At 64.9% G+C, this 452,954-nt stretch carries 423 protein-coding genes, 6 tRNA genes and 3 pseudogenes (1 of these 432 only partly in view); 214 read left to right on the top strand and 218 right to left on the bottom strand.

Annotated elements, in window-relative coordinates:
* Positions 1–223: 223 nt before the first annotated feature.
* Complete coding sequence (gene pnp / locus IC762_RS00245) at positions 224–2,380, top strand: polyribonucleotide nucleotidyltransferase (protein ID WP_195786677.1); 2,157 nt, start codon at positions 224–226, stop codon at positions 2,378–2,380.
* A gap of 297 nt (positions 2,381–2,677) precedes the next feature.
* Here pnp and fabV read toward each other — a convergent pair whose 3' ends face one another.
* From fabV to fabA, 3 genes are all read right to left on the bottom strand, one after another.
* On the bottom strand, positions 2,678–3,850 hold the full coding sequence (gene fabV / locus IC762_RS00250) for an enoyl-ACP reductase FabV (protein WP_195786678.1): 1,173 nt from the start codon (positions 3,848–3,850) through the stop codon (positions 2,678–2,680).
* 117 nt (positions 3,851–3,967) lie between these two features.
* Entirely contained in the window at positions 3,968–5,191 is a 1,224-nt protein-coding gene (gene fabB / locus IC762_RS00255; protein WP_195786679.1) for a beta-ketoacyl-ACP synthase I, read from the bottom strand.
* A 43-nt stretch (positions 5,192–5,234) separates the two neighbouring features.
* Positions 5,235–5,756, bottom strand: coding sequence for a bifunctional 3-hydroxydecanoyl-ACP dehydratase/trans-2-decenoyl-ACP isomerase (gene fabA / locus IC762_RS00260; RefSeq protein WP_195786680.1), 522 nt, complete (start codon positions 5,754–5,756; stop codon positions 5,235–5,237).
* Positions 5,757–6,083: 327 nt separating this feature from the next.
* Here fabA and irrA point away from each other — a divergent pair, with 327 nt between their 5' ends.
* Entirely contained in the window at positions 6,084–6,572 is a 489-nt protein-coding gene (gene irrA, locus IC762_RS00265) for an iron response transcriptional regulator IrrA (RefSeq protein WP_283816325.1), read from the top strand.
* A 69-nt stretch (positions 6,573–6,641) separates the two neighbouring features.
* Here the strand turns inward: irrA and IC762_RS00270 are convergent, their stop codons facing one another.
* On the bottom strand, positions 6,642–7,169 hold the full coding sequence (locus tag IC762_RS00270; protein WP_195789943.1) for an SH3 domain-containing protein: 528 nt from the start codon (positions 7,167–7,169) through the stop codon (positions 6,642–6,644).
* Positions 7,170–7,517: 348 nt separating this feature from the next.
* Between IC762_RS00270 and IC762_RS00275 the strand changes: the two genes are divergently transcribed.
* Complete coding sequence (locus tag IC762_RS00275; RefSeq protein ID WP_195786681.1) at positions 7,518–8,522, top strand: 2-hydroxyacid dehydrogenase; 1,005 nt, start codon at positions 7,518–7,520, stop codon at positions 8,520–8,522.
* Positions 8,523–8,717: 195 nt separating this feature from the next.
* Here IC762_RS00275 and IC762_RS00280 read toward each other — a convergent pair whose 3' ends face one another.
* On the bottom strand, positions 8,718–9,677 hold the full coding sequence (locus tag IC762_RS00280) for a LysR family transcriptional regulator (RefSeq protein ID WP_195789944.1): 960 nt from the start codon (positions 9,675–9,677) through the stop codon (positions 8,718–8,720).
* A gap of 119 nt (positions 9,678–9,796) precedes the next feature.
* Here IC762_RS00280 and IC762_RS00285 point away from each other — a divergent pair, with 119 nt between their 5' ends.
* Entirely contained in the window at positions 9,797–10,804 is a 1,008-nt protein-coding gene (locus IC762_RS00285; RefSeq protein WP_195786682.1) for an aldo/keto reductase, read from the top strand.
* Positions 10,805–10,806: 2 nt separating this feature from the next.
* Here IC762_RS00285 and IC762_RS00290 read toward each other — a convergent pair whose 3' ends face one another.
* On the bottom strand, positions 10,807–11,607 hold the full coding sequence (locus tag IC762_RS00290) for a HesA/MoeB/ThiF family protein (protein WP_195786683.1): 801 nt from the start codon (positions 11,605–11,607) through the stop codon (positions 10,807–10,809).
* Positions 11,608–11,726: 119 nt separating this feature from the next.
* Between IC762_RS00290 and IC762_RS00295 the strand changes: the two genes are divergently transcribed.
* The gene (locus IC762_RS00295; RefSeq protein WP_195786684.1) at positions 11,727–13,085 is read left to right on the top strand and encodes a serine protease; all 1,359 of its coding nucleotides are present in this window, start codon (positions 11,727–11,729) and stop codon (positions 13,083–13,085) included.
* Between the two features lie 227 nt (positions 13,086–13,312).
* Here the strand turns inward: IC762_RS00295 and ggt (IC762_RS00300) are convergent, their stop codons facing one another.
* Both ggt (IC762_RS00300) and mutM read right to left on the bottom strand, forming a co-directional pair.
* Positions 13,313–14,992 carry a gamma-glutamyltransferase gene (gene ggt / locus IC762_RS00300; protein WP_195786685.1) on the bottom strand — a complete coding sequence of 560 codons (1,680 nt, stop codon included), beginning with the start codon at positions 14,990–14,992 and terminating at the stop codon, positions 13,313–13,315.
* 35 nt (positions 14,993–15,027) lie between these two features.
* On the bottom strand, positions 15,028–15,906 hold the full coding sequence (gene mutM, locus IC762_RS00305; RefSeq protein ID WP_195786686.1) for a bifunctional DNA-formamidopyrimidine glycosylase/DNA-(apurinic or apyrimidinic site) lyase: 879 nt from the start codon (positions 15,904–15,906) through the stop codon (positions 15,028–15,030).
* Positions 15,907–15,987: 81 nt separating this feature from the next.
* Between mutM and ubiE the strand changes: the two genes are divergently transcribed.
* The 11 genes from ubiE (at position 15,988) to trxA (IC762_RS00360) (ending at position 33,087) form a co-directional block, all read left to right on the top strand.
* Complete coding sequence (ubiE, locus tag IC762_RS00310; protein WP_195786687.1) at positions 15,988–16,749, top strand: bifunctional demethylmenaquinone methyltransferase/2-methoxy-6-polyprenyl-1,4-benzoquinol methylase UbiE; 762 nt, start codon at positions 15,988–15,990, stop codon at positions 16,747–16,749.
* Positions 16,746–18,320 carry a 2-polyprenylphenol 6-hydroxylase gene (gene ubiB, locus IC762_RS00315; protein WP_195786688.1) on the top strand — a complete coding sequence of 525 codons (1,575 nt, stop codon included), beginning with the start codon at positions 16,746–16,748 and terminating at the stop codon, positions 18,318–18,320. Before ubiE ends, ubiB begins: the two co-directional genes overlap by 4 nt.
* A 58-nt stretch (positions 18,321–18,378) precedes the next feature.
* Entirely contained in the window at positions 18,379–19,803 is a 1,425-nt protein-coding gene (coaBC, locus tag IC762_RS00320; protein WP_195786689.1) for a bifunctional phosphopantothenoylcysteine decarboxylase/phosphopantothenate--cysteine ligase CoaBC, read from the top strand.
* The gene (gene dut, locus IC762_RS00325; RefSeq protein ID WP_195786690.1) at positions 19,800–20,258 is read left to right on the top strand and encodes a dUTP diphosphatase; all 459 of its coding nucleotides are present in this window, start codon (positions 19,800–19,802) and stop codon (positions 20,256–20,258) included. The genes coaBC and dut overlap by 4 nt, the downstream gene beginning before the upstream one ends.
* Before the next feature lie 272 nt (positions 20,259–20,530).
* Positions 20,531–23,041, top strand: coding sequence for a PAS domain-containing sensor histidine kinase (locus IC762_RS00330; RefSeq protein ID WP_195786691.1), 2,511 nt, complete (start codon positions 20,531–20,533; stop codon positions 23,039–23,041).
* A complete protein-coding gene (gene tsaE, locus IC762_RS00335) occupies positions 23,038–24,561 on the top strand; it encodes a tRNA (adenosine(37)-N6)-threonylcarbamoyltransferase complex ATPase subunit type 1 TsaE (protein WP_195786692.1) in 1,524 nt (507 codons plus the stop codon). The genes IC762_RS00330 and tsaE overlap by 4 nt, the downstream gene beginning before the upstream one ends.
* Positions 24,562–24,640: 79 nt before the next feature.
* A complete protein-coding gene (locus IC762_RS00340) occupies positions 24,641–24,961 on the top strand; it encodes a PilZ domain-containing protein (RefSeq protein ID WP_195786693.1) in 321 nt (106 codons plus the stop codon).
* 115 nt (positions 24,962–25,076) lie between these two features.
* Positions 25,077–25,799 carry a nucleotidyltransferase family protein gene (locus IC762_RS00345; RefSeq protein ID WP_195786694.1) on the top strand — a complete coding sequence of 241 codons (723 nt, stop codon included), beginning with the start codon at positions 25,077–25,079 and terminating at the stop codon, positions 25,797–25,799.
* Positions 25,800–26,029: 230 nt separating this feature from the next.
* On the top strand, positions 26,030–29,176 hold the full coding sequence (addB, locus tag IC762_RS00350) for a double-strand break repair protein AddB (protein ID WP_195786695.1): 3,147 nt from the start codon (positions 26,030–26,032) through the stop codon (positions 29,174–29,176).
* Complete coding sequence (gene addA / locus IC762_RS00355; protein ID WP_195786696.1) at positions 29,170–32,649, top strand: double-strand break repair helicase AddA; 3,480 nt, start codon at positions 29,170–29,172, stop codon at positions 32,647–32,649. The genes addB and addA overlap by 7 nt, the downstream gene beginning before the upstream one ends.
* Positions 32,650–32,766: 117 nt before the next feature.
* Positions 32,767–33,087: a thioredoxin gene (gene trxA, locus IC762_RS00360; protein WP_016847387.1), complete on the top strand. Its 321-nt coding sequence runs from the start codon at positions 32,767–32,769 to the stop codon at positions 33,085–33,087.
* Positions 33,088–33,264: 177 nt separating this feature from the next.
* On the opposite strand, the gene IC762_RS00365 is transcribed toward trxA (IC762_RS00360), so the two are convergent.
* From IC762_RS00365 to rpsA, 10 genes are all read right to left on the bottom strand, one after another.
* Positions 33,265–34,005 carry a metallophosphoesterase family protein gene (locus tag IC762_RS00365; protein ID WP_195786697.1) on the bottom strand — a complete coding sequence of 247 codons (741 nt, stop codon included), beginning with the start codon at positions 34,003–34,005 and terminating at the stop codon, positions 33,265–33,267.
* A 147-nt stretch (positions 34,006–34,152) separates the two neighbouring features.
* Positions 34,153–35,454: a bifunctional folylpolyglutamate synthase/dihydrofolate synthase gene (locus tag IC762_RS00370; RefSeq protein WP_433995933.1), complete on the bottom strand. Its 1,302-nt coding sequence runs from the start codon at positions 35,452–35,454 to the stop codon at positions 34,153–34,155.
* 38 nt (positions 35,455–35,492) lie between these two features.
* On the bottom strand, positions 35,493–36,434 hold the full coding sequence (gene accD, locus IC762_RS00375; RefSeq protein ID WP_195786699.1) for an acetyl-CoA carboxylase, carboxyltransferase subunit beta: 942 nt from the start codon (positions 36,432–36,434) through the stop codon (positions 35,493–35,495).
* A 105-nt stretch (positions 36,435–36,539) separates the two neighbouring features.
* Complete coding sequence (gene trpA, locus IC762_RS00380; protein ID WP_195786700.1) at positions 36,540–37,376, bottom strand: tryptophan synthase subunit alpha; 837 nt, start codon at positions 37,374–37,376, stop codon at positions 36,540–36,542.
* On the bottom strand, positions 37,373–38,590 hold the full coding sequence (gene trpB, locus IC762_RS00385) for a tryptophan synthase subunit beta (RefSeq protein ID WP_195786701.1): 1,218 nt from the start codon (positions 38,588–38,590) through the stop codon (positions 37,373–37,375). Before trpB ends, trpA begins: the two co-directional genes overlap by 4 nt.
* Entirely contained in the window at positions 38,587–39,258 is a 672-nt protein-coding gene (locus IC762_RS00390) for a phosphoribosylanthranilate isomerase (protein WP_195786702.1), read from the bottom strand. The genes trpB and IC762_RS00390 overlap by 4 nt, the downstream gene beginning before the upstream one ends.
* 80 nt (positions 39,259–39,338) lie before the next feature.
* Complete coding sequence (locus IC762_RS00395) at positions 39,339–39,725, bottom strand: LapA family protein (protein WP_195786703.1); 387 nt, start codon at positions 39,723–39,725, stop codon at positions 39,339–39,341.
* A gap of 78 nt (positions 39,726–39,803) precedes the next feature.
* A complete protein-coding gene (locus tag IC762_RS00400) occupies positions 39,804–40,133 on the bottom strand; it encodes an integration host factor subunit beta (protein WP_195786704.1) in 330 nt (109 codons plus the stop codon).
* Between the two features lie 173 nt (positions 40,134–40,306).
* Positions 40,307–41,284, bottom strand: coding sequence for a signal peptide peptidase SppA (gene sppA, locus IC762_RS00405; protein ID WP_195786705.1), 978 nt, complete (start codon positions 41,282–41,284; stop codon positions 40,307–40,309).
* 316 nt (positions 41,285–41,600) lie between these two features.
* Complete coding sequence (rpsA, locus tag IC762_RS00410) at positions 41,601–43,310, bottom strand: 30S ribosomal protein S1 (RefSeq protein WP_195786706.1); 1,710 nt, start codon at positions 43,308–43,310, stop codon at positions 41,601–41,603.
* A gap of 497 nt (positions 43,311–43,807) precedes the next feature.
* On the opposite strand from rpsA, the gene IC762_RS00415 reads away from it, so the two are divergent.
* On the top strand, positions 43,808–43,987 hold the full coding sequence (locus IC762_RS00415) for a hypothetical protein (RefSeq protein ID WP_195786707.1): 180 nt from the start codon (positions 43,808–43,810) through the stop codon (positions 43,985–43,987).
* A gap of 80 nt (positions 43,988–44,067) precedes the next feature.
* Here IC762_RS00415 and cmk read toward each other — a convergent pair whose 3' ends face one another.
* The 4 genes from cmk to aroA are packed head-to-tail and all read right to left on the bottom strand — an operon-like array spanning position 44,068 to position 47,042.
* Positions 44,068–44,697, bottom strand: coding sequence for a (d)CMP kinase (gene cmk / locus IC762_RS00420; RefSeq protein ID WP_195786708.1), 630 nt, complete (start codon positions 44,695–44,697; stop codon positions 44,068–44,070).
* Between the two features lie 6 nt (positions 44,698–44,703).
* Positions 44,704–45,111 (bottom strand): hypothetical protein, encoded by a 408-nt coding sequence (locus tag IC762_RS00425; protein WP_195786709.1) that lies wholly within the window; start codon positions 45,109–45,111, stop codon positions 44,704–44,706.
* A complete protein-coding gene (locus tag IC762_RS00430; protein WP_195786710.1) occupies positions 45,080–45,694 on the bottom strand; it encodes a hypothetical protein in 615 nt (204 codons plus the stop codon). The genes IC762_RS00425 and IC762_RS00430 overlap by 32 nt, the downstream gene beginning before the upstream one ends.
* A 10-nt stretch (positions 45,695–45,704) precedes the next feature.
* On the bottom strand, positions 45,705–47,042 hold the full coding sequence (gene aroA / locus IC762_RS00435) for a 3-phosphoshikimate 1-carboxyvinyltransferase (RefSeq protein WP_195786711.1): 1,338 nt from the start codon (positions 47,040–47,042) through the stop codon (positions 45,705–45,707).
* A gap of 144 nt (positions 47,043–47,186) precedes the next feature.
* Here aroA and IC762_RS00440 point away from each other — a divergent pair, with 144 nt between their 5' ends.
* From IC762_RS00440 to IC762_RS00450, 3 genes are all read left to right on the top strand, one after another.
* Positions 47,187–47,597 carry a TIGR02300 family protein gene (locus IC762_RS00440; protein ID WP_195786712.1) on the top strand — a complete coding sequence of 137 codons (411 nt, stop codon included), beginning with the start codon at positions 47,187–47,189 and terminating at the stop codon, positions 47,595–47,597.
* A gap of 94 nt (positions 47,598–47,691) precedes the next feature.
* A tRNA-Ala gene (locus IC762_RS00445) sits at positions 47,692–47,767 on the top strand.
* A gap of 136 nt (positions 47,768–47,903) precedes the next feature.
* Positions 47,904–48,143, top strand: a complete 240-nt coding sequence (locus IC762_RS00450; RefSeq protein ID WP_195786713.1) for a GIY-YIG nuclease family protein — start codon at positions 47,904–47,906, stop codon at positions 48,141–48,143.
* A 7-nt stretch (positions 48,144–48,150) separates the two neighbouring features.
* Here IC762_RS00450 and IC762_RS00455 read toward each other — a convergent pair whose 3' ends face one another.
* Positions 48,151–48,612, bottom strand: a complete 462-nt coding sequence (locus tag IC762_RS00455; RefSeq protein WP_195786714.1) for a MarR family winged helix-turn-helix transcriptional regulator — start codon at positions 48,610–48,612, stop codon at positions 48,151–48,153.
* Between the two features lie 173 nt (positions 48,613–48,785).
* On the opposite strand from IC762_RS00455, the gene IC762_RS00460 reads away from it, so the two are divergent.
* The 8 genes from IC762_RS00460 to IC762_RS00495 all read left to right on the top strand — a co-directional run bounded on the left by IC762_RS00460 (position 48,786) and on the right by IC762_RS00495 (position 55,927).
* On the top strand, positions 48,786–49,211 hold the full coding sequence (locus tag IC762_RS00460) for an organic hydroperoxide resistance protein (RefSeq protein ID WP_195786715.1): 426 nt from the start codon (positions 48,786–48,788) through the stop codon (positions 49,209–49,211).
* A 161-nt stretch (positions 49,212–49,372) separates the two neighbouring features.
* A complete protein-coding gene (locus tag IC762_RS00465; RefSeq protein WP_246801378.1) occupies positions 49,373–50,578 on the top strand; it encodes a CaiB/BaiF CoA transferase family protein in 1,206 nt (401 codons plus the stop codon).
* Positions 50,579–50,791: 213 nt separating this feature from the next.
* Complete coding sequence (gene ugpB / locus IC762_RS00470) at positions 50,792–52,111, top strand: sn-glycerol-3-phosphate ABC transporter substrate-binding protein UgpB (protein ID WP_195786716.1); 1,320 nt, start codon at positions 50,792–50,794, stop codon at positions 52,109–52,111.
* 79 nt (positions 52,112–52,190) lie between these two features.
* The gene (ugpA, locus tag IC762_RS00475; RefSeq protein WP_195786717.1) at positions 52,191–53,072 is read left to right on the top strand and encodes a sn-glycerol-3-phosphate ABC transporter permease UgpA; all 882 of its coding nucleotides are present in this window, start codon (positions 52,191–52,193) and stop codon (positions 53,070–53,072) included.
* Positions 53,072–53,920, top strand: a complete 849-nt coding sequence (gene ugpE, locus IC762_RS00480) for a sn-glycerol-3-phosphate ABC transporter permease UgpE (RefSeq protein WP_195786718.1) — start codon at positions 53,072–53,074, stop codon at positions 53,918–53,920. Before ugpA ends, ugpE begins: the two co-directional genes overlap by 1 nt.
* A 3-nt stretch (positions 53,921–53,923) precedes the next feature.
* Positions 53,924–55,006: a sn-glycerol-3-phosphate import ATP-binding protein UgpC gene (locus IC762_RS00485; protein ID WP_195786719.1), complete on the top strand. Its 1,083-nt coding sequence runs from the start codon at positions 53,924–53,926 to the stop codon at positions 55,004–55,006.
* Between the two features lie 178 nt (positions 55,007–55,184).
* On the top strand, positions 55,185–55,610 hold the full coding sequence (locus IC762_RS00490; protein WP_092120814.1) for an Hsp20 family protein: 426 nt from the start codon (positions 55,185–55,187) through the stop codon (positions 55,608–55,610).
* A gap of 50 nt (positions 55,611–55,660) precedes the next feature.
* Positions 55,661–55,927 (top strand): DUF1150 family protein, encoded by a 267-nt coding sequence (locus IC762_RS00495; RefSeq protein WP_195786720.1) that lies wholly within the window; start codon positions 55,661–55,663, stop codon positions 55,925–55,927.
* A gap of 98 nt (positions 55,928–56,025) precedes the next feature.
* Here IC762_RS00495 and IC762_RS00500 read toward each other — a convergent pair whose 3' ends face one another.
* The 5 genes from IC762_RS00500 to IC762_RS00520 all read right to left on the bottom strand — a co-directional run bounded on the left by IC762_RS00500 (position 56,026) and on the right by IC762_RS00520 (position 61,918).
* Complete coding sequence (locus IC762_RS00500) at positions 56,026–57,720, bottom strand: outer membrane protein (RefSeq protein WP_195786721.1); 1,695 nt, start codon at positions 57,718–57,720, stop codon at positions 56,026–56,028.
* A 127-nt stretch (positions 57,721–57,847) separates the two neighbouring features.
* Entirely contained in the window at positions 57,848–58,198 is a 351-nt protein-coding gene (locus IC762_RS00505) for a DUF6665 family protein (RefSeq protein ID WP_195786722.1), read from the bottom strand.
* Positions 58,199–58,265: 67 nt separating this feature from the next.
* Entirely contained in the window at positions 58,266–59,798 is a 1,533-nt protein-coding gene (locus IC762_RS00510; RefSeq protein ID WP_195786723.1) for an AMP-binding protein, read from the bottom strand.
* Between the two features lie 146 nt (positions 59,799–59,944).
* Positions 59,945–61,075 (bottom strand): DUF5938 domain-containing protein, encoded by a 1,131-nt coding sequence (locus tag IC762_RS00515; protein WP_195786724.1) that lies wholly within the window; start codon positions 61,073–61,075, stop codon positions 59,945–59,947.
* Between the two features lie 39 nt (positions 61,076–61,114).
* On the bottom strand, positions 61,115–61,918 hold the full coding sequence (locus IC762_RS00520) for an SDR family NAD(P)-dependent oxidoreductase (protein ID WP_195786725.1): 804 nt from the start codon (positions 61,916–61,918) through the stop codon (positions 61,115–61,117).
* Positions 61,919–62,265: 347 nt separating this feature from the next.
* On the opposite strand from IC762_RS00520, the gene IC762_RS00525 reads away from it, so the two are divergent.
* Positions 62,266–62,871 (top strand): TetR/AcrR family transcriptional regulator, encoded by a 606-nt coding sequence (locus IC762_RS00525; RefSeq protein ID WP_246801380.1) that lies wholly within the window; start codon positions 62,266–62,268, stop codon positions 62,869–62,871.
* A 77-nt stretch (positions 62,872–62,948) separates the two neighbouring features.
* Here IC762_RS00525 and IC762_RS00530 read toward each other — a convergent pair whose 3' ends face one another.
* From IC762_RS00530 to IC762_RS00570, 9 genes are all read right to left on the bottom strand, one after another.
* The gene (locus IC762_RS00530; RefSeq protein WP_195786727.1) at positions 62,949–63,575 is read right to left on the bottom strand and encodes a hypothetical protein; all 627 of its coding nucleotides are present in this window, start codon (positions 63,573–63,575) and stop codon (positions 62,949–62,951) included.
* Between the two features lie 114 nt (positions 63,576–63,689).
* Complete coding sequence (gene ptsN, locus IC762_RS00535) at positions 63,690–64,151, bottom strand: PTS IIA-like nitrogen regulatory protein PtsN (RefSeq protein WP_195786728.1); 462 nt, start codon at positions 64,149–64,151, stop codon at positions 63,690–63,692.
* Between the two features lie 250 nt (positions 64,152–64,401).
* Positions 64,402–65,016, bottom strand: a complete 615-nt coding sequence (hpf, locus tag IC762_RS00540; protein ID WP_195786729.1) for a ribosome hibernation-promoting factor, HPF/YfiA family — start codon at positions 65,014–65,016, stop codon at positions 64,402–64,404.
* 188 nt (positions 65,017–65,204) lie between these two features.
* Positions 65,205–66,857, bottom strand: a complete 1,653-nt coding sequence (rpoN, locus tag IC762_RS00545; protein ID WP_195786730.1) for an RNA polymerase factor sigma-54 — start codon at positions 66,855–66,857, stop codon at positions 65,205–65,207.
* A 90-nt stretch (positions 66,858–66,947) separates the two neighbouring features.
* A complete protein-coding gene (lptB, locus tag IC762_RS00550; protein ID WP_195786731.1) occupies positions 66,948–67,934 on the bottom strand; it encodes an LPS export ABC transporter ATP-binding protein in 987 nt (328 codons plus the stop codon).
* Positions 67,935–68,259: 325 nt separating this feature from the next.
* Complete coding sequence (locus tag IC762_RS00555; protein ID WP_246801382.1) at positions 68,260–68,967, bottom strand: LptA/OstA family protein; 708 nt, start codon at positions 68,965–68,967, stop codon at positions 68,260–68,262.
* 49 nt (positions 68,968–69,016) lie between these two features.
* Positions 69,017–69,745 (bottom strand): LptA/OstA family protein, encoded by a 729-nt coding sequence (locus IC762_RS00560; protein ID WP_195786733.1) that lies wholly within the window; start codon positions 69,743–69,745, stop codon positions 69,017–69,019.
* Positions 69,742–70,467, bottom strand: coding sequence for an LPS export ABC transporter periplasmic protein LptC (gene lptC, locus IC762_RS00565; protein WP_195786734.1), 726 nt, complete (start codon positions 70,465–70,467; stop codon positions 69,742–69,744). Before lptC ends, IC762_RS00560 begins: the two co-directional genes overlap by 4 nt.
* A gap of 174 nt (positions 70,468–70,641) precedes the next feature.
* On the bottom strand, positions 70,642–71,256 hold the full coding sequence (locus IC762_RS00570) for a ribonuclease D (RefSeq protein WP_195786735.1): 615 nt from the start codon (positions 71,254–71,256) through the stop codon (positions 70,642–70,644).
* A 340-nt stretch (positions 71,257–71,596) separates the two neighbouring features.
* On the opposite strand from IC762_RS00570, the gene IC762_RS00575 reads away from it, so the two are divergent.
* The 3 genes and pseudogenes from IC762_RS00575 to IC762_RS00585 all read left to right on the top strand — a co-directional run bounded on the left by IC762_RS00575 (position 71,597) and on the right by IC762_RS00585 (position 74,773).
* Positions 71,597–72,862: an MFS transporter gene (locus tag IC762_RS00575; RefSeq protein ID WP_195786736.1), complete on the top strand. Its 1,266-nt coding sequence runs from the start codon at positions 71,597–71,599 to the stop codon at positions 72,860–72,862.
* Between the two features lie 76 nt (positions 72,863–72,938).
* Positions 72,939–73,808 (top strand): annotated as a pseudogene (gene fusA, locus IC762_RS00580) (elongation factor G); the annotation flags it as partial.
* Between the two features lie 209 nt (positions 73,809–74,017).
* A complete protein-coding gene (locus IC762_RS00585) occupies positions 74,018–74,773 on the top strand; it encodes a hypothetical protein (RefSeq protein ID WP_195786738.1) in 756 nt (251 codons plus the stop codon).
* A 147-nt stretch (positions 74,774–74,920) separates the two neighbouring features.
* Here IC762_RS00585 and IC762_RS00590 read toward each other — a convergent pair.
* Positions 74,921–75,007, bottom strand: a tRNA-Leu gene (locus IC762_RS00590).
* 145 nt (positions 75,008–75,152) lie between these two features.
* Here IC762_RS00590 and IC762_RS00595 point away from each other — a divergent pair.
* Positions 75,153–76,121 (top strand): complex I NDUFA9 subunit family protein, encoded by a 969-nt coding sequence (locus tag IC762_RS00595; RefSeq protein ID WP_195786739.1) that lies wholly within the window; start codon positions 75,153–75,155, stop codon positions 76,119–76,121.
* A 108-nt stretch (positions 76,122–76,229) separates the two neighbouring features.
* On the opposite strand, the gene IC762_RS00600 is transcribed toward IC762_RS00595, so the two are convergent.
* Positions 76,230–77,036, bottom strand: coding sequence for an undecaprenyl-diphosphate phosphatase (locus tag IC762_RS00600; RefSeq protein WP_195786740.1), 807 nt, complete (start codon positions 77,034–77,036; stop codon positions 76,230–76,232).
* Positions 77,037–77,324: 288 nt separating this feature from the next.
* Here IC762_RS00600 and IC762_RS00605 point away from each other — a divergent pair, with 288 nt between their 5' ends.
* From IC762_RS00605 to IC762_RS00615, 3 genes are read left to right on the top strand one after another with little or no spacing between them, the layout of a single operon-like run.
* Entirely contained in the window at positions 77,325–78,017 is a 693-nt protein-coding gene (locus IC762_RS00605; RefSeq protein ID WP_195786741.1) for a glutathione S-transferase family protein, read from the top strand.
* Positions 77,966–79,156, top strand: a complete 1,191-nt coding sequence (queG, locus tag IC762_RS00610; RefSeq protein WP_195786742.1) for a tRNA epoxyqueuosine(34) reductase QueG — start codon at positions 77,966–77,968, stop codon at positions 79,154–79,156. Before IC762_RS00605 ends, queG begins: the two co-directional genes overlap by 52 nt.
* 34 nt (positions 79,157–79,190) lie before the next feature.
* The gene (locus IC762_RS00615) at positions 79,191–79,988 is read left to right on the top strand and encodes an acyl-CoA thioesterase domain-containing protein (RefSeq protein WP_195786743.1); all 798 of its coding nucleotides are present in this window, start codon (positions 79,191–79,193) and stop codon (positions 79,986–79,988) included.
* Between the two features lie 46 nt (positions 79,989–80,034).
* Here the strand turns inward: IC762_RS00615 and IC762_RS00620 are convergent, their stop codons facing one another.
* Together IC762_RS00620 and IC762_RS00625 are read right to left on the bottom strand one after the other, a co-directional pair.
* Positions 80,035–80,502 carry a nuclear transport factor 2 family protein gene (locus tag IC762_RS00620; protein WP_195786744.1) on the bottom strand — a complete coding sequence of 156 codons (468 nt, stop codon included), beginning with the start codon at positions 80,500–80,502 and terminating at the stop codon, positions 80,035–80,037.
* Between the two features lie 131 nt (positions 80,503–80,633).
* Positions 80,634–81,443, bottom strand: coding sequence for an alpha/beta hydrolase (locus IC762_RS00625; RefSeq protein WP_195786745.1), 810 nt, complete (start codon positions 81,441–81,443; stop codon positions 80,634–80,636).
* A 227-nt stretch (positions 81,444–81,670) separates the two neighbouring features.
* Between IC762_RS00625 and infC the strand changes: the two genes are divergently transcribed.
* The 3 genes from infC (at position 81,671) to rplT (ending at position 83,158) form a co-directional block, all read left to right on the top strand.
* Positions 81,671–82,210: a translation initiation factor IF-3 gene (infC, locus tag IC762_RS00630; RefSeq protein WP_195789946.1), complete on the top strand. Its 540-nt coding sequence runs from the start codon at positions 81,671–81,673 to the stop codon at positions 82,208–82,210.
* A 314-nt stretch (positions 82,211–82,524) separates the two neighbouring features.
* Positions 82,525–82,725: a 50S ribosomal protein L35 gene (gene rpmI, locus IC762_RS00635; protein ID WP_008539890.1), complete on the top strand. Its 201-nt coding sequence runs from the start codon at positions 82,525–82,527 to the stop codon at positions 82,723–82,725.
* A 73-nt stretch (positions 82,726–82,798) separates the two neighbouring features.
* Positions 82,799–83,158 (top strand): 50S ribosomal protein L20, encoded by a 360-nt coding sequence (rplT, locus tag IC762_RS00640; protein WP_195786746.1) that lies wholly within the window; start codon positions 82,799–82,801, stop codon positions 83,156–83,158.
* 11 nt (positions 83,159–83,169) lie between these two features.
* Here rplT and IC762_RS00645 read toward each other — a convergent pair whose 3' ends face one another.
* A complete protein-coding gene (locus IC762_RS00645) occupies positions 83,170–83,613 on the bottom strand; it encodes a hypothetical protein (RefSeq protein WP_246801384.1) in 444 nt (147 codons plus the stop codon).
* A 121-nt stretch (positions 83,614–83,734) separates the two neighbouring features.
* Here IC762_RS00645 and pheS point away from each other — a divergent pair, with 121 nt between their 5' ends.
* The 4 genes from pheS to IC762_RS00665 all read left to right on the top strand — a co-directional run bounded on the left by pheS (position 83,735) and on the right by IC762_RS00665 (position 89,505).
* On the top strand, positions 83,735–84,817 hold the full coding sequence (gene pheS / locus IC762_RS00650; RefSeq protein ID WP_195786747.1) for a phenylalanine--tRNA ligase subunit alpha: 1,083 nt from the start codon (positions 83,735–83,737) through the stop codon (positions 84,815–84,817).
* Between the two features lie 283 nt (positions 84,818–85,100).
* Positions 85,101–87,509: a phenylalanine--tRNA ligase subunit beta gene (gene pheT / locus IC762_RS00655; RefSeq protein ID WP_195786748.1), complete on the top strand. Its 2,409-nt coding sequence runs from the start codon at positions 85,101–85,103 to the stop codon at positions 87,507–87,509.
* Positions 87,510–87,744: 235 nt separating this feature from the next.
* Positions 87,745–88,521: a sulfite exporter TauE/SafE family protein gene (locus IC762_RS00660; RefSeq protein ID WP_195786749.1), complete on the top strand. Its 777-nt coding sequence runs from the start codon at positions 87,745–87,747 to the stop codon at positions 88,519–88,521.
* A 39-nt stretch (positions 88,522–88,560) separates the two neighbouring features.
* Positions 88,561–89,505 carry an MBL fold metallo-hydrolase gene (locus IC762_RS00665; RefSeq protein WP_195786750.1) on the top strand — a complete coding sequence of 315 codons (945 nt, stop codon included), beginning with the start codon at positions 88,561–88,563 and terminating at the stop codon, positions 89,503–89,505.
* A gap of 288 nt (positions 89,506–89,793) precedes the next feature.
* Here IC762_RS00665 and IC762_RS00670 read toward each other — a convergent pair whose 3' ends face one another.
* On the bottom strand, positions 89,794–91,200 hold the full coding sequence (locus IC762_RS00670) for a flavin monoamine oxidase family protein (protein WP_195786751.1): 1,407 nt from the start codon (positions 91,198–91,200) through the stop codon (positions 89,794–89,796).
* A gap of 199 nt (positions 91,201–91,399) precedes the next feature.
* Between IC762_RS00670 and IC762_RS00675 the strand changes: the two genes are divergently transcribed.
* The gene (locus IC762_RS00675) at positions 91,400–92,281 is read left to right on the top strand and encodes a YiiX/YebB-like N1pC/P60 family cysteine hydrolase (RefSeq protein ID WP_246801386.1); all 882 of its coding nucleotides are present in this window, start codon (positions 91,400–91,402) and stop codon (positions 92,279–92,281) included.
* 183 nt (positions 92,282–92,464) lie between these two features.
* On the opposite strand, the gene IC762_RS00680 is transcribed toward IC762_RS00675, so the two are convergent.
* Positions 92,465–93,412 (bottom strand): hydroxymethylglutaryl-CoA lyase, encoded by a 948-nt coding sequence (locus IC762_RS00680; RefSeq protein WP_195786752.1) that lies wholly within the window; start codon positions 93,410–93,412, stop codon positions 92,465–92,467.
* 7 nt (positions 93,413–93,419) lie between these two features.
* A complete protein-coding gene (locus tag IC762_RS00685; RefSeq protein ID WP_195786753.1) occupies positions 93,420–94,589 on the bottom strand; it encodes a CaiB/BaiF CoA transferase family protein in 1,170 nt (389 codons plus the stop codon).
* A gap of 120 nt (positions 94,590–94,709) precedes the next feature.
* Here IC762_RS00685 and IC762_RS00690 point away from each other — a divergent pair, with 120 nt between their 5' ends.
* The 3 genes from IC762_RS00690 to IC762_RS00700 all read left to right on the top strand — a co-directional run bounded on the left by IC762_RS00690 (position 94,710) and on the right by IC762_RS00700 (position 98,004).
* Positions 94,710–95,633 carry a LysR family transcriptional regulator gene (locus tag IC762_RS00690; RefSeq protein WP_195786754.1) on the top strand — a complete coding sequence of 308 codons (924 nt, stop codon included), beginning with the start codon at positions 94,710–94,712 and terminating at the stop codon, positions 95,631–95,633.
* 126 nt (positions 95,634–95,759) lie between these two features.
* Entirely contained in the window at positions 95,760–97,175 is a 1,416-nt protein-coding gene (locus IC762_RS00695) for an MFS transporter (protein WP_195786755.1), read from the top strand.
* A gap of 76 nt (positions 97,176–97,251) precedes the next feature.
* Positions 97,252–98,004 carry a sulfate transporter family protein gene (locus IC762_RS00700; RefSeq protein WP_195786756.1) on the top strand — a complete coding sequence of 251 codons (753 nt, stop codon included), beginning with the start codon at positions 97,252–97,254 and terminating at the stop codon, positions 98,002–98,004.
* A 2-nt stretch (positions 98,005–98,006) separates the two neighbouring features.
* Here IC762_RS00700 and IC762_RS00705 read toward each other — a convergent pair whose 3' ends face one another.
* From IC762_RS00705 to nth, 3 genes are all read right to left on the bottom strand, one after another.
* The gene (locus IC762_RS00705; protein WP_195786757.1) at positions 98,007–99,632 is read right to left on the bottom strand and encodes an MFS transporter; all 1,626 of its coding nucleotides are present in this window, start codon (positions 99,630–99,632) and stop codon (positions 98,007–98,009) included.
* Positions 99,619–100,692 carry an HlyD family secretion protein gene (locus IC762_RS00710; RefSeq protein WP_246801746.1) on the bottom strand — a complete coding sequence of 358 codons (1,074 nt, stop codon included), beginning with the start codon at positions 100,690–100,692 and terminating at the stop codon, positions 99,619–99,621. The genes IC762_RS00705 and IC762_RS00710 overlap by 14 nt, the downstream gene beginning before the upstream one ends.
* Positions 100,693–100,821: 129 nt before the next feature.
* Entirely contained in the window at positions 100,822–101,622 is an 801-nt protein-coding gene (gene nth / locus IC762_RS00715) for an endonuclease III (protein ID WP_195786759.1), read from the bottom strand.
* Positions 101,623–101,644: 22 nt separating this feature from the next.
* Between nth and IC762_RS00720 the strand changes: the two genes are divergently transcribed.
* Positions 101,645–102,175: a DUF2244 domain-containing protein gene (locus IC762_RS00720; protein ID WP_195786760.1), complete on the top strand. Its 531-nt coding sequence runs from the start codon at positions 101,645–101,647 to the stop codon at positions 102,173–102,175.
* Between the two features lie 56 nt (positions 102,176–102,231).
* The gene (locus IC762_RS00725; RefSeq protein ID WP_195789949.1) at positions 102,232–103,128 is read left to right on the top strand and encodes a methylated-DNA--[protein]-cysteine S-methyltransferase; all 897 of its coding nucleotides are present in this window, start codon (positions 102,232–102,234) and stop codon (positions 103,126–103,128) included.
* A 108-nt stretch (positions 103,129–103,236) separates the two neighbouring features.
* On the opposite strand, the gene IC762_RS00730 is transcribed toward IC762_RS00725, so the two are convergent.
* From IC762_RS00730 to dnaK, 8 genes are all read right to left on the bottom strand, one after another.
* On the bottom strand, positions 103,237–103,860 hold the full coding sequence (locus IC762_RS00730) for a 2,3-bisphosphoglycerate-dependent phosphoglycerate mutase (RefSeq protein WP_195786761.1): 624 nt from the start codon (positions 103,858–103,860) through the stop codon (positions 103,237–103,239).
* A gap of 31 nt (positions 103,861–103,891) precedes the next feature.
* Entirely contained in the window at positions 103,892–104,704 is an 813-nt protein-coding gene (gene dapB / locus IC762_RS00735) for a 4-hydroxy-tetrahydrodipicolinate reductase (protein ID WP_195786762.1), read from the bottom strand.
* A gap of 72 nt (positions 104,705–104,776) precedes the next feature.
* Positions 104,777–105,073: a DUF1330 domain-containing protein gene (locus IC762_RS00740; RefSeq protein ID WP_195786763.1), complete on the bottom strand. Its 297-nt coding sequence runs from the start codon at positions 105,071–105,073 to the stop codon at positions 104,777–104,779.
* Between the two features lie 22 nt (positions 105,074–105,095).
* The gene (gene pyrF / locus IC762_RS00745; RefSeq protein WP_195786764.1) at positions 105,096–105,818 is read right to left on the bottom strand and encodes an orotidine-5'-phosphate decarboxylase; all 723 of its coding nucleotides are present in this window, start codon (positions 105,816–105,818) and stop codon (positions 105,096–105,098) included.
* A 6-nt stretch (positions 105,819–105,824) separates the two neighbouring features.
* Positions 105,825–106,403 carry an NADPH-dependent FMN reductase gene (locus IC762_RS00750; RefSeq protein WP_195786765.1) on the bottom strand — a complete coding sequence of 193 codons (579 nt, stop codon included), beginning with the start codon at positions 106,401–106,403 and terminating at the stop codon, positions 105,825–105,827.
* Between the two features lie 53 nt (positions 106,404–106,456).
* Positions 106,457–107,059: a class I SAM-dependent methyltransferase gene (locus IC762_RS00755; RefSeq protein ID WP_195786766.1), complete on the bottom strand. Its 603-nt coding sequence runs from the start codon at positions 107,057–107,059 to the stop codon at positions 106,457–106,459.
* A gap of 95 nt (positions 107,060–107,154) precedes the next feature.
* Positions 107,155–108,285: a molecular chaperone DnaJ gene (gene dnaJ / locus IC762_RS00760; RefSeq protein ID WP_195786767.1), complete on the bottom strand. Its 1,131-nt coding sequence runs from the start codon at positions 108,283–108,285 to the stop codon at positions 107,155–107,157.
* 148 nt (positions 108,286–108,433) lie between these two features.
* Positions 108,434–110,335 carry a molecular chaperone DnaK gene (gene dnaK / locus IC762_RS00765; protein ID WP_195786768.1) on the bottom strand — a complete coding sequence of 634 codons (1,902 nt, stop codon included), beginning with the start codon at positions 110,333–110,335 and terminating at the stop codon, positions 108,434–108,436.
* A 583-nt stretch (positions 110,336–110,918) separates the two neighbouring features.
* Between dnaK and IC762_RS00770 the strand changes: the two genes are divergently transcribed.
* Both IC762_RS00770 and pncA read left to right on the top strand, forming a co-directional pair.
* On the top strand, positions 110,919–111,857 hold the full coding sequence (locus IC762_RS00770; RefSeq protein ID WP_195786769.1) for a hypothetical protein: 939 nt from the start codon (positions 110,919–110,921) through the stop codon (positions 111,855–111,857).
* Between the two features lie 102 nt (positions 111,858–111,959).
* Positions 111,960–112,667, top strand: coding sequence for a bifunctional nicotinamidase/pyrazinamidase (gene pncA / locus IC762_RS00775; protein ID WP_195786770.1), 708 nt, complete (start codon positions 111,960–111,962; stop codon positions 112,665–112,667).
* 17 nt (positions 112,668–112,684) lie between these two features.
* Here pncA and grpE read toward each other — a convergent pair whose 3' ends face one another.
* On the bottom strand, positions 112,685–113,290 hold the full coding sequence (gene grpE, locus IC762_RS00780) for a nucleotide exchange factor GrpE (protein WP_195786771.1): 606 nt from the start codon (positions 113,288–113,290) through the stop codon (positions 112,685–112,687).
* Between the two features lie 163 nt (positions 113,291–113,453).
* A complete protein-coding gene (gene hrcA / locus IC762_RS00785) occupies positions 113,454–114,542 on the bottom strand; it encodes a heat-inducible transcriptional repressor HrcA (RefSeq protein WP_195786772.1) in 1,089 nt (362 codons plus the stop codon).
* Positions 114,543–114,754: 212 nt separating this feature from the next.
* Between hrcA and rph the strand changes: the two genes are divergently transcribed.
* From rph to hemW, 3 genes are read left to right on the top strand one after another with little or no spacing between them, the layout of a single operon-like run.
* Positions 114,755–115,468, top strand: coding sequence for a ribonuclease PH (gene rph, locus IC762_RS00790; protein WP_195786773.1), 714 nt, complete (start codon positions 114,755–114,757; stop codon positions 115,466–115,468).
* 11 nt (positions 115,469–115,479) lie between these two features.
* On the top strand, positions 115,480–116,115 hold the full coding sequence (gene rdgB, locus IC762_RS00795) for an RdgB/HAM1 family non-canonical purine NTP pyrophosphatase (protein WP_195786774.1): 636 nt from the start codon (positions 115,480–115,482) through the stop codon (positions 116,113–116,115).
* Positions 116,102–117,259: a radical SAM family heme chaperone HemW gene (gene hemW, locus IC762_RS00800; protein ID WP_195786775.1), complete on the top strand. Its 1,158-nt coding sequence runs from the start codon at positions 116,102–116,104 to the stop codon at positions 117,257–117,259. Before rdgB ends, hemW begins: the two co-directional genes overlap by 14 nt.
* Here hemW and IC762_RS00805 read toward each other — a convergent pair.
* Entirely contained in the window at positions 117,256–118,455 is a 1,200-nt protein-coding gene (locus tag IC762_RS00805) for a penicillin-binding protein activator (RefSeq protein ID WP_195786776.1), read from the bottom strand. The two genes, hemW and IC762_RS00805, sit on opposite strands and share 4 nt — an antisense overlap.
* A 231-nt stretch (positions 118,456–118,686) precedes the next feature.
* On the opposite strand from IC762_RS00805, the gene rsmI reads away from it, so the two are divergent.
* The 7 genes and pseudogenes from rsmI (at position 118,687) to IC762_RS00840 (ending at position 125,482) form a co-directional block, all read left to right on the top strand.
* Entirely contained in the window at positions 118,687–119,631 is a 945-nt protein-coding gene (rsmI, locus tag IC762_RS00810; RefSeq protein ID WP_195786777.1) for a 16S rRNA (cytidine(1402)-2'-O)-methyltransferase, read from the top strand.
* On the top strand, positions 119,618–120,001 hold the full coding sequence (locus IC762_RS00815) for a YraN family protein (protein WP_195786778.1): 384 nt from the start codon (positions 119,618–119,620) through the stop codon (positions 119,999–120,001). Before rsmI ends, IC762_RS00815 begins: the two co-directional genes overlap by 14 nt.
* A 47-nt stretch (positions 120,002–120,048) precedes the next feature.
* Positions 120,049–120,996, top strand: coding sequence for a glutathione synthase (gene gshB / locus IC762_RS00820; protein WP_195786779.1), 948 nt, complete (start codon positions 120,049–120,051; stop codon positions 120,994–120,996).
* A 191-nt stretch (positions 120,997–121,187) separates the two neighbouring features.
* The gene (locus tag IC762_RS00825) at positions 121,188–122,159 is read left to right on the top strand and encodes an MBL fold metallo-hydrolase (RefSeq protein WP_195786780.1); all 972 of its coding nucleotides are present in this window, start codon (positions 121,188–121,190) and stop codon (positions 122,157–122,159) included.
* Between the two features lie 189 nt (positions 122,160–122,348).
* A protein-coding gene (locus IC762_RS00830; protein WP_195785264.1) for an IS630 family transposase occupies positions 122,349–123,291 on the top strand; the annotation gives its coding sequence in 2 pieces (ribosomal slippage) (positions 122,349–122,684 and positions 122,686–123,291; 942 coding nt in all).
* A gap of 123 nt (positions 123,292–123,414) precedes the next feature.
* A pseudogene (locus IC762_RS00835) lies at positions 123,415–124,161 on the top strand (magnesium chelatase domain-containing protein); the annotation flags it as partial.
* A 163-nt stretch (positions 124,162–124,324) separates the two neighbouring features.
* Positions 124,325–125,482 carry a hypothetical protein gene (locus tag IC762_RS00840; protein ID WP_195786781.1) on the top strand — a complete coding sequence of 386 codons (1,158 nt, stop codon included), beginning with the start codon at positions 124,325–124,327 and terminating at the stop codon, positions 125,480–125,482.
* A 252-nt stretch (positions 125,483–125,734) separates the two neighbouring features.
* Here the strand turns inward: IC762_RS00840 and IC762_RS00845 are convergent, their stop codons facing one another.
* Positions 125,735–126,022 (bottom strand): helix-turn-helix domain-containing protein, encoded by a 288-nt coding sequence (locus IC762_RS00845; protein WP_349629761.1) that lies wholly within the window; start codon positions 126,020–126,022, stop codon positions 125,735–125,737.
* Positions 126,023–126,040: 18 nt separating this feature from the next.
* Between IC762_RS00845 and IC762_RS00850 the strand changes: the two genes are divergently transcribed.
* Complete coding sequence (locus IC762_RS00850; protein WP_195786782.1) at positions 126,041–127,033, top strand: IS1595 family transposase; 993 nt, start codon at positions 126,041–126,043, stop codon at positions 127,031–127,033.
* A gap of 49 nt (positions 127,034–127,082) precedes the next feature.
* The gene (locus IC762_RS00855) at positions 127,083–127,769 is read left to right on the top strand and encodes a DUF3800 domain-containing protein (RefSeq protein WP_195786783.1); all 687 of its coding nucleotides are present in this window, start codon (positions 127,083–127,085) and stop codon (positions 127,767–127,769) included.
* A gap of 280 nt (positions 127,770–128,049) precedes the next feature.
* On the opposite strand, the gene IC762_RS00860 is transcribed toward IC762_RS00855, so the two are convergent.
* Positions 128,050–128,484 carry a hypothetical protein gene (locus tag IC762_RS00860; RefSeq protein WP_195786784.1) on the bottom strand — a complete coding sequence of 145 codons (435 nt, stop codon included), beginning with the start codon at positions 128,482–128,484 and terminating at the stop codon, positions 128,050–128,052.
* 86 nt (positions 128,485–128,570) lie between these two features.
* Between IC762_RS00860 and IC762_RS00865 the strand changes: the two are divergent.
* The 3 genes and pseudogenes from IC762_RS00865 to IC762_RS00875 all read left to right on the top strand — a co-directional run.
* Positions 128,571–129,389, top strand: a pseudogene (locus IC762_RS00865) (ATP-binding protein); the annotation flags it as partial.
* 146 nt (positions 129,390–129,535) lie between these two features.
* Entirely contained in the window at positions 129,536–130,057 is a 522-nt protein-coding gene (locus IC762_RS00870) for a hypothetical protein (RefSeq protein WP_195786786.1), read from the top strand.
* A gap of 103 nt (positions 130,058–130,160) precedes the next feature.
* On the top strand, positions 130,161–132,410 hold the full coding sequence (locus IC762_RS00875; RefSeq protein ID WP_195786787.1) for a PAS domain-containing hybrid sensor histidine kinase/response regulator: 2,250 nt from the start codon (positions 130,161–130,163) through the stop codon (positions 132,408–132,410).
* 120 nt (positions 132,411–132,530) lie between these two features.
* On the opposite strand, the gene coaA is transcribed toward IC762_RS00875, so the two are convergent.
* The 7 genes from coaA to hisB form a co-directional block, all read right to left on the bottom strand.
* Positions 132,531–133,487 carry a type I pantothenate kinase gene (gene coaA / locus IC762_RS00880; RefSeq protein ID WP_195786788.1) on the bottom strand — a complete coding sequence of 319 codons (957 nt, stop codon included), beginning with the start codon at positions 133,485–133,487 and terminating at the stop codon, positions 132,531–132,533.
* A gap of 15 nt (positions 133,488–133,502) precedes the next feature.
* Positions 133,503–133,826: a phosphoribosyl-ATP diphosphatase gene (locus IC762_RS00885; RefSeq protein ID WP_195786789.1), complete on the bottom strand. Its 324-nt coding sequence runs from the start codon at positions 133,824–133,826 to the stop codon at positions 133,503–133,505.
* Positions 133,827–133,919: 93 nt separating this feature from the next.
* Positions 133,920–134,696, bottom strand: a complete 777-nt coding sequence (gene hisF / locus IC762_RS00890; protein ID WP_195786790.1) for an imidazole glycerol phosphate synthase subunit HisF — start codon at positions 134,694–134,696, stop codon at positions 133,920–133,922.
* Between the two features lie 9 nt (positions 134,697–134,705).
* Positions 134,706–135,437 carry a 1-(5-phosphoribosyl)-5-[(5-phosphoribosylamino)methylideneamino]imidazole-4-carboxamide isomerase gene (hisA, locus tag IC762_RS00895; protein WP_195786791.1) on the bottom strand — a complete coding sequence of 244 codons (732 nt, stop codon included), beginning with the start codon at positions 135,435–135,437 and terminating at the stop codon, positions 134,706–134,708.
* Positions 135,434–136,084, bottom strand: coding sequence for an imidazole glycerol phosphate synthase subunit HisH (gene hisH, locus IC762_RS00900; RefSeq protein WP_195786792.1), 651 nt, complete (start codon positions 136,082–136,084; stop codon positions 135,434–135,436). Before hisH ends, hisA begins: the two co-directional genes overlap by 4 nt.
* Positions 136,081–136,611 carry a DUF2628 domain-containing protein gene (locus tag IC762_RS00905; RefSeq protein ID WP_195786793.1) on the bottom strand — a complete coding sequence of 177 codons (531 nt, stop codon included), beginning with the start codon at positions 136,609–136,611 and terminating at the stop codon, positions 136,081–136,083. Before IC762_RS00905 ends, hisH begins: the two co-directional genes overlap by 4 nt.
* Positions 136,612–136,638: 27 nt before the next feature.
* Positions 136,639–137,232, bottom strand: coding sequence for an imidazoleglycerol-phosphate dehydratase HisB (gene hisB / locus IC762_RS00910; protein ID WP_195786794.1), 594 nt, complete (start codon positions 137,230–137,232; stop codon positions 136,639–136,641).
* A gap of 199 nt (positions 137,233–137,431) precedes the next feature.
* Between hisB and hslV the strand changes: the two genes are divergently transcribed.
* The 3 genes from hslV (at position 137,432) to hslU (ending at position 139,845) form a co-directional block, all read left to right on the top strand.
* Positions 137,432–137,989, top strand: a complete 558-nt coding sequence (gene hslV, locus IC762_RS00915; protein ID WP_195786795.1) for an ATP-dependent protease subunit HslV — start codon at positions 137,432–137,434, stop codon at positions 137,987–137,989.
* 2 nt (positions 137,990–137,991) lie between these two features.
* The gene (locus IC762_RS00920) at positions 137,992–138,477 is read left to right on the top strand and encodes a GNAT family N-acetyltransferase (protein ID WP_195786796.1); all 486 of its coding nucleotides are present in this window, start codon (positions 137,992–137,994) and stop codon (positions 138,475–138,477) included.
* A gap of 63 nt (positions 138,478–138,540) precedes the next feature.
* Positions 138,541–139,845, top strand: coding sequence for an ATP-dependent protease ATPase subunit HslU (gene hslU / locus IC762_RS00925; RefSeq protein WP_195786797.1), 1,305 nt, complete (start codon positions 138,541–138,543; stop codon positions 139,843–139,845).
* Positions 139,846–139,854: 9 nt separating this feature from the next.
* Here hslU and IC762_RS00930 read toward each other — a convergent pair whose 3' ends face one another.
* Genes IC762_RS00930 through IC762_RS00940 form a run of 3 tightly spaced genes read right to left on the bottom strand, consistent with a single transcriptional unit; the run spans position 139,855 to position 142,773 of the window.
* Positions 139,855–140,448 carry a Smr/MutS family protein gene (locus tag IC762_RS00930; RefSeq protein ID WP_195786798.1) on the bottom strand — a complete coding sequence of 198 codons (594 nt, stop codon included), beginning with the start codon at positions 140,446–140,448 and terminating at the stop codon, positions 139,855–139,857.
* Positions 140,445–142,091, bottom strand: a complete 1,647-nt coding sequence (gene mltA, locus IC762_RS00935) for a murein transglycosylase A (protein ID WP_246801388.1) — start codon at positions 142,089–142,091, stop codon at positions 140,445–140,447. Before mltA ends, IC762_RS00930 begins: the two co-directional genes overlap by 4 nt.
* Entirely contained in the window at positions 142,069–142,773 is a 705-nt protein-coding gene (locus IC762_RS00940; RefSeq protein ID WP_195786799.1) for a Tim44/TimA family putative adaptor protein, read from the bottom strand. Before IC762_RS00940 ends, mltA begins: the two co-directional genes overlap by 23 nt.
* A gap of 442 nt (positions 142,774–143,215) precedes the next feature.
* On the opposite strand from IC762_RS00940, the gene secB reads away from it, so the two are divergent.
* Positions 143,216–143,704, top strand: coding sequence for a protein-export chaperone SecB (gene secB / locus IC762_RS00945; RefSeq protein WP_195786800.1), 489 nt, complete (start codon positions 143,216–143,218; stop codon positions 143,702–143,704).
* Positions 143,705–143,884: 180 nt separating this feature from the next.
* Here secB and dnaQ read toward each other — a convergent pair whose 3' ends face one another.
* From dnaQ to IC762_RS00965, 4 genes are read right to left on the bottom strand one after another with little or no spacing between them, the layout of a single operon-like run.
* Positions 143,885–144,607 (bottom strand): DNA polymerase III subunit epsilon, encoded by a 723-nt coding sequence (dnaQ, locus tag IC762_RS00950; RefSeq protein WP_195786801.1) that lies wholly within the window; start codon positions 144,605–144,607, stop codon positions 143,885–143,887.
* A 28-nt stretch (positions 144,608–144,635) separates the two neighbouring features.
* Complete coding sequence (gene coaE / locus IC762_RS00955; RefSeq protein WP_195786802.1) at positions 144,636–145,235, bottom strand: dephospho-CoA kinase; 600 nt, start codon at positions 145,233–145,235, stop codon at positions 144,636–144,638.
* A gap of 13 nt (positions 145,236–145,248) precedes the next feature.
* A complete protein-coding gene (locus tag IC762_RS00960) occupies positions 145,249–145,857 on the bottom strand; it encodes a Maf family protein (RefSeq protein WP_195786803.1) in 609 nt (202 codons plus the stop codon).
* 3 nt (positions 145,858–145,860) lie between these two features.
* On the bottom strand, positions 145,861–146,703 hold the full coding sequence (locus IC762_RS00965; protein ID WP_195786804.1) for a pyruvate, water dikinase regulatory protein: 843 nt from the start codon (positions 146,701–146,703) through the stop codon (positions 145,861–145,863).
* Positions 146,704–147,149: 446 nt separating this feature from the next.
* Here IC762_RS00965 and hemJ point away from each other — a divergent pair, with 446 nt between their 5' ends.
* The 7 genes from hemJ (at position 147,150) to IC762_RS01000 (ending at position 155,512) form a co-directional block, all read left to right on the top strand.
* Entirely contained in the window at positions 147,150–147,572 is a 423-nt protein-coding gene (gene hemJ, locus IC762_RS00970; protein ID WP_195786805.1) for a protoporphyrinogen oxidase HemJ, read from the top strand.
* Positions 147,573–147,829: 257 nt separating this feature from the next.
* Positions 147,830–149,095, top strand: coding sequence for a transcription termination factor Rho (rho, locus tag IC762_RS00975; RefSeq protein WP_021078151.1), 1,266 nt, complete (start codon positions 147,830–147,832; stop codon positions 149,093–149,095).
* Between the two features lie 311 nt (positions 149,096–149,406).
* A complete protein-coding gene (gene mnmE / locus IC762_RS00980) occupies positions 149,407–150,735 on the top strand; it encodes a tRNA uridine-5-carboxymethylaminomethyl(34) synthesis GTPase MnmE (protein ID WP_195786806.1) in 1,329 nt (442 codons plus the stop codon).
* Positions 150,736–150,942: 207 nt separating this feature from the next.
* Positions 150,943–152,826: a tRNA uridine-5-carboxymethylaminomethyl(34) synthesis enzyme MnmG gene (mnmG, locus tag IC762_RS00985; RefSeq protein WP_195786807.1), complete on the top strand. Its 1,884-nt coding sequence runs from the start codon at positions 150,943–150,945 to the stop codon at positions 152,824–152,826.
* Between the two features lie 102 nt (positions 152,827–152,928).
* Positions 152,929–153,594 carry a 16S rRNA (guanine(527)-N(7))-methyltransferase RsmG gene (gene rsmG, locus IC762_RS00990; RefSeq protein ID WP_195786808.1) on the top strand — a complete coding sequence of 222 codons (666 nt, stop codon included), beginning with the start codon at positions 152,929–152,931 and terminating at the stop codon, positions 153,592–153,594.
* A 31-nt stretch (positions 153,595–153,625) separates the two neighbouring features.
* Positions 153,626–154,477, top strand: a complete 852-nt coding sequence (locus IC762_RS00995; protein WP_195786809.1) for a ParA family protein — start codon at positions 153,626–153,628, stop codon at positions 154,475–154,477.
* A gap of 147 nt (positions 154,478–154,624) precedes the next feature.
* Positions 154,625–155,512 (top strand): ParB/RepB/Spo0J family partition protein, encoded by an 888-nt coding sequence (locus tag IC762_RS01000; RefSeq protein ID WP_195786810.1) that lies wholly within the window; start codon positions 154,625–154,627, stop codon positions 155,510–155,512.
* A gap of 112 nt (positions 155,513–155,624) precedes the next feature.
* Here IC762_RS01000 and holA read toward each other — a convergent pair whose 3' ends face one another.
* The 4 genes from holA to IC762_RS01020 form a co-directional block, all read right to left on the bottom strand.
* Entirely contained in the window at positions 155,625–156,653 is a 1,029-nt protein-coding gene (gene holA, locus IC762_RS01005; RefSeq protein ID WP_195786811.1) for a DNA polymerase III subunit delta, read from the bottom strand.
* Between the two features lie 8 nt (positions 156,654–156,661).
* Complete coding sequence (lptE, locus tag IC762_RS01010; protein WP_195786812.1) at positions 156,662–157,213, bottom strand: LPS assembly lipoprotein LptE; 552 nt, start codon at positions 157,211–157,213, stop codon at positions 156,662–156,664.
* Entirely contained in the window at positions 157,200–159,824 is a 2,625-nt protein-coding gene (leuS, locus tag IC762_RS01015) for a leucine--tRNA ligase (protein WP_195786813.1), read from the bottom strand. Before leuS ends, lptE begins: the two co-directional genes overlap by 14 nt.
* A 368-nt stretch (positions 159,825–160,192) precedes the next feature.
* Complete coding sequence (locus IC762_RS01020; protein ID WP_195786814.1) at positions 160,193–161,884, bottom strand: sensor domain-containing diguanylate cyclase; 1,692 nt, start codon at positions 161,882–161,884, stop codon at positions 160,193–160,195.
* A 104-nt stretch (positions 161,885–161,988) separates the two neighbouring features.
* On the opposite strand from IC762_RS01020, the gene IC762_RS01025 reads away from it, so the two are divergent.
* Entirely contained in the window at positions 161,989–162,693 is a 705-nt protein-coding gene (locus tag IC762_RS01025) for a YggS family pyridoxal phosphate-dependent enzyme (RefSeq protein ID WP_195786815.1), read from the top strand.
* A 168-nt stretch (positions 162,694–162,861) separates the two neighbouring features.
* Here the strand turns inward: IC762_RS01025 and IC762_RS01030 are convergent, their stop codons facing one another.
* On the bottom strand, positions 162,862–163,647 hold the full coding sequence (locus tag IC762_RS01030) for a 2-keto-4-pentenoate hydratase (protein ID WP_195786816.1): 786 nt from the start codon (positions 163,645–163,647) through the stop codon (positions 162,862–162,864).
* 86 nt (positions 163,648–163,733) lie between these two features.
* The gene (locus IC762_RS01035) at positions 163,734–164,312 is read right to left on the bottom strand and encodes a L,D-transpeptidase family protein (RefSeq protein WP_195786817.1); all 579 of its coding nucleotides are present in this window, start codon (positions 164,310–164,312) and stop codon (positions 163,734–163,736) included.
* Positions 164,313–164,529: 217 nt separating this feature from the next.
* Between IC762_RS01035 and IC762_RS01040 the strand changes: the two genes are divergently transcribed.
* Both IC762_RS01040 and IC762_RS01045 read left to right on the top strand, forming a co-directional pair.
* On the top strand, positions 164,530–165,216 hold the full coding sequence (locus tag IC762_RS01040; RefSeq protein WP_008142830.1) for a response regulator transcription factor: 687 nt from the start codon (positions 164,530–164,532) through the stop codon (positions 165,214–165,216).
* Between the two features lie 57 nt (positions 165,217–165,273).
* Entirely contained in the window at positions 165,274–165,714 is a 441-nt protein-coding gene (locus IC762_RS01045) for a cyclic nucleotide-binding domain-containing protein (protein ID WP_195786818.1), read from the top strand.
* A 148-nt stretch (positions 165,715–165,862) separates the two neighbouring features.
* Here the strand turns inward: IC762_RS01045 and IC762_RS01050 are convergent, their stop codons facing one another.
* The 4 genes from IC762_RS01050 to IC762_RS01065 form a co-directional block, all read right to left on the bottom strand.
* Entirely contained in the window at positions 165,863–166,678 is an 816-nt protein-coding gene (locus tag IC762_RS01050; RefSeq protein WP_195786819.1) for an exodeoxyribonuclease III, read from the bottom strand.
* 150 nt (positions 166,679–166,828) lie between these two features.
* Entirely contained in the window at positions 166,829–167,623 is a 795-nt protein-coding gene (locus tag IC762_RS01055) for an outer membrane lipoprotein carrier protein LolA (RefSeq protein WP_195786820.1), read from the bottom strand.
* Positions 167,624–167,720: 97 nt separating this feature from the next.
* Complete coding sequence (locus IC762_RS01060; RefSeq protein WP_195786821.1) at positions 167,721–170,213, bottom strand: DNA translocase FtsK; 2,493 nt, start codon at positions 170,211–170,213, stop codon at positions 167,721–167,723.
* 16 nt (positions 170,214–170,229) lie between these two features.
* Positions 170,230–171,456 carry an aminotransferase class I/II-fold pyridoxal phosphate-dependent enzyme gene (locus IC762_RS01065; protein WP_195786822.1) on the bottom strand — a complete coding sequence of 409 codons (1,227 nt, stop codon included), beginning with the start codon at positions 171,454–171,456 and terminating at the stop codon, positions 170,230–170,232.
* A gap of 231 nt (positions 171,457–171,687) precedes the next feature.
* Here IC762_RS01065 and IC762_RS01070 point away from each other — a divergent pair, with 231 nt between their 5' ends.
* Entirely contained in the window at positions 171,688–172,524 is an 837-nt protein-coding gene (locus tag IC762_RS01070) for a DUF4349 domain-containing protein (RefSeq protein WP_195786823.1), read from the top strand.
* A gap of 16 nt (positions 172,525–172,540) precedes the next feature.
* Here the strand turns inward: IC762_RS01070 and IC762_RS01075 are convergent, their stop codons facing one another.
* The 5 genes from IC762_RS01075 to IC762_RS01095 form a co-directional block, all read right to left on the bottom strand.
* A complete protein-coding gene (locus tag IC762_RS01075) occupies positions 172,541–172,945 on the bottom strand; it encodes a GFA family protein (protein ID WP_195786824.1) in 405 nt (134 codons plus the stop codon).
* Between the two features lie 195 nt (positions 172,946–173,140).
* Positions 173,141–174,589, bottom strand: coding sequence for an ammonium transporter (locus IC762_RS01080; protein ID WP_195786825.1), 1,449 nt, complete (start codon positions 174,587–174,589; stop codon positions 173,141–173,143).
* Between the two features lie 41 nt (positions 174,590–174,630).
* Positions 174,631–174,969, bottom strand: a complete 339-nt coding sequence (locus IC762_RS01085) for a P-II family nitrogen regulator (protein WP_029080945.1) — start codon at positions 174,967–174,969, stop codon at positions 174,631–174,633.
* 352 nt (positions 174,970–175,321) lie between these two features.
* A complete protein-coding gene (locus IC762_RS01090) occupies positions 175,322–176,632 on the bottom strand; it encodes an ammonium transporter (RefSeq protein WP_195786826.1) in 1,311 nt (436 codons plus the stop codon).
* 74 nt (positions 176,633–176,706) lie between these two features.
* The gene (locus IC762_RS01095; protein WP_195786827.1) at positions 176,707–177,045 is read right to left on the bottom strand and encodes a P-II family nitrogen regulator; all 339 of its coding nucleotides are present in this window, start codon (positions 177,043–177,045) and stop codon (positions 176,707–176,709) included.
* Between the two features lie 287 nt (positions 177,046–177,332).
* Between IC762_RS01095 and IC762_RS01100 the strand changes: the two genes are divergently transcribed.
* Positions 177,333–178,232: a GYF domain-containing protein gene (locus IC762_RS01100; RefSeq protein WP_195786828.1), complete on the top strand. Its 900-nt coding sequence runs from the start codon at positions 177,333–177,335 to the stop codon at positions 178,230–178,232.
* A 3-nt stretch (positions 178,233–178,235) separates the two neighbouring features.
* On the opposite strand, the gene tesB is transcribed toward IC762_RS01100, so the two are convergent.
* Entirely contained in the window at positions 178,236–179,099 is an 864-nt protein-coding gene (gene tesB / locus IC762_RS01105; RefSeq protein ID WP_195786829.1) for an acyl-CoA thioesterase II, read from the bottom strand.
* 203 nt (positions 179,100–179,302) lie between these two features.
* On the opposite strand from tesB, the gene IC762_RS01110 reads away from it, so the two are divergent.
* Complete coding sequence (locus IC762_RS01110) at positions 179,303–180,523, top strand: ubiquinone biosynthesis hydroxylase (RefSeq protein ID WP_195786830.1); 1,221 nt, start codon at positions 179,303–179,305, stop codon at positions 180,521–180,523.
* A gap of 23 nt (positions 180,524–180,546) precedes the next feature.
* Here IC762_RS01110 and IC762_RS01115 read toward each other — a convergent pair whose 3' ends face one another.
* Genes IC762_RS01115 through IC762_RS01125 form a run of 3 tightly spaced genes read right to left on the bottom strand, consistent with a single transcriptional unit; the run spans position 180,547 to position 182,253 of the window.
* A complete protein-coding gene (locus tag IC762_RS01115) occupies positions 180,547–181,464 on the bottom strand; it encodes an alpha/beta hydrolase family protein (protein ID WP_195786831.1) in 918 nt (305 codons plus the stop codon).
* A gap of 3 nt (positions 181,465–181,467) precedes the next feature.
* A complete protein-coding gene (locus IC762_RS01120; protein ID WP_195786832.1) occupies positions 181,468–181,665 on the bottom strand; it encodes a Trm112 family protein in 198 nt (65 codons plus the stop codon).
* 51 nt (positions 181,666–181,716) lie between these two features.
* Positions 181,717–182,253 carry a TetR/AcrR family transcriptional regulator gene (locus IC762_RS01125; protein WP_195786833.1) on the bottom strand — a complete coding sequence of 179 codons (537 nt, stop codon included), beginning with the start codon at positions 182,251–182,253 and terminating at the stop codon, positions 181,717–181,719.
* A 93-nt stretch (positions 182,254–182,346) separates the two neighbouring features.
* Between IC762_RS01125 and IC762_RS01130 the strand changes: the two genes are divergently transcribed.
* The 6 genes from IC762_RS01130 (at position 182,347) to IC762_RS01155 (ending at position 187,785) form a co-directional block, all read left to right on the top strand.
* Positions 182,347–182,697 (top strand): hypothetical protein, encoded by a 351-nt coding sequence (locus tag IC762_RS01130; RefSeq protein WP_195786834.1) that lies wholly within the window; start codon positions 182,347–182,349, stop codon positions 182,695–182,697.
* Positions 182,698–182,814: 117 nt separating this feature from the next.
* The gene (locus tag IC762_RS01135; protein WP_195786835.1) at positions 182,815–183,618 is read left to right on the top strand and encodes a crotonase/enoyl-CoA hydratase family protein; all 804 of its coding nucleotides are present in this window, start codon (positions 182,815–182,817) and stop codon (positions 183,616–183,618) included.
* A complete protein-coding gene (locus IC762_RS01140) occupies positions 183,615–184,037 on the top strand; it encodes a PaaI family thioesterase (RefSeq protein WP_195786836.1) in 423 nt (140 codons plus the stop codon). Before IC762_RS01135 ends, IC762_RS01140 begins: the two co-directional genes overlap by 4 nt.
* A gap of 173 nt (positions 184,038–184,210) precedes the next feature.
* Positions 184,211–186,781, top strand: a complete 2,571-nt coding sequence (locus IC762_RS01145) for a bifunctional diguanylate cyclase/phosphodiesterase (RefSeq protein ID WP_195786837.1) — start codon at positions 184,211–184,213, stop codon at positions 186,779–186,781.
* A gap of 198 nt (positions 186,782–186,979) precedes the next feature.
* A complete protein-coding gene (locus IC762_RS01150; protein WP_433995934.1) occupies positions 186,980–187,237 on the top strand; it encodes a PepSY domain-containing protein in 258 nt (85 codons plus the stop codon).
* Entirely contained in the window at positions 187,234–187,785 is a 552-nt protein-coding gene (locus IC762_RS01155; RefSeq protein WP_195786839.1) for a cytochrome b/b6 domain-containing protein, read from the top strand. The genes IC762_RS01150 and IC762_RS01155 overlap by 4 nt, the downstream gene beginning before the upstream one ends.
* A 3-nt stretch (positions 187,786–187,788) precedes the next feature.
* Here IC762_RS01155 and IC762_RS01160 read toward each other — a convergent pair whose 3' ends face one another.
* Together IC762_RS01160 and trxA (IC762_RS01165) are read right to left on the bottom strand one after the other, a co-directional pair.
* Positions 187,789–188,463 carry an LON peptidase substrate-binding domain-containing protein gene (locus IC762_RS01160; protein WP_195786840.1) on the bottom strand — a complete coding sequence of 225 codons (675 nt, stop codon included), beginning with the start codon at positions 188,461–188,463 and terminating at the stop codon, positions 187,789–187,791.
* Positions 188,464–188,493: 30 nt separating this feature from the next.
* Entirely contained in the window at positions 188,494–189,417 is a 924-nt protein-coding gene (gene trxA, locus IC762_RS01165) for a thioredoxin (protein ID WP_195786841.1), read from the bottom strand.
* A gap of 211 nt (positions 189,418–189,628) precedes the next feature.
* On the opposite strand from trxA (IC762_RS01165), the gene IC762_RS01170 reads away from it, so the two are divergent.
* Both IC762_RS01170 and IC762_RS01175 read left to right on the top strand, forming a co-directional pair.
* A complete protein-coding gene (locus IC762_RS01170; protein WP_195786842.1) occupies positions 189,629–190,063 on the top strand; it encodes an SRPBCC family protein in 435 nt (144 codons plus the stop codon).
* A gap of 185 nt (positions 190,064–190,248) precedes the next feature.
* Positions 190,249–190,323, top strand: a tRNA-Gly gene (locus tag IC762_RS01175).
* 68 nt (positions 190,324–190,391) lie between these two features.
* Here the strand turns inward: IC762_RS01175 and IC762_RS01180 are convergent.
* Positions 190,392–191,240 carry an NAD-dependent epimerase/dehydratase family protein gene (locus IC762_RS01180; RefSeq protein ID WP_195786843.1) on the bottom strand — a complete coding sequence of 283 codons (849 nt, stop codon included), beginning with the start codon at positions 191,238–191,240 and terminating at the stop codon, positions 190,392–190,394.
* Between the two features lie 332 nt (positions 191,241–191,572).
* On the opposite strand from IC762_RS01180, the gene IC762_RS01185 reads away from it, so the two are divergent.
* The 3 genes from IC762_RS01185 (at position 191,573) to IC762_RS01195 (ending at position 194,646) form a co-directional block, all read left to right on the top strand.
* The gene (locus tag IC762_RS01185; protein ID WP_246801389.1) at positions 191,573–192,241 is read left to right on the top strand and encodes a DUF2865 domain-containing protein; all 669 of its coding nucleotides are present in this window, start codon (positions 191,573–191,575) and stop codon (positions 192,239–192,241) included.
* Between the two features lie 316 nt (positions 192,242–192,557).
* Positions 192,558–193,835: a PQQ-dependent sugar dehydrogenase gene (locus IC762_RS01190; protein WP_195786844.1), complete on the top strand. Its 1,278-nt coding sequence runs from the start codon at positions 192,558–192,560 to the stop codon at positions 193,833–193,835.
* Positions 193,836–194,064: 229 nt separating this feature from the next.
* Positions 194,065–194,646, top strand: coding sequence for a c-type cytochrome (locus tag IC762_RS01195; protein WP_195786845.1), 582 nt, complete (start codon positions 194,065–194,067; stop codon positions 194,644–194,646).
* A gap of 160 nt (positions 194,647–194,806) precedes the next feature.
* Here IC762_RS01195 and panE read toward each other — a convergent pair whose 3' ends face one another.
* The 3 genes from panE to IC762_RS01210 all read right to left on the bottom strand — a co-directional run bounded on the left by panE (position 194,807) and on the right by IC762_RS01210 (position 197,200).
* Complete coding sequence (gene panE / locus IC762_RS01200) at positions 194,807–195,727, bottom strand: 2-dehydropantoate 2-reductase (RefSeq protein WP_195786846.1); 921 nt, start codon at positions 195,725–195,727, stop codon at positions 194,807–194,809.
* Between the two features lie 117 nt (positions 195,728–195,844).
* Positions 195,845–196,450 carry a 2-hydroxychromene-2-carboxylate isomerase gene (locus IC762_RS01205; protein ID WP_195786847.1) on the bottom strand — a complete coding sequence of 202 codons (606 nt, stop codon included), beginning with the start codon at positions 196,448–196,450 and terminating at the stop codon, positions 195,845–195,847.
* A gap of 168 nt (positions 196,451–196,618) precedes the next feature.
* Positions 196,619–197,200, bottom strand: coding sequence for a DUF2239 family protein (locus IC762_RS01210; RefSeq protein ID WP_195786848.1), 582 nt, complete (start codon positions 197,198–197,200; stop codon positions 196,619–196,621).
* Positions 197,201–197,331: 131 nt separating this feature from the next.
* On the opposite strand from IC762_RS01210, the gene IC762_RS01215 reads away from it, so the two are divergent.
* Positions 197,332–197,997 (top strand): glutathione S-transferase family protein, encoded by a 666-nt coding sequence (locus IC762_RS01215; protein ID WP_195786849.1) that lies wholly within the window; start codon positions 197,332–197,334, stop codon positions 197,995–197,997.
* A gap of 8 nt (positions 197,998–198,005) precedes the next feature.
* Here IC762_RS01215 and IC762_RS01220 read toward each other — a convergent pair whose 3' ends face one another.
* Positions 198,006–198,431 carry a DUF1330 domain-containing protein gene (locus tag IC762_RS01220; protein ID WP_195786850.1) on the bottom strand — a complete coding sequence of 142 codons (426 nt, stop codon included), beginning with the start codon at positions 198,429–198,431 and terminating at the stop codon, positions 198,006–198,008.
* A gap of 105 nt (positions 198,432–198,536) precedes the next feature.
* Here IC762_RS01220 and IC762_RS01225 point away from each other — a divergent pair, with 105 nt between their 5' ends.
* A complete protein-coding gene (locus IC762_RS01225; RefSeq protein WP_195786851.1) occupies positions 198,537–198,872 on the top strand; it encodes a GIY-YIG nuclease family protein in 336 nt (111 codons plus the stop codon).
* Between the two features lie 180 nt (positions 198,873–199,052).
* Positions 199,053–200,345 carry an IS4 family transposase gene (locus IC762_RS01230; RefSeq protein WP_210338395.1) on the top strand — a complete coding sequence of 431 codons (1,293 nt, stop codon included), beginning with the start codon at positions 199,053–199,055 and terminating at the stop codon, positions 200,343–200,345.
* A gap of 164 nt (positions 200,346–200,509) precedes the next feature.
* On the opposite strand, the gene IC762_RS01235 is transcribed toward IC762_RS01230, so the two are convergent.
* The 5 genes from IC762_RS01235 to IC762_RS01255 all read right to left on the bottom strand — a co-directional run bounded on the left by IC762_RS01235 (position 200,510) and on the right by IC762_RS01255 (position 209,077).
* Positions 200,510–201,808 carry an MFS transporter gene (locus IC762_RS01235; RefSeq protein ID WP_195786852.1) on the bottom strand — a complete coding sequence of 433 codons (1,299 nt, stop codon included), beginning with the start codon at positions 201,806–201,808 and terminating at the stop codon, positions 200,510–200,512.
* Positions 201,809–201,945: 137 nt separating this feature from the next.
* The gene (gene ggt / locus IC762_RS01240) at positions 201,946–203,691 is read right to left on the bottom strand and encodes a gamma-glutamyltransferase (protein WP_195786853.1); all 1,746 of its coding nucleotides are present in this window, start codon (positions 203,689–203,691) and stop codon (positions 201,946–201,948) included.
* A gap of 260 nt (positions 203,692–203,951) precedes the next feature.
* Positions 203,952–205,544, bottom strand: a complete 1,593-nt coding sequence (gene purH, locus IC762_RS01245) for a bifunctional phosphoribosylaminoimidazolecarboxamide formyltransferase/IMP cyclohydrolase (RefSeq protein WP_195786854.1) — start codon at positions 205,542–205,544, stop codon at positions 203,952–203,954.
* Positions 205,545–205,840: 296 nt separating this feature from the next.
* On the bottom strand, positions 205,841–207,592 hold the full coding sequence (locus tag IC762_RS01250) for a heparinase II/III family protein (RefSeq protein ID WP_195786855.1): 1,752 nt from the start codon (positions 207,590–207,592) through the stop codon (positions 205,841–205,843).
* 132 nt (positions 207,593–207,724) lie between these two features.
* A complete protein-coding gene (locus tag IC762_RS01255; RefSeq protein ID WP_195786856.1) occupies positions 207,725–209,077 on the bottom strand; it encodes an RsmB/NOP family class I SAM-dependent RNA methyltransferase in 1,353 nt (450 codons plus the stop codon).
* A gap of 187 nt (positions 209,078–209,264) precedes the next feature.
* On the opposite strand from IC762_RS01255, the gene IC762_RS01260 reads away from it, so the two are divergent.
* Both IC762_RS01260 and IC762_RS01265 read left to right on the top strand, forming a co-directional pair.
* The gene (locus tag IC762_RS01260) at positions 209,265–209,507 is read left to right on the top strand and encodes a DUF1674 domain-containing protein (protein WP_195786857.1); all 243 of its coding nucleotides are present in this window, start codon (positions 209,265–209,267) and stop codon (positions 209,505–209,507) included.
* A gap of 50 nt (positions 209,508–209,557) precedes the next feature.
* Entirely contained in the window at positions 209,558–210,157 is a 600-nt protein-coding gene (locus IC762_RS01265) for a thermonuclease family protein (RefSeq protein ID WP_195786858.1), read from the top strand.
* A 53-nt stretch (positions 210,158–210,210) separates the two neighbouring features.
* On the opposite strand, the gene IC762_RS01270 is transcribed toward IC762_RS01265, so the two are convergent.
* Together IC762_RS01270 and acs are read right to left on the bottom strand one after the other, a co-directional pair.
* Positions 210,211–210,726, bottom strand: coding sequence for a L,D-transpeptidase (locus tag IC762_RS01270; RefSeq protein WP_195786859.1), 516 nt, complete (start codon positions 210,724–210,726; stop codon positions 210,211–210,213).
* A gap of 406 nt (positions 210,727–211,132) precedes the next feature.
* Complete coding sequence (acs, locus tag IC762_RS01275) at positions 211,133–213,085, bottom strand: acetate--CoA ligase (RefSeq protein ID WP_195786860.1); 1,953 nt, start codon at positions 213,083–213,085, stop codon at positions 211,133–211,135.
* Positions 213,086–213,283: 198 nt separating this feature from the next.
* Between acs and IC762_RS01280 the strand changes: the two genes are divergently transcribed.
* Both IC762_RS01280 and IC762_RS01285 read left to right on the top strand, forming a co-directional pair.
* Positions 213,284–213,796 carry a DUF2059 domain-containing protein gene (locus IC762_RS01280; RefSeq protein ID WP_195786861.1) on the top strand — a complete coding sequence of 171 codons (513 nt, stop codon included), beginning with the start codon at positions 213,284–213,286 and terminating at the stop codon, positions 213,794–213,796.
* Positions 213,797–214,095: 299 nt separating this feature from the next.
* The gene (locus IC762_RS01285; RefSeq protein ID WP_195786862.1) at positions 214,096–215,271 is read left to right on the top strand and encodes a DNA topoisomerase IB; all 1,176 of its coding nucleotides are present in this window, start codon (positions 214,096–214,098) and stop codon (positions 215,269–215,271) included.
* A 159-nt stretch (positions 215,272–215,430) separates the two neighbouring features.
* On the opposite strand, the gene IC762_RS01290 is transcribed toward IC762_RS01285, so the two are convergent.
* The 4 genes from IC762_RS01290 to tsaD form a co-directional block, all read right to left on the bottom strand.
* Positions 215,431–215,844, bottom strand: a complete 414-nt coding sequence (locus IC762_RS01290) for an EVE domain-containing protein (protein WP_195786863.1) — start codon at positions 215,842–215,844, stop codon at positions 215,431–215,433.
* A 90-nt stretch (positions 215,845–215,934) separates the two neighbouring features.
* Positions 215,935–217,044, bottom strand: coding sequence for an alpha/beta hydrolase (locus IC762_RS01295; protein WP_195786864.1), 1,110 nt, complete (start codon positions 217,042–217,044; stop codon positions 215,935–215,937).
* A 217-nt stretch (positions 217,045–217,261) separates the two neighbouring features.
* Positions 217,262–218,242 (bottom strand): NAD(P)H-dependent glycerol-3-phosphate dehydrogenase, encoded by a 981-nt coding sequence (locus IC762_RS01300; protein WP_195786865.1) that lies wholly within the window; start codon positions 218,240–218,242, stop codon positions 217,262–217,264.
* A gap of 192 nt (positions 218,243–218,434) precedes the next feature.
* Positions 218,435–219,508: a tRNA (adenosine(37)-N6)-threonylcarbamoyltransferase complex transferase subunit TsaD gene (gene tsaD, locus IC762_RS01305; protein ID WP_195786866.1), complete on the bottom strand. Its 1,074-nt coding sequence runs from the start codon at positions 219,506–219,508 to the stop codon at positions 218,435–218,437.
* A gap of 189 nt (positions 219,509–219,697) precedes the next feature.
* On the opposite strand from tsaD, the gene IC762_RS01310 reads away from it, so the two are divergent.
* From IC762_RS01310 to IC762_RS01325, 4 genes are all read left to right on the top strand, one after another.
* Complete coding sequence (locus IC762_RS01310; RefSeq protein WP_195786867.1) at positions 219,698–220,438, top strand: uroporphyrinogen-III synthase; 741 nt, start codon at positions 219,698–219,700, stop codon at positions 220,436–220,438.
* A gap of 113 nt (positions 220,439–220,551) precedes the next feature.
* A complete protein-coding gene (locus IC762_RS01315) occupies positions 220,552–221,781 on the top strand; it encodes a COG4223 family protein (protein WP_195786868.1) in 1,230 nt (409 codons plus the stop codon).
* A gap of 19 nt (positions 221,782–221,800) precedes the next feature.
* Positions 221,801–223,567, top strand: coding sequence for a heme biosynthesis protein HemY (locus IC762_RS01320; RefSeq protein WP_195786869.1), 1,767 nt, complete (start codon positions 221,801–221,803; stop codon positions 223,565–223,567).
* A gap of 92 nt (positions 223,568–223,659) precedes the next feature.
* Positions 223,660–223,732, top strand: a tRNA-Thr gene (locus IC762_RS01325).
* Between the two features lie 107 nt (positions 223,733–223,839).
* On the opposite strand, the gene IC762_RS01330 is transcribed toward IC762_RS01325, so the two are convergent.
* The gene (locus tag IC762_RS01330; RefSeq protein ID WP_195786870.1) at positions 223,840–224,154 is read right to left on the bottom strand and encodes a hypothetical protein; all 315 of its coding nucleotides are present in this window, start codon (positions 224,152–224,154) and stop codon (positions 223,840–223,842) included.
* Complete coding sequence (locus IC762_RS01335; protein WP_195786871.1) at positions 224,151–224,801, bottom strand: hypothetical protein; 651 nt, start codon at positions 224,799–224,801, stop codon at positions 224,151–224,153. Before IC762_RS01335 ends, IC762_RS01330 begins: the two co-directional genes overlap by 4 nt.
* Positions 224,802–225,136: 335 nt before the next feature.
* On the opposite strand from IC762_RS01335, the gene IC762_RS01340 reads away from it, so the two are divergent.
* Complete coding sequence (locus tag IC762_RS01340; protein WP_195786872.1) at positions 225,137–226,108, top strand: DUF4238 domain-containing protein; 972 nt, start codon at positions 225,137–225,139, stop codon at positions 226,106–226,108.
* 204 nt (positions 226,109–226,312) lie between these two features.
* On the top strand, positions 226,313–226,732 hold the full coding sequence (locus IC762_RS01345) for a hypothetical protein (protein WP_195786873.1): 420 nt from the start codon (positions 226,313–226,315) through the stop codon (positions 226,730–226,732).
* Positions 226,733–227,347: 615 nt separating this feature from the next.
* Here IC762_RS01345 and IC762_RS01350 read toward each other — a convergent pair.
* Positions 227,348–228,424: a polysaccharide deacetylase family protein gene (locus IC762_RS01350; protein ID WP_195786874.1), complete on the bottom strand. Its 1,077-nt coding sequence runs from the start codon at positions 228,422–228,424 to the stop codon at positions 227,348–227,350.
* Between the two features lie 221 nt (positions 228,425–228,645).
* Between IC762_RS01350 and IC762_RS01355 the strand changes: the two genes are divergently transcribed.
* The gene (locus tag IC762_RS01355) at positions 228,646–228,918 is read left to right on the top strand and encodes a hypothetical protein (protein WP_195786875.1); all 273 of its coding nucleotides are present in this window, start codon (positions 228,646–228,648) and stop codon (positions 228,916–228,918) included.
* Positions 228,919–229,075: 157 nt separating this feature from the next.
* On the top strand, positions 229,076–229,294 hold the full coding sequence (locus IC762_RS01360; protein ID WP_195786876.1) for a cysteine rich repeat-containing protein: 219 nt from the start codon (positions 229,076–229,078) through the stop codon (positions 229,292–229,294).
* Between the two features lie 60 nt (positions 229,295–229,354).
* On the opposite strand, the gene IC762_RS01365 is transcribed toward IC762_RS01360, so the two are convergent.
* The gene (locus IC762_RS01365) at positions 229,355–231,031 is read right to left on the bottom strand and encodes an MFS transporter (RefSeq protein WP_195786877.1); all 1,677 of its coding nucleotides are present in this window, start codon (positions 231,029–231,031) and stop codon (positions 229,355–229,357) included.
* A gap of 149 nt (positions 231,032–231,180) precedes the next feature.
* On the opposite strand from IC762_RS01365, the gene IC762_RS01370 reads away from it, so the two are divergent.
* The 7 genes from IC762_RS01370 to IC762_RS01400 all read left to right on the top strand — a co-directional run bounded on the left by IC762_RS01370 (position 231,181) and on the right by IC762_RS01400 (position 239,077).
* Complete coding sequence (locus tag IC762_RS01370) at positions 231,181–232,554, top strand: hydrolase (protein WP_195786878.1); 1,374 nt, start codon at positions 231,181–231,183, stop codon at positions 232,552–232,554.
* Positions 232,555–232,637: 83 nt separating this feature from the next.
* The gene (locus IC762_RS01375; RefSeq protein WP_195786879.1) at positions 232,638–234,023 is read left to right on the top strand and encodes a cytochrome P450; all 1,386 of its coding nucleotides are present in this window, start codon (positions 232,638–232,640) and stop codon (positions 234,021–234,023) included.
* 59 nt (positions 234,024–234,082) lie between these two features.
* The gene (locus IC762_RS01380; RefSeq protein WP_195786880.1) at positions 234,083–235,492 is read left to right on the top strand and encodes an adenylate/guanylate cyclase domain-containing protein; all 1,410 of its coding nucleotides are present in this window, start codon (positions 234,083–234,085) and stop codon (positions 235,490–235,492) included.
* A 206-nt stretch (positions 235,493–235,698) separates the two neighbouring features.
* Positions 235,699–236,202 (top strand): TerB family tellurite resistance protein, encoded by a 504-nt coding sequence (locus IC762_RS01385; RefSeq protein WP_195786881.1) that lies wholly within the window; start codon positions 235,699–235,701, stop codon positions 236,200–236,202.
* A 237-nt stretch (positions 236,203–236,439) separates the two neighbouring features.
* Complete coding sequence (locus IC762_RS01390) at positions 236,440–237,219, top strand: SDR family NAD(P)-dependent oxidoreductase (protein WP_195786882.1); 780 nt, start codon at positions 236,440–236,442, stop codon at positions 237,217–237,219.
* Positions 237,220–237,361: 142 nt separating this feature from the next.
* Positions 237,362–238,156 carry a glutamine amidotransferase gene (locus tag IC762_RS01395; protein WP_195786883.1) on the top strand — a complete coding sequence of 265 codons (795 nt, stop codon included), beginning with the start codon at positions 237,362–237,364 and terminating at the stop codon, positions 238,154–238,156.
* 111 nt (positions 238,157–238,267) lie between these two features.
* Positions 238,268–239,077, top strand: coding sequence for an enoyl-CoA hydratase (locus IC762_RS01400; RefSeq protein WP_195786884.1), 810 nt, complete (start codon positions 238,268–238,270; stop codon positions 239,075–239,077).
* 231 nt (positions 239,078–239,308) lie between these two features.
* On the opposite strand, the gene IC762_RS01405 is transcribed toward IC762_RS01400, so the two are convergent.
* A tRNA-Ala gene (locus IC762_RS01405) sits at positions 239,309–239,384 on the bottom strand.
* A gap of 178 nt (positions 239,385–239,562) precedes the next feature.
* On the opposite strand from IC762_RS01405, the gene IC762_RS01410 reads away from it, so the two are divergent.
* The 3 genes from IC762_RS01410 to folD are packed head-to-tail and all read left to right on the top strand — an operon-like array spanning position 239,563 to position 241,089.
* Positions 239,563–239,853 (top strand): YggT family protein, encoded by a 291-nt coding sequence (locus tag IC762_RS01410; RefSeq protein WP_195786885.1) that lies wholly within the window; start codon positions 239,563–239,565, stop codon positions 239,851–239,853.
* A gap of 23 nt (positions 239,854–239,876) precedes the next feature.
* Positions 239,877–240,203, top strand: coding sequence for a DUF167 domain-containing protein (locus tag IC762_RS01415; protein WP_195786886.1), 327 nt, complete (start codon positions 239,877–239,879; stop codon positions 240,201–240,203).
* Position 240,204: 1 nt separating this feature from the next.
* Positions 240,205–241,089: a bifunctional methylenetetrahydrofolate dehydrogenase/methenyltetrahydrofolate cyclohydrolase FolD gene (gene folD / locus IC762_RS01420; protein WP_195786887.1), complete on the top strand. Its 885-nt coding sequence runs from the start codon at positions 240,205–240,207 to the stop codon at positions 241,087–241,089.
* A gap of 110 nt (positions 241,090–241,199) precedes the next feature.
* Here the strand turns inward: folD and ppa are convergent, their stop codons facing one another.
* Together ppa and IC762_RS01430 are read right to left on the bottom strand one after the other, a co-directional pair.
* Positions 241,200–241,733 carry an inorganic diphosphatase gene (ppa, locus tag IC762_RS01425; protein ID WP_195786888.1) on the bottom strand — a complete coding sequence of 178 codons (534 nt, stop codon included), beginning with the start codon at positions 241,731–241,733 and terminating at the stop codon, positions 241,200–241,202.
* A 167-nt stretch (positions 241,734–241,900) separates the two neighbouring features.
* Complete coding sequence (locus IC762_RS01430; protein ID WP_195786889.1) at positions 241,901–242,410, bottom strand: GNAT family N-acetyltransferase; 510 nt, start codon at positions 242,408–242,410, stop codon at positions 241,901–241,903.
* Positions 242,411–242,652: 242 nt separating this feature from the next.
* Between IC762_RS01430 and IC762_RS01435 the strand changes: the two genes are divergently transcribed.
* From IC762_RS01435 to IC762_RS01450, 4 genes are all read left to right on the top strand, one after another.
* Positions 242,653–243,120: a DUF2269 family protein gene (locus IC762_RS01435; RefSeq protein ID WP_195786890.1), complete on the top strand. Its 468-nt coding sequence runs from the start codon at positions 242,653–242,655 to the stop codon at positions 243,118–243,120.
* Between the two features lie 8 nt (positions 243,121–243,128).
* Entirely contained in the window at positions 243,129–244,454 is a 1,326-nt protein-coding gene (locus IC762_RS01440) for an SDR family oxidoreductase (protein ID WP_195786891.1), read from the top strand.
* A complete protein-coding gene (locus tag IC762_RS01445) occupies positions 244,451–244,858 on the top strand; it encodes a thiol-disulfide oxidoreductase DCC family protein (protein ID WP_195786892.1) in 408 nt (135 codons plus the stop codon). The genes IC762_RS01440 and IC762_RS01445 overlap by 4 nt, the downstream gene beginning before the upstream one ends.
* Positions 244,859–244,929: 71 nt before the next feature.
* The gene (locus IC762_RS01450; RefSeq protein WP_195786893.1) at positions 244,930–245,829 is read left to right on the top strand and encodes an HNH endonuclease; all 900 of its coding nucleotides are present in this window, start codon (positions 244,930–244,932) and stop codon (positions 245,827–245,829) included.
* A gap of 9 nt (positions 245,830–245,838) precedes the next feature.
* On the opposite strand, the gene IC762_RS01455 is transcribed toward IC762_RS01450, so the two are convergent.
* The 7 genes from IC762_RS01455 to IC762_RS01485 all read right to left on the bottom strand — a co-directional run bounded on the left by IC762_RS01455 (position 245,839) and on the right by IC762_RS01485 (position 253,015).
* Entirely contained in the window at positions 245,839–247,086 is a 1,248-nt protein-coding gene (locus IC762_RS01455) for a flavin monoamine oxidase family protein (protein WP_195786894.1), read from the bottom strand.
* Positions 247,087–247,261: 175 nt separating this feature from the next.
* Positions 247,262–249,088, bottom strand: coding sequence for a translational GTPase TypA (typA, locus tag IC762_RS01460; RefSeq protein ID WP_195786895.1), 1,827 nt, complete (start codon positions 249,086–249,088; stop codon positions 247,262–247,264).
* A 290-nt stretch (positions 249,089–249,378) separates the two neighbouring features.
* Positions 249,379–249,636, bottom strand: coding sequence for a hypothetical protein (locus IC762_RS01465; protein ID WP_195786896.1), 258 nt, complete (start codon positions 249,634–249,636; stop codon positions 249,379–249,381).
* 12 nt (positions 249,637–249,648) lie between these two features.
* Complete coding sequence (locus tag IC762_RS01470; protein WP_246801393.1) at positions 249,649–249,909, bottom strand: hypothetical protein; 261 nt, start codon at positions 249,907–249,909, stop codon at positions 249,649–249,651.
* Complete coding sequence (locus IC762_RS01475; RefSeq protein ID WP_195786897.1) at positions 249,906–251,351, bottom strand: radical SAM protein; 1,446 nt, start codon at positions 251,349–251,351, stop codon at positions 249,906–249,908. The genes IC762_RS01470 and IC762_RS01475 overlap by 4 nt, the downstream gene beginning before the upstream one ends.
* A complete protein-coding gene (locus IC762_RS01480) occupies positions 251,332–252,051 on the bottom strand; it encodes a prolipoprotein diacylglyceryl transferase (protein ID WP_195786898.1) in 720 nt (239 codons plus the stop codon). Before IC762_RS01480 ends, IC762_RS01475 begins: the two co-directional genes overlap by 20 nt.
* A gap of 199 nt (positions 252,052–252,250) precedes the next feature.
* Positions 252,251–253,015 carry a Crp/Fnr family transcriptional regulator gene (locus IC762_RS01485; RefSeq protein WP_195786899.1) on the bottom strand — a complete coding sequence of 255 codons (765 nt, stop codon included), beginning with the start codon at positions 253,013–253,015 and terminating at the stop codon, positions 252,251–252,253.
* Between the two features lie 208 nt (positions 253,016–253,223).
* Here IC762_RS01485 and IC762_RS01490 point away from each other — a divergent pair, with 208 nt between their 5' ends.
* The gene (locus tag IC762_RS01490) at positions 253,224–253,601 is read left to right on the top strand and encodes a response regulator (protein ID WP_195786900.1); all 378 of its coding nucleotides are present in this window, start codon (positions 253,224–253,226) and stop codon (positions 253,599–253,601) included.
* Positions 253,602–253,775: 174 nt separating this feature from the next.
* Positions 253,776–255,068 (top strand): IS4 family transposase, encoded by a 1,293-nt coding sequence (locus IC762_RS01495; RefSeq protein ID WP_210338395.1) that lies wholly within the window; start codon positions 253,776–253,778, stop codon positions 255,066–255,068.
* Positions 255,069–255,116: 48 nt separating this feature from the next.
* Here IC762_RS01495 and IC762_RS01500 read toward each other — a convergent pair whose 3' ends face one another.
* Both IC762_RS01500 and IC762_RS01505 read right to left on the bottom strand, forming a co-directional pair.
* Entirely contained in the window at positions 255,117–256,667 is a 1,551-nt protein-coding gene (locus IC762_RS01500) for an alkaline phosphatase D family protein (protein ID WP_195786901.1), read from the bottom strand.
* 354 nt (positions 256,668–257,021) lie between these two features.
* On the bottom strand, positions 257,022–258,428 hold the full coding sequence (locus IC762_RS01505; RefSeq protein ID WP_195786902.1) for a TAXI family TRAP transporter solute-binding subunit: 1,407 nt from the start codon (positions 258,426–258,428) through the stop codon (positions 257,022–257,024).
* 211 nt (positions 258,429–258,639) lie between these two features.
* On the opposite strand from IC762_RS01505, the gene IC762_RS01510 reads away from it, so the two are divergent.
* Together IC762_RS01510 and IC762_RS01515 are read left to right on the top strand one after the other, a co-directional pair.
* Positions 258,640–258,945 carry a 4a-hydroxytetrahydrobiopterin dehydratase gene (locus IC762_RS01510; protein WP_195786903.1) on the top strand — a complete coding sequence of 102 codons (306 nt, stop codon included), beginning with the start codon at positions 258,640–258,642 and terminating at the stop codon, positions 258,943–258,945.
* A gap of 74 nt (positions 258,946–259,019) precedes the next feature.
* On the top strand, positions 259,020–259,409 hold the full coding sequence (locus IC762_RS01515) for a YkvA family protein (RefSeq protein ID WP_195786904.1): 390 nt from the start codon (positions 259,020–259,022) through the stop codon (positions 259,407–259,409).
* Between the two features lie 127 nt (positions 259,410–259,536).
* Here the strand turns inward: IC762_RS01515 and IC762_RS01520 are convergent, their stop codons facing one another.
* Positions 259,537–260,517, bottom strand: coding sequence for an NADPH:quinone oxidoreductase family protein (locus tag IC762_RS01520; protein ID WP_195786905.1), 981 nt, complete (start codon positions 260,515–260,517; stop codon positions 259,537–259,539).
* A gap of 104 nt (positions 260,518–260,621) precedes the next feature.
* Between IC762_RS01520 and IC762_RS01525 the strand changes: the two genes are divergently transcribed.
* From IC762_RS01525 to argG, 6 genes are all read left to right on the top strand, one after another.
* Complete coding sequence (locus IC762_RS01525; RefSeq protein WP_195786906.1) at positions 260,622–261,461, top strand: SDR family oxidoreductase; 840 nt, start codon at positions 260,622–260,624, stop codon at positions 261,459–261,461.
* Between the two features lie 189 nt (positions 261,462–261,650).
* Positions 261,651–262,187 (top strand): invasion associated locus B family protein, encoded by a 537-nt coding sequence (locus tag IC762_RS01530; RefSeq protein ID WP_246801394.1) that lies wholly within the window; start codon positions 261,651–261,653, stop codon positions 262,185–262,187.
* Between the two features lie 175 nt (positions 262,188–262,362).
* The gene (gene rlmN, locus IC762_RS01535) at positions 262,363–263,556 is read left to right on the top strand and encodes a 23S rRNA (adenine(2503)-C(2))-methyltransferase RlmN (protein WP_195789955.1); all 1,194 of its coding nucleotides are present in this window, start codon (positions 262,363–262,365) and stop codon (positions 263,554–263,556) included.
* A 157-nt stretch (positions 263,557–263,713) separates the two neighbouring features.
* Entirely contained in the window at positions 263,714–264,214 is a 501-nt protein-coding gene (locus IC762_RS01540; RefSeq protein ID WP_195786908.1) for a hypothetical protein, read from the top strand.
* Between the two features lie 125 nt (positions 264,215–264,339).
* Positions 264,340–265,122 (top strand): phosphatase PAP2 family protein, encoded by a 783-nt coding sequence (locus IC762_RS01545; protein WP_195786909.1) that lies wholly within the window; start codon positions 264,340–264,342, stop codon positions 265,120–265,122.
* A gap of 78 nt (positions 265,123–265,200) precedes the next feature.
* The gene (argG, locus tag IC762_RS01550; RefSeq protein WP_195786910.1) at positions 265,201–266,538 is read left to right on the top strand and encodes an argininosuccinate synthase; all 1,338 of its coding nucleotides are present in this window, start codon (positions 265,201–265,203) and stop codon (positions 266,536–266,538) included.
* 118 nt (positions 266,539–266,656) lie between these two features.
* Here argG and IC762_RS01555 read toward each other — a convergent pair whose 3' ends face one another.
* Positions 266,657–267,292: a TetR/AcrR family transcriptional regulator gene (locus IC762_RS01555; protein WP_195786911.1), complete on the bottom strand. Its 636-nt coding sequence runs from the start codon at positions 267,290–267,292 to the stop codon at positions 266,657–266,659.
* A 96-nt stretch (positions 267,293–267,388) separates the two neighbouring features.
* Between IC762_RS01555 and IC762_RS01560 the strand changes: the two genes are divergently transcribed.
* Positions 267,389–267,754, top strand: a complete 366-nt coding sequence (locus tag IC762_RS01560) for a nuclear transport factor 2 family protein (RefSeq protein WP_195786912.1) — start codon at positions 267,389–267,391, stop codon at positions 267,752–267,754.
* Between the two features lie 201 nt (positions 267,755–267,955).
* On the opposite strand, the gene IC762_RS01565 is transcribed toward IC762_RS01560, so the two are convergent.
* A complete protein-coding gene (locus tag IC762_RS01565) occupies positions 267,956–269,965 on the bottom strand; it encodes an OmpA family protein (protein ID WP_195786913.1) in 2,010 nt (669 codons plus the stop codon).
* Between the two features lie 290 nt (positions 269,966–270,255).
* Positions 270,256–270,480 (bottom strand): hypothetical protein, encoded by a 225-nt coding sequence (locus IC762_RS35150; protein ID WP_210338410.1) that lies wholly within the window; start codon positions 270,478–270,480, stop codon positions 270,256–270,258.
* 228 nt (positions 270,481–270,708) lie between these two features.
* Between IC762_RS35150 and IC762_RS01570 the strand changes: the two genes are divergently transcribed.
* Positions 270,709–272,001 carry an IS4 family transposase gene (locus IC762_RS01570; RefSeq protein WP_210338395.1) on the top strand — a complete coding sequence of 431 codons (1,293 nt, stop codon included), beginning with the start codon at positions 270,709–270,711 and terminating at the stop codon, positions 271,999–272,001.
* 138 nt (positions 272,002–272,139) lie between these two features.
* On the opposite strand, the gene IC762_RS01575 is transcribed toward IC762_RS01570, so the two are convergent.
* Entirely contained in the window at positions 272,140–272,967 is an 828-nt protein-coding gene (locus IC762_RS01575; protein WP_195786914.1) for an FkbM family methyltransferase, read from the bottom strand.
* Between the two features lie 274 nt (positions 272,968–273,241).
* Positions 273,242–275,386 carry a hybrid sensor histidine kinase/response regulator gene (locus IC762_RS01580; protein WP_195786915.1) on the bottom strand — a complete coding sequence of 715 codons (2,145 nt, stop codon included), beginning with the start codon at positions 275,384–275,386 and terminating at the stop codon, positions 273,242–273,244.
* Positions 275,387–275,666: 280 nt separating this feature from the next.
* On the opposite strand from IC762_RS01580, the gene IC762_RS01585 reads away from it, so the two are divergent.
* Together IC762_RS01585 and feoB are read left to right on the top strand one after the other, a co-directional pair.
* A complete protein-coding gene (locus tag IC762_RS01585) occupies positions 275,667–275,942 on the top strand; it encodes a FeoA family protein (protein ID WP_195786916.1) in 276 nt (91 codons plus the stop codon).
* A gap of 13 nt (positions 275,943–275,955) precedes the next feature.
* Positions 275,956–277,833, top strand: coding sequence for a ferrous iron transporter B (gene feoB, locus IC762_RS01590; RefSeq protein ID WP_195786917.1), 1,878 nt, complete (start codon positions 275,956–275,958; stop codon positions 277,831–277,833).
* Positions 277,834–277,852: 19 nt separating this feature from the next.
* Here the strand turns inward: feoB and IC762_RS01595 are convergent, their stop codons facing one another.
* The 5 genes from IC762_RS01595 to IC762_RS01615 all read right to left on the bottom strand — a co-directional run bounded on the left by IC762_RS01595 (position 277,853) and on the right by IC762_RS01615 (position 283,435).
* Positions 277,853–278,638: a succinate dehydrogenase iron-sulfur subunit gene (locus IC762_RS01595; protein ID WP_195786918.1), complete on the bottom strand. Its 786-nt coding sequence runs from the start codon at positions 278,636–278,638 to the stop codon at positions 277,853–277,855.
* An 18-nt stretch (positions 278,639–278,656) separates the two neighbouring features.
* Positions 278,657–280,495, bottom strand: coding sequence for a succinate dehydrogenase flavoprotein subunit (gene sdhA, locus IC762_RS01600; RefSeq protein WP_195786919.1), 1,839 nt, complete (start codon positions 280,493–280,495; stop codon positions 278,657–278,659).
* Positions 280,496–280,498: 3 nt separating this feature from the next.
* Positions 280,499–280,873 carry a succinate dehydrogenase, hydrophobic membrane anchor protein gene (gene sdhD, locus IC762_RS01605; RefSeq protein WP_195789956.1) on the bottom strand — a complete coding sequence of 125 codons (375 nt, stop codon included), beginning with the start codon at positions 280,871–280,873 and terminating at the stop codon, positions 280,499–280,501.
* A 14-nt stretch (positions 280,874–280,887) separates the two neighbouring features.
* Positions 280,888–281,286: a succinate dehydrogenase, cytochrome b556 subunit gene (sdhC, locus tag IC762_RS01610; protein WP_195786920.1), complete on the bottom strand. Its 399-nt coding sequence runs from the start codon at positions 281,284–281,286 to the stop codon at positions 280,888–280,890.
* Positions 281,287–281,905: 619 nt separating this feature from the next.
* Positions 281,906–283,435: a malonate--CoA ligase gene (locus IC762_RS01615; protein ID WP_195786921.1), complete on the bottom strand. Its 1,530-nt coding sequence runs from the start codon at positions 283,433–283,435 to the stop codon at positions 281,906–281,908.
* 87 nt (positions 283,436–283,522) lie between these two features.
* On the opposite strand from IC762_RS01615, the gene IC762_RS01620 reads away from it, so the two are divergent.
* The gene (locus tag IC762_RS01620) at positions 283,523–284,284 is read left to right on the top strand and encodes an SDR family oxidoreductase (protein WP_195786922.1); all 762 of its coding nucleotides are present in this window, start codon (positions 283,523–283,525) and stop codon (positions 284,282–284,284) included.
* A 139-nt stretch (positions 284,285–284,423) separates the two neighbouring features.
* Here IC762_RS01620 and IC762_RS01625 read toward each other — a convergent pair whose 3' ends face one another.
* Positions 284,424–285,824, bottom strand: a complete 1,401-nt coding sequence (locus tag IC762_RS01625) for an MFS transporter (protein ID WP_195786923.1) — start codon at positions 285,822–285,824, stop codon at positions 284,424–284,426.
* Between the two features lie 319 nt (positions 285,825–286,143).
* Here IC762_RS01625 and IC762_RS01630 point away from each other — a divergent pair, with 319 nt between their 5' ends.
* The 3 genes from IC762_RS01630 to IC762_RS01640 all read left to right on the top strand — a co-directional run bounded on the left by IC762_RS01630 (position 286,144) and on the right by IC762_RS01640 (position 288,317).
* A complete protein-coding gene (locus tag IC762_RS01630; protein ID WP_195786924.1) occupies positions 286,144–286,698 on the top strand; it encodes a fasciclin domain-containing protein in 555 nt (184 codons plus the stop codon).
* Between the two features lie 177 nt (positions 286,699–286,875).
* A complete protein-coding gene (locus IC762_RS01635; RefSeq protein WP_195786925.1) occupies positions 286,876–287,520 on the top strand; it encodes a cytochrome b/b6 domain-containing protein in 645 nt (214 codons plus the stop codon).
* Positions 287,521–287,531: 11 nt separating this feature from the next.
* On the top strand, positions 287,532–288,317 hold the full coding sequence (locus tag IC762_RS01640; protein WP_195786926.1) for a molybdopterin-binding protein: 786 nt from the start codon (positions 287,532–287,534) through the stop codon (positions 288,315–288,317).
* Between the two features lie 229 nt (positions 288,318–288,546).
* On the opposite strand, the gene IC762_RS01645 is transcribed toward IC762_RS01640, so the two are convergent.
* Complete coding sequence (locus tag IC762_RS01645) at positions 288,547–289,725, bottom strand: YbfB/YjiJ family MFS transporter (protein ID WP_246801395.1); 1,179 nt, start codon at positions 289,723–289,725, stop codon at positions 288,547–288,549.
* Positions 289,726–289,814: 89 nt separating this feature from the next.
* On the bottom strand, positions 289,815–290,678 hold the full coding sequence (locus IC762_RS01650) for a DMT family transporter (protein ID WP_195786927.1): 864 nt from the start codon (positions 290,676–290,678) through the stop codon (positions 289,815–289,817).
* Between the two features lie 232 nt (positions 290,679–290,910).
* Here IC762_RS01650 and leuB point away from each other — a divergent pair, with 232 nt between their 5' ends.
* On the top strand, positions 290,911–292,023 hold the full coding sequence (gene leuB, locus IC762_RS01655; protein ID WP_195786928.1) for a 3-isopropylmalate dehydrogenase: 1,113 nt from the start codon (positions 290,911–290,913) through the stop codon (positions 292,021–292,023).
* A 174-nt stretch (positions 292,024–292,197) separates the two neighbouring features.
* Here the strand turns inward: leuB and IC762_RS01660 are convergent, their stop codons facing one another.
* Together IC762_RS01660 and IC762_RS01665 are read right to left on the bottom strand one after the other, a co-directional pair.
* A complete protein-coding gene (locus IC762_RS01660; RefSeq protein ID WP_195786929.1) occupies positions 292,198–292,602 on the bottom strand; it encodes a hypothetical protein in 405 nt (134 codons plus the stop codon).
* A gap of 200 nt (positions 292,603–292,802) precedes the next feature.
* Positions 292,803–293,597 (bottom strand): hypothetical protein, encoded by a 795-nt coding sequence (locus tag IC762_RS01665; RefSeq protein WP_195786930.1) that lies wholly within the window; start codon positions 293,595–293,597, stop codon positions 292,803–292,805.
* A gap of 116 nt (positions 293,598–293,713) precedes the next feature.
* Here IC762_RS01665 and IC762_RS01670 point away from each other — a divergent pair, with 116 nt between their 5' ends.
* Both IC762_RS01670 and IC762_RS01675 read left to right on the top strand, forming a co-directional pair.
* Positions 293,714–294,748 carry an aspartate-semialdehyde dehydrogenase gene (locus IC762_RS01670; RefSeq protein ID WP_195786931.1) on the top strand — a complete coding sequence of 345 codons (1,035 nt, stop codon included), beginning with the start codon at positions 293,714–293,716 and terminating at the stop codon, positions 294,746–294,748.
* 126 nt (positions 294,749–294,874) lie between these two features.
* Positions 294,875–295,429, top strand: a complete 555-nt coding sequence (locus tag IC762_RS01675; protein WP_195786932.1) for a TIGR00645 family protein — start codon at positions 294,875–294,877, stop codon at positions 295,427–295,429.
* Positions 295,430–295,477: 48 nt separating this feature from the next.
* Here IC762_RS01675 and IC762_RS01680 read toward each other — a convergent pair whose 3' ends face one another.
* A complete protein-coding gene (locus IC762_RS01680) occupies positions 295,478–298,309 on the bottom strand; it encodes a beta strand repeat-containing protein (RefSeq protein WP_195786933.1) in 2,832 nt (943 codons plus the stop codon).
* Between the two features lie 325 nt (positions 298,310–298,634).
* Positions 298,635–299,285, bottom strand: a complete 651-nt coding sequence (locus IC762_RS01685; RefSeq protein WP_195786934.1) for a carbonic anhydrase — start codon at positions 299,283–299,285, stop codon at positions 298,635–298,637.
* 143 nt (positions 299,286–299,428) lie between these two features.
* On the opposite strand from IC762_RS01685, the gene IC762_RS01690 reads away from it, so the two are divergent.
* Entirely contained in the window at positions 299,429–300,307 is an 879-nt protein-coding gene (locus IC762_RS01690; RefSeq protein ID WP_195786935.1) for an HpcH/HpaI aldolase/citrate lyase family protein, read from the top strand.
* A 50-nt stretch (positions 300,308–300,357) separates the two neighbouring features.
* On the opposite strand, the gene IC762_RS01695 is transcribed toward IC762_RS01690, so the two are convergent.
* From IC762_RS01695 to IC762_RS01705, 3 genes are all read right to left on the bottom strand, one after another.
* Positions 300,358–301,146 (bottom strand): hypothetical protein, encoded by a 789-nt coding sequence (locus tag IC762_RS01695; RefSeq protein ID WP_195786936.1) that lies wholly within the window; start codon positions 301,144–301,146, stop codon positions 300,358–300,360.
* Positions 301,147–301,403: 257 nt separating this feature from the next.
* The gene (leuD, locus tag IC762_RS01700) at positions 301,404–302,006 is read right to left on the bottom strand and encodes a 3-isopropylmalate dehydratase small subunit (RefSeq protein ID WP_195786937.1); all 603 of its coding nucleotides are present in this window, start codon (positions 302,004–302,006) and stop codon (positions 301,404–301,406) included.
* Positions 302,007–302,091: 85 nt separating this feature from the next.
* Entirely contained in the window at positions 302,092–302,493 is a 402-nt protein-coding gene (locus IC762_RS01705) for a metallopeptidase family protein (protein ID WP_195786938.1), read from the bottom strand.
* Between the two features lie 100 nt (positions 302,494–302,593).
* Here IC762_RS01705 and IC762_RS01710 point away from each other — a divergent pair, with 100 nt between their 5' ends.
* The gene (locus IC762_RS01710; protein ID WP_195786939.1) at positions 302,594–302,917 is read left to right on the top strand and encodes a hypothetical protein; all 324 of its coding nucleotides are present in this window, start codon (positions 302,594–302,596) and stop codon (positions 302,915–302,917) included.
* Between the two features lie 110 nt (positions 302,918–303,027).
* Here IC762_RS01710 and IC762_RS01715 read toward each other — a convergent pair whose 3' ends face one another.
* The gene (locus IC762_RS01715) at positions 303,028–303,258 is read right to left on the bottom strand and encodes a hypothetical protein (protein WP_246801396.1); all 231 of its coding nucleotides are present in this window, start codon (positions 303,256–303,258) and stop codon (positions 303,028–303,030) included.
* Positions 303,259–303,522: 264 nt separating this feature from the next.
* Between IC762_RS01715 and IC762_RS01720 the strand changes: the two genes are divergently transcribed.
* From IC762_RS01720 to IC762_RS01730, 3 genes are all read left to right on the top strand, one after another.
* Positions 303,523–303,717: a hypothetical protein gene (locus IC762_RS01720; RefSeq protein WP_195786940.1), complete on the top strand. Its 195-nt coding sequence runs from the start codon at positions 303,523–303,525 to the stop codon at positions 303,715–303,717.
* A gap of 150 nt (positions 303,718–303,867) precedes the next feature.
* Positions 303,868–304,230: a hypothetical protein gene (locus IC762_RS01725; protein ID WP_195790445.1), complete on the top strand. Its 363-nt coding sequence runs from the start codon at positions 303,868–303,870 to the stop codon at positions 304,228–304,230.
* A gap of 217 nt (positions 304,231–304,447) precedes the next feature.
* Entirely contained in the window at positions 304,448–305,071 is a 624-nt protein-coding gene (locus IC762_RS01730; protein WP_195786941.1) for a hypothetical protein, read from the top strand.
* Between the two features lie 59 nt (positions 305,072–305,130).
* Here the strand turns inward: IC762_RS01730 and IC762_RS01735 are convergent, their stop codons facing one another.
* Both IC762_RS01735 and leuC read right to left on the bottom strand, forming a co-directional pair.
* The gene (locus IC762_RS01735; protein ID WP_195786942.1) at positions 305,131–305,340 is read right to left on the bottom strand and encodes a hypothetical protein; all 210 of its coding nucleotides are present in this window, start codon (positions 305,338–305,340) and stop codon (positions 305,131–305,133) included.
* Between the two features lie 201 nt (positions 305,341–305,541).
* Positions 305,542–306,948: a 3-isopropylmalate dehydratase large subunit gene (gene leuC, locus IC762_RS01740; RefSeq protein WP_195786943.1), complete on the bottom strand. Its 1,407-nt coding sequence runs from the start codon at positions 306,946–306,948 to the stop codon at positions 305,542–305,544.
* A 381-nt stretch (positions 306,949–307,329) separates the two neighbouring features.
* On the opposite strand from leuC, the gene IC762_RS01745 reads away from it, so the two are divergent.
* A complete protein-coding gene (locus tag IC762_RS01745) occupies positions 307,330–308,520 on the top strand; it encodes a hypothetical protein (RefSeq protein ID WP_195786944.1) in 1,191 nt (396 codons plus the stop codon).
* Positions 308,521–308,556: 36 nt separating this feature from the next.
* Here the strand turns inward: IC762_RS01745 and rplS are convergent, their stop codons facing one another.
* The 3 genes from rplS to IC762_RS01760 all read right to left on the bottom strand — a co-directional run bounded on the left by rplS (position 308,557) and on the right by IC762_RS01760 (position 310,872).
* The gene (gene rplS, locus IC762_RS01750; RefSeq protein ID WP_195786945.1) at positions 308,557–308,937 is read right to left on the bottom strand and encodes a 50S ribosomal protein L19; all 381 of its coding nucleotides are present in this window, start codon (positions 308,935–308,937) and stop codon (positions 308,557–308,559) included.
* A 108-nt stretch (positions 308,938–309,045) separates the two neighbouring features.
* Complete coding sequence (gene trmD, locus IC762_RS01755; protein WP_195786946.1) at positions 309,046–309,780, bottom strand: tRNA (guanosine(37)-N1)-methyltransferase TrmD; 735 nt, start codon at positions 309,778–309,780, stop codon at positions 309,046–309,048.
* Positions 309,781–309,789: 9 nt separating this feature from the next.
* Positions 309,790–310,872, bottom strand: a complete 1,083-nt coding sequence (locus IC762_RS01760; protein WP_195786947.1) for a quinone oxidoreductase family protein — start codon at positions 310,870–310,872, stop codon at positions 309,790–309,792.
* 88 nt (positions 310,873–310,960) lie between these two features.
* Here IC762_RS01760 and IC762_RS01765 point away from each other — a divergent pair, with 88 nt between their 5' ends.
* Complete coding sequence (locus tag IC762_RS01765; RefSeq protein WP_195786948.1) at positions 310,961–311,326, top strand: hypothetical protein; 366 nt, start codon at positions 310,961–310,963, stop codon at positions 311,324–311,326.
* 32 nt (positions 311,327–311,358) lie between these two features.
* Here the strand turns inward: IC762_RS01765 and rimM are convergent, their stop codons facing one another.
* From rimM to ffh, 3 genes are all read right to left on the bottom strand, one after another.
* Positions 311,359–311,880 carry a ribosome maturation factor RimM gene (gene rimM, locus IC762_RS01770; protein WP_195786949.1) on the bottom strand — a complete coding sequence of 174 codons (522 nt, stop codon included), beginning with the start codon at positions 311,878–311,880 and terminating at the stop codon, positions 311,359–311,361.
* Between the two features lie 17 nt (positions 311,881–311,897).
* Positions 311,898–312,230, bottom strand: coding sequence for a 30S ribosomal protein S16 (gene rpsP, locus IC762_RS01775; protein ID WP_029081296.1), 333 nt, complete (start codon positions 312,228–312,230; stop codon positions 311,898–311,900).
* An 85-nt stretch (positions 312,231–312,315) separates the two neighbouring features.
* Positions 312,316–313,863 carry a signal recognition particle protein gene (gene ffh, locus IC762_RS01780; RefSeq protein ID WP_195786950.1) on the bottom strand — a complete coding sequence of 516 codons (1,548 nt, stop codon included), beginning with the start codon at positions 313,861–313,863 and terminating at the stop codon, positions 312,316–312,318.
* Positions 313,864–314,246: 383 nt separating this feature from the next.
* Here ffh and IC762_RS01785 point away from each other — a divergent pair, with 383 nt between their 5' ends.
* Positions 314,247–315,311, top strand: coding sequence for an MBL fold metallo-hydrolase (locus tag IC762_RS01785; RefSeq protein ID WP_195786951.1), 1,065 nt, complete (start codon positions 314,247–314,249; stop codon positions 315,309–315,311).
* Positions 315,312–315,441: 130 nt separating this feature from the next.
* On the opposite strand, the gene IC762_RS01790 is transcribed toward IC762_RS01785, so the two are convergent.
* Both IC762_RS01790 and IC762_RS01795 read right to left on the bottom strand, forming a co-directional pair.
* The gene (locus IC762_RS01790; protein ID WP_195786952.1) at positions 315,442–316,149 is read right to left on the bottom strand and encodes an SIMPL domain-containing protein; all 708 of its coding nucleotides are present in this window, start codon (positions 316,147–316,149) and stop codon (positions 315,442–315,444) included.
* 5 nt (positions 316,150–316,154) lie between these two features.
* On the bottom strand, positions 316,155–316,865 hold the full coding sequence (locus tag IC762_RS01795) for a GyrI-like domain-containing protein (protein WP_195786953.1): 711 nt from the start codon (positions 316,863–316,865) through the stop codon (positions 316,155–316,157).
* A 184-nt stretch (positions 316,866–317,049) separates the two neighbouring features.
* Between IC762_RS01795 and dapF the strand changes: the two genes are divergently transcribed.
* The 5 genes from dapF (at position 317,050) to IC762_RS35155 (ending at position 321,373) form a co-directional block, all read left to right on the top strand.
* Positions 317,050–317,934, top strand: a complete 885-nt coding sequence (dapF, locus tag IC762_RS01800) for a diaminopimelate epimerase (protein ID WP_195786954.1) — start codon at positions 317,050–317,052, stop codon at positions 317,932–317,934.
* Between the two features lie 5 nt (positions 317,935–317,939).
* Complete coding sequence (gene mtaB, locus IC762_RS01805) at positions 317,940–319,211, top strand: tRNA (N(6)-L-threonylcarbamoyladenosine(37)-C(2))-methylthiotransferase MtaB (protein WP_195786955.1); 1,272 nt, start codon at positions 317,940–317,942, stop codon at positions 319,209–319,211.
* A gap of 266 nt (positions 319,212–319,477) precedes the next feature.
* Positions 319,478–319,927, top strand: coding sequence for an ester cyclase (locus tag IC762_RS01810; protein ID WP_195786956.1), 450 nt, complete (start codon positions 319,478–319,480; stop codon positions 319,925–319,927).
* 275 nt (positions 319,928–320,202) lie between these two features.
* Complete coding sequence (locus IC762_RS01815; RefSeq protein WP_195786957.1) at positions 320,203–320,769, top strand: methylated-DNA--[protein]-cysteine S-methyltransferase; 567 nt, start codon at positions 320,203–320,205, stop codon at positions 320,767–320,769.
* Positions 320,770–320,908: 139 nt separating this feature from the next.
* A complete protein-coding gene (locus IC762_RS35155; RefSeq protein WP_210338411.1) occupies positions 320,909–321,373 on the top strand; it encodes a hypothetical protein in 465 nt (154 codons plus the stop codon).
* Between the two features lie 616 nt (positions 321,374–321,989).
* Here IC762_RS35155 and IC762_RS01825 read toward each other — a convergent pair.
* Complete coding sequence (locus IC762_RS01825; RefSeq protein WP_195786959.1) at positions 321,990–322,187, bottom strand: hypothetical protein; 198 nt, start codon at positions 322,185–322,187, stop codon at positions 321,990–321,992.
* A gap of 109 nt (positions 322,188–322,296) precedes the next feature.
* Between IC762_RS01825 and ada the strand changes: the two genes are divergently transcribed.
* Positions 322,297–323,391, top strand: coding sequence for a bifunctional DNA-binding transcriptional regulator/O6-methylguanine-DNA methyltransferase Ada (gene ada, locus IC762_RS01830; RefSeq protein ID WP_195786960.1), 1,095 nt, complete (start codon positions 322,297–322,299; stop codon positions 323,389–323,391).
* A gap of 114 nt (positions 323,392–323,505) precedes the next feature.
* Here the strand turns inward: ada and IC762_RS01835 are convergent, their stop codons facing one another.
* The 3 genes from IC762_RS01835 to IC762_RS01845 all read right to left on the bottom strand — a co-directional run bounded on the left by IC762_RS01835 (position 323,506) and on the right by IC762_RS01845 (position 329,113).
* Positions 323,506–323,871, bottom strand: a complete 366-nt coding sequence (locus tag IC762_RS01835) for a hypothetical protein (RefSeq protein WP_195786961.1) — start codon at positions 323,869–323,871, stop codon at positions 323,506–323,508.
* A 606-nt stretch (positions 323,872–324,477) separates the two neighbouring features.
* On the bottom strand, positions 324,478–327,276 hold the full coding sequence (locus tag IC762_RS01840; RefSeq protein ID WP_246801397.1) for an autotransporter outer membrane beta-barrel domain-containing protein: 2,799 nt from the start codon (positions 327,274–327,276) through the stop codon (positions 324,478–324,480).
* Between the two features lie 1,123 nt (positions 327,277–328,399).
* Positions 328,400–329,113 (bottom strand): RluA family pseudouridine synthase, encoded by a 714-nt coding sequence (locus IC762_RS01845; RefSeq protein WP_195786962.1) that lies wholly within the window; start codon positions 329,111–329,113, stop codon positions 328,400–328,402.
* Positions 329,114–329,162: 49 nt separating this feature from the next.
* Between IC762_RS01845 and ftsY the strand changes: the two genes are divergently transcribed.
* Positions 329,163–330,110, top strand: a complete 948-nt coding sequence (ftsY, locus tag IC762_RS01850; protein WP_195786963.1) for a signal recognition particle-docking protein FtsY — start codon at positions 329,163–329,165, stop codon at positions 330,108–330,110.
* A 61-nt stretch (positions 330,111–330,171) separates the two neighbouring features.
* Positions 330,172–330,771, top strand: a complete 600-nt coding sequence (locus IC762_RS01855) for a septation protein A (protein WP_195786964.1) — start codon at positions 330,172–330,174, stop codon at positions 330,769–330,771.
* Positions 330,772–330,904: 133 nt separating this feature from the next.
* Here IC762_RS01855 and IC762_RS01860 read toward each other — a convergent pair whose 3' ends face one another.
* The 5 genes from IC762_RS01860 to ccmA form a co-directional block, all read right to left on the bottom strand.
* Positions 330,905–331,498, bottom strand: a complete 594-nt coding sequence (locus tag IC762_RS01860; RefSeq protein ID WP_195786965.1) for a DsbE family thiol:disulfide interchange protein — start codon at positions 331,496–331,498, stop codon at positions 330,905–330,907.
* Complete coding sequence (ccmD, locus tag IC762_RS01865; RefSeq protein ID WP_195786966.1) at positions 331,495–331,674, bottom strand: heme exporter protein CcmD; 180 nt, start codon at positions 331,672–331,674, stop codon at positions 331,495–331,497. The genes IC762_RS01860 and ccmD overlap by 4 nt, the downstream gene beginning before the upstream one ends.
* Positions 331,675–331,678: 4 nt before the next feature.
* On the bottom strand, positions 331,679–332,467 hold the full coding sequence (locus tag IC762_RS01870) for a heme ABC transporter permease (protein ID WP_195786967.1): 789 nt from the start codon (positions 332,465–332,467) through the stop codon (positions 331,679–331,681).
* Between the two features lie 75 nt (positions 332,468–332,542).
* Entirely contained in the window at positions 332,543–333,211 is a 669-nt protein-coding gene (ccmB, locus tag IC762_RS01875; RefSeq protein ID WP_195786968.1) for a heme exporter protein CcmB, read from the bottom strand.
* Positions 333,208–333,810 carry a heme ABC exporter ATP-binding protein CcmA gene (gene ccmA, locus IC762_RS01880; protein ID WP_195786969.1) on the bottom strand — a complete coding sequence of 201 codons (603 nt, stop codon included), beginning with the start codon at positions 333,808–333,810 and terminating at the stop codon, positions 333,208–333,210. Before ccmA ends, ccmB begins: the two co-directional genes overlap by 4 nt.
* A gap of 239 nt (positions 333,811–334,049) precedes the next feature.
* Between ccmA and acnA the strand changes: the two genes are divergently transcribed.
* The 3 genes from acnA to IC762_RS01895 all read left to right on the top strand — a co-directional run bounded on the left by acnA (position 334,050) and on the right by IC762_RS01895 (position 338,562).
* Complete coding sequence (acnA, locus tag IC762_RS01885; protein ID WP_195786970.1) at positions 334,050–336,770, top strand: aconitate hydratase AcnA; 2,721 nt, start codon at positions 334,050–334,052, stop codon at positions 336,768–336,770.
* Positions 336,771–336,930: 160 nt separating this feature from the next.
* The gene (locus IC762_RS01890; protein ID WP_195786971.1) at positions 336,931–337,692 is read left to right on the top strand and encodes a DUF1223 domain-containing protein; all 762 of its coding nucleotides are present in this window, start codon (positions 336,931–336,933) and stop codon (positions 337,690–337,692) included.
* A 498-nt stretch (positions 337,693–338,190) separates the two neighbouring features.
* The gene (locus IC762_RS01895; protein WP_195786972.1) at positions 338,191–338,562 is read left to right on the top strand and encodes a DUF2794 domain-containing protein; all 372 of its coding nucleotides are present in this window, start codon (positions 338,191–338,193) and stop codon (positions 338,560–338,562) included.
* 471 nt (positions 338,563–339,033) lie between these two features.
* Here IC762_RS01895 and IC762_RS01900 read toward each other — a convergent pair whose 3' ends face one another.
* The 3 genes from IC762_RS01900 to IC762_RS01910 form a co-directional block, all read right to left on the bottom strand.
* Entirely contained in the window at positions 339,034–339,822 is a 789-nt protein-coding gene (locus IC762_RS01900) for a Bax inhibitor-1/YccA family protein (protein WP_195786973.1), read from the bottom strand.
* A gap of 233 nt (positions 339,823–340,055) precedes the next feature.
* Positions 340,056–342,626 (bottom strand): ABC transporter permease, encoded by a 2,571-nt coding sequence (locus tag IC762_RS01905; RefSeq protein ID WP_195786974.1) that lies wholly within the window; start codon positions 342,624–342,626, stop codon positions 340,056–340,058.
* The gene (locus IC762_RS01910; protein ID WP_195786975.1) at positions 342,623–343,342 is read right to left on the bottom strand and encodes an ABC transporter ATP-binding protein; all 720 of its coding nucleotides are present in this window, start codon (positions 343,340–343,342) and stop codon (positions 342,623–342,625) included. The genes IC762_RS01905 and IC762_RS01910 overlap by 4 nt, the downstream gene beginning before the upstream one ends.
* A gap of 55 nt (positions 343,343–343,397) precedes the next feature.
* Here IC762_RS01910 and IC762_RS01915 point away from each other — a divergent pair, with 55 nt between their 5' ends.
* The 12 genes from IC762_RS01915 (at position 343,398) to IC762_RS01970 (ending at position 357,444) form a co-directional block, all read left to right on the top strand.
* On the top strand, positions 343,398–344,033 hold the full coding sequence (locus IC762_RS01915; RefSeq protein ID WP_195789960.1) for an arylesterase: 636 nt from the start codon (positions 343,398–343,400) through the stop codon (positions 344,031–344,033).
* Positions 344,034–344,203: 170 nt separating this feature from the next.
* The gene (gene thpR / locus IC762_RS01920) at positions 344,204–344,740 is read left to right on the top strand and encodes an RNA 2',3'-cyclic phosphodiesterase (RefSeq protein WP_195786976.1); all 537 of its coding nucleotides are present in this window, start codon (positions 344,204–344,206) and stop codon (positions 344,738–344,740) included.
* A 130-nt stretch (positions 344,741–344,870) separates the two neighbouring features.
* Complete coding sequence (gene zapE, locus IC762_RS01925; RefSeq protein WP_195786977.1) at positions 344,871–346,055, top strand: cell division protein ZapE; 1,185 nt, start codon at positions 344,871–344,873, stop codon at positions 346,053–346,055.
* A gap of 242 nt (positions 346,056–346,297) precedes the next feature.
* Positions 346,298–347,266 (top strand): malate dehydrogenase, encoded by a 969-nt coding sequence (gene mdh / locus IC762_RS01930; RefSeq protein WP_195786978.1) that lies wholly within the window; start codon positions 346,298–346,300, stop codon positions 347,264–347,266.
* Between the two features lie 162 nt (positions 347,267–347,428).
* The gene (gene sucC, locus IC762_RS01935) at positions 347,429–348,625 is read left to right on the top strand and encodes an ADP-forming succinate--CoA ligase subunit beta (protein ID WP_195786979.1); all 1,197 of its coding nucleotides are present in this window, start codon (positions 347,429–347,431) and stop codon (positions 348,623–348,625) included.
* Between the two features lie 2 nt (positions 348,626–348,627).
* Entirely contained in the window at positions 348,628–349,104 is a 477-nt protein-coding gene (locus IC762_RS01940; protein ID WP_195786980.1) for a DUF1579 family protein, read from the top strand.
* A 34-nt stretch (positions 349,105–349,138) separates the two neighbouring features.
* Positions 349,139–350,020, top strand: a complete 882-nt coding sequence (gene sucD / locus IC762_RS01945) for a succinate--CoA ligase subunit alpha (RefSeq protein ID WP_195786981.1) — start codon at positions 349,139–349,141, stop codon at positions 350,018–350,020.
* 241 nt (positions 350,021–350,261) lie between these two features.
* Positions 350,262–353,222: a 2-oxoglutarate dehydrogenase E1 component gene (locus tag IC762_RS01950; protein WP_195786982.1), complete on the top strand. Its 2,961-nt coding sequence runs from the start codon at positions 350,262–350,264 to the stop codon at positions 353,220–353,222.
* 177 nt (positions 353,223–353,399) lie between these two features.
* Complete coding sequence (gene odhB, locus IC762_RS01955) at positions 353,400–354,638, top strand: 2-oxoglutarate dehydrogenase complex dihydrolipoyllysine-residue succinyltransferase (protein ID WP_195786983.1); 1,239 nt, start codon at positions 353,400–353,402, stop codon at positions 354,636–354,638.
* Positions 354,639–354,711: 73 nt separating this feature from the next.
* Positions 354,712–355,461, top strand: coding sequence for an SDR family oxidoreductase (locus tag IC762_RS01960; protein WP_195786984.1), 750 nt, complete (start codon positions 354,712–354,714; stop codon positions 355,459–355,461).
* Positions 355,462–355,476: 15 nt separating this feature from the next.
* Entirely contained in the window at positions 355,477–356,877 is a 1,401-nt protein-coding gene (gene lpdA, locus IC762_RS01965; RefSeq protein ID WP_195786985.1) for a dihydrolipoyl dehydrogenase, read from the top strand.
* Positions 356,878–356,913: 36 nt separating this feature from the next.
* Complete coding sequence (locus IC762_RS01970) at positions 356,914–357,444, top strand: hypothetical protein (protein WP_195786986.1); 531 nt, start codon at positions 356,914–356,916, stop codon at positions 357,442–357,444.
* A gap of 273 nt (positions 357,445–357,717) precedes the next feature.
* On the opposite strand, the gene IC762_RS01975 is transcribed toward IC762_RS01970, so the two are convergent.
* On the bottom strand, positions 357,718–358,308 hold the full coding sequence (locus IC762_RS01975; protein WP_195786987.1) for a DUF4337 domain-containing protein: 591 nt from the start codon (positions 358,306–358,308) through the stop codon (positions 357,718–357,720).
* A gap of 136 nt (positions 358,309–358,444) precedes the next feature.
* Positions 358,445–359,413 (bottom strand): tyrosine recombinase XerC, encoded by a 969-nt coding sequence (locus IC762_RS01980; protein ID WP_195786988.1) that lies wholly within the window; start codon positions 359,411–359,413, stop codon positions 358,445–358,447.
* 94 nt (positions 359,414–359,507) lie between these two features.
* On the opposite strand from IC762_RS01980, the gene IC762_RS01985 reads away from it, so the two are divergent.
* Positions 359,508–361,718, top strand: a complete 2,211-nt coding sequence (locus tag IC762_RS01985) for a primosomal protein N' (protein WP_195786989.1) — start codon at positions 359,508–359,510, stop codon at positions 361,716–361,718.
* Positions 361,719–361,996: 278 nt separating this feature from the next.
* Here the strand turns inward: IC762_RS01985 and IC762_RS01990 are convergent, their stop codons facing one another.
* Positions 361,997–362,500, bottom strand: a complete 504-nt coding sequence (locus tag IC762_RS01990) for a septal ring lytic transglycosylase RlpA family protein (protein ID WP_195786990.1) — start codon at positions 362,498–362,500, stop codon at positions 361,997–361,999.
* A gap of 634 nt (positions 362,501–363,134) precedes the next feature.
* On the opposite strand from IC762_RS01990, the gene IC762_RS01995 reads away from it, so the two are divergent.
* The 6 genes from IC762_RS01995 (at position 363,135) to IC762_RS02020 (ending at position 369,401) form a co-directional block, all read left to right on the top strand.
* Positions 363,135–363,695: a F0F1 ATP synthase subunit delta gene (locus IC762_RS01995; protein WP_195786991.1), complete on the top strand. Its 561-nt coding sequence runs from the start codon at positions 363,135–363,137 to the stop codon at positions 363,693–363,695.
* Positions 363,695–365,224 (top strand): F0F1 ATP synthase subunit alpha, encoded by a 1,530-nt coding sequence (gene atpA / locus IC762_RS02000; protein ID WP_195786992.1) that lies wholly within the window; start codon positions 363,695–363,697, stop codon positions 365,222–365,224. Before IC762_RS01995 ends, atpA begins: the two co-directional genes overlap by 1 nt.
* Positions 365,225–365,314: 90 nt before the next feature.
* Entirely contained in the window at positions 365,315–366,199 is an 885-nt protein-coding gene (locus tag IC762_RS02005; protein ID WP_195786993.1) for a F0F1 ATP synthase subunit gamma, read from the top strand.
* Positions 366,200–366,226: 27 nt separating this feature from the next.
* Positions 366,227–367,669, top strand: coding sequence for a F0F1 ATP synthase subunit beta (atpD, locus tag IC762_RS02010; RefSeq protein ID WP_195786994.1), 1,443 nt, complete (start codon positions 366,227–366,229; stop codon positions 367,667–367,669).
* 117 nt (positions 367,670–367,786) lie between these two features.
* Positions 367,787–368,194, top strand: a complete 408-nt coding sequence (locus IC762_RS02015; RefSeq protein WP_195786995.1) for a F0F1 ATP synthase subunit epsilon — start codon at positions 367,787–367,789, stop codon at positions 368,192–368,194.
* A 250-nt stretch (positions 368,195–368,444) separates the two neighbouring features.
* Positions 368,445–369,401 carry an AraC family transcriptional regulator gene (locus IC762_RS02020; RefSeq protein WP_195786996.1) on the top strand — a complete coding sequence of 319 codons (957 nt, stop codon included), beginning with the start codon at positions 368,445–368,447 and terminating at the stop codon, positions 369,399–369,401.
* Position 369,402: 1 nt separating this feature from the next.
* Here the strand turns inward: IC762_RS02020 and IC762_RS02025 are convergent, their stop codons facing one another.
* The 12 genes from IC762_RS02025 to IC762_RS02080 all read right to left on the bottom strand — a co-directional run bounded on the left by IC762_RS02025 (position 369,403) and on the right by IC762_RS02080 (position 380,928).
* The gene (locus tag IC762_RS02025; protein WP_195786997.1) at positions 369,403–369,906 is read right to left on the bottom strand and encodes an RNA pyrophosphohydrolase; all 504 of its coding nucleotides are present in this window, start codon (positions 369,904–369,906) and stop codon (positions 369,403–369,405) included.
* Positions 369,907–369,927: 21 nt separating this feature from the next.
* Entirely contained in the window at positions 369,928–370,431 is a 504-nt protein-coding gene (locus tag IC762_RS02030) for an RNA pyrophosphohydrolase (protein ID WP_195786998.1), read from the bottom strand.
* Between the two features lie 82 nt (positions 370,432–370,513).
* Positions 370,514–371,728: a divergent polysaccharide deacetylase family protein gene (locus IC762_RS02035; RefSeq protein ID WP_195786999.1), complete on the bottom strand. Its 1,215-nt coding sequence runs from the start codon at positions 371,726–371,728 to the stop codon at positions 370,514–370,516.
* A 162-nt stretch (positions 371,729–371,890) separates the two neighbouring features.
* Positions 371,891–373,264 carry a S41 family peptidase gene (locus tag IC762_RS02040; RefSeq protein ID WP_195787000.1) on the bottom strand — a complete coding sequence of 458 codons (1,374 nt, stop codon included), beginning with the start codon at positions 373,262–373,264 and terminating at the stop codon, positions 371,891–371,893.
* A complete protein-coding gene (locus IC762_RS02045; RefSeq protein WP_195787001.1) occupies positions 373,261–374,673 on the bottom strand; it encodes a murein hydrolase activator EnvC family protein in 1,413 nt (470 codons plus the stop codon). The genes IC762_RS02040 and IC762_RS02045 overlap by 4 nt, the downstream gene beginning before the upstream one ends.
* Positions 374,674–374,711: 38 nt before the next feature.
* The gene (gene rlmH / locus IC762_RS02050) at positions 374,712–375,194 is read right to left on the bottom strand and encodes a 23S rRNA (pseudouridine(1915)-N(3))-methyltransferase RlmH (protein ID WP_195787002.1); all 483 of its coding nucleotides are present in this window, start codon (positions 375,192–375,194) and stop codon (positions 374,712–374,714) included.
* Positions 375,195–375,244: 50 nt separating this feature from the next.
* Positions 375,245–375,538: a ribosome silencing factor gene (gene rsfS / locus IC762_RS02055; RefSeq protein ID WP_246801749.1), complete on the bottom strand. Its 294-nt coding sequence runs from the start codon at positions 375,536–375,538 to the stop codon at positions 375,245–375,247.
* Between the two features lie 307 nt (positions 375,539–375,845).
* On the bottom strand, positions 375,846–376,424 hold the full coding sequence (locus tag IC762_RS02060) for a nicotinate-nucleotide adenylyltransferase (protein ID WP_246801750.1): 579 nt from the start codon (positions 376,422–376,424) through the stop codon (positions 375,846–375,848).
* 90 nt (positions 376,425–376,514) lie between these two features.
* Positions 376,515–377,807, bottom strand: coding sequence for a glutamate-5-semialdehyde dehydrogenase (locus tag IC762_RS02065; RefSeq protein WP_195787004.1), 1,293 nt, complete (start codon positions 377,805–377,807; stop codon positions 376,515–376,517).
* 163 nt (positions 377,808–377,970) lie between these two features.
* Complete coding sequence (gene proB, locus IC762_RS02070) at positions 377,971–379,113, bottom strand: glutamate 5-kinase (RefSeq protein ID WP_195787005.1); 1,143 nt, start codon at positions 379,111–379,113, stop codon at positions 377,971–377,973.
* Positions 379,114–379,193: 80 nt separating this feature from the next.
* A complete protein-coding gene (gene obgE, locus IC762_RS02075) occupies positions 379,194–380,243 on the bottom strand; it encodes a GTPase ObgE (RefSeq protein ID WP_195787006.1) in 1,050 nt (349 codons plus the stop codon).
* Positions 380,244–380,448: 205 nt separating this feature from the next.
* A complete protein-coding gene (locus IC762_RS02080; protein WP_195787007.1) occupies positions 380,449–380,928 on the bottom strand; it encodes a MaoC family dehydratase in 480 nt (159 codons plus the stop codon).
* Positions 380,929–381,094: 166 nt separating this feature from the next.
* On the opposite strand from IC762_RS02080, the gene IC762_RS02085 reads away from it, so the two are divergent.
* Positions 381,095–382,009 (top strand): DMT family transporter, encoded by a 915-nt coding sequence (locus IC762_RS02085; RefSeq protein WP_195787008.1) that lies wholly within the window; start codon positions 381,095–381,097, stop codon positions 382,007–382,009.
* A 171-nt stretch (positions 382,010–382,180) separates the two neighbouring features.
* Here the strand turns inward: IC762_RS02085 and IC762_RS02090 are convergent, their stop codons facing one another.
* The 4 genes from IC762_RS02090 to IC762_RS02105 form a co-directional block, all read right to left on the bottom strand.
* Positions 382,181–382,777 (bottom strand): GNAT family N-acetyltransferase, encoded by a 597-nt coding sequence (locus IC762_RS02090; RefSeq protein WP_195787009.1) that lies wholly within the window; start codon positions 382,775–382,777, stop codon positions 382,181–382,183.
* A 171-nt stretch (positions 382,778–382,948) separates the two neighbouring features.
* Positions 382,949–383,218, bottom strand: a complete 270-nt coding sequence (rpmA, locus tag IC762_RS02095; RefSeq protein ID WP_195787010.1) for a 50S ribosomal protein L27 — start codon at positions 383,216–383,218, stop codon at positions 382,949–382,951.
* Between the two features lie 121 nt (positions 383,219–383,339).
* Positions 383,340–383,720 (bottom strand): 50S ribosomal protein L21, encoded by a 381-nt coding sequence (gene rplU, locus IC762_RS02100; protein ID WP_021080923.1) that lies wholly within the window; start codon positions 383,718–383,720, stop codon positions 383,340–383,342.
* Between the two features lie 250 nt (positions 383,721–383,970).
* Positions 383,971–384,921, bottom strand: coding sequence for a GlxA family transcriptional regulator (locus IC762_RS02105; protein ID WP_195787011.1), 951 nt, complete (start codon positions 384,919–384,921; stop codon positions 383,971–383,973).
* Positions 384,922–385,044: 123 nt separating this feature from the next.
* Between IC762_RS02105 and IC762_RS02110 the strand changes: the two genes are divergently transcribed.
* The gene (locus tag IC762_RS02110; protein ID WP_195787012.1) at positions 385,045–385,848 is read left to right on the top strand and encodes an SDR family NAD(P)-dependent oxidoreductase; all 804 of its coding nucleotides are present in this window, start codon (positions 385,045–385,047) and stop codon (positions 385,846–385,848) included.
* Between the two features lie 106 nt (positions 385,849–385,954).
* Positions 385,955–387,103 (top strand): ROK family protein, encoded by a 1,149-nt coding sequence (locus IC762_RS02115; RefSeq protein WP_195787013.1) that lies wholly within the window; start codon positions 385,955–385,957, stop codon positions 387,101–387,103.
* Between the two features lie 211 nt (positions 387,104–387,314).
* On the opposite strand, the gene IC762_RS02120 is transcribed toward IC762_RS02115, so the two are convergent.
* Complete coding sequence (locus IC762_RS02120; RefSeq protein WP_195787014.1) at positions 387,315–388,178, bottom strand: alpha/beta fold hydrolase; 864 nt, start codon at positions 388,176–388,178, stop codon at positions 387,315–387,317.
* Between the two features lie 215 nt (positions 388,179–388,393).
* Between IC762_RS02120 and IC762_RS02125 the strand changes: the two genes are divergently transcribed.
* Positions 388,394–388,483, top strand: a tRNA-Ser gene (locus IC762_RS02125).
* 128 nt (positions 388,484–388,611) lie between these two features.
* On the top strand, positions 388,612–391,143 hold the full coding sequence (locus IC762_RS02130; protein ID WP_195787015.1) for a fused MFS/spermidine synthase: 2,532 nt from the start codon (positions 388,612–388,614) through the stop codon (positions 391,141–391,143).
* Positions 391,144–391,170: 27 nt separating this feature from the next.
* Here the strand turns inward: IC762_RS02130 and IC762_RS02135 are convergent, their stop codons facing one another.
* Both IC762_RS02135 and IC762_RS02140 read right to left on the bottom strand, forming a co-directional pair.
* On the bottom strand, positions 391,171–391,929 hold the full coding sequence (locus IC762_RS02135) for an SDR family NAD(P)-dependent oxidoreductase (RefSeq protein ID WP_195787016.1): 759 nt from the start codon (positions 391,927–391,929) through the stop codon (positions 391,171–391,173).
* 71 nt (positions 391,930–392,000) lie between these two features.
* Positions 392,001–393,278: an ROK family protein gene (locus tag IC762_RS02140; protein ID WP_195787017.1), complete on the bottom strand. Its 1,278-nt coding sequence runs from the start codon at positions 393,276–393,278 to the stop codon at positions 392,001–392,003.
* Between the two features lie 285 nt (positions 393,279–393,563).
* On the opposite strand from IC762_RS02140, the gene IC762_RS02145 reads away from it, so the two are divergent.
* From IC762_RS02145 to IC762_RS02175, 7 genes are all read left to right on the top strand, one after another.
* Positions 393,564–394,517, top strand: a complete 954-nt coding sequence (locus IC762_RS02145; protein ID WP_433995869.1) for a sugar-binding protein — start codon at positions 393,564–393,566, stop codon at positions 394,515–394,517.
* A 64-nt stretch (positions 394,518–394,581) separates the two neighbouring features.
* Positions 394,582–396,108, top strand: coding sequence for a sugar ABC transporter ATP-binding protein (locus IC762_RS02150; RefSeq protein ID WP_195787019.1), 1,527 nt, complete (start codon positions 394,582–394,584; stop codon positions 396,106–396,108).
* A complete protein-coding gene (locus IC762_RS02155; RefSeq protein WP_195787020.1) occupies positions 396,105–397,166 on the top strand; it encodes an ABC transporter permease in 1,062 nt (353 codons plus the stop codon). The genes IC762_RS02150 and IC762_RS02155 overlap by 4 nt, the downstream gene beginning before the upstream one ends.
* Before the next feature lie 77 nt (positions 397,167–397,243).
* Positions 397,244–398,596, top strand: a complete 1,353-nt coding sequence (locus IC762_RS02160; RefSeq protein WP_195789962.1) for a carbohydrate porin — start codon at positions 397,244–397,246, stop codon at positions 398,594–398,596.
* Between the two features lie 40 nt (positions 398,597–398,636).
* The gene (locus IC762_RS02165) at positions 398,637–399,401 is read left to right on the top strand and encodes an ATP-binding cassette domain-containing protein (protein WP_195787021.1); all 765 of its coding nucleotides are present in this window, start codon (positions 398,637–398,639) and stop codon (positions 399,399–399,401) included.
* Complete coding sequence (locus tag IC762_RS02170; protein ID WP_195787022.1) at positions 399,401–400,483, top strand: ABC transporter permease; 1,083 nt, start codon at positions 399,401–399,403, stop codon at positions 400,481–400,483. The genes IC762_RS02165 and IC762_RS02170 overlap by 1 nt, the downstream gene beginning before the upstream one ends.
* A gap of 146 nt (positions 400,484–400,629) precedes the next feature.
* Positions 400,630–401,562 (top strand): sugar-binding protein, encoded by a 933-nt coding sequence (locus IC762_RS02175; RefSeq protein WP_195787023.1) that lies wholly within the window; start codon positions 400,630–400,632, stop codon positions 401,560–401,562.
* A 120-nt stretch (positions 401,563–401,682) separates the two neighbouring features.
* On the opposite strand, the gene IC762_RS02180 is transcribed toward IC762_RS02175, so the two are convergent.
* Complete coding sequence (locus tag IC762_RS02180; protein ID WP_195787024.1) at positions 401,683–402,705, bottom strand: LLM class flavin-dependent oxidoreductase; 1,023 nt, start codon at positions 402,703–402,705, stop codon at positions 401,683–401,685.
* 537 nt (positions 402,706–403,242) lie between these two features.
* Here IC762_RS02180 and IC762_RS02185 point away from each other — a divergent pair.
* On the top strand, positions 403,243–404,094 hold the full coding sequence (locus IC762_RS02185) for a hypothetical protein (RefSeq protein ID WP_195787025.1): 852 nt from the start codon (positions 403,243–403,245) through the stop codon (positions 404,092–404,094).
* Positions 404,095–404,174: 80 nt separating this feature from the next.
* Positions 404,175–405,179, top strand: a complete 1,005-nt coding sequence (locus tag IC762_RS02190) for a hypothetical protein (RefSeq protein ID WP_195787026.1) — start codon at positions 404,175–404,177, stop codon at positions 405,177–405,179.
* A gap of 100 nt (positions 405,180–405,279) precedes the next feature.
* Here the strand turns inward: IC762_RS02190 and IC762_RS02195 are convergent, their stop codons facing one another.
* The 3 genes from IC762_RS02195 to IC762_RS02205 form a co-directional block, all read right to left on the bottom strand.
* Positions 405,280–406,599 carry an Hsp70 family protein gene (locus tag IC762_RS02195; RefSeq protein WP_195787027.1) on the bottom strand — a complete coding sequence of 440 codons (1,320 nt, stop codon included), beginning with the start codon at positions 406,597–406,599 and terminating at the stop codon, positions 405,280–405,282.
* 143 nt (positions 406,600–406,742) lie between these two features.
* Positions 406,743–408,107 (bottom strand): carbohydrate porin, encoded by a 1,365-nt coding sequence (locus tag IC762_RS02200; protein ID WP_195787028.1) that lies wholly within the window; start codon positions 408,105–408,107, stop codon positions 406,743–406,745.
* 17 nt (positions 408,108–408,124) lie between these two features.
* Positions 408,125–410,503, bottom strand: coding sequence for a glucose/quinate/shikimate family membrane-bound PQQ-dependent dehydrogenase (locus IC762_RS02205; protein WP_195787029.1), 2,379 nt, complete (start codon positions 410,501–410,503; stop codon positions 408,125–408,127).
* Between the two features lie 280 nt (positions 410,504–410,783).
* Between IC762_RS02205 and IC762_RS02210 the strand changes: the two genes are divergently transcribed.
* Entirely contained in the window at positions 410,784–411,533 is a 750-nt protein-coding gene (locus IC762_RS02210) for a class I SAM-dependent methyltransferase (RefSeq protein ID WP_195787030.1), read from the top strand.
* Here the strand turns inward: IC762_RS02210 and IC762_RS02215 are convergent.
* Genes IC762_RS02215 through IC762_RS02225 form a run of 3 tightly spaced genes read right to left on the bottom strand, consistent with a single transcriptional unit; the run spans position 411,530 to position 415,263 of the window.
* Positions 411,530–412,810, bottom strand: a complete 1,281-nt coding sequence (locus IC762_RS02215) for an MFS transporter (protein WP_195787031.1) — start codon at positions 412,808–412,810, stop codon at positions 411,530–411,532. The two genes, IC762_RS02210 and IC762_RS02215, sit on opposite strands and share 4 nt — an antisense overlap.
* A gap of 30 nt (positions 412,811–412,840) precedes the next feature.
* Positions 412,841–414,298 carry an NAD(P)-binding domain-containing protein gene (locus tag IC762_RS02220; protein WP_195787032.1) on the bottom strand — a complete coding sequence of 486 codons (1,458 nt, stop codon included), beginning with the start codon at positions 414,296–414,298 and terminating at the stop codon, positions 412,841–412,843.
* Positions 414,295–415,263 (bottom strand): LysR family transcriptional regulator, encoded by a 969-nt coding sequence (locus IC762_RS02225; protein WP_195787033.1) that lies wholly within the window; start codon positions 415,261–415,263, stop codon positions 414,295–414,297. Before IC762_RS02225 ends, IC762_RS02220 begins: the two co-directional genes overlap by 4 nt.
* A 78-nt stretch (positions 415,264–415,341) precedes the next feature.
* On the opposite strand from IC762_RS02225, the gene IC762_RS02230 reads away from it, so the two are divergent.
* Genes IC762_RS02230 through IC762_RS02240 form a run of 3 tightly spaced genes read left to right on the top strand, consistent with a single transcriptional unit; the run spans position 415,342 to position 417,556 of the window.
* Positions 415,342–416,505: a PLP-dependent cysteine synthase family protein gene (locus IC762_RS02230; RefSeq protein ID WP_195787034.1), complete on the top strand. Its 1,164-nt coding sequence runs from the start codon at positions 415,342–415,344 to the stop codon at positions 416,503–416,505.
* Positions 416,502–416,987: a CMD domain-containing protein gene (locus tag IC762_RS02235; RefSeq protein WP_195787035.1), complete on the top strand. Its 486-nt coding sequence runs from the start codon at positions 416,502–416,504 to the stop codon at positions 416,985–416,987. Before IC762_RS02230 ends, IC762_RS02235 begins: the two co-directional genes overlap by 4 nt.
* Positions 416,984–417,556 carry a peroxidase-related enzyme gene (locus tag IC762_RS02240; RefSeq protein ID WP_195787036.1) on the top strand — a complete coding sequence of 191 codons (573 nt, stop codon included), beginning with the start codon at positions 416,984–416,986 and terminating at the stop codon, positions 417,554–417,556. The genes IC762_RS02235 and IC762_RS02240 overlap by 4 nt, the downstream gene beginning before the upstream one ends.
* Before the next feature lie 193 nt (positions 417,557–417,749).
* Here the strand turns inward: IC762_RS02240 and IC762_RS02245 are convergent, their stop codons facing one another.
* Positions 417,750–418,877: a threonine synthase gene (locus IC762_RS02245; protein ID WP_195787037.1), complete on the bottom strand. Its 1,128-nt coding sequence runs from the start codon at positions 418,875–418,877 to the stop codon at positions 417,750–417,752.
* A gap of 363 nt (positions 418,878–419,240) precedes the next feature.
* Positions 419,241–421,286: an acetoacetate--CoA ligase gene (locus IC762_RS02250; RefSeq protein WP_195787038.1), complete on the bottom strand. Its 2,046-nt coding sequence runs from the start codon at positions 421,284–421,286 to the stop codon at positions 419,241–419,243.
* Between the two features lie 154 nt (positions 421,287–421,440).
* On the opposite strand from IC762_RS02250, the gene IC762_RS02255 reads away from it, so the two are divergent.
* Entirely contained in the window at positions 421,441–422,448 is a 1,008-nt protein-coding gene (locus IC762_RS02255) for a glycoside hydrolase family 3 protein (RefSeq protein ID WP_195787039.1), read from the top strand.
* Positions 422,449–422,544: 96 nt separating this feature from the next.
* Entirely contained in the window at positions 422,545–422,727 is a 183-nt protein-coding gene (locus IC762_RS02260) for a hypothetical protein (RefSeq protein WP_195787040.1), read from the top strand.
* Positions 422,728–422,796: 69 nt separating this feature from the next.
* Here IC762_RS02260 and IC762_RS02265 read toward each other — a convergent pair whose 3' ends face one another.
* On the bottom strand, positions 422,797–423,162 hold the full coding sequence (locus IC762_RS02265) for a hypothetical protein (protein ID WP_246801752.1): 366 nt from the start codon (positions 423,160–423,162) through the stop codon (positions 422,797–422,799).
* Between the two features lie 248 nt (positions 423,163–423,410).
* Between IC762_RS02265 and IC762_RS02270 the strand changes: the two genes are divergently transcribed.
* Both IC762_RS02270 and IC762_RS02275 read left to right on the top strand, forming a co-directional pair.
* Entirely contained in the window at positions 423,411–423,584 is a 174-nt protein-coding gene (locus IC762_RS02270) for a hypothetical protein (protein WP_195787041.1), read from the top strand.
* A 208-nt stretch (positions 423,585–423,792) separates the two neighbouring features.
* The gene (locus IC762_RS02275; RefSeq protein WP_195787042.1) at positions 423,793–424,380 is read left to right on the top strand and encodes a response regulator transcription factor; all 588 of its coding nucleotides are present in this window, start codon (positions 423,793–423,795) and stop codon (positions 424,378–424,380) included.
* Between the two features lie 15 nt (positions 424,381–424,395).
* On the opposite strand, the gene IC762_RS02280 is transcribed toward IC762_RS02275, so the two are convergent.
* The 3 genes from IC762_RS02280 to IC762_RS02290 all read right to left on the bottom strand — a co-directional run bounded on the left by IC762_RS02280 (position 424,396) and on the right by IC762_RS02290 (position 426,339).
* Entirely contained in the window at positions 424,396–424,644 is a 249-nt protein-coding gene (locus tag IC762_RS02280) for a hypothetical protein (RefSeq protein ID WP_195787043.1), read from the bottom strand.
* Between the two features lie 92 nt (positions 424,645–424,736).
* A complete protein-coding gene (locus IC762_RS02285; RefSeq protein ID WP_195787044.1) occupies positions 424,737–425,456 on the bottom strand; it encodes a Crp/Fnr family transcriptional regulator in 720 nt (239 codons plus the stop codon).
* A gap of 172 nt (positions 425,457–425,628) precedes the next feature.
* Entirely contained in the window at positions 425,629–426,339 is a 711-nt protein-coding gene (locus tag IC762_RS02290) for a Crp/Fnr family transcriptional regulator (RefSeq protein WP_246801398.1), read from the bottom strand.
* A gap of 488 nt (positions 426,340–426,827) precedes the next feature.
* On the opposite strand from IC762_RS02290, the gene IC762_RS02295 reads away from it, so the two are divergent.
* The 6 genes from IC762_RS02295 to IC762_RS02320 all read left to right on the top strand — a co-directional run bounded on the left by IC762_RS02295 (position 426,828) and on the right by IC762_RS02320 (position 433,608).
* Complete coding sequence (locus IC762_RS02295; protein ID WP_195787045.1) at positions 426,828–428,354, top strand: flagellin; 1,527 nt, start codon at positions 426,828–426,830, stop codon at positions 428,352–428,354.
* 402 nt (positions 428,355–428,756) lie between these two features.
* Positions 428,757–431,471, top strand: a complete 2,715-nt coding sequence (locus IC762_RS02300; RefSeq protein ID WP_195787046.1) for a hybrid sensor histidine kinase/response regulator — start codon at positions 428,757–428,759, stop codon at positions 431,469–431,471.
* 12 nt (positions 431,472–431,483) lie between these two features.
* Positions 431,484–431,957, top strand: coding sequence for a chemotaxis protein CheW (locus IC762_RS02305; RefSeq protein WP_195787047.1), 474 nt, complete (start codon positions 431,484–431,486; stop codon positions 431,955–431,957).
* 43 nt (positions 431,958–432,000) lie between these two features.
* Positions 432,001–432,387 carry a response regulator gene (locus IC762_RS02310; RefSeq protein WP_195787048.1) on the top strand — a complete coding sequence of 129 codons (387 nt, stop codon included), beginning with the start codon at positions 432,001–432,003 and terminating at the stop codon, positions 432,385–432,387.
* 33 nt (positions 432,388–432,420) lie between these two features.
* Positions 432,421–433,281, top strand: a complete 861-nt coding sequence (locus IC762_RS02315; protein ID WP_195787049.1) for a CheR family methyltransferase — start codon at positions 432,421–432,423, stop codon at positions 433,279–433,281.
* A gap of 3 nt (positions 433,282–433,284) precedes the next feature.
* Positions 433,285–433,608 (top strand): PilZ domain-containing protein, encoded by a 324-nt coding sequence (locus IC762_RS02320; RefSeq protein WP_195787050.1) that lies wholly within the window; start codon positions 433,285–433,287, stop codon positions 433,606–433,608.
* A 171-nt stretch (positions 433,609–433,779) separates the two neighbouring features.
* Here the strand turns inward: IC762_RS02320 and IC762_RS02325 are convergent, their stop codons facing one another.
* Positions 433,780–434,088 (bottom strand): hypothetical protein, encoded by a 309-nt coding sequence (locus IC762_RS02325; protein WP_195787051.1) that lies wholly within the window; start codon positions 434,086–434,088, stop codon positions 433,780–433,782.
* Between the two features lie 157 nt (positions 434,089–434,245).
* On the opposite strand from IC762_RS02325, the gene IC762_RS02330 reads away from it, so the two are divergent.
* From IC762_RS02330 to IC762_RS02340, 3 genes are all read left to right on the top strand, one after another.
* Entirely contained in the window at positions 434,246–434,881 is a 636-nt protein-coding gene (locus IC762_RS02330; RefSeq protein ID WP_195787052.1) for a response regulator transcription factor, read from the top strand.
* A 194-nt stretch (positions 434,882–435,075) separates the two neighbouring features.
* The gene (gene araD, locus IC762_RS02335) at positions 435,076–436,815 is read left to right on the top strand and encodes an L-arabinonate dehydratase (protein WP_195787053.1); all 1,740 of its coding nucleotides are present in this window, start codon (positions 435,076–435,078) and stop codon (positions 436,813–436,815) included.
* Positions 436,816–436,948: 133 nt separating this feature from the next.
* The gene (locus IC762_RS02340) at positions 436,949–437,668 is read left to right on the top strand and encodes a ribonuclease activity regulator RraA (RefSeq protein ID WP_195787054.1); all 720 of its coding nucleotides are present in this window, start codon (positions 436,949–436,951) and stop codon (positions 437,666–437,668) included.
* A 274-nt stretch (positions 437,669–437,942) separates the two neighbouring features.
* Here the strand turns inward: IC762_RS02340 and IC762_RS02345 are convergent, their stop codons facing one another.
* From IC762_RS02345 to IC762_RS02385, 9 genes are all read right to left on the bottom strand, one after another.
* A complete protein-coding gene (locus tag IC762_RS02345; RefSeq protein WP_195787055.1) occupies positions 437,943–440,045 on the bottom strand; it encodes a S9 family peptidase in 2,103 nt (700 codons plus the stop codon).
* A gap of 181 nt (positions 440,046–440,226) precedes the next feature.
* On the bottom strand, positions 440,227–441,942 hold the full coding sequence (locus IC762_RS02350) for an ABC transporter permease (protein ID WP_195787056.1): 1,716 nt from the start codon (positions 441,940–441,942) through the stop codon (positions 440,227–440,229).
* Between the two features lie 150 nt (positions 441,943–442,092).
* Complete coding sequence (locus tag IC762_RS02355) at positions 442,093–443,145, bottom strand: ABC transporter substrate-binding protein (RefSeq protein ID WP_246801399.1); 1,053 nt, start codon at positions 443,143–443,145, stop codon at positions 442,093–442,095.
* A gap of 25 nt (positions 443,146–443,170) precedes the next feature.
* Positions 443,171–444,223 (bottom strand): ABC transporter ATP-binding protein, encoded by a 1,053-nt coding sequence (locus IC762_RS02360; protein WP_246801755.1) that lies wholly within the window; start codon positions 444,221–444,223, stop codon positions 443,171–443,173.
* Positions 444,224–444,525: 302 nt separating this feature from the next.
* The gene (locus tag IC762_RS02365; protein WP_195787059.1) at positions 444,526–444,843 is read right to left on the bottom strand and encodes a GIY-YIG nuclease family protein; all 318 of its coding nucleotides are present in this window, start codon (positions 444,841–444,843) and stop codon (positions 444,526–444,528) included.
* A 142-nt stretch (positions 444,844–444,985) separates the two neighbouring features.
* Positions 444,986–446,170 carry a pyridoxal-phosphate-dependent aminotransferase family protein gene (locus tag IC762_RS02370; protein WP_195787060.1) on the bottom strand — a complete coding sequence of 395 codons (1,185 nt, stop codon included), beginning with the start codon at positions 446,168–446,170 and terminating at the stop codon, positions 444,986–444,988.
* A 131-nt stretch (positions 446,171–446,301) separates the two neighbouring features.
* Entirely contained in the window at positions 446,302–447,144 is an 843-nt protein-coding gene (locus IC762_RS02375; protein WP_195787061.1) for an LssY C-terminal domain-containing protein, read from the bottom strand.
* Positions 447,145–447,178: 34 nt separating this feature from the next.
* On the bottom strand, positions 447,179–447,904 hold the full coding sequence (locus tag IC762_RS02380) for a thermonuclease family protein (RefSeq protein ID WP_195787062.1): 726 nt from the start codon (positions 447,902–447,904) through the stop codon (positions 447,179–447,181).
* A 219-nt stretch (positions 447,905–448,123) separates the two neighbouring features.
* A complete protein-coding gene (locus IC762_RS02385; RefSeq protein ID WP_195787063.1) occupies positions 448,124–449,860 on the bottom strand; it encodes a hypothetical protein in 1,737 nt (578 codons plus the stop codon).
* 373 nt (positions 449,861–450,233) lie between these two features.
* On the opposite strand from IC762_RS02385, the gene IC762_RS02390 reads away from it, so the two are divergent.
* Positions 450,234–451,073 (top strand): caspase family protein, encoded by an 840-nt coding sequence (locus IC762_RS02390; protein WP_195787064.1) that lies wholly within the window; start codon positions 450,234–450,236, stop codon positions 451,071–451,073.
* Between the two features lie 84 nt (positions 451,074–451,157).
* On the opposite strand, the gene IC762_RS02395 is transcribed toward IC762_RS02390, so the two are convergent.
* Positions 451,158–452,954 carry the 3' portion of an autotransporter outer membrane beta-barrel domain-containing protein gene (locus IC762_RS02395; protein WP_195787065.1) on the bottom strand. It continues 1,431 nt past the right edge of the window, so 1,797 of the gene's 3,228 nt are visible here — the last part of the coding sequence; the start codon falls outside the window, past its right edge — the gene reads right to left on this strand; its stop codon occupies positions 451,158–451,160.

Consider the following 452,954-nt stretch of genomic DNA (forward strand, 5'->3'; position numbering starts at 1 on the left):
TGTCGAAAGATGACCATGCGCTACTAGCGTTCAGCAGCAATCCGGCCGCTGGACGGGGCAAGATGCCCAGATGACCGAAAGGATGGACGCCATCCGAAATTCAAAGACCATGGCAGGATCGCCGGATACTGACTGCCTGTTTGCGTCAGTGCCCAGCCGTCTTGCGCATGGTCTTTGCGTTTTACGGCGCCATGCTTTCGAGAAACCATGAAAGAAGACCGAAATGTTCAATACGCATTCCGTCGAGATCGACTGGGGTGGACGTCCCCTCAAACTTGAGACCGGCAAGATCGCCCGCCAGGCCGACGGCGCCGTGATGGCGACCTATGGCGAGACCGTGGTGCTCGCCACCGTCGTCGCGGCGAAGGCGCCGCGCGAGGGCGTCGACTTCCTGCCGCTCACGGTCGACTACCAGGAGAAGACCTACGCCGCGGGCCGCATCCCCGGCGGCTATTTCAAGCGCGAGGGCCGTCCGACCGAGAAGGAGACGCTGGTCTCCCGCCTGATCGACCGTCCGATCCGTCCGCTGTTCGTCGACGGCTGGCGCAACGAGACCCAGGTGATCGTCACCGTGCTCTCGCACGACATGGAGAACGATCCGGATATCGTGGCGCTGGTGGCCTCCTCCGCCGCGCTGACGTTGTCGGGCGCGCCCTTCAAGGGCCCGATCGGTGCCGCCCGCGTCGGTTTCGCCAATGACGAGTTCATCCTCAATCCGACGCTGGACGAGATGACCGAGACCCAGCTCGACCTGGTCGTCGCCGGCACCGCCGACGCCGTGCTGATGGTCGAATCGGAAGCCAAGGAGCTCAACGAGGACGTGATGCTCGGCGCGGTCATGTTCGGCCATCGCCACTTCCAGCCGGTGATCAAGGCGATCATCGAGCTCGCCGAGAAGGCCGCCAAGGAGCCGCGCGAGGTCACCACGATCGACAATTCGGAGATCGAAAAGGAGATGCTCGGCATCGCCGAGCAGGATCTCCGCAAGGCCTATGCGATCCCGGTCAAGCAGGAGCGCTATGCCGCGGTCGGCGCCGTCAAGGAAAAGGTGCTGGCGCACTTCTTCCCGGAAGGCCAGGAGCCGAAATACGACAAGCTGCGCGTCGCCGGCGTGTTCAAGGAGCTGGAAGCCAAGATCGTTCGCTGGAACATCCTCGACACCGGCAAGCGCATCGACGGCCGCGACGTCAAGACCGTGCGCAACATCCTCGCCGAGGTCGGCGTGCTGCCGCGCGCCCACGGCTCGGCGCTGTTCACCCGCGGTGAGACCCAGGCGATGGTCGTGACCACGCTCGGCACCGGCGAGGACGAGCAGTACATCGACGCGCTGTCGGGGACGTACAAGGAAACGTTCCTGCTGCACTACAACTTCCCGCCCTACTCGGTCGGTGAGACGGGCCGCCTCGGCGGCACCAAGCGCCGCGAGATCGGCCACGGCAAGCTCGCCTGGCGTGCGATCCATCCGGTGCTGCCGCCGCATCACGAATTCCCCTACACCGTGCGCGTCGTTTCCGAGGTCACCGAGTCGAACGGCTCGTCCTCGATGGCGTCGGTGTGCGGCGCCTCGCTGTCGCTGATGGACGCCGGCGTGCCGCTGAAGCGGCCGACCGCGGGTATCGCGATGGGCCTGATCCTCGAGGACAAGCGCTTCGCGGTGCTCTCGGACATCCTCGGCGACGAGGATCATCTCGGCGACATGGACTTCAAGGTCGCCGGCACCGAGCAGGGCATCACCTCGCTGCAGATGGACATCAAGATCGAGGGCATCACCGAGGAGATCATGAAGGTTGCGCTTGGCCAGGCCAAGGAAGGGCGCATCCACATCCTCGGCGAGATGTCCAAGGCCCTGACCGCGGCCCGCGCCGAGCTCGGCGAATATGCGCCGCGCATCGAGACCTTCAAGATTGCCACCGACAAGATCCGCGAAGTGATCGGCACCGGCGGCAAGGTGATCCGCGAGATCGTCGAGAAGACCGGCGCCAAGGTCAACATCGAGGACGACGGCACCGTGAAGGTCGCCTCCAACGACGGCGAGGCGATGAAGGCCGCGATCAAGTGGATCAAGTCGATCGCCTCCGATCCGGAGATCGGCCAGATCTATGAGGGCACCGTCGTCAAGGTGATGGAGTTCGGCGCTTTCGTGAACTTCTTCGGCGCCAAGGACGGCCTCGTCCACATCAGCCAGCTCGCGGCCAGCCGCGTGCAGAAGACCTCCGACGTCGTCAAGGAAGGCGACAAGGTCAAAGTCAAGCTGCTCGGCTTCGACGACCGCGGCAAGACCCGGCTGTCGATGAAGGCGGTCGATCAGGCCACCGGCGAGGATCTCGAGGCCAAGCAGAAGACCGAGGCCCCGGCGCCGCGCGAAGCCGCCGGCGAGTAGGGCCTGACGGCAATCCGATCGTTGCGAAAGGGCGGCCGTATGGCCGCCCTTTTTTGCTAAAGCGCGATGAGATCGGGTTGAATCGTCATCGCGCTTTAGCTCTTTGTTTGAGCATGATCTTTTCGGAAAACCGCTTCACACTTTTCCGGATCATGCTCTAGTCTAGCGGCGAATGCCGCAGAGAGCTCGGATGCGTAGCCCGGATGTAGCGAAGCGCAATCCGGGGAACGACGAAGACGCGGAGAAAACTTCCCGGATTTCGCTTCGCTGCATCCGGGCTACAGGCTGAGGAGCAGCTTAACCCGGAACAACGCGCGGATCGATGTCCTGCGTGTAGTCGACGCCGTCGATGCCGAAGCCGAACAGGCGGAGGAACTGGCTCTTGTGCTCGTCCAGGTCCGCGAACTCGGCGAGCGTTTCGGTGGTCAGCAGTGGCCACCGCCGCAACATCTCGGTCTGGACTTCAGGCGAAAGCTCCCAGTCGTCCATCCTGATGCGCTGTTCGTCGTCGAGCGCGACATCCTTGCCGAGACGAGTCCGGAACAGGCGATCGATCTGCTCGATGCAGCCCTCATGCAGGCCGAGCTCCTTCATCACCTTGAAAAGCATGGTGCCGTAGAGCGGCACCGCGGGGATCGCCGAGCTTGCCTGGGTGACCACGGCCTTCAGCGCCACGACACGGGCAGCTTCGGGGCCGAGCCGACTGCGGATCGCTTCCGCCTTGCGGTCGAGATCGACCTTGGCGCGCCCGAGCGTGCCGTTCCAGTAGATCGGCCAGGTCAGCTCGCTGCCGATATAGGTGTAGTTGAGCGTCCGGAAGCCAGGCGCCAGCACGCCGGCGTCCGCAAGCTGGTCGATCCAGCGCTGCCAGTCCTCACCGCCCATCACCGCGACCGTAGCCGCAGTTTGATCCTCGCTCGCCGGCTCCAGCGTCGTCTGGAAGACCTCGCCGGTTTCGGTATCGAGCGTCTTGATCTCGACGGGGGCGCCCAGCGGCTTGATGACCGAGCGATGGGTCTTGCCGGTGACCGGATCGGTGCGGACCGGAGCCGCCATGCTGTAGACCAGCAGGTCGAGCTGCCCGAATTTCTCGCGCACGCGCTCGATGAAGGTCGTCTTCAGCTCGTCGGAGAAGGCGTCGCCTTCCAGCGTAACTGGCGCGCGTCCGATCTTTTGCGCCTCGATCTCGAAGGCGCGATTGTTGTACCAGCCGGCGCTCGCCGTCCTGGTCGCCGTGGGCTCGCGCTCCAGCGAGACGCCGATCGTATCCGCCCCACCGGCGAAGGTCGCGACGATGCGGCTCGCGAGCCCGTAACCGGTCGAGCAGCCCAACACGGCGACGCGCTTCGGGCAGTCGGCGACGGGGCCCTGCTTGAGAACGTAGGCGATCTGTTCGCGGACATTGGTGGCGCAACCGACCGGGTGTGCCGTCGTGCAGATGAAGCCTCGCACGCGCGGTTCGATAATCATGCCAACCCCATTCCAGATCGTTTGCCAGATCGTTTGCCAGATCGTTTGCCAGATCGTTGCAATGTCGCCATGCGCGGCCTGCCGGCCTCCATCAGCTGCGGAGAGGCGAAAACGAAATCACGCATCGAGCCGCTTGAACACCAGCGTGGCGTTGGTGCCGCCGAAACCGAACGAATTCGACAGCACGGTGCCGAGCTTGGCGTTGTCGATGCGCTTGCGCACGATCGGCATGTCGGCGAAGGCAGGATCGAGCTCGGTGATATGCGCGCTCTCGCAGACGAAGCCGTTGTTGAGCATCAGGAGCGAATAGATCGCCTCCTGCACGCCGGTGGCGCCGAGCGAATGACCGGTCAGCGCCTTGGTCGCCGAGATCGGCGGGCACTTCTCGCCGGTGCCGAACACCCTGCGGATCGCCTCGATCTCCGGCGGGTCGCCGGCCGGCGTCGAGGTGGCGTGCGGATTGATGTAGTCGATCGGCGTTTTCACCGTCTCGATCGCCATGCGCATGCAGCGCTCGGCGCCCTCGCCTGACGGCGCGACCATGTCGTAACCGTCGGAGGTTGCGCCGTAACCGACGATCTCGCCGTAAATCCGTGCGCCGCGCGCCTTGGCGTGCTCGAGCTCTTCCAGCACCACGACGCCGGCGCCGCCGGCGATCACGAAGCCGTCGCGGCTGATGTCGTAGGGACGCGAGGCGGTCGACGGCGTATCGTTGTATTTCGAGGACATCGCGCCCATGGCGTCGAACAACACCGACAGCGTCCAGTCGAGTTCCTCGCAACCGCCGGCGAAGATGATGTCCTGCTTGCCGATCTGGATCGTCTCATAGGCATTGCCGATGCAATGGTTCGACGTCGCGCAGGCCGACGAGATCGAGTAGTTGACGCCCTTGATCTTGAACCAGGTGGCGAGCGTCGCCGACGCGGTCGAGGACATGCCCTTCGGCACCGCGAACGGACCGACGCGCTTCGGGCCCTTGGCGCGCGCGATGTCGGCGGCTTCCACCAGCGTCCGCGTCGACGGCCCGCCGGATCCCATGATGATGCCGGTGCGGATGTTGGAGACTTCGTTCTCCTCGAGCCCGGAGTCGCGGATCGCCTGTTCCATCGCGACGTGATTCCAGGCCGCGCCTTCGGCGAGAAAGCGCATCGCGCGGCGATCGATCAATTCGGAAGGATTGAGCGTCGGCGCGCCGTGCACCTGCGAGCGAAAGCCAAGCTCGGCGGCCTTCTCCGCACGCGAAATGCCGGACTTCGCCTCGTAGAGGCTCGCAAGCACTTCCTGGGTGTTGTTACCGATGGACGAGACGATGCCCATCCCCGTGATGACAACCCGCCTCATGTTCGCCTCGCCCTGCCTTTATGTTGTCGCATGATGATCCCGCTCAGGACGGCGCCGTGCCCTGCTTGAACAACCCGACCTTCAAGTCCTTGGCGCGATAAATAATCTCGTCGTCCATGGAAAGCCACCCGTCGGCGATTCCAAGCACGAGCTTTGACTTCATCACGCGCTTGATGTCGATGTTGTACACAACCTTGCGCACGTGCGGCAGCACCTGGCCCGAGAACTTCAGCTCACCGAGCCCGAGCGCGCGGCCGCGACCTTCGCCACCGATCCAGCCGAGATAAAAGCCGACCATTTGCCACATGGCGTCGAGGCCGAGGCAGCCCGGCATCACCGGGTCGTTCTTGAAATGGCAGCCGAAGAACCAGAGATCCGGCTTCACTTCCAGCTCGGCGCGCACCAAGCCCTTGCCGAACTCGCCGCCGGTCTCGGAAATCTGGCTGATGCGATCGAACATGAGCATCGGCGGCAGCGGCAATTGCGCATTGCCGGGGCCGAACAGCTCTCCCCGGCCGCAAGCCAGCAGGTCCTCGTATTCATAACCGCCGCGGCGATCCAGCATCCTGTTCTAACCTCTCCAATGTCCCGATGAAGCGCTTGGGCTTGAACCGGACCGTTATCCTCCCACGGGAACTAACGTTTCCCGCCGCTCGGCGCTAGCTGGGCACACTACCGGCATTGATCCCTGCCGAAAGCGCATATGTGGTCCGCGGGACCACTAACATAGGCCCAACCGGGCGGCAAAGCGGCATTCAGGTGATAAATTACCGCCGCTGCATAGGTTTCTGCGCTACCTTGGATTCGTTCTAGTTGCGAAAAACTTGCATCTGGTGGCCATCCTTTTTATATCTATCGGGAATATTGCCTGAGTTAGGTGCATAGAGTGGACATGAGCGACGAAGTACCGGTTTCGAACGATGACGCCGTCCACCCGGCTGCCCGGGGTGCCGGACACCCGGCCCTGACCGGCTGCCCGTGGCATGACGTCAACGAGATGTTGCAGGCTGCCGGCCTGCGGCCGACCCGTCAGCGCATGGCGCTGGGCTGGCTGCTGTTCGGCAAGGGCGCCCGCCATCTGACCGCGGAAATGCTGTACGAGGAAGCCACGCTGGCCAAGGTTCCGGTGTCGCTCGCGACCGTCTACAACACCCTCAACCAGCTCACCGATGCAGGCCTGCTGCGCCAGGTCAGCGTCGACGGCACCAAGACCTATTTCGACACCAACGTGTCGGCCCATCACCACTTCTATCTCGAGCACAATCACGAGCTGGTCGACATCCACGACACTAACATGATGCTGTCGAAGATGCCCGACGTACCGGAGGGCTTCGAGATCTCCCGCGTCGACATGGTGGTGCGGCTGCGCAAGAAGCGCTGAGGCGATTGAAGCTGATGCAGGATTGTCAATGGCCGGGCTCGTCCCGGCCATTGTCGTTTGGATTGGTCGTCAATCCACCTTCTCGTCGGCGTAGACGCCCCACAGCCGCTGCTGCTCGATCCAGCCGTCGAACCCGATGCCTGAGACCCGGCACCAGTTGTTGGCGCATTTCCTGACCTGCGCGACCACGCCGGCCTGCAGCCGCGCCGCGATGGCGCTGGTGGCGTCGGGGCGGTCGTAGAGCGAGGCGAGATCGTCCTTGTTCTTCATGGTGACGACCGCGGTGCGGCGACCGGACAACAGGGAGTGGTAGACCCAGCCCTCGGCGCCCTCGGAATCGCGGACCCGCCGCCAGTTCTCGAATTCGGCGGTAATCTCCACCGGCAGGCCGGAGCGGGTGTAGACCCAGGCGACGTCGTTGTCCTTGGTCGGACCGGCCCGGACGTTCACATGGTCGGATTTCAGGCTGACATAGCGCGGGATCGGCAGTCCGCTGGTGGTCGGGCTGGGATCCTTGGCGGAATGCCCGGGCATGATCGATGCGCTCAGCATGCTCCCGACCAGCGCCACCAACGAGCCGAAACGCCAGAACGCCACCACCATCAACTCGTCTCCTGTCGAGATGCCCGGCCCGCATTCGGCGCGCCGCAAAGCCAAACCCGCGCCTGAATGTCAGGCCCCCGTGCCGCCGCCCGCCGGCGCGCTTCGCGATGCCCGAGGGGTTCTTGTCTTGGCCCGGCCTTCTGCTAGAGAGGACGGAACGCCTTGAGAACCAGAACGCCCCGAATTTCCCTCAGGCCGAACGCCGGGTAGATATCGGGGAACCCTAGGAAACGCGAAGGAAACGCCGGGACAGCGCGGCTTTCTGCAGTGTCGAACAACCGGGTTAATGAGGCCTGAAGGCTTTGCGCTTTGGCAAAGCCGAACGCCTCATGAGAGCAGGACATGTCGGTAAAGAAAAAGCCTCTCGTCGTCGTCACCCGCAAGCTGCCGGACTCGATCGAGACCCGGATGCGCGAGCTGTTCGACGCCAGACTGAACCTCGACGACACGCCGATGACCACGGAGCAGATCGCCGAGGCGGTGAAGACCGCCGACGTGCTGGTGCCGACGGTCACCGACATGATCCGCGAGGACGTGATCAACCAGCCCGACTGCCGGCTGAAGATGATCGCCAATTTCGGCAATGGCGTCGACAATATCGACGTCGCGGCGGCGCACGCCCGCGGCATCACGGTGACCAACACCCCGAAGGTGCTGACCGAGGACACCGCCGACATGACCATGGCGCTGATCCTCGCGGTGCCCAGACGGATGATCGAGGGCGCCTCGATCCTGACCGAAGGCAAGCAGCATTGGGCCGGCTGGTCGCCGACCTGGATGCTCGGCCACCGCATCGGCGGCAAACGGCTCGGCATCATCGGCATGGGCCGGATCGGCCAGGCGGTGGCGCGCCGCGCCCGCGCCTTCGGCTTGCAAATCCACTATCACAACCGCCGCCCGGTGGCGCCCAAGATCGCCGACGAGCTCGGGGCGACCTATTGGGAAAGCCTCGACCAGATGCTGGCGCGGATGGACATCATCTCGGTGAACTGCCCGCACACGCCGGCGACCTATCATCTGCTTTCGGCGCGGCGGCTCAAGCTGATCCGCAAGGAGGCCTATATCGTCAACACCGCGCGCGGCGAGGTGATCGACGAGGACACGCTGATCAAGCTGATCGAAGCCGGCGATGTCGGCGGCGCCGGCCTCGACGTCTATGAGCACGAGCCGGCGGTGAACCCGAAGCTGGTGCGGCTCGCAAAAGCCGGCAAGGTGACGCTGCTGCCGCATATGGGCTCGGCTACCATCGAAGGCCGCGTCGAGATGGGCGAGAAGGTGATCATCAACATCAGAACCTTCCTCGACGCCCACAAGCCGCCGGACCGCGTGCTGCCGAGCATGTTGTGACCCTGTAGCTCGCAGTTGAGGGGCGCACTGCAAAAATATCGAAAAACAACCCCATGCAAAGGAGCCCAGGGGCTGCCGAGGCATACTATAACACCGCCATCGGTGTCGCCCCTGCGAAGACCGGACCCATAGCTACAGGGCTTCGTTGTTGCGAGGGCTGTGGCCTCAGCTCAGCAAGACAATTTGCATTCGTGGTTATGGGTCCCGGCTTTCGCCGGGACGACGACGTGGAGAGACCTTGTCTTCCCTTTTCCGTCCCGCCTGCTTGCGCCAGTCGGCGACGAACGCCACGAAGGCGGCGAGCGCGGGCGGCGGCTGGCGGCGGCTCGGGTAATAGAGGAACGGCCCGTCGAACGGCGGGCACCAGTCGTCCAACACGCTGACCAGCGCGCCGGATTTCACGCCGTAGCGGACATAGCCTTCGAACGTTGCCCAATAGCCGACACCGTCGTGAGCCGCGCGCAAGGCGAGGCCGAGATAGGTCGCGATCAGCTTGGCCGGCGGCGAGACCTTGACCACGCGGCCGTTCTTCTCGAACTCCCAATCGAAGATCGCGCCACTGCCGAAACGGGTGCGGATGCAGGCGTGCTTCAGCAGATCCTTCGGGTGCATCGGCCGGCCATGTTTGGCGACATAGTCGCGCGAGGCCACGATCGCGTAGCGCTGCGGCGCCCCGAGCGACACCGCGATCATGTCCTGCGCCAGGTGCTCGCCGTAGCGGACACCGGCGTCGAACCCTTGAGCGACGATGTCGACGAACGCGCTTTCGGCGACGATCTCGAGATCGACCTGCGGGTATTTGGCGAGAAACGGCCCGATCATCGGCGCCAGCACGAGATCGATCGCCGGCGGCGGCGCGTTGATGCGGAGCCGGCCGGACGGCTCGGCGCGCAAGCCGCGCACCTGGTTGAGCGCATCGCCGACATCGTCGATTGCAGGCGCGACGCGGGCGAGCAAGAGTTCGCCGGCTTCGGTCAACGCGACGCTACGGGTGGTGCGGTTCATCAGGCGGACGCCGAGCCGCTCCTCCATGTCGCGCAGGCGCTGGCTGAGGCTCGAGACCGAGACGCGGCTCTCCAGCGCCGCACGCCGGAAATTGCGCGTGCGCGCCACCGCCACGAAGGCATCGAGGTCGCGGAGATCGAAATCCTGCATTGTTCGATATAGTGAACAAGCCATTCTTGATTGTCCAGCTTATCGAAATTGCCGAGGCGGCCCATATCAGCGGCGCCATTTCGCGGTGAAAGTCGCCGCGTTGCACGAGGAGCACCATCATGGACACACGCAAGCTCGGTTCCACCGGCCCGACCGTTTCGGCCATCGGCCTCGGCGCCATGGGCATGTCCGACTTCTACGGTCCCACCGACCGCAGCGAGAGCATCAGTACCATCCATGCAGCGCTCGATGCCGGCATCACCTTGATCGATACCGGCGACTTCTACGGCATGGGCCACAACGAGATGCTGATCGGGGAAGCGCTGAAGGGAGGAAAACGCGACCAGGTGCAGATCAGCGTCAAGTTCGGCGCGCTGCGCGACCCCAACCGCGGCTTCCTCGGCTATGACAGCCGGCCGGCCGCGATGAAGAACTTCGTCGCCTATTCGCTGCAGCGGCTCGGCACCGACCATATCGACATCTACCGCCCGGCGCGGCTCGATCCCAACGTACAGATCGAGGACACGGTCGGCGCCATGGCCGACATGATCAAGTTAGGCTGGATCCGGCATATCGGGCTCTCAGAGGTCGGCTCGGACACGATCCGCCGTGCGCACAAGGTGCATCCGATCGCCGACCTCCAGATCGAATACTCACTGATCTCGCGCGGCATCGAGAGCGACATCCTGAAAACCTGCCGCGAGCTCGGCATCGGCATCACGGCATATGGCGTGCTGGCGCGCGGCCTGATCAGCGGCCATTGGTCGAAGGATCGTGGGGAAGCAAAGGATTTCCGCCTGCTGAGCCCGCGCTTCCAGGCTGAAAACATCGACGCCAATCTCGCGCTGGCAGATCGTCTCCGCATCATCGCCGCGGAGGTCGGTGCCTCGCCGGCGCAGGTCGCGATCGCCTGGGTCGCGGCGCAGGGCGACGACATCGTGCCGCTGGTCGGCGCACGGCGGCGCGAGCGGCTGACGGAGGCACTCGGCGCACGCGACGTAAAACTGAGCGACGCGCATCTCGCCGCATTGGCCAAGGCATTCCCGCCCGGCGCCGCCTCGGGCGGACGCTATCCGGACGAGCACTTGAAGCACATGGACAGCGAGAAGCCGGCAAGGGCTTCGTGAGCTTACGGGTATCCGCTCAGATCGGTGATGCCGGGAGTATCACCATTGAGCGGGTTCTGCGGATCGCGCGCGTAGCGCAGGGTCTCGAAGCGCATCGCGCGCGCATCGACCATCAGGAGGCGCCCGACCAGGCCGTCGCCGAAGCCGACGATCTCGCGGATCGCCTCCAGCGCCATCATCGATCCCAAGACGCCGGCGAGCGCGCCCATCACACCGGCCTCGGCGCAGGCCGGCACGGTGCCCGGCGGCGGCGCCTCCGGAAACAGGCAGCGATAGGTCGGATTGAACGCGCCGTCCGCGTTCCTCTCATGCGCGCGGATCGTGGTCAGCGAGCCGTCGAACTGGCCGAGCGCGGCGGTAATCAGCGGCCGCTTCGCCAGGAAGCAGGCGTCCGAGACCAGATAGCGGGTCTCGAAATTGTCGGAGCCGTCGAGCACCAGATCGTAATTCGCGATCAGCGCCAGCGCATTCGCGGCATTGAGCCGCAACGGATGCGCCTCGAACACCACATGCGGGTTCAATTCACGGATCTGCGCCGCCGCGCTGTCGACCTTGCGCTTGCCGATATCGGACGTGCCGTGGACGATCTGGCGCTGCAAATTTGACAGCGACACGATATCGTCATCAATCACGCCGAGCCGGCCGATACCGGCGGCCGCCAGATACATCAAGACCGGCGCGCCGAGCCCGCCGGCGCCGATCACCAGCACGGAGGCCTTCTTCAGCGCGTTCTGGCCTGGGCCGCCGACCTCGCGCAGCACGATGTGGCGGGCATAGCGTTCGAGCTCTTCGGCACTCAGCATCATGATGTCCTAAGGCGCTGTTCCCTGAACCCACGCGCCGTTGTTGCCGACCAAGCAGATGTGCTTAATTGCGTCCACGTCAATGCTTTCGGTCATTCCCATTTGCTTGCGGATTTGTCATGAGATCGGTGCTTTCGGCAACATTGATGATCGCGGCCGTCGGCGCCGCGCAGGCCCAGATGACGCCGCCGTCGACGGTCGGCGCCAAGCCGAAGGTTGTGACGACCGTTCCGGTGCGTCCTGCGCTGCAGAAGCCGGAGGACACGGCGAACGCGATGGCGCAGGCCGAACGGTTGGCGCTGCAATCGGATCTCGCCTGGGTCGGCGAATATAACGGCGCCATCACGGGCGACGTCAGCGAGCGCATGGTCAATGCGATCAAGGAATTCCAGAAGAACAAAGGCGGCAAGCCGACCGGAGTCTTGAACCCACAGGAGCGCGGTGCGCTCGCCGACACCGCGCGGAAGCGGCAGGACAATGTCGGCTGGAAGATCGTCACCGAGCCCGCCACCGGCGCGCGGCTGGGCATTCCGACCAAGCTGGTGCCGCAGCTCACCAGCGACGCCTCCGGCGCCAAATGGAGCTCGCCGACCGGCACCATCCAGGTGCAGCTTGCGCGGCGCAAGGAGGCCAATCCGACCTCGGCAAAACTCGCCGAGCAGGAGAAGAAGGAGCCGGCCGGCCGCACCATCGACTACACCGTGGTAAAGCCGGATTTCTTCGTGCTGTCCGGCTTGCAGGGGCTGAAGAAGTTTTATTTGCGCGGCACCTTCAAGGGCGACGAGGTGCGCGTGCTTACCATCCTCTACGACCAGGCGACGCAAAACACCGTCGAGCCGGTCGTGATCGCGATGTCGAGCGCATTCAACGCCTTTCCATCCGGCGTCGTGGCCGGCCCGCCGCCGCGCAAGACCGTGGAATATGCCTCCGGCGTCGTGGTCAGCGATGACGGTGCCATCGCCACCGATCGCGTCGCCACCGACGACTGCATCGCGCTGACGATCCCGGGCTACGGCAATGCCGACCGGGTCGCCGAGGACAAGGAGCACGATCTCGCGCTGCTGCGCATCTACGGCGCGCGCGGCCTGAAGCCGCTCGCTATCGGCGCCACCGCGACGCAGACCACGCTCGACATCACCGGCATCGCCGATCCGCAGAACCAGGGCGGCGGCGCGGCCGCGACCAGCGTGAAGGCCTCGGTCGCGCAGCTCGGCGGCGGAGACGCGGCATTGTCGCCGGCGCCGGCAGTCGGCTTTTCCGGCGCAGCCGCGCTCGACGGCAGCGGCAAGTTCGCCGGCATCGCGGTGCTGAAGCCCGTGATCGTCGCCGGCCCCGCAGGCGCTGCGCCTCCCGCACAAGCATCTTTGGTGTCGGCGGAGACGGTGCGCGATTTCCTCAAGGCGCATGGCGTCAACGCGTCAGGCGGATCGGCAGACGCCAAGGCCGCTGTCGTCCGCGTGATCTGCGTCAGGAAGTAACGGGTTCGCGTGTCCCGGACGCGGTGCAGCGTGCAACGAGTCTTTTTCCCCTCGTCGTCCCTGCGAAAGCAGGGACCCATAACCACAGGGCTCGCTTGTTAAAGAAGGCTGTGGCCCCAGCGTCGCACAACAACGACCTTCGGTGGCTATGGGTCCCTGCTTTCGCAGGGACGACATCGAGTATGTTGCGTTATCGAGAGTCGTACATTCCCATCCTCTCAGCAGCATCACCTCAACGCAAACCTGACCCCCGCGCGCGCCAGGCCACCCGCGATCCCCACCGGCGTGCCGTCGGCGCGCCAGCACGCGGCGCCCGACATCGTGCCGTCGGCGTGGAACTGGATCCCGTTCATGCCGCCGGCAACCGTCGCCACCACTTGCACCTTGTGGCCCTTCGCGGTGAGCGCGCCGCGGACGGTTTCCGGCACCGCCTGCTCGACCTCGAGCGCATTGCCCTCGGTCCAGACCCTGGGCGCCTCGACCGCCTCCTGCAGGCTCATGCCGTGATCGATCAGGTTGATCAGCGCCTGCATCGCGCTCGGAAAGATGCGTTTTCCTCCGGGCAGCCCGAGTGCGTAGGCCAATCTGCCGTCGCGCAGCGCCATCATCGGCGACATCGAGGTGGTGACGCGCTTGCCGGCGGCGAGCGACAGCGCGTGCCCGGGCCGCGGATCGAACAGGTTCATGTAATTGTTGGGCACCGTGCCGAGGCCCGGGATCAGGATCTTGGCGCCGAACAGATTGTTGATGGTCTGCGTGGTCGCGACCACGTTGCCCATCGCATCCGCCGCGGTCATGTGCGTGGTATGCGCACTCTCGAGCTGCGTGACGCCGGCGCCCCAGGCCTGGGCGCGCGCGGGATCGATGGCGCGGCGCCGCTCCTCGGCATAGGCTTTCGAGGTCAGCCGCTCGACCGGGACATTGATGTAGGCGGGATCGCCGCTCGCGGCCGCGCGGTCGGCGAAGGCGATCTTCAGCACCTCGGCAAGCAGATGAACCGTCTCGGCGGTGCCGAAGCCGAGCCGCGCGACGTCGTAGCCTTCGAGGATGTTGAGCATCTCTGCGATGTGCACGCCGGACGCGGCCGGCGGCGGCGGACCCAGGATGTCCCAGCCGCGATAGGTGCAGCGGATCGGCTGCCGCTCGACGGTTTTGTAAGTGGCGAGATCCTCGCGCGCGATGAAGCCGCCGTTCTTCGCCATGTAGTCGACGAGGATGTCGCCGAGCGGCCCCTGATACAGCGCGTTGTCGCCATGCTCGGCGATGTATCTCAGTGTCTCGGCGTATTCCGCCTGCACCACGCGCTCGCCGGGCTTCAGCGGCGTGCCGTTGGGCAAATAGATCGCTGCGATCGGCTTGTCCTTGAGCATCTCCTCGGCGCCGTCGGTGATGCATTCGTGCAGATAAGGCGTCGCCGCGTAGCCGCGCGCGGCATGCTTGATCGCCGGCTGCATCACATCAGTGAGGCTCATGGTGCCGAACCGGCGCAGCGTCTCGCACCAGGCTTTCAGCGAGCCCGGCACCGCGACCGCCTTCGGCCCGTTCAGATTCTCGTTGCCGACGGTGTCGAACACGTCATGCGCCGAACCCGGCTTCGAGGTGTAGGTATCCGGCCGCACCGCCTTCGGCACCGTGCTCTGGCCGTCGATGAAGCGGTGACTGCCGTTGGCGAGCCGGATATGCGCCATGCCGCCGCCGATGATGCCGACCATCATCGGCTCGACCACGGTCAGCGTGAACAACGTTGCGATCGCCGCATCGATCGCATTGCCGCCGGCCGCAAGCATCTCGGCGCCCGCGCTTGATGCCAGCGGATGGTTGCTCACCACCATGCCCCGGCTCGAGGTCGCCGGCTGCTTCTCGCACTGAAAGCTGGTTGCTGCGCGCTCGCGCCAATTGCCGCTCATGATCGCTCACTCCCTTGTTGTTATTTTTGGCACTTTCACTTTTGGCACTTCGGGCACCAAAACGTCGAACGGCCGTTCTGGGTGAAGCGCTTGACGATACCGCCGCAGCCCTTGGTTTTGCAGATCTCGCCTTCGCGGTCGTAGACCTGGAACGAATGCTGGAAATAGCCGAGATCGCCATTGGTCAGCCTGTGATCGCTGATCGATGAGCCGCCGGCCTTGATCGCCTGATTGAGCACCGCATGGATCGCATCGACCAAATGCCGCGCGTGGTCGGTGGGCTCGCCCTTTTTGGTCGCGAGCGTGGCGGCCAATCGCCGCGGCGACAGGTGAGCGCGAAACAGCGCTTCGCAGACATAGATGTTGCCAAGCCCCGCCACCACGCGCTGGTCGAGCAGCGCCGCCTTCAGGCTGGTCTTCTTGTTGTGGCAAGCGCGCGCCAGCATCGCGGCGTCGAACTCATTGCCGAGCGGCTCGGGCCCGAGATCCTTCAGCAAAGGCTCGTCCTCAAGCGCGTTGCGGGCGATGATCTTCATGTAGCCGAAGCGGCGCGGATCGTTGAAGACGACGGCGGCGCCCGACGACATGTGGAACACGACATGATCATGCGCGCGATCGTCGCTGCGCGGATGATGGAATTGGCCGGGCGTCGCGCCACCCTCCTTGTGCACGCGGAACGAGCCCGACATGCCCAGATGCATCAGCAGCACGTCACCGGAGGTCAGATCCGCCATCAGATATTTGGCGCGGCGGCCGAGCCCGGTGACGGTCTGGCCTTCGAGACGGGCGATAAAGTCTTTTTGAAAGGGAAACCGCAGATCCTTGCGCCGGGCCTCTGCTTTGACGATTTTCGAGCCCTCCATGGCCGGCTGCAGGCCGCGGCGGACGGTCTCGACTTCGGGTAATTCCGGCATGGAGGCATTCACCTTTTGGAAGTGACGTGATAGCGCCATTGCGGCCGCCGCGCTATGGTCCGGCCGCGCGGAGTACAGTGAATGGATCGGCCGGATCAGACCACCCATTTCGGCTTCAGGGACGTGCCCCTGGGCGAGAAGCAGACGCTGGTGAACGACGTGTTTCACAGCGTGGCGTCGCGCTATGATTTGATGAACGATTTGATGTCGGGGGGGCTGCACCGGCTCTGGAAGGACATCATGATCACGGCGCTGGATCCGCCGAAGGGCGACCGGCCGTTCGCGCTGCTCGATGTCGCCGGCGGCACCGGCGACATCGCCTTCCGCGCCGCGAAGGCCTCGGGCAGCGGCTTCCACGCCACCGTCTGCGACATCAACGGCGACATGCTCGCGGTCGGCCGCGAGCGCGCCGCCAAGCGACACCTCGACGGCCGCGTGTCGTTCGTCGAGGGCAACGCCGAAGCGCTCGCCTTCGCCGACCGCTCGTTCGACGCCTACACGATCGCGTTCGGCATCCGCAACGTGCCGCAGATCGATCTCGCGCTACGCGAGGCCTATCGCGTGCTCAGGCCCGGCAGCCGTTTCCTGTGCCTGGAGTTCTCCACCGTCGACGTGCCCGGCCTCGACCGGATCTACGATCTGTTTTCCTTCAAGGTGATCCCGCCGCTCGGACGTGCCGTCACCGGCGATGCCGAGTCCTATCAGTATCTCGTCGAGTCGATCCGCAAATTCCCGCGGCCGAGCGCGTTCGCCGAGATGATCGGCGCCGCCGGCTTTGCCCGCGTGAAGTGGCAGAGCCTCTCCGGCGGCATCGTGGCGCTGCATACGGGCTGGCGTTTGTGATCTCTGCACTGACCCACATCGCGCGCCTCGCCCGCGCCGGTCTCGTGTTTGCGCGCGAGGGCGTGTTCGGCGTCGTCGATCCCTCGCTGGTGCCGCCGCCCGGGCAGCTCGCGCTGAAAATGGCGCGGCTGATCGAGCGTCCCGGCGCCAAGTCCGGCCCGCGGCTGTCGCGCGCGCTGACCCGGCTCGGCCCCGCCTATCTCAAGCTCGGCCAGTTCCTCGCCACCCGTCCCGACGTGGTCGGCGTCGCGATGGCGCGCGACCTCGAAGCCTTGCAGGACCGCCTGCCGCCGTTCTCGCAACAAGAGGCGGAGGCCGTGATCGCGCAATCGCTGGAGCGGCCGCTGTCGCAGGCATTCGCCAGTCTCGGTCCACCGGTGGCGGCGGCCTCGATCGCACAGGTGCATCGCGGCGAGGTCGAGCGCGACGGCGTGCGCCGCCAGGTTGCGGTCAAGGTGCTCAGGCCCAATGTCGCATCGCGCTTCCGCCGCGACCTCAGCGATTTCTTCTTCGTCGCGCACAAGGCCGAGGCGTACTCCGCCGAAGCACGCCGCCTGCGGCTGATCGAGGTCATCAACACCATGTCGCGCTCGGTCGCGATGGAGATGGACCTGCGGCTGGAAGCGGCCGCGCTGTCCGAGATGGCCGAGAACACTCGCGACGATCCGGACTTCCGCGTGCCGACGGTGGACTGGGACCGCACCACCCACAACGTGCTGACGATGGAGTGGATCGACGGCATCGCGCTGAACGACCACGCCCGGCTCGAGCAGGCCAAGGTCGACCTGCCCGATCTCGGCCGCAAGGTGATCCAGAGCTTCCTGCGCCACGCGCTGCGCGACGGCTTCTTCCACGCCGACATGCATCCGGGCAATCTGTTCCTCGACGAGGCCGGCCGGCTCGTTGCCGTGGATTTCGGCATCATGGGGCGGCTCGGCCTGAAGGAGCGGCGCTTCCTCGCGGAAATCCTGCTCGGCTTCATCACTCGCGACTATCGCCGCGTCGCCGAAGTGCATTTCGAGGCCGGCTACGTGCCCGGCCACCATTCGGTGGAGAATTTCGCGCAAGCCATCCGCGCCATCGGCGAGCCGATCCACAACCGCACCGCCGAGGAGATCTCGATGGCGCGGCTGTTGACGCTGCTGCTCGAGGTCACCGGCCTGTTCGACATGCAGACCCGGCCCGAGCTGATCCTGTTGCAGAAGACCATGGTGGTGGTCGAAGGGGTGGCGCGCGGCTTCGATCCCAAGCTCGACATCTGGAAGATCGCCGATCCCGTGGTGCGGGAATGGATCACGCAGAATCTCGGCCCGGCCGGCCGCATCCAGAGCGCGCTGTCGGGCGCCGGCGAGCTCGGCCGCGTGATCGCCAGCCTGCCGGCGATCGCCAATCGCGCCGTGACCGTGCTCGAGCAGTTGGAGACCATGACCCGCGAGGGCCATATGCTGTCGTCGGATACCATCGAGGAAATGGCCCGCGCCGAAGCCAAGAAGGAGCGGCTGCAGACCGTCGGCCTGTGGGTGATTGCCGTCGCCCTGATCGGGATCTTCTTCGCGATCCGCGGCATCTGAATGTGATTGCAATGCATGCACCATATGATAGCGTTGCTATCATATCTGGGGCTATGCCATGGCCAGCCTGACCATCCGCAAACTCGACGACACCCTGAAGGCCTATTTGCGGCTGCGCTCCGCCAGGAACGGACGCTCGGTCGAGGAGGAGATCCGGGTGATCCTCCGCGAGCTCGCGGAGGGCCGTGGCGAGGCCGCGGAGGCGCTTGCCACTGGCCCTAGCGAAGCTCCCACGGCTGCTCCACGGCCCGTCAGCGCCGCCGGCGAGCCCCGCGTCACCCTGATCATCGGCGGCGGGATCGCGGCCTACAAGGCGCTGGACCTGATCCGGCGGCTCAAGGAACGGCACATCCAGGTCCGCTGCGTGCTGACCAAGGCGGCCCAGCAATTCGTCACGCCATTGGCGGCCAGTGCGCTGTCGCATGAGCGGGTCTACACCGACCTGTTCGACGCCGAGAGCGAGTTCGATGCCGGCCATATCCGGCTGGCGCGGGAGTGCGACCTGATCGTGGTGGCGCCGACGACCGCCGACCTGATGGCCAAGATGGCGCAAGGCCATGCCGACGACCTCGCCAGCGCCATCCTGCTGGCGGCCAACCGGCCGATCCTGCTGGCGCCGGCGATGAACCCGTTGATGTGGAACAATCCCGCCACCCGCCGCAACGTGCTGCAGCTCCGCCGCGACGGCGTCCATACCGTCGGGCCCAATGCCGGCGAGATGGCGGAGGCGGGCGAGGCCGGCGTCGGACGGATGGCCGAGCCTGTCGAGATCGCCGCCGCCGCGGACCGCATGCTGCGGCCGCCGAAGCCGCGTCCCCTCGCCGGCAAGCGCGTGCTGGTCACCGCCGGACCGACCCATGAGGCGATCGACCCGGTGCGCTACATCGCCAACCGCTCCTCGGGCAAACAAGGTTTCGCGATCGCCGCCGCGGCGCAGGCGGCGGGCGCCGACGTCGTGCTGGTCACCGGCCCCGTCGAGCTCGACGATCCCTTGGGCATCTCCGTGATGCGGGTGGAATCGGCACGCGACATGCTGCACCGGGTCGAGGCCGCGCTGCCGATCGACGTCGCGATCTTCGCCGCCGCGGTCGCCGACTGGCGCGTCGCCAGCGAAGGCACGCAGAAGCTGAAGAAGAGCTCGGCCGGCATGCCGCCGCTGCAACTGGTCGAGAATCCCGACATTCTGGCGACGATCTCCAAGCTGAAGGAGAAGCGGCCGCCGCTGGTGATCGGCTTCGCCGCCGAGACCGAGCATCTGATCGAGAACGCCAAGGCGAAATTCGCGCGCAAGGGCTGCGACTGGATCGTCGCCAACGACGTCTCGCATGCAACCGGTGTGATGGGCGGCGACCGCAACACGGTCCATCTGCTGGCGCGCGAGGGCAAGGACGTCACCGTCGATTCATGGCCGGTCATGACCAAGGAAGAGGTCGCGGCCGCTTTGGTGTCGCGGATCGCACGAACCGTGGGGACTGCATCGTGAGCGCCACCATCAAGGTCGAAGTCCACCAGCTGCCGCACGGCTACGATCTGTTGCTGCCGGCCTATCAGACCGCAGACGCCGCCGGGCTCGATCTCTTGGCCGCGGTGCCGCGCTCGGCGCCGGTCCTGCTGCTGCCGGGCCGCTACGAGATGGTTCCGACCGGGCTGACGATTGCGCTGCCGCCGGGCTACGAGGCGCAGGTGCGGCCGCGCTCCGGGCTCGCCGCCAAATACGGCATCACCGTGCTGAACTCGCCCGGCACCATCGACGCCGACTATCGCGGCGAGATCAACGTGCTCTTGATCAATCACGGCCAGTCGGCATTTTCGATCCGGCGCGGCGAGCGCATCGCGCAGATGGTGATCGCGCCGGTGACAAGGGCCGAGCTGGTTCCGGTCGACGTGCTGTCGTCGACCGACCGCGGCAGTGGCGGCTTCGGTTCGACCGGCCGCTAGCTTCCGCGAAATTACGGAGTCATTTCGCGTAAAATTCGCAGCATCGGGTGCATTTTTTCACAGCGGATTCTGCGTTCACGATCTGGACTCTTACTCGCTGACTCCCGTTGGGACTATTCTGACCTGATTCGAGCACGACGGGGGGTTTTCGTCGGGCTATCTGGTCCTGCTTGGGCATGATCCCGCGCCAACGTCACGCGTTGTTCCGCGGGAAACCGGTTTTCATCGTTCCGGATCATCATGCCCAGGTGTTGTGCGTTCTGGGGCAACATATGTCGGGCGTAGTCGCGGCAATGCGTCGAACCCTGCTGTCATGCACCTCACTGGCGCGCGACGGCATGATCGCGTTCGCCACCACCGCAGCGCTGTCGGCCAGCTCCGCCTTCGCGGCCGACGGGCTGTTGGCGCAGGCGATGTCCGACCATTTCGGTCTCAACCACCAGGAAGTCGCGGTGCTCGCGACCTCGCTGGCGCTGGTCGGCTTCTCCGCCGTCGCCGCGATCCTGTTGATGCGGACCCGGGTGCGCGCGACCCGGAGCGACGAGCGGCTGCGCGCCGAAATATCCGACCTGCAGGCACAGACCGACCGGCTCCGCGCACTGCTGTTCGTCGAGCCGCAGGTGCTGATCTCCTGGGCCGCCGGCGACAACCGTCCGCAGATCTCGGGCGACATCTCGCTGGTGATGTCGCAGGAGAGCTCGCCGCAACGCATCCTCGCCTTCGGAACCTGGCTGCCGCCCGAGCCGGCGCTGCAGATGGATCATGCCGTCGACGCGCTGCGCGAGAAGGGCGAAGCCTTCCTGCTCAATCTCTCGACCTCGGCGGGGCGCGCCATCGAGGCGATGGGCCGCGCCATCGGCGGACAGGCCATCGTGCGGATCCGCGAGCTCGGCGGGCTGCGCCGCGAACTCGCCGAATCCAATCTGCGCCACAAGACGCTGCAGGAAGAAACCGAGCTGCTGCGCGACTTCGCCGCCGCGGCGCCGTGGCCGATCTGGGCCAAGAGCCTCGAAGGCCATCTGCGCTATGCCAATACGGCCTATCTGCGCGCCACCGAAGGCCGCAGCGTGGCTGATGCGATCCACCGCAACCTCGAACTGCTCGAGAGCGAGCAGCGCACCGAGCTTGCCCGCGCGCTCAACGACAATGCGAGCTATGCCGCCCGCCTGCCGATCGTCGTCAAGGGCGAGCGTCGCTTTTACGACGTGCAGGCGCTGAAGCTTGGTGCCGGCAGCGCCGGCATCGCGATCGACGCCAGCGAGGCGGCGCAGCTGCGCGCGGCGATCACGCGGATGGTCGAGGCGCATCGCCGTACGCTCGATCAATTGTCCTCGGGCGTCGCCGTGTTCGACGCCGACCGCCGGCTCGCCTTCTACAACGAATCCTACCGGCGGCTATGGGGCCTCGACCAGGCTTTCCTCGACAGCAACCCCGACGATTCCAGCGTGCTCGACCGGCTGCGCGCCAACCGCAAGCTGCCGGAGCAGCCCGACTTCCGCGCCTGGAAGGCCAAGCTGCACGAGGCCTATCGCGCGGTCGAGTCCGAAACCAACACCTGGTTCCTGCCGGACGGCCGCGCGCTCAGCGTCGTCACCACGCCGAATCTCGAAGGCGGCGTCACCTATCTGTTCGACAATGTCACCGAGAGCCTCGACCTCGCCCGCCGCTACGACCGGCTGACCCGGGTGCAGCGCGAGACCCTCGATAATCTCGGCGAAGCGGTCGCGGTGTTCGGCAGCAATGGCCGCGCCGAATTGTTCAATCCGCCGTTCGCCAAGATGTGGAAGCTGGCGCCGGACGCACTGCAGGGCGAACCGCATATCGAAGCGGTGGAGGCGCTGTGCAGGCCGCTGTTCGATGACGCGCTGACCTGGCGGACGCTCCGCGAATCGATCACCACGATCGAGAACCGCGCCCAGGTCGCGCTCAAGCTGGAGCGCAAGGACGGCAGCGTGCTGAACTGCATGACCGTGCCGCTGCCCGACGGCAAGACCTTGCTGGCGTTCCAGGACATCACCGACACCGAGAACGTCGAGCGCGCGCTGCGCGAGCGCAACGAGGCGCTGGAGACCGCCGACCAGATGAAGGTGGATTTCGTCCACCACGTCTCCTACGAGCTGCGCGCGCCGCTCACCACCATCATCGGCTTCGCGCATTTCCTCAGCGATCCCGCGACCGGACCGCTGACGCCGAAGCAGGCCGAATATCTCGACTACGTCACCAAATCGACCAATGCGCTGCTGGCGCTGACCAACAACATCCTCGATCTCGCCACCATCGATGCCGGCGCGATGAAGCTCGAGCTCGGCCCGGTCAATATCGGCCAGGCGATCGAGGCTGCCGCCGAAGGCATCCAGGACCGGCTGGCGACCGACCGCATCGCGCTCAAGGTCGACATCGAGCCCAATATCGGCGGCTTCGTCGGCGACGAGCGCCGGGTGGTGCAGGTGTTGTATAACCTGCTCGCCAACGCCGTCGGCTTCTCGCCGCATGATGCCACGGTCGCGATCAGCGCGCGGCGCAACGAGCACAGCGTGGTGTTCACGGTCACCGATTCCGGCCCCGGCATTCCGCCCGAGATGAAGGACAAGGTGTTCGACTGGTTCGAGAGCCATTCCCACGGCTCGCGTCACCGCGGCGCGGGCCTCGGCCTCTCGCTGGTGCGCTCCTTCGTCGAACTGCATGGAGGACGGGTGCGGGTCGATTCCGTGGTCGGCAAGGGCACCACCGTGACCTGCGACTTTCCCGTCGACCAGACCGCGCATCGCAACGCCGCGGAATGAACGCACCCTCGACATTCTCGGTGCCGCTCGCGAACGAAGTCGCGACGGCGCAGCTGATGGCCGATCTCGCGCTGCTGATCGGCGCCGGCGACGCCATCACGCTGTCCGGCGATCTCGGCGCCGGCAAGACCGCCGCCGCCCGCGCGCTGATCCGCTATCTCGCCGACGACGCCGCGCTGGAAGTGCCGAGCCCGACATTCACGCTGGCGCAAACCTACGAGTTGCCGTCGTTTCCGCTTGTCCATGCCGACCTCTACCGGATCAACGACGCCAGCGAACTCGAGGAGATCGGGCTGTCGCCGCTGCCCGACGACATCGTGGCGCTGATCGAATGGCCGGAGCGTGCGCCTGACGCGATGCCCCAGGACCGCATCGACATCGCCTTCAGCCATCGCCCGGCGCTGGGCTCGACCGCGCGCGCCGCCGAGATCACCGGCCATGGCAAGGCGGCGGCGAAGGTCGCGCGGCTGCTGGCGCTGCGCCAATTCCTGGAGCGCGCGGGCTTTCTCGGCGCGCAGCGCCAGCGCATGCCCGGCGATGCCTCGACCCGCTCCTATGCGCGGCTGCGCACCGATGACGGCAGCGTCATCCTGATGAACTCGCCGCGGCGCCCGGACGGCCCGGCGATCTACCACGGCAGGTCCTACAGCGCGGCGGTGCACCTTGCCGAGGATGTCCGGCCGTTCGTTGCGATCGGCAACGGCCTGCGCCAGCACGGCTTCTCGGCGCCTGCGATCCGCCACACCGATCTCGACGCCGGATTCCTGATCACCGAGGATTTCGGCCACGAAGGCGTGGTCGAGGGCGATCCGCCGCAGCCGATCGTCGATCGCTACGAAGCCGCGACCGACATGCTGGCGGCGCTGCATCGCGAGGCGCTGCCGGACACGCTGCCGGTGCCGTCGGATGCGAACTACGACATCCCGGTGTTCGATATCGACGCCTGGCTGATCGAGATCGGCCTGATGCTCGAATGGTATCTGCCGGACCGCGGCGCGCCGCCGAGCGAGGATCTCCGCACCGAATTCCTGGGGATGTGGCGGGGGCTGCTGGAAAAGCCGGCCGCGGCCGCGCAGACCTGGGTGATCCGCGACTTCCATTCGCCGAACATCATCTGGCTCACCGAGCGCACCGGTATCCTTCGCGTCGGCATCATCGACTTCCAGGACGCGCTGCTCGGACCTGCGGCCTATGACGTGGTGTCGTTGCTGCAGGATGCGCGGATCGACGTGCCCGAGCAGCTCGAACTGGCGCTGCTGACCCGTTACATCAAGGCGCGTCGCGACACCGACCAACACTTCGATCCGGCAGAATTCGCGGAGCTCTACGCGATCATGTCGGCACAGCGGAACACCCGCCTGCTCGGCACCTTCGCCCGGCTCAACCGGCGCGACGGCAAGCCGCAATATCTCAAGCACCAGCCGCGGATCTGGACCTATCTCAACCGCTCGCTGGCGCATCCGGCACTTGCGGCCGTCCGCGACTGGTATGCTGCCAACGTCCCTCCCCCGTTACCGTAGGTTTACCGGTTGTTAGCCGTGGACCGTTTAGGCTGGAACCTGGCCCTACGAGAGACGGCCGGATCTGGAGCGAGGCCATATGGCGGCGGCGGAACGACGCAGGGGCGATCGTGTCACGTTTGAGCGTGGCATCCCGGCGCACATGATGGGCATCGACGGCACCTGGCGCCGCGATTGCATCATGGAGGACGTCTCCGAGATGGGCGCCAAGCTCTCGGTCGAGGGCTCGGTCGTGGGCCTGAACCTGAAGGAATTTTTCCTGCTGCTGTCGTCCACAGGATTGGCCTATCGCCGCTGCGAGCTGGCATGGGTCAATGGCGACCAGATCGGTGTCAATTTTCTCAAACAGGGCGACAAGAAGAAAAAGTCTGCCAGACGCGGCGCGCAGGTCGACGTCTAGATTTTCGCCGTCTTACGGCCGTCATGTCCAATGACTATCGCGTCGGGTTAATGTGCGTGCCGAATCGCCGTGATAGGATCGGCGCCGAGAGATGATGATCGAGAATATCCGGAAGATGTCCGTCACCCCTCACAAAGCCATGGTGCTCGCTGCGGGCCTCGGTGTGCGCATGCGCCCGCTGACCAACACGATGCCCAAGCCGCTGGTGAGCGTGGCCGGCCAGCCGCTGCTCGACCACGTGCTCGACAAGCTCGCCGGCGCCGGCGTCACGGAAGCCGTCGTCAACGTGCATTATCTGCCCGACCAGATCATCGAGCACGTCAAGACCCGCAGCCGCCCACGCGTGATCATCTCCGACGAGCGCGACCAGGTGCTCGGCACCGGTGGCGCGGTCGTGAAGGCGCTGCCGCTGCTCGGCAACGCGCCGTTCTTCCATCTCAACGCCGACACGATGTGGATCGACGGGGTGCGCTCCAATTTGGCGCGGCTCGCGGAAACCTTCGATCCGGCGCGGATGGACATTCTGCTGTTGATGGCGCCGACGGCCTCCAGCATCGGCTATAACGGCCGCGGCGACTACACGATGCTGCCCGACGGCGCGCTGCGCAAGCGCCGGGAGCACCAGGTGGTGCCGTTCGTCTATGCCGGCGCCGCGATCATGTCGCCGTCGCTGTTCGCCGATGCCCCGGCCGGCGAGTTCTCGCTGACCAAGATGTTCGACCGCGCCAACGATCAGGAACGGCTGTTCGGCCTGCGCCTCGACGGCGTCTGGATGCATGTCGGAACCCCCGACGCGATCCAGGCCGCGGAAGAGGCGTATCTGGAGAGCGTGGCGTAAGCACTGCCGCCACCAAGCCGGTCGTCGTACCCCGCGAAAGCGGGGTACCCAGTACGCCGCGGCCTATCCATTCAAGCACTCCTGCCTCTGGAATACTGGGTCACCCGCTTTCGCGGGTGACGACAGTGGGAATGGCGGCGACAGTGGGGAACGGGGACGGCGTCCCGCCTACCCATGACCTTGCAGCCCTCACTCCCTATATTGGCGCCTGATTCCGAATCAGGCTGGCCATGCGTGTTTTCAGCGTTCCCGTCTCAGCACCGTTCCTGCGCACCGTCATCGCGGCGCTGGTCGACGGCCGGCTGGTTGCGGGATTCGAGGCGCGTAACGATCCGGCAAGGCTCGCCAACGCCACGCTCTATTTGCCGACCCGCCGCGCCGGGCGGCTGGCGCGCGAGATTTTTCTCGACGTGCTCGATGCCGATGCCGCGGTGCTGCCGCGCATCGTCGCGCTCGGCGATATCGATGAGGACGAACTGGCTTTCGCCGACCAATCGGACGCGGTCGGCGGCGCGACGCCATTGGAGATTCCGCCACGGCTCGGCGAGCTCGAGCGCCGCCTGACGCTGGCGCATCTGGTCGCGGCCTGGGCCAGGACACCGGTGTCCTCTCCGCTGGTGGTCGGCGGCCCCGCCTCGACCTTGCAGCTCGCCGGTGATCTGGCCCGATTGATGGACGACATGGTGACGCGCGGCGTCGACTGGCGCGCGCTCGATCGCCTGGTGCCGGACCAGCTCGACCAATACTGGCAGCACTCGCTCGAATTCCTGCGCATCGCGCGCGACGCCTGGCCGAACTACCTGAAGGAAATCGGCCGCATCGAGCCGGCAGCACGCCGTGATCTGCTGATCGAGGCGGAGGCGGCGCGGCTCACCGCGCATCGCGCGGGACCGGTGATCGCGGCGGGCTCGACCGGCTCGATGCCGGCCACCGCAAAGTTCCTGCACGCGGTGGCGAAGCTTGCGAACGGAGCGGTGGTGCTGCCCGGGCTCGACACCGATCTCGACGAGGAATCGTGGGACACGATCGGCGGCGAGCGCAATGACGACGGTCGTTTCTCCGTGCCGCCCTCGTCGAACCATCCGCAATACGCGATGCATGCGCTGCTCGATCGCTTCGGCATCAGGCGCCGCGACGTCGAGAGCCTGGCTGTGTCAGCACCGCTCGGCCGCGAGGTGCTGGTATCCGAGACGATGCGCCCGTCGACCGCGACGGCGCAGTGGCACGACCGGCTGGAGCGGCCGGAAATCGCCGCGCGGATTTCCGCCGGGATGACCAACCTCAGCGTGGTCGCGGCGCCCAATCCGGAGATGGAGGCGCTGGCGATCGCGGTCGCGATGCGCGAGGCGCGGCATCTCGGCAAGTCGGCCGCGCTGGTGACGCCGGATCGCGCGCTGGCGCGCCGGGTGATGGCCTCGCTGACGCGCTGGAAGCTGGAATTCGACGATTCCGGCGGCGATGCGCTGATGGAGACCGCACCCGGCGTGTTCGCCCGCCTCGCCGCGGAAGCGGTGGCCAGGGGGCTGGAGCCGCCGACCTTGCTTGCGCTGCTCAAGCATCCGCTGTTCCGGCTCGGCGGCCCGCATGGCGCGCTGAAGCGCGCGATCGAGGTGCTGGAGATCGCACTGCTGCGCGGCACCCGGCCGCAACCGGGAACCGGCGGCCTCGCGGGCGATTTCGCGCGCTTCCGCGCCGAGCTTGTGAAGCTCAACAGCGGCGAGACCTCGTCACTGCACAAGGCCGAGCAACGCGCGCGACTGCGTGACAATGATCTCAACGAAGCCGGAGCGCTGATCCCAAAACTACAGGCCGCGCTGGCGCCGCTCGAAGGCATGGCGTCGTCAAAGCCGCATGATTTCGCCGAGCTGGCATCGCGGCATCGCGAGGCGCTGATCGCGCTGTCCTGCGACCAGCGTGGCGTTGCCGTCGTGTTCGAGGAGCGCGCCGGCGCGGCGCTGGCGTCGGGTTTCGACGAATTGCTGGCCAAGCAGCAGCCGAGCGGGCTGATGACGCCGCTCGCCGACTACGCGGACGTGTTCCAGACCGCATTCGCCGAGCGCATGGTGCGGCGCCCGGAATCGGCGCGCGCGCAGCTCAACATTTTCGGCCAGCTCGAGGCGCGTCTCACCGAATCCGATCGCGTCATCCTCGGCGGGTTGGTCGAGGGCGTCTGGCCGCCGGCGCCGCGGATCGATCCGTGGCTGAGCCGGCCGATGCGGCACGAACTCGGGCTCGATCTACCGGAACGGCGCATCGGCCTGTCCGCACATGACTTCGCGCAGCTGCTCGGCCATGACGAGGTGATCCTCAGCCACGCCGCAAAGGTCGGCGGCGCGCCGGCCGTCGCTTCGCGCTTCCTGCACCGGCTGGAAGCCGTCGCCGGGGAAGCACGCTGGAAGGCCGCGAAAGCCGCCGGCGAAATCTACGTGCAATATGCCGCCGAGCTCGACCGGCCCGACAAGGTCGAGCCGATCGCGCAGCCGGAGCCGCGGCCGCCGCGCGAGGCGCGGCCGCTGAAGATGTCGGTCACCGCGATCGAGGATTGGCTGCGCGATCCCTACACGATCTATGCGCGCTATATCCTGAGACTCGATCCGCTCGATCCCGTCGACATGCCGCTGTCGGCGGCCGACCGCGGCTCGGCGATCCATGAGGCGCTCGGCGAATTCACGCAGGCCTATGCCGACGCGCTGCCTGACGACATCAGAGGCACGCTGCGCGAGATCGGCGGCAAACATTTTGCGCCGCTGATGGAGCGGCCCGAGGCACGCGCGCTGTGGTGGCCGCGCTTCCAGCGCATCGCGGCGTGGTTCGCCGAATGGGAGCAGGCACGGCGCGGCAACATCGACGCCATCAAGGCCGAGATCCGCGGCGAGATCGGCATCCCGCTCGACGATGCGAGATCGTTCATCCTCTCGGCGCGCGCCGACCGCATCGAGCGGCGGCAGGACGGTAGCTTTGCGCTGCTCGACTACAAGACCGGCCAGCCGCCGACCGGCAAGCAGGTGCGAATGGGCCTGTCGCCGCAGCTCACGCTGGAAGCCGCGATCCTGCGCGAGGGCGGCTTTGCCGAGATTCCAGCCGATTCCTCGGTCGGCGAGCTGATCTATGTCAGGCTGAGCGGCAACAATCCGCCGGGCGAGCAGCGTTCCCTTGAATTGAAGATCCGCCCCAACGACACGCCGCAGCGGCCGGATGAAGCCGCCGACGCCGCGCGGCTCAAGCTGGAGGCGCTGATCCGCGCCTTCGACAATGAGGAGCAGGCCTACACCTCGCTGAACCTGTCGATGTGGTCCAACCGCTACGGCGCCTATGACGATCTCGCGCGGATCAAGGAATGGTCCGCGGCCGGCGGCCTGGGGATCGAGGAATGGTGAAGGCGCCCCGTCCCATTCCCTCTGCGGTGCGCGACGCGCAGGCCCGCGCCTCCGATCCGAAGGCGTCGACCTTCGTGTCGGCCAACGCCGGCTCCGGCAAGACCCACGTGCTGGTGCAGCGCGTGATCCGCCTGCTGCTGTCAGGGGTGCCGCCGGAAAAGATCCTCTGCATCACCTTCACCAAGGCCGCAGCCGCCAACATGGCCGAGCGCGTGTTCACGACGCTCGGCCAATGGGTGACGCTCGACGACGATGCGCTCAATACCGCGATCCGCGAGGCCGGCATCGCGCATCCGTCCGCCAGCCTCCGCCGCGAGGCGCGAAAGCTGTTCGCCTGCGCGCTGGAGACGCCGGGTGGGTTGAAGGTGCAAACGATCCACGCGCTGTGCACGCGGCTGCTGCAACAATTCCCGTTCGAGGCCAATGTGCCGGCACGCTTTGCCGTGCTCGACGACCGCGACCAGAACGAGATGATGGAGCGCGCCAACCTGGCCGTGTTCCTGGAGGCCTCGCGCAGTCCCGACAGCCCGATCGGTCGTGCGTTGATGACGGCGATGGCGAGCGCCGCCGACGTCACCTTCAAGGAGGTGGTGCGCGAAGCCTGCCTCAGCCGCGATCATTTCATGGCCTGGACCGATACCGCCGGCAGCGCGACCGCGGCTGCCGCGCAGGTGTCGGCCGCGCTCGGCGTTTCGCCCGACGACCGCATCGAGGATGTCGAGCGCGACATCGTCGATGGACCCTATCTCAGGCACTCCGGCTGGGAAGAGATCGCGACCGTCCTCGACACCGGCAGCAAATCCGACCAGGACCAGGCCGCACGGCTGCGCGAGGCGCTGGTGTTTACCGGGGCTGCCCAGGTCGATGCCTATCTCGCCGTGTTCCTGACCGATACCGATCGCACGCCGCGCAAATCGGTGGTGACGAAGAAATTCTGCGACAACAATCCGGCGATCGGCCGGCTGTTCGAAGCCGAGAGCCGCCGCATCCTGCCGCTGATCGAGCGACGCCGCGCGGTGGTTGCGCGCGACCGCACCGAGGCGCTGATCCATATCGCGACCGCAGCGGCGGCACATTACCGCCGCGAGAAGCTGGAGCGCGGGCTGCTCGATTATGACGATCTGATCGACAAGACGCTGGCGATGCTCGACCGCGTTTCCTCCGGCTGGGTGCACTACAAGCTCGACCGCGGCGTCGATCACGTCTTGATCGACGAGGCCCAGGACACCAGCCCGCGGCAATGGGACATCGTCGCGCATATCATCTCTGAATTCACCGCCGGCGCCGGCGCGCGCGACGGCCTGGTGCGCACGGTGTTCGCGGTCGGCGACGAGAAGCAGTCGATCTTCTCGTTCCAGGGTGCCGCCCCCCGTGAATTCGACCTGCGCCGGCGCGAGCTGAAGCGGCGGTTCGAGGAGGCCGGGCTGAAATTCGATCCGGTGTCGTTCACCTATTCGTTCCGCTCCGGCCCGGTGATCCTGCATTCGGTCGACCACGTCTTCCGCGAGCAGGAAATCTTCCGCAGCATCCATGCGGTGGAGAACGGCTATCCGATCCACAATGCGATGACCGATGCCGGCCCGAGCCTGATCGAGCTCTGGGATCTCGCCGAGGCTGACGACCGTCAGGACATTGAGGGCTGGCGCGCGCCGTTCGACGGCGTGGCGATGACGAGCCCGGAGGTGAAGCTGGCGCGGCGCATCCAGGCCGAGATCAAGCGCCTCGTCACCAGCGGAACCATGACCGGCAGCGAGGCCGCGCGGCGGCCGCTGCGCTATGGCGACATGCTGATCCTGGTGCGGCGGCGCGGCAATGCGTTCGACGCCGTGATCCAGGCGCTGAAGCATGCCGGCATCCCGGTCGCCGGCGCCGACCGTCTCAAGCTGACCGAGCACATCGCGATCATCGACCTGATGAACCTCGCCGACGCGCTGCTGCTGCCGCAGGACGACCTCGCGTTGGCGGTGGCGCTGAAGAGCCCGCTGTTCGGCCTCGACGATGACGATCTGTTCAAGCTGGCATGGGAACGACGGGGATCACTGCGCCAGGCATTGGTCGCACAAGCGCCAACCAATGAGCGCTTTGCGGCTGCCCTGCACCGTCTCGAGCAATGCGAGCGCCGCTTTACGCAGGAGACGCCGTTCGCCTTCTACGCCTGGCTGCTCGGCGGCGACGGCGGACGGGCGCGAATCCTGCGGCGGCTCGGCCACGAGGCCAACGATGCGCTCGACGAATTCCTGGAGCTGGCGCTGAGCTATGAGCGCAAGGCGCCGGCCTCGCTGCAGGGCTTTGTGGCCTGGCTGCGCGCCGCCGACACCGAGGTGAAGCGCGACATGGAGATCTCGCGCGACGAGGTCCGCGTCATGACCGTGCACGGCGCCAAGGGCCTCGAGGCATCGGTCGTCTTCCTGGTCGACACCACGACCTCGCCGTCGGACACCCAGCGGCTGCGGCTGATCCATCTGCCGCAGGGCAATGCCGCGCCGCATGCGCCCGGCGTCGTGGTGTGGGCCGGCAAGAAAGCCGAGGACCCGCCCAGCGTCGCCGATGCGCGCAAGGCGATGCTTGGCGATACCGAGGACGAGTATCGCCGGCTGCTCTATGTCGCGATGACGCGCGCCGCCGATCGGCTCGTGGTCGGCGGCTGCATGCCGGGCAACATGAACACCGTGCGGAAATCCTCCTGGTACGACCTGATCACCAAGGGTCTCGCGACCTCCGGGCTCAAGCTCGAGGAGCTGGAAACGCCGGGTGGCAAGGTGATGCGCTATTCGCGCGCGGACGACGTTGCCGACCGCACCGGCGCGGCCGCCGCGGCGACAGCCGAGCCGCTCGCGCTGCCGCCATGGCTGCACGCGCCAGCAGCGCCCGAATCATCCGCCGCAAGCGTGCTGCGCCCGTCCGATCCCGCCGATGACGACGGCCATCACGTGCGGACAGGCGAATCGGTGCTGCTGCGCGCCCGCGCCCTGCAGCGCGGCACGCTGGTGCATCGCCTGCTGCAGTCGCTGCCCGACGTCGCCCTGGAGCGACGGCTCGGCGCCGCGCTCGGTTACCTCGCGCGCAATGCCGACGGCTGGAGCGAAGACGAGCGGGCGGCGCTGGCCCGGCAGGTGGTTGCGCTCACCGTCGATCTGCGTTTTGCGCCGGTGTTTGCCCCGGGCAGCCGCGCCGAGGTCTCGATCGTGGGACGGCTGGAGCGGCCGGGCCAGCCGAAGGTCGTGGTCTCCGGCCAGATCGACCGGCTGGTGGTCACGCCGACGGAGGTCCTGATCGTCGATTTCAAGACCAACCACGCCCCGCCCAAGACCGCGGCCGAGGCGCCGAAAGCCTATGTCCGCCAGCTCGCGCTGTACCGCGCGCTGCTGGCCAAGCTTTATCCCCAAAGGATCATCCACGCCGCCCTGCTGTGGACCGAAACCCCTGAAATGATGGAGATTTCGGCCCCCGCGCTGGACGCCGAGCTGGCATAAGGTCAGGTCGGCGTGAGCGAGCTTGACCCGGCAAGGGGGCATTCATACGTTTGCCCCATGCTCCCCGGGCGCGATTCTCCGCTGCGCCCTTTTGTCTCAACCGTACGAGGTATTCCCATGGCCGTTGGCAAGGTTTCTGACGCCGATTTCGAAGCCGAAGTGCTCAAGGCGACCGGGCCGGTGGTCGTTGACTTCTGGGCCGAGTGGTGCGGCCCCTGCCGCATGATCGCACCCGCGCTCGATGAGATCTCCGGCGCGATGGGCGATAAGGTCAAGATCGTGAAGCTCAACGTCGACGAGAGCCCGAAGACGGCGTCGAAATACGGCGTGATGTCGATCCCGACCCTGATGATCTTCAAGGGCGGCGAGATGGCCTCCCGCCAGGTCGGCGCCGCGCCGAAGGCGAAGCTGCAGCAGTGGATCACCGCTGCGGTCTGATCCCGCTTCGAATGAGCTGATTTGCGAAACGGCCGGCGACAAGTCGGCCGTTTTGTTTTGCGTGTGCTCGTCATGGCCGGGCTTGACCCGGCCATCCATCCGCTTCGGAAAAACTTCCTGCGAAGATTGATGGACACGCGGGTCAAGCCCGCGTGTGACGAATCCTGGACCGTCGGACTACCTGATCCATCCCGTCGCCAGCGCCGATGCGAGTTCGGCCTGGCCGTGCTGCCGCGCCAGTGCGGCCATCGCTTCATGGTCGTAGGGGATATGCCGGAAGGTGACGTCCCAGTCACCATCGACCTGTTCGAGAATGGCATAGCGCGCGTCGGGCGAGCCGGCCTCGACGACATGCGGATGCGGTTTGCCGGCGCGATAGCCGGGCGAGCCGACGCTGCCGGGATTGACGATCAGCCTGTTGTCGCGGAGCCGCACCGCGCGGGCGATGTGGGTGTGAGCGCAGAGGATCAGCGATTGCGTTACGCCCGCCGCCTTCGCCTCGATCGATTCCAGCGGGGGCATCAAGACCTCGCCACCAGGCAGCACCGTGTCGAGCCAGTAGGTCTCGTCATCTTGCGGCGTCGCGTGGCAGAGGAAAACCTGGTCGCGATACACTAAGGTTGCCGGCAGCGTACGCAGCCAGTCGAGCTGCCCAGGTTCGAGTTGCGTGTAGGTCAACCGCTCCCAGGAGCCCATCTTCTCATGCGGCCGGTCGATCAGGTAACGATCGTGATTGCCGAGCAGATGAACCGCATCGAGCTCCATCAGCATATCGATCGTCGGCCGCGCGTCGAGCGGGCCGCTCAGCATGTCGCCGAGATCGACGATGTCGGAAATGCCCTGCGCGCGAATGTCCGACAGCACGGCTTCAAGCGCGAGGTGATTGCCGTGGATATCGGCGATGGCCGCGAAACGCATCGTCGTTCGTTCCTCCAGGCTCGTGCCCCGGACGCAGCGCAGCACACAGTGATGCGCTGCTGGCCCGGGGCCTATGCGGCTTCAAGTGAGGTCCCGGCACTGCGGAGCAGCACTTCGTGCCGCACCGCGTCCGGGACACGAGAGATGTTATGCAGGCGGCGTGCCGTTTGCCGCAAGCACCGGGCCGGCCAGATACAGCGAGCCGGTGATCAGGATGCGCGGCGGCAATTCGTAGGCGAGCATCGCCAGCCGCTGCAGCGCGGCCTCGACGCCGGGTGCGATCTCGACGCGCATGCCGAGCGCGCGGGCGGCATCGGCGAGCCGATCCGGCGGCATGCCGTTGTCGCGGCCGGGCACGGGGACCGCGATGATATGCCGCGTCAGCCCGGCGAAATTGGCGAGGAAGGCCCTCGCATCCTTGTTGCCCATCATGCCTGTGATCACGACCAGCGGCCGCGACACCCGCTCCTCGAGATCGCCGAGCGCCGCCGCCGCGACGCGACCGCCTTCGGCGTTGTGCCCGCCATCGAGCCAGACCTCAGAGCCCTGCGGCCCCTGGCTGACCAGCGTGCCGGAGGCCAGCCGCTGCATCCGCGCCGGCCACTCCGCATTGACGATACCGGCTTCATAGGCGGACATGCTGAGCCTGAAGGCGTCGATCGCGCGCAAGGTCGCGATCGCAAGCCCCGCATTGTCGAACTGATGCCGGCCGAACAGTTTTGGCGCGGCGAGATCCAACAGGCCGCGCTCGTCCTGATAGACCAGCCGGCCGCGCTCGACACCGACATGCCATTGCTGGCCGGCGGCGTGCAGCGGCGCGCGCATCGCCTTGGCTTGCGCCTCGACCACCGCCATCGCATCGGGCGCCTGCTCGGCGGAGATCACGGGGACGTTGCGCTTGATGATCGCAGCCTTCTCGCCGGCGATCGCGGTCAGGGTGTCACCGAGGAACTCCATGTGATCCATGCTGACCGGCGTGATCACGGCGGCGAGCGGCGTCTCGACCACATTGGTGGAATCCAGCCGGCCGCCGAGGCCGACCTCGAGCAGCGCGACATCGGCCTCGTGTTTTGCGAACAGGCAGAACGCGACCGCAGTCTCCATCTCGAAGATGGTGACGGGATGGCCGGCGTTGACGCGCTCGCAATCCGCGAAAGTGGCGCGCAGCTCATCGTCGCCGACGAGCTTGCCGCCGCCGACGGCCGCTAACCGGTAGCACTCGTTGATCCGCACCAGATAGGGCGAGGTGAAGACGTGCACGCGCAGGCCCGCCGCTTCCAGGATCGCGCGCAGATAGGCGATCGTCGAGCCCTTGCCGTTGGTGCCGGCGACATGGATCACCGGCGGCAGCTTGCGCTCGGGATGGTCGAGCCGCGCCATCAGGCCGAGCATGCGATCGAGGCTGAGATCGATGCGCTTCGGGTGCAACGCCGAGATCCGCGCGATCAACGCCTCGAGCGAGGGCTGCGATGGGACGGCGCTTGCGGTCACGCGTGCGGCGCGGCCGGCACCGTTTCCGGCGCAATGACGATCTGGGCCGGCTCGGTAACGGCGGCCGTGGGTTTCGTCGCGCCCTCGAGCGCCGGCGATTTGGTGAACAGGCGGCACAGCCGCGCCAAGGTCGCCTTCATGTCGTGGCGATGCACGACCATGTCGACCATGCCGTGCTCGCGCAGATATTCGGCACGCTGGAAACCCTCGGGCAGCTTCTCGCGGATGGTCTGCTCGATCACGCGCGCGCCGGCAAAGCCGATCAGCGCGCCGGGTTCGGCGATCTGAACGTCGCCGAGCATGGCGTAGGATGCGGTGACGCCGCCGGTGGTCGGATTGGTCAGCACGACGATATAGGGCTGCTTGGCCTCGCGCAGCATCTGCACGCCGACCGTGGTGCGCGGCATCTGCATCAGCGACAGGATGCCTTCCTGCATCCGGGCGCCACCGGATGCCGCAAACACGATGAAGGGCGACTTCTTCTCGACCGCGAGCTCGAGCCCGCGCACCATCGCCTCGCCCGCTGCCATGCCGAGCGAGCCGCCCATGAAGTCGAAATCCTGCACCGCGACCACCACGCCGGCGCCCTCGAGCTTGCCGTAGCCGACCTTGATCGCATCGTTCAGCCCGGTCTTGGCGCGGGCATCCTTGATGCGGTCGACATATTTGCGCTCGTCGCGGAATTTCAGCGGATCAGGCGTGACCTCGGGCAGCGCGATGTCGAACCAGGTCTCGTTGTCGAAGATCGACTTCAGCCGCGCCACCGCGCCCATGCGCATGTGGTAATTCGAGCCGGGGATCACGAACTGGTTGGCCTCGACGTCCTTGTAGAACACCAGCTGTCCGGAATCCGGGCACTTGATCCAGAGATTCTCCGGCGTCTCGCGGCGCAGGATGTTGCGGATCTTGGGCCGGACAACGTTGGTGAGCCAATTCATGGTTCGCTCCGACATGCGGGTCGGTCCCGCATCGATGGCATATATGGCGGGCCGGCGAGAGGCCGGCAAGCCGCCGTTCGCGGCCTTGTTGCCGCAAATTATGGCTTATTCAGCGGCCTGTCTGGCGCCCCGGACGCCCTGGGCCAGTGCGGCCGCCAGGTCCGCCACCGCGGTCACGGTCCTGGCCGTGGCGCGTCCCTCGGCGTCGAGCGCGCCCTTGAGGGCATCGACCAGCGCGGTGCCGACCACCGAGCCGTTGGCCCGTTCCGCGATCGCCCGCGCCGCCTCCGGCGTGCGGATGCCGAAGCCGACACAGATCGGCAGCTCGGTGTGGCGCTTGATGCGGGCCACGGCCTCGCCGACCACCTTCGAATCGGCCGCCGCGCTGCCGGTGATGCCGGTGACCGCGACGTAATAGACAAATCCCGAGGTGTTGGCGAGCACCGCCGGCAGGCGCTTGTCGTCGGTGGTCGGCGTCGCCAGGCGGATGAAGTTCAACCCGGCCTTCATCGCGGGGATGCAGAGCTCGGTGTCTTCTTCCGGCGGCAGGTCGACGATGATCAGGCCATCGACGCCGGCGGCTTTCGCATCGGCCAAAAACGTGTCGACGCCGTAGATATAGATCGGATTGTAGTAGCCCATCAGCACGATCGGCGTCGCGTTGTCGTCCTTGCGGAAGTCGCGGACCAGTTGCAGCGTCTTCCGCAGCGTCATGCCGCCTTTCAGCGCGCGCAGGCCCGCGGCCTGGATCGACGGACCGTCGGCCATCGGATCGGTGAACGGCATGCCGAGCTCGATGATATCGGCACCGGCCTTCGGCAGCGCCCTGATGATGTCGAGCGACGTCTTCAGGTCGGGATCGCCGGCCATCACGAAGGTGACGAAGGCGGAGCGGCCTTGCTGCTTGAGTTCGGCAAAGCGTGCGTCGATACGGGTGGTCACTTCTTCCTGCCCTTCAAGATGTCGCCGACCTGCGGCACGTCCTTGTCGCCGCGGCCGGAGAGGTTGACCACCATCAGGTGATCCCTCGGCCGCTTCGGCGCGAGCTCCGACAGTTTGGCGATGGCGTGCGCGGATTCCAGTGCGGGGATGATGCCCTCGAGACGCGACAGCAGCTGGAAGGCGGCCAGCGCCTCCTCGTCGGTCGCCGACAGATACGTCACGCGGCCGGTCTCGTGCAGCCAGGCATGCTCGGGACCGATGCCGGGATAATCGAGGCCGGCCGAGATCGAGTGTGCTTCCTCGATCTGGCCGTCGGCATCCATCAACAAATAGGTGCGATTGCCATGCAGCACGCCGGGGCGGCCGCCCGCGAGCGACGCCGCGTGCAACTGCGTCAGCCCGTGGCCTGCTGCCTCGACGCCAAAGATCTCGACCGAGGGATCGTCGAGGAACGGATGAAACAGACCCATCGCATTGGAGCCGCCGCCGATGCAGGCGACCAGCGAATCCGGCAGGCGGCCTTCGGCCTCCTGCATCTGCCGGCGCGTCTCGTCGCCTATCACCGACTGGAAGTCGCGCACCATCATCGGATAGGGATGCGGGCCCGCGACCGTGCCGATGCAGTAGAACGTGTTGTGCACGTTGGTGACCCAGTCGCGCAGCGCGTCGTTCATCGCGTCCTTCAGCGTGCGCGCGCCCGATTGCACCGGCACCACCTTGGCGCCGAGCATCTCCATCCGGATCACGTTCGGCTGCTGCCGCTCGACGTCGACGGCGCCCATATAGACCACGCATTCGAGGCCGAAGCGCGCGCACAGCGTCGCCGTCGCCACGCCATGCTGGCCGGCGCCGGTCTCGGCGATGATGCGCTTCTTGCCCATGCGGCGCGCGACCATGATTTGGCCGAGCACGTTGTTGACCTTGTGCGAGCCGGTGTGATTGAGCTCCTCGCGCTTCAGATAGATCTTTGCGCCGCCGAGGTGCTCGGTGAGCCGCTCGGCGAAATACAGCGGCGAGGGCCGGCCGACATAGTCCTTCAGGTAGCCGTTCATCTCGGCCTGGAACGACGGATCGGCCTTGGTCTCGGCATAGGCCTTTTCCAGATCGAGGATCAGCGGCATCAGCGTCTCGGCGACGAAGCGTCCGCCGAAGATGCCGAAATGCCCGCGCTCGTCGGGACCGCTGCGGAAGGAATTGGGCAGGTTTTGATTCATCGAACCGCCAGTTCTGGTGTGAATTCTTGGGCTGCGCGCGCGGCGCGAACGAAGGCGCGGATCAATTCGGGATCCTTGACGCCGGGGGCGCGCTCGACGCCCGACGAGACGTCGACGCCGCCGGCGCGGGTGACGCGGATGGCCTCGGCGACATTATCGGCATGCAGCCCGCCCGAGACCATGTAGGGCAACGCCAGATCGAGATTTTCCAGGACGTGCCAATCGAATGTCGCGCCGAGCCCGCCCGGCCGCGTCGCATCCTTTGGCGCGCGGGCGTCGAACAGGATGCGGTCGGCGACGCTGGCATAGCCGGCCAGCGCCGCGAGATCGGCGGCGGTCTCGACCGGCAGCGCCTTCATCAGCGGGAGAGCGAATTTCTGCTTGATGTCACGCAGCCGCGCGGTGGTTTCCTTGCCGTGCAACTGCAAGATATCGGGCCGCAGCGTCTCCATGATGTTTTCGATCGTCGCATCGTCGGCGTCGACAGTCAGCGCCACCTTCACCGCCCGCCCCTTCGCGTGGCGGCCGAGGTCGCGCGCGACCTCGAGGGTGATATGCCGGGGGGACGGCGGGAAGAACACGAACCCGACCATGTCGGCGCCGGCCTCGAGCGCGACGTCGAGCGTCTCGCGCGTGGACAGGCCGCAGATTTTGACAAGCAGGGACATGGTCTCTCAGACGGCGTCTGTTCGAATGGCTTTTCAGGCGGCTGGAGCCAAGGCTGCGCCCCGCTCCGACGGGGCGGGTTCTACAACGTCGCGCCCTGCTTGTCTCGCCCGTTGGGCCCGTAAAAGCCGAGCTGGGCCGGCGCCGGCCGGCGCTGTGCGTCGTCCCGGGAGCTCGCAGCCCGGAGGTCGGCGAGCTCGGCGCGGACGTGGCGGGCGTCAGCCTCGTGCTGCCGGGCGGCGCGGCGCCAGCGCCCTTGCCGGAGCCAGGTCGCCATGCCGCCCGCGATGACGCCCAGGATCGCGGAGGTGATGATGACGACGAACAGGGGCAGCGTCGCGGCAATCAGCGGTGTCGTCGAATTGAAGGGATCGAACGAGACCGTCACGAAGTGACGGTTGGCAACCGCGAAGATGATGAAGATCAGCGCGAGCGGGATGACGACCACTGCCGTGAGAAACTTTCGCATGACCATCTCTCAAGTCAGATCGAGAAAGCGCGGGCACACGGTCCGCAGCAACTGACGTCGTCTCTTACGCGTCAGCCTCTACGCATCGGCTTTGGGCGCATCGGCATGGGCCGCTTCCGCCTCACCGCCTTCGCGGTTGAGACGCTCGCGCATTTCCTTGCCGGTCTTGAAGAACGGCACGCTCTTCTGATCGACCGGCACATGCTCGCCGGTGCGCGGATTGCGGCCGGCCCGCGCCGGGCGATGCTTCACCGAAAATGCGCCGAAACCTCTGAGCTCGACACGGTCGCCGCGCGCCAGCGCCGCGACAATCTCATCGAGAATCGCGTTCACAATATTCTCGACATCCCGCTGATAAAGATGCGGGTTGTGCTCGGCGATACGCTGAACAAGTTCGGATTTGATCATCGAAAATGGGATCCCGGCTCTTGCGGAAGTCCATTTCCGTGAAAATACACTGCACTGTCAAGACGCTAAATCGATTTAGGGCGCCGCGAAATGACGTGACAAATAGCCCGATTGGGGCATCCGCTGATTCCCGCCCAGCGGGAATTCCGCGATGGCCACGCCTTTCGCGTCGATCAATTGGTTCCGGCGGGGGTCCACAGCGCCAGCATGCCGTCGAGCCCGAACCGGTCGACCGCCGAGGCCATGCCGCCCTGCTCGATCCGGCGCGCAATGGCCTCGAGGCCGAAGGCATCGAGCGTGATCGAGGCCGCCGTGCGCAAGAAAGTGAGGTCGCCGAAGCGCGGATTGAGCTTGTAATTGTGGACCGGCAGTTCGCTCGGGATCTTCTTCTCCGCGACCAGCCAGGCGATCGCGGTCTTCTCGTCACCCAGTTGATCGATCAGCTTGAGATCGACCGCCTGCCGGCCGGTGAAGACGCGCCCATCGGCGACCTTCTCCAGCAACGCGTCGTCCATGCCGCGCCGCGTTTTCACCAATCCACGGAACCATGCATAGGAATCCTTGACCAGCGAATCGATCGCGTCATGCGCTTCCGGGCTGGTCGGTTCAAAGCCGTTCGGCGCCGCTTTCAACGGCGAGGATTTGATCTCCTCCATCTTCACGCCGACGGTCTTGAGCAGCTCGGAAACGTTCGGAAACTGGAAGAGCACGCCGATCGAGCCGACCAGCGAGGTCTGCTGCGCGACGATGTGATCGGCGGCGATCGCCGTGATGTAGCCGCCCGAGGCGGCGAGGCCGTCGACGACCACGACCAGCGGCTTCTTCGCCTTCAGCTGCGCCAGCGAGTCATAGAGCTGCTCGGAGCCTGCGGTGGTGCCACCCGGCGAATTGATGTGCACGATGACGGCCGCGTAGTTCGACTTCTCGAGCCGCTCGAGCGCCTCGACGCGCTCCTGGTCGCTGCGGATCAGCCCCTCGATATTGATGCGCGCGATCGCGTTCGAGGTCGCGAATGCCCCGCGTCCGCCCGACGCGATCAGGCCGACGCCGAGGATCGCCGCGATCGCGACCAGCGCGGCGGTGACGCGCCAGAACGTCAGCTTGCGCCTGATACGGCGGCGATCGACGATCACGTCTGAATCCAGCGACATCGAATTTCTCCAGGAATAATGGGCGCGTTTTGCAGTCGCAGCGTCACTATCAACTTAGCCAGATACATCAATTGCGATGCAATATGAAGAAAACAAGGCCCGCACCTCCCCTTGAAAAGGGTCGCTTTGCTCGTCAGAGCAAAGCGGGTGGGGATCCGCTCTCTCCTCACAGAGCCGCGTCCGTGGCTGACCCCCGACCTTCCCCCTTTCAGGGGAAAGGCGAAGACAGTTTGGCTCCATCCCGGCTACCGGCCACACACCAACGAAAAAGGCCCCGACTTTCGTCGGGGCCTTGATCGCGCGATTGAGCGAACGCTTACTTGTCGGTGCCGCGGTTCTTCAGCGCGGTGCCGAGGATGTCGCCGAGCGTCGCACCCGAATCGGAGGAGCCGTACTGCGCGATGGCTTCCTTCTCTTCCGCGACTTCCAGCGCCTTGATCGAGACCTGCACCTTGCGGGCCTTCTTGTCGAACTGGATGACGCGGGCATCGACCTTCTCGCCGACGGCAAACCGTTCGGCGCGCTGGTCGTTGCGATCACGGGCCAGCTCGGACCGCTTGATGAAGGTGGTGAACTCGGTGCCGGAGATCCGGACCTCGATGCCGCTTTCCTTCACCTCGAGCACTTCGCAGGTTACGACCGCGCCCTTCTTGACGTCGCCCGGCTCCGCGAAGGGGTCGCCTTCGAGCTGCTTGACGCCGAGCGAGATGCGCTCCTTCTCGACATCGACATCGAGCACCACGGCCTTGACCATGTCGCCCTTCTTGAAGTTGTCGATGACCTGCTCGCCCGGAAGCTTCCAGTCGAGGTCGGAAAGATGGACCATGCCGTCGACGTCGCCGTCGAGACCCAGGAACAGACCGAACTCGGTCTTGTTCTTGACTTCGCCCTCGACCGTGGAGCCGACCGGGAACTTCTCGACGAAGACCTCCCAGGGATTGCGCATGGTCTGCTTGAGGCCGAGCGAGATGCGGCGCTTGACCGAATCCACTTCGAGCACCTGCACCTCGACTTCCTGCGAGGTCGACACGATCTTGCCGGGGTGCATGTTCTTCTTGGTCCACGACATCTCGGAGACGTGGATCAGGCCTTCGATGCCCGGCTCGAGCTCGACGAACGCGCCGTAGTCGGTGATGTTGGTGACGCGGCCGGTGAAGCGGGCACCCAGCGGGTACTTGGCTTCGATGCCCTGCCACGGATCATCCAGCAGCTGCTTCATGCCGAGCGAGATGCGGTGCGTCTCGTGGTTGATCTTGATGATCTTGACCTTCACGGTCTGGCCGATCGTCAGCACCTCGGTCGGGTGGTTGACGCGCCGCCAGGCGATGTCGGTGACGTGCAGCAGGCCGTCGATGCCGCCGAGATCAACGAACGCACCGTAATCGGTGATGTTCTTGACCACGCCGTCGATCACCTGGCCCTCTTCGAGGTTCTGCACCAGCTCCTGGCGCTGCTCGGCGCGGGTCTCTTCGAGAACCGTGCGGCGCGACACCACGATGTTGCCGCGGCGGCGGTCCATCTTGAGGATCTGGAACGGCTGCGAGTTGTTCATCAGCGGCGCGACGTCGCGGATCGGACGGATGTCGACCTGCGAGCGCGGCAGGAAGGCGACCGCGCCGTCGAGGTCGACGGTGAAGCCGCCCTTGACCTGGTTGAAGATGACGCCGTTGACCTTTTCGTTGTTCTGGAACGCCTTCTCGAGCTTGCCCCAGCTCTCCTCGCGGCGCGCCTTGTCGCGCGACAGCACGGCTTCGCCGAGCGCATTCTCGATCCGGTCGAGGAACACCTCGACGGTGTCGCCGACCTTCAGGTCGCTATCACGGCCGGGGCCGGCGAATTCGCGCAGCGCGACGCGGCCCTCGGTCTTCAGGCCGACGTCGATGACGGCCATGTCCTTCTCGATCGCAACAACCTTGCCTTTGATGACCGAGCTTTCCTGCAGATTGCCGCCGGCAAAGGACTCATCAAGCATCGCCGCGAAATCGTCGCGGGTCGGATTATAGGAAGCAGCAGAATTCGAAACCATTTGTTCTCCAGATGCGGGATCTCGCCGGCCGTTCGGGTTGATGGGCGCACCACGCGTGAAGTGTCAGGGTCCGCAAACCCTGACGACCGCTCGTTGCGGGAGGCGCAACAGCGGGCCGGCAGCAGGACTGCACGTTCGGTACGTTTTGATGATCCGGACCTGAAACGAAGTATCGACTTCAAGACCTGGGAGCGGGCGTTCCTCCAGATGCGGCAAGGGTTAAGACCCAACACCGGCCCGCTTCAGACACAGCCTCGACAGGGTCGATGGTTGGTCCGGACGGCGCTGATATAGCCCCGGGCCCCCATTTCGGCAAGCAGAAACGGCCGATTTACGGGCGATTAAGGCTCCCGGAGCCCTGGTCACCATCCGGAAACCCATAATGGCAACGCCGCATTGACCGCGCTGCCTGAAATGCCCCGCGGATGAAGGGGTCGGAACCAGCCCTTAAGCTGCTCGGGACACGATGGCCCGGTCAAAAACGGGGAGACGAACCAATGAAAAACGTTGTGATGCTGGCTGTGACCGCGATCGTGGCCGCGACGCTCGGAAATGCCCTTGCCGCGATGCCCGGCGCTGTTACGACCGAGCAAGTTGCATCGGCGGACACGGTGCAGCCGGTTCTGAGCATGGCCGACCAGGAACTGCCGTTCGACCGCTACTGGTCGAAGAACTGATCCAAAGATCAATCCGGATCCGGAGCGCGATGGCCTTGCCATCGCGCTCTTTTTTACGCCGTCCAGAGCTCAGCGCTTTTTCAGCGCTTGGCGCGAGCCGCCTCGACGATGGCGATGGCGGCGCGGACGCCGGCCTCGATGTCGAGATTGGAATTGTCCAGCGTGAGGGCGTCCGCCGCCGGCCGCAATGGCGCGATCGCCCGGTTCTTGTCGCGCTCGTCGCGCTTGATGATGTCGGCCAGCACCGCCGCTTCGTCAGCATCCTCGCCGCGGGCGCGGGCCTCCAGCGTACGCCGGCGCGCCCGTACTTCGGGATCGGCAATCACAAAGATCTTCACGTCGGCATCCGGGCAGATCACGGTGCCGATGTCGCGGCCGTCGAGCACCGCGCCCGGCGGATCGGCCGCGAACTGGCGCTGAAAATTGATCAGAACCTCGCGCACCTTCGGGATTGCCGAGACCACGGAGGCGGCATCGCCGACCTTCTGGGTCTTCAGCACCGGATTGCCGAACTTTTCCGGATCGAGCTCCAGCGCCGCAGCCACCGCCAGCACCTCATTGTTGAGATCGGCACCGGCCTCGATCATCGCATAAGCCACCGCGCGATAGATCACGCCGGTGTCGAGATGGCGATACCCATAGTGATGTGCGAGCCGCTTGCCGAGCGTGCCCTTGCCCGAGGCCGCGGGTCCGTCGATGGCGATAATCATGTCGTCCTATATGTCGGTTTGTGCGAGGCCGCGGGCCCGCCGCAGCGGCCGCTCCTCGGTGAAGATGTTGCGGGAGGCGAATTCCGCGGGACTACTGAAAGTCAGGAATTCGCGCATCGCGTCGGTTGGAGATGTCACAGTAAACCATGGCCTGTCCAGCCGACGCGCGGGCCCGCCCACCCACGGCGGTACACGCCCGAGTCGGCGCTGCTTTGCGAGATATTCGGCGATGCCACCGACCAGGGCATCGAGCCTGGTATCGCCCGTGAGCCTCGGCTCTTCCTGAATGATGGCATAGCGATCCTGATCGCTCAGCGCCAGGTCGAAGCTATCCACAAATCCGGCCAACGCAACATCCTGCGGCGAGCCGCCCAGGATGCTGTCAACCGCCGCTGCGAGGGTATTCGGGCGCATCTGCGGCTCCTCCGCGATTCATATTTTTCAGCAGGAATCGCTGCTTCTCCGATGACGCGGCGCTAACCGGAAAATATCGACCCAGCAAAGCGATCGCATCCTCGACAGTCGTGACACCCGCCACCTGCATCAGGTTGAGGATGTCCAAACGCTCGGTCTCGCCACGGACCGGGTCCATGATCCGGAATGCTTTTAGCTTCAGCGCCAATAGATACTCCGCCGAAGGGACGGACACCACGAGCCCCGCCGAAGTCCCATCGCGCGGAAACGTCCCAAACTCGAGGTGATCGGCAGCGTGATCAGCTAGCCCACTTAGGTGAAGCGCGACTCCGTCGTTGAACCAATCGTCCCGCCAGCCATTGTCTCCTCCGATGTCCGTCACAACCCTCGCCAACCATTCCGGCAGCGGATGTTCCAGTTTGGATACATCGACATCTTCGGTGGCAACGCGAAAGTTGCTTGCCAACATCAACGCCGAGCCGCCATAGACCGCGATCTGCAGCCTGGTTCCGGCCTGCGCCGCGGCGCGCCCGATTCGATCGAAGGCGTCAAGCAGCGCGTCGCGGCCGAAGGCTGCTGTCATCGCGCGAGCCTCATGCGAAATCAGCTCCAAGCGAGCGCATCATCGGGATGAAATCCGGAAAACTGGTGGCGATGAACGCGGTGTCGTCGACCTTGACCGGTCGATCGGCGGCGCAGCCCATCACCAGCGCGGACATCGCGATGCGATGGTCCATGTGGGTGGCGACGAGGCCGCCACCGGGAACATGGCCGCGGCCCTCGACGATCAGATCGTCGCCGGATACCTCGACCTTGACGCCGTTGACGCGCAGCATGTCGGCGGTGGCTTCGAGACGATCGGATTCCTTCACGCGCAGCTCCTTGAGCCCGCGCATGATCGTGGTGCCTTCGGCGTAGGCGGCGGCGACCGCCAGCACCAGATATTCGTCGATCATCGACGGCGCGCGCTCCGGCGGCACCTCGACGCCCCTGAGCTTCGAGGCACGCACCCGCAATTGCGCCATCGGCTCACCGGCATCGCCGCGCACCGCACTCTCCTCGATCGCGGCGCCCATCTCGCGCAGCGTGGCGAACAGGCCGGTGCGCAGCGGATTGGTCATCACGTCGGAGAACAGGACATCGGAGCCTTCGACGATCAGCGCCGCGACGATCGGGAATGCGGCCGACGACGGATCGGCCGGCACCACGACATTGGCGCCGTGCAGCTCGGGCTCGCCCTCGAGCGTGATCCTGCGGCCGTGGCTGCCTTCTTTCGCCGACGTGATGTCGGCGCCAAAATGCTTCAGCATCAGCTCGGTATGATCGCGGCTCGCCTCCTGCTCGATCACCGTCGTGGTGCCGGGGGCCGACAGGCCCGCCAGCAGCACGGCGGACTTGATCTGGGCCGAGGCGACTGGGGTCTTGTAGGTGAGCGGCACAGGATAACGGGCGCCATGCAGGGTCAGCGGCAGCCGGCCGCCCTCGCCGATGTCGCTGGTCCGGGCGCCCATCAGCTCCAGGGGATCGAGGATGCGGCGCATCGGCCGCGTGCGCAGCGAGGCGTCGCCGTCGAACGTGGCCACGATCGGGCAGCCGGCGACCGCCCCCATCACCAGCCGGCAACCGGTGCCGGAATTGCCAAAATCGAGCGCTGCGGCGGGTTGGGCAAAGCCGCCGACCCCGACGCCGGACACCGACCAGGCGAACGGAGCGGTTCGCTCCACCTTGGCGCCCAGCGCGCGCATGGATTTGGCGGTGTTGAGCACGTCCTCGCCTTCCAGCAGGCCGGAAATGCGGGTTTCGCCGACCGCAAGCGCCCCCAGGATCAGGGCGCGGTGGGAAATCGACTTGTCGCCGGGGACGCGGACCTTGCCGGCCAGGGGGCCGCAGGCGCGGGATTCCAGCGGGGTTGGGGTGTCAGAATGGGCCAATATGGTGTCCTCTCGCGCCGCGGCAGGTATCACATAGGCAACACCGCGTCACGCGCCCGTCAAATGCCCGCAAACCGCTATTGACAGGTGCTTCTCAACTAGCCAAGTGAAGCACCGCTTTTCAGGAAATTCTGGGATTACCACGTGGCCAAGTCCGAGCTCGGAACCAAACGCATTTGCCCGACCACGGGCAAGAAGTTCTACGACCTCAATAAGAATCCGGTGATTTCGCCCTACACCGGCGAGGTGGTGCCGATCGCGCCGGTCGCCCCGCCGCGGGGCCGCGCCGCCTCCACCGTCAGTTCGCCGGCGACCGCAGCCGAAATGCCGGAGGCGGCCGAGAGCGAAGAGACGGTCTCGCTCGAGGAAGCCGATGCCGAGGAGAACACCGGCAAGGTCAAGGCCGTGGTTCCCGAATCCGAGGACGATATCGAGGTCGACGAGACCATCGAGGACGATGATGACGACGATTCGACCTTCATCGCCGACGAAGAAGAGGGCGATGAGGACGTCACCGACATCATTGGTGACGTCGGCGGCGACGAAGAGACTTGAGATCGGCGCCGATCTGTGGTGAAGGGTGCATCCTCGCGAGTCGCCTAGGGCTCGCGGGCCGGGAGTGATCCCCAGGATCATCCCGAAGACTTACGGGGCCATAGCTCAGCTGGGAGAGCGCTTGCATGGCATGCAAGAGGTCGGCGGTTCGATCCCGCCTGGCTCCACCACGCTTCGCCCCTTCGGGCTACGCGTGGCGCAGCCGCGTGTAGCCCGAAGGGGCGAAGCGTGGTGTCCGGCGTAGCCCGAAGGGCGAAGACGGACGGGTCAAGAGCTGCATCCTGATGACCAACCGCGCGGATGCGAATGTGGTACGTCTACATCATCCGCAGCATCAATTTCCCCGATCAGGAATACATCGGCGCCACTGAAGACCTGAAGCGGCGGCTTCCCGAGCACAACGCCGGCAAATCCGCGCACACATCAAAGTTCAGGCCGTGGCGACTCGTCTGGTACTGCGCATTCCCAGACAAGTACAAAGCTCTGGCATTCGAGAAATACCTGAAGAGCCACTCAGGCCGCGCTTTCACCAAGAAGCGCCTCTAACCGCCGCCTACTCCCCCAGCACCGCATTCAGCCGGTCGCGCAGCGCCACGATCTCGTCCTTCATCGCCAGCAACTCGCCGACCGAGCAGGCAGATGCCGCGAGAATCGACTGCGGCACGGCCTTGGCCTTTTCCCGCAGCGCGTGCCCCTGGGCAGTCAGCGCGATCAGCATCACCCGCTCGTCTGCGGTGCTGCGGGTGCGCTTGACCAGATCGGCGGCTTCCAGCCGCTTGAGCAGCGGCGTCAGCGTGCCGGAATCCAGGAACAGGCGTTCGCCGAGATCCTTCACCGGCACGTCGTCGCGCTCCCACAGCGCCAGCATGACCAGATATTGCGGATAGGTCAGGCCGAGCCGGTCCAGAAGCGGCTTGTAGACCCGGTTGAAGGCGTGCGCGGTCGAATAGACCGCAAAGCAGATCTGGTTATCGAGCCGCAGCGCCTGGTCGGCCGCCGTCTGTTTCCTGACCATGATTCCCATCGAATCGATCTCGTTTCCGGGTCATTCTGGGCTCTCGGGACCGCGGATTCAATTGCGAACAATTAAATGTGAGGCCGCATAATTCATATTGTGTACAATATAGTTTTGCGCAATACATGCTCCGTCGAATTCAAACCCGAAGTTCGAACCCCTGGGAGATCACCATGCCTGTGAACGTGCTCTACAAGACCAGTGCCAAGGCAACCGGCGGCCGCGACGGCCATGCGGCAACCCTCGACGGCGCACTCGACGTCAAGCTCGCGACCCCGAAGGAGCTCGGTGGCGGCGGCGGCGCCGGCAACAATCCGGAGCAGCTGTTCGCAGCCGGCTATGCCGCCTGCTTCATCGGCGCGATGAAGTTCGTGGCCTCCCAGGGTGGTCCCAAGGTTCCCGCCGACACCTCGGTGACATCAACCGTCGGCATCGGCCCGCGTTCGGAAGGCGGCTTCGGCCTCGCCGTCGAGCTCGCGGTTTCCCTGCCCGGCCTGCCCCGCGCCGAGGCCGAAGCGCTGGTCGAGAAGGCCCACCATGTGTGCCCGTATTCCAACGCCACCCGCGGCAATGTCGACGTCAAGCTGACCGTCGTCTAAATTGAGCCTCAACCAATGGTCCGCCGCGCAACGTGGCGGACCATTTTGCTTTCAGACGCCGGTTCGCATGGGCCTGCGCACACGGGGGCATTGCTGCCCCGGCTGAAGACCGTTAGCTCTGGGACCTCATTTTTCGAACCCAAGAGCGAAGGTTGTTTTCCATGAATACCCCAGCGGCGACGGGCGCGATGACCGGACTGCGCGTGATTGATCTGACGCGCGTGCTCGGCGGCCCGTATTGCACGCAGATCCTTGCCGACCATGGCGCCGACGTGATCAAGGTCGAGCCGCCGGCCGGCGACGAAGTGCGCGACTGGGGCCCTCCCTTCCATGAGGAGGACGCGGCCTATTTCGTCGGCATCAACCGCAACAAGCGCTCGATCGGCCTCGACCTCGCCTCCGAGGGCGGCCGCGCCGTGCTAATGAAGATGCTCGAGACCGCCGACGTCTTGATCGAGAATTTCAAGCCGGGCACGCTCGACAAATGGGGCATCGGCAACGAGGTGCTGCGCGCAAGATTTCCGCGCCTCGTGCATTGCCGGATCTCCGGCTTCGGTGCCGACGGCCCGCGCGGCGGCAATCCCGGCTATGACGCGATCATCCAGGCGATGACCGGCATGATCGCGGCGACCGGCTCGCCGGAGAGCGGTCCGATGCGGATCGGCGTCCCGTTGGTCGACATCACCACCGGGCTTTATGCGGCGATCGGCATCCTGATGGCGCTGTCGGAGCGGCAACGCTCGGGCCTCGGCCAGTTCCTCGAGACCACTCTGTACGAGACAGGTTTGGCGATCATGCATCCGCACACCGCGAACTATTTCATGCATGGCAAGCCGCCGTCGCTCACCGGCAACGAGCATCCGAACCTCGTCCCTTACGCGATCTTCCCGACCAAGACCGACAACATCTTCATCGGCGTCGGCAATGACGGCACCTTCCGCAAGCTCGCGAAGGAGATCGGAAAGCCGGAGCTCGGCACCGATCCGCGCTTTGCCCGCAACAAGGACCGCATCGCCAACCGCGATGCGCTGCGTGTCGAGCTCGCCGCGGTATTCAGTCAGCACGAGGCCGAGCCGCTGTGCAACCGGCTGCTCGCTGCCGGACTGCCGGCCGGACCGGTGCAGAAGATCGACCAGGCGCTGACCAACCCGCATACCATCCATCGCGGCGACATCATCGAGAAGGATTGGTACAAGGGCGTCGCTTCGCCGGTTCGCATGGAACGCACCAAGCCGAACCTGCGCCGCACACCGCCGAAGTTCAGCCAGCACACGGCCGAAGTGCTCGGCGAGTTCGGTTACACCATCGACGAGATCAACGGCCTGGTTGAGAAAGGCGCGGTCTGCGGTCCCGCGCGCAAGCGCTAGCCACCCCCGCAATCTTACGGGGCCGATGCGGTGCAACGTCGCGCCTGACGTTGCATCGCGCGCTGCCGACTGAACGGCTTCACCTTTTTTACCGCTTTCCCCGGAGCATCCTTCCCCCCTACGATTGGGTGGCTTATAGGGTCATTTGGCCGTCATCCGGCGCTGCTAGGCGCAACAACACTTCGATGACAGGTCCCAAGGGGAGGGTTTTTGATGGCTTTTCGGCACTTTGGCGCTGCGGCGGCGGTCGCGGTTACGCTGGCTTTCGGCGCTACGCCCGCGCTCGCGGCGACGGAGATCCAGTGGTGGCACGCGATGACCGGCGCCAATAACGACGTCATCGTCAAGCTCGCCAACGACTTCAATGCCTCGCAGAGCGACTACAAAGTCATCCCGACCTACAAGGGCGGTTACGCCGACACCATGAACGCCGGCATCGCCGCGTTCCGCGCCGGCAACGCACCGGCCATCATGCAGGTGTTCGAGGTCGGCACCGCGACCATGATGGCCGCCACCGGCGCCGTCAAACCGGTCTACAAGCTGATGGCCGATGCCGGCGAGAAGTTCGATCCCAACAACTACCTGCCTGCGATCACCGGCTACTACTCGACCTCGAAGGGCGAGATGCTGTCGTTCCCTTTCAACTCGTCGTCGACGGTGATGTGGGTCAATCTCGATGCGCTGAAGAAGGCCAACATCGCCGAGATTCCGAAGACCTGGCCGGACGTGTTCGAGGACGGCAAGAAGCTGAAGGCCGCCGGCTACACCACCTGCGGCTTCTCCGGCTCCTGGGTGACCTGGGTCAATCTCGAGCAGCTCTCGGCCTGGCACAACGTGCCGCTCGCCAGCAAGGCCAACGGCCTCGACGGCTTCGACACCGTGCTCGAGTTCAACGGCCCGCTGCAGGTCAAGCATCTCGAGAACCTGGTCGAGCTGCAGAAGGAGAAGATCTACGACTACGCCGGCCGCACCAACACCGGCGAAGGCCGCTTCACCTCGGGCGAATGCCCGATCTACATCACCTCCTCGGCGTTCTTCGGCAACGTCAAGGCGCAGGCCAAGTTCAACTTCACCGCGGCGCCGATGCCGTATTATCCCGACGTCAAGGGCGCGCCGCAGAACTCGATCATCGGTGGCGCCTCGCTGTGGGTGATGGGCGGCAAGTCGGCCGAGGAATACAAGGGCGTCGCCAAATTCCTGACCTTCCTGTCGGACACCGACCGCCAAGTCTGGATCCACAAGGCCTCGGGCTACCTGCCGATCACCAAGGCGGCCTACGCCAAAGCCAAGGAAGAGGGCTTCTACAAGGACCAGCCCTATCTCGAGACCCCGCTGCTCGAACTGACCAACAAGCCGCCGACCGAGAATTCCCGCGGCCTGCGTCTCGGCAACATGGTGCAGCTGCGCGACATGTGGTCGGAGGAGATCGAGCAGGCGCTGGCCGGCAAGAAGACCGCCAAGCAGGCGCTCGACGCCGCCGTCGAAAAGGGCAACGTGATGCTGCGGCAGTTTGAAAAGACCGCCGTCCACTGACATGATGCCTTGAGACGACCTTCGTTGAGACGATAGACCGGCAGGCCGCATCCCGCGGCCTGCCAATTTCCCCGAGATCATGCAAAAGCAAGCGATCTTCCAGTCAAAGCTGCTGCCTTACGCGCTGGTTGCTCCGCAGCTTGCGATCGTCCTGATCTTTTTCTACTGGCCGGCCGCGCAGGCGGTGATCCAGTCCTTCCTGCTGCAGGACGCCTTCGGCCTCTCCACCACCTTCGTCTGGTTCGAGAACTATCTCGAACTGTTCAAGGACCCCGCCTATTTCGCCACGATCGTCAGGACTTTCTTCTTCTCGTTCGCGATCGCGGTCTCTTCACTTTCCTTCGCACTCCTGCTCGCCGTGATGGCCGACAAGCCGCTGCGCGGCTCGACGCTCTATCGCACGCTCCTGATCTGGCCCTACGCGGTCGCGCCACCGGTGGTCGGCGTGCTCTGGGTATTCATGCTGCACCCCTCGCTCGGCGTGCTCGCGCGCTATCTGCGCGCCATGGGCGTCGATTGGAATCCGCTGCTCAACGGCGACCAGGCGGCGATGCTGATCATCCTTGCTGCGGCCTGGAAGCAGATCTCCTACAATTTCCTGTTCTTCCTCGCAGGCCTGCAGAGCATCCCGAAGAGCGTGATCGAGGCCGCCGCGATCGACGGCGCTCGTCCGATGCGGCGGTTCTGGACCGTGATCTTCCCGCTGCTGTCGCCGACCATCTTCTTCCTGTTGGTCGTCAACATCGTCTACGCCTTCTTCGACACCTTCGGCATCATCGATACCATGACCCGCGGCGGCCCCGGCAAGGCGACCGAGACGCTGGTCTACAAGGTCTATAGCGACGGCCTGCTCGGCGGCAATCTCGGCTCCTCGGCGGCGCAATCCGTCATCCTGATGGTCATCGTCATCGTGCTGACCGGCATCCAGTTCCGCTTCGTCGAGCGCAAGGTGACCTACTGATGGTCGAGGAAGAGGGCTTTCAGCGTTATCTGGCTCACGCCATATTGTGGATCGGGATCGCGATCGTCGCCTTCCCGGTCTATCTCGCGATCGTCGCCTCGACCCAGGACAATGCCGTCATCGCCAACGGCCAGATGTCGCTGTTGCCCGGCGGCCATTTCCTCGAGACCTACTACCAGACGCTGTTCGTCGGCACGAGCGGTTCGACCCGCGAGCCGGTGCTCAACATGATGCTGAACTCGCTGATCATGGCGCTGGCGATTGCGATCGGCAAGATCGCGATCTCGATCATCTCGGCCTATGCGATCGTGTATTTCCGCTTTCCGTTCCGGATGCCGATCTTCTGGATCATCTTCCTCACCTTGATGCTGCCGGTCGAGGTGCGCATCTATCCGACCTACAAGATCGTCGCCGATCTGCATCTGCTCGACAGCTATGCCGGCCTGTCGCTGCCGCTGATTGCGTCCGCCACCGCGACGCTGCTGTTCCGGCAGTTCTTCATGACCGTGCCGGATGAGTTGCTGGAGGCGTCGAGGATCGATGGCGCCGGACCGTTCCGCTTCTTCTGGGATACGCTGTTGCCGCTGTCGCGCACCAACATGGCGGCGCTGTTCGTGATCCTGTTCATCCTCGGCTGGAATCAGTACCTCTGGCCGCTGTTGATCACCACGCGTGACGACATGCAGACCATCCAGGTCGGCATCCGCAAGATGATCACCACCACCGACGCGCTGACCGAATGGCCGGTGGTGATGGCGACCGCGCTGCTCGCGATGCTGCCGCCGGTGTTCGTCGTCGTCGCGATGCAGAAACTGTTCGTGCGTGGATTGGTGGAGACGGAAAAGTAGCCCATGGCAAACGTCACGCTGCGCAGCGTCCGCAAGACCTATCCCGGCGGCTTCGAGGCCATCAAGGGCGTCGATGTCGATGTCGGCGACGGCCAGTTCTGCGTGCTGGTCGGCCCCTCCGGCTGCGGCAAGTCCACACTGCTGCGCATGGTCGCGGGGCTCGAGACCATCACCGGCGGCGAGATCGACATCGGCGGCCGCATCGTCAATGCGGTCGAGCCGGCCGATCGCGACATCGCGATGGTGTTCCAGAACTACGCGCTCTATCCGCATATGAGCGTCTTCAACAACATGGCCTACGGCCTGCGCAATCGCGGCATGGCCGAACCCGAGATCAAGACCCGGGTCGAGGAGGCCGCGCGCGTGCTCGAGCTCGCGCCGATGCTGGAGCGCAAGCCGCGCCAGCTCTCCGGCGGCCAGCGCCAGCGCGTCGCGATGGGCCGCGCCATCGTGCGCCAGCCAAAAGTGTTCCTGTTCGACGAGCCGCTGTCCAACCTCGACGCCAAGCTGCGCATCGCGATGCGGGTCGAGATCCGCAAATTGCAGCGCCGGCTCAACACCACATCGATCTACGTCACCCACGACCAGCTGGAGGCGATGACGCTCGCGGATATCCTGGTGGTGATGAATGGCGGCCAGGTCGAGCAGATCGGCAACCCGCTTGAGATCTATCAGCGGCCGGCGACCACCTTCGTCGCCTCCTTCATCGGCGCGCCGCCGATGAATCTGATGCCGCTGCGCTCGGACGAGCTGACGTCGCAGATCGCAGCCGCCGATGGTGCCGGCATCGTCGGCATCCGCCCGGAGGATTTTGTCATCACCGGCGAGAGTGTTCCCGGCGGCGTCGCGCTGGGCCTGACCGTCGAGGCGATCGAGCATGTCGGCGCCGAGACCTTCGTCTATGGCAGCCGCCAGCGCGACGAAAAGGGCGTGGCTGCCAACCCCGGCGAGCTGCCGCCGGGCGAGGTGATCGTCCGGGTTCCCGGCATCAGCGGCCCCGCCATCGGCGAGCGGATCCGGGCGGTCGCCCCACGCGACAAGCTGCATCTTTTTACCGCCGATGGCCGCCAGCGGGTGGGGTCATAACCGATCTGGAAGGATTCGGCGCCATGCTCCGGCCAGAGGGGCATTTGCGCTGGTTTCAGAGCGGCTTGAACGCTATCCAGACCACCCCATATCCTTCACTGACCGGAGGGCCAGACGGCCCGCCGGTTGCATGGGGCGCCGCAAGGGCCCCTCAAAGTCGCTTCGAGAGGACTTTGTAATGTCTCGTGTTCCATCGTTGTCCAGTCCGTTCCTTCTGGGATTCGACGAGATCGAGCGTGCGCTCGACCGCGTCGTGAAGGGCGCTGACGGCTATCCTCCCTACAATATCGAGCGGTGCGATCGCACCAATGGGCAGCCCGAGCGGCTCCGCATCACACTCGCGGTGGCTGGCTTCACCCGTGACCAACTCGATGTAACCATTGAGGAAAATCAGCTCGTCATTCGCGGCCGCCAGCAGGATGACAAGGCCCGGCAATACATCCATCGCGGCATCGCCGCACGCCACTTCCAGCGCACCTTCGTGCTGGCGGAGGGGATGCAGGTGCTGGGCGCGGACCTGAAGAACGGGCTGTTGTCGATCGACCTCGCCAGGCCAGAACCTGAACGGGTCGTTAAGACAATCGCTATCAATGAGCACGAATAATAGAAACCTGGAGCGGACTCGACCGCTTGTCTGACTGAGGAGTCGAGACCATGAGCGAAGCCAATATCATCTTCGAATCCGAGACCGTCACGCCGGAAGTGCTGGCCCATCTGGGCGAGGGCCATATTGCCTATGTCAAGCAGGTCCGTTCCGAGGACGTGCCGGATCTCTTCCCGCAAGCCCCGAGCCTCGAGCCGGGCCTGAAGCTGTTCGCGCTGCACGCCGCCGACGGCACGCCGATCATGCTGACCGACAGCAAGGAAGCCGCGATCGCGAACGCCTGGAGCAACGAGCTACAGGCCGTCAGCGTCCACTGACGCAAAGCTGAATTCAGCATCCGCGAATTCTGATGCGCGGGCATGCCTCGATGGTCGAGGCGGCCCGCGCATTTTTTCTGACCGCAGCTTGCGAAAGCCTACAGCCGCCCGAATTTGTACGAGGCCTGGAGGAAGCCGCCATAGCGCTCCGTGCTGACCGGCAGCGACTGGCAGGGACAGGGCGTGCCGAACAGATTGGTGTTGGCGCTCGGCGCCCACATCGCCCAATAGCGACCGCCGGCACCGACGTTGAAGGCGTCGGTGACCGCGTAGGACAGGATCGCTTCGACCTGGACGCCCTGGCCGGCACCGGTCTCCGGCGAAAGCGTGTTGGAGACGTCGGTTCGCAGCAGATGATTGTCGATGCCGCGAAACGCGACGTACGGCAGGTAGGCGGCATCGGCGGTGAGCTTCAGCCGGTCGGCGAGCGTGACGACGCCGTTGACGCCGATGCGAAGCGAATACCATTTGTCGTTCTCGGTGATCCCGAGCGTCGAATTGGAAATGGCCGGCACGCAGTCGGAGAACTGATTGGCGATCTGACGGCAGCCATAGGCCGACTTGTTCTCTTCGTAATAGTTGAACCCGATGAAGCCGCCGACATTGGCGCTTCGCCCGCGAAACAGCGAATAGCCGGCGTCGAACGTGCCATAGGCAAGGTCGCCGCTGAGGGTCGATTGCGTGTTCGAATAGGGCACCGTCAGACCGAAGATGCCCCAATCTTCGTCATGCATGTTGCCCGACAGGATCTTGCCGCCGCCGGCAAAGCCTTTCACGAAGATGTTCGACGCCGTGTCGATGCGGCCGAACAATTCCCCGGTCGCTGCGGTGCTGTCATAGGTCAGGCGCGATACCAGGAGCCCCGGCATCGTCGCGGAGTCTCTGGTGCCGAGATCTTTCTGGAAGCGGCCGGAGCTGTACCAGACACGGCCGCCGATCTCGACTTCGGCCTCCGGAATGACGGGCGCGTCGGTCGTTCCCCTCAGATGATAGTCGGGCTCGGGAGACTGCCATCGCGCATCGATGTCCTGGCCGAACTTGTAGTTCAGGCCGACCTTCACGGTTTGAAAATTCTGGCTGACATTGCTCGTGGTGCTTGCGGTCGGCAGATAGCCGAAAGGCGATGGCGGCAACACCTGCAGGAAGCTCGTCGGCGTGGCCATGCCGACGTCGCCGAACTTCGCATAGTCGTATTCCAGCCGGAACGACCAGGCGGGCGTCAGCGCCCGCTCGACGCCGGCGCCGGCCGTCCAGCCCCATCGCATGCCGTCGAGGCTGGTCACCGCATAGGGCAGCACACCGTTGGTGGTGCTGTCGATCTTCTCGTCGAGCCAGGCGATGCCGCCCTTGACGTAGAGCAACGTGCGTCCACCCGTGCCCGCCGCGTAACCCAGCCGGCCGGTGAAGCTGCCGCCGCTGTCCGGCCGGACGCGGCAATTCGCCGAGATGAAGTACCCCGATGATGCGAAACAGGTGCCGCTGCCATTGCCGCCGATGAACTCGGCGTCCGCCTCGACACCGAGCACGAAGCCATTGTTGGGAACCTGCCAATTGTAGCCGATCTGGCCGCCGCCGGAAGCCGTGGGCGTCCGCACGCTGCCACCATAGATCGATGCACCCGCCGGATCGGAAAAGGATGAGTTCCCCAAACCGGCGCCGACATGACCGCCGAGATAGAAGCCGGTCCATGACCACAGCACTGGCGGTGCTCGGTAGACATCGGGCATGTCGGCGGCGATTGCGAAGCCGGGAACGAATGCGAGAGCGAATGCCGCCACCGAAACCATTTTCATTGGACACAACCCGAACTTGCTGCCGGACCTCACCGCCAGCAAAATGGGATGGAATGCTTAAGAAAGGCTGAGCATTCAAGATTGGCTAACCCTGATTTTTAAGCCGCCATTAGGCATAAGGGTGCGGCTACCTCCCGGCCGGCATCGATGACGTGAGGATTGGCGTCATGCACATCTGCACCTCGCCCGGCACATTGTAGGTGCGCATGACAGTGCGGGTATCGCGCATGCCGCAGGCCTCGCGTTGCACCACGAGCATCCAGAGTGCGTGGCCAGCCTCTCGCACCAGGGTGCGCCGTACCTGCTTTCGCGATACCGATGCATCCGAGTCCGATTGCGCAGAATCGAACTCCCGCAGTTTGGCGAGGGCCTGTTCCAGCGCCCGTCCCATGCGCCCGAGCGCGGACGCCTTCTCCTCGGCGAGTTCGTACGCAAGAACGTCGATGGGCGTGCGCAACAGGCGGGGGTCGAGGGACATCGATCATTCCCTGAGGTCGTATGGACAACGATACGGCCTTGGAATCTTCCAGCGCGACCAGGCGATGTCAATGCGCCGAGGTCAGCCGCGCGCGGATATCCGGTTTCAGAACCTTGCCGACCTTGGAGCGCGGCAGATCGCTCCAGACTTCGATCTGCTTCGGCGTCTTGATGCTGCCGATCTGCTGCTTGACGAAGGCGGCGAGTGCCGTCGCATCGATCGTGTGGCCGGCGCGGGGCTGCACCACGGCGACGATGCGTTCGCCCCATTTGTCGTCGGGTAGCCCGATCACGGCGCAATCCTGCACCGCCTCATGGGCGCGCAGTGCGTTCTCGACCTCGATCGAGTAGACGTTGAAACCGCCGGTGATGATCATGTCCTTGGCGCGGTCGACGATATAGAGATAGCCGTCGGCATCGATGTAGCCGACGTCACCGGTGTGGTGCCAGCCATGCGCCGAGGCCTCGGCGGTGGCCTGCGGGTTCTTGTAGTAGCCTTCCATCACCAGCGAGCCGCGCACCACGATCTCGCCGCGCGTGCCTGTGGGCAAGAGCCTGCCGTCGCCATCCATGATGCCGGCCTGCACCAGCGGACTGATCCGACCGGCCGACGATAGCCGCTGCATCGCGATCGAACCGTCGGGATTGTAGTGCTCGGCGGGCGCCATCGTCGAAATCATCATCGGCGCCTCGGTCTGGCCGAACAGCTGCGCCATCGGGCCGATCCGCTTCAGCGCCTCCGCCAACCGCGTCGCCGAGATCGGCGCCGCGCCGTACCAGAAGCATTGCAGCCAGCTCAGCTCGGCCGCATCGAGCCTGGGATGATCGAGCAGCATGTAGATCACGGTCGGCGGCAGGAAGGTGTGGGTGACGCGATAGCGCGCGATCAGGTCGAGGAACTCGCCGATATCCGGATGATGCATGATCACGATGCGGCCACCGAGCGTCATGACCGGAAAGCACAGCACGCCGGCAGCATGGGTCAGCGGCGCCAGCGCGAGATAGACCGGGCGGCCCTTGAACGGATAGCCCATCAAGGTCAGCGCGGTCATCGCCTCGATGTTGCGCCCCGACAGCATCACGCCCTTGGGCTTGCCGGTGGTACCGCCGGTGCCCGGGATCATTGCGAGATCGTCGATCGGCTCGCGTTGGTAAGGCTCGTCGACGAGGCCGGACAGCCAACGATCGAACGACGGCGCGAACGGCAGCTCTCGATCCAGGCAAACCAGTGTCCGCAGCTTCGACAGGTCTTGCTTCACAGCTTCGACCATCGGCGCAAAGCTCGAATGAAACAGCAGCAGGCTGCAATCGAATGCATCGAGGATGAACTTGTTCTCGGTCGCCTCGTTGCGCGGATTGATCGGGCACCACACCGCGGCGGCACGCGAGATCCCGAACACACAGGCAAATGCGAGCGGATCATTGCCGGAGAGGATCGCGACTTTCTCGCCGGGCGCGATGCCGGAGCGGTCGAGCCCGCGCGCGATCCGATAGCTCAGTCGCTGCACCTCGCCATAGCTGAGGTCGCGGCCGTCCATGGTGAGACAAGGGGAATCTGCGCCGAGCGAGGCACCCTTGTCGAGGTAGTCGATGAACCGCATGGTCGACCCCGAAGCTGGCTGCGGGTGACGGGGGCTGGCGCGTCACCCGCAGCGAAGGCGTTTCCGAGCGAAGCCGCTATCGGTTCGCGTGACGAAAACGCAACGAAAGGAGAATTCCTGGCCCCGATTTTCATCGGGGCTCAAGCTCAGTCTTGCACGGTCAGGATCGGCTTGCTGACGAGTCCGAAACTGCGCAACTGCCCGAGCAGTTCGTGATGGCCGAACGCCTGGCAGCCGGAGGCGAAGCCCACGCGCTTCGGCGGCTGCTGCAGCAGGTGCGCCGCGGCATAGGCCTGCATCAGGCCGGTCTGCTTGTAGTTGCTGTTGCCGTTGATGACGCAATGCGCGCGCCCGAGCGGGCCGGAGGCATGCACCGAATCCATCGACTTGTTGACGCGCGGGTTCTCACGCGGTGGCATGGTGTTCATCACGCCGGCGGCGGTCTGCGCCAGCGCGGCGTAGCGCTCGTCGGGCTTCATGTCCTTGGTCGCCTCCAATGCAGCGGCGACGATCTGGGGCACAGCCTGCATCAGCCCGCGATTGAAGACGCCGCCCAGCACCTTCACGTTGGCCACGCGCGGATCGCGCTTGAACCACACCGGGTGCGAGGTGCCGCCCCAGGGCAGCGCCAGCGCCAGCTCATGCTGGCCGGGGATGGCGAGGTTGTAGAGGCCGGCATCGGGCTGATGCTCGACATATTTGTTCTGCTCCAGGTAGTAGGCCTTGGCCATCGCGGCGTTGACCAGGATGGTCTGCGTCGAGGCGATGGTCGGGCTGCCGCCCCAGAACACGGCGATATCAAGCGTATCGAGGCCGGGCGTCTCCAGGCACAGCTGCGCCGCGATCTCGCCGGTGGTGTACATCTGGGCAATGCCCGGCGCCAGCAGCAGGCCGGCATTGGCGAACTTCGTGCCCCACTCCTGCTCGAGCGTGATCAGCCAGTCCTGCTCGCCGGTCGTATCGGTGTAGTGGCATTTGGAAGCCAGGCAGGCCTGCACCACCTCGCCGCCGAACTTGGCGAAAGGGCCCACGGTGTTGAGCACCACCGAGGCGCCTTTGAACAATTCGGTCAGCGCGGCCACGGTGTGCGGCACCTTCACCACCTCGTAATCGGCGGTCTCGATGCCGGCCACGTTCGACTTCATCGCGGCGTCGAGCTTCTCGGCGCTGCGGCCGGCGGCGATGAAGGGGATGTTGTACTCACGCAGATATTCGCAGACCAGCCGGCCGGTGTAGCCGGACGCGCCGTAGACGATGACGGGCTTCTTCTCGCTCATGGCGATCCTCCAGAATGATTGTTGTTTGTGGCTTGCCGCTCACATGCCCATGCCGCCATCGACCGGCAGGCCGATGCCGGTGATGAAGCGCGCATCGTTCGAGCACAGGAACACCGCGGCGTCGGCGATGTCGCTGACCTCGGCGAGGCGGCCGAGCGGCGTCTGCTCCACCACTGAGCCGACCGCGGCATTGACGTCGGGCGCAAGCCCGATGCTGACGATGTCGTTGGCGAGTTGCAGGCCCATGTCGGTCGGGATCAGGCCGGGATAGATGCAGTTGACGCGCACGCCGAAGCCGAGCTTGCCGGCTTCCATCGCCGCGACCCGCGTCATGCGGTCGACCGCGGATTTGGTACCCGAATAGACTGCGATGCTGGGGAAGGCGATCGTCGCCGCCACCGATGCGATGTTGACGACCGCGCCGCCCTTGCCGGCGAGCCCGTTCGGCCGCATCGCGCGGAAGGCGTGCTTCATGCCGAGCACGGTGCCGACGATGTTGACGTCGCACATCCGCCGCGCATCCTCGGCCTTGATCTCGCTGACCAGCGAGGTGATCTCGATGCCGGCATTGTTGATCAGGATGTCGTAGCCGCCGAGCGTGTCGACGGTGGCGGCAACCGCGCGCTCCCACTGCGCATCGTCGGTGACGTCGAGCTTGACGAAGCCGGTCTTCACCCCGGCCTTGGCGATCTCCGCCGCGCTGGCCTTGCCGGCATCATCGAGAATGTCGCCGATCATGACCGCGGCGCCGGAGCGCGCCAGCGCCTGTGCGATGGCCGCGCCAATCCCCCTTGCGCCGCCGGTGACCAGGGCTTTCCTGCCTTCGAGGCTCTTCCCACTCATGACGTCATCCTCCCTTGCTGGTGATTTTGATTGATGCTGGCAGCAGGTGCCGGGGGACTGCGCGCGCCTGGCGCGATGGCAGCCGGATCCGGTTTCGGCGGAGCGCGGCATTGGCGCTCCGGCGATGCAATTCCTCCCTGATTGGCGTCTTGACGACTGTCCAAATTTGTTTCGGCAACCCTCGTCCAGAAACTTGACACTTGTCAAGCCAAGATTTGACAAGTGTCAAAGACAATGGTTGTGAGGGGTGGAGCGCAGCGCGCGTTCGACGCGGTATAAGTCGGTCAAAGAAAGAGACGGAGGCACGGCACGAGATGGCGCGGCAAGCGACAGGAACGGCCCAACGCGTGGCCGTGGCGGCCGAGGAGCTGCGCGACGAGAAATTCAACGCGCGCCGGCTCGAGCTCGCGGAGGCCGCGCTGGAGACGCTCGGCGAACTCGGCTTCGCACGCACCAGCCTGCGCGAGATCGCGCAGAACTCCGCGTTCACGCACGGCGTGTTTCATTATTATTTCAGCGACAAGCTCGACCTGATCTGCTGCTGCGTCCGCCACTACAAGGCGAAATGCGTGACGCGCTACGACGAGGTGGTGATTTCGGCGCAGAGCCGCGACGAACTGACCGAAGGCTTTCTCGCCAAGCTTGCGGAAACGCTTCAGGGTGAAGCCAGCATGCACCGGCTCTGGTACGATCTGCGCGCGCAGGCGATGTTCGAGCCGGCGTTCCGCAAGGACGTGCTCGAGATCGACAAGAGCCTGGAAGCGATGATCTGGCGCATCGCCTCGCGCTACGCCGAGCTCGGCGGCAAGCGGCCGGCGACATCGCCTGCCGCGCTCTACGCGCTGCTCGACGGCCTGTTCCAGAGCGCACTGCTCAGGCACCTCGCAAACGACGCGAAGGCTGTACCGGATCTGCTCGATGAAGTGCGGCGGCTACTGCCGACGATCTGCTGAGTCGACCGCGATAGCTTCGTAGCCCGGATGAAGCGCAGCGAAATCCGGGATTCGCGCCGACTGCAAGATCCCCCGGATTAATTTGGATTGCGCCGCAGATATTCCCGCTTCAATCGCGCGATTTCCTCGGGAGCATTGAGGAGCTCCAATGCTTTGGGCGTCAGCGGACCGCTGGTGCATGGTCCCAACACAGCGTCGATTCGACCTCGGTAGATGATCTGTTTGCTGTCAAAGTCCACTACCTCCTCTGGCTCCGCGAGGTCATTCCGATATGCACCGACAACCAAGGTTTCACCAAGCGGCCAACGCAATGTGTCCTCCCTGCCCTCGCACGTGCCATCACACCAATACTCCTTGATGATGAAGGCCTTCCGATCGGTGGGAGCGGTGAACAGCCGTCCCTTCAGCATCTCAACACGATCAAGAACGATCAGGCTGGTCGGGGAATTAGTCCTGCGAAGGTCGGATAGCAGTCGCGCGGAAGCGACACGTCCACGAATGATGATCGGCGTGTGCTCCAATAATTCGAGCGTCGCTCGAGCTTCCGTATCGAGACGTTCCTTTTCAACCGAAACATGGTCGGCATCGGGAGACCGTTGCCAAGAGGTTGGCAACGGTAAAGCGCAAGACAGCGCCTCCACCTTTCCGGGACAGACAAATCCGACGAGTAAACAAACAACAACCATCAAGCGGCAGGTGATCATTCAAAAAACCGCGTAGCGTCGGCCCGGTCACACAATTTCTTGAGTGCTTCGGCACTTCTCGTAGATACAAGTCTACCACGGGCGGCCGAGCACCCGCAAAACCGTTGCGAACGCTTACGCCGCGCTCGCCGGCGGCAGCGCCAGCACCGAGTAGATTGACTGGGCGTCGCGGGAGGCGCGCAGCTTCTTGGCGACGTCCAGGTCGCGCAGCAGGCGGGCGATGCGCGCCAGCGCCTTGAGATGGTCGGCGCCGGCGCCTTCGGGCGCCAGCAGCAGGAAGATCAGGTCGACCGGCTGGCCGTCCATCGCCTCGAAATCGATCGGGCGCTCGAGGCGGGCGAACAGGCCGAACAGCTTCTCGAGCTTGGGCAGCTTGCCGTGCGGAATGGCGACGCCATAGCCGACCGCGGTGGTGCCGAGCTTCTCGCGCTGCAGCAGCACTTCAAAAATCGCACGCTCGTTCTGCCCGGTCAGCGCGGCCGCGCGCGCGGCGAGCTCCTGCAGCGCCTGCTTCTTGCTGATGACTTTCAAAGCGGGGAGAATCGCCTCGGGTGCGACCAGATCGGTAATCGGCATGGGACGTTCCGAGGTGAATGAGACCGCCAGATTGGGAAATAGGCTTTACGCCGGTGTCGTCAAGAAGATGAGGTGGGATGCGGGTCTGGCCCGGGTCCGGTTGGCAGACCTTCTACTTTCAGGGCGGCTTCTACCCCAACGCATCGGCGGTGCCAACACCGGCGAAACCCTGTTCCGCCGCCTTATTTCTTGCGGCGGCGGACCATAAGCAGGGCCGGCTTCCGAGGTCAATGCCATCTGCCAACTATCCTCAGGGGCCGACTGCCGGGGGGTCGACCCAGCCGACATTGCCGTCCGTCCGGCGGTAAATGATGTTCACCCGGCCGCTGCCGCCATGCTGGAATACCAGGCAGGAGGCGCCGCTCAGGTCGAGCTCCATGACGGCCTCGCTGACTGACAGCCGCTTCAGCGCGGTGGTTGCCTCCGCAATGATCACCGGGCTGTATTCGGCGACCTCGTCGTCGTTCTCGGGCGCCTCGATGACGTAGCTCGGCGCGTCCAAGCCTGCACTGCTGAGGCCTGCGCCGTTCAACTCGGCAAGGGCTGCGGTCGCGACATGGGCCTTGCGGGCCGAACGATCCTTGAGCCGGCTCTTGTAGCGGCGCAGTCGCTTCTCGATCATCAACAGCGCGGCATCGGCGCTGGCATAAGCGTCGGTGGCATTGCTGTCGGCTTCCAGCGTGACGCCGGAATCCAGATGCAGCGCGCAATCGGTGCGGAAGCCGAAGCCATCCTTGCTCAGCGTGATGTGACCGGAATAGTTGCCATCAAAATACTTCCGCAGGACTTCCTCGGTGCGTTCGCTGACGCGGTCGCGAAGCGCCTCGCCGATGCTGATGCTCTTTCCCGAGATTCGAAGGGTCATTTGATGCCTCGATTGCTGGTGCCTCGATCACTCTCCTGGCCGGAGCATGATGGTTTCTGAAATTCCGTCTGACCTTCCTTTCTAGATCACGCTTCACCGCGAAAATTTCAGATTATTCCGATTTGGCGCGAACGCAACGACGGCATAAGCGCACGCGGCGTTTCGGCGCGTCGTGCCCAAAAAGTGACCTAAACTGCAGCCTTGTCGCGCGACCGGTCGGGGGAGGAGGCAGGAGCCGAAAGGGCATTACCGAGCATGCTCTGTTTGTCACGGCGGCGCTGCACCGAAGAGGGTATCCGCATCGCCTCGCGATATTTCGCGACGGTGCGGCGGGCAATATCAATGCCGGAGGCGCGCAAACGTTCCACGATCGTGTCGTCGGACAGGATCGCCGACGGCGCTTCGCCGTCGATCAACTGCTTGATGTGATGGCGCACCGCTTCGGCCGAATGCGCCTCGCCGCCATCGGCGGAGGCGATCGAGGCGGTGAAAAAATACTTCAATTCAAAACTGCCGCGATTGGTCGCCATGTACTTGTTGGCGGTGACGCGCGACACCGTCGATTCATGCATCTGGATCGCGTCCGCCACCGCCTTGAGATTGAGCGGCCTCAGATGCGCGACACCATGGGTGAAGAAGCCGTCCTGCTGGCGCACGATCTCGGTCGCCACTTTCAGGATGGTGCGGGCGCGCTGGTCGAGCGCGCGCACCAGCCAGGTCGCGTTCTGCAGGGCGTCGGTGAAATAGGACTTGTCACCGTCCTTGCGGATCGTCTTCGACAGTTCAGTGTAGTAGGTCTGGTTGACCAGCACACGCGGCAGGGTGTCGCTGTTGAGCTCGACATGCCAGCCGCCGTCCGGACCCGGCCGCACATAGACGTCCGGCACCATGGTTTGCGTGCGCGAGGTGCCGAACTTCAGCCCGGGCTTCGGATCGAGCCTGCGGATCTCGGCGATCATGTCGGTGATGTCTTCATCGTCGACGCCGCAGAGCTTTCGCAAGCCGGCGATGTCGCGCCGCGCCAGCAAATCGAGATGCTCGACCAGCGCCTGCATCGCGGGATCGTAGCGGTTCTGTTCGCGCAGCTGGATCGCCAGGCACTCGCTCAGATTTCGTGCACAGACGCCGGGCGGATCGAAGGTCTGCAGCACCGCGACGACCTCTTCGACGGCAGCCTGCGACGCGCCGAGCCGCTCGGCAGCCTGGCCGAGATCGACCGGCAAATAGCCGGCATCGTCGACGAGGTCGATCAGATACTGCCCGATCATGCGCTGCGCCGGCGCGGAGAAGGCGACTGCGAGCTGCTCGGCGAGGTGGTCGGCCAGCGTCACCTCGGCGGCGACGAAGGCTTCGAGATTGTATTCGTCGTCACTGGAGGCGCCGCCGCCCCACTCGGTGTAGACCGAGGGCGCCGCGTCCTGGGCGGCGTGCGCGGCGGCCTCCGCCGGCTCCTCGGTGAAGACATTGTCGAGGCGGGTGTCGAGCGTCTGCTCGATCTCGGCGCGGCTGCCGAGGTCGCGGTTCATCCATTCTTCCTGGCCGGGCTCAAAGCCTTCGCCGGCGGAACCGGTGGCCATGTCGGCGTGGTCGCCGCCGTCATAATCGCTGCCGGACGCGTCCGAATCGGCGTAGTCGGCCCGCTCCGCGGCGGGTTCCCCGGCCACCGGCAGCTCGGGGCCGTCAGCTGCCCGCTCCAGCAGCGGATTGCGCTCGAGCTCCTCCTCGACAAAGGCCGACAGATCGAGGTTCGACAGTTGCAGCAGCTTGATCGCCTGCATCAGTTGCGGCGTCATCACCAGCGACTGCGACTGGCGGAACTCTAGTCTTTGCGTCAGTGCCATGGAGGCAAGATCGATTCCAAAAGTTGGCTCGATTCTTGCTTATATTAGTCCGCAGCCCTTGTATACGCCTTGACGGATCAGAAATTTGGGCTAGAGGCGGAATTCCTCGCCAAGGTAAAGCCTGCGTACATCCGGATCATTAACGATCTCTTCCGGACTTCCCTCAGTCAAGATCTCACCAGCATAGACGATATAGGCGCGATCGGTGAGGCCGAGCGTTTCGCGGACATTGTGGTCGGTGATCAGCACGCCGATGCCGCGGTTGGTGAGGTGGCGCACGAGGTCCTGAATGTCGCCGACCGCGATCGGGTCGATGCCGGCGAACGGCTCGTCGAGCAGCATGTAATTCGGCCGCGTCGCCAGCGCGCGCGCAATCTCGACACGGCGGCGCTCGCCGCCGGACAGCGCGATCGACGGGCTTTTTCTCAAGCGTGTGATGTTGAATTCGTCGAGCAGCGAGTCGAGCTCGTGCTCGCGTTTCTTCTTCGAGGGCTCGACCACCTCGAGCACCGCGCGGATGTTCTGCTCCACCGACAGGCCACGGAAGATCGAGGCTTCCTGCGGCAGATAGCCGATGCCGAGGCGGGCGCGCTGATACATCGGCAGCTTGGTGACGTCGTGGCCGTCGAGCTCGATGGCACCGCGATCGGCCTTGATCAGCCCGGTGATCATGTAGAACACGGTGGTCTTGCCGGCGCCGTTCGGGCCGAGCAGGCCGACCGCCTCGCCGCGGCGCACATAGATGCTGACGCCGCGCACCACCTGGCGGCTGCCAAAGCTCTTTTCCACGCTATGCACAGCCAGATAGCCGGGACGCCCGATCAATTGCGGCGCGGCGGCGCCGGTGCCCTTGGGGCGCCTGGCGGGCTTGGCGCGTGCGGGCGCCGGAGCAGGCTGCGGGCGCAGCTCGACGCTGGGAACCGGGGCGGCGCGTGCCATCGGCGGTGCGTCGCGCACCGGGCTCGCCAGCATCTCGCCGAAGGAGTCACCAAGCGTCGTGATGTCGTCGTGGGAGCGCGCAAAGCCGGCACTGCGTTTCGCAGGGCGCCGACGGAACATGCCGAGAAAATCCACCATCCCCGCTTCGCTTCAGCCTCTCACGGTGATCCCCGCGACCATGCCTGCGGATCGATCGATTCGCACGCCAAGTCACTTTGCACGCCAAGCCACGCGTATGGTCCGGAAAACTGGATGCCGGCTTCCGGACCGGTCGCGCTCAAACACCACGGCAAGGCGCGGGTGCCGCGCCTCGAATGAATGGATGCCCCCGACCCCGCCCGCAATCGCGATCCTCTCGTGAGGCTCATCGCCGGGCCGGGCGTCTCCGCTAGATACAGCCTCGCGCCGCGCGCTTCAACCTCGCGCTGGCAAATTATTATGTAACCGATTGAAATATATGGATTTACTTTGATTTCACCGGGCTTGGGGCGGGCGCTACGGCTGGTGCGGTGCTGCAATCCTTTCCCTGATTGACCGATGCCGACACCCTTCCGCTGCCGTTATCAGATTCGACCTTCGACACGCCGGTCGTCATATCGACCCGCAGGCGGTCGCCGCGCACCGTATTGCTGCACTGGGTCAGCACCACACCTCCGAGCATCGTGATCAAATTGGTCTTGGTATCGAATATCGCGGTCTCGCCGGTGACGGTTTGATCCTTCTGGGTGACGACGACATTGCCACGCGCCTCCAGCCGTTTGATCGAGGAGCTGGTGCCCGCGGGACCCGATGTCGCCGACGGCATCGGTGTCGCTGACGGCATCGGTGTTGCCGAAGGCATCGGCGGCGCCCTCGCATCCTTGGTACCCGCCGGCGCCTGCTTGGTGCCCGCAGGCGGCGATGAGGACCCGGCGGCGCTCCCTTCGTAGAACACGACCAGGATCTTCGACGTCATGGTGGTGTCGCCCTGCGTCACCTTCACATTGCCGGAAAACGTCGCCTCTTTCTTCTTGTCGCGCATTTCGAGCACGGCGGCCTCGATCTGCACCGGCTCGTCGCGGTTCTGGACGAAGCCCTGCATGGCGTTCGGCACCGACGATGCGCTCTGCGCGTGAGTCTTTTCGCAAGCCAGCAGTGTGAGGACGAATATCGCAGCAGCGGCGAGTCGCATCGTCGTTCCCGAACCATTCGTGGTCATGATCCGAAGCACGCCGCCCGTCCTATTTCGGCTTGCTGCCGGGAAGCAGCGGCAGCGGCCCGCTCGGCGCAGAGCCGGGCGCGGCGGGCGTGCCGCAGCCGCCTTTTCCGGCTTGTGGGCCTGGCTTGGCGTCCTTCTGAGTCTGGATGAACAGGCCTTGCACCTTGCCATTATCGGACTCGACGCGGGAAACGCCGGTGGTCATGTCGACCAGCAGGCGGTCGCCGCGCAGCACGTTCTGGCACTGCGTCAGCACCACGCCGCCGATCATGGTGATGAGATTGGTCTTGGTGTCGAAGATCGCGGTCTCGCCGGTGACGACCTGATCCTTCTGGGTGACGACGACGTTGCCCTTCGCCTCCAGCCGCTTGATCGACGATGCGCCGCCGGGGCCTGGCGTCGCCGATTGCATCGGTGCGGCGGCCTTCGCACCTTTCGCGTTGGCGTTGGCGGGCTGCGCCTGGCCGGAGCTCGATTCATAGAACACCACGAGCGTCTTCGACGTCATCGTGGTGTCGCCCTGCACGACTTTGACGTCGCCGAAGAAGGTCGCCTCCTTCTTCTTGTCGCGCATTTCCAGCGAGGCGGCCTCGATCTGGATCGGCTGGTCGTGGTTCTGGGTAAAGCCCTGCATCGCGTTGGGCACGCCGCTCATCGAGCCCTGCGCGACCACGGCGCCTGCGGCGAACAGCGCGAGCACGAAGGCGGCAATGGCCGAACCACGCGGAGAAAAGCGCATCATCGAAATCATTTCGGGTTGGCTGATTTGCGCCCCTTTGGAGCGGGCGGCGGTGGAGGCGGCGCGGGCTCGGCGGGCGGGCTGTTGTCGCCGAGATGGTTCAGATGCATCACGACCGTACCCTCGAATCGCACGAGCTCGCCGCCATTGTAGATGCGGATCCGGTCCGACGTCAGCGTACCGTCGAGCAGCTTGACGTCGACATGCTCGTCCGACGTAACGGTGTTCTTGTTCATGTCGACGAAGGCCTGCGTCAACCGCGCTTCATAGCCCGTCGATGATTGCAGGAAGATATCCTTGCGCAGATCCAGGAGCTGCTTCTTCTGGTCGAAGAACCCGGTGCGTCCATCCATCGTCACGATCGACCCGTCCCCCTGCGCCACCTTGGCGCGGATGGTTTTCAGCTCGACATGATCAGGATCGGTGACGTCCTGGATCGCGGCCTTGGCCCACATCTCATAGGGCCGTCCATCGGCCGAGAAGCCGGCAGTATGCGGCGATTCCATCGTGATCTTGGTACCGGACACCACCATGTTGTCCATGTCGACGGGCAGCTTGGCGATCACTTCCTTGAACGGATTGAACACCGAGATGTAAAAGATCACACCGAGCGACACTGCCACGGCCGCGGGCACCGCGACGCGCAGGAACCGGACCATGCGGCTGTGGCGCGCGGCCGCGGCAAAGCGCGCCTCGAGGCCCGTCACATAGGCTGGATTGTGGATCGAATTCACCTGAGCTCCAACTCACCGCCGCTCAAAGCGCGGCGCGAAATTGCCGCTCATTCTACCCGGTGCCGTCCAAATATGCAGCCCGGACCTGGCGTCGCGCCCCCTGTAGCCGACCACGCGTGAACAGTTTGGCCGAAACGGGGCGGAACGGCCGCCCCGAACATGAAATCACCCCGTTCAGGAATGGGCGAAAATGTCCTCTTCCTCCCAGCCGTCGAGGTCGAGCCGGGCGCGGGCGGGCAGGAATTCGAAGCAGGCTTTGGCGAGGTCGGTGCGGCCCTCGCGCGCCAGCATGGCATCGAGCTTCTCGCGCAAGGCATGCAGATGCAGCACGTCGGAGGCGGCATAGGCGAGCTGTGCTTCGCTGAGGCCGGCCGCGCCCCAGTCGCTCGACTGCTGCTGCTTCGACAATTCGATGTTGAGGACTTCCCGCACCAGGTCCTTCAGGCCGTGTCGATCGGTATAGGTGCGCGCCATGCGCGAGGCGATCTTGGTGCAGTAGATCGGCGTCGGCATGACCCCGAGAGTATTGAAGAGCACCGCGACATCGAACCGCGCGAAATGGAAGATCTTGGTGACGCCGGGATTGCCGAGCAGCGCCTTGAGATTCGGCGCGTCGGCGTGTCCCTTCGGAATCTGCACCACGTCGGCGGTGCCGTCGCCGTTGGACAGCTGCACCACGCAGAGCCGGTCGCGATGCGGATTGAGCCCCATGGTCTCGGTGTCGATGGCAACGGAGTCAGTATAGCGGGACAGATCGGGCAGATCGCCACGATGCAGGCGAATGGTCATGAAATAAGAGCCTCGGATATCGGATCGATTCGAGCGACACTAGCCTCCAAACGCCCGCGAGGCGAGCGGATAGGCGGCCTGCGGAACCCGTGACGCGGGTTTTCCGCGGCACCCTGATCCCGCGCGGCCTGTTGCATTTCGATCACGCCGGCGAGCCAAAGTTGCAAGGCGGGATGACCGGACGCCGCGCAATTCCCATATTTCGAACCGGGCCATTGTGCCGCTTCCGATTGCCGTTTCCCGCTTTTGTTTGCGCTTCGCCGCCGATGCAATCGGCGGCCGCGATCCCTATCTCTGCCCAGCCGCTCGAACACCGTTCTCATCACCACGAATGGGCCTCATGTCCGAACAGACCATCGCCGCGCCGATCGACGAGCCTGAGGCGCGCGGCTTTTCGCGCTATCAGTCGTTCCTGATCGCGCTGCTCGCGTTCACCCAGTTCACCCTGATTCTCGACTTCATCATCATGTCGCCGCTCGGCGCCATCCTGATGCCCGCGCTCAACATCACGGCCGGGCAGTTCGGCGTCGCCGTGTCGGCCTACGCCTTCGCCGCTGGCTTCTCCGGCATCCTCGCCGCCGGCTTCGCCGACCGCTTCGACCGCAAGCGCCTGCTGCTGTTTTTCTATGTCGGCTTCACGCTCGGCACCGTGCTCTGCGCGCTGGCGCAGAATTTCCACGTGCTGCTGCTGGGGCGGATCGTCACCGGCCTGTTCGGCGGCGTGATCGGCTCGGTGGTGCTCGCGATCGTCACCGACCTGTTCCCGCTGCAGCTGCGCGGCCGGGTGATGGGCTTCATCCAGACCGCGTTCGCGGCGAGCCAGGTGCTCGGCGTCCCCGCCGGCCTGTTCCTCGCCAATCACTGGAACTGGCACATCTGCTTCGTGGCCATCGTCGGGCTCTCGACCGCGGCGATCATCACCATCGCCTTCGCCATGCAGCCGGTCGACGGACATCTCAAGCTGCAGCACGACCGCAATCCGTTCCGCCACCTGGCCTCGACTGTGGGCGACAAGCGCTACATCCTGGCCTTCGTCGTCACCACGCTGCTGGCGACCGGCGGCTTCATGCTGATGCCGTTCGGCAGCGCCTTCACCGTGCACAATCTCGGCATCGACATCGTCCACTTGCCGACCATCTATCTGGTCTCCGGCCTGTTCAGCATTGTCATGGGGCCGCTGATCGGCCGCGCCAGCGACGCGTTCGGCAAATATCCGACCTTCGTGTTCGGCTGCACGGTGTCGGTGATCATGGTCTCGATCTACACCCATCTCGGCCACGTCTCGTTACTCACCGCGATCGTGGTCAATGTGCTGATGTTCGTCGGCATCTTCTCGCGCATGATCCCCTCGCAGGCGCTGATGTCGGCGATCCCCGACGCCAGCCAGCGCGGCGCGTTCAGCGCGGTCTCGGCCTCGGTGCAACAGCTCTCCGGCGGCCTCGGCTCGGTGGTCGCAGCCGCGATCGTGGCGGAGAATCCGGACGGCTCGCTGCTGCATTTCGACCGCATCGGCTACGTCGTCGTGACGACGACGATCATCTCCATCATCGCGATGTACTTTGTGCAGAAGCAAGTGGCGAAGCGGCAGGGCAAGTGGATGGTGTGAGGGACGCTGGGCTCGCCACGTGATATGTTGATACGCCGAATGAGTGACGGTGAATCACGTGGTGACACAGCCTTGCCTTATCGAAGTTGCGATCGAGCCCAAGTGGAAGGCCGATCGCGAAAAGCTCGACATTGCGCTGGCCGCGCTTGTCGCGGAGGACCCGTCCTTCCGGGTATCGACCGACCCTGAGTCGGGCCAGACCATCCTCAAAGGCGTCGGCGAACTGCATCTCGACGGCAAGATCGACTTACTCAAGCGCGTCTACGGCCTCGATGTTCGTCTCGGCGCGCCGCAGGTCGCGTTCCGCGAACGCATTACGAAGCGCATCGAGCACAGCTTCACGCACAAGAGGGTCGTCGGACCTCGGGGAGTTTTTGCTTCGGTCACCCTCGTCGTCGAACCGAACGAGCCGGGCCAAGGATACGTGTTCGAATCGAAGATCGTCGGCGACGCGGTGCCGGCTGAATACATGCCCGGTGTCGAGAAAGGTCTGCAGAGCGTGCTGCCCTCGGGCGTGATCGCCGGCTTCCCGGTGGTCGACGTCAAGGTGCAGTTGGTCGACGGCAAGTACCATGACGTCGACTCGTCGGTGGCGGCCTTCGAGATCGCCTCGCGCGCCTGCTTCCGCGAGGCGTTGCAGCTAGCCAAGCCGGTCCTGCTCGAACCGATCATGAAGGTCGAGGTAATGACACCGAGCGATGGCCTGGCTCCGGTGTTGCGCGACCTGAGCCTTCGCCGCGCCAGGACTTTGGATCACAGCGTCCGCAGCGATGGCGTCGTCATCACGGCGATGGTGCCGCTCATGAACATGTTGGGCTACACGAACGGCCTGCATGCGGTGAGCCAGGGCCGCGCAACCTTCACGATGCAGTTCGATCACTACGCGCCGCCGTCGCCAAATGATGATGATCCGCCGTTTGGTCCTGCGGTAGGGATGCGCGCGTGACGGCCGCATTGCGCGCTCGAATGTAGCGCGGCCGCAGTCGCAATCCCTCCCACGAAAGCTGAGCGATTTTACGCGTTTGCAAAGGGAGTGGTTCCCAAGAAAAAATACGCACATGGTCTTATCAATGTTGAACCGATAGCGGATAAAGCGCCTTTGACGATTGCACCCTTAGACTGCGGATGATTGCGATGAGATTAGGCGCCCTTAGCGTGTTGAATGTCTTCTTTCTCGCCACGGCCATCGTCACGCTTGCGCTGCGGCCGGCGCCGGCCCAGATGGTCGCGCCGCGCGTGCAAACATTCTGTACCCCGCTAGACGGTCTAGAACAGAAGGTGGATGAGAAAACATGTCTTGCGCAATTCGCCGACGTTGCCAGCCGAGACGGTCGCGCCCTAACGCTGAAATTGAAGAACGGAAAGACCAAGGTGCTGAACGACGCTAGACAATGTGAGGACCCCGACAAAGAAGGTGAGTGCTTCACATACCGGCTGGAGGGTTACATCGAGGATCGACAATTCATCGTGTCCGTCACGCCTTACGAGTGCGCATATGTGCTGCTGGTGGACCGCCGGACTGGCAAGGAAACCCAATTGGGCGGATGGCCCGAATTGTCTCCGAGCAAGAAGCGGTTCGCGGTCAGCGCGTCCTTCGTGGCAGGAGAGTGCAGTCCCGATTACGGCCTTGCCATCTACTCCCTATCCAGCGATCCGCCGCAGCTTGAGTGGCACTTCACGCAGGACAGCGATTACGACGACTACATTGTTGACCGTTGGGACGGCGAAAATCGCGTACGGCTGAAGGTGAACGCCAACGGAAAGGAATCGACGACCGAGCTGAAACTGACCGCGCGCGGATGGCAGCTCAAATTGGCGAATGGCAAATTCAGTTCTGGCGTTGCGGCCTCGGCTACCCGTTCGGCGCCGGCACCCCAGTCCGCCAATCCCGCAGGGCCGATCGGTCGCTGACAAGCGCGCGGGAAAAAAGTCCACTGAAGTGCACAGGGCGGATTAACCGAAGGCGTAATCCGCCACCTCACGCAATCGCCGGCGGGTTACGGCCGCGCCGAACCACCCCACGAAGATTCAGCGATTTCAATCGCTTGCAAAAGGGTGTGGTGCCCAGGAAAGGACTCGAACCTTCACGGCCGTTAAGCCACTGGCACCTGAAGCCAGCGCGTCTACCAATTCCACCACCTGGGCGTGGGCGCGTTACTAATGGATTGGTCGCGCGCTTGTCAAATTCGCGATTGGAAAATCAAATACGCTGTACAGGCGTGGGCCTTTGGCGTATCGCCAAACGGCTAAACCCCGTCAATCGTTCTCGAATCCGGCAGGAATCAACCCCATGGCATCGAACCTGGACACCACAGTCACGGTCTTCGGCGGATCGGGGTTTCTGGGGCGGAATGTGGTGCGGGCGCTGTGCAAGCGCGATTACCGGGTTCGCGTCGCGGTGCGGCGGCCCGAGCTCGCCTTCCATCTGCAGCCGCTCGGCCGGGTCGGCCAGATCCATGCCGTGCAGGCCAATGTGCGCTACCCGGCCTCGGTCGAGGCCGCGCTGCGCGATTCGCATGCCGCGATCAATCTGGTCGGCATTCTGGCCGAGAGCGGCGGGCAGACCTTTGAGGCCGTCCAGGTGAAGGGCGCCGAGACCATCGCCAAGGCGGCGACATCAGCCGGCGCCCGGATGGTGCATGTCTCGGCGATCGGCGCCGACGAGAACTCGCTCGCGCATTATTTCCGTGCCAAGGCCGCCGGCGAGGCGGCGGTCAAGGCCGCGGCGCTGGACGCCACCATCATGCGGCCGTCGCTGCTGTTCGGACCGGAGGATCAGTTCACCAACCGCTTTGCCGCGCTGGCGCGGCTGTCGCCGGTGCTGCCGCTGGTCGGCGGCGGGGCTGGCAAGGTGCAGCCGGCCTATGTCGCCGACGTCGCCGACGCCATTGCCGATGCCGTGGACGGCAAGGCCAAGGCCGGCGCGACCTACGAGCTCGGCGGCCCGGAAGTGCTGACCATGCGCGAGGTGATGCAGATCATCTGCGAGATCACCCAGCGCGACCGCATGCTGGCGCCGCTGCCGTTCGCCCTCGCCAAATTCCAGGCGCTGTTCCTGCAGTTCGCGCCCGCCCCGTTCACGCTGACGGGAGACCAGGTCGCGATGCTGCGCACCGACAATGTGGTGTCGGAGGCCGCGACGGCCGCCGGGCTGACTTTTGCCGGCCTCGGCATCACGCCGGACTCGATGGAAGCGATCGCCCCGCAATATCTCTGGCGCTTCCGCGCGACCGGGCAATTCCAGAAGAAGAGCGCGTAGGCGCCCTATCTTGTCGGGTGGGCAAAGCGGAGCGTGCCCACCTTCACGAGCACGCCGCAGATGGTGGGCACGCTTCGCTTTGCCCACCCTACGATTCCGGAATTCGTCCTACCGCCCCATCGCCAGCGCGATCAGGCCGAGGGTGCCGACGATCACGCGCCACCAGGCGAAGAAGGTGAAGCCGCGGCGGGTGACGAAGTTGAGGAACGCGCGCACCACGATCAGCGCGGTGATGAACGAGACCACGAAGCCGACCGCGATGACGCTGAGATTGTCGGTCGAGAAGTCGCCGCGGTTCTTATAGAAATCATAGGCAAACGCGCCGACCATGGTCGGGATCGCGAGGAAGAACGAGAACTCCGCCGCCGAGCGCTTGTCGGCGCCGAGCAGCATCGCGGCAACGATGCTGGCACCGGAGCGCGACACGCCGGGAATCATCGCGAGGCACTGCGCGACGCCGATCCAGAAATACATCAAGAGCGGGAAACGCGTCGCATCGTCCTCATAGACCTTGAGGTCGAGCTGATCGACCCACAGCAGCACGGCGCCGCCGACGATCAGCGAGAAGCACACCACCCACGGATTGAACAGGAATTCCTTGATGTATTTGCCGGCGATCAAGCCGATCACCACCGCGGGCAGGAACGCCACCAGCACGCCGATCACGAAGCGGCGGTCCTCGGCGTTGGAGAACATGCCGAGTGCGATCCGCCACAGTTTGGCGAAATAGAGCACGAGGATCGCAAGGATCGCGCCGAGCTGAATCAGGATCGCAAAGCTCTTCCAGAAATCGCCTTCGCCGAGATTGAAGAAGCGTTCCGCAAGCAGGAGATGGCCCGTCGAAGAAACCGGCAGGAACTCGGTGACGCCCTCGACAATGCCGAGAATCACCGCCCGCACCATATCCGTCATCATGATTGGCCTGTCCCCTGTGGAAAACCGCGCTCTTCTCGCCTATTCGCCCATCTGCTGCAATCGCAAAAAAACGGCAAACAGTGGGTTGCCTCGTCGATTTGCTGAGCTATAGCGTTTTTGTGACCCGCACCTTCCGCGGGGATAGCTACCGGTTCGCGTGCTGACGCGACATACAGACCAATCGAGGCTGGTTCGGCCAAGTCGCGGGTTCAAGTCACGGGTTCAGGTCACAGGCCCAGGCCGCAAAGGTTGATGGTTTCTTAAGCGCCGCTGACTACCAAGGGTTTCATGTATACGCTGTATCATCATCCGTTCTGTCCGCATTCGCGATTCATCCGGCTCGTGCTTGGCGAGTACGGCCTCGATCTTCGCCTTGTGGAGGAGCGGGTCTGGGAGCGGCGCGAGGCGTTTTTGGCGCTCAATCCGGCGGCCAACACGCCGGTGCTGATCGCGGAAGGATTTCCGCCCGTTCCGGGCGCACCGGTGATCGCCGAATATGTCGACGAGGCGCATGGGGTTGATGCCGGCGAACGTCGGCTGCTGCCGACCTCGATGGCGGAGCGCGTCGAGGTGCGGCGGCTGATGGCCTGGTTCAACGAAAAATTCTTCGAGGAAGCGTCGAACCCGCTGGTGACCGAGCGGATCTACAAGCGCTTCATGAGCGAGGACAATGGCGGTGGACCGCCGGCCCCCGACATCATGCGCGCCGCCAAGGTCAATGTGCGCTATCATCTGACCTATATCGGCTGGCTGGCGAAGACGCGGAACTATCTCGCCGGCGACCGGCTGACCTATGCGGATCTCGCCGCCGCGGCGCATCTCTCGGCGATCGACTATCTGGGCGACGTGCCATGGAGCGAGGACGACGCGGCAAAGGCGTGGTACGCGCGGGTGAAATCCCGCCCGTCGTTCCGCCCGCTGCTCAGCGAATGGCTGGCGGGGGTGCCGGCGTCGCGGACCTATGTGGACCTCGACTTCTGAACCCGGCAGTTAGGCTCTCGCCCGCTGATCTGAAGGCTGCGCTGACGCGCGAGGCACGTGCGCTCGGGTTTGACGCGATCGGCGTCACCGCTCCGGATGCGATCGCACAGGCCGGAAAATACTTCCTCGAATTCCTCGACGGTGGCGGCCATGGCGAGATGGACTGGCTCGCCAACAGTCCGGAACGCCGCACCGATCCGCGCGCGCTGTGGGGCGGTGTTCGCTCGATCATCATGCTCGGCGTCAATTACGGGCCCGACGACAATCCGCTGGAGATTCTTGCGCGCCGGTCGCATGGCGCGATCTCGGTCTATGCGCAGGGCGACGACTATCACGACGTCATCAAGAAGCGGCTGAAGATCCTGGCGCGCTGGCTCGCCGCTGAGAGCGGCGACGATGTGAAAGTATTCGTCGACACCGCGGCCGTGATGGAGAAGCCGCTCGCGCAGGCCGCCGGCATCGGCTGGCAGGGCAAGCACACCAACCTCGTCTCGCGCGCATTCGGCTCATGGCTGTTTCTCGGCGCGATCTATTCCGCGACCGAGCTGCCGCGCGATGGCGCCGAAGCCGATCATTGCGGCAGCTGCCGCGCCTGCCAGGACGTCTGCCCGACGGCGGCATTCCCCGCGCCCTACAAGCTCGATGCGCGGCGCTGCATCTCGTATCTGACGATCGAGAACAAGGGCCCGATCCCGCACGAATTCCGCAAGAGCATCGGCAATCGCATCTATGGCTGCGATGATTGCCTCGCCGTGTGTCCGTGGAACAAGTTCGCGCAAGAGGGCCGCGAGCAGAAGCTCGCCGCACGCGATGCATTGCGCGCGCCTGCGCTCGCCGATCTCGCGCGGCTCGACGATGCCGCCTTCCGCACGCTGTTTGCGAAGTCGCCGGTCAAGCGCATCGGCCGTAACAATTTCATCCGCAATGTGCTGATCGCGATCGGCAACTCCGGCGACGCGCGTCTTGCTGCCGAAGCACGCCGACTGCTCGACGATGCGAACCCGGTGGTGCGGGGTGCGGCGGTGTGGGCGTTGTCGCAGCTGATCGCGCGCGAAGAGCTCGCCGTGCTCGCGTCACGGGCCGGCGGCGAACCTGACGTCACCGTCCAGCAGGAGTGGCGCGCGGCCGCCGCCCCTTGATTTCATCGCGCCGTTCCCGTCATGGTCGCGCGCCATGACAAACCAGCCTTTCTTCACCCGGCACGGCGACGGCTTCATGCCGACGGCTGTCGCCAACGGTCCCTGGAGCCCGGAATCGATGCACGGCCGCGTCGTGATCGGCCTGCTCGGCTTCGTCATCGAGGAGCGCCACGGCTCCGACGATTTCGTGCCGGCGCGGCTGACCGTCGACATGTTCCGGCTGCCCAACATCACGACGCCGGTCGAGGTGACGACCAAGCTCGTGCGCGACGGCCTACGCATCAAGGTGGTCGAGGCCGAATTCCTGTCCGGCGGCACCAGCATGGCGCGCGCCTCGTGCCAATTATTGCGCAAGACGGAAAACGCGCCGGGCAATGTCTGGTCGCCGCCGAACTGGAAGGTGCCGGCGCCCGCGGACATTCCGAAGCCGACCGATCCGAAGCTCGGCATGAACGGCAAATGGGAGACGCGCCCCATTGCAGGCCACATGGGTTCGCTCGGGGAGCGCCGGCTCTGGATGAGCGAGGTGCGCGAGCTGGTCGAAGGCGTCACGATGACGCCGTTCGTCCATGTCGCGACCGGTGCGGATTTCGCCAGCCCCTTTGCCAATGCCGGCGACCGGGGGCTCGGTTACATCAACAGCGACGTCACGATCTATCTGCATCGTTTGCCGGTGTCGAACTGGGTCGGCTTCGAGGTCGTCAACCACCACGCCACCGACGGCATCGCGATCGGCGAATGCTGGCTCTATGACGAGCAGGGTCCGATCGGCACCTCGACGGTCGCAGCGCTGGCGCAGCGCAAGCCGATGGCCAATCCGCCGCCGCCGTAATTGTCGTCATTCCGGGGCGCGCGGAGCGCGAGCCCGGAATGACGAGCTAGGCCAAATGCCGCTTCATCTCCGGCCGCGCCCGCAACTCGGCGCCCTGCTTGCCGACGATCTTGGCGATCCGCTCCGACGCAAAATTCAGATCGACGAACGCCGGCGCGGTGTTGGCGACCTCGTGATACTCCGTGACCTTGCCGTCGCGCAGCCGCATGATCGCAACACCTTCGAACATCGCACGGGCGCCCTTCGCCTCCGGCAATGTCGAGCGATAGCTGAACGTGTAGCGCGCGTAGAGCGTCTCGCCGTTCGAGACGGGATCGTGCATGTCCCAGCGGAAGTCGGTCGCCGTGCGGTAGAACCAGTCGTCGATCATCTCGGCGATTCTCGCATGGCCCTTGAACGCGCCGTAGAACACATCGTGGTAGACGCCGTCCTCGGTGAACAGGTCGGCAAAGGCGTTGCCGTTGCGCTGCTCGACCGCGTCGCAGAACGCGCGCAGCATTGTTGTCGTTTCCATCGGCACGTCTCCCAGCGCGTGTGGCCCATCCTTCGAGGCTCGCTTCGCGAGCGCCTCAGGATGACGTCTTTCCGTAGCCGTCACCCTGAGGTGGCTGCTTCTTCAGCGGCCCTCGAAGGGCGGCGGCGTGGCTAAATCTCCGCCACCGCGGCGATGATGCGCGCGATGTCCTGCGGGCGCGAGAGGCGGTGGTCGCCGTCCTGGATCATGGTTAGCACCACATCCTCGGCCGGCAGCCGGTGCACCAGCGCGAACGCGTGTTTCCACGGCACGTCGGGGTCCTGCGCTCCCTGCAGGATGCGCACCGGGCAGCCGACATCGATCTTGCTGCCGAGCAAGAGATGATTGCGGCCCTCCTCGATCAGCTGACGAGTGATCGGATAGGGCGAGCCGTCGCCGTACTCCGACGGCCGCAGCCAGATGCCTTTGGTTTCGATCTCGGCGCGGATCTCGGGCGGAAATCCCTTCCACATCAGCTCTTCGGTGAAATCGGGCGCCGGAGCGATCAGCACCAGGCCGGCGAGCGAAGCGCTGCCGCGGCGCTTCGCAATCTCGCGCGCCAGGAGCAGCGCCATCCAGCCGCCCATCGAGGAGCCGATCACCACCTGCGGGCCGCTGCAAAACTGCGAAAACACCGCGACGCTCTCCTCGAGCCAGCGGCCGATCGTGCCATCGGCGAATTCGCCGCCGGATTCGCCATGGCCGGAATAATCGAACCGCACCGAGCTGCGGCCGTGCGCGGCGGCCCAGTCGTCGAGCGCGATCGCCTTGGTGCCCTTCATGTCGGACTTGAAGCCGCCGAGCCAGAAGATGCCCGGCGCGCCACTTGCGCCGCCAGGACCACCGCCCGAGCGAGCGCGCACCGCGATCCGGCGGCGGCCCTCGCCCTCGCCGACCTCGATGAAGGCGGGTTCCTGCCCGGCTGCGGCGGTTTGGCTCATGGTTCGGTCACTCGCGTGTCAGAGATCTGGTTTTCGATCGTCTGATGGCATCGGTCAACGGCGCGCGTCCCGCCTTGCGGACCACGCAGCCCTGTCCTATGTGCCGGGCGTGGCTAAAATGCCTCGCATTTGACGGTTTTGCCGCATAGAAAGCGAGTTCGCTTGCCCCTAGCAGCGTCTTGCTTCAAAATAACCGCCTTCCCTTTCACAACTTTGGAGAGATACCCATTCGCCGTCCCAACAGAGCCCCGCCCACAGTCGCCAAGGATGGGCCGCGCACCAATGACGAGATTCGCAACGCACAGATTCAGCTGATCGATGCGGAGGGTGCCAACAGAGGCACCGTCGAAACCATGTTGGCCATCAAGATGGCCATGGAAGCCGGCATGGACCTCGTCGAGATTTCGCCGAACGTCAGTCCTCCGGTCTGCAAGATCATGGACTACGGCAAATACAAATATTCCGCGCAGAAGAAGGCCGCCGAAGCGCGCAAGAAGCAGAAGGTCGTCGAGATCAAGGAGATCAAGCTCCGCCCGATGATCGACGATCACGACTATGACGTGAAGATGCGCGCCATGCAGCGCTTCTTCGAGGAAGGCGACAAGGTCAAGATCACCTTGCGCTACCGCGGTCGTGAGATGGCGCACCAGGAGATCGGCACCAAGCTGCTGGACAAGGTGAAGGCCGACGTCGCCGAGTACGCCAAGGTCGAGCAGGACGCGCGATTCGAAGGCCGCCAGGTCGTCATGGTGCTGGCGCCGCGCTGAGGTTCGATTAGTCGCTTTGCCTGAAGGAACGGCCCGTCAGACCACCTGACGGGCTATTTCTTTTTCGTAGCCGGATTACGCTTCGCTCCATCCGGGCTACGGGCCCAAATCCCCGCTTCCAGCGTTGCAAAACGGCCAATCCTCTGTCATAAGCCCGGCTTCGCCGCCCGGCTGATCAAGGGCTGCCGAGGCGACGTCTGGTGCAGGTTCTCTCCAATTCGGGAAAAACCTCAGCACTTCCAACGCTCTAACGAGCATTTTAGCCGACCGAACGCCTCTTTGGGCGATATTCGCGTTGGTCATAGGAGAGCCAAATGCCCAAGTTGAAGACCAAATCGGGCGCTAAAAAGCGCTTCAAGGTGACGGCCACTGGCAAAGTCATGCACGCCCAGCGGGGCAAGCGCCACGGCATGATCAAGCGGACCAAGAAGCAGATCCGTCAGCTCCGCGGCACCCGCGTGCTGTTCAAGACCGACGGCGACAACGTCAAGAAGTACTTCTTGCCGAACGCCTGATCGCACACCGCTTGAACCCTCGTCGCTTACGCGGCGTTCCGTCACCACTTCATAGATCTCAAGGATTTCAGTCATGTCTCGCGTCAAACGCGGTGTGACCGCTCACGCCAAGCACAAGAAAGTCTACAAGGCCGCCAAGGGCTATTACGGCCGCCGCAAGAACACGATCCGCACTGCCAAGCAGGCGGTCGAAAAGGCCGGCCAGTACGCCTTCCGCGACCGCAAGCGCAAGAAGCGCACCTTCCGCGCGCTCTGGATCCAGCGCATCAACGCCGCGGTTCGTCCGTTCGGCATGACCTACAGCGTGTTCATCAACGGCCTGTCGAAGTCGGGCATCGTCGTCGACCGCAAGGTGCTGTCGGATCTCGCGATTGCCGAACCGGCGGCGTTCCAGGCCATCGCCGAGAAGGCCAAGGCCGCGCTGGCGGCCTGAGCCCTGGGCGATCAGCGGGCCTTCGGGCTCGCTTTCAGCGAATCTTGCGAATAGCGCTGCGACAGCTCTGCCCGGCAGAATGCCGTGAACGAGCGGTACATCGTGCCGCTCTGATTGGCGTATTTGGCGTCACAGCGCGCGAGCCCGGCCGCATAGGCCTTCTTCTGCGTTGCCCCGAGGCCGGACAGGAAGTCCGCCTCGCATTTCTTCTCGACGGCGGCGCCCAGCAGAACGTCGCCGCTCGCGCCGAATTCGCAATCCTTGAAGACCTTCATCGCGGCCGAGCATCCGCTCGTCGCGTTGATGGCCGCGATGATCTCGTCCTGCGTCATCGACGTGTCCATGCAGACCGCCGCGAGTGCGGGACCGCCACCAAGCAACAGAATGACGGCCAGCCCGGTCGCCGGGAGACCAAAGCGCATCGCGCCCTCCTCGATCGAATGCATCTTGGTCATGCCCTCGCATGAGGGGGTTCGACCCAGCCCGTCATCCGCCCGAAATGACCGGCTTTTTGCTTGACGTTATAGGCTTCGGGCGGCGACAACCCAGCCAAATTTTGGCGCCAGGGAAATGACCGTGTCCGACCTCGCAACGCTCGAAACATCCATCCTCGACCAGATCGCCGCCGCTTCCGACGAGGCCGCCCTCGAGGCGGTCCGCGTCGCAGCCCTCGGCAAGAAGGGTTCGATCTCGGCACTGCTTGCGACCCTCGGCAAGATGTCGCCGGACGAGCGCAAGACCGAAGGCGCCAGGATCAACCTCGCCAAGGACGCGGTGACGCAGGCGCTCACCGCGCGGCGCGATGTGCTGAAGGCCGCCGCGCTCGATGCCCGCCTCGCCTCCGAGACCATCGACGTCACGCTGCCGCTGCGCGCCACGCCGGCCGAGACCGGCCGCATCCATCCGCTGAGCCAGACCTGGGACGAACTCACCACGATCTTCGCCGATATGGGATTTGCGGTCGCCGAAGGTCCCGACATCGAGACCGACGACTACAACTTCACCAAGCTGAACTTCCCGGTCGGCCATCCCGCCCGCGAGATGCACGACACCTTCTTCTTCAACCCGAAGGAGGACGGCTCGCGCATGCTGTTGCGCACCCACACCTCGCCGGTGCAGGTGCGCACCATGCTGAGCCAGAAGCCGCCGATCCGCGTGATCTGCCCCGGCCGCACCTACCGTATCGATTCCGATGCGACGCACACGCCGCAGTTCCATCAGGTCGAGGGCCTCGTCATCGACAAGGGTTCGCATCTCGGCCACCTCAAATGGATCCTGCACGAGTTCTGCAAGGCGTTCTTCGAGGTCGACCACATCAACATGCGCTTCCGTCCCTCGTTCTTCCCGTTCACCGAGCCGTCGCTCGAGGTCGACATCCAGTGCCGCCGCGACAAGGGCGAGATCCGCTTCGGTGAGGGCGAGGACTGGATGGAGATCCTCGGCTGCGGCATGGTGCACCCGAACGTGCTGCGCGCCTGCGGCATCGATCCCGACGTCTACCAGGGCTTCGCCTGGGGCATGGGCATCGACCGCATCGCGATGCTGAAATACGGCATCGCCGACCTGCGCCAGCTGTTCGAGAACGACATCCGCTGGCTCAATCACTACGGCTTCAAGCCGCTGGATACCCCGACCATCGCGGGAGGGTTGAGCTCGTGAGCGAGCCGCTCAACCACACTTGCACGGGGACTCCATCCGTTCCCTCCCCCCTTGCGGGGGAGGGTCAGGGAGAGGGGTGGCCGCGGGCGCTGAACCCGGTCACCAACCCGCACATCTCCGCGAGTCCTTCTTGCCTAAATGTCGCTGACGCACCGCGCAACGCGGCATCGTTCCGCGCAAGCGGCGTACCCCTCTCCCCAACCCTCCCCCGCAAGGGGGGAGGGAGCCCGGCCGCCTGCGCAAGCGGCATAGAGAACAACACCAAAATCCGAGGCATGCAGCCATGAAGTTCACCCTCTCCTGGCTGAAGGAACATCTCGAGACCGACGAGCCGCTGAACAGGCTCGCCGACAAGCTCACCATGATCGGGCTCGAGGTCGAGAGCATCGAGGACAAGGCGAAGCTGCTGGCGCCGTTCACCATTGCGCGGGTAATCTCGGCCGAGCAGCATCCGAATGCCGATCGGCTGCACGTCTGCATGGTCGACACCGGCGATGGCGGGGCGCCGGTGCAGGTGGTGTGCGGCGCGCCGAATGCGCGGGCCGGGCTGGTCAGCGTGTTCTCTCCGCCCGGCACCTACATCCCCGGCAAGGACATCACGCTCGGCGTCGGCACCATCCGCGGCGTCGAGAGCCGCGGCATGCTGTGCTCGGCCGCCGAATTGCAGATCTCCGAGGATCACGACGGCATCATGGAGCTGCCGGCCGATGCGCCTGTCGGCAAGGGTTATGCCGCATGGGCCAAGCTCGGCGATCCCGTGATCGAGATCAATCTGACGCCGAACCGGCAGGACTGCACCGGCGTGCATGGCATCGCGCGCGATCTCTCCGCCGCCGACATGGGCAAGTTCAAGGACCCCGGCATCAAGCAGATCAAGGGCGAATTCCCCTGCCCGGTGCAGGTGACGGTGGAAGACCCGACACTCTGCCCCGGCTTCGCGCTGCGGCTGGTGCGCGGGGTGAAGAACGGGCCGTCGCCGGAATGGTTGCAGCAACGTCTCACCTCGATCGGGCTGCGTCCGATCAACGCGCTGGTCGACATCACCAACTTCATGACCTACGACCGCGCCCGTCCGCTGCACGTGTTCGACGCCAAGAAGGTGAAGGGCAACCTCACCGTCCGTCGCGCCAAGGATGGCGAGAGCCTGCTCGCGCTCGACGGCCGCACCTATACGCTCGACGGCAATATCTGCGTGATCGCGGACGAGCACGGCGTCGAATCGCTCGCCGGCATCATGGGCGGCGAGGCCTCGGGCTGCGACGAGAACACCACCGACGTGCTGATCGAGTCCGCGCTGTGGAATGAGATCAACATCGCGCAGACCGGCCGCAAGCTCGGCATCAATTCCGATGCGCGGTATCGCTTCGAGCGCGGCGTCGATCCGGCCTTCATGGTGCCCGGGCTCGAGCTTGCGACGAAGATGGTGCTCGATCTCTGCGGCGGCACGGCGTCCGAGAACGTCGTGGTCGGAAAGCAGTTCGGCGAGGATCGCGTGATCGATTTTCCGCTGACCGAGGTCAAGCGACTGGCCGGCATCGAGGTGCCGCTGGTCGAGGCCAAGCTGATCCTCTCCCGGCTCGGCTTCATGCTGGCCGGTAACGGCCCGGTGGTGAAGATCGCGATCCCATCCTGGCGCACCGACGTCGAGGGCAAGGCCGACATCGTCGAAGAGATCGTGCGCATGGTCGGCGTCGACAAGGTGCCGATGACGCCGTTCGACCGCGGCGAGGAGCCGCGCAAGCCGGTACTGACGCCGATGCAGCAGCGCACCCGCCGCGCCAAGCGCGCGCTGGCCGCGCGCGGCATGGTGGAAGCCGTGACCTACTCGTTCATCACCAATGACGCGGCAAAGCTGTTCGGCGGCGGCCAGGCCGAGCTGGTGCTGGCGAACCCGATCGCAGCCGACCTCTCCGACATGCGGCCGAGCCTGCTGCCCGGCCTCGTCGCCACCGCGCAGGCCAACATCAACCGCGGCACGTCCGATCTCGCGCTGTTCGAGGTCGGCCAGGTGTTCCGCGGCGATCGTCCGCAGGATCAGCTCGTCGCCGCCTCCGGCGTGCGCCATGGCTATGCCTCCTCGAACGGGCTTGGCCGGCACTGGACGGGATCGACGACCGCGGATGCGATGGATGCCAAGGCCGACGCCTTCGCCGTGCTGGCCGCAGCCGGCGCACCGATGCAGGCGCTCCAGATCGTGCCGGGCGGCCCGGCCTGGCTGCATCCCGGGCGTTCCGGCACCATCCAGATCGGCCCGCAGAACGTGCTCGGGTATTTTGGCGAGCTGCATCCGCGCACCGCCGAGGCGCTTCGCGTCGACGGTCCGATGATCGTGTTCGAAGTGATCCTCGAGCGCATCCCGGAAGCCAAGCAACGGGTGACCCGCGCCAAGCCGGTGCTGGAGCTCTCCGCCTTCCAGCCGGTGTCGCGCGACTTTGCCTTCATCGTCGACCGCAGCGTCAAGGCCGGCGACATCGTCCGCGCGGCGCAGAACGTCGACAAGAAGCTGATCACCGACGTGACCGTGTTCGATCTCTACGAAGGCAAGGGCATCGATCCCGACAAGAAATCGATCGCGATCGCCGTGGCGATCCAGCCGCGCGACAAGACGATGACCGACCAGGAGATCGACGCTATCGCCGCGAAGATCGTCGCCGAGGTGACGAAGAAGACCGGGGGCACGTTGCGGGGGTGATGGAATGGAGCACTACTGTCTCCGTCACCCTGAGAGAATGTGACTCAGTGGCCGTCCAACAGATCCAGTGTCGTCCCTGCGAAAGCAGGGACCTATAGCCACCGAAGGTTACTGTTGCGCGATGCTGGATCCACGAATCCCCTTCTTGCCATCCGCCGCGGAGTATGGGTCCCTGCTTTCGCAGGGACGACACTGAATCTGTTGCGCAGCCGCCGCATTACACATCTCCCTTCCCATGACCTCCCTCACCCTCATCCCCGCCGACATCTCGACCAGCATCGCGCTCGCGATCTGCGCGATCGCCTTTGTCTCCGGCACGGCGCGCGGCTTCTCCGGATTCGGCTCGGCGCTGATCTTCATGCCGCTGGCGAGCAGCGTTGCGGCGCCGCGGCTGGTGGCGGCGCTGCTGCTGATCATCGACTTCGTCGCGGCGACGCCGCTGCTGCCGAACGCCTGGACCCATGCCGACCGCAAGGCGACCGCGGTCATGGTCGCCGGCGCGCTGGTCGGCGTTCCCGTCGGCACCTATTTCCTCACCGTGCTGGAGCCCGTCACCACGCGCTGGATCATCTCCTGCTTCGTCGCCGCCCTGCTCGTGCTGCTGCTGTCGGGCTGGCGCTATCACGGCAAGGATCACGCCGCGCTGTCGGTCGGCGTCGGCGGCCTGTCCGGCTTCTGCAGCGGGCTCGCACAGACCGGCGGCCCGCCGATCGTGGCCTATTGGCTGGGGCGCCCGATCTCGTCGGTGATCTCGCGCGCCAACATCGTGCTGTTCTTCGGCGCCTCGGATTTCTTCTCGCTGGTCAGCTACTGGTTCACAGGATTGATCACGCTCGACTCGGCCAAGTTCGCGCTGATCGTCGGCCCGGTCTATGCCATCGGCGTCTGGTTCGGCGCCGCGCTGTTCGGCAAGGCGAGCGAAAGCGTCTTCCGCGCGATCTGCTATGCGCTGATCGCGGCCGCCGTCATCGTCGGCCTCCCCGCGCTTGATGGCGTCCTGCGCGGCGGCTAGGGTTCGCCCTCAATCCGCGAAGAATTTTGGGAGGGACCGATGATCGATCGCCGCAACGCTTTGAAACTGGCGCTCGGCGGCGCCGCGATGCTCGCGACACCGGCCGTGCTCGCACAAGCCACAAAGCCGCGGACCCGCATCGTGTTTCTCGGCACCAAGGGCGGCCCGCGTGTCGGCATCGGCGCGTCCAATCCCGCCAACCTCGTCGTGGTCAACGACATGCCATTCGTGATCGATTGCGGCATGGGCGTCGGCCGGCAACTGGTCAAGGCCGGCGTGCCGATCCCTTCGGTGAAATACATCTTCATCAGCCACCACCATTCCGATCACAATCTCGAATACGGCAATCTGTTCTACAACGCCTGGGCCGCCGGGCTTTCGACGCCGATCCATTCCTTCGGCCCCAAAGGCATCGAGGCGATGACGAAAGCCTATTGGGAGTTGAACAAGTTCGACGTCGAGACCAGGATCGCGGACGAAGGCCGCCCCGACCCGCGCAAGCTGCTGATCGCGAAAGACGTCACCGATGACGGCGTGGTGCTGAAGACACCAGACGTCACCGTCACCGCGTTCCGCACCCCGCATCCGCCCATAACAGACAACTTCGCCTACAAGTTCGAGACGCCCGACGGGGTCATCGTGTTCTCCAGCGACACCGCCTACAACCCGAAGCTCGCCGAGTTCGCCAAGGGCGCCGACGTGCTCGTGCACGAATGCCTCTATGTCCCCGCGGTCGACCGCCTGGTCGCCAAGACCAAGAACGGCGCGACGCTGAAAAAGCACCTGCTCGACAGCCACACCTCCACCGAAGACGTCGGCCGCATCGCCGCGGCCGCCGGCGTGAAGACGCTGGTGCTGAGCCATCTCGTCCCCGGCGATGATCCAGAAGTCACCGACGACGACTGGACGCGGGACGTGAAGAAGAATTTCTCCGGCCGCATCGTGGTGGCAAAGGACCTGATGGAGCTGAAACTGCCGGTGTGAGTGAGGAAACCAGCAGCGGCAGGGCTTCTCCCCGGGGGCGTACTGCCAAAATATGGAAAACAACCCCATGCAAAGGTGCCGGCGGCTGCCGGCGTGCGAATGCATGCCCTCGCGGTCGCAACACATTCGATGTCGTCCTGGCGAAAGCCTGGATCCATTACCCCAACTGTTAGCCGCTGCGCGACGCTGGGGCCACGATCCCGTCTACAACCCAACCCTGTGGTTATGGGTCCTGGCTTTCGCCAGGACGACGCCACTGATGCGGTAGCGTTCGGACCTATGCGGCGATCAATTCAACGGTCCCGCGGCATGAGACCGCCGCCGCCGTGGCTTGGTCGCTGGCACGGGTTCCGGCGCCGCCTCACGCAGGCCGCCGATCCGGCGCAGCGCGGCGTCGGCGGCGCGTTCGCCGCTGTCCCAGGCGCCGTCGACGGTGCCCCATAGCGTCTCATGGGTGGCTTCGCCGGCGAGATAGAGGCAGCCGATCGGCTCGCTCAAAACCCTGCGCGAGGCCTGCGCGCCGGGCACTGCGGCCGACATCGCGCCGAGAATATAGGGCTGCGCGTTCCAGCGCGTGGCGCTGGTCTTTTTCACGGCGCTGCCGGCTTCGCTGCCATAGAGCTTGGTCAGCCATTCGACCGCGAACGCCGACATCGCCTTTTCGCCCTGCGCCGACAGATCGCGGCCGAAAGAACCCGCGACGTCGATCGTGCACAGCGACGAGCCCGCGATGTTGCCATAGAACAGCGCGGTCCTGGTCGAATCGCTCTGCTCGATGATGACGTCGTCACGCGACAGGCCGAGCGGATTGCCGGGCATCTGCAGCGCGATGCGATCGTAGCTGCCGAGCGACAGTTTCGCAGCCGCATCGATCGCGCGCTTCGGGATCTCCGGTGCGAATTTGATGTTGCCGCTCACGAGCACATTGCTCGACATGGTGATGATGGCGGCGCGCGCGGTGATCTTGCCCGCTTGCGTCTCGACCACCACGTCGCGGTTGCTCCAGACGATGCGCTGCGCCGGCGTCGACAGCGCCAGCGGCAGCTGCTCGCCGAGCTTGGCGACCAGCGTGCCGAGCCCCTGGCGGCAGGCGATCGCGCTGTTGCGGTCCTGCGCGCGGACCTTGTCGACGGCGGAGACGTCCTTCAGGTCCTTGCCGCTGAAGCCGGCGCCAAGCAAAAATTCCGCAGCACCGGCCCAGTCGCCGAGATCCTTCGGCATCGCGGCGGCGCAGGCGATATCGGCCCGGCGCGAAGCGTCGTCGATGGCGCGGTTGGCACGCACCAGGGCTGCGAGAAACTCCTCGGTCTCGCCGGGGCGAGCATAGCGCCGGCCGATGCGGATCTTCTGGCCCGCAGGCGTCGTGACGATGTCGAGGCCGGCCGTGCGCGCCAACCGGATCATCGGATTGGTGTCGGGATTGTGCATCCAGCGCGCCCCGCGATCGAACGGCACCTCGAAACCGGTTGCATCGGTCTGGCAGCGTCCGCCGATCTGGCTGGATGCTTCCAGCACGATCACCTTGCGATTGGCGGCGGCGATCCGTCGCGCCGCAGCAATCCCCGCGGCACCGGCGCCGATCACGACGATGTCGGCCTCGCGCGGCAGCGGCGCGGCAAAGCCCCGGGCACCCATGGCAGGCAGCAGCGCGAGTCCAGCGGACGCCGACAGGAAATCGCGGCGGGTCACTGGCATGGCAAGTTGTTCGGCATGGTTTCCGGGGACTTGAAGAGAATGGGAACGCTTCGCGAACTGTGCCGCATCTCACCGACCGCAGCAACCGCCATGGTAAATCAATCATGTTTGATCCAGCGCATGCATGAACCAAATTGCAACGGCTTGCGACCATCATTAGGTGAAGGGAAGCGGTCGTAGAACCGCTTGGGGGGAATCCATGGGCATCATGCTCGATACCGTCGGTCAGTGGATCGCGGGCTATTTGTCGAAGGAAGTGCCCGGCTACGAGCCGTTCACGCCGAGCGATCCGGACCATCTGCGCGGCATCGTCCAGGAAGGCGATGTGCTGCTGGTCGAGGGCAACAACCGGATTTCCGGCATCATCAAATACCTCACGCAGTCGACCTGGTCGCACGCCGCGCTCTATGTCGGGCCGATCGATGGCGCGTTCGAGCCCGATGGCGAGCAGCATGTGCTGATCGAGGCCAATATCGGCGAAGGCGTCACCTCCGCGCCGCTGTCGAAATACCTCACCTATCACACCCGGCTGTGCCGGCCGGTCGGCCTGTCCTACGAGGACCGCACCACGGTTTGCCGCTACGCGATCAACCGCATCGGCTTCGGCTACGACACCAAGAACATCGTCGATCTGGCGCGCTATCTGTTTCCGCTGCCGATTCCGCAGCGCTGGCGCCGCCGCATGATCGCCTTCGGTTCCGGCGATCCGACCAAGATCATCTGCTCGGCGCTGATCGCGCAGGCCTTCGATGCCGTGCGCTATCCGATCCTGCCAAAGATCACCCGCGCCGCCAGCCGCAAGGCGCGCCGCGAGATCCTGCACATCCGCGATTCCTCGCTGTACATGCCGCGCGACTTCGACATCTCGCCCTATTTCGAAATCGTCAAACCCACCATCGTGCACGGATTCGACTACACCGCGCTGCACTGGGCCGACAAGCAGAAGCCGCTCCAGGAGGTGGCGGGCGAATTCGCCGTGTTTCCAGAAGACAAGTCGCCGCCGCTTGTTCCTGAAGCGATTGACGAAGAGGCGCCGCTTCCGGTTGCAGAAGTGATCGACGAGGAGCCGGCGCTGGCGTAGCCCGGATGAAGCGAAGCGCGATCCCTTTACCTCGCCCCGCTTGCGGGGAGAGGTCGGATCGCATGCAGCGGAGCGGAATGTGATCCGGGTGAGGGGGTACCGGTCGATCCGAACGGTTTGCTAGCGGAAAGAGCCCCTCACCCCACCCTCTCCCCGCAAGAGCGGGGCGAGGGAGAAGAAAGACTACGCGGCCTTCGCCTTGGTGCCGCTGGGCAACCCGGCACGCGCCAGCCCGCCATAGAGCGCTTCGTTCGGCATCTCGGATTTCAGGATCTCGCGCACCGCGACCAGCCGGTCGAGATCGATACCGGTCGGAAATCCCTTGCTCTCGCACAGGAACACGAGATCCTCGAACACGACATTGCCGGTCGCGCCCGGCGCGAACGGACAGCCGCCGAGGCCGCCGAGCGAACCGTCAAGCACACGGGCACCTTCGTCGAGCGCTGCGGACGCATTCGCGATGCCCATGCCGCGGGTGTCGTGCAGGTGGACGCAGACCGGCTTCGCGCCGGCGATTCTGACCGCCCCCTTCGTCAGCTCTCCGACCTGCTTCGGCCCGGCATAGCCGACGGTATCGGCAATCGCGACCATGTCGACGCCGACTTCATAGAGCTTCTCGGTAAGGCGCAGCACCTCCGTCGGATCGACCGCACCGATGATCGAGCAACCCAGCGCCATCGAGATCCCCACATTCACAAGCGGCTTGTGCGCGCTGGCGTCACGCAGCTCGCAGAGCCGCCTGACGTTCTCGATCGCGGAGTCGCGTGAGCGGTTGGCATTGGCCTGGCTGTGCTCCTCGGTGGCGGAGACCACGGTGGCGACTTCCGCGACACCGGAGGCCAGCGCCTCGTTGACGCCGCGCTCGTTCAACGTCAGCGCGATGCCGTGCGCGCCGGGCAGCGCGGCAATGGTGGCGACGACATCGCGGACATCGACGAATTGCGGAAAGGTCTTCGCCGGCAGGAACGAGCCGACCTCGAAATGCCGGACGCCGGCGGCGTGCTCGTCGCGCACCCAGCGCTGCTTCGCCCTGGTCGAGGGGTAGGTCTTCACCAGTTGCAGACCGTCGCGCAGGCCGACTTCGCGCAGGCTCACTCGGTCGGGCGGGTAGATATCGTGGATGCGGGTCATGTCGGCCTCACGCAGCGTTTCCGGTTGATGAGATTTTTTGTTGCTCGAGCTCGGCGCGGACATCGTCGGTATCGGCGCCGAGTGCCGGCACCTTCACGTCCTCACCGAGATTGCTTCCATTCCATTCGATCGGCAGCGCCGGGACACGGAATGGCTTGCCGTCGGCGTTGACATTGTTGACCAGGCCGCCCGGGCGCAGCACATGCGGGTCCTGCAACAGGTCCTCGGGGCGGTTGATCGGCGAGAAGCAGATGTTGAGCGCATCGAGCCGCGCCGACAGATCCGCCACGTTCCAGCCCTTGATCACCTCGGCAACCCGCGGAATGATCCGGTCGCGCGCCATGATGCGGTCGGTGGTGGTGCGCAGCGTCGGATCGTCGGAAAATTCCTGCAGGCCGAATTCGCGGCAGAAGCTCTGCCAATGACCTTCGGTGACGACACCGATGAAGATGCGGTCGCCGCCGGCGGCGTCGAAAATGTCGTAGATCGGCCAGGCGTGCTCGCGCTCGGGCATCGAGCGCGGCTTGCGCCCGGTCATCTCATACTCGACCATGTGCTGGGCGACCAGGAACAGGCAATTCTCGAACAGGCCGATGCGGATGTCCGCGCCGTCCTTGTTGCCGCCGCGCTTCTGGTAGAGCGCGGCAAGGATCGAGATCACGCCGAACATGCCGCCCATGATGTCGTTGGCCGAGGAGCCGACGCGCTGCGGCTTGTCGCGGGTGCCGGTCATCGCGGCGAGGCCCGACATCATCTGCACGACTTCATCCAGCGCCGGGCGATGGTCGTAGGGGCCGGACAGGAAGCCCTTGAGGCCGGCGACGATCAGGTCGGGATATTTCTGGCGCAGCTGCTCGGTGCCAAAGCCCTGCTTGTCGAGCTGGCCGTCGCGAAAATTCTCCAGGAACACGTCGGCGGTCGCGAGCAGCCGATCCATGGTGTCGCGATCCTCGGGGTGAGCGAAATCGAGCACGACGCTGCGCTTGCCGCGGTTGAACAGCGGGAAGAACGAGACGCCCATGCCGCCGAGCGAGCGGGTCTTGTCGCCGGCGGGCGGCTCGACCTTGATCACCTCGGCGCCGAGTTGCGCCAGGATCATGCCGCAGGTCGGCCCCATCACCATGTGGGTCATCTCGACGACCCTCACGCCTTCCAGCGGCAGTCCGCTGCCCGTCATCGGTTGCTCCGTGCTCATTGCGCTCTTGTTTGGCATTGGCTCAGGCTAGGCTTCCACACGCTATCTGAAAAATATAATCTGTCGAATAGTGTATTCGTGGTTCTAGAACGCTGGACCCTCATGGATTCGCGCCAGCTACGCTATTTCATCGCGGTCTACGAGCAGCGCAACCTGTCGCGGGCCGCGGACCAGGCCAATGTCGCGCAATCCGCGCTGAGCCATCATATCGCGAATCTCGAGGCGGAATTTGCAACCCCGCTATTCGAGCGCAAGCCGCGCGGCATGGAACCGACCGCGGCCGGCGAACGGCTCTATGAGCATGCCCGCATCATCCTGCGCGCGATGGCGGCGGCCGAGCGCGAGATCAAGGAAGGCGGCAGCGAGATCGCCGGTGACATCTCGATCGGCATGGCCAATTCCGGAATGAAGGCGATCGGCGTGCCGCTGATGCGCACGGTGCTCGCGAAATATCCGAACCTGAAGCTGTCGCTGACCGAGAGCCTCTCCGGCGCGACACTGCTGCATCTGTTGAGCTCCGAGGTCGATCTCGCGCTGGTCTACAATCCGCCCTCGGAGAAGGACCTGATCGCCGAGCCGGTGCTGGAGGAGCAGATGTTCTGCGTCGGCACCGAAAAGCTGATCGGCAAGAAGCGGCCGATCCCGTTCGAGGAGGTGGCGCGGCTGCCGCTGATCCTGCTGCGGCACGGGCTGTCGGCCCGCGCGCTACTCGACGACCCCGTGCCGCTGAAGCGGCTGGAGGCCAGCGCCATCATGCACCTGAACTCGACCAGCGGCATGATCGGCGCGCTGACCGCGGGCCTGGGCTGCACGATCGCGACCACGCATTTCGTCAGCGAACCATTGCGGGCCGGAAAGCTGGTGGCGCGCGAGGTGATCGAGCCGAAGCTGACGCGCACGCTCTACCTCTGCCGCCTGCGCAACCGGCCGATGACCTATGTGATGGAGGAGATGTGCCGGCTGATCCGCGCCCTGATCGCCGAACAGGTCGGCCGCCGCGCCTGGGAGGCGACGTTGTTGATCTGATATCGAAAAGTTCGAACGATCCCTTCGATATGTTCGTCTGGATTTCTGGCTTGGCGCTGCCAAGCATCGCGCGACCAGCACGCCTTCGCAAGAAAGGCGGCCAATTCACCTTCCGGGGAGGACATGATGAGCGCCGTCGAACTCGGCTCGGTTGCCGTTTCTGCCGTATCGACAAGCGGCCCCGACGAGATCTCGCGGCGGCTCGAGGCGCTGCCGGCCTCGGGCTATGTCTGGCGGCTGGTGATCCTGCTGTCACTCGGCGGTTGCTTCGAGATCTACGATCTGTTCTTCACCGGCTACATCGCACCGGGTCTCGCCCGCAGCGGGCTGATGACCACGACGACCCAGGCCTTTTTCGGCTTCTCCGGCATCGGCGCCTTCGTCGCCGCGACCTTCGCCGGCCTGTTCGTCGGCACTTTCTTCCTCGGCTTCCTCGCCGACCGCTTCGGGCGCAAGGCGGTCTTCACCTGCTCGCTGCTGTTCTACAGCGTGGCGTCGGTGATCATGGCCTGCCAGACCACACCCGGCGGCCTGTTGCTGTGGCGTTTCATCGCCGGAATCGGGATCGGCATCGAGGTCATCACCATCGACGCCTACATCACCGAGCTGGTGCCGAGCTGGATGCGCGGGCGCGCGTTTGCGATCAACCAGGCCGTGATGCTGACGGCGGTGCCTGTCGTCGCGGCGCTGTCGTGGTGGCTGGTGCCGCTGACACCTCAAGGCATCGACGGCTGGCGCTGGGTGGTGCTGATCGGCGCCGCCGCCAGCATGGTGATCTGGGTGCTGCGGCTCTATGTGCCGGAAAGCCCGCTCTGGCTGGCCCGCCACGGCCACGCCATCGAGGCCGACAGGATCATGCGGTTGCTCGAGGCCACCGCGGACACGGCAAACGCGCGTCCGACGGCATCCATTGCCATCACACCGGCGCAGGCGCCGGTCCAGGTGTCGGGCTATGCCGACCTGTTCAGGCCGCCCTATGCCTCACTGGTCGTGCTGTTCATGATCTTCAATCTCTGCCAGGCCTTCGGCTTCTACGGCTTCTCCAACTGGGTCCCGGCCCTGCTGGTCGAGAAGGGCATCACCGTCACCAAGAGCCTGCAATACTCCTTCATCATCGCGATCGCCTATCCGCTCGCGCCGCTGCTCGCTGCAATCTTTGCCGACCGCTTCGAGCGCAAATCGATCATCTGCGGCGCAGCCGCGGCAACCATCGTCTTCGGCCTCGCTTTCTCGCAGTTCACCGAGCCGGCGCTTCTGATCGCAAGCGGCGTGCTGGTGACCGCCGCCAATATGACGATCTCCTACGCTTATCACGCCTACCAGACCGAGGTGTTCCCGACCGCGATCCGGGCCCGCGCCGCGGGACTGGTCTATTCGATGAGCCGGCTCAGCGCGACCTTCTCCGGCTTCATCGTCGCCTTCATGCTGAAGCAGGCCGGCGTCGTCGGGGTGTTCGGCCTGATCACCGCGGCGCTCGTCGTGGTGATCGTCACGATCGGGATCTGGGGGCCCAACGTGCGCGGCAAGCCGCTCGACGCTTGATCGCGAAAGCGGCCCTTGCCGAAGCCATAATGGGTGGCTACCTCTCGCAAGAACTTTCTCGAGAGGTAACCCGCTCATGCTCGACGCCGCCGTCAAGGCGCTATCGCAAATCCTGTCGCCGCCGATGCGCTCGATCCTGTGGCGCTCGATCGGGCTTGCGCTGGTGCTGATATCAGTGCTGGCGATCGGGTTGCAGCGGCTGCTGAGCTGGTTCGCCGACAGTGGCGAGGTCTGGGCCGAGGGCATGCTCGGCCCCAACTTCCATTCCACGCTGCACATCCTGTCGTGGGTGATCTCGATCGCCGCCGGCCTCGGCGTCGTGCTCGGCGGCATCTTCCTGATGCCCGCGATCACCTCGCTGGTGGCGAGCCTGTTCGTCGACGACGTCGCCGACATCGTCGAGCGCGAACACTATCCGGCCGAACGGCCCGGCGTGGCGTTGCCGTTCACCCGGGCGACGATCGAAGGCGTCAAGACCGCGCTGCTGACGCTGCTGGTCTATCTTGTCGCACTGCCGTTCGTGCTGTTCGCAGGCGCCGGCTTCATCATCTTCTTCCTCGCCACCGCATGGCTGTTGGGACGGGAATATTTCGAACTCGCCGCGATGCGGTTCCGCTCGCCGGAAGATGCCAAGGCGATGCGCCGCGAGCATGCGGCGACCGTGTTCACCGCGGGCCTGTTCATCGCGGCGTTCGTTTCGATCCCGATCGTGAATCTGGCGACGCCGCTGTTCGGCATGGCCTTCATGGTCCACATGCACAAGCGGCTGTCCGGCCCGCGGCGAGAGCTGCTGGAGCCCGCGCCGCGGCAGGGCGTCCCGATGCGATAACGTCAGGGGACGGCGGCATCCCGCTTCGGCAGCAGGCCCCTCAGGCTGAACGGCGTCGGCGACAACGGGCCAGGCGGCGCACGTCCGATCAACGCGACCAGGACCAGCGCTACGATCGCGACCCAGAAGCACAGCCAGAAGCCATCGATATAGGCGAGGACGTTCGCCTCGCGCTGCACCCGCGCGGCGAGCGTGCCGACCGCCCGCCCCATCGCCGCCCCCATGCCACGGCCGGAAAATTCGTCCGCCAGCCGCTGCAACAATTGCCTGACATCGACGTCGCCGCTCTGCACATGCAGCCCGAGGTAGGCGGAGTGGATCTGCTCGCGGACCCGCAGCCAGGTGCCCATCAGCGCGATGCCGATCTCGGCGCCGCCGAGCCGGCAGATCTGGATATAGGCCGCAAACGCCGTCGCGCGCGACGGATCGACGTTCGACAGGGCGAGGATGATGATCGGCAGCAGCGCGAACGCCTGCCCGACCGACATCAGCAGAACCATGCCGATGAAATCCTCCCCCGCCCAGACATGGCTGAGCTGCGTGCCCCAGAGATTGGCGGCCGCGAAGGCTGCGAGGCCGAGCACGATCATGATGCGCGGATCAAGATGGCGAAGCAGCACGATCGAGATCGGCACCAGCACGAACATCGGCAGCGCGCCGTAGGTCAGGAGCAGCGCGCCGGACTGCTCCGGCCGCAACGCCGTGATGACGCCGAGGAAATTCGGCACCAGCGAGGAGTTCGACAGACTGGTCAGCGTGTACAGGACGATGACGATCAGCGCGAGCCCGGCATTGCGCGAGAACACGACATTGAAGTGCGCCCAGGGCCGGCTCGCCAGCATCTCGTTGATCATGAAGGCGACGATCAAAAGCCCGCCGGAGATCAGCAGTGCCATCACCGTGCCGGATTCCAGCCAGTCGAGCCGGTTGCCCTGGTCCAGCCCGGCATAGACCATGGCGACGCCGGCGCCGAGCAGTAGCATGCCGCCCCAATCGGCGTGGTGCAGCAGCTCGCGATTGACCGGCTCGCTCGGGGTGCCGAGATACACCATCAGGCCCATCAGCGGCGCGACCACGACGCTCTGCCAGTAAAGCCACGGCCAACCGAGATGCTGGACATAGAGGCCGACCAGCGAGCTCGAGGAATCCAGCGCGAAGCCGACGCGGATCGCGTAGAGCGAAATCGCCGGAAGCCACCAGCGGATCGGCAGGTTGCGCAGGATGATCATCAGCGTCGCCGGCACGAAGGTACCCAGCAGCATGCCATGCGCGATGCTGAGCACCATCAGCGTCGGGTAGTCGTGCACGAACGGGATCACGAACGACACCACGGCATAGACCAGGCTCGGAATCGCCAGCACGCGTCGCAGGCCGAACACGGTCGCAAGCCACGCCACGGCCGGCGCGACGAAGATCTGCGATCCGATCGCGGCGGTCGACAACCAGGCGCCTTCGTCGAAGGTGAGCGAGAATGCGCCACGCAGGTCAGGCAATCCGACGGTGGTCAGACGGCTGTCGAAATTCGCCAGGAACGCGCCGAGCAGCACCGCGGCGACGGCAAACAGCGGCTGTGGCGCGACCTCGCCGCGCGAGATCGGACTGCGGTTGCGATCGTCACTTTCCGGCATCCGCGACGACCTCGCCGGTGTTGATGTTGGTGACGACAGACATGCCCGGCAGCAGGCGCTCGAGCAGCGGCTGGTTCTTGTCGAACTGGATGCGCACCGGGATACGCTGCACCACCTTGGTGAAATTGCCGGTGGCGTTGTCGGGCGGCAGCAGCGCGAATTGCGATCCGCTCGCCGGCGCGATTCGCTCGACGATGCCGCGCAGCCTCTGGCCCGGGAAAGAATCGACTGATATCTCGACCGGCTGGCCGGGCTTGACCCGCGTCAGCTGGGTCTCTTTGTAATTCGCGATGACGTAGACGTTCGGCAGCGGCACGACATTGATCAAATTGGTGCCGATGTTGACATAGTCGCCCGGCTGCACCTGGCGTTCGCCGGTGACACCGTCGAACGGCGCGACGATCCTGGTGTAGCCGAGCTTGAGCTTCACCGCATTGAGCTGCGCCTTGGCGCCGTCGACATCGGCGCCGCGCTGCTTCTTGGTGCCCTGCAACACCTCGAGCTGGTGGCGTTGCGCGGCAATCACCGCGCGGCTGGCGCGGACGTCGGCCTGCGCCTTGGCATAGGCCGCGGTCGCCTGCTCGAGCCGTTGCCGCGTACCCGCCTCGGTCTGCGACAACGATTGCTGGCGTTCCTGCTCCTGGCGGGCTTCGGTCTCCTGCGCCTCCGCGGACAGCCGCGACGCCTCGGCCTGCGCGATCGTGGCATATTGCAGCTCGACCTGGTTGTTGAGATTGTCGAGCGCGGCCTGCGCGCCGACCACGCCGGCATCGGCCTGGGCGACCTGCGCCTGATAGTCGGCGGGATCGATCTGCACCAGGAGATCGCCGGCCTTGACGCGCTGGAAGTCGGTGACGCCGACGGTGAGGACTTCGCCGGAGACACGGCTGGAGAGCTGGGTCAGTTCGGCGCGCACATAGGCATCATTGGTGCTCTGGATGGTGGCGCTGCCGACCCAGAGATCCCAACGCGTCGTCGCCACCACGACGAAGACAAGCGCGACGAGCGCGGCGAACAGCGGGATGGAGAACCGGCGCCAGAAGCCCGCTGTCGCGGACAACGGTTGCGCTGGTGCGGTCGCCTGGCCGGCGGGTGGCGGACCATTTTGAACCTGCTCAGTCACACGACACTCCCAATCACCGCTCCGCAACACCAGGCGAGGCTATTCACCCATGATGACGATCATGCCTCAGACGGTCTTCTCCGGCCACCGGCAAAGATCGTTGATCAGACACACATCGCAGCGCGGCCCGCGCGCGAGGCAGGTGTAGCGTCCATGCAGGATCAGCCAGTGATGGGCGTGCAGCATGAACTCGCTCGGGATCACCTTCTCCAGGCCCAACTCGACCTCGAGCGGCGTCTTGCCGGGCGCGAGCCCGGTGCGGTTGCCGACACGAAACACGTGGGTGTCGACCGCCATCGTATGCTCACCGAACGCCATGTTGAGCACGACGTTCGCGGTCTTGCGCCCGGCGCCGGGCAACGACTCGAGCTCGGCCCGCGTGCGCGGTACCTCGCCGCCGAATTCGGCGAGCAGCTTCTCGGAGAGCGCGATGACGTTTTTGGCCTTATTGCGATAGAGGCCGATGGTCTTGATGTAGTCGCGCACCGTGTCCTCGCCGAGCGCGATCATCTTCTCCGGCGTGTCGGCGACCGCAAACAGCGCCCGCGTCGCCCTGTTGACGCCGGCGTCGGTTGCCTGCGCCGACAGCACCACCGCGACCAGCAGCGTGTAGGGGTTGAGATGCTCGAGCTCGCCCTTCGGCTCGGGATTGGCTTTGCGGAACCGGCTGAAGGCCTCGTAGACCTCCGCAGCGGTCCACGGCTTCGGCTTCGCCATCTTCTTGGCGGCGACCTTCGGCGCCGCCTTGACCGCTTTCTTGGTCGCTTTCTTGGCCGCTTTCGCGGATTTTGTCTTTGGCGCGGACCGAACGCTTGATGGCTTGGCGCGTTGCGATTTGGCGCGTTGAGCGCGGATGATTTTGGCCATGGACGGGATATACTGATACGTCATGACCGCAGGCAATGATTTTGATCCCGCCGATGGCGCCGCAGCCGAGCCGACGATTTTCTCGGCATTGCTGACGCCGCACCGCTCGCTCAACCGCACCGGCTTCGTGGTGCTGATGACGGTCGTGACCGCGGTCAGCTTCATCGCCGGCGCGGTGTTCTGGTGGCTGGGCGCCTGGCCGATCTTCGGCTTCTTCGGCCTCGACGTGCTGGTGATCTATTGGGCCTTCAAGGTCAATTTCCGCACCGCCAAAGCGAGCGAGGAAATCACCGTGACCCCCTCGGAGCTTCGGGTGCGCCGGGTCAGCCATCGCGGCCATGTGGTGGAATGGGTGCTCAATCCGCTCTGGGTGCAGTTCGAGCAGATCGCGCACCAGGAATTCGGCATCGAGCGGCTTTATCTGGTCTCGCGCGGTCGCCGGGTCAGCGTCGGCAGCTTCCTGGGTCCCGACGAAAAGGCAAGTTTTTCCAAAGCCTTGACGGCAGCGTTGAATACCGCCAAGCGCGGCCCGACTTATAATCCAATCTACTAAGGCTGTTGTCAGAAATCGGGTGGTTTGGATGCGCGATGGCTCCTAAATCAGACACCATGATGACACTCGCCATACACGATCAGCGCCTGGCCAAGCCGGGCCCCCAGCACGCCGCGCTGCGCGACTATGACTCGGTGCGGCGTGCGATCGCCTTCATCTCGGAGCACTGGCGCACGCAGCCGACCATCGAAGCGATGGCCGATGCCGCCGCCGTCACCCCGGATGAGTTGCATCACCTGTTTCGCCGCTGGGCCGGGCTGACGCCGAAAGCCTTCATGCAGGCGCTGACGCTGGACCACGCCAAGAACCTGTTACGCGATTCCGCGAGCGTGCTCGACGCCGCGCTGGATTCGGGCCTTTCGGGACCGGGACGGCTGCACGACCTGTTCGTCACCCATGAGGCGATGTCGCCGGGCGAATGGAAGAACGGCGGCGCCGGCATGACCTTGCGCTACGGCTTCCATCCCTCGCCGTTCGGCACCGCGATCGTGATTGCGAGCGGACGCGGGTTGGCCGGCCTCGCCTTCGCCGACCCGGGCGACGAGCAGACCGCGTTTGCCGACATGACGCGGCGCTGGCCGAATGCGACCTATGTCGAGGACACCAGCGGCACCGCCGGACTGGCGCAGCGCATCTTCGACACCAAATTATGGCGCGCCGACCAGCCGCTGCGCGTGGTGCTGATCGGCACCGATTTCGAGGTGCGGGTGTGGGAAACGCTGCTCAAGGTCCCGATGGGCCGCGCGGTCAGCTATTCCGACATCGCCTGCAACATCAGGAGCCCGAAAGCCTCGCGCGCGGTCGGCGCCGCCGTTGGCCGCAACCCGGTGTCGTTCGTGGTGCCTTGCCATCGCGCACTCGGCAAGAGCGGCGCACTGACCGGCTACCACTGGGGCATCACCCGCAAGCAGGCGATGCTCGGCTGGGAAGCCGGGCAGGTGGGTTTGCATTGATTGTCGTTACGTAGGGTGGGCAAAGCGCAGCGTGCCCACCACTTCCAGCGCGGCTCGTGATGGTGGGCACGCTTCGCTTTGCCCACCCTACGATCTCAAGCGCGTCGGCTACCCCGCGAGATCCACCTTCGACGCCACGGTCGAATCCGCATTCAGCCGGTAGACCACCGGCGCGCCGGTGGCGAGTTCGCGCTTGAGGATCTGCTCGGGCGACAACTTCTCCAGCACCATGATCAGCGCGCGCAGCGAATTGCCGTGGGCGGCGATCAATGTGCGCTGGCCGCGCAGCACGCCGGGCAAAATCTCCTGCACGTAATAGGGCAGCGTGCGCGCCAGCGTATCCTTCAGGCTCTCGCCGCCGGGCGGCGGCACGTCGTAGGAGCGCCGCCAGACCAGCACCTGATCCTCGCCCCATTTCTTGCGGGCATCGTCCTTGTTGAGACCCGAGAGATCGCCATAGTCGCGCTCATTGAGCGCGAGATTCTTCGTCGTCGGCAATCCGGTCTGGCCGATCTGCTCCAGCATCAGCTTCAGCGTGTGCTGCGCGCGCGTGAGGTCGGAGGTGAAGGCAACGTCGAACGAAAGGCCTTGCGCCTTCAGCTTGCGGCCGGCGTCGTTGGCCTCCGCGACGCCCTGCTCGGTGAGATCGGGGTCCTTCCACCCGGTGAACAGGTTCTTCAGATTCCATTCGCTTTGGCCGTGCCGCACCAGCACAAGAAGACGATCGCTCATTCCAAAGTTTCCGTTCTTGCTTCAGATGGATTTATTCGCTCAGCCCGAGCACATCGGTCATCGAGTACATGCCGGGCTTCTTGCCATGCGCCCACAGCGCCGCCTTCAGCGCGCCCTGCGCGAACAGCGCGCGATCCTCGGCATGATGCGAGAGCGTGATGCGCTCGGAGGGACCGGCGAAGATCACGCTGTGATCGCCGGCCGCGGTGCCGCCGCGCAGCGAGGCAAAGCCGATATCGCCGGCACGTCGCGCGCCGGTCAGGCCGTCGCGGCCGCGCGCGGAGCGTTCCGCCAGCGCGATCTGGCGTCCGGCGGCGGCGGCTTCGCCGAGCATCAGGGCGGTGCCCGAGGGCGCATCGATCTTGGACTTGTGGTGCATCTCCAGTATCTCGATGTCGAAGCTCTGGTCGAGCGACTGCGCGACCCGCTTGACCAGCGCCGCCAGCAGATTGACGCCGAGGCTCATGTTACCCGACTTCACCACGATGGCACGGTTGGTGACGCTCCGGATCACCGCATCGTCGGACTGCGACAGACCGGTGGTGCCGATGACATGGACGAGACCGCGCTCGGCCGCAATCGCGACATTGGCGATGGTCGCCGCCGGCACGGTGAAATCCAGGATGCCGTCGGCATTGGCCGACATCGACCACAGATCGGCCGACAGCGCGACGCCAATGGCCGGCAGGCCCGCCAGCACGCCGGCGTCCTTGCCGAGCAGCTCCGAGCCGGGCGCCTCCAGCGCGCCGACCACGACCGCTCCCGGGGTTTCGGAAATCACCCGCGTCAGCGTGCGGCCCATCCGGCCGCCGGCTCCCGCAACAATCAGACGCATGTCAGCCATGGCTCATCTCTCGGCTCACCCCTTCCCGCCGTATAGCGGGCGATGGCTGTTCCGGCAACCGAAGCGGCCCGGCTACGGGCTGTCGTGGCCCTCGATGATGATGAGGTCGGCGATCGAATGCGGCTGCCGCACCTTGATGTTGGCCTGGTATTCCGGCGAGTTGTAACAAGCCATCGCGGTCTCGTAATCGGGAAACTCGATCACGACATTGCGCGAACGGCTCTGGCCTTCCGGGTTGGTGAACCTGCCGCCGCGGACGATGAACTTGCCGCCGAATTTCTGGAAGATGGCCGGGTTGGCCGCCGCATAGGGCTTGTAGCCGTCCTCATTCTGCACGTCGACGCGCGCGATCCAGTATCCCTTCGCCATTTCTTTTCTCCCTCTTTGTTGTCTAACCTAGCGCTTGCGCGATCTCGGCGTGGATGGCCTCGGCTACCGCCTTCGGATCGGCAGCCTCCACGATCGGTCGCCCCACCACAAGATAGTCGGCACCCGCGGCGATCGCACGCCCCGGCGTCATGATGCGCTTCTGGTCGCCGGTGGCGGAACCCGCGGGGCGAATGCCCGGCGTCACCAGATTCATCTCCCGGCCAATGATCCCGCGCAACGCCGTCGCCTCTTCCGGCGAACTGACGATGCCGTCGACGCCGAGCGCCTGCGCCTGCCTGGCGCGCGCCTCGACGAGGGCGGCGACGCCGAGGCCGTAGCCCGCCGCCTGCAGATCGTTGTCGTCGTAGGAGGTCAGCACGGTGACCGCGAGGATCTTCAGCGAGGAGCCCGCACGGGCCTCGACCGCGGCCTTCATGGTCTGCGGATAGGCATGCACGGTGAGGAAGGTCGCGCCAAGCGCCGCGACGCTCTCGACGCCGCGCGCGACGGTGTTGCCGATGTCGTGCAGCTTGAGATCGAGGAACACCTTCTTGCCGCTGCCTGCAAGCTGCTTCGCCATCGCGAGGCCGCCGGCATAACCGAGCTGATAGCCGATCTTGTAGAAGGTCACGCTGTCGCCGAGCCGGTCGATCATGGCCTCCGCCGCCGTGACGGACGGCAGATCGAGCGCCACGATCAAGCGGTCTTTCGGAGCGATCTTCGCTGCGGTCCTGGCTGGCTGCATGTCACCTCACATCATGCGTTGGGAATGATCGATCAACTGCCGCAGCAGCGCGGCCATCGCCTCGACGTCGGCTGGATGCTTCAGACGATCCATGTCGTCATAGGCCTGCTCGGCGTGGGACAGCGCGAGCTGGTTCGGAATCACATTGGCGCGGCAGGCGGACAGGATGAGCCGCAGCGCGGCCAGCGCGCGGGTGCCGCCGAGCCGGTTGCCGGAGGCGGCGGCGAGCGCGAAGACGCGGTCGTAAAACACCTGGCCGCGGACCTCGTGCGGGTCCTGCACCCGGCTGATCCAGTCGATCGTGTTCTTGACCAGCGCCGGCACCGAGGAATTGTACTCCGGTGTCACGAACAGCACGCCGTGATGGGCGCCGATCATCCGCTTGAGGTTGACGGCGTGCTGCGGCACGCCGGATTTGACCTGCAGGTCGCCGTCATAGATCGGCAGCGGAAAATCGCCGAGCGAGATCCGGCTGACGTCGGCGCCCAGCTGCGCGAGTTCCTGCGCAAGCACGGCCGACAGCTTCGCATTGAGCGAGCCGGTGCGGAGCGATCCCGGGATGACGAGGATTTTCAGCGCGGACATCTATGCATCGCGGTTGTCGGGCCAGTGCCCAGCGCGACGGCGCAAGGCGCGTTTCAGCCCTTGCGATACACCCAGACCCGGGCCGGCGGAAGGTTCATCCAGATCCGCTCGGAGGCCTCTGTGGACACGCCGGGTAACGATTTCGGAATCGGGGGCGCGACCGAATAGGTGAACTGAACGAACGGGGCGCCGGGCGCCAGCGCCAGGAACGCATCGCGGATCAGCTTCAGGCGCGTCAGCATCGGCTTGGTGACAAGCGGCAAGCCGGAGACGACGGCCGATGCAGGCGCCTTCATGACGTCCCACAGCGTGTCCCGAAGCCGGTAGGCGTCGCCCTGCACCACCCTGGCCTGCGGGTAGCGCTCGCGCAGCAAGGCGCAGAAGCCGGGATTGTATTCGACCAGGACGAGCCGCTTCTGATCGACGCCGTGCTCGATCAGTGCGTTGGTGATCGCCCCGGTGCCCGGTCCAAGTTCGACGACCGGTCCTTCCGCTTCCGCATCGACATAGTGTGCCATGGTGCGCGCGAGCAGCCGGCCCGACGGCATCACCGCGCCCATATGCAGCGGCTTCTCGATCCATGATCGGAGAAATCGGACCTCGTCGTCGAGACGGAGGGGCTTCTTCGACGCACGCACGGACGATTGCAGGGGCATGTCGCTACCAGGCGGGACCGCACAATCGAGCGGTTGTCAGAAAACGGTCACAAAGACGTATAGGGCGCAGCCGTTACGGTCAAGCATCACGACCACTACTGGGCCGTGCGGTTTCCGAAGAAGTCCTTGACCTTGGAGAAGAAACCGGCCGCCTCGGGCTGGGTTGCACCGGACGACAGCTTTTCGAACTCCATCAGCAATTCTTGCTGTTTCTTGGTGAGATTTTGCGGCGTTTCGACCATGACCTGGACATACATGTCGCCGGTCTGGCGCGAGCGCAGCACCGGCATGCCCTTTGATGCGATGCGGAATCGCTTACCCGACTGGGTGCCCGACGGCACCTTCACCTTGGTCTTGCCCTTGTCGATGGTCGGCACCTCGAACTCGCCGCCGAGCGCTGCCGTCACCATCGAGATCGGAACGCGGCAATGCAGGTCGGCGCCGTCGCGCTGGAAGAACTGGTGTGTGGTCAGCGACAGGAAGATGTAGAGATCGCCGGGCGGGCCGCCGCGGACACCGGCCTCGCCTTCGCCGGCGAGACGGATGCGGGTGCCGTCCTCGACGCCCTGGGGAATGTTGACCGACAGCGTGCGCTCGCGCGTCACCCGGCCGGAACCGGCGCAGGAGCCGCAGGCATCCTCGATCATCTGGCCGCGGCCCTGGCAGCCGGGGCAGGTACGCTCCAGCGTGAAGAAGCCCTGGGCCTGCCGGATGCGGCCGGCGCCGCCGCAATGCGCGCAGGTCTTCGGCTTGGTGCCGGCCTTGGCGCCGGTGCCCGAGCAACCCTCGCAGGTCACCGAGACCGGGATCTCGATCTGCGCGGTCTTGCTCTGGAACGCGTCCTCGAGCGTGATCTCCATGTTGTAGCGCAGGTCGGCGCCGCGCTCGCGGCCGCCGCTGCGACGCTGCCCGGCCATGCCGAACAGGTCCTCGAAAATGTCGGAGAAGGAGGAGGCGAAGCCGGCGCCGAATCCAGGACCGCCGCCGCCCATGCCCTGCTCGAAGGCGGCATGGCCGAAGCGGTCATAGGCGGCGCGCTTGTCGCCGTCCTTCAGCACTTCATAGGCTTCGTTGATTTCCTTGAAGCGGATCTCGCTCGAGGCATCGCCGGGATTCTTGTCCGGGTGCCACTTCATCGCGAGCTTGCGGAAAGCTGCCTTCAGCTTGGTCTCGTCCGCATTCCGTTCGACCTCGAGGGTCTCGTAATAGCAGCGCTTGGTGGACATCCATCAATTCCGTCGGCAGTTCATCGCGATCGGCCCGGATCGCGCCCGTTCAACAAAGATGTAGTCATCGGCTTAAAGAAAAATGACCCCCACTCCATCGAGACGCCAGGCGTGCTCTTTGGGGTGAGGGCCATGATCCGATCCGCGCCTAAGCAGACTTCTTGTTGTTCTTGTCGTCGTCGACCTCGGTGAACTCCGCGTCGACGACGTCATCCTTGGCAGCGTCCTTGGCCGCATCGGCCTCGGCCTGCTGCTTGTACATGGCCTCGCCGAGCTTCATCGAGGCCTGTGCCAGCGTGTTGGTCTTGGCCTTGATCGCCTCGGCGTCGTCGCCCTTCAGCGCTTCCTTGAGGTCGCTGACGGCGTCCTCGATGGCGCGGCGCTCGGTCTCGGCGATCTTCGAGCCGTGCTCGGCGAGCGCCTTCTCGGTCGAGTGCACTAGGCCGTCGGCATGGTTCTTGGCGTCGACCGCCTCGCGGCGTTTCTTGTCCTCGGCCGCATTGGCCTCGGCGTCCTTGACCATCTTGTCGATGTCGGCTTCCGACAGGCCGCCGGACGCCTGGATCCTGATCTGCTGTTCCTTGCCGGTCGCCTTGTCCTTGGCCGAGACGTTGACGATGCCGTTGGCGTCGATGTCGAAGGTCACCTCGATCTGCGGCATGCCGCGCGGCGCCGGCGGAATGCCCATCAGGTCGAACTGGCCGAGCATCTTGTTGTCGGCCGCCATCTCGCGCTCGCCCTGGAAGACCCGGATGGTGACGGCGCCCTGATTGTCTTCGGCGGTCGAGAACACCTGGCTCTTCTTGGTCGGGATCGTGGTGTTGCGGTCGATGATGCGGGTGAACACGCCGCCCAGCGTCTCGATGCCCAGCGACAGCGGGGTGACGTCGAGCAGCAGCACGTCCTTGACGTCGCCCTGCAGCACACCGGCCTGGATCGCGGCACCGATCGCGACGACCTCATCCGGGTTGACGCCCTTGTGCGGCTCCTTGCCGAAGAACTGCTTCACGACTTCCTGGATCTTCGGCATGCGGGTCATGCCGCCGACCAGCACCACTTCGCCGATCTCGCCGGCGGTGAGGCCGGCATCCTTCAGCGCCTTGCGGCAGGGCTCGATGGTCTTCTCGACGAGATCGGCCACCAGCGCCTCGAACTTGGCGCGAGTCAGCTTCATCGTCAGATGCTTCGGACCGGTCTGGTCGGCCGTGATGAACGGCAAATTGATCTCGGTCTGCGTGGTCGAGGACAGCTCGATCTTGGCCTTCTCCGCAGCTTCCTTGAGACGCTGCAAAGCGAGCTTGTCGTTGCGCAGGTTGATGCCCTGCTCCTTCTGGAACTCGTCGGCGAGATAGCCGACCAGGCGCATGTCGAAATCCTCGCCGCCGAGGAAGGTGTCGCCGTTGGTCGACTTCACCTCGAACACGCCGTCACCGATTTCCAGGATCGAGACGTCGAAGGTGCCGCCGCCGAGATCGTACACCGCGATCGTGCCGGTCTTCGACTTGTCGAGACCGTAGGCGAGCGCGGCAGCGGTCGGCTCGTTGATGATGCGCAGCACTTCGAGGCCGGCGATCTTGCCGGCGTCCTTGGTGGCCTGACGCTGGGCGTCGTTGAAATAAGCGGGAACCGTGATGACGGCCTGATCGACCTTCTGGCCGAGATGCGCCTCAGCGGTCTCCTTCATCTTCTGCAGGATGAAGGCCGAGACCTGCGAGGGCGAATAGGTCTTGCCGTCGGCTTCGACCCAGGCGTCGCCGTTCGATGCCTTGACGATCTTGTAGGGGACGAGCTTCTTGTCCTTCTCGACCATCGGGTCGTCGTAGCGGCGGCCGATCAGGCGCTTCACTGCGAAGAACGTACGCTCGGGATTGGTCACCGCCTGGCGCTTCGCCGGCTGGCCGACGAGGCGCTCGCCATCGTCAGTGAAAGCAACGATCGACGGTGTCGTTCGCATGCCTTCTGCGTTCTCGATCACCTTGGCGTTTTTGCCATCCATGACGGCGACGCACGAATTCGTCGTGCCGAGGTCGATCCCAATGACCTTACCCATGATGTTCATATCCTTGTTGCTGCGGCAGGTTGGTTGGGCCCTGACGGCGCTCCGTACCGAACCCCCAGACGATCACATACTCGCGATATTGCGGTGGTGAGCCTGATATAGGAGAGAGGGTCCCGCCCGCAAGGACTGGACGCAACGTTGAGGCCTGAAAAGACTGACGTTTGAAAGATTGTGTCAGCTCCGCCTCCGCGCTGTTTCAGGCTCTCAACAAGTTAACAAATCGGCAATGATGGCGGCGGCCGATCGATCGAGATCCGACGATCGGTTGTTGAGTGAACGCTCACAAAGCTCCCGCACAAGCCGGAGATGCCATCGCGCGCAGACGCGCTATTTGGCCGCTGCCGGCCGCGACCATCACGTGACCCCATTCCCCGAAACAGCGGGAAATACCGCAGCGGACCGTGCCTGACCGGCGAAAAGCCGGGGGAATCCGGGCGGTGCGGCAGGAACGATGCCGGGGTCAGCCCTGTTGCAAGGCCATCAAAACCGCTAAAAGCGGGCCGACTGACGAGGCTCGCCCCGCCTTCGTCAGACCCCTTGAGCGGGCCTCCAAGCAAATCCGGTAGATCCCTCCATGTCGCCATCTCGAGTTCTCGCTGCGGTTGCCTTGCTGTTTGCCACCACCTGCTCCGCCTTCGCGGCCGACGTGGTGTTTCCGCCGGGCGCGCATGTCGGGATGAAGCCGCTGGTCGGGCTCGTCCGCGCCAAGTCGTTCATCGGCTTCGAGACCGAGGACCAGGGCGTCAAAGTGCTGGTCGCCGACCTGCCCCAGCCGGCCTATGGCGAGGTCGTCAGCGCCTTCAAGGCCAATCCCGCCGGCGCCGGCAACATCAAGCCGGAGAGCCTCGAGACCCCGGCCGGCCTTGCCTATTACACCGTGGAGAGCGCGCGCGACGGCGCGACCAATGTGCGGCGCTATTCCATGATCCTGCCCGGCCCGAGCTTCTCGGGCTATGTCGCGGTGCAGGTGCCGGAGAACGCCGCCAAGATCTATACCGACGATGCGGTGCGGCAGATGTTTGCCACCGCCGAGATCCGCAACGAGGTGCCGGTCGACGAGCAGCTCGGCATGATGCCGTTCAAGATCACCGAGCTCAGCGACTTCAAGAACGTCCGCATGCTGGCGCCCGGCGCGGCGCTGATGCTCGCCGACGGCGACGAGAAGACCGGCTTCGAAACCAAGCCGTTCATCCTGCTCGGCGTGATCGGCTCGGCACCGGCGTCGCCGGACGATCGCGGCCGCTTCGCCCAGCAGATCGCCACCACGATCCCCGGCGTGCGCGACGGTCGGATCACCATGTCCGAACCGATCCGGATCGACGGCCAGGCCGGCTACGAGACGCGGATCGATGCGACCAGCGGCAAGGACAACACGCCCGTCACCATCGTGCAGTGGCTGCGGTTCGGCTCGCAATCCTCGATGCGGATCATCGGCAGCTCGCCGCGCACCGATTGGGAGAAGGCGTTCCCACGCTTCCGCGCGGTGCGCGACGGCATCCAGCCGCGCGGCTGACCGCGTTTTCCGCAAAGCCGACCGAAAAATCGGACTTCCGCAGCCCGACGAACGGAACTAGCCTCCTCGCGCGATTTCACGCAAAGAGCGAGGAGGGGCGCGATGTTGGATCGGCGACGGATTGTTGCAGGGCTCGGTGTAGCGGCACTGGCGACCCTGGTTCCACACCAGCTGTGGGCCGCGATCAAGCCCGACGACGCCTCCGCGCTGCTGGTGATCGACGTTCAGAACTGTTTCCTGCCCGGCGGCAGCCTCGCGGTGAAGGAAGGCGATCAGGTGGTGCCGATCATCAACCGGATCGCCAAGAGCTTCGGCAATGTGGTGATGACGCAGGACTGGCACACGCCCGACCACGTCTCCTTCGCCTCGGCCCATTCCGGCAAGAAGCCGTTCGAGACCATCGACCTGCCTTATGGCAAGCAGGTGCTGTGGCCCGACCACTGCGTGCAGGGCACCGACGGCGCCTCGCTGTCGAAGGATCTCACGATCCCGCAGGCCGAGCTGATCATCCGCAAGGGTTTTCACAAGGACGTCGACAGCTACTCGGCTTTCACCGAGGCCGACGGCAAGACCACAACGGGCCTTGCCGCCTACCTGAAGGCGCGCAAGGTCGAGCGCGTATTCGTCGCCGGCCTGGCCACGGATTTCTGCGTCGCCTGGACCGCGCTCGACGCCCGCAAGGCCGGCTTCGAGACCTATGTGGTGGAAGATGCCTGCCGCGGCATCGACACCCAGGGTTCGCTCGCCAAAGCCTGGGCCGACATGGCCAAGGCCGGCGTCAAGCGAATCCAGTCGTCGGATATCGCGTAAGGCGAGCCGCCGAGGCCTCAGGCCGTGAAGTCGGTGGCCGGGGCAGCCTTGGCGCCGCCCTTGGAGACGCCGACCAGGGCCGGGCGCAGGATGCGCTCGCCGATCATGTAGCCGGCCTGCATGACCTGAACCACGGTGCCCGACGGCACCGACGTATCAGGCACTTCGAACATCGCCTGCTGGAAGTTCGGATCGAATTTTTCGCCGATCGGATCGAATTTCTTGACGCCGTTCTTTTCCAGCGCGTTGAGCAGCGAGCGTTCGGTCAGTTCGACGCCCTCGATCAGCGCCTTCAGGCCGGGATCCGCGGCTTCCTTAGTTTCCGCCGGCACCGCATCGAGCGCGCGCTGCAGATTGTCGGCGATATCGAGCACGTCGCGGGCAAAGCCGGTGATGCCGTAGGTCTTGGCATCGGCGACCTCGCGGCGGGTGCGCTGCCGCAGGTTCTCCATCTCGGCCAGCGTGCGCAGCGTCCTGTCGCGCGCCTCGGCGAGTTCCTTGGTCAGGGCCTCGGCCGATCCCACTTCGGGATCGTCGGGCATGATGTAGGGCTTCGAGACCACCGGCTCGCCGCTCTGCGCCGAATTCTCGGAATTGTCGTTGGCCCGGTTCGGATCGGTCATGGCGTGCCTTCTCGAAAACTCGCGTCTGTTCAAATCTTGGGGATTGGCTGCCCGGGATATCGTGCTTTGGGCGGCGAAAATCAAGCGTCAGTTGACGTTCCGAGGGCCACAGGCCGCCACCTCGCCCGAACAAAGCGCTTCAAATGGAAGCAAATGACGGTCCTCAGCCGCCCAGCAATTTGCTGACGATGCGCGCGGCGTAATCGACCGTCGGGATCACCCGCGCATAATTCAGCCGGGTCGGGCCGATCACGCCGAGCACCCCGACGATCCGCCCCTGCGCATCGCTGTAGGGCGCGATGATGGTCGAGGAACCCGACAGCGAGAACAGCTTGTTCTCCGAGCCGATGAAGATCCGCACCCCCTCGCCGCCTTCGGCGCGGCCGAGCAGATCGATCACGCCGCGCTTGGTCTCGAGATCGTCGAACAGCGACTTGATGCGCTCGAGATCCTCCAGCGCATGCAGATCCTCCAGCAGATTGGCGTGTCCGCGCACGATCAGCTGGCGATCCTCGCTCTCGCCGCCCGACCAGCTCGCGATGCCGGCCGCGATGACCTTTTGCGTGAGCTGATCGAGCTCGGCGCGGTTCAGCCCCAACGCCGCTTCGAGCTCGAGGCGCGCCTCGGCCAGCGTGCGGCCGCGGATCCGCGCATTGAGGAAGTTGGTCGCTTCGGTCAATGCCGACGACGGCACACCCGGCGGCAGCGCCAGCACCCGGTTTTCGACCTGGCCGTCTTCGCCGACCAGCACCACCAGTGCCCGTTCCGGCTCCAGCCGCACGAATTCGAGGTGCTTCAGCCGTGGGTTCGATTTCGGCGTCATCACGACCGCGGCCGCCCGGGTGAGGCCCGACAGCCGCGTCAGCGCCTCGCCGAGCGCAGCCTCGACGGTCTGCGCACGGCCGACGGCGGCAAGCTGGGTCTGGATCGATTGCCGTTCGGCTTCGGTGAGATCGCCGACCTGCATCAGCGCATCGACGAAGAAGCGCAGCCCGAGTTCGGTCGGCAGCCGGCCTGCCGAGGTGTGCGGCGCGTAGATCAGCCCGAGTTGCTCGAGATCCGACATCACATTGCGCACCGAGGCCGGCGACAACGGCAGCGCGATCAGGCGCGAGATGTTGCGCGAGCCGACCGGCTCGCCGGTGGCCAGGTAGCTTTCCACGATTTGACGAAAAATGTCGCGCGAACGCTCGTTGAGCTGGGCCAGCCCGGCATATGGCGTGATCAGGCTAATCGGATCGTGCTGGACCAAACTTCGCTCCCTCGACCGCCCATCTCGTCTGGGCATGATCCTTCGGAAAACCGCGTCACACTTTTCCGGATCATGCCCTAATCTGTCGATCCGCCAGCCCGGTGACAAGCTCGCTTTCGACCCTCCGATACCGGGTCAAAACCCCTTGCCGCGGCCCGTTCCCGCTCCTACAAGCGCGGCCAGCCATTTCTCTCGGATTTTCGGAGGTTTCCATGCGGCCAAGCCGCCGTGCGCCCGATCAACTGCGCCCCATCACGCTGGAGCGCGGCGTGGTCAAATATGCCGAGGGTTCCTGCATGGTGAAATTCGGCGACACCCATGTGCTCGTCACCGCCACGCTGGAAGAACGGCTGCCGCCGTGGCTGAAGGGCCAGGGCCGCGGCTGGGTCACCGCCGAATACGGCATGCTGCCGCGCGCCACCCTGGAACGCACCCGCCGCGAGGCCTCGGCCGGCAAGCAGGGCGGCCGCACGGTCGAGATCCAGCGCCTGATCGGCCGCTCGCTGCGTGCCGCAGTCGATCTCGAAGCGCTCGGCGAGCGCCAGATCACCGTCGATTGCGACGTGATCCAGGCCGATGGCGGCACCCGCACCGCCTCGATCACCGGTGCCTGGGTGGCGCTGGCCGACTGCATCAGTTGGATGAAGACCCGCAACATGCTGAAGGCCAACGTGTTGCGCGACAACGTGGCGGCGATCTCCTGCGGCATCTATCAGGGCACGCCGGTGCTCGACCTGGATTATGCCGAGGATTCCGAGGCCGACACCGACGCCAATTTCGTCATGACCGGCGACGGCCGCATCATCGAGGTGCAGGGCACCGCCGAGAAGACGCCGTTCTCGGAAAGCGAATTTTTGGCGTTGATGGCGCTGGCGCGCAAAGGTGTCGCGCGCCTCGTCGACTTGCAAAAGATCGCGGTCGCGTAGACACATTGGTCATGCACCGCCGAATCACCGGAAGGCTCGTGATCGCCACCCACAATCCCGGCAAGCTCGCCGAGATGCGGGAACTGCTGGCGCCGCACGGGGTGGAAGCGGTATCGGCCGGTGAGCTCGGCCTCGCCGAGCCCGAAGAGACCGGCGGCAGCTTTCGCGCCAATGCGGCGATCAAGGCGATCGCGGCAGCGAAGGCCACCGGACTGCCGGCCTTTGCCGATGATTCCGGCCTCGTGGTCGATGCGCTCGACGGTGCGCCCGGCATCTATTCGGCGCGCTGGGCCGGCGAAGCCAAGGATTTCATGGCGGCGATGACGCGGATCGAGCGCCTGTTGCAGGAGCGCGGCGCCACCACCCCCGACAAGCGCAAAGCGCACTTCGTCTCGGCATTGTGCGTGGCCTGGTTCGACGATCACCTCGAAGAGGTCGAAGCCCGGGTCGATGGAACTTTGGTCTGGCCGCCGCGCGGCACTGCCGGCTTCGGCTATGATCCGGCCTTCCTGCCGGACGGCCATACGCGGACCTTCGGCGAGATGACCAGCGTCGAGAAGCACGGCCTGCCGCCGCACGGGCTCGGCCTGTCGCACCGCGCCCGCGCCTTCGTGAAGCTTGCGGAGATCTGCCTTGAGCAACGCTGAGCGAGGAGCCTTCGGCGTCTATGTGCACTGGCCGTTCTGCCTGTCGAAATGCCCGTATTGCGATTTCAACAGCCATGTCCGGCATGCGCCGATCGATGAGCCGCGCTTCGTGCGCGCCTTCGCGCGCGAGATCGAGACCACCGCGGCGCGGGTGCCGGGGCGTGAAGTGTCCTCGATCTTCCTCGGCGGCGGCACGCCGTCGCTGATGCAGCCTGCGACCGTCGGCGCGGTGCTCGATGCGATCGGCAGGCACTGGTCGGTGGCGCGCGACGTCGAGGTCACGCTCGAGGCCAATCCGACCAGCGTCGAGGCCACGCGTTTTCGCGGCTACCGCACGGCCGGCGTCAACCGCGTCTCGCTCGGCGTGCAGGCGCTCGATGATGCCTCGCTGAAGGCGCTCGGGCGGCTGCACACCGCACGCGAGGCGCTGGATGCGGTCGCGATCGCGCGGGGCGCGTTCGATCGCTATTCCTTCGACCTGATCTACGCCCGCCCGGACCAGACGCCGCAGATGTGGTCCGATGAACTGAAACTGGCGATCTCGGAAGCGGCCGAGCATCTATCGCTCTACCAGCTCACCATCGAGGAAGGCACACCGTTCTTCGGCCTGCACGCCGCCGGCAAGCTCAAGACGCCGGATGAGGCGACGGCGCGGGCACTCTATGACGTGACGCAGGAGGTCTGCGCGCGCGAGGGGCTACCGGCCTACGAGATCTCCAATCACGCTCGCGCGGGCGCCGAGTGCCGGCACAATCTGGTCTACTGGCGCGGCGATGAATATGCCGGCATCGGCCCCGGTGCGCATGGCCGGCTCGACATCGATGGCGTCAGGCACGCAACCGCGACCGACAAGCGCCCCGAGGCATGGCTATCGAAGGTCGAGGAACGCGGCCACGGCGTCATGACCGACGATTGCCTCAACAGCGAGGAACGCGCCGACGAATTTCTGCTGATGGGGCTGCGGCTCGCCGAAGGCATCGATCCCAAACGTTACACTGAGCTTGCCGGCCGCGCGCTCGATCCGCACCGCATCGCCATGCTGCGCGAGGAAGGTGCGATTGCGGTCGATGCCGACGGGCGGCTGCGCGTGACCAAGTCGGGCTTCCCGGTGCTCGACGCCGTCGTTGCGGATCTCGCGGCTTAAGCGCCAAAACTCTTCGGCGAGCCGGCGACCGGCGTCGCGCCGCCCGTTGCCACCTTCATGACGGCGAGCCCACGCTCGTTGGTACCGTCGGAGCGGAAGCGGAACAGGCCGTCGATGCCGGCGAAACCGGACGGATTGGTCAGCGTCTCCGGCGCGAAGCGTTGCGCGCCCTGCGTGCGCGCCAGCGCCGCCATCAGCGCGACTGCATCATAGGCCAGCGTCGACGTACGCACCGGCTCGCCGCCGAACTTGGCGCGGTAGCGATTGGAAAAATTGCGGAAGCCGGCCGGATCGGGCGCGGCATAGAGGCCGCCTTGCAGATTGGGGCTCGCGAACACCCGCGGATTGTCCCACAGCCCGGTGCCGAGCAGCTGGATATTGTGCAGGTTGGAGCCCGCCGCGGTCAGCGCGTCCGCGGTCGCGACCACCGACTCGCCGTCGTCGGCCAGCAGCAGCGCGTCGGCCTGGCCGAGCGCCTGCGCCACATTGCGCGCCGGTCCCGCACGGTCGGCGCCGTATTTCTCGAACGCGACGATGCGGCCGTTCTTGCGGCCGACCGCCTGCTTGAACGCGGCCTCGACCACGTTGCCATAGGCGTTGTCGGGCACCATCGCTGCGAACGACTTCTTTCCGATGCTCGACGAATAGTCGACGATGCGGTTGATGTCGGATTCCGGCAGGAAGCTCAGCAGATAGACGCCGCGGCCGGCCACGCTGGAATCGGTCGAGAACGCGATCAGCGAGGTTCCGCGCGGCCGCGTCAGCTGCGCGGCCGCCGGCACCGATCCCGCGAACAACGGCCCGAGGATGACCTCCGCGCCTTCCGCCAGCGCCTGCTGGGTGCCTTGCGCGGCGCCCTGCGGGTTGCCTCCGTCGTCCTTGATCAGCAGCTGGATGTTCGGGTTCTGGAATTCCGCCAGCGCCATTTCGGCCGCGTTCCGCATCGATTGCGCGGCGACGCCGGCATTGCCGGAGGCCGATAGCGGCAGGATCAGCCCGACCTTGACCTGCCCGGTGCCGACCGCCTGCGGCTGCTGCGGCGGGCCCGAAGGTCCGGCTTCGGGGGTAGAGAACTGGCTGAAGGTCTGCTGCACGCTGGAACAGGCCGACAGCAACGGTGCGCCCACGAGGAGGCCAAGCGCGGTCCGCCGGGTCGCGCCCGACGGCGGGGACTTGCGATGATGCGGGCCTGCCATCTCTCTCTTCTCTTGACCGACCGTGATCGGCCAGGACTCTACCGAGCCTCCATCCAGCTCTGATGAGGCGGGTGGATTTGGGCATATTGTCGGCGAATAGTTAACTAAAACAAAAGGATTATGACCTTGCGGCGCCGCCGCCGGGGCTCACGTTTCTTGCAGCTTCAGGCGCCCTTCGGCCAACACCCCTCCGGTGTGGCGCAATGACCGCCGCCCCTCTAGATTGGCATTATGCGCGCAAAAGCTAGTTCCCTTTACAGTCCCGATGCCGCTTCAAGCCGATCCTTTTCCATCGGCAGCCAGGTGCTGGCCGCGCCGAAGGCTACACCCGGGCTGCATCTGGTGGCGACCCCGATCGGCAATCTCGCCGACATCACCCTGCGCGCGCTGGAAACGCTGGCGGGCGTCGACGTCATCGCCTGCGAGGACACCCGAATTACGCGCCGCCTGACCGAGCGCTACGCGATATCGGCCGAGCTCGTGCCCTATCACGAGCACAATGCGGCGCTGGCGCGGCCGAAGATCCTGCAGCAGCTCGCCGACGGCGCCTCGATCGCGCTGGTCTCGGACGCCGGCACGCCGCTGATCTCGGATCCCGGCTTCAAGCTGGTGCGCGAGGCCTGCGCCGCCGGCTACAAGGTGATCGCGGTGCCCGGTGCGTCATCGGTGCTGACGGCGCTGTCGGTGGCGGCGCTGCCGACCGACCGCTTCTTCTTCGAAGGCTTCCTGCCGGCCAAGGAGCACGCGCGGCGCACCCGGCTTGCCGAGCTCGCCAGGATCGATGCGACGCTGGTGATGTTCGAATCCGGCAATCGCGTGCAGGACAGCCTGCGCGATCTCGCTGCGATCATGGCCGGGCGCAACGCTGCGATCTGCCGCGAGCTGACCAAGCTGCACGAGGAGATCACGCGCGGGCCCGTCGCCGAGTTGGCGGCGGCCGCGGACGCGCTGGAGACGCGCGGCGAGTTCGTGCTGGTGGTCGGGCCGCCGCCCGACGACGCCGGCGTGATGGACCAGGATGCGCTGGACGAATTGTTGCGCGCGCAGCTTGTGCGCGGCAGCGTCAAGGACGCGGTGGCCCATGCCGTCGAGCTCTCGGGCCGGTCGCGCCGCGAGGTCTATGCCCGCGCGCTCGAGCTGGCGAAGACGATCGGGAGCGGCAATGGCCAAGACTGAGGACGCCTCGCCCGAACGCGTCGCGGCGTTCCGCACCGGCCTCACCGCCGAGAGCCGGGCCGCCGCGCTTCTGATGGCCAAGGGCTACCGCATCCTCGCCAAGCGGTTTCGCACCCCCTATGGCGAGATCGACCTGGTGGCGCGCCGCCGCAACCTCATAGCCTTCGTCGAGGTCAAGGCCCGCGCCAATCTCGACGATGCCGCCTATGCGGTGACGCCGCGCCAGCAGCAACGCATCATCAATGCCGCCCAGGCCTGGCTGATGGCGCATCCCGAACACGCGGAATTTGATCTCCGATTCGACGTCGTGCTGATTGCGCCAAGGCGCCTGCCGCGCCATCTGTTAGCGGCATTCGACGCAAGCCCTTAGAAATACCTCCAGACCCCAAATACCTCCAGACGCCACGGGATATGCCTATGAAATTGAAGGTCGCCGTCCAGATGGATCCGATCGCGCGCATCAACATCCGCGGCGATTCCACCTTTGCCCTCCTGCTCGAGGCGCAAAAGCGCGGCCACGGCATTTCCTATTACACGCCCGACAAACTGTCGCTGCGCGGCGAGGAGCTGGTGGCGCCGGTGCAGATGCTCACCGTGCGCGACGAGGTCGGCGATCACTTCACGCTCGGCGAGCCGAAACGCGAGGCGCTCAACGGCTTCGACGTCGTGCTGCTGCGCCAGGACCCGCCGTTCGATCTCGCTTACATCACCTCGACGCATTTCCTCGAGCGCATCCATCCGAAAACGCTGGTCGTCAACGACCCCGCCAGCGTGCGCAACGCGCCGGAAAAGCTGTTCGTGATGAATTTCCCGCAGCTGATGCCGCCGACCCTGATCTCGCGCGACCTCGACGAGATCAACGCGTTCCGCGACCAACACGGCGCCGTCGTCATGAAGCCGTTGCACGGCCATGGCGGCGCCGCGGTGTTCCGCGTGATGCCGCAGGACATGAATTTCGGCTCGCTGTTCGACATGTTCTCGGTGACCTTCAGGGAGCCCTGGGTGATTCAGCGCTTCCTCCCCGAGGTGAGGCACGGCGACAAGCGCATCATCCTGGTCGACGGCGAGTTCGCCGGCGCCGTCAACCGCGTGCCGGCGGCCGATGACCTGCGCTCCAACATGGTGCGCGGCGGCGCGGCCGCGGCGACCGAGCTGTCCGAACGCGAGCGCGAGATCTGCGCCACCGTCGGGCCCGCGCTGCGCGAGCGCGGCCTGATGTTCGTCGGCATCGACGTGATCGACGGCAACCTCACCGAGATCAACGTGACCTCGCCGACCGGCATCCGCGCCATCCAGCGGCTCAATGGACCGGATGTTGCAGCCAAGGTCTGGGATGCCATCGAGGCCAAGCGCACCGCAAAATAAGCTTCCCTTATGCAACGCGCGCCGCAGTTGCAAATGAGATAGATTTCTCCTCCGCGCTTTCCTTGATTTGATTCCTCTTGCCAGCCTGTGCGGGCGGGCGCAGCATTCTTGTGCCTGCGACCAGTCATTGCGGCGGACTGTCGCAGGCAGCACGCGAAAAATAATCTCATAAAGATTGTGGAGGAAGACGTATGACACTCAATGTCTCACGACGATCCTTGCTCGCGCTCGGTGCCGGTCTCGGCGCCAGCACCATGCTCGGCGGCCCAGCTGTGGCGCGCGCGCCGAAGCTCGGCACCCAGACACCCTACTGGCACCGCTTCATTCTCGGCGACGCCGAAGTCACCGTCGTATCCGACGGACCGCTGCCGCTTGGTCCGCCCAAGGGCACCTTCATCGGCGTCCCCGATGATGAAGTGAAGAAGATGCTGTCCGACAACTTCCTGTCGCCGGACAACGTCGTGCTGGAGCAGAACTCGCCGATCGTCAACACCGGCGACAAACTGATCCTGTTCGATACCGGCATGGGCACCTCGCATCTGTTCGGGCCGACCACCGGCCGGCAGCAGAAGAGCATGGCGGAAGCCGGCATCAAGCCGGAGGACATCGATGCGGTGGTGCTGTCGCACGCCCATGTCGACCACATCGGCGGCATCGTCGATGCCAACGACAAGCCGCTGTTCCCGAACGCGCAATACTACATCGCCCAGAGCGATTTCGAATTCTGGACCGACGAAGGCAAGATGGGCAGCCCGCTGAAGGACTTCATCGTGCACGCCCGCAAGAACCTGCTGCCGGTGCGTGACCGTCTCGTGTTCTACAAGGACGGCCAGGAATTCCTGCCCGGCGTGCAGGCGATGGCGGCACCCGGCCACACCGTGGGTCACCACATGTTCATGGTGACGTCGGCCGGCAAATCGTTCGCCTTCCTCGGCGATCTCACCCATCACGCGGTGCTGCTGCTCGAAAAGCCGCTGATGGAATTCTCCTACGACACCGATCCGAAGCAGGCCGCGCAATCCCGGGTGAAGATGCTGACCATGCTAGCGGCCAACAAGACGCCGGTGATGTCCTATCACTTCGCCTGGCCCGGCTACGGCCACGTCGCCAAGACCGGCGAGGGATTCCACTATTATCCCGAGCCGATGCAGATGCTGCTGTAGAGCGTTTTCGAGCGAAGCGGATACCGGTTCGCGTGAAGAAAACGCGTCAAAACAAAAAGCTGGAGCTTCGGTTCTGATTCAATCAGAAGCGAAAATGCGCTAGAGTCTTTCCGACTTTGTCTGAATCGGGGATTCCCAAATCAGGTGAGCTCTGATTCAAGCTTCCTGCTGGGACGGAGGCCAGCAAGGATGGCGCGAGCATACTCACTGGATCTGCGTGAGCGTGTTGTTGGGTTGGTTGCAAGTGGCGAAACGTGCCGGGCGGTGGCGGAACTGTATGACGTCAGCGTTGCGAGCGTCGTGAAATGGTCGCAGCGGGCGCGAGCGACAGGCAGCGCGGCGGCCAGGCCGATGGGCGGCAGGCGGCCTTACCTGCTGGAAGGTGAGCGCGACTGGCTGCTGGCTCGGCTGACCGCGAAGCCTGATCTGACCCTGCACGCGCTGTTGGCGGAGCTTGGGGAGCGCGGCGTCGTAGTGTCCTGCGACACGCTCTGGCGATTCCTCAAGCGCCAAGGCATCAGCTTCAAAAAAAACCGTGTTCGCGACAGAGCAGGATCGTCCTGACATCGCGCGCCGCCGGGCCTGGTGGAGACGACACCAGTCGAAAATCGATCCTGCTCGTCTCGTCTTCATCGATGAGACCTGGGCAAAGACCAACATGGCCCGGACCCATGGCTGGTGGCGACGGGGCGCCCCTCTCAGGGCTCAGGTCCCGCACGGCCATTGGCGGACGATGACCTTCCTCGCAGCACTCCGGCACGACCGTATCGCGGCCCCCTGCGTCATCGACGGGCCGATCAACGGCGAGAGCTTCCGTGCCTATGTCGAGCAGTTGCTGGTGCCAACGCTCCAACCCGGCGACATTGTCGTCATGGACAATCTCGGCTCCCACAAGGGCCAAGCTATCCGCACGGCCATCCGCGCCGCGGGCGCCCGGCTCGTCTTCCTGCCGCCCTATAGCCCCGACCTCAATCCGATCGAGCAGGTCTTCGCAAAGCTCAAAATCCTGCTCCGCAAGGCTGAAGAACGCACCGTCGACGGCGTCTGGCGTCGCATTGGCAGTCTTCTCCAACACTTCACACCGCAAGAATGCGCAAACTACCTGCGCAACGCAGGATATGCTTCTGTCTAAATCGGAAAGGCTCTAGGCGCGATTTTTCGGGGGCGGCAGCCGTCGCCCCCGAATGTTCCTGTAATGTTCTTGCACCCAACGCCCCGTTCCGCTACCTTGGGTGGCGGCACTAAGAGGGGCAGCATGGTCGCGCGCGTTTCCACCGTCGCTTTCGAGGGGATCGAGGCCCGTGCGGTCGACGTGCAGGTGCAGGTCGCGCCCGGCCTGCCGGCGTTTGCGATCGTCGGCCTGCCGGACAAGGCGGTGTCGGAGGCGCGCGAGCGGGTGCGTTCGGCGCTGATCGCCTCCGGGCTCGCGCTGCCCGCCCGCCGCATCATCGTCAATCTCGCGCCTGCCGATCTGCCGAAGGAAGGCAGCCATTACGACCTGCCGATCGCGCTCGGGCTGATGGCCGCGATCGGGGCGATCCCGCCGGATGCGCTCAACGGCTTCACCGTGCTCGGCGAGCTCGGGCTCGACGGTTCGCTCGCGCCGGTCGCGGGCGTGCTGCCGGCCGCGATCGGCGCCAATTCACGCGACGAGGGACTGATCTGTCCGGCGGCCTGCGGGTCGGAGGCGGCGTGGGCGAGCCCGGACATCCAGATCATCGCCGCGAACTCGCTGATCCAGATCGCCAACCATTTCAAGGGCACGCAGCTGCTGTCGCGCCCGCAGCCGAAGGTGCGAGAGCAAAACGAGGCGCGCGAGGAGGCGCTGCTGGACCTGCGCGACATCAAGGGCCAGGAAAGCGCCAAGCGCGCGCTCGAGATTGCCGCCGCCGGCGGGCATCATTTGCTGATGATCGGCTCGCCCGGTGCCGGCAAGTCGATGCTGGCGGCGCGGCTGCCGTCGATCCTGCCGCCGCTGTCGCCGTCCGAGCTGCTCGGCATTAGGTAGCAAACTCACCTCCCAACGAAATCAATAGCTTGCACCCCGCGAGATCGGGGAAGCGTGCAGCAAGCCTGTGCGGACACTCGCGCTCACGAAAGATAAGGGATTGACCGTTATGATGGATGACATATCTTTGCTTCTAGCGGACCTCCGTAACCGACCGATGAGCGATCAGCAGAACTATTTGGCCGCAATTGAAGCGGAGGAAGCGCGTCTTCGTGCGCAGCGAGCGCAGATTGACGCGCGATTGGTGAAGCTTGCCAAATTCAAAGAGCTGGCTATTGAGCTGGGTATCACGCTTGATCTTGGCGCTTCTCAGCAGCCCCTAAAGGATGATCTGGCTTCTGCTTCAGGCCCGAAGCCCGAGGAGCCCGCATCAGCCTACAAGCCAAACTTCACCATGGAGACCGAGGAAAAGGCCCCTGAAAGCGAGAAAAAGGTCGCTTTTGACGGCACTTTCTCAGGCCTGATCGCCGCCTACCGCACTCATAAAGACTCGCCTTACCACAAGCTAAAGCACTCGGTCCGGCGAAACTATGATCAAGCCATCAATCGCCTAGACAAGGAAGTAGGCTCCGAAATGGTGGCTAGCTGGAACGCCGCTCGCGTTCAAGAAATGCATGACACTAGTTGGGCTGCGGACGGCAAGGTTTCGATGGGCCATTCGATGCTGGCAAAGCTCCGGCTACTTCTCAGTTTCGGTTCGGTAGTGCTGGATAGTGATGCGTGTACTCGACTGAGCACCATCATTGGGAATATGCGCTTTCCTCCGCCCCCTCCGCGGAAAGAAATCCTGACCTACCAGCATGCCCGCGCAATTCGCGCGACTGCTCACACTCAATTTAATTGGCCATCGATCGCACTAGCGCAAGCTCTACAATTCGAAATTCCCAAGCTTCGTCAGGTAGATATAATTGGCGAATGGGTCCCCTTGAGCGAAGCGGGGTCGGACGAGATCAACAACGGCTCCGAGAAATGGGTCGGCGGCCTCATGTGGTCTGACATAGACACTGAGAATTGGATTTTGCACCGGGAGAACCCGAACGCCCGCAAAGGTGAGACGGGGCTAATTCACACCGATTTAAAACGACTTTCCATGGTCATGGAGGAGATTAACCGTATTCCACCGTGGAGGCGAAGCGGTCCCATGGTCATGTGCGAATACTCGGGGAAGCCGTGGACGAATAATGAATTTCGACGGAAATGGCGCATTGTTGCGGATGCCGCCGGGTTGCCGAGCAACATTCAGATGGGCGACGGCGCGCGTGGCACCAACAAATCCCAAGCAAAGAGCATTGAAGTCTATGGCGACTCGGAGTAGGTTGCCGAGTGAAGGCCGGAGCCTTGCGGCTCCGGCTCCCATCGGGGGTGAGCTGGTGTGGGCGGCGGCTTTCCATCCAATCGCCCGGGGGTTCGATTCCCCTCACCTCCACCGCCTCCTCTACCTGCGCTAACAGGTAGAGTCGGAAGACCCCGTAAAGGGGTCGGAACGGGCCGTTCTCGTTTGCGCGGGGGCGGCTCGTTCTTTTTGTAGTCTACTCAATGCGCCCGATTCCGTCCAGCCAATAATGGCTTAGCGGTTAGTCAGAACGTTTATTCCGCTCGAACTGCCATCAGACGAAAATGAAACACCACCTTTTTCCAAAGCAGCTTTCATTGCCGTTAGATTGTTTCGGGTCGGCTCCCGCCGTCCGGCCTCAAAGTCCCGCACGGTCGAAACGCCCACGCTCGCTGCTTTTGCAAGCGCGTCTTGAGGCCAATTTAGCCATGCTCGCGCGGCTCGACACTGTTCCGGGGTCATTCGCGCAATATGATGACACGGAAGAATTTCGTCAAGGTCATCGATTTTCGTTGACGCCATTACTTTCAACGCTTATCAATGAGGTCAACGGAAAACGTTGGTCTCATGTCGCAACACTTCCTTCTCACGGCAAAGGCGAGGTCGCTAAGTTTAGCGAAGGTCGCCCGTTTGTCGGACGAGGAAGCCTACCAGACCTTCAAGCTGATCCGCTGGGCCGCCACTGACGGCGAGCCGGTTTGCCCCCGCTGCGGCTGTGTTGCTACCTACACCTACGCGACCCGCAAGCTGTTCAAGTGCAAGGGCTGCAATCACCAATTCAGCGTCACGTCTGGTACGATCTTCGCCAGCCGCAAGCTCCCGATCCGCGACTATCTTCTGGCAATCGCCATTTTCGTGAACGGCGCGAAGGGTCATGCCGCCCTGCAATTGAGCCGCGACCTGGATTGCCAGTACAAGACGGCTTTCGTGATGGCGCACAAAATCCGCGAAGCTCTCGCGTCAGAAGCAAACGGCGCGACCGTCTCTGGCGAAGTGGAAATTGATGGCGCATACTTCGGCGGTCACGTCCGCCCCGCCAACCGCCGCGTTGATCGCAAGGACCGTCGCCTTGCTCAGAACCAGACCGGCAAGCGCCGTGTGGTTGTCATCATGCGCGAGCGCGGCGGCCGGACGTTGCCCTTCGTTTTCAAGTCGGAAGATGCTTCGCTTGTTACTATCGCGACCCGCGTTGCTGCGGGCAGCGTCGTGCATGCTGATGAGGCTTCGCATTGGGACGCGCTGCATGCGCGTTTCCTGACGAAGCGGATCAATCACTCCGAAGCGTACTCGACCGAGGAGTCGAACACCAATCAGGCAGAGTCGTTCTTTTCCCGCCTACGGCGCGCTGAGATCGGCATCCATCATCATGTGGCCGGTCCATATTTGAACGCCTATGCAAGCGAAATGGCTTGGCGCGAGAACAGCCGTCGCGTCAGCAATGGCGAACAGTACCTGATGACGACGGACGCTGCTTTGCAGCATCCCGTTTCGCGCCAGTGGAAGGGGTATTGGCAGCGTGCTCTCAAGGGTTGAAATGTGACAAAAAATCGCATTCAGTCGCAAGCGAATCGAGCGCGATGTTATGCATTACCTTTTCATAGACGAGTCCGGCGAGCTTGGCCTTAGTGACGGGTCAAGCGAGTTTTTCCTTATTGCTGCTCTCTGCACGGAGAATTTAAAGGCGCTTGAAAAGAGGATATGGAAAGAAAAAGCAAAGCTAATCAACGATGGCTGGCCAAAAGATATTGAGATCAAAGGTACGTCGGTTTGGGGTTCTAAGCACAATCCTAAAATACCGAAGTCGATCAGCGATCGACGCGAAGACATCATGACCGAAATTCTCACTTCGATCTGTTCTGGTCCCAATAAAATCCACTATTCGATCGCAAAAAAGAAGCATCTTTCAAGCCACATCATGAAAGCAGAGTACGGCGTCGCGTACAATTTCTTGTGCGGCACGCTATTGTGCCGAGCATATCCAAGGCACTTTGCTGGGCCGCTTGAAATCGTTGTCGATCAGCGGAGTAAAGAAACTCATTCAAAGATGAAGTTCGATGGATATGTCGAAACCCGCTTAGTTGGCGACTGCCAACACGAGAAGGAGCTGACAATTTCCCACTCTGAGTCGCATGACGTAGCTGGGTTACAAGCCGTGGATTTTCTGTCGTGGGCTCTTTTTCGGAAGTATGAAAAGAAAGAGCCTAGGTTTGCAAATCTAATCAGCAAGAACGTCGGCTATCGTGACGATTGGTATTCATCAAAAAAATAAGGCTCGCCTAGGCGAGCCTTAAATTTGCTGGAACCCTCGGGCGGCCACGTCAAACGGGGCTTATCTCCTAAAAGACGCTACCTCGGGAATTACCCAACGCCAGCAACCTAAGACCGCGTATGGGTCGTATCAATATCAAAGCGGCCCTATTTCCGGATTAATTATTTCTCTGTCAAGAGGAACAATTTAACGGAAGTGCAAGGACTCTCAGGAGGTTGGAAGAAGTTCACGAGTTTGTGAAAGGAACTGATTCGTTCCAGTCGCATGGCTTTTCTCGGACTCACCTATCGATTTCCCACAGCATATACTGCCCCGGCCCCTGGTCGCACCGAACGGCCCCGTTGTCCCGCTGGATACGAAGCGCGACCCCGACCCGCTTTGTCATGAGCCGCAAAAGCCGCTGATCGCTCTTATCCAAGGCCCGCTCGACAAGTAGCTGTAGGGCGATATCCCGCGTCGTAAGCGGCTCTGCGGCCTGCCTGAGAACACTCAGAATGATCCGGGACATCTGGCCCCGGTTGCTCCAATCCTTCGGCGGCCGGAAGGCCTTGGCCTTGATGGTCTCAACCCGGTAGTCCGGATCGAATTGAAGGATGGTCGCGTCTAGGCTTTCGAGGTCTAGGACCATCTTTCGCAGGGCTTCGTGGGTATTCTCGATATCGCCCGCCAACCTGGCCCGCTTCTCGACGAGGCCGCTCAATACAAAACTGTTCATGGCTGCATCTCCCGTGATGGCGGGAGTGTAAGCAAATCAGGTAGCATAGCCGACAGGTGGCTTGGTGAGTTTGCTACCTAATGCCGGAGCTGCTCGAAGTCTCGATGATCGCGTCGGTCGCCGGCGAGATCCGCGACGGCGCGCTGACGGCGCGGCGTCCGTTCCGCAGCCCGCACCATTCCGCCAGCATGGCCGCGCTGACCGGCGGCGGCATGCGCGCAAAACCCGGCGAGATCTCGCTGGCGCATCAGGGCGTGCTGTTCCTCGATGAATTGCCGGAGTTCGATCCGCGCGTGCTGGATTCGTTGCGCCAGCCGCTGGAGAATGGCGAGGTTTCGGTGAGCCGGGCCAACCACCGGGTCACCTATCCGGCGCGCTTCATGCTGGTCGCGGCGATGAACCCGTGCCGCTGCGGCCGCGCCTATGAGCCCGGCTATTCCTGCAAGCGCGGTCAGCTCGACCGCTGCACCGCCGATTACCAGATGCGGATCTCCGGTCCGCTGATGGACCGCATCGATCTCAGGATCGAGGTGCCGGCCGTGACCGCCGCCGACCTGATCCTGCCCCCGCCGGCAGAGGGATCGGCCGAGGTCGCCGCCCGCGTCGCGGCAGCACGCAACATCCAGCTCGCGCGTTACGCGGCGGCCGGCATGCCGCATGTCCGCACCAATGCGGAAGCACCGAGCGCGCTGCTCGAGACCATCGCGCGCCCCGACGCGCATGGCCAAAAACTGTTGCGCGAGGCCGCCGACACCATGCACCTCACCGCGCGCGGCTATCACCGCGTGCTGCGGGTGGCGCGCACGCTCGCCGATCTCGACGGCGCCGAGACGATCGGCCGGCTGCACCTCGCCGAAGCGCTGTCCTATCGTGCATTGGCCGACGATCTGCGCCGCGCGGCCTGATCTGAGACCATCCAGAGCCGAAGCTGTTGTCTCGATTCGTGCCGGAATCGGCCGCGCGTCAACGCCACAGTAACCACTCCCGTTTACGCTCCGCAAACCATAAGCGCCGCGATCCGCGGGACGCTTGGGTCGAGCGAGTTGGTGTCATGTTGCGTTTCAAGATTCTGGCTTCGGTGGTCCCCCTTGCCGTGGCCGCAGTGTTTGCCCGCGTCGAATTCCTGCCGGGACAGCGGCCCTGCATCGAGGTCGGCGACGCGACCTTGCAGATCGCATCGATCCCGTGGTTTGCCGACCTCCATGTCGCCTTCACTGACGATCCCCGCCTCGCCACCGTGCGCGTCCAGGTCACCGACAATGCCGAGACCGCCGACTTCACCGTGATCGACGACGTCGACGATGCCGAAGCCGGCGCCTGCGAGAGCAACGGCGTGCCGCAGCTGATCGCGATCTCCGGCAGCCCGTCGACGTCCGATCCGATCATCTATCTCTCGCATGACGACGGTCCGTCCGACTACCGCGTGTTCGTGCAGTCGAAGACGTTTTCGGTCCGCGAGGCGGCGGCCCTGATCGTCAGTGCCCGCGGCGGCCAACGCCGCATCGAGGCGGCGTCGCTGCCGTCAAGCGCACCCCTCCGCGCCCCGGTCGTGGCGCAGTTGACGCTTCGTTAACCCTGTTCGCAGGGCGGCGCGAAACAGCCACCAACCTCAAGCACTTTGCAAGGTGGCCGGACGCATCGTCGCCGGCAGATTCAAGCTGTCAGGGCCGCTATTGATGGGGCGTATTTTCCGGATCAAGTTGCGCCTGCGCCGCTTCATGCGGCGCCATCCCAGGATTACCTCGGCCGTCCGTTCCTTCATGATCTTCTCGGCCGCGTTCGGCGGCGCGTTCGGATTCATCTCGGGCGCCCTCTCCGAACACAGCGGCTACGACCCCAATGCGTTCGCGATCGGGGTCAGCTTCCTGTTCGCGCTGGCCTGCCTCTGGATCGTGACGCTCGGCATCCGCCTGCGGCTGCTGCGGACCAAGCTGCGCACCATCGCCACCCATAACGAGGCGATGGCGGACCGCAATTGGGAACTGCAGGAAGCCGAGCAGCGCGCCAGCACGCTGTTCGAGGCGCAGGGCGACCTGATCGTGCTGCGCGACCTCGAGGGCCGCATCACCTACGCCAACGACGCCTATTGCGAACTGGCGCAGGTCTCGCGCGACGATCTGATCGACAGCACCGCAACGCTGAAGATCCTCGAACAGGGCAGCAGCGCGCTCGAATCCAGCGGCACGCGGGTCTACGACCAGAAGATCGAGGGACCGCTCGGCCCGCGCTGGATCGCCTGGCGCGAGGGCCTGGTGCGCAACGACGCCGGCGCGCCGGCGGAGGTGCAGAGCGTCGGCCGCGACGTCACCGACCGCACCGAGAGCGAGCGGGCGCTGGCCGAGGCGCGCGACCAGGCCGACGCCGCCAACCGCGCCAAGTCGCGCTTCCTGGCGATGGCGAGCCACGAGATCCGCACGCCGCTGAACGGCATCATCGGCATGAGCGGGCTGTTGATGGATACACAGCTGACGCCGGAGCAGACCACCTATGTCAAGGCGGTCAAGACCTCCGGCGACGCGCTGCTCGCGCTGATCGAGGAGCTGCTCGACTATTCCAAGATCGAGGCCGGCAAGATTGATCTCGAGCACCGTGCCTTCGCGCTGCCGGGCATGATCGAGGAGATCACCGAATTGCTGGCCCCGCGCGCGCAGGCCAAGGGCATCGAGGTTGCCGCCTATGTCGACGAGCGGCTGCCCTTGCAGGTGATCGGCGACGCTGCGCGGCTGCGCCAGGTGCTGCTCAACCTCGCCGGCAACGCCATCAAGTTCACCGCGACCGGCGGCGTGGCGCTGATCGTCGAGCCCGGCATCTGGCCGAACGAGATCAGCTTCCTGGTGCGCGACACCGGCATCGGCATCCCGCCGGATGCGCAGCAGAGAATTTTCCGCGAGTTCGAGCAGGCCGACCAGGGAATCGCGCGCAGCTATGGCGGCACCGGCCTCGGCCTGTCGATCAGCGACCGCATCGTCAAGCGGATGGGCGGCCGTATCGCGCTGGCGAGCACGCCCGGCGCCGGCTCGACCTTCGAAGTGTCGATCCCGCTCGCCGCTGACGACACCGGCGAGGCCAACAGTTTTGCCGCGCCCGATCTCGCGAGGCAGTCGATCATGCTGGTGGTGCCGCACAGCATCGAGGCCTCGCTGATCGCGCGGCGGCTGCAACGCTGGGGCGCGCACACCTGCATCGTGTCGGATCCCGAGGTCGCCGCGGCGCTGCTGCCGGAGCGCACCTGGCACGCGGTGCTGATCGACCACGCCCTCGGTGCGCCGGCGATGGAGGTATTCGCCGCGGCCGCGCGCAGCCATGCGACCCACCGCATCGTGATGTTCACCCCGGCGACGCGGCAGGACCTGTTGGCGTCCGCAACGCCGCTGTTCACCGGCTACCTGGTCAAGCCGTTGCGCGCCTCCTCGCTCGCCGCGCGCCTCACCGCCTCGCCCGAAGTCGCAGCGCCGAGCCTTGCGATCGAGGCGCTCGCCGAGGCCGAGCCGACAGCCCCGGCGACGACGGCGCGGGACAAGGGGTTCTCGATCCTGGTGGCCGAGGACAACGAGATCAACGCGCTGTTGATGCGCTCGCTGCTGTCGCGGCTCGGCCATACCGTGGTCGTCACCATCGACGGCGAGCAGGCGATGGAATCCTGGCTGTCGGCGCAATCGGCCGGCACGCCCTACGACCTCGTGCTGATGGATATCCAGATGCCGCGCCTCAACGGCATCGAGACCACCAAGCGCATCCGTGCGCATGAGTCCGCCGAGCCCGGCCGCCGGACCCCGATCCTGGCGCTGACCGCCAACACGCTGGTGGAAGACCGCTACGCCTGCTTCGAGGCCGGCATGGATGGTTTCCTGATCAAGCCGCTCGACCGCGAGAAGCTGGAACAGGCGCTCGCGGGCCTCGCCGCGTCGCGGCATATCGCGGCGTAGGCTGAATTGTAGGGTGGGCAAAGCGCAGCGTGCCCACCATCACGAGCACGCCGGGGAGGGTGGGCACGGCGCAAGTGCGCCTTTGCCCACCCTACGGATCTGGGTGATGCGGCCCGACAGCTACAGCCGCCGCAGCGCCACCGATTGCACCACGTGGTCGGCGCCCTTCTTCAGGATCAGCGTCGCGCGCGGCCGGGTCGGCCGAATGTTGTCCTCGAGATTGGCGAGGTTGGTGCGCTCCCAGATCGCGATCGCGGTCGCGGTGGCTTCCTCGTCGGACAGCGGCGCATAGCGGTGGAAGTACGACCTCGGATCGGTAAACGCCGTGTCGCGCAGCGCCAGGAAGCGCTTGATGTACCACTGCCGCAGCGCGGCTTCCTCGGCATCGATGTAAACCGAGAAGTCGAAGAAGTCGGAGACGAACGGCACCGCCTTGCCGTCGCGCGGCAGCCGGCCGGCCTGCAGCACGTTGACGCCTTCGACGATCAGGATGTCGGGCTGGTCGATCTCGACCCATTTGTTCGGCACGATATCGTAGGTCAGATGCGAATAGACCGGCGCCCGGACCCGGCGGCGCCCGGCCTTGATGTCGCTGAGGAACGACAGCAGCGTCGGCAGGTCATAGCTTTCCGGAAAGCCCTTGCGCTGCATGATGCCCTGGCGCTCGAGCACGGCGTTGGGAAACAGGAAACCGTCGGTCGTGATCAAATCGACTTTCGGCCGCGGCGACCAGCGGGCGAGCATGGCCTGCAGCACGCGCGCGGTGGTCGACTTGCCGACCGCGACCGAACCCGCAACGCCGATGATGTAGGGCATCTTGCGGTCGCGGATGTTGAGGAACTGGCGCTGCGAATAATACAGCCGCTGGGTCGCATCGACATAGATCGAGAGCAGCCGCGACAGCGGCAGATAGATGTCCTCGACCTCCTGCAAGTCGAGGCGGTCGTGCATCGAGCGCAGCCGGTCGAACTCGCCGGGCTCCAGCGTCATCGGCGTGTCGTCGCGCAGATGCGACCACTGCTGACGTGTGAAGACGCGGTAGGGATTGTATTGCTGATCTGGTGCCCGAATGTCCATGAGACCGCCCCTTGATCAATCGCGCTTGCGCGCCGCCTTCTCTTCCAGTCCGGACATCGCGGTGCGCTTCTCCAGCGCCGCCTCGACATCCTCCAGTTTCACGCCGCGTGACTTCAGCAGAACCAGCAGATGAAACACCAGATCCGCGCTCTCGGCGATGAGGTGATCGCGGTCATTCTCGACCGCGGCGATCACGGTCTCGACCGCCTCCTCGCCCAGCTTCTTGGCGCAATGCTCCGCGCCCTTGTCGAGCAGCTTGCGGGTATAGGACGCCTCGCCGCCCGACACAGCGCGGGCATCGATGGTGGCGGCCAGATCGTGGACCGTGAAACGCGACATCAACTCAACTCACGCAAGAGCGCCGGCACCGCCCCGGTGCCATCCCCAAAATGGGGATTAGCATTTTTGTGACAAGGAGTCCCCGATCTCGCGCTAGGGATCCAGCCGCATCGGCAGGCCCGAGCGCACCATGTGATCCTTGGCTTGGCGGATGGTAAATTCCCCGAAGTGGAAGATCGAGGCGGCGAGCACGCCGGTGGCGTGACCCTCGCGGACGCCGTCGACCAGGTGGTCGAGATTACCGACGCCGCCGGACGCGATGACCGGTACGGGAACACTGTCGGCGATCGCCCGGGTCAGCGGCAGGTCAAAGCCCTGCCGCGTGCCGTCGCGGTCCATCGAAGTCAGCAGTATCTCGCCGGCGCCGAGCGCGACCACTTCCTGGGCATATTCGATGGCGTCGATGCCCGTGGCATTACGTCCACCATGGGTGAAGATTTCCCAGCGGTCCGAGCCGCCGGGGCGCTTGACCCGCTTGGCGTCGATCGCGACCACGATGCATTGCTCGCCATATTTTTCGGCGGCTTCCTTGACGAACTCGCGACGGCTGACCGCCGCCGAATTGATCGAAACCTTGTCGGCGCCGGAGCGCAGCAGGGTCTTGATGTCGTCGACGGTGCGGACGCCGCCGCCGACCGTCAGCGGCATGAAGCAGGCTTCCGCGGTCCGCCGCACCACGTCCAGCATGATGCCGCGGTTCTCGTGGGTTGCGGTGATGTCGAGGAAGGTGAGCTCGTCGGCGCCGGCGGCATCATAGGCGATCGCGGCTTCGACCGGATCGCCGGCGTCGCGCAGATCGACGAAGTTGACGCCCTTGACCACGCGCCCGTCCTTGACGTCGAGACAGGGGATCACGCGAACCTTGAACATGTTTCTCTCCTAGGCCGCGCTACGGATCAGCTTGAGCGCGGCGGCCGGATCGAGCCGGCCGTCGTAGAGCGCGCGGCCGACGATGGCGCCAGCGAGCTTCTTCGCGCGCGGCTCCAGCAAGGCCTTGACGTCGTCGATCGAGGCGAAGCCGCCGGAGGCGATCACCGGAATCGAGATGCGCTCGGCCAAGGCGATCGTGGCATCTAGATTGAGGCCCTTGAGCAGGCCATCGCGGGCGATATCGGTGAAGATGATCGCGGTGACACCGGCATCTTCAAAACGTTGCGCGATCTCGAGCGCGGTGACGTGCGAGGTCTCGGCCCAGCCCTCGACCGCGACCTTGCCGTCGCGGGCATCGAGCCCGACCGCGACGCGGCCGGGGAATTTCTTCGCCGCGCCCTTCACCAGTTCCGGATCGCGCACCGCGGCGGTCCCGATGATGACGCGCGTGATGCCCTTGTCGAGCCAGGCCTCGATGGTCTTGAGGTCGCGGATACCGCCGCCGAGCTGAACGGGCATGGTGACGGCGTTGAGCATCGCCTCGACCGCCTGCGCGTTCATCGGCTTGCCGGCGAAAGCGCCGTCGAGGTCGACAATATGGAGATATTCGAATCCCTGCGCGGCGAAGGCGCGGGCCTGCGCCGCCGGATCGAGATTGAACACGGTGGCGCGCGCCATGTCGCCCTGCTCGAGGCGCACGCACTGGCCGTTCTTCAGGTCAACCGCTGGAAAGAGGATCACGGCTTCCACTTCAAGAAGTTCGAGATCAGGGCCAAGCCGAAACGCTGGCTCTTCTCGGGGTGAAACTGGGTGCCGATCGCGGTGTCCTTCCCGACGATCGCAGTCACCGGCCCGCCATAGTCGGCGCGCGCCAGCACGTCCGCCTCATTGGCGGCGTTGAGGTGATAGGAGTGCACGAAATAGGCGTGGCGGCCCTTCGGCCCGAGCGGCAGCCGCTCCAGCACCGGGTGCTCGCGGACGGGATCGAGCGTATTCCACCCCATGTGCGGGACCTTGAGGTTTTCGTCGCGCGGTTCGATCTTCACGACGTCACCGCCGATCCAGTCGAAGCCTTCGGTGATGACATGCTCCTTGCCGCGCGTCGCCATCAGCTGCATGCCGACGCAGATGCCGAAGAACGGCCGTGCCTTGACCCTGACCGCTTCGGTGAGCGCCTCCAGCATGCCGTCGACCGCATCGACGCCGCGGCGGCAATCGGCAAAGGCGCCGACGCCGGGCAGCACGATGCGATCGGCGCGATACACCGCATCAGGATCGCGCGTCACCTTGATGGCCTGCGGATCTTCCATGCTGCGCGCGGCGCGCTCGAAGGCTTTTGCCGCCGAATGCAGATTGCCGGAGCCGTAATCGATGATGGCAACGGTCATCGCGATCCTCCTGGCTCTGGAAACAATCCGATGATGCCGCCTTGCGGCAGCGGCGGGGCCTTCGAGAACGGTTGGCCCGGAACATTTCGGGTCGGCGGCGGCGCGCCGCGATCGACCGACCATTGGTCGTTGACGACGCCGCGGTGACGTGCGGTCCAGCGATCGAAGAAGCGGCGCTCGGCGGCTTCCTCGTCATCGGCCACGACGATGTCGAGCTGGCGCCATTTGCGCCGCGACAACGTCCAGCGCTGCAGGCTCGCGGCCTCGAACCCGAGCAACAGCATCAGCACGAGGTCGACGAGGAAAACCGCTCCACCGCCAAGGCCGAGCTTCACCAGTGCGAAGTCGACCGCGAAGGTGAGGACGAGCCAGCCGAGCAGCGCCAGCCAGAGCCGGTGCCAGGCGAGCCAGATCACGCCGGTCACCGCGGCCCAGAAATGGAAGCCGTCACGTACGAAAGCGAATTTGTCGGTCGCCGCGAGATCGGCGCCGTTCCCCAAGGGGGCATGCACTGTGTAGACCGGCATCGGAAACTCCGCCGAGATGAGGAGACGTCAGCCGCCGAGCTGACCCTTCGTCGAGGGCACTTCGCCCTGGGCGCGCGGATCGATCGCGACCGCCGTCCGGAGCGCCCTCGCCAGACCCTTGAAGCAGGATTCGGCGATATGATGGCTGTTCTCGCCATATAGGGTCTCGACGTGGAGAGTCACGCCGGCGTTCATCGCAAAGGCGTTGAACCACTCGCGCACCAGCTCGGTGTCGAACTCGCCGATCTTGTCGCGCGGGAAGTCGGCCTTGAACACCAGCACCGGACGCCCCGAAATGTCGATCACGATCCGCGACAGCGTCTCGTCCATCGGCATGTGGATCGAGGCGTAACGGGTGATGCCGGCCATGTTGCCGAGCGCCTGCTTCACGGCCTGGCCGAGCGCAATTCCGACGTCTTCGGTGGTGTGGTGGTAATCGACATGGAGATCGCCATCCGCCTTCACCGTGATGTCGATGCGGGAATGCCGGGCCAGGAGATCGAGCATATGATCGAAGAAGCCGATCCCGGTCGAAACCGTGGATACGCCCTTCCCGTCGAGGTTGACCGTCACCTCGATGTCGGTCTCCTTGGTCTTGCGCTTGATGGTCGCCGTGCGCATGAAAATCGAGCTCTCTCGTGCCGAAAACGCAAATCCTCTAATCGCCGGCCTTTTAACAGGCCGATGTCACCTTCGCTACTGCGGGATGACGCCAAATTGCCCCGACTTGCGGCCATGGTGACCAAAATGGCCCGCAAAGACCCCCTGGATTGTAACCCCCTGCCGGACCGCCTAAATCAGCCCGGACAAGAGGTAACTTATGCAAGCATCCCAAAATGAGCTGCCGGTCTGGCATGGCACCACGATCTGCACCGTCCGCAAGGGCGGCAGGGTGGTGATCGGCGGCGACGGCCAGGTCTCGATCGGCCAGACCGTGATCAAGGCCAATGCCAAGAAGGTCCGCCGGATCGGCAAGGGCGACGTGATCGGCGGTTTTGCCGGCGCCACCGCCGACGCCTTCACCTTGTTCGAGCGCCTCGAGGGCAAGCTCGAGCAATATCCGGGGCAATTGACCCGGGCCTGCGTCGAGCTCGCCAAGGACTGGCGCACCGACCGCTATTTGCGCCGGCTGGAGGCGATGATGATCGTCGCTGACAAGGATGTCTCGCTGGTGCTGACCGGTACCGGCGACGTGCTGGAGCCTGAAAGTGGCGTGATGGCGATCGGCTCCGGCGGCAATTATGCGCTGGCCGCCGCGCGTGCACTTATCGACACCGACAAGGACGCCGAGACCATCGTGCGCCGCGCGCTCGATATCGCGGCCGATATCTGCGTCTACACCAACCGCAACGTGACGATCGAGTCGATCGGCGGCTGAGCATGGCCGGCCCCTATCATTTCCGTCCGATGACCAGCGACGACCTGCCGCAGATCCAGCGCTGGCTGGCGCTGCCGCATGTCCGGGAGTGGTGGGGCGACCCGGCCGAGCAATATGCGCTGGTCAGCGGCGATCTCGAGGAGCCGGCGATGGACCAGTTCATCGTCGCGACCGCAACCGGCGAGTTCGGCTACATCCAATGTTACGACCTGACGACGTGGAATTCCGGCTTCGGCGTCCAGCCCGAGGGCACGCGCGGCATCGATCTGTTCATCGGCGAGCCCGGCATGATCGAGCATGGTCACGGCGCCGCGCTGATCCGCGCCTTCGTCGACGCGCGGCTGGCGCAGGGCGCCCCACGAATTGTCTCCGACCCCGACCCGACCAACGCACGCGCGGTGCGCGCCTATGAGAAAGCGGGTTTCCAGAGGGCAGGCATCGTCGACACGCCTGACGGGCCGGCGTTGCTGATGGTCCGCGACGCATGACACCAACGTCGCAGGCGCGAAACCGCGCTTGCCGAGATAGTTCTTTCAACCTAGCTAGAGCCAATGACCGACTTCTCCCCCCGTGAAATAGTTTCCGAACTCGACCGCTTCATCGTCGGCCAGGGCGACGCCAAGCGGGCCGTCTCTATCGCCTTGCGCAACCGCTGGCGGCGGCTGCAGCTGTCCGGTTCCCTGCGCGAGGAGGTTCTGCCCAAGAACATCCTGATGATCGGGCCGACCGGCGTCGGCAAGACCGAGATCGCGCGCCGGCTGGCCAAGCTTGCGGCTGCGCCGTTCCTCAAGGTCGAGGCCACCAAATTCACCGAGGTCGGCTATGTCGGCCGCGACGTCGAGCAGATCATCCGCGATCTCGTCGAGGTCGCGATCGCCCAGGTGCGCGAGCGCAAGCGCAAGGACGTCCAGGCCCGCGCCCAGCTTGCCGCCGAGGAGCGCGTGCTGGATGCGCTGGTCGGTCCCGGATCGAGCCCGGCGACGCGGGAGTCGTTTCGCAAGAAGCTGCGCGCCGGCGAGCTCAACGACAAGGAAATCGAGATCGAGACGCAATCGTCCGGGAGCGGCATGCCGATGTTCGAGATCCCCGGCATGCCCGGCGCCCAGATGGGCGCGATCTCGCTCGGCGACATCTTCGGCAAGATGGGCGGGCGCAGCAAGACCCGCCGCCTCACCGTCGAAGGCTCGCACGAGATCCTGGTCAACGAGGAATCCGACAAGCTGCTCGACACCGATCAATTGGTGCTGGAGGCGATCAGCGCGGTCGAGAACAACGGCATCGTGTTCCTTGACGAGATCGACAAGATCTGCGTGCGCGAGAACCGCCATGGTGGCGACGTCTCGCGCGAGGGCGTGCAGCGCGACCTGCTGCCGTTGATCGAGGGCACCACGGTCTCGACCAAGCATGGCGCGGTCAAGACCGACCACATCCTGTTCATTGCCTCCGGCGCGTTCCACATCGCAAAACCGTCGGACCTTTTGCCGGAATTGCAGGGCCGCCTGCCGATCCGCGTCGAGCTGCAGGCGCTGACCCGCGACGACATGCGCAGGATTTTGACCGAGCCCGAGGCGTCGCTGATCAAGCAATATGTCGCGCTGCTGAAGACCGAGGGCGTGACGCTCGATATCACCGACGGCGCGATCGATGCGCTCGCCGACATCGCGGTCGCCGTCAATTCGACGGTCGAGAACATCGGCGCAAGGCGGTTGCAGACCGTGATGGAGCGGGTGCTGGACGAGATCTCCTTCACTGCACCGGACCGCCACGGCGAGACCATCCAGGTCGACGCCGACTATGTGACGAAGCACGTCGGTGACCTCGCCAAGAACGCCGATCTGAGCCGGTTCATCCTGTAGGGGTTGCGGCTAACCTCGCGCACGTCGGACGCGCACATACAGCGCGCCGCCGCCGCCATGGCCGATACTTGCCTCCTCGAAGCCGACCACCAGCGCGCGGAATTCCGGCAGGCTGAGCCATTCCGGCACCTGACGGCGCAACACGCCGCGCTCGGCGGACTCGCCGCCAACCTTGCCCTTGCCGGTGATGACGAGCACGAAGGTGAGCCCGTCATGATGCGCGCGTTGTAGGAAGCCGAACAGCACCCGGTGCGCACGCGTCTGCGTCATGCCATGGAGATCGAGCCGCGCATCGATGTCCTGCCTGCCGCGCGACAGCTTTGCGCGCTCGCGGCGGCCGATCGGTGCCAGCGGCGGCAGCTGCGGGCGTGGGGTCGGCACGACCTTGACCGGCGCCGCCGGCTTGACTGGAACGGGTTTTGCCAAGGCGTGATGCGGCACAGGCTCGGGCGGAGCCGCATGGGCTTTCGCGGGTGAAGATCGCTTGCGCAGTGGCTTGACCTGTTTCGCCACGCTCTCCCAGAGCGCGCGCTCCTCTTCACTCAGCGTGCGCTTGCGCCGCGATGGAGCGGAGAGATCGGGAATCGGCGCTGGACGTTTCATCTGTAACGGTGATGTCGCGCGCGTCGCGTGCGCCGCTTCTCCGGTTGCTGCGGAATGTCGGGACGCGCGGCCGGCAGCGGCACCGGTTCTGCCACAGGCGCAGCCTGCGCGACAGGGGTCGGCGCCGCGGGAGCGGCAACTGCGGGAGCATCCTTCGTCGCCGGATCCCTTGGCGCCGAACCCTTGGTCTCAGCATTCTTGGCGACGTTCTTGGCGACATCTTTGGTCCCGCTCTTGGCGACTGTCGCCGCAGGCGCCTCTGGAGGCTTCGCCGCCGTCTTGTCCGGTTGCGGATCGGTCTGCGGAAACAGCTTCGCGATCTTCGCCGACGGCCGTTCGTCCGGGATCGGCAGCTTGTGACCGCGCGCGACGGGATCGATCCCCTTGGGCACCAGCATGACGAACTGCGCATTGTGCCGCAGCCGGCCCGACACCTTTCCGGCATCCGCGCCGGCGCCGAAATAGAGATCGGCGCGCGCAGGACCCACGATGGCGGAGCCCGTGTCCTGCGCGATCATCAGCCGGTGGAACGGCGTCTTCGATTGTTCGGATTCGATCGGCAGCTCGCCCGCGATGAAGAACGGCGTGCCGTAGACATGCAGCGCCTTGTCGACCGCGATCGAGCGGCCCGGCGTCAGCGGCACGCCCTGCGCGCCGACCGCCTCGTCCTTGTCGGACAGCGACACCTCGCGGAAGAAGACATAGGCGCGGTTCTGCCGCCGCAGCTCCTTGGCGCCATCAGGGTTCTGGTCCATCCATTCCCTGATCTTCTGCATCGACATCTGATCTTTCGGGATGATGCCGCGATCGATCAGGATGCGGCCGACCGGCGTGTAGGGATAGCCATTATGCGCATCATAGTTGATCCGCACCGTGCCGCCGTCGGTCAGCTTGATCCGCGCCGAACCCTGGATCTGCGCGAACAAGAGATCGGTCTGGCTCTTCAGCCAGCAGATTTCGAGCCCACGGCCGGCGATCGCGCCATCCTCGATCTGGGCCCGGTCGTAATAGGGCACGAGCTTGCGGCGGCCGATCTTGCGATAGACCGGACCGCTGTTGGGCAGACCGACGGAGGCTTGCGTCTTGCCGCGCACGAACAGATTGGATGGGCGGCGATAGACCGGGACGTTGTAGACATCGGTCTGCGTCCGCGACCCATCGAGCACCGGCTCGTAATAGCCGGTGACGAAACCGGCATCCTCGCCGAGCCGCGAAATCTTCAGCGGCACGAAATTCTGCTCGAAAAAGTCCTTTGCCTTCGCGCTGTCGGCGAGTTCGTGCTCTCTGGCAGCCCGGCAGGGATCGCGCAGCGAGCTGCCGAGCGCCTTGGCTTCCGCCGGCAGGCCGTGCTCGGCCGCGATCGGCTTGCAGCTCGTGCGGAAGGCCTTGTAGGCCGCGAGGTGGTCGTCGTCGCTCCAGCCGGCGACAGTGGCCCAGCTTAGCGGCTCGTACTGGCTGCCGCTGACCTGCAACGGCAAATCCAGCTTGGGATAGGGGGTCTGGCGCGCATGCTCATGCACCGGCGCGTGGCGGCTTCGGTAGCGCGCGGCGATCGCCGCCGTGGAGCAAACAACCGCCAGCGCGCAACACGCTACCGCGAGGCGTCCATAGCTGAGGTGCTTAGTGAGCGCTTCCAGTGCCAACCAGCTTCCAGTTCGGATCGCGGGAGCTCGAGTCGCGGGCAAAGGTCCAGACGTCAGTGATGTCGGCAACCTTGTCCGGGCTGCCGTCGACGATCGTTCCCGTCTTGTCGCGCGTGACCGAGATCATCTGCGAGACGAAGCGGACGGTGAGCTGCGCCACGCGGTCGCGGGTCTCCGCGCTGACGATCTCGGCCTTGTCGATCGACACGAACCGGGTCTCGGTCTTCTGCTCGTGCTTCTCGCGATCCTTGATTGCGGACTCGAAGCTTTCATACACCTCGGTCGACAACAAATCCCTAAGCGCGCGACGATCGCCGTTGGCGAAGGCCAGCACGATCATCTCGTAGGCCGAGCGGGCGCCGGACAGGAAATGCCGTGGGTCGAACGCGGAATCCTGGGCGGCGATCGCGTCGAGACCCTGCGCCAGGGCGGTGCCGGGCTCGGCGACGCCTTTCCAGCGCTCGGACGGTTCGACCGGCTCGGCGGGAGCGGCCGAGGCCGGCTGATCGATCACCGATCCCGGCATCGGGACGACGTTATTGTCCTGGCCGCGCTGCACGACGTTGGGCGCCGCGCGATCATAGGGCGGCCGCTCGCTTCCCGTGCGCTGTCCGAGCACGCTGCGCAGGCGCAGGAAGATGAACACGGCCAGCGCCAGGAAGATGATGGTGTAGATATCCACGTCGAATTCGCTTTCTGGTCTCTGCCGGCAACGGGCCGGTCATCCAAGTGTTCCGGGGTCAAGTATTCCCGGTCAAGCGTTCCCGGTGAGGAACGGCAGAGATTACATCACCGATTGAGTCCGCAGCATGTAGGCATGAAACTATGCCCGGCCAATGGCGCTTTTTGGCACGGGCAAGTGTAGCGCGTTTTGACCGTGGGGGGAAACCCGTTCCTGCCTGGAAATCGCGCATATTCAATAATTTAGGAAGTCATTAAGGGGTTGGCGCGGCCGCCTTTGCGCCCCTCCGCGCGCGAATCCGGCGAACTCTGCCGCTTCCTTTGGCGCGTCGTCCTTGTCGACTGCGCTCGCCCTATGATAGCCACTCGCCCGGCATTCCCGACACCTTTGACGCGTGCCGTCGGACATCCCGTCCATCGAGCGTCGCTTCAGGAGACATTTCATGACCAACGGCAACGGCGCGCCTGTCGAGCAGGCCCCTCCCCAGCTCAACGTGCTGGCGCAGTACACCAAGGATTTGTCGTTCGAGAACCCGAACGCGCCGTCCTCTCTCGGCCCGCAGCAGCAACAGCCGGCGATCAACATCCAGATCAACGTTGCCGCCAACAACCTCGCCGAAAACGAGTTCGAGGTGATCCTGTCGATCGAGGGCAAGGCCGAGACCGCCGGCAAGGTGATGTTCAGCTTCGACCTCGCCTATGCCGGCGTGTTCCGGGTCGTCAATGTGCCGAAGGAAAACCTGCACCCGCTGATCATGATCGAGTGCCCGCGGCTGCTGTTCCCGTTCGCCCGCGAGATCGTCGCGACCTCGGTCCGCGACGGCGGCTTCCCGCCCTTGATGCTGGATCCGGTCGATTTCGTCAGCCTCTACCGCCAGAACATGGAACGGCAAGCCGCTGCCCAGGCCGTGTCCGGCGCCAAGCCGAGCTGATCTCGGGGCGCAGGGAAGGTTCAACCCGTTACCCTAGCTAAGGCCAGTTGCCGACCAGCTCGGTGTCGTCGCCCGCGTATGCGGGCGATCCAGTATTCCAGAGACGTCGGCGATAAACGGAGGGGCCTCGGCGTACTGGGTCGCCCGGTCAAGCCGGGCGATGACACCGGTAATGAGGAATCAAACGGCCGGGGCTGCTGACGGCGCGGGCTGCGGCAAATAGTCGTTCCAGATCGGCTTGTCGCCGAGGGTGCCGACAAAGTCGCGGTGGGCTTCGCGATCGGCGTCGCTGATCCGCGCCAACAATGGGGTCGCACGCTGCCGCCGCGGTGTGTCGCCAAAGCTGCCGGCGCGCGCATCTGCCGCTTCCGACGCCAGGATCAGCTGCGACTGCCGCGCCCCGATCAGGTCGATATAGACCTCGGCCAGCAGCTCGGCGTCGAGCAGCGCGCCGTGCTTGGTGCGGCGGGAATTGTCGATCGCATAGCGCGAGCAGAGATCGTCGAGCCTGTTCGACACGCCGGGATGCTTGCGCCGCGCCAGCAGCAGCGTGTCGACCAGCCGGTCCTTCGGGATCGCCCGCCGCTTGATGCGGTCGAGCTCGGCATTGATGAAGCTGATGTCGAAGGACGCGTTGTGGATCACCAGCGGCGTGTCGCCGATGAAAGCCAGAAACTCGTCCACGACCTCGGTGAACAGCGGCTTGCTGGCCAGGAACTCGGTCGACAGCCCGTGCACGGCGAACGCTTCCGCCGGCATGTCGCGCTCGGGATTGATGTAGACGTGATAGGTCTGCCCCGTCGGCATGCGGTTATACATCTCGACACAGCCGATCTCGACCAGCCGGTCGCCGCGCAGCGGGTCGAGGCCAGTGGTTTCGGTATCGAGAACGATTTCGCGCATGAGAGCAAGGGATCCGGAAGCGGGCGAATCAGGCGCGCCGCTCCGGCATCTTAACAACCTCGGCCAGAATGTCGCGGATGCGCGCCCGCACCGGATCAAGTCCGTGCGAGGTATCCACGATGAAATCGGCGCGCTTGCGCTTTTCGGCGTCCGGCATCTGCTTGGCGATGATGGCGTCGAGCGTTGCGGCATCCATGGTGCCGCGCTCCAGCACGCGCTCGCGTTGCAGTTCCGGCGAAGTGGTCACGACGACAACCGCGTCGACACGCTTTTCACCACCGGTCTCGAACAGCAGAGGAATATCGAGCACGACAACGGGCGCGCCGGCTGTCTCCGCATCGGCAAAGAACTTTTGCCGCGACGCGCCCAGCATCGGGTGCACGATTCCCTCGAGCTGCTTCATCGCCGCGGCGTCGCCCACCACGCGCGCCGAAAGTCTCGCCCGATCGACCTTGCCGTCCATGGTGGTCCCGGGAAACGCGGCCTCGATCGCCGGCGCTGCTTCGCCCTCGTAGAGCTGATGCACGGCCGCATCGGCGTCATAGACCGGCACGCCAGCCTCCATGAACAATTTCGCGGTGGTGGATTTCCCCATCCCGATCGAGCCAGTCAGGCCAAGGATCATCATCGGATCGGTTCTCTCATACGGCGAGCAGTGCCTCGCGGCGCAGGAATGCGAGCAGCGACAATAGCGGCAGGCCGAGGATGGTGAAATGGTCACCCTCGATACGCTCGAACAGGTGCACGCCAAGCCCCTCGAGCTGATAGGCGCCGACGCTGGTCGTCACCGCATCGCCGGCCTGGCCGAGATAGGCCTCGATCTCGCTGCGACCGAGCGGCCGCATGGTCATGCGGGCAATGCTGACATCCGCGAACTGGATCTTGCCGTTGCGCGCGACCGAGACGGCTGAATGCAGCTCATGCGTACGGCCCGCGAGCAGGCCGAGCTGCTCGGCCGCCTGCGCGCGGCCGGCTGGCTTGCTGAACATCTGCGGCCCCAGCGCCAGCGTCTGATCAGCACCGACGACGTACTGGCCGGGCTTCTGCCGCGAGACGGACAGCGCCTTCTCGCGCGCCAGCAGCGAAGCGATCTCGCCAGGTGAAGAAAGGCCGGAATCCCTCTGCACCGCGCGCTCGTCGATGTCAGCCGGCAGTGCCTCGAAATCGAGGCCGGCATTTTCCAGCAGCATCTTTCGCGCACGGCTTTGCGACGCCAGAATCAGCCGCTGTTGTCCGCGCCAGATGCTCATATTCTACAGGTCTTCCGACGGTCGCGCGCGCTGGCGGTCGTTATAGAGCTTCATCACCGCAGCCGCCGTCTCCTCGATCGAACGCCGTGTCACGTCCAGCAATGCCCAATTGAACTTGGCGCTCAGGCGTCGCGCAAAGGCGACCTCGTCGGCCACCGCCTGCTTGTCGATATAGGTCTCGTTGTCGCGGTCACCCATGGTGAGCAAACGATTTTGCCGAACCTGGATCAGACGCTCCGGCGTCGCATGCAGACTGACCACCAAGGGCTTCTTCAAGGTCTCGAGCTGGTGCGGCAGCGGAATGCCCGGCACCAGCGGCACGTTCGCGGTGCGAATGCCGCGGTTGGCGAGATAGATCGAGGTCGGTGTCTTGGAGGTGCGGGACACGCCGACCAGGACGACATCGGCCTCCTCGAGGCCTTCGACGTGCTGGCCGTCGTCATGCATCATCGTGAAGTTCAACGCATCGATGCGCGCAAAATATTCCGCATTGAGCACGTGCTGCGCACCGACCCGCCCGGTGGTCGCGGCACCCAGATACGCCTCGAACAATTGCATCACCGGCCCGATGATCGACAGGCTCGGAACGTTGATCTCGCGGCACTTCGCCTCGAGCCGGCCGACCAGATCCTTCTCCAGCAGCGTGAACAGCACGATGCCGGGCGATTCCTCGATCTCGTCGAGCACCCGATCGAGCTGTTTCTGGCTGCGCACCAGCGGGTACACATGCTCGACCGCAGTGACGTTGGCATATTGCGCGGCGACCGCGCGCGCCACGGTGATCAGCGTCTCGCCGGTCGAATCGGAGACCAGATGGAGATGAAAATAGTTGGAGGTGGTGGGCACCAGAACCCCTGTCTATCCTGTGAATCCCTGTGGAGGTCGGGGGTGAGAATCCGGGGCCGCGGGCCAGTTCCGGGATAACCCATCCTTTTCTTCACAGCACCCCGTAACGGGACAAGTCGACGTCATGAGAGGCGATGATAGTGAGTGGGTGTGGATTTGTCTCTTCATAAGCTGGCCACAGGCCAGCACAAGCAATTGAGTCAACCCAACGAATCCGGATACCCAGGCCGGGCGGCCAGAATGTTGAGGGATGTGAACAAGCTCTCAAGAGAGACTGGATCGCGTTGCATGAGTCAAATCCCCTGCCACTTAGACTCAAACCTAAGATTCTAAAATTATTAGGTTTAGGAAAGCCGAGCTTGCGGATATGTATCGGTCCCTCGCTTGCAAGGCCTTGCTCGCAACGTTGAGCTCGCCCGATCCGTTCCCCCGAAAGGCAATCCGCGATGTACGAGTGGATCAAGGCGCTGCACATCATTGCCGTCATCTCCTGGATGGCGGGGATGCTCTATCTGCCGCGCCTGTTCGTCTACCATTGCGAAGCCGAGATCGGCTCGAAGCAGTCCGAGACCTTCAAGGTCATGGAGCGGCGCCTGCTCAGGGCGATCATCAACCCGGCGATGGGCGTGACCTGGCTCGCCGGCCTTTACATGGTCTGGGAAAGGCAGTGGTACACGGCCGGCTGGTTTCACGCCAAATTGACGCTGGTGCTGATCATGTCGGGTATCCACGGCTTTTTATCGCGCTGTGTGAAGGACTTCGCTGCCGACCGGAATCAGCGCAGCCAGAAATTCTACCGTATTATCAATGAGGTGCCGACGCTGTTGATGATCCTGATCGTTATCCTGGTAGTGGTGAAGCCGTTTTAGCGACCTTGCGATGCCCAGGAAGCGTGCTTCAGTCCTTCTTGCGAAGCTTGGATCGATTTTCTATATAGGCGTTATCCCACCCCACGCAGGCGGATGTGGTCGCGTTCCGGTCTTTTTCTTGGACCGGCCGCCGCATCAGGTTTGAAGCCCCAACGGCACTTTCCTGGCTGAGACCTGCGGACCTTCCCTTGGCGTCCGCTTTTTCCAAAGCCACCTCGCACTCCCTTCCCTAGCTACTTCCTCACAGGACTACCCCAATGCGGGAAATCAAACTCCAGGACCTCAAATCGAAAACGCCGGCCGAGCTCGTCTCGTTCGCGGAAGAGAATGGGGTCGAGAACGCCAGCACCATGCGCAAGCAAGAGCTGATGTTCGCCATCCTCAAGCAGCTCGCGATTGCCGAGACCGACATTATCGGTGAAGGCGTCGTCGAGGTTCTGTCCGACGGCTTCGGCTTCCTTCGTTCACCCGATGCGAATTATCTGCCCGGCCCCGACGACATCTACGTTTCGCCCTCGCAGATCCGCCGCTTCGGCTTGCGCACCGGCGACACCATCGAAGGCCATATCCGCAGCCCGAAAGAAGGCGAACGCTATTTCGCGCTGCTCAAGGTCAACACGCTCAATTTCGAAGACCCGGAAAAGTCGAAGCACAAGGTCAATTTCGACAACCTCACGCCGCTGTTTCCCAATCAGCGTTTCCGCATGGAGCTTGAGGATTCGACCAAGAAAGACCTGTCTGCGCGCGTCATCGACATCGTCGCGCCGATCGGCAAGGGCCAGCGCGCGTTGATCGTCGCGCCGCCGCGCACCGGCAAGACGGTGCTGATGCAGAACATCGCGCACTCGATCACCGCCAATCATCCGGACTGCTATCTGATCGTGCTCCTGATCGACGAACGTCCGGAAGAAGTCACGGACATGCAGCGTTCGGTGAAGGGCGAGGTGGTGTCGTCGACCTTCGACGAACCGGCCGTGCGCCACGTCCAGGTTGCCGAGATGGTGATCGAGAAGGCCAAGCGCCTGGTCGAGCACGGCCGCGACGTCGTGATCCTGCTCGATTCGATCACCCGCCTCGGCCGCGCCTACAACACGGTGGTGCCGTCATCCGGCAAGGTCTTGACCGGCGGCGTCGACGCCAACGCCCTGCAGCGCCCGAAGCGCTTCTTCGGCGCCGCGCGCAACATCGAGGAGGGCGGTTCGCTGACGATCATCGCGACCGCGTTGGTCGATACCGGCAGCCGAATGGACGAAGTCATCTTCGAAGAGTTCAAGGGCACCGGTAACTCGGAACTGATCCTCGACCGCAAGGTCTCCGACAAGCGGACCTTCCCGGCGATCGACATCGCCCGCTCCGGAACCCGCAAGGAGGAGCTCATCACCGATCCGCAGGTCCTCAAGAAGATGTACGTCCTGCGCCGCATCCTCAATCCGATGGGCACCATGGACGCGATCGACTTCCTGCTCGACAAGCTCCGCAATACGAAGAGCAACTCGGAGTTCTTCGACTCGATGAATACCTGAGGCCGCAGCCCAGGACCGAACAGGGCGCTCCGCTGCAACGGGGCGCCTTTTTCATGCTGCGGCTTTGCTGCAGAAGGGTGCAGCATGAGGCCGGAGCTCGTAAACACTTTATTTACTATGTAACGTACTGATATGATTTAAACATCTTGATCGCTAGCGTGAAGTCTGATGTCGAGCCCCGCAGCCTCGCAACATAATTGCTGCGCGAATGCTGCGGCGGACGATCGCGTATGTTGCAATGCAATATAAGACTAATCGCGGGACTGAGGGAAACGGCGTTGCCTTTGCAACGGCGCAAGACCTAATAGGACATGCATCCGCGCGACCAAACCATCTTCGCTCTGTCCTCCGGGCGTCCGCCAAGCGCGATTGCCATTGTCAGACTGTCTGGCCCAATGGCCGAGTCGGTCATTGAGGGCCTTGCCGGCAAAGCGCCGACCCCGCGGATGGCGACGCGGGTGCTGCTCCGCGATTTGAACCGTCAGCCGATCGACGACGCGGTCGTGCTGTGGTTTCCAGGGCCGGCCAGCGCCACCGGTGAGGACGTCGCCGAGTTTCACGTCCATGGCGGCCGCGCAGTGCTGGCGGCGGTGTTCGCCGCGTTGGCCGCCTTCGCGAATGTGCGGCCGGCCGAGCCTGGCGAGTTCACGCGCCGGGCGTTCGAGAACGGCAAGCTCGACCTGACCGAAGCCGAAGGCCTCGACGACCTGATCCACGCCGATACCGACCGTCAGCGGCGCCAGGCGCTGCGCCAGCTGAAGGGCCTGCTCGGCGACCGCGCCCGCGACTGGCGCGAGCGGATCATTGCGGCTTCGGCGCTGATCGAGGCCGGCATCGATTTCTCCGACGAAGGCGATGTCTCCGCTGAGTTGATCACGCCGGCGCTGGCGAAGATCGAATCGCTCCGCGACGAGATCCAGACCGTTCTATCAGCTCAGGGCCAAGGCGAGCGGCTGCGCGACGGTCTCGTCGTCGCCATCGCCGGGCCGCCGAATGTCGGCAAGTCGACCCTGATCAACCAGCTTGCCCGACGCGAGGTCGCGATCGTCTCGCCGCATGCCGGCACCACGCGCGACGTGATCGAGGTGCAGCTCGACCTCGACGGCTATCCAGTCACGGTGATCGACACCGCCGGAATCCGGGAGACCGACGATCCGGTTGAGCAGGAGGGGGTTCGCCGTGCTCGCGCGCGCGCCGCGGAGGCGGACCTGGTGCTGTGGCTGGCCGACGGTATCGATCGCAAAGTGAGGTATGACAGTGCTACCCCGACCTGGCTGGTGCGGAACAAGATCGATCTCGGCACGGTTTTGGCTGGTTCAGGCGAGGGCGGTCATCCCGAATTCAGGGTATCGGCAGCTCGCGGCGATGGGATTCCGGAACTGATCGCTGCGCTTGTCAGCTTCGCCCATGATTATTTCGGTACCAGCGAGGGAGGCTTGATCAGCCGAACGCGTCAGCGGGTTTTGCTCCAGGCGACAGTCGAGGCGCTTCGGGGGAGCATCGACGTGGCCGGGCAGGGCGAGGAGCTCGCGGCCGAGGAACTCCGGCGGGCTGCCTATGCACTCGGTCGTCTGCTCGGGCGGGTCGATGTCGAGGACATCCTCGACGTCATCTTCCGGGAGTTCTGCATAGGGAAGTAGCGCGGCTGTTTCACGTGAAACAGCGGTTCGGGGTTCCGACTCGGCCCTCGTTTCACGTGAAACAATTCCCGACGGGTGATGCAGGCTATGTTTCACGTGAAACAAGCTTTGTCCCCTCATTGCGCGTGAGGCGAACCAGTCCATATCTGCGGCAAGCCTCCAACTTCGTTCTTCCGGCTTTCATCACTCCGCGATAGAAGTCCCGCCATGATCTCCCGGGCCAATTCATTTGACGTCATCGTCATCGGCGGCGGCCATGCCGGCTGCGAGGCCGCGAGTGCGGCTGCCCGGATGGGCGCAAAGACCGCTCTGGTCACCCATCGTTTTTCGACCGTCGGTGCGATGTCCTGCAATCCCGCCATCGGCGGGCTCGGCAAGGGCCATCTGGTGCGGGAGGTCGATGCTCTGGACGGCCTGATGGGCCGGGTCGCCGATGCCGGAGGCATCCAGTTCCGCATGCTGAACCGCCGGAAGGGTCCCGCGGTCCGTGGACCCCGCGCTCAGGCCGATCGCAAGCTTTATGCCGCCGCGATGCAGGCGGCGATCTCGGAGACCCTAAATCTCAGTGTGATCGAGGGTGAGGCCGATGAGCTGATCGTCGCGGACGGTCACGTCACCGGTATTCGCCTCGGCGATGGCCGCGAGCTTCGTTCGGGTGCGGTGGTGATTACGACCGGCACCTTCCTGCGTGGTCTGATCCATCTCGGTGGGAAGAACTGGCCGGCGGGCCGGGTCGGTGAAGCGCCGGCGATAGGCCTGTCTGCCTCGTTCGAGCGGGCCGGCTTTACCCTCGGCCGGCTCAAGACCGGCACGCCGCCCCGGCTGGACGGGACCACGATCGACTGGTCCGCGGTCGAAATGCAGCCCGGTGACGAGCCGCCGGAGCCGTTTTCGGTCATGACCGATCGGATTACGACCCCGCAGATCCAGTGCGGCATCACCCGGACCACGCCTGCGACCCATGAGGTGATCCGGGCCAACGTGCATCGCTCGCCGATGTATTCCGGCCAGATCAAGAGCTCCGGGCCGCGCTATTGCCCCTCGATCGAGGACAAGATCGTCCGCTTCGGCGACCGTGACGGCCATCAGATCTTCCTGGAGCCGGAAGGGCTGGACGACAGCACGGTCTATCCGAACGGCATCTCCACATCGCTGCCGGAGGAAGTTCAGCTCGCGATCCTCGCCAGCATCCCCGGCCTCGAGCGGGTGAAGATGGTCCGGCCGGGCTACGCGATCGAGTATGACCATGTCGACCCGCGCGAGCTCGATCCGACCTTGGAGACCAAGCGCCTGCGTGGCCTGTTCCTGGCCGGCCAGATCAACGGCACCACAGGCTACGAAGAGGCCGCCGGGCAGGGTGTTGTTGCGGGGCTCAATGCAGCATTGGCGTCCGGCGGAGCCGATCCGATCGTGTTCGACCGCGCCGACGGCTATCTCGGCGTGATGATCGACGACCTCGTGACCCGCGGGATCACCGAGCCCTATCGCATGTTCACCTCGCGCGCCGAATATCGGTTGACGCTGCGGGCGGACAACGCCGACCAGCGCTTGACCGACAAGGGCATTGCGCTCGGTTGCGTGGGCACGGCCCGCGCGGAGCGGCATCGGACCAAGATGACCGCCCTCGAAACCGCCAAGACGCTGGCAAAGTCGCTCGCGATCACCCCGAACCAAGCCGCGAAGCATGGGCTGTCGCTCAACCGCGATGGCCACCGCCGCTCGGCCTTCGAGCTGCTGGCCTATCCGGAGATCGAGTGGCCCGCGGTCCAGGCGATCTGGCCCGAATTATCGGCCGTCGCGCCTGCAATCGCCGTGCATCTTGAGATCGATGCCAAATACGATGTCTATCTGAAGCGCCAGACCGCCGACGTCGACGCCTTCCGCCGTGACGAGGGCCTGGTGCTGACCGATATCGACTATGCCGATGTGCCCGGCCTCTCCAACGAAGCCCGCGCCAAGCTGGAAAAGGCGCAGCCTCGGACCGTTGGGCAGGCTGGCCGTATCGACGGCATGACGCCGGCGGCGCTGGGCATCCTGGCAGCTTATCTGCGCCGTGAGGCGCGACGGAAGACGGCGAAGGCCTCCGCATAACGTTTCACGTGAAACAATGGCGGCCTCGATGGCCGTCATTGCGAGGAGAGATGGATTGCTTCGCTTCGCTCGCAATGACGAGCCATCAATGGCACCATGGGAATGACTTCATCCGCGCAAACCACAGCCTCGGGGATCTCCGCCGCCGATAAGGCGGCAGCCCTGGCCCTCACGCCTGTTTCACGTGAAACGGAAGCCCGGCTCGATCGCTATGTCGCCCTCCTCCTAGAGTGGCAGGCAAAGACCAACCTCGTCGCGCCATCGACCTTACCGAATCTCTGGACCCGCCATATCTCCGATTCGCTGCAGCTTCTGAGCCTCGCTCCGTCAGCCAAATCCTGGGTCGACCTCGGCAGCGGTGGCGGCTTCCCGGGTGTCGTGCTGGCCTGCGCGCTGGCCGAGGTGCCGGGGACGCGGATCCATCTGGTTGAGCGAATCGCCAAGAAGGCGGCATTCTTGCGTGAGGCGATCCGCGTGACGGGCGCGCCGGGGACGGTGCATCTCGCTGATATCGGGGATACTGTGGATAGAATCGCAGGCTCCATCGATTGCGTCACCGCGCGGGCGCTGGCTCCGTTACATCAACTGATCGGTTTTGCGGAGCCGTGGGTCAGAAAGGGCGCGAAGGCGCTGTTTTTGAAGGGTCAAGATGTAGAGGCCGAATTGACCGAGGCCACTAAATATTGGAAAATCTCGCCAGAGCTACATTCCAGCCGGACCGGCGGACAGGGCTGGATCGTCGAACTCGGGTCAATCGAGCGGCGCTAGGGGACCCCGCAACAGCAAATGGTATTTTGGTATGACTGTGATGGACGAGGTTTATCAAGAGGATAGGGCGCAACAGGCGCCGGGCCATCCACGCATCCTGGCGCTCGCCAATCAGAAGGGTGGCGTCGGCAAGACCACCACAGCGATCAATCTTGGTACGGCACTCGCGGCGATTGGCGAGCGCGTCCTGGTCGTCGATCTCGATCCGCAGGGCAATGCCTCGACTGGCCTTGGCATCGATCGCCGCAACCGCAACTGCTCGACTTATGACGTGTTGATCGGCGAAGCCCCGCTGCGCGATGCCGTGGTCGCGACAGCGGTGCCGCGGCTGCACATCGCGGCCTCGACCATGGATCTCTCCGGCCTCGAGCTCGAGCTCGGCACCACGCCCGGCCGCGCCTTCCGGCTGCGCGATGCGATCGCCGGCCTCAACAACAACGTCTCGCCTGACAACGACTACACCTATGTGCTGATCGACTGCCCGCCGTCGCTCAATCTGCTGACCGTGAATGCGATGGCCGCGTCGGATGCGATCCTGGTGCCGCTGCAATGCGAGTTTTTCGCGCTCGAAGGTCTGTCGCAATTGCTGCAGACCGTGGAGCAGGTGCGCTCGACGCTGAATCCGAATTTGTCGATCCACGGCATCGTGCTGACCATGTTCGACTCGCGCAACAATTTGTCCAACCAGGTGGTCGCCGACGTGCGCCAGTTCATGGGCGCTAAGGTCTACAACACCATGATCCCGCGCAACGTGCGGATCTCGGAGGCGCCGTCCTACGGCAAGCCGGTCCTGGTCTACGACCTCAAATGCGTCGGCAGCGAAGCCTATCTCAAGCTTGCCACCGAAGTGATCCAGCGCGAGCGCGAGCTGCGCGCGCATTGACGACGATGCGTAGGATGGGGGGAGCGCAGCGATACCCATCTCGGCATCCCGTAAAGATGGCGATGGGTTTCGCTGCGCTCTACCCATCCTACGATTCTCAAGTTCAAGTCTGGAGTACTGCGCGTGAATCCAAGGGAGCTCGCAACAATGGCCGATGAAGCGCGTTCGCGACTGGGGCGCGGGCTGGCAAGCCTGATCGGAGACGTCGGCGGCGAAGCGGCCGCGCATGTCGAGCGGCCGCGCAACCAGCGCAAGGTGCCGATCGAATTCCTGAAGGCCAATCCGCGTAACCCGCGGCGTACCTTTGCCGATGCCGAGCTCGGCGAGCTCGCCGAATCGATCAAGCAGCGCGGCGTGATCCAGCCGATCGTGGTGCGCGCCATCAAGGGCGCGCAGGACCGTTTCGAGATCATCGCAGGCGAGCGACGCTGGCGTGCCTCGCAGCTCGCCGGCCTGCACGAAGTGCCGATCGTGCCGATCGAGGTCACGGATTCGGACGCGCTCGAGATCATGATCATCGAGAACGTCCAGCGCGAAGACCTCAACGCGATGGAGGAGGCGCAGGGCTATCACGCACTCGCCGACGAGTTCAAACGCAGCCAGGAGGACATCGCCAAGATCGTCGGCAAGAGCCGCAGCCATGTCGCCAACATGATGCGGCTGACCAAATTGCCGAGCGAAGTCCAGGCGCTGATCTCCAAGGGCGATCTCTCCGCCGGCCATGCCCGCGCGCTGATCGGCGTGCCGGATCCGCTGGCGGCCGCCAAGCGCATCGTCGCCGAGGGCCTCAACGTCCGCCAGGCCGAGGCGCTGGCGCATGAGGAGGGCGTGCCGGAGCGCAAGCCGCAGAAGGCGCGCAGCACAGCCAAGGCGCAAGCCAAGGACGCCGACACCGTCGCGCTGGAGAAGCGGGTCAGCGACGCGCTCGGCCTCACCGTCACCGTCAGCCACCGCGATCCCGGCGGCACCGTCCAGATCAGCTACCGCAACCTCGAGCAGCTCGACGAGGTGGTGCGGCGGCTCGAGGGTGGTTAGTCACCGTCGTCATTGCGAGCGGAGCGAAGCAATCCATCCGTCCACGTGTGCGGAAGCATGGATTGCTTCGTCGCTTCGCTCCTCGCAATGACGGATCGACCAAGGTCGACGTCTATCCCCTTCGCTTCGCATTCGCCGCGATCGACAGCAGCGCGCGCTGTCCGATCACGGCCGCGAGCGAGGCCTGCTTGCGCATGTCGAGGGCTGCGGTCGCGAGCAGCTCGATCACCGTCACCAGCCGCGGCGCGCTGAAATTGCGCAGCGCAATCTCGACCGCCGGCTTGCGCGAGAAATGCAGTCGCGGAAATCCGCCTTCGAGCACGGCCGAGGCCGGCGTGCCCTCGGCGATCGCGAGCGCCGATTTGTGCAGCCACGCCGCCTGGCGCTGCGCGGCCGAGATGATCACGCCGGGGTAAGTGCCGGCGACCATGGCTTTCGCAAACTCGCTCTCGACCAGCGCGGCGTTGCCGGCAAACGCGCCGTCGACGATCGGATCGAGCTTCAGTTCGGAGGCGTCGGAGACCACAGTCATCACGTCGTCGAGCGTGATCTCGCCCTTGCCATGGGCGAACAGCGCGAGCTTGCGCAGCTCGTTGCGCGAGGCCTGGCGGTCGCCGCCGAGCAGCGACATCAGCACGGCGCGCGCATCCGATGCGAGCCGCAGGTTGGAGACGCGCAGCTCGTCCTCGATCAGTTTGGTCAGGTCGCGCTCGGTGTCGGGATAGCAGCCGATCGCCACCGCATTTTTCGCCCGCTCGCAGATCTTGCGCAGCGGCGATTCCGCCCTGAGCTCGCCGGCTTCGATCACGATGCGGCAATCCTTCAGCGCAATCTCGCTGAGCGTCTCGACGCCGCTTGCGAAATTGCGCGAGCCGGCGCGGACGCGGATGGCGCGGCGGCCGCCGAACAGCGGCACGGTCATGGCCTCGTCGACCAGCCGCGACGGCTCGGCGGCAAGCTCGTCGCCGTCAAGCCGCACCAGCGAGAACGGATCGTTGGGATCGTCGACCGCGGAGGCCATCAGCGCCTCGGCGCGCTCACGCACCAGGCCGGCGTCGGGGCCATAGAGCAGGATGATCGGCCGGCCGGCATCGGGCCGGGCGAGGAAGCTGTCGATCTCTTTTCCGCGCAGCGCGACCAATGCGGTGATCAGGTCCCGGTGGCGAAGAAGGAGGCCAGCCGGGTCTGGATGTTGTCGGCGATTTCCTGCGCGGCGCGGTCCTCGGCATCGCGGAAGGCGCGGGAGCGGGCGAAGCGCTGGTAGGAGCCGGGCATGTCGTAGGACACCCGCGAGAAGGTGGTGCCGGTCATGACCGACTTGTTGGACGCGATCTCGATCAGGTTGAACTGGGCGTCGATGCCGTAATTCTCGCTGGTCGGCAGTCCGGTGGACTGGTCGACCATCAGCGAGGAGCGGCTGGTGTTGAACTTCAGCACCAGCTTGTGGGTCGGCGCCATGCCGGTGGCGTTGCCGTAGAGCTTGAAGGCGAGCGCGTTGCGGACCTCGACGCCGACGCGGGCCTCGCGTGAGGCGTTGGCCTTCTCGACCGGCGGCACCTCGACGCCCATCAGCTTGTCGCGCAGGCCGGGCGTGCCGTCGGTATGCTCGGCATACATGGGCTGGAAGCAGCCGGCCGTCAGCGCGGCCAAGGCAGCCACGGCCAAGAGCCGGGCAGCGATCCTGATCCTAGCCGACAACATTGACGATCCTCATGGGCACCACGATCACCTTGCGGACGGGCTTGCCGCCCAAAGCGAGTTTTACCGTATCGAGCGCCAAAACGGCAGCCTCTATATCCGCATTTTGGGCGATGCGTGGCACAGTAACATCACCCCGCTTTTTACCGTTGACCTGGACCACCAGGGTCACGCTGTCTTCGACCAGCAAATCGCGTTCGATTTGGGGCCAATCGGCCTCCGAAACCAGCCCGTCTTGGCCCAGGACGGTCCAGCACTCCTCGGCCAGATGCGGCATCATCGGCGAAAACAGTTGAACGAGGATGACCGCGGCTTCCTTGACCGCCCAGGCCAGATCCGGCGCAGGCTTCTGATCCTTGGCCAGCACCTCGGCCAGCGCATTGGCGAACTCGCGGATATGGGCCAGACACACGTTGAAATGCAGCCGCTCGATCCCGGACGACACCTTGTCCAGCGCGCCGTGGGCGGCCTTGCGCAGGGCCAAAGCCTCCGGTCCGAAGCTGGCCGGCCGGGCCGCCGGAGCGGACTTGGCGATTTCGGCTGATTCATTCACCAGCCGCCACAGCCGCTGCACGAAGCGCGCGGCACCCTGCACCCGTTCGTCGCTCCAGATCACGTCGCGGTCGGGCGGCGAGTCCGACAGCATGAACCAGCGCGCGACGTCGGCGCCGTAGCTCGCGATGATGTCGTCGGGGTCGACGGTGTTCTTCTTCGACTTCGACATCTTCTCGATCGGGCCGATCTCGATCTCCTCGCCGGTCGCCATCAGCACCGCGCGGCGGCCGTTGCCGCCGACCTCGACCTTGACCTCGGCCGGCGTCACCCAGGTGCCGTCAGCCTTCTGATAGGTCTCGTGTACCACCATGCCCTGGGTGAACATGCCGGCAAACGGCTCCTTCATGTCGATATGGCCGGTGGCCTGCATCGCGCGGGTGAAGAAGCGGCTGTAGAGCAGATGCAGGATCGCGTGCTCGACGCCGCCGATATACTGATCGACCGGCATCATCCGGTTGGCGATCGCGGGCGTCGTCGGCGCGGTCGCGTTCCAGGGATCGGTGAAGCGCGCGAAGTACCAGGACGAGTCCACAAAGGTGTCCATCGTGTCGGTTTCGCGCACTGCCTTGGCCCCGCATTGCGGGCAGCTGACGTGCTTCCAGGTCGGGTGATGGTCGAGCGCGTTGCCTGGCCTGTCGAAGCTGACGTCCTCCGGCAGCACCACCGGCAATTGGTCGTCGGGCACCGGCACCACGTCGCACTTCGGACAATGGATCACCGGGATCGGGCAGCCCCAATAGCGCTGGCGCGAGATGCCCCAGTCGCGCAGGCGGAAATTGACCTGCCGCTCGGCGACCGGCGCATTGCCGCGCAGCTCACCCTCCAGGCGCTTTGCGACCTCTTCCTTGGCCGCGTCGATCGTCATGCCGTCGAGGAAGCGCGAATTGATCATGCGGCCGTCGCCGTCATAGGCGACATCGGTGATGACGAAGCTCTTCGGATCCTGGCCCTCGGGGCAGACCACCGGCGTGACGCCGAGCGCGTATTTGTTGACGAAGTCGAGGTCGCGCTGGTCGTGGCCCGGGCAGCCGAAGATCGCGCCGGTGCCGTATTCCATCAGCACGAAGTTCGCGACGTAAACCGGCAGCTTCCAGCTCGGGTCGAACGGATGGATCGCCTTGATGCCGGTGTCAAAACCCTGCTTCTCGGCGGTGTCGATGATTTCCTGCGCGGTGCCGATCTTCTTGATGTCGGCGATGAACTCGGCAAGCTTCGGGTTCTTTGCGCTAGCTGCCTGCGCCAGCGGATGATCGGCCGAGATCGCCATGAATTTGGCGCCGAATAGCGTGTCCGGCCGCGTCGTGAAGATCTTCAGTTCGTTCTCGCCGGCCGGCGTGGTTGCGGGATCCAGCGCGAAGCGGATCAGCAGGCCCTCCGAGCGGCCGATCCAGTTGCGCTGCATCAGCCGCACCTTGTCGGGCCAGCGGTCCAGCCCGTCGAGCGCGTCCAGCAATTCCTGCGCGTACTTCGTGATCTTGAAGACCCACTGGCTCATCTCGCGCTGTTCGACCACAGCACCCGATCGCCAGCCGCGGCCGTCGATCACCTGCTCGTTGGCGAGCACGGTCATGTCGACCGGATCCCAGTTCAGCTTGCGCTTCTCGCGCTCGGCGAGGCCGGCGGCGAGCATGTCCAAAAACATCTTCTGCTGATGCTTGTAGTAGCTGGGGTCGCAGGTCGCGAATTCGCGTGACCAGTCCAGCGACAGCCCGATCGACTTGAGCTGCTTCTTCATCGCGGCGATGTTGTCGTAGGTCCAGGCCTTCGGCGCCACCTTGCGCTCGATCGCGGCATTCTCCGCCGGCAGGCCGAATGCGTCCCAGCCCATCGGGTGCAGCACGTTGAACCCCTTGGCGCGCATGAAGCGCGCCAGCACGTCGCCCAGCGTATAGTTGCGGACATGCCCGATATGGATGCGTCCCGACGGATACGGGAACATCTCGAGCACGTAGTATTTCGGCCGCTTGTCGTCGTTCTTGGAGGCGAAGATCGCCTTCTTGTCCCAGGCGGCTTGCCAGCGGGGCTCGGATTCACGGGCGTTGTAGCGTTCGGCGGTCATTGAAATCGCAGGCTTTTGGGTGGTTTTCGGGTCCCAACGGGGACGGCGGACTAGGCCACAGAAACGCCCGTGGGGTCAACGGCTTGGGGCCTGCGAAGGTGGGTGAGTTGCACCGAGCCTGCCACGCCCGGTCGGGCCGGACCCCTCCGGTGTCGTCACCCGCGCAGGCGGGTGACCCAGTATGCCAGAGGCAGCAGTGCTTGAGCCGAGGGGCCGCGGCGTACTGGGTCGCCCGGTCGAGCCGGGCGATGACAGCCCCATATGTGGTTTCAACCGGTAGTCCGCGGCCACCTTTGCATGGGGTTGTTTTCGATATTTTTGGCAGTGCGCCCCTGCCCGCAAGGGGAGGGAGGTCGGTCGGTAACAGTTCAGCTCGCCAGCGCCATGCCGGCTTCGTCCATCATTTTCACGAAGCCATGTTCGACCACGGCATTCCTCCCGCGATGCTTTGCGGCATAGAGGGCGGCGTCGGCGGCTTCGATCAGATCGCCGGGGCGCTGGGTGTCGTTCGGCTTTGTGGTGGCGACGCCGACGCTGACGGTGACGATGTTGTGGCTCGACGTGCAATGCGGCACGGCGAGGCCGAGGATGGCGGTGCGCACCGTCTCGCCGATCGCAAGCGCGTGGGCGGTATCGGTGTTCGGCAGCAGCAGGCAGAATTCCTCGCCGCCATAGCGGCCGGCGAAGCCCATGCCGTCGGCGGCGATTCCGGCCAGCGTCGCGCCGATCTTGCTGAGGCAGGCGTCGCCTTCGGGGTGGCCATAGGTGTCGTTGTAGAGCTTGAAATGATCGACATCGATCATCAGCAGCGACAGCGCGCAGTCATATTGCAAGGCGCGCATCCATTCGAAGTCGAGCCGGCTCTGGAAGCCGCGGCGGTTGGCAAGCCCCGACAGCGCGTCGATCGACGCCATCACGGTGAGGCGATCGTTGGACGCCATCAGCTCGCGCTCGCGCTGGCTGAGCTGGGCGGCCATCGCGTTGAAGGCGCGCGCCAGCGGCACGAATTCGGCGGGCAGCTTGTTCTTGGCGACGCGCGCGGCCCAGTCGCCCTCGCCGAACCGCCGCGCCATGCCGGTCATCAGCTCGATCGGATGGATCACCAGCCGCTCGGCGCCGACCAGGGCACCCAGCAGGACGAACAGGCAGACGAAGCCGAGCTGCAGGAAGGCGGTGCGGATCTCGCGGTTGATCGCGGCCGTCACCTTGGCTTCATCCATGCTCACGATCAGCCGCGACTGGGTGCCGGCGATCTTCGCGAAGCTCAGCGTGCGCTGTGCGCCGTCGGAGGCGGTGAACGACACCGAGCCGGACGGTTCGTCATAGCTCAGCGCCTTCTCCGCAATCGCCGACATCAGGGGAATGGTGTCGAGCGAGCGGCCGATCAGGCTGGCATGGTCCGATGGTGCGGCGATCACCACGCCGGTACTGTCGACCAGCACCGCCGACATGCCGGGTTGGCCACCGAGATTGGCCATGATCTGCGACAGCCAGTCGATGTTGATGCCGGCGACGACGACGGCATCCAGCTCCGGATTGATCGCGGCCAGCGGATAGGCGGCCATCATCATCGGCCGGCCATTGGTCTTGCCGCGCAGATAGTCGCTGAACACGAAGCCGCGCGTCTCCTGCGCCTTCTTGAAATAGTCGCGGTCGCCGATATCCAAGCCAACCTGGAGATTGAGAGTGGAGCACTGCACCAGCCCGTCCCGGGAGACGAACATGATGCTGCGGATCCAGGGCAGGATGGTCGGCAGACTGGCGCGCAGCACCTCGCAGCTCCGTGCAATGCCGCCGGAGGCGCGGATATAGGCCGCCGATTTCAGCATGGTCTCGACCGAGGACACCACCTCGCGCTGGGTCTCGGCGGCGCGGCTGGTCAGATTGGCATAGCCCTCCGCGGCCTGCGCGATCTGCTTGGCGCGGGAATCCTCCAGCGTGCGGACGCGGTCGAGCATCAAGGGCGCGACCAGCATCAGGGCAAGCAACGCCAGCCGGGCACGAATGCCCAGAAGCTTCTTGAGTTTGACCCGATTGCGATTGAAAGTCACACCCGACATTCCCTTGCCCGGGCGCCAAGGTAGGACCAAGGGCTTCAAAAAGCCTTTCCCGAATTTGGTAAAATTCGAGCCAAGCCCGCCATCTGTCAGAGAACGGCACAAGCATGACGAAAAGCCAAACCGCGCCGTTATCGGCTGATTCACCAAGCGGCCTCGCCGCCGTGACACAGGAGATCGCGCGCGCCTGCAAGGAAGCGCGGCGCGATCCCGCCTCGGTGACGCTGATCGCGGTGTCGAAGACCTTCGCTGCCGACGCGATTTCGCCCATTATTGCCGCCGGACAGCGCGTATTCGGCGAAAATCGCGTGCAGGAGGCCAAGGCTAAGTGGCCGGAATTGACCCAGGCTACGCCGGGACTGCTGCTGCATCTGATCGGGCCGCTGCAGTCGAACAAGGCCAAGGAGGCGGTCGCGCTGTTCGATGCGATCCATTCCGTCGATCGCACCAGCATTTGCGAAGCGTTAGCCAAGGAAATCAAATCTCAGGGCAAGCAGCCGGAACTGTTCGTCCAGATCAATACCGGCGAGGAGCCGCAGAAGGCCGGCGTTGCGCCGCAGGACGCAGATAGCTTCATCGCCGCGTGCCGCGACAAGTATGGTCTGACGATTTCAGGCTTGATGTGCATCCCGCCGGTCGACGATGCGCCGGCCCCGCATTTCGCGCTCTGCGCCAAGATCGCCGCGCGCAACGGGCTGCGGAATTTGTCGATGGGGATGAGCGCGGATTTCGCGGTCGCGATCGCGATGGGCGCGACGCATGTGCGGGTCGGCTCGGCGATTTTTGGGACGCGGCCGAAGGTGCATATTTAACAGTCGTCCCGGCCTAGTGCGCAGTTGCGCACGGGGGCCGGGACCCATTACCACAAGATCGAGTTGTTGGAATGAGCTGCGGCCACAGCTCTGCAAACCAATTTGCGTTGGTGGTTATGGGTCCCGGCCTGCGCCGGGACGACACCGAATTTGTAGCGAGCGCTTACCTTACGCGAACCGCACCGACACTTTTCCGATCGCGCCGAAATCCGCGGCGAAGGCATCACCCGCAGCAATCGGCAGTGGCGGGTGGCAGGTGCCTGTCGTGACGACCTCCCCTGCCCGCAGCGTGATGCCGAGTTCGCGCAATTCGTTGGCGCACCAGGCGAGCGCGACACGGGGATCGCCGAGCACGTTCTTGCCGTGACCGATATAGCGCTCGCCGCGCAGCGTGATGACAGGGCGCTCCTCGACCAGATCGATCGCTCGCCAGTCGGCGGACGTTGCGGGTCCGAGCACGAACAGATGCGCGCAGGCGTTGTCGGCGATCAGCTGCGCCTCGCCGGCGGCGGTGAATTCGGCGAAGCGCGAGTCCGGAATTTCGATCGCCGGATGCAGCGTGGCGACGGCGTCGAGCACTTCGTTTACGCTGTAGGCGGAGGTGCGCGGCGGCAAGTCGCGCGCCATGCGGAAGCAGAATTCCGGCTCGCCGACGCGCATCTCGTTGCCATGCATGGGCGCCGTGCCGCCGTCGGCGATCACGGTCTCGGCGAGGATGCGTCCGGCCAAGGGACCTGCGACGTTGATGTGCTTCTGGCCGGCAGCGCTGGTTGCGGCGATCTTCCAGCCGAACAGTTTTTCCCGTGAGGTCTTTTCCAGCGCCGCCTGTACGGCGTAGCCCTCGGCGCGGTCGCGCGGCCGGATCGCTGCATCGAGCGCGCCGAGCTTGGTGCCGGCGCGCCAGTGATCATTGAGCTCTTGCGAGGCGGCGGAAATCTGGTTGGCATCGAGCATGTTTCGCTCCCGGGAATTTTCTTGGTTGGGCACGGTATCAGCATCAACGGCCGTGTTGGCACGAGAGAAGATGGATGGCCTGCGATCTACCCGATCACGATCTTGGTCCGCGGCCCCATCCGCCGCAACAACCGCAGCATCGAGGTTGGCGTCATCGAGACGCAGCCGGCGGTCGGCGAGAAATTCGCTCGCGCCAGATGCAGGAACACCGCGCTGCCGCGCCCGGCGATGCGCGGTCGCGCGTTGTGGTCGATCTCGACGATGAAATCGTAAAGGTGGTCTTGGCGCGTCAGGTGATCGCCGGCTTGCGCCTCGCCGAGGCGGATCGGCTGGTTGTAATGGCGGTCGGCGGGGTCCTCGCACCAGCCGTCTTCGGGGCGGATCGGCCGGGTCGGCAGCAAGGTCTTTGGCCGCGGAAAACGGTCGGCGCGCCACCACAGGCGGAGCGGATGGAAGCTGCCGCGCGGGGTGCCGCCATCGCCCTCGCGCTTGTTGGCGAGGATGCCGCCACGCCCGAGTGCCACCGGCACAGTCCAGCCATCTGCCGTGAGCCAGCCCCGGCGGGGGTCGCCGGCAGCGCGGTGCACGCGGATCAAAGAGAGCGGGCGATCACGTGAATCTGTCGTATAAGTGACTGAAATAGCTGACTTTCCTTTGAGAATCATTCCAATCCAAACTTGCCTTCGCACCCTTGGTTGTTCTATTCGGCGGGATTACAGGACATTCACCTCCCGCCGGCCGATTCTGGAGTAGACTGCCCCGCCTTGTGAATCGGTAACAATCGCCTACCTGAACTCATATCTACACAAGGTGTGTCTCGCTAAGTCTCGGCCATGAGCGCTGTCCGCTTCTGACCATCCCGCCCCCGAAGGATTGTAACCTATGGCCAATGCCCGCAAGATCTTGATCGTGGATGACGATACCGATCTGCGCGATACGCTGGTCGAGCAGCTCTCGCTGCACGAGGAATTCGAAGCTTCCGCCGTCGATACCGGCGCCAAGGGCGCCAGCGCCGCCAAAGCCAATTCTCCCGATCTGGTCCTGATGGATGTCGGCCTGCCCGATACCGACGGCCGCGAGGTGGTCCGCTCCCTGCGCAAGGGCGGCTTCAAGGCCCCGATCATCATGCTGACCGGGCACGACACCGATTCCGATACCATTCTGGGCCTGGAATCCGGCGCCAACGACTATGTGGCCAAGCCCTTCCGGTTCGCGGTGCTGCTCGCCCGCATCCGGGCGCAACTTCGCCAGCACGAAGCCAGCGAGGACGCGGTGTTCTCGGTCGGCCCCTACTCGTTCCGGCCGGGCTCCAAGATGCTGACCGCGGCCAACGCCCGGAAGGTGCGGCTGACCGAGAAGGAGACCGCGATCCTGCGCTTCCTGTACCGCGCCGGCCAGATGCCGGTGTCGCGCGAGACCCTGCTGCAGGAGGTCTGGGGCTACAATTCCGGTGTGACCACCCACACACTCGAGACCCACATTTACCGTCTTCGCCAGAAGATCGAGAAGGACGCCGCCAACCCGGAAATCCTGGTCACGGAAGCCGGTGGCTACAAGCTGGTGCCGTGATACGCTTTGCGCTCAACGATTCGTGAAATCGAGGCGCACCCCGGTCACCGGCCCTGAATGTCGATCGATGATGACGTAGCCCTGCTCGAGCGGGTCCCGACAATGCGTCTGTTGGGCGAAGGCTCGCTGCGCATGCTGGCGATCGGCTCCGAGCAACGCGATTTCAATGAAGGTGACGTGCTGTTTGCCGCCGGCGATGTCGCCGACGCCGGCTATATCGTGCAGCGCGGCACCTTCCGGGTCGAGGAAGGCGGCGCCGAGATCGTCGCCGGCCCCGGCGCACTGATCGGCGAGCTCGCGCTGATCGTGGCGATGAAGCGGCCGTCGACCGCAACCGCGCTGGAGCGCGCCTCCGTCATCCGTGTCGCCCGCAGCCTGTTCCAGCGCGTGCTGGAAAGCGACCCCGCCGCCGCGCGACGCCTGCGCGACGAGCTCGCGCTGCGGACTAGTCAGCTCGCGAGCGATATTCTGATGGCGGGCGCGAAGCTGAGCACGTGACGACTTGTTCGTCCCGGACAAGCGAGCACAGCGAGCGCGATCCGGAACCCATACGCCGCGGCCGCTCTTTGGGCACGCGGGTCGACGGCTTTGCCAGTTTCCGAGCCCTGTGGTGATGGGTCCCGGCCTTCGCCGGGACGACAGTGGACTACACCTCCAGCACCGCGGTCACCGGCACATGGTCCGACGGGCGCTCCCAGCTGCGGGCGTCGCGGGTGATCTTGAAGTCGCTGACGTGATCCCTCAGCGCGCGTGACACCCAGATGTGATCGAGCCTGCGGCCGCGGTCGCCGACGGTCCAGTCGGCGGCGCGGTAGCTCCACCATGTGTAGACCTTTTCCGACATCGGGATCCTTTCGCGCGCGATGTCGAACCATTCGCCATGGGCCTGGGCTGCGAGCAGCTTCTCGGTCTCGACCGGCGTGTGCGAGACGACCTTCAAGAGCTGCTTGTGCGACCACACGTCGTTCTCATGCGGCGCGACGTTGAGGTCGCCGACCAGGATATGGCGGTCGTCGCCGCGCGGATGCAGCGGCTCGCAACTCTTCATCTCGTCGAGGAATTGCAGCTTGTGCTCGAACTTCGGATTGAGCGCGGGATCGGGAATGTCGCCGCCGGCCGGCACGTAGAAATTATGCAGCACCAGCGGCTTTGCGAGCTCGGCCTTGGCGCCGAACGAGACCGAGATGTGGCGCGAATCGATCTTGTCGCAGAACGTCCTGATGTCGGTGGTCTCGAACGGCAGGCGTGAGACGATGGCGACGCCGTGATAGCCCTTCTGTCCGTTCAGCGCGACATGCTCATAGCCGAGCCGCTTGAAGCGCTTCAGCGGAAAGGCATCGTCGATGCATTTGGTCTCCTGCAGGCACAGCACGTCCGGCCGCGCGCTCTTCAGGAATTTGGCGACGATGTCGATGCGCAGGCGCACCGAGTTGATGTTCCAGGTGGTGACGGAGAACCGCATGAGAGCTGCGTCTTAGCACGGTTCTCGGCGGCGGATGATGCTTTGTCCACAGGCGGGATTTCGTAGGGTGGGTTAGCCAAAGGCGTAACCCACCACCTGTCCGCGCGAGAAACGGTGGGTTACGCTTCGCTAACCCACCCTACGGGACCGTCAGCCCGGCGATGTCCCGGGATAGGTCGTGAAATCGATCTTGAACAGCGCCGGGTCGGGCTTCTGCGTCACGTCGAGATTGTAGACCGCGACCGTGGTGTCGTAGCCTTGCGGATCGGTGACGGTCCATTGCTTGAGCTTGCCGTCCTTGGCGCCGATCATCAGCATCAGGCGCGAGGTGCCGACCAGCGCCTGCTTCTCCTCGATCGTGATGCTGACGAACACGTCGTCCGCGGTGACACTGACGACGTTGGTGTCCTTCATCAGGTCGATGCGGTCGGACAGCAGATAGCGCAGCGGCGTCTGCGACAGCGGATAGATGTCCTGCGTCGCCAGCCTGCGGTCGCGCACGGCCACCGACGAGCCGTCGGCGATGATCTCGACCGGGCTCGGATCGTCATATTCGAAACGCACCTTGCCCGGCTTCTGGATGTAGAAATCGCCCTTGGTCTTGCTGCCGTCGGGCCCGACCTGCACGAAATTGCCGACCAGGGTCTGCAGCGACGACAAATAGCTCGAGACCTTTGCGGCCTGCGCCTTCTGGTTGGCGTCGAAGGTCTGGAAGATGCTGGCGGGCACGTTGCGGCGCGGATCGGGAATCACCGGGTTCGGCTCCGGCTGGGTCGCGCTGGTCGTCGCCGGACCCTTGTCTTGCGCGGCATCCTTCTTCGGTGCGGATTTGGGCGCGGGTTTTACCGGCGGCGCGTTCTGCGCCGTGGCGGCACCGGCGAGCGCGGCGGAAACGAGGAGTGCCAGTGCGTAACGCGTGCCGCGGTGAGTGAGGTGATTTGCCATCAGATATATCAGATCTCTGTTCGACGCTCGTCCCGCTCGATTGAGACTTTATCCCGCCTCTTCCGAGGGAGATATGGTTTTTCCGTGATGATCCGGATCAGAACTGGCCTTCCTCTTCCGCGACCAGGATCTCGCGCTTACCGGCGTGATTCGCCGGGCCGACGATGCCTTCCAGTTCCATCCGCTCCATCAGCGAGGCGGCGCGGTTATAGCCGATCTGCAGCCGGCGCTGAATGTAGGAGGTCGAGGCTTTGCGGTCGCGCTTGACGATCGCAACCGCCTGCGTGAACAGATCGCCGCCGCCATCGCCACCCATGCCCGTGGCATCGAATACCGCACCGCCATCTTCGTCGGTCGGTTCTTCCGCGGTGACGGCTTCGAGATATTCCGGCTGACCTTGCGTCTTGAGGTGACGCACCACCTTCTCGACTTCTTCATCCGATGCGAAGGGACCGTGCACGCGGCTGATGCGGCCGCCGCCGGCCATGTAGAGCATGTCGCCCTGGCCAAGCAGCTGCTCGGCACCCATTTCGCCCAGGATGGTGCGGCTGTCGATCTTCGACGTCACCTGGAAGGCGATGCGGGTCGGGAAGTTCGCCTTGATGGTGCCGGTGATGACGTCGACCGAGGGACGTTGCGTCGCGAGGATCACGTGGAGTCCGGCGGCGCGCGCCATCTGCGCAAGGCGCTGCACCGCGCCTTCGATGTCCTTGCCGGCGACCATCATCAGATCGGCCATCTCGTCGACGATGATCACGATGTAGGGCAGCGGCTCGAGGTCGAGCTTCTCTTCCTCGTAGATCGCCTTGCCACTCTCCTTGTCGAAGCCGGTGTGCACCGTGCGCGTCAGCTCCTCGCCCTTGCCCTTGGCTTCGACGAGGCGCTGGTTGTAGCCGTCGATGTTGCGGACGCCGAGCTTGGCCATCCGCTTGTAGCGCTCTTCCATCTCGCGCACGGCCCACTTCAGCGCCACCACCGCCTTCTTCGGATCGGTGACGACCGGCGTCAGCAGATGCGGGATGCCGTCATAGACGGAAAGTTCGAGCATCTTCGGATCGACCATGATCAGGCGGCACTGATCCGGCCGCAGCCGGTAGACCAGGCTCAGGATCATGGTGTTGATCGCGACCGATTTGCCGGAGCCGGTGGTGCCGGCGATCAGCATATGCGGCGTGCGGGCAAGGTCGATGATCACGGGGTCGCCGCCGATGGTCTTGCCGAGACAGAGTGGCAGCTTCGCCACCGATTCGGTGCTCTCCTTGGCGACCAGCAGCTCGCGCAGGTAGACCTTCTCACGATGCGCGTTCGGCAGCTCGATGCCGATCGCGTTGCGGCCGGCGACTACGGCGACGCGGGCCGACAGCGCGCTCATCGAGCGCGCGATGTCGTCGGACAGGCCGATCACGCGCGACGATTTGATGCCGGGCGCGGGCTCCAATTCGTACAACGTCACGACCGGGCCGGGATTGGCTTTGACGATCTCGCCGCGCACGCCGAAATCCTGCAGCACGCCTTCGAGCGAACGCGAATTGGCTTCCAGCTCAGCCTTGTTGAGCGGCTGGCGATCGCTCGCCTTCGGCGCGCTGAGCACGGAGACCGACGGTAGCTCGAACTTGTCGGAATTCTTCTTCTTCGGTTTCGGCTCGGCCTTCTTGCGCGGGGCGCGGGCGACCGGGGCTTCGTCCTCCTCGTCGTCGTCTTCGTCCTCGCCGCCGCGGTCGAAGGCCTCGGGCTCGTCTTCGTCGTCGTGATCCTCGCCCGCCGGCGCGATCGAGGGCGCGGCGCGGCCGCCGCCGATATTGGGCTCCTGGCGCTCGAAGGCGCTCGCGCGGCCCTGCGCTGCGCTCGACACCAGCGATTTGTAGGCGGTGGTGAACAGCCAGCCGAGCCGCGCTTTCGCGCTCATTAGCGCGTGGAACAGCCAGCCCAGCGAGACCGAGCCGCGGTCCTTGTCCTCGTCTTCGACGAACGGTTCGTCGTCATCGGCAATCGGCGTCAGTTCGTCGTCCTGCTCCTCGGCGCCCCAGCCGCAGGCGAACAGGAAGCAAGCCGTCATCGCGATGAACAGCACGAGGCCGAGCACGACGCGATAGATGAAGCCGGGCGGCCCGAACACGACGGCTGGCGCGCGCACCAGCGCATCGCCGACCACGCCACCGAGCCCGGTCGGCAGCGGCCACGCCGTGTTGTGTGGCCAGCAGCTGGCAAAGCCCGCCGCGATCACCGTGGTGAGGATCCAGCAGCCGAGCCGCAGTGCCTCGCGGTCGAACGGGCGATGCGTCAGCATCCGCCAGCCCCACACCGCGACGGGCAGGATCAGCATGATGGCGCCGAGCCCAAGGATCTGCATTAGGAGGTCGGCGCCGATCGCGCCGGGATAGCCGAGCACGTTGCGGATCGCGCGCGAGGTGGCGTGGCTGAGCGAGGGATCCTGCACCGACCAGGTCATCATCGCCGCGGCAATGACCCCGGACAGCGCGATCAGGCCGAGCCCGGTGAGTTCGCGCAAGCGCCGCGCTAGCGCCTCGCGCATGGAGTGCGGCAGATGGCCGACCAGGGGGATGACTCGTTCGATCGCTGGCATGCTCAATCTTCGCGCTTGCCGATTAACCCAGGGTTTCGACCAGCCGATGCAACGCCTCGGCTGTGGATTCGCTGTCGGAGACGAGCGCAAGGCGGATATAGCCCGCGCCCGGATTGGAACCGTCGTTCTGCACGCGCGCCAGATAGCTGCCGGGAATCACCCGCACGCCGGCGTCGCGATAGAGCCTGACCGCGGCCTCCTCGTCGCCGCCGCGATCGGAGACGTCGAGCCAGACGCAGAAGCCGCCGGCCGGCCGCTTGTAGCCGTAGCGGCTGCCGAGGATCTGGTCGGCGAAATCGAACTTGATGCGATAGAGCCTGCGATTCTCCTCGACATGCGCCTCGTCGCTATAGGCGGCAACCGCGACGTGCTGCAGCGGCACCGGCACCTGGGGTGCGGCGACATTGCGCAGCTCGTGGTAGGCGGCGAGAAACTTCTTGTCGCCGGCAGCAAAGCCGATCCGCATGCCCGGCAGGTTCGAGCGCTTCGACAGCGACTGGAACACGACGACGTTGGCGAAGTCGGGCCCGGCGTATTTCAGCATGCTGCCCGGCGCCTCGCGGGTGTAGATCTCCGAATAACACTCGTCGCTCAGGATGATGAAGCCGTGGCGGTCGGCGAGCTGTTTCAGGCGCGCGAAGTAAGCCGGCGTGGCGACCGCGCCTTGCGGATTGGCAGGCGAGGCAATGAAGAAGGCAACGGTGCGCGCCAGCATCGCCTCGTCGATCGCATCGAGGTCGGGCAGGAAGCCGTTGGCGAGCGTGGTCGGCAGATAGATCTGCTCGCAGCCGGCGGCGCGGGCGCCGGCGCCATAGGCGGGATAGAACGGATTCGGCATCAGGATCGCCGGCCGCCCCTTGCGCGGGGCGACGTAGCGGGCGGCCGCGATCGCGGCGAATACCAGCCCCTCGCGGCTGCCGTTGAGCACCAGGATCTCGCTCTCCGGATCGACCGGCCGCGGCAGGTGGAATCGGTGTCCGAGCCAGGTCGCGACCGCACGACGGAACGGCTCGATGCCCTTGGCGATCGGATAGCGGCCGAAATCGGCGGTGTGCTTGGCCAGCACCGGCCCGACGAAATCAGGCACCGGATGCTGGGGTTCACCCAAGGACAGCGTAATCAATGGCTTAGCCGGCTGATACGGCGCCAGCAGCTCGGTCGTGCGCAGGAACGGGGAACGCTCGGCCTGCCCGGCGGATGCGACATTGCCGGCGCCCTGCGCCACGCCGGATGAGGCGGTCATTGCCATGTTCGAGATGCCAGCACTTTCACTGCGGTCGGGGTGGGAGAGCCGAACCGTAAACCGATCAAATCACCATAGATAGGGCGAGGTTAAGACGCGATTAACCATCGAGGGTGGGGCGGCTCGGCGGACGCCAGGAGGCTATTTTACCGGCCACGACGTGGATCGCGGTCACCGCCGCGCCGCAATGTTCCCGATCTTGATCCCGAAAACCATTGCAACCGGGTGGAGACATCAATGACTGCGATCGGTCGGCCGTTTTGGGCGATGCTTGTGGTGCTGCCATTGCTGGCCGCGTGCTCGCCTGCGCCGAACAATGCGGTTCAAGGCAATTCCGTTCAGTACGATCTGCCGATGATGGCGTCGGCAAGGCAGGCCGATGCGTCGCCGCGGCAGTTGACGGCGATCACGCATCGCTACACGCTCCGGGTCCCCAGCGCTGACCTCGAAGCGATCCAGCAGAAGCATTTGGCTGAATGCGCCAAGTTCGGCTGCACGATCCTCAGCACATCGATCGACCGCGCCAACGAAGGCCGGATCAGCGCCCGCACGTCGCTGCGCATCAAGCCGGAAGCCTTTGAGGCCCTTGCCGCCGTGCTCGCCGCACCGCCCGCGCGCGTCATCATGCATGCGCAATCGGCGGAAGACCTGACGATGCCCATCGTCGATACCGAACGGCGGCTCGAGACCAAAACCATGTTACGCGACCGCCTCACGGCGATGCTGCGCGACCAGACCACCAAGACGGCGGCCGACCTCATCACGATCGAGAAGGAGTTGGCGCAGGCGCAAAGCGACATAGAGGCCATCACGGCCCAGCGCGACGCCATACGTACCCGCACCGATACGATACGGGTCGAAATTTCCTATTTCGGTGTCACCGGGCTGGTCGGCGGCGCCGACCTGTCGCCGATCACCCAGGCGTTCAGCACCATCAGCCAGACAGCGGCGAACTCCGCCGCCTGGCTGATTTCGTTCCTCGCGGCCGCGGTGCCCTGGCTACCGGTGATCGCGCTGGTCTGGTGGCTTGCACGCCGCGGCCTGCGGCGGTGGAGGTCGCGCGCGGCGCCGTAGCCTGGCCATGACGACCTCAATGCGCCGGCAGCTTCTCGAACGACGGCTTGCCGTCGGGCAGATGATGGAAGGTCTGCTTGTCGCAGGTGTAGATCGTCAGCTGCGGGGTGAACACACTGGGGTCGTCGAAGGTGCCGACCTTCAGGATGGTGGCGGGCAGGCCCGGCACCTTGGTCACCAGATGCGTGCCGCATTCCGGGCAGAACTCGCGGGTGACGGCGCGCTCGAGATCGGTGCGGGCGAACTGCTTCGGCTCGCTTGCGGTGTATCTGAAGCCCGCGACCGGCATCGCCATGAACAGGTTCGGTCCGCCGCCGGTGATGTACTGGCATTCGCGGCACAGGCACTGCGCCGCCATCATCGGTTCGCCCTCGGCCTGGTAGCGCACCTTGCCGCAATAGCATCCGCCTTCGACCTTCATGACGTCCTCCCGGTTTTGTTGATTTGGCTGTCGTTCTACGATGGCAGGCCTTTCCGATATTATTTTCTCAAGCGGAGAAAAAAGAAAGGGGCTCCAACTTGCGCTGGAGCCCCTCAACGGTCCGGGCATTGCCGGGTATGTGCCCGGGCCGTAGTTCTGGACCTGGCGCCGGAGGGCGCCAAGTCCCGGGAGAACTCACATGTTGTAGGCGCGCTCGGTATGCTCGGTGATGTCGAGGCCTTCACGCTCGGTCTCGACATTGGCGCGCAGGCCGACGATCACGTCGACGATCTTGTAGAGGATCGCCGAACCGATGCCGGACCACACCAGCGTGGTGCAGACGCCCCAGCACTGCGAGATCATCTGCGCCGCGAAGTCGTAGTCGGCGACCTTCGGCGGGATCGCAGTGTAGTCGATGATGCCCGCACCGCCGAGTGCCGGGTTGACCAGGATGCCGGTGCCGAGCGCGCCGATGATGCCGCCGACGCAGTGGACGCCGAACACGTCGAGCGAGTCGTCATAGCCGAGCGCGTTCTTCACGACGGTGCAGAAGAACAGGCAGACCACGCCGACCACGAGGCCGAGCACGATGGCGCCCATCGGACCGGAGTATCCGGCCGCCGGCGTCACCGCGACGAGGCCCGCGACCGCACCCGAGAGCGCGCCGAGCAGCGAGGGATGGCCCTTGATGATCCACTCCGCGAACATCCAGGCCAGCGCCGCCGCGGCGGTCGCCACGAAGGAGTTGGTCATGGCGAGCGCGGCGCCGCCATTGGCTTCGAGGTTGGAGCCGGCGTTGAAGCCGAACCAGCCGACCCAGAGCAGCGAGGCGCCGATCATGGTCATGGTCAGCGAGTGCGGAGCCATCAGCTCCTTGCCGTAGCCGGTGCGCTTGCCGATCAGGAGCGCGCCGACCAGGCCGGCGATGCCGGCGTTGATGTGCACGACGGTGCCGCCGGCGAAGTCGATGGCGCCCTTCTTGAAGATCCAGCCGGCGTCGGCGTTGATCTCGTCGAGCTTGGCCTGCGCCGCGGTCTTGGCCGCGCCGTCAGCCGCAGCGGCGAGCGCCTTGGCGGCATCCTGGATCGCGTCCGGGCCCGGCCAGTACCAGACCATGTGCGCGATCGGGAAGTAGATCAGCGTGACCCAGAGCGGGATGAACAGCGCGATCGCCGCGAACTTCATGCGCTCGGCAAAGGCGCCGACGATCAGGGCGGGGGTGATCGCCGCGAAGGTCATCTGGAAGCACATATAGACCAGCTCGGAGATGTTGGCGTCGACCGAGAAGGTCGCCGCCTTCGAGTCCGTCGTGATGCCCATCAGGAAGGCCTTGGAGAAGCCGCCGATGAAGTCGGAGCCGCCGGTGAAGGCGAGGCTGTAGCCGTAGAGGGCCCACAGCACGGTGACCATGCAGACGGTGTAGAACACCTGCGCCAGCACCGAGAGCATGTTCTTGGAACGGACCAGGCCGCCATAGAACAGCGCGAGGCCGGGGATCGTCATCAGCAGAACCAGCACCGTCGAGGTCAGCATCCAGGCGTTGTCGCCCTTGTTGACGGTAGGTTCGGCGTAGGCTGCGTTCGCGGCGAACATGCCGATTGCGAGGGCCGCCAGTCCCGCGCCGTAGGGACGCTTGAACGTCATGTTATTTTACTCCTGAGGTCTCTTTAGGTTTGAGCGCGAAATCAGAGGGCCGCGGCATCCGCCTCGCCGGTGCGGATGCGCACCGCATGCTCGAGGCTGATGACGAAGATCTTGCCGTCACCGATCTGTCCGGTCTTGGCGGCTGAGGTGATGGCGTCGATGGTCTTGTCGACCTGGTCGGAGGCGACTGCGACCTCGATCTTGATCTTGGGCAGGAAGCTCACGGCATATTCGGCGCCGCGATAGATTTCGGTGTGGCCCTTCTGACGGCCGTAGCCTTTGACTTCCGTCACCGTGAGACCGTGAACGCCAATGGCGGTCAGGGCGTCACGGACCTCTTCGAGCTTGAATGGCTTAATGATCGCCATAACAATTTTCATGAGTCCTATCCCCGCTTGGGCCCGGCGCGAACGTGACACCGGGAGATTGCGACTGAGAACCACCACGCGGAGAACTTCCACTACGCGGGCACAGCCGGGACCCTTAGAATCAAATGCCGTGCCAGACGGCCGGATTTCGCTAATGGATTATGAATCCGGACCTTTTCCCGCTTTGCGGGAGGAGGCTGCCGCTGCGCTATTCCGTCGCGCCTAAATTTTGATCAGGTCTGTTCAAAACGAGAGCACGTCAGGCTCCGGACACAATGGTGCCCAGAGCAGCGGCAGGTTTACGGTAACGCGGTAGTCTCACTGCGGAGTTCCGGCATTGCGCTTTCGCGCGCAATGACGGTGCTTACTGCAGCGCCTCGCCGTGCTGCGAGATGTCGAGGCCCTCGAGTTCCTGCTGCAACGAAACCCGCAGCGGCACGAAGACGCTGACCAGCTTGAGCAGCACGAAGGTCACGCCGCCGCACCAGACCAGCGTGACGGCGACGCCGTAGAACTGGATCAGAAGCTGCTTCGGGTTGCCTTCGAGCAGGCCCGAGGTGCCGCCGATCGCGGCGGCCGCAAAAATGCCGGCGAGCAGCGTGCCGGTCATGCCGCCGATGCCGTGCACGCCGAACACGTCGAGCGAGTCGTCATATTTGAAGCGATGCTTCAGCCAGGTGCAGGCCCAGTAGCAGACCAGGCCGGCGATGATGCCGATGATGACGCCGTGCCACGGCGCGACATAGCCGGATGCCGGCGTGATGGTGCCGAGGCCGGCGACCGCGCCCGAGATCATGCCGAGCACCGACGGCTTGCGGCGCTTGGCCCATTCGATCGCGCCCCAGGTCAGCGCACCCGCGCATGCGGCCAGATGGGTGGCGATGATCGCCATCACCGCACGCGAATTGGCTGCCAGCGCCGAGCCGCCGTTGAAGCCGAACCAGCCGACCCACAGCAGCCCGGTGCCGACCACGGCGAGCGACAGGTCGAACGGCGACAGGTTGTCGCTGCCATAGCCGTGGCGATTGCCCATCACCTTGGCGGCGACCAGGCCGCTGACGCCGGCAGAGAGATGCACGACGAGGCCGCCGGCGAAATCCAGCACGCCGAGCTGGCCGAGGAAGCCGCCGCCCCAAACCCAATGCGCCAACGGCACATAGCCGAACACGAACCAGCCGATCGAGAACAAGAGATAGGCGGAGAACCGCATGCGGTCGGCGACCGAGCCCGCCACCAGCGCCACCGTGATGATCGCGAACGTCATCTGGTACAGCATGAACAGCGCTTCGGGGATGGTCTTGGCGAGCGGGTTGACGCTGTCCGTCGTCATGCCCGCCAGGAACCAGCGGTCGAACCCGCCGAGCCAGGGACCGTCGCCGACGAAGCTCAGCGAATAGCCGAAGGTGACCCAGAGGATCGAGATGATGGCGACCGCGGAGAGGCTCTGCGCCATCGTCGCCAGCACGTTCTTCTTGCGCACCATGCCGGAGTAGAACAGCGCCAGCCCGGGGATCGTCATCATCAGCACCAGCGCGGTGGCGACGATCATCCAGGCGGTGTCGGCGGTGTTGATGCTACCCGAGTCCTGCGCGAAAGCCGGCTGACCCAGCGCGAACAGCATTGCAGCAGTGATCGGCGCAGCCAATAGCGCTGCGCGAAGAGCTCGTGCCCCCATCGTCATTCCCCGGCGTGTTGTCGTGTGGGTCGCGCCCGGCCTCGTTGCCGGCGGCGATTCGCGAATTGAAGTGTTCAGAGCGCGTCGCGGTCGGTCTCGCCGGTGCGGATGCGCAAGGCGTGGTCGATCGGCGTAACGAAGATCTTGCCGTCGCCGATCTGGCCGGTGCGCGCGTGCTGGGTGATGACCGCGACCGCCCGGTCGGCGACGTCGGAATCGACGGCGATCTCGATCCGCAGCTTCGGCAGGAAGTTCACGACATATTCGGCGCCGCGATAGATCTCGGTGTGGCCCTTCTGGCGGCCATAGCCCTTGACCTCGGTCACCGTCATGCCGTGGACGCCGATCGCGGTCAGCGCCTGGCGCACCTCATCGAGCTTGAACGGTTTGATGATCGCGACGACGAGTTTCATGGTTCAGGCCTTCATTTCCTTGAGGTATTTCCGCGTGCGCCCGCGTCACGAGCAGGCTGGCTGCCGCCCCGCAGCCGCCATTCCGCGTTCGCTAAATCTGGCATCTTTCTGGGCAAATGGCACAAAAAAGTTGCAGGTTGAAGCGGAAAACATGCGCAGCGGGTGAGCCCCCTCCCTATACGGAACGAAAAGCCTCGGCCAGAATGCGGTTTTCCCACCCGGCCAGCGGCCCCGCTGGCTCGTTTTCGCCACCGTCCGCGTGGCGCGCGTGCCCAGAGGAAACAAAAATGTCGAACCGAAACTGGTTTTATGCATCCGAAGGCCAGCAGAAGGGGCCCCTGCCGGAGGGCCAACTCCGCGACCTGATCGCTCGCGGCATGGTGCGATCAGACACGCTGGTGTGGACCGAGGGCATGGCGGGCTGGCAGAAGGCCGGCGAGATTCCCGGCCTCGTCCCCAGCGCAGGCGCGCCGCCGGTTTTTCCGCCGCAGGCCGCAGGCGGGCCGCCACAGGTAGTGGCCTCCGGAAGCTATAGCGGCGGGCCGCTGTCGATCGATTTCGGTATCTGGGACTTCACCTGGCGCAGCATCGTGTTTGCGATCGCGAGCTGCTTCGTCATTCCGCTGCCTTGGATGCTGGTCTGGTATCTCAAATGGCTGATCCCGCACGTGCGCGTGCCCGGGCGGCCGAACCTCAGCTTCGAGGGCACCGCGATGACGGTCGTGCCTTGGTTCTTCGGCGCGATCGTGCTGTTCGTCGTAGTGCGGCTGCTCGATATCCAGGTGCTCAACATCCTGGTCTTCCTGGCCGAGATCGCGCTGTACTGGCTGTTCTTCAAATGGGTGATCGCGAACCTCGCGTCTAACGGGCAGCCGCTCGGCTTGAGTTTCGTCGGCACGCCGTGGGCGCTGCTGGGCTGGACCCTGTTGTCCGTCGTCTCATTCATCACGATCATCGGCTGGGCGTGGGTCTACGCCGCCGCGACCCGATGGTTCTGCCGCAACATCGAGGGCACGCGGCATGAGGTGATCTTTAACGGCAGCGGATTGGAGCTGCTTTGGCGTGCGATCGTCGCCGCGATCGCCGCCGCCTTCATCATCCCGATCCCGTGGGTCTATCGCTGGCTGTGGCAGTGGTTTGCGTCGCAGACCGTGCTGGTCGAGCGCGGTTCGCAGCCGGGCGTGTAAGCCCTATGTCTTGCGCTCGCGCACCGAGCCCTCTTGCGCGACCGAGGCCACCAGTGTGCCGTCGGGCTTGAAGATCAGGCCGCGGGTCAGGCCGCGGCCTGACTGCGCGCTCGGCGAATCCTGCGCGTAGAGCAGCCATTCGTCGGCGCGGAACGGGCGGTGAAACCACATCGCGTGGTCGAGGCTCGCCGGCATCATGCGCTTGTCGAACAGCGTGCGGCCGTAGCGCGCCATCACGGCATCGAGCAGCGAGAAGTCGGACGCATAGGCCAGCGCGCACATGTGCAGGGCCGGATCGTCGGGCAGTTTTGCGGCGGTGCGGATCCAGACATGGATGCGACCGTCCTCGATCTGTTGGCCGAAATAGCGGCCGAGCTCGACCGGGCGCAGCTCGATCGGCCGGTCGCTCTCGTAGTAGCGGCGGATGAACTCCGGCATCTCCTTGAACATCGGTTGCTTCGACACTTCCTCGGCCGTGAGCTTCTCCGGCGGCGGCACGTCGGGCATCTTGTCCTGATGGTCGAACGCGCCCTGCTCCTCGGCGTGGAACGAGACCATGATCGAGAAGATCGCGTTGCCGTGCTGGATCGCGGTGACGCGGCGGGTCGAGTAGCTCTTGCCGTCGCGCAGCCGCTCGACCTGGTAGATGATCGGGACCTGGGGATCGCCGGGCAGGATGAAATAGCAATGCAGCGAATGCGGCAGCCGGCCCTCGACGGTGCGGCACGCCGCCACCATCGCCTGCCCGATCACCTGGCCGCCGAACACCCGTTGCCAGCTCGTCTTCGGGCTGTTGCCGCGGAACAAATTCACCTCGAGCTGCTCGAGATCGAGGATGGACAGCAGGTCGATCAGGCTTTTGGACATGGAAACGCTTTCTTTCGTCATTCCGGGGCGCGCGAAGCGCGAGCCCGGAATCCATCTATCCACGGAACATGCGGCCTGATGGATTCCGGGCTCACGCTGCGCGTGCCCCGGAATGACGATCGGGCTTGTTTCCCACCCTGTTTCGCCCAGCTATTATCAGGTAGCAAGCACAGTCTGAGAGCGTCACGGACTAAGGAAACGGCATGCCGGCACAGCGAAGTATTGTGATCTGCGGAGGCGCGTTTGCCGGGCTCGCGCTGGCGGTGGCGCTGCGCCAGGGGCTCGGGCCCGATATCGGCGTGATCGTGGCCGATCCGGCGCTGAGCCTGCGCCCGAGCCGCGATCCACGCGCCACCGCGATCGTCGCCGCCTGCCGGCGGCTGTTCGAGACCCTCGGGGTCTGGGGACAGGTGGCGCCATCAGCGCAGCCGATCACGGACATGGTGGTGACCGACTCCAAGCTGGAGGACGCCACGCGCCCGGTGTTCCTGACCTTCGCCGGCAATGTCGAGCCCGGCGAGCCGTTCGCGCATATGGTCGAGAACCGCTATCTGATCGATGCGCTGGCAACGCGAGCCGAAGCCGAAGGCGTCGAGTTGCGCGCCACCGCGGTGTCGAGCTTCGATGCGCGTCCCGACGGTGTCAGCGTGACCCTGGCCGACGGCAGCGTAATCGATGCGAGCCTGTTGGTCGCCGCCGACGGCGCGCGTTCGAAACTGCGCGAGCGCGCCGGCATTGCGACCCACGGCTGGGACTATGACCAATCCGGCATCGTGGTCACCGTCGGCCATGAGCGCGCGCACAACGGCCGCGCCGAGGAACACTTTTTGCCCGCGGGCCCGTTCGCGATCCTGCCGCTGACCGGCAATCGCTCCTCGCTGGTGTGGACCGAGACACGCAAGGATGCCGCGCGCATCACGGCGCTCGGCGACGACGAATTCCATGCCGAGCTCGAGCAGCGCTTCGGCCTGCATCTCGGCGAGATCAAGCCGCTCGACAAGCCGCGCGCGTTCCCGCTCGGCTATTTCGTGGCGCGCTCCTTCGTCGCCGAACGGCTGGCGCTGATCGGCGACGCCGCGCATGTGATCCATCCGATCGCAGGGCAGGGGCTCAATATGGGCCTGAAGGATGTCGCGGCGCTTGCCGAGGTCGTGGTCGACGCGGCGCGGCTCGGCATGGATCTCGGCCAGTCCGACGTGCTCGAGCGCTACCAGCGCTGGCGGCGCTTCGACACGATGGCGATGGGCGTGGCGACCAATTCGCTGAACTTCCTGTTCTCCAATGAATCGACGCTGCTGCGCACCGTGCGCGACATCGGCCTCGGCCTCGTCGACCGCACCCCGCCGCTGAAGGAGATGTTCATCCGCCAGGCCGCGGGGCTGTCGGGCGAGGTGCCGCGGCTGTTGAAGGGCGAGGCTTTATAGGATTTCGTCGTCTTGCATCCGGGCTACGGCGCTCCGATAAAACCCGCCACGGCGTCGATCATATCCGGATCCAGCGGCCGCTCCGGCTGATTGTAGCTCGCCTTGTCGTCCGCCTCGTCGGTCACGTCGACCAGCACGTGATTCATCTCCGGCAGCCACAGTGACTTGGCCGCGATGTCGGCGGCGGTCAGCGCGAGGAAATCGAGCCGCGCCAGTTGACGGTCGCGGCCGCCGGCGACGACCAGCACCGGCCCCGTGATGGTCTTCAGGGGATCGACCGGATCCTCGGTGAAGGCCGAGGCGATGCCGGGCTGCATCGCGGGCGCGATCGCAAGGCCCGCCGGCGGCGGGTCGACGATCTGCCCGGCCATGATGGCATCGATCGCCTTGCCGATCGGTTCGAACTTGTCGGAAGGCAGCTGCTTCTCGAGCTGCGCCTTCACCAGATCGCCCTGCTTGCGCGCCGCGGTCGCCAGCAGCACCAGCCGGTCGACCGGGGCGCGCTGCGCGGCGAGGATCGCAACCAGCCCGCCCTCGCTGTGCCCGACCAGCGCGAGCCGGGAGAATTTGCCGCTGCCGCGCAGATATTCGACCAGTGCAGCCGCGTCGTCGACGAAGTCCTTGAAGCGGAAATCCTCCGGACGGCCGAATTCCTTCTTCCAGCCGCCGGCGCCGCGCTTGTCGTAGCGCAGCGTCGCGATGCCGCGGCCGACCAGTTGCTCGGACAGTTTTTTCAGCGTCGCGGGCTTGAGCTGCGGGCCGTTGCCGTCATGGTCGGTCGACCCGGAGCCCGCGATCAGGAGCGCCACCGGCGGCTTTGCGACGTCGGGCGGGACCGTCAGCACCGCGTCGATCGGCCCGATGCGCACATGGTTCTCGTCGGCCGCCGCGCCCGTCAGCGAGGCGAGCAGCAGCAGCCATGCGACGAGCGCTCGGATCATGCCCTAGTCGATCTTTCTTGCCTCTTCCGGCAGCATGATCGGAATGCCGTCGCGGATCGGATAAGCGAGCTTGGCGGAGCGCGAGATCAACTCCTGCTTGGCCGCGTCGAACTCCAGCGGCCCCTTGGTGATCGGGCACACCAAAATCTCCAGCAGTTTTGGATCGGTGGTGCTTTCGAGATGGTCGGGCGTGGCATTCATCTGATGTCTCCGGCTCGCTCGTTCTCGTGTAGCACACTGCGAGGCGCGCCGTCAGTGCTTCACCATCCGCAACAATTCGTCGAGCGCGGCCTGCTGACGCGGCTTTGGCAGGGCCTGATCCGACAATGCGAAGCCGATGAACGCCCAATAGAGGATTTGCGCGCGGCCGCGCGCTACGTCTGCGCCAAATCCGGCGTGCCGGAGCAAGGTCTCGATATAGCCCAGCCGGCGCTGGTCGACCGCATGCACGGCGGCGCGCGCGGTGGGGTCGACGATGGCCCAGCTGCGCACCGCGCGTTCCAGCGCCAGCCGCGTCGAGAAGGCGCGGCGCAGCAGCAGTGCCAGCGCGTCCTCGCCCGACGGGATGGTCTCGAGCTGTGCGATCACCTGCTCGGCCATGACCTCGCGCCAATGCGCCAGGATCGCGTCGCGGTAGGCGGCGATGTCGGCGAAGTGCCAGTAGAAGCTGCCGCGCGAAACCCCCATCGCCTTGGCCAGCGGCTCGGCCTTCAGCGCCGTGAAGCCGTCTCGCGCCAGCGTCTTCAGGCCCTGGTCAAGCCAATCCTTTGCCGAGAGCTGTTCGGTCATGGTTCCCTGTTCCGCAGCCGCCACCATACACAAGTGTATTGACAGGCGCCAGCGGGTGGTGCCACAACCATACAGCACTGTATGGAGGTCGCGATGCATGATCTACTGCTGCAAGTTGCCGGAACCATCGCCATTGGCATCAGCCTGGCGCATGGCGTTCTCGGCGAGACCAAGGTGTTCGCGCGCGCCACGGTCGAGCCACCCCGGCTGCGCCTGCTGCTCCGCCTGGTCTGGCAGGCCGGCACTATCGCCTGGATCGCCGGCGGCGTGCTGCTGCTTGCAGCGCCCGCGATGGCGTCGGATCCGGCGCGGCACTGGATCGTGGCGACGTTCGCCGTCGTGTTCGGCTGCGCCGCGATCGCGAATGCCATCGCGACGCGCGGTCCCCATCTCGGCTGGATCGGCATGAGCGCCGTCGTTGCGCTCGCACTCGCCGGCTATTAGAGCGTTTTCGAGCGAAGTGGATACCGGTTCGCATGAAGAACGCGTCAAAACAAAAAGCTAGAGCTTCGGTTCTGATTCAATCAGAACCGAAAATGCTCTAGCGCTGCGGAGCATGCCATGGACGGCCGCATCTCTCTTCGCATCGCCAACGGCGTTGCCGATGTCAGGTTGAACCGCCCGGACAAGCTGAATGCCCTCGATCCGGCGATGTTCGCGGCGATCGCCGACGCCGGCGCGCGGCTGCGTGACGATCTCAGGGTCCGCGCGGTGGTGCTGTCCGGCGAGGGCAAGGCGTTCTGCGCCGGGCTCGACATGGACCGCATGGTCGCGACGACCGAAGGCGAATCGATCCTGCCGTTCGCCGATCTCGGCCAGCGGACCCACGGGATCGCCAACTTCGCGCAGCACCTGGTGTGGCTGTGGCGCGAGCTTCCCATGCCGGTCATTGCGGCGGTACATGGTGCGGCCATCGGCGGCGGCTTTCAGCTCGCGCTCGGCGCTGACCTGCGCTATGTCGCGCCCGGCACGCGGCTTGCGATCATCGAAGCCAAATGGGGCCTGGTGCCCGACATGGCCGGCACGCAACTGATGCGGCATCTCGCCCGCGAAGATGTCATCCGTGAGCTGACCTACACCGCCCGCATCTTCTCCGCCGAGGAGGCGCTCGCCTACGGCTTCGTGAGCCGGATCGTCGCCGATCCGCGCGAAGCGGCGCTCGCGACGGCGCGGAATATCACCGACCGCAGCCCGGATGCGATCCGTGCCGCCAAGCGGCTGCTCAATCTCGCGGTCGACTGCGACGCCGCGACCGGGCTCGCGGCCGAGACCGCCGCGCAGAAAGCCCTGCTCGGCACCCCCAATCACATCGAGGCGGTCAGGGCCAATCTCGAAAACCGCACACCGCAATGGAGCAGCACATGACGACGAGCCCGGGATTCGATCTGCCGCGTCTCGTCGCGACCAACGCCTCGGCGGCCTTCAACCGCCTCGCCGGCTTCGAAGTGGTCGCCGCGGGCGATGGCGCGGTCGAGGTGCATATGCGCTGGAATGGTGACTTCACCCAATATGCCGGCCATCTGCACGCCGGCGTAATCGCGGCCCTGCTCGACACCGCCTGCGGCTTTGCCGCGGCAAATGTCGTCGGCAATGTCGTCGCGTCACACTTCTCGATGAATTGCCTGAGGCCGGCGGTTGGTCGCCGCTTCATCGTCAAGGGCACCACGGTGCGGGCAGGCCGCAAGCAGGCGTTTGCCCGCGCCGAGCTGTTTGCCGAGAACGAAGCGGGCGAGGCCGTGCTGGTCGCAACCGGCGAAACGGTGCTGGTTCCACTCGGCGCTTGATCGGGCCGTTGCGGCACCCGGGGTGCGACATTTCCAAATTCTATGGGGTCATCAATTTCGCTGCGGATTCGGCTTACGCGCGGATAACCAACGTCAGCGAAACTTGCGGAAATTCATCGAGAAGAAAATCCAGTCGGCCTATTGATCGGAAAGAACAATCGTGGGCCGACGCAATGTTCCGTATTCTTACGTGCATTTCCGGTGAGCATGACTGGCGGCTGGTTCTGCTCGCCGGCCTGGTTTGCTTCGTCGCAAGCGTTGCTGCCGTCAATATCTTTCACCGCGCGACCGCCGTGCAGGCGCGAACGCGCCTGATCTGGATCGCGATCGCAGGCGCCGCGATCGGCTACGGCATCTGGGCGACCCATTTCATCGCCATGCTGGCCTATGAGCCGGGAGTCCCGACCGGGTACGGCATCATGCTGACCGGCCTGTCGCTCGCTGCGGCGATGACGCTGACATCCGCCGGCCTCGGCTTCGCCGCCGGCGAAGCCGGCCGCTGGCGCGCGCCGGTCGGCGGCGCGGTGATCGGGGCCGGCATCGCCAGCATGCATTATCTCGGCATGTGGGCACTCGAAGTGCCGGGCCGCGTGGCGTGGTCGATTGATCTGGTCTGCATCTCCATCGTGCTGGGCATGCTGTTCGGCTATGCCGCGCTTGCGGTCGCGGTCCGCTACCAGGATCGCTGGAGATCCGCGCTGGCCGCGTTGTTGCTGACGGTCGCGATCGTCTCGCATCACTTCACGGCGATGGGCGCGGTTCAGATCGTGCCGGATCCGTTGCTGGCGCCCGACGCGCTGTCGCTCTCGCCGGGGTTTCTCTCGGTCGTGATCGCCGGTGTCGCGCTGTCGGTACTCGGGATGAGCCTCGTCGGTGTGCTGGCGGATCGCCGTCTGGCGCTGCGCACGCTTCGCTTCGAGGAGATCATCAGCCAGCTCTCGTTGGCGCGCCAGCAGGTCGAGGCGTCGCAGAACGAGTTGCAGCAACAGAAGCTTCGGCTCGACACCGCCATCAACCATATGGGCGAAGGCCTCTGCATGTTCGATGCGGAAAAGCGGCTCGTCGTGTGCAACGATCGCTATGCTCGGATGTACCGGCTGCCGCCCGAGCTGCTAGTGCCCGGCACGCCGCATGGCGACATCATCCGGCATCGGATCGCGAACGGCATCCTCAAGGGCGACACCAGCAACACGGCCGCGACGCAGCTGCTGGCGACGCTGAACGCGCTGCCCGCCGCCGAGATCTCCAGCCGGGTCGACGAGCTTGCCGATGCCCGGCTGATCTGCGTCACCCGGCAGCCAATGGGTGACGGCGGCTGGGTGGCGACGCACCGCGATGTCACCGAGCAACGGCGCTCCGAGGCCAAGATCACCCACATGGCGCAGCACGACGCGCTGACCGATCTGCCGAACCGCGTGCTGCTCAGGGAGCGGATGGAGCAGGCGCTGTCCGCCATGCGGCGCGGCGGCCCGAGCCTTGCGGTGCTGATGCTCGACCTCGATCGGTTCAAGGAGGTCAACGACACGCTCGGCCACCCGGCCGGTGACGCGCTGCTGCAGGCGGTGGCGGCGCGGCTGCGCCGCTGCGTCAGCGAGACCACGCTGATCGCGCGTCTCGGCGGCGACGAGTTCGCGGTGATCGACTACGTCACCGATCCGGTCGCCGACGCAGGCGCGCTGGCCGAGCGGATCAGAAAGGCGCTCGGCGAGCCGGTCGACCTCGGCCATCATCGCCTGGCTACCGCGACCAGCATCGGCATTGCGATCGCGCCGCGCGACGGCGCCAATTCGGACGACATCCTGCGCAGCGCCGATCTGGCGCTCTACTCGGCCAAGAGCAGCGGGCGCGGCGCCTATCGCTTCTTCGAGCCGGAGCTCGATCGGCTGCTGCAGGCCCGGCGCAGCCTCGAGCGGGATATGCGTGGCGCGCTCGCCAATGGCGAGTTCGAGCTGCATTATCAGCCGTTCATCAACGTCGCGAGCGGCGAGACCTGCGGTTTCGAGGCGCTGCTGCGCTGGCATCATCCGGAACGCGGCGCCGTGTCGCCGGCGACGTTCATCCCGCTCGCGGAAGAGACCGGCCTGATCGTGCCGCTCGGCGAATGGGTGTTGCAAACCGCCTGCGCCGAAGCGGCCAAATGGCCCGACGACCTCAAGATCGCGGTCAACCTGTCGCCCGCCCAGTTCAGGAGCTCGGAACTGGTCCCGGTCATCATGCGCGCGCTGGCAAGCGCGGGAGTTGCTCCGCAGCGGCTCGAACTCGAGGTCACCGAGACCGCGATCATTCATGACAGCGAGGCGGTGTTCGAAGCCCTTGGTCGGTTGCACGAGCTCGGGGTGCGCATCGCGCTCGACGATTTCGGCACCGGCTATTCGTCGCTGAGCTTCCTGCAGAAGTTTCCGTTCGACAAGGTCAAGATCGACCGCAGCTTCGTGTCCGAACTGTCCGGGGCGACCGACGAGGCACGCAGGATTGCGCGTGCGGTGGTCCGGTTTGCCGTCAGCCTCGGCAAGACGACGACCGCCGAAGGCGTCGAGACCAGCGAGCAACTCGATATCCTGCGCGCCGACGCCTGCGTCGAGGTGCAGGGCTTCCATTTCAGCCCGGCAGTTCAAGGAGCGAAGGTCGCCCAGATGATCGGTGCGCGCGCCCCGGCAGCGCCGGCACAACGTCCGGCCGCGCGCCGCGCGCATGCAGGCGCGGCTTCCCACCCGCGCGCCGCGGTGGCGAATCGCGTCTCGTGAGGCGTAAGGCCGCAGCGAGCGCTAAAATGCAAATTGCGCACGGAGACTCAAGCAGTTTTCGTGATCGCTAGAATATCTCTAAGCCACGCAACGCATTGCGCCGGCTTGACTTCGCGATCACCTCCGCGTCCTTCGCTGGTGCGTTTTGCGCATGATCGAAACGGAGGGGAGATGCGCGTGAAGATCATCAAGTCTGCAATGCTTGCGTTGGCCATGCTGGGCCTTGCGGGCTCGGCCGCGCTTGCCGACGGCTACAAGACCTGCACCAAGCTCGACAAGGCGTCGTGGAAGCCGGCGACCGATGCCGAAGCCAAGGCGAAGGCTGATGGCTACGAGGTGCGCCGCTCCAAGGTCGAGGGCACCTGCTACGAGGTCTACGGCGTCAAGGACGGCAAGACCTACGAGCTGTTCTACAGCCCAGAAGATCTCAGCCTGAAGCACACCATCGCGAAGTGACGCCCGCGCGTGACGGCAGCGGCGCGGACAGCCTGCAGGTCTGGGACCTGCCGCTGCGGCTCTGGCACTGGGCGCTCGCCGTCCTGGTCTTGATCGCCTGGGTTACGCCCAGCACGCACGACCGGCTGCACCGGCTCGCCGGGTATGCCGTGATCGGACTGCTGGCGTTTCGGCTGATCTGGGGCTTTGCCGGCACGCGTTATTCACGCTTCGGCAGGATCGGCGTGCGCTTGCGCACAGCGCCGCGCTATATCCTTAATCTCCGCCGCGGCATCACCGGACGCTATATCGGGCTCAATCCGGCCGGCACCGCGATGATGGTCGCGCTGCTGCTGTCACTTTCGGTCTCGGCGATATCAGGCGCACTGTCGGTCACGGTGACGTTCTTCGGCGCCTGGTGGGTCGAGGACACCCATGCCTATGCATCGGACGCGGTCATCGCCCTCGTCGTGCTGCATGTGCTCGGCGTCGTCGCGATGGCAATGCTGCAGCGGCAGAATCTGGTGCGCGCGATGCTCACCGGGCGCAAGCAGCGACGTCATCGCTGAGCGCTATTGCACCGGCGGATCGCCGCTGGTGCGCTTCTTGGCGAGATCCATCTCGGTGATCGCGATCAGGATTTCGGCGCGGGTCTTGAGGTCCGGCGCCTCCAGCATCGCCTGCTTCTCGGCGGCGCCGTAGGGCGACATCATCGCCAGCGCGTTGACCAGCGCCTCGTTGGGCGCGGCCTCGATGCCGTCCCAGTCGACCTTCAGCTTGTTGGCTTCGAGGAAATCGGCGAGCACCTCGAGCAGCGCCTTGCGGTCGACCGCATCCTCGCCCTTGCGCGCGGTGAAATCGTCGCCGAAGGAGAAGAAGTCGACCTTGCACTGCCGGTACGCCGTCTGCACGGTCAATTCCTCGACCACCTTGAAGCGCGAGACGCCGGTGAGCTCGAGGATGTAACGGCCGTCGCCGGATTCGGCGAGCTGGGTGATGCGGCCGACGCAGCCGATCCGGAACAGCACTGGCACAGCCTCGTTCGGCGAATGCGTCACGTCGGGCTGGATCATGCCGATCAGGCGATGGCCGTCGCGCAATGCGTCGTCGATCATCGCGAGATAGCGCGGCTCGAAGATGTTGAGCGGCATCTGGCCGCGCGGCAGCAACAGCGCGCCGGGCAGCGGAAACACCGGGATCACCTCCGGCAGCTCGCCGGGCCCGCGATATTCGGCATTGATCGGCATCTGCGGTCCCGCTGCTGCGTCGGGCGTATTTTACGAGAACAGTATCGTCGACAACCGCTTGCGCCCCTCGACGGTTGCCTCATCGGTGCCGCCCCACGCCTCGAACAACTGCACCAGCTGCTTGCGCGCGCCGTCGTCGTTCCATTTGCGGTCGCGCTTGACGATGGCGAGCAGCTGCTCGGTCGCCTCGGCGCGCTTGCCCATCGCATTGAGCGCGGTCGCGAGATCGAATCGGGCCTGATGATCGAGCGGGTTTGCGGCGACTTTCTGTTCCAGCTCGCCGACCGGACCGACCGCCTCGGCCTGCTCGGCGAGATCGATCGCGGCCTGCACCGCCTTCACCGCGGCGTCGTTGCGTTTGGATTCCGGCACCATCTCCAGCGTCTGCTTGGCCTGCTCGACCGCGCCCGTCGTGACGTAGCATTTCGCAAGGCCGGCAAGTGCTGCGATGTTGGTCGCGTCATGCGCCAGCACCTCGGCGTAGATCTGCGCAGCAGTGGCGGCGTCGCCCTCGGCGAGCACGGCATCGGCCTCGGCCAGGATCTCGGCGAGGTTGGGCTCGCCGGCGGCCGGCACGCCCTTGGTGATCTTCTCGATGAAGGCGTTGACCTGGCTCTCCGGCACCGCGCCCATGAAGCCGTCGGCGGGCTGGCCGTTGACGAAGGCGATCACGGCCGGGATCGACTGGATGCCCATCTGGCCCGGGATCTGCGGGTGCTCGTCGATGTTCATCTTGACCAGCTTGACCCGGCCCTTGGCGTTGCGCACCGCCTTTTCCAGCATCGGCGTCAGCTGACGGCAGGGACCGCACCAAGGCGCCCAGAAGTCGATCATCACCGGCTGGCGGCGCGATTCCTCGATGACGTCCTTGACGAAGGTCTGGGTCGTCGTCTCCTTGATCAGATCGGGCGCTGGCTGCGGGGTCTCCGCGCCGCCCTGCTCGATTATCGTCACGTTGTCCCTCGCCTGGTCGTCTGAGGTCGAAAATCCCGGTGCGTTCTAGCACGCTCCGCGCGGCTGGTTCAGCCGTTCTGTCAGGCTAAATGGCGGTCGGCCAGCAAAATTCAATCGCTTGCGGCTCCGTCCTGTTCCATCGGGGATCGGGTGGACTGGGCCGCGCCGCGGCCGATCATCGCGGCCTGATCCAGTGGATGGAGGGACGCCGATGGCAAAGGCCTATTACTCAACCGTGTTCGAGCAGCCGGCCGCCGAGGTGTGGAAAATCATCCGCGATTTCAACAATTACCCGGTCTGGGTCCACGGCGCCGGGACCAGCGAGATCGAGGACGGCAAGTCCGGCGACAGCATCGGGGCGGTGCGCAACGTGCTCTACCGCGAGCGTCGGATCCGGCAGCGGCTGCTGGCGCAGTCCGATATCGAGCGCTTCCAGAGCTATGAATTCGCCGGCCCGCCGACCTTGCCGATGGCGGATTTTGTGGCCACCTTGCGGGTGACGCCGGTCATCGACGGCAACCGCGCCTTTGTCGAATGGTGGGCGACCTTCGATTGCGAGCCGAATAGCCGCGCCGAGCTGACCCGGACCTTGGCCTCCTGGTTCGAGACTTGGCTCGATTCGCTCCGCGACGCGATGGCGGCCTGAGCCCGGTTCCGGCTCCAGCCGTGCAAAGAAATCGTGACGCCACCGGGTTTCGGCTCATTTCGACGTCAATTTTTAAGGAAATCGCGCTATTTCGTCAGGTCCGGACCGCGCTCTTGTGTTGCATTCACGGGCAGCATTTGGCATAGGTCTGCCGTTGCCGGCGAGCGATCGCCGCCATCTCGGATGCGGGTGTAGCTCAGTGGTAGAGCACGACCTTGCCAAGGTCGGGGTCGAGGGTTCGAGCCCCTTCGCCCGCTCCAGATTTTTCTCGCTGACCGAGCTGACAGTCTGATGAAGGCCCGCACCTTTAAGGCGGGCTTTTTGTTTTTCAGGCGAGTGCGGCGATCTCCGCTTCGGGGTCGAGATGCACCGGCTGCCAGCCCAGCTCGTGCCGCGCCTTGGCGCCGCTGAGGCATTGATCCAGCGCATAGCCCCTGGCCCATTCACCGAGCTCGGCCGCGATCGCGTCGGTGGAGATGATCGCCGGCTGCTGCGGTCCGCCGAAGCGCCGTGCGAAGGCGCGTGCGATCGGTCCGATCGGGTAGCTCTCGATGGCGGCGCCGATATAGCTCGATCCGGCAGGTGCGCGCGCGAGGGCCAGCCCGTAGAGCGCAGCGAGATCGTCGCGATGCACCAACGGCCAGCGGACACGCTCGCTCGCGACGACGCGGATCGTGCGACGTTCGGATGCCTCCTGCGCAAAACGGCGGAACACGCCGCCGGCCGGCTCGAACACCATCGCGGGATGGATGACGACGCCGTGCACCGCTTGCGAGGCCAGGATGCGCTTGAGTTGCGGGACCATCCAGGCAAACGCAGGCAGCGGACGAAATGCCGTGGTCTCGGTCGCTGTGAGGTCGCCGGTCTGGCCGAATAGCCAGCAGCCGCCGGTCGTGATGAAGCGCACCTTGCGCGGTTGCGCCGCAAGCGCGGGTAACAGCGCGTCCAGCAGGCGGCATTCGATCGCGCCCATGTCGGACGCGAAGTCGCAGGCCATGTGGATGACGCCATCGACGTCCGGGAGACGGCCGACCCACGCCTCGGGCGATACGATGTCGCCGGCGATCGGCGTCGCGCCATGCGCGGCGAGCTGGGCAGCCGACCTCTCCGAGCGTGCCAGGGCAACGACATGATGACCGCGGGCGATCAGCTCGCGCACCACAGCTGTGCCGATCAAGCCGCTTCCGCCTGTGACGAATGTCCGCATGCTTCGGAATTCCCGTTGTGCCTCCACGTCTTGCGCGAGTCGTTTCGAACATGCAACCGTTCATCTCGCGCGAATATCTCGCTGCGACGCGCGCGATAACCTTAATGTCGCGCAAGCATCGCACACCGTCGGTGGCGGTTTCTGATTAACCGTCAGAACACGCCTTCGTAAAACTGATAGAAATCTATGTTGCTATCAGCATTGCGTAAGGGCACGAGATGCATGCCGTTGCATCGGCGATACGGCAGACAGTGCAGCAAATGTCAGTCAGTTGGGCGTCAGGCCAGGGTTTGAAGCGACGCGTGTCGGGTCTCGGCGTGGCGCTGTCCGTCATCGGTGCCATTGGCGGAATGACTGCTCCGGTGGTCGCGCAGATGCTGCCTTCCGACTCCGCTTATGCGCCGCGGCCGGCACCGAGCTTCTCCCCGATGTCCTACGCGCCGGTGACATACTCCGCGGCGCCCAGTGCCGATCCAGACGAGCGGCCCCGCACCAGGGTCTACATCACGACGCGGTCGCAACAGCGCGTTGCGCCGCAAGGCGGCGGCTTCTGCGTCAGGACCTGCGACGGCCGCTACTTTCCGATGTCGCGCGCAAGCGAAGAGGGAAGCGCCAAGATGTGCGAGGCGGTGTGTCCCGGTGCCGAGATGAAAGTCTATTCGGGCTTCGACATCGAGAATGCGACGACCGAGAAGGGTGACGCCTACAAGAAGCTCGCCAACGCGTTTCGCTTCCAGCGCGAGATCGTGCCGCAATGCTCCTGCGGTGCCAAGGCGATTTCGGGCCTCGCCGCGATCGCGATCGAGGACGACATCACCTTGCGGACCGGCGACATCGTCGCCGCCGATGACGGCTTCAAGATCGTTTCCGTCTCAGGCGAGCGCTCCAGCACGCGACGCAGCATCATGTTCAGGCCGCTGTCGAAGGCCAAGGTGCAGGCGCTCGGGTTGGCGCGCATCTCGTCCAGATAGGACATAGCGTTCTTTCACGATAGCGTTCTTCCCACGCGAATATAGCGCTTCTTTCCACGCGAATATTGCGCTGCAGCGCGCGGAATCATCTTCCCGAAGCGCGCGTGGATATCTTCCGAAACACGCCCGCACAAAATTTGGTCGCTCAATTTGTCTTGACCGCAGCGCAGCACGTTCACGCGGACTTCTCAGCCTCGCCGGATGTGCTACCATTTTGCCGTCTGACTGACCTCACAGACCGCCACAATTCCATCTCTCAGGGCGATCAAAATCAAGAACAGGCGAGCTGCAACGGCTTGCTCAGGGGAGTGACGCGATGAAATCTGCTTTCAATCGATCCATAATTGCGCTCGCGGCGATCGCGCTATTGGCGGGGACCACCTTCGCCCATGCGCAGGCGCAAACGGACAAGAACCGCGCGCTGAAGAAATATGAATCCGGCAACAAGGAATTCTGGACCCATCCACCGGATGACTGGTTCCTCGGCGACGAGACCGAGGCGCAGAAGGGCCTGGCGCCGCCGTCCGGTCCGCCGACCGGCGCTTCCGACGCCGAACTCGCCACCATGATGAAGAAGATCAAGCTGCCGCCGGGCTTCAAGATCGAGGTTTATGCCTCGAACGTGCTCGCCGCGCGCCAGATGGCCTGGGGCGACAAGGGCACGCTGTTCGTCGGCTCGTTCGGCCTCGGCAACGTCTATGCGATCAAGGACAACAACGGCAAGAAAGAGGTCAAGACCATCCTCAAGGGCCTCAACATGCCGACCGGGCTGGCCTTCAAGGACGGCGCACTCTACGTCATCGCGGTCGACAAGCTGATCCGCTACGACAACGCCGAGGCCAATCTCGACAAGCTCGGCGACGGCAAGGTGGTGTATGACGACATGCCGTCCTACGCGGCGCATGGCTGGAAGTACATCGCCGTCGACAAGGAAGGCTGGTTCTACATCCCGTTCGGCCCGCCCTTCAACATCGGCATCCCGCCGACCTCGGTGTCGCAGATCCGCCGCGTCGATCCCAAGACCGGTAACGCGGAGATCTGGGCGCTCGGCGTGCGCAACTCGGTCGGCGGTGACGTCGATCCGCGCACCGGCAAGTATTGGTTCACCGAGAATGCCCGCGACTGGATCAGCGACGATCTGCCGAGCGACAAGCTCAACATGATCAGCCATATCGGCGAGCACTTCGGCTATCCCTACTGCCACCAGGGCGACCTGCCGGATACCAAGTTCGCGATGGGTCACAAATGCTCGGAGTTCACCCCGCCGGTCTACAAGCTCGGCGCGCACGTGGCTCCGCTCGGCATGAAGTTCTATACCGGAGACCAGTTCCCGGCCTCCTACAAGAACTCGATCCTGATCGCCGAGCACGGCTCCTGGAACAGGCATAAGTACCAGGGCGGCCGCATCGTGAAGATCACCGCGAGCCCCGACGGCAAGAACGCCAAGCAGGAAATCTTCGCCGACGGCTGGATCGAGGGTGACCAGGGCTATCTCGGCCGTCCCGCCGACATCCTGCTCGACAAGGACGGCTCGATCCTCGTCGCCGACGACTGGGCCGGTGCGATCTATCGCATCAGCTACAGCAAGAAGTAACGGCTGAAGCATAGTGGGGCTGCGGTAGCCGATCAGGCCGCCGCAGCCCCACTTGCGAGCTACGACAGCCAAACGGAACAGACCTGTCATGCCCGGACTTGATCCGGGCATCCATCCCAACAAGAGTCCATTTTCAAACCTGATGGATTGCCGGGCCTACGCCGCGCCGGAGGGGGTTTCGGCCCCGCAGGCGGGTCGCGCCCGGCAATGACCGCCGGAGAAACTGACAATGCGCGTTGTGCCTCTCGGAATGCTTTTTGCGTCGGCGATCGCGCTGACTCCCTTCGCCCATGCCGCCGATACCGCCGCCGGCAAGGACAAGGCCCAGATCTGCGCCGGCTGTCACGGCGACAACGGCATCTCGCAGATGGAGAACATCCCCTCGCTCGCCGGCCAGCTCGACCAGTTCATTCAGTGGCAGCTGGTGTATTTCCGCGCCGGCGCGCGCAAGAACGAGCAGATGCAGCCGATCGTCGAGCAGCTCAACAACGACGACATCCGCAACCTCGGCGCCTATTTCGCGTCGCTCACCCCGTTCAAGGGCGCCAAGGACGACAATCCGGATCTGTCGGAAAAGGGCAAGCAGGCCGCCGCCGGCCGCCGCTGCGCCTCATGCCACGGTGATAACTTTGCCGGCAGCAAGGCGGCCGCCCGCATCGCCGGCCAGCGCGAGGAATATCTCGTCAAGGCGCTGCACGACTACAAGTCGGGCGCGCGCTCCGGCGGCGCCCAGGCCGCGATGGCCGATGTCGCCTATCCGCTCAGCGACGAAGAGATCACCGCGCTAGCGCATTATCTGTCGCATCTGTAGCCGCAAGATCGCTGTCGTCCCTGCGAAAGCAGGGACCCATAGCCACCGGCCTCAATTGTTTTGAAGAGATATCAACTCCGACCGCTTCAAATCGAGAAGCTGCGGAGTATGGGTCCCTGCTTTCGCAGGGACGACACTTGTTGCGTTGTGATCGATTGCGCTACGCCTGCCGCTGCTTCTCATACGCCTTGAGATGCGTGTAGGCGGTGCGCAGCTTGGTCACCGGGATCCTGGCGGCTTCGGCCCGCACGATCAGGTCGCCGATCACGTGGTCGGCCTCGACCGGCAGCCCGGCCTTGATGTCGCGGAACATCGAGGCGGTCATCGGCGAGCCCTCCGTGGTGAGCAGGCCGCGGGTACGCTGGAAGAACGGGCCGCCCGGCATGTGGCCGGCATCGGCGGCGATCGCGCTGCATTCGTCGAGGATGCCGAGCAGGAAATCGCGGCCGCCGGGCGCGGCCAGGATGTTGCCGACCGAGGTGCGCATCAGGCTGGTCGAGGCGGCGAGCGAGGCGAGGAACACCCACTTCTCCCACATGTCCTGCATCACGTGCTCGCTGGCGTTCGCGCCATTGATGGCGGAGAACGTCTCCGCGATCGCGCGCACCCGCTCCGAGGTGCCGCCGGCGCGTTCGCCGAAGCCCAGCGACTGCATCGGCTGCAGCTGCACCACTTCGCGCTGTTCGTTCAGCGTCGCCGCGATCGCGCAGAGCCCGCCGAGCACATGCTGGGCGCCGAATGTCTTGTCGAGCGCATCGAGGTGCAGCATGCCGTTGAGCAGCGGGATGATCGCGGTCTTGTCGCCGACGGCGGGCGCAAAGGACTTGATCGCATCTTCGAGGTCGAACGCCTTGCAGCTCAGCAGCACGACGTCGAATTTGTCCGAGAGCTTGTCGGCCTGTACGGCCGGCGGGTTCTTCAGCGTGACATCGCCGTTCGGGCTCTTGATCACGAGGCCTGCGGAGGCCAGCTCGGAGGCGCGGCGCGGGCGCACCAGGAAGGTGACGTCGCGACCGGCCTGAAGCAACCGGCCGCCGAAATAGCCGCCGATCGCGCCGGCACCGACTACGAGAACACGCATGGGAATTCGTCCTTCTTTGTTGTTGCCCGGGGAGTGGGCGAATAGCGAATGGAGCGTCGCGAATGAATGTGGTTGCTGCCGCGCTCTTCGCTACGCGCTATCCGCGATCCACTCATCTCACTTTCCCGACACCATTTCCTCGACTTCGCGGAGTTGCTCCTTGCCGAAGAAGATCTCCTTGCCGACGAAGAAGGTCGGCGAGCCGAATGCGCCGCGCTCGACGGCGGCTTGCGTGTATTCGATCAGCTTGGCCTTGACGTCTGCCTCCTGTGCGCGGGCGAACAGTCTCGCGGCGTCGAGGCCGGAGGCGGCAAGCGCCTTGCCGGCCACTTCGAGGTCGTCCATCTTCTTCGGCTCGACCCACATGTGGTGGAAGGCCGCCTCGATGTATTTTTCGAACACGCCCTCCATTTGCGCCGCGACCGCAGCCCGCATCAGGTTCAGCGTGTTGACCGGGAAAAACGGGTTCCAGACATAGGGCTTGACGTTGAACCGCTTGAGGAAGCGCTCGGTCTCGATCTTCATGAACTCGGGCTTGTTCTTGACACCGGCAAGCGTCTCAGCCGGCGACTTGTTGTTGGTGGCCTTGAAGATGCCGCCGAGCAGGACCGGCACATATTCGAATTTGGCGCCGCTGCGCTGCTCGATCGCCGGGATCGCCGCATGGCTGAGGAAGGCGTTGGGACTTCCGAAATCGAACAGGAATTGCACGGTCTTGCTCACGGCGGTCTCTCCCTCGGCTCGCTTGGCATGAACCTGCTGTCACAGGCCCAGCTTGTAGAATATGATAATCATCATGTGAGCCGTGGCCAATGATGTCAAATCACCGGCCCAACCTTCAGCGCATACGCCTTATTCCGGGACGCGGAGTCGAATGACGGCCGGCGAGTGCTATTCCGCCTGGTCGCTGTAGGCGAGCGCGATGGCGTGATCGCGGATGTCGGCCGGCCAGTCCGCGATCAGGGTCGCAAAGCGGCGCCGGTCGTGCGCGAACAGCGCGCGGATCGCCTCCTCGTAATGCGGCCTGTTGCCGGCCATGACAGTCATGAAGCGATAGGCGGCATCCTGGGCGAGGCGGGTGCGATCCTTGTCGCCGCTGTTGCGCCGGGCCTCGTCGATCAGTTTCCGGATCGCGACCGAGGCGCCGCCCTTCTGCTGCGCGAGCCAGTCCCAGTGTCGCGGCAGCAGCGTGATCTCGCGCGCGACGACGCCGAGCTTCGGCCGGCCGGGACCGCGCGGCGCAGCGGCGGCAGCGGGCTCATCCGCACCCTCGGGCTTCGGCAGGCGCTTCAGCACGTCGTCGAGCGAGCCGCGCAAATCGATCTCGACCAACGCGGAGGTGCGGCTGTTGAAGATCAGGATCGCGGCGTCCTTGCGGGCGTCGAGCAACTGCCTGGCCGCGCGCGCGACGTCGCGGAGCTCGCCGGCGGCGATGCGGTGCTCGCCCTCGAAGGCGACATAGGCGGGGTTCATCACGGGTCCCTTCAGTTGCGCGGCATATTGCCCGGGTAATTCTGAGCCATTGGCACGCGTTTGCCTCGACATTCCTGCGCGGGGCTGGCACCAAGCCCCGTTCGACCGCGCCGATACCCTGGGGGACGCCAATGCTGACGGTTCATCATCTCAACAATTCCCGCTCGCAGCGCGTGTTGTGGCTGCTCGAGGAATTGGGCGTGCCTTACGAGATCGTGCGCTACCAGCGGCAGCCCGACATGCGCGCGCCGAAGGAGCTGCGCGCGATCCATCCGCTTGGCAAATCCCCTGTGATCACCGACAATGGCAACACGATCGCGGAATCCGGCGCGATCATCGAGTACGTGATCGCCACCTACGGCAATGGCCGGCTGATCCCGCCCGCCGATACGCCGGCGCGGCTGCGCTACACCTATTGGCTGCACTATGCCGAGGGCTCGGCGATGACGCCGCTGCTCCTGAAGCTGTTGTTCACGCTGATGCCGAAGCGCGCGCCCGCGCTGCTGCGGCCGCTGGTGCGCAAGGTGTCCGGCCAGGCGCTGTCGACCTTGGTCACGCCGCAGCTCAAGCAGCACATGGCCTATTGGGAGGGCGAGCTCGGCAAGAGCGAGTGGTTCGCCGGCAACGAATTTTCCGGCGCCGACATCCAGATGAGCTTTCCGCTGGAAGCGGCGTCGGCGCGTGCCGGGCTCGAGGATGGCCATCCGAAATGCCTGGCGTTCCTGGAGCGCATCCACGCGCGGCCGGCCTATGCGCGGGCGCTGGAGAAGGGCGGGCCGTACCAGGTCGGACGCTGATTCCTGCTTCATCGCGGCAGCTCGACCAGCGGCAGCAGCCGCGAATCCGACAGCGCCGCGGTGCGATGCCCGATGCCGGCGAGATAGGCCTCCGCCACCGCGAAGGCGAGGAACGCGCCGCGGCTCTTCTGCCGGATCAGCATCGCGCGGTCCCAGCGCTCATTCTCGGGCCCGATCAGGAACGGGCCGCCTTCGCCCATGAACAGCAGATCGCCGCCGCTCTTGCGCAAATGCGGCAGCGTGTGCGCGACATAGCGGTCATAGGCCTCCGCGCCGGTGATCGGCGCCGGCGGGGCGAGCTCGGGGTTTTGCGAATAATCGGCGACCGCGCGGAAGCGCAGCAGATTGAGCATCACCACTTCGCCGGCGATCGCGCGCTGGGCAAAGGCGCGCCCGGCGTCCCAGGTCGGCTCGAGGTGGCAGGCGGCGTCCATGTTCGGTCTCGCGGGCTTTCAGTCAGGCGCTTGTTTTACCCGGGCATTATTGCGTTGTCAATAACACCCGGATATAAATGGCTAGTCGCGAAAGGACCCGCCATCATGAAGACCGAGACCCGAAAGCTTGCGATCGCCGACTACAAGAAGCGCCCGAGCGTCGCCGGCGTCTTCGCGATCCGTTGCCGCGCCGGTGGCGAGACCTGGGTTGGGTCCGCGCTCGATCTCGACAAAATCCAGAACCGCATCTGGTTCACGCTGCGGATGGGCGACCATCGCAACGTGGAGCTGCAGCGCGCGTGGTCCAAGCATGGCGCGGAAAGCCTTGTGCTCGAGACGCTGGAGCGCATTGAGGACGAGGAATTGGCTTACGTGCGCGACACGCTGCTCAAGGAGCGCGTGCAGCACTGGCGAACGATGCTGAACGCGTCAGCGGTTTAGCTAGTGAGGGACGCACGCTGTTCGGCCCCCTCTCCCCTTGTGGGCTACGGGAGCCCCGAAAGTGATTCCCCGGAGTTTGTGAATGTGATTCAAGGCCTTTCGACCTGTTTGGACGAGAGGCCTGCGATGTCTTTTGGCGATGTTCGGGTTGCGGAGCGGGCTGATTGGCTGATCGAGCGGGTGGCGACGGCGGGGACGCTGGTGCTACGCAAATTGGGGGAGACGCGCGCGGGCGAGAAGGCCGTGCATCGGTTTCTGTCTTCGCCCCATGTTTCGGTCGATCGGATTGTGGAAACGTTGGCCGGGCGGACTGCGGTTCAATGCGCCGGTCGCCGCATTCTGGCTGTCCAGGACACGACCGAGATCAATTTTGGCGGTCGTGACAAGAAGCGGCGGGGCTTCGGACCTGCCGGCGATGGCCAAACCCCTGGCTTCTTCATCCATCCAGTGATTGCCGTCGATATCGAAAGCGAAGCCGTGGTCGGTCTTGTCGATGCGGCGATCTGGACGCGGTCTGCGGATCGCGTCACGTCGCGCCGCAATCGCGCGATCGAGGATAAGGAATCGGCGCGTTGGCTGTTGGGCTGTCAGGCCACGGCAAGCGTGCTGTCCGATGCCGCCGAGGTGACAATGGTGGCCGATCGCGAAAGCGACATTTACCTGCTGTTTGCCCGCAAACCGGAGCGGCTCGATCTGATCGTGCGCGCCGGTCAGGATCGATCTTTGCTCGGTGGGGGAACGCTCTTTGGGGCGCTTGCCAGTGCTGAAGTGCTGAGCAGAAGCGAGGTCCGCGTGGCGCCGCGCGGGCCTGGTGACAAAGGGCGCGTCGCGACCGTCGAACTCCGCGCGGGCTCGGTGCACATCGCCCGCTCACAAAGTCTGGGGCAATCCGAGGCGGCCGGCAGCGTCGAACTCACCTTGGTGGAAGCACGAGAGGTCGATGCGCCGTCAGGCAAGACGCCGTTGTTGTGGCGCCTACTCACGACCCGCACCGTCACTTGTGCGACCGAGGCTGAACACGTCGTCCGCCTCTATCGCTTGCGCTGGCGCATCGAACAAGTCTTCCGCGCCCTCAAGAGCGACGGCTTGGCCCTCGACGACAGCCAAGTCGTCGACGCCGAGCGGATGTTTAATCTGACCGCCATCGCGCTCGCTGGCGCGATTCGGACGATCCAGCTTGTCGATGCCAGAGACGGCAGCCTCCGCCCGGCAACCGATGTCATTGACGAAAGCTTCGCCGTCGCGCTCGAGCACCTGTCAAAAAAGCTCGAGGGCAAAACGCTACGGCAGAAAAACCCGCATCCTATCGGCTCGCTTGCCTTCGTCTCATGGATCGCGGCCCGTCTCGGCGGATGGAATTGCTACTACAAGCCTCCAGGACCAAAGACCATGCGCGACGGCTGGAACCGCCTTGCCGCAACACTCGACGGCTATGCCCTTGCTACACAGTCACAAAATCCGGGAATCCCCTAGCCCCTTGTGGGAGAGGGTTGGAGGTGAGGGGTATCTCTCCATATGGCACACTGCATGGAGAGATACCCCTCACCCGGATCGCATTCCGCTGCGCTGCATGCGCTCCGGCCTCTCCCACAGGGGGAGAGGCGGAGCGGAGTACGCTCGCCTGCTTGTATCCAATCTCACGCATCCGCATGCAGCACGCGCCCGCGCGTTTCCGGCAGCGCATAGGCTGCGAGGAAGAACACGCCATACGCCGCGACCGCGAAGATCGCGATCGCATTGGCAAGCGTCGTCGTGGTCGAGAGCGCGCCGACCAGGTACGGAAACAGCGCGCCGACGCCGCGGCCGAAATTGTAGCAAAAGCCCTGGCCGGAGCCGCGCAGCCGCGTCGGATAGAGCTCGGTCAGGAAGGCACCCATGCCGGAGAAATAGCCTGAGGCGAAGAAGCCGAGCGGGAAGCCCAACACCCACAGCACTCCGTTGGATAGCGGCAATTGCGTATAGAGCAGCACGATCGCGATGGCGCCGAGCGAGAAGATCAGGAACAGATTGCGCCGGCCGATGCGGTCGGCGAGCCAGGCGCCGACGAGATAGCCGATGAACGAACCAACGATCAGGGTCGCGAGATAGCCCGTCGAGCTGACCACCGACAGATGGCGCTCGGTGGTGAGGAAGCGCGGCACCCAGAAGGTGATGGCGTAATAGCCGCCCTGCATGCCGGTGCCGACCAGCGACGCCAGCAGCGTGGTCTTCAGGATCGGCCCCTCGAAAATCTCCCACAGCGCGGCCGGGCCGCGGCCGGTCGCCTGCTGCTGCGCAAGGGTCGCGGCCGAGATCTCGGGCTCGGTGACGTAGCGGCGGAGGTAGAACACCAAGAGCGCCGGCAGCGCGCCGATCACGAACATCCAGCGCCAGGCATTTTCCGCCGGCAGATACGAGAACAGGATGGCCTGCGCCAGCACCGCGAGGCCCCAGCCGATCGCCCAGCCCGATTGCACCGAACCCACCGCGCGGCCGCGATATTGCGGCCGGATCGCCTCGCCGATCAGCACCGCGCCGGCCGCCCATTCGCCGCCGAAGCCGAGGCCGAGCAGCGCGCGGGCGATCAGGAGCTGGTCGAAATTCTGCACCACGGCGCAGACCAGCGAGAACACCGAGAACCAGATGATGGTGAGCTGCAGCGTCTTCACCCGCCCGATGCGGTCGGCGAGGTAGCCGCCGAGCCAGCCGCCGACGGCCGACGCCAACAGCGTCACGGTGCCCGCGAGCCCCGCGGTGCCGGGGTCGACATTCCACAGCTTGATGATGGTGCCGATGACCAGCGGATAGATCATGAAATCCATGCCGTCGAGCGTCCAGCCCGACGCGCAGGCCCAGAATGTGTGCCGCTCCTTCCCGTTCATGTCGCGATAGAAGGCGAGGAGGCTGGTGTCCTCGATCTCGGCGATCTCGATCGGCTTGGATTCGGCCGTGCTCATGCGCGTTCCCCCGGAAGAATTTTGTCTCCGGCAACTTAGCGCGATGCCGTGGGGTGGGCAAAGACGTTTGCGCCGTGCCCACCATCAGTCGCGTGCTCGTGGGGGTGGGCACGCTGTCGCTTTGCCCACCCTACGTTTTATTGCCCCGCGGCCTCGGACCCGCGGGTGCGCGGATCGGGCGCGCCGAGCAGCCCGTTCGGCGTGACCAGGATCGAGTTGGCGGAGGAATAGCCGAGCGGCTCGACCAGCGTGTGGCCCTTGGCTTTCAACCCGGCCAGCACCGCCTCGGGAAAGCCGCGCTCGATCCGGACCTCGTCGGGCAGCCATTGGTGATGCACGCGTGGGGCTGCGACCGCGGCGGCGATATCCATCTTGTAGTCGATCACGTCGACGATGATCTGCGTCACCGCCGAGATGATGCGGCTGCCGCCCGGCGTCCCCGTCACCAGCAGCGGCTTACCGTCCTTCAGCACGATGGTCGGCGCCATCGACGACAGCGGACGTTTTCCCGGGCCCGGCAAATTGGACTCGAAGCCGACCAGGCCGAAGGCGTTGGAGGCGCCGGGCGCCGCGGTGAAGTCGTCGAGCTCGTTGTTGAGGAGGACGCCGGTGCCCTCGGCGACGAGGCCGACGCCATATGGGAAGTTCAGCGTATAGGTGTTGCTGACGGCGTTGCCGCTGGAATCGACCACGGAGTAATGCGTGGTGTTGTCGCCCTCGTGCGGCGGCTTCGCGTTCCGCACATCGGTCCAGGGTGTTGCGTGGGTGAGATCGATGGTGGCGCGCTGCTTTGCGGCGTAATCCTTGGCGGTCAGCAATTGGGTCGGCGCGTCGACGAAGGCGGGATCGCCGAGATAGCGCGCGCGATCCGCATAGGCGCGCTTCATCGCCTCGATCATCAGGTGCAGCGAGGTCGCCGAGCCCTGCCGGATGTCGGACATCGGAAAACCCTCGAGGATGTTGAGGATCTCGATCAGCACGACGCCGCCCGACGACGGCTGCGGCATCGAGACGACGTCGTAGCCGCGATAGGTGCCGCGGATCGGCGTGCGGATCACCGCCTGATACGATTTCAAATCGTCGCGCGTGAAGATGCCGCCGGCGTCCTTGATGCCCTTGACGAGTTTCTCGGCGACCACGCCTTCGTAGAAGCCGCGCGGGCCTTGATCCGAAATGGCCGTCAGCACGGCCGCGAGATCACCCTGGATCAGCCGGTCGCCCTCGTGCAGCGGCGTGCCGTCGGCATGCGAGAACGTCTTGGCTGAATTCGGCCAGCGCGCCATCCGGCGATACATGTCGCCCAGCGTATCCGCGGTGTCGTCGGTGACGACAAAGCCGTCGCGCGCCAGATCGATCGCGGGCTTGAGGATCTGCGCCAGCGTGAATTTGCCGGAGCCGTATTTCTCCAGCGCCAGCGCGAGGCCGGCGACGGTGCCGGGCACGCCGATCGCGAGTGCCGAGTTGCGCGATTTGTCGGGATCGGGCTTGCCGTCGGCGCCCAGGTACATATCGCGAGTCGCGGCCTGCGGCGCGGTCTCGCGATAATCGATCGCGATGTCCTCGTTCGAGTGCGCGAGATGGATCACCATGAAGCCGCCGCCGCCGATGTTGCCGGCGCGCGGATAGGTCACCGCCATCGCGAAGCCGGTGGCGACCGCGGCATCGACCGCATTGCCGCCCTGGCGCAGGACATCGGCGCCGATCTGTGCGGCGAGCTTCTCCTGCGCCACCACCATGCCGTGTTCGGCGAAGATGCCGTGAACGGCGTCCGCAGAAGGCGGCGAATAGAAGCGGCGCTGCTCCTGGCTGAACGCCGGTGCGGACATGCCGACGACGAGGAGAGCGGCAAACAGCCGCCGCGATATCGTTGCAACAAGCGCCATCGAGAGCCTCGCTTCGTTCATCGCCGATACGACATTCGCCCAATGGGCTCATGCTATATGGGGATGGATCGGCGTGGCGAAACGCCCCGCTCGGGCGCATCGCTTGTGAAGGTGCCGAAGCAACCCTCCAGCGTCGTCCCGGCGAAAGCCGGGACCCATACCGCGTGATCTATCGAAGGTGCGCTGGGGTTAGTTATCTCTCACCAAGCAAGGTCGGTGGTTATGGGTCCCGGCTTTCGCCGGGACGACAAGTTGAGAGATCAATGCCGGAAATGCCTGGTGCCGGTGAACACCATGGCGATGTTGTGCTCGTCGGCGGCTTTGATCACCTCGTCGTCGCGCATCGAGCCGCCGGGCTGGATCACCGCGGTGGCGCCGGCTTCGATGCAGGCGAGCATGCCGTCGGCGAACGGGAAGAACGCGTCGGAGGCGACCACCGAGCCCTTTGTCAGCGGCTCCGCCAGCTTCAATTCGGCCGCCGCGTCCTGCGCCTTGCGCGCGGCGATGCGCGCGGAATCGACCCGGCTCATCTGGCCGGCGCCGATGCCCACGGTGGCGAGGTCCTTGGCGTAGATGATGGTGTTCGACTTGACGTGCTTGGCGACGCGGAAGGCGAATTTCAGATCGCGCATCTCGGCGTCGGTCGGTGCGCGACTGGTGGCGACCTTGAGGTCCATGCCTTCGACCACGGCGTTGTCGCGGCTTTGCACCAGGAGGCCGCCGGCGACCGTCTTGGCGGTGAGGCCCGTCGCGCGCGGGTTCGGCAGGCCGCCCGCAAGCAGCAGGCGCAGATTGCGCCGGCCGGCAATGATCGCGATCGCTTCTTCGGTGGCGTCGGGCGCGATGATCACCTCGGTGAAGATGCCGATGATGGCGCGCGCGGCTTCCGCATCCAGGGTGCGGTTGACCGCGATGATGCCGCCATAGGCCGAGGTGGAATCGCAGGCGAGTGCACGGGCGTAGGCGGTGGCGAGGTTCGGACCTTCGGCGACGCCGCAAGGGTTGGCGTGCTTGATGATGGCGCAGGCCGCGGTGCGGTTCGGGTCGAACTCGCTGACGCATTCATAGGCCGCATCGGTGTCGTTGATGTTGTTGTAGGACAACTCTTTGCCCTGTAGTTGCCGCGCGGTCGCGACGCCCTGCCGCTTCTCCGGCGTGGCGTAGAACGCCGCGGTCTGGTGCGGGTTCTCGCCGTAGCGCAGCGACTGGATCAATCTGCCGCCGAAGGCGCGGAAATCCGGTGCTGTGGTCTCGAGCTGCATGGCAAACCAGTTCGAGATCGCCGCGTCATAGGCCGCGGTGCGCGCGTAGGCCTTGGCGGCAAGCCGGCGGCGCAGGCCAAGCGAGGTCGCGCCCTTGTGGGCGGCGAGTTCGTCGAGCACGGCCTGATAGTCGTTGGCCTCGACGACGACCGCGACATCGTCATGGTTCTTGGCGGCGGCGCGGATCATCGCGGGGCCGCCGATATCGATGTTCTCGATGCACTCCTCGAAGCCGGCGCCTTTGTCGACGGTGGCCTCGAACGGATAGAGGTTGACGACCAGCAGATCGATCGGCGCGATGCCGTGCGCGGCCATCGCCGCCGCATGCTCCTTGTTGTCGCGGATCGCGAGCAGGCCGCCATGGACCTTCGGATGCAGCGTCTTGACCCGGCCGTCCATCATCTCCGGAAAGCCGGTCAGCTCGGACACGTCCTTGACCTTGAGCCCGGCCGCCGCGATCGCCTTCGCGGTACCGCCGGTCGAGACCAGCTCGACGCCATGGTCGGAGAGCGCCTTCGCGAAATCGATCAGTCCGGTCTTGTCGGAAACGGACAACAGAGCGCGGGTCACGCGGCGAAGCTGTTCGGTCATATCGGAAATCCCTGGCTGTTAAGGCAGCCGGGTAGCACGGTTTGGCGGGGTGTGAAACCGGTTCACGGCGTAGATTCCCGGGAATCTGTCCCGTCATCCTGCGAGCCCCCTGGGGACGGGGACGAGTTTTTGCGCGGTCTCTCCACCCCGTCGTCCTGGCGAAAGCCAGGACCCATAGCCACCGAATCTGATTGCGTGCGAGATCGTGGCCCCTGCGTCGTGCAACAACAAGCGGCTGGGGTAATGGGTCCTGGCTTTCGCCAGGACGACACCGAATGTTTGCGGAGCGCGTCGCCCTACAGCGGCAATTCCGGCTCGCGGCGGGCGTTGCGCCGCGCATTGGTGGCGGTCGCGGAGGTCGAGGAGCGCACGAAACTCCAGCGGATGGTGGCGGCCTGCCGCGCGTCCTGGCGGATCACGATCTGGGAGGTGCGGCGCGGGCCGTCATTGCCGGCGAGGAACACGCTGTCCTCGAGCTCGACCTTGTCTTCGACGGCCTCGAACGTCCAGACGTCGCGGTTGGGCAGCACCAGCATCACGCCGCGCGCGTCCGACAGCCGGCTCGCCTTCACCGACGGGTGCAGATGGAAGCGCAGCGCGAAGTCGGCATCGTGGCCCTTGAGGCGGCCGCCCGGCGCCGGCGACAGCTGGTCTTCGCCTTCCAGGCGGGTGCCGTCATGCGAGATCACCAGCACGCGGCGGTGGATCACGCCGAAGCGGGAGAGATAACCGTCATGCGAGGTGGTAAGCACGTCGGCGTCGGTGACTGCCTCGCGATAGTTTTCGACATTGCTGGGCCCTGAGGTGATCGGCGAGCCGCGCAGCAGCCGCTTCATCGCCGAGAGCTCGACGAACTGGCACGACGAGGCCTCGTGATAGGTCAGGGTCGAATGCGCCGCGGTGGAGCGGGCGAACGGCCGCCAATTGTCGCGCCCCGTCGTCGGCATGCCGCAATTGACGATGATGCGGCTTACCCCGGACGACAGCTCGAACGACAGGCAGCCGGCATGCGCATCCTGGCTGACGCTCGCCGGCGGCGGCGGACCGGTGTCGATGATCACGGCCGTATTGCCGGCGTCGAGCCGCTGGAAACCGGAATGCGGCATGCTCGACATCGGCACGCCGCGGGTGTCGTCATAGGCGAGCAGCGTCGCCACCAGATCGGACGGCGCGGTCGACATGCCGTTGAACAGCGCGAAGCTGCCGTCGCCATGGCGGAAGAAGCGCAGCATCGGCATCATGCGGTCGATGGCGTTGAGCAGCGCCGGCGGCGGGGCGATGTTCCGCGCAGCAAATGTCTGCCGCAGCGGCAAGAGATCGCTGAGCAGCTCGACCAGCGCGCCGGGATTGCGCGAGATGTGCCCGCCATCGGGCAGGATCTGGCGCTGCAATTCGTCGGAGAGCTTTCGCGAGGTGGTCTTGATGTTGCGCGCCTGGTTGGCGAGGCACAGCGAGGCGTAGCACAGCGCGATCAAGACCTGCAGCCGCGGCACGCCGTCATTGTCGAGCGTGGAGTAGCGCAGATATTTGATCTCGCGCGCCAGCCCGCGCAGATATTTGCGGTAGAATTTGCCGTCGGTGTCGCCGAGCACCAGCGGCGCCTGCGACAGCAGCGAGATCACCCGCCGCGCGCGCACATCGGCGCGACGCTCCAGCGGCCGCCTTCGTGCCTGGTTCGAGATCCAGTCGTCGACCAGCGAGCGGGCGTTGGCGCGGGTCAGCGCGGTGTCGGCGGCACGTAGATGGCGCAGCCAGCCGAAGCCCAGCAAGGCGGCCTCCCAATCCTCCGACGGCGGTTCCAGATCGAAGATCGAGCGGCCGTGGCAGGTGACGATCTTGCCGGCGAACACGAATCGTCCGGCGTAGATCTCGGCGGCGCGGGTGGCGTCGGCGGTCCGCAGGTCGTGCGGGGCGATGATCAGCCGGTCGGTGCGGCCGGGCCACAGCCGCGACAGCGCAACGGTGCCGCCGCTGGCGCGTGCAATCACGCTGCGGGCGAAGCGGCCAGCAATCAGCGTCGAGATGCGTCTGCTCTGAGCGACCGACACGCCTTACCTTGTGAGGGGATTCTGCACGAATCCCTATTTAATCCGGAAACGCGGCCAAGACACCCTCTTGATACCGCGCGAATCACCCTGGATGAGAAAACTCAAGTATAAATTCAGGAGTTACCCGTCGATTTAACCAGGCAACTTAACCAGCCTCGCGGCGTAAAATCCATCCAGGCCGCCCAGCCGCGGATCGGCATGGGGCAGATGGCAGGGCAGGGTGCGCAAATCACCGTCCGCGGTGATGATCTCCTCGAGGCCGGCGACCTCGCTTGTCTCGACCGGCGCACGGCGCAGGCTCGAATCGGCAGCGAGCAGCGCCGCGATCGCCTGCTCGCCTTCCTCCGGCTCCAGCGAGCAGGTGCAGTACACCAGCGTACCGCCGGGTTTCAGGAGCGTCGTCGCCTTCTGCAGCAGCCGCTTCTGCAGCGTCGACAGCGGCGCGATGTCGCCATCCTGGCGCAGCCAGGCCACATCGGGGTGACGGCGGATGGTGCCGGTCGAGGTGCAGGGCGCATCGATCAGGATACCGTCGAAGCTGCCGGCTTCGCCCGGCCATTCGGCGGCGTCGGCCACCACGGTCTCGGCCTGCAGCGCAAGTCGCGCGAAATTGTCGCGCAGGCGCGCCATTCGCGCCGGCGAGCGATCGAGCGCGGTGACGCGGGCGCCGGCCAGCGCGAGCTGCGCGGTCTTGCCGCCGGGCGCCGCGCAGAGGTCGGCGATCGCCTTGTCCTTGACGTCGCCGAACAGCCGCGCCGGCAGCGCGGCAGCGGCGTCCTGCACCCACCACTGGCCTTCGGCGAAGCCCGGCAGCATGGTCACGGAACCTTGCAGCAGCGTGCGCACCGTTCCGGTCGGCAGCGTCTCGCCATGCAGCCGGGTGGCCCATTGCGGCGCATCCGCTTTCACCGTGAGATCGAGCGACGGCTCATGGCTGAGCGCCAGCGCCATGTCGCGCGCGGTGGTTTCGCCGTAATGCGCGATCCAGCGCGCCAGCATCCAGGGCGGCAGGTCGAGCGTCTGCGACTTGACCTCGTCGATCAGCCCCTGGCCCTCGCGCGCGCAGCGGCGCAGCACCGCGTTGACCAGTCCGGCATATTTCGCGGCGCGCCGGTCCGATTGCACCAGCCGCACCGAGAGATCGACCGCGGCATGGTCGGGCACGTCCATCCAGAGGATCTGCGCCGCGCCGATCAGCAGTGCGCTTTGCGCGCGCGGTGCGTCGGTCGGAACGCCGCGATCGAGCAGGCGCGACAGCACATGGCCGAGCGTGCCGAGGCGGCGCAGGATGGTCGACACCAGCCGGCGCATCAGCGCACGGTCGCGATCGGGCAACGATTTCAGCCCGGGATGCGCGCCGGCGCCGTCGAGCTGGTCGTCGAGGGTGCGATGCTTGTGCAGCACGCCGTCGAGGATATCGGCCGCGATCCGGCGCGCCGCGAGACCGGGCACTTCTGTGGGAACTGCAAATCTTGAAGGAGGCATGGAGCGGAGATATCTCGAAAGGTGCTGAGTTACGTTCGGCTCATGCCTGTGAACTGGAAACACCTCTGGCATGCGAATATGCCAAATGTAAGAATCGCCCCGCGGGATTTCGTGCGAGAACTCGTGAACGTGATGTCGTCACTGCGCGAACACCGAGATACGCGAGGCGCAGCGGAAAGGTTTCGCCATGCCGGATCATTCGTCGGATAAATCTACGGCCGTTCGATCGCCATCGGAACCGGCGCCGCGCAAGCCGCTGACGCCGGCCGCGCAGCGCGCGCTCGCCGAGGCCGAGGCGCGGCGCAAGGCCGCAGAAGAGGCGGCCGCACAGAATGCCGCCGCGCGGCCGAAGGAATTTCAGGGACCGAAGGGTCCAGAACCGACGCGTTACGGCGATTGGGAGACCAAGGGCATCGCGTCGGATTTCTGAAGCGCTTGGCGGCGCTTGCCTGAGCCTCCGACTCAGGCCAGTCTGGGAATATGTCCCCATACGAGAGAATAAATACTCATGGCGCGGGACGTCCGCCCTTCCGCCGGTCGGTGTGGGGACGGCGCGTCTCGACGGCGCTGCCATGGGTTTTCGTTCTCGGCATCGCCGCCGGCAGCATGCTGCCGATCCGGCACTGGGTGCATTTGCCGCTGCCGCATTGGTCCGACAGCCGCTCGCAGGATGCCGACATGATCCGGCAGCGCACCGGCGGTTCGGGGCCCATGCGGTATTCGGTCGACGCGCTCCGGACGATCGATGGCGACACCTTCGAGGCGCGGGTGCATCTGGCGCCGGGGCCCGACCTGATCACGCATGTCCGGTTGCGCGGCATCGATGCGCCGGAGCTGAAGGCTTCGTGCGCGCAGGAGCTGCGGATGGCGCAGGCGGCGACCACGGCGCTCCGCGATCTGCTCGCGCAGGGCGATGTCGCCATCTACAACATCGGCCCCGACAAATATCAGGGACGCGTCGTCGCCGACGTCGCGACGAAGCGGACCGAGAACGTCTCGGCCGTGCTGCTCGCCGCGGGCCATGCGCGCGCCTACAACGGCGGGCATCGTTTCGGCTGGTGCACCAATGCCGCGCGCTAAAAATAAAGGCCGCGCGGATGCGCGGCCTTGGTCGTGCGAAGCTGTGATCCGGATCAGCGGGTCACGACGACAGTCGTGCCGACCGAGACGCGCGAATAGAGGTCGGTGATGTCGGCGTTCAGCATGCGGATGCAGCCGTAAGAGACGAAGCCGCCGACCGAGCCCGGCACATTGGTGCCGTGGATTGCGTATTCGCCGCCGGCGAGCGTCATCGCGGCCACGCCCATCGGGTTCGACGGCGAGCCGCCGGGGATCACATTCGGGATGCTCGGCTTGTCGCGCTTGACTTCGGCGGGCGGCGACCAGGCCGGGTTGCGGTACTTGCCGTCGATCCGGGTCGTACCGGCCCACTGCTTGCCGGACTTGCCGACGCCGACGGGGTAACGCACCGCATGGCCGGAATCGAGAATGAGATAGAGCCGCCGCTCGTTGGTCTTCACCACGATGGTGCCCGGCGAATAAGTGTCACCGCGCATGCCGACCATTTCCGGCCGCGCTTCGGCCGCAGACGACATCAAGACACCAGCCCCGATGGTGGCGGCCAATGCCACCGCAATCCTCAACGACATCAACCTTCTCCACTGCCCAACAGCCCCCTCGCGGGAGCCTCAAAAAACGAAGGTACAAGCCGGAAAAGCCCCGGACTTGCCGGTCTCACGCAATGTTAACCGCGTGTCTTAACCGGATGGTTTCCACGCCGGTTGTGGGACAAGCCCTGATGGTGGGAAGAAAGAAAATGTTGCGGTTAAAGTAAATGACTTGAAAACAACACTTGGCCACAAACGCGCCGCAAGGCCGCCTTGCCTCTGACAATCCTGTGAAGCGGCCGGCATCGCACTTCCCTCGTCATGGCCGGGCTTGACCCGGCCATCCACGTCTTTCTTCGCGGAAACGAAGACGTGGATGCCCGGGCCGAGCCCGGGCATGACGGCGATTTATCGCGTACCGCGATTGCTCTGTGACGTGACGGACGCGCTACGCCCCGGCACCCTTCTTGTTCTGCCTGTTGTGCACGAGGTCATCGACCACGGCGGGATCGGCCAGGGTCGAGGTGTCGCCGAGGCTGGACGGTTCGTCCTCGGCGATCTTGCGCAGGATGCGGCGCATGATCTTGCCGGAGCGGGTCTTCGGCAAGCCGGGCGCGAACTGGATCAGGTCCGGCGAGGCGATCGGGCCGATGTCCTTGCGGACCCAGGCCACCAGCTCCTTGCGCAGCGCCTCGCTCGGCTCGGTGCCCTTCATCAGGGTGACATAGGCGTAGATGCCCTGGCCCTTGATGTCGTGCGGATAGCCGACCACCGCGGCCTCCGACACCGCCTCATGCGCCACCAGCGAGCTCTCGACCTCGGCAGTGCCCATGCGGTGGCCGGAGACGTTGATGACGTCGTCGACGCGGCCGGTGATCCAGTAGTAGCCGTCGGCGTCGCGCCGGCAGCCGTCGCCGGTGAAGTACTTGTTCTTGTAGGTCGAGAAATAGGTCTGCTCGAAACGGGCATGGTCGCCATAGACCGTGCGCATCTGGCCCGGCCACGACTTCGTCAGGCAGAGATTGCCCGAGGTCTCGCCGTCGAGCGGCTTGCCGTCGGCGTCGACGATCTCGGGCACCACGCCGAAGAACGGCCGCGTCGCCGAGCCCGGTTTCAATTTTGTCGCGCCCGGCAGCGGCGTGATCAAAATGCCGCCAGTCTCGGTCTGCCACCAGGTGTCGACGATCGGGCAGCGCTCGTCGCCGATCACGCGGTGGTACCATTCCCAGGCCTCCGGGTTGATCGGCTCGCCGACCGAGCCGAGCAGCCGCAGCGATTTGCGCGAGGTCTTCTTCACGGGGTCGTCGCCCGACTGCATCAGCGCGCGGATCGCGGTCGGCGCGGTGTAGAAGATGTTGACCTTGTGCTTGTCGACCACGTTCCAGAACCTGGAATTGTCCGGATAGTTCGGCACACCCTCGAACATCAACGTGGTCGCGCCGTTGGCGAGCGGGCCGTACAGGATGTAGCTGTGGCCGGTAACCCAGCCGACGTCGGCGGTGCACCAGTAGATGTCGCCGTCGTGATAGTCGAAGACGTATTGATGCGTCATCGAGGCGAACACCAGATAGCCGGCGGAGGTGTGCAGCACGCCCTTCGGCGTCCCGGTCGAGCCTGAGGTGTAGAGGATGAACAGCGGATCCTCCGCATTCATCGGCTCGCACGGGCATTCGTTGGTGACCATCTCGGCGGCCTCGTGGTACCAGAGGTCGCGGGTCGGGTTCATGTCGATCTTGCCGCCGGTGCGCTTCACCACCACGACCCAGTCGACGCCGCCGGTCTTTTCGATGGCTGCGTCGACATTGGCCTTCAGCGGCACCTTCTTGCCGCCGCGCAGGCCTTCGTCGGCGGTGATGACGACCTTCGACTCGCAGTCCTTGATGCGCTGGGCGAGACTGTCCGGCGAGAAGCCGCCGAACACCACCGAATGGATCGCGCCGATCCGCGCGCAGGCCAGCATCGCGTAGGCGGCTTCCGGAATCATCGGCAGATAGATCGTGACGCGATCGCCTTTCTGCACATTCCGCGTGCGCAGGATGTTGGCCATCCTGCAGACTTCGTCGTGCAACTGCCGATAGGTGATGTGCTTGGACTCGGAGGGATCGTCGCCTTCCCAGATGATCGCGGTCTGGTCGCCGCGCGTCTCCAGATGGCGGTCGATGCAATTCCAGGCGACGTTGAGCTCGCCATCCTCGAACCATTTGATCGAGATGTTGCCGGGTGCGTAGGAGACGTTCTCGACCTTGCTGAAGGGCTTGATCCAGTCGACCCGCTTGGCCTGCTCCGCCCAGAATCCGTTCGGGTCCGACACCGAGCGCGCATACATCTCGCGATATTTGGCGTCATCGACATAGGCGCGCTTGGCCCAGTCGGCCGACACGTCGTAGATTTTATCGGACATCGTTTCCTCCACTCATTGCCGATCGCAAACGACGCGTCGGCAAGCGATCTTGATCATTGCCGAATTATGCGTCGCCGCGTTCCGGCCCGGCAAGGGAAAAGGACTGTCACTTTTCGTTAGGCAGAACCATCGAGCGCGCCCCGTCCGGCCTCGGCCCGTGATAAGACGCCTTGTCGCAACGCACCGACGAGAGAAGCTATGCTGCATCGCCTGCTCCGCGTCACTGGTCTCTTGGTCGTAGTCCTGTCGCTCGCAACGCCGCTGGCGCGTGCCCAGACCGCGGCACCTGCGCCTGCGCCCGACGCGCTGGCGGCGGCGAAGGAATTGGTCATCACGATGCATCTGGTCGACCAGTTCAAGGCGTTGATGCCGGCGATCCTGAAGAGCCTCAAGCCCGCGATCGTCCAGGGCCGCAGCGACGTCGACCATGACTACGACACGCTGACGCCGGTCCTGCTCGACGGCTTCCAGAAACGGTTCGACGAATTGTCCGACGCCATGGCGGTGATCTACGCCAGCAATTTCACGGCGGACGATCTCCACGCTTTGAGCGATTTCTACAAAAGCCCGGTCGGCAAGAAATTGCTCGAGAAGACGCCCATGGTGACGCAGCAGTCGATGCTCGCGGGCCAGAAGTTCGGCCAGTCGGTCGCCGCGGAATTGCGCCAAAGGATCGTCGAGGAACTGCGCAAGAAGGGCCACGATCTCTGACTTGATCCGGCGCCCCGTCGCGGTCTCAGGGCGCCGCGGCAACCGGCGGCCTCGGCCGGTTGCTTACCGGTTCCTTGCCGGTTCCTTGGATCAATTTCCGCTGGCGAGGCAGGTCCGCATCAAGGTTATTGGCCGAATAGCACCCATGATAGGTAATTAGAAACCGTCAATGACTGATTCGCGACTCGCAATGGAGGCCCGGACGCCCTAAATCGCCTTTCCGAGGCCGAACGGCCCGACCGGAACGAAGCCATAACAAGCGGCATTACCCGGAGAACAGAACAAGGCGTCTTGCGAAGATGATGGATCAGCAGAACATCGCGGCTGTGCGGCCCGTTTCCGCCGATCCTTCCGTCGCCTTGGCCAAGGCGCTGGGGCAATGGCCGCCCAAGCCGCCGCGCGCGAAACTTGAGCCCGCAAAGATCGGGCTCGCCGCGCCGGCCGCGATCAAGACCTCGGTCGAGGAGCTTGCGCGTGACCTCGGGTTGCGGCTCGGCGACCAGAACGAGCTGAACATCCGCCGCATCAAGCGCGGGAAGACCTATTCATTCGTTCGCGCCAACGGCTCGCGGATCCGGGACGCCCGCACCATCCGGCGGCTGCACGCGATGGCGGTTCCACCGGCCTATCGCCAGGTCCGCTATTCCAGTGATCCGAACACGCATCTCCAGGCGGTCGGCCGCGATGCCGCCGGCCGGCTGCAATACCGCTATCACGCCGATTGGGAGAAGGTCCGCGAGCAACGCAAGGCGCATCGCCTCGCCAAGCTGGTCGCCGCGCTGCCAAAAATCCGGCGCAAGATCTCGGCGTTTCTGTCCGGCGACGAGCCGACCCGCGAATTCGCGCTGTCGGCCGCGATCGAGCTGATCGCGCGTACCGCGATCCGGCCCGGCAACGAATCCTATGCCCGCCTCAACGGCACCCGCGGCGCCACCACGCTTTTGAAGTCGAACGTCACGCTGGAAGACGACAGCCTGGTGCTGACCTTCAAGGCCAAGGGCGGCAAGGCCGTGCGCAAGGAATGCGACGCGGCCAAGCTGGTGCGTGCGATCGGCATTCTGCGCGGCGTGCCCGGCAAGCGCATGTTCCAGTATTACGACCGCTCCGGCGTCGTCCGCGCCGCCTCGACCACGGCGGTGAACGCGTTCCTGCGCGAGATCGCCGGCATCAAGATCTCGCTGAAGGATTTCCGCACCCTGATGGCCTCGGCCGTTGTCGTGGAATCGCTGTCGCGGATCACGCCGGCGACCAGCCAGCGCGGCCGCAAGCGCCAAGTGCTGGACGCGATCCGCGCCGCCGCCGACCAGCTCTCCAACACGCCTGCGATCTGCCGCAAGAGCTACGTCCACGACACCATCGTCACTGCGTTCGAGGACGGCATTCTGGAGCGCTTTGCGGCGACCATGGGCGGCTACCGCACGCAGTCCAAGCGCGAGCAATTGCTGGCGCAGGTGGTGATGGCGGCGGGGGCTTAGGTTCCGCAAACTCCATCGTCGTCCCGGCGAAGGCCGGGACCCATTACCACAGGCGTGCGTTGTTAAAACACGCTGTGGCCACAGCTCATTCCGGCAATCAACATTTAGGGTAATGGGTCCCGGCCTTCGCCGGGACGACGAGAAGAGTTCGCAGGTCGCTTATAATCCGCCCATCTTGCAGACGTATTTCCATTCCTCCGCCGTCACCGGCTGCACCGAGAGCCGTGAATATTTCACCAGCGCCATGTCGGTAAGCTTCTTGTCGGCCTTGATCGCGGCCATCGTCACCGGCGTCTTCAAGGGCTTGTCGGCCTTGATGTCGACGCAGACGAACTTGCCGGTCTTGTCGGTCGGATCGGGATAGGCCTCCTTGACGATCTCGGCGATGCCGACGATCTCCTTGCCCTCGTTGGAATGATAGAAGAACGCCTTGTCGCCCTTCTTCATGTTGACGAGGTTCTGCCGCGCGGTGAAGTTGCGCACACCGGTCCAGGCTTCGCCCTTGGCGCCCTTGTCGACCTGCTGGTCCCACGACCAGACCGACGGTTCGGATTTCACCAGCCAGTAGTTCATCGCAACGTACCCCGTTCTCACACGTCAAAGCATGGCGATGTTACATTCACGCGGCTGCCCGCGACAAGCGCGGGCAACCGGCGCTGACGTTCACTGCTTCAGGTAGCGGTCGAAGAATTTGGCGATGTCGGTGAAGGCTTCCCTGGTCTCCGGCGCATCGACGTTGAACTGGTACTGCGCGTGGGACTGCCCCTCATAGACGTTGAGATCGGCGATGACGCCGGCGCGCTTGAGCTTGCGATGGGTGCGCACCGTGTTGCTGAGGAACAGGTCGCGCGTGCCTGACGTCAGGATGGTCGGCGGAAACCCCTTGAAGTCGCCGTAGATCGGCGAGATGTAGGGATTCTTCAGGTCCGCGCCGTTGGCGTAGAGTTTTGCGGCGCGGCCGAGCCAGCCGTCCCAGGTCACCAGGACATTGTCGGTCCATTCGTTGCTGGCGTAGCTGTCGCCGATCTTGTCGATATCGGCCCACGGCGTGCCCGGCGCGATCGCGGCGGGCAGCGGCAGCTTCTCGTCTTTCGCCCTCAGCACCATCGCGAGCGTCATCGCGCCGCCGGTCGAGGTGCCGAAGATCGCCAGCCGATGGTGCTCGTGCGATTTCAGCACCGCCTTCCAGACCGCCATCGCGTCGTCCATCGCGGCCGGATAGGGGAAGTCCGGCGGCATCCGGTAGTCGACCGAGATCACCTTGAAGCCGCCGATGCCGGCCATCATGACGGCTTCCGGCAACGCCGCCTCGCCGGGGCCGAACACATAGCCGCCGCCATGCACATGGATCAGCAGGCGGCGTCGGTTTTCCAGCGGCATCTTGCTCGGGGTGACGATGTAGCAATGCACGCCGGCGATCCTGGTCTCCTCGACCTTGACGCCGAGCTTTTGCTTCATCGCCGGCAGGCCCGCGATCGCGAGCTTGGCGCGGCGGTCGATCAGTTCCTTCCATTCCGCCGATGTTTTCGGGTCGGCGTTGAAATGCGGCGGATAGGGCGCGCCGATCATCGCCTGCATCTCGGGCGAGACGTCACTGGTGGGATTGCCGATCGATTTCAGCGGCGAGACCCGCTTGCCGTTCTCGGCATTGGCGGCCCCCTCGCTCTTGGCGAGCTCGTCGTAGGGCACCGCGGTCTGCGCGCGGGCCGCGCCACATGCGGCGACGGCGAATGCGATGCTGATGGAAACGATGGCGCGTTGCGGTTGACGCATCTTTACTCCCCTGAGATCCATTTTCGATTTGTTCGACCGGGATCCGGCGGTTCGCGCCACGCTAGAGCATTTTCGGTTCTGATTGAATCAGAACCAAAGCTCTAGCTTTTTTGTTTCGACGCGTTTTCTTCACGCGAACCGGCATCCACTTCGCTCGAAAACGCTTTAGTACAGCGCAGACAGGTCGTGAAGATCGGTCACCGCGCGACAGGGGTGCTTATTCTTCCGCCTTGAATGGCCGCGTCAGCAGACCTTCGATCGCGGCATCGATGGTCAGCCGGTTGCCGAGGATCGCCGCCACCGCGCGTGACACCGGCATGTCGACGTTGTTCGACGCGGCGAGCTCGATCAGGACCGGCGCGGTGAACGCACCTTCGGCGAGCTTGCCCGCGGGTGCGGGCTCGCCGCGACCGAGCGCAAGTCCGAGCGCAAAATTGCGCGATTGTGCTGTCGAGCAACTGAGCAGGAGATCGCCGAGCCCGGACAGGCCGGCCAGCGTCTCGGCGCGGGCACCGCAGGCGCGACCCAAGCGTGCCAGTTCGCTGAAGCCGCGCGTGGTCAGCGCCGCGAGCGCGGAGGCGCCGAGAGACTTGCCGACCACGATGCCGGCGGCGATCGCCAGCACGTTCTTCGCCGCGCCGCCGATCTCGACGCCGCGCACGTCAGTCGAGTGATAGGGCCGGAAGGTCGCCGACCCGAGCGCTCGCACCAGATCGCTCGCCAGCGCCTCGTCCCTTGCCGCCAAGGTCACCGCGGTCGGCAGCCCGCGCGCGACATCGTCGGCAAAGCTCGGCCCTGACAGGATCGCGGGCACGGAGCGCGGTGCGGCCTCCGCGATCACATCGGTCATGAATTTGTGGGTGCCGTGCTCGATGCCCTTGGCGCAGGCGATCACCGGCGTGCCGGGTTTGATGTGTGGCGCAAGATGCCCGACCGCCGCGCGCAGATGCTGCGCCGGCGTCACAGCCAGGATGATCTGCGCACGCGCCGCCGCTGCGATGTCGGACGTCACGGCAATCGCGCCATCGAGCGCGACGCCGGCGAGCTTTGGATTGATCCGCGACGCCTGGATCTGCGCGGCATGATCCGGATTGCGCGCATACAGGATGACCTCGCGCCCGGCACGCGCGGCGACGCCGGCCAGCGCCGTGCCCCAAGCGCCGGCCCCGATCACGCTGACTGAATGATGCGCGGGCATGCGGACCCCAGCTCAGCTGCGCCCCCTCGCCCCGCTCTTGCGGGGAGAGGGTTGGGGTGAGGGGCTTCTCTCCGCGAGCGAGCCGATCAGTGAGATCCGTACCCCCTCACCCGGATCGCATCTTCGATGCGATCCGACCTCTCCCCGCAAGCGGGGCGAGGTGAAGAGGAGTCTGCGGCGCGATCGCATCGCTCAATATCCCGCGCGGCTGTTGGCATGTCCGGCCGGCGCCTTTGCATTCGCGTCGAGCAGCCAGCGGGCGCGGGGCGGGGCTTCCATCGTGTCGGTCAGGCCGAGCGCCATTCGTTCGGCGCCGGCCCAGGCGATCATCGCGCCATTGTCGGTGCAGAGCGCCGGCGGCGGGATGATCAGCGTGGTCTGCGCCTTTGCCGCCACCTCTTGCAACGCGCTGCGGATCGCATGATTGGCGGCGACGCCGCCGGCTGCGACCAGCGCGCGCGGCGTGCCGAACTGGTCCTGGAATAGCTTCAGGCCGACGCTCAGGCGATCGGAGGTGGCTTCCAGCACCGCGGCCTGGAAGCTCGCGCAGAGATCGCTGATGTCCTGCGGCTCCAGCGGTTCGAGCCGGCTCGCTTCGTTGCGCACCGCCGTCTTCAGTCCGGACAGCGAAAAATTCGCGTCGGGACGGCCGAGCATCGGGCGCGGCAAGGCGAAGCGGGTCGCATCGCCGCCGGCTGCGGCGCGCTCCACCTCGGGTCCTCCGGGATAGGGCAGCGACAGCATCTTCGCGACCTTGTCGAACGCTTCGCCCATCGCGTCATCGACGGTGGTGCCGAGCCGGACATATTGCCCGACGCCGACCACCGCCACGATCTGGGTATGGCCGCCCGAAGCCAGGAACAGGCAGTACGGAAACGCCAGTGCGCAGGTCAGCCGCGGCGTCAGCGCGTGCGCTTCGAGATGGTTCACCGCGATCAGCGGCGTGTCGTGCACCATCGCGATCGCCTTCGCGGTGGTCAGGCCGACGATGACGCCGCCGATCAGGCCCGGCCCCGCCGCGGCCGCCACCGCCGAGAGTTGCGCGTAGCCGACACCGGCCTCCTTCATCGCACCGGCGACGATGCCGTCGAGCAAATCGACATGGGCGCGCGCCGCGATCTCCGGCACGACGCCGCCGAAGCGCGCGTGCTCGGCGGTCTGCGAGCGCACGATGTTGGACAGGATCTTGCCCGAGCCGTCAGCCTGGCGCTCGACCACGGCCGCCGCGGTCTCATCGCAGGTGGTCTCGATTCCCAGCACCAGCATCGGCGTTTCGTTACCCAATTTCGGCCCATATGTTACGAGCAAGAGCGCTACCAGCATGATCACGAACGCCGGAACCGATTTCCGACATGATCCTGCTCGATTGAAGATGTCCCTTCCGGGGTAGCATTGCGAGGTCGCCGAGTGCAATTGGTCCTGAACTTCAGCGTCATCAGGCGGGAGCCCTGAATCGTGGTTGTGCTGGTCACCCGCCCGCATCCGGACAGCGAGGCGACGTGTGCGGCCCTGCGCGCGCGGGGCATCGAGGCGCTCGCCGCACCCGTGCTGCGCTTCGAGCCGTTGCCGTTCCACGACGATGACGACGCCGATTATGACGCCGTGATCGTGACCAGCGCCAATGCGCTGCGCGGGATCGATCTCGCCGGCCACCGGCTGTTGCGGCTGCCCGCCTTCGCGGTCGGGACGCACACCGCCGACGCCGCGCGCGCCGCGGGGTTCGACAAGGTGAAGGTGGCCAAAGGCGACGCCGAGGCAGTTCGCGATCTGGTGCTGGCGCGGGTCAAGGCGAACAAGCTGAAGAAATCGGCCACGCTGCTCTATCTCGCCGGCGCCGATCTCGCGCGCGATCTTGCCGGCGAGCTCGGCGAGGCGGGACTGACCGTGATCACCCACACCACCTACCGGATGGTCCCGGTCGCGGTTTTTCCGGACGAGATCAGCGATGCCTTCATGGCCAGCCGCGTCAAGGCGGTGCTGCATTATTCCCGCCGCAGCGCGCGGGCGTTCCTGGACGCGGCGCGGGCCGGAGGGCTGGAGATTTCGGCGCTGGCGCTGCCGCAATGCTGCATCTCGGCCTCGGTTGCCGCCGTGCTCCGCGATGCCGGCGCCACCCAATTGGTGGTCGCGGCGCAGCCCGACGAGACTGCCCTGCTGGAGGCGGTCAGCCGTAGCTTGAACCCATCTTCGGCATGATTCTTTCGTCTGACCATGACGTTAGCCGGTGCTCCATTTTTCGGAACGTGCTCTAAGAAGCCGGGCCGATTCTGCTACAATGCGCTGCCAATAGTTTTGAGGACCCCCCCGCGATGGCTGAAGAGAGGCCCGAGGACACAGCACCGTCGCCGGATTCCCGGCCGAAGCGCGCCCCGCCGACCATCGACCTGGAGGCGACCGAGGTCTCCACCGAACCGTCGAAGGCGGAGGAGCCCAGCCCGGCCGCGGACATGGCCTCGGCCGACGCAGCGGCGCCGGAAGCTGAGCCGCAGCCTGAGGTCAAGCCGCAACCGCAGCCCGAGACTGTCTCCGCGACGTACGCTCCCGAGCCGTCGCGGCCGGTCTCGCCCTGGGTGGTGGCGCCGGTCTCCGGCGCGGTCGCGGCTGCGCTTGTGATCGGGGTCGGCTGGCTGCTCGGCTGGCCCGCCGTGCAGCAGGCATCCCCTCCTGCGCCATCCAATGCCGCCGCGATCGACGAACTGACCGGCCGTATCGCTGGGCTCGAGACCAGGCTCGGCAAGCCGGCCGGCGATCCCGCGGCCGCGGCGCGGCTCGAGGCGCTCGACAAATCGATCGCCGCGCTGCGCAGCGAGCTCACCGCTCAGCGCGCGCAATCCGACAAGCTCGCCGCCGCCGCCAACGCACCGCGCAGCGGGGCGTCGGCGCCGGATCTCTCCGCCATCACAGCGCGCATCGACAGGATCGAGGGCGCGCTGAAGGCGCAGAGCGGCGAGATCGCGCAACAGGACGGCAAGATCGCCGACGCCAAGGTCACCGCGATGGCCGCCGCGAAACCGACCGATGACACGCCGCTGCGCCGCGTCGTCGCCGCATCGCTGCTCGACACCGCGGTTCGTCACGGCGATCCCTTCGTCGCCGCGCTCGCGGCGGCGAAGTCGCTCGCCGACGATCCCGCGGCGCTGAAGCCGCTCGACGGGTTTGCCGCCGCGGGCGTGCCGAGCCCGAATGTGCTGTGCCGCGAGCTGGTCGAGATCGTGCCGCAGCTTGCGCCGCCCGCGCACGATGCGACGACCGGCAGCAGCCTGGTCGATCGCCTGCAGGCCGGCGCCTCGAGCCTGATCCACATCGAGCGCAGCGATGCGACCGGCATCGATCGCGGCAGCATCGTCGCGCGCGTGACATCGGCCGCCGTGCATAATGACCTCGCATTGACCGAGCGTGAATTGAAGACATTGCCGCCGGCCGATCGCGCCGCGGCGCAACCCTGGCTCGACAAGGTCGACGCGCGCCGCGCTGCGCTCGCCGCTTCCAGGACATTCGCCGACAACGCCATGGCGGCGCTCGCCACGGTCAATCAGTAGCCTTTGCGGTAGGTCTTTGATGATCCGGATCATTGTGTTTCTGCTGTTGATCGCGCTCGCAGCCGCCGGCGCGGCCTGGGTGGTCGATCAGCCCGGCGACCTCGTGATGTCATGGGGCGGCTTGCGCTTCACATCGAAGCAGCCGGTGTTCTTGCTCGGCATCGTCGTCGCGGTCGCGATGTTCGCCGGCGCGGTGTTGTGGACGTTGTGGAACGTGCCCGGCCGCATCGGCCGTCACCGGCGCGAGCGGCGCCACGCCCGCGGCCGTCGCGCCATCACCCAGGGCCTGCTCGCGATCGGCCACGGCGATTCGACGCTGGCGCGCGCCCATGCCGAAGTGGCGCGGCGCCACGCCGGCAACGATCCGCTGACACTCTTGCTGCATGCGCAATCGGCCCAACTCGACGGTGACCGCGAGGCGGCACAGCGCGCCTTCCGCGCCATGGCCGAGCGCGAGGACACGCGGCTGTTGGGCTTGCGCGGCCTGTTCATCGAGGCGCAGCGCGCCGACGATCCCGTCACCGCCGTGATGGTCGCGGAGGAAGCGCTGAAACTGTCGCCGTCGTCGAGCTGGGCCTCGCATGCGGTGCTCGGCTTCTGCTGCGCCAAGGGCGACTGGGCTGGCGCGCTGTCGATCATCGACAACAACCAGTCGGCCGGCCTGATCGACAAGGCGACCTACCGGCGGCAGCGCGGCGTGCTGCTTGCGGCGCGCGCGATGGAGCTGGAGAAGGTCGACCGCGACCTGTCGCGCGAAAGCGCGATGGAGGCGGTGAAGTTGGCGCCGACGCTGATCCCTGCGGCGGTGCTCGCCGCCAAATTCCAGAGTGAGGCGCATCAGGTGCGCCGCGCGATGCGTCTCGTCGAGACCGCCTGGCTGGCGCAGCCGCATCCCGATCTGGCCGACGCCTATGCCCATGTCCGGCTCGGCGATGCCGCGCGGCAGCGGCTGGTCCGTGTCGAGACGCTGGCTGCGAAGACGCCGGGCCACATCGAAGGCGCGCTTGCCATCGCGCGCGCCGCGATCGACGCCTCCGAATTCGCCAGGGCACGCACCGCGCTGGAACCGTTCGTCGCCGCACCGACCCAGCGCGTCGCGCTCTTGATGGCCGAGCTCGAACGCACCGAGCATGGCGATAGCGGCCGCGCCCGCGCCTGGACCCTGCGCGCCGTGCGCGCGTTGCACGATCCGGCCTGGACCGCGGACGGCTACGTCTCCGACCGCTGGCGTCCGGTCTCGCCGGTGAGCGGCCGGCTCGACGCCTTCCAGTGGCAGACCCCGGTCGCAGCGCTGCCGTCCGACAAGGGCAGCGCCGTCGAAATCTCGCCCTTCGAGGAGGCGATGCTGGCCCCGCGCCGCGAACTGCCGAAGGAGCTGGCGAGCGAGCCCGAGGCGCCGGTGGCAGTTCCGGTTGAGCCGGTGGAGGCGAAGCCCGCTGAGCCGGCAGCGCCAGCCGAACCGACCGCACAGGACAACGCCCCACCGCCCGCCGATGCCCTTCCTGTCGTGCCCGAGCCGGCCCTAGCCGAGCCGGTTGCCGCCGCACCCGAGCCCGCGCCGCCGCCCGAGCCAGCGCCCCCGGCGCCAGCCCCGTTGTTCCGCTCCCGCACCGACCTCCCGAAGTCGACCCCGGCACCGGTTCCCGCCGTCATTCCCATCGTCCGCGCCCCCGACGACCCCGGCGTCGACGAGGAGGGCGCCGTGGACGAATTCGCCGAACAAATCGGCCCGCCCAAGGCCCAGATGGGCGGCTGGAAGGGATTTTTGTCACGTTTGGGGAGTTAAATCCGCGAGGCTACGGGGCCGCTTCTTCTTGCCAATCGAGGCTGTGCCCGATATCAGGTGGCACGCCCAACCCAAGGCGTTTGCAACGGTCCGCCGCAATAGCTCAGTCGGTAGAGCACGTCATTCGTAATGACGGGGTCGGGGGTTCGAATCCCTCTTGCGGCACCGGTTTTTCTGACCAGGCTTTCACTCTATGCAAAAGCTGGATGTTGGACGTTTCTCGCTTGTCGCACACATAGTTTGCCATAGGGTGCCCACACCAGGTGTGAACCCTATTCGGTAGCGAGCGGCTGCCCCCAAAATTCAAGCCGAACCCAAGCTTCAACGATCAATTTCTTGTCGTCATCGGACAATGCGTGGATTGAACGTCCGCTAGATACTTCGTCAATTGCCCGCCGCCATTTCGTATCTAGCTTCATTCCATCGAGGAGGCCTGCGTCTCGAAGGGCTTCAATCGAATTTACTTGTTCCCTTGTGAAATGTCCCGTCGGAAGACCGCGGGTATAGGCCTCTGAGACGTAAATCCAATTTGTGACGAAGATTGCTTTTAGGTCACATTCTTCGCGGTAGCTAATCTCGCGCTTCATTGTGAAGCTCCGATCCGCCGTTGAACGGTTTCAACTATAGCATCTTTTTCTGGCCCATTGACCAAGTGACCGCTGCGACTTACCTCCGGCGCGAAAAGAGTTCCTGGATATTGGCGGCCCGTGTCGAGGCCCCAATACGAAGCGGACCTCATGCAAATGACGATGCGTTTTCCCGCTTCAGCTTGCGCGAAGAGGTAGTCTTGAGCCCATGTCAGCGAAACGCGACTTGACGGCAGGGCTAACAGCGATGGGTAACTTTTAACGTCCTTAGAGTGATAAGCACCGATGTTAAGCACTGCGCAGTTTTGCTGGATCGATGCAAACTCGCCGAAAATTCTTGTTCGGCTTTCCAGCCATCTTCGACCTGGTCCATTTTCACGGAACGGTTCATCGCCTTTCCAACTTCGAAATCGATGATCTATGCCTTCTTCGCTCTTAGCATCATCAACGTCAGCCGGACTGTAGCCGGGCGATAGATAGAGTAGCACGACCGGGGCGGACCTGAGACGACCACCGAAATTGCCGGGTAAACAGTCCAATTGGAAGCCGTGCCGCTCCGCGTTCATTCGGTCGAACGCTTTAACGTCAGCAGGGTGGACTTTCGCACCGCGCTCGATCCGCGACCAAAACTCGAATATATCTCCCAAAGGGCACTCCGTCAGTCTTCGCCGCGGCCCGCATTGACCGACGTTGCTTGATCGCAAGCCGATCGGTGGCATCCTTCCTCCCGCGTCCGCATCAGGAAAAGAGAGATAAGCTACTAGGTGCGGGCGCCTTACAGAAGCCTCCATCACTCTTCTCATACGTTGCGACGCCCATAGTGTTTCAAAGCAACTTCGAGCGATCAATTAAGGAAAAAGAGCCCGCGCAACTTCAGAAGTGGCTCGACGATCGAAAGGCTAAGCGCTGCCGAATTTTTGGCAGGTCGTTAGCTCAGCAGCCAGCAAGCGAATCTGCTAGAGTGCGAGTTCGAGGTAAAGCCATGAGTGACGAGAATCAGCATTGGGTTCCCAAACTTCTCTTAAAGAATTTCGCCGACGAAGACGGTCGCGTCTATTTTCTTGATATTCACAGCGACGAGGTCGGAAAGCGGCCGCCTAGGTTGTTGGCTTCCGAGCCCGGCTTCAACGATTTCGAAATCAACGGAAAACCGATTTCGTTCGAGGGTCTATTCGAGAAGATTGAAACGAGGGTCGCGCCGGTCCTGAAGCGGATCATTGCCACACGCAGCTTAGCCGGGTTGTCTCCAAGGGAGCGCAGCCACGTTGCGCGGTTCGTCGCAGTGCAGAGCTTCCGCACCAAAGCATTTTTTGAAGGGCTAACGAACAAGCCTTTGCGGGCTGACTTCGGTAAGACCTTAAAGATGATGTGGTTCAGCGCGGCAGTGACGGCCAAGCAAATTGCGGAGCGCTATTGGGCGCTGATGGTTATCGAAGGCGCCGAGGCATTCTATCTTGGCGATCATCCCGTCGTGCTTCAGCGAACGCATGACATGCGGGACGGCAGCAACCTTGGATTCGACGTTGAAGGCGTGGAGGCATTCGTCCCACTCTCGCCAAAGTGCGCATTGTGGATGCCTTGTCCGGCGACAGGGCAGGACATCATAGCGCGCTACTTAGCAGCAATACGTCTGCACCGCACTATTCGGCGGACCGTCTTAGCCGGCGTATCCGGTGGGGCCTCTGAGTTGCATGTTGCACAGACGGTCATCCGCGGCACTCATCACATTTACAAAGCCTTTACTGAAGGCGCTCCCATCACAGCCGAGCCGGCTAACGTGGAGAACCTAAACTATCTCCAATGTAGCTGGGCTCACAGCAAGGTGTTTTCGCACCGAAAGGACTTCGCTTTCGCGCGCTACGTCTTCATTAGGACGCCCCAGTATCGCGATCTTGTGCGTACCTCGCTGTTAGAAAAAGGCCGTATCCTTGTGCCGGACAACCAAGACTTTTGAGCCGCAAAAAACGGACAGGCCCCTTCTAGCGCACGGATGAAAGCGCGTTCTTCGCGCCTGTGCGTAGTTCGAAGCAAGCCCGTCTCGGCCGCAACATGGGCCTTTGCCCGAATCCTAGGTCCTGCGCCCGTTGCAAGTGACACGCCTCACATCCACCTCGGGGTCTTCGCCCTAGTCTCCCCCTCACCAACGGGAGACCCAACAATGCGCAAGCTCATCCTGATCACGGTGATGGTGTTGGCTTCCGCGTCCGCGCAGGCCGGCGGCACGCGGAGCTTGTCGATGCGCGGGGGCGAGAGTTCGCCGGCTGTGGCGCCGGTTGCGGCCAAAGCGTCGGACAGGATTGCTCAGGCGCCGGTGGTCGAGCCGCCGCCGCAGCCGCCGGAAACGCCGAAATATGTCGAGCGACCGTCGGCAGTTGCCGCGCCGGCAACTGCGACGACGCCGGCTCCGCCGCCGCAAGCTCAGCCGGCCAAGGTTCAGTCATCATCGGCACGGAATGACGACTATTACGACGACGACAAGCCGTCCTATTCTCACGCATCCGGCAGCGGTCGCTATTCCGGACGCTGGACCGAAGGCCGCATCATCCGCGAATTGCATCGTCACGGGATTTACTGGTGACGCCGAAAGGGACTGTGCTCCCTTGTCGGGCGAGGGTCCATGCGATTTCGGAATATTGGAATAGTGCCGCTGAGTTGCCCGACGTGTCAAGTCACCATCTCGAACGTGTCACCATCTCGAAAGCCGGCAGCCACCGGCTCCTTTGCATGGGGTTGTTTTCGCCATTTTGGCCATGCGTCGTGCCGCAAGCGGGACGCCGGACCGAGGGCCGCGTCATCCGCGAGCTGCATCGCGACTGGATTGACTGCTGACGCTTACAGGCTTGCGCCGTCCAAGATTGAAGGCCCGCGTCGTCAACTCGACCGTCGCGACACGGGCCGAGGCCGACCAGCGTCCCGTGCTGAGTGGTTAGCGGGGCCGTCCTCGCGCGAGGCTGTAGCAGCTGACACTTTTTGATTGTACCGGCATGCTACGGGGAATCGTCCCGCTGCATGAATAGCGGCTATGCGATGCGCCGCGAATCATAACGCACGTTAGAAAGATGTGAGGCGATGCGTCGCAGGTTCTTCGTCATGCGATCATTGTCGCGTCGATCCGTTCGCAAAACGAAAGCGCTCCTGGATCAGATCCAGGAGCGCTTTGTGTTCAGCTTGTCAGTTCCGCGAATTGGCGCGGCTACTGCGCGACGGTCTGGATCACGGAGCTCACCGGGCGGGACGGTGCGCTCGAGACCTTTTCGGTCTTGGCCATCATCGCGTCGTATTCGGGCAGCGTCTCGATCTGGGTCTTCGGCTTCATCCAGACCACCTTGTAGCCGCCGGCCTTCAACAGGCGCAGCAAGGTCGGCAGCGCCTGCGCGGTGTGCTTCTGGAGGTCGTGCATCAGGATGATGCCCTTGTGGTCCTGCGCCTTGTCGAGCCCGGTCATCACGTTCTTGATCACCTCGTCCGAGCTCTTGGACTTGAAGTCGTTGGAATCGACGTCGACCGAGAACATCGCGATGTTGCGGCTGCCGAGATAGGCCGTCGTCGCCGGCGTGTGCACCAGCGCCGGGAAGCGGAAGAACGGGGCCGGATCGGCGCCGAGCGCGACCTTGACGGCGCTGAAGCCCTTCTCGATCTCGTCCTTGGCCATCTGCTCGGTCATCTTCTTGCCGCCGAGATGGGCGTGCGACCAGGTGTGGGCGCCGATGGTGTGGCCGGCGGCCATCACCTGGCGGAGGATGTCCGGGTGATAGGTAGTGTGCAGGCCGATCGGGAAAAACACCGCCTTGGTGCATTCGTCGGCCAGCGCCTTCAGCACCGCGGGCGTGGTCGGCCACGGGCCGTCGTCGAAGGTCAGCACGATCTCGTGGTCGGTGAGGAAGTCGAACTGCTTGTATTGCAGGAAGCCGAAACCAGGTCCGCCGGTGGTGTCGACCACGACGGTGCGGCTGATGCCGAGCGCGTCGGGATTGGCGCATTTAGGCGCGGCGGCGGCGATCGGGGCGGGCATCGGTGCCGGAGCGGCGGCCGGGGTCGGCGCGGCGGCTGCCGCCGGCGTGGCATCGGCACGCTTCGACAGCGCTGCCGTCGTCTGCACGTCGTCCTTCGCGGCCGCCTTGGCCGCGTCGGGAAGCGGATCGGCGGCGCGGGCCGCCATGGTTTGGGGAGCGGTGGCGTCGGCGCGCGGGGAGGAGGTCCAGAACCACACTCCGGCAATCACGACCGCCATGACGACACTGGCCAGCATCAGGCCCAACGGATTACGCATCGCTACACAACTCTCTTGGAACTTAAGGGAACGCCACAGCTGTAACGAGGAATTAGTGCCAACAAGGTCTTAACGCGGTCCCAACAACGCGCCGGGAGGCCAAGAAAAAGCGCGGCTTACGCTTGCGTGACGTCCATCACAGCCGGGCGGCGCGCGTCCGGGCAAGATCGGTCCATTAAACAACGGGCCCGCGATTGGCGCGGTGCCGATGGGAGCCGATCATGACCAACACGTTCAAAAGCCAGATTGCCAAGGCCAGCGTCGCGCTGGCGTTTGCCGCGGCCGTGTCCGCGCTGTCCTCGACCGCAAGCTTCGCGTTCAGCGCTGAAGCGCAGCAGATGTGCACGGGCGATGCGTTCCGCCTGTGCAGCGCCGAGATCCCGAACATCCCGAAGATCACGGCCTGCATGATCAAGCATCGGTCCCAGCTCAGCAGCGGCTGCCGGGTCGTGATGGACCGCGATCTCGCGGCGAAAAAGGTCGCCGCCGAATAATGCACTGCACCAATCGCCGGCGTGCCTGCGGCGACGAGACGCAGGCCAATTCCGGGTCCGGCGCGGGCGGAACCAGCCGTCCGCTCGGCCGTTTCAAGCTTCTTCCGCACGCCGAAAGCGGTATAAGACCGGCGTCGCATTCATTAGAGGCTTTGAGATGACCCGCATCCTGTTCGCCGCCGTTTCGCTGATTCTCCTCACGTCGGGCGCATCGGCGCAGCAACAGCAGGAGCGCTCGGCCTGCACCCGCGATGCCCAGCGGCACTGCCGCCCGGTTCTCAATGACGGCGATGGCGCCGTCCTGGCCTGCCTGCAGCAGCATCGCGGCCAGCTGAGCAAGGGTTGCCAGAAGACGCTGACCGAACACGGGCAGTAGGTTTCTCTCCACCGTCATTCTAGGCTCGCGCTTCGCGCGCCCCGGAATGACGACGGAGCGTTACGTACTGCTCCCCGCCGCAGTCGCCACCACCGGAAGCACCTCATTCGCGGCGCGGTCCGGCGTCTCCTCCTTCCAGCGCACCGAGCCGAACGGCCGCTCCAGCATCCGGCGCACCCGGATCGGCTCCGGGCCGATGTGGAAGTCGGCCGCCTTCTGGTGCAATTCGCGTTCGATCTGGGTGGCGCGGTTGCGCTGGCGCAGGAAGTCGAGCCAGGTCGGGCAGTGGTAGCGCTCGGTCCACAATTCGGGATCGGCGATGTCGCGCGCGAGCGACCAGCCATAGGCGCCGTTGCGCTGGCGCGAGAGCTGCACATCCTGCATCACATTGTGGAAGGCGCGGGCATCGTCCTGCGTCACCCGGTATTCGATCTCCACCACCAGCGGGCCACTGCGGCCGGTGAGCTGCAGCCGCACCTCGGGATCGGCCAGCGCCTCGGCGGCTTCGTTGCGCGCGCCGATCGGCGGCATCCGGAGCCAGATGCCGAGCAGCGGCGACACGAACATCAGTGCGGCGGAGATCAACAGCGCGGTCTCGACGCCGGCCGCGTCGGTGATGCGGCCCCAGCCCCAGCTGCCGATCGCAATGCCGCCGGCGATCGCGGCCTGGAACGCGGCGAGCGAGCGGCCCGCCACCCAGCGCGGCGCCGAGAGCTGCACGCCGATATTGAACAGTGCCACTGCGAGCATCCATGCCGCACCGGCGACAACCAGCGCAGCGGCCGTGATCACCGGCTCCTTGCTCAGGGCGACGCCGGCGATCGCGCCGCCCATCGCCAGCGCGCAGGCGCGGATCGCGGCTTCGCCACTGAGCCGGCTTCTGATCTCGCTGATGTTCAGCGCGCCGACCACCGCGCCCATGCCGAAGGCGCCGAGCATGATGCCGTAGGTCTGCGCGCCGCCATGCAAGAGGTCGCGGGCCACCAGCGGCATCAATGCCGAGACCGAGCCGCCGATGATGCCGGTCACCAGCGTGCGGGTCAGCACGATCTTGATCGACGGCGAATTGGTGATGTAGCGCACGCCGGAGACGATGGCGCGGTTCAGCCGCTCGCGCGGCAGCCGCGACGGTTCGCTGATCCGATTCCACAGGAACAGCACCACGAGCAGCGGCAGATACAGCACCGTGTTGGCCCCGAACGCCGCGACCGCGCCGGCGGATGCGACCACGATGCCGCCGATCGCCGGCCCGAAGCTGCGCGCGATGTTGTAGCTGATGCCGTTGAGCGCCACCGCTGCCGGCAGCGTCTCCGCCGGCACCTGCTCGCTGACCGAGGATTGCCAGGCCGGGCCGAACAGCGCCATGCCGCTGCCGACCACGAAGCACAGCGCCAGCAGGATGTTCGGCGTCACCAGATGCAGCCAGGCCAGCACCGTCAGCGTGGTGGCGCCGGACAGCGCGATCGTGAGCGACACCAGCGCGACGATGCGGCGGTCATGCATGTCGGCGATGGCGCCGGCCGGCATCGAGATCAGCATCACCGGCAGCATCAGGGCGGTCTGCACCAGCGCGACCTTGTCGGCCTCCGGAGTCATCTGCGTCATCGCCCAGGCGGCGCCGACACCCTGGATCAGGATGCCGAGGTTGGAGAGCAGGCTGGCGAGCCAGATTCGCCGGAAAATCGAATGTTTCAGCGGGGCAGTGATACTGTCGGCGCGTCCAGGCGGTTCGGTCATATCCGGTTCCGTTGGGCCTGCTATGGCTGGGTGATGATTCCGGCTACATCAACTGATGCCCGCGAACGGCGGGTGCTGTCCAGCAATACGGCGCCTTTGGCCGCCGTAGGACACAGCTAAAGCACTGAAAGGTTTGGGGAAGGAAACTCATGACGCTGTCGCGGCGGACGATCTTGCAAGGAGCCGGCGCCCTGTCCTTGCTGGCGGGGCGCTGGGGCGCCCCGGCCATGGCGCAGACCGCATCCGCTGCGCCGGCCGGCGACATCTCGCCGATCCTGTTCGTGCACGGCAATGGCGACCACGCGGCGCTCTGGGTGACGACGATCTGGCGGATGGAATCGAACGGCGTGCCGCGCGACCGGCTGTTCGCGATCAACTTCACCGACCCGCTGGCGTGCACTGACGACAAGGTCGAGCAGGCTAACCGCTCCTCGACCGAAGACGCGCGCCGCGAGCTCAGCGAAGCGATTGCGCAATTGAAGCAGCGGACCGGCGCGGCCCGGATCGCGCTGGTCGGCAATTCGCGCGGCGGCAATGCGATCCGCAATTACGTCAAGAACGGTGGTGGCGGCGATGTCAGCCATGCCGTGCTGTGCGGCACGCCCAATCACGGCGTTTATGCCTGGGACGAAGGGCTCGGCAACGAGTTCAACGGCCGCGGCCCGTTCCTGCGCGGCCTCAATGACGGCGACAGCGAGGTCACGGTAGGCACCGCCTTCCTCACGCTGCGCAGTGACGGGCTCGACAAATACGCGCAAGCCGACGGCCGCTTCGTCGGCAAGCCGGGCATGCCGACCAACATCACGGCCGAAGGTCCGGCGCTGAAGGGCGCCACCAATCTGGTGATCGGCGCCGTCGATCACCGCGAGACCGCGTTTCATCCGCGCGCGTTCCGCGAGATCTACAAGTTCATCGCCGGGCGCGAGCCGTCGCGGATCGCGATCGTGCCCGAGACGACCGTGAAGCTGAGCGGCCTCGTCACCGGCATGCCGGGTGGCGTGCCGACCAATCGCCCGGTGTCGGGCGCATCGGTCGATGTCTATCGCGTCTCGCCGGAGAGCGGCGAGCGCATCGGCGAGCGGATTCACGGCTCGCAGACCGGCGCCGATGGCCGCTGGGGACCGGCGCAGGTCGATCCGTCCTGGCCGCTCGAGATCGTGCTGACGTCGCCGGGATGGATGACGACGCATTTCTATCGCTCGCCCTTCCCGCGCTCGTCCGACATCGTGCACCTGCGTCCGACGCGGCCCTTGGCCCTGGCCGATGCGCCCGGCTCGGGTGCGGTCGTCCTGATGTCGCGGCCGCGCGGCTATTTCGGCCTGCCGCGCGATGTCGTGCTGCTCGACGGCAAGGAGCCGACCGACGTGAAGCCGGGCGTGCCGACGGACGCCCTCACGACCTTGCAGCTTCCAGCTACGGAGATCGGCCGCCCCGTGGTCGCGATCTTCAACCAGGAGCGGATCGTGGCGCGGGCCTGGCCGCAGTCGGAGAACCGGATTGCGGTCGCCGAGCTGACTTATTAGCTGTTGTTGGAGCCGCGCGCCTTCATGGCGCCGGGATCGGGTGGCCGGGTCGGGCACGAGCACATCAGGACAAAGCGAGGACCATGAGTATCGCCGAAGTCTACGACATCACGGTCTCGCAGCGGCCCCTGGTGCCGCCAACCCCGCCGCGGGCGCCCGACGACATGACCGCCTTCGGGCGGATGCGGGCGATGCGCCACTCGCCGATCGAGACCTGGGGCCGCCGCGCCTACGAGGAAGACATCATCCAGGGCCGCTTCCTCGGCCGCTCCAGCTTCATCCTCAATACGCCGGATGCGATCCGGCATGTGCTGGTCGACAATTACGAGAATTACACCCGCACGCCCGCCGGCATCCGCGTGCTGCGACCGATGCTCGGCGAAGGGCTGCTGATCTCGGAGGGCCGCGCCTGGAAGCATCAGCGCCGTACGCTGGCGCCGGCGTTCACGCCGCGTGCGGTGGGGACGCTCACGCCCTACATGATCACGGCGATCGACGAGACCATCGCCAAGCTGAAAGCCGCAAGCGGCGATGCGATCGATCTGCGCGAGGCGATGCAGCGCATGACGCTCGAGATCGCCGGCCGCACCATGTTCTCGTTCGGCATGGACCGCCACGGCGCCGCGTTGCGCGACTTCGTGGTGGAGTATGGCGAGACGCTGGCGCGGCCGAGCATGCTGGACCTCGTGCTGCCGCTCGGATGGCCGACCCCGCACGATTTCCGCCGCGCCCGCTTCCGCAAGCGCTGGACCGCCTTCATCGGCCAGCTGATGGCCGAGCGCCGCGCCGCCGGCAAGGACGACAACGCGCCGGCGCGCGACCTGTTCGACCTGATGGGCGCGGCCCGCGATCCCGAGACCGGCGCCGTGTTCACCGATGCTCAGCTCGGCGACCAGGTCGCGACCATGATCCTGGCCGGCCACGAGACCACGGCGACGGCGCTGTTCTGGGCGCTCTATCTGCTGGCGCTGGATCCCGCGACGCAGGAGCAGGTGGCGGCGGAGGTCCGTAGCGTGGGCGCCGCCGGCGCGCTCGATATCGAACGGCTGAAATTCACCCGCGCCGTGATCGACGAGACCATGCGGCTTTATCCGCCGGCATTCCTGATCGCGCGCGCGGCCGCGGGGCCGGACACGATCGCGAACCGTCCGGTCAGGAAGAGTGATGTGATCCTGATCGCGCCGTGGCTGCTGCACCGCCATGAGAAGCTGTGGCGTGATCCCAACGCGTTCGTGCCAGAGCGATTCATGACGGGCACGCCGCCCGATCGCTTTGCCTATCTGCCATTCGGTGTCGGCGCGCGGGTCTGCATCGGGGCGCATTTCGCGCTGGTCGAGGCGACGCTCGCGCTCGCCAGGATCATCGGCGCGTTTCGTGTCGCGCTGGCGGACCGGGATCCGGTGATCCCGATCGGCGTCGTGACCACGCAGCCGAACCGCTCGCCGGTATTTGCGATCAAGTCGAGGTAATCGAAGCTTGGGAATAGAGACTTGCGCCCCGGTCCGGGCGAGCACATTTGAGGCGTCTCATGAGCGACATTCAGGCCCAGATTTCAGTATTGCGGCAGACCGCGGATCCCGCGGTCGCCGTCGCCATCGCCGATCTGATCGAGCACGGCCAGGACCACGAACTCAACCGGGTCAATGCGCTCGACTTCGCCAAGCATAAAGGGTTCGACGAGGAGCGGGTGATCTCCGGCTTCCTGCACGCCTCGCGGCTGGGCCTGTTCGACTTGACCTGGAACGTGCTGTGCCCGGGGTGCGGCGGCGTGCTCGATGCGCATGCGACGCTGAAATCGTTGCGCAGCGACGACTACCAATGCGGCCTCTGTGCCTGCGGCTACGAGGCCTCGGTCGACGAGCAGGTCGAGGTCGCCTTCACGGTCAGTCCGCGGGTCCGCCGCATCGCCGCGCATGACCCGCACACGCTGCCGATCTGGGACTATTTCAAGCAGATCTTCTGGAGCTCCGGCATCGACTTCAACAAGGAGCAGTTCGAAGAATTGTCCCAGGAGGTCGTGCTGGACGCGCTCGAACTGCCCGCCGGCGAGAAGGCGGTGCTGTCGTTGAACCTGCCGAAAGAGTTCATCATCGTGTTCGAGCCGGTGACCCATTCGGCACAGTTCATCGACGTGCAGGGCGAGCCGACCAAGGAACGGCAGCATCTCGCGCTGATGTACAACAAGGTTCATGCGCCGGTCGGCAACATGACGCTGCGGCCCGGCCCGCTGCGGCTGTCGCTCGACAACCAGGCCGGCGTCCGCGTGTTGCCGTCGGTGTTCGTTGCCGCCGATGCGCTGCATCAACTGATCGGCAAGCGCAAGCCGTTCCTCACTGCCAAGCGCATCCTCAGCAACCAGACTTTCCGCGACGTCTACAAGGCCGACAATCTCAATCTCGACCAGCGGCTCAAGATCACGTCGCTGACCTTCCTGTTCACCGACCTGAAGGGCTCGACCGCGCTCTATGAGCGCGTCGGCGACCTTGCCGCCTTCGACCTGGTGCGCGCGCATTTCCACGCGCTGCTCGACATCATCGCCTCCGAGCGCGGCGCCGTGGTGAAGACCATCGGGGATGCCGTGATGGCGACCTTCGTCCTGCCCGAGCATGCGCTCGCGGCGGGCCTGCGCATGCGCGCGGCGATGAAGAACCTCAATGACGAGCGCGGCAAGGAGGACCTGGTGGTCAAGATCGGCATTCACGAGGGTCCCTGCCTCGCCGTGATGCTGAACGAGCGGCAGGATTATTTCGGCCAGACCGTGAATATCGCAGCAAGGGTGCAGAGCCTGTCGACCTCGCAGGAAATCCATCTCACCGGACCGGTGATCGCTTCGCCCGAAGTGACGGGTATTCTGGAGCGTGCCTCGATCAAGCCGATCCAGAAGGAAGCCGCGCTGCGCGGCATCGCCGACAAGATGGTGGTGTACGAGATACCGTAGTACTCCCCCGTCATTGCGAGGAGCGAAGCGAAGCAATCCACGCTTCCGCATGTGCCGGGAGATGGATTGCTTCGCTTCGCTCGCAATGACGGCCAGATTGCCGCAGATTACCCAAACGTAATGCCGCAGCGGGAACCTGCGCGGATTGCGCCGGTTCTGTTTCCGCGCCATATAGATTTCATCAGGCCCATTCCACAGAGAGAGCGATGCTCGACGGACTCCGCCAATTCATTGCCGATATCGTCTCCCCCGACGCACAAGCCGACCGCGCTTTCGACGACGGCGACTATCGCCTGGCCGCAACCGCGCTCCTGGTGCATGTCGTTTCGCTGGACGGCGAGCCGACGCCGGCCGAGACGCGCAAGCTGCACAGCCTGATCGAGAGCCGATTCCAGCTCGATCCCGGTACTGCCGACAAACTGATCGCATCGGCGATGCGGGTCGAGGGCGAGGCGGTCGATCTTTATCACTTCACCAGCGTGATCATGCGCTCGGTGAACGAGGAGGGACGGCTGCGCATCGTCGAGATGATGTGGGAATTGGTCTATGCCGACGGCGAGGTCAGCGAGTTCGAGGACAACGTGGTCTGGCGTGCCGCCGATCTGCTCGGCGTGTCCTCGCGCGACCGCATCGATCTCAAGCATCGCGTCGCCGAGAAGCAGGCGGCGTTGCCGAAAGGCCCCTGGGGCACCGCCGACGCGGCAATCTGACACGCTCTTGGCGCAGCAGCCGCGAACGCACCCCGGATCCGGGATGACCAAATTTTAATGTGCGGCGCGCCCTGCCGCGATTATGGGCGACGGGGCTGAAAAATCGGCGTTTCGTCGCGAAATCTGCGCCGTGCTTCTGCCCAGAAGGTTACACACGGCTTGCGTCCCACCGCATGCCTATGCTCTCGTCGCCGCCGTCGGGGACCTCTTTCGGAATTTGAAATAAGAGTTTGAATCGTGACCGAGCGTGTGACGCTGATAACGGGCGCATCGGCGGGCATCGGCAGCGAGCTGGCGCGGGTGTTTGCATCCAACGGGCACCGTGTGGCGCTGGTGGCGCGGCGTGCCGATCGGCTGCAGGCGCTGGCCGATGAGCTCGGCGCAAAGGGCGGAGCGGCGCCGATCGTGATCCCCTGCGATCTTCAGGCGCTGGATGCCGGCGACACGATTGCCGCGGCTCTTGTCGGGGCCGGGGTCGAGGTCGAATATCTCGTCAACAATGCCGGCTTCGGCCTGTTCGGCCTCGCCGTCAAATGCGACCGCGCCGAGCAGCTCGACATGATCACGGTCAACATCCGCGCGCTGACCGATCTTTCGCTGCGCTTCGCCGACCAGCTGATCCGCAATCGCGGCGGCATCCTCAATCTCGGCTCGATCGCAGGCTTCCTGCCGGGACCCGGCATGGCCGTGTACTACGCCAGCAAGGCCTATGTGCTGTCGTTCTCCGAGGCGTTGCGCTGCGAGCTGGCGCCGCAGGGCGTCCGCGTCACCGTGGTTTGCCCGGGTCCGGTGCCGTCCGAGTTCCAGGCGCGCGCAGGTTTTACGCCCGGATTCGATTCTGCCATCCTCAACGTCGTGCCGGCCGAGGTCGCCCGCCAGGCCTATCGCGGGCTGATGGCCAACAAGCGCGCCGTGCTGCCGGGGGCTTTCATCAAGCTGGTGCCGTTCCTGCTCCGCTTCTTCCCGCGCTCCTTTATCCTGACCGCGGTCGGCGGCTTCCAGCTCCGCAAGCGCTAACCATTGACCCCCGCGCGTGTCGTTAGGGCTGTTTCTGGCCCGCGATTTGCTTTGTTTGGGATGTGCGGCAACTCACACACATGATGTTAACGATCGCTTAGTTATGATTTCGCCTGACGTGCCGAATTCCTGAGCAGAGACAATGTCGTTCCGGTCGACCCCAGCCCGTGTCGTGGTGCCCTTCGCAAGTCCGGGGCCGGACGCGGCCACGCCATCGGAGCAGGCACCGATCCTGATCGTGCTGCATCAGGAGACCTCAACCCCCGGCCGGATCGGCAACGCCCTGCGCGCGCTCGGCCATCCGCTCGACATCCGCCATCCGCGCTTCGGCGATCCGCTGCCCGAGACGCTCGAGGATTACGCCGGCGCGGTGATCTTCGGCGGTCCGATGAGCGCCAACGATCCCGATGATTATGTGAAGCGTGAGATCGACTGGATCGAGATCCCCCTGCGCGAGCAGCGCCCGTTCCTCGGCATCTGCCTCGGCGCCCAGATGCTGGCGAAACAGCTCGGTGCCGAGGTGGCGCCGCACGCGGAAGGCCGCGTCGAGGTCGGCTATTACCCGATCAGGCCAACGGCGGCGGGCCGCGCGCTTTGCCCGCACTGGCCGGCGCGCGTCTATCACTGGCACGGCGAAGGCTTTGCATTGCCCGACGGCGCCGAGCTGCTCGCCGCCGGCGATGATTTTCCGGTGCAGGCATTCCAGTTCGGCAATGCCTTCGGCCTGCAATTCCATCCCGACGTCACTTACGCGATGATGCATCGCTGGACCACGCGCGGTTGCGGGCGGATGGACCAGCCGGGCGCACAGCCGCGCCATCTGCACTTCGCCGAGCGCGCGGTCCACGATGCCGCCGAACGCGCCTGGCTGAAGCATTTCATCGACGGCTGGCTCGCGCGCGCGCCGCAGGCATTGATGCTGCAAGCCGCCGAATAGCCGCCACGCGGAATTTCACGCCGCCTTTTCATTGTCAGCGATGTGCTAGTCTCCGCTGACGCGCGCGGCCTGGTCGCGCGCGTCAAGAACAACAAGGCAAGGGAGACGGCCGTGAGCTACCAGCACATCCTCTATGAGGTCAGCGAGCGGATCGCGACGATCACGCTCAACCGCCCCGACCGCATGAATGCGTGGACCGCGATCATGGAGCGCGATGTGCGCCATGCGATGGAGGCCGCGGCCAATGACGACGATGTCCGCGTCATCGTGCTGACCGGCGCGGGCCGCGGCTTCTGCGCCGGTGCCGACATGGAGGCTTTGCAGGGCATCGATCCCAACGAGGTCAGGCGCGGCGACAGCATTCCGTTCGACATGAACCGTCGCGCCGACTGGCAGACGCGCTATGCCTATTATCCGGCGATCAAGAAGCCCGTGATTGCGATGCTCAACGGCGCCACCGCCGGCATCGGCCTGGTCCATGCGCTCTATTGCGATTTGCGCTTCGCGGCCGATACCGCGGTGTTCACCACCGCCTTCGCCCGGCGCGGCCTGATCGCCGAGCACGGCATCAGCTGGACGTTGCCGCGCATCATAGGCCACGCCAACGCGCTCGATCTGTTGATGTCGGCGCGGCGCGTCTCGGCGGCGGAGGCGCTGCGCATCGGCCTCGTCAACCGGCTGTCTGCGCCGGACAAGCTGCGCGAGGAGACTTACGCCTATGCCCGCGACCTCGCCGATTTCGTTTCGCCGAGCGCCATCGCCGTCATCAAGCGCCAGCTCTACGACACCCCGTTCCAGACGCTGGCCGAAGCCACCATCGACGCCAACCGCGAGATGCAGATCGCGCTGAAGGGAAATGATTTCAGGGAAGGGGTGGCAAGCTTCGTGGAGAAGCGGCCGCCGCGGTTTACGGGGACGTGAGGGGCTGTTTGGGTTTGCTGAACCGGTCCGTCTTCGCCCTTTGGGCTTCGCCGGACACCACGCTTCGCCCTCCGGGCAACTCTCGTGGCTGCGCCACGCGTAGGTCGTAGGCGATGGATGAGAGGGGTTTGCTGAACCGGTCCGTCTTCGCCCTTCGGGCTACGCCGGACACCACGCTTCACCCTCCGGGCAACTCGTGGCTGCGCCACGCGTAGCCCGAAGGGCGAAGCGTGGTGGAGCCAGGCGGGATCGAACCGCCGACCTCGTCATTGCGAACGACGCGCTCTCCCAGCTGAGCTATGGCCCCATCGTGGCCGGGTGCTGAGTGTCCCGACCGGCAGCAGGGCGCCATTTACAGTGCCGCCCAAGGTCAAGTCAAGAACGGTGAAACCGCGGGTTTGAGGCTTTTTGGCCGGGAACTTCCCTTGTTTGCAGGGGGATGAACCGATATCTAGCAGGCTGTCCTCCCTGCGAGCCCCCACCATATGCGCGCCGTTCTCGACATCGTCATCATCGTCCTCGACCTCTACACATGGCTCTTGATCGCGTCCGCCATTCTGTCCTGGCTGATCGCCTTCAACGTCGTCAACACGCGCAACCAGTTCGTCGCGGCGGTGGCCGAGTTCCTGTACCGGATCACCGAGCCGGTGCTGCGCCCGATCCGCAACGTGATGCCGAATCTCGGCGGGCTCGACATCTCGCCGATCATCGTGATCCTGCTGATCATGTTTATCGAGCGGGTGATCATGTATTACATCTATCCCAACGTCATCTGACGCTCGTTGATGGACCCTTCGCGATGGACCCTTGGCGCTATTCCACCGAGGGCATCAGCATCGCGTTGCGCGTGACGCCGCGCGGCGGCCGTGACGAGATCGACGGCGTCGAGACGCTGGCCAACGGCCGCTCGGTGGTGAAGATTCGGGTCCGCGCCATTGCCGAGGGCGGCGAGGCCAACCGCGCGGTGACCGAGCTGCTGGCGAAGGCGCTCGGCGTGCCGAAGGTCAGGGTGAAGATCGTGTCCGGCGTCACCTCACGCCTCAAGCAGGTGGCGATCGACGGCGACCCGAAGGGGCTGGGCGAGACCTTGAAGCGGCTGACCGCCACGCGAACGACCGAGGACTGACATGACTGCCCGCATCATCGACGGAAAAGCCATCGCCGCCGAGCTTCGTGCCCGCGTCGCCGACGAAGTCGCCCGCGTCCAGCGCGACCATGCGCTGACCCCCGGGCTCGCGGTCGTGCTGGTGGGTAACGATCCCGCCAGCGAGGTCTATGTCCGCAGCAAGCACACCCAGACCCAGGCCGCCGGCATGGCCTCGTTCGAGCACAAGCTGCCGGCGGATGTTTCGCAGGCCGACCTGTTGGCGCTGATCGCGCGGCTCAACCGCGATCCGCTGGTGCACGGCATTCTGGTGCAGCTGCCGCTGCCGAAATCGCTGCACACCGAGACCATCATCAATGCGATCGATCCGGCCAAGGACGTCGACGGCCTGCATCCGAGCAATGCCGGCCGGCTCGCCGGCGGCCTTGCCGCGCTGTCGCCCTGCACGCCGCTCGGCTGCATCATCCTGACCAAGAGCGTGCATGCCTCGCTCGAGGGCATGAATGCGATCGTGATCGGCCGCTCCAATCTGGTCGGCCGACCGCTGGTGCAATTGCTGCTGAACGAGAACGCGACGGTGACGATCGCGCATTCGCGCTCGCGCGATCTGCCGAAGCTCTGTGCGCAGGCCGACCTGGTCTATGCCGCGGTCGGCAAGCCCGAGATGGTGCGCGGTGACTGGCTGAAGCCGGGCGCGACCGTGATCGATGTCGGCATCAACCGTATCCCGGTCGAGGGCGGCAAGCCGAAGCTGGTCGGCGACGTCGCGTTCCAGGAGGCGCTCGCCGTTGCCGGCGCGATCACGCCGGTGCCGGGCGGCGTCGGCCAGATGACGGTGGCGTGCCTCTTGGTGAACACGCTGCGCGCGGCCTGCGCGATCGCCGGCCTGCCGGCACCGGCGGTGTAGTCCAGCGCCGGCGTTCCGGGGCGCGTCGAAGACGCGAACCCGGAACCTCGAAGTTGTGGCGCGAGATTCCGGGTTCTCGCTTCGCGAGCCCCGGAATGACGACTACGTCGTCACTTCTGCTTCTTGTCCCGCTCGATCCCTTCCAGGATCAGCTTGCACGCCTCCTCGGCGTCGCCCCAGCGGAGGATCTTCACCCACTTGCCCTTCTCGAGATCCTTGTAATGCTCGAAGAAGTGCTGGATCTGGTCCAGCGTGATCTGGGGAAGGTCGCTGTAGTTCTTCACCTTGTCGTAGCGCTGGGTGAGCTTCGACGAGGGCACCGCGATGATCTTCTCGTCGCCGCCGGCCTCGTCTTCCATCAGGAGCACGCCGACCGGGCGGACGCTCATGACGGCGCCGGGGATGATCGCGCGGGTGTTGATGATCAGCACGTCGCAGGGGTCGCCGTCGCCCGACAGCGTGTGCGGGATGAAGCCGTAATTGCCGGGATAGCGCATCGGCGTGTAGAGGAAGCGGTCTACCACCAGCGTGCCGGCCTCCTTGTCCATCTCGTATTTGATGGGCTCGCCGCCAACGGGCACCTCGATGATGACGTTGACGTCGTGGGGCGGGTTCTTTCCGGTCGATATGGCGTCGATACGCATGGATTGCTCCGCGTGGCCTTTAGGGAGTGGGCGGTGATGGGATTTTCTTGTTTGGCGCCGTCACGGCGCGAAGCCGTATGGTTGCCCGAGCCTGATGCCGGGCGGGGCATCGCGTGAAGCGCTCAGGCTGGTCTAGCCTTGCTGCGGGCGCGAGAGAAGCGGGATTTTCAGTTCGTCCAGGCGAAAGCGACCTTGTCGAGCGACTTCGGCCCGAACCGCTCCGACGAGCGCGCCACCATGCGGCCGCCCAGCGCACGATAGAACTCGGTCGCCGCCTCGTTGTCGGAGAGCGCCCAGATCACCATGCTCTTCAGGCCGCTCTGCACCAGGTCGCGGCGCGCCGCGGTGAACAGCCGCCGGCCGAAGCCGAGGCCCTGGAATTCCGGCCGCAGATAGAGCTCGTAGATCTCGCCTTCGAAGTGCAGGCTGCGGGCGCGGTTGCGGCCGTAATTGGCGTAGCCCGCGATCTTGTCGCCGAACACCAGCACGCTGACGCGGCTGCCCTTGCGGATCGCGCTGTCCCACCATTGCGGGCCGCGGCGGTTGATCAGCTTCTCGAGTTCGGCGCCGGGGATGATGCCCTGATACGCCGAGCGCCAGGCCTCGTCATGGGTGCACGCCACCGCAGTTGCATCTGCAGCTTTGGCCGGCCGGACTTCGATCAGCGTTGTGCTCATGGCCATTATCAAAGCAAGTCGGACGGCCGCCTTCAAGGTCCATCGTTAATTATCGGTTAACCTGTGGATTTTCTGCATCAGTGTGGTGAAAAATTGTACCGAAAAAGGACAGGACGCCGTCCGGCACGGCATGGTCTGTGGGCAAGATCCGGAGCAGGGCATGGACTTGCCGTGGTTTATGACAACGCCCATGTCCGGGCGGGTGTCCCGAGATGTGATTCGTCGCCGGAGCGAGCGAGACAATGACGCTCTACTTGCTGGTCAAATATCTCCATGTGCTCGGCGCCATCGTGATCCTCGGCACCGGGACCGGCATCGCCTTCTTCATGCTGATGGCGCATCGCACGCATGACGCGGCCTTCATCGCGCGCACTGCGGCGACCGTCGTGATCGCGGACATGGTCTTCACGTTGTCGGCGGTGCTGCTGCAACCGGTCAGTGGCGGGCTGTTGATAATGCTGTCGTCGACCAGTCTCACGGAGCGCTGGCTGCTGGTCTCGCTCGCGCTCTACGCCGTGGCGGGCGCGTTCTGGATCCCCGTCGTCTTCATGCAGATCGAGATGCGCGATCTCGCGCGCGCCGCGGCGGAGAAAAATCACGCCCTGCCGCCGCGCTATTTTGCGCTCTTCCGCCGCTGGTTGCTGTTCGGTATTCCCGGCTTCGGCTCGGTCATGATCATCCTGTGGCTGATGATCGCGAAGCCTTTCTAGGACCCCCAATGGGCGAAGCATCACGCAACATCGTCGTGCTCGGCGCGTCCGGCCTGATCGGCCGCACCCTCACCGACGATCTGCGCGGACGCGGTTTCCATGTGATCGGGATCGCACGGCAATTCTCGCTTGCGCAGAAGGTCAGCGCGTTCGACCTCGAGCTGCCGGTGATGTCGATGGATGCGGCAGCGCTGGCGCAGCTGCTTCGCGCCCGCAGCGCCGACGTCGTCGTCAACTGCCTCGGCGTGCTGCAGGACGGCCCGGGCAGCGACACCAGCGCGGTGCATCGCGATTTCGTGGCGCGGCTCATTGAGGCGATCCGCGGCAGCGAGCGCGCCGTCCGTCTCGTCCAGATCTCGATTCCCGGCGCAGCCAACGAGGATCGCACCGCCTTCTCGACCACCAAACGCGAGGCCGAGCGGTTGATCGCGGCCTCCGGCATCGCGCATGCGATCCTGCGTCCGGGCTTCGTCGTCGCGCCCTCGGTCTATGGCGGCAGCGCCATGCTGCGCGCGCTGGCGGCGCTGCCGGTCGGTTTGCCGGCCGATGAGGCCGCGACGCCGTTCCAGCCGGTGGCCGTCGAGGACATCGCCGCAACGATCGCGTCGCTGGCCGAGCGGGACATCACCGATGAGAGCGTGCACGCCGTGACCTGGGACCTGATGCAGAAGCAGCCGGTCTCGCTCGGCGGCGTGATCGATCAGTTCCGCTGGTCGTTCGGCACGGCCAGGCAGATGCGGATCACCTCGCCCGGCTTCCTGATCGATCTCGGCGCGCGGCTCGGCGATCTCTCGACCCATCTCGGCTGGATGCCGCCGCTGCGTTCGACCGCGATCGCCGAGCTGCGCCGCGGCGTCACCGGCGATCCAGCAGCCTGGATGGAGGCGACCGGCATCGTGCCGAAGACCATCGCGCAAGCGATCGGCGAGGGTCCCGCGACCATTCAGGACAAATGGTTCGCGCGGCTGTTCCTGATCAAGGCGTTGATCCTCGCAAGCCTGGTGCTGTTCTGGGTCGCCTCCGGCTTCATCGCGCTTTTCATCTCCTATCACGCCGCCGCCGGCATCCTGCGTGCGCACAACTTTCCGCCGGCGCTGGTCGGCCCCATCACGGTGCTGACCAGCCTGATGGACATGAGCATCGGCGTGCTGATTGCCTTCCGACGCACCGCCGCCTTGGGCCTCGTCGCCGGCATCATCGCCTCGCTCGGCTACATGGTGGGGTCGGCGATCCTGACTCCGGAGCTCTGGATCGAGCCGCTCGGCGCGCTGGTCAAGACGGGACCGGCGATCGTCCTGATGCTGGTCGCGCTGCTGATATTGGACAACCGATGACCGCGTGGCCCGACGACGATGTGATCCTCTATGACGGCGTCTGCATCTTCTGCTCACGCTGGGTCCGCTTCGTCGTGGCGCGCGACACGGCACGCCGTTTCCGCTTCACGCCGATCCAGTCCGACTACGGCACGCGTCTGGCGACGACTTTTGGCATCGACCCCGACGACCCCGACACCAACGCGGTGGTCCATGGCGGCGTCGCGTGGCTCAAATCCGATGCGGCTCTGACGGTGCTGGGCCATCTACCCGGATGGGGCTGGACGCGTGCGCTGTCCGCTGTGCCGAAGCCGCTGCGAGATGCAGTCTACAGCGTGATCGCGCGCAATCGGTACAAGATATTCGGGAAGTACGAGACGTGCTTCGTGCCGGATGCCGACATGCGGGCGCGGGTGCTGGAATAAGCCGTGACTGGCCTTCTCGAGTAAGATGAGGTTAAACTCACTCCACAAGAGTGGATTGCTCGACAAGCTGAATGGCCAAAGCAGTTTTCACAACGAAAGCACAGCCGGGTTACAGAGACCTTCCAGAGGTCCGTTATCACTTTCCGAAAACATATCTCAATCAAGTGAGCCGGACGGTTGGTGACCACATCGTCTACTACGAGCCGAGGCGATCGAGCATCGATCTGTCGAGTTTCGGAGGTAGACAATCCTATTTCGGCGTCGCGCGAGTAACAGCCGTTGTCGAAGATCGGGAACTTAAAGACCACCACTACGCGCTCATCGATGAGTATCTTGACTTCGATAGACCCGTGCCGTTCGCGGAGGGCACGCAATATTATGAAAGCGCTCTGAAGAAAGTCGATGGCTCAACTAACAAGGGAGCTTTCGGGCGGGCGGTGCGAATCGTTCCCGACACGGAGTTTGATCTTATTTTGAAGGCTGGCTTTGCCCCAATCCTCAGTGAGAGCGCGACGCTTCAGCAGGAAACTGACTCAGAAATCTCAGAGCCATCAGTGCCCTTCGAGAGGCCTACGGTAGAGATGACCATTTCCCGGCCATTCCGAGAGCGGTCGTTTATGTACAATGTTCGTGCAGCCTATGCGAACAGGTGCGCGATGACGGGTCTTCGTTTGATTAATGGCGGGGGGCGGCCCGAGGTTCAAGCGGCACACATTCAGCCGGTTGCGTCGAACGGACCAGATTCAGTCCGAAATGGAATTGCCCTATCCGGAACGGTTCATTGGATGTTTGACCGTGGATTAATTTCGATTGGGGATGACTACAGGATACTGGTCGCGGGAAATCACGTCCCCGAAGATGCCGCGCGACTTCTGAATTCGAGCGGCCGGGTTCATTTGCCGCGCGAAGAAGCCTTCTACCCAAATGCCCAATTCTTGAAATTTCACAGAGACAAAATCTTTAAGGGGTAAGGCCTGCCCCTATTTGCGCGCGAGCGTAGGCAACACTTCCATCGCCGCCCGTTCCCCCGAATCCCGCGCCCCATGCGCCGTCGAGAAAAAGTTCGGCGAGGTCGCTTCACCCGCAAAAAACAGCCGGCCGTCGACCGGCGCGGCGAGCACCGCGCGCTTGCCGGCGTGGCCGGGCAGGGCATGCGAGTACGAGCCGCGCGCGAACTTGTCGTGCGCCCAGCGCGATTCCTTCAACGGCTTCAGCTTGCGGCGGACATCGCTGCCGAGGAAGGAGACGATCTCGTCGATGCTGTGCGCGGCGATGGCGCCGTCGCCGGCGTCTTCGAGCGCCTGCGCGAAGCGGCCGCCGAAGAAGCCTTCGATGCAGGGCTGGCCGAACGGGCGGATGTGATAGGTGCCCATCTCGGTGCGCATGGTGGCGCCGCGCAGGTTGCCTTCCGCCGGAAAGGCGTCGGCGCCTTCGAGCGCCAGCGTCACCTTGTCGGCGAGGCCGAGCGGCAGGCCGCGCGCGGCGTCGAGCTTGTCCGGCAGCACGGGCGAGAAACGGATCGCTTCGTCGGCGAGCAGGTTGGTCGGCACGGTGACGATCACCTTGTCGGCCTCGATCGTGCCGCGCGACGTTTCGACGCGCACACGAGGGCCGGCGTGATCGATCAGCTTCACCTCGCAGTTCAGCACCACCGGCAGCTCGGCGCCATAGGCCGTGATCAACGCGCCATAGCCGCGGCGAACGCGCCAATTGATCTCGGTGTCCTCATAGGCGTCGATGTCGAGGATCGAGGCCTGGTCGAGCTCGCAGCCGTTCACATAGGTCGAGATCGCATCGATCATCGGGTTCCAGCGGTTGCCGGGCTCGAGATAGAGGTTGGCCGGGGCGTCCTTGTCGCTCTCCGCGGCTTCTTCGATGCGGTCGTAGAAAGCGTCGAGCGCGGTGACGAATTCGTCGCGGTCGGCTTGCGGGAACGCCTTGCCGTAGGCGCGCTCGCGCCAGGGCGGCAGATCCTTGTTGATCGCGAATTCGAGCTGCCTGGCGATATCGACGAAACTATTCTTGTCGGCCGAATGCAGCCAGCCGCAGCCGACGTCGAACGTGACGTCAGGTGCCGCTTGAATCGTATGCGCGCGGCCGCCGAGCCGGTCGCGGGCTTCCAGCACGATGGTGGAGAGGCCGGTCCGCTTCAGCGCATGCGCGGCGCCAAGGCCGGCGGCGCCGGCGCCGATGATGGCGACATCGACTGAGGAGGGAAGGGAACTCATGCCCCGGCTCTAGCACGTTTGGGTGAGAGCCTGAAGCTACCGCAAACATGACTGCCATCGCCCGCGCATGCGGGCGATCCACTATTCCAGAGGCAGGTGTAGTCGAATGGATAGGCCGCGGCGTACTGGGTGCCCCGCTTTCGCGGAGCACGACAGCGGGGGCTTAAGCCACCGCTTAAGCTACAGCTTCCTTGGCCTTTTCGGCGCGCTTGCGCTCGTTCGGGTCGAGATGCTTCTTGCGCAGCCGGATCGACTTCGGCGTCACTTCGACGAGCTCGTCGTCCTCGATATAGGCGAGCGCCTTTTCCAGCGTCATCCGGATCGGCGGGGTCAGACGCACCGCTTCGTCCTTCGAGGTGGTGCGGATGTTGGTGAGCTGCTTGCCCTTGAGCACGTTGATCTCGAGATCGTTGTCGCGGGTGTGCTCGCCGACGATCATGCCCTTGTAGACCTTCCAGCCCGGCTCGATCATCATCGGGCCGCGGTCTTCCAGCTTGAACATCGCGTAGGCCACCGCCTCGCCCTGGTCGTTGGAGATCAAGACGCCGTTGCGGCGGCCCTGGATCTCGCCCTTGTACGGCGCATAGCCGTGGAAGATGCGGTTCATGATCGCGGTGCCGCGGGTGTCGGTCAGCAGTTCGCCCTGATAGCCGATCAGGCCGCGGGTCGGGGCGTAGAACACCAGCCGCAGGCGGTTGCCGCCGGACGGGCGCATCTCGATCATCTCGGCCTTGCGCTCGCTCATCTTCTGCACGACGACGCCGGAATGCTCCTCGTCGACGTCGATCACGACCTCCTCGATCGGCTCCTGCCAGCCGCCGGACGTCTCGTCCTTTTGCAGCACGACACGCGGGCGAGACACCGAGACCTCGAAACCTTCGCGGCGCATGGTCTCGATCAGGATCGCGAGTTGCAATTCGCCGCGGCCGGAGACCTCCATCGAATCCTTGTCGGAGGCCTCGACGACGCGCAGCGCGACATTGCCCTCGGCCTCGCGCAGCAGGCGGTCGCGGATCATGCGCGAGGTGACCTTGTCGCCTTCGGTGCCGGCGAGCGGCGAGTTGTTGACGATGAACGACATCGACACGGTCGGCGGATCGATCGGCTGCGCCACCAGCGGTGCCTCGACGCTGGGATCGCAGAAGGTATCGGCGACGGTGCCCTTGGTGAGGCCCGCGATCGCGACGATGTCGCCGGCTTCGGCTTCCTCCAGCGGCGTGCGCTCGATGCCGCGGAAGGCCAGGATCTTTGTGATACGGCCCTGCTCGATGGTCTTGCCGTCGGCGCCGAGCACCTTCACGGCCTGGTTCGGCTTGATGGCGCCCGACGAGATGCGGCCGGTGATAATGCGGCCGAGATAGGGGTTGGCCTCGAGGATGGTGCCGATCATGCGGAACGGACCCTCTTCGACCTTCGGCGGCGCGACGTGGCGTACGATCAGGTCGAACAGCGGCTGCATGCCGGCGTCATGCGAGGCCTCCGGGCTGTCGCCCATCCAGCCCTGCTTGGCCGACCCGTACAGGATCGGGAAGTCGAGCTGCTCTTCGGAGGCATCGAGCGCCGCGAACAGGTCGAACACCTCGTTGATGACCTCGGTCGGGCGCGCGTCGGGGCGGTCGACCTTGTTGATCACGACGATCGGCTTCAACCCGACCTTGAGCGCTTTCGACACCACGAACTTGGTCTGCGGCAGCGGGCCTTCGGCGGCGTCCACCAGCACCAGGGCGCCATCGACCATGTTGAGGATGCGCTCGACCTCGCCGCCGAAATCGGCGTGGCCGGGGGTGTCGACGATGTTGATGCGGGTGTCCTTCCACTGCACCGAGGCCGCCTTGGCCAGGATGGTGATGCCGCGCTCACGCTCCAGATCGTTGGAGTCCATGGCACGCTCGGTCACCTTCTGGTTCTCGCGGTAGGTGCCGGATTGCTGCAGCAGGCGGTCGACCAGGGTGGTCTTGCCGTGGTCGACGTGGGCGATGATGGCGACGTTACGAAGGTTCATGGCTCTTCTTCTGGTCGTGCAACGGTTTTTGCGCGATCTCGCCGGACCATTCGGCCGGCCGCTCGCTGACATGGCCCAAGAGGGCCCGGATCACGCTCATACCTGCGAAATTTGACGGGGACGCTTCGCCCCAAAAAGGAAGCCCGGTCGTCAGGACCGGGCACCTCAGCGCGTTGCGGCGCAATATAGTCAGAAATCGCCAAAAAACAACGATTTATTGGTGGTCTGGTTGACCGTTTTCGGCCGGAAAAGTTGGTTCCCGTCGATTCTGGGCCGTCGACCAGGAAAGACTACCGGGTTGGCCCCTTGATCGCGGCGTAGATTAGCATCACGCCGGCGAAGCCGACGAGAAGGCCGAGCAGCACCAGGAACAGGATGGTCGGATCGGGGCGTGATTCGGACAGCGTGCCGACCCCGAACAGGATGGCGCAGAGGCCGGGCAGTAGCAGAATCAGCCCGAACAGCACCATGAACGCTGTCGCGCAGCCGTGCCGCTGCGGTGGGGAAGGCGGCGGGGCCGGCGGAGGCGACGAGCCGATGTCGCTCATGTGGCGGTGACCCTATTGCTTGGGCGGGGTCGCCGCGCGGATGAAAAGGAAGATCGCCGATCCGACCAGGACAAATCCAATCAGCCCGAGCGGGGCAGCGTTGCTGGCGAACGCGAGGAAGCAGATACCAGGGAACAGCAGCACCAGCCCGACAACCACCATGAATGCAGTCAGGCAACCGTCACGCCGTGGCGGAGGAGGCGGCGGGCGGTAGGATTCGTCCGGCATTTGCGGCTGAGCCGGCGGGACAGATGGCGGATTGGTCTCGCTCATCGCGGCACCCCCTCGCTTTGCCGCGCCTCGCGGTAGGTCTGCCCCGCGAGCGCAGCGCGGATGCCGTCGATCTTTCCATCACGGTAGAACAGATTGTAGGTGTCGAACGGGATGATGGCGCCGCTCTCGGTGACGAAGTGGATGCAGCTTCGCTTGACGTTGCCGACGCAGAAATTGAAGCGATCGAGGAATTGCACGATGGTGACGCGGAACACGTTCTCGTAGCCGAGCCCGTCCGGTACCTGGAAGCTCGGCAGGCAGCACAGCAACTCGCAGACCCGCTCGCTGGTGTTGAGCGGTCCCGACGACAGCGAGAACAGATCGACGAATTTTTCCCGCAGCACCGGATATTTCTCCGGGCTGATCGTGTTGGGCATCATCGCGAGCAATTGCTCCCGCTCGAACAGCGAAGTCAGCGGCAGCACCTTCTCGCCATTGCGCAGGCCGTAGCCGATCGAGATGCTCTCGGGATTGCAGGGCAGCGGGATCATGTCCTTGTCGCCGAATACCCCGGTCTCGACCACGCGCTGTCGGATCTCCGACAGCATGATGCGGTCGGTGTCCTTGTTGAAATGCTCGTTGCGGCCGGCGTCCTGCACCGGCTGCAGCGTCACGCCGCGCACGCAATTCCAGGTCAGCGCATGGCGCACGATGTCGCCGATCTCGGCATCGTTGACGCCGCGCTTGATGGTCGCGACCAGCGTGGTCGAGACGCCCTCGCGTTCGAGATTCTCCAGCGCCTGCTGGCGGATTTTTCGTAAATCCGCACCGCGCAGATTGACCAGCGCGTCGCGCTTGAGCGAATCGAATTGCAGGTAGACTTCCAGCCCGCGCTTGTTCTCTGCAAGTCTTGCCACGAACTCCGGCTCGCGCGCGATGCGCAGGCCGTTGGTGTTGATCATGACATGGCGGATCGGCCGCGCCCGGACGGCGTCGAGGATGGCGAAGAAATCCGGATGCAGCGTCGGCTCGCCGCCGGAGATCTGCACCAGGTCCGGCTCACCCTCGCTTGCGACCAGCGCGTCGAGCATCTTCTCGATCTTGGCCAGCGGCGTGAAGCTGGTGCGTGCCGGCGAGGAATCGGCAAAGCACACCGGGCAGGTCAGGTTGCAGTGCTCGGTGATCTCGATCAGCGCCAGGCAGGAGTGCTGCTCGTGGTCCGGGCAGAGCCCGCAATCATAGGGGCAGCCGAATTCGGTGTGGCGCTGAAACGCGAGCGGGCGGTCGCCGGGCTTGATGAAGTCCTTGCACAGCCGCCAATAGGCGGAATCGGTCGAGACCAGCGTCGACTGTACGCCATGCTGCTTGCAGCGCTTCTCGTACCAGACCTCGTTGCCTGATATCTGGATCTTGGTCGGCACCAGCGCGAGGCAGGTTTCGCACAACGATTGGGTCTGGCCCCAGAAGATGTAAGGGCGGGCCTTACGCAGCGGCGCGTTCATGCGTCAAACTCACATTTGGCGCCGTCGCCAGCATGACGGCGGCATAAATCATGACAAACAGCGACAGCACGTGGAACAGCGAGAGCGGGCCGATCAGCGGGCCGTAGGGTTTTACGAATTCCCACACGAAGCGCTGCAGGCCGTAATAGAACAGCACCAGGTAGAATCCATTGGTGATGACGGCGGCGTTGCGGTTCAACACGGCCCACACATAGAAGGCCGCGAACGCCGCCATAGCGAGGCTCTCATAGAGCTGCACCGGATGGCGCAAGATGCCGTCGCCGAAATCATGGCCCCATGGCAACGCGGTCGGTGTGCCATAGGTGAAATCCTCGATGCCGGCGAAGTAGCAGCCGAGCCGGCCGACCGCGACGCCGACAGCCAGTGGCAGTGCGAAACGCGCGCCGGTGCGCAGGCGGATGCCGTGCAGCCATTTGTAGAGCTCGATGGCGACGATGCCGCCGGCCAGTGCGCCCTCGACCGAGCGGGCGATGCCCCCCATGCCGGAGCACCACAGGTTCAGCGTGCCGAAGATGTAGGCACCGATCCCGGCGCCGAACACCAACGCGGCGATGTAAGGCAGCTCGAACGACTGCTTTGGGAATTGCAGGTGGCGCAGGCGCGACAGCCACCACATGGCGGCAGCCGCAGCGCACCATGCGGCGACATCGAAGATCGCGTGAAGTCCTGCCCCGCTCATGGCGCGAGTGTAGCGTGGATTGCGCGGTGCGCGATACTCCCTCCACCCCCTCTCCCCGTGCTTACGGGGAGAGGGTTGGGGTGAGGGGCTGTCTTCGCAAACTCAGCAAGCAGTGAGTTCGTGGAGACTCCCCCTCACCCGGATTGCATCTGCGATGCAATCCGACCTCTCCCCGCAGGCGGGGCGAGGTGAAGCACGGCTAGTTCGTCGGATTATCCTCGCTGGGATAGACGCCGCGCAGCACTTCCTCGAAATGGTCCTTGACCGCGTCGTTGCACAGGCAGGCGCGCTGCCGCAGGCCGTCCGGGTTGCGGATCACGATCGCGCCGCGGCGGGTGTCGAGCACGCCCTCGGCCTTGAAGTTCTGGATCACGCGGCTGGTGTAGCTGCGGCCGACGCCGAGCAGGGTCGAGAGCTGCTCATGGGTCAGCGGCACCATGCCGTCGCCATTGGTGCGCTCGATCGCCGAGATGATCCATTTGGCGGCGCGCTGCTCGATCGAATGGATGGCGTTGCAGGCGGTCGATTGGAAGATCTGCGCCAGCATGCAGTCGGCATAGCGCGCGAAGATGTTGCGCACCGAGATCGATTTGAGCTTGGCGGCATCGAGCCTGCTGATCGGCAGCCGCACGAACGGCCCGCCGAACTTGACGGTGATGCGGGTGTAGGCCGGCAGAAAGCCCTGGCTGACGATGCCGCCGACCGCGCCTTCGCGGCCGACCAGGATCGTCTCGACATCGCGCCCGTCCTCGTTGGGCACCATGTAGGAGGCGAGGCTTGGCCCGCACGGAAAGTGCACGGTCTGCACGTCGTCGCCGGGGTTGTAGAGCAGGTCGTTCGACCCGCCATCCACCAGCGCAAGGTGCGGTGCGATCAGCTCATAGTCGGCAGCGCTGAGCCGGCGCAAAAGATTGTTGAATGGCCGGTCACTGGTCCCGGCCAACTCGGTCCGTTTCGCAATCATTGGAAGTGTTTCCTGCAAGTCCCAACGCGGACCATACTGAAAAAGTTCCCGCATATATGTTCACTAGTGAACAGACGACGCAGCTTCCAATGTGATGGTTTCACATCGGGAACAGCCGGCGTGCTCGTGAGGGGCGCCGGTCGCGGGCCGACTGGCCGGATCCGATCCGGTCTCCCCTCCAAAATCAAAAAACGGACTCCGGCGAGCCATGGAACCCGCCTCTCATGCCGGCATGCCCGGCGACGTCCTCATTGTCGAGGACGATCCAATCATCGCGCTCGATTTCGAGGATACGATCCTCGGCTTCGGCGCAAAGACGGTCCGGGTCGCCGCCAGTGTGGTCCGCGCGCTCGACCTGATCGCCAGCCAGGTGCCGGATTTCGCGCTGCTCGACGTCGGCCTCATCAGGGGCGAGACGACCTTCGTGGTCGCCGAGCGGCTCGATGCGCTGAACGTGCCCTATGTGTTCGTCACCGGCTATGGAGCGGACGCCAGGCTTCCGCCGGCGCTCGCCGGCAAGCCCCGGCTGACCAAGCCATGCTCCAGCGAGACGCTGGAAGCGGCACTGAAGCGCCGGTTGGGCTGAACCTTCCGCATTCTCGGTTCGCCTCTCCCACAAGGGGGCTACGGGAGCCCCGAAAGTGATTCCCCGGAGTTTGTGAATGTGATTCAAGGCCTTTCGACCTGTTTGGACGAGAGGCCTGCGATGTCTTTTGGCGATGTTCGGGTTGCGGAGCGGGCTGATTGGCTGATCGAGCGGGTGGCGACGGCGGGGACGCTGGTGCTACGCAAATTGGGGGAGACGCGCGCGGGCGAGAAGGCCGTGCATCGGTTTCTGTCTTCGCCCCATGTTTCGGTCGATCGGATTGTGGAAACGTTGGCCGGGCGGACTGCGGTTCAATGCGCCGGTCGCCGCATTCTGGCTGTCCAGGACACGACCGAGATCAATTTTGGCGGTCGTGACAAGAAGCGGCGGGGCTTCGGACCTGCCGGCGATGGCCAAACCCCTGGCTTCTTCATCCATCCAGTGATTGCCGTCGATATCGAAAGCGAAGCCGTGGTCGGTCTTGTCGATGCGGCGATCTGGACGCGGTCTGCGGATCGCGTCACGTCGCGCCGCAATCGCGCGATCGAGGATAAGGAATCGGCGCGTTGGCTGTTGGGCTGTCAGGCCACGGCAAGCGTGCTGTCCGATGCCGCCGAGGTGACAATGGTGGCCGATCGCGAAAGCGACATTTACCTGCTGTTTGCCCGCAAACCGGAGCGGCTCGATCTGATCGTGCGCGCCGGTCAGGATCGATCTTTGCTCGGTGGGGGAACGCTCTTTGGGGCGCTTGCCAGTGCTGAAGTGCTGAGCAGAAGCGAGGTCCGCGTGGCGCCGCGCGGGCCTGGTGACAAAGGGCGCGTCGCGACCGTCGAACTCCGCGCGGGCTCGGTGCACATCGCCCGCTCACAAAGTCTGGGGCAATCCGAGGCGGCCGGCAGCGTCGAACTCACCTTGGTGGAAGCACGAGAGGTCGATGCGCCGTCAGGCAAGACGCCGTTGTTGTGGCGCCTACTCACGACCCGCACCGTCACTTGTGCGACCGAGGCTGAACACGTCGTCCGCCTCTATCGCTTGCGCTGGCGCATCGAACAAGTCTTCCGCGCCCTCAAGAGCGACGGCTTGGCCCTCGACGACAGCCAAGTCGTCGACGCCGAGCGGATGTTTAATCTGACCGCCATCGCGCTCGCTGGCGCGATTCGGACGATCCAGCTTGTCGATGCCAGAGACGGCAGCCTCCGCCCGGCAACCGATGTCATTGACGAAAGCTTCGCCGTCGCGCTCGAGCACCTGTCAAAAAAGCTCGAGGGCAAAACGCTACGGCAGAAAAACCCGCATCCTATCGGCTCGCTTGCCTTCGTCTCATGGATCGCGGCCCGTCTCGGCGGATGGAATTGCTACTACAAGCCTCCAGGACCAAAGACCATGCGCGACGGCTGGAACCGCCTTGCCGCAACACTCGACGGCTATGCCCTTGCTACACAGTCACAAAATCCGGGAATCCCCTAGCACAAGGGGGAGAGGTAAGAAGTCGTTACGGCGCATTCGACCGACTGACTACACCGGCTTCGGATCGAGCGTGATCGCCCACAGCTCGGCATCGACGCGGTCGCGCAGCGCGACCCGCATCTGGCCGCTCTTGCCGTCGATCTTGACGTGGCCGAAGAACTGCATGCCGGCGGACGGCGGCAGGTTCTGGTTCGCCTCGCCCGGCGCCTTCACGAACTTCACCTCGGGGCCGAACGTGTTGTCGAGCTCGTTCGGGCCGAACGTGCCGGCGTGCAGCGGGCCGGAGACGAATTCCCAGAACGGGTCGAACTCCTGGAACTGGGCCTTGTTCGGGTCGTAGTAATGCGCGGCGGCATAATGCACGTCGGCGGTCAGCCACACCGTGTTGACGATACCCGCGGTCTTGATGAAGCGCAGGATGTCGGCGATCTCGAGCTCGCGGCCGCGCGCCGGGCCGTCGCCTTGGGCAAAGGCTTCCGAGCCCTTCTTGTTGGTCGCATCATCGTACACGATCAGCGACAACGGCATGTCGGAGGCGATCACCTTCCAGGTGGCGCGCGAATTGAGCAGCGCGCGCTTCAGCCAGGCGAGCTGGTCGGGGCCGATGAAATAGGCGTCCGGACCGTAGGCTTCCTGGAGGTTCGGACCGTTCGGGCCGCGATAGCTGCGCTCGTCGAGCATGAACACGTCGAGCAGCGGACCGTAGCTCAGCGTGCGATAGACGCGGCCCGGCTCGACGATGCTCTCGCGCATCGGATACATCTCGTGGAAGGCGCGCGCGGCGCGGGCGGCCAGCACCGTGATGTCGCGCTCCTTGTAGGTCGCCGGCAGTTGCTTCGACAGCGACCAGTTGTTGGTCACCTCGTGATCGTCCCACTGCACGAAGATCGGCACCTCGGCATTGAAGGCGCGCACATTGCTGTCGAGGAAATTGTACTTGTGGGCGGCGCGGTACTCGTCGAGCGTCTCGGCGACCTTGGCCTTCTCCGGGATCGTGATGTTCTTCCAGACCTTGCCGTCGGGCAGCTTCACTTCGGCCGGGATCACGCCGTCGGCGTAGATGGTGTCGCCGGAGTGCAGCAGGAAATCCGGATTGTGCTTCTTCATCGCGGCGAAGGTCACCATGCCGCCGTCGTCGGGATTGATGCCCCAGCCCTGGCCGGCGACGTCGCCGCCCCACACGAACGAAACGTCGCGGCGGTCGCTCGGCGCGGTGCGGAAGCGGCCGACCACGGGCTCGCCTGTGACGTCGATATGGGCGAGGTCGCGGAAGCGGACGCGATAGAAGATGTCCTGGCCCGACGGCAGGTTCTCCAGCAGCATCTTGGCGGTGAAGTCGCTTTCCGGCAGCGCCGCGATCGGCGGCAGCGCGCGGGCATCCTTGAAGGATTCGGTGGTCGCGACCTCGACCATCATCTGCGACGGACGATCCGCACGCGCCCACACCACGCCGCCGTCGACCCCGACATCGCCGGACTGCACGCCATGGGTGATCGCGGGACGGTCGGCCGCGCGCGAGAGATAAGGCATCGCGATCAGGCCGGCGCCGGTCGCAGCCGCAGTGGAGAGAAAGCGTCGGCGGGAGAACCGGATCGTCATGGGAAGCCTCCTCAGGAGCGCGAACGCGCCAATGCGCCCGCAAGCGGGCAAAGACCTAGAAAGATTCTATGACGGCGAGATTACAGGGACGAGGCTGTCGTGTGCGTAAGGTGAGCACGCTCGTCAGGCTCCCTCCCCCCCTTGCGGGGAGGGTTGGGGAGAGGGGTAAGCCCCGGGCGAGAGCGTTTTGATCAGGGCACCGTCTTCGCAATTCACCCACGCATCGTCGAAGCGCACATCGAGAGAGTACGCCGTGTGGCACCCCTCTCCCTAACCCTCTCCCGCAAGGGGAGAGGGAACCCTGCCGCAAGTGCGTCCCTCACAGGAGAGACATGAACTCTGTGCAGTCGAAGCCTACACCGAACCCGCCGCCCTGAACTGCGTCGCGGCGCGCTGCAGATTCTGCGGCATGCTCACCAGCAGCGCCTTGCGGTCGGCGACGGCGTTGTGGAATTGCTCGAGCGCGATGTTGAAGGCGGTCAGTGTGCCTTCTTCGATGGCGCCGTGCTCGTAGCACGACAGCGTGTGGCGCAGGATGTCGTCGGCCTCGGCCTGCATCTGGTCGAGCTCCTCGGTCGAATCGCTTTGCCGCGCGGTCTTCAGCATTTCGAGCAGGCGGTCGCGCTGCGAGGTGTTGGTGTTGCGCTCGTCCTGCTTGAGATAGCCGGCGAACCAGGCGCCGGCCGAGCCCATCGCCGAGAGCGCCATCAGGCCCCACCAGATGTAATCGCTGTAGCGGTCGAGGAAGGTCTTCTCCTCGCCGTCGACAAAGGCGGCAGCACCGGGATGCACCGGGATGGTGGCGTCCTTGTCGGTGTCGGGCGTCTCGATCTTGGCGGCGAGCGGGAAATCGTTCTTCAGCTGCTGCCGCACCGCGAACAATTGCCGCGTGAAGGCAGCGACCGTCGAATCCGAAAGGCCTCTGCGGGCGACGATGTGATGCGAGAAGCTGATGGTCTTGATCTCTTCCTCGGGCCGGTCGGCGGAGCCGAGCGAGCCGGCGGGGATGTCGGCGGCCTCATAGGCCGGATGATTCTGCGCGATTGCCTCCGCGGCGTCGATCGGCAGGAAGGTCGGCTCGCCGCCGTCGCGGCTCGAGGCGGCGATCGCGTCGATCGTGATCTTGCTGTTGGCCGGGCCCGCCGCGAGATAGGCGTCGACCTTCTGGTTGCGGATCGCTTCGGCGGCCTCATTGGCCGGGAACTGAATGATCTCGACCTTCATCGGGTCGACGCCGTATTGCGTCAGGATCAGCTTCAGCAGATTGACGTTGGCCTGGGTGCGGCCGATCACGCCGATCTTGCGGCCGGCAAGCTGCGAGATCTTGGTGATCTTCGCGGCCTTGCGGCCCTTGCCCTTCACGGGAGGGGCCCACATCACCACGACATTCTTGCGCAGCGTGGCGACCGCCTGTGCGTTCTTCGGCACGTCGAGGTCGCCGCGGACGATCGCGAGATCGGCCTTGCCGTCGGCGAGGGTCTGCGCGCTGGTGATGGCACCGTCGGTCGGAACCGGGCGCAGCTTCACCTGGCTGTGCTGCTGATGGTTGTTGAAGGCCTGCGCGAGCGCCTGCACCACCTTGAGATCGTCGCTGTTGGCGGGGCCGACCGCGATGCGCAAGGTCACCGGACGTACCGCGAAATAATACGCTGCGGTGCCGATGCCGATGATCGCGAGCAGGCCGGCGACCACGACGAAGATCAGCCGCTGCCTCGCTGAGCGCAGCGGCTTGGGAGATAGGCTGGCGGGGCCGTCGGTCATCGATCTCGCGAACGATCGTCGGGGTTCAGTCTCGGAAAAACTGCCAACGTGCTTACATCCCCTATGTGTAGCAAATTCCTGAACCGACAGATGTTACATCTCCGTCATGGTTACCAGCGGCGATAGGACGCGATTTCGGCCTTAATTTCGGCATGGATCCGATGCCGCCGGCTGATCGTTAGGCTAAGGTCGGGTTAAACGGGAGGGTACCATGGTCGAACGGCTGTCGGCGGAAGCAAGGAAGGCCGCGCTCTGGGAGCTGGCGGGCTGGTCGGACGTCGGGGGACGCGAGGCGATCGCAAAGACCTTCGTGTTCAAGGACTTCAACGAAGCCTTCGGCTTCATGGCCCGTGCTGCCCTGGTCGCCGAGAAGAACGACCATCATCCGGAATGGAAGAACGTCTACAAAACGGTCGAGGTCGTGCTGGCCACTCACGACGTCGGCGGGGTGACCAAGCGCGACATCGATCTCGCCAAGGCCATGAACGCGATCGCACGGCAGCTCGGGGTGAGCTGAGCAGGCTTGCGCCGGTTGGCCGACATCCCCAGATTCGCATCGATCGCCGCGGTGCGGCGTCGAGGAATTTCGCGATGGCAACGACCGAACACAGCGTGGGATTTGAGCCTGCCGACCGGCTGGCGCAGGACCGCGAAAGCGTGCGCCGCCGCTTCTGGATCAAGTTCAAGAAGGTCGCGGCCCGGCTGCCGTTCGCCGAGGATTTGCTGGCCGCGTTCTACTGCGCCTTCGACCGGCAGACGCCGCGCCACGTCCAGGCGGCGCTGCTGGGCGCCATCGCCTATTTCATCCTGCCGTTCGATTTCGTGCCGGACATGCTGCCGGTGCTCGGCTTCACCGATGACGCCGCGGTGCTCGCCACTGCGATCCGCATGGTGGCCAGCCACATCACCCCGGAGCATCGTGACGCGGCGCGTGCGGCGTTGAAGCGGGGCACGGCCGAGTCTCCTGACCCGTCATCCTGAGGTGCGAGCTCTTGCGAGCCTCGAAGGATGAATCGGCCACCAGCCGGGCCGTGCATCCTTCGAGGCTCGCCGAAGAGGCGAGCACCTCAGGATGACGGCGATGGTAAGGTGAGCGCGTTACGGCGGCTCAGCTGCCCGGATGCAGGATCACCTTGCCCATGGCCTTGCGGCCGGCGAGCACTTTCAGTGCCTCTGCCGTCTGCGACAGCGGGAAGGTGCGGTCGACATGCGAGGAGATCTTGCCTTCCGCGGTCCACTGCACGAGCTTCTCGAGGTTCTTGCGGTTCTTCTCGGGGTTCTGCCGCGCCCAGGCGCCCCAGAACACGCCGCGGATATCGCAGCCCTTCAAGAGCGCGAGGTTGAGCGGGATTTTTGGAATCTCGCCGGCGGCAAAGCCGATCACCAGGAAGCGGCCCTCCCACGCGGTCGAGCGCAGCGCGGCCTCGGCATAGGCGCCGCCGACCGGATCGAACACGATGTCGGCGCCCTTGCCGCCGGTCAGCTTGCGCAGGCCTTCCTTCAGGTCTTCGGTGGCGTAGTTCAAGGTCAGCTCGGCGCCATGTTGCTTGGCGAAGGCGAGCTTCTCGTCCGACGAGGCGCAGGCGATCACCTTCAGCCCCATCAGCTTGCCGAGCTCGCACGCCGCAAGACCGGTGCCGCCGGCCGCACCGAGCACCGCCAGCGTCTCGCCCTTCTTCGGGCTGGCGCGATCCTCCAGCGCATGCAGCGCGGTGCCGTAGATGATGATGATGCCGGCGGCGCGGTCGTAATCGAGATTGTCGGGGATCTTCACGATGGTGTTCGCCGGCAGCGCGATCTTGTCGCGCGCGCCGTTGTGGCCGCATGAGGCGACGACGCGGTCGCCGACCTTGAGATCGGGGACGCCTTCGCCGACGCTCTCGATCACGCCGGCAACTTCGGCGGCCGGCGAGAACGGGAACGGCGGCTTGATCTGGTACTTGCCCTGAATCATCAGGATGTCGAAGAAGTTCAGCGCCGCGGCCTTGATCGCGATCACGGCCTCGCCCGGGGCGGCCACCGGATCGGGAATGTCAGCCAGCACCAGATCGTCGGGTTGACAGTATTGCGAGCAGAGGATGGCTTTCATGGACACACCTGAGTTTCGGACGCAAAAAGGCTGCAGAATCTTGAACCTCAATCTTCATGCCGGATTTGGCGCGGAGCGACAATACAAAGCGGAGGGATCAAACTATGTTTGAAAAGGGCCTGCTGGCACACAAGCGCATCCTGATCACCGGCGGCGGCTCCGGCCTCGGTGCCGCGATGGGCCGCCGCTTTGCCGAGCTCGGCGCCGAATTGATCATCTGTGGCCGGCGGCAGCAACTGCTCGATGAGACCGCCGCGAAATTCCGCAGCGAACTCGGCGCCAAAGTGGCGACGGCGCGCTGCGATATCCGCGATGGCGCCGCGGTCGAGGCGATGATGGACCGGGTCTGGCAGGACGCGCCGATCGACGTGCTCGTCAACAATGCTGCCGCAACCTTCATCGCGCAGACCGAGCATCTGTCGTTCCGCGCGGCGGACGCCATCCTCGGTCCGACCTTGCACGGCACGCTGTATTGCACGCTTGCGGCCGGCCGCCGCTGGATCGAGGGCAAGCACAACGGCGTGGTGCTTTCGATCCTCTCGACCTCGACCATCACCGGCCGCGCCTTCACCGTGCCGTCGTCGATGGCCAAGACCGCAGTGCTGGCGATGACCAAGAGCCTTGCGGTGGAATGGGGAGCGAAGGGCGTCCGCACCGTCGCGATCGCACCGGGTGCGTTCCCGACGCCTGGCGCGAGCGGGCAGTTGCGTCCCGAAGGCCGCGGCGGGGATTGGGCGCAGCGTGTTCCGCTCGGCCGCGCCGGCGAGCATTCGGAACTTGCCAACCTCGCAAGCTTCCTGATCTCCGATCAGGCCGGCTACATCAATGGCGAGATGGTGGTGGTGGACGGCGGTGCGCATCTGCGCAGTTCCGGCGCCGAGGACCTGCTGCAATGGAACGACGCACAGTGGGAGAAGCAACGCGCAGCGCGTGCCAAGGCTTAGCACCAAAGCGGCAGGTGGTTGACGTTCGCGTCGCGGCCTAACTGCCTTTCCAAACTGGCGATTCCCGGCTATCCATCCGCGCCCGCGCATGGGGATCGCCGGGCCATCTTCCAGTCACAATGATGGGGGAACCAGTTGGCCGTGCGGGGAATGCTGACATCATCGGTGGCGTGTGGCCTGGCGTGCGGGATGCTGTTCCTTGCGTCGGTGCAGGCTGCGCCGAGGAAGGACGCGGCCAAATCCGCGCCTTCGGCCGCGGCCGCCGCTGCCGGCGGCGCCGAGCCGACGCTGATCGGCCAGTTCGGCACCTGGGGCGCCTATACCGCGTCGCCGAGCGGCAAGAAGGTCTGCTTCGCGTTGGCCAAGCCATCGTCGTCGAAGACCAGCCCGCCCAACCGGCCGCGCGATCCGGCCTATGCCTTCATCTCGACCCGCCCCGCGGAGAAGGTCGTCAACGAAGTCTCGATCATGATCGGCTACGCCGTGAAGCCGGGCTCGGAATCCACCCTCCAGGTCGGCGGCGGCACCTACGCCATGTACACCCAGGGCGACGGCCTCTGGATCAAGAACGCGGCCGAGGAGGAGCGGATGGTGGAAGCCATGCGCAAATCCGCCGACGCGACGGTGAAGGCGGTCTCGGCCAAGGGCACTGAGACGACAGATACGTTTTCGCTGAAGGGCCTGGCCCAGGCGCTCGACCGGCTCGGCCAGGACTGCCGGCGTTAGGCGCGTCAGGCCCCGAATCGGCGTTGTTTATGGGCCGCAGAAGGCCTATTTGAAGACCGCGGCGTAGGGTCGGCAAAGGGCGCGAAGCGCCGTACCCACCATTTCGTCCACTGCTCTTGAAGGTGGGCACGCTTCGCTTTGCCCACCCTACGGCTCGAAAGCCCATCTGATGTCGATGACCAACTCCACGGCCAGCGCGCTGGTCGAGAAGGTTCCGCTGGAAACCTATGTGCCGCCGGCGAAGCCCTCGCTGATCGGGCTGTCGCGCGCCGAGATCGCCGACCGGCTCGGCGAGATCGGCGTTGCGCCGGCGCAGCGCAAGATGCGCACCCAGCAGCTCTGGCACTGGATGTATTTCCGCGGCGCTGAGAATTTTGCCGAGATGACCAGCGTCTCGAAGGGCATGCGCGCCGAGCTCGAGCAGCATTTCACCGTCGACCGCCCCGAGGTGGTCGCCGAGCAGATCTCCAACGACGGCACCCGCAAGTGGCTGCTGCGGCTGCCGAGCGGCAACGACCTCGAGCGGCCGCACGAAGTCGAGTGCGTCTACATCCCCGAGACCGACCGCGGCACGCTGTGCGTCTCCTCGCAGGTCGGCTGTACGCTGAACTGTTCGTTCTGCCACACCGGCACGCAGCGGCTGGTGCGCAACCTCACCGCCGGCGAGATCGTCGGCCAGGTGATGGTGGCGCGCGATCGCCTCAATGACTGGGCCGACCGCGAGGACGGCACCCGCCGCGTCACCAACATCGTGATGATGGGGATGGGCGAGCCGCTCTACAATTTCGACGCGGTGCGCGACGCGCTGTTGATCGTTGGCGACAATGAAGGCATCGGCATTTCCCGCCGGCGCATCACCTTGTCGACCTCGGGCGTGGTGCCGAACATCAAGCGCACCGGCGAGGAGATCGGCGTGATGCTCGCGATCTCCTTGCACGCGGTGCGCGACGAACTGCGCAACGAGCTGGTGCCGCTGAACCGCAAATATCCGATTGCAGAGTTGCTGCAGGCCTGCCGCGACTATCCCGGTGCGTCGAACGCGCGGCGGATCACCTTCGAATACGTGATGCTCAAGGGCGTCAACGATTCGCTCGACGACGCGAAACTTCTGGTGAAGCTGCTCAAAGGCATTCCGGCCAAGATCAATCTGATTCCGTTCAATCCGTGGCCGGGCACTCCGTACGAATGCTCGGACTGGGAGCAGATCGAGAAGTTCTCCGAATACATCTTCAACGCCGGCTATTCCTCGCCGGTGCGCACCCCGCGCGGCCGCGACATCCTCGCCGCCTGCGGCCAGCTCAAGTCGGAGACCGAAAAACTCTCGGCCCGCGAGCGCCAGGCGCTGCGCGCGATGGCGATGACGGATTGAGTGTGGGCGTAGTACCTCAACTCGTCATGGCCGGGCTTGTCCCGGCCATCTACGTCTTGGCTCCGTTTCGCGAGGAAGGCGTGGATGCCCGGGTCAAGCCCGGGCATGACGAGGAGAGACGAGTGCCCAGCTTGTTGTCCGATGATGGAATAACCTCATGGCCTTGATCGGCCGCCTGTTCGTCGTGTTCTTCGCGTTCCTGATGGCCTGCTTCGTGGCCGGCGCCATCGTGGTCGGCGCGGTGCTGTATCCTGAAATCAGCGATTTCGGCGGGCAGATCGACCAGAGCGCGATCAATATCGTGCTCGGCTTCGGCTTCATCTTCATTTCCGGCTTCGCCTTGTTGCCCGCGCTGATCATCGTGCTGATCACCGAGGCGTTCTACATCCGGAGCATCCTGGCTTACGCGGTCGGTGGCGCGCTGGTCGGCGCGGCCTGCTATCTCGGCCTGGTTCCGTTCGATCCCGATACGATGCATTTCGAGGGCATCGTACGCCGGCACATGGAGATCATGACCGGCGCCGGCATCGTCGCGGGTCTGGTCTACTGGCTGATCGCCGGCCGCAACGCCGGCGCCTGGCGCGAACCGCGGCGCGCTTTGCCGCCCCCGCCGCCGCTGCCGTCGCAATCGCGGCCGCAAACACCGCCGTCATCCTGAGGCACTCGCGAAGCGAGCCTCGAAGGATGGGCCACAGCAAGATCGCATCCTTCGAGGCTCGCAAGAGCTCGCACCTCAGGATGACGCACTTCCCATGCCCCACCGCCTCGGCTAAACCGCGCGCCATGAACCGGACCGGACTCATCGTCGCGCTGGCACTCGCGCTCGTCATCGGGCTGCTGTTCGGGCTCTATCCCGAGCTCGACCTGAAGCTGTCAGCGCTGTTCTACGATGCCGCGCAAAGAACCTTTCCGCTGAAGTTCGACGCGGTGGCCTCGTTCGCGCGCGATGCGGCGATGTGGATCGCCTGGGCGATGGTGCTGCCGGCAATCGTTGCGATCGTGGTCAAGTTCATCCGGCCGGAACGGCCGATGCTGATGTCGGGCCGCGCGGCGGTGTTCCTGCTGGTGACGATGCTGCTCTCCGCCGGTGTGCTGACCAACTTCACCTTCAAGAGCTTTTGGGGCCGGCCGCGCCCGGTGGCGGTGACCGAGTTCAACGGCGAGCAGCCCTTCGTCCCATGGTGGGATCCGCGCGGCGACTGCGCGCGCAACTGCTCGTTCTTCTCGGGCGAAGGCGCCACCGCATTCTGGACCTACGCGCCGGCAGCCCTGGCGCCGCCGGCCTGGCGGCCGCTCGCCTTCGCGGCTGCGACCGTGTTCGGTATCGCCACCAGCGGGCTTAGAATGGCCTTCGGCGGCCATTTCTTCACCGATGTCGCGATCGCAGGGCTGGTGTCGTTCTTCGTGATCTGGCTGCTTTACGCCCTGATCTACCGCTGGGCCGCGACGCGCCTCACCGACGAGCAGGTCGACGCCGCGCTGACGCGGCTGGCAATGCCCGGCTACCGGCTGATGCAGCGCTGGCGCGGGCAGGGCGGGGCCGAATCCGGCCAGCCTCAGGCCTGATTAAAGGCGTGCCCACGCATCCGAAATTTGATATTCGCCAGCCCAGACATCCCCGATTTCGACCCGAATGGACGCCCCATGAGCACGATCCTGAAAAGCCTGCCCACCGGCGAGAAAGTCGGCATCGCCTTTTCCGGCGGCCTCGACACGTCGGCGGCGCTGCTCTGGATGAAGCAGAAGGGCGCCAAGGTGTTCGCCTACACCGCCAATCTCGGCCAGCCCGACGAGGCCGATTACGATGCGATCCCGCGCAAGGCGCTGGATTTCGGTGCCGAAAAGGCCCGCCTGGTCGATTGCCGCACCCAGTTGGTGCATGAGGGCATCGCCGCGATCCAGGCGAACGCCTTCCATATCTCGACCGGTGGCATCACCTATTTCAACACCACGCCGCTCGGCCGCGCCGTCACCGGCACCATGCTGGTCTCTGCGATGCAGGAGGACGGCGTCAACATCTGGGGCGACGGCTCGACCTACAAGGGCAACGACATCGAGCGCTTCTATCGCTACGGCCTGCTGACCAATCCGTCGCTGCGGATCTACAAGCCCTGGCTCGACCAGCAGTTCATCGACGAGCTCGGCGGCCGCGCCGAGATGTCGGCCTTCATGACCGCGCAGGGTTTTGCCTACAAGATGAGCGCGGAGAAGGCCTACTCCACCGACAGCAATCTGCTCGGCGCCACCCATGAGGCGAAGGATCTCGAGAGTCTCGCGAGCGGCATCACCATCGTCAACCCGATCATGGGCGTGCCGTTCTGGCGCGCCGATTGCGACGTCAAGCCTGAGAAGGTCGTCATCCGCTTCGAGGAGGGCCAGCCGGTCGCGCTGAACGGCAAGACGTTCGCCGATCCGGTTGCGCTGTTCCTCGAGGCCAATGCGATCGGCGGCCGCCACGGCCTCGGCATGAGCGACCAGATCGAGAACCGCATCATCGAGGCCAAGAGCCGCGGCATCTATGAAGCGCCCGGCATGGCGCTGCTGCACATCGCCTATGAGCGCCTGGTCACCGGCATTCATAACGAGGATACGATCGAGCAGTACCGCATCAGCGGCATGCGGCTCGGGCGGCTGCTGTATCAGGGCCGCTGGTTCGATTCGCAGGCCCTAATGCTGCGCGAGACCGCGCAGCGCTGGGTGGCGCGCGCCGTCACCGGCGAGGTGTCGCTCGAGCTGCGCCGCGGCAACGACTACTCGATTCTCAACACCGAGAGCCCGAACCTGAGCTACGCGCCGGAACGGCTGTCCATGGAAAAGGTCGAGGACGCCGCCTTCACGCCAGCCGATCGCATCGGCCAGCTCACGATGCGCAATCTCGACATCGCCGACACGCGGGCGAAGCTCGGGCTGTACGGCAAGACCGGCTTGATCTCGAGTGGCGACGGCACGCAGATTTTTCGGCTTGAGAACGACAAGGATTGAGCGCGGGCGGCGCCACAAACTCGCCGTCGTCCCGGCGAAGGCCGGGACCCATAGCCACCACTAGCAATTGTTGCGCAACGCTGGAGCCACAGCTCGCTTCAACGACTCAATCCTGTGGTTATGGCTCCCGGCCTTCGCCGGGACGACGTGCGGAGGGCATCGTGCCAGGCTTCACCCTGAGCGCATCCAGCAGCGAGTTGTACGCGCGCACGTAATCCGCGGCGGCCTTGCCGATGTCAGGACCTGCCGACACCGCAACCGCGGCCTCCGTCGCCGCGCCGAGCAGCAGCCGCGCCAACGGCTCGATCGGTTGCCGCGCGATCACGCCGGCGTCCATCGCGGCGGCCAGAGCGAGCGGAAACTTTCCGCCAAAATGTTTGGCGTCGATCTCGCGCCAGCGTTCCCAGCCCAGCACGGCGGGGCCATCGCGCAAGATGATCTGGCCGGTCGGTCCCTTCGAGCACGCCGCGAGATAACCCTCCGCGCCCGCTGCCATCGCCGCGAGCGGATCGTTCTCGGTGCGCGAGATGCGGTCGAGATCGGCGGCGAGATCGAGCGAGACCTGCTCGAAGACAGCCTCGAACACCGCCTCCTTGGTCGCGAAGTGATGATACACCGCGCCTTTCGCCACCCGCGCGCCGGCGGCGATGCCGTCGATCGTCGTAGCGGCAAAGCCGCGCTCGCCAAAGATGCGCCGCGCCGCCTTGACGATCGCTGCTTTGGTTTTCTCGCGCCGTTCGGCCTGGGTCGCCATCGTGCATCTCTAGCCCAGGTTCCACAACTTCGCCAGTTGACTTACCGACCCGCGGTCGATAAATATCGACCATAAGTCGGTAAATGGAGAATGCTGATGCCCTCCCTCGAGACGTTGCAGGCCTTTGCGGACACGGTCGAATCCAACGACCATGTCGGTGCGATCAAAAATTTCTACACCGCCGATGCCCGCACCCAGGAGAACGACGGCGAATGGCGCGTCGGCCGCGAGGCGCTGGCGGCGCGCGAGGCCGCGGTGCTGGCCGCGGTGGCCGGCGTCAAGACCAGGCGGCTCGGGCCGCTGTTGCTCGACGGCGATCATTCCGCGATCTGCTGGCGCTTCGAGTTCACCGCCAAGGACGGCAAGGTCCGCAGCATGGAAGAAGTCGCCTGGCAGACCTGGTGCGGCGAGCAATTGATCGAGGAGCGGTTCTTCTACGATCCGCAGCAGATGGCGCGGTGAGCCGGGTAGCTTCCACCTCCGCTTGAAAAGGGGAGGTCGCTTTGCTCGCGAGAGCAAAGCGGGTGGGGATCGGCTCCCTCAACGAGCATCGGTGCTTGTGGCTGACCCCCATCCCGACCTTCCCCCTTTCAGGGGGAAGGAGACGAAACAAAAATGGCCGGGAGCGATCCCGGCCATTTTGCAGTCCGATGTGCCGCTCGCTCAGCGCGGCGGCGGTGCCGCGGAGGCCTGGCCGCCATTGAGCAGCGGGGTGATGCGGCGGACGGTGACGCGCCGGTTGATGCGGCTCGGGCCGTCGGTCTGTTCCTTCAGGTATTGCGAGCCGTAGCCCTGCGAGGTCAGGTTCTCGGCCGGCACGCCGAACTGCTGCGTCAGCAGCTGCGCAGCGGATTGCGCGCGGCGGTCGGACAGCGACAGATTGTCGGTGTCGTTGCCGGTCGCATCGGTGTGGCCCTCGATCAGGAACACCTCCTGCGGATTGCGCTGGAGGGCGCGGTTGAGGCCGTCGGCGATCGCCTGCAGCTTGGCCGCCTGGTCCGGGGGAATCTCCCAGGAGCCGGAGTCGAAGTTGATGGTGTTGACGTCGATCGACGGCATCAGCATGCGCACGTTCGGGCTGTAGCGGATCTCGTCCAGCGTATAGCGGCGCTGGATCCGGTCGACCGGCGGCGCCTCCATGGTGTCGTAGATCACGTCGGGCGCCGCACTGTCGGCCTCGACGATGTAGCGGTCATAGGGAATGTTGACCACCGGCGGCGGCAGGTCGACATAGAAGCCGCCGACCGCGCGCGGGTCGCGATAGCTGTTGTCGATGATGACGAGCTCGCGCCCGCCGGGATCCCTGCGGATCCGGCGCAGCATCTGGCCGTCCGCCCCGACCACCGTGATGATCTGGCTGCCGTCGGGCCGCACCACAATCGTGCGGGTCTCCCCGCCGACCGTCTCGGTGCGGATGTCGCGCGCGCCGTAGCGGAAGCGATAGACGTCGTCGCCACGCACATAGGCCTGCCCGCCCGGATCGCGGATGATGATGCGGTCCGGCTCGGTGTAGATGGTGCGGCCGCCCTCGACGGCTTCCTGCCGCTGGTTGTGCAGGTCGGCGATGGTCGCGCCGATCACGGCGCCGGCGACCACGCCGGCACCGATCGCCAGCGGCGTGATGTTGTTGTGCCGCGGCGGTGGCGGCAGCGGTGCGGCGATTGTCGGAGCGGCGCGGAACGCCGGTGCAACCGTCGGCGGCGCATATTGTGCGCGGCCCGGCGGCGGCGTGGCGGCAGCCGAGCCGGGGACGACGGTCGGCGCCGCAGGTCCGCCGGGACGCACCAGCGCTCCGGCGCCCTGGGGCGGCGCGCCCGGCGCTGCGGCGGGAGGCGTCTGCGCGGCCGGCGTGCCCGGTCGCACCAGGGCGCCTGCGCCGCCCGGAGCTGGCGTCGGAGCCGCAGGCGTGGGCTGAGCGGGTGCGGGCTGACCGGGTGCCGGTGCAGCGGCCGGTGGCGCGCCGGGCGGCTGCCTTGTGCCTGATCCGCCCTGCGGGCGTGCACCTGCTGCCGGCGGCGTTGCCGTCGGAGCCGCGGGCGCGGGCGTTGCCGCAGCTGGCGGCGCTGTCGCGGGGCGCGCGGCCGGAGCCGCGGCACCAGGCGCCGGCGCTGCTGCGGGCGGAGGTGTGGGGGCGGGCCGACCGGGCGCTGCTGCTGGCGGCGTGCCGGGTGCGGGACGTGCAGGTGCGGCCGCAGGCGGCGGGGCTGGCGGCGTCGGATGCGCAGGCGCTGCGGCGGGCGGCGGTGTTGCGGGACGCGCGGGCGCCGCGGCGGGTGGTGTGGGCGGCGTCGGATGTGCCGGTGCGGCGGCCGGAGGCGGCGGTGTAACCGGCCTGGCAGGAGCGGCCGGTGGCGGCGCGGGCGGTGTCGGGTGAGCCGGAGCTGCGGCAGGCGGTGGGGCCGGCGGTGTCGGACGCGCGGGCGCGGCAGCGGGCGGCGGGGCCGGATGCGCAGGCGGAGCGGCCGCCGGCGGATGCGCACCTGCGGGCGGGGCCGGACGTGCCGGCGCGCCTGGTGCGGGCCGCGGCTTCGGCTTGCCGTCAGGGCCCAGTTCTTCCTTCGGCTGCGCCTGTGCGACGACCAGCGGAGATGTTTGTGCGTGCGATGCTGAGGCGGCGAACTGCATCACCGTCAGCGCAGTCGTGGCAAGCAGCACGAGACGAAGCTTTGACATATCTTGGAATCCCCGGCGGAAGGTTCTGGGCAGGAAAGTCGAGACGAGAGAACCGAACAATTCGGCGGTACGATGAACCGCCAGCGGTGAGGCCGCATTGTGGCGAGCAACGAATCGCGCGCGTACTTTATTTCGACATCATAACGGGTTGCAGACAGCTTTGTTCAGGAGGCATTCAGGAGAAACGCCCAGACACAGAGCATCCGGCGTGGAACTGCGTCATGTTGATGGCGGGATCGGGAAAATGCGCAAGCGCGAGGCCGTCGCGCAGATGCCTTGCGGACAACGGGTTAGATCTGATCCGTTGCAGGCGTCGGCCCGGACGGTCCAGGCGGACCGCGCACCGGTGATTCGTCGGGCGTCTTGCCGGGCAACTCGTCCGGCCGCGGCGGCTCGCCGGGTTCGCGCACCGGTGGCGGAATTTCGGGTTGAGGATTGCCTGGAGGAATCCCCGGCGGCGGTTCGCTCGGCGTCCCCGGCGTGGCCGGCGGAATCTCCGGAGGCTCGATCGGCATCTGAATTCATCGCTCCATGGTCGAAGCGATAACGGATCGGACGTGGCGACGTTCCTGCAGCCCGTTTGGGGCACCACCTCCCCTTGAAAAGGCTACGGGAGCCCCGAAAGTGATTCCCCGGAGTTTGTGAATGTGATTCAAGGCCTTTCGACCTGTTTGGACGAGAGGCCTGCGATGTCTTTTGGCGATGTTCGGGTTGCGGAGCGGGCTGATTGGCTGATCGAGCGGGTGGCGACGGCGGGGACGCTGGTGCTACGCAAATTGGGGGAGACGCGCGCGGGCGAGAAGGCCGTGCATCGGTTTCTGTCTTCGCCCCATGTTTCGGTCGATCGGATTGTGGAAACGTTGGCCGGGCGGACTGCGGTTCAATGCGCCGGTCGCCGCATTCTGGCTGTCCAGGACACGACCGAGATCAATTTTGGCGGTCGTGACAAGAAGCGGCGGGGCTTCGGACCTGCCGGCGATGGCCAAACCCCTGGCTTCTTCATCCATCCAGTGATTGCCGTCGATATCGAAAGCGAAGCCGTGGTCGGTCTTGTCGATGCGGCGATCTGGACGCGGTCTGCGGATCGCGTCACGTCGCGCCGCAATCGCGCGATCGAGGATAAGGAATCGGCGCGTTGGCTGTTGGGCTGTCAGGCCACGGCAAGCGTGCTGTCCGATGCCGCCGAGGTGACAATGGTGGCCGATCGCGAAAGCGACATTTACCTGCTGTTTGCCCGCAAACCGGAGCGGCTCGATCTGATCGTGCGCGCCGGTCAGGATCGATCTTTGCTCGGTGGGGGAACGCTCTTTGGGGCGCTTGCCAGTGCTGAAGTGCTGAGCAGAAGCGAGGTCCGCGTGGCGCCGCGCGGGCCTGGTGACAAAGGGCGCGTCGCGACCGTCGAACTCCGCGCGGGCTCGGTGCACATCGCCCGCTCACAAAGTCTGGGGCAATCCGAGGCGGCCGGCAGCGTCGAACTCACCTTGGTGGAAGCACGAGAGGTCGATGCGCCGTCAGGCAAGACGCCGTTGTTGTGGCGCCTACTCACGACCCGCACCGTCACTTGTGCGACCGAGGCTGAACACGTCGTCCGCCTCTATCGCTTGCGCTGGCGCATCGAACAAGTCTTCCGCGCCCTCAAGAGCGACGGCTTGGCCCTCGACGACAGCCAAGTCGTCGACGCCGAGCGGATGTTTAATCTGACCGCCATCGCGCTCGCTGGCGCGATTCGGACGATCCAGCTTGTCGATGCCAGAGACGGCAGCCTCCGCCCGGCAACCGATGTCATTGACGAAAGCTTCGCCGTCGCGCTCGAGCACCTGTCAAAAAAGCTCGAGGGCAAAACGCTACGGCAGAAAAACCCGCATCCTATCGGCTCGCTTGCCTTCGTCTCATGGATCGCGGCCCGTCTCGGCGGATGGAATTGCTACTACAAGCCTCCAGGACCAAAGACCATGCGCGACGGCTGGAACCGCCTTGCCGCAACACTCGACGGCTATGCCCTTGCTACACAGTCACAAAATCCGGGAATCCCCTAGCCTTGAAAAGGGGAGGTCGCTTTGCTCGCCAGAGCAAAGCGGGTGAGGATCAGCTCTCTCAACGAGCAACCGTGCGTGTGGCTGACCCCCATCCCGACCTTCCCGCTTTCAGGGGGAAGGGGAAACTGCCACCGCCTCTCAGCTGCGCACGAGCAGCGTATTGCTTCGCGTCCGGCCCTGCTCGACGTAACCACGGGCCTCCATGTCGGCCATGCAGTCGTCGGTCCATTCATCCTTCGACAGATGTTCGATCACCACCGCGCCCGGCCACAGCGCCTCGGGCGCTTCGCGGAAGAAGCCGATCAGCACGCGGTCCTCGAAGCCCTCGACGTCGATCTTCAGCGCGTCGACCTTGCTCGCGCCGGCTTCCTCCAGAATACGCTGCAGCCGCAGCGAGGGCACCTTGTACGCGTTGCCCGTCGGCGTGCCGGTGACGACGTGGCTGGCGCCGAGATTGTCGCCGTCGGTCTCGATCATCAATTCGCCGTCGCTCGGACCCGCGGCCGCTGCCACGAGCCGCACCTGCGGATAGTTGGAAGCAGCCGTATTGAACGCGAGCCGCGCATGCGTGACCGGATGCGGCTCAATCGCGATCACCTTGCCGGAGGGGCCGACATCGCGCGCCAGCGCCAGCGCATAGGTGCCGACATTGGCGCCGAGATCGACGAAGGTGCCGCCGGCTCCGACATGCCGGCGCAGGAATTGCAGTTCCTCGAGATTGTAATCGGGGTTGAACAGCGCGCCGCGCTCGGTCGCGCTCGCCTGATGGTGGAAGCGGAACGCGGCGCCCTGATATTGCACGTCGAGCGGCCCCGCGCCGAACCGGTTGACCAGCCGCGACAGCCAGGGCCGGAACGCGCCGCGCTTCAGGCCGGTCGCATGCGCAAGCCGGATGATCGCAGCCTGCGCCGCATTCGGCGCCAACGCGCCGAACGGCGCGGGCGAACTGTCATTGCTGGAGATCAAGTGTGGCCCTCGTCAAAAGCGGCGCATGCTTAGCCGGTTTTGGCTGCAGCGCCAACGGCCGGCTTGGACGCCGAAAGCAGCTCGCGCGTACGTTTCCCAAGCGGAACAACATATTCGGTGTCGTCCCGGCGAAAGCCGGGACCCATAACCACGGAAGATCATTGCTGCGCGACGCTGGAACGACGAATCCCATTCACAACACCCGCCGCGGAGTATGGGTCCCGGTTTTCGCCGGGACGACAGTCGTGTGCGCGGCTCACGCACACTAAAGCCCTCACCCCGCCGCAGCCTGGTCGCGCCGCAGCCGTCGCGAGCGCGCGGCCTTGTGCAGGATGCGGGCGAGCTGGTCGGCGGAGTAGGGTTTTTGCAACAGCTCGAAACCGTGGCTGCCCTGTTGCGCCAGCACCTGGCTGTAGCCGGAGGCGAGCACGATCGGCAGATCGAGGCCCTGGCGGCGGATCTCCTGCGCGAGCTCGATGCCGCTCATGCCGGGCATCACGACATCGGTGAACACCAGATCGAATCTGGTGGGATCGACCGCGAGCTCCTCCAGCGCGTGGGTGGCGTTCTCGACCAGCACGCAGCTGCAGCCGAGCTGGGTCAGCGTGTCGGCCGCGAATTTCCCGACCTCTTCATTGTCCTCGACCACCAGGACCGATGCGCCGCTCTGGTCGACCGACGGCGCATCCTCCGCGCGCAGCGCCTGCGTGCCATGCTCGGCGATCACGCGCGGCAGATAGAGCGTGAAAGTCGCGCCCTTGCCGACCTCGCTCACCACATTCACTTCGCCGCCGGATTGTTTGGTGAAGCCGAACACCTGCGACAGGCCGAGCCCGGTACCCTGGCCGACCTCCTTGGTGGTGAAGAACGGCTCGAAGATGCGGCCGAGCATGTCCTGCGGAATGCCGACCCCGGTGTCGGTCACGGAGACGGCGACATAGCCGTGCGAGCTTGCCGGGTGCGCGGAGGCCTGTGGCAGGCTGTCGAGCCGGCGGACCGCGATGGTGAGCCGGCCGACGCCATCCATGGCGTCGCGTGCGTTCACCGCCATGTTGATGATCGCGGTCTCGAACTGGCCGGCGTCGGCGTTGACGAGACTGGGCTTATCCGGCACCTCGGCCACGATCTCGATGCGCGAGCCGATCAGGGTGGTGAGCATCTCGCTCAGCGTCCGTACGTTCTGGCAGGCGTCGAACACTTCGGGCTTCAGGCTCTGCCGGCGCGCGAAGGCGAGCAGCTGGCCGGTCAGCTTGGCGGCGCGGCCCACGGTGTCGGAGATCGCATCGATATAGCGCAGCCGCCGCGGCTCCGGCAGGTCCGGCCGCCGCAGCATGTCGACCGAGGCGCGGATCACGGTGAGCAGATTGTTGAAGTCGTGCGCGACGCCGCCGGTGAGCTGCCCAAGGGCTTCGAGCCGCTGGCCGTGGCGCAGCGCCTCCTCGGCCTCGATGCGGCGGTCGGCCTCCTCCTGCAGACGCTGGGTTCGCCGGAGCGCCAGCGCGAGCAGGCCGAACAGCAGCGCGGTCGCCGGGATCCCGAAGATCAAATGCTGCGCCATGGTCGTGATCCAGCGCGACCGGATCGCCGAAGTTTCCAGCCCGGCACTAATATAGACCGGATACTCGGCGAGCCGCTGGTAGCGCAGGCGCCGCTCGATGCCGTCGCCCGGGGCCTTGATCGTCATGGTGCCGGCGTCGGGATGGGCGACCAGCTGTTGCCCGAGCGGCCCGCTCGGCTCGAAGCGGACATCATGGTCGACCGGTGGGAACTGGGCCAGCACCGCGCCGTCGGTCCGGATCAGCGCGAAGAAGCTGCCCTGCTCATGGCCGATCCGGGTGTAGAAGTTCTCGAAATAGGCCGGAAGCACGGAGGCCTGGATCACGCCGGCAAAGCTGCCGTCCTCCCTGCTGCGGCGCCGGCCGACGCTGAAGAAGCGCGATCCGACATAAGGCGATCGCGGCATCAGCACCTCGCCGATGGAGGTGCCGATGTCCCGATCGACGTGGATCCGGAAATAATCGCGGTCGGAGAAATTGACGTCCGGGGTCGGCACCACCAGGCTGTTGACCAGCGCGCGGCCATTGGCATCGAACACCCAGACCGATTTCAGCTGCGGCAGCGCCTCGGCGAGCTGGTGCAGCCGCTGGTGCAGACCCTGCTCGTGCGCTGTGATGTCGGCATCCGACATGCCGCGGATCACCTCGGTGACCTCGGACAGGCTGCGGTCGATGGTCTCGAACACTTTCAGCGCATGCTCGTGGGCAACGTCGAGCGAGCGCTCGATCTCGCGGTCGGCGGCCTCGTTGGTCGAGACCCAGGACATCGCGGACGCAAACACGAACAACGCCACCGGGAGGGCCAGCGAGGCGGCCATCATCCATCGCAGCAGTCTTAGCGAATTACGTTGTGCGGTCTGCACGGGCGCTCCGGCTCCGCCACGACCTTAACGCAAACCGTTGCGCGGGAGGTAGCCAATTGATGTTCGGAAGCCACAAGGAACCAGCCGGCCGGCGGGCCGGTCCCTTCGCGGTCGTGCGGGCCAGGGAATGTCGGCGGCGGCGTCACGGCTTCGTCAGTCGCCGCCGGCCGTCAAGTCGAAAATCCCGCCAGATGCCGCCTGCACGCGCTGTTTTTAGCGGTTCTAAAACCTCCCCCTGGCAAATGCTTGACCCTATGACGACGTGCTGAAAGACAGGCGCATGACAGGCGATCCCAAAGACTCCCACGATATCCGGCTCGGGCAAGCGGATCGCGGTTTTGTCGGCAGGATCATCCGGCTCGATGCGCTGGTGACCGGTTCGTCGCTGTCGCCGCAGGAGCTGGAGCAGCGCTTGGTCGAGATGGGATTTGTCGAGGGCGCGCGCGTGGAAATCCTGCATGAGGGCACCATCAAGCGGGATCCGATCGCGGTGCGCGTCGATACCATCACGATCGCGCTGCGCCGGAGCGAAGCCATGGCTGTGATCGTAGAATGACTGTGATCGTCGAATGACCACTGCATCCCTGCGCCTGGCGCTGGTCGGTGCACCGAACACCGGCAAGACGTCGTTGTTCAACCGGCTGACCGGCAGCACCCAGAAAGTCGCCAACTATCCCGGCGTCACGGTCGAGCGCAAATCCGGCAGCTTCGTCACGCCGGACGGCCGCAGCGTGACCGCGCTCGATCTGCCCGGCACCTATTCGCTGCGCGGCCGCAGCCCGGACGAGGAGATCACCCGCGACATCGTGCTCGGTCGTTTCAAGGGCGAGGCGGTGCCCGATCTCGTGCTGTGCGTGGCCGATGCCACCAATCTGCGGCTGACGCTGCGCCTGGTGCTGGAATTGAAGCGCATCGGCCGGCCGATGATGCTCGTGCTCAACATGATCGATATCGCCAGGCGCCGCGGCGTCACGATCGATCTCGACCGCCTGTCGCAGGAGCTCGGCCTGCCGATCGTGACCGCGGTCGCGGTCCGCAAGGGCGGTGTCGATGAGCTCCTGAAGCGAACCGATGAATTCCTGACGCAGGCGCATGAGGCGCAGACAGCGGCTCAATGGGCGGCGCCGACGATCGCGGATCTCAAGGCCGCGCAGCGCGAGGCGGATCGCATCATCGCCGCGGCCGTCAAGCTGCCGGAGAAGCCGGATACGCTGACCAACCGGATCGATTCGGTGGTGCTGCATCCGGTCTGGGGCCTGATCATCCTGGCAGTGATCCTGTTCGTGATGTTCCAGGCGGTGTTCACCTGGGCGCAGCCGGCGATGGAGCTATTGTCGGACGGCTTCTCCGCGCTCGGGCAACTGGTCCACGACGTGCTGCCCGACGGCTGGGGCCTGCTGCAAAGCTTCCTGCAGAACGGCGTGATCTCGGGCGTCGGCAGCGTCATCGTGTTCCTGCCGCAGATCATCATCATCTTCCTGTTCATTCTGCTGCTGGAGGATTTCGGCTACATGGCGCGCGCCGCGTTCCTGATGGACCGCATCATGGGCGGCGCGGGACTGCATGGCCGGGCCTTCATCCCGCTGCTGTCGAGCTTTGCCTGCGCGATCCCCGGCATCATGTCGACGCGGGTGATCGACAACCGCCGCGACCGCCTGACCACGATCCTGATCGCGCCGCTGATGACCTGCTCGGCGCGAATCCCGGTCTACACGCTGATCATCTCCGCCTTCGTGCCGTCGACCACGCTCTTGGGCTTTGTCAATCTGCAGGGGCTCGTGATGTTCGGCCTCTATGCGGCCGGGATCACCAGCGCACTGACGGTGTCCGCGGTCGCAAAATTCTTCCTGTGGCGCGACCATGCGCCGGCGCCCTTCATGCTGGAATTGCCCGATTACAAGGTGCCGCGGCTGCGCAGCATCGCGATCGGGGTGTTCAACCGCGCCAAGGCGTTCCTGTACCGCGCCGGCACCACCATCCTGTCGATGATGGTGCTGATCTGGTTTTTGGCTTCGTTCCCGACCCCGCCGGCCGGCGCCGAGGGGCCGGCGATCAACTACTCATTCGCGGCGATGATCGGCCATGCAATCGAGCCTTTGCTGCGGCCGATCGGCTTCAACTGGCAGATCGCGGTGGCGCTGATCCCGGGCATGGCGGCGCGCGAGGTCGCGGTCGCAGCACTCGGCACGGTCTATTCGATCGAGGGCGGCAAGGAGGCCGCCGAAGCGGTCGGCCAGGTGCTGGCGCAGAAATGGACCTTGGCGACCGCGCTGTCGCTTTTGGTCTGGTACATCTTCGCGCCGCAATGCGCCTCGACCCTGGCGGTGATCCGCCGCGAGACCGGCAGCGCGAAGTGGATGGTGGTGACGTTCGTCTACATGCTCGCGCTGGCCTACGTCGCGAGCTTCCTGACCTTCAATCTGGCGCAGGCGCTGGGCATCTCCTGAGAGATGCCCGCGCGTCGGGTCAGATACGCCGCTCGACCAGCTTGAGCTTGAGCTCGGCGATCGCTTCCGACGGATTGAGGCCCTTCGGGCAGGCCTTGGCGCAGTTCATGATGGTGTGGCAGCGATAGAGCCGGAACGGATCCTCGAGATTGTCGAGCCGCTCGCCGGTCGCCTCGTCGCGGGAGTCCGTGACCCAGCGCGTCGCCTGCAACAGCGCGGCGGGGCCGAGGAAGCGCTCGCTGTTCCACCAGTAGCTCGGGCAGGAGGTCGAGCAGCAGGCGCACAGAATGCACTCGTAGAGACCGTCGAGCTTCTCGCGGTCCTCGTGGCTCTGCTTCCACTCCTTCTGCGGCGTCGGCGTGGTGGTCTTCAGCCACGGCTCGATCGAGGCATACTGGGCGTAGAAATTGGTCAGGTCGGGGACCAGGTCCTTGACGACGGGCTGGTGCGGCAGCGGGTTGATCTTCACCGCGCCGCCCGCGGCGACGTCATGCATCGACTTGGTGCAGGCCAGCGTGTTCTGGCCGTCGATGTTCATCGCGCAGGAGCCGCAGACGCCTTCGCGGCAGGAGCGGCGGAAGGTCAGCGTCGGGTCGATGTGGTTCTTGATCCAGATCAGGCCGTCCAGCACCATCGGCCCGCAATCATGGGTGTCGATATAATAGGTGTCGACGCTCGGATTCTTGCCGTCGTCCGGGTTCCAGCGATAGACCCGGAATTCGCGCGTCTCGGTGGCGCCGGCCGGCTTCGGCCAGGTCTTGCCGCCGGAGATCCTCGAATTCTTCGGAAGTGCGAATTCAACCATGCTTGTCAGCCTTCGTTCTCAGTAGACCCGCGCCTTCGGCGGGATGTACTGCACGTCGTTGGTCATCGTGTAGTCGTGCACCGGACGGTAGTCGATCGTGGTCTTGCCGGCCGGATCGAGCCACGCCAGGGTGTGCTTCATCCAGTTCTTGTCGTCGCGTGCGGAGAAATCCTCCCGCGCATGCGCGCCGCGGCTTTCGGTGCGGTTGGCGGCGGAGTCCATCGTCACCAGCGCCTGCACGATCAGATTGTCGAACTCCAGCGTCTCGACCAGGTCCGAATTCCACACCAGCGAACGGTCGGACACCGAAATGTCGCCGACGCCGCCAAACACCTTGTGGATCAGGTTCTGGCCTTCGCTCAGCACCTCGCCGGTGCGGAACACGGCGCAATTGTTCTGCATCACGTGCTGCATGCTGTCGCGCAGCTTCGCGGTCGGGGTGCCGCCGGAGGCGTGGCGGAAATGGTCGAGCCGGCCGAGCGCGCGGTCGGCCGAATCCTGCGGCAGTTCCGGCTGCTTGGCGTTGGCGGTCAGCTTGTCGGCGAGGCGCAAGGCCGCCGCGCGGCCGAACACGACGAGATCGATCAGCGAGTTGGAGCCGAGGCGGTTGGCGCCATGCACCGACACGCAGGCCGCCTCGCCGATCGCCATCAGGCCCGGCACCACCGAATTGTCGTCGCCGTTGCGCTTGGTCACGACTTCGGCGTGATAGTTGGTGGCGATGCCGCCCATGTTGTAGTGCACGGTCGGCACGATCGGGATCGGCTCGCGGGTGACGTCGACATTGGCGAAGATCTTGGCCGATTCCGAGATGCCGGGCAGCCGCTCGTGCAGCACCTTCGGATCGAGATGGTCGAGGTGCAGGAAGATGTGGTCCTTCTTCTTGCCGACGCCGCGGCCCTCGCGGATCTCGATCGTCATCGCGCGCGAGACGACGTCGCGCGAGGCGAGGTCCTTGGCGGAGGGCGCATAGCGCTCCATGAAGCGCTCGCCTTCGGCATTGACGAGATATCCGCCCTCGCCGCGGGCACCCTCGGTGACGAGGCAGCCCGAGCCGTAGATGCCGGTCGGGTGGAACTGGACGAACTCCATGTCCTGCAATGGCAGGCCGGCGCGCAGCACCATGCCGCCGCCGTCGCCGGTGCAGGTATGCGCCGAGGTGCAGGAGGCGTAGGCGCGGCCATAGCCGCCGGTGGCGAGGATCGTGGTCTGGGCGCGGAATCTGTGCAGCGTGCCGTCGTCGAGTTTGAGCGCGATGACGCCGCGGCAGGCGCCCTGGTCGTCCATGATCAGGTCGATGGCGAAGAATTCGATGAAGAACTCGGCCGAGTGGCGCAGCGACTGGCCGTACATCGTATGCAGCATGGCGTGGCCGGTGCGGTCGGCGGCGGCGCAGGTGCGCTGCGCCTGGCCCTTGCCGTAGTCCATGGTCATGCCGCCGAACGGACGCTGGTAGATCTTGCCGTCCTCGGTGCGCGAGAACGGCACGCCCCAATGCTCGAGCTCGTAGACCGCGTCCGGCGCATTGCGCACCATGTATTCGATCGCGTCCTGGTCGCCGAGCCAGTCCGACCCCTTCACGGTGTCGTACATGTGCCAGCGCCAGTCGTCCTGGTGCATGTTGCCGAGCGAGGCCGAGATACCGCCCTGCGCCGCCACGGTGTGCGAGCGGGTCGGGAACACCTTGGTGATGCAGGCGGTGCGCAGGCCCGCTTCCGAGCAGCCGACCACGGCGCGCAAGCCGGCGCCGCCGGCGCCGACCACGACGACGTCGAACGTGTGGTCGGTGATCGGATAGGCCTTGCCGTTGGTGGCCGGACCACTGCCGTTGGTGGTCTTGCCGTTCGTTTCCGCCATGGGTCAGACTCCCGATGACAATTTGAGGATTGCGTAGATCGAGGCCAGCGCGACCGCGACGCAGAAGAAGTTGTTGGCCATCACGCTCGCGATCTTCAGCTTCTCGCTGTGCACATAGTCTTCGATCACGACCTGCATGCCGATCTTCATGTGCCAGGTGCTGGCAATGATGAAGAGCAGGAGGATGATGGCGATCGGCAGCGAGCCGAGGATCTGCGCCGCGCCGGCGTGATTGCGCCCGATCATCATGATCACCACGACGATGACGGGGATGATCAGCAGCGCCATGGCGACCGCGGTCATCCGCTGGCGCCAGAAATCGGTGGTGCCGGAATGCGAGGCGCCGAGATTGCGGACGCGCGCCAGCGGCGTGCGCATCGAGGACGGGCCGCTCATCGTCCACCTCCGACAGCGTAGGCAATGATCCAGACCAGCACGGTCGCGGCGATGCCGGCGGCCAGCGCGCCCCAGCTGAGCGCCTCGCGCTCATTGGCCTTGAAGCCGTAACCGAGGTCCCAGACCAGATGGCGGATGCCGCTGAACAGGTGGTGCATCAGCGCCCAGGTGTAGCCGAACACGATCAGCTTCCCGATCAGGCTGCCGGTGAAGGCCTGGACGTTGGCGTAGGCGGAGGGGCCGGAGGCGGCGGCGATCAGCCACCAGGCCAGCAGCAGCGTGCCGAAATACAGCGCAATGCCGGTGGCGCGATGGACGATGGACAGCGCCATCGTCAAGGTCCACCGGTAGGTCTGCAAATGGGGGGAAAGCGGTCGTTCGATCCTGGCGGTCATCGGCGGGCTTCATGTTTGGTGGGACCGCGGCCGGCCCATCGGGGAACGCGGTAGATGAATTTCTATTTACGGAGTCGCACCACGCCGCGCAACGCCCAAATAGCCTTCGTCCGAACCGAAGTTCATTGTTAGCGCAGCCGAATTCTGGTTGATCCGCAGTCTGGTATACCAGAGAAGGCGAGAAATGAACCAAGAAATGAACAATTATTCCTAACTAAGTTTCGTGCGGCGGGTTGTAGCCGATGGCACCTCCGCCAAGCCGGCCGCTCTTCGTCCATTCAAAGAGATAATCGGCCAATGCCTTGGCCTTATGCGATGCGAGTGGAGTCGGCGTCATCACCCGTTGCAGCGCACCATCGCAGGTGACCGACCGATCGGCGGCGCTGCAACCAGCTGAATGGCACCAGAAACTTCCGCTTGCTTGGGCAACGCACGCGCGATGCGTCCGGCATGCCCGTCCGTGCAAATAGCGGCCGAGGCCATTCATTCGAAGCTGACCGGATATGCGGAATTGCGGCGCGCAGTTGAAGCTACTGTGACGTGACGTCTAGCAGCCGGTCTTTGAGTTCAGCCGCCTGCGCCCGATCCATTGCAATCGCCTTTCGCGAACTGGGTTTGTCTAAGCCTTCGAATAAATATCCTTGTACGTATCCCGCAAAATGTTCTTCTGCACCTTGCCCATCGCATTGCGCGGCAATTCGTCAACCACGAACACGCGCTTCGGCATCTTGAATTTGGCGAGCCGCCCGTCGAGCGCCTTCAGCACCGACGCCTCGCTGACATCGGCGCCCTTGGAGCAGACGAGGACCGCGGTGACGCCTTCGCCGAAATCGGCGTGGGGCACGCCGATCACGGCGGATTCGACCACGCCCGGCATGGCGTCGATCTCGCTCTCGATCTCCTTCGGATAGACGTTGAAGCCGCCCGAGATCACCAGGTCCTTGCCGCGGCCGACGATGTGGACATAGCCCTTGTCGTCGATCTTGCCGAGGTCGCCGGTGATGAAGAAGCCGTCGTCGCGGAATTCGGACCGCGTCTTCTCCGGCATCCGCCAATAGCCCCTGAACACGTTCGGGCCCTTCACCTCGATCATGCCGATGGTCTCCGGCGCGAGCTGCGTGCCGGTTTCGGGATCGGTGACGCGCACGGACACGCCGGGCAGCGCGAAGCCGACCGCGCCGGGCACGCGCGCGCCGTCATAGGGGTTGGAGGTGTTCATGTTGGTTTCGGTCATGCCGTAACGTTCGAGCACGGCATGGCCGGTACGCGCCGACCATTCGCGGTGGGTGTCGGCGAGCAGCGGCGCGGAGCCCGAGATGAACAGCCGCATGTGCTTGGTCGCGTCCTTGTTCAGGCCGGGATTCTGCAACAGGCGGGTATAGAAGGTCGGCACGCCCATCATCACGGTGGCGCGCGCCATCAGCTTGATGATCAGGTCCGGATCGAACCTCGGCAGGAAGATCATTGAGGCGCGCGCGAACAGGGTCACGTTGCTCGCCACGAACAGGCCGTGGGTGTGATAGATCGGCAGCGCGTGGATCAGGACGTCCTTGTCGGTGAAGCGCCAGTAGTCGACCAGCGAATACGAGTTCGACGCCAGATTGTCGTGCGACAGCATCGCGCCCTTGGAACGGCCGGTGGTGCCCGATGTGTAGAGGATCGCGGCCAGGTCGTCGTTGCCGCGCGGAACGGTGGCGAATTCCTTCGGCGCCCTGTCGGCGGCCTCCGTCAACGAACCACGGCCGTTCGGATCGAGCGTCTCGACCTTCGCGCCGACCTTGGCTGCGATCGCCGCGATGCCGTCGCGCTTCGAGGGATCGCAAACCACCAGCGACGGCTCGGCGTCCGATATGAAGTATTCGAGCTCGTTCAGCGTATAGGCGGTGTTGAGCGGTAGATAGATCGCGCCGGCGCGGACGGTGGCGAGGTAGAGCACGAGGCCGGAGACCGATTTCTCGGTCTGCGCCGCGACGCGGTCGCCCGGCTTGACGCCGCTGTTAACCAGCACATTCGCCATCTGCCCGGCGCGCGCGATCAAATCTCCGTAGGAGATGCGGCTGCCGTCGATTTGCTCGATCGCGAGCCGGTTGGGGTCGTCGAGGCCGTCGAACAGGCGGGAAAACAGGTTGGCGTTGGCGGTCGTGTTCATGCAAACATTCCCCGAGGGGCGAAAGAGCCGGACAATTTCGGCTGGATTAGCAAAAACGCCCTTCGGAAAGCAACGGAGACAGTTTGCATGACAAACAATGGGAAACGCGTGGCTTGGGTGACCGGCGGCGGCACCGGAATCGGCGAATCCGGGGCCGAGTTCCTGGCCGCGGACGGCTGGACGGTGGTGGTCTCCGGCCGCCGCAAGGAAGAACTCGACCGCGTGGTCGGCAACATCACGAAAAAGGGCGGCCAGGCGGAGGCGATGGCGCTCGACGTCAGCAAGAAGGCCGACGTCAACAAGGTTGCCGAGGCCATCGTCGCCAGGCACGGCCGCATCGATCTCTTGGTCAACAGCGCCGGCATCAACGTGCCGAAGCGGAGCTGGGCCGACATGGAGCTGGAAGGCTGGGACAAGCTCGTCGAGATCAACCTCAACGGCGTGCTCTACTGCATGCGCGCGGTGCTGCCGGCGATGCGGCAACAAAAGGACGGTTGCATCATCAACGTCGCCTCCTGGGCCGGCCGCCACGTCTCCAAGATGCCGGGCCCGGCCTACACCACGACCAAGCACGCGGTGCTGGCGCTGACCCACTCCTTCAACATGGACGAATGCGTCAATGGGTTGCGCGCCTGCTGCCTGTCGCCCGGCGAGGTCGCGACCCCGATCCTGAAGCAGCGGCCGGTGGTGCCGAGCGAGGCCGAGCAGGCCAAGATGCTGCAGCCGGAAGATTGCGGCCGCACCATCGCCTTCGTCGCCAGCATGCCGGCGCGGGTCTGCATGAACGAGATCCTGATCAGCCCGACGCACAATCGCGGCTTCATCCAGACACCGGCGAACAGGGATTAGCTCCGGCACTCTCAACTGGTCGTTCCGGCAATAGCCGGACGTGTAGGGTGGGCAAAGCGAAGCGTGCCCACCATCACGAGCGCGCCGCGAATGGTGGGCACGGCGCAAACGCGCCTTTGCCTACCCTACGGATCTCGCATCACTCGATGATCTCGTTGAGCTCCTTGCCGGTATGCTCCGGCACGAACAGGAATACGCCGATCGCCATCGCGATCATCAGCACGGGGATGCAGAGGAACGCCAGCGCGAACGAGCCGGTGTGCTGCTGGAGTGCGATGGAGACGAACGGGAACAGCACGAAGCCGACGAAATAGGCGATCGCCCAGACCACGCCATTGGCGGCGCCGCGGATGCGGGTCGGGAACACTTCGGCGGTCAACGTCGTGCTCGGGCCCCAGAAGCCCAGGAAGCCGAGGCACCAGAGCAAGCCGAAGGTCCAGAGCAGGACGCGATCCTCGGAGTAGACCCACAGCGTCATGAAGATCGCGCCCTCGATCAAGGTCACGATGAAGGTCAGACGGCGGCCGATCCTGTCGATCAGCCAGCCGACCAGGCAGAGTCCGACGAAGCCGCACAGGCCGTAGAACACGTAGAACAAGCTGTATTCGGCGGTCGACCAGTGCTTCTCGGTCGACAGATACAGCGGCATCCAGGCGCCGACCGTGCCGTAGATGCAGGTCGAGGCGCAGGCCACGAACAGCGCGACCAATGTTGCCGGCAGCACGTCGGGCATGAACACCTGGCGGATGCCGACCGACTTGGCCTTGCCGAACCAGGCGCTGTCCTCGTCGCTGACCGTGCCGCCGCGCGCCAGCGTCTCGGCGATGCGCCGCTTGCGGTCCTGTGCGCGCACCCAATAGGGCGATTCCGGGCAGGTGGAGCGGATGTAGATCGCGAGCAGTGCGATCACGCCGGGCACCATCACGGCGATACGCCAGCCGTATTTGGCGGCGACCAATCCGGTGATCGCGCCGGCGAGCGTGGCGCCGAGGCACCAGGCCGAGCGGGTGATGCTGATCACCCGTCCGCGTAAGCGCGCCGGCCAGGTTTCGGCCACCAGCATCGAGCCGAGCGACCATTCGCCGTTGAGCGCGAAGAACAACAGCGAGCGTGCGATCACGAACACGGTGAAGGTGGGCGATAGCGACGTGACCGGCATCAGGAACGAGAACAGCGCGATGTTGACCGCAAGCAGCGAACGCCGGCCGAAGCGATCCGCCAGCCACGGCCAGAAATAGAGGCCGGCGATGCCGACGAACAGCGCGATCTGCAGGCCGGAGCGATATTCCGGCAGGGTCAGCGCGAACTCCTTGATCACCATCGGAGAGATCAGCGCGAAGATCACGCCGTCCATGCCGTCGAAGCCCCAGCCGAGCGCGTTGGCGACGGCGATGTGCCAATGCGTTTTCGTCACCTCGGTGCTGCCGGCGACGGCGCGGTAGTTGGCGAATTGCAGATGCTTTTGCTCGAGCGGGCCGACGTCGGTGCCTGCATCACTCACCGCGGGTGCGGCGTGTCGATCCGCCGTAACGCTGCTCATGATCGTCCCCCCATCGCGGCGAAGCGCGCCCGAAACTCAGGCTGAAGCAATCGCGGCAGGCCGGCAAGCAAATTGCTCGCGGCAGCGCACCGTCCATTCCGCTCGATGGAATGGCGCTCGGACGTCGCTGAGATCGTCGCGCATACGCGGCGCGTCACAACTGGTTTCAGGAATCACAAAGAGTTATTTCCGGAAACCGGCCGAAAAACCTCCCGTAGCTCAGGCCAACGACGACGCACTGACCAACCACAAGCGCCGTTGTTGCCTTTCATCGCCGGCCAGGATTGCCGGCCTGCTCGCTCATTCGGGAGACCAAACCATGTCGAAGCGTATTGCCTATCTCGCCGCCGCAGCCTTCAGCGCGCTCGCGATCACCGCCACCGTCATCGCGCCCGCTCGCGCCGAAGAAAAGACCGTGATGGTCGGCGGCGCCGCGATGTTCCCGTCCAAGAACATCATCGAGAATGCCGTCCACTCGAAGGACCACACCACGCTGGTCGCTGCCGTGAAGGCGGCCGACCTCGTCAAGACGCTGGAAGGCAAAGGCCCGTTCACGGTGTTCGCGCCGACCAACGCCGCCTTCGGCAAGCTGCCGGCCGGAACCGTCGACAATCTGGTCAAGCCCGAGAACAAGGCGACGCTGACCAAGATCCTCACCTACCATGTGGTGCCCGGCAAGCTCGAGGCATCCGACCTCACCGACGGCAAGAAGCTGAAGACGGCCGAGGGCGAGGAACTCACCGTGAAGAAGCAGGACGGCAAGGTCTGGATCGTCGATGCCAAGGGCGGCACCTCGATGGTGACGATCCCCAACGTCAACCAGTCGAACGGCGTCATCCACGTGGTCGACACCGTCCTGATGCCGGCGACGTAACACCGCCCATCCCCGTTTAGTCCGACGGGACATACCAAACCGCGAGCCGGGGAAGCCGCCCGGCTCGCATTTTTGTGACCGCAACAGGTGGACTAGCCTAAACTGATAGCCGCAATCCGGTAACGAAACGCTGGTTCCCGGCGTATAAGCCGGTAACGACCCCGAGCAGAGATTGCCATGACGAGCCTTACGACGAGTGTTGCCGTCAGCGAAGACCGCGCAGACACCGCGACATCAGCGAAAACGATCCAGCCGATCTGGGTGCGCGTGCAGCACTGGATCAATGCGCTCGCGATGATCCTGATGATCATGTCCGGCTGGCAGATCTACAACGCCTCACCGCTGTTCAACTTCACCTTCTCCTCCAACATCACGCTCGGCGGCTGGCTCGGCGGCGCGCTGCTGTGGCACTTCGCCGCGATGTGGCTGTTGATGGTCAACGGCCTGATCTACCTGGCGCTCGGTTTCGCCACCGGCCGCTTCCGCAGCAAGCTGTTGCCGATCACCCCCGGCGGCGTGATTTCCGATACCAAGGCGGCGCTGACCTTCAAGCTGTCGCACGCCGACCTCAGCAAATACAATTCGGTGCAGAAGCTGCTCTATACCGGCATCATCGTCGTCGGCGTCGTCATCGTGCTGTCGGGGCTGTCGATGTGGAAGCCGGTGCAACTGCACTGGCTGGTGTCGCTGTTCGGCGGCTATGACTTTGCGCGCTACGTTCACTTCACCTGCATGGCGCTGATCGTCGCCTTCCTGGTGATCCATGTCGCGCTCGCGCTGCTGGTGCCGAAAAGCCTGCGCGCCATGATTATCGGTCGTTGAGGGAGGTCGATATGGGTCGTCTCCGCAAGCTCCTGATCCCCGGCGTCGACAAGAAGCTCTTGCTCCGTGATGCCGTGAAGGTGATGCCGGACCCGACGCGCCGCCGTTTCATCACGACCGGCGCGAGCCTCGGCGCGCTGACGCTGTTGACCGGCTGCGACGTGGTCGATTCGTCGTCGGCGGAGGATCTGCTGAAGAAAGTCTCGAAATTCAACGACGCGGTGCAGGCCTGGATCTTCAATCCGGATGCGCTGGCGCCGACCTTTCCGGAAAGCATGATCACCAAGCCGTTCCCGTTCAACGCCTATTACGACCTCGACGATGCGCCGGAGATCGCAGGCAAGGACTGGAAGCTCGAGGTCCGCGGCCTGGTCGAGAACAAGAAGTCCTGGACCTTGGACGAGCTCACCAAGCTGCCGCAGGTCAAGCAAGTGACGCGGCACATCTGCGTCGAGGGCTGGAGCGCGATCGGCAGCTGGACCGGCACGCCGTTGCGCGATTTCCTCAAGCTGGTCGGCGCCGACACGCGGGCGAAATATGTCTGGTTCCAGTGCGCCGACAAGGACGGCTACAATTCGCCTTTGGACATGCGCACCGCGCTGCATCCGCAGACCCAGATGACGTTCAAATTCGCCGACCAGATCCTGCCGCGGGCCTATGGCTTCCCGATGAAGATCCGGGTGCCGACCAAGCTCGGCTTCAAGAACCCGAAATACGTGCTCTCGATGGAAGTCACCAACGACTACAAGGGCGGCTATTGGGAAGACCAGGGGTATAATTCGTTCAGTGGGAGCTAGCGCGTTTTCGAGCGAAGTGGGTACCGGTTCGCGTGAAGAAAACGCGTCAAAACAAAAAGCTAGAGCTTCGGTTCTGATTCAATCAGAACCGAAAATGCTCTAGCCGTCGTCCCGGCGAAGGCCGGGACCCATAACCACAAATGGTCGTGGTTGAAAAAAGCCGTCTCCCTGCCGGCCTGTTCCCTCGGCCGCGGCGTATGGGTCCCGGCCTTCGCCGGGACGACGTTAGCTACGGCCCCACCTTCCGTTGAAACGCCGACAGCACCGCACCGACCGCGAGCATCGCGGCCGAGACGTTCAGCGCAAACGACAGACTGCCGACCGCGTCGGTGATGGCGCCGACCACGATAGGGCCGAGCGTCTGGCCGATGCCGAAGGCGATGGTCATCGCCGCGATCGCGGTCGGCCAGGCCTCCGGCGGATAGTTGAATCGCACGAAGGCGGTGGTCGAGCCGACCACGGCGAAGAAGGCGACACCGAACACCAGCGCCGAGATCGCGAGCAGCAGCGGCGAATGGCCGAAGATCGGCAACGCTGCGCCGAGCGCGTTGACGCCGAGGATGATCGTGGTCGCGAGCCCGCCGCGGTCGAGTCCGAGCACGCGCCGCCAGACCCAGGGTGTCACGAAGGCGCTGAGGCCGATCAGGCTCCAGAACGCGCTCTGCGCCGCAGCACCGCCGCCGCCGTCGCGGACATAGGCGATCATGAAGGTCATGTAGGCGATGTAGCCGGCGCCGAACAGGAAGTACGCCGCGAGGTAGATCAGCACCGGCATGATCGCGAACTTGGTCCGCACGATGCCGCCGGTGACGCTGTCGGCGTGGAATGGCGCCAGCAGCAGCGGCACCGTCATGAGGCCTGCGAGCAAGGTCATCGCCCACCACACGATCCACCACGAGCCCGCGCCAAAGCCCTGCAACACGAACGGCGCCACCAGGCCGGATGCGAGGATGCCGATGCCGGGCCCGGCATAGAACAGGCTGAGCAGGAAATTGGCGCGCTCGGGGCGCGACTGCGCGATGGTCGCCGCCAGCGCGCCGCCACCGACGAAGCCGACCGCAGCGCCAAGGCCGGCCAGCACGCGCGCGAAGCTCAGCAGGACGAAATTGCCCGAGACGGCGCAAAGCGCCAGCGACAGCACGCACGCCATCGTCGACCAGCGCACCGATCGCGCGAGCCCGAAACGCTGGATGACGCGGGAGGCGAACAGCGCGCCGACCAGATAGCCGGCAGCATTGATCGTGTTCATGAAGCCCGCGGCGGAATAGGACCACGCCAGGGTGTCGCGCATGTCGGGCAGCACGAGCGAATAGGCAAAGCGGCCGATCCCGAGACCAACGGTCGGCGCCAGCGACAGGATGAGGATCAACCGCGCGGGATGCGCGTAAGAGGGGGAGGGGGCTCGCACAATCTACTCCGGCAACGGAGCCATTGTGACAGGCCGCGCCGGTCCTGCCCAGCGCCTGATGCGGCAACACTGTCTTGCGGAACGGGCAATCACGCGATCAGCACCAGCGCGACGCCGATCACGGTCAGCAAGGTTCCGGCGACGATCCGCCAGGTGATCTCGACATGTTTGAGCGCCATCGCGCTCAGCGCCACGGTGACCAGCGGATAGATCGCGGCGAGCGGCGCCACCAGCGTGATCGGGCCGTTGCGGACTGCGGCGAACAGGCTGAGCGCACTGAGCCCATTGCTGATCCCGGTCAGCGTGAACCAGAGCCGGCCCTCGCGCGGCGCCTGGACCATGAAGCTGCCCTTGCGGATGCGCTGCACGCTCAGCACCACCAGCGAGGACATGATGTAGCCGACCAGGCAGGCCCAGAGCGGGCTCGGCCAGATCGCGAGCCCGATCTTGGCGAGCGGTGGCGCGATGCCGCGCACCAGCGCGCTTGTGAGCGGCAGCAGCAGCGCCCAGCTGCGCCAATGGCCGAGGTCGCGCGGCCGGGTCACGGTAATCACGGCTGCGCCCGCGACCGCGACGACGAGGCCGATCAATTGTTGCGGTTCGAGCGGCTCGTGCAGCAACACCACGGCGGCGGAGACCGCAAACAGCGGTGCCAGATTGCCGAGCGTCGAGGTGATGACCGGTCCGAGCGCCCGGTTCGACGCAAAGGTCAGCAATGTCAGCGCAGCCGGAAAGAACAGGCCGATCGCCATGAAGACCGGCAGGCCGCGCCAGACCACCGGCTCGCCGTGCAGCAGCAGCGGCGACAGCAGCAGGAAGAGGAGCGTGAAGGAAGGCACGCTGATCGCGGCACCCGACAGCGGCTCGACGGTGCGCAAGCCGAGCTGCGCCAGCACCACGCCTGCGCCGAGGAAAATGGCCGAAGCGAAGGCGTAGACGATGGCTGCGGTCATGTGGGTCCGTCTTGTTGGCTTCTTGGGGCGTGGCTGGCGGTTTCGGCACCATTTGGCCCGGCGCGGTGCGCCTTGCCAATCGGTTCGGGGCGTTTTAGCACTCCCTCGCGACGAAATTGGTCGTCATGGCCGGGCTTGTCCCGGCCATCCACGTCTTGCCCCTGTCGAGCGAGAGGACGTGGATGCCCGGCACAAGGCCGGGCATGACGAGTTGGACAAGGTGATAGACCCCATGGCGACCCATAAACTGCTGCTTCTCCCCGGCGACGGCATCGGCCCCGAAGTGATGGCCGAGGTGCAGCGCCTGATCGACTGGCTCAATGCGCAGGGCATCGCGACATTCGAGACCGAGCAGGGCCTGGTCGGTGGCTCGGCCTATGACGCCCACAAGGTGTCGATCTCCGAAGGCGACATGGCCAAGGCTGTCGCGGCCGACGCCGTGATCTTCGGCGCCGTCGGCGGACCGAAGTGGGACGCTGTTCCCTATGCGGTGCGTCCTGAAGCCGGCCTGCTGCGGCTGCGCAAGGATCTCGGCCTGTTCGCCAATCTCCGCCCCGCGGTGTGCTACCCGGCGCTCGCGGAAGCCTCGAGCCTGAAGCGCGACGTCGTCGAGGGCCTCGACATCATGATCGTGCGCGAGCTCACCGGCGGCGTCTATTTCGGCGAGCCGAAGACCATCACCGATCTCGGCAACGGCCAGAAGCGCGCCATCGATACCCAGGTCTACGACACCTACGAGATCGAGCGCATCGGCCGCGTCGCCTTCGACTTGGCGCGCAAGCGCAAGAACAAGGTGACGTCGATGGAGAAGCGCAACGTCATGAAGTCGGGCGTGCTCTGGAACGAGGTCATGACGGCCGTTCATGGGCGGGAATACAAGGACGTCACGCTGGAGCATCAGCTCGCCGATTCCGGCGGCATGAACCTGGTGAAGGCGCCGAAGCAGTTCGACGTCATCGTGACCGACAATCTGTTCGGCGACATGCTGTCGGACATTGCGGCGATGCTGACCGGCTCGCTCGGCATGCTGCCGTCGGCTTCGCTCGGCGAGGTCGATGCCAAGACCAGCAAGCGCCGCTCGCTGTTCGAGCCGGTGCACGGCTCGGCGCCTGACATTGCCGGTAAGGGCCTCGCCAACCCGATCGCGATGATCTCCTCATTCGGCATGGCGCTGCGCTATTCCTTCGACATGGGCGAGCTCGCCGACAAGGTCGATGCCGCGATCGCCGCCGTGCTCGCCAGCGGCCTGCGCACCGCGGATATCAAGTCGGAGGGGACCACGGCTGCGAGCACGACGCAGATGGGCGATGCGATCCTGAAGGAATTGCAGAAGCTATACGCGTGAGGGTGCTTGCTTCGTAGGGTGGGCAAAGCGAAGCGTGCCCACCATCGCGAGCACGGCTGGTGATGGTGGGCACGGCGCAGCGCGCCTTTGCCCACCCTACATTCTACCTTCCCGCAAAACAAAAACGGCCGGGACGAGCCCGGCCATTTTCGCATCAGCAGATCGCCAAAAATCTCAATACAGCGGGAAGGTCCGCGGATAGCCGCCGAGATCGGCCGGCGGGCTGAGCGGCTGGCGATCGATCGGGCGGTTGTTGTTCTCGCGCGCGAAGGACGGATAGCCGACGTCAGGCGGGTAGGCGTAATCGTTGAACTTGCGGTCGCCGGGCAGCACTTCGGTACCGGCATCGAGCCAGGAGCGGGTGGTGACGTAGACGCGGGTGCGCGGGCCCTGCTGGTAGACGCGGTTCGGACCTTGGGCGCCGTAATAGCGGCGTCCGTCGCGGTCGTATTGCTCCTGCTGCTTGCGCTTGCTCGGCGTCTGCGCGCTGGCCATGGTTGCACCGAGCGCGGTTGCGGTGACGGCAGCCGCGGCAAGCAACACCACGAGCTTGTTCGCGGCAGGGAATTTCAAGGTCATCGCATCCTCGTCATTGCGGCCCGTGCGGGGCTGGCGCGGTCGCCAAAATCGCTTCCAAAGTCAGTCGGATCACATTGTAGCCGCGGTGGATGGCGCGTCACTAGGTCAATTGCGCCACACCGGCCGAGATAATGCGGCCGGTAGCGCAAAAGTTTCATGAAAACCAGTGCCTTGACCAGTCTCTTGCCACTATGTCGCCATCAAAGGGCGCCGCGCAGCAGCGGGTTCGCGCTGCCCATGACCCAGTCGGACGAGAGCGCGGCCGAGCCGGAGGCTGCGCAGTCGGTGCGCTTGAGTTCGGCATGCGCGAACAGCGCAGCGAGCCTCGGATCGTTGCCGGCGGAGAGCAGGGTCAGCCGGTTGAGCATGCAGGTGATCGCGGCGCGCTGGGCCGGCAGGCTCGTGCCCTGGCAGGTCCAGCCGGAGATCCGCAAATCAGGCGCGTCGACCTGCTTGAGGAAGCCGAGGCAGGTGCGGCCGCCGGCTTGGCGTGCCTGACGCAGCAGGGTGACGCTGCCGAATTTGCTGTCGATGATGCCGGCGGCCTCGAGCTCGTGCCCGCCGCTCGGGTCAAGGTGCCCCGCAATCTCGGTGATCCCGGGCGCCGTGGCTTCGCCGCCGGGGCGGTAGATATCCAGCTCGGCCGCGCGTGTTCCGTCAGCATCGGCCCAGCGAAAGACGTCCTTACGGCCGCCCTCGGGATGCCGGAAGACCTCATAAGTCTCTGTTTTCTCTTGCGGATCGAGCCGGCTGACGGCGAAGGCGGGAGCCTGGCGGCTGGCCAGGCTCCAACCAGTGGGGGCAGGCGCTGCCATCGCCGTTGCGTCCGGCAGCTGCTTCCATAGATAATTGCCAAGCGCTGCGAACAGCGCGAGCACGGCGGCATAGGCAAACAGCGGCGAGAGCGTGGCGTAGACCTCCTCGACGAAGCTCGTCAGCGCCGACGGATTTCCACTAAGGTGGGGCGCGGCCGGACCGGCCTGAAACAAACGCATCAAAACGCTCTAATGCTACGCAACGTTGTCTTGACGGGGTTTCTCGCATAGAAGCGCTGCCTCTTCCCTTTCCGCAAGCAGCGGGGGAACGGGCATTTTTCGTCGGAGAGTGAACGATGGGTTACAAAGTCGCGGTAGTCGGAGCGACCGGCAATGTCGGGCGCGAAATGCTCAACATTCTCGACGAACGCAAATTCCCCGCCGACGAGGTCGTCGTGCTGGCCTCGCGCCGCAGCGTTGGCGTCGAGGTCTCCTACGGCGACCGCACGCTGAAGGTGAAGGCGCTCGAGCATTATGATTTCTCCGACGTCGACATCTGCCTGATGTCGGCCGGCGGCTCGGTCTCCAAGGAATGGTCGCCGAAGATCGGCGCGGCCGGCACCGTCGTGATCGACAATTCGTCGGCCTGGCGCATGGACCCCGACGTGCCGCTGATCGTGCCCGAGGTGAACGCGGACGCGACCGCCGGCTTCACCAAGAAGAACATCATCGCCAACCCGAACTGCTCGACCGCGCAGCTCGTCGTCGCGCTGAAGCCGCTGCACGACAGGGCGACCATCACCCGCGTCGTGGTCTCGACCTATCAATCGGTGTCGGGCGCCGGCAAGGATGCGATGGACGAACTGTTCTCGCAGACCAAGGCCGTCTACACCAATGACGAGCTGATCAACAACAAATTCCCGAAGCGCATCGCCTTCAACGTCATCCCCCACATCGACGTCTTCATGGAAGACGGCTTCACCAAGGAAGAGTGGAAGATGATGGCGGAGACCAAGAAGATCCTCGATCCCAAGATCAAGCTCACCGCCACCTGCGTCCGCGTGCCGGTGTTCGTCGGCCACTCCGAAGCCGTCAACGTCGAGTTCGCCGATCCGATCTCGGCGGACGAGGCGCGCAACATCCTGCGCAATGCGCCGGGCTGCCTCGTGATCGACAAGCATGAGCCGGGCGGCTACGTCACGCCCTATGAGGCGGCCGGCGAGGACGCGACCTATATCAGCCGCATCCGCGAGGATGGCACCGTTGAGAACGGCCTGTCGTTCTGGTGCGTGTCGGACAATCTGCGCAAGGGCGCGGCGCTCAATGCCGTGCAGATCGCCGAGGTCCTGATCAACCGCAAGCTGATCACCGCGAAGAAGAAGGCGGCCTAGAGCATGATCCGGAAAAGTGTGAAGCGGTTTTCCGAAAAGATCATGCTCAAAACAGGAGCTGAAGCGCGATGACGATTCATCCCAATCTCATCGCGCTTTAGCGGCGGACACGGGGCAGGGCAGGCCATGGCGGAAGAACCGGCGACCTACCGGCCCAATCCGACGCTGAAGCGGGTCGAGACCGCCTTCGAGAGCGTACTGTTCAACAGCCGCTGGCTGATGGCGCCGTTTTATTTGGGCCTCGTCGTCAGCCTCGCGGCGCTGCTGCTTAAGTTCTGCATGGAGCTGTGGCACTTCGTCCTGCATGTGCCGGACGCCAAGGAATCCGACATCATCCTCGGCGTGCTCTCGCTGATCGACATCTCCTTGACCGGCAACCTGATCCTGATCGTGGTGTTTTCCGGCTACGAGAACTTCGTCTCCAAGATCGATCCGGCGGGCCATCCGGATTGGCCGGACTGGATGACAAAGGTCGATTTCGGCGGGCTCAAGCAGAAACTGCTGGCGTCGATCGTCGCGATCTCGGCGATCCAGGTGCTCAAGGCGTTCATGAACCTCGACACCGCGTTCGATCCGAGCAAGCTCGCCTGGCTGGTCGGCGTGCACCTCGTGTTCGTGGTCTCAGCCTTCATGCTCGCGATCTCCGATCGCTGGAGCGGCGGCGATCACGGCGGCGAGTAGGCCGCTCCACGCGGAGCGGCCGGAATAGCGATCGTCGCGCGCCATCGCCTACGCGACGATGTGCCAGCTCGGATCCACGCTGCCTGCACTGGCGATGAGGTGCGCGCCGCCGATCTGGCCGTTATCCCAGATCGAGACCGCGCCATTGTCGTTGCGCCAGACGATGTCGCTCAGTCCATTGCCGTCGAAATCGCCAGTGCCGGCGATGTGCCAGCTGGCATCGACGACGCCGGCTGCCGCGATCAGATGCGCGCTGCCGATCTGACCGTTATCCCAGATCGAGACCGCGCCATTGTCGTTGTGCCAGAGGATATCGGTCTGGCCGTTGCCATCGAAATCTGCCGTGCCGGCAACATGCCAACCGGCGTCGACGGCGCCTGGCGACGCGATCAGATGTGCGCTGCCGATCTGGCCGTTATCCCAGATCGAGACGGCGCCATTGTCGTTGGTCCAAAGGATGTCGCTGTGGCCGTTGCCGTCGAAATCGCCGGTGCCGGCAATGTGCCAGCTGGCGTCGACGGTGCCCGGCGACGCGATGAGGTGTGCGCTGCCGATCTGACCGTTATCCCAGATCGAGACCGCGCCGTTGTCGTTGCGCCACAGGATATCGCTGTGTCCGTTGCCGTCGAAATCGCCGGTGCCGGCAAAGTGCCAGCCGTTCGAGATGGTGCCCGCCGGCGCGATGATATGCGCGTTGCCGATCTGGCCGTTGTCCCAGATCGAGGCCATGCCGTTGTCGTTGACCCACAGGATGTCGCTGCGGCCGTTGCCGTCGAAATCGCCGGAGCCGGCAAAATGCCAGCCGTTTGAGATCGTGCCGGCCGGCGCGATGACGTGCGCGCCGCCGATCTGGCCGTCGTCCCAGATCGAGGCCATGCCGTTGTCGTTGACCCAGTTGATGTCGTCATGGAGGTTGCCGTCGAAATCGTGCCGCGTCAGCGGCGCGAACACGAAATCGCTGCTGCCGAGCGCGGTCTTGGTGACGCCCAGCAGCGTCAGCGTATTGCCGGCGCCGAAGTTCAGGACGGTATCGGAGCCTGATTGCGTCGCCAGCGCGAGCGCGTCGTTGAGGCTGTGAAGCCCGGCGAATCCCGCCAGATTGATCCGGTCGGTGCCGATGGTGAAGTCGGTGACGGTGTCGGCTCCTCCGCCCGGGCCGTAGACAAATGTGTCGTTGCCGGTCCCGCCGCTCAGGATATCCGTGCCGCCTCCGCCGCTCAGCGTGTCGTTGCCGACGCCGCCGAGCAGCGTATCGCTGCCACCGCTGCCGATGATGATATCGTTGCCCGCGCCGCCGTCGATCGTGAGCCTGATCGGATTGATGCCGAGATTGGCGGCGTTGACGTAGTCGTTGCCGTCGAGCGCATTGACCTGCAGCGCATCGTTCGCCGGCTCGGCGCCGATGATGGCGATCTGGTCCTGCATGCCGTTCAGCAGGATCTGGCCGGCGCTCTGCGAGATCAGGATCTGGTCGGCGCCGGCGCCGCCATTGGCGATGACGGTGTCGGCCGCGCCATCGCCGCCGCCGCCGGACGCCTGCAGATCGATCGTGACGTTGGTGACGTCGGTGCCGGTGAGATCGTGGACGGTGATCGTGTCGGCGCCGCCGAGCGCCTTGAAGACGATGTTCTCGACGCCATTGATGTCCATCACGATGTTGGCGACGTCGCGGGTGAATTGAACGCGGCTGCCGTTGGCCGAGATATCGATGCGTTCGTTGACGTTGGCGCCGTTGAAATTCAGGGTGTCGAAGCCGGCCTGGCCCTCGACGGTGTCGCTGCCGTCGCCCGGATTCCAGATGTAGGTATCGTTACCGTCGCCGAGCAGCGCGGTGTCGTTGCCGCGGCCGCCCGATACGGTATCGTTGCCGGCGCCGCCCAGGATCAGATCGTTGCCGTCGCCGCCGATGATGGTGTCGTTGCCATCGCCGCCGTCGATGGTGAGGTGGGTCAGCGCGCCGATGCCGTTGCCGGCCGTGATGGTGTCGTCGCCGGCATTGCCATGGATGACGATGTTCTCGCTGTTGACGTCGACGTTGAACGGCACGGCATCGACCCGGCTCACGCGCACGAACGTGCCGTTCGCCGTGATGGTGTAGCTCTGGCCCGCATCGCTGCCGTCGAACGTGACGGTGTCGGTGCCTCCCTGTCCGTTGATCTGGACGGTGTCGCTGCCCGCTTCCATGCCGTCGACGGTGGTTTGCGCGGCAAGGCCATTGACGATCACTTGGGTGCCGCTCTGGATCACCGAGATCGCGTCGTTGCCCGCGGTGCCGTTGACGACCACGATGTCCGCCGCGCCGTCGCCGCCACCGCCTGCCGCCTGCAGATCGACCGCAACCTTCGAAACGTTGGTGCCGGTGAGATCGTTGACGGTGATGGTGTCGGCGCCACCCAGCGTTCTGAGCGCGATGGTCTCGACGCCGTTGAGGTCCATCGCGATGCTGGCGACGTCGCGAGTCAGAAGCGCGTGGGAGCCGTTGGCGGAGATGGCGATCTGTTCGTTGACATTCGCTCCGTTGAAATTCAGCGTGTCCGAACCGCCGCGGCCGTCGATGGTGTCGCTGCCGTCGCCGGGATTCCAGGCGAACGTGTCGTTGCCGCTGCCGCCGGTCAACGTGTCGTCGCCGCGGCCCCCGATGAATGCGGTCGCAGGCATTGCGCCGTTGGTCTCGTCGAGACTGATGTTGTCACTGCCGTCGCCGCCCGAGGCTTGAATAAGACTGGTGTTCGCGACAGTCGCGACATCGCCGGTGATCGGCACTGCGCCGCCGTTGACGATGATGTTCCCTGCGGCGTCACGACCGATGATGATCGGGTTGTTGAGGGTATCGCCGAGGATCGAGAGAATGCCGGATGCGAAGCTTGCCGTAATGGCCATGGTGGTATGCCTCCGTCGAAAATCGCCTCAGAATGCCAAGTGCAACGCGATTCGACGGGCTACCGGCCATGCCGCTCGCGGAAGTGACGGCGCAACGAAAGCGCCGCACGGGCAAGAAAGGATCAGGTCGGAAAATATTCGTGCGCCAGGGATCAAGATTCTGTGCGCTGGATCACTGTAGCGCGCCGCGGCGTGTGCGTGGCGCCCTCGTTACGGCGTAGCCGGTGACGCTTCGTCGCACCCGGTCGGCCGCCGGATCGGGCGAGCGCGAGGTCGAGAATGAGTTCAGTGGGGTGAAATCCGAAGCCGAGGCGACGGAGCCGGCTCAACCGGCCGCGATCTCGCTCGCGCTGCGGAATTCCTTCGCGTCGCGATCCAGCACGAACAGCGAGCCTTCGGCGACGCCGAAATAGGCGCCGTGCAGTTGCATCTCGCCGCGTTCAACCCGGTCGCGGACGAACGGGAAGGTCGTCAAATTCTCCAGCGAGCGGAACACGGCGGCCTTCTCGATACGCACGACGAAGTCCTGCATGGACTCGTGCTCGCGCTGCTCGACCACCTCGCCCGGCTTGATGAACATCTGCATCCATTTGCCGATGAAGTCGCCCGGCGTCAGCGGCTTGATCTTGTCGACGAAGGCACGGATGCCGCCGCACTGGGCGTGGCCGAGCACGACGATGTGCTTCACCTTCAGCACGGTCACGGCATATTCCAGCGCGGCCGAGACGCCGTGCGCGTTGCCGTCGGGCTGATAGACCGGAACCAGATTGGCGATATTGCGGACCACGAACAGCTCGCCGGGACCGGCGTCGAAGATCACCTCCGGCGAGACGCGGGAATCGCAGCAGCCGATCACCATGGTCTCGGGAAACTGGCCGCGTTCCGAAAGGTCCCGGTAGCGCGACTGTTCCGTCGGCAACCGCTGGGTCGCGAACGTCTGGTAGCCTTCGATGAGCCGTTTCGGAAAGTGTTTCATGCCCTCTGCCTAACCACAGCCAGATGACCGGAACAAGACTTTCGGTTGGGGGCCTGAGGTGATACGGCAGGGGTTCGAAACGATGCCCGGGTGGTGCCTAAACAATAGACTGCCGCCAAGCCAAAATCTGCCAGGAGATGCCGATGACCCGCCCGCGCCGCAGCCTGTTGTTCATGCCGGGATCCAATGCGCGGGCGCTCGAAAAGGCCCGCACGCTCGCGGCTGACGGCATCATCCTCGATCTCGAGGATTCGGTTGCCCCCGACGCCAAGGCGGTGGCGCGCGAGCAGATCGCCAAGGCGGTCGCGGCCAAGGGTTTCGGCAAGCGCGAGGTGTTGATCCGCATCAACGCGCTCGACACGCCGTGGTGGGTCGACGACATTGCGATGGCCGGCAAGGCGCAGCCGGACGGCATCCTGGTGCCCAAGATCTCCACGGTCGACGATCTCAACGCGGTTGCGGATCGTCTCAGGGATGTCAGTGCCCATGCCTCGATCCGGGTCTGGGCCATGATCGAGACCGCGCGCGCAGTGCTCGACGCCGACAAGCTCGCCGCGGCCTCGCAGAATGCCGAAACTAGGCTCGCCGGCTTCGTGTTCGGGCCGAACGACATTGCGCGCGAGACCCGGATCCGGATGAAGCCGGGCCGCGCGGCGATGATCCCGATGATCACGCATTGCATTCTCGCGACGCGCGCGCATGGGCTCGAGATCCTCGATGGGCCCTATGGCGACATCGCCAATATCGACGGCTTTGCCGAGGAATGCGCGCAAGGCCGCGATCTCGGTTTCGACGGCAAGACGCTGATCCATCCGAGCCATATCGAGGCCTGCAACGCCATCTTCACGCCGCCCGAGGCCGAAGTCGCCGAAGCGCGCAAGATCATCGCGGCGTTCGCGCAGCCGGAGAATGCCTCGCGCGGCGCCATCCAGCTCGATGGCCGCATGGTGGAGCGGCTGCATGCCGAGATGGCCAAGCGCACGATCGCAATCGCCGACGCGATATCAGCGATGGGGCATTAGGTGCCACCTTCCCTTCTCCCCTTGTGGGAGAAGGTGCAGTGGCGCCAGCCTCACGCCTTAAACCGCTCCGTCGCCCACGCATACAGGCTGCCGCGAATCGGCGGCAGCTTGCTGCGGCCTTTTGCGGAGAGGTGAAAGCCGATGATGTCGGGCGCGCTCAGATACGCGGAGAAATCCGAGGGCTCGAAGAACAGCTTTGGCGCCGAATGCATCGTGTAGAACGATCGCTTCGGCAATGCGTATTGCAGTTCGCCCTCGCGGCGCGCCAGCGCGGTCAGCGCGGCGGGGCCGTAGAGCGCGATCCGGATGTCGGAGACGCGCGTCGATCGTCCGGTCAGCCGGTGCATCATGAAAGTCGCGCGGTGACGCAGCGCGAGCCAATCCGGCACCAGCTCGTCCTGCGCCATCAGCCCCTCGAAGGCGCGCAGGATCGGATCGCCGGGCGGCAAATACAGGACCGAGTTGCCGATCAATAGCGATCGCTCCCAGGCGAAGTAGGGCTTGGCCGGATCGATCTCGACGGGCCTGAGCAGCAGCACGTCGGCGTCGAGCCAGAGGCCGGCGCGCAGCGTCATCAGCCGCATGCGGAAGAAGTCGCTGAACTGCAGGATGGTCCAGTCGCTCCACGAACCATCTGGTGTCGCGGGACGCAGCTTCTCGGCGAAGACGTGCGGCAGCACCGCCTCGGCCTCGGCGTTGACGATGCCGTCGGGCAGGCCGGGGATCGGATCGAAGCTGTAGACGGTGACCTTGTGTCCGGCCGCGAGTTGCGAGCGCAGGCAGGTCTGGCGCATGGCGTCGATCGGGCCGTGCCAGAAGGTGGCGATGTCGGGCAACATGCGGGCAGCTATAAGCGGTTTTGCAGCGAAGACAAATCGGCGAGCGAAGCCCTTGCGCTTGACGGTCCACCTACCCGCCAATCACTCGGTGTCATCACCCGCGCATGCGGGTGATCCAGTATTCCAGAGGCCGTTGTGCTTGAGCCGATGGGCCGCGGCGTACTGGATCGCCCGGTCAAGCCGGGCGACGACAGCGGTGAGTGGGACGCCGCTTGCCAGGCACAACACTTGCCAAGCAGAACAAAGGCCGCGCGAGCTCAGGCCCAGGCGCGCTCCTTGAGCTTGGCCTCGTAGGTGTCGATCGAGGTCTTCTTCTCCATCGTCAGCCCGATGTCGTCGAGGCCGTTGATCAGGCAGTGCTTGCGGAACGGGTCGATCTCGAACTTCACCTTGCCGCCGTCGGGACCGCGGATCTCCTGGTTCGGCAAATCGATGGTCAAGGTCGCGTTGGCGCCGCGCTCGGCGTCGTCGAACAGCTTGTCGAGATCTTCCTGGCTGACGCGGATCGGCAGAATGCCGTTCTTGAAGCAGTTGTTGTAGAAGATGTCGCCGAACGAGGTCGAGATCACGCAGCGGATGCCGAAGTCGAGCAGCGCCCAGGGCGCGTGCTCGCGGCTCGAGCCGCAGCCGAAATTGTCGCCGGCAACCAGCACCTTCGTCTTGCGGTAGGCGGGCTGGTTGAGGACGAAATCCGGGTTCTCGCTGCCGTCATCCTTGTAGCGCTGCTCGGAGAAAAGCCCCTTGCCAAGGCCGGTGCGCTTGATGGTCTTGAGGTACTGCTTCGGAATGATCATGTCGGTGTCGACATTGATGATCTTCAGCGGCGCCGCGACGCCTTCCAGCGTGGTGAACTTGTCCATCGGAGCACTTCCCGGTCGAATTGAGGGCTTGGAGGCCGCTGTTTATCGCGAATGTGACAGCGGTAAAAGAGCCATTTCCGCAGGGCTAGCCCGCAGCCGCAGCCTCGATCGCCTCCATATCGGCATCCGACAGGCCGAAATGGTGACCGATTTCGTGGATCAGGACGTGGCGGATGACGTGACCGAGGGTCTCGTCATGGTCCGCCCAATAGTCGAGGATCGGCCGCCGGTAGAGCCAGATCAGGTTGGGCAGCCGGGCCACGTCGCCAAAACTCTGCTGCGGCAGGCCGATGCCCTGGAACAGGCCGAGCAGGTCGAACTCGCTCTCGGCCTGCATCTCGTCCAGCACCTCGTCGGTCGGGAAATCGTCGACGCGGATGATCAGGCCCTCGCAGAGGCCCCGGAACGTCTCGGGCAGGCGCCCGAACATCTCGTGCGCCATGGTCTCCATCTCGGCCAGCGAGGGGGCTTTGGCTGTGGTCCACATGACACTCCTTTAGCGCGAGTGTCGTCCGGGGCGCCAGCGCAGTTGACCTTGACGGCGCAATGGGAGACCGTGCGGTCAATAAGGGGTGTTGGGTGGCGCAATGAAACGGATCGTGGCGGCAGCGCTGTTGGCGGCATCAGTCGGGCTCTCGCTCGGCGGCACCGATGCGCAGGCGCAGTCGGCGGCCGCAGAAGCGCGACTGGGCCAGGCCGCACCGGCCCCGCGCCAGCGCGTGGTTGAACGCCGCCGCCCGCTCCGTCGCATCCCGATCTATCGGTCCGATCATTGGCAACCGGACGTCATTCCGCGCTACAACCCCGGTCCGAACGCCGTGCGCGAATGCACCGCGCACTATGTGCAGGAGTATCGGCCGAGCGGCACGGTGATCACGCCGCGCATGAATTGCGTCTGGCGGCCAGGCTAGAGCGCGATCGTCATCGCGCTTTGGCGCCTTGTCGAGCATGATCTCCGCGCAAACGCGTTCCGCGTTTGTCGCGAGGGGGAAGACCGCATCGCAGTTTTCCGGATCATGCTTTAGCTGCGCAGGCGCCTGCGTGCCGCGCCGATCAATCCGACTGCAATGATCAGCCCCGACGTTCCATAGACCGCGAGCGCCATCAGGGTTTGTGTGAGGTGGCTCGCCGTTCCCATCCCGCCGCCAGGTCCCTGCGAAGCGCCTGCGGAATTGGCGAACAGGATCGCGGCTACGCCTAGCACCGTTGTTGCAGTACGTGCGAGCCGCTTGCGCGTGCGTGACGGCGTCATGACGATCTCCTGCGATGGCAGACACGTCACAAGATACGACGATCGTCTATATCGGTTTTGTGGATCGACACCCAGAATTGTGCCTCGGGCGCTGGAACCCGATGGCTCGCGCCGAATTCATCATCGTGGCGCAGGTCGTTCATCATCCATTCACGTCATCCGCATTCTGCTGGGTAACTGCGTCACGGCAACGGGGGTCGATTCATTCAACACGAAATCGTCGTTGCAGGACGTGATATCCATGGATCATCAAGGAGACGACTCATGACGGTGACGAAAATTCTGGGGCTCGCGGCGGTTGGCGCCGTGTTGGTTTTGGCGGCGCCCACCCAGCGCGCAAACGCCGTATCGCTGGCGAGCCCGGGCGCTGCGGCCACGGTGCAGCAGGATGCCAAGCCGGCAACGACCGAGGTGCGCTGGTGGCGGCATCGCCATCATCACCGTCATTGGCGCCGCTGATCGCGCGGCGTTTCAGCGCAGTTGAGACACAGGCCCGTGAGTAGCGGGCCTGTCGTCATTTTCAACCACGAAAGCGGCAGATTTGCCGACGCGAGATGACGCCAATCGAAATTTGCAAGAATTGAACATGCAAGCGTTGATGGAGTGATCATGACGAGATGGATCGGCGCTGTCGTCGTTGCGGGTGCATTCGCGCTGGCAGCGCCGGCATCGGCAATCACCGCAGTGCCGGTCGGGATGCAGGCGGCCGCGCAACAGCGGCATGCAACCAGGCAGCGGCACGCAGCCGAGGCGACGGATTTCAGCGCGCAGCGTCACTCCCGCGACCACCATCGTCATCATGATCACGACGGTGACCGGCCATATTCCCGGTCGTACGATCAGCCCTATTATTCCGACGGCAGGCCCCATTACGCGCCCTATTACTATGGGCGGCCCTCCACCTATCGGCCTTATCCATACGCCGTGCCGGCGCCGTTTACCTTCGGCATCGGATTCGGTCCGTTCTGGTGATGTGATGGGCCGCGTTGTGCGCGCGTGAGAGAATCACGAGATCACTCAGGCGGTCATTGCCAGGTCCTTGTCGGACGATTCGTCGCAGCGGTCCGCATGTTCATGGCGCATTCACGCTGGCGTTTCTAGCGTTGCGCTGGGAGCGACTGCAATGACTGCATTGAAACCAACTGCTGCGCAGCTTGGTTATCTCTGCTGTTGCGAGGGAGGTTTGGAAATGAAGGAGAGTTATTTGCGGCGCGGACTGCTGCGTCGTGTCGGTATTGCCGCGGCTGCGATCTTTGCGTTGTCGATCGCGTCACAGCAGCGCGCCGAAGCATTGTCGCCGATGAGCCCGGGCGCGCTGCCCGCGGCGAAGCCCGCAAGCGACGCGATGACGGTCCAGTTTCGGCATGGCGGCGGTGGCGGTCATGGCGGCGGCGGTGGTTTTCATGGTGGCGGTTTCCACGGCGGCGGCTTCCACGGCGGTGGCGGAGGATTCAGAGGCTTCCACGGTGGAGGCTTCCATGGCGGTGGTCTCCACGGTGGCGGTTTCCGCGGCTTCCATGGTGGAGGTTTCCGCGCCGCGCCCGCATTCCACGGCGGCTACGGCGGCTTGCATCGTCACTACGGGGGCTATGGCGGCTACCACCGCTTCCACGGCGGCGGTTACCGATACGCCTACCGGCCGCACTATCGCCGGCACTTCCATCACCGCTTCTATGTCGGCTCCTACGGCTATCCGGCCTACTACTACCACCATCGCCGCTGCCGGGTGGTCTGGACCCATTACGGGCCGCGCCGGATCTGCCGGCCGTATTGGCATCACCGTCACCACTGGCGGCCGTACGGCTACTGGTGAAGCCCAAACGACGACGGGCGCCTGATGGCGCCCGTTGTTGTGTGGCCAAAGCTACGTGTCTATTCCCAGTCCTTCAGCCGCCAGGGCTTGATCTTCCACGGCGTCAGGTTTTCCAGCCGCCACTGCGTCCAGCGATCCGGCGGCCAGTGGCTGAGGCGCGAGGTCTCCTTCACGTCGGGAAGCGGGTCGATGATGCGCGGCATCGCACGGCGACGCTTTTGCGCCGTCGCCTCGCTGATCATGTCGACGAATTCGGGTTTGTCCGCCACGTCCGGCTCCTTGCGAAACTTGTTCTCGCAAGGCGCCAGTGTGCGTGCGGCTCGTTAACGAGCCGTTTCCGCAACGGCTCGAGCTTGAGATAAGCAATAGCGTTTTCGAGCGAAGTGGAATCCGGTTCGCGCGAAGAAAACGCGTCAGACCAAGAGTCCGGAGCGTCGGTTCCGAACTGATCAGAACCGAAGCTCCAGCAATTAGCGCCAGTCGCGCACGTCGACGAAATGTCCGGCAATCGCAGCCGCTGCGGCCATCGCGGGCGACACCAGATGGGTGCGGCCTTTGAACCCCTGCCGGCCCTCGAAGTTGCGGTTCGAGGTCGAGGCGCAGCGCTCCTCCGGCTTCAGCTTGTCCGGATTCATCGCGAGGCACATCGAGCAGCCCGGCTCACGCCAGTCGAACCCAGCCGCAATGAAGATCTTGTCGAGACCTTCGGCTTCCGCCTGTTCCTTCACGATGCCCGAGCCCGGCACGATCATCGCGTTGACGTTGGCGTTCACCGTCTTGCCCTCGGCGATCTTGGCGACCGCGCGCAGATCCTCGATACGGCCATTGGTGCAGGAGCCGATGAAGACGCGGTCGAGCTTGATGTCGGTGATCTTGGTGCCCGCGGTCAGGCCCATGTATTTCAGCGCGCGGTGCTTGGAGAGACGCTTGGCCTCGTCCGCGATCTTGTCCGGATCGGGCACGACGCCGGTCACCGAGATGACGTCCTCGGGGCTGGTGCCCCAGGTGACGATCGGGGGCAGCTTGGCCGCGTCGAGCCGGATCTCATGGTCGAAATGCGCGCCCTCGTCGGAACGCAGCGTCTCCCAGTAGCGCATCGCGGCGTCCCAGGCGGCGCCCTGCGGCGACTTCGGGCGGCCGCGCAGGAAGTCGAACGCCTTCTGGTCCGGCGCGACCAGGCCGGCGCGCGCGCCGCCTTCGATCGACATGTTGCAGACCGTCATGCGGCCTTCCATCGAGAGCGCACGGATCGCCTCGCCGGCATACTCAAGCACGTAGCCGGTGCCGCCGGCGGTGCCGATCTCGCCGATGATGGCCAGGATGATGTCCTTGCCCGTGACGCCGTCCGGCAACTTGCCGTCGACCACCGCGCGCATGTTCTTGGCCTTCTTCTGGATCAGCGTCTGCGTCGCCAGCACATGCTCGACCTCGGAAGTGCCGATGCCGTGCGCCAGCGCGCCGAACGCGCCATGCGTCGAGGTGTGGCTGTCGCCGCACACGATCGTGGTGCCCGGCAGGGTAAAGCCCTGCTCCGGGCCGATGACGTGGACGATGCCCTGACGCTTGTCGAACTCGTTATAGTACTCGATGCCGAATTCCTTGGCGTTCTCCGCCATCACCCGCATCTGCTCGATGCTTTCAGGGTCGGGATTCGGCTTCGAACGATCGGTGGTCGGGATGTTGTGGTCGACCACGGCGAGCGTCTTCTCCGGTGCGTGCACCTTGCGGCCGGCGGCGCGCAGGCCTTCGAACGCCTGCGGCGAGGTCACCTCGTGGACCAGATGGCGGTCGATATAGAGCAGGCAGGTGCCGTCCTCGGCTTCGTGCACCAGATGGTCGTTCCAGATCTTGTCGTACAGCGTGGTCGGTTTGGACATGAGCGTCAGCTCCAGAAGAAATTCGGTGGTCGAGGGCTTTGCGCGGGGGACGCGCGAGCAGGCGAGAGGGTTCAGGCAGCGGTTACGCTGCGCGCCTAAGCTCTGACGTCGCCGATGTCGCAAAGCGTCCGAAGAAGCGGCCGGGCAGCCGCGAGCGATCGTCGATCACGACGCGCCGGCGGGTCATGCTGGGTTGCGCGGTAGCCATTTGGAGCGCTTCTAACATAGGTTCGGACGGAACGACAATCAACGGAGAGGCCGGGCCCGGGGTATCAAAATGGATAGCTGGCGCTCCGCGCGGGTCTCGGCGAGGTTGATCGCGGTCCAGCCGCAAACTAGGCTCCGCGCATAATTCGAGATCATTTCGACGAGATTGTTTCCATGAGCGATTATTTCAAACGGCTGTGCCGCGCCGCCCTGCTGGTGCTCGCGCTGCAACCGCTCTATCTGGTTGCCCTTGTTGCGACGGACTACATCGCCCCGCCGGAGCTCCGGCGGCAGCGCATGCAGACGCTTCCGCCGCCGCTCACGACCGAAGATTGCGTCGGCCTCGGCGTTGGTCTCGAGCCGGGCGGGACCGGCCTGCACAATGCGATCATGGCGGCTCGGCCGCTCGCCGCCGGTTACCCTTGTGATGCTCTCGTCGCGGCGCTTGCGAACAAGCCCGACGTCAGTTGGCTGCCCTATCCGCGCTATTGGCACGGCTACCGTGTGGTGATGGATCCCTTGACCGCCTGGCTTCCGTTTCGTCAGGGCCGTTATCTGATGCTGGCGGCGATGATTGCAGCGCTCACATGGTTCGCATTCGAGCTGCGCTCCATCGTCGGCGCAGACGCCATGCTCGCCGTGATCGTTCCAACGGTGGTGCTGACCGATCTCTGGTTCACCTGGAACTACGGCGTGCATGCGATCGCCATCACCTTCATCTTCGCCGGCAGCGCCCTCGTGGCCCGGAAGGCGCTTCGTCCCGACAGCAACCTGATCCTGGCTGCCGCGCTGCTCGGCAGCGTCTTCAACTACATCGATTTCCTGCACAATGTGCCGTGGCAACCGATGTTGATCGCCTTTGTCGCGCTGGCGTCCGGCCGGCGTGTTGCCGAGACGCTCGGCATCATCGCGGCGTGGTTCGCGGGCTATTCCCTGACCTGGGCTTCGAAATGGGCGATCGCCTGCGCCGCCGGGGTGGCGTGGAGCGACATCTTCGAGGTGATCCTGTATCGCCTGAACGGGGATGCGCCCGGCTTCGTCCAGCATCGCTTCCTCGCGCCGACCGCGAAGGTGCTGTCCTATCTCTACCATCAGACACAGTCGGCGATGATCTTCCTGGTCTTGCTGCCGACGCTGCTGCTTCCGGTGCGGCGGATCGCCCTGAAGCGGTTTGCGCTGCTTGCGTCGCCGCTCCTGGTCCCCTTCGGCTGGTTCGAGCTGCTCTCGAACCACACCCAGATCCACGATTGGATCACGTATCGACCGCTGGCCTCCTGCATCGGAATCCTGATCGCGGCCGCGATCATGGCCTCGCGCGTCAAGCCTGCGGGCTTGAGCACGGCGCAACAAAAAAGCGCGGGGTGATCCCCGCGCTTTCGGTCACATCCCCTGGAGGGGGAATTACTCGTTGACGGCCTTGGCGTGCTCGGTCTTCTCGACGATGCGGGCCGACTTGCCGCGCAGGCTGCGCAGGTAATACAGCTTGGCGCGACGGACCTTGCCGCGACGCACCACCTTGATCGAGTCGATCATCGGCGACATTACCGGGAAGACGCGCTCGACGCCCTCGCCGTAGGAAATCTTGCGAACGGTGAAGCTCTCGTTGAGGCCCTGGCCGTTGCGACCGATACAGACGCCTTCATAGGCCTGCACGCGGGTACGTTCGCCTTCGACCACCTTCACGTTGACGATGACGGTATCGCCGGGACCGAATTCCGGGATGGTCTTGGTGGCGGCGAGCTTGTCGAACTGCTCTTTTTCGAGCTGCTGAATCAGGTTCATCGAAATCTCCATCGGCGGCGCGCCCAGCCTGCGCGGGCTGCGCAAACGTCCATCTATCCTGCGCGTGTGCGGATTTGGGCGCTGCTATAAGGCAAAGCACAGGCTTTGTCACCCGTCTGTCGTGTTTTTTGTCCGCTTCGGGCCGGCTTTTCTGGCCCAGAGGTCAGGCCGTCGGGCCTGGGTCAGGGCCTCGGATTGCGCCAGCCGCCAGGCCGCAACCTTGGCATGGTCGCCGGAAATCAGGATTTCAGGGATTTGCCGGCCCTCGAACTCCTGCGGCCTTGTGTATTGAGGGTATTCCAGTAGTCCTTCGGAAAAGGTCTCCTCGGTTCCCGAGGCCTGCTTGCCCATCACGCCCGGCAACAGCCGGACACAGGCGTCGATCAGCGCCATTGCGGCGATTTCGCCGCCTGAGAGCACATAGTCGCCGATCGAGACCTCCTCGAGCGAGCGGGCCTCGATCACCCGCTGGTCGATGCCTTCAAAACGGCCGCAGACGATCAGGGGGCCGGCCCCCGCCGCGAGGTCCAAAACCTGCGCCTGGGTCAATGGCCGACCGCGCGGACTCATCAGCAGGCGCGGGCGGTCGGACGCAATCCCTGCGGCATCGATCGCAGCCGCGAGCACGTCGGCGCGCAGCACCATGCCCGGGCCGCCGCCGGCCGGCGTATCGTCGACGCTGCGGTGCTTGTCGGTCGCTGACGCCCTGATGTCGCGCGCCTCCAGCGCCCACAGGCCGGACGCAAGCGCCTTGCCGGCCAGGCTCACCCCGAGTGGACCCGGAAACATCTCCGGGAACAGGGTCAGCACGGTCGCGCGCCAAGGTGGGGGCTTGGAGGTCATGGCGTCTGGTTACGGCACCACGGCCGTGAGGTCGAGGCTCTGCATCATCGCGGCCGCCTCCACGGCGCGGCGGAAGTCGGCAAGCTTGAAGGTCGCCACGTTGATCTTGCGCAGATCCAGCAGGCCCTCGCTCGCGAGCGCCGCCAGCTGGCCCGGCGCAGTCCTGTCGTACATGAACTGCCCGACCACCTCCCAATCATTGGCCAGCATCTCGCGAAACGAGAGCTCGAGCGGCGCCTCGGCGCTGCCCATCAACACCATCCGTCCGCCACGACGCAGCGCGCGCAGGCAGGAGAGCGTGGTCGAGGTGCTCTTGGCGGCGCCGAGCAGATCGAGCGCGACATCGGCGGTCCCACCGGCAGCGCGGCGGATGACCGACAAATCGGCGGTCGCATCGCCGGTGACGACGGCCGGAATGACGCGCGGCCCGAATGCATCGCGCAACTGCTCGAGCGCAGCCTGCTTGCGCCCGACGGCAATGACGCGGCCCGCGCCCATTGCGACCGCGAGCATGACGCCGCCCGAGCCGAAATAGCCGGTCGCGCCATTGACGATAATGGTCTGCCCGCCGCGCAGGCCGGTGCGCTGCAGCCCGCCGAACGGCACGATCAGTTTGGCGAGTCCGATCAGCTCGGTCGCCGGCGTGTCGTCGAGATTGGCCAGCGGCGTGGCGCAGGCGGCCGGCCAGTGCGCGATCTCGGCGAATGCGCCGTCGCGCCAACGCGCTTGCAATGCCAGCGCCTCCGGTGTCGTTACCGTCGCGGTGAGGCCGATCAGGATCTGCGGCGGATCGCGATCCGGAATGTCGCCGCGCAGATGCGGGCTCAGGAAGACGCGGTCGCCCTCCCTGGCGTGCGTGACGCTCTCGCCCGTGGCGACGACGCGCGCGATCGCGTTGGTGCCGGGCACGAACGGCATCGGCGGCAGGCTGTAGGGCAGCGCGCCCGACAGCAGCTTGTTGGTGTAGGACAGCACCATGCTGGTTTCGATCCGGACCACGACGCCATCGGGCGCGGGTTTCGGTGTCGCAACGTCTTCGAAACGGAGATCGTTGTGCGCGTGCAGGCGCCAGGCCTTGTGGGTGCTCGTCATTGGGATGCTCCTTGACAGTCCCCACCTACGTAGCCCGGATGGAGCGAAGTGCAATCCGGGGATCACGGCAGCCGGGCTAGGGTAACTGATGAGCGAGACGGCAGAGCGATTTCTATCCGAAGTCGTAGAGTTTTCACCTTCTCTTGCAGAGGTATATCGGGAGACAATCAAATATTGGGCTCCAGATCTTCCGCCTATTACGGTCGCCTATGCGGAGATTGGCAGAAAGTTCGCGGATATATTCGAGGAGTTAGACCCGAATACGCGAGCGTCCATTTTCGCGTTGGTCGAAGCAGGAATGCAGAGCGACGATGAGGCGATTGGAACAGCAGTTGCCACCGGCTTGATTGAAGCGTTGGTTGGCCGCGCATGGAGAACCGGTAGGTGGGAGCATGTGCGCGAGGAGCTTGGCCCTCTTTCGAAATCTCACGCAGATGCATGGCTAGGGGATTGAAGGCGTCCTCCAAGACCCTCCGCTGCCATGCGTCACTCCTTGGACGGATCGTCGCCGTCGATCACCTCGGGCAGCTCGATCACCACGCGACCACCGGCGAGATCGACGGTCGGCACCACGGCATTGGTGAACGGCAGCAGCATCGTCGCGCCCTGCGGCGGGGCGATCTCGATGATGTCGCCGGCGCCGAAATTGTGGATCGCGATCACCTTGCCGAGCGGTTGCTCCGATGGCGTCACCGCGGCGAGCCCGATCAGATCGGCATGGTAATATTCGCCGTCGTCGGTCGCGGGCAGCCGCTCGCGCGGAATGTAGAGCTCGATGCCGTTGAGCCGCTCGGCGTCATCGCGGGTGGCGACGCCCTTCAGCGTCACCACCAGATGATCCTTGGCCTCACGCAGCTGCGTGACCTCGAACTGGCGCTTGCCGTCCTTGGTCATCAGCGGGCCGTAATCCTTCACGGCCAGCGGGTCTTCGGTGAACGTCCATAGCCTGACGGCGCCGCGCACGCCATGCGCAGCGCCGATGCGGGCGACACAGACCGGTGCGATCACCGTATCGGCCGTTCAGCTTAGGCCTTGGCGGCGGCTTCGGCCTGCGCCTTGCGCTCCTTGCGCGGCACGGCCTTCTCGGGATTGTTGCGCGCGGTGCGCTTCACGACGCCGGCGGCATCGAGGAAGCGGGTGACGCGGTCCGACGGCTGCGCGCCCTTGGCGAGCCAGGCCTTCACCTTGTCCATGTCGAGCTTCAGGCGCGCCTCGTTGTCCTTCGGCAGCAGCGGGTTGAAGTGGCCGAGGCGCTCGATGAAGCGGCCATCGCGCGGGAAGCGCGAGTCGGCGACGACGACGTGATAAACCGGACGCTTCTTGGTGCCTGCGCGCGCGAGGCGGATAACGACGGACATTCAGTTCTCCTTCAAAAGTCGATGTGTTGGGTTGATTGGTATTCCGCGTCGCGCCGGCCACATGCGGACCGTCGCGACGAATTCTTCATTTCTTCTTGCCCGGGAAACCGCCGAGACCCGGCAGCGGCGGCTTGCCGGTGAGGCCGGTGAGCCCCGGCAGGTTCGGCAGCCCGCCGCGCAGGCTTGCGGGCAGATCCTTCGGCAGATTGGGCAGGCCACCGCCGGCGCCCCCCTGCATCTTGTCGGCGAGCGCCTTCATCTCCTCGGCCGAGGGCGGCTTCATGCCGCCGCCGAAGCCCATCGCCTGCGCGATGCCGGCGAGCGGACCGCGCTTGCCGCTTCCCATGGCCTTCATCATGTCGGCCATGTTGCGGTGCATTTTCAGGAGCTTGTTGATCTGCTCGACGTTCTGGCCGGCGCCCGCGGCGATGCGCTTCTTGCGGCTGGCTTTCAGGATGTCTGGATTCTTGCGCTCCTGCCGCGTCATCGAATCGATGATCGCGACCTGGCGCTTCAGGATCCTGTCGTCGATCCCGGCCGCGGCGATCTGGTTCTTCATTTTGGAGATGCCGGGCATCATGCCCATCAGGCCGCCGATGCCGCCCATATTGGCCATCTGCTGCAACTGCTCGCGCATGTCGTTGAGGTCGAACTGACCCTTGCGCATCCGCTCGGCGGTGCGCGCGGCCTTTTCGGCGTCGATGTTGGCGGCGGCCTTTTCGACCAGCGAGACCACGTCGCCCATGCCGAGGATGCGGCCGGCGATGCGGCTCGGATGGAAGTCTTCCAGCGCATCGGTCTTTTCGCCGGTGCCGAGCAGCTTGATCGGCTTGCCGGTGACGGCGCGCATCGACAGCGCGGCGCCGCCGCGGCCGTCGCCATCGACACGGGTCAGCACGATGCCGGTGAGGCCGACGCGCTCATCGAACGAGCGCGCCAAGTTGACCGCGTCCTGGCCGGTGAGGCTATCCGCGACCAGCAGCACTTCATGCGGGTTGGCGGCGGCTTTGATCTCGGCCGCCTCCTTCATCATGTCTTCGTCGAGCGTGGTGCGGCCGGCGGTGTCGAGCAGCACGACGTCGTAGCCGCCGAGCTTGCCGGCTTCCAGCGCGCGCTTCGCGATCTGCGGCGGCATCTGGCCGGCGACGATCGGCAGGGTCGGAATGTCGAGATCGCGGCCGAGCACCGCGAGCTGCTCCATCGCCGCCGGGCGATAGACGTCGAGCGAGGCCATCAGCACCTTGCGCTTGTCGCGCTGGACCATGCGGCGCGCGAGCTTCGCGGTGGTGGTGGTCTTGCCGGAGCCCTGCAGGCCGACCATCATGATCGGCACCGGCGGCACGGCATTGATGTCGATGGTCTGGCCGTCGGAGCCGAGCGTGGCGACGAGCTCGTCATGGACGATCTTCACCACCATCTGACCCGGCGTCACCGACTTGACGACGGTGGCGCCGATCGCCTGCTCGCGGACCCTGTCGATGAAGCTGCGGACCACTTCGAGCGCGACGTCGGCTTCGAGCAGCGCGCGGCGCACCTCGCGCATCGCGGCATCGACGTCCTTTTCGGTCAGCGCACCGCGCCCCGTCAGACGATCGAGAATGCCACCAAGCCGTTCCGACAGATTGTCGAACAATGCCGTTGTCCTTCGTTGCGCCCGGAGGCGCGCCTCACTCGTTGCTCGTCATCAACCGCTTTTCGCGGGTGATGACCACATAGTTCGCCTGGGCATGGTGCCAAGACGATGGTCCAAACACTTTCGCGCCCGAGGGCGCATCGCGCTGTCGGGCGTTGGCCTCCGGCCTCGAAGTGCCGGTCGGCTGGTCGAAAAGACTGAGCTTTCCGAGAAAGTGGCCGCGTTAAACGCTGCCGGGGCTGGAAAGTCAAGGACAGATTCCAGCGGTCGTGGCCTTGGACCGGCGGTAATATACTGAAAATGCTTCGCTTTCCCGGATTGGTTCCGAATTCGGCGCACCCCACCCATATAACCGGAGCCTGCCTCCCATTTCGGAACCCGTTTTGCCCGTTACCCGCCGCCGTCTCCTTGCAACCCTGACCGGTGCCGCTGCTGCGATCGGCCTGCCCTCCCTTTGGATGTCATTCATGAAAACCTATGACGGCCCCGTCTCCGACCATTTCGACGGCCTGCACTTCTTCGATCCGGATGGCGCGTCGCCGAAATCGCTGGGCGAAGTGCTGCGCTGGCAGTTCGGTGGCGGCCGGACGCGCGAGGTCTGGCCGGACTGGGTGCCGAGCCCCTATGCCGACGTGCCGCCGCCGCGGGTCGACGGCGCCAAGGTGCGGTTCTGCTTTGTCGGGCATGCCAGCTGGCTGATCCAGACCGGCGGCCTCAACATCCTCGTCGATCCCGTGTGGTCGATGCGGGCCTCGCCCGTCAGCTTCGCCGGGCCGAAACGGCACAACGATCCCGGCATCGCGTTCGAGAAGCTGCCGAAGATCGATGTCGTGCTGGTCTCGCACGGTCATTACGACCATCTCGACGTCGCGACACTGTCGCGGCTTGCCGCGACCTTCGGCCCGCGCGTGATCACGCCGCTCGGCAACGACATCACGATGCATGCGGCCGACGAGGCGATCAAGGCCGAGGCGTTCGACTGGCATCAGCGCGTCGAGCTCGGAGGCGGCCTTGCCGTGACCCTGGTGCCGACGCGGCATTGGTCGGCGCGCGGGCTGTTCGATCGCAACAAGGCGCTGTGGGCGAGCTTCGTGCTGGAGACGCCGGCGGGCAAGCTCTACATCGTCTGCGATTCCGGCTATGGCGACGGGCGGCATTTCCGCCGCGTCGCCGAGGCGCATGGCCCGCTGCGGCTCGCGATCCTGCCGATCGGCGCCTATGAGCCGCGCTGGTTCATGCGCGACCAGCACATGAATCCGGAAGACGCCGTGAAGGCGCTGGCCGATTGCGGCGCCGAACAGGCGCTGGCGCATCATCACGGCACGTTCCAGCTGACCGACGAGGCGATCGACGCGCCGGCGATCGCGCTCGGCGAGGCATTGGAAGCGGCAAAAGTGCCGCGGAAGAAGTTCTTGACGTTGAAGCCGGGGCAGGTGTTCGAGATCTGACCGTCGTCCCGGCGAAGGCCGGGACCCACAACCACCACTGCTTATTATTTTGAAACGCTGTGGCCACAGCCGATCGAAGCGACTCGATCCTGTGGTAATGGGTCCCGGCCTTCGCCGGGACGACAGGAATCTACCTCCCCTTGATCGCCCACGACACGCCGACGCTCACCGACAGCGTCTCTTCGCCTTGCGCGACCGGCGCGCCGGCAGCGGCCATCGGTGCGGCCATCTTGCTGCGGTACATCGGCATCGGGGCGTTGCCTTCCTCCGAGATGCTGATGGGATCGCCGAGCGTGACGCTGGCGGCCTTGGCGTAGATCTCCGCCTTGCGGCGGGCGTCGGCGATCGCCTTCTCCCGCGCCTCGTCCAGCACCTTGGAGGCCTGCGACACCACGAAATTGATGCCGCCGATTTCGTTGGCGCCGGCGCCGACCAGCGTGTCGATCACGCTCGCGACCTTGGCGACATCGCGCACCTTGATGCTGACGTGGTTGCTGGCGCGGTAGCCGGTGATCGTGACCGGGCCCGAACGATCGGGCGCGTATTTCGGCTGCAGCGACAACCGCGAGGTCTGATAGTCCTTGTCATCGATGCCGGCGCCCTTCAACGCCGTCAGCACCTTGGCCATTGCATTGTTGTTGGCGTCGGCCGCCTCGCGCGCGGTCTTCGCGTCCGATGTCACGCCGCCGTCGATCATGGCCTGGTCGGGCGCGACCGAGACGGTGGCCTCGCCGGTGACCGAGATCGCGGGCGGCGGCACCTGCGCGAGCGCGGGCCCGGCAAGCAGCAAGAGCGCGAGGGTGGCAAGCGGCAGGGATCGCGTCAGGGATCGTTTCATGAATCTCACTTCAATGGCACGTAGACGTTGATCACCAGCTTGTCCTCCGCGGTCTTCAGGGGATCGGTGATGTATTCCTCGATGAAGGTGTCCTTGGCCTCCAGCTTCTTGTCGTCGAGGTGATTGGTGATCGCCTCATAGGTGTTGTCCATGTTGTCGTAGGAGCCGCGATGGACGAACTTCAACGCCTTGCCGTCGGGCGAGTTGCCCATGCTCATGTTCTTGCCGAGGTTCTTGACGTCCTGGTCGACCGGGTATTCGGCGATGAAGGTGAAGCCGGTGTCGTCGGTCGAGGTGTAGACGATCATCGGGTTGCCGGAGGCCTTGACGCCCTCCTTGTCGAGCTGGGCGGAGAGCGCCTTGAAGGCGTCGATCAGGGTGTCGAAGGCGGAATCCCAATTGGCATTGCCCTTCAGCATCACGACCTTTTTCGGCTCCAGCGTGAACGGCTCGCCGAAGGGGTCGGCGGTCTGCACAGGAGCTGCCGGCGGCGGCGTCGGGCTCTGGGAGGCGGCCGGGGTGTCGGCCGGTGATTTGGTCTCGGCGGGCGGAGGGACCGGGGTCGCCGACGGCGTCGGGACCGGTGTGGGGCTCGCCGACGGCGCGGGCGCCGGCGAAGCGGTCGGCGATTGCGCCGACGCCGGGCCAGCCAGTGCGATCGCGGCCAATGGGAGCAGCGCGACCAGGGCCGCGCGCAGCGTGCTCATGCGGTTCATTCGATTTTCTCCATCCCCATCCTCGGCACGGCCGTTTGATCTGTCCCGGCGCACGGCCCGCGAGGCGCGCTAGTCCTAACACGCAAGTTCCGCTTTCGTCCCATGACAGATGCGTCATGGCGGCATTCAGGCTGGCCAATAGGACACCACTCGCCATATAACCGGGCAGAATTTGGGAAAATCCATGAGCGCGCTCGCCAACCACGCCTTCGCCAAGATGAACGGGATCGGCAACGAGATCGTCATCGTCGACCTGCGCGAGTCCAAAACAGATTCCAAGGCGTCCGTGACGCCGGACGAGGCGCGCGCGGTGGCTTCGCCCGCTGGCGCGCCCTATGACCAGCTCATGGTGCTGCAACCGCCGCGGCTCGATGGCACCGAGGCGTTCATCACGATCTACAACAATGACGGTTCGGAAGCCGGCGCCTGCGGCAACGGCATGCGCTGCGTGGTGCGGCGGGTGTTCGAGAAGACCGGGCAGAGCACGGTGACCTTCCAGACCCACGCCGGCCTGCTCAATGCCTGGCAGGGCCCGGCGCCGGATCTCTACACCGTCGATATGGGCGCGCCGAAGTTCGGCTGGCAGGACATTCCGCTGGCCGAGGAGTTCCGCGACACCCGATACATCGAGCTGCAGGTCGGGCCGATCGACAATCCGGTGCTGCATTCGCCGTCGGTGGTCTCGATGGGCAATCCGCATGCGATCTTCTGGGTCGATGACGTCAATGCCTACGATCTCGAACGGTTCGGGCCGCTGTTGGAAAATCATCCGATCTTCCCGGACCGCGCCAACATCACGCTCGCCCATATCGTCGACCGCGACCACATCACGATGCGCACCTGGGAGCGCGGCGCAGGCCTCACCAGGGCGTGCGGCTCGGCGGCCTGTGCGACGGCGGTTGCGGCGGCGCGGCTGAAGCGGACCAACCGCATCGTCGAGATGACGCTGCCCGGCGGCAAGCTCACGATCGAGTGGCGCGAACGCGACGATCACGTGCTGATGACCGGCACCGCCGATTTCGAATATGAGGGACGTTTCGATCCGGCGCTGTTCGCCAACGTCGCCTGACCAAAATGAGCGTCGACGTTGTCACCTTCGGCTGCCGCCTCAACGCGTTCGAATCCGAAGTGATCCGTCGCGAGGCCGAGCAGGCAGGGCTTGCGGACACCATCGTCATCAACAGTTGCGCCGTCACCAACGAGGCGGTGGCGCAGGCCCGGCAGTCGATCCGCAAATTGAAACGCGAGCGGCCCACGGCGCGCATCGTCGTCACCGGCTGCGCGGCGCAGACGCAAGCGACGATGTTCGCCGACATGGCCGAGGTCGACCGCGTCGTCGGCAATGACGAAAAGCTGCGTGGCGAAGCCTGGCGCGCGACCCGCAACGCGTTCGATATCGGCTCGAGCGAGAAGGTCGCGGTCGCCGACATCATGGCGGTGACGGAGATGGCGCCGCATCTGCTCGATGGCTTCGCGCGCGGCATGCCGCGGGTGTTCGTGCAGGTGCAGAACGGCTGCGATCATCGCTGCACCTTCTGCATCATCCCCTACGGCCGCGGCAATTCGCGCTCGGTGCCGATGGGCGCAGTGATCGATCAGGTTCGCACTTTGGTCGAACGCGGCGATGCCGAGATCGTGCTGACCGGCGTCGATCTCACAAGCTACGGCGCCGACCTGCCGGGCGCGCCCAAGCTCGGCCAGCTGGTGCGCCAGATCCTGCGCCACGTGCCCGAGCTGAAGCGGCTGCGCATTTCGTCGATCGATCAGGTCGAGGCCGACCGCGACCTGCTCGACGTCATCGCCGACGATATCAGGCTGATGCCGCATCTGCATCTGTCGCTGCAATCCGGCGACGACATGATCCTGAAGCGGATGAAGCGCCGCCATTCGCGCCAGGACGCGATCGATTTCTGCGCGCAAGTGCGCCGGCTGCGGCCGGACATCGCCCTCGGCGCCGACATCATCGCCGGCTTCCCGACCGAGACCGAGGAGATGTTTTCGCGTTCGCTCGACCTGGTCGAGGAATGCGATCTCACCTTCCTGCACGTGTTCCCCTATTCGAAACGCCCGGGAACGCCGGCGGCAAGGATGCCGCAGGTCGCGGGCGGCGCGATCAAGGAGCGTGCGAAGCGGCTGCGTGCCGCCGGCGAAGCCGCGCTACAGCGGCGGCTTGGAGCCGAGATCGGCGCGACGCGCGACGTGCTGATCGAAAGTGAGCGGCAGGGGCGCACCGAGCACTTCCTGCCGGTCGCAATTGCCGGCGGTGAGCCGGGTGTCGTACGGCGGCTTGTCATGACCGGTCATGACGGCGCGCGTCTCGTCACGGCGTGCGGTGAGCTTACCTAGAGCGTGATCCGGAAAAGTGTGAAGCGGCTTCCCTCGCGACAAACGCGGAACGCGTTTGCGCGGAGATCATGCTCAAACAAAGCGCTAAAGCGCGATGACGATTCGACCCAATCTCATCGCGCTTTAGCGCGTGCATCAGCGACGTTCGAGCACGACCGCTTTCGATTTCAGAACAAGAACCGGAGTTTAGCCATCCCCACCATCGCGTAAGCCTTCGGACAGATCATCGAGGCATGTTGATGATCCAAACGAAGGAGCAGTTTCAAATGAGCAAACAAGATGACAACAAGGCCGTCGTCGGCCGCTGGTTCACCGATTTCTGGGGCAAGACCGTCAATCTGACCGTCGTCGACGAGATTGCCGCGCCGGACATGCTCCTCAAGTACTCGCTGCATGAGCCGCGTCGCGGGCGCGAAGACATCAAGGCGTTCATGACCGACTTCCGCGCCGCTTTTCCCGATCTCAACTTCTGGGGCACGGCCGACCTGATCGCCGAAGGCGATTATGTCGTCGGACAGTGGGAAGGAGGCGGTACGCACACCGGCCCGGCCTTCAGCGACTTCCTGATCGGCGATCTTCCGGCCGCCACCGGGCGCAAGATGCACTTCACGGGCACCACAGTGCTCAAGGTGGTCGACGGGAAGCTCGTCGAGGAGATCGGACTGGACGACGGCGTGACCGCACTGACGCAGCTCGGGCTGCTCAAGAAAGCGTAGTTGCGCGTCTTGATCGCCGTCGCCGACGTCTGCGGAAGCAGCGAGGCCCGCAGCTGCGGGCCTCGCTCATTCAGAGCGAAATTCGACTGCCGAGCAGGACGTCTCGCCTGACGACCGCACTTCTTGTCCGTTTCGATAGCAAGCCGAGCCTGTACCGCTCGGCTTTTCCTTTTCTGCAACTGCTTGATCGTTTGGATTCGAGAGCAAGCATCGGAGTTCGGACCCAGCGATATCGATCTACCTTCGATCCTGAGACCAGACGAAGGAGCTACACCATGAACGTCAACGTCCAGGCCAGCGATTCGCGGCTTTCATCGACGACGCAGGGCCGAAGCACGCGTGCTGACGTGCTCTTCCATACAACGCGCGATTTTCCTTTGGGCAAGGTCCTGGTGGCCCGCAGCGTCACGGGCGTCTGCGCCATCCTGCTGGGCGACACAGTGGATGAGTTGCAAGCGGATCTCGCCCGGCGTTTTCCGGAGGCGGCGCTGATCGCGAACGAAGCCATCGTTCGCGACGATCTGTCGAAAGTGATCCGCTTCGTCGAGAATCCAGCCGAAGGCCTGAGGCTCCCGCTCGACATGCGAGGGACGCCGATTCAACGTCGGATATGGGAGAAGATGCGGACGATCCCTGTCGGCCGCACCGTGAGCTATTTAGAGTTGGCCAAATGGGTCAATCCGCTCGCCTCGCCGCGGGTGATTGCCGCCGCGTGCGCCGCCAATCCGATCGCGCTCGCGATTCCGTGCCATCGTGTCGTCCGCTCCGACGGCGGTCTGGCCGGATTCCGCTGGGGGATCGAGCGCAAGCGTGAGCTTCTTCGAAGAGAGGCCGGCGCGTGAGCGCAAACAGTGCTATTCGCGCGCCGCGGCGTGGTGGTGCGATGTCTGACCACGTCCTGGTCCATTCAGCCTCGGTCCGCCACGAGCGGGATGATCGTCATTTAACTTCGGAGCACGTGCGCTCCAAAACGGTATCGCCATGAAGCTTATCAGAACGAATGATGGAAAGGTCGGCCTCTTCGTGCGCCTCGCTCAGGGACCGTCCATCATCGATGTCGGCGGCAGCGCCGGCGTGTTTGCGCCTCACGATCCGCTGTCCGGCGGGTTCGTCAACGGCACGTTCAAGGACGGCTGCGATTGGCTCACGATCATCAAGCACTGGCGATATCTCAAGCCCGCCTTGCAGAAGCTCGCGCGCATCGCGGTCTCGACGCCGGACCACCCGCGACTGGTTCTTCGGCCCTTCACGGACCATTTCGAGGCGAACGGTGCCGCCGAGACGATCCTTGCGATCGACGTGACCGACATAGGAAGCCTCGACGAACGAGATCCGACGGGGCGCCGCGCGATGGAACGCCAATTCGCCAACGCGGTCGAAGAGAGCGCGGCCGCGACGCGGCATCCGGGTGTCGTCGACTTGTTGCCGCGCATCCTTGACCGGTAGGCCGCGCCCGTTGCTGTTTCCTCGGCGGGTGTTTGGCGGAAGCTCACGGCTCGTGTCCGACACCGCGCGCGTCGTTCGAGGCCAGCAGAGCGTCCAGGCGCTTTCGGGTGAGCCGCGCGAGAAACGCTGCACGGCCAGGGGTTGCAAGGTCATCGAATGGAGCAGCTGACGACTGCTCCAGCACCGCCCGTACATCCGGCCGCAAGAAGGCTCCGCGAGCTGCAAGGAACGTGTAGAGACTGTAAGGCGCGAAACAGGACATGGCGCATCTCCGCCGGCATCGGGATCTTTCGTTTGTCAGGAGCAACGGGCTCGCGCACTCCGCTTCTTGCCTTTGCATCCGCGGAGACGTCCGGGCGGAGGCGACGATGCCGCCTCCAGCCATAACAATTCGATTCGAAGGCAAGAATCGAAGTGCGCCCGGCAGCGGCGCGATGAAGCTCTCGCGCAAACGGACGTTGCGTCACACCTGGAGGCATCGCATGAGGGTAATCCTGACGTTGGTCGTGCTGTTGTCCGGACCTGCACCAGGCGAAGCTTCCACGTTGCTCGATAGGTTTCGGGTTGCTCAGGCGCAGGCGCCTTCGGAGTGCGTTACCGCCTGCAATTCAGCCAACTATTCCTGCTCGACGAATTGCGGCTTGTCGGGATCCTGTGTCGCCCAATGCACTGCTGAGGCGTCGGCGTGCAAGGCTCGCTGTGCCGGGCCAAGATAAGTGCTGGCCGGCCTCAGAAGAGCGAGTGGGAGGACGTCCTGCAGCCGGTCGGGAATCGGGTGGCTTATTGTGTCGCTGACGGCGATGGTGGTGAACATGGACCAGCCAAAGTCCGCAACTGTCCCGATCGAAAGCAGGGATCGGAGTGCAAGACGAGCGCGATGTCGGACATCGATGTTCCCGCTTTGCGGATAGGAAGACGTTACCATGCCTACATTGTCGGCCACCAAGCAGCGAACAAGAAATCCCCCGAGCGTCGTCGACGATCCTCGTTGGGCGCGTATTGTGGCGCGTGACAAGACCGCAGACGGCAGCCTTTGGTACACGGTCGCGACGACCGGAGTATATTGCCGCCCGTCATGTCCGTCTCGGACGGCAAATCCCAGGAACGTACAGCTGCATGATACGCTCGCAGCTGCGCGAGCGACCGGATTCCGACCGTGCAAACGCTGTAATCCGGAGGGCCGCTCCGTCGATGGAGAGAATGCGGCCATCGTTGCGCGGGCGTGCCGTCTGATCGAGCAGAGTGAGGAAGAACCTTCGCTGTCCGATCTGGCCGCAGCGGTCGACCGGAGCTCCAGCTATTTCCATCGGGTGTTCAAGGCGACGACGGGGCTCACCCCCAAAGATTACGCGATCGCCCATCGCACGCGACGCGTCCGTCGGTGCCTGAACGAGGGCAATAGCGTAACTGGCGCGATCTATGATGCGGGCTTCAACTCCAGCGGGCGGTTCTATGCGAAATCGATGGACATGCTTGGCATGACGCCAACCCACTACATCAACGGTGGCACGAACGAGGAAATCCGCTTCGCTGTCGGCGAGACCTCACTCGGCTCCATCCTGGTGGCGTCCAGCCACAAGGGAGTGGCCGCGATTCTGCTAGGCGACAACCCGGACGAGTTGGTCCGCGATCTGCAGGATCGGTTTCCCAATGCCAAACTCATCGGAGCGGACAGGAGCTACGAGGAGTTCGTGGCTCGGATCGTTGGCTTCGTCGAGATGCCGAAACTCGGGCTCAATCTCCCGCTGGACGTGCGCGGGACCGCCTTCCAACAACGTGTCTGGCAGGCGCTGCGTGAAATTCCGGTCGGCTCCACGGTCTCCTACACAGAGATCGCCCGCCGCATCGGCGCCCCGAAGGCTGTCCGGGCGGTCGCCGGAGCGTGCGCGGCGAACAATCTCGCGGTAGCAATTCCGTGCCATCGCGTCGTCAAGAACGACGGCGCCATCTCGGGCTACGCGTGGGGCGTGGAGCGCAAGCGCGCACTCCTCGAGCGTGAGGGCCGGCCTGGCCTCTGATCATCGCGCGTAACCGCGACAAGACCAGCAAATTGCCAATTGGGCGGAGGAGCGCGTTCGCCGACTGTCCAGATGCGCACAGCGCAGAGGCGGCCTCAAATCTGCGCGGTCGCCTCAACGCCCCCAGGGCCGGAGCGGCGGCGGGTCGCCGAGCGGATCCGCGAGTTCGTCTGTCTCCGGGAACAGATCGCGCGCCTCCAGCAGCTCCGAAAGTTCGGCAGGCAGAAGGAAGCGCTCCATATCGCAGAGCAGTTCCTTCGCCCACACGATCAGACGCCGCATCTCCGGTGAAAGACCATCCTGCTCCTTCGTCTCCTGCCGCGCGACCCAGTCGCGCAATTCGAGCGCCTTATTCTCGGTCTGGATGAGTTTCTGAAGCAAAGCGCCCCGTTCGGTTTCTCGCGATTGGCGGGCAGCCGCCAGACTGCGACGACGCGCGAGCTCGTCGGTGTCGCTTCGTGCAGCACTGATGTCGCTCATGCGTGCATCCGGATCGTTGTTGGGTCGAGCGAGACGGTAGGGACGCCCCCGGTGACCGGCAGTCCGTTTCTTGCTTTCAAATTCGAAAGAACTGCGTCCGCGGATTTTCGGCTCGAATGTGTAGATCCGTTGGCCATACCGGGCGTCCAGCGGCACGCAGCGGGTGTGGATGCGGCGACGCCCTGCCATCAATGATCGACGAAAACAATCAATTTGGAAGCAAGAAGCGGAGTGGAAGCCCGCATCAGTTGCGCGACCCTCGAAGCCAAGAGATGCTTCGAGAGAACCGTCATGATGTCTTCAAACACATTCCTGGCATTTGCAGCCGCGCGCGGCGACGGTCTGCACCCGAGATTGCGCGAGCTGCTAGAGCGGACAGCCGCAAATCCGTCCGCGGTGCTGAGAACGCGCCATGACGGCATGCTCCAGGCAGGCCCGAACCCTGCATCCGAAATATTGGAAGCCGATGCTCATGTGACGCCGTTCTCACGTCGAGGGAACGTCACAGCCGTGGTGCCGCCGAAGGCAAACGCGCGACGATAGCGACTGCCGGGTCACGCCAGCCGGTCATCATGGCGCACGTCTCACCACGTGAGCGCGGTGGCCTTACCAGGTATAACGGACTACGCCCTTGCCGGCATAGGAGTTGCTGACGTTCGAGAACTCGCCGTCGAAGGTGGCGGCCGCCGACCAGCCGTTGGTCCACTTCCATTCGGCGGATGCGCTGGTCAACGCGGAATCGGCGGCGTGCGTCGCGCCGTTCACGACGAAGCTTGCACCGGGCAAGGTCTGGAATGTCGCCAGGACGCTGCGGTCCGGATCGTAATCATGCGCCCAGGCGAGCCGACCGCGCAAAGTGAGGACGCCATTCTGCATCGCGAACGATTTGTCGGTGCGAGCACCGAGCTCGCTGCGGGTATCGGTTGCAGTCTTGGCGCTGTAGCCGAGCGCAAACGTATTCAAGCCGACGATGGCCTGCTCCATGTAGTTCGGCAATTCAAAGCTGACGAACTGCCCCGCCGCGTAGGGCGTGATGCCGATGCCGCCGATGATCGGCGCGACGAAACGATAGCCGCCCTCGATGCGGCCACTCCAGGCATTGGCGTTGAACTGGGCGCGCAGGTGATCGATGCCCGCGACGGTCACGATGCGGTCGGTCGTGATGTCCTGCCAGCCATAGGCGAGCGCGGCGGTGAAATAGGCCGGGCCGACATTGTGCCGTACGAACGCGCCGGCCTGGAACAGGTCGGAGCGGCCATCGCCGAGGGTGTTGGTGCTGAAATTGGTGCCGCCACCCGCGAGCGCGAAACCGGCCAGCGTGTTCGGCGATATCAGGTAGTCGGCGCCGACGGCAGTGCCGACAATGCTGCTGCTTGTGTTGTTCGATCCCAGCACGGCGTTGCCGTCGGTCCGCTGCGATCCGCCGAAGCCGGCGGCCCACACGCTCCAGCGCTGCGCGAACGGCGTTACCGGCGGTGCCTTGGTGAACATCGCAAACGCGTCGGTCTTTTTTCCGGCGGCGTAGGCCGACGTCGCGTCCGCATAGGGCGCCGCGCCGCCGTTGATCGGTTCGCCACGGCCCGAGATGGAGGGATCGATCAGCAGGCTGATGAACTGGCTCATCGCGTCGAACGTAGCCTGCTGCGAGCCGGTCGCGCTTTCGCCCGACAGCTGGCTCAGGCCGGCGGGCGTCAGTCCGCCGAACACCATCGGAATGCCGCCGTTGGCGTTGAAGAAGGCGGCGATGGCGTTGCCGACATTCTGCTGGTTGGTGCTGAGCGTGCCGGACTGCGGCGTGAAGGCCAACGCCAGATCGAGATAGGCATGCGTCGTATCGTAGCTCAGCGATTCCTTGAAACCCGAGGGAAGACCGAGCGAGCCTATTCCTGCGAAGGTCCCGTTGACGCCGCCCGTAGCCGTCAAGATCGTATATCGCTTGGCAACATAAGTCCCGGTCGTGAAACTTGCGCCGACGAGTCCATTGAGCGTCGCGGTGCCCGTGACATTGGCGAATGACGACGTCGCGGGATCGAGGAACACCAGATAGAGCGCGCCGGACTGGAATGCGAGATTGCCGGCGACTGTCATCGATGTGCCGGGTGCCGCGATCATGCCCGGAGCGAACGTGCCGCCCGCGTTGATTTGGGCGGAGCCGACGGTTCCGGCGCCGGTCAGCACTCCGTTCGCGGCGACCGTCGTCAGTGACGATGACGCGATCGAGCCGTCGACTTGCAGCGTGCCCGCGGTGATCGTCGTCCCGCCTGTGTAGGTATTGGTCCCGCTCAACGCCAGCGTACCCGTTCCCGTCTTCTCCAGCGCGCCGGAGCCCGACGTGCAGCCGCACGGAGAGTTGTCGGCGATCACGCCGGAAACTTCGGTCGAGAGATTGTTGCCGCCCACCACCAGCGTATTGTGGCCGCCGATATAGTACGAGCCGGAGCCTTCAATCGAGCCGGCGGCGATGCGGTGGTCGAGATTGGGACCGATGCTTTGACCGAAATCGACATAGCCGGTGCCTTGGGTGATGAACCGTGCATTGCCGCCCGTGCTGGAGTCATGGAATGTGATGCCGGCGCCGCTGTCGGTCGTGATGGTCGCGCTGCCCGCGGTGCTGTTGTTGGCAAATGCGATCAGACTGCCGTCGCGATTGCTGATATTGGCTGTGCCCGCGGTGGCCTGATTGTTGAATGTCAGGAGGCCGCCATTGTCGTTGACGATGGTCGCATTGGCGGCCGTCGAGGTGTCGTTGAAGACCGTCGCGCCCCCATTCAGGTTCGTGATGGTCATGGTGCCGGCCGACGTTGCGTTGCTGAACGCCGTGCTGCCAGGCGTTGCCCCCGGCAACGCGCGGTCGTTGACGATCGACGTGATGCCGCTGGTATCGGCATTGACGATGTTGAACTTGGCATAATTTGCAACGTTGCCGACGATGCTGCCGGTATGGCTGGCGTCACCGAGCTGCAACGTGCCGGCCTCGATCACCGTGCCGCCGGTGTAGGTATTGGTGCCGCTCAGCACCAGCGTGCTGTTGCCGAGCTGCTGAACCATGACGCCGGCGACGCTTTCATTGATATTGCTCGAGATCGTGATCGTCTGGCCGGCATTGGCGTTGTCGACAAGTCCACCAGTCGGCCCGGCCAGGTTGAAGTTCACGTTCAGGCCGGAGATATTGTAAGACTGCGCATTGGCAGTGAAGGTCCAGCTGTCCGGCCCCCCGATGCCAGAGGCCAACGTCACGGTCGCACTGCCGGTGTCGGCGAAAATCGCCGTTTGCCCGGCAGCAACGGGCGGCGCGGCGGCGGGAGGGTTCGACCAGTTGGTGGCGAGGTTGTAGTCGGTCGTGATCGTCGATCTGCCGGCTCCGCCCCAAATGTACTGAGCTTGCCCGACGGTGAGGCTCGACACGTCAGCCTGAACGGTTGTGCTGATGGTGCAACCCAGGCCAAGAAGGCAGTCTTGTTGAAAGAATCCTTGAATGCCGGAGCCGCCTGATGTCGAGGGGTTGTAGGTAAATGGCCCCGTGAGTGAGAACGGAACGCTGCCGGCGGGTCCGGAAACCGAGGATTGAGAGGACGTGGTTCCATAGGAGTAGGGGAATACGAAAGTGTCCGCCGCACTGTGCATTTGATCGCTGAATGCGGGGCTTTGATGAGCGATGATTTCGGCAACGCTGGGGTTGATTTGAATGGTCGTTCCGCCGATTGTCACCGATGCGCCGATCGCGGGCGGCACGCCGAAATGATCGATGTCGCCTGAATAACCCTGGGAGGCGTTAGGCGGCGGGCTGCTCTCCGGCGTCCCTCGTGGAATATAAAAAATGAAACTGGACGTGTAGGTCTTGCCGACGAGATCGTTGTTTCCGTTGACGGTGCCGAATATGCCGGTCAGGTCGTTGTCATATGTGACGGTGCCGGTGTAGGTGACGCTCACGTATCCGGCTGATGCACCCGTCGGTACGCTGGCCAGCGCCAGGCTTGCGACCATCAGGCTTGAAAGGCTTCTTTTCAGATTATCGTTGTCGATGGCGACATCATCAACGCACTCGATCAACGTTACCGGATGATCGATCGCAACGGCGCCCAAGTGGCGACGTCGGGATGCGAGCGACGTCCCCGAGAGCCGCGCGGCGAGAAAGCGCCGCGTCGATCCGCCGCGGACAACGGCAATCGTGTGTCGTTCCAAAAGCAGCATCAGCCCCACCCGCCGCTCGGTCGCGCACGTCCTCGCGCAGAGATGTCTCCGCGAGTCCCTTTATCCCGGCCCCAAATTTACCCACGGACTGCACAAATCGAAAGCAGATTGGGTGCGCAGGGTGTCACGTGCCCAGCGAAACCTCGGCGAGTGTGGCCGAAAGGCCGCAATCGGCGCGGCGGCGCGCGTTCGCAACATTTCGGAATAATGGAAGAATGCCGCTGAGTTGCCCGACGTGTCAAGCCGCTAGTCCGGTCGCCGGCAGTCGCCGGCTCCTTTGCATGGGGTTGTTTTCGATGTTTTGGTCGCTGTCGCGCGTCGGATGACGCGGGTCAGGCTATTCGCCGTTCCAGCCGCAGGCCCTGAGCCGCTCATGCATGTGCGGCGGCGCCGGCGCGACCACGTGCACCGGCTCCTTGTTCCGCGAAATCGGGATGCCGATCTCGCGGGAGTGCAGATGCAGGATGGGCTCGCCGAAACGCGGGCCGTTGCCGTAGATGTTGTCGCCGACGATCGGCCAGCCGGTGGCGGACGAATGCACCCGGAGCTGATGGGTGCGGCCGGTGACCGGCTCCATCGCCAGCCATGTGAGGTGTTGCGTGAGGATTTGGCCGCGGCCGAGCACCTTCCAGTTGGTGACGGCCTTCTGCCCGTCGGGATCCGGTTTCTGCCACCAGCCGCGTTCGGCATTGAGCCGGCCGAGCGGCATGTCGATGGTGCCCTCGTCTTCGGCAGGGCCGCCCTCGACCACGGTCCAGTAGGTCTTCGCAATCTTGCCATGCTTGAACAACAGCCCGAGCGAGGCGGTCGCCTTGCGGTGGCGTCCCAGCACGAGGCAGCCCGACGTATCCTTGTCCAGCCGATGCGCCAGTACCGGCGGCCGCGGCAGGCCGAACCGCAGCGCGTCGAACGATGCCTCCAGATTGGCTCCGCCCTTCGGGCCGCGATGCACCGGCAGTCCCGCCGGCTTGTCGATGACCAGCATCAGCCCGTCGCGATGGAGCAGCCGCGCCTGAATTTCTTCAGGGGTCAATTGGGGAACGTCGTTCAATTCGTCGAGACTTTCGTTTGTGGGGGGAAACGGCTAACACACCCGCACCATGAACGATACCACTGCGGAACCTCCCAAAAAGAGCTGGTGGCAGCGCCTGACCGGCGGCCTGAAGCGCACCTCGGGCGCGCTCGGGACGGCGGTGGCCGATCTCGTCACCAAGCGCAAGCTCGACCGCGCCATGCTCGACGACATCGAGGATGTGCTGCTGCGCGCCGATCTCGGCACCGAGGTGTCGGTCCGGATTGCGGAAGCCGTCGGCAAGGGCCGCTACGACAAGGCGATTTCGGCCGACGAGGTCAAGGAGGTGGTCGCGACCGAGGTCGAGAAGGTGCTGTCGCCGGTCGCGAAGCCGCTCGCGATTGACGCGGCGAAGCAGCCGTTCGTGATCCTCGTTGTCGGTGTCAACGGCTCCGGCAAGACCACGACGATCGGCAAGCTCGCGGCAAAGCTGTCAGGCGAGGGCCGCAAGGTGATGCTTGCCGCCGGCGATACGTTCCGCGCCGCGGCGATCGAGCAATTGAAGGTCTGGGGCGAGCGCACCAAATCGCCGGTCATATCCGGTGCGCAAGGGTCGGATTCGGCAAGTCTCGCCTTCAGCGCGCTGACCGCGGCGAAGGAGCAGCAGCGCAACGTGCTGCTGATCGACACCGCCGGGCGCTTGCAGAACAAGTCCGAGCTGATGAACGAGCTCGAGAAGGTCGTGCGCGTCATCAGGAAGGTCGACGCGACGGCGCCGCATGCGGTGCTGCTCGTGCTCGATGCCACCGTAGGACAGAATGCGTTGTCGCAGGTCGAGGCGTTTCATCGTACGGCAGGCGTCACGGGCCTCGTGATGACCAAGCTCGACGGCACCGCGCGCGGCGGCATCCTGGTGGCGCTGTCGGAGAAGCACAAACTGCCGGTGCATTTCATCGGCGTCGGCGAAGGCGTCGAGGATCTCGCGCCGTTCACGGCGAAGGATTTTGCCAAAGCGATTGCAGGTATCGAGGCATGACCCCGAAAAGTGGAAACCGGTTTTCGGATCGGGTCGTGCCTCAAACCAAGATTGAGGATTGATGGACAAGACCCAACCGCATCCGCTGTTCAAGCTTGCGACCGAACTCGGGCCTCTGCTCGTGTTCTTTGTCGCCAATGCCAAGTTCAATTTGTTCGTCGCAACCGGCGCGTTCATGGTGGCGATCGTGGCGGCGATGATCGCGTCCTATGTGGTGACCAAACACGTGCCGATCATGGCGCTGGTGACCGGCGTGATCGTGCTGGTGTTCGGCACACTGACGCTGGTGCTGCACGACGAGACCTTCATCAAGGTCAAGCCGACCATCATCTACGGCCTGTTCGCGGCCGTGCTCGGCGGCGGATTGCTGTTCGGCCGTTCCTTCATCGCCATCATGTTCGACCAGGTGTTCAACCTGACGCCGCAGGGCTGGCGCATCCTCACGCTGCGCTGGGCGCTGTTCTTTACTGCGCTCGCTGTTCTCAACGAAATCGTCTGGCGCACGCAGACCACGGATTTCTGGGTGAACTTCAAGGTGTTCGGCGTGACGCCGCTGACCATGATCTTCGCCATCGCCCAGATGCCGCTGACCAAGCGCTATCATCTCGAGCCGGCGTCGCTGGAGACCAGCGAAGCGGATGCGGGCGACGTGCGGAAATAGCCGCTCTCGCGTCCCGGACGCGGTGCGGCGCGCAGTGCCGCTCCGCAGAGCCGGGATCTATGTTTGTGGAGAGATGGGCCCCGGCTCGGCTGCGCATCACTTCGTGCTGCGCAGCGTCCGGGGTATGAGAGGCCTAACTACCCGCCGCCAGCGCCTTCTCGATCTCCGCCCTGAGCACGGTGGTGATATTGTCGGGCGTTACCGGGCCGACCAGCTTGTAGACGATCTTGCCTTCGCGTCCGACCACGAAGGTCTCGGGCACACCGTAGACGCCCCATTCGATCGAGGCGCGGCCGTTGCCGTCGACGCCGACGATACCGAACGGATTGCCGTAGCGGCCGAGGAAGCGCCGGGCGTTTTCGGGCGAATCCTTGTAATTGATGCCGATGATCTGGAAGCGCTTGTCCTTGCCGAGGTCGGTCAGCAGCGGCGCCTCGTCATGGCAGGGCACGCACCAGGACGCCCAGACATTGACCACGCTGACCTTGCCCTTGAACGTGGCGGGATCGAGCCCTGGAATGGGCGTGCCGTCCCTGGTCAGGCCGTCGAGTGCGGGCAGCGGTGTCTGCGGCGCCGGCCGGCCGATCAGCGCCGAAGGAATTTTCGAGGGATCGTCGCCATAGAGCCGCAGCAGGAACAGGCCGGCGAGCCCGAGGAAGATGACCAGCGGCAGCGCGACCAGCCAGCTCGGGCCCCGTCGCGGGCTATTCGTCGCCTGCTCGCTCATCGCATATCCACGGTGCTGCGGCCGGAGCGGCGCGTGACGCCGTTGGCCTCGAGCTCGCGCAGCCGTGCCTGCTGGCGGCGGTGGTCGGCGATGATCCAGACGATCAAGAGCAGCACGACCGCCGTCACCAGCACGTAGGACGTCACGATGAAGGAGGCGTAAGGACCGAGCGACATCGCGTCACGCCGCTCCGATTTTTGACGCGTTTTCTTGACGCGAACCGGTGCCCACTTCGCTCGAAAACGCAACGTTGCTTGCCTGCATCATCTGCAGGCTGCGCACACGCCGGCGCAAAATCTCGTTGCGCATCGCCGCCAGATGCAAGGTGATGAAGAGCAGCGAAAACGCGATCGCCATCACCAGCAGCGGCCACAGGAACGCCTTGTCGAGCGTCGGGCCGCCCATGCGGAACACGGAGGCGGGCTGATGCAGCGTGTTCCACCAGTCGACCGAGAATTTGATGATCGGGATGTTGATGGCGCCGACCAGCGTGAGGATCGCCGCCGCCCGCGCCGCGCGCGAGGGGTCTTCCACCGCACGCCACAGCGCGATCAGGCCGAGATACATCAGGAACAGGATCAAGACCGAGGTCAGCCGCGCATCCCATTCCCAGTAGGTGCCCCACATCGGCCTTCCCCACAGCGATCCCGTGACCAGCGCGAGAAAGGTGAAGGCGGCGCCGATCGGGGCGGCGGCCTTGGCCGCGACGTCGGCGAGCGGATGCCGCCACACCAGCGTGCCGAGCGCGGCGACGCTCATGACGCCCCAGACGAACATCGACAGCCACGCATTGGGCACGTGGATGAACATGATCTTCACCGTGGTGCCCTGCTGATAGTCATCGGGCGCCATCGCCGACTGGTAGAGCCCGATCGCGAACAGGATCGCGGTTGCGCCTGCAAGCCACGGCAGGATGCGTGTGGTCAGCGCCAGAAATCGGGTCGGGTTGGCGAGATCGGTCAGCGTCATGGCACTCTGATAGTCGTCCGACGTGGCGCAGGCAATCGGCCGAACTGCTCTCGTCGAGATTTGATCTGGCCCATTTCAGTCCAACCCGTGCCGGAGGCTCGCAGCCGCCGCAAACGGCCCGATCACGAGACTGATCAGGGACAGCGCGCAGAGGATCGAGAACGGGGTTCCGAACGGCAGCGGTCCCGAAATCGCCGCCTGCGAGGCCGCAACGCCGAAAATCAGGACCGGGATCGACAGCGGCAGCACCAGCACCGCGAGCAGCAGCCCGCCGCGATGCAAGGTCACCGCCAATGCCGCGCCGATCATGCCGGTGAAGGTCAGCGCCGGCGTTCCCGCCAGCAGCGTCACCGCGACCGCAAGCGTCGCATTGCCGTCGAGATTGAGCAGCAAGCCGAGCGCCGGCGTCGCGATGATCAGGGGCAGGCCGGCTGCCAGCCAGTGCGCCAGCGCCTTGGCCGCGCAGGCGAGTTCCAGCGGCGTCCGGCTCATGACGATGAGGTCGAGCGAGCCGTCCTCGTGATCGGCCGTGAACAACCGGTCGAGCGTGAGCAGGCTCGCCAGCAGCGCGCCGAGCCAGAGGATCGCGGGGCCAAGCCGCGTCAGCAGCGCCAGATCCGGCCCCACCGCGAATGGCATCAGCACCGTGACCGTCAGGAAGAACAGCACACCGATCAGCGCGCCGCCGCCGACACGCAGCGCGATCCTGATGTCGCGGCGGATCAGTGCGGCAAGCGCGCTCATGCTGCGCCACCGATGCGCATTTCCCGCGCGTCGATGCCGAGCGGCAGATGCGTTGCCGCCACCAGGATGCCGCCCCGCGCGAGATGCTCCCGCATCAGGCCCACGAACAGCTCCTGGCCGGCGGCATCGAGCGCCGATGTCGGCTCATCCAGCAGCCAGACCGGGCGTCGCACCGAGAGCAAACGGGCGATCGAGAGCCGGCGGCGCTGGCCGGCGGAGAGGTAGGCAGCAGGCAGATGCGCGGCGTGATCGAGCGCCACGGCAGCGAGGCATGCGCGCGTGTCCTGCCCTTCGCCGCCGAGGAAGTCGCGCCAGAAGGTGAGGTTCTCAAGCACGCTCAATGCCGGCTTCAGCGCGTCGCGGTGGCCGAGATAATGGGCCTGTTCGGGCAGGCTCAGCTCGGCATCGCCGCCTTCCAGCGCGATCGCGCCTTCGGCCGGGACCAATAGCCCGGCGATCAGGCGCAGCAGCGAGGTCTTGCCCGCGCCGTTGGGGCCGGTGATTGCGAGCGCCTCGCCCGCGGCGGCAGACAGATCGAGGCCGGAGAACACCTCGCGGCCGCCACGCACGCATGTCAGATTTCGTCCCGAGAGCCGCATGCTTCTCCTTGTCACAGCCCTCTGAAATCTTTGGCTACCGCGTGAGAATTTTTGGGTCGCGCATCGCTGGCGCACGCTTGTCGCTGTGGCGGCGCTTCTAGAAAGGTTCTATAAGCCCGGAACTTGATGCAGCACACACAATCGGCGGCCGCAAGCCACCAGGTCGATCTCCACGGCCGGTGCGGCCAACGGTGTTAAAATACCCTTGCCGGGTATAACTGACAATTGGGATCCCTCGCATGACCTCACTCGACAGCTTCAAATGCCGCAAGACCCTCAAGGTCGGTGGCAAGACCTACGTCTATTACAGCCTGCCCCAGGCAGAGAAGAACGGACTGAAGGGCATTTCGAAGCTGCCGTATTCGATGAAGGTTCTGCTCGAGAACCTGCTGCGCAACGAGGACGGCCGCACCGTCAAGAAGGACGACATCGTCGCGGTCTCGAAATGGCTGAAGAAGCGACAGCTCGAGCATGAAATCGCCTTCCGCCCGGCGCGCGTGCTGATGCAGGACTTCACCGGCGTTCCGGCGGTGGTCGATCTTGCGGCGATGCGCAACGCGATGCAGAAGCTCGGCGGCGATGCCGAGAAGATCAACCCGCTGGTGCCGGTCGACCTCGTCATCGATCACTCGGTGATCGTCAACTTCTTCGGTGACAACAAGGCGTTCGGCAAGAACGTCGTCGAGGAGTACAAGCAGAACCAGGAGCGCTACGAGTTCCTGAAGTGGGGCCAGAAGGCGTTCTCGAACTTCTCGGTGGTGCCGCCCGGCACCGGCATCTGCCACCAGGTCAATCTGGAATATCTCGCGCAGACGGTGTGGACCAAGAAGGAGAAGATGACGGTCGGCAAGAAGACCGGCACCTTCGAGGTCGCCTATCCCGACTCGCTGGTCGGCACCGACTCGCACACCACGATGGTGAATGGCCTTGCCGTGCTCGGCTGGGGCGTCGGCGGCATCGAGGCCGAAGCCTGCATGCTCGGCCAGCCGCTGTCGATGCTGCTGCCCGAAGTGGTCGGCTTCAAGCTCAAGGGCCAGCTCAAGGAAGGCGTCACCGCGACCGACCTCGTGCTGACCGTCACCCAGATGCTGCGCAAGCAGGGCGTGGTCGGCAAGTTCGTCGAATTCTTCGGCCCCGGCCTCGACTTCCTCTCGGTCGCGGACAAGGCGACGATCGGCAACATGGCGCCTGAATACGGCGCGACCTGCGGCTTCTTCCCGGTCGATGCCGCGACCCTCGATTACCTCAAGACCTCCGGCCGCAAGGCCGATCGCGTCAAGCTGGTGCAGTCCTACGCCAAGGCGCAGGGCCTGTTCCGCACCGCCAAATCGGCCGATCCGGTGTTCACCACCACGCTGACGCTCGACCTCGCCGACGTCGTGCCGTCGATGGCCGGACCGAAGCGTCCCGAGGGCCGCATCGCGCTGCCGGCGGTGTCGTCCGGTTTCGCCACCGCGCTGGTCGGCGAGTACAAGAAGCCCGAGGGTGAGCAGAAGCGCTACGCGGTCGAGGGCCGCGATTTCGATCTCGGCCATGGCGACGTCGTGATCGCCGCGATCACCTCCTGCACCAACACCTCGAACCCGAGCGTCTTGATCGGCGCCGGCCTGCTGGCGCGCAACGCGGCTGCCAAGGGCCTCAAGGCCAAGCCGTGGGTGAAGACCTCGCTCGCGCCGGGGAGCCAGGTGGTGGCGGAATATCTCGCCAATTCGGGATTGCAGGCCGATCTCGACAAGGTCGGCTTCAACCTGGTGGGCTTCGGCTGCACCACCTGCATCGGCAATTCCGGCCCGCTGCCGGAGGACGTCTCGAAGTCGATCAACGAGAACGGCATCGTCGCCGCCGCCGTGCTGTCGGGCAACCGCAACTTCGAAGGCCGCGTTTCGCCGGACGTGCAGGCCAACTACCTCGCCTCGCCGCCGCTGGTGGTCGCGCATGCGCTCGCCGGCACGGTGACGAAGGATCTCGCGGTCGAGCCGATCGGCACCGGCAAGGACGGCAAGCCGGTGTTCCTGAGGGACATCTGGCCGACCACCAAGGAGATCAACGCCTTCATGAAGAAGTTCGTCACCGCGACGATCTTCAAGAAGAAGTATGCCGACGTGTTCAAGGGCGACACCAACTGGCGCAAGATCAAGACCACGGAAAGCGAGACCTATCGCTGGAACATGAGCTCGACCTATGTGCAGAACCCGCCCTACTTCGACGGCATGAAGAAGGAGCCCGAGCCGATCAAGGACGTGGTCGACGCGCGCATCCTGGCGATGTTCGGCGACAAGATCACCACCGACCACATCTCGCCGGCCGGTTCGATCAAGCTGACCTCGCCCGCCGGCAAATTCCTCAGCGAGCATCAGGTGCGTCCCGCCGACTTCAACCAGTACGGCACGCGGCGCGGCAACCATGAAGTGATGATGCGCGGCACCTTCGCCAACATCCGCATCAAGAACTTCATGCTGAAGGGTGCCGACGGCAATATTCCGGAAGGCGGCCTCACCAAGCACTGGCCCGACGGCGAGCAGATGTCGATCTACGACGCCGCGATGAAGTATCAGGAAGAGGGCGTGCCGCTGGTGGTGTTCGCCGGCGCCGAGTACGGCAATGGCTCGTCGCGCGACTGGGCGGCGAAGGGCACGCGCCTGCTCGGCGTGCGCGCGGTGATCTGCCAGAGCTTCGAGCGCATCCATCGCTCCAACCTGGTCGGCATGGGTGTGCTTCCGCTCACCTTCCAGGACGGCACGTCATGGTCGTCGCTCGGCCTGAAGGGCGACGAGAAGGTCACGATCCGCGGGTTGCAGGGTGACCTGAAGCCGCGCCAGACCCTGACCGCCGAGATCGTGTCCGGCGACGGGGCCAAGAAGGATGTCCCGCTGCTCTGCCGCATCGATACGCTGGATGAGCTCGATTACTACCGTAACGGCGGCATCCTGCATTATGTGCTGCGCAAACTCGCGGCTTAACGCGAGTTTGTGATCATTGCCTCACTGCTTAGTGAGTAGCGGCTAAAAAGAAGGCGGCCTATGAAAAAGGCCGCTTTCTTGCGTTGTGGGGCACGCAGTTCAAGGACAAACTCATGCTCCGTACAATTACGGATGGAAATCATCACGACTGGTTCGCAGTATGACAGCGATGATGGCCTATAATCGTATCTCGCAATGGTCGAGCGCACTCGGTATCTGCGCCATCATCGCGATCATCCGCCCCGCGCACGCCGATCCGCGTGCTGTCGTCGAACTCTTCACTTCGCAGGGATGCTCGTCCTGTCCGCCCGCGGACAAGGTCATCGGCGAGCTTGCGAAGGATCCCGATGTGATCGCGCTGAGCATGCCGATCGACTATTGGGATTATCTCGGCTGGAAGGACACGCTGGCCGATTCCCGATTCAGCGCGCGTCAGAAAGCCTATTCGCACATGCGTGGCGACCGCGACGTCTACACGCCGCAGGCCGTGATCAACGGCTCGGCGCATGTGATCGGCAGCGACAAGGCCAGCATCGAAAGCGCCATCAAGGACACCGACGGCAGCGCCGGTGTGATGTCGGTGCCGGTGACGATGACGCTGACCGGCAAGCAGATCAATGTCTCGGTGGCGGCGTCCAAATCTCCCGCGGCATCGCGCGGCGAGGTGTGGATCTGTTCGATCTCGAAGGCGGTGGCGATCTCGATCGGACGTGGCGAGAACCGCGGCCGCGAAGTCACCTACCACAACGTGGTGCGCAACCTCTTGAAGGTCGGTGACTGGAACGGTTCGTCCGGCAGCTGGACTGTGCCGCTCGAGAACATCACGCGTGATGGCGTCGATGCCGCGGCGGTCTATGTCCAGGACGGCAATCGCGACAAGCCGGGCCCGATGCTCGGCGCCGCATTCACGTCGCTCCACTAGCATCGCCACTGCGCGAGCTGCGCCGGCCCGGCGGGTGTAGCCACACGCGCTATCGTGTCGTCGCCCTCGCGGCGAGGGACGAACATCCAGACATGGATTGAAACGAAAGCGAGCCGTCGCGTGCGCGTCGATCGCGGTTGATCGAAAGCAGGCCCCAAAACAAAAAGGACCAACTTTCGTTGGCCCAGTGTTGGGATTAACTCCCCTGCGAACAGGCCCGATCCCGACGGCCCCGGGGGGCTGGGGGCTGAGGAATCCGGAACCGAAAGGACCGGGCCAACGCAGGATTATCTTTTCGCAGGGCAGCAGGGCGGGCGGTTGGCGGAAGTGGGGCAGCAATATGATTCCGCTAACGTTCCCGTGACTCTTTCCAGAATCAGCGATTTTCGGACAATCGGCCGCAACGGGCCTTAGTTAAGGTCTGGTTGCATTGCGAATGTCCCCTTGCGGCGCCACCCGCTTAGCGCAATCATGTCATCGGGATGACAGGAGGCGCTGATGAGTCTGATGTCGGAGGATACTGACCCGAGCGGGAATCGCGCGGTGGCGCGCCCAGCGGCCGCCGCCCCGCAACCGAACCGCGTCACGTTCAATCGCCTTGAGCTCAACCGCATCCTCAATCTTTACGGCCGCATGGTCGCCGATGGTGAATGGCGCGACTATGCGATCGATTTCCTGAAAGACCGCGCAGTGTTCTCGGTGTTCCGCCGCGCGTCGGAAATGCCGATCTACCGGATCGAAAAGGATCCGCGGCTCGCGCGCAAGCAGGGCATGTACAGCGTGATCTCGGCGACCGGCCTGATCCTGCGCCGCGGTCACGAGCTCGAACGCGTGCTGCTCGTGATCGATCGCAAGCTGTCGGTGGTTTAACTTCACCTCCTCTTGAAAAGGGAAGGGCGCTTTGCTCGGCAGAGCAAAGCGGGTGGGGATTTGCTCTTTCCGCGCACAGTGTCGCCCGTGGCTGACCCCCATCCCGACCTTCCCCCTTTCAGGGTAGGGCTATCGCATATGGGGATCACGCAGCGAACTCGGCGCAGTTGGTGTGGTCCTGGCCCTCGCCACAAACTCGTCATGCCCGGGCTTGTCCCGGGCATCCACGTCTTCGTTTCTAGGGCGGGGAAGACGTGAATGGCCGGGACGAGCCCGGCCATGACGATGTGGGAACGTCAGTGCCAGATTTCGCGCATGGCATATGCGATTGCCTTGCCTTTCAGGGGGAAGGAGAAGATAGAGCTCCCTGGATTGCGCGACGCCGTGCTTTGCATGGCGCAAAAGAAAAACCCCGGCCGTGAGGCCGGGGCTTGTCTCGATAGGGCCTGGATCGATCCGCTCGCGTGCGAGTTAGTCGCGCTGGCCGAGGAGCTGCAGCAGCAGCGTGAACAGGTTGATGAAGTTCAGGTAGAGCGAGAGGGCACCGGTGATTGCCGCACGCTCCGCCGCCACGCCGCCCTGCGAGGCGTAGCCGTAGATGTAGTCGTTCTTCAGCCGCTGGGTGTCCCAGGCGGTGAGGCCGGCGAACACCAGCACGCCGACCACGGACACGATGAACTGCAGCGCCGAGCTCGCCAGGAACAGGTTGACCAGGCTCGCGATGATGATGCCGATCAGGCCCATGAACAGGAACGAGCCCATGCCGCTCATGTCACGCTTGGTGGTGTAGCCGTAGAGGCTCAGCGCACCGAACGTCGCCGCGGTGATGAAGAACACGCGCACGATCGAGGTGTGCGTGTAAATCAGGAAGATCGACGACAGCGACAGGCCCATCAGCGCCGAGAACACCCAGAACAGCATCTGCGCGGTCGAAGGCGCCAGGCGGTTGATGCCGGCCGAGATGACGAACACCATCACCAGAGGGGCGAGGATGAACAGCCACTTCAGCGGGCTGACGAACATCGCGTAGCCGAACTGCGTCAGCGGCACCTTGCCGAAGTGCGCGACGGCCGTGGACGGATCGCCCACCGCCGCCATGTAGACACCGAGGGCGGCCAGGCCGGTGATGGCGAGGCCGATGCTCATGTAGTTGTAGATGCGCAGCATGTAGGCGCGCAGACCGGCGTCGACGGCCGCAGCGTCAATGCGCCCGGCGGCCCGCCCGAAAGGAGAGTTATAGTTGCGGTCAAGGTCCGACATGGTCGAATTCCCGTGGTTGGTCCCGGTGGAGCGCAAGGGATTTGCGGCGCCGGTGGTAAATCTATCTCAGATGGCGCGATTTGCGGAAGATTAATTCCGTGTCATCAAACGGCCCATCCGACCTGATCGATATGTGGGAAATTAGCATATCCGACGCAAGCTTCCACGCGCGGCTGAATGTCGCTCTGATCGGCATTTGTAGGGAAAAGCGGCGTTAACGCTGCTACAAAATGTCACAAATTTCGCAGCACCGAGGCCGGCTTCTGATTCAACGCCAATAGCGTTCCCGCCAGCCCCAAACCGACCGTGACGACCAGCGCCGCGATCACGACCAGCGCCGCGCTGCCGGCCTGCCAGATGAAGCTCAGCGTCATCAGCCGGGTGACGATCAGCCAGGCCGCGATCGAGCCCGCGATCACCCCGAATACGGCGGTTGCAAAGCCGATCATCAGGTACTCCAGCGCGTAGGCGCCGAGCAGCCGCGCCCGCGTGGCGCCGAGCGTCTTGAGGATCACGGCGTCGTAGACGCGGTGGCGGTGACCGGCGGCGAGCGCGCCGCCCAGAACCAGGATCGCCGAGATCAGCGTCACGGCGCTGGCGCCGCGGATCGCCAGCACCAGATTGTTGACGACGCTGCCGACCGTCTCCAGCGCCTCGCGTACCCGCACGCTCGTCACCATCGGGAAGCTGTCCGCGACCTGCTTGATGATGCGGGCGTCGCCCTCGGAGCCGGGATTGAGCTCGGTCAGGGTCGCGACATGGCTGTGCGGCGCGCCCTTGAAGGCGTTCGGTGAGAACACCAGCACGAAATTGATGCCGAGCCCCTGCCAGTCGATGGTCCGCAAATTGGCGATCTTCGCCGGAACGTTGCGGCCGAGCACGTTGACGACGATGTCGTCGCCGACCTTCAGGCCGAGGCCGTCGGCGATCCGCTTTTCCATCGAGACCAGCGGCGGCCCGCTATAGTCCGCTCCCCACCATTCGCCCTCGACGATCTTCGAGCCCTTGGGGACCTCGCCGGTATAGGTGAGGCCACGGTCGCTTTGCAGCACCCATTCCGAATCGACCGACGGCTTGAGCTGGTCGGCCTTCACGCCGCGCGCGGCGACGATGCGACCGCGCAGCATCGGCACGTCCTCGACGGTCGAATCCGGCGAGACCTGCTTGAGGAAGGCGCTGAATCGATCGGCCTCGGTGGAAGGGATGTCGATGAAGAAGAACGACGGCGCGTGCTCGGGAAGCGCGGCCATGAACTGGCGGCGCAGATTGCCGTCGATCTGGGTGATGGTGACAAGCACGGCGAGGCCGAGACCCAGCGACAGCACGACCGACGGCGTCAGCGCGCCCGGCCGGTGGATGTTGGCGATCGCCAGCCGCAGCATGGTGATGCGGCTGCGCGGCAGCCGACGCGCCACCGCCATCAGGATCTCGGCAACCCCGCGCAGCACCAGGAACACGACGATCGAGGCGACGACGAACACGGAGGCGACCCGCTTGTCATAGGCAAGCCCGATGGCGACCGCGATCAGCAATGCGATCACCACCGCCATCAGCGCGAGATAGCTCCAGCGCGGGCGATGCCATTGGCTCACGACGGTCTCGCGGAACAGCGCCGCCACCGGCACGTCGTGCACCCGGCCGAGCGGCCATAACCCGAACGCCAGCGCGGTGAGTTGGCCGTACAGGAAGGAGAACGCGAGCTCGTCGGGATGCACGGTCGGGATCACCGGCAGCGGCAGCAGCTTGCCGAACAGGCCGACGATCGCGAAAGGCAGCGCGGCACCGAGTGCCAGCCCAATCACCGCGCCGATGCCGGCCAACACCACCACCTGCGTCAGGTAGATCGTGAAGACGTCGCGGCCGGTGGCGCCGAGCGCCTTGAACGAGGCGATGACGTCGCGGCGGCGGTCGATATGGCTCTTCACGGCGTTGGCGACGCCGACGCCGCCGACCAGCAGTGCGGCGAGGCCGACCAGGGTCAGGAACTGGGTGAAACGGTTGATGCTGCGCTCGAGCTGCGGCGAGGCGTTGCTGCGGCTGCGCACTTCCCAGCCGGCCTCCGGCGCCGCGTTACGCGCGCCGTCGATCAGTGCGGTGGTGGCGCGATCGTCATTGGCGCCGTCGGGCAGCTTCACCCGGTAGATCCAGCGCACCAGGCTGCCCGGCTGCAACAGGTCGGTGGCGCGCAGGCTCGCTTCGCTGATCAGGAAGCGCGGGCCGAGGCCGACGCCGCCGGCGAGCTTGTCCGGCTCCGCCGCGACCACGCTGCGGATCTGGTAGGTCGCGCTGCCGACGGTGACGCGGTCGCCGAGCTTGAGATCGAGCCGCGCCAGCAGAGTGGAATCGACGGCTGCGCCATAGGCGCCGTCGCGCTCGGCGAAGAGCTCGGTGAGCGGCATGTTCGGCTCGAGCGTCAGCTCGCCGAGCATCGGATATCTGCCGTCGACCGCCTTGAGCTCGACCAGCGCGAGTTTGCCGTCGCCGGTGCGGGCCATCGCGCGGAGCGTGGCGGCGATCGAGAGCTCGCCGCGCGTGCGCAGGTACGCGACTTCGTCGGGCTTGGCCTCGCGCGAGATCAGCGAGAACGCGACGTCGCCGCCGAGCAGCGTGCGGCCCTCCCGCGATAGTCCGTCGCCGAGGCTGGCGGCGACCGAGCCGACACCTGATATCGCCATCACGCCAAGCGCGATGCAGGCGATGAAGACGTAGAAGCCGCGCAGGCCGCCGCGCAATTCGCGCAGCGCGTAGCGGAAGGCAAGCGACGACGCGCGGCCCTGCACCGCGACTTCGGACGCAATGGTCATGTCGCGGATGATCCGTCGATGTGGCCGGAGCGCAGCCGCACCACGCGGTCGCAGCGTTGCGCCAGCGAGAGGTCGTGCGTTACCAGCACCAGGGTCATGCCGCGCTCGGCGTGCTTGGTGAACAGCAGATCGACGATCTGCTTGCCGGTCGCCTCATCGAGATTTCCGGTCGGCTCGTCGGCGACGAGGATCGCAGGATCCGGCGCGAGCGCACGCGCGATCGCGACGCGCTGCTGCTCGCCGCCGGAGAGTTGCGTCGGATAGTGATGCAGCCGTTCGCCGAGGCCGACCGATCGCAACTCCTGCGCGGCACGCGCTGCGGCGTCGGCATTGCCGGCGAGCTCGAGCGGCACCGCGACATTCTCCAGCGCCGTCATGGTCGGGATCAGATGGAACGACTGAAAGACGATGCCGACCTGGCGGCCGCGGAAACGCGCCAGCGCGTCCTCGTCGAGGGCATTGAACGAGGTGCCGTTGACAACCACTTCTCCGCTGTCAGGACGTTCCAGCCCCGCCATCACCATCAGCAGGGTCGACTTGCCCGAGCCCGACGGGCCGATCAGGCCGATCGCTTCACCCGCTGCCACACGAAGGCTGATATCTTTGAGGATATGAACCCTTGCCGCGCCGGTGCCGAGCGAGAGGTTGACGTTCCTGACGGCAATGGTGTCCGGCTCGACGCCGGTCAATGAAGAGGATTCGATGATGCTGTCCATGGCTCGGTCATATGGCACTTCCGCGGCTGCGGTCGAGGGCCGGTTGCGAATCTTCGTGCACATACTCGTGTTGCTTATGGGCTTGATGACGGCGGCAAGCGCACAGACAACGTCTCCGGCGAAACCGATCAAGATGGTGGTGCTGGGCGATTCCTTGAGCGCCGGTTATGGCCTTCCGGCCGCCGCGGCGTTCCCGATCCGCCTGCAAAAGGCATTGGAAGCCAAGGGGATAAAGGTCGACATGATCAATGCCGGAGTGTCCGGCGATACCTCCTCGGGCGGCCGCGACCGGGTCGATTGGTCGGTGCCCGACGGAACCGATGCGGTGATTCTCGAGCTCGGCGCCAACGATGCGCTGCGCGGCACCGATCCCGCGGTGACGCGCGGCGCGCTGACCGACATCATCACAAAGTTGAAGGCGCGCAAGATCGCGGTGCTGTTGTGCGGCATGCTCGCGCCGCCGAATTATGGCAGCGACTACGCAGCGAAGTTCAACACCATCTATCCCGATCTTGCGAAATCGTTAGGCGTGCCGTTGTATGCTTTCTTCCTCGACGGCGTCGCCGGCGATGCCAAGCTCAATCAGGCCGACGGCATGCATCCGACGGCCGACGGCGTCGACATCGTCGTGAAGAACATGCTGCCCACGGTGGAGGCATTTCTCGGCACATTATCGGCGCAACACAGTTGAAAATCAGGCCGTGCTCGGTACGACATCCGTAGGTTTACGACCCGTTAACGCGATATGCTTCGCAGAGTCATATAACTCGGGTACAAAAGAGAGGTCGGTGATTCGTCACCGGGGTTTGTAACAGGGCGCGGGCTCCCAAAACTCGCGCCACCGCATCGAGGATTGTAGCGATGCCGCGTCTGTTCACTGGACTGGAGATCCCGGCCGAAATCGGCCAAACGCTCTCCAATTTGCGTGGCGGCCTTCCCGGCGCACGCTGGATCGATCCCGAAAATTATCACGTCACCTTGCGCTTCATCGGCGATATCGATGGCATGTGGGCCAACGAGATCTCGTCGATGCTGTTTCGGGTGAACCGCAAGCCGTTCGAGGTCAAGCTGAAGGGCCTGTCGAGCTTCGGCGGACGCAAGCCACGCGCAGTGGTTGCTGCCGTCGAGCCGAGCCGGCCGCTGATCGAACTGCAGGCGGAGCTCGAGCGGATGATGCAGCGGATGGGGCTCGATCCCGAGGGGCGCAAATTCACGCCGCATGTGACGCTCGCGCGTCTGCATGACGCGTCGAGCCAGGACGTTGCGGATTATCTGTCCGTGCGCGGCTACTTTCCGTGCCGCACCTTCACGGCGGACCGCTTCGTGCTGTTCTCGTCGCGCGCATCGACCGGCGGCGGCCCCTATGTGGTCGAGGATGCCTACTCGCTCTGCGCGTAGGCCCGACCCAGGCGGCGCTTTACGGGCGCCCGGCCGGCTCAGCCGCGACATGCAAGGCGCGCTGTTGCATGCCGATCGGCAAAATTCACGGCTTGCAATTTTCCGCGCGTTAGGGCCGTAAGGTGGGCTCATGCTGTCCACCGCGCCCACCTCCTTCCTCGATCACTACAAGTCCCTGGTCGCCTCCGGCGCGATCGAGGCCGATCCGGCGCAGGCGCTGGCCGCCGAGGCATTCGGCGCGCTGGACGAGCGGCTCGCGAGCTACAAGCCGCAGCGCAAGCAGGGGCTGCTCGGGCGGCTGTTCGGCGGCGACAAGGACGACAAGCCGCGCGGGCTCTATGTCCATGGCGAGGTCGGCCGCGGCAAGACCATGCTGATGGACCTGTTCTTCCAGCAGAGCCCGGTCGAGCACAAGCGCCGCGCGCATTTCCACGAGTTCATGGCCGAGGCGCATGAGCGCATCTATGGCTACCGCCAGCAGATCGCCCGCGGCGAGATCGCGGATGGCGACGTGATCGCGCTCACCGCGCAAGCGATCTTCGACGAGGCCTGGCTGCTCTGCTTCGACGAATTCCACGTCACCGACATCGCGGATGCCATGATCCTCGGGCGGCTGTTCGCAAAGCTGTTCGAGCTCGGCACCGTCGTGGTCGCGACATCCAACGTCGCGCCCGACGATCTCTACAAGGGCGGGCTGAACCGGGCGCTGTTCCTGCCCTTCATCGCGCAGATCTCCGAGCATATGGACGTGCTGCGGCTCGATGCCCGCACCGACTTCCGGCTGGAAAAACTGTTCGGCGTGAAGATGTGGCTGGTGCCCGATGACGCTGCGGCCGACGCCGCGCTCGACACGGCCTGGCGCAAATTGACCGGCAACGCGCCCTGCAAGGCGCGCGACATCGCGATCAAGGGACGGGTGCTGCACGTGCCGTGCTCGTCGCACGGCGTGGCGCGCTTCACGTTCGCGGACATTTGCGAGAAGCCGCTCGCCGCTTCCGATTATCTCCGCCTCGCGCGCGACTATCACACCATCCTGGTCGACCACATTCCGGCGATGGACTATGCCGAGCGCAACGCCGCCAAGCGCTTCATCTCGCTGATCGACACCCTCTATGACAATGCCGTGAAGCTGATGGCCTCGGCGGAGGCCGATCCGGTGTCGCTCTACCGCGCGGAAGACGGCGTCGAGGCGATGGAATTCAAGCGCACCTCCTCGCGCCTGATCGAAATGAGCTCGGAATCCTATTTGGCATTGCCGCACGGCCGGAAGGATTCCTCGGCCAGCGGATCGAGCACAGGTCTGGTAGAGACATAAAGACGTCATTTCGGGGCGATGCGCAGCATCGAACCCGGAATCTCGCGCCGCAATCTCCAGATTCCGGGTTCGCGCTTCGCGCGCCCCGGAATGACGGGAATGCCTCTGGCATGCCTGATCGAATTGCAGGCAGGGCCTCCAATCGGGCAGGCCCGCGACTTGAATGGATCATTCGAAAGGGATAACCACCCTTGCAACCGACTTCCCTCCCTCCTGCCACAAGTTCAAAGGACTGATTTCCCATGGCACGCGACAAGATTGCTCTGATTGGCTCCGGACAGATCGGCGGAACGCTGGCTCACCTCGTCGGCCTCAAGGAATTGGGAGACGTCGTGCTGTTCGACATTGCCGAGGGCGTGCCGCAGGGTAAGGCGCTCGACATCGCGCAGTCGTCGCCGGTCGACGGTTTCGATTCCAACCTGGTCGGCGCCAACTCCTATGAAGCGCTCGACGGCGCCAAGGTCTGCATCGTCACCGCGGGCGTGCCGCGCAAGCCAGGCATGAGCCGCGACGATCTGTTGTCGATCAACCTCAAGGTCATGGAGCAGGTCGGCGCCGGCATCAAGAAGTACGCGCCCGACGCCTTCGTCATCTGCATCACCAACCCGCTCGACGCGATGGTGTGGGCGCTGCAAAAGGCCTCCGGTCTGCCGCACAAGAAGGTGGTCGGCATGGCCGGCGTGCTCGACTCCGCGCGCTTCCGCTATTTCCTCGCCGACGAGTTCAACGTCTCGGTCGAAGACGTCACCGCCTTCGTGCTCGGCGGTCACGGCGACACCATGGTGCCGCTGACCCGCTACTCGACCGTCGCCGGCATCCCGCTGCCCGACCTGGTCAAGATGGGCTGGACCTCGCAGGCCCGCATCGACGAGATCGTCGACCGCACCCGCAACGGCGGCGCCGAGATCGTCAATCTGCTCAAGACCGGCTCGGCCTTCTATGCGCCGGCGGCATCCGCGATCGCGATGGCCGAGAGCTATCTGAAGGACAAGAAGCGCGTGCTGCCCTGCGCCGCCTATCTCAACGGCGAATACGGCGTGAAGGACATGTATGTCGGCGTGCCCACCGTGATCGGCTCCAAGGGCATCGAGCGCATCGTCGAGATCGAGCTGGCCGGCAAGGACCGCGAAGCCTTCGACAAGTCGGTTGCCTCGGTGCAGGGTCTGGTCGACGCCTGCAAGAAGATCGCACCCGACCTGCTCGGCAAGTAATCTGACGTGGCTATGGCCCGATAGGCGGTTTCGATCGCCTGTCGGGCGCAAGGTGATGAAATTCCGGCGGATTTTACAGTTGCGCGAGCTTTGGTATATGGTATGCCAGCGTCAAGGCTGACCTGAAGTTTCGCCGCACGAGGGTTTTGGGAGCGTCGTTCCATGAATATCCACGAATACCAGGCCAAGGCCCTGCTGCATGAATTCGGCGTGCCGATCTCGCGTGGCGTGCCGGTGTTGAAGCCGGAGGAGGCCGAGGCGGCCGCCAAGCAGCTTCCCGGGCCGATCTGGGTGGTGAAGAGCCAGATCCATGCCGGCGGCCGCGGCAAGGGCAAGTTCAAGGAGGCGTCCGCCGGCGACAAGGGCGGCGTCCGCATCGCCAAATCGCCCGCCGAGGTCAGCGAGTACGCCAGGCAGATGCTCGGCGCGACCCTGGTCACGGTGCAGACCGGCCCGCACGGCAAGCAGGTCAACCGCCTCTACATCGAGGACGGCTCCGACATCGACAAGGAGTTCTACCTCTCGATCCTGGTCAATCGCGAAACCTCCGAGGTCTCCTTCGTGGTCTCGACCGAAGGCGGCGTGAACATCGAGGAAGTCGCGCATTCGACGCCTGAGAAGATCGTCTCGTTCTCGGTCGATCCCGCGACCGGCATCATGGCCCATCACGGCCGCACCGTCGCCGAGGCGCTGAAGCTGAAGGGCGATCTGGCCAAGCAGGCCGAAAAGCTGACCAACCAGCTCTATGCCGCCTTCCTCGCCAAGGACATGGCGATGCTGGAGATCAACCCGCTCGTCGTCACCAAGCAGGGCGAGCTGCGCGTGCTCGACGCCAAGGTGTCGTTCGACAGCAACGCGCTCTATCGCCACGCCGACGTGGTCGCGCTGCGCGACGAGACCGAGGAAGACGCCAAGGAGATCGAGGCGTCGAAATACGACCTCAACTACGTCGCGCTCGACGGCACCATCGGCTGCATGGTCAACGGCGCCGGCCTCGCCATGGCGACCATGGACATCATCAAGCTCTACGGCATGGAGCCGGCGAACTTCCTCGATGTCGGCGGCGGCGCCAGCGCCGAGAAGGTCGCGGCCGCCTTCAAGATCATCACCGCCGACCCGAACGTGAAGGGCATCCTGGTCAACATCTTCGGCGGCATCATGAAGTGCGACGTGATCGCCGAGGGCGTGGTCGCCGCCGTGAAGCAGGTCGGCCTTAAGGTGCCGCTGGTGGTGCGGCTCGAAGGCACCAATGTCGAGCAGGGCAAGAAGATCATCCGCGACAGCGGTCTCAACGTCGTGCCCGCCGACAATCTCGATGACGCCGCACAGAAGATCGTGAAAGCCGTCAAGGGAGGCTAGCGATGGCCGATCATCTCGACGCGCCGACGCCGCTGGACGAACATCGCAAGCTCGCGGTGTTCGCCGGCGAGTGGAACGGCGAAGAGATGGTGCATCCGTCGCGCTGGACCGCAGGCGGCCCGGCGACCTCGCATGTGAGCGCGCGGATTGCGCTCAACGGCTTCTATCTGATCCAGGACAGCGTGCAGATGCGCGACGGCAAGGAGAGTTTTGCCACTCACGGCGTCTTCACCTACGACCGCGAGGATCGCGCCTACAGATTGTTCTGGCACGACTCGCTCGGCTACTACCCGCCGTCGCCGGCCTCCGGCGGCTGGGTCAACCAGTCGCTGATCCTGGTGCGCGGCTCGCTGCGCGGCAACGCGCGCCATGTCTACGAGGTCGTCGACGACAACACCTACAACATGAAGATCCAGTTCTCGCCTGACGCGGAAGGGTGGGCCGACGTGCTCACCGGCGTGTACCGGCGTATCCACTAACCCCCTTCACCGCTCGTCTCGCGAAAGCATCCTCATGTCCATCCTGATCGACAAGAACACCAAGGTCATCTGCCAGGGCTTCACCGGCAAGAACGGTACCTTCCATTCCGAAGCGGCGATCGCCTACGGCACCAAGATGGTCGGCGGCGTGGCGCCGGGCAAAGGCGGCCAGACCCATCTCAACCTGCCGGTGTTCGACACCGTCGCGGAGGCGCGTGCCAGGACCGGCGCCGACGCCAGCGTCGTCTACGTGCCGCCGCCGGGCGCGGCGGACGCGATCTGCGAGGCGATCGATGCCGAGATCCCGCTGATCGTCTGCATCACCGAAGGCATCCCGGTGCTCGACATGGTGCGGGTGAAGCGCTCGCTGTCCGGATCGAAGTCGCGCCTGATCGGGCCGAACTGCCCGGGCGTGATGACCGCGGGCGAATGCAAGATCGGCATCATGCCGGCCAACATCTTCAAGCCGGGCTCGGTCGGTATCGTCTCGCGCTCCGGCACGCTGACCTATGAGGCGGTGTTCCAGACCACCCAGGAAGGCCTCGGCCAGACCACCGCGGTCGGCATCGGCGGCGACCCGGTCAAGGGTACTGAGTTCATCGACGTGCTGGAGATGTTCCTGGCCGATGAGAAGACCAAGTCGATCGTCATGATCGGCGAGATCGGCGGCTCCGCCGAGGAAGACGCGGCCCAGTTCCTCAAGGACGAGGCCAAGCGCGGCCGCAAGAAGCCGATGGTCGGCTTCATCGCCGGCGTCACCGCCCCTCCCGGCCGCCGCATGGGCCATGCCGGCGCCATCATTTCCGGCGGCAAGGGTGACGCAGGTTCCAAGACCGCGGCGATGGAAGCTGCCGGTATCCGGGTGTCGCCGTCGCCGGCGCGGCTCGGGCACACCCTGGCCGAGATGCTGAAGTAAACCCTTCGAGAGATCCGATGCGCCAAGCGGCGGTTCCAGCAGATGGAACCGCCGTTTTTTGTAGCCGCTACAGGCACAGCGCATCGCCCAAATGCTTTGAAATCAAATTCATTTCTTAGTTCTTTTAGGCAGGATTATCCGACCTAGATAGGGTAAAGGGTAACGATCCAGCCGGCCCGCTCCCAGACCGGCACTTGCGCCGTCAACTACGCGCGAAACAAAAAATCACCAGGACTTCCCCATGTCTCGTCAGGACGCGAACGCCGCTTTTGCCCTCTCATCGTTCCTGCAGGGTACCAACGCCGCCTATATCGACGACCTCTACGCCCGCTTCGAGCAGGATCCGTCGTCCGTCGATGCCGAATGGCAGGATTTCTTCAAGAGCCTGAAGGACGCCCCCGCCGACGTACAGAAGAACGCCGAGGGCGCTTCCTGGGGTCGCGACAACTGGCCGGTCACGCCGCGTGACGAGCTGACATCGGCGCTCGACGGCAATTGGGCCCAGGTCGAGAAGGCCGTCGGCACCAAGCTCGTCGCGAAGGCCCAGGCCAAGGGCGCCGAGCTGTCCGACGCCGAAGTTCATCAGGCGACCCGTGACTCGGTTCGCGCGCTGATGCTGATCCGCGCCTACCGGATGCGCGGCCACTTCCACGCCAAGCTTGATCCGCTCGGCATCGAGGCGCCGCGCGACCGGGAGGAGCTCGATCCGCGCTCCTACGGCTTCACGGAGGCCGATTTCGACCGCAAGATCTTCCTCGACCACGTGCTCGGCCTCGAATACGGCACGCTGCGCGAGATCGTGCAGATCTGCGAGCGCACCTACTGCCAGACGCTCGGCGTCGAGTTCATGCACATCTCGAATGCCGCGCAGAAGGCCTGGATCCAGGAGCGCATCGAAGGTCCGGACAAGGAGATCAGCTTCACGCCGGAAGGGCGTCGCGCCATCCTCAACAAGCTGATCGAGGCGGAAGGTTTCGAGAAGTTCTGCGACGTCAAGTTCACCGGCACCAAGCGCTTCGGCCTCGACGGTGCGGAATCGCTGATCCCGGCGCTCGAACAGATCATCAAGCGCGGCGGCAATCTCGGCGTGAAGGAGATCGTGGTCGGCATGCCGCATCGCGGTCGCCTCAACGTGCTGACCCAGGTGATGGCCAAGCCGCACCGCGCGCTGTTCCATGAATTCAAGGGCGGCTCGGCCAACCCCGACGCGGTCGAAGGTTCCGGCGACGTCAAGTATCATCTCGGCGCCTCCTCGGACCGCGAGTTCGACGGCAACAAGATCCACCTCTCGCTGACCGCCAACCCGTCGCATCTCGAGATCGTCGATCCCGTCGTGCTCGGCAAGGTGCGGGCCAAGGAGGACCAGCATGGCGATCCGCCGGATCAACGCATCTCCGTGCTGCCGCTGCTGATGCATGGCGACGCGGCGTTCGCGGGCCAGGGCGTGGTGGCGGAATGCTTCAGCCTGTCGGACCTCAAGGGCTATCGCACCGGCGGCTCGCTGCATTTCATCGTCAACAACCAGATCGGCTTCACCACCTATCCGCGCTACTCGCGCTCCTCGCCCTATCCGTCCGACGTCGCGAAGATGATCGACGCGCCGATCTTCCATGTGAATGGCGACGATCCGGAAGCCGTGGTGTTCGCGGCGAAGGTCGCGATCGAGTTCCGGCAGAAGTTCCACAAGCCGGTCGTCATCGACATGTTCTGCTACCGTCGCCACGGCCACAACGAGGGCGACGAACCGGCGTTCACCCAGCCGGTGATGTACAAGAAGATCGCCTCGCATCCGACCACGCTGGAAATCTACGCCAAGCGTCTGGTCGCCGAGGGCGTGCTCACCGAAGGCGAGGTCGAGAAAGCCAAGGCCGACTGGCGCGCCCGGCTCGACGCCGAGCTCGAGGCCGGTTCGGGCTACAAGCCGAACAAGGCCGACTGGCTCGACGGCAAGTGGGCAGGCTTCAAATCGGCCGATCAGGAAGAGGACGCGCGCCGCGGCGTCACCGGCGTCGGTGTCGCCGTGCTCAAGGAGATCGGCCGCAAGATCACCAAGGTGCCGGATGGTTTCCGGGTTCACCGCACGATCCAGCGCTTCCTGGACAGCCGCGCCAAGGCGATCGATACCGGTGTCGGCCTCGACTGGGCGACCGGCGAGGCGCTGGCGTTTTGCACGCTGCTGGAGGAAGGCCATCACGTGCGGCTGTCCGGCCAGGATTCCGAACGCGGCACTTTCTCGCAGCGTCATTCGGTGCTGATCGACCAGGAAGACGAGAGCCGCTACACCCCGTTCAATCATCTCGGCGGCGACCACACCGGCCACTACGAGGTCATCAACTCGCTGCTGTCGGAAGAAGCGGTGCTCGGCTTCGAATACGGTTACTCACTGGCCGAACCGAACGCGCTGACGATGTGGGAAGCGCAGTTCGGCGACTTCGCCAACGGCGCCCAGGTGCTGTTCGACCAGTTCATCTCCTCGGGCGAACGCAAATGGCTGCGCATGTCGGGCCTGGTCTGCCTGCTGCCGCACGGCTACGAAGGGCAGGGGCCGGAGCACTCGTCGGCGCGGCTCGAGCGTTATCTGCAGATGTGCGCCGAAGACAACATGCAGGTGGTCTATCCGACCACGCCCGCCAACTACTTCCACGTGCTGCGGCGCCAGCTGCATCGCGAGATTCGCAAACCGCTGATCCTGATGACGCCGAAGTCGCTGCTGCGCCACAAGCGCGCGGTGTCGCGGCTCGACGAGCTCGGCGAGGGCAAGACCTTCCACCGCATCCTGTACGATGACGCCCAGATGCAGCCGGACGAGGCGATCAAGCTGAAGGGCGACGACAAGATCCGTCGCGTCGTGCTGTGTTCGGGCAAGGTGTATTACGACCTTTACGAGGAGCGCGAGAAGCGCGGCATCGACGACATCTACCTGATGCGCGTCGAGCAGCTCTATCCGGTGCCGCTGAAGGCGCTGGTGCAGGAGCTCGGCCGCTTCAAGGGCGCCGAGGTGGTGTGGTGCCAGGAAGAGCCGCGCAACATGGGCGGCTGGCACTTCATCGAGCCCTATCTCGAATGGGTGCTGAACCAGATCAACGCGCCGAACAAGCGTCCGCGCTATGCCGGCCGTCCGGCTTCGGCGGCCACGGCCACCGGCCTGATGTCGAAACATCTGGCGCAGCTCAAGGCGCTGCTCGACGATGCACTGAACTAACGATCTCCACCAAGACCATGCCCCGCCTTGTGCGCAATTGCGCACTGGAGCGGGGCATCCGGTATCCCGGGTCATCCAGCGCAAAAGCTGTCGTCACGGAGTACCGGATCGTTCGCATTTGGCGAGCGGTGGCCGTACAAGTTTTACGACCGCAGGGTTGATCTGAGGAAAAAGACCATGACTGAAATTCGCGTTCCAACGCTCGGCGAATCCGTGACGGAGGCCACCATCGGCCGCTGGTTCAAGAAGGCGGGTGACGCCGTCGCGGTGGACGAGCCGTTGGTGGAGCTGGAGACCGACAAGGTCACGATCGAGGTGCCGGCGCCGGCCGCGGGCACGCTCGGCGAGATCATCGCCAAGGACGGCGAGACGGTCGCCGTCGGCGCGCTGCTCGGCCAGATCAATGAGGGCGCCGCGCCCGCGGCGAGGCCTGCCGCTGCCGCGCCTGCCAAGGCTGCGGCGCCTGCCGCCGCAGCCGCGCCGGCCCCCGCCGCGCCGAAGGCCCCGCCGGCCGACGCGCCGCTCGCGCCCTCGGTCCGCAAGCTCTCGGCCGAGAGCGGCGTCGATGCCTCGACCGTCCCCGGCTCGGGCAAGGACGGCCGCGTCACCAAGGGCGACATGCTGGCCGCGATCGAGAAGGCCGCCTCGACGCCGACCCCGGTCAATCAGCCGGCCGCTGCCGTGCAAGTGCGCGCACCGTCGCCGGCGGACGACGCCGCGCGCGAGGAGCGCGTCAAGATGACGCGGCTGCGCCAGACCATCGCGCGCCGCCTGAAGGACGTGCAGAACACCGCCGCGATGCTGACGACCTTCAACGAGGTCGACATGACCAACGTGATGGCGTTGCGCGCGCACTACAAGGATGCGTTCGAGAAGAAGCACGGCGTCAAGCTCGGCTTCATGGGATTCTTCACCAAGGCCTGCGTGCAGGCGCTGAAGGACATTCCCGCCGTCAACGCCGAGATCGACGGCTCCGACCTGATCTACAAGAACTACTATCACGTCGGTGTCGCGGTCGGCACCGACCGCGGCCTGGTGGTGCCGGTGGTGCGCGACTGCGACCACAAGTCGATCGCCGATATCGAGAAATCGATCGCCGATTACGGCCGCCGTGCCCGCGACGGTCAGCTCAAGATCGACGAGATGCAGGGCGGCACCTTCACCATCACCAATGGCGGCATCTACGGCTCGCTGATGTCGACGCCGATCCTCAACGCGCCGCAGTCCGCCATCCTCGGCATGCACAAGATCCAGGAGCGGCCGATGGTGGTCGGCGGCAAGATCGAGGCCCGCCCGATGATGTATCTGGCGCTGTCCTACGATCACCGGGTGATCGACGGCAAGGAAGCGGTCACCTTCCTGGTGCGCGTCAAGGAGAGCCTCGAGGATCCGGCCCGCCTGGTGCTGGACCTCTGAGGTCGTCTCGCGTGTGACGCCCGCGAGGCGCGGGTGTCACGATCGGTTGGGTAAACAAAGTTTGGGGATCAATGTGACGGACAAGGTCGTTGTCATCACCGGCGGCAGCCGCGGCATCGGCCGCGCCGCCGCGCTCGCCGTTGCCGCGCGCGGCTATCGCGTCGTGGTCGGCTATGCCAGCAACAAGGACGCTGCCGACGAGGTGGTCGCCCAGATCTCGGCCTGCAACGGTAACGCCATCGCGGTGAAATGCGATGTTGCCGAGGAAGGCGATATCCTCGAACTGTTCAAGGCTGCGGACAAGTTCGGCACGCTGGGCGCTCTGGTCAACAATGGCGGCATCGTCGGCAAGAGCGGCGTGCGCGTCGACGAGATGTCGGCCGAGCGCATCCAGCGCGTGCTGGCGGTCAACGTCACCGGCTCCATGCTTTGCGCGCGCGAAGCGGTGAAGCGGATGTCGACCAGGCACGGCGGCAAGGGCGGCGTCATCGTCAACTTGTCCTCGGTCGCGGCCAGGCTCGGCGCGCCCAACACCTATGTCGATTACGCGGCCTCCAAGGGCGCGATCGATTCGTTCACCGTCGGCCTCGGTCATGAAGTCGCGGGCGAGGGCATCCGCGTTGCGGGCATTCGTCCCGGCCTGATCGACACCGACATCCACGCCGCGGGCGGTGAGCCCGATCGTGCGCATCGGCTCGCGCACATGGTCCCGATGAAGCGGGTGGGACAGGCCGAAGAAATCGCAAACGCCATCGTCTGGCTGATCTCGGACGAGGCTTCCTATGTCACCAGTGCGATCCTCGACGTGTCGGGCGGTCGCTAGCTACAGGATCCAATCATGGCTTCTTACGATCTCGTCGTCATCGGCACCGGGCCCGGCGGCTATGTCTGCGCGATCCGCGCGGCGCAACTCGGCATGAAGGTCGCCGTCGTCGAGAAGAACGCGACGCTCGGCGGCACCTGCCTCAATGTCGGCTGCATGCCGTCGAAGGCGCTGTTGCATGCCTCCGAGATGTTCGAGGAAGCCGAGCATTCCTTCGCCAAGATGGGCGTCAGCGTCCCGGCGCCGAAGCTCGATCTGCCGGCGATGATGAACTTCAAGCAGCAGGGCATCGACGGCAACGTCAAGGGCGTCGAGTTCCTGATGAAGAAGAACAAGATCGACGTGCTCAAGGGCACCGGCAAGATCCTCGGCGCCGGAAAGCTCGAAGTCTCCGGCGACGGCAAGACCGAGACCGTCGAGACCAAGAACATCGTGATCGCCACCGGCTCCGACATCGCGCGGCTGAAGGGCATCGAGATCGACGAGAAGCGCATCGTGTCGTCGACCGGCGCGCTGTCGCTGGAGAAGGTGCCGTCGAGCCTGCTGATCGTCGGCGCCGGCGTGATCGGGCTCGAGCTCGGCTCGGTCTGGCATCGCCTCGGTGCCAAGGTCACCGTGGTGGAATTCCTCGACCGCATCCTGCCCGGCATGGATGGCGAGGTGGCCAAGCAATTCCAGCGCATCCTGGAAAAGCAGGGTTTTGCGTTCAAGCTCGGCGCCAAGGTCACCTCGGTCGATACTTCGGGCAAGACGCTGGCCGCCAAGGTCGAGCCGGCGGCAGGCGGTGCCGCGGAGACGATCGAAGCCGACGTCGTGCTGGTCTGCATCGGCCGCGTGCCCTACACCGAGGGCCTCGGGCTGAAGGAAGCCGGCGTCGCGCTCGACAATCGCGGGCGTGTCGAGATCGACCACCACTTCGCGACCAACGTGAAGGGGATCTACGCCATCGGCGATGTCGTCGCCGGACCGATGCTGGCGCACAAGGCGGAGGACGAAGGCGTCGCCTGCGCCGAGATCATCGCGGGCCAGGCGGGCCATGTGAACTATGATGTCATTCCAGGCGTTGTGTATACCACGCCGGAAGTATCGTCAGTCGGCAAGACCGAGGAAGACCTCAAGCAGGCCGGTGTCGCGTATACCGTCGGCAAGTTTCCCTTCACGGCCAATGGCCGCTCCAAGGTCAACCAGACCACGGACGGCTTCGTGAAGGTTCTCGCAGATGCGAAGACGGATCGGGTACTCGGCGTGCATATCGTCGGCCGCGAAGCCGGCGAAATGATCCATGAAGCCTGCGTTCTGATGGAATTCGGCGGCTCCGCCGAGGATCTGGCGCGCACCTGCCACGCCCATCCGACCCGCTCCGAGGCCATCAAGGAAGCCGCGCTTGCGGTCGGCAAACGCGCCATCCATATGTGATCGATGCCCGGCGCGCGCCGGGTGGAGATGACATCGATGCTGCGCCGCCTGCTTCAGCCGTTCTGGGTCCTGCTTGCGATCATCTTTTTGATCGAGGCTTGGCTATGGGACCACCTCGAGCCGATCGTCGCGCGCGTGGTGGCGGCGATCCCGCTGCGTGCGCTGAAGCAATGGTTGGCGCGGCAGGTCGGCTCGCTGTCGCCGGCGATGACGCTGATCGTTTTCGCCGTGCCGGGGATCATGCTGTTTCCGCTCAAGCTCATTGGTTTGTGGCTGCTGGCGCATGGCTTCTGGCTGAGTGCAGTGTCGCTCATCGTGCTTGCCAAGTTCGTCGGCGTCGGTGTCACCGCGTTCCTGTTTGACGTGACGCGGCCGAAGTTGATGCAGATGGGCTGGTTCCAGACGCTCTATGATTTCGTGATGGGACTGCGCGCCAAGGCGACCGAACTGGTCGAGCCGGTCAAGCGGCGCGTGCTGGAAATCCTGCGCGGCGATGGTGAGGGTTGGTCAGCCCGCATGTTTCGCCTGATCGCGCGCTTCCGCAAGAGCGTGCACCAGGCGCGCTAGTCTCTTTCCGCACGAGACATTCAGCCCCGTTATGAATGACTCACAAGCGGTACCAAACATTCGATGTCGTCGCGGCGAAGGCCGGGACCCATAGCCATCGAACGCAATTGTTGCGCAACGCCGGGGCCACAGCGTTTTCCAACAACTCGACCCTGTGGTGATGGGTCCCGGCCTTCGCCGGGACGACATCGAATGTTTGACGTCGCTCGTCCGTTACAGATTCGTACGCTCTCAGGACGACGGTCCAGCGATTAGAACGCTCGTCCCACAGCTTCAATGCAGCGGCAGCAGATGCGGCTGGAACAGGCCGAGCACGGTCATCAGGATGCCCGCGAGCGTCACCAGGCCGGACACCCAGGCCAGCGCTGCGATGCCTGTGATGATGGTCGCAGACGCCAGCACGATGGCGATCTGGAAGGCGGCCGAGGCCAGCTCGAAGTGGTGATACTTGGCGGTGGACTCGTCGCGCTCGTGCTCGGCGTGCTTGGCGCGCTCGGCGAGCTGCTCCGAGCCCTCGCCGGTCTCCGGCTCCGAGCGATAGCGCGCTGCGGTCTTCTGCCAGTCGTCGATCTGCTTCTGCAGCGCAGCCTTGGCGGCCTCGTCGGTGGTGGTGCCGAGGGTTAGCTTGCCCTGCTCGGCCGCGGTTTGCACATTGGTGCGGCGGATGCTCTTGGCCTGGAAGAACGCCCAGAGGTTGGAGGCCTCGACATTCTTGCTGATCGTTTCGGTCTGCGCGCCCTTGCCGAGCGTTTCCGACAGCGCCAGGCACAGCGCGATCACCGCGATCAGAAGTGCGATCTTCTTGTTCTCACCGGAGGCATGCTCGGCATGCTCCGCGTGCTCCATGCTTTCATGTGCGCTCATGATTCCCCCTCCGGATGAGACCGCGCCACGATTGCCGAATGTGGCGCGCAACGCAAGGGGCGAGCGGTTTATGGCGGGCGTATGAATGTGAACGTCGCCGTGCGCTACGTCACGTTTTCTGCGCCGTGCCGGACGCTCAGCCGCGCGGATGCGCCGAGCGATAGACCTCGAGCAGGCGTTCGCTGTCGATGCCGGTGTAGATCTGCGTGGTCGACAGCGACGCGTGACCGAGCAATTCCTGGATCGCGCGCAGATCGCCGCCGCGGCTCAGCAGGTGGGTGGCAAAGGAGTGCCGCAGCGCATGCGGCGTCGCGCTGTCGGGCAGGCCGAGCGCGCCGCGCAGCCGCTCCATCGTGAGCTGGATGATGCGCGGGCTCAGCGGCCCGCCGCGGGCGCCGACGAACATCGGTCCGGTCGGGCCGAGCTGGTGCGGGCAGATCGCCGCGTAGTCCGCGATCAGTTGCAGCACGTTCTGCAGCACCGGCACCATGCGGGTCTTGTTGCCCTTGCCGGTGACGATGAGCACGTCGCCTTCACCGGGCTTCGGCACATCGCGGCGCTTCAGGCCCAGCGCCTCGGAGATGCGCAGGCCCGAACCATAGAGCAACGCCATGACCGCGGCATCGCGCACCAGGATCCAGGTCTCGCGGGTCTCGCCGGCGCGCTCGTCGGCATCGGTGAAGCGCTTTGCCGCTTCCATGTGGATCGGCTTCGGCAGGCTCTTCGCCACCTTGGGCGCGCGGATCGCCGAGAGCGCGCCGACCTTGCCCTTGCCTTCGCGCTCCAGGAAGCGCCCGAACGAACGCAGGCCCGCCAAGGCCCGCATCAGCGAGCGGCTGCCTATCTCTTCCGTGCGCCGCATCGCCATGAAGGCGCGGACGTCGCTGGCCTCCAGTCCGGCAAACGCTTTGAGCGTCACCTGCGCACCCCAATGTTCGGCCAGGAAGCCGAGGCATTGCCGGACGTCGCGGGCGTAAGCCTCCAATGTCTTCGGCGACAGCCGCCGCTCGGCGCGCAGATGTGACAGCCAGCGCGTCATCTCCTGCGTGACGGTCGCGTCGGCGCAATCGAGCTCGATCGGTTGAACGGGTTCTGTCCGGGCCATGAGGGGCTATTGGCGCTGCAATTCTCCTGATTATATCGCACTTCTTTCGTTTACCCTTCGCTAAGGCGGCGAAGCGGTGCTAGGCCGACTCCCGATGGATCACACCACGCGCAGCAGCACGACGTCCGCATCGGCGACACGTATCGTCGACGTGCTGGTGCCCGTCGCGCTGAACCAGACCTATTCCTACCGCGTCCCGCGCGGCATGGAGCTCGTGCCCGGCGACGTGATCGCGGTTCCGCTCGGGCCGCGCGAGGTCGTCGCGGTGGTGTGGGCCGAGAACGCCCAGCCCGATCCACGGCTGCACAACCGGCTCAAGGACGTCAGCGAGAAGCTCGACGTGCCGCCGCTGCGCGGCGAACTGCGCCAACTGGTCGACTGGGTCTCCAATTACACCCTGTCGGCACGCGGCATGGTGCTGCGGATGTCGCTGCGCATGGGCGAGAATCTCGGGCCGGAGCGCACGCGCCTCGGCGTCCGCCTCGTCGGCGCCGCGCCACAGCGCCTGACGCCGGCGCGGCGGCGGGTCATCGAGGTGCTGTCGGACGGCCTGCTGCACGGCAAGTCAGACGCGGCGCGGGAGGCCGGCGTCAGTTCCGGAGTGGTCGACGGCCTGGTCGACGAGGGCACGCTGGCGGTCGAGGCGATGCCGCCGCCGGCGCCGCCACCGGCTCCCGATCCCGGCTACGCGCAACCGGATTTCTCGCGTGACCAGCGCAGCGCGGTCGACATGATGCGGACGCTCGCCGCGAGCGGCAGCTTCCACGTCGCGCTGCTCGACGGCGTCACCGGATCAGGCAAGACCGAAGTCTATTTCGAGGCGATCGCCGAAAACATCCGCCGCGGCAGGCAGTCGCTGATCCTGATGCCGGAGATCGCGCTGACCGGCCAGTTTCTCGACCGCTTCTCGCAGCGTTTTGGCGTGCGGCCCTTGGAATGGCACTCGGAGCTGACGCCGCGCACCCGCGCGCGCAACTGGGCCGCGATCTCCGAAGGCAAGGCGCCGGTCGTGGTCGGCGCCCGCTCGGCGCTGTTCCTGCCCTATGCCGATCTCGGGCTGATCATCGTCGACGAGGAGCACGACCAGGCCTACAAGCAGGACGACGGCGCGCATTATCACGCCCGCGACATGGCGGTGGTTCGCGCCCATATCGCGAAAATCCCGATCGTGCTGGCGTCGGCGACGCCGTCGGTCGAGAGCGAGGTCAATGCGCGCAAGGGGCGCTATCAGCGCGTGGCGCTGCCGTCGCGGTTCGGCGGCCAGCACATGCCGCATATCGAGGCGATCGACATGCGGCGCGCGCCGCCGCCGCGCGGCCGCTTCATCTCGCCGCCGCTGGCCGAGCAGATCCGCTACGCGATCGAGCGGCGCGAGCAGGCGCTGCTGTTTCTCAATCGCCGCGGCTACGCGCCGCTGACGCTGTGCCGCGCCTGCGGCCACCGCTTTGCCTGCACGATCTGCGATGCGTGGCTGGTCGATCACCGATTCCGCCAGCGGCTGGTCTGCCACCACTGCGGCTTCTCGATGCCGCGTCCGAACATCTGTCCGCATTGTTCGGCGGAGGAATCGCTGGTCGCGGTCGGCCCCGGCGTCGAGCGCTTGCAGGAGGAGGCGGCGGCAATCTTCCCGGAAGCGCGCACCATGGTGCTGTCCAGCGACCTCATCATCTCGATCGAGACGATGCGGAGCGAGCTCAACGAGATCGCCGAGGGCCGCGTCGACATCATCATCGGCACCCAGCTGGTGGCCAAGGGGCACAATTTCCCGCGGCTCAATCTGGTCGGCGTGGTCGATGCGGATCTTGGCCTCAGCAACGGCGATCCGCGGGCTGCGGAACGGACGTTCCAGCTGCTGAACCAGGTGGTCGGCCGCGCCGGCCGCGAGCAGGGCCGCGGCGTCGGCTATCTGCAGACCCATCAGCCGGAGCACCCGGTCATCAAGGCGCTGATCGCGAACGACCGCGAGGCGTTCTACGCCAGCGAGATCGACATCCGCGAGCGCACCGGCTATCCGCCGTTCGGCAGGCTGGCGAGCCTGATCATCTCCGCCGGAGATCGTCCGACCGCCGAAGGCTTTGCGCGCAAGCTCGCCGCGGTCGCGCCGCTCGACGAGCGCATCCAGGTGCTCGGCCCCGCCGAGGCACCGCTGGCGGTCATCAAGGGCCGCTATCGTTTCCGCTTGCTGGTGAAGTCGCTGCGCAATGTCGACCTGTCGCAGTATCTGCGTGAATGGCTGGCAGCCGGCCCCAAGACCAAGGGCAATCTGAAGCTCGAGGTCGATGTCGATCCGCAGAGCTTTTTGTAATTTTCCAGGACTGTCATTCCGGGGCGCGCGAAGCGCGAGCCCGGAATCCATTCATCACCAACGCTGCGGCCTGATGGATTCCGGGCTCGTCGCTTCGCGCCACCCCGGAATGACGAAAAACAAAAGGCCTGCCATCATTCGCGACGGCAGGCCCTTGCTTGGCACGCGATGGAGGTTTTCGCGGGCCGATACGCAACGCTACGCTACGCTTACTGGAGCATGATCCGGAAAAGTGGAAACCGGTTTTCCGAGAAGATCATGCTCAATAGAGAAGGCGCTTACGAGACGACCTCGGCGGTGACACGGCCGACGCCGGCGCCGGTCAGGCCGATGGCGCGAGCTGCGCCGGTGGAGAGGTCGAGCACGCGGCCGCGGACGAACGGGCCGCGATCGTTGATGGTGACGATGACGCTGCGGCCACCATGGGTGACGCGGAGCCTGGTGCCGAACGGCAGCGAGCGATGGGCTGCGGTCATGGCATTCTGGTTGAAGCGCTGCCCGGAGGCCGTGCGGCTGCCGGACTCATTGCCGTAGAACGAAGCCATCCCCGAGAACGAGTGGCCGCCGCCGGACGACTGGATCGAAGCATTGGCATCGCGCCAGGCCGACCCCTCGGCGCGGGCGTGATGATGGTGGTGGCGGTGATAGCTGTGATGGTGGTGGTGCCTGGACCTGGCGGATGCTTCAGTCACGCTGCCCCCAAACACGATGCTCGCAGCAACAATGGCAAGCGCCGTACGCGACTGGGTGACGCCCAGAACCAACTTCTTGATATTCGACATTGATTTAAGACCCTCAGACAGTATTGCCACAACTATGGCAAGTGGAACCCCCGTCCCGTCGTTGACCAAGGCCGTTTGGTTTCGCAATGCGGCGTGAATTGGGCAGTAAACCCGGACTGTCTCCGGTTGAAACATCTTGTTACCGCCTGCGGCTACTCAAGCCATGTTCTGTAATCTTCGCCTTTAACCGATTTTTAACGAATTATTTACTTAACAATACTGTATAGCGATACAGCTGTAAGTTTTCAGTAAGTATTCGCCAAATGGAACGTGGCGCTCGCCGATGGTTCCAAATGCATCCGCGCATGGCCCCATGCAAATCCGTAGCGGAACCAAACCGAGACGGGTGGCGGGCGGAAACAAGTGGCAGATTCGCGCGTGCAGAATTTTCCGATTCGGGCTCCGGCGAACGCCACGTCGAAGGATGTGCGACATCGCGGCACCGGTCGTGCCGTCATGTTGCACCTGCGCGATTGCTATGTTAGCAAAGCCCGCGATTTTAACGGTCCCGGCACGTCCTGTGCCGGTCGAAAATCGAAGTCCCGCTTGAATTCCAAGGGGTTGGATCGCTGGGCGCTGCTTCGGTGGCGACGGTTTCTCCCTTGCGAATTTGACAGCAAAAAAGAGCGAGCTCGTGGCTGCTGAAGATCCGTCCGTATCGGGAGTGTCCGGCCGTTATGCAACGGCGTTGTTCGAGTTGGCGCGCGACGAGAAATCCGTCGATGCAGTGAAGGCCGATCTCGACCGTTTCGAGGCGATGCTGAACGAGAGCGCCGATCTCAAGCGTCTCGTGCGCAGTCCGGTGTTCTCCGCCGAGGCGCAGTCGAAGGCGCTGGCCGTGCTGCTCGACAAGGCCGGCATTTCCGGCACCGCCGCCAAATTTCTCAAGGTGCTCACCGCCAATCGCCGCCTGTTCGCGGTGGCCGATGTGATCCGCGCCTATCGCGCGCTGGTGGCGAAGTTCAAGGGCGAGGCGACCGCCGAGGTTACCGTCGCCGAGCAGCTCAATGACAAGAATCTCGACGCGCTGAAGACCGCACTGAAAGCAGTGACGGGCAAGGACGTCGCGCTCAACGTGAAGGTCGATCCCTCCATTATCGGTGGCCTGGTGGTCAAGCTCGGCAGCCGCATGGTGGATAGTTCGCTTCGCACCAAACTCAATTCGATCAAGAACGCGATGAAAGAGGCAGGCTGATGGACATCCGCGCCGCAGAAATTTCTGCGATCCTCAAGGACCAGATCAAGAATTTCGGCCAGGAAGCCGAAGTCACCGAAGTCGGCCAGGTGCTGTCGGTCGGCGACGGTATCGCCCGCGTCTACGGTCTCGACAACGTCCAGGCCGGTGAGATGGTCGAGTTCGAGAACGGCACCCGCGGCATGGCGCTGAACCTCGAAACCGACAACGTCGGTATCGTGATCTTCGGCGCGGACCGCGAGATCAAGGAAGGCCAGACCGTCAAGCGGACCCGCGCCATCGTGGACGCGCCGATCGGCAAGGGCCTGCTCGGCCGCGTCGTCGACGCGCTCGGCAACCCGATCGACGGCAAGGGACCGATCCAGGCCACCGAGCGCAAGCGCGTCGACGTCAAGGCGCCCGGCATCATTCCGCGCAAGTCGGTGAACGAGCCGATGGCGACCGGCCTGAAGGCGATCGATGCGTTGATCCCGATCGGCCGCGGCCAGCGCGAGCTGATCATCGGCGACCGCCAGACCGGCAAGACCGCGATCGCGCTCGACACCATCCTGAACCAGAAGCCGCTCAACGCCCAGCCGGACGAGAACCTCAAGCTGTATTGCGTCTACGTCGCGATCGGCCAGAAGCGTTCCACCGTCGCGCAGTTCGTCAAGGTGCTCGAAGAGCAGGGTGCGCTGGAATACTCGATCATCGTCGCCGCGACCGCATCCGATCCGGCGCCGATGCAGTACATCGCGCCGTTCACCGCCTGCACCATGGGCGAGTACTTCCGCGACAACGGCATGCACGCCGTGATCATCTATGACGATCTGTCCAAGCAGGCCGTCGCCTATCGCCAGATGTCGCTGCTGCTGCGCCGCCCGCCGGGCCGCGAAGCCTATCCGGGCGACGTGTTCTATCTGCATTCCCGCCTGCTCGAGCGCGCGGCGAAGCTCAACAAGGACCACGGCTTGGGCTCGCTGACCGCGTTGCCGGTGATCGAAACCCAGGCCAACGACGTGTCGGCCTACATTCCGACCAACGTGATTTCGATCACCGACGGCCAGATCTTCCTGGAGACCGATTTGTTCTTCCAGGGCATCCGTCCCGCGGTGAACGTCGGTCTGTCGGTGTCGCGCGTCGGTTCGTCGGCGCAGACCAAGGCGACCAAGAAGGTCGCTGGCAAGATCAAGGGCGAGCTGGCGCAGTACCGCGAAATGGCAGCGTTCGCGCAGTTCGGCTCCGACCTCGACGCCTCGACCCAGCGCCTGCTCAACCGCGGCTCGCGCCTGACCGAGCTGTTGAAGCAGCCGCAGTTCTCGCCGCTGAAGATGGAAGAGCAGGTTTGCGTGATCTGGGCCGGCACCAACGGCTATCTCGATCCGCTGCCGCTCAACAAGGTGAAGGCGTTCGAGGACGGCCTGTTGTCGCTGCTGCGCGGCAAGAACGTCGAGATCCTCGACGCGATCCGCACCAGCCGCGATCTCTCCGACGATACTGCCGCGAAGCTGAAGACGGTCGTCGAAGGCTTCGCCAAGACGTTTGCATAAACAAGGGGCGTCGCCCGGCGCTGCGCCGGGCGTGACGAACAGAGGCTTGCGATCTGACCGTTGCGGTCGGATCGCCGGGGTGGACGAAGAATGGCGTCACTGAAAGATATGCGGGTCCGCATCGCCTCGACCAAGGCGACGCAGAAGATCACCAAGGCCATGCAGATGGTCGCGGCTTCCAAGCTGCGCCGGGCGCAGACCGCCGCCGAATCGGCGCGGCCCTATGCCGAGAAGATGGACGCGGTGATTTCCAACATCGCCTCCGCGGCCAAGGGCTCGCCCGGCGCGCCGACACTGCTCGCCGGCACCGGCAAGGATCAGGTGCATCTCCTCCTGGTCTGCACCGGCGAGCGCGGCCTGTCCGGCGCGTTCAACTCGGCCATCGTGCGCCTCGCGCGCGAACGGGCAAATTCGCTGATCGCACAGGGTAAAGAGGTCAAGTTCTTCTGCGTCGGCCGCAAGGGCTACGAGCAGTTGCGCCGTACCTTCGATCGGCAGATCGTCGAGCATCTCGACCTTCGTTCGGTGCGCCAGCTCGGCTTCGTCAATGCCGAGGACATCGCCAAGAAGGTGCTGGCACGATTTGATGCCGGCGAGTTCGACGTCTGCACGCTGTTCTATTCGCGCTTCAAGTCGGTGATCGCCCAGATCCCGACGGCGCAGCAGATCATCCCGCTCGAGGTGACCGCGCCGGAGGCCAATGCCGGCGCCGGCCCGGCCACGTCGTACGAGTACGAGCCGGAAGAGGATGAAATCCTCACGGGTCTGCTGCCGCGCAATCTCGCGGTGCAGATCTTCCGTGCGCTGCTCGAGAACAACGCTTCGTTCTACGGCGCGCAGATGAGCGCGATGGACAACGCCACCCGCAACGCCGGCGAAATGATCCGCAAGCAGACCCTGATTTACAACCGAACCCGTCAGGCCCAGATCACGAAGGAGCTGATTGAAATCATCTCCGGCGCTGAGGCGGTCTAAGGCAAGATTTTCGAAGGAGAACAGTCCATGGCTACAGAAGCCAACCAGATCGGTCGCGTTACCCAGGTCACGGGCGCGGTGGTCGACGTGCAGTTCGAAGGCCACCTTCCGGCGATTCTGAATGCGCTCGAGACCAAGAACGGCGGCAATCGCCTGGTGCTCGAAGTCGCGCAGCATCTCGGTGAATCGACGGTGCGTACCATCGCGATGGATATCACCGAGGGTCTGGTGCGCGGCCAGGAAGTGACCGACACCGGCGAGCCGATCCGGGTGCCGGTCGGCGAAGGTACGCTCGGCCGCATCATCAACGTCATCGGCGAGCCGATCGACGAGGCGGGCCCGATCAAGTCTGACGGCCTGCGCGCCATCCACCAGGAAGCGCCGACCTACACCGACCAGTCGACGGAAGCCGAAATCCTCGTCACCGGCATCAAGGTCGTCGATCTCCTTGCTCCGTATGCGAAGGGTGGCAAGATCGGCCTGTTCGGCGGCGCCGGCGTCGGCAAGACCGTGCTGATTCAGGAGCTGATCAACAACGTCGCGAAGGCGCACGGCGGTTATTCCGTGTTCGCCGGCGTCGGCGAGCGCACCCGCGAAGGCAACGACCTCTATCACGAGTTCATCGAATCCAAGGTCAACGCCGATCCGCACAATCCGGATCCGGGCGTGAAGTCGAAGTGCGCGCTGGTGTTCGGCCAGATGAACGAGCCGCCGGGCGCCCGCGCCCGTGTCGGCCTCACCGGCCTGACGGTCGCCGAGCACTTCCGCGACCAGGGCCAGGACGTGCTGTTCTTCGTCGACAACATCTTCCGCTTCACCCAGGCAGGTTCGGAAGTGTCGGCGCTGCTCGGCCGCATCCCGTCGGCGGTGGGTTATCAGCCGACGCTGGCGACCGACATGGGCGCGCTGCAGGAGCGCATCACCACCACCCAGAAGGGCTCGATCACCTCGGTGCAGGCGATCTACGTGCCGGCCGACGACTTGACCGATCCGGCGCCCGCGACCTCGTTCGCGCATCTGGACGCCACCACGGTGCTGTCGCGCGCGATCTCGGAAAAGGGCATCTATCCGGCGGTGGACCCGCTCGACTCGACCTCGCGCATGCTGTCGGCGCTGGTCGTCGGCGAGGAGCACTACAACACCGCGCGCGTGGTTCAGCAGATCCTGCAGCGCTACAAGTCGCTGCAGGACATCATCGCCATTCTCGGCATGGACGAACTGTCGGAAGAGGACAAGCTGACCGTGGCGCGCGCCCGCAAGGTCGAGCGCTTCCTGTCGCAGCCGTTCCACGTCGCCGAAGTCTTCACCGGTTCGCCGGGCAAGTTCGTCGACCTCGCCGACACCATCAAGGGCTTCCGCGATCTCTGTGCGGGCAAGTACGACCACCTGCCGGAAGCGGCTTTCTACATGGTCGGCACCATCGAAGAAGCCGTCGAGAAGGGCAAGAAGCTCGCCGCCGAGGCGGCCTGAGCTTCATGATGTCGTCGTCGCCGGACTTGATCCGGCGATCCATCGAACGAGACCTGTTTTGACTGATGGACCCGCGGGTCGAGCCCGCGGGTGACAGCGCAAAGAAACGGAAAGACCATGGCTACCTTCCACTTCGATCTCGTCTCTCCCGAAAAGCTCGCCTTCTCCGGCGAGGTCGATCAGGTCGACGTCCCCGGCGTGGAAGGCGATTTCGGCGTGCTGGCCGGCCACGCGCCGGTTGTCGCCGCGGTTCGTCCGGGCATCCTGACGATCATCACTGCCGGCAAGCGCGAGAAGGTCATCGTGCTCGGTGGTCTCGCCGAGATGTCGGAGAAGGGCCTCACCGTGCTCGCCGACGTCGCAACGGCCATTGCCGACCTCGACCGTACCAAGTTCGCCGAGACGATCACCGAGATGCAGGAGAAGCTTTCCGAGAAGGAAGGCTCCGAACTGGACCACGCGATCGAGCGGCTCGATCACTTCAAGAGCATTCAGCACGAGCTCAACGCGACGGCGATGCATTAAGGCGCGGCGGCCGATCGCCATCGCATTTGTGTTTGCGGTCCGAGCGGAATCGCTTTGTGAAATCGCTCACAGTCCTGGATAAAAATTCAGCGCTCGCCAGCTCTTGGCGGGCGCTGATGCTTATTGCCTGCGGAACCGTCTGACGGCATTCTGCCGGCATATTTCGCATCCGGAGCTGATTCATGAAACGCAAGGTCGCTGCGATCTTTGCGGAAGGCATTGCAGGTGGTGATCGCGTGGACGCACCGCCGTGCTGACCTTCTCCACCGACGTCCTTCGCCCGCAAGATCGTTTCGAGCACTGGTGCGACGTGCGTGGCAAGAGCCTGTTCGGCGTCACCATCGAGCTCGATCGTAACAGGCGCGGCGAATTCGGCGGCCGCTTTTCCGCGACACCGGTCGGCAACGCCGTGCTGGCGGAGATGTCGGCGTCATCCTATCGGGTCAGCCGGACGTCCTCCGATATCGCCCGCGTGCCGAGCAACAGCGTGCACATCTCGTGGCAGGTCCGCGGACCCGGCCACCTCGATATCGGCCGCGGTCGCGTCCATGCCGTGCGCAACGGGGACCTCACATTCGGCCATTCCAATCTTCCGTTCGCGGGCACGCCGGAGCGGACCGACGGCTTTCACTTCTACAGCCTCAAGATCCCCGTCACCGATGAGCTGCTGCTCGGCGCGCGCGTCGAGGACCTGCCGCCGGTCGCGCTGGCACGCGATGCGGCGCTGACCCGGCTGATCGGCGCCATGCTGCGCTCCATGACGCGCGATCCCGCAGGTGCCGGGCAGTTCGCCGGCGACGTCACGCATATGGCGCGCTTGGCACTGCTGGGACGGGGCCGTCTGCGGCCGCGCCAGGACGAAATCCGCGCCGCATTGCACGCCGGCTATCTCCACGCCGCGCGCGAAATCCTGCTGCGCGATCTGCATCGCCCGTCGCTCACGCCGGCCGCGGTTGCGACCGAGCTCGGCATCTCGCTCCGGCAACTGCATGTGCTGTTCGAGCCGGGCGGGCTGTCGTTCGCCCGGTCGCTGACGGCGGCGCGGTTGCAGCTGGCACGGCGGCTGCTGTCGTCGATGCCGGCGCGCGGCATCGACGAAGTTGCCTTCTCGTGCGGCTTCGACAGCATTGCGACGTTCTACCGCGTGTTCCGCTCGGCGTTCGGCATGACACCGGGCGACGCGCGCGGCGTTCCGGTCGCGGAATAGTTTATCGTCCTGCGAATCGCGCGAACTGCGTCGCGACCGTGCGGTAGACGTCGCGGCGGAACGGGACCACGAGATCGGCGACGCGGTCGAGGCGCTCCCAGCGCCATTGATCGAATTCCGCCGGTTGGCCGTTGCGCGGCGTCAGCGGGTCGATCTCGTCATCGCGTCCCGTGAAGCGCAGCGCAAACCACTTCTGCCGCTGGCCGCGGAAATGCGCCAGCCGATGCGACGCCGGCGCATCGAAGGGCGGGAATTCGTAGGTCATCCAGTCGGTCTCGCCGAGATAGGCGGCACTGACCGCGCCGGTCTCTTCCCACAATTCGCGCATGACGGCCTGGCGCGGATCCTCGCCCGCATCGATCCCGCCCTGCGGCATCTGCCATTCGAGCCCGGGCAGGATGATCTCCGGCCCATCATCCTTGAAGCGGTGGCCGATCAGCACGCGTCCGTCAGTGTTGAACAACGCGATGCCCACATTGGGGCGATAGGGCTTGCTCGATGACATTTTGCTGCGCGGGTCGGATGCTTACTTCGCCGCAAGTCCGGCGAATTCCTTGACCACGCGCTCATAGACCGGGCGCTTGAACGGCACAATCAGCTCGGGGAGATTCTTCATCGGCTCCCAGCGCCAGTTGATGAACTCGGCCTTGTGGCCGCCGCCGGGACTGGCGACGTTGATCTCGTTCTCGTTGCCGGTGAAGCGCAGCGCGAACCATTTTTGCCGCTGGCCGCGATAGCGGCCCTTCCAGGCGCGGCCCGCCACCGTGCGCGGGATGTCGTAGATCAGCCAGTCCGCGACCTCGCCGAGCTTCTCCACCGACTTGACGCTGGTCTCCTCGTAGAGCTCGCGCTTGGCGGCCTGAAAATTATCCTCGCCGGGATCGACGCCGCCTTGCGGCATTTGCCAGACATGGGTTTCGTCGACATGCTCGATGCCGCCCGCGCGGCGTCCGATGAAGACCAGCCCCGCTGCATTCAAGAGCATGATGCCGACGCAGGTCCGATAGGGCAGGTCCTCGTAACGTGCCATGCCGCCGCTACCTCCGCACTTTCCTGGCGTTGCCCGACCCGGCCCCCCGGCGAGGTCTGAGGTCACACCAACGGATTGATCTTTAGCCCGATTTTGATTTCAGCATCGCGGTTGTCAATGGCACAAGCATGATACCCTTGGAGTCCAGGGTCTTGATCCAGGCATTCAGCCGGTCGATCGAGACCGGCAGGGCCGAGGCAACGCCCACGGCGGTGCCGCGTTCCTTGGCGAGCGTCTCCAGCTTGACCAGGGCGCGGTCGATCTCGGCCGATGTCGGCACCGCATCGATGGCGAAATCGGCCCTCGCGAACGGCATCGACTGGCCGGCAGCCATGGTCTGGGCGACGCTGCGCGGGGTGGAACCGTCGTCGAAATAGCCCAGGCCACGCTTGGCCGCGTCGCGGATGATCGGCTGCATTACGGGATCGCTCGCAACAAAGCGGGCGCCCATGAAATTGGCGATCCCGGCATAGCCCTGCAGGCGGCTCAGATGCCAGTAGAAGCGGTCGAGGTTCTGCTCGGCCCCGAGCGTGGTCAGCAGGGTCTGTGGTCCCGGATCGTTGTCCGGATAATCGAACGGTTCCATCGGGATCTGCAGCAGGATCTCATGGCGCTCGGTCCTGGCGCGCTCGGCGAGCTTGCCGGGATCGGCGCCGTAGGGCGTAAAGGCCAGCGTCACGGCCGGCGGCAGCTTGATGATGGCGTCAGCGGTCTTGGCGGCGCCGACACCGAGGCCTTCGACCACGATCGCCACCACGGGCATCCTGGCGGCCTTGGCGCGGTCGGCATCGGCCGCATAGACCGTGAAGGGTTTCAGGCCGTCGGCGACCACCGGAATCATGCCGTAGCGTGACTTTTCCAGCAGGCGCTGGTCGATACCGCTCATCATCGCGGCGGGGGCGTCGCCGCCATCGGTTTTCTCGGCGGTGTCGCCGGCGCCGACCACGACGTCCTGGCGCTTGCCGCTGGAGCCGTCGATGATGGTCACGGTCTTGGTGTCGCCTGCTGCCGCGGGCGGCTTTGCGATGGCCTTGGCGGGCTCGGCCTGGCCGGCAGCCGCGGCGTGCTTGTCATCGGCGGCCGGGCTCGGTGGGGCGTTGCGCAGCGCGACATGGGCGATCGGCTCGCCGCCGAGCGGATTGTCGTTGAACAGCGCAACGCCGACAAAACCGACCAGCACGAGTCCGAGCAGCACGGCAAGCGCCTGCATCGCCGTGAACGGCAGCCGGAACCGGCGCGTCTTGCTCACGGTGTTCTGCCCAAGCGGCGTGCTCAGTTCGTCGGCCGCCTCTGCCATGACCCTCCCCGAATCAACAGCGCGAACGATAGCACGAGGCGGCCGCTTCCCGCGCGCGGGCGTTCCCGTCAAAGCCCGGTGCGAGCCCGGAAAGGCGCTGGTTCTCCAACAAAAAAGGACGGCCCGAGGGCCGTCCTTTTCGCCAATTCTCAGGCGATTGGATCAGTTGTTGGATTTGTCGGCCGGCTTGTCGGCCGCCGCCTTGTCGGCGGGTGCGGCAGCCGGTGCCGGCGGCGTCGCGTTCGAGGTCGACTTGATGCCGTGCAGGAGGTCGTCGGCCATCTTCAGCGCCTTGTCATCCTTGGCGTCCGGCGGCACGTAGGACTGCGAGCCGGTCTTCTCGTCGCCGTCATTCTTCAAATGGCCGCGCAGCGAGGCCTCGCCCTTGGTGTCGGTGCGCGCCTTGAGCTCTTCCGGCACGTCCTGCAGCACCTCGATGTCGGGCACGATGCCCTTGGCCTGGATCGACTTGCCCGACGGCGTGTAATAGCGCGCGGTGGTCAGGCGCAGCGCGCCGTTGCCGGAGCCGAGCGGGATGATGGTCTGCACCGAGCCCTTGCCGAACGAGCGGGTGCCGACCAAGGTCGCGCGCTTGTGGTCCTGCAGCGCGCCGGCGACGATCTCGGAAGCCGAGGCTGAGCCGCCGTTGATCAGCACGATCACCGGCTTGCCCTTGGTCAAATCGCCCGGATGGGCGGCGCGGCGCTGCGTTTCCTCGGCATTGCGGCCGCGGGTCGAGACGATCTCGCCGCGCTCCAGGAAGCTGTCGGACACCGTGACCGCTTCTTCGAGCAGGCCGCCGGGGTTGTTGCGGAGATCGATGACGTAGCCCTTCAGCTTGTCGCCGATCTGGCCCTGCAGATTGGCGACTTCCTTCTTCAGGCCTTCGGTGGTCTGCTCGTTGAAGGTGGTGATGCGGATATAGGCGATGTCGTCGGCCTCGACGCGCGCGCGCACCGAGCGGACGCGGATGTTGTCGCGCACCAGCGTGACGTCGATCGGATTGTCCTGGCCCTTGCGGATGATCTTGAGCTTGATCTTGGTGTTGACCGGGCCGCGCATCTTCTCGACCGCCTGGTTCAGGGTCAGGCCCTGCACCGCCTCGTCGTCGAGATTGGTGATGATGTCGTTGGCCATGATGCCGGCCTTCGAGGCCGGGGTGTCGTCGATCGGGGAGACCACCTTGATCAGGCCGTCTTCCATCGTGACCTCGATGCCGAGGCCGCCGAACTCGCCGCGGGTCTGCACCTGCATGTCGCGGAAGCTCTTGGCATCCATGTAGCTCGAGTGCGGATCGAGGCCGGACAGCATGCCCGAGATCGCGGATTCGACCAGTTTGGAATCGTCGGGCTTCTCGACATAGTCGCTGCGCACACGCTCGAACACGTCGCCGAACAGATTGAGCTGGCGGTAGGTGTCAGACGTCGCGGCGCGCGCGCTCGATCCCATCAGCACCGCGCGGGGCTGCGTGATGAACAGCGTCAGTGCCGCGCCGGTGGCGGCGCTGAGGAGAATTACCGAAGTCTTGCGCATCATCCGCGAACCTTTTCGCCTTCATTTGCGGCCCACCATGGACCTGGATCGATTGGAGTGCCGTCTTTCCGGAACTCGACATAGAGCACTGGCTGGCTCGCATTGGTTGCGAGAATGGATGCGACCTGGGAGGTCGACCCCATGGTCGCGACCGGCTCCCCCGTTAGCACAAACTGGCCGATGTTGACAGAAATGCGCTCCATCCCGGCGATCAGGACATGATACCCGCCCCCGGCATTGAGGATCAAGAGTTGTCCGTAAGAGCGGAATGGACCAGCGTAAACAACCCAGCCGTCACACGGGGTTGTGACCTGCGCGCCGGCCTTGGTTGCCAAGGAAATGCCTTTTTGGACGCCACCCGCGCCGTCGGAACCGCCGAAATCGCGAATCTTGCTGCCGTTCACGGGAAACGAGAACAGGCCCTTCGCCGAAGCGAAGGCGACCGCCGGGCTCAACCGGGCCGGATCCTTGAGAGCCCCCAGATTCGGCTTGCCGTTCACGGGGGCGGGCGCGCCCTGGAGGCTCGCCGTGGCCGCTGCCTTGGCGGCGCTCTTGAGGTCTTGCTCCATCTTGGCGATCAGGCTCTGGAGGTCGGTGACCTGCTTCGACAGCGTGATGGCGCGCGCGCCTTCCGCCGCCATGTCCTTTTCGGCGGCGGCCTGCTGCCGTTGCCGCTCGTCGACCAACGCCGCGAGCCGGGTCTGGTCTTCCGTCAACTTATCGCGGTCGTGGCCCAGCGCGTCGCGTTCGGTCGAGATGGTCTTGCGGACCGCAACCAGTTCGCCGAGGTCGGCCGCAAGTTTTTCCGCGCGGCCGCGCAACTCAGGCACCACGGCGCCGAGCAGCATCGCGGTGCGCAGCGATTGCAGCGCATCCTCGGGCCGCACCAACAGCGCCGGCGGCGTGCGTCGTCCGGCGCGCTGCAGCGCGGCCAGCACCTCGATCACTTCGGCGCGGCGTGAGTCGAGGGTGGCGCGGATCTCGCGCTCGCGGCCGTCGAGCGGCTGCAGCCGCGTCTCGGCATCGGCGATCCGCGTTTCGACGCCGCGCACCTGGCCCGCGATGTCGATCAGCTGCTGATTGAGCTTGCTGCGGTCCTGGCCGATCGCCGCGATGTCGGCTTTCAGCTTTTCCTGCAGCTCGGTCGCCTTGCGCTGCTCCTCGCGGGCGGCCTCGAGCTCCTGCTCGCGCTGCTTGATGGCGTCGGGCGATGTCGGCGCCACCGCGGCCTGTTGTGCGGGCGGTGCAGCCGGTTGTGTCGGCGGCGCGGCTTGTTGCGTCGGTGACGTTGCCTGGGGACGTGCGGGCTGTGGAGACGCGGCGAGCAGCACGATCGACAGCGGCAACGAGGCCGGCAGCCAACGGCGACGCGCGGCGCCGGAATGAATGAGCTTGTCCCGCCTGTACTGCATCCGAGGTGTTCAGCGTTCTCGACTGTCCGTCACCGCGCTCAGGCGCGGTGATAGGGGTGGCCGGCCAGAATGGTGGCGGCCCGATAGATCTGTTCCAGAAGCATGACGCGGACCATTTGATGCGGCCAGGTCGCGGAGCCGAATGCAATGCGCAGTTGAGCCTTGCGCTGCAATTCGGGCGAAAGTCCGTCGGCGCCGCCGATCAGGAAGACAGTACTTGGGATTCCCTCGTCGCGCCAGCGGCCGAGCTGCTGGGCAAAGCTTGCGCTGTCGACGCTCTTGCCGCGCTCGTCGAGCGCGACCAGTGCGTACTTGTCCGGCAGCACTGCCGCGATCGCCGTGGCCTCCTCGGCGATCCGCGCGCCGGCGTCGCGCGCACGGCTTTCCGCGATTTCATGGATATCGAGGCCGCGAAAGCCGAGCTTGCGGCCGATGTCGTCGAAGCGCTCGCGATAGCGCTCGGCGAGCTCCCGTTCCGGGCCCTGTTTCAGACGGCCGATGCAAGTTACAGCAAGTCGCATCAGCGCAAGCTATATGCGCTGCTGCCGATTCGCATCGGCTTCGAGAAGCCTTAGACCGCCGCGATCGCCGGGTTCTGAGCCCACAACCGTTCGAGGTTGTAGAACTCGCGCACCTCGGGTCTGAACACGTGCACGATCACATCGCCGGAATCGATCACCACCCAGTCGCAGTTGGGCACGCCCTCGACATGGATGTTCTTGATGCCGGTTTCCTTCAGGCCCTTCGTCACATTATCCGCGATCGCACCGACGTGCCGGTTGGCCCGGCCGGAGGTGACGATCATGTAATCGGAAAATGCAGATTTGCCGCGAAGGTCGATGGTGACCGTCTCTTCCGCCTTCATATCCTCGAGGCGGGAGAGGATCAGGCTCAGCGTCTTGTCGGCATCCGGCTTGATGGCATCCGGTTGCGCGGGCAAGGCCGCGGTTTTCGTCGATGTTTTACGCGCAGTCTTTGGACCAGAAGTCTTTGGACCAGAAGTCTCGGGACCTGAAGTCTTGGGAACCTTGGGTAAAACAGACTTGGACAATACAGATGTGGCCAGGGACCATTCCTTTCACTGTATCGCGGGTGCCGAATCCTCGGCCCCACGGACCATACTAGGCATGTGGGGTTAATGGTTTCAATATTCCAGTAACCCTTTTACGCTCTCACGCCGTTCTCCAGCTGCCGTCCGGGTTCCGAAGCCCGGTGGAAGACAGATTGGATTTCATTCCCGTCAGGAAAACCCAGGCCGGCGCCCGCTGATCGGCCAGCCGTGTCGCCTGGTTTTCGGGCACGCGGTAGCGCGCAAGCGCCTGCGCCGCCGGTGCGGCAAGGGCGCGGAAACTTTGGGGCGGTCGGTCGATCACGGCAATCGGCACATCGGACGCGATGCGGCGCCAATCTTTCCAGCGATGGAATTGCGCGAGGTTGTCAGCGCCCATGATCCAGACAAAGTGCACGCCCGAGACGCGGCGCCGCAAATGGATGATCGTGTCGACAGTGTAGCGCGTGCCAATGACAGCTTCGAGACAGGAGATGTCGATGCGCGGATCGTCGGCCACGCGCCGCGCAGCATCGGCGCGTTCGGCGAGCGCGTGCAGGCCGTCGTGGTTCTTCAGCGGATTGCCCGGCGTCAGCAGCCACCACACGCGGTCGAGCTGCAGTCGCTTCAGTGCGTACAGGCTGATGGCGCGATGCGCGGCGTGCGGCGGATTGAACGAACCGCCGAGCAAGCCGATGCGCATGCCGTTGGTATAGAACGGCAACGCTTGGGCTTGCGGGTACGGCACGGTCGCTGCTTGCTGCAATGGTCTACCGCGCGCGTGCAAGGATGATCACGGCCGCGTCTGCCCGGTGCCGCGGACGCGGTACTTGAAGCTCGTCAGCTGCTCGGCGCCGACCGGACCGCGGGCGTGGAATTTGCCGGTGGCAATTCCGATCTCGGCGCCGAAGCCGAACTCGCCGCCGTCGGCGAATTGCGTCGAGGCATTGTGCAGCACGATCGCCGAATCGACCTCGTTGAGGAATTTCTCCGCGGCAGCGGCATCCTCCGTCACGATCGCATCGGTGTGATGCGAGCCGTGATTTTGGATATGCGCAATCGCCGCATCGAGGCCGTCGACGATCTTTGCCGAGATGATCGCGTCCTCATATTCGGTATTCCAGTCCTCGTCGGACGCGGGCTTCACCCTGGCATCGGCTCCTTGCACGATATCGTCGCCGCGCACCTCGCAACCGGCATCGATCAACAGCTCGACCAGCGGTTTCAGCTTCGTCGCAGCAGCCTTGCGATCGACCAGCAGGGTCTCGACCGCACCGCAGACGCCGGGGCGACGCATCTTGGCGTTCAGCACAACCGCCTTGGCCATATCGAGCCTGGCGCTGGCATCGACATAAATGTGGTTGACGCCCTCGAGATGCGCGAACACCGGGACGCGTGCCTCCGCCTCGACGCGTGCGACCAGGCTCTTGCCGCCGCGCGGCACGATCACGTCGATGCCACCGTTCAATCCCGTCAGCATCAGGCCGACGGCCGCGCGGTCACGGGTCGGCACCAGGGTGATCGCGGCCTCGGGCAGGCCGGCTTCACGCAGGCCTTGCACCAGGCAATCATGGATCGCGCGGCAGGAGCGGAAACTGTCGGAGCCGCCGCGCAGGATGACGGCGTTGCCGGACTTCAGGCACAGCACGCCGGCGTCGGCGGCAACGTTGGGGCGGCTTTCGAAGATCACGCCGATCACGCCGAGCGGCACGCGGACGCGCTCGATGGTCATGCCGTTCGGCCGCTGCCAGCTTTCGGTGACGGCACCGACCGGATCGATGATCTCGCGCACGGTCGCGACGCCGTCGGCCATGCCGTCGACGCGCGCCGGCGTCAGTGTCAGGCGGTCGACGAAGGCGGCGGTCATGCCGCCGGTCCGTGCCTCCGCGACATCCTCGGCATTGGCGGCGAGAATTGCCGCCGAATGCTCACGGATCGCGCGCTCGATCGCCGCCAGCGCCCGGTTCTTCTGCTCCGGCGGCGCCAACGCCAGCACGCGCGCGGCGGCACGCGCTTTCGCGGCGAGGTCGGTCATCAGGGCGGAGAGATCGGCGTTGCCGTCGATCGCCTTCAGGGGCGCGGTCATGGCAGTCTCAGGTTCTTTGTTTGAGCATGATCTTTTCGGAAAACCGGTGTCCACTTTTCGGATCATGCTCTAAGGCCATGTTCTAGCATGGCTATTGAAGGGTGGCGAGGCGCGGAACCGGCATGGCAGGTGGGCGGCCAGCTGCCGGCGCTCGTTCAGTGGCCTATTTGGCCGGGATCGCCCCGGCGGGGCCGATCACCAGGTCGTCGCGGTGGATCATCTCGGAGCGGCCGCTGGTGCCCAGAATGGCCATCACGTCCGGCGAGGAGCGGCCCTTGATCTTCTCGGCGTTCTCGGCGTCGTAGGCGACGAGGCCGCGGCCGATCTCATGGGTGTCGGGGCCGCGCACCACCACGGCATCGCCGCGGGCGAAGTCGCCGTCGACCCGGATCACGCCGGCCGGCAGCAGGCTCTTGCCGGCGCGCAGCGCAGCCACCGCGCCGGCATCGATGGTCAGTGTGCCCTTCGGCTCCAGCGAGCCCGCGATCCAGCGCTTTCGCGCGGTGACGGGGTTGGCCGGCGTCAGGAACCAGGTGCAGCGCCCACCGGCGGCGATCGCGGCCAACGGATGCTCGATCTTGCCGGAGGCGATCAGCATGTGGGTGCCGGCGGTGGTCGCGATCTTGGCGGCCTCGATCTTGGTGTACATGCCGCCACGCGACAGCTCGGATTCGGCCGCACCCGCCATCGCCTCGATCTCGGACGTGACGCTTTCGACGATCGGGATCAGCTTGGCGTCTGGATTAGCTGAAGGCGGCGCGGTGTAGAGGCCGTCGATGTCGGACAGCAGGATCAGCAAGTCCGCGCTGGCCATGGTGGCGACGCGGGCGGCGAGACGGTCATTGTCGCCGTAGCGGATCTCGTTGGTGGCGACGGTGTCGTTCTCGTTGATGACGGGCACCGCGCGCCATTCCAGCAGTTTTGCGATGGTCGACCGCGCATTGAGATAGCGGCGGCGTTCCTCGGTGTCCTGCAAGGTCACCAGGATCTGCCCGGCACCGATGCCGTGATGGCCGAGCACCTCCGACCAGATCCGCGCCAGCGCAATCTGCCCGACGGCGGCTGCAGCCTGGCTCTCCTCGAGCTTCAGCGGCCCGCGCGGCAATTTCAGGCGGCTGCGGCCGAGCGCGATCGAGCCCGACGACACCACCATGACTTCGCCGCCGTCCTTGTGCAGCTTGGCGATGTCATCGACCAGCGCTGCGAGCCAGGCCGCGCGCACCTCGCCGGCCTGCGAATCGACCAGCAGCGAAGAGCCGACCTTGACGACGATGCGGCGAAAATTCTTGAGCGCGGGGCGTTTCATGGGGTGTGGTCTGATGCGGATCGAGGGAAGCAATACGCGCCACGTCGGGACTTTGGAAGTGGCGGAGGCGAGCGCTGGGTTCAACCCTGCGGCAACGGCTCGGCCCACGGCTCCGCATGGCCCTTGGCCTTGTTGGACACCGGTGCCTCGCCGATCACATCGACCAGCGCGCGCAACGCCTCCTGCACGCCTTCGCCGGTGGCGCCGGAGAGCAACAGCGGTGTCTTCTTGGCGGCGCGCTTGAGGCGATCCTTCTGCTTCTTCAGCTCATCGGGCGCAACAGCGTCGATCTTGTTCAGCGCGACGATCTCGATCTTGTCGGCGAGCTGGCCCTCATAGGCATCGAGCTCGGCGCGCACGGTCTTGTAGGCCTTGCCGGCGTGCTCGCAGGTCGCGTCAACCAGATGCAGCAGCACGCGGCAGCGCTCGACATGGCCGAGGAAGCGATCGCCGAGGCCGACGCCTTCGTGCGCGCCCTCGATCAGGCCGGGGATGTCGGCGAGCACGAACTCGCGGCCGCCGACATTCACCACGCCGAGCTGCGGATGCAGCGTGGTGAAGGGATAGTCGGCGATCTTCGGCTTGGCCGCACTGACGACCGACAGGAAGGTCGATTTGCCGGCGTTGGGCAGGCCGACCAGACCCGCATCGGCGATCAGCTTCAGGTGCAGCCAGATCCAGCGTTCTTCGCCGGTCTGACCGGGATTGGCGTTGCGCGGCGTGCGGTTGGTGGAGGATTTGAAATGCGCATTGCCGAAGCCGCCATTGCCGCCTTCGGCCAGCACGAACTTCTCGCCGAGCGTGGTGAAGTCGTGCAGCAGCGTCTCGCGATCCTCGTCGAACACCTGGGTGCCGACGGGCACCTTCAGCACGATCGGCTTGCCGTTCGCACCATGGCGGTCCTTGCCCATGCCATTGGTGCCCTTCGGTGCCTTGAAGTGCTGCTGGTAGCGATAGTCGATCAGCGTGTTCAGTCCGTCGACGGCCTCGATGATGACATCGCCGCCGCGACCCCCATTGCCGCCGGAGGGGCCGCCGAACTCGATGAATTTCTCGCGCCGGAACGCGACGCAGCCATTGCCGCCGTCGCCCGAGCGAATATAGACCTTGGCTTCATCGAGGAATTTCATGGTTGGCAACTATAGCGTTTTCGAGCGAAGTGGTCGCCGGTTCGCGTGAAGAAAACGCGTCAAAACCAAAAGCGAGAGCGTATCGGTTCTGATCTCATCAGGACCGGTACGCTCTAGTTAGGGCAGGGGCGCCGCTGCGGCAACCCGGAAACGCCCTGACTGAGTGAAAAGCCTTAATTTTCGGGCCTTTTTACGGCCCTCGGTGTCAAGCTGGCCGCCGCCGCACCAGAAACTTCTGCGTCCCCTCCAGCACCAGCTCGCGGCGCTGGTTGTGCACGGTCGAACGCAGCGTCACCACGCCGGTGGTCCGCCCCGGGGCGAGCTCGATCACCTCCAGCGCGGGATAGATGGTGTCGCCGGCGTAGACCGGTTTGAGGAACTTGCAGGATTGCTCGAGGAAGCCGATCAGCGATTCCTCCACGACATAGGGAAACAATCCCGCGCCCGGCGCGGTGTGCACCAAGGTCTGGAAGCCATGCGCGAGCAGGTCCGGCATGCCGCGGGCACGGCAATATTCGACGTCGTAGTGGATCGGATGGGTATCGCCGCTCGCGGTCTGGAACGCCGCGAATACGGCCGAGGTCTGGGTCCGGCTCGGAATGACAAAACGCTCGCCGAGCACGAAATCCTCGAACCACCGTTGCGCGGGGACCATGCGGTGTTGGGTCGGGTCGAACTCGGTCATGCGGCGTTTCCTGCGCTCGTTCTTGAAGGGATGGCCTACCGGTAGCGCAGCCGCCCGACTGCGACAATTGGTTCGATCTGCCCGCGGCGGGGTTGTCCTGCATCGCCACCTCGGTAAAACCAGCAACAAGGCCGGCGATTCACGCGCAGCGGCAAACAAGAGCAAAATGAGCCTGTTCGCAAAACTGTCCTCCTACGACGATCGATCGGCGCGGCTCGCCGGCATCGGGCTGATGCTGCTGTCGATCTTCATGTTCTCGTTCGGCGATGCGATGGGCAAATTCATCGTCGCGACCTATTCGGTCGGGCAATTGCTCTGGCTGCGCGCCTGCGCGGCGCTGCTCGTGCTGCTGCCGATGGTGTGGAAGCGGCGGGCGGACTTCCTGCATCTGGAGCGACCCTGGCTGCAATTGCTGCGGGTGACGCTGTCGACATTGGAGGTTGCGGCGTTCTTCCTGGCGACCGTCTACCTGCCGCTCGCCGACGTCATCACCTACTATTTGGCCGGGCCGATCTTCGTCACCGCAATGTCCGGCCTGGTGCTGGGCGAGCATGTCGGCTGGCGGCGCTGGACTGCGATCCTGATCGGCTTCTGCGGGGTGCTGATCGCGCTGCGGCCGTCGGCGCAGACCATCAGCTGGCCGGCGATGATCGCGCTCGGCGGCAGCCTGTCGTTTGCGGTGCTGATGCTGATCACCCGTTCACTGCGCGAGACACCCGATATCGTGCTGGCATCATCGCAGTTCGTCGGCACCTTCATCCTCGGCGCCGTGCTGTCGCCGATCGGCTGGGTAACGCCATCGGCCGGCAGCCTCGTGCTGTTCTTCGCCGCCGGCATCATCTCGGTGGCGGCGTTGCTCTGCGTCAATCGCTCGCTTAAGCTCGCGCCGGCGAGCGTCGTGGTGCCCTATCAATATTCGATGATCGTCTGGGCGGTGATCTTCGGCCTCGTGGTGTTCGGCGACGTGCCGTCCTGGGCCACGATCGTCGGCGCCGCGATCATCATCGCGGCCGGTCTCTACATTTTCCTGCGCGAGCAGCAGCTCGGGCGCGCGGACAGCGCGGTGAACCCACCGGCGTAACTGGACCCTACCCTGGAGGGGGAGGGTCGACGCGAATGCAATGAGCGGCGGGGTGGGGTGACGGTCTCTCCGCGTCCGACAGCGCCCGTGTTGAGAGATCACCCCACCTCGGTTCGCATTTCGCTTCGCTGCATGCGAACCGATCCTCCCCCTCCAGGGGAGGATGAAGAGTCAGGCGTTCCTTCGCGTCGAATTATTCCAGCTCTTCAGCGAGGCCCACACGCTGCGCGACAGGCGGAAGCAGTCGACCGGGGTCGACGAGCCCAGCGCCTCGAAGCGGTGCAGTTGCACGCCGCTCCACTGGAAGCCGCATTTCTCCAGGATGTTGCGCGACGACGGGTTGGCGACGCGGGCGCCGGAGATCAGCTGGTCGAGGTCGAACTCCTCGAAGAAATAGTCGATCACCGCGCGCGCGGCCTCGGTGCCGAAGCCCCGGCACCAATGGTCGACGCCGAGCCAGTAGCCGAGCTCCGGCGCGGCCTCCTCGCGCCAGTCGATGCCGACCATGCCGATCGGCGTGTGATTGTTCTCGATCAGGAAGACGGTCTCGCGTCCGCCGTCTGCGAGCGCGCGCACGAAATCGACGGCGTCGTCCTGGGTATAGGGATGCGGCAGGCGGCGGGTGTTCTCCGCGATGCGGCGATCATTGGCGAGACGGGCAATTGCTTTTACGTCCGCGAGCGTCGGCTTGCGCAGTGTCAGCCGTTCGGTCTCGAGGACGCAAGCTCTTGCTTCGCGCAAGGTCGGCGTCGGGATGTCCTGCAACATGTCGAGCTCCTGTGATGCGACGAGATCGGTACGCAACGCTTGGAACGTTGCGCGTGGTCGAACCGTGACCCGCGCAACAAAAAGGGGAGGCCGGTCATCCCGCCTCCCCTTGGAGCTCTGAGCTGCTCCGCCGGTTCAACAGGACCCGGCGGACTCGTATCTGTCCACCGTCTACTCGGCCGCCTCTGCCACCGGAATGACCGAGATGAAAGTGCGGCCGTTGGCCTTGGCACGAAACTCGACATGACCCTCTACCTTCGCGAAGATAGTATGGTCGGTGCCCATGCCGACATTAAGGCCGGGATGCCAGGTGGTACCGCGCTGACGCGCGATAATGTTTCCAGGAATGACGAGCTCGCCGCCGAACGCCTTGACGCCAAGGCGCTTGCCTTTGGAATCACGTCCGTTGCGCGATGAACCGCCTGCTTTTTTGTGAGCCATGGCTCGTCTCCGAAATTCGTTCTGATCTCTAGATCAGTTCCTTGACGGAATCATTTCACATTTTGTCACGCTTCACATCCTGGAGCGTGACGGTCACTTTTTCTCGCGTCCGGTAGCAGGCTTACTCGGCTGCCTCCGCCGGCGCTTCGACCTTTGCCTTCTTCGGCCGCGGGCCGATGGTCGGCTTGGCGTTATCGGCGAGGATCTCGGTGATGCGAAGCACCGTGAGCTCGTCGCGATAGCCGCGCTTGCGGCGTGAATTCTTGCGGCGACGCTTCTTGAACGCGATCACCTTGGCGCCGCGCTTGTGCTGCAGCACTTCGGCTGCAACGGTGGCGCCTGCCACGGTGGGCGTTCCCAGCACCGGCGTGTCACCGCCGAGCACCAGAACTTCGCCTAGCTGCACGATCGTGCCGACATCGCCGGCGATCTTGCCAATCTCGAGTACATCATTCGGAACGACGCGGTATTGCCGGCCGCCGGTTTTGATGACTGCGAACATCGTTGGATTCCTTCGTGTTCGATTCCGGCCTCGGACGGATCGCCCGGGTCGGCTTTTTGTTCAGTCGCTATGGGTTTCGATTTTCGCGCGAAGGGAACGAGTTCCCCAAATGCGCAAAAACAAGCGGCGCGAGAAATCCTCGCGCCGGATGGAGCGGACTTATAGCCGCAAAAGGCGGAGAGTCAAGGTAAAGCAGGCCGAAAACTGCCAGAAAATGAAGGATTTGGGCTCGTTTGAGCCCGATTTGGAGCTATGCCGGTGCTTGCGCAGCCGCCCTGGCGTGGCGGCGGATGGTCTGCGGAGGCTGGCCCAGCACCCGCAAAAACGCCCGCCGCATCCGCTCGCGGTCGGCAAATCCGGTCTGGCCGGCAATCTCGTCCATCGAATGGCGGCCGTCGCCGATCAGTTCGCGCGCCGCCTCGACCCGGAGCTGCTCGATCGCCTTCGCCGGCGACTGGCCGGTCTCGGCGCGGAAGGCGCGGCTGAACTGGCGCGGGCTCAGCCGCGCCACCTCGGCCAGTTCCTCCACCGACAGCTCGCTCTGCAGATGTGCCTTGGCGTAATGCAGCGCGTTCTGGACGCGGTCGGATTTCGGCTCCAGCTCGAGCAGCGCGGAAAACTGCGATTGTCCACCGGTCCGGCGGTGATAGACGACGAGCTTGCGCGCCACCGAACGGGCCACCTCGATGCCGAGGTCGTGCTCGACCATCGCCAGCGCCAGATCGATCGTGGCGGTCATGCCGGCCGACGTCCAGATCGGTCCGTCGATGATGTAGATGCGGTCCTGCTCGACCTTGAGTTTGGGAAAGCGTGCCTGCAATTCGGCGGCGAACTGCCAGTGCGTGGAGACGCGCCGGCCATCGAGCAGGCCGGCTTCCGCCAATGAAAAGGCGCCGATACAGGGCGCGGCGATCCGCTGTGATGCCGTCATGGCGCGGCGAATATAGCCGGTCAACTTGGGTGACGCCGGATGAAGCTCGTGGCCGGCCCCGACGAACAAGGTGTCGAAGCTGCGATCGCCGAAGGCTTCCGTTTCGACATTGAAGCCGGCCGACGACCGCACCGGGCCGCCATTTTCCGACAGCAGCGTGACCTCATAGAAGGGCTCGCCAGCGATCAGGTTGGCGACCTCAAAGGCGGTGATGGCGGTGAAGCCCATCACCTGGAACTCCGGGAAGACGATAAAGCCGATCTGCTGCACGGAACCCTCCAGCGCATCTGTGTCCTAAAAAGGTGTATATATGACATTTGAGACATTCAAGAGGTCCCTTACGTTCTGATCAACGGCCAACAACGGCCGTTCGGGTCAAACAAGGAGACCAACATGACCAAGTCAGCCAAGGGAACGGCGCTCGTCACCGGCGCGTCGTCCGGAATCGGTGCCATCTACGCGGACCGGCTCGCACGGCGTGGCTACGATCTGATCCTCGTCGCACGCAACCGTGAGCGCCTCGACGGGCTCGCCAAGCGTCTTTCGCAGGAGACGGGCCGATCGATCGAGATCGTCGCCGCCGACCTCAGCAAGCGTGCAGATGTGTCGCGGATCGAGACCGTTCTGCGCGACAATGCCGGCATCACCATGCTCGTCAACAATGCCGGCGTCGGTGCGACCGCGCCGCTGCTCGCATCCGATGTCGACAAGATGAGCGACCTGATCGCGCTCAACGTCGATGCGCTGATGCGCCTGACCTATGCGGCGGTGCCCGGATTCGTCGCGCGCGGCGGCGGCACCGTCGTCAATATCGCCTCGGTCGTCGGCGTCGCGCCGGAGATCCTCAATGGTGTCTACGGTGGCAGCAAGGCCTTCGTCGTTGCACTGACGCAGTCCTTGCAGCACGAGCTGAAGGACAAGAACATCCGCGTCCAGGCGGTGCTGCCCGGTGCCACGGCAACCGAGTTCTGGGGCATCGCCGGGACACCGGTCGAGCATCTGCCGGGCGAGATCGTGATGAAGGCGGAAGACATGGTCGATGCTTCGCTGGCCGGTCTCGACCAGGGCGAAGTCATGACCGTGCCGGCGCTGCCGGATGCCGCGGACTGGCAGGCCTATGAAGCCGCCCGCCAGAAGCTGATGCCGAACCTGTCGCACAGCAAGCCTGCCGCGCGTTACGGGGTCAAGGCGGCCTGAGGCCTCGCGAAGATTGCGTCCCGCGCCGGCGAGAGCGCCGCAGCGCGGGACGCAACCATTTGGGTTCCCGGCCGTTATGCCAGGGAACCTCACGCGGGCAGGGCGAATGGCTGAAGACACAGGGCTGACCACGGGCATCGCGCACCACGGTGCCGCGCGGCTGCCATCGGTCGACATCGACAGTTTCAACATCGAGCTGAAGGACGACGAGGGTTTTCTCGGCGACCGCGCCTCGAAAGGCGCGTTCCGGAAGATTCTCGACCGCTGGCGCAAGCCGCTGCGCAAATCCGGCGAGGATCCGTTCGGTGACGAGCCGTCGGACAAGATCAGCAAGAAGAAGCTCGACGACATGCTGGTCGGCGATGACACCGAGGCCTCCGCCGTCGTGCACAGTGCGATCGAGGAGTTCGCCCAGGAGCTCGCTTATGTGACGCGGCGCTTCCTCAACACCAAGGCCTGGGCCAAGACCGAGCGCATCGTGGTCGGCGGCGGCTTTCGCGACAGCCGGCTCGGCGAGCTCGCCATCGCGCGGACCGAGATCATCTTGAAATCCGAGGATTTCAAGATCGATCTGGTGCCGATCCGCTTTCACCCCGATGACGCCGGCCTGATCGGCACGCTGCACCTGGCGCCGTCGTGGATATTCGAGGCGCATGACGGTGTGCTGGCGGTCGATATCGGCGGCACCAATATCCGCTGCGGCATCGTGGAGACGCGCTGGAAGAAGGCGCCCGATCTTTCCAAGGCGACGGTCTGGAAATCCGAGCTGTGGCGGCACGCCGACGACGAGCCGACGCGCGAAGGCGCGGTGAAGCGGCTGGTCAAGATGCTCAAGGACCTGATTGCCGCCGCGGAGGCAGAGGGCCTGAAGCTCGCGCCGTTCATCGGCATCGCCTGTCCCGGGGTCATCAAGGAGGACGGCGGGATCGAGAAGGGCGCGCAGAATTTGCCGGGCAACTGGGAGAGCAGCAAATTCAATCTGCCGGCGAGCCTGGTCGAGGCGATCCCGGAGATCGGCGGTCATGACACCGCGATCGTGATGCACAATGACGGCGTGACGCAGGGGCTCGCCGAAGTTCCCTTCATGCAGGATGTCGAGCGCTGGGGCGTGCTGACGATCGGGACCGGTCTCGGCAACGCCCGCTACACCAATCGCAAGAAAGACAACGGCAAGGACGAGAAGAAACAGAAGGACGACAGCGACGGCGAAAAGGCCGAGAAAAAAGCCAAAAAGGCCAAGAAAGCCGACGCCTGAGCCAGCGTCCGCGCTGCGCCGAGGGCCCCGTCCCGCGGTAAGGTTGATCGGTTAGGTTAAGACCGCGTTTGCGTTGCGGTACCAGGCTGTCTTGCTACCGTTCCCTCGTCGCTCCCGCCGACCGGCGAAGCCGCACTTCCCCGGCCAGCATTTTCAAGCAGCGGCAAGGGACCGCCAGTTTTTTTGTCGCGTCTGGCGGTCCCACCCATTTCTATTTCCAGTTGATTCGCGCGAAAAACCCAGCGATCTCGGCGGCGGCGCGGTCGGGATCCTCGCGGTGCGGGAAATGCCCGACATCGCCGAACATCTTCAGGTCGAGATTGCTGAAGGTCTCACCGAGTCGGTCGGTCCAGGCATAGGGAAACAAGGGATCGTGCTCGGCCCAGCGGATGCAGGTCGGCACCGCAATCGGCGTGAGCTGCGGCGCCTCGCCATGCATCATCTTGACGCGCCCGGCATGCGAGGCGCGGTAATGTGCAAAGCCGCCGGCGAGGTTGCCGGGCTTGAAGAAGTTGTCGGCGAAATCCTCGAGCACGTCTTCGAACGCAGTCTTGCGATGCGCCCAATTGCGCAGGAAATGTCCAATGTAAGTTCGGCAGCTGTCGCGGCTCGCCCCGACCAGCGCCGGTGCCATCTCCATCTGGTGGAACGACTGGTACCAGATGTGATTCAGCCGGTCGGGCGCGGCCATGCGCGGACCGATCCCGGGATAGACGAAATCGAACATGAACAGGCCGGCGATGCGCTCGGGCGCCTTGCGGGCGAGCGGCTGGATCACCGCGCCGCCGACGTCGTGACCGACGACGCCCGCTTTGTCGATGCCGAGCGAGTCCAGCAGCGCCAGCATATCGTCGGCATGCTGATCGGGGCCGTAGGGACCGTCGGGCTTGTCGCTGTCGCCGAAGCCGCGCAGGTCGGGCGCGATCAGGGTGAAGCGGTCGGCCAGCCGGGTCATCACCGGCTCCCAGGTCAGCCAGAATTCCGGCCAGCCATGCAGCAGCAGGAGCGGCCGGCCGCTCCCGGACCGCGCGACGTGGAACGCCGCGCCATTGGCTCGAATCGTGAGATGCTCCATGGCCTGCTCCCGCTGCGCTTGGCTTCGACGCGATGCTGATCAGACCAGAACCGCGCAGCTAGCGCTTTGTTTCCACGCACTTTCTTCGATCATCCCCGCAGCCGCTGCCATGCGATGGCGCAGCGGCGGAAATATTGTTGCAGCGCCTTGTCTGGCTCGCCAACCTCGCCTAGAACACGCTCCGACCGCCGGTGATGCAAATCACCCGGGCCGCTGGAGAGGTGGCAGAGTGGTTGATTGTACCGCACTCGAAATGCGGCATAGGTGCAAGCCTATCGGGGGTTCGAATCCCCCCCTCTCCGCCACCGGCGTTCTCTGAGCGAGAAGCTGCATCTCCGCCCCATAAGCCAATCTTAACAGCGTGTGCCTTACCTGTTCTCTCAATCGAAGGGAGAACCGTGCAGTGTCCAATCGTGATGGTGTTCGAGACGTCATGAGCCCCGAGAACAGGGTTCTGGTCACCGCGATCTTTTTGGCGTCGGGCGCGGCATCCCTGATCCTTCAGGTGCTCTGGTTCAAGCAACTGCAATTCGTGCTGGGAAGCGCGACGGTTTCCGTCAGCGTCACGGTGGCAAGCTTCTTCTTCGGTCTTTCGCTGGGCAGCGTTTTCGGCGGCCGGATCGCCGACACGGTCAGCCGCCCGCTGAAGGTTTACGGATTTCTCGAGCTCGCCCTCGCACTGGTTTCCTTGGCGGTGACCGCGTTTCTGTCGCATTGGTCGACATGGGTGGGCTGGCTGTCACCGATGCTGGACCTGGAGTCGCCGCTGCGGTTGCCCCTCATGGTCGCGCTGTCACTCGCCATCCTGTCGCTGCCGACGATGCTGATGGGCGCGACCCTGCCGTTCCTGGTGAAATACCTGACCCGCACGCGAACCGACCTCGCCCATCGGATCGGTCTGCTCTACGGGTTCAACACCCTCGGCGCCGCCATCGGCACCCTCGTCGTCGGCTTTGTCCTGATGGGCCTTTGGGGAATCACGGGATCCAGCCTGGTTGCGGCCGCCCTGTATGTCTGCGTCGGCGCCGTAGCCCTGCTCCTTGCGCGCAGCGCAAGCCCGCTGGTGCCGGTCACGGTAGAAGTGCCGGCGCAAACCGTCGGGTCTGGGCATGGCAGGACGCCCGTCCTGATCTGGATCTTCGCGTGCTCGGGTTTCGTGTCGATCGCCTATGAGGTGGTTTGGTTTCGCTTCCTGACCAATGTCAGCACCTCGAGCGTTTACGCGTTCTCCGGCATGCTCGGCGTCTACCTGCTAGGGCTGGTGATCGGCGCGCTGATCTGCGCCAAGGTGCTGGCGCCCCGCAAGGATCAGTTGCTGCGATACTTCGCCGTCACGCAGCTCTTGATCGCGGTTGCGGCCACGCTGACGGTCGCAACGCTCGGCAAGGCGCGGACCTTGCAGGTCGCGTTGGCTCCTATCGTATCGAGCCTGGTTCCGCTCCAGGCGCAGGAGCTTCTGGGCGGTGATGTCTCATTCTTCCTCACCTGCGCCGTTGCCCTGCTGCTGCCGACCACGCTGATCGGCATCAGCTTTCCCCTGGCCAGCGAACTGACCGTGATGCAGATGAGCGCGCTCGGCCGCAGGATCGGCTCGCTCTACGCCCTGAATACGATTGGCGGCGTGCTGGGCTCGCTGGCGGCGGGCTTCCTTCTGATCCCCTATCTCGGCAGCCAGTGGGCGCTCACCGTCCTGATTGCTCTCAACGTGCTGCTCTTTGTCGTGACGACCGTGTCGCAACCGGACCTCCTGCGAGAGCGGGGCCTGTGGCGGCAAGGAGCGATCGCCGCAAGCGTCATCGCGGCGTCGCTCCTGCTCATCACGCCGCACTATCTGGAACGGGTCCTGACCGCGATCGAAGGCGGCAATGTCCTCGAGTTGCAGGAAACCCGGCAAGCCACATTTGCGGTGGTCGAGTATCAGGACAAGGCGGCAGGGACCTATCAGCAGTTGGTGGTGAATTCGAAAAGCTATGCCAACAACCGTCCCGAGGGCAGGCGCTACATGGCCGCGATGGGGCACTATCCCATTCTCCTGCATCGGGGCCCGGTCGAAACGGCCGTCGTGATCTGCATCGGGACCGGCACCACGGTGGGTGCGGTCAGCACCCATCAGGAACTAAAATCCATCGACGCGGTCGATCTGGCCTCGACGGTTTTCGAGGTCGCGCCGCATTTCGTGCCGCTCAACAAGCAATTCTATCAGAATCCGAAAGTCCATCAGATCGTCGCGGACGGGCGTCACTTTCTGCTGGGGACCAAGCAGACATTTGACGCCGTCACCCTCGAGCCCCCGCCGCCCCATGACGCCGGCGTCATCAACCTCTATACGGAGGAATTCTACGCGCTGGCAAAGCAGAGGATGCGCCCCGGCGGCGTTCTCGCGCAATGGGTGCCGCTGGATTTCAACCGCGGCATTCTTCCGAAGATGATCCTCAAGGCCATGATGGGCCAGTTCAAGCATGTCTCGCTGTGGCTGCCGTCCCGAATGGAAGGGGTGGCCATCGCCTCCGATGAGCCGTTGAACATCGATCCTCGCGCGCTCGCCATGCGCATGTCCGAGCCCGCGGTGGCCGACGACCTGACGGCAAACGGCTTGCGCTCGCCGGAGGATTTTCTGGCGACATTCATCGCCGCTGACGAAAAACTCGCGGCCTTCGTCGGGGACGTGCCGAGCCTCACGGATGATCGGCCGCGCCTCGAATATTATAACTGGTATCCGCTGAGTGCGATCAGCGTCGACGAATTGAAGCGCCTTCGCGAGCCCGTCGAACTCTATCTTGCCGACGGATCGATCGATGAGGCCCGTCTCGATACCGCGCGCACGGTGGCCAACGCGATACTGGATGAGCACAAGGCCAGTGCCGACGGCGACACGTCCGCCGCGCGTGCAGCGCTTCGCGTCGCCGTCAAGCTGGAGCCGGATAATTCCTATGTCGGCTTCCTGGACCGCAAGCTGCGCGAGTGATCGGGCAGCCTCCGGCACGCTCGCCGGTTAGACCCAGCCGCCGTCGACGATGTAGCTCTGGTTGGTGCAGGCGCCGCTGTCGTCGGAGCTAAAGAACAGCACGACGCGGGCGACCTCGTCCGGCATCAGCTTGCGCTTGAGGCACTGGCGCTGCATCAGCTCGGCCACGCCTTCGGGGGTCAACCACTTATCCTGCTGCCGCTGCGTCATGATCCATCCGGGCAGGATGGAGTTGACCCGGATGTTGTGCGGCCCGAGATCGCGGGCGAGGCCGCGGGTGAGGCCCTGGATCGCCGATTTCGCCGTGGTGTAGCAGGGCATATTGCCCTGGCCGATCACCCAGCTCACCGAGCCCATATTGACGATCGCACCGCCGCCCGCCTTGACCATGTCGGGCGCAACCGCCTGGGCGCAGAAGAACTGGTGCTTCAGGTTGGTGGCGATCCGCTCGTCCCAGAATTCCGGCGTGACGTCCTCGATCGCATGACGGTCGTCGCGGGCGGCGTTGTTGACCAGGATCGTGATCGGCCCGAGCGCCTCGCGGATGCCCGCGACTGCGCGGCGCAGGGCGGCGATGTCGCGCAGATCGGCGTGCTCGAAATGCGCGCCGGCGCCGGCGGGCAGCTCGGCCACCAACTGCCGCGAGGCCTTCTCATCGACGTCGATGAAGCCGACCCGCGCGCCCTGGCCGATGAACTGGCGGACGATGGCCTCGCCGATGCCGGAGCCGCCGCCGGTCACCAGTACCGTGCGGTCCTTGAGGCTTGGATAGATGGCGCCTTGCATGGTCATTCTCTCGATTTGGCGCCTGAAGCGCGTCGGTTGGATTGCTGCGGCTCAAGCAAAGCCGCAAGGGTTTAGTCGGTCGTCTCCATGTGGTTTCGGTCCACGACCCGCAGCGTCCGCAGCACCATGCCGTCGACGATGGTCGCCGACTCGCTTGGACGCACATAGATCGTCGTGGACTTGAGCAGCCACGGCAACACCGCCTGTTCGAGCCGCTCCTCATAGGCTGCGCGCATCATGTCGAATGCCTGCAGGCCCGGGCCCGCCAGGATCAGATGATGCGGGCGCAGCACCGATATCGTTGCGGCGACCGCCTCAGCCAGCGCGCGGCCGGCGATCCGGAACAGGTGCGCAAGACGCGGATCGCCGCCCAGCGCGCGCTCGCGCAACAGCGCCATCTGCGCCTCGGACGGTTGCTGCGATACGGCCGGCGGCAGGTCGAGAAAGGTGCGGGCGTCGCGGTAAAGCGCATAGTCGGCGAGATAGGCCTCGATGCAGCCGCGCTGGCCGCAGCGGCATTGCGGACCGTTCAGCGCCAGCTTGACGTGGCCGATCTCGCTGCCGGCGCCGGCGCCCCAGCGCGCTTCGCCGTCGAGAATGACGCCCATGCCGACGCCGTGGCCGACCATGATGGTGGCCGCGAGGCCTTCCGCCAGGATCGGCTCGGACGCGGCGAGGGCCAGCGCAACGGCGACCGCGTCGTTCGCCATCACCACCTCGACCCCGAATGCGTCGCGGATCGGCTTGGCCAGATCGACATCGGTGATCGACAGCGCCGGGCTCCACAGATGCCGGCCGGTGTCGGCGTTCACGATGCCCTGCAGCGCGATCCCGATTCCCAAGAGCCGATGGCGCGGCGTGTCCGTCGTCGCCAGCATGGCATCGATCTGCGCGATCACGAGATCGCACAACGCCTTTGCATCGAGCGCGCGCGTCGTGAGCTCGAGCCGCGATTGTGCCAGATCGGAGCCGCTGAAATCGGCGATCAGCGTCTCGATCAGGTTCATGCGCACCGAGACCGCGATGACGCGGCCAAATTCGGGATTGAGCGTCAGCAGCACCGCCGGCCGGCCACGGCGACGGCCGTTGAGCTGGTCCGGATCCTCGTCGTCGGTGTCGTCAGGCCAGGGTGTCGGCGCCCCGGTCTCGGTCTCGGCTTCGCGCAGCACGTCTTCCGCGATCAGTTTCGACGTGATGGCGGAAATCGCCGGGAAGCTCAGCCCCGTGCTGCGTGCGAGCTCCACGCGCGGCAATGGCCCCTGGCGCCGCAAGACCTCGACAAGGCGGCCGCGGTTCGATCCGCGGGCCACGCTCGAAGCACGTCGCAGCGGCTCGGGCTGGTCATTCATGCGGTCTTTTTTAGTTCGCTCAGTGAAGTTAATCAACGTGCGGACACCTTTTAATTAGCGCCATGAAATTATTGAGTGCGTCTATAAAGTCACAGAGTCGAAAAATGCAGTCTCATTGTACCTAACTCGCCCTGTCTGTTTGAACTATTGGATAAGGTCATCCTTGACGGGCAATTCGAACGCCAATAATTTGTTCGTCACGAAAATAAAATCAGGGCGTGAGAAGCGCCAGAGGTGATCCCCTTATGCCGGGGTGACGAAAGGGAGGTGAACATGAAGGGCTCAATGAAGAAATTGGTCGTGCCGTTGCTGGCGAGCGCGGCCGCGCTCGTGATGGCCACGGGAGTGGCGCAGGCACAGCAGAAGAAGACCATCGCGCTGGTAACCAATGTTGCGGCCGATTTCTGGACCATTGCCGGCCGTGGGCTCGAGAAGGCGCAGAAAGAGCACCCAGACTACAATATCGAGTTGATCGTGACCAATGAAGGCACCGCGGCAGGCCAGCGGCGCGAGTTGGACGACCTCCTGGTGCGCGGCGTCGCCGGCATCTCCATCTCCGTGGACGATGCGCCGCACGCAACCGAAGAACTCAACAAGGTTGCGGCCAAGACCGTGTTGATCACGACGGACAGCGACGCGCCGCAGAGCAACCGGCTCGCCTATATCGGCACCGACAACGTCGCGGCGGGCCGACAGGCCGGCGAGGAGATCAAGAAGGCGCTCCCGAACGGCGGCAAGATCGCGTTGTTCGTCGGAACCATGGACGCCGACAACGCGCGCGAGCGCGTGCAGGGTATCAAGGAAGCGATATCAGGCACCAAGGTCGAGCTGGTCGACGTGTTCACCGACCAGGTCGACTTCGCCAAGGCCAAGGCGAACATGGAGAACGTGCTCGTCAAATATCCCGACATCGCGCTGATGTCCGGCCTGTGGAGCTACGAGACGCCGCTGATCTACGACGCGGTGAAGTCGGCGGGCAAGGCCGGCAAGGTCAAGATCGTCGGCTTCGACGAGGATCAGCGGACGCTGCGCGGCGTGTCCGACGGCACGATCGAATCGACGGTCGTGCAGCAGCCCTACGAGTTCGGCTACCTGTCCGCCACCAACATCATCAAGACGCTGGGCGGCGACAAGTCCTGGATTCCGAAGGACAGCAAGCTGATCGTGCCCACCAAAGTGATCAACAAGACCAACGTCGCGGAGTTCACGGCAAATCTCAAGGACCTGCTGAAGAAGTGACGTAAGCGTGCTCCATCGCCCGGCCGCCATGGGCCGCCGGGCGATGCGTTGGGGGGAATGCCAAATGGCGGAGACGCTGCTCGAGCTCGTCGGGATCAGCAAGACGTATCCGGGGGTCAGGGCCCTGGATGACGTCAATCTGCGTGTGTGCCGCGGCGAGATACTGGGTCTGATCGGCGAGAACGGCGCCGGCAAATCGACGTTGATGCGCGTGCTTGGCGGCGTGATCGCGCCGAGCGAGGGCATGATCCGCGTTGGCGGCAACGAGCATGCCCGCATGACGGTGAACGAGGCGACGCAGGCCGGCATCGCCTTCGTGCATCAGGAGCTGAACCTGTTCGAGAATCTCGACGTCGCGGCCAACGTCTTCATCGGGCGCGAGAAGCTGACCGGCGGTCCGCTCAAGCTGGTGGACAACGCAGAGATGCGCGCGCGCGTCACGCCGCTGCTGGCGCGGCTCGGCGCCGATTTCACGCCGGATACGCTGGTCGACAATCTGTCGATCGCCGAGCGCCAGATGGTGGAGATCGCCAAGGCGCTCTCGATCGACGCCCGCGTCATCATCATGGACGAGCCGACCTCCAGCCTGACCATCTCGGAGACCGAACGGCTGCTCGAGGTGATCGCCGACCTCAAGGCGCACGGCATCTCGGTGATCTACATCTCGCATCGGCTGGGCGAGATCATGACCTGCGCCGACCGCGTCGTGGTGCTGCGCGACGGTCGCACGGTCGGTGAGCTGGCACGGGACGAACTCAGCCATGCCGCAATGATCCGGCTGATGATCGGCCGCGACCTGAAGTCGCTCTACACGCCGCCGAAGCAGTCGCCGCAGCCGGGTGGCTGCGATATCGCGGGCCTGGTCACGACCGCGTTCCCCGATCGCGAAATCAATCTTTCCGTGCGCCGTGGCGAGATCCTCGGCCTGGCCGGGCTGGTCGGTGCCGGCCGCACCTCGCTCGCCCGCGCGGCGTTCGGCATCGACCCGCTGCTGGGAGGCGAGATCAGGATCGACAATTCGTCGGTGGGTGTTACCTCGCCGCGCGACGCGATCAGGCAGGGCATCTATCTGGTGCCGGAGGACCGCAAGAAGTCCGGGCTCGTGCTGGAGCTGCCGATCCGCGAGAACGTGACGCTCGCGAGCCTGCTGGACTATGCGCGGATGTGGCTGGTCAACGGTGCGGCCGAGCGCAAGGTCGCCAAGGACCAGGCGAGACGCCTCTCCATCAAGGCGCCGACCGTCGACATGGAAGCGGTGACGCTGTCCGGCGGCAACCAGCAGAAAGTCGTGCTGGGCAAGTGGCTCTCGATGCAGCCGCGCGTGATGTTCTTCGACGAGCCGACCCGCGGCATCGACGTCGGCGCCAAGAGCGAGATCTACGTGCTGATGCGCGACCTCGCCGACCAGGGCGTGGCCATCGTGATGATCTCCTCGGACATGGAGGAGGTGATCGGCGTCTCCGACCGGGTCGCCGTGATGCATGAAGGCAGCATCAGCGGCGTGCTCGAGCGCGAGCAATTCAGCGAATACAACGTGTTGCGGCTGGCGATGGGCCAGGTACTGGAAACCACGGGAGCCGCCGCGCAATGATGAAGAAGGAACTCGGCCTGCTGCTGCTGCTGGTGGTGATCTCGGCGATTACGGGCGCGATCAATCCGGCGTTCCTTTCGGTGGTGAACCTGCTCAACATGGCCAATCTGATCGGCCTGTTCGGCGTGTTTGCGCTGGGCGAGGGGCTCGTGATCATCACGGGCGGCATCGATCTTTCGCTCGGCTCGATGTTCGCGCTGCTTGGCGTGGTCTTCATCGACCTTCTGACGACCTATCAGATCGCCTGGCCCATCGCGCTGCTGCTGGTGCTGCTGGGCGGCCTGGGGCTGGGCGGCATCCAGGGCTTCCTGATCACGCGCCTGAAGATGCAGCCGTTCATCGTGACGCTGTGCGGGCTGCTGATCTATCGCGGCGCCGCGCGCTACTACACCAGCGATTCGACGCGCGGCTTCGGCTACGGGGACGAGGCGGCGACGCTGAGCAACATCGCCTCCGGCAACATCGCGGGCATCCCGAACACCTTCATCTTCCTGATCATCCTTGCGCTGATCCTCGGCGTGCTGCTGCATCGATCGGTCTATGGCCGCTGGCTTTACGCCGTGGGCAAGAACGAGGAAGCGGCGCGCTTCTCCGGGATCAGCACCAATTTCGTGATCGCGACCGCCTATATCATCAGCGGCGGGCTCGCCGGGGTCTCGACCGTGCTGTTCGTGTTCTACACCAACTCGGTCTCGCCGAGCTCGTTCGGAAATTTCTACGAGCTCTACGCGATCGCGGCCGCCGTGCTCGGCGGGTGCAGCCTGCGCGGCGGCGAGGGCTCGATTCTCGGCATCGTGCTGGGCACGGCGCTGCTGCAGGTGCTGCAGAACCTGGTGAATATCCTGGGCATCCCGAATTCGCTGAACTTCGCGGTGATGGGAACGGTGATTCTGATCGGCGTGCTGGCGGATCAGCAGTTGCAGGCCCGCAGGCGACGCCAGATCGCGCTGGCCGGCGTCGCCCGCACGGCGTCGAAATCTGCAGTTGGACAGGGAAGGCAGGGCGTATCGCCGCGCAACGCGGCTGCGTTGCCGACGAGGACGGGCGATCACGCATGACGGTACGTTCCAGGCTGGATGGCTTTGGGCCGGAACGTGACCAAAATAACAAAGCCGGGGACGCTGGAGTGCAGAAAATGTTGCAAGGGTCTGTAAACGCCGCACGGGCATGCGGCTTGGGGATCGCGTTGTTATCTCTGTTGGGTGGTGGGGCGCATGCGGCCGATCTCTTCACCAAGGCGCCGGCCGTTCCCTACCTCGATACGACCGATGATTTCTGGACGAGACCGTATCTGTTCGGCGATCTCGGCAGGACCGCGCTGAAGGAGCGGGGCATCTCGCTGGCCCTGACGCTGGGTGACGAAGCCGTCGGCAATCTGTCGGGCGGCGACAGGAAAACCAGCGCCAACGCCGGACAGCTGTTCTTCCAGGCCAAGTTCGACATGGCGAAGCTCGCCGGCATCCAGGGCGGCTTGGTCGGACTGACGATCGTCGACCGCTTCGGCGACAATCTCAATACCGAAGCAAATATCCCGGCGCTGCAACTGACCAACGAAGTGTTCGGTCGCGGCAACATCGCGCGCCTGACCGAACTCTACTACTCGCAGAAACTCTTTGATGGTCAGCTCGAACTGAAGGGCGGCCGTCTTCCGGTCGGCTCCGACTTCTTCTTCGGCCTGTGCGAGTTCGTCAACCTGACCTTCTGCGGCGGCCAGCCCGGCAACATCCAGGGCGGCTACATCTACAACTGGCCGGTCAGCCAGTGGGCCGGCGTGGTCCACTACAACTTCGCCAAGAACTTCCAGCTGTCGGTCGGCGTCTACGACGCCAATCCGAATTATCTGACCACATCAGACCCCACCACCTACTATCTGCCGGGCGTCCCCGGCTCGAGCCCGGCCTCCGGCGTGCTGGTGCCGGTGGAAGTGGTCTGGGCGCCGAGCGCTCCCCTGGATGGCACCTGGCGGTTCGGCGGCTGGTATGACAGCGCGTCGACGATCGATGGCGGCCTGCCCGGCATCATCGCGATCTCGCCGGGCACCGGTGGCGTGTCCGACCAAAATCTCGGGGATTCACGCGGCCGCTATGGCGTCTATGAATCGATCCTGCAGCGCCTGACCGTTGACGGCCCGAAGGCACAGGGTTGGTACACCTTCCTCAACACCACCGTCGCCGATCACCGCACGTCGTACCAGGATTACCAGATCGCGTGGGGCGTCAAGCACACCGGAACCTTCGCCTCGCGGCCCGAGGACGAAGTCGGCTTCGCGGTCGGCACCACCCACGTCAACACCGCTGCGCTCACCCCGAATGCCGGCGGCAACGAAATTCCGTTCGAAGCCTGGTACGGCTGGCAGGCGACCGGCTGGATGAACCTCAAGTTCGACGCCCAGTACGTGATCAATCCCGGCGGTCGCGGGTATAATGCCGCCGGTCTGAAGACCGACAATGCCTGGGTTCTCGGTCTGCGCACCCTGGTCCACTTCTGATCCGGCGGTACGCTGCCAGCATGCCTGAGCGAGGCCGATCATGGTGACTCCTCACGACGCCGGGCTCGCGGTCCTGGAGTTGAAGGGCATCGGCAAGGAGTTCGGCGCCATTCGCGCATTGAATGGCGTCGACCTGCGCATCTCGCCCGGCGAAGTGGTCGGCCTGATGGGCGACAACGGCGCCGGCAAATCGACACTGGTCAAGATCATCGCCGGCAATTTCCCGCCGTCCAGCGGCGAGATCCGCTTTGACGGCGCGCCGGTTCACTTCAGCCGTCCGATCGATGCCCGCGCGGTCGGCATCGAGGTGGTCTACCAGGACCTCGCGCTCGCCGACAATCTCACGGCGGCGGCCAATGTCTTCCTCGGCCGCGAGCTCAAGCGCAAGCTCGGGCCGTTCGCGCTGCTCGATCACAAGGCGATGGCGGCGCGCGCGCTGGAGTTGTTCGGCGAGCTGCGCTCGGAGACCCGCCCGCACGACCTCGTCAAGCAGATGTCGGGCGGCCAGCGCCAGGCGGTGGCGATCGCGCGGACGCGGCTCTCCAACGCCAAGCTCGTGATGATGGACGAGCCGACGGCCGCGATCTCGGTCCGCCAGGTCGAGCAGGTGCTCGGCCTGATCCATCGCCTCAAGGAGCAGGGCGTCGCTGTGATGCTGATCTCGCACCGCATGCCCGACGTGTTCGCGGTCTGCGATCGCGTCGTGGTCATGCGCCGGGGCGAGAAGCGCGCCGACAAGGCGATCTCGGACACCAGCCCGGAGGAAGTCACCTCCCTCATCACCGGCGCGAGGGAGGCCGCGTGATGACCATGCATCAGGAAACTCCCATCACCTTCAGCAATGTCGGCAAGGCCAAATGGTGGCACAGCGGGATCTTCGCCTCGCAGACCGGCTATGTCCTGCTCGCGCTGCTGGTGCTGTTCGTGGTGATGAGCTTCGCGAGCCCGTATTTCCTCACCCAGGGCAATTTGCAGAACGTCGCGAAGAACTTCTCCTTCATCGCGATCGCCACGCTCGGCGTGACCTTCGTCATCATCACGGCCGGCATCGATCTCTCGGTCGGCTCGACGATGTGCTTTGCCGCGATGATCACCTCGATGGTGATGACATCGATCTCGACGCCGGGGATGCCCGGCGCCGACTGGTTCGTGCATCTCGCCGCAGACGGCAAGACCGTGATCGCCAATGTGCCCGGCGCGATCCTGCTGGTCTCGGTCCTGGCCGGGCTCGGCGTCGCGCTGGCGGTCGGCCTCGTCAACGGCTTCTGCATCGCGGTGCTCGGGCTGTCGCCGTTCGTCACCACGCTCGGCATGCTCTCGATCGTGCGCGGCCTCGGCTACGTCGTCTCCAACGGCCGCGGCAGTTTTCCGAGCGGCCCCGACGCCGATTATCTCTACGCGCTGACATCGGGCGTCGTGCTCGGCATGCCCGCGCCGTTCATCTATCTCGTGGTGCTCGCGCTGGCGATGGCCGTCGTGCTGCATCACACCGGCTTCGGCCGCCACGTCTTCGCCATCGGCGGCAACGAGAAGGCGGCGGCGCTGACCGGCATTTCGGTCGTGCGGGTGAAGATCGCGGTCTATGTGATCTGCGCGCTCGCGGCGGGCCTGCAGGGCATCGTCGTCTCGGGCTGGCTCGGCTCGGCGCCGGCGAACATGGCGACGTCCTACGAGCTCAACGTCATCGCGGCCGCGGTGATCGGTGGTGCCAATCTGGCCGGCGGCGTCGGCGGCCCGCTCGGCGCCATCGTCGGCTGCGTGCTGCTCGAGGTGATCCGCAACGGCCTCGTGCTCGCGCAGGTCAATTCCTACTGGCAGCAGACCCTGGTGGGCGTGATCATCATCGCTGCGGTGCTGGTCGATCGGATGCGATCGCGCATGGCCTAGAGCATGATCCGGAAAAGTGGGAACCGGTTTTCCGAACAGATCATGCTCAGACAAAGAAAGTTCGTTCGGGAGGATAACGAAATGATCGTCTATCCGCCTCCCGGAGCCGTCTAAAGGGATAGGCACGAAAAATGTGGAGGGAAGCCATGAGGAAAGTACTTCTTGCCGGCATGTTCGTCGCCCTGATGGCGACGCCGGGGTTTGCTCAGAGCTACAAATTCGTGATCGTGCCGAAGGCCATGAACAATCCGTTCTTCGATTTCGCGCGCGACGGCTGCCAGAAGCGCGCCAAGGAGCTCGGCAACGTCGAATGCATCTATAAAGGGCCGGTCGAGCACGAGCCGGCGACGCAGGCGCAGATCATCCAGGATTTCGTCACCCAGAAGGTCGACGGCATGGCGATCTCGGTCGCCGACGTCGCCGCGATGACCAAGTCGATCGAGGCGGCGACGGCAGCCGGCATTCCCGTCATCACCTTCGACTCGGATGCGCCGGGCTCGAAGCGGATCGCCTATATCGGCACCAACAACAAGGATTTCGGCGTCGCGCTCGGCAAGCAATTGCTGAAGCTGCGGCCCGACGGCGGCAAATATGCCATGATCTCCGGCGGACCCGGCGCCGAGAATCTGGCCGAGCGCGTCAACGGCGTCCGCGAAGCGCTCAAGGGTTCGAAGTGGACCGAAGTCGGGGGATCGCCGACCTTCTGCAACGACGATCCGGCGCTCGGCGTGCAGCAGATGACCGATCTGCGTACCGCAACGCCCGACCTCGCGGCGATCATTCCGGTCGGCGGCTGGCCGATGTTCGCGCCGGAAGGTTTCAAGGCGTTCGCCTCCCGAAGCAAGAAGGACATCGACGCCGGCAAGTTCACGCTCGTCGTCGCGGATACGCTCAGGATGCAGCTCGAGCTCCTGAACGAGGGTTATGCCAACGCGCTGGTCGGCCAGCGTCCGTTCGAGATGGGCGAGAAGGCGATGGATACGCTGCTCGCGATCAAGAAGGGCCAGAAGGTTCCGGAGATCGTCTACACCGGGCTTGATCTCGTGACGAAGGACAACGTGGCTTCGATGTTGAAGTAGGAACGTTCGCCAGCCCCCACGTTCCTGCACGCCTCTCCTGATCCGGGAGAGGCCAGAGGGGAGCCTCCGCCATTCCCCCGAAGATAAGGCGGAGGCTCCCCTTCTTGCATTCGCTGTCACTCAGCGCCAGCCGAGTGCGGGCGCGACATGGGTCAGGATCGCTTCGATCGCGTGCACGTTGTAGGCGACGCCCAACTGGTTGGGCACGGTCAGCAGCAAGGTGTCGGCCTCGGTGATCGCCTCGTCGGCGCGCAGTTGCTCGATCAGGACATCGGGCTCGGCGGCATAGCTGCGGCCGAAGATCGCGCGCGTGCGCGGATCGATGAAGCCGATCTGGTCCTCGGAGCCGCGGTCGCCGCCGAAATAGGCGCGGTCGCGATCGTCCATCAGCGCGAAGATGCTGCGGCTCACCGACACCCGCGGCTCACGCGTATGGCCGGCCTCCTTCCAGGCGGCGCGGTAGGCGCGGATCTGCGCGGCCTGCTGCACATGGAATGGTTCGCCGGTCTCGTCATTCTTCAAGGTCGAGCTCTGCAGGTTCATGCCGCGCTTGGCGGCCCAGACCGCGGTCGCATTCGAGCCGGCGCCCCACCAGATCCGCTCGCGCAAGCCCTCGGACAGCGGCTCGAGCCGCAGCAGGCCCGGCGGGTTCGGAAACATCGGCTGCGGATTGGGTTTTGCAAACCCCTCGCCACGCAACAGATCGAGGAAGATCTCGGCGTGACGCCGCCCCATGTCGGCATCGCTCTCGCCCTCGGCCGGCTGATAGCCGAAATAGCGCCAGCCCTCGATCACCTGTTCCGGCGAGCCGCGGCTGATGCCGAGCTGCAGGCGCCCGCCCGCGATCAGGTCGGCGGCGCTGGCGTCCTCGATCATGTAGAGCGGATTCTCGTAGCGCATGTCGATGACGCCGGTGCCGATCTCGATCCGGCTGGTCCTGGCGCCGACCGCCGCCAGCAAGGGGAACGGCGAGGCGTGCTGGCGCGCGAAGTGATGGACGCGGAAGTACGCGCCATCAGCGCCGAGCTGCTCGGCGGCGACCGCGAGCTCGATCGATTGCAGCAGCACGTCGGCGGCGGAGCGGGTCTGCGACTGCGGCGAGGGCGTCCAGTGCCCGAAGGAGAGGAATCCGATCTTTTTCATGCGGGGCATCTAAGCATGCCGGCGGTGAATTGCGATGCCCTCGCGCGAGGGCGATAGCAGCGAGGATATGCGCTCGGATTCTCGCGACATGAATTGTCCGAGCTTTGCATCTCGTTTCGCTCCCTCTCAGGTAGAGGGTGCAGGGAAAGCCGGGCGCCGGTTGCACCCGCGGATGCCGTGCAGCAAAAAGCGCGGGAGTAGGACCCCACAGGTGTAACCGGGAATATCCCCGGCTTTCCCTGCGCGATGGGTTACGGCTTATACGTGCTCGCCCCGGTGAGACTGGGCTTTTGTATCACTGCCATCCGCAGTGCTTTTGCATCACTAGAATCGACACCTGCCAACTAGGGCGGCAGGCCTGCACGATTTCGCCGTCCGCCTCGCATGCTGTCGTTACTGACATGCTCGACGTCCACCGCACCCCACCGCCCGTTCGTGACGTGCACAACGCTCCTCTCATCCGGCGGGACGAGCGGAATTAAACCGCTGATTTGCCCGACGACGGAAGCGGAATATTTCCCCGCGGGGACTGGAAGCATGTGGCGCATTGATTGCGCTCACGAATTTCGATCTTACGCGCAGGCTCGATGTCCAAGATTACGGGATCCCGCCGACCGGCGGCCTTCGCCAGCGACCCTGCTTTTGGTCTTGGTTGAACAGGAAACTTTCTATAGCATCTACCGGAGATTGATAACCGGGGCGGGGGCAACGGTGCGGCTTTATGCGTTAAACGTTATTGCTTTGTCAGTTTTATTGGTCTCGTGCGCTCAGCAGCCGCAGCAGCTTTGGCTGAAGCCGGGGGCGGCCCAGGAAGAATTTGGTCAAGACCGGTATGCTTGCTTGCAAGGGGCGCAACAGCCAAGTTCTTCGGCCTACTTGAACCGGTACGGTGGCGTCGCAAATAGCAACATGATCACCAACGGCGGGCTGTTTGATGCCTGCATGAATTCCAAGGGTTGGATTCTCACTCCAGTAACAGATGTAAAGGGCTTTAACGAGGCCGTGAGACCACTCGGGGAGGAGCGGCGAGCAATCTGTACGAGAGCGGACCTTCAGGCGGTTTGGAAAAAGACACCGTGCAAAGCGTCCGATATGGCACAGCCGCAATTATCCGATCGATCGAAAATTTCTGGAGAAGAAAAAATTGCGGTAGCGAGGTGGCAGGATTTTATCCAAGTCAGCAATGGAAATTTGGCGTCACTCTATCGCCAGTACGATCCCAAAAATGGAGATGCCGTAGCATCCGTCCTTGAACGGAGTTCATCTGATTTCAGGCAGCTTGCGTTGGAGCTTTCGAACGGCAGCATTCCTTGGGGCGAGTTTAACAAACGGCGCGTGGAGATAAACAAGCGAACTGAGGAAGATCAAAAAATTGCGCTCACTTACTAACAGCTCAGGCTGCGTCGTGATCGCAAATTTGTCCGCGCGCATTCAGAACGATAGTGTGCAACAATACTCGACGTCAAATCATGTCTGATGCTCCGACTCGGATCCTAAGCGGCACGCTGCTACTCATCTATCTTGTCTTCATTCTTTCGGGCGGGATCTGCGTCGTCTTTTCGTTGATCATTTATCTCTACTGGACTGCGGCGTCATTTTGGTCTGGCGTACTGGGTAACGTCGGATGCAGTATCCTTGCATCAGCATTCACGCTCTATTTGATCCAACGCTTCACCGATAAGATTAATCTGGAGATACAGAGGGGCAATTGGGTCGAAATGGAAGCCATCGTCGCTCGGGCCATTCGTTCGCTCGATTCCAAAATCAGCAACCTTGAGTCCTACACCCATAGAGACGCTCTCCGTTTAGAGGGCCTGTCTGATCATCTTCTCGACGATGGCTTCCGTAAGATGTCGATCCGTTCGGGTATCGAACGGGCTTTTTCAGCCGTCGGCGGCGAAGTTGACGACGAATTCATCCGAGGCGGCAGAAATCTAGTCGTGAAGTTGAAGGACGGAAAATCCTTCTTTCCAAAAAGGATCGGAACCTTAGAGAGCCGCGTTCGAAACAAGTTGCAAACGACAGTGTTGATCTTTCATCCGGAGAGTGAGCATCTCTCCGCCGTTGCTGATATGGACAATAACAAGCGAGGAAGGCCCTACATTCAAAAGCAAGACAGCGAGGCGGCGATACGACAGATGCACGCGATGCGGGATCGACTATCCGCAGATGGCGTCAGAACCGAGGAATTCGTGGAGTTCATCGGATATCGGTTCGTCCCGACATGGGTTGGGTTCCTCGGGCCCGAAATCGCGTACATCCATCTTTATTTCTCACACCCGTATCGAGGTCCGCTTAATACACTCGGCATCGTGAAAGGTTATGACGATAGCACCACCAATTGGTACGCTTCCTATGACCGTGATATTGAAGAAACTGTGCGGCAAGCGAAGGAAGAGCTTGGTTGGAATCTGTGGGAACATCGCATTGATGAGGTGGCTGGATCGAGAAGGGGCCGGGGGCCGCGTTCCTAGATTCGAGCCGCAGCACATCAGCCGCCAACCGCGCAATAGGGCAAGTACGCAATGGATAGTCATGCCGCTGATGGTTCTCGACACTTTCCCGATCATATCCTCACGCCGCCTCCGCAACCGTCCACCGATCCGGGTCTGCCGTATGCCCGATCAGCGCCAGCCCGTAAGCGATCGACTCGAACTGGTCCGCCGAGGTCAGCCGCGCGGCGCCGAAGCGTTCGGCGAACAGGCGCTGCACGGCGGGGACGAACGAGGTGCCGCCGGTCAGGAACACTTTCTCGACGTCGCGCGCGGTGATGCCGGATTTGGCCAGCGCCTCGTCGACGGTTGCGCCGAGACGTTCGATATCGTCGGCGATCCAGCTCTCGAATTTCTTGCGGGTGACAGTTGCGCCGATGTCGATACCCTCGCGGGCGAAGCGGAACTCGACGCGGTCCTTGGTCGACAGCGCGACCTTGGTGTCGGAGACGGCGCGGTACAGCGCGAAGCCGAGATCGTAGTCGACGATGGTGATGAAATCGTGCAGCGGGGCGGGATCGAGTGCGGTGCGCGCGAGCTGCTGCAGCTCGCGCAGGTCGCCATTGCCCTTCATCATCGCGAGCTGATGCCAGCGGGCGAGGCTGGAATAATAGTGATTGGGGATCGGCAGCTCCTTGTCGAAGGAGCGGTAGTGGGTGCCTTTGCCGAGCCGCGGCGAGACGATGTGGTCGACGATGCGGTAGTCGAAGGTGTCGCCGGCGATGCCGATGCCGGCATGCCCGAGCGGCTCGGCGCGCAGCGCGCCGCCGACGCGCGAAAAGCGCATCACCGAGAAGTCGCTGGTGCCGCCGCCGAAATCGGCCACCAGCACGGTGGCGTCGTGATCGAGGCTGCGCGCGAAGGAGAAGGCGGCGCCGACCGGCTCGTAGACATAGCGGGCGTGGCCGGCGCCCAGCCGCTCGAACGCGGCGCGGTAGCGCTGCATCGCGAGCTCGTCATTGGGATTGCCGCCGGCAAATTTCACCGGCCGCCCGACCATGATGGTCGGCGCGCCGAGATCGAAACCGTCGCCGGCATGGCGCGCCAGCGTGCGCAGGAACGCCGCCAGCAAATCCTCGAACTTGTAGCGCTGCCGGAAGATCTGCGTGGTATTGAAGGCCGAGCTCGCCGCAAAGGTCTTGAACGACTGGATGAAGCGATGGATGGTGCGGCCTTCGAGGAACTGCTCGATCGCCCACGGGCCGCCCTCGGCGCGCGGATGCAGGCCGGCGCCCGGCCGCTCCTCCCAGAAGCACAGCGCGGAGATGTACGTGCTGTGGCTGCGGCCGCCATGGTCGAAGCGGATGGCCTCGACGCGGCCGTCGCCATCGGCCAGCGCGACCACGGTGTTGCTGGTGCCGAAATCGACGCCAATCGAGACGGGGCGCGGGGCGCTCGACATGTCCATGCTCTGATTGTGATCTGAAGGGGGCGGACGTTTAGCGGCTTTGGCTGCGCTTGCCAACCCGCTTGACGTCGCGGTGGTCGCGCCCCAGCGCATAGGTCCTGCGCTTCGTGTTCGCGGAACGGCTTGACGATGCGGTCTCAGAAATTCGCAACCGTCTTCAGGCCGAATACCAACGCGTTCGGGTTGGCACCGGTCCCGCCGGGGTCGACGACGTATTGGATGTTCGGTCGGATCTGCAGGCCGGCGAGCGGCCGGTAGGTGTAGTAGAGCTCCATGGCGTATTCGTTGCCCTGGACGGCCACCGGACCGAGGCCGAGCAGATTCTGCAGCTCCTCCGACCAGGCGATGCGGCTGTTGACATGGGTGGTGCCGACCGCAAATCCGATGTCGTCCTGAGGCCGTGACGGCAGCAGGCCGGTATAGGTCAGGCCGCCCGCGACCTGGTAGTCGGTGGTCGCGGTGCGGCGATCCGCCATGGTCGCGTTGAAGAACAGGCTCAGCACACCCGCGGCATTGGCCCGTGATGGGCGAAGCACCTCCTGAACGAAACTGACATAGCCGCCGTAACGCCCGCGGCTCTGCACCAGCGGCTGCCCTGAGAGGACGGCCGGAATGCCGTTGGCGTCGGTGACCACGTCGGCGGCGGTCGAGGTGTCATACCAGCCGCCGAACTTGTAGCTGCCCGCGAGATTGCCGAACTTCGGCAGCCAGGCGATCTCCGCCGGAATCAGCAGGCCGGTCGATCCCGAATAGAACACCGGAAGCGCTGATTGCGACACCCGCAGATAGCCGGGATTGGAGTCGAACACGCCGAACTGAAAATAGCCGAAGCCCTGCAGGTTGAACTTCAGCCGGGTGGCCCAATAGCTGACGGGCCAGTTGTAGATGTAATTGCCGACCAGGTTGCCGGGCTGCGCGCCGCAGAAGGTCAGGTTCTGGAAGTCGCAGGCGAAGGATGCGAAATCCTCGCCGAACGGGATCCGCCCGATCTTCCAGTCGATCATGCCGCCGGCGAATTTCTGGTCGTACCAGAAATCCGTCAGCCGCAACGTCTGGCCGCGTCCGAACACCTCTTGCACCTGTTGCAGCGTGCCGAGGCCGGCATCGTCGCTCAGATTGCTGCCGTTGCGGTCGGTCCATGTCACTTGGACCGTGCCGCCGGGCACGACACCGAGCTTTGCCAGATCGAACGTCGCGCCGAACACCCATTGATCGGTGTAGGCTACCTGCTGCCGCTGGCCGCCCGTCGCATTGCCGGCGACCTCGCTGGTGTAGCCGAACTGGAAATCGATGCCGGCGTTCAGCAGCCGGGTTCGCGCGCCGTTCCAGTCACCGAGCAGCCACGGCACAGGTGCCTGCGCCGGGCTTGTGCCGGTGGTGGGGATCGTCAGGTCGGCGGCCGACGCAACGTGGCTGCCCGCGCAGGCTGAGATCGCAACGAGCGCGAGCCGCATGTAGAATGCCGTCGGATGCTTCGCTCGATTCCCGGATGACACGATCATGGCGACGCTCCCGCCGTTCAATCCTTCAACGCGTAGGCGATCACGTAATCGCCGCGCTTGGTGCCGAACGAGCCGTGGCCGCCGGCGGCGGTGACGACATATTGCTTGCCGCCGGCCTCGTAGCTCATCGGGGTCGATTGGGCGCCGGCGGGCAGGCGATCCTCCCAGAGCACCTTGCCGTTGCGCACGTCGTAGGCGCGGATCGTGTACTCATAGGTGCCGGTGTAGAACGCGACGCCGCCGGCGGTGGTCATCGGGCCGCCCAGCATCGGCACGCCCATCTTGAACGGTGGCAGCGGCAGTGGCGTGGTGTCACGGATCGTGCCGTTGGGATGCTGCCAGACGATCTTCATCGTCTTGAGATCGATTGCGGCCATCGAGCCCCAGGGCGGCCGGTAGCACGGCACGGAGAGCGGCGACAGGAAGCTCGAAATATCCACCCCGAACGGCGTGCCGTACATCGGCTGCGATCCCACCTCGCTGCCGACAGGTTTGTCGGCCGTCGGCGCCGGCGGATTTTGCGGGCCGCGCGGCAGCAGTTTTGAGGCGAACGGCAACGACATCGGGTTGGCGATGGCGATCTGCCTGACCGGATCGACCGCGATGCCGCCCCATTCGAACATGCCGAGATTGCCCGGGAAGACCAGGGTGCCCTGCAACGATGGCGGCGTGAACGTGCCCTCGTAGCGCAATTTATGGAACATGATCCGGCACACCAGCTGGTCGAAGATCGTGCCGCCCCACATGTCCGCGCCGGTCAGTTTTGCCTCGGGGCGGAAGGTCAATTCGGAGAACGGCTGCGTCGGCGCGGTGCGGTCGCCGGGCGCGGGCCCTTGCGGGACGGGGCGTTCCGGCGCCGGCACGATCAACTCGCCGGTCCTGCGGTCGAGCACGAAGATGTTGCCGACCTTGGTCGGCTGGATGATCGCAGGCACGACGCCCTTCGCCGTGGTCACATCGACCAGGCTGGGCTGCGAGGGCACGTCCATGTCCCAGAGATCGTGATGCACGGTCTGGTACGACCAGGCGCGCTTGCCGGTATTGACGTCGAGCGCGACGATCGAGCTCGAATAGCGCTCGACCAGCGCATCGCGATTGCCGCCCCAGATGTCCGGCCCGTTGTTGCCGGTCGGGATGTAAACCAGGTTCAATTTCGGATCGAACGCGGCGCTGATCCAGGAATTCGGCGAACCGTTGGTGTAGTGCCGCGTCGGCGACGGCAGCGCGTTCTCGTCTTCGGCGGCGGAATCCCAGGCCCAGACCAGTTTGCCGGTGTAGACGTCGAAGCCGCGGATCACACCGGAGGGCACTTCGACGGCGTAATTGTCGATGACAGCGGCGGCAACGACCAGGATCTTGTCGCTGACCACCGGCGGCGACGTCGGCTCGAAGAAGCCCGCCGTCGTGATCCCCATTCCTTTCTGCAAGTCGAGGATGCCGTGATCGGCAAAGCTCTCGCAGGGCTTGCCGCTGTCGGCATCGAGCGCGATCATGCGGCCGTCATTGACGGGGAGAAAGATTCTGCGCGGACATTCGGCCGGCGCCGGCGCGCCGCCGGAGTCGACCGCGCCCGGTGCGGTCTCGTGGTAGGAGACGCCGCGGCAGGTCATGTGCTGGAACGTCTTGTTGAACACGAGCTTTGGATCGTAGCGCCAGCGCTCGGTGCCGGTCTTCGCGTCGAGCGCGAACAACACCTGGTGCTGCGAGCAGAGATAGAGCGTATCGCGCACCTTGATCGGGGTGACCTCGAAGGTGGTCTCGCCGGAATCCTCCGGCGTCTGCACATCGCCGGTGCGGAAGGTCCAGGCCACCTTGAGGTTGCCGACGTTGTCAGGCGTGATCTGCTTCAGCGGCGAATAACGCTGCCCGAACTGCGTGCGTCCATAGGCGCGCCAGTCGCCATCCGGCTGCGGGTCGGCTTCGCTCTGCGGCACCGCGGAGCTGGCCTCGGCGATCGTGCCGTTGATGTCGTGATAGCTCGACAGCAGCGCGATGACGAGCACGGCCGATGCGATCACGACGCCGCCCCACAGCGGCGCCGTCGCGCTGGCGTAGGACACCGGCTGGTTTCGCGTGAGACCGCGAACGATCACCGGTGTCAGCAGCCACAGCGCCATCGGGAAGATGACATCGCCGCGCGCCGCGAGCGGCCACCAGTCGAACTGCACCTCATACACCGCCCAGGCCAGCGTGCCGACCAGCACGATCGCAAACAGCCACAGCGCGGAGCGGCGCTGCGCCAGCAGCAGCCCGGCGGTGGCGAGAATGCCGATGCCGAGGACGATATAGAAGATCGACCCGCCCAATGCGGCGAGCCAGATGCCGCCGCCCGCGATGACCAGGCCGATCAAACCGTAGATGACGGCCGTGATGAAGACTGCCCTGGATCGCGGCATGGCTGCTCCCCGTGCGGAAGAGGGACTGGGCTTATCCCGGCGCAAGCGCAACAGACCGCGTCCGCTTTTCGGGAAGCTTCGTCCAATCACCTGTCGGTGGCAACCGGGAACTGCGGTATTGATGCAACATCTGCGTGTGAAATCGTGATGCAAAAACCTGGTGAGCAAAATTGCCTAAAAATTTGCGCGCAGCGAATTTTGAATGGGCGCGCTCTTCCAGTCGTGTGCAGCCACTGCTCTATACCCATCCTGCACACAGCATGGCGCGCAGGAGCAGCAAATGACACTGAACCCCACGGCATTGAACTACCGCGGCGCGGTCGGCGCCTACGAGGCTGGCCGGCCCAGCTATCCGGCGGAGATCGTCGCTGCCTTGCCACTCCAGGCCGCGCACTGCGTCGTCGATCTCGGCGCTGGAACCGGCAAGTTCACCCGTCTGCTGCTGCCGCATCTGTCCCCGACTGCACGGCTGGTCGCGGTCGAGGCGGTCGCCGAGATGTCGGCCGCGCTGGCCAAAGAACCGCGGATCGAGGTCATCAACACGCGCGCCGATGCGATCGGGCTGGAAACCGGCAGCGTCGATCTCGTCACTTGCGCCCAGGCCTTCCACTGGTTCGACAACGAGGCGTCGGTGGCCGAGATCGCGCGCATCCTGCGTCCCGGCGGATCGTTCGCGCTGGTCTGGAATGTCCGCGACGACGGCACGCCGTGGGTGCTTGCGCTGTCCCGCATGATCGAAAAATATGCCGGCGATACGCCGCGGCATCAATCGGGACGATGGCGGTGGGTTTTGAACGATCCGCGCTTCGCGCTCGAGCGGGAGATCGTGCAAGATCATCCGCACCGGATGGCGCGGCAAGGCGTCTACGCGCGCGTAGTGTCGACGAGCTATGTCGCCGCGCTTGCCGATGCCGAAAAGGCCGTGGTACGCGCGCGGACCGACGAGATCCTGCGCGAGGCCGGTCTCGGTGATGCCGACGAGGTGGTGTTTCCCTACGTCACGCGGCTCTATCTGTTGAAGCGGGTCTAACCCGGTTCGCGCTTGATGTCGGCGGGCCGCATCGCGATGACAGAGATCAGGCCGAGGCCGACGCCGATCATCACATAGAGGATCGGCGCCAGCGGCGAGGCCGTCAGCGCGATCAGCCAGGTCACGAAGAACTGCGCGAAGCCGCCCGAGATCAGCACCGCGACGTTGTTGACGATCGAAAGCGAGGTCGAGCGGATCCGGGCCGGGAACAGCTCGACCAGCGTGGTGCAGTAGACGCCGAGGAAGAAAGCGCCGAAGCATCCGATCACGACCTGGGCCACCAGCAGCTTCATGATCGACGGCCCCGCGATCACCCAGCTGTACAAGGGGTAGAGCAGGACGAAATAGCCGGTCAGCGACGCCAGCAGCAGCGGCTTGCGCGGAGCGCGGTCGGAGATCGCGCCGGCGATCGGCACCACGATCACCATCACCAATGCCGCGATCATCTGCACCAGGAAGCTCTGCATCAGCGGCAGCTTCAGCACCTCCTTGGCGTAGGTCACGGTGTAACCGAAGGTGACGTAGAACGAGACCGCGCTCGCGACCACCATGCCCATGCCGATCAGATAGTTGCGGCCCGGACGCTTCAAATCGCTGGTGAACGCGGCGCGCGGTGCCGCCGCCTTGTCCTTGCGCAGCGCGTCCGGCTCGACCAGCCTTGCGCGCATCACCAGCAGGATCGGAATGATCGCCAGGCCGATCAGGAAGGGAATCCGCCACGCGCCGGCCGCGAGCTGTTCCGGCGTGAACATCAGGGTCAGGCCGGCGCCCAGCGTCGCGCCGAGCGCATTCGCCATCAATTGCCCTGATATCTGCCACGAGCCGTAGAAACCGGTGCGGCCGGGCGGCGCGGCCTCGATCAGGTACGCGGTCGAGGTGCCGAACTCGCCGCCGACCGAAAATCCCTGCAGCAGGCGCGCGACCAGCACGATGAACGGGGCCGCGGCGCCGACCGTGGCATAGGTCGGCGTCAACGACAGCATGGCGACCGCCAGCGCCATCAGCCCCATGCCGAGCGTCATCGCGGCCTTGCGGCCCTTGGCGTCGCCGTAATAGCCGAGCACGAGGCCGCCGATCGGCCGCATCACGAAACCGGCGCCGAACAAGGCGGTGGTCAGCAGCAGCGCGTTGATCTCGCTGCCGGGAATGTTGGGGTCGACCGGAAAGAACAGGCTTTTGATGACCGGGGTCATCAGCGCGAAGATCGTGAAGTCGTACCATTCCATCGCATTGCCGGCGATCGCCGCCACGATGGCACTCCGGTTGGTGGTCTGCATCTCGGCTGGCCTGTGGTTTGAGGGGCGGCTTTATCCCGCTGAAGGTGTCGCGTCGGCGTCGGTCCATTCGTCGCCGAGCAGCTCGGGCGTCGCGAACGCCTTGAGGCTTTCGAAATGGTGTGCGCGATCCTCGACGAACAGCTCACGCACGAGGCCGCGCGCCAGCCGGTCGGCGCCCTCGCTGATCGCCGGGATGTCGCCTGAGAGCTTGCCGTGGCTGAGTGTCGCCGGATAGTTGAAGCAGTGCAGCCGCGCCAGCGCGGGACAGGCGCCCGGCACCTTCTCGAGGAATTCGAAGGTCTCGCCGAGATCGGGCGAGGATTCCAATTCGGCATTGGCCATGCCGTCCGGTGGCGTGAAGCGATCGGACCAGGTGCGGATGTGGGACGCGAACTCGGCGAGCTCCGGGCGCAGGCCGAAATCGACGTTGAAGCCGGTGCCGAAGATGATGAAGTCGGTCGGGTAGCGGCCCTTGGGCGTCGTCACCACCAGATGGTCGTTCTCAACCGCGAGATCGGTGACCGGGCTCGCCAGATGGAAATGCGATTGCTCGTGCGAGGAGATACGCAGCACGCTCGGCCGCGGCGGCGGGGTCTGCGCCCGCAACGTGTGATCGAGGAAGCGCCACTTCCAATCATCAGGCAGGCCGGCAAAGCCATGCACGACGCCCTGGCTGCCGATGCCGGTGAACTTGTTGATGCGCGGGATATCTGCCCGCCGGATGAAGAGATCGAGTCTCGCGGCACCGGCTTCCAGCGCGGTTGCCGCATTGTCCATCGCGGAAGCGCCGGCGCCGACCACGGCGACACGCTTGCCGCGCAGCTGCGCGAAATCGATGTCGTCGGCGGAGTGCGCCCAGAAGCGCTTGTCGATGGCATCCGCGAGCGGCGGCACATAGGGGCCGCCGAGGCCGTCGCGCCCGGTCGCCAGCACGACGTGACGCACGAGCAGTTTTCGCGCGATGCCGCGGTCGCTGATGTCGAGCGCCAGCAGTTCGTCGGGCCGCGCGTGGATGCGCTCGACCGTGACCTCGTTGCGCACGGGCAGGTCGAGCACCTTGCGATACCAGATCAGGTAGTCCATCCACATCGGGCGCGGCGCGCGGTCGAGTGTCTTCCACGCCGCCTCGCCATATTGCGCCTCATAGAAGGCGCGGAAGGTCAGCGCCGGCAGGCCCATCGCCGGTCCCGTCAGCTCCTTCGGCGAGCGCAGCGTGCGCATCCGCGCGAAGGTCACCCACGGCCCTTCCTGCCCGGTCGGCGCACGGTCGATCACCCTGTGATTGTCGACCCCGAGCCGCTTCAGCATCCCCGAGGTGACGAGGCCGGCCATGCCGGCGCCGACGATCACGACGTCGATCACGTCCTGGCCGTCGACCACGCGGCGCGGCACCCAGGATTTCGACGGCAGCTCGAGCCAGGCGAGGTCCTGCTTCAAGCGCGCCTCGAGCGCGGCTAGTCCGGTTGCGTCGGCCGCGGTCGGCGTCATGAACCTTCTCTCTCGAATGTCTCGACTTCGGGCAACGCGGCTTCGCCGCCATGCAGCTTCGCGCCGGGCATCAATGTGACTGCCGCGCGCAGCGCGCCGTTGATCGCCGCGAGCGTCGGCGTCAGCTCGCGCCCGGCCGGTGCGACCGCGGCGAACAGGAACGGAATGACGGCGTCGAGCGGGCGGGTGACGACGCCCTCCATCGAAAGGCTCGCCGTCAGCACCGGCTCGACGATCGCGATCCCGAGCGACTGCTTGGCCATCGCGATTGCCGTCAGCGAGGAGTTGGTGTCGATCATCTCGGCCGGCACAGCGCCCGCGCGCGCGATCGCCTCATCGACCCGGCGGCGGAGCCGGTAAGGATTGGCCATGGTCAACAGCCTTCGGCCGTCGAGATCCTTCAGGCGAATCGTCTTGCGCTTCGCCAGCGGATGATCGGCGGCAAGGCACGCCACGCACGGCACTTCGCAAACCCATTGCACGTCGAGGCCCGGGTGCTGCACCGGCAGGCTGGCGAGCCCGAAATCCACCGATTGCGACAGCACCGATTGCACGACGTTCTCGGCCGAGAGCGACTGCACATGGACCTGCCGCGGCAGCAGCGTTGGGTCCACCGTCGCCAGTGCGACCGGCACGATGCCGCCGGCCAGCGCCGGGATCGCGGCGAGGCTGAGCACCGGCAAGGCGCCGGCGCCGATTGCGGTTGCACGTTCGCGAATGTGCTTCAGCCCGAGCAGCAGCCGCTCGACCTCGGCGTGGAACAGGATGCCCTTCGGCGTCGGGCTGATGCGCGGCCCGTTCCGGGAAAACAGCAGATAGCCGACGTCGGTCTCCAGGTCCTGGATCTGCCGCGTCACCACCGGCTGCGAGCGGCCGAGCAGCCGTGCCGCGCCGGTGATGCTGCCGGCCGACATCACGGCCGCGAAGGCCTCCAGCAGGCGGATATCGATGACATCGTCTTGCATGACACGATCTTGTATCATCTGATTTTAGAATGATAGAGATTTCTTGATCCAAAATCCGGATCATGATTAAATGGCGCCATGTCGAACGGGTTTACGCCTCCCCGCCAGTCCCCATCGGCCGGTCCGAGCTACCGGCGCGGCTGGGTCGATGACGCCATCTCCGCGATCGAGGCGGATCAGTGCCGGACTGCCGACACCCATCTGATGCGGCTGATCGTGCCGGCGCTGTCCGGCATCGACATCTATCTGAAGGACGAATCGACCCATCCGACCGGCAGCCTCAAGCACCGGCTGGCGCGCTCGCTGTTCCTCTACGCGCTGTGCAACGGGCATATCCGCGAAGGCACTGCCGTGGTCGAAGCGTCGTCGGGCTCGACCGCGGTCTCCGAGGCCTATTTCGCACAGATGATCGACGTTCCCTTCTATACGGTGATGCCGCGCACGACGTCTTGCGAGAAGATCGCCGCGATCGAGCATTACGGCGGCAATTGCCATTTGATCGACGACGGCCGTGCGCTCTATGCCGAGGCCACCGCGCTCGCCGAGCGTCTCGGCGGTCACTACATGGACCAATTCACCTTTGCCGAGCGCGCCACCGACTGGCGCGGCAACAACAACATCGCCGAGTCGATCTTCACCCAGCTCAAGGGCGAGCAACGGCCGCAGCCCGAATGGATCGTGATGGGCGCCGGCACCGGCGGCACGTCGGCGACCATCGGGCGCTATCTGCGCTATCGCCAGTTTCCGACAAGGCTCTGCGTCGCCGATGTCGAGCACTCCGCCTTCTTCGACTGCTTCCGCACCCAGGATCGTTCCCATGTCTGCGAGCGGCCGACGCTGATCGAGGGCGTCGGCCGGCCGCGCTGCGAGCCGTCGTTCGTGCCTGGGGTCGTCGATCGCATGATGAAGATCCCGGATGCCGCGTCGATCGCCGCGATGAACGTGCTGTCGCGGCTGTTGCGGCGGGCGGTCGGCGGCTCGACCGGCACCAATTTCCTGGCGCTGTGCCGCCTGGCGTCGGAGATGCGCGATGCCGGCGAGACCGGATCGCTGGTCACGCTGATCTGCGATTCCGGCGAGCGCTACCGCCAGACCTATTACGATCCGGCGTGGCTCGCCGCCCGCGGGCTCGATCCTGCGCCTTATGAAGCCGCGTTGAACGCGTTCCTCGGCGGCGTGCAACCCCTCGGCCTCGCGGTCGAGGATGTGCCGAACCCCCGTGACCTCAGAGAGACTTCATGACCACGCTGATCGAAACCTTCGCTGGCGTTGCGCCGGGCTCGAAGCTTGGCGAAGCCATGACAATGCGGGCCGAGATCCTGCGGCTGAGCGAAGCCGCGCACGACGCCGTGCTGTTGCCGCGCGATCCCGGCGGGCTCAGTCACGCGCTGCGGGCCGCGCTCGCGGCGCGGATGTCCCGGCATGTCGGCAATGACGATCTGGCCGGTCACTACGACAACTATCTGGCGCATTCCGGCGATCTCGACGTCGCGCCGCTGGCGCATCCCAAGGGTCTCAGCGGCGAGCCGCGGCTCGATGCCGTGGCGCGCCATACCGATCTCCTGACGGTCGCACCGCGCGAGGCGACACGGCAGGACATCGAGCGGCTCAAGGCTGCCGGCGTCAGCGAGCCCGATATCGTGCGGCTCGCCGAGCTTGCTGCCTTCGTGAATTATCAACTGCGGGTCATCGCCGGCCTCAAGGTCTTGAAAGGCGTGCAATGAGCGAGTCGGTCCATCAGTTCATCGCCAAAGTCCCGACCTGGTCGCCCTATGTGACGCCGGTCGATCTCGCGACCGCGTCACCCGAGCAGCTCAAGGCGATGCAGGTGACGCCGTCGAGCACCGGGTTCACGCCCTATGTGCTGACGCTCGCGCATGACCCGGAATCGCTCGAGGTGCGCTCACCGCTGTTCAACCTGATCATGTACGGCAAGGATGGCCTGTCGTCGGCAGAGCGCGAGCTCGGCGCGGTCGGCGCATCGATCGTCAACCGCTGCGTCTATTGCGCCGCCGTGCACGCCTCGCGCTTCCTCGGCATCACCCGTCGCGCCGATGTGATCGACGCCATCTTCACTGATGAGCGCGACGCAAAACTGCCGCCGCGGGACCAGGCGCTGTTCGACTTCGCCGCAAAGCTCTCGACCACGCCGGTCGAGCTCGGACCTGAGGATGCCAAGGCGCTGACGGATGCCGGGTTGAGCGAGCTCGAGCAGCTCGATCTCGTGCTGTCGGCCGCGCTGTTCGGTTGGGCCAACCGGCTCATGCACACGCTGGGCGAACCTCGGGTGTGAAAAGATGTAGCGGCGGCGGGACTGCACCCCCTCGCCCCGTTCTTACGGGGAGAGGGTTGGGGTGAGGGGCTGCTTCCGCATACAAGGTGATAGACGGACTCGCGGAAACTCCCCCTCACCCGGAACGCATCTGACGATGCGTTCCGACCTCTCCCCGCAAGCGGGGCGAGGTGGAGCGAGCCTCCTGCTAACCCTACGCCAGCAGCTCGGTGATCAGCCCGGCGGCCTTGATGCCGGTCCCGCTGATGATGACGACGGTGCGCTGGCTTGCCTTGATCGCGTCGCGCTCATTCAGCACGTCGAGCGCAGCTGCGGCCGACGCCGAGGTCGGCTCGACGAACAGGCCGCTCTGCGCCATCCGCTTCAACGCCGCGATGATGCCATCCTCCGGAATCGCAATCGTGCCGCCGCCGCTCTCCTTCAGTGCGGCAATCATCTGCTTCAGCCGCAGCGGATGCTTGATCGCGGTGCCCTCGGCGATGGTCTTGCTCACTTCGCGGTTCACAGGCGTATCGACGCCGGCGACAAAGGAGGCATCGACCGGCGAGCAGTTCAGCGGTTGCGATGCGAATAGTCGTGGCAGCCGCGCGATCTGCCCGGCCGCCAGCAGCTCCTTGAAGCCGATATAGCAGCCGAGCAGGCTGCTGCCGGCGCCGACCGGCATGATGACATTGTCAGGCGCGGTGAAGCCGAAATCTTCCCAGATCTCGTAGGCCAGCGACTTGGTGCCTTGCAGGAAGAACGGCTGCCAATTGTGGCTGGAGTAGAAGATCTGTCTGGACTGCCGGATCGCTTCCGCCTCGGATTCCTCGCGCGGGCCTTCGACCAGTTGCACCTCGGCGCCGAAGGCATGCATCTGCGCAACCTTCATCGGCGAGGTCGTGGCCGGCGCAAGGATCTTGACCCGCATGCCGCCCGCGGCGCCGTAGGCCGACACCGACGCGCCGCCATTGCCGGAGCTGTCTTCCAGCACGGCATCGATGCCGAGCTGGCGCAGCAACGACAGCATCACCGTGGTGCCGCGGTCCTTGAAGCTTGCGGTCGGATTGAACCATTCGAGCTTGAAGTGCGGCCGCAGCTCACCCCACGCCTTCTCGACAACGGGCGTGCAGCCCTCACCCATCGTGATCGGCCGTGCGATCTCGACCGGCAGCGCGGCGCGGTAGCGCCACAGCGAACGTGTCGAACGATCGATCTCATCGCGCGCGATGCCCGCCAGCGGCGTCACCAGCAGCGGCTTGCCCTCGTCGGAGCACCAGCGCGGAACATCCAGCGGATAGAGCTTGCCGCTGAGCGGGTCGATGTAGCTGGGGAGTTGCATGTCCATCCAATCCTCAAGGGCCGGTCGGCTCGCGACCGAGAACGAAGGCCGGCAGCGCCGTGAGGTCGTTCCGCATCACGATGGGGGCAGGCGCCCCGTCCGGCAAGCTCATTCTGGCCCGATTATGCCACCAGGTCGGCAGACCGATACGCGCGGTGCCGAACAGATCATAGGCCGATCCCGCGACGAACAGGCGATTGCCTGGGGCGGGGGAGTTTGCACGATTTCGGAATATTGGAATATTGCAACTGAGTTGCCCGACGTGTCAAGCTGTCGTGTCGACAGTCGCCATGTCGGCAGCCACCGACTCCTTTGCATGGGGTTGTTTTCGACATTTTTGGCAGTGCGCCTCATCGGCTCACTCTAGCCTGCGCCCGCCGTCTTGCTCAGATAGCCCCTCGCAAAGTCGAGATACCAGTCCAGGCACCCCGGATTGGCCATTGCGTCGCGGTTGATGACCTTCTCGACCGGATGTCCGAGCAGCAGCTTCTTGACCGGCAGCTCCTGCTTCTTGCCGGACAGCGTGCGCGGGATCTCGGCGACGGCGAAGATATCGTTGGGCAGGAAGCGCCGCGACAGGCCGGCCTCGACGGCCTTGTTGATCCGCGCCTTCATCGTCGCATCGAGCGCGATGCCGTCGCGCAGCACCACGAATAGCGGCATGTAGCTGTCGCGGCCGAGATATTCGAGGTCGACCACCATCGAATCCAGCACCTCGGGCAACGCCTCGATCGCGGAGTAGAGCTCGCTGGTGCCCATGCGCAGGCCGTGGCGGTTGATGGTGGCGTCACTGCGGCCGTAGATCACGCAAGCGCCATCGGGCTCGATCTTGAGCCAGTCGCCGTGCCGCCACACCGGGCCGCGGCCGCTGCCGTCGAAATTATCGGGGTAGGTCTCGAAATAGCTGGCGCGGTAGCGGACGTCGCCGGGATCGTTCCAGAACCGCAGCGGCATCGAGGGCAGCGGCTCGGTGCAGACGAGCTCGCCGACCTCATTGGTCACAGCGCGGCCCTGCTCGTCGAAGGCTTCGACCGCGCAGCCGAGCAGGCGGCATTGCATGGTGCCCGGCGTTTGCGGCAGCTCGCGATTGCCGCCGATGAAGGCGCCGGCGAAGTCGGTGCCGCCGGAAATGTTGGCCCACCACATCTCGGCCTGCGCGGCGCTGCCGTTGGTCCTGGCGAGCGCGGCGAAGCGATCATTGAACCAGGCTTGCGTGTCGGCGCTCAGCGGCGATCCGGTCGACCCCAGCGCGCGCAGGGCCGAGAGGTCGCCGACCGCCTTAAGGTCGAGCTCGGCCTTGGTGCAGTTGGCGAAGAATGCCGCGCCCGCGCCGAAGAAGGTTGCTTTCGCATCGGCGACGAAGCGCCACAGCGTGGTCCAGTCCGGCTTGTCCTTGGCGCCGCCGGGGCTGCCATCGAAGATGCAGCAGGTGGTGCCGTTGAGCAGGCCGTTGGCCTGGCAATTCCACATGATCCAGCCGGTCGAAGAGTACCAATGGAAGCGTTCGCCGAACGAGTTTGCCTGATAGCTGCAGCCGATGTCGTTGTGCAGCACCGCGAGCGGCAGCGTGACGACGATGATGCCGCCATGGCTGTGCACGATCGGCTTCGGCAGGCCGGTCGTGCCCGAGGAATAGACGATCCAGAGCGGGTGATCGAATGGCAGCCATGCCGGCTCGAACCCGTCGATGTCAGCACCATGACCGGCGAGGATGGTGGAGAGGCGCGTCGCGGCGGACGCGGTCTCGCTGTGCAGGATGACGTGCTGGACCGTCGGCAGCGCATGGCGCAAATCCTCGATCACGCTTTGCCGGTCATGGCGCCGTCCGGCATAGGTGACGGCATCGCAGGCGATCAGCACCTTCGGTTCGATCTGCTTGAAGCGGTCGATCACGGCGGGCGCCGCCATGTCGGGTGCGCAGACGCTCCAGATCGCGCCCAGGCTCGCGGTCGCCAGAAACGCGATGATCGTTTCCGGGATGTTCGGCAGATAGGCCGCGACGCGGTCGCCGGAGCGCACGCCCTGGGCCTTCAGATGCAGCGCCAGCGCGGCGACCTTGCGCTGCAGGTCCGGCCAGCTCGTCTCGACGAGCTTGCCGTCCTCGCCGCTCGAGATCAGCGCCGGCAAGCCTGCGGCATGCGCCGGCCCGACATGGCGGAATACCTGCCGCGCATAGTTCACCGAAGCGCCGGGAAACCACACTGCACCGGGCATCTTGCGCTCGCCGAGCACGGCCGTGTGCGGCGTCGGCGAGCGCAGATCGAAATAGTCCCAGATGCTCTGCCAGAAGCCGTCGATGTCGGTGACCGACCAGCGCCGCATCGCTTCGAAATCGGCAAACTCAAGCCCGCGGCTCTGCTTCAGCCACTGGCGATAAAGAGCCATTTGCGGGACGTAAGGTGCTGCCATGGTCGTTTCCGATTGCCGTTTCGTGGTGCGTGGCCCTCTTAACATGGCGGTGCGAGCGTGGGGAACGTCCGCTGGTCAGGATATTCGTACCGCTGGCCGACATGCTATGCCGGTCACAGTATGCCGCGCTTGATTCTGCGCGCAGGATAGCCGAATGCCCGTCCCGGTCGGTGAGCTCTTCATCCTCGGTTTCCACGGCAAGGTCGTTCCGGCCTGGCTGACGGAATTTGCCGCGCGCTTCGGTCTCGGCGGCGTGATCCTGTTCGACTATTCCTGCCGCAGCCGGCAATACGACAACAACATCGATACGCCGGCGCAGGTCGCATCGCTCTGCGCCGAGATCGCGGCGCTGCCGTCGCATCCGCTGCTGTTCATCGACCAGGAGGGCGGGAGGGTAGCCCGGCTGAAGGACGCAAACGGCTTTCAGCCGCTGCCGAGCGCGCGGGATTTCAATCGGCTCGCGCGCGGTGAGAAAGAGGCGATCCTGGCGGCGAGCTACAGCGAGTTGCGCCGGCTCGGCATCCGCTACAATTTCGCACCGGTCATCGACGTCGACTATAATCCCGACAATCCCAATATCGGCGGCATCAAGCGCTCCTATTCGGCCGACATCGGCGAGGTCGAGGCCAATGCACGGCTGGTCCATGCGGCGGCGCGGCAGGCGCGGGTCGGCCTTTGCCTGAAGCATTTTCCGGGCATCGGCGGCGCCAATGTCGATTCGCACCTGGACTTCATGGACATTTCCGATGCGCTGCGGGCCGAGCAGGAGGAGTTGTTCTACGCGCTCGCGCCGAAGACTTTCGGCGACGCCGTGCTGGTCAGCCACGCCATCGTCCGTGCCTGGGATGCGCACAAGCCGATGACGTTGTCATCGGCCGGGATCGGCCGGCTGCGCCGCCGCCTGCCGGAGACGCTCCTGATATCGGACGACATGCAGATGCAGGGCTTGCAGAAGGCGCTCGGCACCGGCGCCGCCAGCCGGCAGGCGATCGCCGCCGGCATGGACATGGTCTGTATCGGCAACAATCTGCTCGACCAGGAGCAGGAGATGGCTGGCGTCGCCGCGATGATCGCGGCTGCGATGCAGGATGGATCGCTCGATCCGGCCGCAGTGCGGCATTCGATTGAGCGGGTGCGAAAGCGCAAATTGCTGTTGGCCTGACTGCGTCACATGAAATTTCTGCTGGACGATGCCGGCGCTCGGAACCAATCTTCCTTACCGCGAATTAATGGTGACGCTCACTCGGGGCTAACAACCATGAAGATGCTCAAGCGTCTCTTCCAATCGATCCGGCTACGCCGCGTCGCGCGCAAATCCGCCGATTTCCTGCATGCCTCCATCGATCCCGACGAATTCTCCCGCCTGCTCTGCAGCGGGCGCCGCGAGGACCTGCGGATTCTGGCGAGGAAGCTGAGCCTGCGCGCGCGGACGCACGCGTAGAGTGGGCCGGCAGCCAAACGTCAGCCGATTCTGACCGATCCAGAATCGGCTGGTCCGGCGTGCGGCCCGCTATTGCTTCGCCTTCTCGTGGCTTTCGATCCCGATCGCCTTGTAGTCGTAGGTTGGATAGAATTCGGTGCGATAGGCGCCCCAGGCATTATTCTCGATGATGCGGTTGACCTCGCGCAGCCGCGAGGCCGGCAGCCGCAACGTCACCACCTGGCCGATGCCCATCATCACGTACCAGCTGACGACCTCGACGCCTTCGGGCGGAAACGCCTTGTAGAATCCCTGCCGTTCGAGCTGGGCGTTCAACTCGCTCAGCGGGCGCGACTGGTCGTGCTTGAAGAAGATGGTGATCATGACCGCGTTGTCGGGCGTCGGCGGCGCGTTGTTGGTCTGCGCGGTCTGGGCGCGTGCGTCCGTGCCAACCATCAATGCGGCAGCCAGTGCCGCGATCGCCATCCAGGAACCAATTCTTCCGCGCATCGTCGTCGCCTCCTTGCCGGGGTCTTGCTGCTCTTCCCGCGGCCGCGATCATCGCGGCGGCGCCGGCGGCTGTAAATTGACATTCGCCTGACCCGGCAGTCGCCCTTGCCCCAGTCGCCTTTGCCCGATGTGAACCGCTTCACAGCCCTCCGCTGCACCCCGGATTAAGGAGAAGTCTTCCCGACACCGAGGGCATGGTCGATGACGACCCGGCGAATGGCGTGCTGGTGGTTCAGGTCCGTGATGACCGGGCGGTTCCTGCAAAAGTTCCTTTGGCTGCACCGGCCATGACGCTGGAGCGTGTCTGGCTGTTCGAATCGCGGCCATCGATGATCGCGACTGGGCGCCGGCGTGCGGGCGGAAGGTAAACGCGGCCTCGGGAAACTACCGGGACCGCGGCAGCGTCGTCCCGTAAGACTACTGTAATTCCACTCGAATCTGCGGGATTCGTTGCCAAATCAGCGGTGATCTGCGCCTGCTTGGCGTCATGAACCTGAGATCACAGTTGCGTTACCCGTATTACTACGGGGTCTCGCGTTAACGCAGACACAAGTTCACCTTCGGTAAACCATACTTATGACGCAGCACGACAATCGAGCCGAGGTCCGCGTTCCGAGCTGGATGGGGCAAGACGCGCCGCTCGAGGTCCGGGAGGCCGCCCCGCGCGCGCCGGCGGAGGAGGCCGGCGCCGTGGTTGTCCGCCAGCTCAACGGACCGGTGACGGCGCTGCTGCTCTATATGAACGAGCTCAAGCAGCACAGCCATCAATTCGCGCAGACACCGGGCAACGGCATCTATTTGCGGCAGGTGATCGAGAACGCGCTCGAGCAGACCGAGCGCGTCTCCGCGATGCTGAAGCAGATTTCCGATCTCTATCCGAACGCGCTTCCAGCCGCCGATCTCAGGCCGCTGCGCGCCGACAAGCCGTCCCGTTCCGCGTCATCAGACGTGATGTTCGCGCCGGAAGCCGGCCGCAAGCCGCTGACCAAGCGCGAGCGCGAAGTGCTCAGCCTGATCAGTGACGGCTACTCCAACAAGCAGGGCGCGCTGCACATGAACATCAGCCCGCGCACCTTCGAGAGCCATCGCGCCGAGGCGATGCGCAAGCTCGGCGCGCGCAACACCGCCGATCTCGTCCGCAAGGCGCTGCTGCAGGGCGCCTGAACGGCAGTTATTTTTTCAAAGATAATCTTCTGTGGCGAGGCAGAGCAGCGGCGCGCGCCGCGTGGTCGATGCCGCGGGTTTCGGCTCGTCCGGGACGATCGTGATCACCCAAGCCGAAGCCGTGCCGACCCTGCTTTCGACGATCGAGCGCACGCGTCCGGTGACGGCCGTGCCGGCCGAGCGGACGGTGGCGGAGCGGCCGTTGAACTGGGCGATGCGGAAGCGCCTGGCTTCCTTGTGGTCGGTCGTCTCGTACGTCAGCATCGGCTCCCCCATCCTCGGCGCAACTGTGGGGATGCAACGTTATCCGACGGTGAAAATCGTGAGCCGTAGAAGTACGGCTCGCCGGCCGTATATCACCCGCCGGCGTCCTCACCCTGCAGCAGTCCCGCATACTGCGCCTTGACCGCGGCGTAGCATTCGCATGAAGTCCGCATCAGGCCGTCGACATTGGTGATCTCGATATGGCCGCGGCTGTAATGGATGAAGTTCGCCTGCTGCAGGGTGTGCGCGACCAGCGACACGCTGTTGCGCCGCGCGCCGATCATCTGCGCCATCGCCTCCTGCGTCAGCACGATCTTGTTGCTGCCGGAGAGATCGCGCGTATGCAGCAGGCACCGCGCCAGCCGTGATTCCACGGTGTGCGCGGCATTGCAGCCGGCAGTCTGCTGGATCTGGGCATAGACGGCGAGCCCGTGCCGGATCAGCGCGGCGCGAAGCGTCGGGCTCGCGCCGGCGGCCGCCCGCAACGCGCCGACCTCGATCGCCGAACAGGCGCCGGGCACCAGCACGACGGCATTGTTCAAGACGCGCGCCTCGACCAGCGGCGTGAACGCGCCGTAGAGGCTGTCGCGGCCGACCATCGCGACCTGCACGCGCTCGCCTTTCGCCAGCTTGACCACCAACGAGATCACGCCCTTGTGAGGCATGTAAATGCGGTTGAGCATTTCGTCGGTCTCGACCAGCACCGTGTCAGCCACGAGCTCGATCGTGCGCAAATGCTGCCGGATCAATTCGAAATCGCTATCCGACAGCGCCGCCAGAAATCCATTAGGTGATCGCGGAAACGTATCCAAAGCAACCTCCTGCCTTTCCGGCAAAGCTTGACTCTGGGCACCACGGCTGACGCGCGCAGCCGGACGTCCCCGCGTCCCATCCTGCCACGTCTTGAACCTGAGCAGAATACGCCGATTGCCGCATCGCGGCAGCCCGCATATCAGATTTCGGCAACTGGCTGGCTCGCTCCGGTCAATCCTCCGGCCCGATCAATTGCTCGGCGTGCAGCCTGACCGTCCCGTAGCACTCGCAGGCCGCCTTCCGCAGGCCGTCGGTGTCGGTGATTTCGATATGCCCGCGGCTGTAGCGCAGGATGCCGGCCTGCTGAAAGCCATGTGCGACGATCGAGACCGCGTTGCGTCGGACACCGATCATCTGCGCCAGCATCTCCTGGGTCAGCGGCAACGCCTCGCTGCCGCAAAGATCGCGCGCGCGCAGCAGCCAGCGCGACAGCCGCGCCTCCACCGGATGCGAGACGTTGCAGGCGACCGATTGTTGCGTCTGCGCCATCAGCGCCTGCTCATAAAGAGCGACCAGGGTCCGGAAGGCGGCGCTGCGATCCACGATCTCGCGGAAATCTTCCGCCCGCAACACCGAAGCGGTGCCCGGCACCACGACGATGGCGTCCGCGAGCAGCGGCCGTGCATAAAGCGCAGCCGACGCGCCGACAATGCTGTCGCGTCCGATCGTGGCGATCTCGACCGACTGCCCGTCGGACAGATTGACCATCAGCGAGACCACGCCGCTGTGCGGCAGGTAGACCCGCTGCACCGGCGCGCCGGCGTCGGCCAGCACTGTTTCCTTGGTCAACTCGACGGTTTCGAGAAGCGGATGAAGTTGCGCGTAATCCGCAGCGGGAAGCGCATGCAACAGACGATTGGGCGGACGTGCTACCGCAGACATTGGATCTCCTGCCGAGGGCGGGAGCACTGCGGTCTCGCATCACCTACTCTTGGCGCGTGGAATGGCAACGAACATAGCTTGCCTGTCCAATTGCACAAGAGTTGTGGCATCGACTTTATACCCTTTCGAGGGCAGACAGCCGATGCCGCACTGGCAATCGATATCGATTCGACCGAAGCACGCCTTTGCCGGCGATGCTACCACAGGAGATTGCAACTCTCGGTGGTATTTATTGATTTCCGTTAACTGTATTCCGCCGCGGCGATTCTGTCGTCAGGTTTTGCCAACCCGCCGCGGGTGGGCATCGGACCGGCGGCACCGGGCGGCGGTTTTGCGGCCGGCCGCAGAATGACCGGACCGCGCCCTCTGGGTATTTGTACGGAGCGCCGCTTTAACGAACGGGTCACGCCGCCGGCCCAGTGTGGCACGGACCGCCGCGTGAAATTTGCGGCGTCACGTCAATCGTGTTCATCCAGAAGGGTATCAGTATGTCCGGCATCGTCCTCTCGTCATCGGTCCGTCAGAATCTGCTTTCGCTGCAGTCGACCGCCGATCTCCTCGCCACCACGCAGAACCGTTTGTCGACCGGCAAGAAGGTCAACACTGCTCTCGACAATCCGACCAACTTCTTCACCGCGCAGTCGCTCGACAACCGCGCCAGCGACATCAACAACCTGCTCGACGGCATCGGCAACGGCGTCCAGGTGCTGCAGTCCGCCAACACCGGCATCACCTCGCTGCAGAAGCTGGTCGACAGCGCCAAGTCGGTCGCCAACCAGGCGCTGCAGGCGGCGGTCGGCTATTCGGCGAAGTCGTCGTTCACGACCGACCCGATCGCCGGCGCGACCACCGACAACCTGCTTGGCACCTCGGCTGCTGCGAGCAACGCCGTTCTGACCGGCTCGTCCGCGCTCGCCACGCTCGACCTGACGGCGGCCTCGACCGACCTGACCTTCAAGGTCAACTCCCAGACCGTCACGCTGGCGAAGGGCTCGTCCTACACCGCGACCCAGATCAAGGATGCGATCAACACCCAGGTCGGCACCAGCGCCAAGGTCGCCGCCACGCTCGATGGTTCCGGCAAGCTGGTTCTGACCAGCACCAACACCGCGGGCGCTTCGGACGCGGTCACCGTCGACACCTTCAGCTCCGGCGATGCGACGCAGCTCGGCTTCCCGGCCGGCGCTTCGGCGACCGCCAGCGGCTCCGCCGGCGGCAGCCCGCTCGACGGCCTCACGCTGACCATCGGCGCGACCGGCAATGGCACCGCCACCAGCATCACTTTCGGCACCGGCAGCGGCAAGGTGAAGTCGCTCAACGATCTGAACAACGCGCTCGCGGGCAACAACCTGCAGGCCTCGCTCAGCGCAACCGGCGCGCTCACCATCAGCACCACCAACGATGCCGCCTCGGCGACCATCGGCACGGTCGGTGGCACCGCGGCCGATACCGGCAAGCTGTTCAACGGCAAGACCGGCAGCACTCCGGTGCAGGACCCGACTGGGCTGACGAACCGCGCCAACCTGGTCAACCAGTACAATAACATCCTGGATCAGATCACCACGACCGCCCAGGACGCGTCGTACAACGGCATCAACCTGCTCAATGGCGATCAGCTCAAGCTGACCTTCAACGAGACGGGCTCCTCGACGCTGAAGATCCAGGGCGTGACCTTCGACGCTTCCGGCCTCAACCTGACCAAGCTGACCGCCGGAACGGACTTCATCGACAACGCTTCGGCCAACGCCACGCTGAAGACGCTCAACTCGGCGAGCGGCCTGCTGCGTACCCAGGCGTCGACCCTCGGTTCGAACCTGTCGATCGTGCAGATCCGTCAGGACTTCTCGAAGAACCTGATCAACGTACTGCAGACCGGCTCGTCCAACCTGACGCTGGCCGACACCAACGAGGAAGCGGCGAACAGCCAGGCGCTGTCGACCCGTCAGTCGATCGCGGTGTCCGCGCTGGCGCTCGCCAACCAGTCGCAGCAGAGCGTTCTGCAGCTGCTCCGTTAAGCGCAGCCGCGACCGACATCGAATAGCGAGGCGGCGGAGGCAACTCCGCCGCCTTTGCTTGTGCGCTCGATCGCATCATGATCCAGGGTTTGCGGTCCTCAACCAAAGGGCGATCGCCCCCGACGCAGGCTGATGTCGCAGCCGTGAAAGTTTCGCTGCACTTAACGGCGGCCGGATTCCATTCGATTCAAATTGCGATGACCGGTGGAACGGGCTCTTTCCCGTTCGGGTGGTAAGTGCCTGTTACTGCGAGGCTGGCCACATGTCCCGATGCATCGTGCAACATCTTGAAATGGTTCACCGTCCGTATTTGCACGGACGGCGAAATTAACGTCGCCGTGAAGCCGAGGGGGCTATCGATGCAGGGCGACCGTTCCGCAGCACTTTGAGGGGGCCTTTCCGATGGACGATCTGTTGCGCGAGTTCCTGACGGAGAGCAGCGAGAGCCTGGATACGGTCGACAATCAGCTGGTGCAGTTCGAGCAGGATCCGAACAACGCGAAGATCCTGGATAATATTTTTAGGCTTGTACACACCATCAAGGGCACCTGCGGTTTCCTGGGATTGCCGCGGCTGGAAGCACTTGCCCATGCCGGCGAGACCTTGATGGGCAAATTCCGCGACGGCATGCCGGTCAAGGCAGAGGCGGTGACGCTGATCCTGTCCTCGATCGATCGCATCAAGGAGATTTTGGCGGGCCTCGAGGCGACCGAGGCCGAGCCCGAGGGCAACGATCGCGACCTGATCGATCAGCTGGAGGCGATGGTCGAGCGCGGCATGGCAGCCATGGCGGCCGCTGAAGAAGTGCCTGTCGTCGAAGCCCCGTCGATGCAGCCGGCGATGACCGAAGGCACGCTGGTGGTGCAGACCCTGGAGCGTCCGCTGCGTCCAGGCGAGGTCTCGCTCGACGAGCTCGAGCGCGCCTTCCGCGAGACCGAGACCGAAGCGGCCGCGCCGGCCCCGCCGCCGGTGGCAAAACCCGCCGCGCCCGTTGCCGAGGCCGCGCCCACCGAGGCCGCCAAGAAGCCGGTCCGCAAGACGGCCGCCGAGAGCGAGGTCCAGGAAGGCGACAAGATCGCCAACCAGTCGATCCGGGTCAATGTCGACACCCTCGAACACCTCATGACCATGGTCTCCGAGCTGGTCTTGACCCGCAACCAGCTGCTCGAGATCTCCCGCCGCAACGAGGACACCGAGTTCAAGGTGCCGCTGCAGCGCCTCTCCAACGTCACCGCCGAGCTGCAGGAGGGCGTCATGAAGACGCGCATGCAGCCGATCGGCAATGCCTGGCAGAAGCTGCCCCGCATCGTCCGCGACCTCTCCGGCGAACTCGGCAAGCAGATCGAGCTCGAGATGCACGGCGCCGACACCGAGCTCGACCGCCAGGTGCTCGACCTGATCAAGGATCCGCTGACGCACATGGTGCGCAACTCCGCCGATCACGGCCTGGAGACCCCGGCCGAGCGGGTCGCGAGCGGCAAGGGCGAGCAGGGCACCATCCGGCTGTCCGCCTATCACGAGGGCGGCCACATCATCATCTGCATCGCCGACAATGGAAGAGGGCTCAACACCGAGCGGATCAAGGCCAAGGCGCTCCAGAACGGTCTCGTCAGCGAGGCCGAACTGGAGAAGATGACCGAGGCCCAGATCCACAAGTTCATCTTCGCGCCGGGCTTCTCCACCGCAGCGCAGGTGACCTCGGTGTCCGGCCGCGGCGTCGGCATGGACGTGGTGCGCACCAATATCGACCAGATCGGCGGCACCATCGACATCAAGAGCGTGGCCGGCGAGGGCGCCAGTGTCACCATCAAGATCCCGCTCACCCTGGCGATCGTCTCGGCTTTGATCGTGGAAGCCGGCGGCGACCGCTTTGCGATCCCGCAATTGTCTGTGGTCGAGCTGGTGCGGGCCCGCGCCAACTCCGAGCACCGCATCGAGCGGATCAAGGACACCGCGGTCTTGCGGTTGCGCAACAAGCTGCTGCCGCTGATCCATCTCAAGAAGCTGCTCAAGATCGACGACGGCGCCACCACCGACGCCGAGAACGGCTTTATCGTCGTGACGCAAGTCGGCAGCCAGACCTTCGGCATCGTGGTCGACGGCGTGTTCCACACCGAGGAGATCGTGGTCAAGCCGATGTCCACGAAGCTGCGCCACATCGACATGTTCTCCGGCAATACCATCCTGGGCGATGGCGCCGTGATCATGATCATCGACCCCAACGGGATCGCCAAGGCGCTGGGCGCCGCCGGCTCCTCCGCCCATGACATGGCCGATGACAGCGCCGCTGCGCACGCCAATGGCGGCGAGCAGCTGACCTCGCTGCTGGTGTTCCGCGCCGGCAATCACCAGCCCAAGGCGGTGCCGCTCAGCCTCGTCACCCGGCTGGAGGAGATTGCGGCCGACAAGATCGAGCTCAGTAACGGCCGCTACATGGTGCAGTACCGCGAGCAGCTGATGCCGCTGGTGCAGATGGCCGGCGTCCAGGTGCAGACCCAAGGCTCGCAGCCGATCCTGGTGTTCGCCGATGACGGCCGCTCGATGGGGCTCGTGGTCGACGAGATCATCGACATCGTCGAGGAGCGCCTCAACATCGAGGTCGCAGGCAGCCAGGACGGCATTCTGGGCTCGGCCGTGATCAAGGGCCAGGCCACCGAGGTGATCGACGTCGGCCACTTCCTGCCGATGGCGTTTGCCGACTGGTTCTCGCGCAAGGAGATGCGCCCGTCGATGTCGGCGCAGTCGGTGCTGCTGGTCGACGACAGTGCCTTCTTCCGCAACATGCTGGCGCCGGTGCTGAAGGCCGCCGGCTACCGGGTACGGACCGCGCCGAACGCCCAGGAGGGCCTCGCCGCGCTGCGCTCGGGGCAAAGCTTCGACGTGGTGCTGACCGACATCGAGATGCCCGAGATGAACGGGTTCGAGTTCGCCGAGAGCATCCGCTCCGACCACAATCTCACGGGCATGCCGATCATCGCGCTGTCGGCGATGATCTCGCCGGCGGCAATCGAGCGCGGCCGGCAGGCCGGCTTCCATGACTACGTGGCAAAATTCGATCGTCCCGGGCTGATCGCGGCGCTGAAAGAGCAGACCGCCGAACTGAGCCGGGCGGCCTAAAGGGATCACAGGATGACCAGCAAGACCGAAACCACCGAAGGCGCGATGTCCGAATACGTCACCGCCGTGATCGGCGGGCAGCTATTTGGCTTGCCGATCTCCCGTGTCCAGGACGTCTTCATGCCGGAGCGGCTGACGCGGGTTCCGCTGGCCTCCAGCGAGATCGCCGGCGTGCTCAACCTGCGCGGCCGCATCGTCACCGTGGTCGACATGCGGGCCCGGCTCGGGCTGCCCAAGGCCGATGACGGCCAGCCGCCGATGGCGGTCGGCGTCGACCAGCGCGGTGAATCCTATGGCCTGCTGATCGACCAGATCGGCGAGGTGCTGCGGCTGCCCGATGCCAGCCGCGAGGACAACCCGGTCAATCTCGATCCGCGGATGGCCAAGCTCGCCGGCGGCGTCCACCGCCTCGACGGCCAGCTCATGGTCGTGCTCGACGTCGATCGCGTGCTCGAATTGGTGCCAAAAACGGCTGCTGCAGCTTAACGCCCGGTCGCGGAGACGGCGGGTTCAACAAGGAGGCCAACACATGAAGACATGTCTTGTCGTCGATGATTCCGGTGTGGTGCGCAAGATCGCCCGCCGCATCCTCGAGGGAGTTCATTTCACCGTCATCGAAGCCGAAGACGGCGAGAAGGCGCTCGAGGCGTGCAAGCGCGCGCTGCCTGACGCCGTGCTGCTCGACTGGAACATGCCGGTGATGGACGGCTTCGAATTCCTGGTCCAGCTGCGCCGCATGCCCGGTGGCGATGCGCCGAAAGTGGTGTTCTGCACCACCGAGAACGGCATCGACCATATCTCGCGCGCGCTGCATGCCGGCGCCAACGAGTACATCATGAAGCCGTTCGACAAGGACATTGTCGTCGCAAAATTCCAGGAAGTGGGCCTGCTCGCGCTCGACGCGACCGAAGCCTGAAGCAATTCCACCCTTTGCCGCTGCGAGGCTCCTGTGACGCCCCCTGACTACGAGTATCTGCGTAAGCTGTTCAAGGACCATTCCGGTCTCGATCTGTCCTCGGACAAGCAATATCTGATCGAGAGCCGCCTGCTGCCGCTGGCGCGCAAATGCGGCCTCGCCGGCATCCCCGACCTGTTGGCGAAAATGCGGGCCGGCTCGTCCCAGCACATCGTCCAGGCGGTCGAGGCGATGACCACCAACGAGACCTTCTTCTTCCGCGACAAGGTCCCGTTCGATCATTTCCGCGACACCATCATGCCCAACGTGCTGAAGGCGCGCGCTGCGCGGCGCAGCATTCGGATCTGGTGCGCTGCCGGCTCGACCGGCCAGGAGCCTTATTCGCTGGCGATGTGCCTGAAGGAGATGGCCGCCGCGCTCGCCGGCTGGCGGGTCGAGATAACAGCGACCGATCTGTCGCAGGAGGTGCTGGAGAAGGCGAAGGCCGGCATCTACAGCCAGTTCGAGGTGCAGCGCGGACTGCCGATCCAGATGCTGGTCAAGCACTTCAAGCAGACCGGAGAATTCTGGCAGGTCAATCCGGAATTGCGCGCGATGGTGCAGCACCGCCAGCTCAATCTGCTGCACGATTTTTCGCAGCTCGGCACCTTCGACGTGATCTTCTGCCGCAACGTGCTGATCTATTTCGACCAGGACACCAAGATCAACGTCTTCAACCGTCTGGCACGATCGATGGAGGCCGACGGCTTCCTGGTGCTCGGCGCTGCCGAGACGGTGGTCGGCCTGACCGACACCTTCAAGCCTGTCGCCGACCGCCGCGGCCTGTACCGGCCGAGCGGAGTGCGGGGCGCCGGTGCTGCGATGCCCAGGATCGCCGCGGTGGCGGGGTTTTGAGCAATGACCGAGGACGGCGGCAGGCTCGTCGAGCGCGTCACCTTCAGCCGGGGCTTCGACGTCTGCATCATGGCGATCGACGGTACCTGGCGGCGCGACTGCGTGCTCAACGCCGTCTCGGACAATGACGCCGCCCTCACGGTCGAGGGTTCCATCCAGGGGCTCAATCTGAAGGAATTCTTCCTGCTGCTGTCGTCGACCGGGCTGGCCTATCGCCGCTGCGAGCTGGTGCGCGTCAACGGCACCGAGATGGACATCACCTTCCTCAAGGGCAAGCCGGGCAGGAAGCGGCCGGCCGCGGGTGAGACCGAACGGATCGTGGCCTGACCGGCGTCACGCCGAAATCCGACATCATCAGAGGCGATACCTGAGGAACAGATCGGCGGCTGCGTTGTTCTGCCGTGATCGGGCGCGATGACGGCCAACGGCCCAAGGACCGGCGGCCCCATGGATCGGCTCACGGCAAGTTTGCGGTGCCAAAGTTTGCAGTGCGGCGGCTCAGTTCAGCACGCGCGCCGGCGCTTCGGATTCGCGCAAGCTGTCCAGCGCGACCCCGAGGCCTGCGCCGCAGGTCTTCAGCGCCGTGAACGCTGCGATGTAGCGCGGGGTAATATCGTCCAGGATGAGGATGCTGCTCTCGGTGTCCTGCTCGGTGAGCAATGCTTCGCGGGCAATCGCCGCCTCGATCAACCGCAGGCTGGTCTGGACATGCCCGATCAAGGCCACCAGGTCGGTCACGATCAGGGCGTGGGGGTCGCTGCCTTCGTCAGAGCACACCGCAACGTAGTCCGCCGCTGCATTGATCATGCATGTTTTCTCCACTGCCCCCATTTTTATGGAGTGCGGTGCTACTTGTGCGTTAAGCTGGCGTCCCGTACAAATACGGGTCCTTTGATCAATGCCTTCGAGAGATATCTTGTTGTGCGGTCAAAGCGGGCACGCTTACGACTGATGGACGATGCATATGGCTGAGAGTGGGGCTCCCCGCGGGGAGATTTTCGTAGTCGACGACGATCCTGCCGTTCGCGAGACGCTGTCAGTCGTTCTGTCGACAGCCGGCTACAAGGTGATCTGCTTTGCAGATGGCGCCGCGCTGCTCTCCGTCGCGCGCTCCAGGACGCCGGCCTGCATCCTGCTCGACGTGCATATTCCCGGAAAATCCGGCCTCGATATCCTGCGAGAACTTCACGGCGAGGATTATCCGGCGCCGATCTTCATGATCTCGGGGCAGGGCGACATCGCAATGGCGGTCAGCGCCATCAAGAACGGCGCGCTGGATTTCATCGAGAAACCGTTCCGCGGCAACGAGATCGTCAGCCGGCTGAACGAGGCGATCGACGCCTACACCAGGCGCCGCAGCGAGAGCTCGGCGTCGCGCATCGCCGCCCTGCACTTCCCCGGCCGCGAACCCTTGACGCGCAGGGAGCGCGAGGTGCTCGAGCAGTTCACCGCCGGCGCCTCCAACAAGGAAGCCGGGCGGCAGCTCGGCATCAGCCCGCGCACGATCGAGGACCATCGCGCCAACATCATGAAGAAGCTCGGCGCGCGCAACGCCGCCGATCTCGTCCGCATCGTGATGACGGCGCAGCGCCAAGCCTGAAGATCAGAGCCTGAAGATCAGAGCCTGACTTTCGTTGCGGCGAATTCCGTTCTGCGAAACGCGCGGGCAGCCGGCGCGACATCTGCGCTCCGCGCGCGGGACGACGCTCGCAGAAATCGAGTATATGCACGACGCAGGGCATATGCGGGCGAAGCGATCTCACCAAGAACGATCCCGGGAAACATGGGGCCTCCATGACGAGCAAGAACAAGACTCCCGATCAACTGCGCAGCGCGCGCTGGTTTGCGCCCGACGATCTCAGGGCCTTCGGCCATCGCTCGCGCGCGATGCAGATGGGCTACGCGCCGGAGGAGTGGCGCGACCGGCCGGTGATCGCGATCCTCAACACCTGGTCGGACGCGCAACCCTGCCACATGCACTTCAAGAGCCGGGTCGACGACGTCAAGCGCGGCGTGCTGATGGCCGGCGGCTTTCCGATCGAGCTGCCGGCGCTGTCGCTGTCGGAATCGCTGCTGAAGCCGACCACGATGCTCTACCGCAACATGCTGGCGATGGACGCCGAGGAATTGCTGCGCGGCCACCCCGTCGACGGCGTCGTGCTGATGGGCGGCTGTGACAAGACCACGCCGGGACTGCTGTTAGGCGCCACCAGCATGAACCTGCCCGCGATCTATCTGCCGGCCGGGCCGATGCTGCGCGGCAACTGGAAGGGCAGGACGCTGGGCTCAGGCTCCGACGCCTGGAAATACTGGGATGAGCGTCGCGCAGGGAAAATCTCCGACAAAGACTGGGTCGACATGGAGGCCGGCATCGCGCGCAGCTACGGCACCTGCATGACCATGGGCACGGCTTCGACCATGACCGCGATCGCGGAAGCGATCGGCATGACACTGCCCGGCGCCTCCTCGATCCCGGCGGCCGACGCCAACCACATCCGCATGAGCTCGGAGGCCGGACGCCGCATCGTCGAGATGGTGTGGGAGGATCTGACGCCGCAGAAGATCCAGACCCGCAGAGCCTATCAGAACGCGATCACGGTCGCGATGGCGATGGGCTGCTCGACCAATGCGATCATTCATCTGATCGCGCAGGCGCGCCGCGCCGGCCAGGACATCTCGCTCGATGATTTCGAGATCGCGAGCCGCAAGGTGCCCGTGATCGCCAATGTACGGCCGAGCGGCGACCTCTATCTGATGGAGGATTTCTTCTATGCCGGCGGGCTGCCCGGCCTGATGAGCCGGATCAAAGAGCATCTGCATCTCGACTGCATCACGGTGACCGGCAAGACTCTCGGCGAGAACATCGCCGGCGCCGAGGTCCACAATGACGACGTCATCCGCACCGTCCAGAATCCGATCTACAAGGAGGGCGCGCTCGCGGTGCTGAAGGGCAACCTCGCGCCCGACGGCTGCGTGATCAAGCCGTCTGCCTGCGATCCGCGCTTCCTCAAGCACACCGGTCCGGCGCTGGTGTTCGACGATTATCCTGACATGAAGAAGGCGGTCGATGATCCCGATCTCGACGTCACGGCCGATCACGTGCTGATCCTGCGCAATGCCGGCCCGCAGGGCGGCCCGGGCATGCCCGAATGGGGCATGCTGCCGATCCCGACCAAGCTCGTGAAGCAGGGCGTGCGCGACATGGTGCGGCTGTCGGACGCGCGGATGAGCGGCACCAGCTACGGCGCCTGCATCCTGCACGTCTCGCCGGAAGCCTATATCGGCGGCCCGCTGGCGCTGGTGCGGAACGGCGACCGCATCACCCTCGATGTCGCCGCGCGCACCATCAATCTCGATGTGTCGGAGGCCGAATTGGCAAAGCGTCGCGCGGAATGGAAGCAGCCGGAGCGGCGCTTCGAGCGCGGCTATGGCTGGATGTTCTCGAAACACATCAAGCAGGCCAATGAGGGCTGCGACTTCGATTTCCTCGAGACCGGCTTTGGCAAGCCGGTCGGAGAGCCGTCGATTTACTAGTCATCCGTCATTCCGGGGCATCGCGAAGCGATGAGCCCGGAATCCATTTTGCCATGACACATGCGGCTTGATGGATTCCGGGCCTGCGCCTTCGGCGCATCCCGGAATGACGAAAGGAGAGAGCAGAGCACCAATGTCAAAACTCAGCGACACCACCCGCAACAGGCTGAAATCCGTCTCCACCGCCACCGTCGCCACCGCGCTGTTCAAGCGCGGCTTGCGCATTCAGATGGTTCAGGATGTGCATCCTCTGAGCGCCGACCAGCCGACCATGGTCGGGGAGGCCTTCACGCTGCGCTACATGCCGGCGCGCGAGGATCTCAACACGATCGACGTCTTCCGCGACCGCGCGCATCCGCAGCGCAAGGCGATCGAGGACTGCCCGGTCGGCGCCGTGCTGGTGATGGACAGCCGCAAGGACGCGCGCGCAGCGTCCGCCGGCGCGATCCTGGTGACGCGGCTGATGAAGCGCGGCTGCGCCGGCGTCGTCACCGACGGCGGTTTTCGCGACTCGGCCGAGATCGCACGGCTCGGCTTCCCGGCCTTCCACCACCGCCCGAGCGCGCCGACCAATTTGACGCTGCATCAGGCGATCGAGATCAACGTGCCGATCGGCTGCGGCGACGCGCCGGTGTTCCCCGGCGACGTGATCCTCGGCGATGCCGACGGCGTCATCGTGATTCCCGCGCATCTCGCCGACGAGATCGCCAGTGAGACCTTCGAGATGACCGCGTTCGAGGATTTCGTCACCGAGCAGGTCCAGAACGGCCGCGGCATCTTCGGGCTCTATCCGGCAACGGACGAGCAGACGATGAAGGATTTTGCGGCCTGGCGAAAAACGAAGGAACGGTAGCCAGCTGTCGTCCTGGCGAAAGCCAGGACCCATAACCACAGGAACACGTTTGGCGAAGACTGCTAGTCTAGTTATGTTGGTTGCCGCGGTACTGCGACCTCCGCACTCGATAAATCACGCGGTATGGGTCCTGGCTTTCGCCAGGACGACGATGGGGAGGGGACGTGCCAATCAAACTGCGCTTCGTAGCCCGGATGGAGCGAAGCGCAATCCGGGGTTCTCGCAAGCGGCACGATGGTCCCGGATTTCGCTGCGCTTCATCCGGGCTACGAGGCTACACCTCCGCTCTATCAGCTATCCCCACCGCCCACAGCGCGAACGCGTAGACGATCGCGACTTCATCCAGCCGGTTGAAGCGCCCCGACGCGCCGCCGTGGCCGGCGCCCATGTTGGTGCGCAGCAGGACCGGACCGCCGCCGGTCATGGTGGCGCGCAGCCGGGCGATCCATTTCGCCGGCTCCCAATAGGTCACGCGCGGGTCGGTCAGCCCGCCCATCGCCAGGATCGCCGGATAGTCCTTGGCCGCGAGGTTGTCGTAGGGCGAGTAGGACAGGATGGTGCGAAAATCCTTTTCGCTCTCGATCGGGTTGCCCCATTCCGGCCATTCCGGCGGCGTCAGCGGCAGGGTGTCGTCGAGCATGGTGTTGAGCACGTCGACGAACGGCACCTCGGCGACGATGCCGGCGAACAACTCACCGTCACGGTTGGCGACCGCGCCCATCAGCATGCCGCCGGCCGAGCCGCCATGGCCGACGATGCGTTTGGCACTGGTGTAGTTCGCTTCGCACAGCGCGCGGCCGGCGGCGGCGAAATCGGCGAAGCTGTTGGTCTTCTTCTCGCGCTTGCCGTCGAGATACCAGCCCCAGCCCTTGTCGGCGCCGCCGCGGATATGCGCGATCGCATAGACGAAGCCGCGGTCGACCAGCGACAGCCGGTTGGCCGCGAACGACGCCGGCATCGCCATGCCGTAGGAGCCGTAGCCGTAGAGCAGCAGCGGCGCCTTGCCGTCGCGGACAAAGTCCTTGCGATGCAGCATCGAGACCGGCACCTGCGCGCCGTCATGCGAGGTCGCCATGATGCGGGTGGTGACGTAGGCGGCCGGGTTGTGGCCGGAGGGGATCTCCTGGCGCTTGCGCAACACCCGCGTCCGCTTTGCCATGTCGTAGTCGAAAACCTCCGACGGCGTCGTCATGGACGAATAGGCGAAGCGCAGATTGGTGGTGTCGAACTCGTAGCCGCCCATGGTGTCGAGCGAGTAGGCCGCCTCGTCGAAGGCGATGGCGTGCTCCTCGCCGGTCGCGAGGTCGCGGATGATGATGGCAGGCAGCGCATTGGCGCGCTCCAGCCGCACCATGTGGCCGGCATAGAGCTCGACATCGAGCACGTAGACGCCCTCGCGATACGGAATCAGGTCGCGCCAGTTGCCACGATCGGGAGCCGCCAGCGGCGCCGTCACCACCTTGAAGTCGATGGCGTCGTCGGCATTGGTGAGAATGTAGAGTGCATCGCCGCGATCGGCGATCGAATATTGCACGCCTTCCTCGCGTGCCGCGACCAGACGCGGCGGCAGGTCCGGATCGGCGAGATCGATCAGCCGCTGCTCCGAGGTCTCGTGGTCGCCGCCGGCGATGACGCAGAAGCGGCCGCTCGCGCTCTCGTGCAGATGGGTGAACCAGCCGGGATCCTGCTCCTCATAGATCAGGATGTCGTCGCCTTGCCTGGCGCCGAGCTTGTGCCGCCAGACCTGCATCGGGCGATGATTGTCGTCGAGCTTGACGTAGAAGAAGCTCTTGGAATCCGCGGCCCAGACCACGCCGCCATCGGTCTCCTCGACGATATCCTCGAGGTCGCCGCCGGTCGCCCAGTCGCGCACGCGGATCGAAAAATACTCCGAGCCCTTGGTGTCGGCGCTCCAGGCGTGCAGCCTGTGATCGTTGGAATGCCGGCTGCCGCCGAACTTGAAATAGTCGTGGTCCGCCGCCAGCGCATCGCCATCGAGCACCACGTGATGGTCGCCGCCGTCGCGCGGCGTGCGGCAGAACAGCTCATGCTGGCCGCCCTCGCGGAATTTCCTGAAATAGGCGAACGGGCCGTCCGGCGACGGCACGCTGGAATCGTCCTCCTTGATCCGCCCGCGCATCTCCTTGACCAGCCGCTTCTGCAAGCCGTCGGTGTGGCCGAGCAGGCTCTCGGTGTAGCCGTTCTCGGCTTCCAGATAGGCGCGGATGTCGGGCTCGAGAATCGCGGGATCGCGCAGCACCTCCTGCCAGTTCGGATCCTTGATCCACGCATAGTCGTCGGTCACCGTGATGCCGTGGGTGGTGAAGGAATGCGGCCGGCGCGGCGCGACAGGGGGCTTGGTGGCGGGTTTGGTCACGCGATCCTCATTGTGCGGGGGACACCGCCTTATATCGGGAGGAATGCGGCGATTGCCAGACGGCAGTCCCGTGCTCTGGACGCAGCGTTCCGTAGGGTGGGCAAAGCGCGGCGTGCCCACCATCACGAGCACGTCACTCGAAGGTGGGCACGCTTCGCTTTGCCCACCCTACGAATTACGACTACCCGCTCCGCACTTTGGTCGCCGTGCCGCCTGACATCGGGATCTGGTTCACCGCCAGCACGACGGCAAAGGTAATCACCAGCATCGCGATGCCGAGCACGGCGATCGCGGCTAGGTCGCCGCCTTCGTTGAGGTCGTAGATCAGGACCGACAGCACCTTGGTCTGCGAAGTGAACAGCACGATCGCAGCCGAGAGCTCGCGCATTACGCCGATGAAGATGAAGCACCAGGTCGCGATCACGCCGGTGCGCAGCAAGGGCGCGGTGATCTGGCGCAGCGCCTGCAATCGTGTCGCGCCGAGGATGCGGCTGGCCTCCTCGAGCTCGGGATGGATGGTCGTGAACGCCGCCTGCAATTGCTGGTAGGCCGACGGCAGATTGATGGTGAGGAAGGCGAGCAGCAGGATCCACAGCGTGCCGTAGAGCACGAAGGGCGGCCGCGTATAGCTCAGGAACAGGCCGACGCCGAGCACGATGCCGGGAACGGCGACCGGCGCGGTGGCGAGGAAACCGAGCACGCGATGGCCCGCGATCACCTTCCGCGTCGTGACATAGGCGATCACGAGCGCGAGGATGGTGCCGATCGTCGCGGTGGCGGTGCCGAGGATCACGGTATTCTTCAATGCAAGCTGCGTCGACGACAGCTCGGTGAACACGAAGATGATGTTGTGCAGCGTCGCCGTCGACGGCGTCACCAGCGTGGTGGCGTTCGGCGAGAATGCGGCGTTGAGCAGCGCCAGATAGGGCAGGAACACCGGGTTGAGCAGCACCAAGAGGCAGAAGCCGAGTGCGGCCCAGCGCCAGCCCTTCAGTTCCACCCGGCGCGGCGCGCCATATTTGCCGCCGATCACGGAATAGCTGCGACGGCCGAGCAGGGCCTTTTGGCCCTGCAGCAGCAGCATGGTCAGCAGCAGCAACGGCACGGCGGCGGCTGCGGCGAGCTCGAGCTTCGGCGGATACTGGAACAGGCTCCAGATCTTGGTCGTCATGGTGTGGAAACCGGCCGGGAGCGCCAGGATCGCCGGCGAGCCGAACAGCGTCATCGCCTGCAAAAAGGCGATCAGCGCGCCCGCCACGAGTGCGGGCAGTGCGAGTGGGATCGTCACCCGCCGCGCCGTGGTCCAGGCATTGCCGCCGAGAATCGCGGAGGCATCCTCCAGCTCGCCCGGCATGGTGTCGAGCGCATTCGCCACCAGCACGAACACGAACGGGAACGTGTAGCAGGAGATCACGAAGATGATCCCGGTCATCGAATAGATGTTGAACAGCGCGTCCGCATCCTCGCCGGCGAACAGACGGTAGAGTTGGTTCAGCAGCCCGGAATTCGGCGCCGCCAGCAGCTCCCAGGCCACCGCGCCGAGGAACGGCGGCGTCACGAACGATGCCGTCACCAGCGCGCGGATGGTCTGCCGTCCCGGCATGTCGGTGCGCGACACCAGCCAGCTGATCGGCGCTGCGACAATGCAGCAGATCATCGCCGATGTGACCGCGATGATCGCGGTGGTCAGCAGCGGGTCGAGGAAATCGGGGTTGCTGAACAGCGTGACGAAGTTGGCAAGCGTCGGATGGCGGTTCTTGTCGGTGAAGGCGTAGACCGCGAGCCATGACAGCGGCAGCAGGATGAGGAGCATGAGCACGGCCGCGAACAGCCACAGCACGGGCCGTGTCCAGTCGATGCGGGGGCGAGGGGCAGGGGAGGTGGTGATTGTCGTCATGCGATTACACTTCCCTCGTCATTCCGGGGCATCGCGAAGCGATGAGCCCGGAATCCATCGGGCCACATGTTCCGTGGTGAAATGGATTCCGGGCTCGCGCTGCGCGCGCCCCGGAATGACGACGCTGGGTGTGGGGGCGTGTCGCATCCCCTACACCCGAAACAGCCGCGCATAACGCGTCTTGATCTCTTCCGTCATCGCCTCCACGCCCGCCGGGTCCTCCTTCATCAGCTTGATGTCGGCGAGCTTCCGGCGCCCCACTTTCGGTTGCACCTGCGCATGCAGCGAATATTGCCCGGTGAAGTCGACGAAGAATTGCTGGGTCTCGCGGGTGTGCAGCCAGGCCTGGAACAACTTTGCCGCATTCGGATGCGGCGCGCCGGCGAAGATGCCGGTTGGCCCTGAAATCGTCGGCGTGCCCTCGGCTGGATACACCGGCTCGACCGGCTGGCCCGCCTCCTTCAAGAGCACGATGCCGTATTCATTGCCGTCGGCCATCACCGCGCGCTCGCCTAGCGAGAGCTTCTTCGGCGGATCGGTCGAGGACTGCACCTGCATCACGCGCTGCTTCGACAATTTCTCCAGATAGGGCCAGCCGAGCTCGCGCACGAGCTGGAAGGTCGCGGTCATGATGGTGCCGCTGTAGGCCGGGTGGCCCTTCACCAGCTTGCCGGCCCATTTCGGATCCAGCAGGTCGGCAAAGCTCTTCGGCGCGTCCTCGGCCTTCACCAGATTGGTGTTGTAGGCGATCGACGACAGCCACAGCCGCGTGGTCACGGCCATGCCGTCCGGATCGCGATAGCTGTCCGGAAAATATTTCGCGACGTCCTCGGGCACGAACGGCATCAGCCAGCCGCTCTTCTTCCAGGGAATGAAATGCGAGGCGTCGGCGCTGTTGACGACGTCTGCGGCGTGGATGTTGGCATCGAACTCCTGCGCGACGCGCTGGAACAGCCGCTCCGAGCCGGAGCGCTCGATCTGCACGGCGATGCCGGGATAGGCCGTCTCGAACGCCTTGCCGAGTTTTTCGCCGACCGGCAGATCCATCGACGAATAGAATACGAGCTTGCCTTCCCTGGTCGCGGCGGCGACGAGGTCGGGCGTGATCGCGGTCGGGGCAGGCGCGGCGGCGCGCGCCGGGGAAGCGAACGCAGCGCCGAGCACAAGCGCTGCCGAGCCTTTCAGGACACCGCGTCTGGACATTCGCTTCCGCATCGCGTCCTCCAGATTATCGGCCGAGCGCTCGGCAGCGCGCGGGCGGCAGGGTCAGCCAGACATCGCTGCCCTTGTCGACGGCGGTTTCCACCGGTGTCGTCACGCGCAGCGACGTGCCGTCGGCCGTCTCGACCATGTAGTCTCTGAACATGCCGAGATAGACCTGCCGGGTCACCGTCGCCTTGATCGTGTTCTCGCGTGCGGTGGGCGATTGCGTGGAAAGCTCGATCTCGTGCTGACGGATCGCGACCGGCGCGCTCTGGCCGCTGACGAGCTTTGCGCCGACCACCTGCAACGTCGCGCCGGCGAAGTCGACATGGTTTTCGTCGCGCGCGATGCCCTTGATCACGTTGGCGGCGCCGATGAAGCGCGCGACGAACTCGGATTCCGGCCGCGCGTAAATGTCTTCGGGCGTGCCAAGCTGGTCGATCTTGCCCGCGTTCATCACCGCGATCAGGTCGGCGGTGGTCATCGCCTCGGACTGATCGTGCGTGACATACACGGTCGTGTAGCGATATTCGTCGTGCAGCCGCCGGATCTCGAAGCGCATCTCCTCGCGCAGATTGGCATCGAGATTGGACAGCGGCTCGTCGAGCAACAGCGTCTCGGGGCCCACGATCAGTGCACGCGCGAGCGCGACGCGCTGCTGCTGGCCGCCGGAGAGCTCGCCGGGATAGCGCTGCGCCAGCGGTTCCAGCTTGGTCGTCGCCAGGATCGCGGCGAGTTTTTTGGCGATGGTGTCGCGGTCCATTTTGCGCAAGCGCAAGCCGTAGACGATGTTCTCCGCCACCGTCATGTGCGGCCACAGCGCGTAGCTCTGGAAGATCATCGACATGTTGCGCTGCTCGGGCGGCAGCGTGCGCGCTTTCGACGACACCAGCCGGTCACCGACCCTGATCTCGCCGTCCGATGGTTCGAGGAACCCAGCGATCAGCCGCAGCGTGGTGGTCTTGCCGCAGCCGGACGGTCCGAGCAGGCACACCAGCTGGCCATGATCGATCGTGAGCGAGACGTCATCGACCGCGACAAACGCGCCAAACCGCTTGAGCAGCCCGCGCAACTCCACCGACGCCAAGCGATCCCTCCATCTCACATTGTCGCAGGGATCAGTGCCCGGCCGTTGCCGGCAGTAAAGCGGAAAATGATGACGGCGGAAAGTGTTGTTGCCCTCGCAAAAAGTCGGAGCACCTCTTCGCTCCGTCATGCTGCTCACGTGGTCCCGTCATCCTGAGGCGCTCGCGAAGCGAGCCTCGAAGGATCGACGGCCCGGCTGTTGCAGCGCGTAAGCTCTTTCTTCGCGGCTGCATCGGGGCCGCGCATCCTTCGAGGCTCGCAAGGGCTCGCACCTCAGGATGACGGAGAGGGATGTCAATTTGTGTCAGTTTTGGTACGCGGGGCGCCAGCGCGGCGACGCGCCAGTTGGCTCACCGTGCTCCAATCCGATTTTATCAGCGCTTCCTTCTTCGCCCGGCTCCAGCCCTTGATCTGCCGCTCCGCTGCGATCCCATCCGTGATGCGATCGAAGTGTTCCGACCAGACGAGGACAACGGGGCGCCGGTTGTAAGTATAGCCGGGGAAGGCTCCCGCATTATGCTGATCGATCCGCGGCGCGAGGTCGTCGCCTGTGGCGCTGCCGATATAGAAGGAGTCGTCCGTGCAGCGAAGCATGTAGACGAAGATACCCATCAGGATGGTCCTGGCGCGCTTGCTTGAACTGAGGATGAAGCAAACTTTGCCGTGGTCAACGGGCAAATGCCGGATGTCTGTTGCGTCAACACGTAATCCGTCATCCTGAGGAGGCCGGGTCCTTTAACCGCGGCTTCCAGCCCTACGCCGTCACATTCTCCCCGAGCCACTGCACGGCGGCGTCGGTGCCGCCCTTGCCGTGCGGGATCTTCAGCGCGTTGAGCGCGACTTCGACGACGCCGAGGGTACCGAGCACCATCGGGGCGTTGACGTGGCCCATATGGGCGATGCGGAAGGCCTGGCCTTGCAAATCGCCGATGCCGGTGCCGAGCACCACGCCGCATTTCTCGTTGCAGTAGCGCTGGATCGCGGCGGGGTCGGCGCCCTTCACGGTGACGGTCGTCACCGTATTGGAACGTTCGGAAGGCTCGGCGATGTTGAAGCCGATCACCTGGCCCTCGGCCCAGACCGCAACCGCGCGGCGCACCGCTTCGCCGAGCAGCCGATGACGCTCGAACGCGTTCTCCAAACCCTCGGCTTGCAGCATGTTGATGGCTTCGCGCAGCGCGAACAACAGATGCACCGGCGCGGTGCCGGCATATTTGCGGTAGTGCTCCGAGCCCTCGCGCTCGGTCCAGTCCCAATAGGGCGTGCGCAGATCGGCCTTCTTGTGCGCTTCCCAGGCGCGGTCGTTGGCGGCGACGAAGCCTAAGCCGGGCGGCGTCATCAGCCCTTTTTGCGAGCCGCTCATCGCGACGTCGATGTACCATTTGTCCATCTCGAACGGCGTGCAGCCGAGCGAGGCCACGGTGTCGACCATGAACAGCGCCGGATGGCCGGCGGCCTTGATCGCCTTGCCGATCGCCTCGACGTCGTTATAGACGCCCGACGCGGTGTCGACCTGCACCGCGAGGATCGCTTTGATGGTGTGATCCTTGTCGCGCTTGAGCCGCTCCTCGACCTCGGCCGGTCGGATGGCGCGGCGCCAATCGCCCTTCAGGATCTCGACCTCTGCGCCCATCGCAGCCGCGGCCTGGCCCCAACCCATCGCGAAACGGCCGCTCTCCAGCACCAGCACCTTGTCGCCGCGCGACAGCACGTTGGAGAGCGTCGCCTCCCAGGCGCCGTGACCGTTGGCGATGTAGACGTAGGATTTGCCCTGGGTCGCGAACAGTTTTGAGAGATCGCGCAGCAGGCTGTCGGTCAGCTCGAGCATCTCGGGCGAGTAGATGTCGAGCGCCGGGCGATGCATCGCCTGCAGCACCCGATCCGGCATCGTGGTGGGCCCGGGGATGGCCAGAAATTCCCGGCCCGCGCGAACGGTCATCGTCTTGGTCCTTTTGGGTGAAATGTGCAGATCATGCATGTGAGGGGTTGAGCACGGAGACTATTCCATTGGACGTCGAATTGCGAGCATTGCGGCGCAATCCAGCGTCTCGAAAACCGCGGGACGCGGCCTTATTTGCCGATCGCTTCGACCACCGCGTGCCACACCTGGTCCTTGAATTCGGTCGCAGCCGGGCTCGGGAGCTGCTCGACCGCGCCATCGTTCTTGCGGCAGGCCTCGACCAGCCGCAGCACCCAGATCTCGCCGTCGGTGAAATAGGGATCGCCGCCGCCGTTATGGCCGGCGAGCGTCGCCCCGATCCCGGTGACCTGGTATTTCGCGGTCACCATGCCCGATGATTCCAGATCGGTGGCGAGCAGCGCGCGCTCGGCGTCGAGGTCGGGGGCGATGTGGTGGGTCACTGCGCCGGTGTAGCTGGAGATTCCGACGCTGCGGTCGAGCGTCGCGGCGCCGAGCCACACCGGGCGTTTCTCCTCGCCGGAATCCAGCACCTTCCAGAATCGCACATGGTTGCGGCGATCGGCGCTCGAGCCCACCGGCTTCTCGAACACCAGATCGGGGCGACGATCGAGATAGAACAGGCTGCTCACCGGCGCATCCCTGTAGGGACGATCGAGCAGCACGCTGCCGACAATCTCGATGGTGGATTTCAGCGTGATCGGATCGGCCGGATACCAGCCGGCGGCGTGCATCGCGCAGACCACATCCTTCCGGTCGCCGATCAGGCCGACATTCATGGGATCGCCGGGAATGCCCTGCGCGGTGCGCGTCACCATCGGCAGCGTCGCGAGGCCCTTCTGATGCTCGTAGTGCCGCCACAGCGCCGGCAGCACCAGATAGGCCGCAACCAGATAGACCGCCAGCACGAACAGCAGCGCCATCGCCGCGCGCCTTGTGCGGCTGCGCCTGTGCACGGCAGGCGGATCGGCCTCGTTGTCGGTCAGGGCGTCCATTGCGCGGTCCGACTGCGCTTCATCCGGTCAAGGGTCAGCGCCGCGTCTCGCGGCAGCCGGCGGCCTCGGCGTCCTCGACCGAGCAGAACCAGCGCGTGCCCTTCGAGACCTTCATCTCGATCCGCGCGTACCAGCGGCTGGTCGGCTTGTGATAGATGCATTCGCCGGAGCGGTTGACGTTGCCCTTGATGGTGCAGTCGGGCGACGGCGCGACCGGTCCGGAGGCGGAGGCGAGCAGGATGGCATGGGCGCCTTCCGGCGGCTTCACGGACCCCAGGATCGGCGTCTTCTTGTTGCGCACGCGCCAGTCCCACGGCGCGATGAACGCGCCCTGCCACATCCCGGCCTTTGCCTCGCGCGCGGCCTTCTCGTCCGGCTCGTAGTCCTTCGAGATCCGGGTGAAGGCCAGCGCCCAGCCACTGCTCACCATCCATTTCTGGATGTCTTCGCCGTCGACCTCGCAGCGCGCGATGGTGCGGCCGCGGCGGTCGACCGAGCGAGCGTGGCAGGTCCAGCTCTTGCCGCCGGCATGCTTGACCAGCTCGTCGCGCGCGGCGATGCCGCAGGTCCAGCGCTCGCCCTTGGTGTTGAGGCAGAGCTGGTCGGTCGATGGCGCATCGATGCCGCCGAGCCGGATCCTGACCGAGCCGATCTGCAGCTGGTCGCCGTCGCGGATCTTCGGCACGCCGGTGATGTCGGCCGCGAATGCCGATGTCGACAGCGAGAGCAACAGGCCAGCGGTGAGCAACGTCTTGAGCATCAGCGGTCCCGGCAAAGGGTTTATAATCCGATGTCAGTGCCCAAGAATTGTGCGGGCAATTGGGCAGTCGTGCCAGTGGTGTTGTGTTACGGATGGTTTCAACTTCGCGTCATCCCCCGATATCCGTAGCCCGGATGGAGTCCGTAGGGTGGGTGGAGCGCAGCGATACCCATCATTCATCCCCCGTGCTGCGATGGGTATCGCTTCGCTCCACCCATCCTACGAGGCATTCATCCGCTTCCGCGCCAGCGCCAGCGCCATCAGCACGAAGGCCGACGTCACCTCGGGCCCGCCAACCAAAATCCGCGTCGGCGTCTTCATCTTGTTCCACTCATAGGCCTTGTACGGTCCCTTGCGGCCGCCCTCGCCGACGGCCTGCACGATGCAATGCAGCGCCGGCGTGAAGCTCGCGACCTCCGCGCCAAGATGCGCCAGCGCGATCAGCGCAAGGGCTGCGTCGAACGCGTTCATCTCGTGGGCGATCAGCTCATCCCTGACATAGCCGAGCACGCGGGCGCGGATCAGCGCGAACACGCCGCCGGGATCGATGATGCGCTGCGTCGCCAAAGGCAGCGCGATGAAGGCGGCGTAGCAGCGGCCGAAATAGGCCGAATAGAGCTCGGGCAGATAATAGATATGCGAGCGCGGATTCCTGAATGCGCCGCTTTCGACCAGCCGCTGCTGGAACGCGATGATGCGCTGCACCGTCTCCAGCCGCTGCGGCGTCTCGATGATCTTCCAGCGCGCAAGGTTGCGGAACGAGACTTCGAGGATGTCGAGGTTCAAGGTCGGGTCGAGGTCGTTGCCATAGGGCCGCTCGCCGTCGAGATTGTCGATCCAGGTGACGACGCCGCCATCATAGTCGATGTGGTCGTTGAGCGGCACGGTGACGCGCGGTTCGTTGGCGCCTGCGCGCACCTGGTAGCCGCGGTAGAAATCGAGCAGCGGCTGGTCGAGCAAGGGATCGTCGGAACCGGCCTGGGTCGCGGCCGAGAACGCGCAAGCCGTGGTGTCGCAATCCGGCACGTAGAGGCCGAAGCCGAGGTCCTGCTTGATCTGAGCAAAGAAGCGCGAGAAGCGCGGATGCTTGCCCGGCGCCAGCGCGGTGATGACATTGACGCGCGTGCCGTCATGCGAAGGCACCTCCTCGGCGCTGGTCTTGATGCAGAATTCCACCATCTCCGCGATCGCGCGCCGCGCCGCCGCGGTCTCCTCCACTGAGGCGAGCCCGGTCTCGATGAAGCCCAGCAGCGCCTCGGTGAAGAAGGCGTCGTAATAGGCGGAGCGATGGCGGATCTGCACCGGCTCCCACATCGGCTCGGCGATGCCGCGCCACGGTGGATTGACCAGCGCGCGCGCCGGCGAATGCGCGATGAAAACGCGCGCCAGCGAGAACAGCAGCGTCGAGTTCTTGTAGCCGCGCGCGTTCAGCCCGGTCAGCGCCATCAGCATCTCGCGCCCGCCCATGTCGGGGTCGCCGATCAGGTTGAACGCCGCATAGGTCGGCAGGAAGCCGTTCTTCGCGAACGAGCGCAGCAGATGCGTGCTGGTGGCGCGGATCACCCGGTCGATCTCGCCGATCTCCGGCGCGCGCGAAGGCGCGCTGCCGGCGGGCGGCGCGGGATGGCTGACATCGAGATCGCCCATCAGGTCAGCCACCGGCGCGCCGACCGCGGCCCAGTCCGGCGCCGCCTGGTCGCGCGCGGCCGTGAGTGCCGCGCGCAATCGCGCCAGCCGGCCGGCATCGCCGAGCGCCGGCAGGCCAGCGCGGCGGAGGAGCGCGCGCAGCGGCGGATTGCCGAGCGCGGTGCGATAGAATTGTCCGAGATGGGTGTCGCCGCCCTGGTAGCGCGACAGCACGGGGTCGCAGACATCGTACAGCGACGGGCCGTCCTTTTTGGCCGTCAGCGCCCGGCAGACCGCGCCCGCCACCCCGTGAAAGCCCGGAAAACCCATGAAACCCTTTCCCGTGGAACCGGTTAACGCCCCAAGCTACGGCGATCTTTCTCGGGTTTGTTCCCGAACCCGCAAGTACTCAGCAAGTCCTTGGAAAGCTACATGAATCCATGGAAAACACAAATGTGATCGCAGTCACGTAACTGGATCTTAACGCAGTCAATCCCATGTGCCGGGCGGCCGTATGCGCCAAACCGGGTTGCTCCTGCCGCCCGGCCGGGTTAAGGGAATGTTTGTTGCAGCGCCGCAAATTGAGATCAATCGGACGGCACAGACCTCGCAACCCCATTAAACCTGACTGTGTTTGAAGCGACTAACAGGCGCGGCCTCGCAAGGTAGCGCCTTCGGGATAACGATTGGGATTACAAACGCTATGGACCTGAGGCAGCTTCGCATTTCTCGCCGCACCATCGCCGTCGCCGTTGCGATGGCAGGGACGGTGTCATTGGCGATCGGCGCCCATGCCGCGCTCAACAAGCGTTCGCTCGATGCCGCCAAGGCGATCGCGACCGAAACCACCGGCGCGATCCCGACCGGTGCCTCCCGCGTCGCGCTGATCATCGGCAACGGCCATTATCCGGATGCCAACGCTCCGCTCGCCCAGCCGATCAACGACGCCCGCACGCTGGCGGCGCGGCTGCGCCATGAGGGTTTCGACGTCGACGTGGTCGAGGATGCCACCCGCGACGACATGGCCCGCGCGGTCGAGCGCATGAAGGCCAAGATCCGTCCCGACACCACAGCGATGCTGTTCTTCGGCGGCTACGGCGTGCAGGTCGGCCGCGACAGCTACATGATCCCGGTCGATGCCGCGATCTGGAAGGAAGCCGACGTCAAACGATCCGGCGTCAGCGTCGAATCCGTGCTCGACGTGATGAAGGAGCAAGGCGCCAAGGCCAAGCTCGTGGTGCTCGATGCCTCCAGGCGCAATCCGTATGAGCGGCGCTTCCGCTCCTATTCCCACGGCCTCGCCCCGATCTCCCCGCCGGAGAACACGCTGGTGCTGTCTTCGGCCACGCCCGGCAAGGTCGCCGACGACGGCCAGTCCGCCAACAGCGTGTTGGTGACCGAGCTGCTCAACAACCTCACCGCCCAGGCCGGCGCCGAGACCGCCTTCAACAAGACCCGCGTCGCGATCTCCCGCGCCAGCGAAGGCGAGCAGGTCCCGAGCGTGTCGTCGTCGCTGCTGGAAGACGTCAAGCTTGGCGGCTGAGTGCCGCCCGCATGGCGAGTGGCCAATAGGGCCTTCGCTGCGGCGCCTTCTTCCCTATTCGCTATTCCCTATTCGCCGGCTCGCTCATTGCGCGGCGAACGGCACCGATGCGCGGGCGCGGTAGGTCCACAGTGCGAATTGGCCGCCGATGCCGCCGCGTTCCGCCCCGACCGCGATCTGCCCGCCGCCAACAAATCGTGCTGCGAGGCCCGCGGTCGCACGCGCCGACCAGCCGTCGAGCACGAACTGCGTAGGCACCGCAGGCGCGGCGATCGCCGCAGTGGCAGTGTCGGAGTTGAAATAGTAGTCGCCATAAAGCCCGGCATAGGGCGCGAGTTCCATGGTCGATGACCAAGCGACGGGATAGGCGACCTTGACGCCGCCGCTGGCGCGGCCGGTGGCGAAATCACGCGCCGCCTGCAGCGTGCCGAGGCTGTCGGTGTAGGCGTTCTCGTGCTCCCACAGTGCGTAGACCCGCGCCGACGGCTCGATCATGAAGCCTGACGCGCGGTAGTTGCCGGTCAGCCCGCCCGATACCAGCCAGCGTTCGCCACCGAAATTGCCGGAGGCGGTGCCGGCAAGGCCGTCATAGCCGATCCCGGAATAGGTCACGGCGGTGTCGAACCGGATGTTTTGCGAGATCATCCAGCCGAGATAGCCGCCGACGGTCCAGCCGTCGCCCTTCAGCCGGCCCTGCAGCGCATCGGAGCGGAAGTCGAAATTCTCGTAGCCGCCGAGCACGCCGAGCAGGAAATTCGGCGTGAACTTTCTGGAGATGCCGGCGAGCAGATTGACCTGGTTGCCCCAGAGCAGCGTCTGGCCCGGCACGACGCCCACGCCGCCGACACCGCTGGTGCCCCAGTGATCCAGCGTTGCACCCTTCACCTCGGCCCAGGCATACCAGTCGCGCGGTTCGACTGCGCGCGGCGGCGCCTTCGCCGCCTTGGTCGTCAGCGCGGCAAAGGCATCGTCGATCCGCTGCGTGCCGCCCTTGGCATAGGCCTGCGCGCCAATGCCAATGCCAATGCCAGTGCCGCTGCTCTGCGCCGTGCTTGGATCCGTCGGCGGCGTCGACGCGGCTTCGGGATCGGCGGCGAAGTTGAAGCGGATGCCCGATGCGTTCGGCTGGGCGAAGCTGCCGCCGTCGGAGAATGCCTCTGATATCGCCGAATCGACCGCACCCGAGATCGCCTGCCCCGAATTCTGCGCCACCACCGGTGCGGCCAGCACCTGCATCTGGCGCAGCTTGAGGCTGTCCGACGGCGTGTTGACGGCCTGGATCACCGCCGGCGCGGTGCTCGCCGCGAAGATGGCGCTGCCGCCATATCGTGCAGTGATGGTGTGGCTGCCGAGCGTGAGCGCTGCGGTGGCGAAGGCTGCTACCCCGGTGCCCGACAGCGCGACCGTGCCGATCACGACGCCGCCGTCGCTGAACGTCACGGTGCCGACAGGCGTGCCGCCCGGGCTGGTCGCGGTCGCCGTGAAGGTCACGGCCTGGCCGACTTGGCTCGGGTTCAGCGACGAGGCGAGCGCCAGCGTGGTGGGATTGATGCTGATGGTTTGCGCAAGCGTCGTCGAGCTCGCGTCGAACGTCGCGTCGCCGCCATAGGAGGCCGTCACCGTGAAGCTGCCGCCGCTCGCGAAGCTGTGGCTGAGCGTGGCGCTGCCGGCGGCCAGCGTGGCGGTCGCGGTGATGCCGTCGCCGAAGGTGAAGGTCATCGTCCCGGTCGGCGTGCCGCCGCTGCCGCTGACATGGGCGGTGAAGCTGATCGCCTGTCCGGCGCTGCCCGGATTGGCCGAGGACGTCAGCGTGGCGGTCGTCGCCGTGGTGCCGATCTGTTCGGTGAGGGTGGCCGTGCTTGCCGTGAACGTCGGGTCGCC

This window comes from Bradyrhizobium genosp. L, assembly GCF_015624485.1.
Lineage (GTDB): Bacteria > Pseudomonadota > Alphaproteobacteria > Rhizobiales > Xanthobacteraceae > Bradyrhizobium.

Bases quoted from the DNA above. Each gene is read 5' to 3' on its own strand.
- pnp (WP_195786677.1), top strand. From the start codon at position 224: ATGTTCAATACGCATTCCGTCGAGATCGACTGGGGTGGACGTCCCCTC.
- fabV (WP_195786678.1), bottom strand. From the start codon at position 3,850: ATGATTATCGAACCGCGCGTGCGAGGCTTCATCTGCACGACGGCACAC.
- fabB (WP_195786679.1), bottom strand. From the start codon at position 5,191: ATGAGGCGGGTTGTCATCACGGGGATGGGCATCGTCTCGTCCATCGGT.
- fabA (WP_195786680.1), bottom strand. From the start codon at position 5,756: ATGCTGGATCGCCGCGGCGGTTATGAATACGAGGACCTGCTGGCTTGC.
- irrA (WP_283816325.1), top strand. From the start codon at position 6,084: ATGAGCGACGAAGTACCGGTTTCGAACGATGACGCCGTCCACCCGGCT.
- IC762_RS00275 (WP_195786681.1), top strand. From the start codon at position 7,518: ATGTCGGTAAAGAAAAAGCCTCTCGTCGTCGTCACCCGCAAGCTGCCG.
- IC762_RS00280 (WP_195789944.1), bottom strand. From the start codon at position 9,677: ATGCAGGATTTCGATCTCCGCGACCTCGATGCCTTCGTGGCGGTGGCG.
- IC762_RS00285 (WP_195786682.1), top strand. From the start codon at position 9,797: ATGGACACACGCAAGCTCGGTTCCACCGGCCCGACCGTTTCGGCCATC.
- IC762_RS00290 (WP_195786683.1), bottom strand. From the start codon at position 11,607: ATGCTGAGTGCCGAAGAGCTCGAACGCTATGCCCGCCACATCGTGCTG.
- IC762_RS00295 (WP_195786684.1), top strand. From the start codon at position 11,727: ATGAGATCGGTGCTTTCGGCAACATTGATGATCGCGGCCGTCGGCGCC.
- ggt (WP_195786685.1), bottom strand. From the start codon at position 14,992: ATGAGCGGCAATTGGCGCGAGCGCGCAGCAACCAGCTTTCAGTGCGAG.
- mutM (WP_195786686.1), bottom strand. From the start codon at position 15,906: ATGCCGGAATTACCCGAAGTCGAGACCGTCCGCCGCGGCCTGCAGCCG.
- ubiE (WP_195786687.1), top strand. From the start codon at position 15,988: ATGGATCGGCCGGATCAGACCACCCATTTCGGCTTCAGGGACGTGCCC.
- coaBC (WP_195786689.1), top strand. From the start codon at position 18,379: ATGGCCAGCCTGACCATCCGCAAACTCGACGACACCCTGAAGGCCTAT.
- IC762_RS00330 (WP_195786691.1), top strand. From the start codon at position 20,531: ATGTCGGGCGTAGTCGCGGCAATGCGTCGAACCCTGCTGTCATGCACC.
- tsaE (WP_195786692.1), top strand. From the start codon at position 23,038: ATGAACGCACCCTCGACATTCTCGGTGCCGCTCGCGAACGAAGTCGCG.
- IC762_RS00340 (WP_195786693.1), top strand. From the start codon at position 24,641: ATGGCGGCGGCGGAACGACGCAGGGGCGATCGTGTCACGTTTGAGCGT.
- IC762_RS00345 (WP_195786694.1), top strand. From the start codon at position 25,077: ATGTCCGTCACCCCTCACAAAGCCATGGTGCTCGCTGCGGGCCTCGGT.
- addB (WP_195786695.1), top strand. From the start codon at position 26,030: ATGCGTGTTTTCAGCGTTCCCGTCTCAGCACCGTTCCTGCGCACCGTC.
- addA (WP_195786696.1), top strand. From the start codon at position 29,170: ATGGTGAAGGCGCCCCGTCCCATTCCCTCTGCGGTGCGCGACGCGCAG.
- trxA (WP_016847387.1), top strand. From the start codon at position 32,767: ATGGCCGTTGGCAAGGTTTCTGACGCCGATTTCGAAGCCGAAGTGCTC.
- IC762_RS00365 (WP_195786697.1), bottom strand. From the start codon at position 34,005: ATGCGTTTCGCGGCCATCGCCGATATCCACGGCAATCACCTCGCGCTT.
- accD (WP_195786699.1), bottom strand. From the start codon at position 36,434: ATGAATTGGCTCACCAACGTTGTCCGGCCCAAGATCCGCAACATCCTG.
- trpB (WP_195786701.1), bottom strand. From the start codon at position 38,590: ATGAATCAAAACCTGCCCAATTCCTTCCGCAGCGGTCCCGACGAGCGC.
- IC762_RS00390 (WP_195786702.1), bottom strand. From the start codon at position 39,258: ATGTCCCTGCTTGTCAAAATCTGCGGCCTGTCCACGCGCGAGACGCTC.
- IC762_RS00395 (WP_195786703.1), bottom strand. From the start codon at position 39,725: ATGCGAAAGTTTCTCACGGCAGTGGTCGTCATCCCGCTCGCGCTGATC.
- IC762_RS00400 (WP_195786704.1), bottom strand. From the start codon at position 40,133: ATGATCAAATCCGAACTTGTTCAGCGTATCGCCGAGCACAACCCGCAT.
- sppA (WP_195786705.1), bottom strand. From the start codon at position 41,284: ATGTCGCTGGATTCAGACGTGATCGTCGATCGCCGCCGTATCAGGCGC.
- rpsA (WP_195786706.1), bottom strand. From the start codon at position 43,310: ATGGTTTCGAATTCTGCTGCTTCCTATAATCCGACCCGCGACGATTTC.
- IC762_RS00415 (WP_195786707.1), top strand. From the start codon at position 43,808: ATGAAAAACGTTGTGATGCTGGCTGTGACCGCGATCGTGGCCGCGACG.
- cmk (WP_195786708.1), bottom strand. From the start codon at position 44,697: ATGATTATCGCCATCGACGGACCCGCGGCCTCGGGCAAGGGCACGCTC.
- IC762_RS00425 (WP_195786709.1), bottom strand. From the start codon at position 45,111: ATGCGCCCGAATACCCTCGCAGCGGCGGTTGACAGCATCCTGGGCGGC.
- IC762_RS00430 (WP_195786710.1), bottom strand. From the start codon at position 45,694: ATGACAGCAGCCTTCGGCCGCGACGCGCTGCTTGACGCCTTCGATCGA.
- IC762_RS00450 (WP_195786713.1), top strand. From the start codon at position 47,904: ATGTGGTACGTCTACATCATCCGCAGCATCAATTTCCCCGATCAGGAA.
- IC762_RS00455 (WP_195786714.1), bottom strand. From the start codon at position 48,612: ATGGTCAGGAAACAGACGGCGGCCGACCAGGCGCTGCGGCTCGATAAC.
- IC762_RS00460 (WP_195786715.1), top strand. From the start codon at position 48,786: ATGCCTGTGAACGTGCTCTACAAGACCAGTGCCAAGGCAACCGGCGGC.
- IC762_RS00465 (WP_246801378.1), top strand. From the start codon at position 49,373: ATGAATACCCCAGCGGCGACGGGCGCGATGACCGGACTGCGCGTGATT.
- ugpB (WP_195786716.1), top strand. From the start codon at position 50,792: ATGGCTTTTCGGCACTTTGGCGCTGCGGCGGCGGTCGCGGTTACGCTG.
- ugpA (WP_195786717.1), top strand. From the start codon at position 52,191: ATGCAAAAGCAAGCGATCTTCCAGTCAAAGCTGCTGCCTTACGCGCTG.
- ugpE (WP_195786718.1), top strand. From the start codon at position 53,072: ATGGTCGAGGAAGAGGGCTTTCAGCGTTATCTGGCTCACGCCATATTG.
- IC762_RS00485 (WP_195786719.1), top strand. From the start codon at position 53,924: ATGGCAAACGTCACGCTGCGCAGCGTCCGCAAGACCTATCCCGGCGGC.
- IC762_RS00490 (WP_092120814.1), top strand. From the start codon at position 55,185: ATGTCTCGTGTTCCATCGTTGTCCAGTCCGTTCCTTCTGGGATTCGAC.
- IC762_RS00495 (WP_195786720.1), top strand. From the start codon at position 55,661: ATGAGCGAAGCCAATATCATCTTCGAATCCGAGACCGTCACGCCGGAA.
- IC762_RS00500 (WP_195786721.1), bottom strand. From the start codon at position 57,720: ATGAAAATGGTTTCGGTGGCGGCATTCGCTCTCGCATTCGTTCCCGGC.
- IC762_RS00505 (WP_195786722.1), bottom strand. From the start codon at position 58,198: ATGTCCCTCGACCCCCGCCTGTTGCGCACGCCCATCGACGTTCTTGCG.
- IC762_RS00510 (WP_195786723.1), bottom strand. From the start codon at position 59,798: ATGCGGTTCATCGACTACCTCGACAAGGGTGCCTCGCTCGGCGCAGAT.
- IC762_RS00515 (WP_195786724.1), bottom strand. From the start codon at position 61,075: ATGAGCGAGAAGAAGCCCGTCATCGTCTACGGCGCGTCCGGCTACACC.
- IC762_RS00520 (WP_195786725.1), bottom strand. From the start codon at position 61,918: ATGAGTGGGAAGAGCCTCGAAGGCAGGAAAGCCCTGGTCACCGGCGGC.
- IC762_RS00530 (WP_195786727.1), bottom strand. From the start codon at position 63,575: ATGATCACCTGCCGCTTGATGGTTGTTGTTTGTTTACTCGTCGGATTT.
- ptsN (WP_195786728.1), bottom strand. From the start codon at position 64,151: ATGCCGATTACCGATCTGGTCGCACCCGAGGCGATTCTCCCCGCTTTG.
- hpf (WP_195786729.1), bottom strand. From the start codon at position 65,016: ATGACCCTTCGAATCTCGGGAAAGAGCATCAGCATCGGCGAGGCGCTT.
- rpoN (WP_195786730.1), bottom strand. From the start codon at position 66,857: ATGGCACTGACGCAAAGACTAGAGTTCCGCCAGTCGCAGTCGCTGGTG.
- lptB (WP_195786731.1), bottom strand. From the start codon at position 67,934: ATGGTGGATTTTCTCGGCATGTTCCGTCGGCGCCCTGCGAAACGCAGT.
- IC762_RS00555 (WP_246801382.1), bottom strand. From the start codon at position 68,967: ATGCGACTCGCCGCTGCTGCGATATTCGTCCTCACACTGCTGGCTTGC.
- IC762_RS00560 (WP_195786733.1), bottom strand. From the start codon at position 69,745: ATGATTTCGATGATGCGCTTTTCTCCGCGTGGTTCGGCCATTGCCGCC.
- IC762_RS00570 (WP_195786735.1), bottom strand. From the start codon at position 71,256: ATGACCATTCGCCTGCATCGTGGCGATCTGCCCGATCTGTCCCGCTAT.
- IC762_RS00575 (WP_195786736.1), top strand. From the start codon at position 71,597: ATGTCCGAACAGACCATCGCCGCGCCGATCGACGAGCCTGAGGCGCGC.
- IC762_RS00595 (WP_195786739.1), top strand. From the start codon at position 75,153: ATGGCATCGAACCTGGACACCACAGTCACGGTCTTCGGCGGATCGGGG.
- IC762_RS00600 (WP_195786740.1), bottom strand. From the start codon at position 77,036: ATGATGACGGATATGGTGCGGGCGGTGATTCTCGGCATTGTCGAGGGC.
- IC762_RS00605 (WP_195786741.1), top strand. From the start codon at position 77,325: ATGTATACGCTGTATCATCATCCGTTCTGTCCGCATTCGCGATTCATC.
- queG (WP_195786742.1), top strand. From the start codon at position 77,966: ATGGCTGGCGGGGGTGCCGGCGTCGCGGACCTATGTGGACCTCGACTT.
- IC762_RS00615 (WP_195786743.1), top strand. From the start codon at position 79,191: ATGACAAACCAGCCTTTCTTCACCCGGCACGGCGACGGCTTCATGCCG.
- IC762_RS00620 (WP_195786744.1), bottom strand. From the start codon at position 80,502: ATGGAAACGACAACAATGCTGCGCGCGTTCTGCGACGCGGTCGAGCAG.
- IC762_RS00625 (WP_195786745.1), bottom strand. From the start codon at position 81,443: ATGAGCCAAACCGCCGCAGCCGGGCAGGAACCCGCCTTCATCGAGGTC.
- rpmI (WP_008539890.1), top strand. From the start codon at position 82,525: ATGCCCAAGTTGAAGACCAAATCGGGCGCTAAAAAGCGCTTCAAGGTG.
- rplT (WP_195786746.1), top strand. From the start codon at position 82,799: ATGTCTCGCGTCAAACGCGGTGTGACCGCTCACGCCAAGCACAAGAAA.
- IC762_RS00645 (WP_246801384.1), bottom strand. From the start codon at position 83,613: ATGACCAAGATGCATTCGATCGAGGAGGGCGCGATGCGCTTTGGTCTC.
- pheT (WP_195786748.1), top strand. From the start codon at position 85,101: ATGAAGTTCACCCTCTCCTGGCTGAAGGAACATCTCGAGACCGACGAG.
- IC762_RS00660 (WP_195786749.1), top strand. From the start codon at position 87,745: ATGACCTCCCTCACCCTCATCCCCGCCGACATCTCGACCAGCATCGCG.
- IC762_RS00665 (WP_195786750.1), top strand. From the start codon at position 88,561: ATGATCGATCGCCGCAACGCTTTGAAACTGGCGCTCGGCGGCGCCGCG.
- IC762_RS00670 (WP_195786751.1), bottom strand. From the start codon at position 91,200: ATGCCAGTGACCCGCCGCGATTTCCTGTCGGCGTCCGCTGGACTCGCG.
- IC762_RS00675 (WP_246801386.1), top strand. From the start codon at position 91,400: ATGGGCATCATGCTCGATACCGTCGGTCAGTGGATCGCGGGCTATTTG.
- IC762_RS00680 (WP_195786752.1), bottom strand. From the start codon at position 93,412: ATGACCCGCATCCACGATATCTACCCGCCCGACCGAGTGAGCCTGCGC.
- IC762_RS00685 (WP_195786753.1), bottom strand. From the start codon at position 94,589: ATGACGGGCAGCGGACTGCCGCTGGAAGGCGTGAGGGTCGTCGAGATG.
- IC762_RS00690 (WP_195786754.1), top strand. From the start codon at position 94,710: ATGGATTCGCGCCAGCTACGCTATTTCATCGCGGTCTACGAGCAGCGC.
- IC762_RS00695 (WP_195786755.1), top strand. From the start codon at position 95,760: ATGAGCGCCGTCGAACTCGGCTCGGTTGCCGTTTCTGCCGTATCGACA.
- IC762_RS00700 (WP_195786756.1), top strand. From the start codon at position 97,252: ATGCTCGACGCCGCCGTCAAGGCGCTATCGCAAATCCTGTCGCCGCCG.
- IC762_RS00705 (WP_195786757.1), bottom strand. From the start codon at position 99,632: ATGCCGGAAAGTGACGATCGCAACCGCAGTCCGATCTCGCGCGGCGAG.
- nth (WP_195786759.1), bottom strand. From the start codon at position 101,622: ATGGCCAAAATCATCCGCGCTCAACGCGCCAAATCGCAACGCGCCAAG.
- IC762_RS00720 (WP_195786760.1), top strand. From the start codon at position 101,645: ATGACCGCAGGCAATGATTTTGATCCCGCCGATGGCGCCGCAGCCGAG.
- IC762_RS00725 (WP_195789949.1), top strand. From the start codon at position 102,232: ATGATGACACTCGCCATACACGATCAGCGCCTGGCCAAGCCGGGCCCC.
- IC762_RS00730 (WP_195786761.1), bottom strand. From the start codon at position 103,860: ATGAGCGATCGTCTTCTTGTGCTGGTGCGGCACGGCCAAAGCGAATGG.
- dapB (WP_195786762.1), bottom strand. From the start codon at position 104,704: ATGGCTGACATGCGTCTGATTGTTGCGGGAGCCGGCGGCCGGATGGGC.
- IC762_RS00740 (WP_195786763.1), bottom strand. From the start codon at position 105,073: ATGGCGAAGGGATACTGGATCGCGCGCGTCGACGTGCAGAATGAGGAC.
- pyrF (WP_195786764.1), bottom strand. From the start codon at position 105,818: ATGCAGCCAGCCAGGACCGCAGCGAAGATCGCTCCGAAAGACCGCTTG.
- IC762_RS00750 (WP_195786765.1), bottom strand. From the start codon at position 106,403: ATGTCCGCGCTGAAAATCCTCGTCATCCCGGGATCGCTCCGCACCGGC.
- IC762_RS00755 (WP_195786766.1), bottom strand. From the start codon at position 107,059: ATGCCCCTGCAATCGTCCGTGCGTGCGTCGAAGAAGCCCCTCCGTCTC.
- dnaJ (WP_195786767.1), bottom strand. From the start codon at position 108,285: ATGTCCACCAAGCGCTGCTATTACGAGACCCTCGAGGTCGAACGGAAT.
- dnaK (WP_195786768.1), bottom strand. From the start codon at position 110,335: ATGGGTAAGGTCATTGGGATCGACCTCGGCACGACGAATTCGTGCGTC.
- IC762_RS00770 (WP_195786769.1), top strand. From the start codon at position 110,919: ATGTCGCCATCTCGAGTTCTCGCTGCGGTTGCCTTGCTGTTTGCCACC.
- pncA (WP_195786770.1), top strand. From the start codon at position 111,960: ATGTTGGATCGGCGACGGATTGTTGCAGGGCTCGGTGTAGCGGCACTG.
- grpE (WP_195786771.1), bottom strand. From the start codon at position 113,290: ATGACCGATCCGAACCGGGCCAACGACAATTCCGAGAATTCGGCGCAG.
- rph (WP_195786773.1), top strand. From the start codon at position 114,755: ATGCGGCCAAGCCGCCGTGCGCCCGATCAACTGCGCCCCATCACGCTG.
- rdgB (WP_195786774.1), top strand. From the start codon at position 115,480: ATGCACCGCCGAATCACCGGAAGGCTCGTGATCGCCACCCACAATCCC.
- IC762_RS00805 (WP_195786776.1), bottom strand. From the start codon at position 118,455: ATGGCAGGCCCGCATCATCGCAAGTCCCCGCCGTCGGGCGCGACCCGG.
- rsmI (WP_195786777.1), top strand. From the start codon at position 118,687: ATGCGCGCAAAAGCTAGTTCCCTTTACAGTCCCGATGCCGCTTCAAGC.
- IC762_RS00815 (WP_195786778.1), top strand. From the start codon at position 119,618: ATGGCCAAGACTGAGGACGCCTCGCCCGAACGCGTCGCGGCGTTCCGC.
- gshB (WP_195786779.1), top strand. From the start codon at position 120,049: ATGAAATTGAAGGTCGCCGTCCAGATGGATCCGATCGCGCGCATCAAC.
- IC762_RS00825 (WP_195786780.1), top strand. From the start codon at position 121,188: ATGACACTCAATGTCTCACGACGATCCTTGCTCGCGCTCGGTGCCGGT.
- IC762_RS00840 (WP_195786781.1), top strand. From the start codon at position 124,325: ATGAGCGATCAGCAGAACTATTTGGCCGCAATTGAAGCGGAGGAAGCG.
- IC762_RS00845 (WP_349629761.1), bottom strand. From the start codon at position 126,022: ATGGCGTCAACGAAAATCGATGACCTTGACGAAATTCTTCCGTGTCAT.
- IC762_RS00850 (WP_195786782.1), top strand. From the start codon at position 126,041: ATGAGGTCAACGGAAAACGTTGGTCTCATGTCGCAACACTTCCTTCTC.
- IC762_RS00855 (WP_195786783.1), top strand. From the start codon at position 127,083: ATGCATTACCTTTTCATAGACGAGTCCGGCGAGCTTGGCCTTAGTGAC.
- IC762_RS00860 (WP_195786784.1), bottom strand. From the start codon at position 128,484: ATGAACAGTTTTGTATTGAGCGGCCTCGTCGAGAAGCGGGCCAGGTTG.
- IC762_RS00870 (WP_195786786.1), top strand. From the start codon at position 129,536: ATGTTGCGTTTCAAGATTCTGGCTTCGGTGGTCCCCCTTGCCGTGGCC.
- IC762_RS00875 (WP_195786787.1), top strand. From the start codon at position 130,161: ATGGGGCGTATTTTCCGGATCAAGTTGCGCCTGCGCCGCTTCATGCGG.
- coaA (WP_195786788.1), bottom strand. From the start codon at position 133,487: ATGGACATTCGGGCACCAGATCAGCAATACAATCCCTACCGCGTCTTC.
- IC762_RS00885 (WP_195786789.1), bottom strand. From the start codon at position 133,826: ATGTCGCGTTTCACGGTCCACGATCTGGCCGCCACCATCGATGCCCGC.
- hisF (WP_195786790.1), bottom strand. From the start codon at position 134,696: ATGTTCAAGGTTCGCGTGATCCCCTGTCTCGACGTCAAGGACGGGCGC.
- hisH (WP_195786792.1), bottom strand. From the start codon at position 136,084: ATGACCGTTGCCATCATCGATTACGGCTCCGGCAATCTGCATTCGGCG.
- IC762_RS00905 (WP_195786793.1), bottom strand. From the start codon at position 136,611: ATGCCGGTCTACACAGTGCATGCCCCCTTGGGGAACGGCGCCGATCTC.
- hisB (WP_195786794.1), bottom strand. From the start codon at position 137,232: ATGCGCACGGCGACCATCAAGCGCAAGACCAAGGAGACCGACATCGAG.
- hslV (WP_195786795.1), top strand. From the start codon at position 137,432: ATGCAAGCATCCCAAAATGAGCTGCCGGTCTGGCATGGCACCACGATC.
- IC762_RS00920 (WP_195786796.1), top strand. From the start codon at position 137,992: ATGGCCGGCCCCTATCATTTCCGTCCGATGACCAGCGACGACCTGCCG.
- hslU (WP_195786797.1), top strand. From the start codon at position 138,541: ATGACCGACTTCTCCCCCCGTGAAATAGTTTCCGAACTCGACCGCTTC.
- IC762_RS00930 (WP_195786798.1), bottom strand. From the start codon at position 140,448: ATGAAACGTCCAGCGCCGATTCCCGATCTCTCCGCTCCATCGCGGCGC.
- secB (WP_195786800.1), top strand. From the start codon at position 143,216: ATGACCAACGGCAACGGCGCGCCTGTCGAGCAGGCCCCTCCCCAGCTC.
- dnaQ (WP_195786801.1), bottom strand. From the start codon at position 144,607: ATGCGCGAAATCGTTCTCGATACCGAAACCACTGGCCTCGACCCGCTG.
- coaE (WP_195786802.1), bottom strand. From the start codon at position 145,235: ATGATGATCCTTGGCCTGACTGGCTCGATCGGGATGGGGAAATCCACC.
- IC762_RS00960 (WP_195786803.1), bottom strand. From the start codon at position 145,857: ATGAGCATCTGGCGCGGACAACAGCGGCTGATTCTGGCGTCGCAAAGC.
- hemJ (WP_195786805.1), top strand. From the start codon at position 147,150: ATGTACGAGTGGATCAAGGCGCTGCACATCATTGCCGTCATCTCCTGG.
- rho (WP_021078151.1), top strand. From the start codon at position 147,830: ATGCGGGAAATCAAACTCCAGGACCTCAAATCGAAAACGCCGGCCGAG.
- mnmE (WP_195786806.1), top strand. From the start codon at position 149,407: ATGCATCCGCGCGACCAAACCATCTTCGCTCTGTCCTCCGGGCGTCCG.
- mnmG (WP_195786807.1), top strand. From the start codon at position 150,943: ATGATCTCCCGGGCCAATTCATTTGACGTCATCGTCATCGGCGGCGGC.
- rsmG (WP_195786808.1), top strand. From the start codon at position 152,929: ATGACTTCATCCGCGCAAACCACAGCCTCGGGGATCTCCGCCGCCGAT.
- IC762_RS00995 (WP_195786809.1), top strand. From the start codon at position 153,626: ATGACTGTGATGGACGAGGTTTATCAAGAGGATAGGGCGCAACAGGCG.
- IC762_RS01000 (WP_195786810.1), top strand. From the start codon at position 154,625: ATGGCCGATGAAGCGCGTTCGCGACTGGGGCGCGGGCTGGCAAGCCTG.
- lptE (WP_195786812.1), bottom strand. From the start codon at position 157,213: ATGTTGTCGGCTAGGATCAGGATCGCTGCCCGGCTCTTGGCCGTGGCT.
- leuS (WP_195786813.1), bottom strand. From the start codon at position 159,824: ATGACCGCCGAACGCTACAACGCCCGTGAATCCGAGCCCCGCTGGCAA.
- IC762_RS01020 (WP_195786814.1), bottom strand. From the start codon at position 161,884: ATGTCGGGTGTGACTTTCAATCGCAATCGGGTCAAACTCAAGAAGCTT.
- IC762_RS01025 (WP_195786815.1), top strand. From the start codon at position 161,989: ATGACGAAAAGCCAAACCGCGCCGTTATCGGCTGATTCACCAAGCGGC.
- IC762_RS01030 (WP_195786816.1), bottom strand. From the start codon at position 163,647: ATGCTCGATGCCAACCAGATTTCCGCCGCCTCGCAAGAGCTCAATGAT.
- IC762_RS01035 (WP_195786817.1), bottom strand. From the start codon at position 164,312: ATGATTCTCAAAGGAAAGTCAGCTATTTCAGTCACTTATACGACAGAT.
- IC762_RS01040 (WP_008142830.1), top strand. From the start codon at position 164,530: ATGGCCAATGCCCGCAAGATCTTGATCGTGGATGACGATACCGATCTG.
- IC762_RS01045 (WP_195786818.1), top strand. From the start codon at position 165,274: ATGTCGATCGATGATGACGTAGCCCTGCTCGAGCGGGTCCCGACAATG.
- IC762_RS01050 (WP_195786819.1), bottom strand. From the start codon at position 166,678: ATGCGGTTCTCCGTCACCACCTGGAACATCAACTCGGTGCGCCTGCGC.
- IC762_RS01055 (WP_195786820.1), bottom strand. From the start codon at position 167,623: ATGGCAAATCACCTCACTCACCGCGGCACGCGTTACGCACTGGCACTC.
- IC762_RS01065 (WP_195786822.1), bottom strand. From the start codon at position 171,456: ATGGCAATGACCGCCTCATCCGGCGTGGCGCAGGGCGCCGGCAATGTC.
- IC762_RS01070 (WP_195786823.1), top strand. From the start codon at position 171,688: ATGACTGCGATCGGTCGGCCGTTTTGGGCGATGCTTGTGGTGCTGCCA.
- IC762_RS01075 (WP_195786824.1), bottom strand. From the start codon at position 172,945: ATGAAGGTCGAAGGCGGATGCTATTGCGGCAAGGTGCGCTACCAGGCC.
- IC762_RS01080 (WP_195786825.1), bottom strand. From the start codon at position 174,589: ATGACGTTCAAGCGTCCCTACGGCGCGGGACTGGCGGCCCTCGCAATC.
- IC762_RS01085 (WP_029080945.1), bottom strand. From the start codon at position 174,969: ATGAAAATTGTTATGGCGATCATTAAGCCATTCAAGCTCGAAGAGGTC.
- IC762_RS01090 (WP_195786826.1), bottom strand. From the start codon at position 176,632: ATGGGGGCACGAGCTCTTCGCGCAGCGCTATTGGCTGCGCCGATCACT.
- IC762_RS01095 (WP_195786827.1), bottom strand. From the start codon at position 177,045: ATGAAACTCGTCGTCGCGATCATCAAACCGTTCAAGCTCGATGAGGTG.
- IC762_RS01100 (WP_195786828.1), top strand. From the start codon at position 177,333: ATGTCGAACCGAAACTGGTTTTATGCATCCGAAGGCCAGCAGAAGGGG.
- tesB (WP_195786829.1), bottom strand. From the start codon at position 179,099: ATGTCCAAAAGCCTGATCGACCTGCTGTCCATCCTCGATCTCGAGCAG.
- IC762_RS01110 (WP_195786830.1), top strand. From the start codon at position 179,303: ATGCCGGCACAGCGAAGTATTGTGATCTGCGGAGGCGCGTTTGCCGGG.
- IC762_RS01115 (WP_195786831.1), bottom strand. From the start codon at position 181,464: ATGATCCGAGCGCTCGTCGCATGGCTGCTGCTGCTCGCCTCGCTGACG.
- IC762_RS01120 (WP_195786832.1), bottom strand. From the start codon at position 181,665: ATGAATGCCACGCCCGACCATCTCGAAAGCACCACCGATCCAAAACTG.
- IC762_RS01125 (WP_195786833.1), bottom strand. From the start codon at position 182,253: ATGACCGAACAGCTCTCGGCAAAGGATTGGCTTGACCAGGGCCTGAAG.
- IC762_RS01130 (WP_195786834.1), top strand. From the start codon at position 182,347: ATGCATGATCTACTGCTGCAAGTTGCCGGAACCATCGCCATTGGCATC.
- IC762_RS01135 (WP_195786835.1), top strand. From the start codon at position 182,815: ATGGACGGCCGCATCTCTCTTCGCATCGCCAACGGCGTTGCCGATGTC.
- IC762_RS01140 (WP_195786836.1), top strand. From the start codon at position 183,615: ATGACGACGAGCCCGGGATTCGATCTGCCGCGTCTCGTCGCGACCAAC.
- IC762_RS01145 (WP_195786837.1), top strand. From the start codon at position 184,211: ATGTTCCGTATTCTTACGTGCATTTCCGGTGAGCATGACTGGCGGCTG.
- IC762_RS01150 (WP_433995934.1), top strand. From the start codon at position 186,980: ATGCTTGCGTTGGCCATGCTGGGCCTTGCGGGCTCGGCCGCGCTTGCC.
- IC762_RS01160 (WP_195786840.1), bottom strand. From the start codon at position 188,463: ATGCCGATCAATGCCGAATATCGCGGGCCCGGCGAGCTGCCGGAGGTG.
- IC762_RS01170 (WP_195786842.1), top strand. From the start codon at position 189,629: ATGGCAAAGGCCTATTACTCAACCGTGTTCGAGCAGCCGGCCGCCGAG.
- IC762_RS01190 (WP_195786844.1), top strand. From the start codon at position 192,558: ATGAAATCTGCTTTCAATCGATCCATAATTGCGCTCGCGGCGATCGCG.
- IC762_RS01195 (WP_195786845.1), top strand. From the start codon at position 194,065: ATGCGCGTTGTGCCTCTCGGAATGCTTTTTGCGTCGGCGATCGCGCTG.
- panE (WP_195786846.1), bottom strand. From the start codon at position 195,727: ATGCGTGTTCTCGTAGTCGGTGCCGGCGCGATCGGCGGCTATTTCGGC.
- IC762_RS01210 (WP_195786848.1), bottom strand. From the start codon at position 197,200: ATGAACCCCGCCTATGTCGCCTTCGAGGGCGAGCACCGCATCGCCGCC.
- IC762_RS01215 (WP_195786849.1), top strand. From the start codon at position 197,332: ATGCTGACGGTTCATCATCTCAACAATTCCCGCTCGCAGCGCGTGTTG.
- IC762_RS01220 (WP_195786850.1), bottom strand. From the start codon at position 198,431: ATGGACGCCGCCTGCCACCTCGAGCCGACCTGGGACGCCGGGCGCGCC.
- IC762_RS01225 (WP_195786851.1), top strand. From the start codon at position 198,537: ATGAAGACCGAGACCCGAAAGCTTGCGATCGCCGACTACAAGAAGCGC.
- IC762_RS01235 (WP_195786852.1), bottom strand. From the start codon at position 201,808: ATGAGCACGGCCGAATCCAAGCCGATCGAGATCGCCGAGATCGAGGAC.
- ggt (WP_195786853.1), bottom strand. From the start codon at position 203,691: ATGGCGCTTGTTGCAACGATATCGCGGCGGCTGTTTGCCGCTCTCCTC.
- purH (WP_195786854.1), bottom strand. From the start codon at position 205,544: ATGACCGAACAGCTTCGCCGCGTGACCCGCGCTCTGTTGTCCGTTTCC.
- IC762_RS01255 (WP_195786856.1), bottom strand. From the start codon at position 209,077: ATGCCTCCTTCAAGATTTGCAGTTCCCACAGAAGTGCCCGGTCTCGCG.
- IC762_RS01260 (WP_195786857.1), top strand. From the start codon at position 209,265: ATGCCGGATCATTCGTCGGATAAATCTACGGCCGTTCGATCGCCATCG.
- IC762_RS01265 (WP_195786858.1), top strand. From the start codon at position 209,558: ATGTCCCCATACGAGAGAATAAATACTCATGGCGCGGGACGTCCGCCC.
- IC762_RS01270 (WP_195786859.1), bottom strand. From the start codon at position 210,726: ATGTCGTTGAGGATTGCGGTGGCATTGGCCGCCACCATCGGGGCTGGT.
- acs (WP_195786860.1), bottom strand. From the start codon at position 213,085: ATGTCCGATAAAATCTACGACGTGTCGGCCGACTGGGCCAAGCGCGCC.
- IC762_RS01280 (WP_195786861.1), top strand. From the start codon at position 213,284: ATGCTGCATCGCCTGCTCCGCGTCACTGGTCTCTTGGTCGTAGTCCTG.
- IC762_RS01285 (WP_195786862.1), top strand. From the start codon at position 214,096: ATGATGGATCAGCAGAACATCGCGGCTGTGCGGCCCGTTTCCGCCGAT.
- IC762_RS01290 (WP_195786863.1), bottom strand. From the start codon at position 215,844: ATGAACTACTGGCTGGTGAAATCCGAACCGTCGGTCTGGTCGTGGGAC.
- IC762_RS01295 (WP_195786864.1), bottom strand. From the start codon at position 217,044: ATGCGTCAACCGCAACGCGCCATCGTTTCCATCAGCATCGCATTCGCC.
- IC762_RS01300 (WP_195786865.1), bottom strand. From the start codon at position 218,242: ATGCCCGCGCATCATTCAGTCAGCGTGATCGGGGCCGGCGCTTGGGGC.
- tsaD (WP_195786866.1), bottom strand. From the start codon at position 219,508: ATGCTGGTGCTGGGAATCGAGACCACCTGCGATGAGACCGCGGCGGCC.
- IC762_RS01315 (WP_195786868.1), top strand. From the start codon at position 220,552: ATGGCTGAAGAGAGGCCCGAGGACACAGCACCGTCGCCGGATTCCCGG.
- IC762_RS01320 (WP_195786869.1), top strand. From the start codon at position 221,801: ATGATCCGGATCATTGTGTTTCTGCTGTTGATCGCGCTCGCAGCCGCC.
- IC762_RS01330 (WP_195786870.1), bottom strand. From the start codon at position 224,154: ATGAAGCGCGAGATTAGCTACCGCGAAGAATGTGACCTAAAAGCAATC.
- IC762_RS01340 (WP_195786872.1), top strand. From the start codon at position 225,137: ATGAGTGACGAGAATCAGCATTGGGTTCCCAAACTTCTCTTAAAGAAT.
- IC762_RS01345 (WP_195786873.1), top strand. From the start codon at position 226,313: ATGCGCAAGCTCATCCTGATCACGGTGATGGTGTTGGCTTCCGCGTCC.
- IC762_RS01350 (WP_195786874.1), bottom strand. From the start codon at position 228,424: ATGCGTAATCCGTTGGGCCTGATGCTGGCCAGTGTCGTCATGGCGGTC.
- IC762_RS01355 (WP_195786875.1), top strand. From the start codon at position 228,646: ATGACCAACACGTTCAAAAGCCAGATTGCCAAGGCCAGCGTCGCGCTG.
- IC762_RS01360 (WP_195786876.1), top strand. From the start codon at position 229,076: ATGACCCGCATCCTGTTCGCCGCCGTTTCGCTGATTCTCCTCACGTCG.
- IC762_RS01365 (WP_195786877.1), bottom strand. From the start codon at position 231,031: ATGACCGAACCGCCTGGACGCGCCGACAGTATCACTGCCCCGCTGAAA.
- IC762_RS01370 (WP_195786878.1), top strand. From the start codon at position 231,181: ATGACGCTGTCGCGGCGGACGATCTTGCAAGGAGCCGGCGCCCTGTCC.
- IC762_RS01375 (WP_195786879.1), top strand. From the start codon at position 232,638: ATGAGTATCGCCGAAGTCTACGACATCACGGTCTCGCAGCGGCCCCTG.
- IC762_RS01380 (WP_195786880.1), top strand. From the start codon at position 234,083: ATGAGCGACATTCAGGCCCAGATTTCAGTATTGCGGCAGACCGCGGAT.
- IC762_RS01385 (WP_195786881.1), top strand. From the start codon at position 235,699: ATGCTCGACGGACTCCGCCAATTCATTGCCGATATCGTCTCCCCCGAC.
- IC762_RS01395 (WP_195786883.1), top strand. From the start codon at position 237,362: ATGTCGTTCCGGTCGACCCCAGCCCGTGTCGTGGTGCCCTTCGCAAGT.
- IC762_RS01410 (WP_195786885.1), top strand. From the start codon at position 239,563: ATGCGCGCCGTTCTCGACATCGTCATCATCGTCCTCGACCTCTACACA.
- IC762_RS01415 (WP_195786886.1), top strand. From the start codon at position 239,877: ATGGACCCTTGGCGCTATTCCACCGAGGGCATCAGCATCGCGTTGCGC.
- folD (WP_195786887.1), top strand. From the start codon at position 240,205: ATGACTGCCCGCATCATCGACGGAAAAGCCATCGCCGCCGAGCTTCGT.
- ppa (WP_195786888.1), bottom strand. From the start codon at position 241,733: ATGCGTATCGACGCCATATCGACCGGAAAGAACCCGCCCCACGACGTC.
- IC762_RS01430 (WP_195786889.1), bottom strand. From the start codon at position 242,410: ATGAGCACAACGCTGATCGAAGTCCGGCCGGCCAAAGCTGCAGATGCA.
- IC762_RS01435 (WP_195786890.1), top strand. From the start codon at position 242,653: ATGACGCTCTACTTGCTGGTCAAATATCTCCATGTGCTCGGCGCCATC.
- IC762_RS01440 (WP_195786891.1), top strand. From the start codon at position 243,129: ATGGGCGAAGCATCACGCAACATCGTCGTGCTCGGCGCGTCCGGCCTG.
- IC762_RS01445 (WP_195786892.1), top strand. From the start codon at position 244,451: ATGACCGCGTGGCCCGACGACGATGTGATCCTCTATGACGGCGTCTGC.
- IC762_RS01450 (WP_195786893.1), top strand. From the start codon at position 244,930: ATGGCCAAAGCAGTTTTCACAACGAAAGCACAGCCGGGTTACAGAGAC.
- IC762_RS01455 (WP_195786894.1), bottom strand. From the start codon at position 247,086: ATGAGTTCCCTTCCCTCCTCAGTCGATGTCGCCATCATCGGCGCCGGC.
- typA (WP_195786895.1), bottom strand. From the start codon at position 249,088: ATGAACCTTCGTAACGTCGCCATCATCGCCCACGTCGACCACGGCAAG.
- IC762_RS01465 (WP_195786896.1), bottom strand. From the start codon at position 249,636: ATGAGCGACATCGGCTCGTCGCCTCCGCCGGCCCCGCCGCCTTCCCCA.
- IC762_RS01470 (WP_246801393.1), bottom strand. From the start codon at position 249,909: ATGAGCGAGACCAATCCGCCATCTGTCCCGCCGGCTCAGCCGCAAATG.
- IC762_RS01475 (WP_195786897.1), bottom strand. From the start codon at position 251,351: ATGAACGCGCCGCTGCGTAAGGCCCGCCCTTACATCTTCTGGGGCCAG.
- IC762_RS01480 (WP_195786898.1), bottom strand. From the start codon at position 252,051: ATGAGCGGGGCAGGACTTCACGCGATCTTCGATGTCGCCGCATGGTGC.
- IC762_RS01485 (WP_195786899.1), bottom strand. From the start codon at position 253,015: ATGATTGCGAAACGGACCGAGTTGGCCGGGACCAGTGACCGGCCATTC.
- IC762_RS01490 (WP_195786900.1), top strand. From the start codon at position 253,224: ATGGAACCCGCCTCTCATGCCGGCATGCCCGGCGACGTCCTCATTGTC.
- IC762_RS01500 (WP_195786901.1), bottom strand. From the start codon at position 256,667: ATGACGATCCGGTTCTCCCGCCGACGCTTTCTCTCCACTGCGGCTGCG.
- IC762_RS01505 (WP_195786902.1), bottom strand. From the start codon at position 258,428: ATGACCGACGGCCCCGCCAGCCTATCTCCCAAGCCGCTGCGCTCAGCG.
- IC762_RS01510 (WP_195786903.1), top strand. From the start codon at position 258,640: ATGGTCGAACGGCTGTCGGCGGAAGCAAGGAAGGCCGCGCTCTGGGAG.
- IC762_RS01515 (WP_195786904.1), top strand. From the start codon at position 259,020: ATGGCAACGACCGAACACAGCGTGGGATTTGAGCCTGCCGACCGGCTG.
- IC762_RS01520 (WP_195786905.1), bottom strand. From the start codon at position 260,517: ATGAAAGCCATCCTCTGCTCGCAATACTGTCAACCCGACGATCTGGTG.
- IC762_RS01525 (WP_195786906.1), top strand. From the start codon at position 260,622: ATGTTTGAAAAGGGCCTGCTGGCACACAAGCGCATCCTGATCACCGGC.
- IC762_RS01530 (WP_246801394.1), top strand. From the start codon at position 261,651: ATGCTGTTCCTTGCGTCGGTGCAGGCTGCGCCGAGGAAGGACGCGGCC.
- rlmN (WP_195789955.1), top strand. From the start codon at position 262,363: ATGACCAACTCCACGGCCAGCGCGCTGGTCGAGAAGGTTCCGCTGGAA.
- IC762_RS01540 (WP_195786908.1), top strand. From the start codon at position 263,714: ATGGCCTTGATCGGCCGCCTGTTCGTCGTGTTCTTCGCGTTCCTGATG.
- IC762_RS01545 (WP_195786909.1), top strand. From the start codon at position 264,340: ATGAACCGGACCGGACTCATCGTCGCGCTGGCACTCGCGCTCGTCATC.
- argG (WP_195786910.1), top strand. From the start codon at position 265,201: ATGAGCACGATCCTGAAAAGCCTGCCCACCGGCGAGAAAGTCGGCATC.
- IC762_RS01555 (WP_195786911.1), bottom strand. From the start codon at position 267,292: ATGGCGACCCAGGCCGAACGGCGCGAGAAAACCAAAGCAGCGATCGTC.
- IC762_RS01560 (WP_195786912.1), top strand. From the start codon at position 267,389: ATGCCCTCCCTCGAGACGTTGCAGGCCTTTGCGGACACGGTCGAATCC.
- IC762_RS01565 (WP_195786913.1), bottom strand. From the start codon at position 269,965: ATGTCAAAGCTTCGTCTCGTGCTGCTTGCCACGACTGCGCTGACGGTG.
- IC762_RS35150 (WP_210338410.1), bottom strand. From the start codon at position 270,480: ATGCCGATCGAGCCTCCGGAGATTCCGCCGGCCACGCCGGGGACGCCG.
- IC762_RS01585 (WP_195786916.1), top strand. From the start codon at position 275,667: ATGACAGGCGATCCCAAAGACTCCCACGATATCCGGCTCGGGCAAGCG.
- feoB (WP_195786917.1), top strand. From the start codon at position 275,956: ATGACCACTGCATCCCTGCGCCTGGCGCTGGTCGGTGCACCGAACACC.
- IC762_RS01595 (WP_195786918.1), bottom strand. From the start codon at position 278,638: ATGGTTGAATTCGCACTTCCGAAGAATTCGAGGATCTCCGGCGGCAAG.
- sdhA (WP_195786919.1), bottom strand. From the start codon at position 280,495: ATGGCGGAAACGAACGGCAAGACCACCAACGGCAGTGGTCCGGCCACC.
- sdhD (WP_195789956.1), bottom strand. From the start codon at position 280,873: ATGCGCACGCCGCTGGCGCGCGTCCGCAATCTCGGCGCCTCGCATTCC.
- sdhC (WP_195786920.1), bottom strand. From the start codon at position 281,286: ATGACCGCCAGGATCGAACGACCGCTTTCCCCCCATTTGCAGACCTAC.
- IC762_RS01615 (WP_195786921.1), bottom strand. From the start codon at position 283,435: ATGAACACGACCGCCAACGCCAACCTGTTTTCCCGCCTGTTCGACGGC.
- IC762_RS01620 (WP_195786922.1), top strand. From the start codon at position 283,523: ATGACAAACAATGGGAAACGCGTGGCTTGGGTGACCGGCGGCGGCACC.
- IC762_RS01625 (WP_195786923.1), bottom strand. From the start codon at position 285,824: ATGAGCAGCGTTACGGCGGATCGACACGCCGCACCCGCGGTGAGTGAT.
- IC762_RS01630 (WP_195786924.1), top strand. From the start codon at position 286,144: ATGTCGAAGCGTATTGCCTATCTCGCCGCCGCAGCCTTCAGCGCGCTC.
- IC762_RS01635 (WP_195786925.1), top strand. From the start codon at position 286,876: ATGACGAGCCTTACGACGAGTGTTGCCGTCAGCGAAGACCGCGCAGAC.
- IC762_RS01640 (WP_195786926.1), top strand. From the start codon at position 287,532: ATGGGTCGTCTCCGCAAGCTCCTGATCCCCGGCGTCGACAAGAAGCTC.
- IC762_RS01650 (WP_195786927.1), bottom strand. From the start codon at position 290,678: ATGACCGCAGCCATCGTCTACGCCTTCGCTTCGGCCATTTTCCTCGGC.
- leuB (WP_195786928.1), top strand. From the start codon at position 290,911: ATGGCGACCCATAAACTGCTGCTTCTCCCCGGCGACGGCATCGGCCCC.
- IC762_RS01660 (WP_195786929.1), bottom strand. From the start codon at position 292,602: ATGACCTTGAAATTCCCTGCCGCGAACAAGCTCGTGGTGTTGCTTGCC.
- IC762_RS01665 (WP_195786930.1), bottom strand. From the start codon at position 293,597: ATGCGTTTGTTTCAGGCCGGTCCGGCCGCGCCCCACCTTAGTGGAAAT.
- IC762_RS01670 (WP_195786931.1), top strand. From the start codon at position 293,714: ATGGGTTACAAAGTCGCGGTAGTCGGAGCGACCGGCAATGTCGGGCGC.
- IC762_RS01675 (WP_195786932.1), top strand. From the start codon at position 294,875: ATGGCGGAAGAACCGGCGACCTACCGGCCCAATCCGACGCTGAAGCGG.
- IC762_RS01680 (WP_195786933.1), bottom strand. From the start codon at position 298,309: ATGGCCATTACGGCAAGCTTCGCATCCGGCATTCTCTCGATCCTCGGC.
- IC762_RS01685 (WP_195786934.1), bottom strand. From the start codon at position 299,285: ATGAAACACTTTCCGAAACGGCTCATCGAAGGCTACCAGACGTTCGCG.
- IC762_RS01690 (WP_195786935.1), top strand. From the start codon at position 299,429: ATGACCCGCCCGCGCCGCAGCCTGTTGTTCATGCCGGGATCCAATGCG.
- IC762_RS01695 (WP_195786936.1), bottom strand. From the start codon at position 301,146: ATGTTGCCCGACATCGCCACCTTCTGGCACGGCCCGATCGACGCCATG.
- leuD (WP_195786937.1), bottom strand. From the start codon at position 302,006: ATGGACAAGTTCACCACGCTGGAAGGCGTCGCGGCGCCGCTGAAGATC.
- IC762_RS01705 (WP_195786938.1), bottom strand. From the start codon at position 302,493: ATGTGGACCACAGCCAAAGCCCCCTCGCTGGCCGAGATGGAGACCATG.
- IC762_RS01710 (WP_195786939.1), top strand. From the start codon at position 302,594: ATGAAACGGATCGTGGCGGCAGCGCTGTTGGCGGCATCAGTCGGGCTC.
- IC762_RS01715 (WP_246801396.1), bottom strand. From the start codon at position 303,258: ATGACGCCGTCACGCACGCGCAAGCGGCTCGCACGTACTGCAACAACG.
- IC762_RS01720 (WP_195786940.1), top strand. From the start codon at position 303,523: ATGACGGTGACGAAAATTCTGGGGCTCGCGGCGGTTGGCGCCGTGTTG.
- IC762_RS01725 (WP_195790445.1), top strand. From the start codon at position 303,868: ATGACGAGATGGATCGGCGCTGTCGTCGTTGCGGGTGCATTCGCGCTG.
- IC762_RS01730 (WP_195786941.1), top strand. From the start codon at position 304,448: ATGAAGGAGAGTTATTTGCGGCGCGGACTGCTGCGTCGTGTCGGTATT.
- leuC (WP_195786943.1), bottom strand. From the start codon at position 306,948: ATGTCCAAACCGACCACGCTGTACGACAAGATCTGGAACGACCATCTG.
- IC762_RS01745 (WP_195786944.1), top strand. From the start codon at position 307,330: ATGAGCGATTATTTCAAACGGCTGTGCCGCGCCGCCCTGCTGGTGCTC.
- rplS (WP_195786945.1), bottom strand. From the start codon at position 308,937: ATGAACCTGATTCAGCAGCTCGAAAAAGAGCAGTTCGACAAGCTCGCC.
- trmD (WP_195786946.1), bottom strand. From the start codon at position 309,780: ATGACCTCCAAGCCCCCACCTTGGCGCGCGACCGTGCTGACCCTGTTC.
- IC762_RS01760 (WP_195786947.1), bottom strand. From the start codon at position 310,872: ATGACGAGCACCCACAAGGCCTGGCGCCTGCACGCGCACAACGATCTC.
- IC762_RS01765 (WP_195786948.1), top strand. From the start codon at position 310,961: ATGAGCGAGACGGCAGAGCGATTTCTATCCGAAGTCGTAGAGTTTTCA.
- rpsP (WP_029081296.1), bottom strand. From the start codon at position 312,230: ATGTCCGTCGTTATCCGCCTCGCGCGCGCAGGCACCAAGAAGCGTCCG.
- IC762_RS01790 (WP_195786952.1), bottom strand. From the start codon at position 316,149: ATGAAACGATCCCTGACGCGATCCCTGCCGCTTGCCACCCTCGCGCTC.
- IC762_RS01795 (WP_195786953.1), bottom strand. From the start codon at position 316,865: ATGAACCGCATGAGCACGCTGCGCGCGGCCCTGGTCGCGCTGCTCCCA.
- dapF (WP_195786954.1), top strand. From the start codon at position 317,050: ATGAGCGCGCTCGCCAACCACGCCTTCGCCAAGATGAACGGGATCGGC.
- mtaB (WP_195786955.1), top strand. From the start codon at position 317,940: ATGAGCGTCGACGTTGTCACCTTCGGCTGCCGCCTCAACGCGTTCGAA.
- IC762_RS01810 (WP_195786956.1), top strand. From the start codon at position 319,478: ATGAGCAAACAAGATGACAACAAGGCCGTCGTCGGCCGCTGGTTCACC.
- IC762_RS01815 (WP_195786957.1), top strand. From the start codon at position 320,203: ATGAACGTCAACGTCCAGGCCAGCGATTCGCGGCTTTCATCGACGACG.
- IC762_RS35155 (WP_210338411.1), top strand. From the start codon at position 320,909: ATGAAGCTTATCAGAACGAATGATGGAAAGGTCGGCCTCTTCGTGCGC.
- IC762_RS01825 (WP_195786959.1), bottom strand. From the start codon at position 322,187: ATGTTCACCACCATCGCCGTCAGCGACACAATAAGCCACCCGATTCCC.
- ada (WP_195786960.1), top strand. From the start codon at position 322,297: ATGCCTACATTGTCGGCCACCAAGCAGCGAACAAGAAATCCCCCGAGC.
- IC762_RS01835 (WP_195786961.1), bottom strand. From the start codon at position 323,871: ATGAGCGACATCAGTGCTGCACGAAGCGACACCGACGAGCTCGCGCGT.
- ftsY (WP_195786963.1), top strand. From the start codon at position 329,163: ATGAACGATACCACTGCGGAACCTCCCAAAAAGAGCTGGTGGCAGCGC.
- IC762_RS01855 (WP_195786964.1), top strand. From the start codon at position 330,172: ATGGACAAGACCCAACCGCATCCGCTGTTCAAGCTTGCGACCGAACTC.
- IC762_RS01860 (WP_195786965.1), bottom strand. From the start codon at position 331,498: ATGAGCGAGCAGGCGACGAATAGCCCGCGACGGGGCCCGAGCTGGCTG.
- ccmD (WP_195786966.1), bottom strand. From the start codon at position 331,674: ATGTCGCTCGGTCCTTACGCCTCCTTCATCGTGACGTCCTACGTGCTG.
- IC762_RS01870 (WP_195786967.1), bottom strand. From the start codon at position 332,467: ATGACGCTGACCGATCTCGCCAACCCGACCCGATTTCTGGCGCTGACC.
- ccmB (WP_195786968.1), bottom strand. From the start codon at position 333,211: ATGAGCGCGCTTGCCGCACTGATCCGCCGCGACATCAGGATCGCGCTG.
- ccmA (WP_195786969.1), bottom strand. From the start codon at position 333,810: ATGCGGCTCTCGGGACGAAATCTGACATGCGTGCGTGGCGGCCGCGAG.
- acnA (WP_195786970.1), top strand. From the start codon at position 334,050: ATGACCTCACTCGACAGCTTCAAATGCCGCAAGACCCTCAAGGTCGGT.
- IC762_RS01890 (WP_195786971.1), top strand. From the start codon at position 336,931: ATGACAGCGATGATGGCCTATAATCGTATCTCGCAATGGTCGAGCGCA.
- IC762_RS01895 (WP_195786972.1), top strand. From the start codon at position 338,191: ATGAGTCTGATGTCGGAGGATACTGACCCGAGCGGGAATCGCGCGGTG.
- IC762_RS01900 (WP_195786973.1), bottom strand. From the start codon at position 339,822: ATGTCGGACCTTGACCGCAACTATAACTCTCCTTTCGGGCGGGCCGCC.
- IC762_RS01905 (WP_195786974.1), bottom strand. From the start codon at position 342,626: ATGACCATTGCGTCCGAAGTCGCGGTGCAGGGCCGCGCGTCGTCGCTT.
- IC762_RS01910 (WP_195786975.1), bottom strand. From the start codon at position 343,342: ATGGACAGCATCATCGAATCCTCTTCATTGACCGGCGTCGAGCCGGAC.
- thpR (WP_195786976.1), top strand. From the start codon at position 344,204: ATGCCGCGTCTGTTCACTGGACTGGAGATCCCGGCCGAAATCGGCCAA.
- zapE (WP_195786977.1), top strand. From the start codon at position 344,871: ATGCTGTCCACCGCGCCCACCTCCTTCCTCGATCACTACAAGTCCCTG.
- mdh (WP_195786978.1), top strand. From the start codon at position 346,298: ATGGCACGCGACAAGATTGCTCTGATTGGCTCCGGACAGATCGGCGGA.
- sucC (WP_195786979.1), top strand. From the start codon at position 347,429: ATGAATATCCACGAATACCAGGCCAAGGCCCTGCTGCATGAATTCGGC.
- IC762_RS01940 (WP_195786980.1), top strand. From the start codon at position 348,628: ATGGCCGATCATCTCGACGCGCCGACGCCGCTGGACGAACATCGCAAG.
- sucD (WP_195786981.1), top strand. From the start codon at position 349,139: ATGTCCATCCTGATCGACAAGAACACCAAGGTCATCTGCCAGGGCTTC.
- IC762_RS01950 (WP_195786982.1), top strand. From the start codon at position 350,262: ATGTCTCGTCAGGACGCGAACGCCGCTTTTGCCCTCTCATCGTTCCTG.
- odhB (WP_195786983.1), top strand. From the start codon at position 353,400: ATGACTGAAATTCGCGTTCCAACGCTCGGCGAATCCGTGACGGAGGCC.
- lpdA (WP_195786985.1), top strand. From the start codon at position 355,477: ATGGCTTCTTACGATCTCGTCGTCATCGGCACCGGGCCCGGCGGCTAT.
- IC762_RS01970 (WP_195786986.1), top strand. From the start codon at position 356,914: ATGCTGCGCCGCCTGCTTCAGCCGTTCTGGGTCCTGCTTGCGATCATC.
- IC762_RS01975 (WP_195786987.1), bottom strand. From the start codon at position 358,308: ATGAGCGCACATGAAAGCATGGAGCACGCGGAGCATGCCGAGCATGCC.
- IC762_RS01980 (WP_195786988.1), bottom strand. From the start codon at position 359,413: ATGGCCCGGACAGAACCCGTTCAACCGATCGAGCTCGATTGCGCCGAC.
- IC762_RS01985 (WP_195786989.1), top strand. From the start codon at position 359,508: ATGGATCACACCACGCGCAGCAGCACGACGTCCGCATCGGCGACACGT.
- IC762_RS01990 (WP_195786990.1), bottom strand. From the start codon at position 362,500: ATGTCGAATATCAAGAAGTTGGTTCTGGGCGTCACCCAGTCGCGTACG.
- atpA (WP_195786992.1), top strand. From the start codon at position 363,695: ATGGACATCCGCGCCGCAGAAATTTCTGCGATCCTCAAGGACCAGATC.
- IC762_RS02005 (WP_195786993.1), top strand. From the start codon at position 365,315: ATGGCGTCACTGAAAGATATGCGGGTCCGCATCGCCTCGACCAAGGCG.
- atpD (WP_195786994.1), top strand. From the start codon at position 366,227: ATGGCTACAGAAGCCAACCAGATCGGTCGCGTTACCCAGGTCACGGGC.
- IC762_RS02015 (WP_195786995.1), top strand. From the start codon at position 367,787: ATGGCTACCTTCCACTTCGATCTCGTCTCTCCCGAAAAGCTCGCCTTC.
- IC762_RS02025 (WP_195786997.1), bottom strand. From the start codon at position 369,906: ATGTCATCGAGCAAGCCCTATCGCCCCAATGTGGGCATCGCGTTGTTC.
- IC762_RS02030 (WP_195786998.1), bottom strand. From the start codon at position 370,431: ATGGCACGTTACGAGGACCTGCCCTATCGGACCTGCGTCGGCATCATG.
- IC762_RS02035 (WP_195786999.1), bottom strand. From the start codon at position 371,728: ATGGCAGAGGCGGCCGACGAACTGAGCACGCCGCTTGGGCAGAACACC.
- IC762_RS02040 (WP_195787000.1), bottom strand. From the start codon at position 373,264: ATGATGCGCAAGACTTCGGTAATTCTCCTCAGCGCCGCCACCGGCGCG.
- IC762_RS02045 (WP_195787001.1), bottom strand. From the start codon at position 374,673: ATGCAGTACAGGCGGGACAAGCTCATTCATTCCGGCGCCGCGCGTCGC.
- rlmH (WP_195787002.1), bottom strand. From the start codon at position 375,194: ATGCGACTTGCTGTAACTTGCATCGGCCGTCTGAAACAGGGCCCGGAA.
- rsfS (WP_246801749.1), bottom strand. From the start codon at position 375,538: ATGAAGGCGGAAGAGACGGTCACCATCGACCTTCGCGGCAAATCTGCA.
- IC762_RS02060 (WP_246801750.1), bottom strand. From the start codon at position 376,424: ATGCGCATCGGCTTGCTCGGCGGTTCGTTCAATCCGCCGCACGCCGCG.
- IC762_RS02065 (WP_195787004.1), bottom strand. From the start codon at position 377,807: ATGACCGCGCCCCTGAAGGCGATCGACGGCAACGCCGATCTCTCCGCC.
- proB (WP_195787005.1), bottom strand. From the start codon at position 379,113: ATGAAACGCCCCGCGCTCAAGAATTTTCGCCGCATCGTCGTCAAGGTC.
- obgE (WP_195787006.1), bottom strand. From the start codon at position 380,243: ATGAAATTCCTCGATGAAGCCAAGGTCTATATTCGCTCGGGCGACGGC.
- IC762_RS02080 (WP_195787007.1), bottom strand. From the start codon at position 380,928: ATGACCGAGTTCGACCCGACCCAACACCGCATGGTCCCCGCGCAACGG.
- IC762_RS02085 (WP_195787008.1), top strand. From the start codon at position 381,095: ATGAGCCTGTTCGCAAAACTGTCCTCCTACGACGATCGATCGGCGCGG.
- IC762_RS02090 (WP_195787009.1), bottom strand. From the start codon at position 382,777: ATGTTGCAGGACATCCCGACGCCGACCTTGCGCGAAGCAAGAGCTTGC.
- rpmA (WP_195787010.1), bottom strand. From the start codon at position 383,218: ATGGCTCACAAAAAAGCAGGCGGTTCATCGCGCAACGGACGTGATTCC.
- rplU (WP_021080923.1), bottom strand. From the start codon at position 383,720: ATGTTCGCAGTCATCAAAACCGGCGGCCGGCAATACCGCGTCGTTCCG.
- IC762_RS02110 (WP_195787012.1), top strand. From the start codon at position 385,045: ATGACCAAGTCAGCCAAGGGAACGGCGCTCGTCACCGGCGCGTCGTCC.
- IC762_RS02115 (WP_195787013.1), top strand. From the start codon at position 385,955: ATGGCTGAAGACACAGGGCTGACCACGGGCATCGCGCACCACGGTGCC.
- IC762_RS02120 (WP_195787014.1), bottom strand. From the start codon at position 388,178: ATGGAGCATCTCACGATTCGAGCCAATGGCGCGGCGTTCCACGTCGCG.
- IC762_RS02130 (WP_195787015.1), top strand. From the start codon at position 388,612: ATGAGCCCCGAGAACAGGGTTCTGGTCACCGCGATCTTTTTGGCGTCG.
- IC762_RS02135 (WP_195787016.1), bottom strand. From the start codon at position 391,929: ATGCAAGGCGCCATCTATCCAAGCCTCAAGGACCGCACGGTACTGGTG.
- IC762_RS02140 (WP_195787017.1), bottom strand. From the start codon at position 393,278: ATGAATGACCAGCCCGAGCCGCTGCGACGTGCTTCGAGCGTGGCCCGC.
- IC762_RS02145 (WP_433995869.1), top strand. From the start codon at position 393,564: ATGAAGAAATTGGTCGTGCCGTTGCTGGCGAGCGCGGCCGCGCTCGTG.
- IC762_RS02150 (WP_195787019.1), top strand. From the start codon at position 394,582: ATGGCGGAGACGCTGCTCGAGCTCGTCGGGATCAGCAAGACGTATCCG.
- IC762_RS02155 (WP_195787020.1), top strand. From the start codon at position 396,105: ATGATGAAGAAGGAACTCGGCCTGCTGCTGCTGCTGGTGGTGATCTCG.
- IC762_RS02160 (WP_195789962.1), top strand. From the start codon at position 397,244: ATGTTGCAAGGGTCTGTAAACGCCGCACGGGCATGCGGCTTGGGGATC.
- IC762_RS02165 (WP_195787021.1), top strand. From the start codon at position 398,637: ATGGTGACTCCTCACGACGCCGGGCTCGCGGTCCTGGAGTTGAAGGGC.
- IC762_RS02170 (WP_195787022.1), top strand. From the start codon at position 399,401: ATGACCATGCATCAGGAAACTCCCATCACCTTCAGCAATGTCGGCAAG.
- IC762_RS02175 (WP_195787023.1), top strand. From the start codon at position 400,630: ATGAGGAAAGTACTTCTTGCCGGCATGTTCGTCGCCCTGATGGCGACG.
- IC762_RS02180 (WP_195787024.1), bottom strand. From the start codon at position 402,705: ATGAAAAAGATCGGATTCCTCTCCTTCGGGCACTGGACGCCCTCGCCG.
- IC762_RS02185 (WP_195787025.1), top strand. From the start codon at position 403,243: ATGTGGCGCATTGATTGCGCTCACGAATTTCGATCTTACGCGCAGGCT.
- IC762_RS02190 (WP_195787026.1), top strand. From the start codon at position 404,175: ATGTCTGATGCTCCGACTCGGATCCTAAGCGGCACGCTGCTACTCATC.
- IC762_RS02195 (WP_195787027.1), bottom strand. From the start codon at position 406,599: ATGTCGAGCGCCCCGCGCCCCGTCTCGATTGGCGTCGATTTCGGCACC.
- IC762_RS02200 (WP_195787028.1), bottom strand. From the start codon at position 408,107: ATGATCGTGTCATCCGGGAATCGAGCGAAGCATCCGACGGCATTCTAC.
- IC762_RS02205 (WP_195787029.1), bottom strand. From the start codon at position 410,503: ATGCCGCGATCCAGGGCAGTCTTCATCACGGCCGTCATCTACGGTTTG.
- IC762_RS02210 (WP_195787030.1), top strand. From the start codon at position 410,784: ATGACACTGAACCCCACGGCATTGAACTACCGCGGCGCGGTCGGCGCC.
- IC762_RS02215 (WP_195787031.1), bottom strand. From the start codon at position 412,810: ATGCAGACCACCAACCGGAGTGCCATCGTGGCGGCGATCGCCGGCAAT.
- IC762_RS02220 (WP_195787032.1), bottom strand. From the start codon at position 414,298: ATGACGCCGACCGCGGCCGACGCAACCGGACTAGCCGCGCTCGAGGCG.
- IC762_RS02225 (WP_195787033.1), bottom strand. From the start codon at position 415,263: ATGCAAGACGATGTCATCGATATCCGCCTGCTGGAGGCCTTCGCGGCC.
- IC762_RS02230 (WP_195787034.1), top strand. From the start codon at position 415,342: ATGTCGAACGGGTTTACGCCTCCCCGCCAGTCCCCATCGGCCGGTCCG.
- IC762_RS02235 (WP_195787035.1), top strand. From the start codon at position 416,502: ATGACCACGCTGATCGAAACCTTCGCTGGCGTTGCGCCGGGCTCGAAG.
- IC762_RS02240 (WP_195787036.1), top strand. From the start codon at position 416,984: ATGAGCGAGTCGGTCCATCAGTTCATCGCCAAAGTCCCGACCTGGTCG.
- IC762_RS02245 (WP_195787037.1), bottom strand. From the start codon at position 418,877: ATGCAACTCCCCAGCTACATCGACCCGCTCAGCGGCAAGCTCTATCCG.
- IC762_RS02250 (WP_195787038.1), bottom strand. From the start codon at position 421,286: ATGGCAGCACCTTACGTCCCGCAAATGGCTCTTTATCGCCAGTGGCTG.
- IC762_RS02255 (WP_195787039.1), top strand. From the start codon at position 421,441: ATGCCCGTCCCGGTCGGTGAGCTCTTCATCCTCGGTTTCCACGGCAAG.
- IC762_RS02260 (WP_195787040.1), top strand. From the start codon at position 422,545: ATGAAGATGCTCAAGCGTCTCTTCCAATCGATCCGGCTACGCCGCGTC.
- IC762_RS02265 (WP_246801752.1), bottom strand. From the start codon at position 423,162: ATGGTTGGCACGGACGCACGCGCCCAGACCGCGCAGACCAACAACGCG.
- IC762_RS02270 (WP_195787041.1), top strand. From the start codon at position 423,411: ATGGTCGATGACGACCCGGCGAATGGCGTGCTGGTGGTTCAGGTCCGT.
- IC762_RS02275 (WP_195787042.1), top strand. From the start codon at position 423,793: ATGACGCAGCACGACAATCGAGCCGAGGTCCGCGTTCCGAGCTGGATG.
- IC762_RS02280 (WP_195787043.1), bottom strand. From the start codon at position 424,644: ATGCTGACGTACGAGACGACCGACCACAAGGAAGCCAGGCGCTTCCGC.
- IC762_RS02290 (WP_246801398.1), bottom strand. From the start codon at position 426,339: ATGTCTGCGGTAGCACGTCCGCCCAATCGTCTGTTGCATGCGCTTCCC.
- IC762_RS02295 (WP_195787045.1), top strand. From the start codon at position 426,828: ATGTCCGGCATCGTCCTCTCGTCATCGGTCCGTCAGAATCTGCTTTCG.
- IC762_RS02300 (WP_195787046.1), top strand. From the start codon at position 428,757: ATGGACGATCTGTTGCGCGAGTTCCTGACGGAGAGCAGCGAGAGCCTG.
- IC762_RS02305 (WP_195787047.1), top strand. From the start codon at position 431,484: ATGACCAGCAAGACCGAAACCACCGAAGGCGCGATGTCCGAATACGTC.
- IC762_RS02310 (WP_195787048.1), top strand. From the start codon at position 432,001: ATGAAGACATGTCTTGTCGTCGATGATTCCGGTGTGGTGCGCAAGATC.
- IC762_RS02320 (WP_195787050.1), top strand. From the start codon at position 433,285: ATGACCGAGGACGGCGGCAGGCTCGTCGAGCGCGTCACCTTCAGCCGG.
- IC762_RS02325 (WP_195787051.1), bottom strand. From the start codon at position 434,088: ATGATCAATGCAGCGGCGGACTACGTTGCGGTGTGCTCTGACGAAGGC.
- IC762_RS02330 (WP_195787052.1), top strand. From the start codon at position 434,246: ATGGCTGAGAGTGGGGCTCCCCGCGGGGAGATTTTCGTAGTCGACGAC.
- araD (WP_195787053.1), top strand. From the start codon at position 435,076: ATGACGAGCAAGAACAAGACTCCCGATCAACTGCGCAGCGCGCGCTGG.
- IC762_RS02340 (WP_195787054.1), top strand. From the start codon at position 436,949: ATGTCAAAACTCAGCGACACCACCCGCAACAGGCTGAAATCCGTCTCC.
- IC762_RS02350 (WP_195787056.1), bottom strand. From the start codon at position 441,942: ATGACGACAATCACCACCTCCCCTGCCCCTCGCCCCCGCATCGACTGG.
- IC762_RS02355 (WP_246801399.1), bottom strand. From the start codon at position 443,145: ATGTCCAGACGCGGTGTCCTGAAAGGCTCGGCAGCGCTTGTGCTCGGC.
- IC762_RS02365 (WP_195787059.1), bottom strand. From the start codon at position 444,843: ATGGGTATCTTCGTCTACATGCTTCGCTGCACGGACGACTCCTTCTAT.
- IC762_RS02370 (WP_195787060.1), bottom strand. From the start codon at position 446,170: ATGACCGTTCGCGCGGGCCGGGAATTTCTGGCCATCCCCGGGCCCACC.
- IC762_RS02375 (WP_195787061.1), bottom strand. From the start codon at position 447,144: ATGGACGCCCTGACCGACAACGAGGCCGATCCGCCTGCCGTGCACAGG.
- IC762_RS02380 (WP_195787062.1), bottom strand. From the start codon at position 447,904: ATGCTCAAGACGTTGCTCACCGCTGGCCTGTTGCTCTCGCTGTCGACA.
- IC762_RS02385 (WP_195787063.1), bottom strand. From the start codon at position 449,860: ATGGGTTTTCCGGGCTTTCACGGGGTGGCGGGCGCGGTCTGCCGGGCG.
- IC762_RS02390 (WP_195787064.1), top strand. From the start codon at position 450,234: ATGGACCTGAGGCAGCTTCGCATTTCTCGCCGCACCATCGCCGTCGCC.